This is a genomic window from Paenibacillus sp. B2(2019) (genome assembly GCF_008370385.1).
In the GTDB taxonomy this organism is placed as follows: domain Bacteria; phylum Bacillota; class Bacilli; order Paenibacillales; family Paenibacillaceae; genus Paenibacillus_AQ.
In genome coordinates this window covers 115,343-576,715 of sequence record NZ_VTZR01000024.1, presented here as the reverse complement: position 1 = coordinate 576,715, position 461,373 = coordinate 115,343, and the positions used below count along the sequence as shown (strand labels likewise).

Genomic DNA, 461,373 nt, shown 5'->3' with positions numbered 1-461,373 from the left:
CAGCATCCGTATTTAGAAATTTTAAAAACCGCTCAAAAGCTGGTTTCACGCTGGATAATTGAGTAATCAAATACGATATGATAGTAATTGGTTCAAATACCAATGATGAGTACGAAATGAAAGATACCAGACCGCCAATAGTGATTTCATCTGTTTGGATTAACCAAGCACCGTACAAGTAAAGACCACAAGTAAACAATGTCGTCATAAATGAACCCGATATACTATCAATAAATCCATAACGCATTAACTTGGATTTAGCATTTTTACTTCCATCCAGATTCACTTTCAGTTTCGCTAGTCGTTTTCCAGTAATCCCCCATACTTTTATCGCTTCAATGCCACTAATTGCATCCCCTAACCATTCTGAGAAATTTGATTGCAAGTGCATAATGATTTCATATACCTTTACTTGCTTTTTATATAAAAAACTGCTAATTAGCATTTTGACTGGAATTGTAGCGAGCATAACTAGAGTTAATTTCCAGTTAATATAAAACAATGCTGTTAAGCCGGCGAAAACTTTAAATAGATTAACGAAAGAAGTTAAAAATTGCGTGTCTGTCAAAGACGATATGTTGGCGATATCTTGAAAAAGCTCAGACATCACTACTGAGAAATTTCTGTCTTTAAAAAATTTCGTGCGTACGGATAACACATGTTTACAAGCTTTCTTATTCAAGTCATATGGTATTCTCACACTTATTTCCTTATAGTAATAGAATTGAAAAATACCAAGTAATTGTTGGATAAGGAATACTAAAAAAATTAGTCCTACGTATTGAATAACTCGATAAAAATCCAAACCTAGAATACCAATGTCAATAAGTTGCTTGGTAAACCATGGAGTCAAAAAGCTCCCTATAGAAGTCACCAACATAACAATACTGATTATCCAAATGTTTTTACGGTAAGGATGAAATAACTCTTTAATGCTGATCCATACTACATTGTATTTCATTTCACATAACTCCCCGCGACATATACTGAGACTAGCCTCATCCCATCTCAATACCAACAAAAAGAATAACAAAAACTACAATAGCTAGCAACGCACCTACAATAACGATCGTTTTTGGTGATCTATTACCCCTGTCCATTTCAATTCCTCCTTTATCTACGCGTGTATATCTCTTTTTCCAAACGAAATATAGGTGACAGACAAACTAATAGCTATGATAATCACAGGAATCAACACCACTTCCATAAAGCTCTTTGCTCCGGTTAGGACTATATGTTGTGAATTAACGACGTAGATTCCGGAAAACTTCATAACTTGGGTCGTTAAAGCATGGTCTGAAATCCCCCTTAACAATGAAGAGGGAGCATCACGGAAATAACCGGATATCATGAAGTCGCCGAATATAATTAGAAAAGTTACAACCACCGCTGAAGCCGTTCTTTTAATAAGAATACCTACCATAATGATTAGAGCAGCATAAGCTGATAAATAAAGGATATTTAATCCCAGTACACGGGAAACCTGAATCAAGTCAGCAGAAAAATTACGATTACCGATGTCAGTCCCGATTATCAAAGCAGCTATCATATAAGCGAGATAAAACACTACTGTAAATTGTAAAATCCACCATATAATAATTTTAAAAACAGAAAGGTATTTCCCCGTGATATAGATAAACCTACTTTGTCCGGAAGCCAGGATAACTTTGATAGATCCATATTCAAATCCTTCGGTTGCAAAAAAACATACGTAAACTGGAATAATAAAATAAAAAAATAAAGATAAAGGTGTCACAATAGTTAAGGGTTCCGCGAGATTACCGATTTCAAAACCACCTTTACCGCCAATCCAGATTGCTAGTACCAGACTTGCTATAAGGAACAGAAGAGAAATTCCCTTAAACATGATATCCCTTCTTATAAAGTAAGACTCAGCTTTCAGAAAATCCCTCATTCCTCATTCTCCTATCAGATCCATATAATAATGCTCAAGATTTGCTGTGGACAGGTTGATTCCTTCAAGTGGAATTCCATTTCTAATTAACGTTGACATTAACTGTTCAAGATCTGTCAAATCCTTGGGAACCAATATTTCTCCGGCTTCTGACAATGTGATCGAATGAATATTAAGATCGTTCTTAAGCACGTTTATTGCTGCAGCTATTTCAACGGTCTTAATACAAATTTGCGCTTCGGCAGATTGCAAGAGTTCTTCCACAGAGACTTCCTTAATGAACTGCCCTTTATGAATAAACCCGAATTTGGTAGCTAACAATTGGAGCTCACTCAAGATATGGCTGGAAATCAAGATGGTAACCCCTTTTTCATGTGCCAGCTTAGCCAATAATTTTCTCATCTCTACAATTCCTGTAGGATCAAGTCCATTAATCGGTTCATCCAACACTAAAAATTCCGGTTCATTGAGAAGGGAAATTGCCAGCCCTAAGCGTTGACGCATGCCCAGAGAATATTCCGTTGTATTTTTGTTTTCAACATCCGTTAGTCCCACTAAATTCAGCACAGCTTTAATTCTCTTGAAATCCGAAATACCATGAATCTTGCAATAAAAGCTTAAATTCTCTTCAGCATTCATATGGGGGTAGAGGGCAGGTAGTTCTATTAAAACCCCCATTTTTTTTCTGACTCGTGCGATGTCCTTCTCACTACTTTTACCCATCAATTGGATAGTCCCTTTTGTAGGGTAAACTAATCCACTAATTATTTTCATGAGTGTGGTTTTACCTGCTCCATTCTCACCTACAAAGCCATAGATATCACCCTGTTTAATCTGCATATTTATATTTTGAAGCGCATTTGCACTGCCGTACTGTTTAGTTAATCCCTCAGCTTCAAAGATTGTTGTATTCATTTTTCAACTCCTCCATACCGTCTGCTACTAATTGATATTAAATTAGCATGTTTACTAGAATTACTAATCGCAATGGTAAAAAACACGGGAATAAATGTAACTTTCGCCACTTCCAAGTGATCCCTAAAAGGATAAAGGTTGATTATACTCCCATATAATGTATTATTATTTATAACACAGGAGGGGAATTTCACATGATATATATTGCTATTTGTGATGATGATTTCAAGGCAACAGAATATATTGAGAGATTGATCCTTAACCATCCCATTCAGCAGACCGTAAAGATAGAGGTATCCATATTCTATTCTGGTGAAAGTTTCACGAAAGCCATTAAACATGGTTGTCCATATGATCTTATTTTTATGGATATAGAAATGAAGGGAATAAGCGGAATAACAGCGGGTCATATATTACGGAGAGATTGTGATAATGATAGGGTTCGGTTGATTTACGTATCGAGCCACGAAGAGTATCATGTTCAACTATTTGACGTTCAACCTTCTGGTTTTATAAAGAAGCCTATACATAACGAGTCTTTTGAAAAAAAACTAATCTCTATGATTCAGCAAATAAAGGTCAAGCGTCAGCAAAACCAACCAAAATTACTGCCTGTACACCAAAGTGGAACAAAACTACTTATTCCAATCCGTAATATTATGTACTTGGCAAGTGATCGCCGAAAAATCATTTTGCAAACAACGGAAGATCAAACGGAATATTACAGTACTTTATCTATAGAAGAAGGAAAGCTACCTTCGAAGCAGTTTGTGCGGATTCATCAATCGTATCTTGTGAATTTCGATTACATAAAACAAATTCAGGGCAAAAAAATTGTATTAACGAGTGGGGAAGAACTTCCGATTAGCGATAAGCAAAGCATCGTAGTGAAAAAGAGTTATTTGCAATTCAGGGGGAGTCTGCTTGAATAATATTCTACTGGATGAGCTGTTCTATGCCCTCACACTGGCAGCTCTCCCATTTATCATTCATTATTTCTATGATCATTGTTTCCCACGACTTTGGGAATCCAAAGTAATCCTTTATTCCGTATACACTGCTTATTATATTTTCGTACTCCTCCTTCATTACAGCCCACTCCCCGGCTTATGGATGCTAGGGCTTAATATAGTGGGGATCGTTCTCTTGTCCTTTTTGTATAAAGGAAAAATACAATGGCGTATTGGTGCTGCTTTATTTATAGTCGCACTGATTATTCTTTCAGATGCAGCTACTGCACCTGTGTATACGACAAGCGGATACATCTTTACCTTGTTTTTGTCTAAGATTCTGATGTTTATACTGGTACAGATCACGCTTCGTTTTACCAAAGCTTTTGGCGAGGGCAGTCTAAGCAGTTGGTATTGGATCGGGCTGTTCTGCTTTCCGTTTATCAGCATTCTCAGTATTGCAAAATTATCGGGCGAGCTGTCATTGCGGGAATATCCGGCGTTGTATCCGACTTTGTCCGGAGGAATGCTGTTGATCAACTTCCTGATCATTCTTTTGTGTGATCGTGTATTAACCATACAATCGGCACAGAATAAAAACTACTTGTTGGAACAGCAGAACACCTACTATATGAACCAGTATCTGCTCACGAAAGAAAGGCAGCAAGAAGTCTTTACGTTTCAACATGATTTCAGGAATATCTTGCTCGGCCTGAGGTCTCAATTACAAGCTGGGGAAAAAGAAGCCGGACTGAATGATGTGGATAAGCTTCTTGGAGTAATAGAACTCTCTTCAGGTGAAAGTAATACCGGCTCCATCCTAATCGACTCTATCATTAATTACAAGTCGCAATTTGCCAAAAAGCTGGGTATCTCCTTTCAAACGGATATTAAGATTCCACCTCAGCTTGACCTAGATGCTTATGCATTTAGCATTATTCTAGGGAACACCCTTGATAATGCCATAGAAGCATGCAAGCATCCAGGTGTGACTCAGCCTTATATTAAATTCCAACTTCATTATCATAAAGGTACTTTATTTATCAGAATACAGAATCCATATCAGCATTCAATACGTACGAATCATTTCGGAGAATTAGCCACAACAAAACGAGATAAGCATTTTCATGGTATCGGTCTAAAAAGCGTAAAGAATGCGGTAGAAGAAATCGGCGGAATATGGGATATCACCTATGAAAACCAAATTTTCCAAGTGGAAATTTGTCTTTTTAACATTGAGATCTTATCAGTTGCAGAAACTGAGCAAAAATGCACCTCATAGAAAGACATCGGACCCAGAGGGTTTTCCAATGTTTATTCTAAGGGGTGCATTTCAGTCACAAGTACATCTATTATTTTACTTACGGTTCGATTGTAAATTTAGACGAAAACGAAATACTGCATCTTCACCGTACCACATAGGGAAATTCGTACCCCAGATATTGTTGTGCAAATTAAAATGCCATCCTTTATCTAGAGAAACAAAAGAATTATCGAATTGCAGCAGTCTTTTTTGACCCGGTGCAGCCAAAGCAGCATCCATGGTTTCGATAAAGGCGCTCCCATCTGCCCCCTGATAACTAACGCCACGTCCAATTGCATGAAGATTACGATTCCCGTCCTTCACTACACGCAAAGGTGAGACTGGCAAGCCCATCTTATCCATCATCCAAAGATTAGGATTATCGACATTCAATGCACAACCGAACCAGCTTGCTTCTGGAAGGCGGTTCGCTTCTTTTCCGAACCATTGCAGTGATACGTCAACCGTACCTTCATGTTCAAAATCATACACTAATTCAAGTTCCTTCGGCGCACCATATAATTCATACGCTTGTACCGGCATGCGTAAACGTAGCAAGAAACGTTTGCCGTTTACTCGCTTCATATCAGTCACGATGGGCTCATATAGCTGATGACTAGGTAATGGTCGAACGAATTCAAAGCCAGGCTTATTAAAGTCGGCATCAGACCATGGATGGGTGAAGCTTAAATTTTGCATATAGGTACGGAAGTATCTGGCATAGTCCTCCGTTCCAAACGTCTCATAGGCGTAAACGCCGAAGGGATGGCTTTCGTCTACCCATACTTTCTCATTAGCGTCCGATAAATGAACAAGTGAGCCATTCACGCCAAAGGTCAGTTTATAGCCTTCAACCGCGTACACCTCTTGGACACTAACCTGCTCAGCATCAGCGGAACAATCTTTCCTCGTAGGCTCTAGCCTACCGAACGCTTCCTTTGCCTCCGCTTGTTTATCTTTATCCAGGCATGCGATTGCCTGATCCAGATAGCCCCGTTGCTCCGCCCAAGAACGTTCGATCATCGAATACTTCCGGACGCTCTGTTCTGAGGCAAATAAACCACTAGAATGTTTATCGAATTCATCCATAGCGAATGCACCAATATAATTGAATTTCGCAGGAATATCGTCTACATCAATCTCGTCCTTGATTCTAGCATCATTGAAATCTTTTTTCGCATAGTTTCGAAAGTCAGGAAGCCATTTCTTTACGTCTAAACCCCATGTATGCTCTGCTACCATCAACATAGCATCGCTCATCCCTTTATAGGCAGTACTATGCTCGTCTAAGCTTCCTTCGGACAGCCATTTGCTTCTCAAACGTTGAAGCTCGCGTAGCTTGGCAAGTTTTAATGGATCTGTCCCTGCACCATGAATCCAAGTATCACCGATTTCTTCACTAACCACAGGAAGCTGCTCGCGAACTTGCATAAGACTTCTTGCAAATGCATCTAGTGAAGACGCTATAATCTCAGCGTCAGGGTATCGTTCTTGGATTTCACGGAATTGCTCTGCGATTTCCTCAGCACTTGGCGGCCCACAATTGTCACCCGTATGCGCAAATAGCAATATATCGTCGATCCCTTCAATCTCAACCGGCTCTCCGTAGCTTCCGGCATAGTTCACAATTAATTCGCTGCCATCCCCTGCCTGCCAGCGAAACAGCTTTGGTACATCAGGACGCATAGAGGCTGGGTTAACTCCGAGATGCATATACTGAATGCCTGCTTTCTGCATATACGGAACCATGGACAGGGTATGACCTGGCACATCCGTCATTTTGGCGGCTATCGTTTGTTTCCCAAATTGTTGATCAAGCTCTTGGCTGATCGTTAGCCCGTATCGGAAAAGCTCCTTATCCATAAGCTCAGTATGTGTAGTGAACGGTAACCCATGCCACACTATATGTCCTTTACGAATTGCCTTCTCCATCGCTTCTCTTTCCGAAGCAGGTGCGTGATCCAAATAATAACGAATTAGCCAGGATCCAGTCGTCCATACAAATTGCGCGCGACCACCTTCAGCCTCTAATGTATCAGCTAAAGCCATCGCTTTCGGAATATACTCTTCCATGTATTGTCTTAATACATTCGCAGCCAAATTCGTGAACCCAATATCCAAATGCGTTTTAAATACAACATGGACCTTCTTAGTGTTATTCATTCTCCCGACCTGCTTCCGTTAGATTATGGCTTATTGAAAACTGGAATTTCCAACGATCTATTTCCAGACTAGTATATGTCACTGATCTATACAACCAAATAGTCTGAAATATTATCATTAAATAATATGATAAATACATTATCGCGCTTTTATGTCACTGATATAAAAAACTCTTCCCTCCACAAAAATGTGGGGAAAGAGTCTCAAAAGGTAATTTTCAAGCGGATCATTTAATAATGTTGGGTCTAACGGAGCTTCGCTCGACGATGGTGGTATCAATCTTAATCGTTAGCGCTCCTTCACGTGAATTATCCATCCGTTTAACAACTCGCTGGACAGCAGCTTGTCCGAGTTTCTCAGTAGCTTGTCTTGCTGTAGTTAATGGAACCGGCAGCAAGCTCGCCAATTGAATGTCGGTAAACCCTATGATAGACAATTGATCCGGAACCAATATTTGCATGGAGATTGCCGTATATAAGCATGATGTAGCGATATAGTCGTCTGCACATACGACTGCCGTTAATGCGGAATTATTACCTAAAAACGACGCCAACTGCACATTCGGAGCATTCAACTGATGCATATAATCTTCTGAGCAGCTCAAGTAAATATTACGACTGTTTACGGGCAGATCATGATCCAACATAGCTTGAAGATAACCTCTATACCGGTCTTCCCTGCTCGTCACACCATCAAATGCCATAGAAAGATATCCGATTTCCTGATGGCCTTTCTCAATCAAATACTGGGTGGTTTTATAAGCCCCATGGTAATGATCATGGTAGACACAGTCAATCTGCACCTCTCGAAAGATACGATCGATGATAACTAGAGGGTAGTTTAATAAACTAAGCTCCAATACTTTCTCACTGCACTGCGTACTCCCACGCGGATATAAAATAATACCCTCCACTTGATCATCGTACAGCTCTTGCAAGCATATGCTTTCGTCTTCTTTGTCCCCAGTCATTCGAATGAGTAAATGACAATTCGCTTCACGCGCTTCTTTTTCGACGGAAGTAATTATTCTACCGATATAATCATCCATATTAGGAATCACCAATGCAATCCTTCGTATCGGTTTCTTCTCCTCGATCGCCTTCTCCAGCATCTGTTCACCGGAAAGTGTATGGTGGTAATCAGCGGATATGAATGTCCCACGACGGGCATGGCGATAAACGATCCCTTTTTTCTCCAAGATCTGCAAAGCAAGCTTCGCCGTCATGCGACTGACACCGTACAACTTCGCAATCTCCCCTTCAGATGGGACAAGATCATGTGACTGAAGCTTTCTCTTCCTGATTTCTTCCATAACATGATTTGCTGTCTGTATATATAATAGCGGTTTCCGCTCTTTTTGATGATCCTGATTATCCATTCGAGTCTTCACCCTTTACTCTTCTATGCCGTTAGTCTAAATATTTCGAATGGGACATCTTGTTCTCAAAATAGAATGAACAGTGGATTTATATGCTGCGTTATCAATTAGGAGGTCAACCACTTGAAAAATAAAGAATCATTTGTATTCGTTACAATCCCACTATCCGAGATCAAGAAATTCATTCTTATTGACTTTGTAGCTGGAACGGTCATTTACTTTGCCATAAGGTTTCCCTTACATTCCTTTATAGCCGCCTCAGCCGGCAGCATGTTCGGCCCAATACTCATTCGCCAATCCATGAAATTGGTTCAGAATCGCGCTAAAGCTTAAACCATAAAAGGCAAGCTTTCAACCTTGCTGTATGTATTTTAGAAATTGTTCAATCTGTTTTTTATGATGCTTATCATGTGGAATAAAACTTCTCATATACTTGCGAACACTGAACTTCTTGCGATCTCCATCCTTATATTCCAAATCACATTCTTCATCCGTTAATCCAGAGACTGCATCTAAAATTCTGGATCTGTAGAGCACAATTTGTTCAATCAAGGTTTGCTTGGATAACAATTTGGCATACTCAATCGCGTTAGCATTAAATTCGTTAAAATCCAAATGTTTCGTTGTTAGTGGTTCTTTCAAAATAATCTTCTTAATAGCACCTTCATAGAAATATTTATCCCAGAGCATGAGGTGACAGAGAATATCCTTCACGGTCCATTTACCAGTAGCTATGGGCTTATCCCAATGTTTATCTGGCACCTCTTCTAATGATTTCACGAATGGAATAAGAGACTTAAATTCGAGTATCATTTGCTCCTTTGATTTTACCGCCATAGAAGCTAACCTCCGTGTGAATATAAAATAGAATAGCAAAAATATTATGCAGCATCATCCTTAGAAGCAGTTATTAGATCAGCCTCAGTAGATTCTGGATTCAGCCAAATCTCAATCATATCATGGGTACGCTTTACATCATTTTCATTGAGTATATAATACCATTGATCCGTATGTTTTCCTTCCCCTTGGAGCATATGACTCGTTATTTCAGGGGTTCCACCTTCAAGAATTACCTTCTTAGCCAAATCCAAAATAAAATCTGACTTCATATTGGTTTTAAAGTTACTGCCAGCAATTTCAATAATGTTCTGTATATTAAGAATATTATCTATTCTTTTCATCCGATCAAGCGCTGCTTTTAGGAAAATCCTTTGTCTCTCTGTTCTCTTAAAATCAGAATCTTCCCGATATCTTACATACATTAAAGCTTCCTTACCGGAATAGATCGGTTTGTTCGGCTCAATTCTTAGTTTTTCATGATCGGGGCTCTTATTCTCTATCACCTTGGTGATTGGAAGCACCACTCCTCCAAGAGCATCTGTAACACCCACAAGCCCATTAAAATTAATAGTAGCATAGTAATCAATAGGTGCGTTCAGTAGATTCTTAACGGTATCCACACTCATCTGAGGACCACCGTAGGAATGCGCTGCATTAATCTTGGTTTCTTTTCGTGCTCCTTTGATATTTTCTGCTCCAATAATTTCAGTATATGAATCACGGGGAATGGAGACGAGCAGTGCTTTATGGTCTACAGGTCGAATAACTGTATAAATAATGGAATCAGAAAGTCCGTTTTCTTTGCCACGCTGATCGGTGCCTAGTAGAAGGATAGAGAAAGGACGGTCTTTATTTTCCGTCGTTGCTTGTAATCCAGATTCTTCAGTGTCTTCCAACGGCACATAAGACTCTTCAAGGGTGTGTTCAATAGTTGGTGCTACAACATTATCAAACCCAAAAATCATTAGTTCTTTACGGAAAATAAAGGATCCCAGCCCAACAAGAAGTAAGGTAGCGATCGAAAAGTACCAAATCTTCATTTTCTTGCTGATTTTATTCTTTTTCACTTTCTTTTTCTCGATTCTACTTAAAGCAAATGAAGCAGGTGGATGAGTGCTCTGTTTATTTTTCATTTGAATGAATTACCCTTTCTGTTTATGCGACTTCTCACCATTAATGAACATCACTTTTTATTTCCGCCTACCCTCCATTACCTAAATATCCCATTATTATAGACGATCATTGGATCGATAAGTTTCTTTTTATAAGAAATTTATGAGGCAAAAAAAAAGACCACATCCTATCAAGGATGGGTCTGCAAAGTATATTGAGGTTACATTAGGTTTTGTTCAGGATCGTATCGATTTCACTTTTCAGTAAAAGATACCTGACAACACTTCTCATAATTGGGACTTTGGTTAACTTATGCTGGTCTACATAGCTTTTCATTTGATCTTTAGACAGACCAAGCAAGCTACCGGCTTCAGACACAGTCAATACTTCTTTGTTGCTTGTAGCGTTAAAGGTTTTCTTCACTTTTAAATTCCAGTCTTCAAACACCTGCACTTACATCCGCCACCTTTCTACTAAGCGAGAAATATAAGACATAAAGTATTGTGTGAAACTTATAATTTCTTATATTTAAAAAAATCCCCAAACTATAAGTTTGGGGATTCTTTTCACAACTTTAGAGTTTTACAACATTCTCAGCTTGTTGACCACGATTGCCTTGAACTACGTTAAATTCTACACGTTGTCCTTCATCCAAAGACTTGAATCCGTCACCAGTGATTGCGCTGAAATGTACGAATACGTCTTCTCCGCCTTCAACCTCGATAAAACCAAAGCCTTTGTCTGCGTTAAACCATTTCACTGTTCCTGTTTGCATAATATAATTACCACCTTTTTTTAATTTACATGTTATTCTTATCCCAAAAAAATCTCTTACAAAATCTCTAAAAAAATAAAAATTCACATATGGTACAAGGTTATTGTCATCTTAAGAATAACCCTCTACGCTATGTGAATTAGCAGGTAACTACTTTCGATATATTGATTATAGCACATCCGATGGCATGTAGATACCTTTTAGATTATGTAATAAATGGAAAAAACCCTAATCCTTTAGAAAAGGACAGGGTTTCCCACCTGTAATCACGATATCACATCAGTTTAAATTTTAAAATAAGACAATTTGTCCAGCAAATCTTGCACCATTGAGCTGAGGGATTCCGTCGAAGCTGAGATTTCTTCCATAGAAGCAAGCTGCTCCTCTGAGGCTGCTGCAACACTTTGTGAATCTGCGGACGCTTCTGATGCAAGTTCAGCTAATACTTTTACACTAGCTGAAATTTGCTCTGTACCAGCAGTCATCTGCTGTGCAGCTGCAGATACTTCCTGAATCTGATCTGTAACCTGTGTCATTTCAGCAAGAATCGATGTAAACAAAAGATCACTGTCAGATACACCCTGCACACCGATACGTACTTGCTCATTACCAACAGCCATAGCCTGTGAGGCTTGATTAGTATCTTGGACCACATGTTCGACTAATTCAGTAACTTGTTCGGCAGCTTGTTTCGTTTGATCTGCCAACATGCGTATTTCCGAAGCTACTACAGCAAATCCACGACCTTGTTCACCCACTCTGGATGCTTCAATTGCTGCGTTTAATGCTAATAGATTAGTCTGTTTACTGATATTCGAGATCAGACCAATAATCCCACTAATCTGTACAGATCTTTCACCTAGTCGTTCAATCGCCAGACTCGTCTCATCCACGGATTGCTTAAGCTCTGTCATCTGGTTCACCGCCATTTGAAGCTGTGCACTGCCTCTCTTCGTTTGATCGGTTACTTCGTCTGCAGATGCAGACACCGCTGATGAAGAGTCAGCGATACGTTGCACTCCAATGCTAAGATCGCTCATCGCCAGAGAAGATTCTCCTGCATAACCATTCTGCAGTTGCGCTCCCTCGGCGACTCGTCCAATAGCCACAGCAATCTGTTCAGCAGCTTTCCCTGTCTGTTCCGCGTTCGCTGTCAACTCTTCAGAAGTAGCACCCACTGACATCGATAAATCAGCCACAAGTCCAAACATTTCTCGAAGCTTATATGTCATCTGATTAAAATGTGAAGACATCTTACCGAATTCATCATCATTTCGAACCTGCAATGTTTGTGTTAAGTCCCCTTGAGCCATAAGCTGCAATTTCTCAGATAATACTCGAAGCGGTTTGATCACCATTAACCATAATTGTAAGACTATAACTATTCCTAGAATCAGCATCCCAACAAGCATGATAATAAATGATTCTGTTTTCGATTGTTCGTAATCAGCCATGATTGTAGCTTTAGGAATCGCAGTCTGCGTATACCATACCTGATCGCTTTCTGGCAGTGGAATCGGAACAAAAATACGAAGTACATTTTCTCCTTTGGAATTATTGGTGTACCCCTGAACCGACTTCCCATTCTTCACTTGTCTCCACAGTGCAGCTTTCTCTTCCGTATCACCGAAATCTTTAAGTACACTTTCTGGATCATTAGGATTAGCTGCATATTTACCATTACCCGTGACTAGAGAAACGTATCCACCCATAGGTTTATATTTATCAGCATCCTCCTGGAGCTTTGATAACGAAACATCAAATCCTACCGTCCCAAGAAAAGTGCCCGATTTGTCCAAAATGGGCAGCATAACCGAAATCATCTCTATAGCCCCACCAGTCGTCTCATAGGAATAGGGTTCAATGTAGATCGGTTTTTTCTCTTTTTTAGGTAAAAGGTAATAATCACCCGCACCTTCTACATCGTAATTCTTTAAGGGTTCAACCGTTATTGAACCTTGATTTCTAAGAACATAAGGAATAAAACGCCCCGTACCATCATCATATGGCGTCTTATTGATATTAGCCTGATCGTTTTGATCGAAGGCATTGGGTTCCCACAATGTACTAATTGCAAAAAGCTCGGGTCTGTTCTCAAGCATCGATTTCATTGTAGAAATAACTTCTTCACGACTCAAAGTTTGATGTTCTCTTGATTCAACCAGTACATCTGTGAATACCTTTGCTGCCGACTCTATGTCTACCATACTATTCTGAATAGTTTCCGCATAACTTCGCCCAGCAACTTCCGCCTCTAGTTCACCGTTCGATATGCTCACACTTCGAAGATTAAGCAGATTCGCGATTAGACTAAAGAAAAAGATAACAATGATAACTAAACTTACTACCAGAACAAATTTAACCGTTAAAGAAAGCCTACGATATAACGCCATCTGAACAACTCCACTCTAGGATAATATACCTTATCTTTAATCGACAAAATACGACTATCATTAAATAGGTCTTTTCACCTATAATTAAATAATAAAATTTAAAACACCTATCCCTTCAAAAAGTATGTTTAAATAAAAGTAGCCTAACTAAAAAAATCTCAATACAAAGGAGTTCATGCCGATGGAAATATCCTCTTTTTTGTTGCCTAAAGATCAAGTTGCCTATATCACTAACTCACTATCCATGCTGGAAGCCTTAGAACAATTAGAGCAGCACCATTATACGGCTATCCCTATTATTGATAATGAAGGAAAATATGTAGGAACACTTTCGGAAGGTGATCTATTGTGGAAGCTGAAAAACACAGCAGGTCTAACTTTTGACAATATAGGAGAAGTTCCAGTAAGCGATATCCAGAAGCATGTTCATAACGAGAGCGTTCTCATAAATGCCGAAATGGAGGATATGTTGACGCTCGCCGCAGATCAGAATTTTGTACCTGTGATTGATAAAGAAGGCGTGTTTGTCGGAATTATTCGTCGAAAAGATATCATTGAATATTATACTCGCAACATTACTGATTAACTGATTAATTGAACAACAAATAGACCTGATCAGCAACATCATGAGAAGATGAAGCTAATCAGGTCTATTTTCTACCCTAAATTATAGTTCAGTCAGAATAATGGTTCCTTGAGGGGTGATAGCTAATGTATGTTCATACTGTGCTGACAGACCGCCGTCAATGGTACGTGCAGTCCAACCATCCGCATCAATTTTTGTTCTGTAGCTACCTGTGTTCAGCATCGGTTCAATGGTAAATACCATCCCCTCTTTAAGACGAGGTCCTCTGCCAGCCGGACCATAGTGAGGTACCTCTGGTGCTTCATGCATTTCTGAACCAATCCCATGACCAATAAAATCACGCACAACTGAAAAACCATTAGACTCTGCGTAAACTTGAATAGCATGAGCGACATCCCCGATACGGTTGCCTGCAACTGCCTGCTCGATACCACGGAATAAAGATTCCTTTGTGGTGTCTAGCAATTTAGTCGCCTGCTCACTAATGTTGCCAATCCCATATGACCAAGCGGAATCTGCCAACCAGCCATCTAAGTTAACTACCATGTCTATGGTTACTATATCTCCATCTTTAAGTGGTTCCTTTTTCGGAAATCCGTGGCAGATTACATCATTTACAGAGGCACAGGTTGCGTACGGATATCCGTTATATCCCTTTTGCTCAGGAGTTGCTCCTTGAGACAGTATAAATTTTTCTGCAAATTCATCAATCTCCCAGGTAGTAATTCCCGGCTGTAGAATTTGCGCAATTTGACGATGACATTCAGCGAGAATTTTTCCCGCCGCACGCATTTTTTCGATCTCTTCCATCGTTTTCATGATAATCATAATATCGCCTCTTCTGTACAGAACACATCACTCTTATGCAATGGCTCTTCTTTTGTATTTAGTTTCCCCTTTATATTATGAAAGAAAAACACAAGAAATCCAAATCATTAAGCAAAAAAAATATAATTTCATTTTTAATTCTAAAAAAGACTCCCTTTTTCACGTGAAAGTTTGAGGTTAAAAGAGAAAAATATTACGATAACTTTTCATTCGGCTACCTTGGCACGATCAGCTCGACAGCGAGTAATGATTAGGGTAAGGCCAACTAACAAAGAGGTGTCCCAGTAGCCATAATGCAAGCTCTGGGACACCCATTTCAGTCTAAATTAGATTAGTCATGAAAATTAAGACCTGACGAAACCGCTTTGACATAACCTGCACGGATCACGAAATCTCCAAAATGCTCGCTATGCAGACGTTCTTTCGAATAACGATGAAGAATTGGCTCCAGCGTCTCCAGAATTTCTTTTTCATCTATGTTTTCTTTATACATTTTGTTCAAGCGATCTCCCGTAAACCCTGCTCCCAAGTACATATTATATCTGCCTGGACCTTTACCAATAAACGAGATTTCGCCTAGTGCCGGTCTTGCACACCCATTAGGACAGCCTGTCATCCGGATCACGATTTCCTCATCGCGTAGACCAGCTTCATCAAGGACAAGCTCTAGCTTATCAATCAACGAAGGCAAATAACGTTCTGCTTCAGCCATTGCAAGTCCGCAGGTTGGTAGCGCCACACAAGACATCGAACTGCGTCGTAGCGCAGACAGATGAGCTCCGTCCGTAAGTCCATGCTGTTTAGCCAGCTCAGCCACTTTTCGCTTTTTAGCAGTGGTTACGTTAGCAATCGTTAAATTCTGATTCGGCGTAAGCCGGAAATCCCCAGTATGAATCTTGGCAATTTCCCGCAGTCCAGTCATCAATGTGTACCCTTCTTGGTCATGAATCCGTCCGCTTTGGATATAAAGCGTCAAATTCCATTTTCCATTGGTACCCTTCACCCAGCCGTAGCGGTCTCCATTATGGTCGAAATGATACTCACGTGCTGCCTCAAGCTGCCATCCGAGTCTTTCATGCAGCTCATCGACAAACCATTCCAGACCGTGGCGGTCAATCGTATACTTGAACCGTGCATTTTTGCGGACAGAACGATTTCCATAGTCCCGCTGAATCGTTACTGTCTTCTCCGCTACATCGATCATTTGATCAGGACGGCAAAAACCAATGATACGGCCAAGCTGAGGATACGTGCTGGTATCGCCATGCGTCATTCCCATACCGCCGCCTACAGAAACGTTGAACCCTACCAGCTTATCATTCTCAAGAATAGCGATGAAGCCTAGATCCTGCGAGAACACATCTACGTCATTTGAAGGGGGCACCGCAAGACCAATCTTGAATTTACGCGGTAAATATACCGGACCATAGATCGGTTCAACTTCTGCCCGATCTCCTAAACTATCCACTACCTTTTCACCGTCTAGCCAAATTTCATGGTAAGCGGGAGTGCGTGGGGATAGATGATCACTAACTTTGCGCGCCCATTCATAGACTTCTGCATGCACCTCAGATTGATAAGGATTCGGATTGCTCATTACGTTACGGTTGACATCCCCACAAGCTGCAAGGGTTGTCATTAGCGTATCATTGATGCTTCGAATGGTCTTTTTTAAGTTCCATTTGAGAACGCCATGCATTTGAAATGCCTGTCTTGTAGTCAGACGTAAAGTTCCGTTACCATACTTCTGTGCCAGATCATCCATCACCAGCCATTGCTCCGGTGTAGCTACACCACCTGGGGCAACTACGCGGAGCATAAACTGGAATGCTGGCTCCAGCTTCTGACGTTCCCGTTCATTGCGCAAATCTCTGTCATCCTGCATATAGCTTCCGTGAAATTTAAGCAGCCGATTATCATCTTCAGGCAGACCACCCGTAATCGGATTGCTTAGTGTCTCAACTAATGCACCCCGCAGATAGTTACTCTCCGATTTAATATGCTCAACATCACTTGGAGGCCCGCCGATCGGCTTAACCTTCTCATTGTTTGCCATTGTTGTTATCTCCCCCCGAAGTCATTCGATAACTCCATCTATCCATTAATAGACATCACGCTGGTAACGCTGCGTCTGTTGCATATCTTCCAGATAAGCCGCTGCCGCTTCAGGGCTCAGTCCGCCCTCACTCTGAATCACCGTAAGCAGTGCAGAATGAACATCATGCGCCATGTACTTCTCGTCACCGCAAACGTAGATATGAGCACCTTCTTGCAGCCATTCATAAACCTCACGACTCTTTTGTAAAATGCGATGTTGTACATATACTTTCTCTTCGGTATCACGTGAGAAGGCGACATCCAGCTTACTTAGAACGCCATCCTTTAGCATTCTCTGCCAATCAGTCTGATACAGGAAATCAGTTACAAAATGCCGATCCCCATAGAACAGCCAAGATTTCCCTTCCGCTCCCAGCTCTCCACGTTCCTCTAGGAAAGAGCGGAATGGTGCAACACCTGTGCCTGGTCCGATCATGATGATCGGTGCTTCCGGATTAGTCGGCAGCTTAAAGTTAGGATTATGCTGAATGTAAATAGGCAATGTATCTCCCGGCTCTACTCTTTCTGCGCAATGCACTGAGCAGACTCCGTAACGTTCCCTACCATGAGCCTCATAACGTACAGCTCTGACGGTTAGATGAACCTCATCCGGATTAGCTTTATAACTGCTAGCGATAGAATATAGGCGTGCAGGAAGCTTCCGCAAAATCGTCACAAAACTGCTGGCTGGACCTTCCCACGGTGAGAAGTCCTGGATCAAATCGAGTAGATCGCGTCCTTGAATATACTCTTTAAGCTCCGAAGCACGATCTGGAGCTAATAACTCACTCAGCTTGTTTGAAGCAGACAGCTTTGCCGCTTGCTCCAGCAAAGGTTTGGTCAATACAGTGATTTCATAATGATGCAGAAGTGCCTCACGTAAGGCTCCTTCATCACCTTTCTTATTAAACGGAACCTTATCATTAGGATTCCAGCCCATAGTATGAATAATAGCGTCCACCAGTTCAGGATGATTCTCTGGGTATACTCCCAGTGCATCCCCAGGTTCAAACTGTATATTAGAGCCTTCAAGCGATAGTTCCAAATGGCGAGTCTCCCGGTCCGAGCCGCGTCCGTTCAAATTCAGATTCTCCAGTACCTCTGCCTTAAAAGGATTATTACGAGTATATAGAGGTTCTTGTGACTCTGCGTCCTCCGCGGCTTGAACCGCTTTTGCAGCAATGACTGGAGCATTTAAATTTGCATTTAATGCACCAATTACACCTTCGAACCATTCGGCAACGGAATCGTCATAATCGAGATCACAATCTACACGTGGACTTAGGCGCTTACCACCAAGTTCCTCTAACCTCTGATCGAACTCTTTACCCGTCTGACAGAAAAATTCATAAGAGGTGTCTCCCAGAGCCAGAACTGAAAACCGCAGGTTCTCTAATTGAGGAGCTCTTTTACTGTAAAGAAATTCATGGAAAATCCTTGCATTATCAGGTGGTTCACCTTCTCCATGAGTACTCACCAATAGAAGTAGATTCTCAACCTTTTTAAGTGCTGTAGGTTTGAAATTGTTCATCGCGGAGAGTGTGACCTGAAATCCTTGCTCTTCCAGCTTGCGGGACAAGCTACCCGCAAGTCGCTGGCAATTACCCGTTTGAGAACCAAATAATATGGTCACTTCCCGTGAGGCTGCTGGTTGGCTCTTTACGGCAGCCCCAACCTCTGTATTTCCAATCGTATTCGATGGCACTTGAAGTTCAGCACCTGCTGGCGCTGCCGCCGTAGTACGTCCAATCGCGGACAAATATCCACTGAGCCATATTTGCTGCGTCTCCGTTAAGGTTGGTAGAAGACGATTGAGAAGCTCGACTTGGTTCTCGTTAAAAGGACTGTTCGTTACCTGTAGTTGCAACAATATCCACCTCTCCTAAACATGAAATCTGGTTATGATCCGTGCCTCAATTGAATTTATCTGAGCCTTTTTTAGAACCTCATAAAATCAGGCTATCACAATATTTGTAAACGATCAATGAAGTCATTTTCACCTAAAAATTGTTAATTATTGAAAAAGTATCAATAAAGTACGTAAAAACCGATCAAAACAGTATGATTTGCCCTGTTTTGATCGGTTTCATTATAAAAAATGATACTATTTATAAAATATTGTGATAAATAAAAACTATAAATCCTTCTTACTTTCGGGAAATAATACCTCGCCTCCCCCTGTCTTTATCTTCACAATCTCTTCAAGCGTATTCGATAACTCACCTGGCGGATAAGGCTTCGTTAAATACTTCTGTATCACATCATTCAGTTGGTTCTTATCTGATTGATCCAGAGCAGAAGAGATAACAATCGGAATATTCTCTGTTCTCGAATCCTCTTTTAGCATTCGGATCAAATCCCAACCGTCCAGTTCTTCACCAAGCATCAAATCAACCACGATCGCAACAAATGGTGTTTTCAAGGCCTGATCAAAAGCTTGCTGTGGATGATAGTGATGGGTAACACGGAACCCCTTCCCTTTTAGCTCTTCTGATAAAAGCAACGAAAGACTATAATCATCTTCAACAATCATTACATTAGGTTTGAGCTCTTTATCGGCATTCCATTTATTCAGCTCATCTTGCTGCCGGCTTGCTTCTGCATTAAGGATTGGGAGGCTAAACCAAACGGTTGTCCCTTCACCCTCTACCGAATCAATACCGATGGTTCCCTTTTGTTTCTCAATAATTTCTTTACAGATGGCAAGACCGAGACCTGTTCCACCAATTCTTTTGGAGGCACTGTTGTCCACTCTTCTGAATTTTTGGAATAGCTGTCCGATTTGATCCTTTGGAATGCCCAGACCATTATCCTGGATACGCACAATAATATGATCCGGCTCATTATGCAGCAGTACCTTCACTTCATTGATAGAGGGTGAGAACTTGATCGCATTACTTAACAAATTCGTTAGAACTTGAACGATCTTATCCTTGTCCACATCTACCTCCGCATTCAGAGCCTCATCCACCAATAGCACATGATGTGTGCTACTAAGTTTATATTGATCTATAACCCCAAGGACAATTTCACTAAGATTTACATGCTCCGTGATATACTGCTGCTTCCCTGACTCCATTCTCTGCAGATCCAGAAAATCATTAATAAGCTCAGTCAACCGCTTCGCTTCCTTATGAATCGTCTCCAAATACTTCAGCTGCTTCTCAGGCTTCATGGTTTTAGACAATAGCAGTTCCGTGAATCCTAATACACTCGACAATGGTGTTCTCAGCTCATGACTTACCGTACTGACAAGATCAGATTTCATAAGATCCAGCTCGTACTCCCTAGTGATATCTCTATATACAAACAATGTACCAATTCTAAGCTCCCGGCGGAAAACAGGAATCGCATAAACATCAATATGCTTCTTGGATTCCGTTCCAATAGAGTATTGCATACTGCTGGACTCCAGAGCATCCTCAGAGATTGCTTGTTCAAAAAACGACCGAAGCTCATGGTTCTCATTCGAGCGTTCGATGAAATAATCCATCCATTCTTTTCTAGGAGTCAGTGTACCTTCAATCCAGTCATAGTTAACGATGTTGCACAGCGCCTTATTCATCTGAAGCATCATGCCTTCTGTACTCACGAACTGAATGCCTTCGTTTACGTTATTCACGATATCGCGGTTCAGCTTTCGCCCATGTTCAATCTCTTCGTACATGAATAAACGTTCAATCGCCAGAGCTACGCGGTTCATCATTCCTTGAACCTCATTAATCTCTTCTTTACTGAAAGAATGTCCAATCCGGGTTCCGCAAAATACAGCTAGAATCTCATCTTCTGCATTTACAACAGTGGTATAGAAATCATAACAGTAGACCTCATTCGCAGAAATTCCCTGTTCCGATTGCGTAGCTAGACGCTTAATCAGATAGGTTTTTTCCGTCTTCAAACGATATAACATTTCATTGTTCTCATTATCGAGATAACGCGCTACATTTTCCTGAGGAATCCCTTTAACAGCCGCGATCTTATCTTTTACAAGAAGGAAGAAACTCGAATCAAATGAATACAGGTGATGCATGAACTGAATAAACTTATCTGCAAATTCTTGTTTATCTAAGGTGTACGTAATGTCATGATTCAGCTGATTATTAAGTTCAAGCATTTTTTTGGTCTGTTCTGTATTCTTCAGCGTCTCCGCTAGCTCCAGCTGTACACTTTTCATAGAGGTGACATCATACGCGATAAAAATGTACTGATAAATCACACCCTCATTGTTCAGATACGGCACGACAGTCAGATGCATCCAGATTGGCAATCCGTCTTTAGTCAGAATCTGGAGTTCATTGCTCCATACCCCACCCGTATATAATTTGTTGAAGATCTTCTGCATCTGTTCTCTAGATATATTATAGAGTTCAAATAACTTATAGGTAAAACCGATAATTTCAGAATTTTTATAGCCGGTATATTTGCTTAAATTATCATTCGCGTAGGTAAATACGCCTTTATCTGTAAGGATCCCCACCGCTGAGGACTGATCGAGTGCCTTCATCATACTCTCTATTTCACTAAGCGAACGTTGCAGTCTGTACTGCTGATCCTGAAGTTCATCTTGCTGCGCGTGTAGCTCTTCATTCTGCATCATCAATTCTTCTTCTTTGTCCTGAATACTTCTGGCCATATTTAGAAATGCATTATAAAGCCGACCAATCTCATCTTGATGCTTAAGCTTGCCGAGAAGAATTTCCTCACCGGCAGCCAAGGAATGAGTGGCCCCTTCCAGCTTCAAAATAGGATTAATCAAATTCTTAAGAATCCGCCAGATCATAAAGGTAAAGAACAGTAGAATAATCGTGCTAAAAAAGAAGGCGATAAAAGTGAATTCGTTAGCTCGTTTGATATAATCCATAGCCATGGTATTTAATGCTGCATCGGATCGCTGTCTGTACTCTTTCGTATACGTTAGAAAATCATTCACTGATTTAGTAATACCATCTCCGGATAGTACTCTCAAAGCAGCATAATCATCAGCCTCGACAAGCCGAATTGCTTCCGGTAAGGTTTTGTTTTTATACTGGACATAAAATGATTTTAAACCATCTCTAAACAAGGCTTCTTCGGCGGATAAATTAAGATTAGAATACGTATCCAGTATTTGATCAAATTTTACTAAGGCTGCATTTAAGAGCTTTAATTCATTCTCGTCCTTAAGCAAAGTGAATCCCCTAGCTCGGAAAAACACCTCATTTAACGTGCTCGCCATCTCGCTGATCGTGTCTGCTTTATACTGCAAACTTTCACGTTCTCTACTTAATTCATCTTGCTCATAGTTTATGAAAATAAAAAATACAGTTCCCATAAGAATGATTAAAGAAAACACTAATACAATGATGCGGAAATATTTATTTTTGATACTGTGATTAGCGTTACTTTCCTTCACCACTCAGGATCCCCTCCACAATCTGCAAGAGTTCCATCGGACTAAATGGTTTCGGCATGAAGTAACGCGCACCTGCTTCAACTGCTCGAATTCGATCTACATCTTGAGCTTTGGCCGTTAACATTAATATAGCTGTAGTTTTCTTTTTCTCCTCATCCAGCTGCTGAAGCACTTCAATCCCTGTCATTTCCGGCATCATATAATCCAGAATCACCAAATCATAAGGATCCGTAGACAGCTTAGTTAGAGCTTCCAACCCATTCTCCGCTGTGTGAATTTCAACATTCTCCAAATCTTCCAATGTATCCTCGATTAACATCCGTAATACTTCTTCATCATCCACTACCATTATTTTTTGCATATTCGCACAATTCCCTTCGTGTTAGAACAAAAATCTATGAGCCAACCGTTCCATTCGGGACAACAGCTCAGGCATATGGACAGGTTTTACTACATAATCATCGGCACCCATCTGCAGGGCATGTACAATATCCGCCTGATTATTTCTCCCTGTCAGCATGATCACTAATATATTCACTTCCGGATACGTCTTGCGAATTCTTTCCAGGACTTCAACGCCATCAAGATCCGGCATCACACCATCCAGTAGAATAATATATTTCTCATCTATGGAATACCAATCCGATTGCAAGAAATCCAGCCCATTCGCATAACTGCTGATATTCACCTCAGCAATATCCTCCGGCTCCCAAGTATCAATCTGATGAGTCACTATTTTTCGAATCAACGCATCATCATCCACAACAATTACATTTAGAACCGAATGCTTTTTAGTCGACGATAAATGGTCCGTGTAGAGTGTAGTCTGATTCCTTCCAGCATCTTTGCTGGCATAGAGAGCTTGGTCTGCTTCTTCTACAATTTTATCGGCAATATTCTCAGCTTCTGTTACCTCTGATATCCCACTCGAGAAGGTCACATGAAAGACTTCATTCTTCGCAAAAAATTCAGTGGCAGCAAATTGCTCCTGAATACGGTTTATTACTGTCAATGCAGAACTCGCATCCGTATTTGGCAGGAACACAGCAAACTCTTCTCCACCGAAGCGGCAAAAGGTATCTTCCATACGAATCGAACCCTTTACAAGCTCAGACAAGGACTGTAATACCTCATCTCCGATTAGATGACCATATGTATCATTAATCTTTTTGAAATAGTCCAGATCAATCAGTGCTAAAGAAAACACCCGTTCCGTGCGCTTAAAATCGCAAATCAGCTGCTTCATCACTTGATTAAAGTGTTTTCGATTAAACGCACCCGTCAATTCATCCACAATGATGGATTCCTGCCACTCCCGCTTTAACTCAAAACGGTTTTTAATCAAAGCCAGAAATAAATCAATATCTACAGGCTTCGATAAAAAATCCATCACGCCCAGCCTATACGCATGCAGTTGAGTCGCTTTGGAGTACTCCCCACTTATAATGATGATTGGAATACGTTCTTTTTTGGCTTTGCCGATAATTTGATTCAAGACCTCAATTCCGCTGATATCAGGCAAAAGAATATCCAGAAGAATTAGATCCGGTTTGGTTTCATAAAAAATCTTGAGACCTCGTTCAGCGGACAAGGCTATGCTTACATAATAGTTCTGCTTCTCCAATGATTCTTTTAAATAAGCCACTAATTCTACATCATCATCAATAAGCAAAATATCATTATGTGGGAGCGCATCATCATTTCCTTTTTTGTCTAACGTCTTAACTGAACCTAGAGAAACCGATGAATCTTGATTAAACAGTGGAATAAGCGGATACAAATAATCGCCCCACTCTTCAATAGACCAGTTCTTAAGGCTACTTTCCATGAAATAGGGCAACGTTGCATCGGCAAACTGTTCAACTTCTTGTAACCCCACTGTTCCTGCCGTACCTTTCAAATTATGCAAAAAACGATAAATGTCCTTCTCGTTAACTTCCGACAGTTCCGACCATTCCTGGAGGGTTTGTTTGGTCCGCTCTTCAACCATATTTTTATATTTTTGTGTAGTCATATTTACTCCTTCAGAGTATCGTATCAATCTCTCACTTCATCATATTTTTCATATACTGTCAATCGAATTTTCTTTAAATTCATAGGACTTTATATAAAAATGATCAAACGGACAAAAAACCTTTGGTTGAAGCTTGCTTCAGCATTTGTAATAATGATTGGAATGGTTCATTCCGTTTACACGGCGTAATCACCATATACAAAGGGAGGCTGTATTTATGAAGGGGATTATTACTGTATTAGGAAAAGACAAAGTAGGGATTATTGCCAAGGTATGTACATATCTTGCCGAGCACAATTTGAACATTCTGGATATTTCTCAGACGATTGTACAAGATTATTTTAACATGATGATGATTGTAGACATTTCTGGCGCGACTAAAGCATTTGAGGATATTGTTGAGGATTTACATTTGATCGGAGAAGCGATCGGCGTGGAAATCAAGCTTCAGCATGAGGATATTTTTAATATTATGCACCGCATTTAGGAGGATGACCATGATATCACTGGTGGAAGTACAAGAAACGAATAAGATGATCCGTGAAATGAATCTGGATGTACGTACCATAACGATGGGGATCAGCCTCATGGATTGTGCACATACAGATATGAGAACTTTTAACCAAAACGTATACGACAAAATCACTAGATCCGCCGAGAAGCTCGTCAAAACAGGTGAAGATCTGGAAAGACAATTCGGTGTACCCATTGTTAATAAACGGATTTCTGTGACCCCTATTGCTATTGCTGCTGGTGCCGTGAAGACGGATACGTATGTGCCTGTAGCGGAAATTTTGGACAAGGCTGCCAAAGAAGTTGGCGTTAACTTTATTGGCGGCTTCTCTGCGCTTGTGCAAAAAGGGTGCACCAAAGGTGATCGTATTCTAATCGACAGTATCCCAGAAGCACTCGCAGTCACTGAAAGAGTCTGTTCTTCCGTCAACGTCGGCTCCTCCAGAAGTGGAATCAATATGGATGCTGTGAAATTAATGGGTGATATCATTATTCAAACTGCGGAACGCACCAAGGATCGGGATTCCATCGGCTGTGCTAAGCTGGTTGTCTTCTGTAATGCTGTCGAGGACAATCCTTTTATGGCTGGAGCCTTTCATGGGGTCGGTGAACGGGAATGTGTCATCAACGTTGGCGTCAGTGGCCCGGGTGTAATCAAGCGTGCATTAGAGGAAGTAAAAGGTCAGGACTTCGAAACCTTGTGTGAAACGATCAAACGGACTGCTTTTAAAGTTACGCGTGTGGGACAACTAGTTGCGCAGGAAGCATCGAAACGGATGAACGTGCCTTTTGGGATTATCGATTTATCTCTGGCTCCAACACCAGAAATTGGCGATTCCATTGCGGAGATCTTTCAAGTCATGGGTCTGGAAGAAGCTGGCGCACCAGGAACAACAGCCGCTCTGGCGATTCTAAATGACAATGTTAAAAAAGGTGGCGTGATGGCCTCCTCCTATGTTGGTGGACTCAGTGGAGCCTTTATTCCAGTTAGTGAAGATCACGGAATGATTCAAGCCGTACAGCGTGGTGCTCTTACGCTTGAGAAGCTAGAAGCCATGACCTGTGTATGTTCTGTAGGACTGGACATGATTGCTATTCCGGGAAGTACCACCAAAGAGACGATCTCTGGCATCATCGCCGATGAAGCTGCTATCGGAATGGTCAACAACAAAACAACCGCTGTTCGCGTCATTCCTGTCATTGGCAAGGATGTAGGCGAAATCGTAGAATTTGGCGGCCTACTTGGATATGCGCCTGTCATGGCTGTTAACGGCTTCAATTGTGCCAACTTCATCAACCGAGGCGGACGAATTCCTGCTCCAATTCACAGCTTTAAGAACTAATAGAAACCTCAAACAGCAAGTCCCTAATTGTACCTAGGCGACTTGCTGTTTTTTATTGTTCAGAGCTTGAAGATGTTAATGTTATCAGATTTAAGCCCGCTGGATCCCAATATTAGGTGTTCCCCCGGTCAAATCGATAAATAATACATAGTCATTTCCATCCGTGCCCTTCAGCACGAGTCCTGTCTGACTTGAAACTCCCACAGCGAAATATCTGACTTGTTGAAGGCTCGTAGGTGCTGAAACTGGTGACAAAGCCTGATTCACCGCGATCAAACGGGTCGCAGTTTTGATGGTACCTGCACCACTAATTTCACCGGTTACACCCAAATGACCAAGTATAGATTCACTACCGTTCACATTAAGGCTTCCCATTATCGTCTGACTACCATTCAAGTGCAGATTTGAATCGATAGTCTCATTCCCGTTAACATGCAGATCATTTTGAATGGTCTGACTTCCTGTAACAAGAATATTATCGAAGGTTGGCAAGACGATCATCCCTTTCAGGTTTTATAGTATATTTTATGTTAGACAAGACAATCCGGTCATAGATAGATATACATCTTTTACTAAATCCGCTTTTCCCTTCAAGATTCAGATTAATGGTCTTATACCTAAAGTCAAATGAACCCCCTACACATATAATGATTAGCAAGACTAGGTGCTAGAGCGAACGACTGGCTCCAATGAATACAGGAGGAATTATGAAGAAGACAGCTACTAGGCTCACTCCTCAAAGGCCCTCAACTCACGAAGTCTCCATCAGCCAAGTTCATCAATCGCAACACCATAATCTCATTCTCGAGAACTCTTACAGAGCGGAAACCATAACACGGGAACTAAAGTAATTAAGAGTATTGCTTCTGGTCCCCTCAGAGATAAGTGATAAAATGCCTAATGTACGACTTTTTAAAGATCAGCTAAGGCATCTGGTCAAAGAAGTGCTTGCCATTAAGTTACATCATAATCTAGAAGAATATTTAGCACAGTATCAGCCTGATCTGATACTAGCCTTGGGATCAGAATCCCTGTTCCCTGAGGAGAATATTCCTGCCCTCAAAGCTTATAACGCTCCTAAGGCCGTATGGATGGCAGATGCGACCTGCCTTACGCGAACAGAACGTAATCTAGCGCTGTTATTCGATTATATTTTCACACAGAACATAGCTAATCTAATCTATTATCAAGGTTTACGTGAGAAACATTCGTGCTACCTCCCTTATGCTCCAGATACAGAACTCTATTATCCAAGACGTGTGGAGAACCGTTACCACAGTGACGTACTCATTCTCGGCCATTTTCAAATGAATAGTGTTCTTGAAACCCTAGCTCATTCGGAACTACTTCATGGTCTCAAGATAATGACCTTTGGTAGCGGGTGGGAGCCCACCAAAAATTTCATAGACATCACCTACGATAAAACAGAAATATCTAACTATTATAATGGAGCAAGGATCATCATCAATTGCACAGGATCTGTGCAGCAAATTATGGAGGTCGCTGCTTGCGGCGTATTTCAGTTCGTGGAAGATCATCCCCATTTTCAAAGTTACCCCATCACAGAAGAAGACCTTATTCGTTTCCAGAACTTTAAAGAGCTCTCTGAGAGCTTCAAGTACTATATTGCTCATAGTGATGCAAGGAGAAGTTCGGCTTCTCGTGCTCTAAAGGAAGTGAAGTACAATCATTCTTATCTTCAGCAGGGAAAGCTGCTTCTCAAAAAAATATTCACAGAACCATAGGGGGTGACTTGACTTGAAATGCATCGCTTTTGTATTGCCTCAGTTTCATCAGATAGCAGAGAACGATTCCTGGTGGGGAGAGGGATTTACAGAATGGACAAATGTCAGGAAGGCTACAGCCCTTTATCCTGAACATGATCAACCGAAAAAACCGTTAAATAATAACTACTACGATTTAACGGACCCTAATGTGAAACAATGGCAGGCAGAAACTGCAAAAGCTCATGGCATTTACGGTTTTTGTTATTATCACTATTGGTTCAATGGCAGGCGACTTCTGGAACAACCGGTTCAGCAGATTCTTGCCAGCAAAGAGCCTGACTTCCCCTTTTGTCTGTCTTGGGCTAACGAACCTTGGACACGAAGCTGGGATGGCACTGAAGAAGATGTCTTGATGCCACAAGAATATGGAGAAGAACGGGATTGGCGAATGCATTTTTATGCTTTGTTAGAGGCCTTCAAAGATGAACGATATATTTGCGTAGACGGCAAACCAGTATTTATTATCTATAGATCCTCCAGCATCCCTCGGTGTGATGAAATGCTTCAATGTTGGCGTGATTTAGCTCAGCAAAACGGACTTAAGGGCCTTCATCTTGTCCGGACACTGGGCGGATTCCCCCTAAATACAGAGCACGGGTTCGACGCCAGTCTAGAATTCGAGCCTCACTACACATTCGCACATGGCGGTGTAAAGCACTTATGGAGTTCCAAGCAGGTGGAGGATCAAAAGCATATTGTCATTGATTACGATGAATTATGGGAATCTATGTTAGAACGGACACCTCATAGGGATGGGGAAATTATATATCCGGGAGCATTTGTTAACTGGGATAATACACCACGCAAAGGTGCTGCCGGACAAAGTACTTTAGGTGCAAATCCTCACAAATTCGGTCAATACCTGTCACGACAAATTGAGAGGACCAAGAAGATGTTCAAAAGTGATTTTATTTATATTAACGCTTGGAACGAATGGGCTGAGGGAGCCTATTTAGAACCGGATGATCATTATCGGTATCAATACTTGCAAGCCATTAAGAAAGCCCTTCAATATCATCACAAAGAAGATCCTTCCACGCCGTAGCGTCAGAAGGATCTTCTTCTTTTATTCCTTATGGTCTTTCCGAAGTCTGCACTCTGGCGCTTCTTGCACTAATCATTCTCCAACCCGTTAGCAGTGCAGCTACAAAGCATATGGATGCCGAAGTCATGAACACTACATGCATCCCACTGATAAATAACTCTGGTCGACCTGGAACTAGACCTGTTACCCGATAACCAGCTTCACTACTCATCACATGAAAGAGAATCGTCGTAGCTATCGTAATACCAACGACCATCCCCACATTACGAACAAGCGAGTTGACGCTGCCCGCAGAACCAAGCTGAGTTCTAGGCACCTTGGACATCACAAGCGAATTATTTGGCGACTGAAACAGACCACTCCCTATTCCTAACATAGCGATCCACACGCCTACCAGCACAACAGAGCTTCCTTCATGAAGCTCAGCTAATCCAAACTGAGCAATAACCATGACTACCAGCCCTGCAAAAGTTAGGAATTCAGACCCGATTTTATCCGATAAAGCGCCGCTTATTGGTGCTACGACTACCATACATATCGGTAATAACATCAACAGGAATCCCGCTTCAAAGGGCGATAGATTCAGCATATTCTGTGCATAAAACGGCGCGATGATATTAAAGCAGAAGTTCGCTGTAAACACGAGGAACCCACATAAAATACTTAATGAAAACAACGGATTCTTAAATAATGACAATTGCAGTAGCGGTTCTTTCCGGCGAAGCTCCGTCCATAAGAAAGCAATGAAGCTGACTATAGCTACGATTAAAGACGTCACAATTAAGCTATCGCCATAACCGAGCTGCTGTCCCAATAAAAGCCCTGCGAATAAACTTATGATAAAAATAGCGAAGAGTAAACTACCTGGAACGTCTATTGTAGATTTCGTCCTAGTTAAATCCTTAGGCAGTACCTTCCAGCCTAACAGGATAGCGATCACTCCAATAGGAATGTTCACCCAAAAAATATACTCCCAGCCTAATGTCGAAACCATAATCCCACCTAAGCTAGGACCAGCTATACTTCCCAGAGACACGAATGTACCTATGAAACCAAGCGCTTTCCCCCGCTCATTGGCAGGAAAGATATCCGTAACGATTCCCTGGCTGTTCGCCATTGTCATCGAAGCTCCGATAGCCTGAATGACACGCGAAGCAAGTAATGCAGGTAAACTTAAACTAAATCCACACAGCATAGAACCAATAACAAAAACTATCGTACCAATCTTAAAGATTCGAATCTTCCCGACAATATCTCCAAGCTTCCCGAAGAAAAGAATCGCAGCACAAATTGCCATCAAATATCCTGTGGTTACCCATTCGATTTGTGCCATAGGCAGCTTCAATTGTTTCGATAATTCTGGCAGAGCGATGTTGACAATACTACCATCAAGTGTGGACATGAAGGTGAAAATATTCAAAACAATTAAAATCATCCAGCGTTTCTTCTGAATTTCCTTGTCTTCCTGATAGGTTGCGCTAATAGAACTCATAAACTAACACCTCATTGAATATATAATCAACGTTTAGTTGCGTACGCAACAAAACTTACTTACCCAGTGTACATCAATTTAGTTGCGCACGCAACGACTTTATTGTACACTTTGTCTCAGAGTAGCAAATGCGCGAACTATAAACCCAAAGAGGTGTCTATATCTTGGAAAAAGAGCCTATAGGAAAGTTGATTTCCTATTTTCATCGTCAAAATCAAAAGCAATTGGTAAAAAAATTCATGCCCTATGGAATAGGTAGTGGCGGGCAACATAGTTTTCTAAAACTAATTACTTCCAGACCAGGGATTACACAAGATCAACTAACTTCTGAACTAAAATTCGATAAAGCCACCACCGCACGCTCCGTGAAGCAATTAGAGAATTCGGGTTATATTGAACGTAAACCAGATCCTAATGATCGACGCTCTCAACTATTATATCCAACGCCTAAAGCAATCGATTTCTCGCCAATTCTTCAGTCTATTTTAGATGATTACAACAAGAGCCTAGTTGGTAAATTAACCAGCGAGGAAGTAGAGCAGCTTCGCAACTTACTTCAAAAAATCAGCACTGACGAAGAATAGGACAAAAAAAGAAACTGTCTCAAAAGTAGTAAAGGCTACCTAAGGGACAGCTTCTTTTTTTGAGAATTATTAGGGAAAAGCTCCCTGAAAATAGCTGGTAAATGTTTCAAATGAATAGAAAGAGGGAAATCCTCCCTAAAAATCAGAGTAATATCGGTATTTGCCAACAAATCAGCGAAATTATAGGGAGAAATTCCCTAATTATTAGTCAGATGAGCAGAAATCTCAGAATTACAGGGAGGAATTCCCTAATTATCGATCAGTGCTCCCGTTTCCTTGGTGAGGACACTCCACTTTTCCACAATCAGTCCATTCACTCCGCTACTTTTAGCGAAAAAATCTATATCATCCCGTGTTCACTTCAATTTTACGGTCTCAGCAACTTCTTTCGTAATCTCATCCCCACCAAGGCTCTTCCATTTCGCTACAAAAACATCAAAGTCACTAAGCGGTGAATCGCCCACAATGATATTTAAAAATGTCTCGCTCTCCAGATTTTGCAGCTCCGTCCACTTACTCTTCATTAGTTGGGTGTTTCCGTAAAATACTCCCCGCACCCCCTCAATAGCAGTTGAGGTTAAGACGGCAACTCCATATTTATATGCATTCGCTGCTTTCCAGCCTTCCAGATCTTTCTTTGGTTGTTCAGTGTCCTCCACCCATTGATCATAAATGAGACGGGTATCTGGATTTAATGTATCCGGGTCTATTTTGCCATGCAAAGCTTGCTGGATATCTGCATAATGTTTCTCTATCGCATCCGAATAATCAATTAAAAGGTCAAACGGATAATAAGCACGCAGCTGAATTCCTGTTTGCGCAGAGAAATCATCCAGCTTCTTAACTTCCTCCGAATTAGGGTCTTGTCTTCTCTCAAGTCTTGTAAACACGTTCAACTGCTTCATAATCGCCTCTGGATGCTCAAAACCTTTACGCACAACAAGGTATCGGTCTGTTACCGGAGCCAAATGAGCAACAAACTTACCAGACTCATCAAGTGGAGCAGCATACGCTCTCCATTCTGCCTTCGTATCGAGAGCAACCGCCTCTGACAAAGGATAATATGGCATCCACCACGGGCCAAAGAACATGCCTGATTTCCCTGTAATAATAGGCTCTTGCGTTTCTTTATAAAGTGCAAAATTAGGGTCCAGCAACCCTCTTTTATACCAATCAGCCAGTTTGGCAAGCGCTTGTTTGGTCTCAGGTGTAATGGATCCATATACAATATTCCCAGCGTTATCCTTGATCCAATTGGTGGGAAAAGCATGCAATGCACTAAACACAGCATCCAGACCATTTACTAATGGCTTTGTCCCATAGATGATATTCTTGTAGCCGCTAAGTCCGACCGTATCTCTTTTGCCATTGCCATCGGGGTCTTTCTCAATAAAAGCCTTCGCTATGTTCTCAATATCTTCGAAGGTTTGCGGTGCCTGCAGCTCCAGTTTATCCAGCCAATCCTGACGCACCCAGAGCAGAACAGGCGAATCCGCATCAATGGCTACATTAGGCAATCCGTATAATTTGCCGTATCGAGAAGCATCGGATAATGCCTCACCCTGAGTAGAATTGTACATATCCTTAATTAAATCAGAGCCATATACATTGTAGGTCTCTGTAAGGTCCTCTACCATGTCATTATCAATGAGTTTCTTCAATTGATCTCGATCAACAACCATCGCATCCGGCAAATCATTGCTATCGATCGCAAGCTGTGCTTTTTGATTAAAAGCATCTTCACCCTTCGCTTCCCAAGAGTGAACTACCTTGATATTCGTAATGCTCTCCAAATAACGGGTGATTGGATTGTTGTCGTTGCTGTCACCTGTATTTAGTCTGGAATCGGGAACCTTAAATCCTACACGAATCACGATCGGATCTTCGTATTTGCTATACGCTATAGAAGCATCTTCGACCTCACCCTGAGGACTTCGAGTAGAATCTACTGTTTTGTTCTGGTCACGGCATGATGTAAGTCCGATCATCATTACAATTAAGAGGATGGATCTAAATAATCTCATCATTGGTCCTTCCCCTCCGAACGATATTCACTCGGGAGTTGACCAATACGTTCTTTGAACAGTCTACTGAAGTAACGGTCATCTTCAAAGCCAGACCTTGAAGCAATCTCACAGACGGGTAATGAAGTCTCCCGCAATAATGATTTAGCCAACTCAAGTCGCATTCCCCGTAAACATTCACCGAAGGTCTCCCCAGCAAAACGAGCGAAACATTGACTGAAATAACCACGGCTCATATTAATTTCCGCCGCTACGTCGCTCTGATTGATTTTGTCACCTGCATGGCTCTGCATGTAACGAACTGCGCGAATAAGGCAAGACATCACCTCTTTAGTCAATCCTAGCTCGAGCATTCTCCTTCCCACATGATCAGAAAATCGGCGCAGCCAGGTCTTCCAATGGCACCAGTTCAAATTAAACGAAATATCCCGTTCCAGTTGAACAGCATCCTCTGACTTCAAAAGTAAAGAACTCCAGCTTTGCAAAAGGGAATGGGCGAACGTTAGAAATCTATCCTGCCTTGGCTTCTGCAAGAGTATGTTCGTTACAAAATTCTCCCATTCGTTTCCATCAATCGTCCACTTGAGATTTTGAGCTTGCGCGAATAGATCAGCTTCAGCCGGTTTTAAATGGGGAACCGCTATTTCCTTCTTTAGTTCCTCATAATTCAGAAAGGTCAGTTCTTCAGCACTAGAATGATAAAATAGCATATGCCGAAGCTTCGTGGTGAGCTGCTCCTCCAATTCCTGTAGTGACTGATCTCTTAACCCACTGATGAGCGCGGTCTGCCATCTCCCAGAAAGCTGGTTCTTAAGCTCACGCTTCCCCTCCTCTTCCGAGAACCGGTGAAGCAAGGGCGACATCCACATCTCATGAAAGGTAATCAGCGGATTATTCTTCACGAAGGATAGGTGAAATAACTCTTCTTCATTACAGTGGCTGCTTAATGGTAAATAGAGCAGTGCCTTGCCTGCAGCTATCCTTTTACCTTCACCATGAACCAGTGCATCCCTTGTATTGTCCTCCCATTTGATGCGATCGACCAGGCGACGTATAGTCTCGTCCGCATTTTCCATCTCCAATAGAGTTTTGACAATATAATCAACGGCTCCTAAACGCATGGCCTCCTGCACATAGTCAAACTCATGATGGCAAGTAAGCACAACACAGCGAATACCTGCGAAACGCTGCCTTACTAGTTTAATTAGCTCGAACCCAGAAATGCCGGGCATAGTCAAATCTACAAATAACAGATCCACATCCTGTTGTTGAAGTAGTTCCAAGGCCGATTTACCATCTCCCGCCTCACCGACAATCACAACCCCTAAGGATGACCAATCAATTAGAGATATGAAGCCTTTCCGCACAAGTCTCTCGTCATCAACCACTACAGCCTTAATCATCGAAGTCCTCCTTACCTTTCCTCGGGATCACGATAGATACAACCGTACCTTCCCCTAGCTTGCTGTACATCTCTAGCTTCATTTGTTCTCCATAGTAGGTTCTGAGCATCCGGTTCACGTACGAGAATCCGATTCCGAGCCCCCGTTTCTTGGCGCCATCCTCTGACAGCAGTTGATCTAACGTATCCGCATCCATTCCAGCCCCATTGTCTCTTACACACAGCTGAACTTCTCCTTCACCATGCTCTGTAATCAAGACGTCCACCCTGCCATTATCGCTTAGTCCATGATAAATCGAGTTCTCAACAAGAGGTTGAAGTAAGAACCTGGGGACAGCCACAGACAATACATCCTCATCAGCCTCCACGTTAAATTCGAATTCATAGTCATAACGGATGTGCTGCAGTTCCATATAATTTCGGATCGCTTCAATTTCCTCTCCAAGGGTAACAATGATGCTTTGCTTGCCCAGATTATAATGCAGCACCTTTACAAGAAGAGTAACCAGCTTGTCGATCTCCTTCTGACCGTTAAGCCTTGCCATCCACTGTACCGTATTCAATGTATTATGCAAAAAGTGAGGGTTAATCTGACTAAGTAGCTTTTCAATCTCGAATTGGCTTTTCTGCTTCTCATTATGGGCTACCGCAACAATCAGCTCATTCACCTGTTTCTTCATCTGCTGGAAGTTACTAAGCACAAAATCAAACTCTTCCACATTCGTGAAGGAAACCGGAGAGGTAACATTTTCCGCCATTCGATTAATTTCAAGGTTAACCTTGCGCAAAGGACCATAAATCTTTTTCCAGATCATCAAAGCCAGAACTCCGGCAAAGAGTAGTGTCGAGAACGCGAGCAGGATCATTTTATAGAACCAAGAATAAATTTCACTGTTGAATTCGGACTTTTTAACTACTGCAATAAGCTTCCATCCCTGTGGACTAGCGTATCGAAACAGATGATATCCGGTAAGTGTTTCATGTGATAGATTAGAGTTGCTTCCAGCAGCTTTGATAATTCCTTGAGGTAATTTACCATCAATGACATAAGTGCTAGTGCCCTGTTGATTCACAAGCAGGTGGTTAACCTTCATCCCGTATGATTCCTGATTAAATATTTTGCGAAGCAGGCTATAATTCGTCTCTAAATAAATATATAGCTTATGTTCACCTGGTACGCGTACAATGCGCTGTTCTGAGAACACGAGATTATCGCCGACGGCATACATCGTAGAATGCGGCCCATAATAATCAGCTCCGTTATATCGCATAAAAGAAGGTAACGTACTGATATCGAAATTTCTGCGCGCACTCATATTCGTGAACAGAACCGGATCATCACTGCTTGGCATAATGTAGGCTGTAAGTCCAATGTAGGGATTCGTGAAATTAACGAGGTTGATCTTCTGGTTGATGGAGTTCATCATTTGCGATTTGCGATAAATTTGCTTTTCCTGAATAAATGAGGACATTTCTTCCACAATCTGACCATCCAGCGCAAACTGTTTAGAGGCAAAATCCATATTGTCGATGGCATTCTCCAAGCTAGAGGCTTCCTGTTTCAAGCTTGCACTTATACCATTGCCAATTTTCCCTGAAAGAATAGAGTAAATAGAGGTGTAGGTTACGAATCCTACTAAGAGAAGCGGAAGAAGTGTTCCGATAACTAGATAGATGAATAAGGTATTCCGTAAGGATTTGACAACTGGGGTATGATTACGCTTAAGTACTCTTACCATCCGAATGATCCTCTTCCTTCTTCCTGTAAGCGTTCTATATATATATCAATGTGAGAATACCACATTTATCCTTAATTGAATAGAATAGGGCAGAACAGCCTCCACGCCGCCCCGCCCTATTTGTATTTTTCTAATCACACCTTATTTCACGCTTTTACGAGCCTCGAACAGTTCCTCAGCCTTTTTAATCGAGAAATCCATAACTTCGGCATAGCCGAGGCCATTCACCTTATCATGCATTTCTTTATTCAATTTGTCATATTCAGCTTGATCTTTAGCAAAAACCATTTTCCAAGAAATTTGTTGAATGACCGTACCAATTTGTTTGTTCTTTTGCTCCAGTGTTTTGTCCATCATCAATGGTTCTTTTCCAGTGAAGCCTTGTGGTGCTACGGCCAATAGATTATTTTTCTCAAAATACTCTTTAGGCGTCAGAACGCCCATCTTCGCTCTCCAGTCACTATCAAGCTTAGACGGATTACGCTCTAGGGTTGTCGTCCATAGATTGTGATCGTATGGCTCTTTATTGTCTGGATTCACCATCGCCGGAACTACAAAAGAGAAGTTCATTTGATTAGAGCCGTAGTAGTAGTCACCACCACCATATTCTGCAGGCACTTGTGTATTCTGTTGATCGGCATAAGCCTTCCAACCAAAGTCAGTCACGACAGGTTTACCGCTTGCATCCATATCCCAGGTTAGACCTTTAGGTCCGTTAGGCACCGCTGTTCCGCTTCCTGCAGAGATCATTGCACCTTCCGGAGTATACATCCAGTTAATGAATTCCATAATTCTAGCAGGTTCTTTAGCTTTTGCACCGATTGCTATAATACCGTTACCACCGTATACATTGAAGCCAGTGGAATACATCAGCTCATCCTTGAACGGAACTAATGCAAACCCCTTTCCTTCTGCTGTTCTTTCCGGTGTATTGTAGTTTGCTGCCCCTAGCCACGGGAACCAAGAGAACAACAGACGACCATCCTTGTATTTCGCTACAACATCGTCGAATTTTTGTGTCATAGAATCTGGATCCACCAGACCCATTTGGTTAGCTTCAAAATACAGTTTGAGCGATTTCATATACCAGCTGTCTTCGGATAAGAAATCATAATATTTCTCTTCGTCTGCTTTAACATATACAGCAGTATCAGGAATTTCGTCATAGCCCATCATGTTGGCGAACTGTTTAGCCAGTGTCATTTTATAGTTACCGTCCCAGTCAGACCACATCGAGAAAGCATAGGTTTTCTTTCCTTGCTCATTTTTTGGTTCAAGCTCTTGCATTTTTTTCAGCACGGGCAAATAATCTTCAATCTTTGAAATTTCAGGTGCTCCGATTTGTTGATAAAGATCCCATCGCAGGTCTGGCCCCCAAGTCATATCTTTCCCTTCAGAAGGTCCAGATGGATTAGAAGCTACGCTGTTTCCGATGCCAAACACTGATGATCCACCACCAAAAGCAACCTTTGCTTTCTCAATAGCTTTTGGGAACGTACTCCCAATGTCTTTTCCGTATTTGTCCAGAAGTCCGTCTTGTGTCCAGTCTAAGAGAAGCTTTCCTTTGATCGCATTTGGATAATGGTTTTTGTCATCACCGAAAATAATGATATCCCCAAGATCTCCGGAAGCCATCATTGCAGAGATTTTGGTATCTCCACCTGTCAGGTTTGAAGCAACAATGTCCATCTCAATATTGAACTTATCTTTGATGATTTTGGCAAACCACCCGGTTTGTGGACCCGCATAGTTAGCTGTTGTAGAGAATACGGTCAGCTTCAGCGGCTTGGAATGATCAAGTGCTCCGTCATCCGGTGCTGCTGTTTCTTCCGCCGGCGCATTCGTTGCAGCGGAAGTAGGCTTCTCTGTGCTCGTGTTTTTACCCGAGTTAGCCGTATTATTCCCCCCGCCACATGCTGCCAGAACAAAGACCAGGATTACGGATAGCATGACAAGCGATGCTCTTCTTAGTCTCATTGCTTTATACCCTCCCTTTCGTATCTTCACATATAGTTCAGCTCTGCTCCTAGCAGAGGAAAACCCCATTTCGTTACCAATCCGGTAGCTCATTAGCCCTTAACCGCACCGATCATAATCCCTTTGACGAAAAAGCGCTGGAAGAATGGGTACACGATTAGAATCGGCAATACGACGATCATCGTTACGGTCATCCGTACAGAGGTTGGAGTCTGCATATTCGCTACACTAGCGGCCATATCTGGTGAATTACGAATTAATGCTGCGAGCGAGCTGGACTCGTTCAAATAACGCCATAACAAGAATTGGAGCGTAAAGTACTTCGTATCTGTCATCAGAAACGCCGTATCAATAAATGAGTTCCACTGATTCACTGCAGAAAAAATCGTAATCGTAGCCAAAATTGGCGTAGTAAGCGGTACAATAATGCTCCAGAACACCCGCATGTAACCAGCGCCATCCATAGACGCTGACTCCTCAAGGGATGGAGGAATGGCTTCAACGAAGGTTTTGACCAGAATGATGTTGAATGGCGTAATAATCGTAGGCAAAATATAAGCCAGATAATTATTGGTCAGATGCAAATTGTGCATTGTTATATACCAAGGGATCAGACCTGCGCTAAAATACATCGTAACCACGACACTCCGGTACCAAATACTCCGGCCCCACATTTCCTTTTTGGTGAACAAATATCCTAAAAAAGCTGAAGACCCCACAGTAAGCAACGTCCCGACAACCGTTCTATACACGGAGACTGTTGCCGCATGTCCTAAACCGCTGATTCTTAGCACCTTACTATAGTTATCAAAATGGATCTGTCTTGGATAAAATTTGATATCCCCCGCTGCGCTAAGATCATTCGAGCTGATCGTATTGATGAACAAATAATAGAATGGGTAGATGCATGACAGGGTGAACAATCCAAAGAGCGTATAGATCATAATCTGGAAGATAAGTTCTCCAGCCGTTAGTTTTTTCTTTCTCAAGTGGGATCACCCCTGACTTAAATGATAGATTCGTCACGCACCATCTTAGACAACGTGTTCGCTGCGAATAGTAGAATTACACTGACAACCGATTTCAACATGCTGACGGCGGTGGCAAAAGGAAAGTTGTTCGCGAAAGCGATGTTGTATACATAAAGATCCAGCACCTCAATAGAATCCTTATTCATCGCATTTTGAAAGGCAAAGTACTGCTCCATCCCGTTATTGACTAGATTACCTATGGAGAGCAGAAGCAGTACAAAAAAGGTTGGAATCAGACCTGGAATGGTGATATGCCAAATTTTGCGGAACCGACTTGCTCCATCCACCTCAACAGCTTCGTATAATTCCTGATCAATGCCTGCGATTGAAGCAAGGTAGAGAATGGCACCCCAGCCTAACGATTTCCACCAGTACCAAATGATCATCGTGACCCAAATATTTGAGCTGGAGGCTAAGAAGTTATATCCTTCATCAACCACTCCAAGCTGCACTAAAATGTGAGTGATGACACCGTTATCTACAGAGAACAACGAGAATGCCAATGCATATACCAGAATCCAGCTGATAAAGTTTGGAATCGTGGTTAGTGTCTGCACCAACTTGCGGTACCAGCCTGACTTAATCTCAGTCAACATAATGGCAAAGATCACTGGAAAGATGGATGTAATTAATCCGAGTGAACTCATGGCAAGCGTGTTCTTCAGCACCCGCAGAACCTCTGCGGTCTGCGTCGGATTAGATACAATCGTCTTGAACCATTTCAAACCAACGTAAGGCGTGTCAGACAACGGTATTCCGGGAATGAAATCATAAAAGGCATAAATCCATCCGCTGATCGGCAGATAATAGAAAATAAAAGTGACAACAAGAAATGGAAAAGCCATGAAGAACAACTTATGTTTGTTCTTCATCTTCCAGCGGGATCGATGAACCGGATCGACGCTGGGAATCAGTTCGCCAGCAGGTACCCCCATATCGGAATCTCCTATACCCAGATTTTGATTACGTTTTCAGAGTATCAGAATCTGAGCTTCTGGCGAGATAGAGAGTAGAACGCCTTATCAGGGAAACCGTCAGATACTTGTGAACCAAATTCGCAGTACAATCGACCATTTTCTACCTGTTTGTGGGACTAGTGATGGAGGGCATATATGACTTTAGACAAAAAACGACCACCACTTAGGAAGTACCCGAAGTGGTGGTCGTTTTTTTATATGTCTATTTTCATTGAAACATAATCAAACGAATATTATCTAGACTACATGCTAATGCCCAGACGCTTGAACATCCCCCTCCGCAGAGGCATCCATCTTCTGACGTCCCATATAGAACGAAGCCAATAACGCTAAAGCTGCAGGAATCACCGCCCAAGCAAAGGTGTTTACAATGGATGAGGATAACCCAGCTGTAATCTTACCCAGAATTTCAGGTGGAATGAGCGCCCTAGTCTCAGGTGAGAGCAAAGCATGCGGATCTTTAAAATCCATAGCTCCCGCCGGAGCCGCTCCTCCACCATTAGCCGAGAGTAGCTTGGTAAGACTGCCTGAGAAATAGTGACTTTGAATGATACCGAAGGTGGTAATGCCTATGGTCATGCCCAGTGAACGAATGAAATTCAGCGTTGCGCTGGCAGAGCCACGTTGCTGTGCCGTCAATCCATGAATAGATGCCGTACTTAGCACTGAGAATGAAGCACCAATCCCTAGCCCAATTAAAATCATATATAAAGTAACAAGCAGTCGTGAAGCATCCGGCGTGAGTGTCGCTACAAGTCCAGTACCGATCACCAAAAGTGCGAATGTAGGAATCAGCAGGCTGCGGTAACTGGTTTTTGACATCAGAAATCCGCCCATCGTAGCTGTAACCACTGAGCCAACCATCATTGGTAGCAATACAAGTCCTGAATTTGTAGCTGATCCGCCCAATACCCCTTGAATAAAGATCGGAATATACACAGAAGCCACAATAAAGGCTGCACCGCTAAATAGTGCACAGATAATGCTCACTGCGTATAATCTTTTTTTAAACAAAGCAAAGGAAATAATCGGTTCTTTCGCTCTAGTCTCTACAACAAGAAACACTGCTGCAAGGATGGCAAAGGCTGCAAATAAACCAAGAATCATGGAAGAATTCCAAGCATACTCTTTCCCGCCTAGCTCCAGCGCAAACATTAAGCAAATGACTGAACCAAGCAGCGTACCCGCGCCCAACCAGTCAATGGGCTGTTTAGAATGCTCATGCGATTCTTTATAAAAGAATACGACCATCGCAAAAGCCAACAGTCCAAGGGGTAAGTTAATGTAAAATATCCACTGCCAAGCAATATGATCGGTAATATACGCCCCCAGTAATGGACCAAATATACTCGACAATCCAAATACTGCTCCGAATGCCCCGCCGAGCTTGCCCCGTGTCTCCAGCGGAACAGCATCGAACATGATGGCAAAAGCGATTGGCACCAGCGCCCCGCCACCAATGCCCTGAATGGCCCGGTACGCAGCTAACTGAGTTATTGTATCAGCCGTTCCACAGAGAGCCGAACCCGCCATGAATACGATAATTCCAAAAATAAAAAACTTCTTACGACCATACATATCAGACAGCTTGCCGAAAATGGGCATACCCGCCATCTCGGCTACGAGATAGGCTGATGTCACCCAGACAAATTTGTCCATTCCACCAAGCTCCCCAACAATATTACCCATTGCAGTTGCAACGATGGTGCTGTCCATGGAGGCCATAAGAATTCCTAATAGGAGACCTGCGATTACAATACCCAGATTGGGCGATTTGGCAGCACTCATATGTTCCACTCCTCTTTTTCTCAAAAAATAACTATAAAATTATCTTTATATCTTCACTTGATGCTTCACTATTGCGTGCTTATGAACTTCTAGTGTATCACGGAATTCCACCGTTTCTATTTCACAATCCGGACCAATGATTACTCGTTCTCCCCTTACCATACTAGCCTTTGTATTGACCAGATCAATAGCATCGCCTTCGATTAGCCCCGCTTCAAACAGTATTTTCGAAGTTGGCTTCATCATATGCAGCAGTCTTCCAGTTTTACTCTTCTTAATGGTTAAGATACTGCCCCCAACCTCCTTCGCACTACTTGGACCAAACAATTTAATCTCCAAATGCTCAGCACTAAGTAATCCAGCTACGCTTAAGGCACCAGAAATTTGTAATTTTTCCCCTTCACAATCACCCTTCACATCCAAATTTCCGTAGAGATGAAGCTCATCGATTTTTACGGAGGCTGCTTTTATTTCACCCTGTCCACGTAAGGAATCCCCTTCAAGATTACCTTCGAGTGCAATTTCGCCAGTGATTTTCATTTGCTTCATATGCAGATTTCCAGCTATATTGGCATTTCCAGTCAGATTCATCTTTTCGCAATTCACATCTCCAGCGAATTTGCATTCTCCAGTGATCTTAACATCTTTGAAAGAACCACCGGCTGAAGATGTCGTTCCAATTATTTTCAGATTATCATTCACCGACCTTCTCCACCTTTCCAACCTTAGCCTCTGGATGCACTGTAATTTGTTCGCGATACTCTACCCGTCCGAGTGTACAGCCTGGGCCAATAATGACAATATTTCCTCTGATGATATCCGCAGTTGTATATTCTACATCTATAAAATCTCCCTCGATCGTTCGAGCACATAGCTCAGGCCGAAGTTTAGGGATGATTCCGCTAAACATCTTACTCCAAAACCCATTATTCACTTGCCGTATCACGAGGCTTTCCACACCAATTTCATTAGCCTTCCCTTGACTCTGCAGTTTGAAATCCACATGACCGGCACTTAGTAAACCACCAACACTAAAGCTACCTTCACCTACGAAATCCTCAAGTTCACAATCCCCTTTGATACTCACCATTCCGTTAAGGGTACAGCTTTCACCTCGAAAACTCTTACCTACATTAAGAACCCCATCCACCTTTAGGGTGCCAAAACGCATATTACCCATCACTTTGATGACCCCGTTGCATTCTGCTTCTTTTGCTGTGAGATCATCATTCAAATTCATATGCCCATTTCCTTTAAACATTCGCGCCACGATCGGTCCGACTACTTTACCTACACCATCCATGTTTACGTTGTTGTAAGTACCTCCAGCCCCACCACTAACCCCGTTTATTATCAAATCAGGCAGCTGATGTTTGTCCATTACTCTTCCTCCTATTCAACAAGCTTGTAGGCAAGCTTACCTTTCAATTGTTCGATCAAATCTGCATATGTCATTTTACTGACTAATCTAACCCCTTCATCAAACCATAACTCCGCGGGCGCTTGTGCCAGAATGAAGGATGAAACCCCCATTTTCCGGACAAAAAACAACTCCCAGCTTCCACTCTCGAGCCTTGAAACTTTCTCCTGCAAAGTGCGAAACAGAAGCTCCGCCTCCTCCATGCTCATTTCCCCAGCACTAAGCAGGCGGTCTACAGCGAATAAATGAACGAGCCCCTCAAAAGTATATTTACTTTCATCACCGAGACTTTCTCCAAATTTCCTCAGCGTTGTTGTCGAAACAATGTTACGTTCTATAATTTCCTTAGCAGTTACAATCACCTTCTCAAAGGATGCCTTATCCGATAGCTTATCAGCCATTTCATCCAAAGAAAGCCCATCTTTCATATTCACAATGTTGTGAATTCGCGACAAGATCATCTCTTTAGGAAAAAAAGTCTCTTGTCCAGTAAAGGTAGATTTGCGAATAAACCATTCCTCGGGGATTAACTGCTTCCTTTTCCAGCGATACAATTGCCCATATGAAATACCGGTTAAATCCAGCAGTTGCTTCTTCGAAATCAAATCATCTTCCATATGCGATCACTCCTCGAAAACATCGTAACATAACACTGTTACGTTGTAAATAAAACACTCCCCCTTAAATCTCCTACTGAAACAAATCATTGCATTAAAGTTTCCCTCCAAGATTTTACGACACAAGAAAAGAGTGAACCTCCGTCTAGAGGAGGATCTTCGCTCTTTTACCCGCACTGTATTCTTTGATTTAAGCTATACATATTAATTTATGAGAAAAAGAGAAGGAGTCTTTATCAACTCCTTCTCTTTTCCTCACTTAATGTCTTCAGAATCTTTTTTTTGGTTTGGCTTAATCGTTTTTCAGCACCATGTGGATTCAATGGTTCACCCCAGATAAATCCATCGCCTTCGTACCTCGGAATGAGATGCATATGGTAATGGGTAAGGTCGTTAAACTTCCCTCCATCTTGGCAAATTCTTATTCCGTCAGGTTTAAACAAGCTCTTCAAAGCAATTGAAAGTTTTTTCGAAGCATCCATGATAGCATAAGCAGTCTCTGACTCCATCTCTTCGATATCACAGTAATGCTTTTTGGGGAGGATTAGAGTATGTCCTTCATTAAAAGGAGCAATATCAAGCACACAAGTAATAAATTCATTTTCATAAACAATATTCAAGTCAGGTTCAATACCGTTAGCGATTCTACATCCTAAGCATTCCATGTACAGCAGCACTCCATCCTATTTATTTTCATTTACTACTTGTTGAGCAATGCTTAGAATTGTAACCTCATCCAAACTGTTGAACTTTAAAGTGATTGAACCTTTTGAAGCATTGAATGCTAAAAACGTATAATCACTTTTTTTTATTTTTTGCACCTGATTGCCGCTAATATCAATAATATCAGCATCGTTCAAATCAACTTGAGTATTGCTATAGGTTATTTCAATGAGTGTTTCTCCTTGATAAGGTCCGTAGATGATTTCTCTTTCATTGGACGCTTTTTGTTCCTTGGTTAACTTCTCCAGTTTCCCTTTGTTTTTCGTATATGTGACTAAAACTTCTTGATTATCTCCAATAAAGTTGCCTTGTTTGTCCTTTGGAGGGAATTTATGTTGTACATAACTAACTTCATATCCATCCAGTGTAGGGATACTAAATGATGATCCTAATGCACTAACCTGCACCTGCGCTTTAGCTAATTCATCGTTGGAACCAGCCTTTTGACATCCTGATATTAAAAATATAATTGCAGCAATAAAAAATATAAATCCAGATTTGTTCATGAAATCACCTCTAATTATTTGAATTAATACTAATGGAAAACCTTGTTAGTTCGTAGATATACTTCAGTAACATTCCTCTTAATCCCTTTAATATCCCTAAATATGGAAGCACTATATATACGTTGTAAAAGTAAATTTGTTGCACTAAACCCCTCGTCCATTTCGACGATACCTTGGAATGATTCCGTTGGAATTTACTTCATTTCCTTCAAATCCAATGGGTAATCAACTCCTTACCATAGTGTCATCTTAATAACAGAACAAACGTTCGTAAAACTTAAATATCAACAATATGATTTAACATAGCCTAAAACAAAGAAAAGAAAGCCCTCCCGAGCCAATACTATGGCATCTGGGACAGCCTTCTTTATTTTACTTGCTCTATCTACAAATCTTATCGTTTAAGTCTTTCATTAACCTTACTGCACATAGGTATAATGCGCTGAATCATATTGTGGACCGGATTTCTCATAAGTGAACCAGTACTCAATACTGCTGCCAGCACTTAACCCACTCACCGTCTGTTTCCATGTACCTGAGCTATTGATCATCCGGTAATTAAGCTGTGGCCCCCCATTAACCTTATAATGCACATCTACATATAGAGCACTGGTTACAGGTGTAATATAAATGCTCGCTTCTGTCGAAGAAAGTCTCGTTACCCCTGCTGTAAAGTCAGCCGTCACATGATCACCGCCTCCGCTGCCTCCAGTGGGATTAGTAGTAACTGTTGCGGTATTACTGGCGGATGATAAATTACCTGCTGCGTCCGTAGCTTTTACTGTAAACGAATAGGCTGTACTTGGAGTTAGTCCAGTAACAGTAGCTGTAGTATCTGCCACAGAGGCTACCTGCTGTGTTCCACGATAAACAAGATATCCCGTTACACCAACATTATCAGTTGAAGCAGACCAGCTCAGGTTAACTGTTGTATCCGTCTTGCTGGTTACTGTCAGATTAGCAGGTGCAGTAGGTGCTGTCGTGTCTCCAGTATTACCACCACCCGTCAAGTATTGCCCGGTGAATGGGTTAAATCGATGCAGGGATAGAATTAACCAACCCGTGCTGGACACGCAGTTTTGCTGCGCCATCACCCAATAGCTGTTGCTGGTCCCTTTCAGTGAGTACGGAATTCCCCCAAGCGAAGCACCGCTTGTGCCTTGTTTTTTAATAATTTCAGTGTTAATGGCATCTGCTTTGGATACATTGCCTTGCATATAGTAGGCGAGCGACATAAATGCGCTTCCTTCAAACCATACATCAGCACCCGTATTGCCAATTTGATTCCCATTATCGTCATACGCTGGCAAAACTTCGTCGGTCCAGTCAAAATCATATCCGGTCAGCGTATTCCCAGCATCATTGTAAGTAAGCGTCTGCTTGTAACGCGGATTTGCAAGGGTCCCCGGGGTGCCGGAGGCATTTTCCACATAAGTTAAGCTTGCTCCATAGTTATGCGTTCCGGATACTCCTAAAGCCAGTACTCCCCATGGATTCACGTCCAATGGAATTTTAGGGTCGATCAGATTCGTATCGTTTTTCCAGCCTCCCTTGAAGCGTTTGACACTGTCATCCCACACATAATTATCCAGGAAGGTTTTGACTCCAGTAGCTGCGCTATTGTATGTGGCAGCCTTTGAGGAATCCACCGAAGCATAATACTGCAGCACCCGGTAAATATCGATATTGTGCTCGGTAGAGCTCCAAGGCTCATCAGAGTTACTCCAAGCACTCCATCCTCCTGCGATACTGCCATTTGCTTTTTTATACTGTAAGCTCCAATCGAGTGCTTTGAGCGCCATCGGACGATATCGCCTGTCATTATATTGCTTTTCATAAGCCATAGCTGCCATTGCCATCCATACAACCGGCCCAACATGTTTACGAATTTCTTCTCCGTAGCCATTGTTATACCAATAAGAGTTCAGCCAGAAGCCCGAAGGGTCCTGAATGTCCCGCATTTTGTTCAACACCTGCTCTGCCCGTGTCCGCTCACCTTTTACAATAAAGGCAATGGCTGCAACAGCTTGATCATACGTGTATACAATCTGTTTGGGGTTGTTTGGACCCCAGAAATCCTCAAAGCTATCTACCAATCCCTCAAAAGCATACCCCGCTGTTGCATCCTGCTGGGCCTTCAACCAGATTAAAGCACGATTTGAAGCGTCACTTGCAGCATCTGCACTCACTTTTCCACCCATAGGTAGAGCTACTCCAATAACCAGCAGACTTGTCATTAAGATCGAAAACAGCTTCCTCATCTTCATAACTTTCCTCCTCATATTCATGATGAACTGGGCAATGAGAGTTCTTTGAAGCATAATACTAAAGCGTTTTCAAACAGCGACAACAGGAACTTTTGAATTCTTTACCATGGTAATTGTCCTCATTTTCAGCCTTTGGGGTCTATTCGTCAACGATTTTCTGTAAAATTTTAACTAAATGAGGCGAAACAACCATAAATCCCATTTAAGAAACTATACGAAAGACCGCACTTATTGTTTTAATTCGTGTTCACGAAGACAAAACAAAAAGAGCAGACAGCTCCTTGGGTAGGATTCTATCTGCTCTTTATGATTTAATCACTATTCTATTCAGCTTTATCTTCACCAGAAGCTTCGACTGCAGCTGGTTCAACAGCATCTTCATCGGTTGGCTCTTGAGCTGCTGGAGGTGCGATCCGGACAATCAAAGTGTCCTCAGGCGTCAATACTTCCCAGCCTTCATGCTTCGGAAGATCAGACACCAGCAATTGATCACCAATATCTAGTCCACTGATATCCACCTCAAAGGATGCCGTTAATTTATCTGGAAGTGTGCGAATATCCAGCTCATGCAATTCAATTTGCTGCACGCCGCCACTCTTCACACCTACTGGATCACCTGTAAAGTGGAATGCCACTTTTGTATCCAATTTAGCCTTCATATCAATTTGTTGAAAATCAATATGCAGCAGTTGTTTGGATACTGGCTGGCGCTGGATTTCTTGGATGACAACGTTCTTTTTACCCGAGTCTGGTAATTCCAAGGTTAATACTGCCCGAGGGTTATTAGCCAAAATCCCGGTAATTGTCTTAGCATCCGCTGTAAAGGACTGGCTATCTGAACCTGCACCGTACACGACTACCGGTACAAAGCCTTTTCTGCGCTGTGAAGAAGTCGAGCCGGATCTTTCTGTCAAACGTACTGTTGTATTCACGATGATTCCTCCTAAGTAGGGATTTTATACTAGACCGATTAGATATGTACGTCTAACCTAACCACTCTCTATTACCCCATTAACCTGGCTTCGAAACCCTTAAAAACATTTTGAGCACAGGCAAAAATAAGGTCAAATTGTATTATTATACAATTTGACTTTAATTATTCAAGACTTAGGAGCGAATCGTCATTATATCTTTGACAGCTATCAGACCAAATGACAAGCTACAAAGTGGTTATTGCCAGCATCCCGGAATTCCGGGATTTCAGACCTGCAAACCTCTTGAGCATAGGGACACCGGGTATGGAATTTACAGCCACAAGGAGGGTTCACCGGACTTGGAATATCCCCCTTAAGGACAATTCTTTCCCTTTTCAGCTTGGGAATAGGTATTGGAACAGCTGTTAGCAATGCCTTGGTATACGGATGGAGCGGATTCTTAAATAATTCATCTCTAGAAGCCGTCTCCATCATAGATCCCAGATACATAACACCGATTCTTGAACATAAATGCTCAACCACACTCAAATCATGGGAGATGAACAAATAGGTTAGCCCACGGCTCTGCTGCAGCTTACTGAATAAATTAATAATCTGTGCTTGGATGGACACATCCAAGGCCGAGACTGGCTCGTCTGCAATGATTAGCTCAGGATTCAGCACGAGCGCACGCGCGATTCCGATCCGTTGTCGCTGTCCTCCTGAGAATTCATGCGGAAAGCGATCAATATGATAAGAGGATAAACCACATGCCTCAAGCGCCTCAAGCACCCGATCACGAACCTCTGATTTTGAGCATAACCCATGATCCAGTAAAGCTTCTCCGATAGCATCACCTATGCGGACTCGAGGGTTAAGTGAGCTATACGGGTCTTGAAAGATTAGCTGCATTTGGGGTCTGATATTTCGCAATTCAGCGGGGGACAAAGAATGAATGTCTATCCCTTTGAATTTGATCTCGCCTGCCGTTTTATCCGTTAGCCGTAAAATCGTCCGTCCGACCGTACTCTTTCCGCTCCCGGATTCTCCTACAAGCCCAAACGTCTCCCCTGGCTGAAGCGTGATGCTAATATCATCAACAGCCTTTACATGCCCAACCGTTCGGTTAAGCAATCCCTTAGTGACAGGGAAATATTTCTTCAGATGATTGACCTCAAGCAATGCCTCAGGCATGAACAACCGCCTCCTCATACAACCAGCAAGCTACCTTTTGTCTGCTGACCACTTCTTTAAGCTGGGGCTGCTGGCTGACACAAACAGGCATGCAATGCTCACAGCGGTCATGAAAATAACAAGAGGGTACCAGCTCAAGCGGATTTGGCACTTGGCCTGGTATGGAATACAGCTCATCCTGCCGCTGATTAATAACTGGCTTCGATTTGAGCAGCCCTTTCGTATAAGGGTGTTTGGGATTGTTGAACAATTCAACAACCTCCCCCTCCTCCACAATCTTTCCGGAGTACATAACAATCACGTAATCCGCCATCTCCGCGACTACACCCAGGTCATGGGTGATTAATAGAATAGACATGCCGGAGCTATCTTTAATTTCACGAAGCATATCCAGAATTTGTGCTTGAATCGTTACATCCAGCGCCGTTGTCGGTTCATCTGCAATCAATAGTTTTGGACTGCAGGCGATAGCAATAGCGATCATAATCCGCTGCAGCATCCCTCCACTTAATTCATGTGGATAACTATCAGCAATTTGCTCAGGTCGAGATATGCCTACCTGTTTTATTAGTTCAATCGCCCGGATACGCGCCTGCTTCTTATTCATCTTCAAATGCACGATCAACGGCTCCATAATTTGTTCACCGATCTTGATTACAGGATTAAGAGAGGACATGGGCTCCTGGAAGATCATCGCGATCTCGTTGCCACGGATGGCTCGCAGTGTGTTTTTGTCCATTTGCAACAAATCTTCACCCTGAAAATCAATTTTGCCATGGGCAACCTTGCCCCCTGGCTCTTCAACAAGACCCATGATGGACATCGCAGTTACACTTTTGCCGCAGCCCGATTCTCCGACGATACAGACCGTCTCTCCTTCACGGACACGGAAGCTTACATCATCAACGGCTTTCACTTTTCCTTCTTCCGTGAAGAAGTATGTACTTAGACCGTCTATATTCATTAAATCACTCATGTGAGGGTCACCTACCTCTTCTGTTTAGGATCAAGTACGTCCCGGAGTCCGTCACCAAAAATATTGATCGCGATTACTGTCGCGAAGATGGATAGCCCAGGCGGAATCCACAGCCACGGCCGATCCTTGAAGTCGATCATATTATTCGCTGCGTCAATCATATTGCCCCAGGTTGGCGTTGGCGGCATAACACCTAGCCCAAAAAAGCTAAGAACCGATTCACTCAGAATAGCACCACCGATGTTGAGCGTTGCCATAACGATCAGCAGCGGGACAATGTTCGGCAGCAAATGGTTAAACAATTTACGCCGATCCCGAAGGCCTAATACTACAGCTGCTTGCATAAACTCACGTTCTCGCAGACTAAGCATTTGCCCCCGTACCATACGCGCCATACCTGGCCAGCTCACAATGCTGAGCATAAGCATAACGATATACATCCGGTAGTCCGTTGGAATCTTCCACTCTGATAATAATGCTCCAAAAATAAAGAGCAGCGGCAAACTCGGAACCGTCAATAAAAGATCCGCAATCCGCATTATGATTTGATCGGCGATTCCGCGGTAATACCCAGCTATGGCTCCCAAAAGAGCCCCAATAAACACCGAAAGAACCATTGATGCCAGTCCTACTGTTAGTGAAATACGTCCTGCCTGCATCACCCGGGTCAAAATATCTCTGCCCAGCGCGTCAGTGCCAAGCCAATGCTTGATATTAGGGGCCTTGTTCATCAATGCCATATTAATTTTGTTATCCGTATAGGGTGAGAACAAAGGACCAATAAAACAAAGCGCAAACATAAAGATCACTACCACAAACCCGGATACCGCCAGCTTGTTCTTCAGCAACCTCCGAAGGGATTGCCGGAATAAAGAGGATTTTCCTTTGGTGGTCTGGGGTTTCGAGATACCCGCTACATTACTTTGAACTGCCACGTCAGCTTCCTCCTCTCTATAGCCGAACTCTAGGATCGGCAATCCGGTACAAAACATCCGAAAGCAACGTTCCTATGACGGTAAGTATGGCAATAAACATCGTAAAGCCCATCAGCAAAGGATAATCTCTTAGTCCGAAGGACTGCATATACAGCTGGCCAATCCCAGGCCAATTGAATATTTTCTCAATAATAAGTGATCCGCCGAATAGTGCTGGAAGCTCGAAACCAACCAGTGTAATTGCGGGCAGCAAGGCATTACGTAAGGCGTGTGTAAATAGCACCTTGCGTTCTTTTAAGCCTTTGGCACGGGCGGTACGAATATAATCCTGCTTTAAGACATCGATCATATTGCTTCGAAAATAACGGGTAAGCGATCCTAATCCAAGGAGGGTCATAACAACAACCGGAAGGGTCATATGCGTTACAATCTCCTTAAAATACGCCAGACCCGTAGCATTACTGCCCGTAGTGATTATTCCACCCGGAGGCAGCCACTTCAGATCGACGGCCAGAATTTTGATCAGGAATAAGCCTATAAAAAATGACGGCAGCGACATTGCTGCGAATATAGCGATCATCACGAGTGTATCGAACCAGGAATATTGCTTATAAGCTGAAATCACACCAATAATAACTGCAATCATCCATGTCAGAAACGTGGAAACGGCAGCCAGTAGAAAGGAATTCCAAATATAATCATTAAAAAGCTGCAGCACAGGCTTTTGTTGGGCTAAGGAATACCCGAAATCGCCATGCAGCGCATTCTTCATCCAGATTCCATAGCGCTCAAGCATCGGTTTGTTTAAGCCGTAAATCTCGCGCAGCTCAGCTTTACGTTCTGCAGTCAATTTGATATTTCCGGTTATGAAGTCTCCGGGAGTTGAAGCATACAGGCAGAAGATCAATAATGATGCCGCAAATAAGATAATGACCATGTACAACAGTCTTTTCGATAAATAAGCGCTCATGACAGACTCCTTATGATTTGTCCCCTGCTCATCAGAGCAGGGGACACTGGATTATTTATTTCAGGCTCCAAGTTGGCAGACTGCCAGCAAGACCGATGAACGGGCTGACCGATAGATTCTCAATACGTCCGTTATAGGCGTATACAGTCTTTTTGTAACTTGTGAAAATAATAGGCAGTTCATCATTGAAGAGCTGGTACAGCTCTTTGTATACCGCTTTGCGTGCTTCAATATCAGTAGTAGCCAAGGCTTTATTGTACAGTTCCAGGAATTTCGGATTGTCATAATCCGTGATTTCTCCATCGAAGAATTGCATAAACCCGTCAGCCGGATCAGTCAACATACTAGTGGAGAAGGATACGAGATCGTAGTCCCCGCCTTCTACCTTAGATACCAAAGAGTTAAAGTCTGCAAAAACCTCAGGCTGGAAATCGATACCCAGTGCTTCAAAATTCTCTTTAGCTACAGCAATGAAAATATCTGTATTTTTGCTCTTAGAGCCGAGGTAGTGAATGGTAAGCGGTTTGCCATCTTTTTCACGGATACCATCCGCGCCTACTGTCCAGCCTGCTTCATCCAGCAATTGTTTTGCTTTTTCCGGATCATATTTGTAAGGATTAATGCCTTCCTCCGTGTAAGACCAAGAGATAGGGGATGCCGGGATGTTAGCAATTGAGCCTGCACCTTGCGCTGCATCTACATAAATACTCTGACGATCCAGACCGTACACAATGGCTTGACGTACAAGCTTATCCTTGAGCTGTTCATGCTTCAGATTGACTTGCAAATAACCATAGGTACTTGGAGTGTAAGGAATAATATTCACAAAACCGAGCGCTTTCAGCTTCTCGATATTCTCGTCTGTCGCACTAAAGGAAGCGTAGTCCACCTCACCCGTTTCTACGAACTGCCATACATCGCCTTCCGTAGTTTTATAAATGAAATGCTCCGTCTTTGGTTTACCTTTGAAATAATTCTCATTCGCTACAAAACGCACTTCTTGCCCCGGAATAAATTTCTCCAGCTTGTAAGGTCCATCGCCGAGTGGCTTCTCATGCAGCTTCTTAATATATTCTAGATCTCCAAATTTATAGTCCTTGCCATAGTAAGCTTTCGACAATACATTCGAGCCGAGCTGTACCAGCGCTGTTGCGTTTGGTTGCTCAAGCGTCACTGAGATCGTCTGTGGATCAATCACTTTAATCCCTTCTATCGCTGTAGAAGAACCATCTTTATAGGCTTTGCCACCTTTAACATTTAGGGATGGAAGCTGGGAGCTACCGTCATACGATTTGTCGTATTGGATCGTCCAAGTAAAAGCCACGTCATCTGCTGTCAATGGTGAACCGTCGCTGAATTTCAGATCTTTTCTCAAGTGGAACGTGTATGTAAGCTGATCATCCGAAACATCCCAGCTCTCTGCAAGCTCCGGTGTTGGAACGCCTTTATCGTCTACAGTTACGAGAGAAGCGTATAGCAGTGAAGATACATTGCCATCATAACCACTTTGCTGAAAATACGGAGTAAAAGCTCCGCTTGGGTCCGTTAACCCTACGATAATGGTGTCTGTACGTTTCTGTGCAACTGCTGGAAGTTTGGACAAATCGGTTGCGGTAAAAGGCTCGCTTAGCGCACCCGCAGGTACAGTCTCTGCCGGAGTTGTTGTTTCCACATTGGTTGAATTGGACCCTGCAGCCGCGTTGTTACCAGACGAGGATTCGTTATTACTGTTGTTAGCGCAAGCAGAAAGTAACAGTGAACCCGTAAGCAGTAATGAAGTGATTACAATCGCATTTTTTCTCATGTACCTATCTCCCTTTTCTCTCTAATAGAATAATAACTATAATTCCTACCTGTTAAGTATGAATAACTTCTGATGTTCATTATAGAAAGGTTTTAGAGTTCTGTAAAGAGAGAACTTTAAAAAAATTCTCTATAAACAGAATCAAATGAAAATTAAGACAAATAAAAAAAGCCAAAACCCTCTCTGCATAAGAGAATTCTGACTTTTAGATCGTTATATTTTTTTGTGAAATGATTATTTTAAATAATCAAATAGCTGCTCATTCATCCGATGAATGCCTTCCAGACGCAGACTATATCCGGTGACATTCTCCCCTTCAATATAGGCATGAAGCAAACCCGCACAACGAAGATTAAAAATATGATCGTGAACAATCCCCTTCGAGATCCCCGCATGCTTAACAATTTCGGTGAATGTTTTGCGACCACCGCTAAGAGCTTGGAGAATTTTCAGGCGGCTTTTTTCACCCAGACTACGAATGGCTCTATACATAAAAGGTGAAATTTCCTCGTTCTCCATCGAAATCCAGGCCGCATAATGACAAATTGTTAGTTCACCGTAGCAATAGATGATATTAGCAGGCTGAAAATGATACTGTGGAATTAGTACAAGCTTCTTAAGCCCATCCGTAGGCATGAAATAGAATCCGTTGGTCGTTTTGTTCACAAAATCAGCAGTTTCCAGTGCATTAAGCTCCATGTTCTTCAAATCCGTATGCTGTTGTAATTTGCTTAGAATCGCAGGATTGCATTGACTAAAGTACTGGCGGTTCCATTCGGAGAGTAAAAATACTACGCGATTACGGTAATCCTCCATATGGCTTGGAAATACCTTTACATATTTTGATAAGGTCTCATATAACTCTCCAACTGTTAACCCTTCAATCCAGTTCAATACACTGTCTACATCATCCTTGAATGGACAACAGTAAATGAGCAGATTCAACATTTTCCATTCATTGTTTAGTTCAGTTTCCTTCAGACGGGATAATAGTTCCTCACTTAGGGTGCTTTCAATTTCAGTAACCCACGCTACCCCTAGGTCAATCTTCTTATAGGATTTTTTGCAGAGATAAGTATGTAAGCTATTCAATAACTCATAAATCGATCCAAATTCAACCTCAACTTTGTATTCCACAATGATTCCTCCTGCTAGCGGTTCTTTTCAGTAGTGAGATATTCTCTTAATCTTATTGTATTATCCTGAGAATACGCAAGCTACTTTATAAACGGGAGTGTATAAAAATTCACTGACTGCTGCTTGACTACTGTTTGAATGAAGAATTTATTTGCATCTCACTTTGATTTTGAGATTGCGAGAGTCTAAAAGGGAATTGCTACTAATATGCAGCAGGACATTACAGTTCGGCTCCATCGGTGAACACATACCCTCACGATGTTGCTATCGGGCACAGTGGACCTTATAAGCAGTATTCCCCCCAATTTGGGGTTCTATCGGACTCCATAGGCGCTATTGGCATAGAAATCGCCTAATTTGTGCTTTTTCCTAAGGAATAGCTGCAATGGAGTCTGAAACTTTACTCAAACGGCTAAAAATTTGCAAATAACGTCATCTGAGTCCGAAAGCTCCAATGGATGATTATGATAACAGGAGTTTTTGGCACGCTGAGGTCTCAAGAATTCCCATGAGTCCGGCTGTCCTGGATATTCCTGCGTTAGAGTGCCAGGAATGTCTGGGCCGGCTTGCGTATCCAGCACACAGCTTGTCCAGAAATTCCAGTCCTCCCACCTTCTCGGCTCGCCAAAAGTCACTCGATAACGTCTGCCTCCTGTCCCCATTCCGCAAAGCCAGACTACTTGCAGAACAAACATTACAAAGCAACTGCCTTGAGTAACATGAGCGCATCATTCACACCAATAATCCTAACTTCCTCGATAAATCCATCTATGGAAAGCCATCAAACGTCCAAGGCGAGCAATCAATCTGCTTCGTTCCTCGCTTTTTGCAAATCGTGGTAGTAAAATATAGGCAATAACATTTTAGGAGTGAAGCCATAAGATGCAAATTCAAACTGGAACAGGACGTTTTTTTGTTGCGAATGACGGTAAGGACCTTGCCGAGATCACATACAGTTTGGATAAAGATGCTGGGGAATTGGTCATTGACCACACTCGTGTCTCTGAGGAACTGCGCGGTCAAGGTACCGGTGAAAAACTTGTACGGGCTGTTGTAGATAAGGCTCGAAATGAAAATTTGAAAATTGTTCCTGTGTGCTCCTATGCAGCTCATCAATTTGAGAAGCATCCGGAGTATAAGGACGTGCTGAGCGGGAACACAGACGAGCGAGACTGATCTCCGTTCCCGTTTCCGTGAAGCTTTATTAACCTATTCGAACTAATACACTTAGTTCAAATACACTTTAGGAGGAAACGGGTTTGACTACTACTGATACTTTGAGAAATATAGAAGAATTACAAGAACGCTGTGAGCAATATGATGGAATTTCACTGAAATTGAATTGGGATATGCTTCGCCAGCCATCAAGCGTAGGAGATACGGAATGGCTCGTGACATATGAAGATGATTTACTCGTCGGCTTCTTAGGACTTTATGGATTTGGAAGCGATATGGAGGTCTGTGGCATGGTTCGACCAGGCTACCGCCGACGGGGCATCTTCACCTCACTGTGGAACCGAGCGCAAACTATTATCAAACGAGGCAATGTTGATACCCTACTTCTAAACGCTCCTGCTGCCTCATCATCTGGTGTAGCATTCCTTCAAACGCTACCACTAGAGTTTAATCACGCGGAATACCAAATGAAATGGGGCGGAAATTCGGTTGCTTCTTCTGAAGCAAGCTCAGCCACAGGGACTGTGATCTTACGCCCTGCTCGTGAAGACGAAGCCCCAATTCTCGTTGAGCTGGATTGTGGAGGCTTTGACATAAAGACTGAAGATGCTGCCGAACTCTATGACCTGCAGAAACAGGAAGGCCTGCAAGAACATATTATGATCGAAATGGACGGACAACCTGTTGGTAAAATGCGGCTGTGGACCGAAGATAATGAAACCTGGATTTATGGATTTACTGTCAGCAAGAAGCTACGGGGGCTAGGCATTGGACGAAGTGCACTTCTTCAAACGATCGAACGAGAACGTAAAAACTATAATGGAATTAATCTCGAGGTCGCTCTAGATAATCCCAATGCGCTTAAGCTATATGAAAGCTGTGGCTTTATCATTCAGAATAAACAGGATTATTACCGTTATATCGGCTAATCCATAGAATTAAAGCCTCCTGTCTAATGGGCGTTCTCGCCTGTAGAGCAGGAGGCCTTATTTTATTATTAGGAGTAATCACATGAGCCCAAAGCCTCCAACATTAGCTTCGCCTCTATCATTTCTACGGTCACTACAGTTTAATGAGCCATCAGCGTGTACTTCCTGCTCCAGAAATACAGATAACAATCGAACATAATCCAAAGACTCCTTATACGGGACTGCATTTCCCTTGTAAGAGTATTTACGACCCTCTAGCAAGGAGTAGATTTCCACGGTCTCCGCAGGTTCACCGTAAGCCGCATAACAAAAGACGTTAGTCATATGCAAAAAGCCCGCAATAGTATCCTCATTGCCATTCACCATAAATTTCTGAATATTCAGGCTTCGACCATTCTGAGTAGAATTCCAAGCTAATTGAGTAATCATCGAAAGCTCCAAGCTCAGCTCCGGGACTGGCACATACCACTGCTCGTATAACATAACCGGAATTTCCAGTAAATGATTGGTCGAAACGATACGCATTAGTTCATCCGCTATACTCGTCTTGATATCCCAATATTGCAGTAATGAAGGAAAAGCATCCCCCCTAGGTGGCCAACGACGCTCTAACAGAAATTGTATCGGCGTCTCCCTTCGAACTTCAGGCAGCAAACTATAAAAGTCGTTAAGTGTATGCCCTACAGCATATTGAACCTGCTGGCGCCAGCGTGGGAGCCCGGTCGCTGGAGCTCCGCTTGATAAATTCTCGGCCCCTCCAAGCATAATGTGCTCCACTCGATAATCATGTAGTCGTTTATATGGAGGCGTATGTAAATTCACTTGTCTCTTCATCCAACTTCCCGCTGGCCCGCCCATCCTATGATGCCACCATACAAGCTTCGATAAATTGACGTCCGAATTGACGGCAAGCTTCTTTTTCAGCAGCGTTCGGGCCATATTCAATCTTAAGACTATCCTGTAATATTACAGCTCCACGTTCCTTTAACTTCTCCACGTATAAGTCCACGGCTCCACAATAAATCGCGTAACCTGTGTCTCCACTGCCAAAAACTGCTGATTTCATAGCGGTCAAATCAAGCTCATCCATCTCCTCATAGAAATCAAGAGCTTCATCAGGTAGCTCACCATCTCCCCAAGTGTATGCTCCTAACAGAACGCCTTCATATAAATTTATCTCAACCGCGTTACATTCAGTGACCGATTTCAAAACGGCTTCACCGCCTGCTTGGCGTATTCCCTCTACAATCAATTCAGCCATTTCCTCAGTGTTTCCAGTTAGACTGGCGTATGCCACTAGCACTTTAGTCATCTTTCTGTTCCTCCCATTACTAAACATAAAATTTAAATGATGTGTGCTTCACCCTCATTCTATTTGATAATGATTATCATTGTCAAATGAATAAAATAAAAAAAACGCAAACTCCGTTTATTCACACGGTTGATGTTTGCGTTCAATCCCTTTTTTGTTCAAAATTATTTAGTATGCTCCTTCGAGCAAGGTAATGTGATTCCCATCTGGATCGCGGAAATTCATTTCTTTCCCGCCATACGCCATCGTAACCGGTGGCTGACAATCCAGTCCCTTAGCCTTTAACTGCTCGTACGTCTCATCGAGATTATCGCAGCCGAATACTAAATTAACAAAGCCAGTCGTGAGCTTTTCCCATTTCGTCTCATCCCAAATGATGATTCCAGGCTGCTTCTTGTCGAATCCAATCTTTGCGCCATCAAAATTGCCGTAGCCCTCGAACGGAATTGGAATCCCTAGCACCTCCGAATAAAATGCAGCTAACGCTGCAGTATCCTTAGTGTAGATGTTAGTACCTTCAAAAGACGAAATCATAATTTGTCCCCTTTCATTCTCATCATCATAGTATCCATTTCTTACTTGAGTTTAACAAGACTAGCACCCTTTGTATTGCAAAATTGCGACATTTATCTGCCCGCATAGACTAAAGCCTCAAGTGGTGTTCTTCCTGCATATTTCTTGAAACTGTTTATAAAATGAGGCTGGTGGCTGAATCCATACGTAAAAATAAGATCCTGCATATTCTTCGTCTGCACAGGCAGTTGATACATTTCCCGCCATACATTCTGAAATCGCACAAGGTCAGCTGTTTTTTTAGGCGATACACCTATGTATTCTTGAAACAGTCTTTCTAGTTGACGTCTGCTTAGATTAGAGCTGGTTTCCAAATGCTCAGCTGTTACCACACCCTTTTGTTTAATTAGGGTATAAATTGCATTCATCATCCGATCATTAGTCCGTCCACCACGCTCAAGACGCTGAAAAAGATAAGCCTCAGCTGCCGCTATCCTTTCATTCATAGAATTTGCTTGTTCCAGCAGAAATCCTAGCTCTTTTTTAAAAGTACAAAAGTATTGGTCCACATCTACAAATGCATTCAGGACATCCCGGAGATGGTCATCTGCAAAAAAATGAACGGCCCAGAAATGAAATCGGATACCAAAGGTTGAGATCATACCTTCTCCCCTGTCTGAAGGTACTTCAAAAGGAGCATCATTGATGCCGGAAAAAACGGTAGTTGTTAAGCCTGTCGATTCATTCAGATTCCAAATAATGTCCATGCATGTATCTGGAATAATTGTTTCCATTCGAGGTTCGTAACCAGATGCCTTGTCCACTACGTAAACGGATGCCTCTGTAGGAATACGCGGTGTAACAGAGCCCCAGAAACAGCGAATATATGGCTGCAAAGCTTGACTGGGTAGAAATTCACTAGTTTGTGCTGGATTTGCAGTTATCGGGAAATATAGAGGCGCAAGATTGAACATAAGCTGCTATTCTCCGATCATAAATATTGTAAAGACTCTGATATCTGATCATACACAATCATTGCTTGATGTGCCAGAATATTAGCTGTGAGCATGGAAATATTATACACATAATCTTCATTGGATAAAATAAGTAGAGTGTTGGGCTTGTGCGTATTTTGTTTGTAGCTATATGGTGAAATGATGTACAATAAAGGCTAAATGAATTTTTGAAGGATGGATTAAAAAATGTATATAGCTAGCGACTGGAAAGACTATGAAGTAATTGACACTGGCGGTGGAGAGAAGCTTGAACGTTGGGGTGACATTATCCTGCGCCGTCCGGATCCACAAATTATTTGGCCACTCTCCAATGAGACAGCGAAATGGCGTGATGTACACGGTCATTATCACCGTTCCTCAGCGGGTGGTGGACAATGGGAAATGAAGAAAACAATTCCGGATGATTGGAAAATTAGTTACGGAAAATTAAAATTCCATTTGCGTCCTACAAATTTTAAGCATACAGGGTTATTTCCTGAACAAGCGGCCAACTGGAGCTGGATGATGGACAAGATTGCGGCTGCTAACCGTCCGATCTCAGTACTGAATCTATTTGCTTACACTGGTGGAGCTACTGTAGCCGCAGCAAGTGCCGGCGCTTCTGTTGTTCACGTGGATGCAGCCAAAGGAATGGTGCAATGGGCAAAAGAAAATGTCCAGCTGTCCGGTCTGGGCGAGCGTCCAGTTCGCTACATCACGGATGACGTATTCAAATTCGTACAACGTGAACAACGTCGTGGTAGTAAGTATGATGCGATTATAATGGACCCGCCTTCCTATGGAAGAGGACCTGGCGGAGAAATGTGGAAGCTGGAATCCAGCTTATATCCTTTCCTTGAGAGCTGTATGCAAATAATGAGCGACAAACCTTTGTTTATGCTAATCAATTCATACACCACTGGGATTTCTCCAACTGTCCTACGTAATATGTTGTCGATGACCATGGGTAAACGTTATGGCGGGAAGCTCACCTCCGGTGAAATCGGTCTTCCGATCACTTCTTCCGGCATGAACCTGCCATGCGGTATTCTGGGACGCTGGGAGGCGTAAGCCATGACACAGCATTTATCTGGCAGCAACGAGCCGCTGGACGGAATGTCGAAGCGCTTTGAAGTGTTATACGAAGATAATCATCTTCTAGGCATAGTGAAGCCCGTGAATATTCCTGTTCAGGAGGATGCTACTGGAGATCCTGATCTGCTCAACCTGCTCAAAGAAGATGTGAAGGAACGCTTTAACAAGCCTGGCAACGTTTATATGGGGCTAGTCCACCGCTTGGATCGTCCGGTTGGAGGTGCAATGATCTTTGCCAAGACATCAAAAGCAGCATCAAGACTATCCGAGTGTGTCAGAACTCACAGCTTTCATAAGGTGTACTTAACGGTCGTGCACGGTAAACCACCTGCATCTCATGGCCGTCTTACCGATACGCTGCTTAAAGACGCCAAGAGCAATACCGTCACTGTCGTACGGAAAGGAACACCCGGCGGTAAGGAAGCCATTCTGGATTACACAGTACTTGGCAGCGCTGAGGGTTACAGCCTGCTCAAGATCGATTTACTTACCGGTCGTTCTCATCAAATTCGAGTGCAGCTCAGCTCCATCGGCTGCCCCTTATACGGTGATCAGAAGTATGGGGCTTCGGTGAACAGACCTGGACAGCAAATTGCACTGTGGTCTGCACTTGTAGGCTTTCCCCACCCTGTTACTAAAGAAGAAGTAGAACTTATTTCCCTGCCTCCGCAAACCCATCCTTGGGATTTATGGTCCAAGGAATTACAAAAGAAGGCTATCCGTTAATGGATGGCCTTCTTTTTTTTGAAATAAAGTGTTGTTGTATATATTCATGGTGTAGAACCTTCCGGTGCAGTTGTAACAACCATTTTGCCCATTAAATAGAGTAGTAGCTGTTGGTTATGAGAGGATATCGGATCAAGCGCTTCTGCAAAAAAATCACTGCGGATCTTCAAACCACGTACAGTCTCCTGCGTTCCAATTTCCGTTATACTCACCCATACAATACGGCGATCCGCAGCATCTCTCTCCCGAATGATAAGCCCATTTTTCTCCATCCGATCAAGTAACATAGTAACCGCTGCAGGACTGGTCGCCAGATGTGGAGCCAGATCAGAAGGCTTCATGGCATCACGTTCCTGAAGCAGTTCAAGTACTGTGAGTTGGGCATCCGTTAGCGATGGGGCAAGATTACTGTCCATATGTAGTTTGTAATCTTTTAAAATTTTATGCCAAATTTTACTGAATTCAGAAGCGTGCACACTGATTCCTTCCTTTCCTTGCGGTTCTATCCGGTATAACTACATTTTCGCGAAACAAATTCCATTTCCTGCAAAAGAAGAAAAATAAATCTTCTAAACTGATAAGCGAGAAAATTAAAAAAGGCACTTAGTCAGTTCTCAAGAAGAATTGACTAAGCACCTTGATAAGTTATTTTAACAAATCTGTTTATTACTAGTTCGTTTTACTTAACTGCTGGGAAAAGATTAACAATCTCATCCTTTTTCTCCACAGGAACAATCTGTTTGCCTGTAGAACGACGCTCTCCAAGTGGTGCAGATTCAGAAGAGAACGTGTGATGTGCATTCTCCCGTGTAATTGCATTAAGTTCCAGCGGTTCTCTGCAATAGAAAGCCCCTGCCAATTTACTGCCATTTGGTCGTACTCGCTTGCCTTCCTTAAATTCAAAGGTTGGCATCCCTTTGCCACCGCGGCTTTGAGATGGATAATCCACTAGTAATGAACGTTTCGCATATCCAATATCGGAGATAGAAAGGATCTCACCTTCATCTTCACTGACCCAGAAGCAAGAAATCACCTCATCGCCCTCACGAAGCTGAATGCCTCTTACACCGGATGCAACACGGCCCATAGGATTAACTTCATTCTCATGGAATCTAATACTCATTCCTTCACGAGTCACTAGTACAATGTCCTTGTCATTCGTACTAGTAGCCACTGTAATGATCTCATCACCGTCTGCTACCTTACAGGCTGCTACGGCTCCAGAGCGGCTTGTAGAGTATTCCTTTAGCTCTGTACGCTTAACCTGACCTCTGCGGGTGATAAACACGAGGCTTTGCTGCGGATCATCGAGATTATTGACCGGAATCACGCTAATGATTCCATCCCCTTTAGACAATCCGATAACGTTAACAATCGCAGTACCAGGTTCTTTCCATTTAAACTCTGGAATCTGGTGAACCGGAAGTAAGAAGTACTGCCCCTTGCGCGTAAATACCAGCAGACTGTCACGGGTATTCACATCGAGCAGCTTAACGATATGATCGCCTTCTTTAACGCCTGATGTATGACGTTCCCCACCAGAGCGGGTAAAGGAAAGCATACTTGTACGCTTAATATAACCGTCTGCGGAAAGTGCTACTAACACATCCTCTGCGTTGACCAGCGCTTCAAGGCTAACCTTAAGCTCCTCAACTTCGCCTTGGATCAGCGAACGGCGATCGATCCCGTATTTGTCGCGGATCTCCAGCAATTCCTTACGGATTACAGCTACGAGCTTCTTGTCACTTTCCAAAATGCCACGCAGATGTGTAATCTTTGCCATCATTTCATCCAATTCTTTTTGGAGTGAAGTAATCTCCAAATTCGTCAGACGATACAATTGTAAGGTAAGAATAGAATCCGCTTGACGTTCACTGAACCCGAACATCCACACGAGATTGTTCTGAGCATCCTGACGGTTCTTCGATGCTTTGATGGCAGCGATGACCTCATCCAGAATATTCAGCGCCTTAACCAAGCCCTCTAAGACATGAGCACGGTCTTCTGCGCGTTCCAGATCAAATTGGGTGCGATGAGTCACTACTTCACGCTGATGCGCGATATAAGCCTCCAGGATGGCTTTAAGACCAAGCTGTTGCGGAGCCTTGTTGACAATCGCCACCATATTGAAGTTATAGGTGATTTGTAGATCGGTTTTTTTGAGCAGATACGCCAAAACGCCTTGGGCATCCGCTTCTTTCTTGAGTTCAACCACAATCCGAAGTCCTTCTCGTCCACTCTCATCACGAACTTCAGCAATGCCATCGATTTTCTTCTCTAATCGAATATTCTCCATGGAGGTAACTAGTCGTGATTTTACAATCTGGAATGGAACTTCCGTAATCACGATTTGTTGCTTGCCGCCACGCATATTTTCAATCTCAGTCTTGGAGCGTAAATAAATACGGCCTTTACCAGTGCGGTAAGCATCCATGATGCCGTCTCCGCCCATAATAGTGCCGCCTGTAGGGAAATCCGGACCTTTCATAAAGGTCATGATATCTTCAAGTTCAATATCCGGCTTCTGCATCACTGCGATACAAGCATCAATAACCTCACGTAGGTTATGTGGCGGAATCTCAGTGGCAAAGCCTGCGGAAATCCCACTCGTGCCGTTTACGAGTAGATTCGGATACCGGGAAGGAACAACCACAGGCTCTTTGGCTGTATTGTCAAAGTTGTCCTTAAACAGCACCGTCCGCTTCTCGATATCACGCATCATCTCCATTGCAATCGGAGATAAGCGTGCTTCTGTATAACGCATTGCCGCAGCTGGGTCATCGTCCATCGAGCCCCAGTTGCCATGACCGTCAACAAGAACATGCCCCATCTTCCATGGCTGTGCCATACGAACCATACCGTCGTAAATCGAGGAGTCACCATGTGGATGGTAATTACCCATTACATCCCCGACGGTTTTGGCTGACTTACGGTACGGCTTGTCAGGCGTGTTGCCAGAATCGTACATCGCATAAAGAATACGGCGTTGTACAGGCTTAAGTCCATCGCGGACATCGGGAATCGCCCGGTCCTGAATAATATATTTGGAATACCGACCAAAGCGGTCACCGACGACCTCTTCCAGAAAAGCCGGCAAAAATTGTTCTGATAAACTACTCACTTGGCTCACCTTCTGTTCCTCAATCTGTCCACTTTCTTAAAGATTGGTGATATTCTTTCACTTCGCTTTGCGGATCATTCTTCCGGTCGCTGTTGTTTCCAGATTTTTTGATTATACCGCTGTTAGCGGATAAAATCCGGAAACAAAGGCGAACGCTAACGCTCCTCCAGAACGATTCCGCCACTCCGTTTGCCTATCACCAAAAAATTAAAAACAGTGGAAGTATTCGTCACTTGCAGCACTACTAACTGCAACTACTCTACAATTTCAGTGAAATCGACATTCTCAACAATCCAGCGTTTACGTGGATCGACTTTATCACCCATCAGTGTAGAAACACGACGCTCAGCCTTAGCAGCATCCTCAATCTGCACCTGAAGCAGTGTACGCGATTCTGGATTCATCGTTGTTTCCCACAGCTGATCAGGGTTCATCTCACCCAATCCTTTATAACGCTGAAGCTCGAAGTTTTTGCCGAATTCCTTTAAGTAATTTTGCAGTTCTTCATCACTCCATGCATACCTTACGGTTTCCAGCTTGCCCGTTTTGCGGGTCAGCTTATAAAGCGGAGGCTGGGCAATAAAAACCTTTCCGGCATCTATTAACGGCTTCATATAACGATAGAAAAATGTCAGCAGCAGCACCTGAATATGCGCTCCATCTGTATCCGCATCGGTCATAATGATAATTTTGGAATAATTGCTGTCTTCGACGGTAAAATCCGGACCAATTCCTGCACCAATCGTGGAAATGATCGCTTTATATTCATCGTTCTTCAGGATATCCAGCAGCTTGGCTTTTTCCGGATTCATCGGTTTCCCTTTTAGCGGCAAGATCGCCTGAATCTTTGAATCACGGCCTTGCTTCGCTGAGCCACCAGCTGAATCACCTTCTACGATAAACAGCTCAGTTCGTGTAACGTCCTTAGACTGCGCAGGTGATAATTTTCCGCCAAGATTCGAGCTCTCGCTACGTTTCTTACCTGTACGGATCTCATCGCGGGCTTTGCGAGCCGCTTCCCGAGCCTTCGAGGCCTGAATTGATTTTTTCAGAAGGCTCTGTGCTACCTGCGGGTTTTCTTCCAGGAAACGAGCCATATTCTCAGATACGATATAGTCTACTGCACTACGAGCAGAAGCACTACCAAGCTGATCCTTCGTCTGTCCAACAAATTCAACCTCGGACATTTTGACACTAATGACAGCCATCATACCTTCGCGCAAATCATTTCCTTCTAAATTCTTATCCTTTTCTTTAAGCAACTGTGTACGACGGGCATAATCATTCAACACACGAGTATACGCGGTCTTAAAGCCTGTCTCATGAGTACCGCCGCTACGAGTAGGAATGGAGTTAACGAAGGAAGCCAAGGTTTCTGTATAGCCTCCATTGTACTGAAGGGCTACTTCCACTTCGATATCGTCCTTTTCAGCGCTGAAGTGAATAACATCATGTAGAACATCCTTGCCCTCATTCAGGAACTGTACGAATTGGCTTGCTCCACCCTCGTAAAAGAACTCGTCCTGACGATTGCTCCGCTCATCATGCAGCGTAATACGCAGACCGGAATTCAGAAAGGCAATCTCCTGTACTCGCTCTGCCAGCGTATCATAATTCAGGGCAATTCCATTTGGAAAGACGCGAATATCCGGTTTAAAAGTAATTTTCGAACCGGTTTTGTTGGTGTTGCCCAGAATTTCAAGGCCCGTTACTGGTTCGCCAACATGCTCTTTCCCCTTCTTGTCCACCCAATATTCAAAACGTTGACGATGGATTTTGCCTTCACGATAAATCTCTACTTCAAGCCATTCAGACAAAGCATTCGTTACTGAAGCCCCTACGCCATGCAAACCGCCTGATTTCTTGTAACCAGATCCACCGAATTTACCGCCTGCATGCAAAATTGTAAATACAACTTGCGGCGTTGGCACTCCTGTCTTATGCATTCCAGTTGGAATCCCACGACCGTTGTCCGTCACCGTTACTGAGCCATCTTTGCGAAGTAGTAAGTCAATCTTCGTACAATACTTGGCTAAATGCTCATCCACAGCATTATCTACAATTTCCCATACTAGATGATGTAGTCCCGAAGAACTTGTACTGCCGATATACATGCCAGGTCGTTTGCGTACTGCAACCAGACCTTCGAGCACTTGAATGTCGTCAGCATCGTATCCAGTACGGCTATTCTCGCCGTTATTAGAAACTTCAGCAAACATATCGATCTGTTCGAGCATTCATGCTCCTCCTTCTTTTCTCTATACTCAAGCATTAACGCCTTCGGCGTCCTTATAAAGACGGTAAGCCTTTAAGCGAGAAATATAAGACATACAGTATAAGTGCAAAACTTATACTTTCTTATATCTCTAGAAATGCAAACAAACGTTTTCGTCACTTTGTACATTCTAATTCAAAATATCCCTTTTCGTAAAGACGGCGAATGAAATGATCACCGAAGCAGCCCCCCATACAGCCAGTACAGCCATGGAAAATGACAAGGACATCCCCTCTATGGGTGCGGGAGTTCCTGACAAATAACCGGTCAGTCCAAGATTTACCATAAATAAATATTTCGCTGTTGTCCAGGCTGAGGCCATATTAGTCAAAATATTTCCAGCGATCAGCGCTGCCATCATGACCACTATACTAGCAGCAGTGCTCCTTACAAGTACAGAGATCATAAAAGCAAGCAGGGCAACTACGACACTTACGAACCAGACCAATCCACCTTGCATAAGCATATATTTCCACTGTGGTACTGCATGCACAGTAGACATATCCACCGAGTCTCCACTGATCTTAAAGCCTGTAAAGACAGGGATATTAAAGCCCTTATATCCAAAAGCAAGACCAGAGATAAGGTAGCTGATCACAAAGGTGGAAAGCACAATAAGCGAGACAAACATAAGCAGAGCCGCTAATTTGCTAAACAAAACTTTCCAACGCTTAACTGGCCTTGTCAGCAGCATTTTGATCGTCCCTGTAGTTCGCTCCGCAGAAACTAAATCCGAGGCTACCGCCATAATGAGCAGCGGAATAAATAAAGTAACGGAATTATCCATAAACTCACGGGTAAAGGTAACGCCACTTGGCTCGTTCGGATTCACATCATGGTGAAGGTAGTACTGAAGCTGCTGTACAAATATTCGCCGATAAGTCTTCCATTCCTCTGGAATTCGGTCGCTACCCAAAGAATTTTGATTATCAATGATCTGCTGCTGGATCTCCAGGCGCCAATCGGAGTTGAATTTATCTCGGCTACGCTCAGCTGAGCGCATTTGAGCGTAGGTGAACATAGGCACCAGTACAATCAGAATCAGCAGTATAACATAAAACCGTTTCTTTTTTATGATTTTTAAACATTCATTACGGATTAGCGGGAGCATATTATTCAACGTTCTCACCCTCCGTTAGTTTCAAGAATAGCTGTTCCAGTGTCGGATTGATTTTATGCACAGCCCTAACTTCGATTTCAGCAGTCACCATAACAGCCACAATCTCGGGGATCAAATCCTGCTCCATAATTGTGATTAAAGAATTCGGGCCCATACCAGCAATTATTGAATCATCCAAGGTAACGTCTTCCAGATTCTGAATCTGAATATCTGGGCGATCATCCAGTAATCCCTTAGCTACAGCAAAAGGCTCCAGCTCCCAAAGTACATACGGAGAATTTCGAGCGATCAGCTCATCAACCCCACCCACTGCAAGTACTCGCCCTTTACTAATAATCGCAACACGGTCGCAGAGAAGCTGGATTTCACTAAGTAAATGACTCGATACAAATACCGCTAAACCCTCATCTGCTAGTTTGCGTATAAATTCTCGCAGCTCCTTAATTCCCTTTGGATCTAAGCCATTTGTAGGCTCGTCCAGAATAAGCAGACGCGGACGTCCCAGAAGAGCCTGCGCTATACCAAGTCGTTGTCTCATCCCAAGCGAATATGTACTTACCTTATCATGGATTCGTTGATCCAACCGAACGATATCTACGACTTCACTAATACGTGCATTATCTATACCTGGCTGCATTCGGGCAAAATGCTGTAAATTCTCCCATCCCGTCAAATAGGTATATACCTCAGGATTCTCAACGATAGAGCCGACAAATTGCAACGCTTTTTCCGGATTTCGGTTCACATTGTAACCACATACCGTAATCTTGCCCTCGCTTGGACGAATCAAATCGACAAGCATTCGAATCGTAGTTGTCTTCCCAGCTCCATTGGGTCCGAGGAAGCCAAAAATCTCTCCTTCTCTCACATCAAACGTAACATCATCTATAATCCACTTTCGCCCTATTTTTTTCCGTACCCCGTCTACAGACAAGACGACCGGGCTGGATTCTCCACTGTTCGCTTTTGTCATATTCTCCTTAGCTCCTTGTTACTGTCATTTCCTCGGCTAGTACTTGCTCAAAGGATATTTTATCTAATACAAATCATCATTCTTAGAAAGCTGGCTCTCACTTCTGTTCTAGTGTATAGCCTGAATGAATCGCTCTCCAATTCGTTGATAGCCATCCCCATTCGGATGAAAATGATCCGTTGATAAGTATTTGTCCAAATGCTTGTTAAACAAGTCGAAGGTTGGAACCAATGTCATATTGCTGTGCTTATTAATAATATCCATTGCCGCATTATTCCACTTCGCAACCGCCTGATTACCTGGTACAAGTAGATCTGGTATATCACCAAAGGGATTGTATAACCCCATATAATAAATTTGAGCGTTTGGATTGATTTCCGTGATTTTCTCCAGAATCTTACCTAATCTTTCTACTGCTTCCGGAAGGGCTGCTAGCAAAGACTCTGGAGTCAGCTCTTGATCAGTCGTGGATTCACTTTGAAGTGCGCCACTATTCTGCAAAATATTGGAGTCCTTGAATAAATCATTCCCTCCGATCGAGAGCAGAATGACATTCGCCATATGCAGCGCGTAATCTATACCATCTTCATCCAGCTTGCTTTGCAGTCCAGCAGTTGTTAAACCATTAATTCCCATATTACCCAGTAAATCAACTTCGACACCTTTAGCGGATAAACCACTAACCGTACGCTTAACAAATCCTTCTCCGGTGTTATCACCAGTTCCCTTGGCTAGCGAATCTCCGAGAGCAACAACTTTGAGCTTCTTAACCGTCTCCGTCACTGGAGCGGCTGTTTGCTGAGGTAAGTTGGTCCCTGACGCTTCTCCAACCGGATAGATGATGTCTCTGACCGCATAAACTAAACCTACAATTAGAATTATTGTTGTTACTATGGAAATCAGGCTGACCGTGCGCCATGTCCACTTTGAATCATTCAAGGCCATCCCTCCGTGTGCCGTTCTATTATGTATTGTTCCACATTTTACAAAGATCTTAACTATGTACATAAACATAAATCTTCCATACCGGTTTTGCAAATGTCTACAATAGAAATAAATCCAGCTAATCCGCTTATTTAACCCGAATCTGAATACGAAAATTCTCAAAAAAATTTAGCGATTAAAGTTTGGGTACAAAAAAACGTTCCCCGATTATCATCGGAGAACGTTTGATTCCAGCAACGTTTTTTTCAATTATTTACCAATAAATTCTTGAACCCAGTAGTTATTGTCATACCCTACACCGATATAATTGAAATTAGCATTCAAAATATTAGCTTTGTGACCAGGACTATTCATCCATGCTTTCATTACTTCTTCTGGTGTTTTTTGACCCATAGCGATGTTCTCGCCTGCAGCGTTATAAGTGATACCAAAGGATTTCATCATATCAAATGGTGAACCATACGTAGGTGAAGTATGTGAAAAATAGTTATTAGTACGCATATCCGTAGCTTTTGTAGCTGCTACTTTATGAAGGCTGTCCAATCCAGAAACGGGCTTCAAACCAGCTGCTGCACGCTCTTTATTTACCAGCGTTACGATCTGTTGAACATAAGTTCCTTTATTGCTCGCAGCACCTGTAGTAGGTGTAGTTTCTGTAGGTTTAGTTACAGGTTTAGTTACAGTGGTCGTATCCGAAGGCTTAGTTACAGGCTTAGTTACAGGCTTAGTTACAGTAGTTGTATCCGAAGGCTTAGTAACCGAAGTTCCGGTAGATGTATCTTTATTTGGAACCGTTCCTGTTTGAGGCTTGGACACCACGATTGTGCTATTAAAAATAGGGAATCCCTGTAGGTTAGCTTGTTTTAAATATTGTAAAACCTGCTCATAGCTAGTACCTGATTTAATTACTGTTACTTCAGTTGAGGCCGCATTCGCTTCGAGTGGAAGAGAAATACTAAGTGCCATAACAGCTGCTACACTACCACCAATAATTGCTCTTAATCTCTTGTTCTTCATTCTGCCATCTCCTCTTTCTTGTGTGTAATATATGTTCCTGCTTAGAGTGACCAGCTACAAATGTTACAAAGTTGTAATTTGTTCCTCAGTCATTGTAGCATAAATCTATCAGCTGTGCTCTTCTAATTTTTAACATTTACTAGTCTTAATTGTAAGTTTTCTGAGTATGAATGCATTCGATATTGGCGTTAAAAAGCAAAAAAAGTCGCCATTCTCGAGAGAATAGCAACTTCTGTGTGCTAATAGATAATAAGTAACTAGTGAAACGATTGCCAAAATTCTCCCTCAGTAGAGATAAGTCCCATAATTTCTGCATAAGGAATACGGAAAGTAGGAAAACCCGCAGAATAAGGAGCAATCTCATACGGTGCGAAATAAAGATATAACGCTTCATTATCTACAAAGAAAGGCTGATCTGAGGTAATTCCTTTATACGTATCCGGAAAAACATAGGAGTACTCAGGATCGTTCTCAATCTGCTTACCTACGATTTTACTGAGCTTCTCCACGTATCTACTTCCTGGCTTAAACAAATCACCTAGCTTATAGAACCTTCCGTTACGTACATTAGTATGTGTATAGATTTTGGTAGGCATGCCGTGGGCTGCTCCAAAAGGATAACGGTAACCCGTTAACTCCAGCACTAGAAGGTTTTTGCGGAAAAAGGACACTGAAAAATCACCATTATAACTGAAATCCTGTGTTGCTCCATTACTACCTGGGTCTTCGACTAGCGAAAGCTTCCGTAATTTATCATTAACCTCTCTAGAAACTTCCGCGCTTGCAATTCCTTCAACAACCGGATAGTAAACCAGATAATCCCTGTTCGGTTTATACTTCTTCTCGACTACTGAATATGGAGGTCTCAGTGGGATGACTCCATTTTGCCTCCAAATCTGCTTCCCTTGACGATCATAATATGCTGTACGTTGATCTATATCTGCTCTAATTAGGCGTCCACTGAGGGTAAGTGTTCCCGTCCCTTGAATAACTGGAGGCTGAGCTGCTCTTTTTCCAGTTCGATCTATAAAAAAAGTCTCCTTAGCATCATATACAGATGCCAGTCCGTCCTGATAATTATTCACACCAAGCAGGGTATGATTGCTCAGAATTGCTCCTGTCTCTGCATCAGCGATAATGTAACGTGAGCCTCGATAAGGTTGACTAGGGAATATTGGTGTTCCTATAGCTGCTCTGCCTTCACCAAGCTGCAGGACTTCATAATATTTCGCGGGGATAATCATTTTTCCTTGTTTATCAATCAGCCCGTAGGCGTTGCCATAGTTCTCAGCGGTATTCACCACTGCACGCCCCTCAGAGAAAGGTAAGGCAGAGGTAAATTGTGGCTGAATAGCTACTGTTCCATCCGTGTTTAAATAGCCGTACTTACCGTTCTCAGTCGCTTGATAGGAGAGCAGCCCATCACCCGGACTCCCTACGAATGGATGATTGTACGTATAGAGAATCTTCCCTTCAGGATCAATGAGTGCGTACTCTCCCTCTTTAATCTTGACCAAAGCCACACCATTCATGAAATCATTGGCGTCCACATAAATTGCAGGCAAAACCTCTTTGCCTTGCGCATCTACATACCCATATAGTGATGGACCACCCGTTGTATTTTGTTTCGAAAATAATGCAAGTCCCTCATGCAATGAGTTTAGATAATCATAACGGGCTGGAGTCACCTCTTTACCTTTTTCATCGATAAATGTGTACCCTTTCGCATCTGATACTACTGCGCGTCCTTCCGAAAAAGGGGCAATGAACGAGTAAATGGGCTTCACCCGCTCCCTTCCAGAGCTGTCGATCAGTCCGCTACTTTTTTTTCGTTGTACAATTGCTAGCCCGTTCTTCTGAAAATCCTCAGCATATTCGTATCTAGGTTCAATCTGAGCACGACCTTCGTCGTTAATATATCCCCAGAGCATACCCTCTTTAAGATTAAAAGGCGCCGGATGTAGCCCAGTATTCCTTAATCCGTCATCAACCCACTCCGGTAATACATACGGCGTCTCATAAGGCTTATTAGAGTAGTCTACACGATATAATCCCGCCTCTGCCGGGATCGTAACGAACAGCTCCTCTTCTGTGCGTATGAAATCTTCTTCTTGCTGCGTAATATATTCGTTCCAGCCAATGCCGTCCCATCTCCATACATCCGCTTGCAATGGACCATTGTCATTCCCTTTCCCCAGCTCATTCAATCTAATCCTTAACATCGAGTCGCTCCCCTTTAACAAAGGCATTTGCCTATAGAATATGGGAGAATGTTGGTTTATGTGATTTTGATCTTTGAGGTGTGGGAGGAAGGTTAGGGTGTGTAATAGGTGGGGCGTGCGGGAGAACGTGACGGCGAGACTGAAAGCTGTGCAAGTGGTGAGGCGGGGCTTGCGTGAGCAGACTAACGGGCGGAGGGACTGGGATGGAGCACGCCTGGAGCGAGGAGTAACGTAGGATGTGCAGAGTTAGTATGTGGGTGGGTTTATTTTGTGCGAGATGTGCTGAGTGAGCATGGAAGTGCGATTGATGTGATGATGCGGTATGTGCTGAGCGGCCGCTCCACGAACGGAATGTTGCTCCCATCGCTGCTGTCTCCAAATCCCTTGATTTGCACCTCAGTTTCGGATGAAATTCGGAGACAAAGGCGAACGCTACCGCTTGTACGCAATCATTCCGTTCTCTCCGCTGCTATCAGCGTGTTTCGTCAACACTATCTCACTATGTAGCTCGTTTCTATCGATTCAAGGCAGTTACACCTCCTGTTCTTCCACAGTAGCTCGTTTCGGTATTTCTGGGGCATTTATACCCCTTATTCTTCCACTTCGGCTCTTTTCCGCTATTTCTGGGGTATTTATGCCCCTTATTCTTCCTCTATGGCTCTTTACCGCTATTTCTGGGGTATTTATGCCCCTTATTCTTCCTCTATGGCTCTTTTCCGCTATTTCTGGGGTATTTATGCCCCTTATTCTTCCTCTATGATTCTTTTCCGCTATTTCTGGGGTATTTATGCCCTTGTTTCTTCACGCTTCCGCTCATATAGCTCATTTCAGCCGATTCTACGGGATTTTTACCGTTCTTTTGCCACTTGTAGCTCATTTCAGCCGATTCTGGGATTAATACCGTTCTTTTACCACTTCTAGCTCAATTCAGCCGATTCTACGGGATTTTTACCGTTCTTTTGCCACTTGTAGCTCATTTCAGCCGATTCTGCGGGATTATTACCGTTCTTTTACCACTTGTAGCTCGTTTTCGCCAGTTCTAAGGGATTTATACCGTTCTTTTACCACCTGTAGCTCATTTCAGCTGATTCTACGATATTTTTACCGTTCTTTTACCACATTTCAAACAAAAACGAGTGAAGTGTCTTCATGTAATATAAGTTGGTCTTAGACGTGGCTAAGTCTCTATAGGATTACTGGCGGCAGTAGGCGAAGGTGTTCTCACGATGTTGTTGTAGCGGTTTTGGATATAGTGATGTTGGTTGTGACAGTGTTAGTTGTTTGTTTTACCTGCTACTTTTTCGAAGCGAAGCCATCGAAAAAGGCATGCCAAAAAGCGTTTGCGATAACTAGCAAACGCTTCTTCTGCCCTGCCCCAGCGAGGTGATATAGGTAACGGAGCTAACGCGGTATCAATCAAGGAACTGAGAACAACAGTGATCAGAAGCCCAATATTCCCCGGAGTTAGCCCTTAATCACTACGCCTAAATCTCTAATTCTCTATCACGTTACTCCCTAATCACTACGCTGCTACTTCTTCGAAGAGTACTTCCGCATATCAAATGCGACAGCGGCTATAATAATCAAACCTTTGATAATCAACTGATAGTACGGGCTAATACCGATAAAGGTCAGACCGTAGTTAATGAGAGTAAAGATGATAACCCCCACTAGAACACCCGGCACAGTACCGATACCCCCGGTTGTAGATACACCACCAACTACACAAGCTGCAATGGCATCAAGCTCATACATGTTACCGTAGTTATTAGTTGCTCCACCTGTTCTAGCAGCTTCCAGAACACCTGCCAGACCATAAAGCGCACCAGCAATGGCATAGATGTAAATCAGGTTCTTGGAAACATCGATACCGGATACTTTAGCTGCCTGCATATTTCCGCCAATCGCATACATGTTCTTACCCAGCTTGGTTTTATTGAATACCACCCACACAATGGCGGCGACCGCCAGGGCTATCAGCACGATATAGGGGATTGAATATTGACCGCTTCCGATAAAGCCGGAACCAATTTTGGTGAAGTCAGGACGCAGACCACCAATCGGCTGGGATTGGTTCGGGTCCATATCAAAGTACAGGGAGTTCAGCCCGTACACGATGAGCATTGTACCCAGGGTAGCGATAAATGGCGGAACGTGAAGCTTGGAAACGACAATACCATTTATAAGTCCACAGAGAAGACCAGCAATGATAGCAATTGCTATAGGAAGGATTACTTCCACTTGCGGAAGATCTGGAAAAAACCGACGGGAATAGTCTGGGATTTGCAGCATCGAAGCGGAGATAACCGCCGTAAAACCAACCACCCGTCCAGCGGACAAGTCAGTACCTGCCGTAATAAGGATAAAGGCAACCCCAAGTGCGATGATAACGCGTGTAGACGACTGAATCAGTACGTCACGTAGGGTGTTGATGGACATAAAGTTTGGATCGTATATGATGATCCCCATAATCAGCAGTACCAGCACAATGTAAATTGCGTTTTGAGTCACAAAGGATTGAGCTTTTTTAACGTTCATTAGTAGTGATCCCCCTTAAAATTACGCAAACATATTCTCCTATCCGTACTCCTTAATGCTGTGCAGCGAGACGCATAACTTCGGTTTCCGTAGCTTGCTCGCCTTCTAATATTCCTGTAAGCCGTCCTTCCGACATGACCATTACACGGTCAGACATTCCGAGCAGCTCCGGCATTTCAGAGGAGATCATAATGATACTCTTCCCTTGCTGGGCCAAGTCGGCAATTATGGAGTAAATCTCGAATTTAGCCCCTACGTCGATACCACGGGTCGGCTCGTCCAGAAGCAGGATTTCGGGCTCAGTAAGCAGCCATCTGGCGAGTAGCACCTTTTGCTGATTACCACCAGAAAGATTCATGATTAGCGTTTTGGTTGTTGGCGTTTTGGTACGTAATTTTTCAATCATTTTATCGACTTCCACTTTCTTCTTTTTCCCATCTAGTAAAAGGAGAAGTTTCTGGTAACGATGTAGATTAGCAATCGCACCATTCTCATGAACAGACAAGACTGGAAATATGCCTGTTACACGACGCTCTTCGGTAAGCAAAGCCATTCCGTGTTTCTTAGCATCTTTCGGAGAATTGATAGTAACAACCTTGCCTTTAATAGAGATCGTTCCGGATTTCAAGGCTCGCAAACCGAACAACGCCTCAATTACTTCAGTTCTCTGGGCACCTACCAGACCCCCAACACCAAGGACCTCTCCACGTCTTAATTCGAAAGACACATCTTTAAAAGATCTTTCCTCCGGGGAGGTTAAACCTTCCACTTTCATGTATACTTCACCAGGTACGTTGAAGCGTTCAGGGAAACGGCTGGTCAAATCGCGGCCCACCATTTTTGAAATGATAATATCTGTAGTTAATTCCGCCGCTGGCCAGGTTCCGATTTTTTTACCGTCACGCATAATAGTAACTTCGTCAGAGATTGCGAGAATCTCTTCCATTTTGTGAGATATATAGATAATAGCTACGCCTCTACTTCTGAGATCCCGTATGATCCGAAATAAATGTTCCACCTCCACACTGGTTAAGGAAGAAGTGGGTTCATCCATTACAATAACTCGGGAGTGAAAAGAGACAGCCTTCGCAATTTCAATGGATTGGATTTTGGATACGGAAAGCTTACCCACTAATGTTTCGGGATTCAGGTCGATATCCAGATCTTTAAACAAATTTTCCGTATCAGTGAACATTTTCTTATGGTCAATAAACTGAATCGGTCCGATTCCCTTCGTTGGAAAACGTCCTAGCCAGATATTCTCCATAACACTACGGAACGGCACGGGATGCAGCTCCTGGTGAATCATCGAAATACCACTTTTTAACGCATCATTTGAACTGCTGATAGAAGCCTTCTCGCCATCCAAAAAGATCTCACCGGCATCCGGTGAATAAATACCAAAAAGACATTTCATAAGTGTGGACTTACCTGCACCATTCTCACCCATAAGTGCATGCACCGAACCCGGTCTCACCTTTAAACTAACATCATCCAGCGCTTTGACGCCGGGGAATTCTTTAGTAATGTTGTTCATTTCCAGCAAAAACTCAGCTTTTTCCATGTTGTTACGCCCCCTACGCTTTTTTTCTTTTTTATGAGAGGCACAGCGGTTCCATCCTGTTCCCTGCCTAAAAGAAATACCGAGGAGCGGTTATTCGCTCCCCGTGCTGTCATATGATCATGAGTAACTCTGTAGCCGAGGTTAATTACTTAGCGTCAGCTATGTTGTCTTTCGTAATCTTTTTGTAGGAAATCCATACGTATTGATTATCAGTGATATCAAAACCTACATTATCTTTCGTAGGCGTTTCGCCTTTAGCAAGCAGAGCGGCAACTGTGATAGCAGCCTTACCTTGGTTATTCGCATCATTCAGCACCGTTCCAAGCATTGTTCCATCTTCCAGCGCTTGAATCGCAGGAGCAGTTGCATCCACACCTACTACCGGCATGAATTTGTCACCCGTAAAGTAGCCTGAAGCTTTCAGAGCTTCGATTGCACCGAGGGCCATATCATCGTTGTTAGCAAGAACAGCTTCAATTTTGTCGCCGTGGGAGCCAAGGAATGCCGCCATTTTTTCTTGTCCTTTTACGCGATCCCACATTGCTGTATCTTCAGCCAGTTTCTCTACCTTGATTCCTGCATCTTCGATAGCTTGAATAGAGTAAGTAGTACGAAGCTCAGCATCTTGGTGTCCTGGTTCACCTTTCAGCATTACATATTGGAGAACTCCGTCGCCGTTCTTGTCCGCTTCAGGATGTGCTTTCCAGTAGTCAACAATCAGTTGGCCGGACATTGTACCGGACTCTTCTGCTTTCGCACCTACATAATAAACTTTATCCCATTTCTTCATATCTTCAGGAAGCGGTTCGCGGTTAAGGAATACCACTGGAATGTTTGCTGTTTTTGCTTTTTCGATAATGACGCCAGCAGCTGTACGGTCAACTGGGTTAATCAACATCCCGTTATATTTTTTAGTGATGAATAAGTCAACCTTGTCATTTTGTGTTGGTTGTGAATTTTGGCTATCTACGATATCTACTGTAGCGATGCCTTTAGCAGCACTATCGATAGCGTTACGAACACCTGTCATAAAAGTATCGTCAAATTTGTAAATGGCGACCCCAACTTTAGGCGTTTCTGTTGTAGTGCCCGAGTTCTCAGTCTTTGGAGCGTTAGTTGCCTTGTCTGAAGCACTATCTGTAGTTTTGTTGTTGCCACCACAGCCTGTCAGAGCAGCACCCAGCAAAGCACTAGCTAATAGAACGGAAGTGATTTTTTTCATTATTCATTGACCTCCTATTTATACTTCTTTTTTTGTTTGCCCCTGATCGTCTCGGGTACATCCATATTATGCCTCACCTGAAAACGCTTGCGAATATAAAATCCTACTCATTACTATAAAAATTCTAATGAACCCAAGAAGAAATATAAGGATGATTTTCATTAAAAATTTATACTTTCTTATATTCTAAAATAAAAAACGAATACCGCCCCATTCAAGGATGGTATCCGTTACACGAAACGTATAAGCATAAACGCCTTCGGCGCCTATTTTAAAACAGCTCCTATCTAACAAACGGAAATAACAGCTTTTGATTCTCTGGCCACAGCATATTGTCCAAATCAATTAGCTTTGTTCCTGTATCGACGCGTTCTGGTACATCGATTCCTTCGATCACTTCAACGGCATGTTTTACAGCCAAATACCCGTTGCTAAAAGGATTTTGGATCACTGTTGCTTGAACAGTACCGTCCTGCAGCAATTCCATCATGGAAGGAGAGCTATCAAAGGCTACCATTTTTATATTTTGCAGGCCCCGACTTTGGATAGCCATTGCGGCCCCTTGTGAAGCAGTCTCATTCAGGCTCGCGATTCCCCGAAGATTCGGATGCTTCAGCAGCATCAGTTGCGTAAGATCTTCTGCATCCTTAATACTGGAGGTCGTGTATGAAATCTCAACCACTTGTATATTCGGATAACGTGCAGTGTAATTTAAAAATCCCTTTTCCCGCTCCTCTGCGTCTCTTGCACCATACTCAATGCCATTAGAAGACTCCAGCTTCTCACTCTGCGTTGAATTGGTGAAGTTAATAATGCCAACCTCGCCGTATCCTTTTAACAGCTTGATCAATCGTTCTGCAGATTTTTGACCCGCCTCATAGCCGTTCGAGCCAATATATGTCCTTACTCTTGCTGAACCTACTTCCGCATCTACGGATATGACAGGAATTTTGGAATACGCCGCCTGATCTACAACCTGAGCAAGCCCCATGTAACTACTTGCAGCTAAAATAATCACGTCTGCTTTTTCTTTTATGGAGTCCTGCACCATCTTCACCTGTTCTGTGATGTCACTCTCGGAGTCCGGAGCTTTGAAGGTTAGTTTGACGTTGAATTCCTGCGCTGCAGCTTCTGCTCCCAATTTAACCGTATTCCAGTAATCGCCCCTGTTCATTTTCACAATAAGATGAATATTACGGGTCTTATTTGTATTGATGTAATTGGGCGCTGAATTAAAACAAGAGGTAACTGTAGTCCATAACACCGCACACATTAACAAGGTTAGCCAAAAACGAAAGGTTTTCATGACGATGTCTCATCCTCCTTAAGCCCTTCATTGCCTTCGCCTTTTGCTAGTGCCGGGAAGATAAGGGTAACCGTAGTGCCTTCTTCAATTTCACTTTCAAAAGAAAGTCCATATTCACGGCCATAGTACAACTCAATACGCTCGTTCACATTTCTTACGCCTACCCCGGAACCACTCATACTCTTACTGCCGCCTGTCAAAATAACCTTCATAGTCTCCTTGGACATTCCTAATCCATTATCACTAATCCTTATAATGACAAGATTGTCCTTCAGTTCTGCTTGGATAGAGATAAAGCCTTCATCAGGCATCATTTCTATTCCGTGATACAAGGCATTCTCTACAATCGGCTGCAAAATCAGCTTAATCGTCTGACACTGCAGTACTTCATCTTGTGCAATGATCTCGTAGCGGAATTTATTTTTAAAACGAAAGCTCTGAATGACGAGATAATGACGAATATGATCAAGCTCTTCCTGCACGGTAATCATATTATTCCCTTTGCTTAGACTAATTCGGAAAAACTTAGATAAAGATTGAATCATTGTAACGACCTCCTCCGTCTTACCACGCTCAGCAAGCCGGATCACAGAGTTCAAAGTATTGTACAAAAAGTGTGGATTAATCTGGGATTGCAGAACTTCAAGCTCACCCTTACGTTTCGTCTCTTGTTCATAAATAATTTGATCCATCAATTGACGAATACGCTGTAGCATGAGGTTAAAGCGTTTAGACAACTGTTCTACCTCATAGGCACCACTCACATCGATTCGAGTATTAAGATCCCCTTCTCCTACCTGCTGAAGTGTCCGTTCCAGCTTACGGATCGGGCGGGCAATTCGCGCAGACAAAACGACAGATACGATAATTACACATAAAATAACTACCGCTAAGAACCAGGATAAAAAGTTGTTCAGATCACGCTTGGTGGTCACGATCTCGTCATAATAAGCAACACCTACTATTTTCCACCCGGTCTGTTCTAACGTACGTACTGTAATAAATCGTTTTTCACCTGTAGACTCATCCAAATAGCTACGATAAGCATATTCCAATACCGGCTCCACATTCTCATACTTTAAACCAGCATAAATAAGCTGCTGCTGCGGATGATACACGATGTTGCCTAACTGATCGAGGATGTAAGCGTATCCTCTTTTACCAAGCTTAACCTGCTTACTCAGCTCATCTATGGTGCGAAAGTTAAAATCCATCAGGAGGATACCCGTTTTTAGGACTCCATTTTCCTGATATTGAATGAGTTTACTGATCGACACAACCCAAATATATTGACCTTTAAACAAGTTCTGAATATGGGGCGCTGAATAGGAGATCTCAGATGTTCTTTTGGCCGTTGTAAACCAGCTCTGGGTTTCTAACTGTGTGTTGCTGCGCAACTTCTGTCCTGCTGTACCCACGACGTATTTCCCCTGTGGTGTAAAAACCGCAGCAGAAACCAGATCCTCTCTACTTCCCATTAACATGGCCATTCTTTCCATCAGTAAAGCGGAGTCCACGGAGGGACTATTCGTAATTTGATCTTCTGCAGTTTCAAAAATATTTCGCATTCCTTTTACATAAAGCTCCAAATTGTAGTTCACTTGCTCAATAATCTGCTGCATATTCATATTGGCATTCTCTTCTGCTGTCTTCGCAAACTTGTTATACAGCATAAGGCTGACAACGACGGCTACAAGAACGGCAACGGATGTAAAAGTGAGCGTAATCGTTACTTGAATACTACGCAGCTTAGAGGACAACCGGCGTTTTCCCCCTGTTGGATGCTGCGGCCGCAGTCGAAAAGAATAGGGCTTTTCTTGCCGCATAACTACCCTCCTCTGGAGCTATTTTTATACTCTTTGGGAGACTGACCATATTTTTTACGGAAGCAAAAGCTGAAATAGTTAGGATCAGCAAAGCCAATTTTCTCGGCGATTTCAAAAGCCTTCAGTTCCGTGGAGCGTAAAAGTTCCTTTGCTGCCTCTAATCGGATTTGCAAGAGATAACTAACGAAAGTCATCTTCATTTCCTTCTTAAAAATACTGCTAAAATAACCCGTACTGATATGTAAATGCTGACAGACCCTTCCGATAGAAATATCCGATTCTTCATAATGGCTACGGATGTAATCTTTAGCTTCATCAATGAGCAGCTTATAGCTAGATTGGCGTTCTAAGGCAATAGAGTCCATTAGCCGGCTGCAGATCGTAATAATCCATTGCTTGGCTTCACTCATACTATTGAATTTATTCATCTCAGTTAATGAGGAAATGCCAGATCCAACGAACTTAGCAGCATCACTACCGGACTCTTTGGCTACACGCAGAATGGATGTAATAATCTCCAGCAAAAAAATCTGATAATCCTGAGTAGATACCTGCTCAGCATTCAATCCGCCAAATAACTCCTCCACGACCTCCTTAAGCTCCTGTACGGTTCCCATCTTAATCGTTCGGATTAAGGACTGCTGGGTCAATTCATCATAGGCCAAGAGTGTATTCGAACGTGACTCCACATCCTCGATCCAAATGACTCTGTTGTTGCCAAGAATGAGACGATAATCTAACGCTTGCATGGCATCTCCAAAGGAGTTAAATAGCATAGCAGGCGAGTGACAAACCGTTCCAGAACCAGCGGTTACCGTTAGCTTAAGAAACCGCTGCACATTGTGGCGGATTTCTTCTAAAATTTCAAAAGTTTTCCCCGTAATTTCAGTTTCTTCTCCTGCATCACAAATGGAAAGAAGCACTACCTCATCACGATGGATAAACACCCTGCCAAAATTATGCTTATTACATAATTCTTCTGCAATATTCAGCACAGCGAAGAGCTGTAAATTTCTCTCTCCCGTATCTCGCAAAGAAATTTGCTTACCTGCGGTAAGGCTAACCGTTTCCCGCTCTGGACGAATATAATCCACACTAATTACCGAGGCTTGGAACCATTTCCCATGTAGATCTATTCCGTATTCCGAACTTTTCTCATCTATTTCATTCATTCGTAACTTGCGTGAAACTAGTGAAGATAAAAACTGCTCACGCAGCACAGGCAGACTTTTCCGATAATGCTCACTGAGTACAAAAACATTCTCCTTCTCTGCAATTTCAGCCTCTATAGTGGCTCTGACCTTTAGCAGAACATCAATCAACTCCTGTGAAGAAAACGGTTTCAAAATATACTCATCGATTTGCAGTTTAATCGCCTTCTGTGCATATTCAAATTCATCATACCCTGTCAGAATAATGATCTTGGTATTAGGATGCCGCTCGCGAATCCATTCCGCCAGCTGCAGCCCGTTCATAAAAGGCATTTGAATATCAGTCACAACTACATCCGGGAGCAAACGATCTATCGCATCCGCTGCCTCTCGTCCATTCTCCGCCTGTTCTACAATTTCGAAGCCATAGTGCTCCCAATCAATCTGACTGATGACCCCTTCCCTTACATCTTCTTCATCTTCAGCAAGTATTAACTTGTACATTTCTCATCCCTCTTTGGACACGATTTATTTAACTGTCATAAAATTCATTCTATATGATTCAAACTATTCCATCTATGGTTAAGTTATTTAAATAGATTTTGAGCAAAAAAAAACCATCCCGCCGTAGCTGGGATGGGGATGATCGGAACCTATAAGTATTATAGCAACGCTTTGTTAAAGCGATAGCCTGCTGTCTTTTCGAAACCTAGATGACGATAAAAAGCATGTGCCGGTGCGCGTTCTACGCGGTTACCACTTCTCAAGAAGAGCTGACAGCAACCTTGCTCACGTGCCCATTCTTCAGCTGCGGCCACAAGTCTTTTACCGAGTCCGTTTCCTCTGAGTTCTTCTGATACGATAAGTGCAGTAATCTCAGTGATACAATCTGTCTGTTTGTAATACGAGATTACCTGTCTAAGACCGACCATTCCCACAACTTCATTGTTTAGTTCTGCAACAAGCGTGCATTGGAGATGGTTATTCTCCATGCTTTCAAGTCTCTCTTTCATCACGCTAAGCGTTGTTGGATAGCCGAATTCACGCAGAAGCGCTGTCACTCTCTCCAGATCATTCAAGCCGCATTTGCGAATTTCCAGTACAGGTGCCATGGTACTACTGTTCATCCTCATTTACCTCCACTTTTAGCATAGACGCTGCCTGCTTGGCTACCGTCCGCGCGATTTCCACATTTTCCGCCGCACTTAACGCTACAGCCATCCGCCGCCCTGGACGGACTTCTGGTTTACCAAACACCCGAACCTGAGTCCTAGGTAGTTCCAAAGCTTCACCAATTCCGGTCACAACAAAAGCTCGTCCTTCTCCTTCAGCCTTCAGCGTAGCTGAGGCACCTGGTGTCAGTAATTGTACTGACTGGACTGGAAAACCAAGAATAGCTCTGACATGCACTGCAAATTGAGATAAATCCTGCGTTGCCATCGTTACCATCCCCGTATCATGAGGTCTAGGGGACACTTCACTAAACAATACGCCTCGATCCGTCAAGAAAAGCTCCACTCCAAAAATACCAAAACCTCCGAGCTGATCGGTAACTGCCTTGGCAATAGACTGAGCTTCATCCAGAAGTTCCGCCTTCATAAAGTGAGGCTGCCATGATTCGACATAATCCCCGTCCTTCTGAATATGCCCAATAGGTGGACAAAATATCGTGCCAGACACGGACCGCACCGTTAAAAGTGTAATCTCGCTTTCAAAGGTAACGAATGCCTCTACGATAACACGAGTCCCTTTAGCTCTCGCTCCATCCAAAGCAGTGTTCCAGCATTCTTCTGCATCCTCCGGCCTTTTGCAAACACTCTGACCTTTGCCGGAAGAACTCATAATCGGCTTGATGACACAAGGAGTGCCTAGTTCTGCAACAGCTTGATGCAGTTCTTCCAGACTATCTGCAAAACGATAATCCGCTGTTGGCAATCCAAGTTCTTCAGCAGCAAGTCGGCGAATGCCTTCTCTGTCCATGGTCAGACGAGCCGCTCGTGCGGTCGGAACAACGAAGAAACCTTCCTGTTCAAGCTCTTGAAGAGCATGAGTAGCGATTGCTTCAATCTCCGGAACAATAACATCCGGTTTTTCTGAGCGAATAAGCGTTTTAAGCGCCTCTGCATCCAGCATATCAATAACATGTGAACGATGAGCTACACCCATCGCTGGTGCATCGCTATAACGGTCTACAGCTACGGTCTCTACGCCAAGACGTTGAGCTTCGATTATGACTTCCTTACCCAGTTCCCCGCTGCCCAGTAGCAGCAGCTTGCGGCTTTGAGCTGAAAAAGGAGCTCCCCACATTGTCGATTTCAACCTCTTTCGGCAAATTGACTATCTCGTTTCCATAAATTTCTGAAAACAAAACAGTTTCATTGTATATTTTCAGGCTTCTTTATTTTCATCCATCATACGCCAGATTGCAAGTGTTCTTCGACAATTTCCTACAAATTTCAAAGATTTTTGTCTAATCTATCAACGAAAGATTGTTCCAAGAGAGATAATTGGTGACCTAATTGACCCCAATGATCTGCGGATTCACCCCCTTTAAGGAGATCTAACATCGCTTTCTCTTGCTCTGCTAACCCTTCTTGTAGGCGTTCTGCAGCAACCTTTAATTCTCTGGCTATGCAATCGACATAATGCGTAAGCAATTTTTTCTTCTGCTCTGCCGCCGCAACATTAACAGCTTCTTTCACAAGAGGCTCAGCCGCACCTTTGACTTGCTCCCGGCCAGCGCCTTCAAAGAAATAGCGAGGCGATTTGAAATGTCCCCATAAGGTTGGCCATTCCACGGACTGAAGCTGGCATTCAAGCTCACTAGGAGAAGGCCATTTTGCTTCTTCATTCTCCATCAGATGAAACTCTTGAGTAGAGAAAAACAGCTCAGTAGCAGCCGCTTCAGCCGCTTCATGAACAAGTCTACGCCCGGTACTTTCCAGTCGCAACGTTGTCGCCCATAGCTCTTGCTCCAATTCACGTTTAGTGGTACGCATCAGCTCTGCACCACACGCAGCGAAGATAGCTTTTAAATTTCCTGCGTCTTCACGTAATAATGAGGGGTGGAAAGATTCCTGAAAATTTCTGGTGAAGGAGAAGCTAATTCTTTGACAGACATGATAGATCAGTTCCTCACCTTCATGAACAAGATCTCTGCTAGGACGTTCTTCGGTCTCCAATAGGGAAAGTCTCTTCATAGCTAGCTGACGACGTTCTTGCATTTCTTTTAATCCTGCTTCACGCTCGTTTGCCGCCATGGAAGCGAGATTCTGCCACTCTTCCGCTCTGCGGCGAACAGATGCGATGCTCTCTGCAGCTGCGTTAAGTGAAAGTTGAGGAAGTTCATCCCCCGCAAAGCTTGATAAGGCTTGCTCAAAATGATGGAAACGGGAAGCCTCATAGCGTGCATAATCATGCTGGGTTTTGCCTTCCAGAGCAAGCAAGCTAGAGAGTGCATAAATTCTCGGCGAGCGTAAGCCGCCTGCACGTAAATTTTGAGCAACATGTTCTCGTACCTCTTCCAATTCATCTTCGCCTGAAGCAAGATCAGAAGCGTTGATAATAAAGAACATTTTATCAAGTGCAAAGCTATCTTTAATTCGGCCTAGCTGCGCAAGCAGACCTCGATCTGCTTTTGAAAAGGCGTGGTTGTAATAGGTAACAAAACAAATCGCGTCTGCGTTTTTCATGTAATTAAAGGTTACGCCTGTATGACGAGCATGCAATGAGTCGGCTCCTGGTGTATCCACGAGTACAATTCCGCTTTCGGTCAATGGACAGGCATAATACAAATCAATCCCCTGCACAAAACAGGCTCGGGTCTCCTCCGCTACAAGGCCTCGGTATTCTTCTAAATCAACCGTTCGCACCGTTCCCAGCAAGGGCTCAGCTTCTGCCCAGCCAGCCGCTGCTGCCCTTAGAAATCCCGCATGTGGCAACGCAGAGGGATGAACTCCCCTTGCAGGTAAGCTTGCTAGAACTGTTGTCCATGAGTTTTGCTGTGGTTCTCCTAGTTGCAGCACACTGAAGGAATGGCAGATGTCATCCCAGAAATCTGCCATGGTCTTCATTGTGACAACCGCGCTGGCATGGCGGAAGTCACCTTCCGGCGCCAATATGCGGTTGACCGCAGCCGTGGCGGGATGTGGAGACACGGGCAGCACCTCTTCGCCGAGCAAAGCGTTGGCGAAGGAGGACTTACCCGCGCTGAATGCACCGAACAGCGCGAGGGTAAAGCGGCCGCCGGCGAGATCCTCTGCCCGTGCGGCCAGACTCCGCGCCGCCGATGCCATCGCTGGCTCGCGGCGCAGCAGCTCTGCCGCAGCCGCCAACGCTTCAGCGGCTGCCGATAGCCGGCGGCGGCCGCCCGCCGGCGAAGCCGTTCCCGCCGCCCAATTTGCGGCGGCGGCACTTCCAGCCGCGACGTTTTGCGGCGGCTGGACCTCCCGCGGTGCGGCGCTCTGCGCAGCCGCTCGCGGGGTTACCCTCACCTCCGGCAGGATGCCGGGGGTGAGGGGCCGGCGCGGCGGCAGCAGCGCCGCGAGCTCGTGCGCGCGGGCAGCTGCCGCGCGGTCCAGCGCGGCTAGCGCGTCAACGGCGCGCGCCTGCCGCGCAAGAGCCTGTTCGCGGCGCTGGAGTACGGCACGCTGCTCATCCATGTGCGGAGGCAGCTTCGCTAACAGCTCATCGCTCACCGCTAACGCGGCACGGCGGAACTGGCTCTTAATATCAGCCGCAAGTGTGCGGCAGAAATTGAGCAGCGCCTCGCCGCTATACCCCGTTCCCGGCTTAACTGCAGCCGCCAGCCACTCCTGGCTCACCGCCGGGAATCCTTGCTTCAGAGTCATCTCCGCCTCCTCCTCCCACAGCCCGAGATTCTCCGCCCAATCACGTACCAGCTGAATCAAATGCCATTGCAGCTGAGCAGAAACCTCTCGGGTCAACAGTCCTTGCCAGACTGCCAATCGTTTACTTTGTTCCTTCTCCCGCCGTGCAGCCGTAGAGAATAACCCTAATCGAAACGTAGGGCTAGCACTTTCCATATAGCTTCCCGACGCCTCTCTTACATCTGCAGGCATTAGATTAGCATTATTAAGTAAGGTGTCTAGGCCAGTTCGCAAACTCGCTCGTGACTGCTGAGGCAACGCCTCAAGTCGTTCCTTCTCTTCTTCGAGTGACTTCAGTTCATTCGTCACTGTCTCTGCCTTCGTACCTTCTAGTTCTTCAAGGAGAGCTGCTCTTTCCTCCTGCTGATCTTCACGGAATGCAGTTAGAGAAGAATCCGCTGTATGATGAATAGAACGAGACAAGCTATATTGAAGCAGCTGTTCCTTTTGTTCCAACAGTTCGGTTATAAGGCTGAGTAGATGATCCCAATGATTAAGAGGATGCTCTTTCTTTTTGAGAGAGGTGAATAGAATTCCCGCACAATGAATCCCCCATTGTTCAAAAGCATTTTCAAGTTGACGTTTATATTCCTCAATGGAAATCTCTTGTTCCCTGTGCTTATCGATCTGATTAACAATCAGATACAAAGGTTTACCCCAGTCACTAAGATTTTTAGCAAAGGCCAAATTATTCTCTGACTGTACATGGTTATAATCCATTACATAAAATACGACATCAGCTAAATGCAGCGCAGAGCGGGTGGCCGCCTGATGACCATCATCCGTCGAATCTACACCAGGTGTATCCAATAGTACGCCATCCTTGCCTAGCAGTGGTATCTCATTCCACACTTCAATTGCGGAATATTCACCACCATTTCGACAGTATTCTTGTAATCTTTCTGGAGTTGTCTCTATAGGAGAAGGATCATTTTTACTTCCTTTAACTCTAGGATAAATAAGCACTCGTGGAACTCCACTGCGAATAGAGACAATATTCGCACTAGTCGGCACAGGTCCAGAAGGTAGCACTGAACTGCCGCAAAGAAGATTGATCATACTGGATTTTCCTGCCGAAAAATGTCCGCAAAAAGCAAGGGTCAGTTCATTCCCACCCTCTTTATGTTGTAAATCTTCATATATACGTTCAGATCCCTCATCACCCCAGCGATGCATTAATCCACGCAACTGGAAAAGCAGCGATGCCGTTTCACTTAATGTCTCTTTCTCGATTCTAACCTGTTCCGCTCTCACTGACTCTCCACCTCCACTGTTACCATCTAATCATGCTTTGAATATAACCCATTCAAGAATACGAAATCAGACTCATTATAAAAATATAGGAAAGTAAAAGTTTCACATGATACATTATCCTTATATTTCTCGCTTAAACGCTTACCGTCCTTATAAGGACGCCGAAGACGTTTATGCTTATTCAATGTTTATACAGGTGTAATTTCTGTGATGTCACGCAGAACCTTTTTTATAAATAATAATTACAGTTTATCACCAGTTTGACACAAATTAAATACACACTACTTACAAAATAACCTATCATCTCTTACGAAATGAGGTTATTCAAACATCTTTCTGCTTTTTCGCTAGAAAAGTAAGAAACAAAAAAGGAGCCAGCCCTAGGGCCGACTCCTTTTATCACTTCTAAATTTATGCAGTTTCCGAAACAGGCAACAGAATTTCGAATACTTTTCCGTGTTGCAGAATAGTCAAACCACGAGATTTATCTCTCATTACAACAACCTCGGGTTTCACTGACATACGCTCAAAATAGTGTTCAGGAACGTCACCGGAATGACTGATCGTGATACCTTCTACTTCTTGCTCTTCGTTCTCTTCAAGTGGGCTTTCCACTACGCGATCAAAAATATCCGAGAACACTTCAAAATTATCTGTGTATACAGAAATGCATTTCATCTCTATCCCATCCTCTTCTTCAACTCTAACTTTTTGGCGTATGATCTTTAGCTTTCCTGACAACAGCTGTTTTCATACGTTTTTTGCCCTCTCGACATACATCAAGGAGCGGACAAACTTGACATTTTGGGTTCTGTGCCTTGCAGTGATATCGTCCGAAAAAGATAAGCCGGTGATGAGTGATCGTCCATTCGTCACGTGGCACAGCCTTCATCAGCTTCTTTTCCACTTCCAGCACAGAATCTTTCCAGCCTGCTAATGCAAGTCGTTTAGCAACCCTCTCCACATGCGTGTCCACTGCAATGGCAGGAACTCCAAAAGCATTGGATACTACTACATTTGCAGTTTTACGACCTACACCGGGTAAAGTTACAAGCAAGTCATGAGCCTCAGGCACCTCGCCACCATACTGTTCTATGAGTATAGAGCATAGGCTTTGGATATGCTTAGCTTTGTTACGATATAGGCCGATGCGCCGGATATCCCCCTCCAATTCCTCCAGCGGTACAGAAATATAATCGATGGGGGCTTTGTACTTTTGGAACAGGTCCACGGTCACTTTGTTCACCGTTGCATCCGTACATTGGGCTGATAACAGTACCGCTATCGTTAATTCAAAAGCGTTACTGTGATTTAGCTCGCAATGAGCATCAGGGAACAAGTCTCCAATCGTATCCAAAATGTGGCGGACCTCTGCAACTTTCATAGTGTCCCCTCCACGGAGTGATTACGCTCATTAAAACTCACATGAGCGTGTCCTCTCTAATGTAAAGAAATATAAGCAAAGTCTGTATTATAACGTATGGTTTCATACATTTCAAGAAAATACAACTCTTATACTTTCTTATATTTCAAAAAAAACGTCTTGACGCAGGCAAAGCTCCTGTGTCAAGACGGTGATTCACCCAGAAATCCACCATTGCTACTATTGTTTCACAATTTCAACCACGATATCATTATTGAAATACATTATAATATTATCATTTTCTTTCAGAGATTGCACGGACAATGTCGTATCTCCTTGATGAATATATACATTTGAAGCAAGAGTGAACTGATACTTATCGTTCAGATTAGCTCTCTTAGTCACCAATGAGTTCGCCGTACTGTCATAGCGAGAGAATGAACGAGTTAACTGTGGTAACACACGAATGACTGTCGCTCCATCCGTGCCTTTACGAATCTCCACTCTGTCCGCTGTTGTTAAGTTACTTAGAGCAGTTGTTGTAGCGCCATCACGAATGATTCTAACCCCACCGCTTACAGCAAAGTTTTGTGCCGCTCCAGCATACTCTTTTACAACCAAACTATTCGCTGCAGCATCGACTGAATTAATCTGACCCGTTGTAAGCTTAACTGCCTGAATAGCGAGTGGAGTGCTTCCATCAAAAGTCACATTCAGAAAATCTCCCGATTTCACAGCTGTCAGCTTAATGCTCTCGCCAGCTTCATTTGTTATTGGAAGTACAGCAGTATTGATCTCACTTGTTCCACCGCTCCATTTAACACTCAAACGATTTGTTCCGGCATTAACAGTTGCTGCTTCAACTTGTAAAGCTGTCTTCACTTTCAGTACTGCAATAATGTCCTGGCCAGTTGTCAGTGAAGCTGTCACATTACTACCAACAGGAACATCACTTAAAGTTGGACTATTCTTACCAAAGAGATCAATTAATTGTGGATAAGGCATCGTTAAAGTTTGCCCATCATTAAGCTTCAATACAATAGTTCTCGAGGAAGTATTAACAGCCGTCAAGGTTCCTTCATACTTTGTGACAATTTCCAACGATAAAGCCCGTTGTCCTATAGCTTTTACATTTACTTTACGGTTCTCAATAAGTTTCGTACCGATATTAGTTAAGTTAGGAAGTGCACCTTCAATTAACAGTTTTGTTTTTTCATCCAACTGAACGACATGCGCCTTTTTATTGGTATCCATAACTGTCAACAGCTGAGTTTTAGTATTATAATCAATAACCGTCGCTCCACTATACTGCTCAATTTGACGACTTAACACTTCAATCTTTATGACTTGATCACTGCTGTTCAGCGTAAGCTGAATTTTGTCCCCACCTACTGTGTCAGCTATAAGATCATCGGCCACAGCGCTATTCATGTTTGGAATAACAATTGATGGTTTTGTTGCCAGCAGTTTGACTTCACGAGTTCCATCTTCTTTTTTATAAACAACAGTTGAACTGGTCAGTTCTGTAAGTACACCTTGAACTGTCCGTTCAACACCTTCTGTCACTTCTACAGACCGTATCACATTTTCTTTAACCGTATATTTAACAGCAGAACCTGTCTTCAATTCTGCAGGCTGCAACACGGATGCTTGATAAGTGAATAATGAAGTTCCATCTTCCCATTTAAAGGTTTCCACCGCACCAGCAGCATTTTTAAACGTAATGCTTTTCCCAGTAAGATCTATACTTTGAACGGTACCTGTTGTCGTTTTGTTAACTACCCCTGAAGTCACTTGAACCTTGACCACTTTATGTGAACCACTATAAGTTTCACGCTGTAACGTAACTATGCTGTCTGCTACCAGCGAAGCAGGTTCAATTGAAGTCCCACTTGCGTCTACAAAGGTAGTCGTTTCATCGTAGTAATATTCAGTGAACCCAGTAGCTGATTTCAGCCATAGCTTATTACCAGGTGCTACCATTGCGAAGCTTCCGGAAAGGCTCTCCACTTGTTGTGTAGGGTCAGTCACTTCAACATAGGCTGCGTTATATGTCGCTCCAATTACAGTAACCTTTGTGTAAGGTTGGATATCACTTAGATTTATTCTACTTTCAGAAGCGCTTGTGTAATAAGCGGTGCTCGCTCCCAGGGTATATGTAGAAGTCTTTCCGTTATTATAAACGGATAGTTTCCCATCTGCTAATTGACTGATTGTTCCTGTGTAAGTGTTATCATACTCAAGCGTATTATGGGCTTCTGCCCGACTGAAAAAGGTCGCCAGCTGAGCACGGGTCACAGCCCCTTGAGGATCAAAACGATTACCGTCAAGGCCATTGGCTAATTTTAGATCAACAGCAACGTTGATGTACCCTCTTTTGTTTGCAGACACTTTAGCATCGTCTGCAAAGCCTGTCGGTTTGCTAGCTGCTACAGTTGCATCTGCACTTTTTCCTAGTGCACGAATTAACAGTTCAGCAATCCATTCTCGGGATGCTTTACGTTCACCCCATGAAGTTTTCAAATTATCAGGAGACATTTCCGTAGTTTTGTCCAAAAGACCTTGCTGGAAAGCTAGAACAACGTAATCTTTGTAATAATTTGAAACCTTAAAATCAGTAGGCAAGGCCACAGCTGAAGAAGTATCCACTTTATCCTGCAACTTCATAAAACGTAATGCCATAAGCACGGCTTCCTGCTGAGTTACAGAATCTCCCGGGCGAAACAAACCATTATTTCCAACCACAATTCCTTGTGATGCTAATTTATAAATATGCTTTTCAGCCCAGAAGCCTGTCTTCACATCGCTAAAAATGCCTACAGATTGTGTAGTGGTTGTTGCTGCTGTCGTAGCAGCTGTATCTGCAAACACTGCGCTTGCGCCACTAAAAATCATGGTTCCAGCCATAACAGCCGATACTGCTTTCGTAGAATAAGCCTTCAATGGACGTTTTGACCTTTTTTGCGCGGACAATAGATTATTCCCCTCTCTATGACTCAAATAAATAGTAAAGTTTAAAGTTCGTCAGTTAGATGCTTTTATCCTTTGTTGTAATAACAATTAGCTATTATCTCTAGTCATAGGATGCATTAGGTCAACATGACCCATCAAGCTTTCAACCTTTTCACCATCCACCAAAACTTCGATGCTTTTTACTTCTTCAAATTGAAAATAGGTTTTGGCAAGTGATGAAATCGCTAAGGACTCCCCACCAGCACCCAGCTGTGCTTCATCCGGTTTATGAAGATCCATCACAATTTGACCATCAACAAACTTTAACGATTTCAGTTCAATCTTGCCCCATAACGATACAAGGTCAGTATTCTCGTTGCTTTGCAATGCTTTGAACGTCTCTGTATATTTCTCAACATCGTCAGAGAAGCTAATGCTAGTCTTAGCAGGAATCAGATCCATAACTTGTGAATCCGTATAATATGCATAGATACTCTGGCTCTGTTTTTGCTTCTCATCTGCTACTGGCTTTGCAGTTGCCTGAGTTTCTGTGTTGCTATTATCTGCTGTCGGTTGCGGAGTGCTAGTCACTTCGTTTCCTGGTTCATCGCTTGGAGCCGGTGTACTTTCCCCCGCACCACTTACAACATTTGAAGTATCTTGCTCCACACCATTTGCTGGAGCCGCAGTAGGCTTGTCTCCACAGCCAGCAATCACTAGCAGAAGCAGTGTAGCGATCCCAATTGTACTCCATTTTTGTTTCATCATTAATAAACGCCTCCTCTAGATGAATACGGGCAGACAGGTACCACAAAACCACTTCTTGCCTTTTAAAATAAAAGCAGAAAGCTGACTTTGCGGCGCTCGTCTGCCACTGGTCTGTTATTTTATACCCAAATATTCCTTAATCCCACTCACTATTGAAGCCGCAACTTTGTTTTGAAGTGCATCTGTAAAGAGCAATGCTTCATCTTTTTTGTTGCTAAGGTATCCCACTTCAAGTAATACTGCAGGCATTTTCGTTTCACGGATAACATGGAAATTCCCATAACGTACACCGCGATCGCTAAGCCCTGTAGCTTGAACAAGATATTTATGCATCACGTTCGCCAATGCTTTACTGGCTTCCCGTTGATAATACGTTTCTGTTCCACTAGCTGATGAGGAACCTGAGCTATTGGCGTGTACAGATATGAAGATATCAGCTTTTAAATTATTCGCCATAGCTGCTCTTTCTTTAAGCTCCAAGAAAGTATCATTACTTCGTGTTAACACGACGTCAATATTACTTTCTTTTTTCAGCAATTCAGCTGTCTTAAGTACGATGGCCAAATTAAAATTCTTCTCGTATTTACCTGTAACACCCACTGCTCCAGAATCTTTAGCCCCATGCCCTGCATCTAATACTACTAGCTTTCTGCCATTATTTCCTGGTTGTGTAGTAGTATCATCAGTGCTTTCCGCATTTAGATCGATTACAACAAGCTTAGAATCGTCTCCAGTTACGCTAACGTTGTAATTCTTAGCATAGTTCAAATCGATTACAAAACGTACTGTATAAGGATTCGTGCTATAAAGGGAGTAACGTACTCCTGATACATCGGGATAATCTTTCACTTCCAAGCTACCGTTTAGGTCAGGATCAAGGATCTGTCCTGTGCCAAATAGGTCTGAGAAGGTGGCATTAGGTAAATCAACAACTAACCGATCCGGCCCAGTCATCACTGTCACTTTCGGTACTGAATTACCCTCCATGGCAATGCTCAAACGATTTTCACTAAAGCTCACACCATTTACCATCGTTAAATTCTTAGAAGGATCTACCGGCGGTACAACCTCAGATCCACCATTTTCAGTATTTCCACCTGAACTGCCGTTATCATTTGAGGATCCTGGGGTAATAAGATACACACTCTTCTTCACGTTGTCCCACGAGACATTTAATCCAAACTGTTCACTAATGAACCGAATCGGTACAAGTGTCGTATTACTACGAAGGATAGGTGGTGTGGTAAGTGTTACTGTCTTGTCATCAACTGAGGCTATCTTTTGATTCACAACCAGTTTGATGACCTTTCCTTGCTGTTCAATCGTTACCGTCTTGCTCTTCTGATCCCAACCCACGTTATATCCAAGGCTTTCAGAGATCAACCTTAACGGCACCATGATTGTATCATTCACATTCTCAACCGGGACAGTTTGCCCTGCGGTCAGCTCCTTGCCGTCCAGAAAAATCTTGCTATTCCCGGCAGCAGCATGTCCGTTCTCAGGCAAAACAAATACTAAGAGCAACAAAAACAACATCAAACTGAATTTCTTCATTCTTCACCTCTAAATCTAGTATTCGCCTGTGAATGGCGATCGTGATGGCCTGTCTACGTCAACCTCAGACCTCTATTAGACGCTAATAATCTATAAAGGTTGCGAATATATTCCATAAAAATTGAGAAATCTCACCAACATTAAGCATTAAAGTCCTAGATATTCCTTAATACCGGCTACAATTTCCCTCGCTAATTTGTCTTGAAGCTGCTCACTATACATCCCTGATTCATTTCCTGAATTAGTAAGATACCCCACTTCTAGAAGTACTGCCGGCATACTGGTTTCTCTTGTAACATGCAGACTTTTCGTTCTTACTCCGTTGTCCTTGAATCCAGTACCTGCTATCAGATGTTTGTGCATGACCTGAGCAAGCGGTAGACTCCCACTACGCGAATAGTACGTTTCACTGCCGTTTATTTTGTCTCTATTCGGATAACCCAGCTCTAGTGAATTCCCATGCACTGAAATAAATAGATTAGCCTTTGCTGCTTCTGCGATATTTACTCGATCCTGAAGACCCAACGTAATGTCTTCAGTCCTAGTAAATACGACGTCAACCAAAGCTTCCTGCATAAGTAGTGTTTGTACTTTACGGATAACTGCCAGATTGAAGTCTTTTTCCAGCTTACCCGTGAGACTGACTGCTCCTGATTGTGTCCCTCCATGACCTGCGTCGAGAACTACAACTGGCTTTCCTGTCATTCCACTACCACCTGAGGTGTTCCCTTCACTGCCTGTAACATTCAAATCCAGTGTCACCAGTCCAGTACTTTCATCCATACTTAATTGATAAGGCTGGCTCCCGACCGTTTGAATCACGAACCTAACAGTAGAAGGACTCACACTGAACAACGCATACCGGATCTCAGAAACTAGAGGGTAACCAGTAACATCCAGCTTCCCTTGCGGACTTCCGTTTGTGGTAATACTCGGTAGACCTCCTACGAAATCAGGAGCAAAAGCTGCACCGGGAAAATCTACGACGATTCGATCTGGACTGCTCATTTTTGTGATGCTAGGTTTAGGAGCCCCAGAAACAGCGATGATTAATCGATTCTCAGTGAAGGCTGCCCCATTTACAAGCGGACCTGCTGCATTCACACCAGTGCTTCCTGGTACTGAGGATGATTGTGGTGTCGGTGAGGGCAAAACACTTCCAGCGCTTGTGCCATTATCCACGCCGGGTGTAGTCATCTGAGTTGGAGAAGGAGTACTTGTTGCTGTTGGACTAGTAACGGTTCCCTCAGGTGTAGCCACCGAAGCTTGTCCACCCGTCAAATAGACCGTTTTATCGCTATTATCCCAGCCAACCTTTAGACCGAACTGCTCACTTACGAAGCGAATCGGAACGAGAACTGTACCACCGCTTTGCTTGGGTGCTGCGTTTAAATCAAACGTTACTCCATCCGCATCAGCAGTTTTTTTTCCTACAGCCAGCTCAATGCTTTTTCCATCTTGGTGAACCGTTACTTTGCGGGCCTGCTGCTCCCACAATACCTCAAATCCAAGATTCTCCACTACCACTCTGACGGGAATCATAACGCTACCATTGACGTTCTCAAGTTTAATTCCTTTTGGTAAAGCAAGCTCTTGATTGTCCATAATAATTCTGCCTGAGCTGCTACCAGCTGCGGCAGCTTCACGTCCAGTGAATGATAGTAATAATAATGGCAGCAATAATAGTAGCAACGTTCGATACCCAACTCTTCTCATTTTCCCGCTCCTTCTGCAAGTAATAGATCTAGATAAGTACTAAGACGACAGAAATCACCAAATGTTTCCTTTATCACCAATCAATATTTCGATTATAGCAAAAAAACTTCTATTTCCGACACCCGGAAATAGAAGTTTTGCGTAATTTTTGTAAAAGTTAAGAACGAAACCAGTTATATCCTATTATTAAGAGAATAACTTAGCCGCATGACGCTCTTCATACGCAGCAATTTCATCTGCATGCTGAAGGGTTAATCCGATATCATCCAGACCTTGCAGCAAGAACTGACGACGGTGCTCATCCAGATCAAAGCTGATGCTCAGTCCAAATTCATCGTGAAGTGTATTGCTCTCAAGATCCACGGTCAATTGGTAGCCATCATGCTCGGCTGTCCGATTAAACAACTCATCCACTTGCTCTTCCGAAAGCTTGATCGGCAAAATGCCATTCTTAAAGCAGTTGTTGTAGAAGATATCTGCATAAGAAGGTGCAATGACAACTCTGAACCCATAATCCATAATCGCCCAAGGTGCATGTTCCCGTGAGGAACCACAGCCAAAGTTAGCACGTGAGATCAAGACAGAAGCACCTTTATAGCGTGGCTTATTCATTTCAAAGGCAGCGTTATCGTTACCAGCTTCATCAAAACGCCATTCGTAGAACAAAAATTGTCCAAATCCTGTCCGTTCAATCCGTTTCAGGAACTGCTTTGGGATAATAGCATCCGTATCTACATTCACCCGATCTACTGGTGCAACAATTCCTGTTAATTTTTTAAAAGCATCCATAGTTTTATCCTCCCGTGTTCTCTCTAGTTCTATGAGCTGACAGCTTCCGTCTTATAGTTCCAATCACGTACATCAGTGAAACGGCCTTTTATCGCAGCTGCAGCAGCCATAGCTGGGGATACCAGATGCGTGCGTCCACCGCGACCTTGACGTCCTTCAAAGTTACGGTTCGAGGTAGATGCACAGCGTTGCCCAGGTTGCAGTACATCAGGGTTCATCGCAAGGCACATGCTGCATCCCGCTTCGCGCCATTCAAAGCCCGCGTCAGTAAAGACTTTATCAAGCCCTTCCTTCTCAGCCTGCATTTTAACACGACCAGATCCAGGAACAACAATGGCAGTAACCTTGTCAGAGACTTTATGGCCTTTTGCTACCACAGCTGCCGCTCTCAAATCTTCGATCCGTCCGTTAGTACAAGAACCGATAAATACATAATCAATTGGAATTTCAGAAATAGGAGTTCCAGGAGTCAAATCCATATATTCAAGCGCTTTTTCAGCAGCTTTGCGTTCATTTTCAGTGGTAAAGTCAGCCGGATTTGGCACGCTAGAGTTGATATCTGTACCCATGCCCGGGCTAGTACCCCAAGTCACTTGTGGAATCAATGTCTCCACATCGAATTCAACTACCGTATCATATTGAGCACCTTCGTCACTAACAAGACTCTTCCATCCTTCAACAGCAGCGTCATATGCTTCGCCTTGCGGCACATATTGACGTCCACGCAGATAGTTAAAAGTAGTTTCGTCAGGAGCGATCAAGCCTGCTCTTGCTCCGCCTTCGATCGACATGTTGCAGACGGTCATACGTTCTTCCATCGACAGCTCACGAATAGCTTCACCTGTGTATTCAATTACATAACCTGTTGCAAAATCAGTACCATACTTAGCAATAACACCAAGGATCATATCCTTTGCTGTTACGCCAGGATTGCGTTTACCTGTGAAACGAACTTCCATAGTCTTAGCTTTGGATTGCTGCAAACATTGGGTAGCCATTACATGTTCAACTTCACTAGTACCGATACCAAAAGCCAGCGCACCAAATGCTCCATGTGTGGAGGTATGGCTGTCACCGCAAACGATAGTTTTACCAGGGTGCGTCAAGCCGATCTCAGGTCCCATTACGTGTACAACGCCTTGATCGATATCATTCAGGTCGAACAATCTAACACCAAAATCAGTACAGTTTTTAGAAAGTGTATCAATTTGCTGCTTGGAAATTGGATCTTTAATATTAAAACGATCCTTGGTAGGAACGTTGTGATCCATTGTAGCGAAAGTCAGCTCAGGACGGCGAACCTTGCGGTTACTGAGGCGAAGTCCTTCGAAAGCTTGTGGAGAAGTTACTTCATGAACCAAATGCAGATCGATATAAATAATGCTAGGTTTACCTTCCTCTTGATGAATAACATGATTATCCCAAATCTTTTCAAACATTGTCTTGTTGCTCATAATTTCACCTCATTAATAGAATCGTTCATTGGAAGAGAGCGTGGAGTCTCTCTTGAATGATCTAAATATAACATCACCATCTTTATAATTCCAAGATATGATATCTATAGAAGTGATAGGTTTAACCTATAAATTGAAGATGATTTTTTTGCTGAGACCCTAGTTAGCCCACTCCTTAGACGAATGCCCTTCATACTATATCGGGTCCTGGTTGTTGAAATGCAGTGCATTTGTTAGCGCAGAAGGAGTTGGAACAATTGAAGTCAGGAACGAGACTTACCGGGCGAGTTATTTTCAAAGGTGATCAAGGGTATGAAACGGCACGTATGAATTGGGATCCGCATACTGACAAATTCCCGAAAGTGTTTGTTTTCGCACAAAAAACACAAGATGTTGCAAACGCCATAAAATGGGCTAACGAGAATAAAGTCCCCATCCGTGCAAGAAGCGGTAGACATTCTCTGGAGGTTAATCTTTCACAGGTCACCGGAGGTATTGTCATCGATGTAAGTGAAATGAAGAAAATCAAACTAAATAAAAAATCAGGAACTGTTGTTGTGGGTACCGGAAATACAGTGGGGAGAATTGCACACACGCTAGCTGGGCAAGGATATATGGCTCCATTCGGCGATAGCCCTACGGTTGGAATCGGAGGCATCACCCTAGGCGGGGGTATCGGGCCGCTCCAGCGAACTGTGGGCCTTGTTAGTGATAATCTAATCGAACTCGAAATGGTTGATGCCAAAGGGAAAATTATTCGTGCCAATAAGAATAGTAACTCTGATCTCCTCTGGGCTTCCCGCGGAGGTGGCGGGGGGAATTTCGGAGTTTACACCAGTTACAAATTCAAAGTACGTCCTGCTCCAGCTTCGGCTACCGTTTTTCGAATCACCTGGCCTTGGGATCAGTTCGAGAAGGTATTCAAAGCTTGGCAACTCTGGGCTCCTTGCGTTAATACCAAACTGGGCAGTGAATTATCCATTGGTCCGAAAAAAGGCGGTAATGTCACTATGACGGGGCTGTTCCTCGGATCAAAGGCAGAGGCTTCCCGCCTCTTAAAGCCCGTTACGAGCGTTGGAACGCCTACGAATCAAATCATCCGCTCTTTGCCCTATACAAAAGTAGTGAGTTTTATGTTAGCGCCTGATCCAGTGCTAACTCAAAGAGTCAGCAACCAGTTCTCCAGCGGTTTCGTAAGAAAACCTTTCCCGGACAAGGCAATTAAGTCCATGCGTGAATTCTTAGAGAAAGTGGAGGGAGAATTCGCAGGTTTCTTTTTCCTCAACTGGGGTGGAGCTGTGAGCCGTAAGTCACCCAAATCTACAGCCTTTTACTGGCGTAAAGCGAAATTCTATGTTGAGTGGAATAGCTCATGGATCAAGAAATCGGAAGCTGCCAGAAATATATTCGTAGTACGAAATACACGCCGGAAGCTGCAGCCATTTATCGTGGGGAGCTACATCAACGTTCCAGACCAGGGAATTAAAAATTCCGGACCAGTATATTATGGAGCGAACTATCCTAGATTACGGAGAGTCAAAGCTAAATATGACCCGGGAAATATATTTAACAACCCTCAAAGCATCTCTCCAGCCCGCAAAGTATAGTAAGACGTAATAGCGTAGCATCGAAATTAGACCGGCAAACATAAAGGACTCCAGCGAATACTGGTAATCCACCCCTTCCTATTTGCCGGTCAGTGCGTTCGTACACGAACTTACATGTGAACCTATATAAAACTTCAGTTTCATAGTTTATACTTATAAGTAAAAACAATCTCCCAAAGGAGTTTATACATGGAACTGAGACAACTACAATATGTACTGCAAATCGCAGCCGAAAAAAACTTCTCCCGTGCAGCGGACAAGCTGCACATTGCCCAACCATCACTCAGTCAGCAGCTTTCCAAGCTGGAAAAAGAGCTCGGTGTAATGCTGTTCCAGCGAAATACCAGCTCTGTTGAACTGACCTATGCTGGATCTAAATTCGTAGAGCAAGCCCAAATCATCATTGATGGCGTAGAACTGCTGCGACAAGAAATGTCTGATATTTCTGAACTACGTACCGGGCGCGTCGTTGTAGGCAGTATGCCGATCACTGGTGCACATTTACTACCGCATGTACTTCCGGTTTTTAAACAAAATTACCCGGAAGTAGAAATCACTCTGCTCGAAGACTCCTCCATGAACCTAGAGAAGCTCACTGCGAGTGGTCAGACTGATTTAAGCCTGCTCTCATTGCCGCTCGAAATTCCGGCTCTTGCTTACGAAGAACTGGGTGAGGAAAGGATCGATCTTGCAGTCCCACCCGAACACCCGCTAGCTAAACGTAGCTTAGATGGAACTAAGACCTCTTTGGAAGAACTAAAGGACGAGCCATTTATCGTACTTAAAGAAGGCCAAGGCTTCCGTAAAATGACTATGGATCTGTGCCGAAACGCTGGCTTCGAACCAAAAATTGTTTTTGAGAGCAATAACATGGAAACAGTTCAGTCACTGGTCGCCACTGGAATGGGTGTAACTCTTGTGCCTCATTTTATTGCCCGTGCACCGCGGAGTGAATTCGTCCCTGTCTACTTACCGCTCACTGATCCTGCCCCTAGCCGAACACTTGTCGTAGCCTATCGACGCGGACGTTATTTATCTAAAGCCGCTAAGGCTTTTGTAGAAACATTTAAATCTACGGTATCTGAATTAACCGAAGAATAGACCCTTGGAGGGCTGCTCTGATCATCTGACACCGAGCCGCACTTTCATTAACTGGCCCATTATCGTTAGGTGTCCCTGTATGATTTTCCACAAATTCACGAGTTACACTATTCTGGAACTCTGCTTTTTCGTTTAGATCTTGATTCTGCGCCTGCTCAGGATTGTTGTCTTTAGTCAATTTAGTCCACCTCTTGGTAACAGATTATAAGTATTCCACCCCCGTACTTAGAGGTTAAACAGAATAATCAAAGCTTTCTAATGCGAGAAATAGTTCCTTCGTTTTTCCTTTGCAAAGCAACCATCTCCATGGTATTCTATTGAAAATAAGTGAAACGTGCAGACGGGACCAGTAAGAATGAGTCTAACCGCGCCTAGAGAGTAAATTCCGACAGGCTGAAAGAATTTACCGCGGTTTTCGTTCCGAATCCTACCCCCGAGCGGCCTGTGCTAAGCAGGACGGATCCTCCCGTTACGAGAATGAAGTCGGATGATCCCTCATCAATGAAGGTGGTACCGCGGAAGTTTACAAGCTTTCGTCCTTTGCTAAGTCTAAGGATGGGGGCTTTTTGTCGTTTTCAGCATCTATAAAAATACTGAGGAAGTGAACAGATATGACGACACGAATCGTAGTCAAAATAGGCAGCAGCTCACTGACTGGAACAGAAGGCGGATTGAATCGCGAAGCCGTGTCCTTCTTCTCTTCAGAGATTGCCGAATTGAAGAGAAACGGCTGCGAGGTGTTATTAGTAACCTCCGGTGCTGTAGCCGCAGGCTTTCGCAGTATCGGTTATCCTACACGTCCGAAGCTGCTACATGAGAAGCAAGCAGCTGCAGCTGTAGGCCAAGTACTGCTCATGCAGGCATATCAGGAAGCTTTTGCCGAGCATGGAATAACCACAGCACAGATCCTACTAACCCGTACCGACTTTTGCAGTCGCAGAGCTATGAACAACGCTATGATGACGGTAGAAGAGCTGCTTCGCCTAGGAGCGGTACCCGTATTTAACGAGAATGACACCGTCTCCGTTGATGAGTTAAAATTCGGTGATAACGATACTTTGTCCGCGCTGGTAGCTAACCTGCTGAAAGCCACCAGATTGCTCGTCTTAACTGACATGGATGGCTTATATAGTGGAGATCCTCGGAAACATCCCGACGCTATTCGCTATCAGTTCGTTGATGATATTACGCCGGAGATTTATGCTATTGCTGGTGGAGCTGGCTCTAGTGTGGGGACAGGTGGCATGCGTTCAAAAATCGATGCTGCCAAGATCGCTACACGAGGCGGTGTGCCCGTCTTTGTTGGGAGAGCTACCGAACCAGGGGATTTACAACTCGCAGCGACAGGCTCGGGCCGAGGTACTTATTTTGCAACCAAGTTATCTTCTTTACCTGTTAAAAAGCAATGGCTTGGCTTTATGTCCACCCCACTCGGCTCCCTGTACGTTGACGAAGGCGCCGTTGAAGCGCTGCTTCATGGCGGTCATAGTCTGCTGCCTGTCGGCGTCAAGCAGATCGAAGGTAACTTTCACGCTGGGGATGTTGTAGAAGTCCTTGGACCAGACTCCAAATTGCTGGGACGCGGGATTGTGAATTACGATGACACTCAGCTGCGCAGTATTCAAGGTTTACCCAGCCGTCAGATTGTACCGAAGCTGGGAGAAGTACACCGGCTGGAGGTCATTCACCGTGACGAATGGATTACATTGAGGTAAAAATTTTGCCCATACAAATTTAAGGAGGAATCGTCATGAGTGAAGTTGTCAATAAAGCAAAATTAGCCAAGGAAACCACCGGAGTATTAGCGAGTCTAACTACCGGCCAAAAAAATGAAGCACTCTTAGTTATGGCTGATGCGCTGCGCCGTGAAGCTCCAGCTATCATTGCTGCCAACCGGGAAGATCTGGAACGCGGACGCTTAAGTGGTACTCCTGAGTCCATGCTTGATCGACTAGCGTTAGATGTAGGCCGAATTAACAGTATCGCAGAAGGACTTCAACAAATCGCTGTATTACCCGATCCAATTGGTGACACGCTAGAAACTATTGAACGTACAAATGGTCTCAACATCCAGAAACTCCGTGTTCCACTCGGTGTCATCGGCATCATCTATGAAGCACGTCCAAACGTAACTGTTGATGCCGCTGGTCTGTGTCTAAAGACTGGTAACGCTGTTGTGTTGCGTGGTGGCTCCTCCGCCCTGTCCTCCAACCGACAAATTGTCGAGGTTCTTCACAACGCTCTAGCAAATACTTCAATGCCGAAAAATGCGCTACAGTTGATCGAAGATCCCAACCGTTCCTCGGTTGATGAAATGCTTAAGCTCAACGGACTACTTGACGTGATTATCCCTCGCGGAGGAAGTTCACTTATTCAAAATGTTGTGCTTAACGCAACCGTGCCCGTCATTGAAACGGGTGCAGGCATCTGCCATACTTATCTCGACGCAAGCGCTTTGCCAGAAATGGCTCAGAACATTAGTCTGAATGCCAAAGCACAGCGCCCTTCAGTTTGCAATTCCATGGAGACGCTACTCGTTCATAAGGATTACGCAAACGAGTATCTGCTTTCTTTGGCCAAAGCTTTCCGTGATGTTAACGTTGAATTACGTGGCTGCCAGGAAACATTATCCTTTGTCCCATGGGCATTACCTGCAACATTAGAGGACTATGCTACTGAATATAATGATTATATCTTGAATATCAAAATCGTCAGCGATTTAGACGAAGCTATGCAGCATATCGCCCAGTATGGCACGAAGCACTCGGAATGTATCGTAACTGAAGATCCGGATAACGCTTCACGCTTCTTACAGGAGGTTGATGCTGCAGCTGTTTACCACAATGCTTCAACCCGCTTCACAGACGGCTTTGAATTTGGATTTGGTGCAGAGATCGGCATTAGTACACAGAAACTCCATGCCCGTGGACCGATGGGTCTGCCTGCTCTTACTTCAACCAAATATAAGATTTACGGAACAGGTCAAATTCGGGGTTAGTGTCCATGCATCCGTTTTTAATTACACCAATTTTAGGAGGATTTTGAGCCATGTGTCAGCAACCTTCCATTCCACTTATGAATCATAATATTGTATTTTATGGCGCAGGCTCTATGGCAGAAGCCATCGTTCGCGGGATGATTAGCCGTAGTATCGTGAAATCCGATAATGTTATTATGCTTAACCGTAGCAGTAGTGAACGTCTGGCAGAACTAAGAAGTCGTTACGGTGTAATCGGTACAAATGATCCTGAACAAAAAACAGATTACCTACGGAACTCACCAGTAATCGTGTTGGCTATGAAACCAAAAGACGCTGCAGAAGCACTTCGGGGACTCAGCCCACTTCTCTCACCTGATCAGATCATAGTCTCTGTAATTGCTGGGCTGTCCATTCGAACGATGCAAGGTCTGCTTGGCAAAGAGCAACCCATCGTCCGTACTATGCCGAATACTTCTAGTTCCATAGGTCTTGGTGCCACTGGCATAGCCTTTTCCAAAGAAGTAGATGAGAAAGGACGACGCCTTGCACTCAACATCTTTGAAGCTGTCGGACTAACAACAGTCATTGATGAAGAACGCATGGAGACCTTAACGGGTATTTCCGGCAGTGGACCTGCCTACATTTATTACATGATGGAGGCAATGATCGCTGCCGGTATACGGGGCGGACTGCCGCTTGATCAAAGCACGGAGTTAACCGTTCAAACGGTTCTTGGCGCTGCTAGAATGGTACAACAGACGGGCGAGGATCCAGCTGCACTTCGTAAGAAGGTCACATCCCCGAATGGCTCTACACAAGCAGCGATAGAAGTACTCGAGCAAGGAGAATTTTTTGAAACTGTCATCGCGGCAGTAAATCGCTGTGCCGAACGTTCCCGTGAAATGGGCGCTGCGCTTGAGAAAGAGCTGCATTCGTAAAATAAAAAGATCGCTTCCCATACCACATTGGTCAGGAAGCGATCTTTTTTTCAATTTAAGGCCATGATTAGCCCGTTACAACATTTCCATAAGTATCTCGAACAATCACTTTAACATTAGCCGGAGCCCCAACAGTCACGTCCAGCGTGTTCCGAGAATTATCGAATAGCAGATCTCTAGGAGTTTCCCCTAAAATGATGTATAGCGTATTCCCAACATGCTTAGTTTGAAGCAGCTGTTGCTCTTGTGCTTCTTGTAGCTTTCCTTTATTTGAAGAATAACTCCCGAATACATTCAGCTCGTTTCCACCCGTTTGATCTACTTTAATCCCATAAGGCTCTGCAGCTTGGATAATGATGGTACTAACGCCCTCTGGAACGGCTCCCTTCCAATCTGGCAATGCGTAACTTTCTTGCACAGCTGAAACGGTACGGCGAAATTCCTGTGTTAATCCTAAAGAACTAAATCCCGCAAAAACCAAACAACATACAGCTATAAACCCTACGAACAGAACGCTTAGCACATCATAATACATTTTTCCTTTTCCACGAAACCATAAAGTGTATATCACAATTTCTAAGCCTAATAATATAAAAATGATCGGCCACCAAGCAAGCGTCGCCTCAAACACTTCGGCGCCCCTCCACTGCGAGACCATGATTAGTGCTCCCAGAAATAAAAGGCTCAATCCCATCGACAACGTTCCAACACGCCAGCGTCTTGATTTATCTTCAGCAACCGGACGCTCACTTGAAACAATAACTCCTTGCTGTAATTCTGTCGGATTATTCAAGAATGACCACCTGTCCCTTTTCTCCCTTTATAGTTCTTGCTTCCCGCCATCAGCTTCAAACCACCGCCAATCAACAGCACAGATACGATAAAGGTCCTGAAATATTCATTGACTATATACTCTAAACGCCATCCAGGAAATCTGATATCAAGCGCAGGAACTGCGACATTAACTACAATGTAATACAGTCCTAGACACATCAGAGCAGCTCCAAGCCATCCTTGATGATTTAAAAATCCTTCTATGACTGGCTTATCCTGTAAAGGTTCACGTCCATGTCGGCTGACAAGCTGTAAGCCATCGAACAAACTGTAAAACCAAATGACTGGAATGAGGAAGAATAGCAGCGTTAAACGCAGTAGGTCCATGACATAAATACTCCCTAGAAATAGCAGCATGAGCTGTAATCCTCTTTTTTGCAGCCCTAGATACATTTGTCCGGCACCCGGAAAAGCAGAAAGCAATGTAGCCAAAACTTTGCTACGGCGCCCCTCCTCACGACCAGCCTCCATCTCTTCGAATAAAGTACGATCTACCATTTCTTCTCCAGCTTGCTTACGATGGATTAACTGAACTGCATCAAACATACAATATAACCAAATCACTGGTAATACGCCAAACAGGAGAAGGAAAACATCACTTGACGTAATCCCTGCCAGGAATAACATCACGGTCATAAAACCGAAGAAAGAAATGAGGAAAGACAATCCTCGCTGCATCAACCCCATATGAAAATGACCCAATCCTGGAATGAACGATAATAAAATTACATGTACACGCTCATTATCGTCTGTCTTAACGGGCATTGAAGAAAAATCAAAATTCGATCCATCTGGAGTCATTATCGGAGCAGGCATCTGCAGCATTTTAACCACCAGATGCACCATCGAAACCGTCCCAATAAGTAGGAACCCTATCACACCCATTAATAGAATATCCTCGGCACCTTCAGCCACAGCTATTAAGAATGACATAAATAAGATGCCAAAGCTTAACAGAAGATAAACAATTCCCTGTGGGCGTTTTCCCATATAATAATGACCTGCTCCAGGAATCAAATTAAGAAAAAAAGCTTTTAATTTACTACGCTGCTGTTGCATATTTCATTTCTCCTCTCATCACTTTCTGCTGCCCATTAGCTGATCCAACCATCCGCTAGTTGCCTGTATGACTTGCTCGCTAAATGATAGGGAATTATCTTTTTTAGGGATCATTAGCTCCATTTGACCTGTGTGCAGCTTATCAAACATACCAGATGACATTATCAACAGCGTAAGTGACGCGGCAACCGCATAATGAAAGATTGTCTTTTCATACCAGCGATATCGCCGCCCCCCTTCTTCAACGGTCATTTGTTCCAATGCCTCAGAAGATTCCGTCAGGTTAGCCCAATCTCCCATAACTCTCTCTGTAAAAACAGACGAATTCTCCAATGAAGGCAGATCCTCCTGTAGCTCATCCAACATTTTCATGTATGAAGTAAAACTTTCCGTATCTTCCAGCAGCAACTGTTCCCAATCTTCTCTGGTCGCCTCGTCCATGTGACCTTCAATATAAGCTTTTGCTTGTTCCCGTTGGATTAGATCGTCTCCACGCTTCATCATAGCCATTCGTCCTCCTTCCAATGATTTCGGATCCATTGTCTCGCCCTATACAATCTGGACTCTACCGTCTTCAGGGAAATTCCCTGCTCCGCAGCAATCTGATCATATTTTTTATGTTCCAGATAATAAGCCACCATAATTTCACGATGAGTTTCAGGCAGGCTATTGATTTCACCGAGCAGCCGATCCATCCGATCACGGCGTATAACACCTGACAACACATCCTCTTCGTTGGAAGCGGTCTGGCTCAGTACAAGCTCATAGTCAACAGGAAGTTCCCTAAGTCGATCACGTTTACGTTTCGCATCAATTGCCTTATTTAAGGCGATCCGTGTAATCCATGACTTTAAGCCTTGATAACGGTAGTCAGGGAGAGATTTGTACATTTGTAAAAAAGCTTCCTGAGCAGCATCTTCAGCCATTTTGACATCGCGTAATACAGAATAAGTAATTTTGTAAATTTGCTGACTGTATGTATTTACAAATTGACGGAACGCATCCTCGTTACCTTGACAAATCCGCTGGATTAATATCTCTTCTTCAATGACTCTCCCCTCCTTCCCACAGCAATAGACGCGCCCGATTACAACTACCCCTGCACTTTTTAATAAAAATATTAAAAAGAACCGCACTGACTTTAGCGATGGGCTAAAGCAGTGCGGTTCTCTCCTAATCTATCTTCCGCCATTGCGGAATTTTTGTGTATAGTTCTTAACATCCTGAGCGTTCTTGACCCGGTTGCGGGCCCATTCCAGCAATATTCGATCTATATAACGGAAATGAACCTTTCCTGCAAATACAGATTCCTTCAGCGCTAACAGAATCAGCTCCTCGGGATACCGGTCTTGATCCACCCAACTGGATATCGTCTCACACTCCATTGGAGATAGCGGACGTCCGAATTCCTTTTCGAAAATACTGAACAGATTTCGGCTTTCCTCTTCAGCCCCAAGTTGAGAAGGAGATGAGGGGGGCTTTCCGCCGAATCCACCCCCTGAAGCAGCCCGCGGTGCCGACGTTGCATAGCCACCTACGTGCTTATCTTGCTCATGCTCTTGTACAACTGTCGCTAGATAAGCACCAAGCTTTCCGTATAACCCTGAGAAATTGTAGCGTTCATAATGGATGTCTCTTAGCTCATCGTTGTCTCCATCGATGCTAATAAAACCTTCCTTCATAAGCTTCTGCAACTCTCCTGCTAGTACAGATATGCTACGGCCAGTTACAACTTGAAGCTCCTCAAGAGAAGGGAAGTCAATCCCTTCCACCTGCCTGAAAGAAAGCAGATGTATCAGCAGCATAGCTTCACTTCCGCTTAAATTCAGCTTCCGGTAATACTTCAGTAATGCGTAAGGTATGACGGCCATTCCGTTCTCCAGACCGAAGGAGACGCCTTCGCCCCAGGTACTCCATCCTTTGCCGTCCATGAACGTCCCCCTTCAAATATAAGAACTTATGGGTAGAGACGGTACAGTGTACGTGGGAATGGAATAGTCTCACGTACATGGTCAAGGCCACAGATCCAAGCTACAGTACGCTCAAGTCCAAGTCCAAAACCAGAGTGAGGTACAGATCCGTAAGTACGCAGATCCATGTACCATTTGTAAGAGTCCATCGAAAGATTATGCTCTTTGTAACGCTCTTCAAGCAGCGCAGGATCATCGATCCGTTGTGAACCACCAATAATCTCTCCGTAGCCTTCTGGAGCGATCATATCCGCACACAGTACGACTTCCGGACGGTTTGGATCTGGCTTCATATAGAACGCTTTGAAAGAAGCAGGGTAGTGAGTAATAAATACAGGTTTATCGTATGCTTCTGCGATTGCTGTTTCATGAGGTGCACCGAAATCATCACCCCAAGCAATATCTTCAAAGCCTTTATCGTTCAAGAACTTGATCGCATCGTCATAAGTAATGCGTGGGAATGGAGCTTTGATATTCTCCAGCTTGGAAATATCGCGACCTACCGCTTCCAACTCCGCACGGCAATTCTTCAATACAGATTGCACTACGAAGCTAATAAATTCTTCCTGAACCTTCAAGCTTTCTTCGTGATCTGTAAAGGCCATTTCTGGCTCGATCATCCAGAACTCAATTAAGTGGCGACGAGTCTTAGATTTCTCTGCACGGAAAGTTGGTCCAAAGGAATATACACGGCCTAGTGCCATTGCCGCAGCTTCCATATACAACTGTCCGCTTTGTGTTAGATAGGCGTCCTCATCGAAGTACTTCGTGTGGAACAAGTTAGTAGTTCCTTCTGCTGACGTTGGCGTCAGAATCGGAGGATCCACCTTTGTAAATCCACTCTCGTTGAAGAACTGTTGGATTGCACGAATAATTTCCGCACGAATTACCAGAACAGCCCGCTGCTTCGAAGCACGCAGCCAGAGGTGACGGTGATCCATCAAGAAATCTACGCCATGCTCTTTCGGAGTAATTGGATAATTCTCTGTAAGATGCAGGACTTCAATTCCAGTTACAGTCATTTCAAAACCAGATTGACTGCGAGGTTCCTCACGGATAATTCCGGTCACATACAAAGAGCTTTCCTGTGTGAGGCTCTTAGCTGCATCCCATACCTCTTCAGGCACTTCTGATTTCACTACAACTCCCTGAATATAACCTGTACCATCGCGAAGCTGCAGGAACTGAATTTTACCACTGGAGCGCTTGTTGTTTACCCAACAACCGATAACAACACTCTCTCCAACATGTTCATTCACGTTCTTAATTACACTCTTGTTAGCCATGCCTTCAATCTCTCCTCTAATTTAGCCGTTAATTCCTTGCACAATACGGTGTGTATCACGTGCAATGACAAGTTCTTCGTTTGTCGGAACTACTAGCACTTGTACCTTGGAATCTTCCGTAGAGATACGACGTGGATCGCCGGAACGAACTTTGTTAGCTTCAGCATCCAACTCAATACCCAGGAATGTAAGGTTATTTAGCAGTTTCTCACGAAGCAATGAAGCATTTTCACCAACACCGGCAGTAAATACGATCGCATCTACACCGTTCATGGCAGCCGTATATGAACCGATATACTTGCGCAAGCGGTACTCATACATTTCAAAAGCTAGTGTGGAATTAGGCTCACCTTTTTCCATACCATCAATAATATCGCGCATGTCACTGCTTACGCCCGAAATTGCTAAGAGACCACTATGTTTATTCAACATGGAGTTAACTTCGCCTACGGACAATTCTTCCTTGTTCATCACATAAGGGACAATTGCTGGGTCAAGATCGCCACTGCGAGTACCCATCATCAAACCTTCCAGAGGGGTCATACCCATGGAAGTATCCACGGACACTCCACCTTGAACTGCAGTTACACTACCGCCGTTACCGATATGACAAGTAATGATCTTCAGATCTTCCAGCGGACGCTCCAAGTACTCCGCAGCAGCCTTGCTTACGAAGTCGTGTGATGTACCGTGTGCGCCATAACGACGAACTTTATATTTATTGTACAATACTCTAGGAATAGCGTACATATAAGCTTTTTCAGGCATGGTTTGGTGGAATGCAGTATCGAATACAACAACCTGCGGTACACCTGGCATATTTACTTCAGAAGCCGTAATCCCCATCATTGCTGCTGGGTTATGCAGTGGTGCAAGGTCAAACAATTGACGAATTTTCGTTTTTGCGTCAGCATCCACAAGTGCGGAGGATTTGAAGAACTCTCCACCATGCACTACGCGGTGACCTACAGCATCAATTTCTTTAATAGATTCAATTACACCATGCTCTTTGTCTGTAAGACAAGCAAGGACTTTGCGGATCGCAGTATTATGTTCCAGAATTTCGCTTACTTCTGTCACTTCCGCTTTGCCAGTAGGTTTATGATTCAGAATGGAGGAATCCATCCCGATACGTTCAACCAAACCCTTAGCCAAAACCGATTCATCGGTCATGTTATACAGCTGATATTTCAAAGAAGAACTACCTGAGTTAATAACTAAAATATTCATACACGGTCACCATCCTTGTCGTACTTGAAGAAGCCTTCTCCTGATTTCATACCCAGTTGTCCTGCACGTACCATCTTCTTAAGAATTGTAGAAGGACGGTATTTCAGTTCTCCGTATTCACGGAACATATTTTCGAGTGCCGCAAGTACCGAATCCAGGCCAAATCTGTCAGCCATTTCAAGCGGCCCATATTGGAATTGATAACCAATACGCATAGCATCGTCAATATCCTGTGCGGAGGCAACGCCTTCTTGCAGCACATGCATAGCTTCATTGATAAACAAGCAAATGAGGCGTGATGTTACAAATCCTGGGGATTCATAAATCATTACACCTTTTTTCTCAACAATCTCATCAACAAAGGATTTTGTATCTTCAAAAGTAGCATCTGAAGTTTTCAGACCACGTACGATTTCTACAAGATCCACTTTAGCTACAGGATATATGAAATGCATTCCGATCACGCGTTCCGGATACATCGTAGAACTTGCAAGTTCAGTCAAGCTAAGTGTTGATGTATTGCTGGCAAGAATAATGTGGTTCGGGCATACTTGATCCAATTGATTCAAAATCTTTTTCTTTTCTTCCAAATCCTCAACAATGGTTTCGATAACCATGTCACAAGAGCTGAGCTCCGCGAAATGTGTCACTTTTTGAATGCGGCTAAGAATCAGCTTCTTCTCAGCTTGAGTGATCGCCCATTTCTCCAGTTGCTTATCTAGACTTGTCTCGATCATTTCGTAAGAGTAGTCCAGTTTCTCCGCGGTTTTCTCCACTAGTAATACATCCAGGCCTTTGGCTGCTAACATTTCAGCAATACCTTGTCCCATTGTGCCACCGCCGATGACACCTATTTTTTTGAAATTCATAAAAAAGTCTCCATCCTTTCAGGTATCTATACTTTTGTATTGTACCTTGTCTGTCGCAAAAATTTATAAAGCCCGACATATAATGATATCTTAGCATGCCTGAAAAGTAAAAAAAAATAACCAGCATAAATATTTATGCTGGTAAAAGGACGCTGTCACGAAATTGACATCGAAATTGCTCTCCAGAGAGTACTTCTTCCTTCATTAAAATGTCAAGAGAGTAATCAAATACATTTCGTTGCTTTTCAAGGTGCTCACGAGTGCGCGTCATCAACTCATCCAATATCTTACTATTTTCCTTCATAAGCTCTTCAGTGGTAACCATTTCCAGCTTGGCGATACCTAGCGAAGTTAAACCTGACTTCATCATCGTTTCCACAATATTCAGCGCCTGATCGAAATCACCGCGTGAACCTGTGCTTCGTCCACCATAATACATTTCTTCAGCAGCGGCTCCACCAAGTGCAATCATAATCTGATCTTCGAGATAATCTTTGGTGTACAAATACTGCTCCTGCTGAGGATTATGTCGCACATAACCAAGGGCTTGCCCACGCGGAGTCAGCGTAACCTGACTAACGCTTCCGGGACGAAGGAGCTCTGCCATGATGGCATGTCCCAATTCATGAATAGCGACTCTCTTTTTCTCTTCGTGATTTGTTTCTCTATCCGTTTTTTCACCCATCATTACCTTGTCAATCGCCATCGACAGATGCCGCTGCTCAACTTTCGTCAAGTCCTCACGCATCATATAAATCGCTGCCTCATTCATGACACTTTCAAGCTGAGCACCGGAAAAGCCATAGGCTTCTTCAGCAATTTTGTCGAGACTCACCTCTGTATGAAGAGGCTTATTCTTCGCATGCAATTCGAGAATCGATTTGCGGCCCTTTTTGTCAGGCATGTCCACTTGAATATGACGGTCGAAGCGTCCAGGACGTAGCAACGCCGAATCAAGCATTTCTTTCCGGTTTGTTGCAGCTACCAGTAGAATACGCGGTGTTTCGTTATTATAAATACCATCCATCTCAGTCAACAGCTGATTCAAGGTCTGATCATATTCACGCTGCTGGCCGCCTTCACGTTTACCGCCAATTACGTCAATTTCATCAATAAAAATAATGGCACTCTGTTTATTTTCCTTAACAGCACGGTTACGAGCATCCTTGAACAAATCGCGGATCCGGCCGGCCCCGACACCTACATACATTTCTACAAATTCACTGCCTGATGCAGCCACGAATACAGAGTTTGTATAATGCGCAGCTGCTCTGGCCATAAGGGTCTTACCTGTTCCTGGAGGGCCAGTGAGTAGAATCCCTTTCAAAGGACGAATCCCAAATTTACTGATCTCCTCATGCCGGATCAAAAAATCAAGTGCCTCACGAAGCTCTTGCTTCGCATTGTCTTGCCCACCAATTTCTTCAAAAGTGAGCTTTGAAGGCCCTTCCTTCTGGCGTTTCTTCCCCGCACCAGCGTTCACCGTAAGCCCGCCACGCAAATGAGCAATTATAAGTAATGCAGTAAGCATTCCAGCTGCTATAACAATCGGGAATATATTAATACCTAAAAAAGCCATGAAAATAAACAGCACAGGAATAAATCCGAGTAAAATTTCTTTAAGGTACTTAGGCATTATTCCATACCCCCAAGGTCGCAGGTTTTCGCGGCAAAATAATAAACTTGCTTTCTTTTCCATTACTCAAGCTTACGTACACATTGTTGTCGTCGATATCAGTAGATGCTATCACATCTTTAAATTCCGTATTTTGCTGTTTCAATCTATCAAGTTCTGTAGGTATAATCGTATATTTACGGCTCTCCATGGCTTCAGCTACAGAGAACATCGCTTTATCCCAGTAATCATCCAATAGTTCACTTGAATTTTGCTCCACATCGAGTTTAAGTTTACGTCCTTCAATCACTGATTTTCCTTCTTTGGATACATACGATACTAGATCACGTAAATTCGTGCCCGGCTGCAAATCAAGTTTCAAAGTGACCTCATCGCGGTTAATACTAATATGTGAAGTATTTACTCCCTCAAATCCAGTTACAATCTTTTGGAGCGGTTCCTGTAAAGCAAACTGACGATATAAAAAGAATCCTCCGAATAATAGCATAGCCGACAGTAGAGACGTTATCAGTACAGGTACAAGACGTAATTTCAAGAAACGTCCTCCTCTCAAAGATGAAAAAATGTAAACAGAATGATCCAAAGTCATAGCTGCTAAGAGCTCATCAGAGCCTGACGTTCTACTAACACTGTTCTAATTACAAACAGTAGTATATCACAGGTGTATATACTATATTGAAAAAAAGTGTGAAGATATTTAAAATTTTATTTTTTAATTCTTTCCATTTTATTTAATTTATTGATTTAATTCGACAAAAAAAGGGCTGTTACTCTTAAATAACAGACCTTTTTTCGTATGAATCTTTAAATCCCAATATATAAAATCTACTCTTATAGTATATCACAGTTAGTGTACTTATAGTATATCAAATAATATGTCATTTTAAAAAACAAGCGAACCATAAATGGTCCGCTTGTTTCTCCTATAATGCTTTTGTTTAATTTAGCGGCTAGGTAAACTGTAACCTTCACCCATTCGAGCCCCATCTGAGAACCGATAAAATTGATAATAATATCGACCGCTTTGTTTATAAAAAAGCTGCCAAGCATACTCCCCGTTATATACTCCTGGCAACAACCGCTCAATGCTGATGTCCGGAAGATCGGCTTTTATAAGGCTACGCATTTTCGCTTCAGAGGTTCCTTTACTTAGTTCTTCAGCATATACTGCGTCGGTTCCTTCAGCAAACTTCCCGTCTACAGTAAAACGTACCCAAACCATCAACTCGGTCCCGGCTTCATTCTTCCCTGTTAAGACCCAGTACACCGCATTTTCATCCCACACGGATTTCTGCGCTTTGGTTACCTCTGTCAGACCAGCACTGGTTTTAGCGACATCCTTAGCGATATCTCGCTCGTTCCATTGATCTTTCATAATATAAGCATAGAACTGGATAAGTCCGAACAGAAGGAGCAGAATCAGAACTGACCCCAGGAGGATCCATTTTTTCCTTTTCTTCAAGGTACAGCTCCCTTTCTAGTAATATATCTTTTTTGATTATATAACACACCTGTGTGTTTATCCAAAGTTTCATATCCAATTCAATGATCTATTATCAGAAACACAAAAGGCTGTAACTTTGCAATCGCAGAAAGTCACAGCCTTTCAGTTATTCGTTATGATCTTAGACTATCGTTTAAGCAGTCCATCAAATGATTCTTGCGCCTTACGACGGATTGTTTCCTCATCTAGCGTTACACATTCTCCATGTTTTACAACCTGTTTACCATTCACCCATACATGCTCAACGTCCTTGGCGCTGGCAGAGTATACAGCATGAGACAACAGATCTGTGTGTGGTAGCAAATGCGGCTGGTCTATATCAATCGCGATAAAGTCCGCTTTCATGCCAACAGCGAGTCTACCCACATCATTTAAAAAGATAGACTTTGCGCCATACTCTGTAGCTATACGCAGCGCTTCCGGAGCTGGAACAGCCGTCGGATCACCACTTACACCTTTATGGATGAGAGCTGCAAGACGCATCTCTTCAAACATATCCAGGTTATTATTGCTTGCCGCACCATCTGTACCCAGTGACACCTTCACACCAGCCTTTAGAAGATCCGTCACCCGAGCCACTCCACTAGCCAGTTTCAGATTACTTCCTGGGTTATGAGACACGCCTACATCATGACGAGCCAGTATCTCGATCTCTTCATCATTCAAATGAACACCATGTGCAACAATAGACGGACGTGTGAACATTCCAAGCTTCTCTAAATGCGCTACAGGCCGAAGTCCGTAATCCACCACATTCTGCTCCACTTCGCGTTTGGTCTCGGACATATGGGTATGCATCGGTAAATCCAAATCATGTGCCGCTTGTACAAACTTAACAAAGAAGTCCGGTGGGCAAGTATATGGGGCGTGTGGCGAGATCATCGTCGTAATTCTGCCGTCAGCCTTACCATGCCAATTTCGTGCAAAAGAAATCGCTTCCGCAAGCTTGTGATTTTGCAATTCCTCTGGGCATAATCCGATTACGCCTCTCATCAGTACGGAACGGATGCCTGATAATTCGACTACCTCTGCTACTCGGTCCATATGATCATACATATCCAAGAAGGTTGTAGTACCACCTTTTAGCATTTCCAGTACCGACAAGGAGGTTCCCCAGTATACATCTTCTCCAGTGAATTTCGCTTCCATTGGCCACATCTTCTCTTGAAGCCACACCTGAAGTGCTAAATCATCTCCATAACCACGAAGCAATGACATTGCCGCATGGCCATGTGTGTTTACCAGACCTGGCATTAACAGCAGACGACTGCCATCAACAACTTGCACATCATCTTCCATTAAAGGCTCTTCTTTTCCTATGTAAGTGATCAAATCATCTTCAATAGTCATGTATCCGCTCAGAACCGGCTCATCCGTTCCCGGAATAAGAAAACGCCCGCCCTTAATAATCGTTTTACTGCTCTTCATTTCCGGTTTCTTCCTTTCCGTCTTTCAAATAATAAGCAAGGCTTTGCAAATCCGTTGTAAAATCGGCAGCATGAACCCGGATATTCGATGGTGTTTTTAGAATCACTGGTGCAAAATTCAAAATCGCCTCAATGCCAGACTCAATGAGAATATCTGCTACATTCTGCGCTTCTGAATCAGGCACAGTAATTATCCCAATTCGAATACCTTGCTCACGAACCGTCTGACCAAGCTCCTCCATCGGTTGAACGGTAAGAGAGTTGATTTTCCGCCCTACCTTAGGTGCATAGGAGTCAAATATAGCGGTAATCTTCATAGTATCTTTCAGATAAGCATTGTAATTAGATAATGCATGTCCAAGGTTACCGGCTCCTACTAAAGCCACATTCAATTGTTGATCCAGCTTCAGAATATGACGGATTTTTTCAATAAGATAAGTTACGTCATACCCGATACCTTTTCTACCAAAGTCTCCAAAATAAGCTAAATCTTTACGAATTTGAGCAGGATTTAAATCAAGTTTTTGTCCTAGTTCTTGTGAGGAAACGGTTAATATTTCACGTTTCTGGAGATCATTCAAGAAACGCAAGTACACAGGAAGTCTGCGAACAACGGCTTCTGATATTTTATCCGATTTCATAATTTACCTCCTAATTTAAGTGATATTCTGTTCAAATCCTATCGAAATATCTGCACCTCGTCTCAAGGAAGAGCGGTATTCTTATACCGCCCTTCCTTGTAGAGTGATTAATAAGATCGATGACGTTCTTTTCAAGAAACGCCTCCGTCTTCCAACCACTCCGCTATACGAGGAACCATTTGATCCGTAAGCATATGCTCCATTTTCGGGCCAGGCAACGAATAGAGGAAATACTTCCCATAGTGAGATTCGATCACCCTTGTGTCATACACAATAACAATACCCCGATCTTGCGCTGTCCGTACCAGCCTCCCAAATCCTTGCTTGAAGCGAATAACCGCCTGAGGAACAGACAACTTCATGAACGGATTCTTTTTCTGGGCTTGTAATAACTCAGACTTCGCTTCCGCTAGGGGGTGGTTTGGCGGTTGAAATGGGAGCCTCACGATGGCCAAGCATGTTAATGCTTCACCTGGAATATCTACACCCTCCCAAAAGCTGCTTGTTCCTAACAGTACAGAAGCTGCACTGTCCTGAAAACGGCGGATCAGCTTGCTACGGCTGCCCCCCTCCACGCCTTGACCTAGCACCGTGATCTCTTGTGAGGCTAGAGCCTCTTTCAGAGGATCGTAAACCTGGCGTAGCATCTTGTAAGAAGTAAACAGGACAAGCATCCGCCCACGTGTTGTAATAGCTGCTTCTGCTAGTGACTGTACGAGTGTATCGACAAATCGTGCATCGCCTACACTCCCCTTCACACTAGGGAAATCCCGCGGAATAACTAACAGCGCCTGCTCCCGATACTTAAAGGGAGAAGGCAGGAGTGATGTCATCAGACGTCCCTCTTCCGCAGCTTCATTAAGTCCGAGATTATCAATCATAAACTGGAAAGATTTATCGACAGAGAGTGTCGCCGAAGTTAGCACGATACTTTTCTTCTTGTCGAAAAACAGCTCCTTAAGCTGAGTACTAACATCAACAGGAACGGCATACAACTGTAGCGATTTACTGCGATAATTTCCATTCGCCTCCAGCCAATATACTACATTCTCATCATTTAATCCCATAAAAAACCGTACTTGCTCACGTATAGAAGCTAAATCCTTAAATAAGCCGCTAATATCGGTAACTAGACTATCTGAGGAAGATTGACCTTCTTGATCTCGCATCTCATTAAGCATTTTATCACCTTTACGGATAATTTCGCTTAATGTCAGATTCATAGTATTCTCTAAAGCAACCAATTCATCCCAATCTTTCGGTTTACGGGTAGGAAGTAGCCGCATGACTAACTGGCCGGCTTCTCCCGCCGCTGCATCGCTACGTTCCGGCAAGAGGCTGAATAGTTTATCACTAAGCAGATCCCAGGTTTCTTTTACGGTAAGCAGGTCCGGATAGATTCTATCGATCACTCCGCTCCATTCAGAAGCTTCCTCACTGCCTGATGACTGAAGCATTTGGCGAAGTGTAGGAAGTTGGCCATTTCGACTATCCTTATAAAGACGCGATAGTGTATGTGCCACCGTGAAATGTTTCATATGCATGCCTAAATGCTTGCCAGCCACGTCCTCCAGATGATGGGCTTCATCTATTACAAGATGTTCATAAGCCGGAAGTAGTTGATGCCCAGCCTTAACATCTGCGAAAAGCTTAGAGTGGTTCGTAATAACCACGTCTGCAATACCAGCTTCATGCTTAGCCCGATGATAATAACACTTACGGAACCAAGGACACGAGCGACCCAGACAAGAATCGGTATCGCTTGCCACCGTCTCCCAAAAATCTCCGCCACGTCCACTTAGATTGAGCTCTTCGTCATCTCCTGATTCACTTTGTGTCAGCCAAACGATCATCTGAGCCGCAGTAAGCGCATCTTCCCTCGGACTTATAAAGTCTTTTTTATTAATTTTATGTTCGAACTTACGAAGACACAAATAATGCCCTCTGCCCTTAAAAATTGCAGCTTTAAATGGAAAAGGAACTACCTGCGTTAACAAAGGAATATCACGCTCACGCAATTGATCCTGCAGATTAATAGTATGAGTGCTGACCATGACTTTTTCATTAGTGCGTACGCTTTGGTATATGGCAGGCAATAAATAACCAAGGGATTTACCGGTTCCTGTCCCTGCTTCGATCAATAGATGCTTGTCTTCGGCAAGTGCCGTCATCACCTCATTGATCATAATATCCTGAGCTTCTCGGCTTTCATACTGTGGCAAAGTTTCTTTAAGTCGTTTCGTTACTTCATCCATATAATCTGTAAAAGATAAATTGTGTAGTGGATTCTCAGCATGCTCGTCTCGAGGTGGAGCTAATTCATTCCAGTCTCCTACAGCAAGCGCTAATTGACGATAGAAAGTCAGATCACCTTCGGGCTGAAGCGTCTCCGCTTCCCGTTCACGCAGCAGACCATCAAAATACCAACCCAGATCACTATCCTCTTCCGTAAACAGCTCACAGAGTCTCTGAATCGTCAGCAGAGGCAAATCGTAGAGCTCCTCCAGACATTTCAGCAATACAAGAGCAGTTGCGAGTGCATCACTGTCTGCCTGATGCGGACGATCATGCGTCACTCCAAAATGTGCACTAACTGATCCTAGTTGATAGGATGTGAGGGAAGGAAAGCAGATTTTCAGAAAATCAATCGTATCTAAAATCCGCCCTTGAAATGGTAAATACCCACATCGGTCTAAAGCATTTTGCAAAAAATGGAAGTCAAATGCGACATTATGCCCTACAAGCACAACATCATCCAAGAGTGGGACAAGCTCCATCATCATCTCATCCAGCTCAGGTGCATCCTTTACATCATCGTCGGTAATCCCCGTTAGACCAGTTATAAAAGGAGGTATCGGCGTTCCGGGCTTGACGTAGGAACCATATACCCGGGAGATGGACCGGTCTTCTTCTATAATTGCAAGGCCAACCTGGATAATTTCACCCACGGATTGGGTTCCCGTTGTTTCAAAATCAAGCACGGCAAATTTCATTATAATTCTATTCCCTTTCAATTGAGACTCTTAATCAGCATAACAGAAGTTGCGAAAAAAGGCGATGCACACCACTGGTTCAGGGGATGCATCGCTTGAATGAAAATGCGGAATAATAAACCGTAAACGTAATAATTTACAATAATGAAACAAGCTGATTTCCGAAATGAAGCTTACCTCCTCGGCGGCGGCAAACCTCCAAATTAACGGTTGGTTCAGGAAGTGCCGGGTCAAGTTGCAAAGAAAGGCCAAACAGCTCCTGCGCTTCATTGAAACGTTCTTGAGAGGCCCTGATGCAACCTAAAGCGTTATAAACCATTGCCTTCAGCTTGGTTTCCCGTATCAAACCGAGCATATGGTTCAGATGATTCCAAGCAGCTTCCCCCTCCCCTTCCTGCAGGTAAGAGATGGCTAAATATAATCGAGCAGCCAAGCTATCCGGATATTGCACAATAACTTCCTTAAACTGTTCAATACATTTCCCATACATCAGCAGCTTATAATACCCCTGACCTCTAACAAAAGTATCCATGCACAGCTCGGGTGCTTCCTGTTCTGGCACTTCCTCTTCAACCACAGTCGTAAAATCTACACTTTCACGAAAGTGACTTAGCTTCTCTGCAAAGGCCAGCCATTCATCCATCACTTTATCACTAAGTCGATGCAGCATATTATAATTGCATAAAAGCTCATTCCGGCGGGCACCCTCCGCTGTAGGGTAATCTGTAACGATCTCCTGAAGCACCTTGTTCATTTCAGCAAACAAATGTTGAAACATGGGCTATCCCCCCTTACTGAAGATGAAATCAGTTCAGCTTGCCTGACTTCATTTTCTGCGAGAACGGGGTCTTTCATCCCTGCCATTCATTACATGGCGTAAGTCCATAATTTAAGCGATTGTAGCATGCAATTCATGATCAGCCAGCTTCACTGGTCTGTTGTTCTCATCCACGAATACCACCGTTGGCTTATGCGACTCCAGTTCTTCCGAAGACAACATCGCATACGAAATAATAATTACTGTATCTCCCGGTTGAACAAGACGTGCAGCTGCACCATTTAGGCAGATCACACCACTGCCGCGAGGCCCTGGAATAACATAGGTTTCTAACCGTGAACCATTATTGTTGTCCACGATCTGCACTTTTTCATTCTCAAGAATATCTGCCGCTTCCATTAAGTTCTCATCAATGGTAATACTTCCCACATAATTCAAATTCGCTTCTGTCACCGTCGCGCGGTGAATTTTGGATTTCATCATATGTCTAAACAAGAGCGGCAACCTCCTTTGGAATAAATACATTATTGTCAATTAATCGCGTTCTGCCAAACTTCACGGCAAGCGCTATAATAATTTCCCCATTTACATCCGTTAATAAAACTTCGTTCTCTAAGCCTTCCAGATTAGGGAAAGTCAGTAATTCCGCATAATCAATGACCGCCAAAGGAGAGCTGGAAATAACCGAGGTCAACAATTCCCGCACTTCAGCAACGGTTGTTACTTTTCCTTCTTCAATAGACTGACGTGCTTCACGCAAGGAACGAGATAACACCAGTGCTTGAGAACGTTCCTCTGGAGATAAGAATACGTTACGCGAGCTAAGTGCAAGTCCATCTCCTTCACGAACGATAGGGCAAGGTACAATTTCAACATTCATATTCAAATCAGATACCATTCTGCGGAGCACAGCTACTTGCTGAGCATCCTTTAGCCCGAAGAAAGCATAATCTGGCTGCACGATATTGAATAGTTTATTAACAACTGTTGTTACGCCATTAAAATGCCCTGGACGCGAAGCCCCACAAAGTCGAGTGGTAAGCTCTGATACCGAGACAGTAGTCCGGGTAGGCTGCGGATACATTTCTTCCACACTGGGGATAAATACAATATCGACACCTTCGCGTTCCGCAAGCTCCAAATCACGCTCTTCATCGCGCGGATAGGAATCATAATCCTCATTCGGTCCGAACTGCAGCGGGTTCACAAATATGCTCATAACGACCGTGTTGCTCATTTCTCCTGCCCGCCGAAGCAGACTGGCATGTCCTTCATGCAGGTATCCCATGGTTGGAACAAACCCAATCGGGGTATGCCCACCTTGTCTCATATATTCCAAAGCTTCGCGCAGTTGCTTAATGCTTCTGACGACTCTCATCTTATTCCCCATCCTTTCCGGCACCGCCGTATAAAGATTCCAGAACGGTTTCATCTGCTTTAAAAACATGACCTTCATCTGGGTACGAGCGATCCTTCACTTCTTGCACATATTGGCTGATACCCTCACGAATCAGGCTACCCACATCCGCGTAGGTTTTGACAAAACGTTTCTCACGGTAGGGTGAGGCATAACGCAACAAATCATGGAAAACCAATACCTGTCCATCACAATAACGACCTGCACCAATCCCAATGGTCGGAATGCTCAGTGCCTCAGAAATTGCTTGTGCTACTTCTTCTGTCACCAGCTCCAGTACCACTGCAAAAGCACCTGCTGCTTCAAGGGCCTTAGCTTCATCCATCAGACGTTTTGCATCTTTGGCGTCCTTGCCTTGAATGCGGTAGCCGCCAATCATATTTACCGATTGTGGTGTAAGTCCAATATGCCCCAGCACAGGAACTCCCGCAGCTACAACCGCAGTAACTGTCTCACAAATTTCGAGACCGCCTTCCATTTTGACGGCATGAGCCCGCCCTTCCTGCATCAGTCTGCGCACACCCCGCAAGGTTTCATCTATACTTCCGTGGTAGGTCATAAATGGCATATCTGCCACAATGAATGTTTTTTGTGCGCCCCGAGTTACCGAACGAGTGTGGTAGACCATATCGTCAATCGTAACAGGTAAAGTTGTATCATATCCAAGTACCACATTTCCCAGGGAGTCACCCACCAGAATAAGATCGATACCGGCTTCTTCAGCAAGTAGAGCCGATGGGTAATCATAAGCAGTCAGCATGCTTAACCGCTCACCATCTGCTTTCATTTTTTTCATTTTCACAATATTAAGTGCTTGTTTGTTTGCCATTTCTCTCTTCGTCCTCCTTTTTGAAATTACATCCCCGTAAAAATCGCAACAAAAAAACCTTTTAGCAACGATTTGCTAAAAAGGTCCGAAGGGCAAAAAAGAGTCACTCGCGATCGTCCCTTCTGTCTCGGTCCTTACGGCTCAGAGCAGAATCCAACGTAACCGTCTAACGCAGTTATGAAGGTGATTCCAATAATAAAACCATTATAAGTACATCAGATCAAGAGTACAGTTCGCAAAACGATACCGCCTCTGCCCCATAGTATAACAAAAAGGACTCGGAAATACACGAAAAAAATATGACAGGGGATGACACCCTGTCATATAAAAAAGATTTATAAAAGCTCGATTTCACCTGAGCATACGCTAGAAATCTCTCCTGCGCTGTTTTTAAGGATTAGTCCACCTAACTCATCCAAACCTACCACAACGCTTTCAGAGCGTCCCTGAGGGCTATTCAGAGCGATTTGGCGACCCAAAGTAACTGACATCGACTCCCACAGCTCTTTGATAGGTTTAAAACCTTGTTCCATGTAAAGATTGAAATGCAGCTCTAACTCATTCAATACAGCTCTTACCAGCTCCGAACGGTCAATAGGGACACCGCCCCGCTGAATCCGAAGAGAAGTCGCTACTTCCTTCAGATGATCAGGATAATCGTCTTCAGTCAAGTTCGCAGAAATTCCAATCCCGGCGATGCAATAATGAAGCTCTCCTTCTCTTAGCGAAGACTCGAGCAAAATTCCACATATCTTTCGACCGCCCGCAAGCAAATCATTTGGCCATTTAATCCCAGCGTCTACTCCGGTTACAAGGCGAATTGCCTTACAGACTGCAACCCCAGCAAGCAGTGTTAACTGAGGAGTCTGTAACAAAGGTAAATTCGGACGCAATACAATACTCATCCAAATGCCTTTGCCACGAGGAGAAAACCATTTCCTACCCATTCGCCCTCTAGCACCGGTCTGTTCTTCAGCGATTACGGTTGTTCCTTCTGGTGCACCGTTTTCCGCCAATCGTTTGGCTTCCTCCTGAGTAGATACGACAGACTCCAGGAGCTGAACTCTGTCTAGCCAATTCGAATCAGAAGCTTCCTGCTTCAACCCGGTTAGCGACAGCGCTTTTTCATAGCTCATGTCCATCCATCCTTTTTGCTTCAAGCAGCAATTCTTGTTTATTGTTAAGAAGATCTCCCGAAGCAGTCGCCTGCAGAAGTGCACTCAGCATATTGCCAAGCCAAGGTCCTGGACGTTTCTCAAGCACTTCCGCCAACTCATTGCCTGTAACAGCAAGCTCCGAGAGACTCTTCAATGGCATTTGTGCGATCCACTCTCTTGCAGGCACTGCTGGGGCGGTGATAGCGGGCGAGTCTTTTGAGACCGCTTGGGTGTTGACAGCGGGTGAGACTTCCGAGTCCGCTGGCGAGTTCGCAGCGGGAAGGGCAGCTGCTGGCAGGATCGCCAGCAGCGAGAGCCACCCTTCGGCGGCTTCCACGCCGAAGGTCAGCACGGCGGCGATCCAGCGCCGCCGCAGTAGATCCGTGCCGCCCGGTTCCCCCGGCGGCACAGCCTCCAGGGCAGCGGTCCAAGCTTCGCGGACCCGCAGCACCTGGACGACGCTGGTACGCGTCGTCCCAGAGAACGTCCATGCCCGCAGCAGCTCATCGGCCTCCTGGGCCGACTGCTTCAGGGCATGGAGGAGAAGCGCCCACCGCAGGTGGGCGCTCTCCAGTTCCCCTATCCCGGCCGTTAAGGCGGCAGCAGCCGCCAGATCGGTTCCGGTCCAGGGGAACGGGGCTTTGCCGCGCGCGAGCAGCTCACAGCGCGCTAGCATAGCAAGGCCGCGCCGAGGATGCGGCCCCTCTACGATGCGGTCCAGCTCCGCGCGGACACGCTCCACAGCAATATGCGCCAGCTTATCTCGCTGACGCAGGAGCCCCCTCCACGTATTCTTAGCGATGGAGAAATCTAACACCGATGCGAAACGAACGCAGCGAAGCATGCGAAGCGCATCCTCATCGAACCGTTCCTCTGCATCACCCACACAGCGGATCACACGGAGAGCTAGATCCTTCTCGCCTCCGAAGGGATCAATCAAATCTCCACCCAGCCCGCAGCATATCGCGTTAATCGTAAAATCACGACGACGAAGATCTTCCTTCACATCACTAACAAATTCAACATGGTCCGGACGACGATGATCGACATATCCGCTTTCAGTTCGGTATGTCGTCACCTCAAATCCATGCCCATCCTGAAGCACGGTGACCGTCCCATGTGCTAGCCCTGTCGGAATACTGCGTGCGAAGATGGCTATCACTTCCTCCGGCACTGCTGAAGTTGTAATATCCATATCATGCACTGGCCTACCCAATAGCTCATCGCGAATGCAGCCTCCAACCCAAAAAGCCTCATGGCCGTTTTGCGTTAGCTCAGAAATTACATTTTCCGCCGCAAGAGCCATAGCAGATGGCGCCATTTTCCATTTCATTACGAACTCCTTACCCCCTGACTGTATCCAGTCTAGGTACCTTGCGCCCGAGCACACGGTAATATATATCCTCATACTGACTTGTAATCGAATCCTTACAGAAATCTTTGCAGGCCGTTTCCAGACAAGCTTGTCTGAACTGCTCCACCATGCGATCATCCGATAGGAGTTTGATTGCATATTTCGCCATAGTTTCTGTATCACCAATTGGAGCAATGAATCCTGTCTTGCCATGTTCTATGAGCTCCGGAATGCCTCCGGTTTGCGAACCTATAGTCGGAACACCACAGGCCATCGCTTCCAGGGCGACCAGACCAAAGCTTTCCTTCTCAGAAGGTAACAGAAGAAGATCAGCCAACGAAATAACTTGAGCAATCTCATCCTGTCTTCCTAAGAAGCGGACTTTATCATCCAGACCCATTTCACTGATCTTAGCTTGAATCTTAGGAAGATCCGGCCCTTCGCCAACAAGCAGCAGACGTGAAGGGATTTCACGATTCACTTTAGCAAAGATATCGACAACATCGCTTACCCTTTTAACTGGGCGGAAGTTACTGATGTGCATCAAGATCTTCTCCTCAGGAGAAGCAAAATCTTCTCGCAGATTCGATACATCCCGTGGATAATAGACACGATGATCAACGAAGTTATAAGTGAGGTCGATCTCGCGCGTAATATCCAGCACTTCTCGTGTTTCTCTAATGAGATCCTTCGATACGGCTGTTACGGCATCACTTTCATTAATTCCAAGACGGATTAGATCTTTTAGCGATTCATCCTGTCCAAGTACCGTAATATCAGTGCCATGCAAAGTCGTTACAACTTTTATATCATTACCAAGCATCTGCTTAGCAAGGAAAGCACAAACAGCATGCGGAACGGCGTAATGAACATGCAACAGATCTAAATTCTGCATTTTGGCAACCTGAGCCATCTTCGTAGCAAGTGCTAAATCATAAGGAGGATATTTGAATACATAATAATCATTAACCTCTACCTCATGGTAAAATATATTTTTCTGGAATTTCCCTAGCCGAAACGGAATGCTGTGTGTAATAAAATGAACTTCATGTCCCTTCTCGGCCAAGAGTTTTCCTAATTCAGTCGCTACTACGCCTGAGCCGCCAAGAGACGGATAACAAGTGATGCCTATTTTCAAACGATCCATATTCCGTCCCCTTCTATACCTTATATAGTTTGATCCCCTGTAGTAAACAGATCTACTGCATATGGAACTTTTGTTGCAAACCCTTCCGCATAGGGAATAAGTCTCCGCTGTCCAAGCAACATGTCTCTGGAACGAACACGTTCAATATAACCTTCCGTTAGCGGTGTGGATACAGCATCGGCACCGAGCGGCTTGGTGAACTGGGAGCGATAGCAGGACAACGCCTGCTCCTTCAGCCCATATTGTTTAGTAACATCTACAATAAGATCCGTACGTCCTAGATCGTTTATAAAATAAAAAAACAGCTGTGGAGCCGGAACTGCCGGCTTGTCCGGCATATATTTACGTAGTTTAGCATTAAAAACAGCCTCTTCTACTAACTTACTGCACGCAATATGATCCGGATGACGATCTTCCCAATAAGGAGCAAAAACAATCGCAGGAGCAAACCGGCGAATTTCTGCTGTCACAGCGGCCACATGCTCTTCTGTTATAAACAGCCCTCTGTCAGATAAACCCAAATTCGTCCGCACAGACACGCCAAGCAGATCAGCAGCTTGCTGTGCCTCTTCCATGCGTAGCTCTACAGTACCGTTCGAGGACATTTCCGCAGCTGTTAAATCGCACAGACCTACTTTTAGTCCTGCAGCGGTATGCTTCGCAATCGTACCTGCCATTCCGATCTCCGCATCATCCGCATGAGCCCCAAATACAAGAATGTCCAGCTTCATTCATCAACACCTGGTTTGTATTTATGGACGAGTTCACGCCAAGCAAAGTCACCACGATCAATCGCCTTCACAAGCACCTCAGCTGTTGCGATATTCGTTGCTACAGGGATACCATATACGTCACATAGACGAAGTAAAGCTGTAATATCTGGTTCATGTGGCTGTGCCATTAATGGGTCGCGCAAGAAAATAATAAGATCCAATTCATCTTGGGCTACCATTGCCCCAATTTGCTGATCTCCACCCAATGGTCCTGACATATAGCGATGAATCTTCAAGCTAGTCACATCCATGATCCGTTGGCCAGTAGTCCCCGTAGAAAATAGTTCATGACCTACAAATACATGCTCATAGGCTAATACAAAATTTACGATTTCATCTTTTTTACGATCATGTGCAATAAATGCGATCTTTAACATGGTGTTCTCCCCTGTCTATTCTATAAAGTGCTCAAATCCATAGATCAAGCCAGTGTATCCCATTACCTTTTGAATACCCATCTTAACGCCTGGCATATAGCCTGCTCGCTCATAAGAATCATGCCGGATTTTTAAGGATTGTCCGAACCCACCAAAAATCACTTCTTCTTGGGCAAACACACCAGGAAGACGGACACTATGTATCCGGAATCCATTATAGTAACCCCCACGCGCACCCTCAATCGTTTCTTCTTCTTTAGGGTTTCCTTGACGAAGCTCTTCCCGTACTTCTGAAATCATCTCTGCTGTTTTGACTGCAGTTCCGGATGGAGCATCCAGTTTTTGGTCACCATGATACTCGATAATCTCCAGATGTGGAAAGTATTTTGAAGCTTGAGCCGCAAATCTCATCAACAGAATAGCCCCTATGGAGAAGTTCGGAGCAATAAGTCCACCTATCCCCTGGTCTTGACACTGCTTGTCCAGTTCCACAATTTGCTCCGGTGTGAATCCGGTTGTACCGATAACCGGACGCACCCCATATTTAATGGCTAGCACTGTATTCATATACGCTGATTGTGGTGTAGTGAAATCGACCACAACATCTCCGTTGCTTCCCGCGAGGGCAGCCTCAAGATCTGAAGTTACAATAACTCCTGAGTCTTCGAGACCTACTAGACGGCCTGCATCTATATCCATTGTTGAACGATCTACCGCAGCCGCTAGCTCCAACTCTTCGTCCTGCAGCACAAGTTTAACAACCTCTTTACCCATTCTCCCGCCTGCACCGGATACGATAACTCTGATCTTGTTGCTCATATTTTTTCATCCTCGCTTTCACTAGTTATATAGTTACTGCATATACGATTGTATGGATTTCTGAAGGTCTACCATCAATTCTCGCAAGCCAGAATCATCCGGATGTAAAGAAATCACTTCTTTCAAGGCGGCCATAGCCTGCATATGTTCATTCACCCGACTATGTGCGATGGCAAGCCATACATAAGCATCCCCATATAATGGATCAAGGGTGATGGCCTCTTTAAGTAGCGTAATCGGATGATACGGGTTATGAGTTTTGTTATCTTCATCTTCTATCAACCGCTTAGCTTCCTGTACATGCATCATAGCTTGAAGATGCTGTAGATGTAGACTATACTCAGGTTTGCTGCCATCTAACTTCATAGCCACCTGAGCATGAACTAAAGCTTTATCTAGCATACCACTGCGGGCATACGTTATGGAACAACGATATCTGACTTCAGCATCAGCCGGACTTGCTGCAATCGCGGCTTCAAAGCAAACAATAGCTTCTGCAAAGTCACTACGCAATATAGAGCGATAGGCTTCTCTTACATAATCCCTTTGATCCATATCCTCACCATCCTCACGGCTAAATCCCGTTCGTTTGGTACAGCATATGTTATAGAGGCCTAATCGGTGTCTTTTAGTGTCCAACGACCAGCGTCTCGGGTATTAAACTTATGCATGACCTTATTATGTGCTTCAGTCAGATCAATCCCAAGAGAATTTGCAAAACAAACAGTAATAAACAAAATATCTCCCAATTCAAGCTCTATAGAATTCTCTGCTTCATCAGATTTCTTCGGCTTCTCACCGAATTCATGATTGACTTCCCGCGCCAACTCTCCGACTTCCTCGGACATGCGGGCTAACATAGACAGCGGACTGAAGTATCCTTCTTTAAATTGCGATATATAAGCGTCTACTTCACGCTGAATGTCACCAAGACTTTTGTCCATAAAATGTATCTTTGCCCCCTCTGTATATCTTGCCTTCTGTTTGCCCCTATGTTATCGTAAAGACGTTTTGAAGACAAATCTTTTTTGAATATTTTAACACCCGCAAGAAAAGGTATACTTATTATAGGAAAAGAAAAACTGCCTAAACAAGGCCTAACGAGGGATTCCATGAATTCAAACAAGGTAATTTCAATCAGCAAAACAGTTGCCCCTATCATGCTCGGAACCGCAGTATATGCATTCGGACTACTGTATTTCATCATTCCCAGTCAACTAATGGAAGGCGGCGTAACGGGAATCACACTGCTGCTTAATTATGCCTTTGACATTCCAATCTTTTTAACAACACTCCTTATCAATCTCCCATTGTTTCTGCTCGGTTGGAAAGTTCTAGGCGGCCGCCAAATTGTATACACAGGGGTAGGAATCGGATCTTTGTCCCTTTTCTTGTGGATCTTCGAAAGATTGATCTCTGCTGGATGGATTGTTCCTTTCAGTACCGAACATGACTTTATTCTTGCTGCACTATACGCAGGGGTAACACTTGGAACCGGGCTTGGGATTGTGTTCCGTTTTGGTGGCACTACAGGTGGCGTAGACATTGTGGCAAGAATTCTGGGACGGAATTTCGGCTGGAGTATGGGGCAGATTATTCTGGCCATCGACATTTTCATTATCGGCTCTTCCATCTTCTATATTCCCAAAGAAAAAATTCTATACACACTCGTTGCAGTGTTCATCGCATCGCGTGTCATCGATTTTATCCAGGAAGGCGCTTATGCCGCCAAAGCATTTACAATCATTAGTGATGAGGCACCCCAAATTGCTGATCTAATAACTGCTGAACTAGAACGAGGTGTAACACTCATCCCTGCAATCGGTGCGTATTCTAAGCAAGCCAAACATATGGTGTACTGTGTAGTTTCAAGGCAGGAAATTCGCCGTCTTAGTTTACTGGTCAAATCGATTGATCCGCACGCGTTCGTAATTATTAGCGATGTGCACGACGTACAAGGCGAGGGATTCAGAGAAACATAAAATATCCCCACAAAGTGGGGCCTTGCTTCGATACGTACTCAGGTACTTTGCGGGGGCCCAAAATATATAAGTTTTGATTCGTTAAAAAAGGAGCGGAGGACTCTCCCCCGCTCCTTTTGCTTATTTATATAACCATTCCACTAAATTGGTTTGAAGTTCTGATTCTCTCCACGGTACTTACGATAACCCGCATAAGCTAATACAGCGATAATAAACCCTGCGGCTAGTCCTCCCCAAATCCCAAATTCTTGTGAGGCCAGGGGTACTGACAAAGCCGGCTCATCCTTCTCTTTTCCGAACATTACCCGCACAGTATCCTGACCATAAGACACAATTTCAAGCAAACGGGCCCGTTCGATTTTTTGTGAGGAAGAAGGAATGCCTGCGGCATATGAGAGCCAAGAATCAAATGCATTTACAACTTCAGGTTTCCGAGAGACGATCACCGCTGGCCGGATATTTTCATACCTACCCTGTAGCCTCTCTACAGCCGTTTTCCATCCCGTCAGATCATTTGTAGCACCACTTTGCTCCATCGCATTTAAATCCTCGCGAATTAGCTTATAATACTGAAGCCAAATGGGTTGTCCGGGTTGATTCAGACTGTTGGCAGCTAATCGTAACCTGGTAGCTGTAGCCTCCAATTGCTGCTGAGATACTTTTGCACTTGCCACAGCAGCCTTCAGGTCCATAATGACCCCTGACAACGCATTAATGCCCTCTACAGAGGTCATTCCTTCAAAAGAAGAGGACACTATGATCCTAGAGATCTCTTCGGTCTCTTGTCGGACCTTCATCACATCCCCTTCCAAGACATACCCATACAATGCCTCAGCGGCTAGTTCTAGCTGCTGTGCTCCAGTCTTTCCGCTCATCACTGTCAAACCGTTGCCCGAACTAACGTCGGCGCTTTGCTTCGAAACCTTGCCAGAACCTTCACCAGCATTCCCTTGCGCTGCTGAAGCTTTTTCAACATTCATGCTGGTCAGTAACCAGCAAAACACTAGAATAACCAACACATAATATCTCCCTCGGAGCATGAGACATCCCCCTCCTACCTAAGAAGAAACGACGTTGTCGTCTTTATTAGACGATATTCGTTTCTCGTAAAATTATAAGGATAAAGTATAGTATAAAACTTATACTTCTTATAATTCTAAATGTATGGCAGGCGGACAAGGGTTAGAACTGCTTACTAGAACCTGTTCTTAAACTGATAGATAGAGTCTACTGGTCTTTGTCTACTACTAAACAACCAAGCAACAATTACACTAAACACCGTAAGCGCCATCGTGAAATATTGCACCTGTGTGACATCATCATTCAGTACAGAAGGTAACCATGGGTATATTCCATAGGAATAGTCCAGCATATCGTTAGCAAGGGTCCAGAACAGCGCTAGCGGAATCATTTTGCGGAAAGAAAAGAATCGTGCATAGATCAAAGCTTCTACCGCCATCCCCAAATGAGAGATCACCAGCATCCAGTCTTTCCAAACCAGAATATCTCCTTGATAACCTCCAGCAAAAATCATACTTACTGCCCAAATCCCATACTTCACAGACGTCACAACTGCTAACGCCTCAATAAGCTCCCTTACATTGTTTCCCGTATAGCTTTTTGGAGGAAAGAGCATTAGCAACAGCGCCAAGGTAAAGAACAAGCTCGCGGTTGGACTATCTGGAACAAACGGGAGCAACCAAAGCGGAAAGTTAGCCGCCGTGAACTCCAATTGATTGCCATACCATATGTAGCCATAAATGGTACCGAGAAGATTCACAATAAATAACAACCAAATGATTCCTCGGTGCTTAAACAGTTTATCAAGAACGGACATACAGATCATTAACCTCCCAAGTAGTGGCAACTTTACATTTAGACATACAAAAACCTGACCGCAGTTTCGATCAGGTTTTGCGTTATTTTTATTTTACTGTTCGCTTTTTTGTTTGGCAAGCCAGTCTGCCAAGGCATCAATGTCTTGATCCGAAAGCCCCGCTCCCAGAGCAATATCATACATCTTCGGCATCTGTCCTTGACCCTCTTTTATAATAGTAAGGATTGCTTCTTTATCATGGGTGTCCCCAACGCCGCGAAGTGAAGGCCCGCCTGCCCCTTTCAAATCCGCCGCATGACAAGAGATGCAAGTAGCTTGCTTAAACAGCCCCATAGCCGGATCATCCTTATCTACAATCGCTACTTCCTTTGCCTTAACTGCACTCGAGGTTGGAAGCCCCTTCGCCCTATTCTCTGCCGCCTTCTCTTCCCGTTGAACATCTTCAGGAATTTGACCAGTTTCAGCCATTTCATGTTTGTATTCCGTCCAAGCGGTATTTGTTAAGTACACAATCGCCGCTAGCGATAAGAACATCAATGATGAAGCGATCGGTCTACGATAGAAGCGACGTTCTCTGCCCGTGTCAAGAAATGGTGCTAAAAGAAGTGAACCAAAAGCTACACCGGTTACACCTAATGTACCCAGAACAATATAATCACCTGAAGCATAAGGAAGCTTCAAATACTGATAGAGAAACAAGAAATACCAGTCAGGAATTGGGATAACCGTAGCACTCGCGTTCGCTGGAAACCCTAGCGGCGCTGGCTCTGAAATAGTAAGCACTAATATTCCTACAAGTACAACGACGCCAACCATCCATTCTTTCAGTAGAAAGTTAGGGATAAAGGCTTCCGATTTACCAGGATAGGCTGAATAGTCTGGAGGTGTGATAAATCCATTGCCTTTACGAACTCTGGTATCACCGACATATACAACCTTTTCCTTAGAATTGTTTCCATGTGCCATCCGTATTCCTCCTCTCTCAGATTAACTTACAACGGTCCAGAAATCCCTTGTCTGCGGATCATAATAAAGTGTCCTACGAGCAGACTAAGAAGCACCGCTGGGAGGAAGAATACATGTAGTGCGAAGAATCGAGTCAACGTTTCTGCACCAACAATCGTACCGCCTTGCATAAGTTCTTTCAATACGGGTCCCATCACTGGAACAGAATTAGCAATTTCGAGTGTTACCTTAGTCGCAAAGTAAGCTTTATTGTCCCAAGGCAATAAGTAACCCGTTAAACCGAGCCCCAACATTACGAAGAAGATGAGCATTCCAACTACCCAGTTCATCTCACGCGGAGCTTTATAAGAGCCTGTAAAGAAGACGCGCATCGTATGAAGGAACATCATAACAATGACAAGACTGGCACCCCAGTGATGCATTCCGCGAACAATTTGTCCAAAGGCAACACTAGATTGTAAATACTCAACACTTGCATAAGCATTGATAATATCTGGAACATAATACATCGTTAAGAACATACCCGATAAGATCTGAATCACTGTAATAAAAAAGGTCAGTCCGCCAAAACAATACACAAACGCAGAGAAGTGATGGGCCGGGTTAACATGCTCAGGAACCTCGTGGTCGGCCACGTCTCTCCAAATTGGCGTAACATCCAAACGTTCGTCAATCCAGTTATAGACATTTTTAAACATTAGAACCTACGCCTCCTCACTAGCTACTGTATTAGGCACAATATCACCCAAAAGAACCCACCCGTTATCAAATTTCGTTTTATACTGATCAAGCGGTTTTGGAGCTACTTCGAGATTTTTGCCGAGTTTGGTATAACGCGCACCGTGGCAAGGACAGTGATACTCGTCCGGATGTGCCTTATCATTGTTCCATCCAACCGTACATCCTAAATGTTTACAAATGGGTGAAAGCGCATAAATATCACCCTTTGCGTCTTTACGGATCCACGCAGTCAGCGTCGCTGTGCTGTCGTACCATCCGTCTTTCTGTTTCAATTCAAACGTAAACTCTTGGGGCTCTTCGGTGATTTTGCTAATTTCAGCAACCTTTATAAAATCACCTGCGCCCTTCTTATGTAATATTGGGTCCACGACAAAACGGACCATTGGGAGAATTGTACCTGCCCCCATAAAAGCAGTAGCGCCACCTAGCGTGTAGGTCAAAAATTGCCTGCGCGACATCTCTTTACGGCTGGGTGGTTGTTCAGGCCAAATATCCTGTTGATCATTATGGCTGCTCATACTGTTATATAACCCCCTTCTCAAGATATAAGAAAGTATCTAAGGTGTCCGATCAGAGATGCCTTACTATAAATAATCCGTTTTCAAATCTTTTCAATGAAATACATCACATACCATTTCGATTCAACCTAATAATAGCTTAGGCACTAAAACCCGTCAAGAATATTGTCTAATTTGTGACAGGCCAAAAAGTGATTTTCACTTACAATTGTTGATTTTCTGTCACATTTAAAAGAGACTCACCGTCCCCACATCTTTTGAATTTTCATACCAATATCACTATTAATCTTACCTTCCAGAGAGCCCTCAATGATAGGCAGAGAGAGTACTAAATCGCTTTCAAAAATTTCTTGTTCCAGAAGTGCTATATCTGCTGTTAACACCACGGCATACTGGAAACCACTGGATTTGACTTTTCGGCAAACCTCATTAATTAGATCGACATATCCTTCCCCTCCATACTGAATCGCCGGGTAAGTTACAATCCGTCCCTTAAACGGTATTTCCACCAAATCCATAAAATCACGTAATCTTTCTAATGCTTGAACCGTCTCAGGGGGACTCTCGGACCCACTTAATCCTGTAAAAGGTATGAGACAAGTATCATAGAACTTTCGATTTTCTTCCCACTGTTCAACTTCAAAATCACTGAATTTCATTAATGTCATCTCCCTATTTGCGATCCTTCTTCGCGTCCACTTTTCACAAATTTGCCCGATGTTATAAATCCCATTATATTGAAAGAGGAGGACAAACGTCTAGATTTAGATTTTCACTAGTCTCCCTTCACCTCTAATTGATACAGAAAGTGAGTTGAACAGGTACCTATTTAATAAAAAAAGAAATGCGCTAAGCGCATTTCTTTATGCCAAACTTTTAAGTTCTTCTGTAAGATTTCGAAAAGCCAATTTATCTCCTGTAGCCAGCGCCGTGTCAATCTCACGGTGCAAGATGTCGGAGCGACGCTTTCGCAGCGCTTCATCCCACACCATTTCTGCCGCAAGTCCTAGCATCACTTCGTACGTAGCCTTCATTTTGTCCATTCGATACACCTCCGCTGTTTAAGAGATCCTTATTGCTTTAATATTTTGATATCCATCAAGATGATTTTGTTTTCGGTTTCAAAAGTGACGGCACCTACTAAATCATATTCAACAATCCTGTCTACGTTCTACATATTTACCCATTCTGATCAATACTTCATCTATTGTTCCTATCAACAACCAAAGCGAAGTCCTCATCTACGTATGTAATCCCCATAAGCATTTGCTTGTATGCCTTCATACTACTATAGATGTTTAGGCACGGCTATCTCCATCCCCCACGGCGTCATCATCACAGTGAGACCAGCAGTAGTCTCCCCTAATTTAAGCATCCCAAGGTGCACCATCATCCGAATAATTCGTTGCTCCAGAATAGAGGCAGCATTGTCATAATAGAACGGTTTAATTAACCACCCAATACCATCCACTAATGAAGGTACGCTCACCCAATTCCCAGCACTAATGCTTACCCAATACACAAGTGAAGGCAGGTTTGGTACAGCCCCCTTATATAGTTTTAACCAAAAAGAGAATATCTGCATCAACGAGTCACATTTTCCATCGGCTAACACTGCCTCTCCTGTCGCCGTAAGCCTTAGCCGAAAACCTTCTTCAGTGATCCAGCGGCGATGACGAACATAATCATACAGGAGGGCTAATCTAGGTGGATAATGCTCACATGCCCTACCATAACCAAATCTCCAGCCGCCTTTGCTAAGAAGATCCTCCGGAATATGAAGTGCATTCATCACTCCTTGCTGATACCGCCTATACATTGCCCCTTCCTGATTAAGCTCTGGCTCATTTTCCTTGATATATCTCAGAAGCATAACCAGATCACTTAATAACAATTCTCCTTCATTTCGATACATGGCTGGTTCAGAGCTAACCGCAACCTTATCCTTGATATGTGCGCTCATCGTCTCACGAAAGCGCTCTTTCAAGTCTTTAGGCACTTGGAACAAGTATCTGGTTTGCTGGGAAGAACCGCTAAAGAGCCAGCCTCCGCTTTTGAAACGAGACACCATTTCTCGGAAGCCTCCGGTCTTTCCTTCTGGAGCATCAAAAGAAGCCTGTCTAGCTACAGCCAACAAATCTTCCAGACTAAAGTAGCTGCGTTCATCAAAAAGTAATGTATTCAGAAACCGTAGATCCTCCGGAGCACATTCCCGGATATGAGACTCCATAAAACTTCTGCTTCCAAGCATAATCAAAATACTCTGGATCAAGTCATGTTTGGAATTCTGCTTGCATTCACACCGGTAGCGTCCCGCTATGGCGGTCAGCTGTCCAATATCTGCATAAGTGAGCATATCCGCCAGATTCATGTTTTATCGCCTCACCGTTTTACTACCATTATGGGAAATACAGCCCTTTTTATTCCCCTTTGCGCAAAAAAAATAACCCGATGCACGGGTTAACGCTGATTTTGCAGGATATGGCGAGTACAATTATATAGAATAGGGTTCCATTCCCGTTCTTTCTTCTCCAAAATTGTCAGGGATAAATTCCCAATTCGCTCAGAATACTTATCTTTGTAAAATGCAGTATACAGTTGAGCGAGGAACCCTCCATGAGATATGACTAGTATGTTCCGATTGGGATGCTGCGCAGAAATATCCTCCATAAAGGCAAGTGCACGTGCTTGAAGCTGTTCGTCAGTTTCTTGACCAAGTGAAAGCTGACTCCAATCTTTCCCCCACTTCTCTTCACGCTCAGCGGCAGTAAGCCCTTCTACTTGCCCGTAGGCACGTTCCCGGATCCGATCATCAGGATCAAGCAACGGTACATTTAATTTATCAGCGATGATCTTGCCTGTCTCTGCTGCCCGGGAAAGGTTACTTGTAATGCAATAATCCCAGCGATACGGCTCTTGTAATAAGCGGTCAGCAAGCATAGCAGCTTGCATCCGTCCTTCATCATTAAGCGGAATATCACTTTGCCCCTGTATCTTTCCAATTGCGTTCCAGTCCGTCAATCCATGGCGTATCAAGCCGATTAGCATATTGCCTCCCCCTTTTCACCCAAGTATTTGTCTCTTAATGTAACATGGATGAAATAAAAAGTCTTCTTTTATGCGTATTAGAATACAAAAAAGCCCCTTATCTTTACATAAAGGGACTACTACACCGTTCTTAACACTATTATATACTGCAATAGCTAAGTCATACATCAATAGACCCTTTATGATCTGCGATATCGATTCAGCCGGGTTAACGAAAACACTGCAAAACCCACGCCAAGCATGGATAACATCATCCAATATTGAGGATGAGTAGGTCCCATATTTACTACAAGCGGTTCAATAATCCCACCTTCAGAGCCTAAAATGGGATAAGTAGAAGTCCATTCCATAGAGCCAGCAACGCCAGTCTCTACAATTCCACTTTGAGCCACAGTGATATCTGCAGGTGTTCTAAACATAGTAAAGTAAAGAACACTAGACAAAAATACCGCCAGAAAGCAAGCGATCCAGAGACTAAGCCTATGACGAACAATGGCAGATGTCCCTGCGGATTTCCCATCCCCTGGCATCAACCAAGGACTCTCTAGATAAATCCGTTCCATAACTTTAACATTTATAACTTCTGCACGCTCTTCACTAATCTCTTCTTTCAAATCATGCATAAGCTGGCTACTCTCTTGCCACAGAGACCATTCAGCCGCGCAGTAAGGACAAGTTTCAATATGTTGTTCGAGCAAAATCCGCCTAGGATGTGTGGGGGGAGCGTCCCACAAGAGCGGAATACATTCTTGCGCTTCCCTGCAATTCATTCGCCTTACACCCTCTCAACCTGCTCTTCAACTTCAGGCTCATTGAAATAGGATTCGAGTTGAAGCTTCACACTACTTCTGGCACGAAACAACAATGATTTCACGGAGCTTACACTCTGATCCAAAATTTCTGCAATTTCTTGATAATCCATCTGATCGTATTCACGCAGGATTAGCGCAGAGCGTTGTTTCTCCGGAAGATTATTAATTGCCTCACGAACCAAATTCATCCGTTCTTTACGCAATGCAGCCTGCTCAGGCGCTACTTCAAACGGTGCAACGGGAGTATATCCACTCTCTTCTAGGGATACATTTCCGGCACGATTCTTACGAAGCTCACTTAGCACGGTATTACGAGCAATAGTGTACAACCACGTTGAAAAGGAAGCATCTACCTCTCGAAAGGAATGCAAGCTACGGAATGCCTTGTAGAAAGTCTCCGAACAAAGGTCCTCTGCAATTAGCTCCATTTGTGAGTTTCTAAGCATATGATATACAAATGCCAATATTTTTCGTTGATAACGACGCATTAATTCTGAATATAATTCTGTGTTGCCTTGTTTAATTTCCTGGATCAACTGGGAATCCGTCATGGTGAGATTGGCCCTCCTCGCCCTTGCACGTCTTTTCCCGTCCGGTCCGTACTTATTATACCGGTTTGGGCTTTAAAAGTTGCGCTGGTTTACTACAACTTTTTAGTTTATTACAAGAAGAAACGATATTGTCGACCTTTTATGTAAGACAAACGTTCCTTGTGGGAATTTAAGGAAAAATATATGACGTGCAACTTATCCGTTCTTCAATTTTGAAATACACCTATGTATATTCAAACACCCAATAATTAAGGCATGATGATTGTGATGAATATAAAAAGAAAAATGGCATATTTCTATGAGCATATAAATTTTATAACGAATCTAGAAATATACCAGATCTATTGTATCACAGATTCTCATAGGATGACATTAATAGACTTCAGAGCAGTAATCTCGTCAGCATGACCTGACAACAGATTATAAACGAACATGAAGTTCAACCATAAGACTTTGATCACTGTAATGTGACTTTAATCTCTTTTTAATAAACTGTTGACAAAATGTAAACGTATACATATAATAAAAGTACAGTATGGTTTCTCTCCACTCCTATCCAAATACTACACGGTTCCAATTTATTGTGAACTGTAGCCGCTTACTTTGTAAGCGGTCTTTTTTTGTCCTGTAAGCGCTGTACCTTTTGTTAGATGATCTATAATAGGTTATTTTACTATAGCGAGCGAATTAGCTTCCACAAATCCCCACAGTCATCTATTACCCCGTTTGCGTCCACTTGAAGAGGTATGGAAAAGAGTCAAGATAAACAATATACTAGCTATAAAGATATTTGTTGAGGTGAATATGAAATGAATGAAATCGATGAATCAAAACAACTTGTACTACAAATCGGCGGTGCCTTGAAAAAGCACAGAAAAGAAAAAAACATGAACTTAGATGACTTAGCGGAATTAACAGGCGTAAGTAAACTTACTCTGGGGAATATCGAACGCGGCGAGACAAATCCAACTTTGGCGATTATATGGAAAATTTCAAAAGGCCTATCTTTACCCCTATTAGCTTTGTTCAAATCTGAAGACCCTGTTAGTTTGTATCGAGCAGGCGAAGGTCTTCGGTTTTCTAATGATCAAAAGAATTGGATCATTGAACCCGTCTTTAAAAACGTAAGCAACGATATTGAAATGTGTCGAGCTTACTTACAGCCAAATAGTTCGTATCACCCTGAAGGTCATCATGTGAATACAACTGAAATTGCGACAGTAATGACTGGTTCCATTGAAATTCAAGTCAATGGTGAGATGTACACATTGAATCAATATGATACGATCAGTTTTCGTGCAGATCGCCCTCACTCTTATACCAATCATACGAATAGCGAAACAGTGCTCCATATCTCCTTAAAATATGGTTTCTAAAAGCCGAAAATTTCACTTATTAAATGCAACTCAGTATTCCATTATATATGGGAACTCAGAGTTGTATTTTTTTTAACTAATATAAAGCACTTCAAGTGATAGGACAGTCTTTATAAAATTAACTATAAAATACTTATTGTTAAATTTAATATACTATAATATACTTTTATTGTCCGCGCGGATGTTATTCCATAGTTTTTCAATCAGCAGAAAACCAACAGTACACATAATTCTGGAAGGTGAAATGAAGAATGCCGAACAAGAAAATCTTACCATCATCTCTAGGGCTGCTAATACTCGGCATTATTATTATTGCCGCAAATTTACGTGCTCCCTTAACCTCGGTCGGTCCTTTAGTGGGTCTCATAAGGGATGACGTTCATATCTCCAATACTTTAGCAGGCCTGATAACAACGGTACCGTTACTTACCTTTGCTTTATTATCGCCTCTAGTACCAAAACTAGGACGCAGGTATGGAGTAGAACTTTTAACTTTGTTTGCCCTGATCTTTTTGACTGTTGGTATTGTAATACGTTCTTTAGCTGGCGCTGCAAATCTGTATATTGGAACTGCAATTCTTGGATTTGCAATTGCCGTTTGTAATGTATTAATGCCAAGTTTAATCAAACGTGATTTCCCTAATAAAATCGGTGCCATGACTGGTATCTTTGGAATTTCAATGAGTTTATCTGGAGCGATCGCATCGGGAATTAGTGTACCGCTAGCCGCAAACGTAGGTTTAAAATGGCAGGGAGCGTTGGGAATATGGGGGATCTTAAGCTTTGTATCGATCCTCTGCTGGTTGCCTCAATTAAGGAAGCATACGAAGCGAACAACCTCGACGAGTCAACAGATGGCCTGCAATGATGTAAATGTTTGGCGTTCCCCTCTCGCCTGGCAAGTAACCTTGTTTATGGGTATGCAGTCCATGATTTTCTATGTGCTGATCGCATGGTTGCCTGAAATTTTAAAGCAGCAAGGCATTGACTCAAGCCAATCAGGATGGTACCTCTCAATAATGCAGTTAGCGCTGCTTCCATTTACCTTTATTGTCCCCGTTATTGCTGGGCGAATGTCAAGTCAACGTTCGTTAGTGGTCATCACAACCATTTTTCTTTTGACGGGAACGCTCGGACTGCTTTACGGAAGCTCCAATATCATTCTGTTGTGGATCATCATACTCGGAATTGGTGGAGGCTGCTCCTTTAGCTTATCCATGATGTTTTTCGGTTTACGTACTAAAAATGCGCATCAAGCGGCGGAACTGTCTGGTATGGCGCAATCGATCGGATATCTGCTTGCCGCAATCGGTCCTGCCCTTATAGGATATCTGCATGATGCGACAAATAGTTGGCACCTGCCACTTTTCATTCTGCTTGGAGCTTCGGCCTTTCTCTTTTTAGTCGGTTTAGGAGCAGCAAGAAATCGTTTTGTAGATAGCCAAAATAGTTACGGCGAAATAAACTCAAGTTAATTTGGTTAATGTCAGTCAGGAATTTATAATGAATGGCATGACATATGTACCTGAGAATTTCTTGGAAGAAAATCTGATCGAAATGGAGAAAGCGAGTTCGGGAACAGTTGCAAAAAGCCAAATCTAAATTAGAGCGAAAAACACCCAATATAAGCCTCACCAAATGAAATAGCGTCAGTGGAGTCCGAAAGACTGCTTCAAAGGTGGTACTGACGGCGGCATGTGGAAGCTAGCAACCAACAAGCCAGAATAACAAAACAGCGATTCTCTAATAACATGAGAATCGCTGTTTTTACTATTTATTACGATTTGAAAATGACCCGGAGCGAACCTTAATACTACACATATACGGTATAATCATGCTGCTGCAGAAGCACCTTCGCACGTTCCATATCGTTCTCCTGTCGAAAAGATAGGCGCATAATACCAGGCACATCTTCACGACTCTCGATGATTTGTACGTTGCTAAGGTTAATGCCTTGGTCCCCCAGCTCAGTTGCAATACGACCAATAATCCCCGGATGATCCGGTACATCAATATGTAGGTCAAATAAAGGTGCGATCATGCCTTTACGCCGTTCAGGCAACTGACTGCGGAAGCCATTCGCTTCTTGGAAAGCCTCTTCAATTCCTACGCCATCTTCACTTTCCAGGAGACGAACAAAAGAAGAAACTTCCTCGTTCCAATCCTTCAATAAACGAAGCATTACGGAACGATTGTTCAGCAAAATGTCTCGCCAAATTATAGGATCGCTAGACGCAATCCGAGTGATATCCCGAAAGCCCCCTGCAGCTAGCGTGCTATATAAGGAGTCGGTGTCGTCATAGGCACGAATCTGATTTACCAAAGCAACAGCAATAATATGCGGTAAATGGCTAATGGCACCTACAATCTCATCATGGCGTTCTGGATCAAGGCGTACAATCTGCGCTCTTGTGTGGTGTAGTAAAGACTCCAGTGCATGATAAGCCTCATCTGGCACTCCTGGAGGGGGCGTCAACACATAATAAGCATTCTCAAATAGCAGTGATGAAGCTGCCTCAACACCTGAGCGCTCTGATCCTGCCATTGGGTGTCCGCCGATAAAATATACTCCAGGAATATCTAAGGAGACCGCACATGCGGCAATACTAGCTTTCGTGCTTCCTACATCTGTAATAATGCAGCCGGGTTTTAGAGGCAACTTACTTAATTGCTGCAGATAATCCTCTAACATCCCTACCGGTACACATAAAAAAATGAAATCAGCATCAAGTGCCGCTTCTTCAACAGAAAGCGTGGCTTGATCAACCACACCTCTGCTTATATATTTACTCGCGGATTCAGGACGGTGGGCATGTCCTACGACGGTCAGGCCCTCCTTGCCTTTAAAGCAAAGGGCCAGTGAGCCTCCGATCAGACCGACACCGAATATAGCTATTTTTGTCGTCGTCATGTTCTTTGAACTACCTGCCTTTTTTAGTCTAGTCTTGCTGTTTATTACTAAGCGCGCACACCAGACTCTATAAGCGTTTGTTCCAGCGCAGTTATAAACGCTGTGTTCTGTTCAGCTGAGCCCACAGTAACACGAATATAAGTAGGGTAAACTTGATGACCCGCTCTTACTATGATTCCTTTACGCATCAAAGCATCGAAAACCTCGGTTGCAGGTTTACGAACATCTACCATAATGAAGTTCCCGTGTGCAGGGAAGGATTCAAGGCCCAGATGTTTGAATTCACCTTGTAATTGGACAATACCCGCGCTATTAAGACGACGGCATTCCTCCACGTATTCTTGGTCATTCAAGGCAGCAAGAGCCGCGGCTTGCGCAAGACGAGTGGTATTGAAAGGCTCGCGTACCTTGTTGATCAATGAAATAATCTCAGGACTAGCAACGCCATAACCAATACGCAATGCGGCTAAGCCATAAATTTTGGAGAATGTGCGAAGCACAACCAAATTCGTATAACGATTTAATAATTGGATACCGTTGGAGTAAGAAAGATCTGTTACGTACTCACAGTATGCTTCATCAAGAACAACCATTACATTGGAAGGAACAGCATCAAGGAAAGAAACCAAGGCTTCCTCTGGTACAATCGTTCCTGTTGGGTTATTCGGATTACAAATCCAGATAACCTTCGTACGGTCCGTAATACGGGCCAGCATCCCATCCAGATCATGTGTACCATTTACAAGTGGTACCTCGATGGACACAGCGCCTTCGATATCTGCGTTACTCTTATACACAGAGAAGGTCTGGTCAGCCATGATTGTCTCATCACCTGGCAAGAAGAAGGCACGAGCAATAAGAGCAATAATCTCATCAGAACCACAGCCAAAAATAATATTATCGCTGTTCACACCAAGACGGTTGGCAAGTGCTGCCGTCAACTCAACGGCCGATCCGTCTGGATATAGATAAAGATTCTCAAGCTCTGCTAGAATAGCTTCTTTAGCACTCGGGGAAGCTCCATACGGGTTCTCATTGGATGCAAGCTTAATAACCTCACTTAAGCCGAGCTCCTTCTTAACTTCGTCTATAGGTTTCCCTGGTTTGTAGACAGGGAGATTAACTATATTCGGTTTTGGATTCATGAATAGTCCTCGCTCTCCATAGTTGATTACTCCACTATACACAGGTCAAAATGACACTGTTATGGTCTTTTTAATTGTGCCACAAATTCTCGAATTTGCAACAGCCCCTCATTCCGTGTAGCGGGATTATCGAGCAGTGGAATGACCTCTTCTATTTTACGAACAATCGCACTACCTACTACCACGCCATCGCAAATCTGAGCAAAGCGGGCAACCTGTTCGCCAGTTGAGATCCCAAATCCTACAGCCACCGGCAGATCCGTAGCTTGACGCACGGAATCAATAAACGCCTCTACATCAGCATGGAAAGTGGATCGTTCCCCTGTCACACCTAACGAGGATACACAATAGATAAACCCACTCGCACCTGAGACAATCTTCGCAATACGTTCACTTGAGGTCGGTGCAACCAGTGGAATGAGATTAACGCCAACTTCACTACTGCGGCGACGCATCTCCTCTGATTCCTCGACAGGAAGATCTGGAATAATAAGACCACTAATCTCATGAGCATTCAGTTCTGCGAAAAATGTATCCAACCCCATTTGCAGGATAGGATTGTAATAGGAAAACAAAATAAAGGGCAGGCTGCTTCCGGCTTGACGAGCTTTTAACGCGGTCTCCATACAGGTACGCAGGTGAACCTCCCCCCGCAGAGCTCGTGCAGACGCTCGCTGAATGACAGGGCCATCTGCTAGCGGATCAGAGTAAGGTACTCCTAGCTCCAAAATGTCTGCACCTGCCGCCTCCAGTTCTGCGATGATGGCAAGCGTAGTCTCCAGATCAGGGTCTCCAACCGTCAGAAAAGGAATTAATGCCGTCCGTTCTTCAGCTTTAAGCTTCCGGAATACCAAATCCATCCGGTTTGTAGTTTCGGTTGTCATTCATTTCCCTTCCCTTCTGTGTACGCCATGATCGATTCCACATCTTTGTCTCCCCGGCCTGACAGGCAGATAACAACAATATCATCCTTGGTAAGGGTTGGACCCATCTTCACTACATGGGCTATCGCATGCGCTGACTCCAAAGCTGGAATAATACCTTCCGTTACACATAGCAGCTTCAGTGCATCAAGCGCCTCTGCATCCGTAATCGGAACATATTTTGCGCGTTCGATATCTTTTAAATAGGAGTGTTCAGGACCTACGCCTGGATAATCCAGACCTGCGGAGATGGAATGAGCCTCTGTTACTTGACCATGTTCATCCTGCAGAAGGTAACTCATCGAACCCTGGAATACGCCATGAGTCCCCTTGCTCATCGTCGCCGCATGAAATGGTGTGTCAATTCCCTTGCCTGCTGCCTCAACACCAATCATACCGACACCTTTATCCTCTACGAATGGATAGAACATGCCGATAGCATTACTACCGCCACCTACTGCAGCAACAAGCACATCCGGCAGTCTTCCTTCAGCCTCAAGAATCTGGCGCCGCGTTTCATCACCAATAACCCGCTGAAAGTTACGAACCATCATCGGATAAGGATGTGGGCCTACGGCAGAACCGAGAATGTAAAAAGTATCTTCCACATTGCTAACCCAGTAGCGAAGCGCTTCGTTGCCGGCATCTTTTAAGGTACGCGATCCGGAAGTAACGGGAATCACCTCAGCACCAAGCAGCTTCATACGGAATACATTGAGTGCCTGGCGACGAGTATCCTCTTCCCCCATAAACACCTTACATTCCATACCAAGTAGGGCTGCAACCGTAGCAGTAGCTACACCATGCTGACCAGCTCCAGTCTCAGCGATCACCTTGGTTTTACCCATCATTTTAGCCAGAATTCCCTGACCAATCGCATTGTTAATCTTATGAGCACCCGTATGATTCAAATCTTCACGCTTCAAATATATTTTTGCTTCTCCCAGATGTTTACTTAGACGTTCCGCATAATACAGTGGGGTCTCCCGTCCGGAATATTGCTTTAATAGATAATCTATTTCTTCTTGAAAAGCAGGGTCTGCCGAATACTTCTCATAGGCTTCCTCCAGCTCAATCAATGCAGTCATCAAAGTTTCGGGCACGAAGCGCCCTCCGAATGAACCGAAACGTCCATGCTGGTCCGGTACTTGTGTCATGATTGCTTCACCCTTTCCACAAAAGCTGTCATTTTAATAATATCTTTAAGGCCTTCACTCTCTACTCCACTAGATACGTCTACTCCGTACGGAGCATAAGTATCTAGCAACTCTCCTACGTTATTAGGATGAAGTCCGCCAGCCACAAATAATGGCAAACCATTTCGTAGCGCGATTTCCTGATAATCAGGCAACCTCTCCCAAGCGAACGTGCGCCCAGAGCCGCCGCTCTGCTTAGGATCATAAGTATCTAACAATACAGCATCAACGAAGCCTGCATATTGTTCCAATGTATATTTGTTATCCGCGTCATCACGCTCTTTATCAGCAACAGACAATGCCTTCCACACCTGAACGTGTGGGAAAGCTTGCCGAACCTTTTGACAAAAGGCTGGACTTTCCTGCCCATGTAGCTGAATGACATCTAATGACACAACGGAGAGCAGTTCGCTCAGCTCATCCAGCTCTGGATTAACAAAAACCCCAGCAGCTTTAGGTTTTTCACTAGTCTTCCATTGCGAAAGTTCAGCAATCAGTTCGGAAGCACGCTCCAGAGTAACCCTGCGACGACTAGGAGCGAATACAAATCCAATATAATCTAGTGGTAAGTGTAATATAGATTTTAGCACTTCAACGTCCTGAAGTCCACAGATTTTTACCAATGTCTCAGCCATGCCGGACACGGTCCTTTCCATTTGGAAGCATTCCTAGCAATCCATTTACCGCTTCTTCTACATTTGCTTGACGCATTAGATATTCCCCTACGAGGACCCCGTGAGCGCCAGTCGTTCTTAAGTAGTCAATATCACTTGGCCCTGCAATTCCGCTTTCACTGATCACAGGAACCCCTTGAGGTACTAGTGCTGCCAGCTCTGCCGTTGTCTCTAAGGACGTCTCAAAGGTACGCAGATTACGATTATTAATACCCAGCAGAATATTAGGATGTGTTATCTTGTCTGTACTTAATACCACCGCAAGCTCATTCTGATCATGAACTTCGATTAATACATCCATTCCAAGCTCAGTAGCTATTTCTATAAAATGAGACAGTTTATCCGGTGTCAAAATAGCAACGATTAACAACACCGCATCTGCTCCAAGAATACGCGCTTCATAAATCTGTTTCTCATCGATAATAAAATCTTTGCGTAGCAGCGGCAGATTTACAGCTTCTTTCACTTGCTGCAAGTAAGCAGCGCTGCCCTGAAAATAATCTGTATCCGTCAAAACAGATAAACAATCAGCGCCGCCCGCTTCATAACCTTTTGCAATGGAAACAGGATCGAAATCCTCACGAATCAGCCCTTTTGAAGGAGATGCCTTCTTTACCTCCGCAATCAAACCCATATCCCTGTTCTTCCCCTGAGTCAGAGCCTTACGAAAGCCTCTAGTCTGAGGGAGTGCTGCTATATCACGTTCAGCTTGAGCTAGAGAAAAGCTATTACTGAGCGCCTCCACCTCTTTGATCTTTGTAGCGACAATTTTATCAAGATACATAATTAAGTTCCTCCGTCATCACAACAAGCTGTTTCAGCTTGGATAATGCCTTACCCGAATCCACTACTTCTTTAGCTTTCTCGACGCCTCCGGCCATGGTATCCGCCAGACCCGCAACATATATACATGCTCCTGCATTAGCTAACACGATATCTCGGTAGGGATTGATCTCACCTTGGAGCACAGAGGTAATAATTGCTGCGTTCTCTGCTGCGTCTCCACCCAAAACAGCTTCAAGTGGATGTCTGTTAAGACCTAATCCCTCCGGAGTAATTTCATAAGTGGTCACTACACCCTCTTTTAATTCAGACACTAATGTAGAGGCAGAGATGCTAATCTCGTCCAGACCATCCGAACTGCTTACAACCATTGCGCGCTTGGAACCTAGCTCCTTCAGTACATTAGCCACCGTCTCCGTCTTATTTCGGTCATAAATCCCTAGGAGCTGACGGTCAGCTCCAGCGGGATTCGTAAGAGGACCCAGCATATTGAAGATCGTACGTACACCAAGCTCTTTACGAGGAGCTGCTGCATGCCGCATCGAAGGATGATAAATTTGTGCGAATAAAAAGCAAATGCCGATACGATCCAGACATTCTCGGGCTTGGTCTGCATTCAGATGAATGTTTACGCCAAGGGCTTCAAGTACATCCGCACTTCCCGCTCTGCCTGAAGCAGAGCGATTTCCATGCTTGGCAACTCTTACAGAAGCCGCTGATGAAATAATCGCTGAGGCGGTTGAAATATTAAATTTATGGATGCCGGAACCGCCCGTACCACAAGTATCTAACAAGCGTGCGCGATCAGTCAGTACGGATGTGCCGAACCCTCTCATAGCTTCTGCAAAACCCGTAATCTCCTCTACGGTTTCTCCTTTAATTCGTAAGGCGGTCAGCAGTGAGCCGATTTGCGCTTGTGAAGCATCTCCTAGCATTATAGCACCCATTATATCTCGTGCTTCTGTACGTGTCAGATTCTTGCCTTCGATTAGTCCGGCGATTCCTGATTGAATTAATTTCGTTGCATCCATAATGTTCTTCCTCCCAGCCTTAATGAGTTACTATATAAATCAAACCACTTGTTCAGGGGTATATTCGTACATATAATCTTGGTTGATAACTTGTTTCTCTTTCACTTCGGATGGAAACATAGCTTCTGCCATACGAATAGCTTTCAGCATGCCCTTCGCCTTATTCACCGTTTCTTCATACTCTTTCTCGGGAACCGAATCCCAAACGATACCTGCTCCGGCCTGTACGTACGCACGACCTTTCCGGAAGATGATGGTACGAATGGTGATACAAGAATCCATGTTTCCTGAGAACCCTAAATATCCAATTGCTCCGGCATAAGCACCTCGAGCTTCTTTTTCCAGCTCTGCTATAATCTCCATAGCTCGCAGCTTCGGTGCCCCAGAAACCGTTCCTGCAGGCAGACAGGAGAGAAAGGCATCAAAGAAATCTTTATCCTCACTGAGCGTGCCTGACACATTCGATACCATGTGCATGACATGGGAGTATCTTTCAATCTCCATAAAGGAATCACATTTTACTGAACCAAATTTGGATACTCTCCCTAGATCATTACGACCCAGATCAACAAGCATCAGATGTTCCGCACGTTCTTTTTCATCCTCCAAGAGCTCCGCAGCAAACGCCCGGTCTGATGCTTCACTGTCACCCCTTGGTCTAGTTCCAGCAATCGGCCGTGTCTCCACACGATTTCCATCTACCTTTACGAGTGCTTCAGGTGAAGTACCAACAATAATCTCCTCGTCCATTTTCAAATAGTACATATAAGGAGAGGGGTTAAGAGTTCTGAGCATCCGGTATACATGCAATGGAGAAACTTCCGTTTCAATATGCAACCGCTGTGACAATACCACTTGAAAAATATCGCCTGAGCGAATATATTCCTTCGCCTGTTCTACATTGTTGATGTACTGCTCTTTAGTGAGATTAGAATGAATCTCTCCAAGATCGATATCCTGCGGAATGCTGCGACGATTCACATTTTCCTTAGGGCCTTCTTTTTGCAGATCTTCGGCCATAGCCTCCAGCTTACGACTCAGGCTTTCATAATTGGATCTGATATCCGAATCTGTATCTCCATCTTTTACATGCAGGTTACCAACAAGCAGAATCTGTTGCTTCACATGGTCAAAAACAATGATCCGATCGCAAAACATAAATCTTATATCATCCATTTGGAGATCATCCACAGGATGCTGAGGTAATTTCTCATAATATTGCAGCAGATCATATCCGAAAAATCCGATAGCCCCTCCAGTAAATGGAGGCATTTCGTCAAGCTTAGGACTACGGTATGAACGGAGTAACGCTTTAAGCTCCTCAATCGGCTTTCCGTATAGTTGCTTCTTCTCTCCGCCGACTTCTACGCTAATTGCACCCTTTTTACCGGATATCATCAAAAAGGGATCGCTACCGATGAACGAATACCGTGCCCATTGTTTTCCACCCTCTACACTTTCAAGCAAGAACGCGCGATCACGTTCAGCGAAACGTTGGAATAACCGGATAGGTGTTTCCATATCCGCGAGCAGTCGCTTTACAACAGGAATCAGATTATAATCCCGCGACAGCTTTACCACCTCTTGAACACTTGGATTCGTCATTGTTAGATGCCCCCTTAGATATATGAATGGTTCCGAAATACAAAAAAACCCTCTACCGAAGTAGAGGGTTTGTGTAAGTAAGTATATGTTTTTGAGCATGGATTAGCATAATTATGTAGTGTTTACAGACTTATCCCTAAATAAGATATATCACTGATAAATGACTTCAGTGCATATCAAAATAAAGACTCTGCTTACACGATACATGCTAATCTAAAAAACTTCTCGCACTCTGCTCAACTATACTCATCTCAACTAAACTAAACTCTTCTATACTCGGCTAACTACACTATACATGATGACGAGGGTCATTGACAACCCACAACTATAATTTAAGACTTGCTCTCTGATAAATCCGGACGTAGCTTCTGAGCCTCATTCAGATAAACGTGGCGAATCTCACGCTGCGATTTATCCGTATTAATCTGTACCATCAACCGGATACACATCGGCAAGCTTCCTTTAACCGGGATTTCCGTTGAACACATAAGTGGAACCATTTCCCAGCCTTCAATCTCACGAATAGCTCTTGCAGGAAAAGTAGCATCCAGATCATTGGTCATCGTAATCCATACATTGCTTATATTCTCAGCTATAACATCATTACGTTCTACGATCTCCCGCAGTAATATAACGGTCTCACGTAAAATCTCTGCCTCTTCGTTCTTAGTCACGGTTGTTGCTCCGCGAATTCCTCGGTTTACCACGGTCTTCCCTCCTTCTTAAGCTCTGCGAGAACCTCTCGCACAAGCGACTCCTGCACATCGTTCACAATGCTTACAGAGCCTATGGAATCAGGCACGATAAAGGTCATCTTGCCTTCCTTGAATTTCTTATCATGCATCATAGCGTCCATCAGTTCATCTTCATCATACTCGGAAGGAAGCCGTACAGGCAGTGACAGCGCGGTCAGCATAGATACAGTATCCTCATAAATGGAAGTATCCCGCCCAAGCTTCGCAGCCAATAGCGCTGAACCCGCCATCCCAATCGCAATCGCTTCTCCGTGCAGAAACACACCATACCCACCAACTGCTTCAATGGCATGTCCAATCGTATGTCCAAGGTTCAATATCGCTCGAAGTCCATGCTCACGCTCATCATTCGCCACTACATCTGCCTTAATTGCACAGCCACGCTCTAAAGCATAACCTAAGGCTTCGACATTCAGCTCTAGCAGCTCTTCGGCATGATCACGACACCAATATGCGAACTCTTTGTCCACGAGGAGACCGTGCTTTACCACTTCAGCCAGACCTGATGACACTTGCCGTGCTGGAAGAGTACTTAGTGTATCCAAATCGTAGAGTACCATTGACGGTTGATAGAAAGCCCCTATCATATTTTTGGCTGATGGATGATTGACCGCCACTTTACCACCCACACTACTATCATGAGCTAGGATCGTCGTCGGAATTTGCAGAAAACCGATTCCACGCATATAGGTTGCTGCTACAAATCCTGCTAAATCGCCAACCACGCCGCCGCCTAAAGCTAAAACTGCTGAATTGCGATCTAATCCTGCTTGAATCGCGGTTGTCATGACTTCTTCATACACGTCTAATGATTTAGAGGCTTCACCTGCCGTCATTATGTGACTAACCACAGTATAGCCGTGAGAACGTAAACCTTCTTCAAGAGCCGGCAAGTACCTTGGCGCTACTTCAGTATCACTTACTACTAACAGTGGACTACGCTCCGAAAATCCGGCCTCAGCACAATAATGGGCGATGTCCTTTAGTAAACCACTACCGATAAGAATAGGATACGAGCGGTCGCCCAAATCTACATTAATAGTACGCATAATTAGTAGCTCTCCAGCTGTGATAGGTAATTTTCATAGTTCGCTTTAATTTCTTCCAGTGAGTCGCCACCGAATTTATCAAGGAATGCTTTTGCGATTTCCCAAGCCACTACGTTTTCCAGAACAACACACGCCGCTGGAACTGCACAAGCGTCGGAGCGTTCAACTTGCGCTGTAAATGGTTCTTTCGTGTCAATATCCACACTTTGAAGCGGTTTATAAAGGGTAGGGATCGGCTTCATGACACCGCGAACTACAACAGGCATACCGTTAGTCATACCACCTTCAAAACCACCTAAGCGATTACTTGCACGGTAGTATCCTTTAGAAGCTTCATACATAATTTCATCATGGACTTGCGATCCACGCAATTTGCCAGCTTCAAACCCAATGCCAATTTCAACGCCTTTGAATGCATTAATCGACATTACCGCCCCAGCGATTGCTCCGTCAAGCTTCCGATCAGACTGTACATAACTGCCAAGTCCGATAGGAAGTCCTTCGACGATACATTCAACGATTCCACCGATGGAGTCGCCCTCTTCCTTAATCTGATCTATGTAAGCCTCCATCTTCTGTTCCGTTTCTTTGTCGACAACTCTGACAGAGGACTGTTCTGTCCGCTTAATCAGCTCATCGATAGGCAGATCGTTAGCAGGCGCTTCAATTTCACCGATACGAATAACTTGCCCTGCTACCTTCACGCCAAAAGCTGCAAGCAGCTGTCTGGCTACAGCGCCACATGCGACTCTGGCTGCTGTTTCGCGAGCACTGGAGCGCTCCAGTACGTTACGAAGATCTGTATGGTTGTACTTCAATCCGCCATTCAGGTCTGCATGGCCAGGACGCGGCCGATTTACGCGGCGTTTTTCTTCGTCACTGCCAGGAATAGGCTCGATATTCATGATGTTCTTCCAGTGGGTCCAGTCTTTATTCTCTACTACCAAGGCTACTGGAGCACCTGTAGTATAGCCATGACGCACTCCACCTACAATTTGTGCCGTATCTTTCTCAATCTGCATGCGACGTCCACGTCCATAACCCTTTTGTCGACGCTGCAATTGAAAATTAAGCTCTTCAAAATCCAATGTCAAATTACTTGGCAATCCCTCAATAATGGCCGTAAGCTGGGGGCCGTGCGTTTCCCCCGCTGTTAAATAGCGCAAACTCATGCTGCGTTCCCCCTTTTATACTTTTAAACTGTAAACCGCTAAAATCCTAATGATCTTTGCTCATTATATTATAGGCAATCCTCTTTGACAAGAAAGGGATCTCCCTAAAACGACTCCATTCGCGACAAAATGAATTGGTTTTTGTGTAAAGAAAAAGCGCCATTCATACTCTAAAGAGTATAAATGGCGCTCCTCGGCTCGGTCCGGCACTTGTTAGCTTCCGATCCGCTGACTTGTTGAAGGAAATGTAGACTTACGCTCTTCCAGTTGCAGAAGGCGCTTCAATTGCATTTCTTCTACACCGAGAATTTGCCCGCACTCACGAACGGTAATAAAGCCTCGTTTGTACGCGGCAATGACCTTGCTTTTGTCCATCGGTTTAACGATCCTTTCGCTTAGCTTACAGATTCTACTACCCAGTATCACTGAACGATAGCGAAAGTATACCTAAAAAAGTACACAGACGAAGGAGCAAGAAGTATTTATTTTTTACGATAGAAAAAGGTTTCCGTCGATTCAAAGCCATATTGCGCTGGCGTAAAGATCTGCTCTGTACTACCTACAAACAAATACCCGCCTGGACGTAAACTAGCCGAGAACTTATGGTAGAGCTTATTCTTCGCCTCTTCAGTAAAATAGATCATTACATTGCGACAAATGATAAGATCAAAACCCTCATCGAACTTGTCCAGCAGTAGGTTCTGTTTACGGAAATCTATGTTTTTCTTAAGCGTGTCGCTAACTTTGAATAAATGACCCTCGGGTTTAAAATAACGCGCAGCAACATCCTTAGGCACATCCTTTAAAGAACGTTCCAGATACAAACCTTGCTTTGCTTTGGAAAGCGCACCGTCGTCAATATCCGTAGCCAGAATGCCAGTCTGTCCCAATAAATTCTTATCCGATAAAATCATAGCCAGCGTATAGGGCTCTTCTCCAGTGGAACATGCAGCGCTCCACAGTTTCAATCTGCGACCAGATTGTTGTATGTCAGGAAGAATGATATCTCGCAGTACTTCCCACCGATTCGGATTCCGCCAAAACTCGGAGACATTAATCGTCATTCGGTCCAAAAATTCATAAAATAATTCCTTGTCCTTCATCATTGCGGCAAAAAAATCACTAAAGGTTTGATATCCATTCTTCACACGAAGAGTCGTTAAACGCCGCTTCATCTGCGCTTCTTTATACTGAGCCAGATCAATTCCGGTGCTTTGCTTAACATGATGAATAAACCCGATGTAATCTGAATCTGCTGTTAATGCTGCAACATTACGATCAGACATGTTAATCCCCCGCCTCCCGCTTGGCTCCTACATCCAGACTGCGATCTCTTTGTTATAAAGATTCAATTCATCTGGAGTAAAGAAATTAGCAATTTCTCGTTCTGCACTTTCAGGCGAGTCTGATCCATGAATTAAATTAAGCGGTGTATGGCTGGCAAAGTCGCCTCGAATCGTACCCGGCAAGGCTTCTCCTACCTTTGTCTTACCAATGAGCGTACGGGATAATGCTACAACATCATCACCTTCCCATACCATTGCAAACACTGGACCTGAAGTTATAAAAGAAACCAACTCTGCAAAAAAGTCCTTGCCAGCATGCTCCGCATAATGTCTTTTTGCTTGGTCTTCACTAACTGTAATCAGCTTTGCAGCGACCAGCTTAAAACCCTTATCTTCAAAGCGTGAGACAATACGCCCAATTAATCCACGTTGTACTCCATCCGGTTTGACCATCAGATACGTCTTTTCCATAGAGGCACTCTCCAATTTCCCATTAGTTGGGTTGTTTTGACGCTATCTTAACAGAAACCGAGCTTTCTGGAAACGTTTAATTTCATGATCACCAAAATACTAATAAGCTCTACCTGTTACAAAAAAGGCAATATCGCGCAGATTACGCTTAGTCTTGTTGTTAGGCAACTGATCTAGTGCAGCAAGTGCCTTCGCGATATATCGCGAAGCCAGCTCCTCGGAACGGGCAATTCCGTCTCCAGAAAGAATAAGATCAATAGCACACCCTACTGTGCTGTGCCCTTCACGAATAGACTTCAACTCCTCAAGAAGCGGAGCTCGCAATCTTTCATCCTCCAGGCTATAAATGACAGGAAGGGTGATGTTCCCTTGCCGCATATCACTTCCTGGTGGTTTACCGATTTGTTTTTCGGTGCCTGAGAGGTCAAGTAAATCATCACGAATCTGGAAAGCCATCCCTACATTGTATCCATAATTATAAAGTAGACGAGCCACCTCTGGTTCAGCATCAGCAGCAAGTGCACCTAATTGGCAACTGACTGCAATCAACAGCGCTGTTTTACGGCGAATCCGCCGCAGGTAATGACGCACACTTTGCTCACTGTTGAAGAAGTCACGAATCTGCTCCATCTCACCGATCGACATTTCAATCATAGCCTTGGACAAAATCTGATGAATTCGCGGATTCTTCAGCTCCGTCGTCATCACCAGTGCTTTCGCATATATGTAGTCACCGGTGTACATGGCAATTTTATCGCCCCATTTGGCCTTAACAGTAAGTTCACCTCGGCGCAGTTCTGCATCGTCAATGACATCATCGTGAACTAGTGAAGCGCTATGAATTAGTTCTAGCGGTATCGCCACACGCTTCAGCTTCTCAAGATCATACTTTCCAAATTTCCCACCCATCAAAACAAATACGGGACGCAATCTTTTACCGCCAGCTTTTAGTAAATGCAGAGAAGTCTCGGTTAGTAGGTCGTCATCACCCTGTACGCTACGGTACAAATCTTTTTCAATCTGATCCATGTCTCTGTTCAGTAATCCGAATATTTGCAGTCGTTTCATTCCTTCACCCGTGTCAACAGTTTATGACTCCAAATCTCCATCTTCACTGCCTGCGGCAGCAGACCCATCTCATAGGCATAGCGGAAATAGAGGTTCAGACCTTTCTGCTGCCTTTCTCCAAAATCATAGCTTAAATTGCGAAAGTACCCTTCCCAATAAGACTTAGTTCCTCCAATTGTCGTACAGGCTGCAAGTACTATAGGATCTAAATCACTTAATCCCCGCAGTTTACTCTCAGCAAAAGCTTCTGCAATCTCCGCAATGGCTTCCGGTTTGTCATTCGCAGCTTTTCGATTCACTGCCCAGACCGCAAAGGTCATCCCTAAGCCCGTCCATTCTTTCCAAAGCTCCGCCAGATCCGTAACGATATACCCTTGATCCTGCCAAGAGGCTTTAATCGCATGATCACCAATGAGTAAGCAGGCATCTGCTTGATGCATCATAGCATCCAAATCAGGATTAGCGCTAATATATTCTGGTTTATTGCCAAAAGCCTTTTCCATTAAAATTTTCAGCAAATTTACCGATGTTGCAGAAGTGTTCGTAACAGCAATCGTACCTGCACCTATCTGTGCAAGAGGCACTCGAGAAAAAAGAAAAATAGACCTCACAGGACCGTCCGCACTTACCGATAAATCAGGTAACAGCAATAACTTATCACTGGCTTCAGCATACGCAAAAGAGGATAATGCACCCACATGAATCGTTCCACGACTCATCCCCTGATTAAGAATGGCAGGTACCTCACTCACCATCTCTGCCGGATATTTCAGTGCAGAGGGATGAAAATTGTGAAATACCGGCCATGAGTTAGTATAGCTGATTTTACCTATGATGGTGTGGCTGTTATTCTCCATCCTTTCAATCCCCCCATCTGCGAAATAATTGATGTTCAATATTAAAGCTGTCAAGCACTTTACCCACCATGAAATTAATCAGATCATCCATACTTTGTGGCCCAAAGTAAAACGCCGGCATTGCCGGAATGATCCGAACCCCCAGACGGGACAGCTTCAACATATTCTCAAGATGAATAGCATGCAGAGGTGTCTCACGAGGAACAAGGACCAGTGGACGTCCTTCCTTAAGCATAACATCAGCAGCACGAGTCATCAGATTGTCGGAGGTTCCATTAGCAACCGCAGACAATGTTCCCATGGAACAAGGCATAATAATCATCCCTTCCACACGAAACGAACCACTTGCAATAGATGCACCGATATCAGCGACAGGATGATAAAGTAGAGAACCGGGATAGCCTTTGAACTTTTCGTTCAAAAAGCCTTCCCGGTCTGATGCGATATAACCTAGTTCTTCTTTAAAAACGCGCCAGCCCGCATTACTTACTACCAAATGAACGGAGTAGCCTAGCGATAGCAACGTTTCGATCAGACGAATACCATAAATAGCACCGCTTGCCCCTGTAATTCCAACCACGAAGTTTTTCGGTTTAGTAAGCGTCATTTTTTGAAATGCACCACCAAGTCAATCAAAGTGAAAGAGAACACCACGATGCTTAGCACGCCGTTCATAGTGAAAAAAGCGGTCTGTAAACGACTGAGATCACTCGGAGACACAATATAATGCTCATAAAAGAGAATAATATATGCGAGGATCATACCAGCCACATACCACCAGCTTAAATCCGTCAAAAACAGCAGCGATACGAATCCAATCGCCGTAAGAATGTGAAACACACGGGCAATAACGAGTGCACCTTGGACCCCAAATCGCACTGGAATGGATTTCAGGCCTTCTTTAAGATCAAATTCAACATCCTGACAAGAGTATATAACATCAAAACCAGCCGTCCAAAACACAATTGTGAAGTAAAATACCATTGAAGTCCAATTCACACTACCGGTCACAGCAACCCAGCCGCCCAGTGGTGCAAGCGCAATGGTGAGGCCGAGGATAAGATGGCATGCCCATGTAAAGCGCTTAGTGAATGAATAAATAACAAGAAGGAATACAGCGATAGGTAACAGCTTAGCTGACAAAGGATTCAATTTAAAGGCTGCCCAAAAGAGCAAGAAAAACGAAATGCCTATAAAAATGACAACTTCACCGATCTTAAGTAACCCTGCAGGAATCGCTCTTCCCGCTGTGCGTGGATTCTTGGCATCACTGATTCGGTCTATCAATCGATTCAATCCCATAGCTGCACTGCGTGCTCCAAACATAGCGATTACAATCCAGCCAATTTGACTCCAGGATGGGAGGCTATCATTCATGACAACGGATCCCAGTAAAGCACCCATAAAGGCAAAGGGTAAAGCAAATACCGTATGTTCAAACTTAATCATTTGTAAAAAGATACCGATTTTCTTAAACATTCCCGTTCTCCTTGAGCCCAATATGTAATGCCGCGATGCCTCCGGTCAAGGGGAAGGATTCCACTTTTTGAAGTCCGGTTTCACGGAAAATAGTGGCCAGTTGCTCCCGATCTGGGAACATTGCCAATGATTCTGGCAGCCATTTGTATTGCTCGTACCTTTTCGCGAATAACTTACCCAGCAATGGAAGTACACGCTGGAAATAAAAGAAATATACACCTTTAAACGGCTGTTTCATCGGCTTGGATAGCTCCAAACATACAACCATTCCACCAGGTTTTACTACCCGCTTCATTTCGTTAAGCACTTGAACAGGATCTGGCACATTGCGTAGTCCGAATCCAATCGTTGCATAATCAAACGCATTGTCTTCAAAAGGCAGCTCCATAGCATTGCCCTGCACCAGCGAAATACGGTCCTGAAGCTTGCGCTCTTCCACTTTGCGGCGACCTACCTCAAGCATACCTGCGCTGAAATCCAGTCCAATTACATTGCCAGTCTGCGAAGCTTCCGCCAAAGCGATGCTCCAATCACAGGTTCCGCAACATAGGTCAACGGCCGAATCCCCGCGCTTCATCCCCATCTTCTTCATCGTGAATTTACGCCATGCCTTGTGGCGGCGAAAGCTTAGGATGTCATTCATCAAATCGTATTTTCCAGCAATACTCTCAAATACGGAATGTACAAACTGCTCTTTTGGTTTGCTGCTATCACCCACAGCAGTTGTCGTTTTTTCCATAGTCATCCCTTAACCCTCCACGGCTGCTTGTCCTGTGACCTTCATCTGCAGGAGAAAACGATCCAGCGCGATCTCTAGCTCTCTAAGTAAACTCTCGTCTTTAACGCTTTGCAATAGCCCCTGAATAGACTGAAGCGATTGATGAAGCTTGTCCGTCAGTTGCGAATCACATTTATATTTCATTTTTAGCATCTTCCATTCCTTCTGATCAAGGTTCAGGTCTTGAAGTTGCTTACGTTCTTCCTCCGTTGCAGTCTCCATCATCTTCCAGTAGCAATAGCCATTCCCTGCATTCGCAGGATCATCACTACGAAGAAGCTCAATAGCAACGGTCTCGCACTGACTGAATTCTGCCAGCAGTTTTTCCCACAGCTCCACTAAGGAGTTCTCAATCATAGGCGTAAAAGAAAGGAACAGCCGCATATTCAGCTGTACCATGTGCCGCAAGTATTGTTCAGCCGAAAGGCGTATGCCTCTCATCTTCACGTAGAGATTCGCTTTCAAGACATTGAAATCTGCAATCGCCTTACTCAAGATTCCAATCATCTCGATCTGATCACTCTTTGCAAGCAAATGGTAAAACCAGCTGCTGAAGTAATCGCCAGCTAGAACCTTCAATTGACGGGAACGCATAGGGTCTCCCCCCCGTCTATCATTCGAACGGTCAATGACCTCATGCGTGTCCAGACCTAGTTGAACAAGCGCTGTCACAAGCGTGTACAACTCTCCGGCACTTCCTTTTGCAGAAGAAGCATGATTTAGAAAAATATATAACAAATGACCCCGGCCATCAGAAAACGGCGGCAAATCCGTATGCTTCTGAATCATGTCGTAGTCGGTGTAGGGTTTAGCCAGTTGCGGTATGCAGTACGGTTTCATTTCAGCCTCCGAAGCCATTGACATAATAATAATTCGTTTGTTCACAATCTTGTCTATTATATCACATGTTTTTTTGTCACGCACTGTGGTACGCCTGAGTTTCTTTTAATCCATTCAAGGATAAATGAACTGTTTCTTCCAGAGCTCGGTTTCACTAATGCGGAAGCCCGTTTTGAGACGATCCGATATAGGAAGATTACCCGCAGACTGAAGTTCATCTTGCAGCGTATAAGACCATTCAGAACGTCTGATATCACCAGCCAACAGCAGTCGGCGGCTACCTAGCCATTTATCTTCTACCACAATGCGAAGTAGAAGTTGATCCACATTCGAGGTTTCCTGAATAGCAAAGGAAATGGCCTGAGCCATATTTTGATAGAGTTCCTCAGGTTCATGATCGTTCCCGCTCACTTTCAGATCCAGTGACAGAACATGATCTTCCCAGCCAACGCTATCTATGGATAAGGTCAACGGAAGAGCGCCCAGAACATCAACAAGATTGTCATTGTCCAGCACTGTGTTATGGCTGCCAGTAAAAGTCTCCACTGTCCCATTTCTCTGCTGTACGGATGAGTCTAAGTCTGCCAGTTTCGGCAAAATAACAGCAGAGGTCGCAGTCAAGAGTAATACGGCACCGATCAACCAGGCTTTGTTCATGGACACGCCCCCTTATCCATAGTACCCACTTTTTTTGTGGATATGATCATTCACCCTTACTATATTTTGAAAAAAAGCAGGCTATGCCTGCTTTTCAGCTTTCACTTTCCAATTGTCCGTGTTTCGTTAAAATTTCAGCTTTTCCGCGGATTTTCATTGCTGAGGTATGATCGGTAAATTGGGCAATCAACACCTCACCCTTGTCTAGCTTCTCTGTATGATGAAAGCGTGTATCCGTACCTCTGGTTAGCCCAATGACTTGAACGCCATTTTCTTTGGCCTTAACCACAATATAGTCGCTACCTGTCGGAAGCGGATTTTCGCTCGTATTTTTATCCGTCATCGCTGATCCTCCTCTAAACCTAATGTACAGCCCATGCTATTCCAAAAAACAAATGCCGCCTTGGAGGGCGGCATAGTTGTTACTTAAAAAGACTATGGGATTGATATGTAGAAATCTTTATTTGATTCCGTCTTTCAGCGCCTTACCAGGTTTGAATGCCGGTACCTTGCTTGCAGGAATTTCGATTTCTTCACCAGTTTGTGGGTTACGGCCTTTACGTGCGGAACGTTCGCGCACTTCAAAGTTTCCGAATCCAACCAGTTGTACTTTATCACCGCTTTGCAGCGCTTCTGTAATTGCTTCGAAAACCGCATCTACAGCTTTAGTAGCATCCTTCTTGGGAAGTTCAGTTGCTTCTGTAACTACATTGATCAAATCAGATTTATTCATGTTTTCTCACCTCCCTGAGTAAATTTCCGGTATCATACACTGTTTCCGTTTAAACGTAAAATATACGTGATAATCCCGTTTATTACTGAACACTGGCGCCCATAGACCTTGAAGCGCAACAAACTTATAGTAATACAGCCCATCCATAAATTCAAGCAGTTAGACAAAAAAGGAGTAGAAATTATCATCTATGCTTGCATAAACATCCAATTGCCATCTAATTTTATAGACCTATAAGACCAGGTTAATTCTTCTTTTCAGAAAAAAAATTGAGTCAGATTCACCGTTATTATAGGAACTAGGAATCAAGTTTCGTTATTTTTACGCATAAAAAGAGTGGGATCTCTCCCACTCTTCCAATCTGCTTAAATTTAAGTTAGAGAATAATTGCAATAAGCCCGCCTGAGCCTTCATTGATGATCCGACCAAGCGTTTCTTGCAATTTGTAGCGCGCATTATCCGGCATCATCGCAATCTTGCCTTGAATACCTTCCCTCACAATGGAATGCAAGGAGCGCCCAAAAATATCGGATTCCCAAATCTTAATCGGGTCGTTCTCGAAATCCTGCATCAAATAACGGACCAACTCTTCACTTTGTTTCTCTGTACCAATGATTGGTGAGAACTCAGATTCAACATCAACACGAATCATATGAATAGATGGTGCGGTGGCCTTTAAACGAACCCCGAAGCGAGAGCCTTGACGAATCAACTCTGGTTCATCGAGAGCCATTTCAGCTAACGAAGGAGCAGCAATACCATAACCGGTAGTCTTGACCATTTCTAAAGCTTCCGAGAAACGGTCGTACTCTCTTTTCGCGTGTGAGAATTCCTGCATCAGCTGGAGCAAGTGATCTTTACCGCGGATTTCAACCCCTACTACCTCCATCAGAACCTGATCATACAGCTCTTCTGGGGCATACAGATCGATCTCTGCTACACCTTGACCCATGTTCATACCACTTAGGCCTGCTTTATCGATAAAATCATACTCTGTGAACTGAGATACGAGCCGGTCAACATCCCGCAAGCGGCGAATGTCTTTTACCGTATCGCGAACGGAGTTCTCATAGCTACTACGCAGCCAGTGATTCTCTCCAAGCACCATGACCCAGCTTGGCAAGTTCACATTTACTTCATGAACAGGGAATTCGTACAATACTTCACGCAGTACACCTGTTACATCCTCTTCGGTCATGTTTGCTGCGCTGAGTGTCATGACAGGGATATCGTATTTGATGGCTAGCTCGCTACGGAGCTGCTGTGCTTCCTCACTGCGTGGGCGAGTGGAGTTAATGACAAGCACAAATGGCTTACCCACTTCCTTCAGCTCTGCAATGACGCGCTCTTCAGAGTCCACGTACGAGTTCCGCGGAATTTCTGCAATCGTACCATCTGTTGTTACTACAACACCAAGCGTTGAATGCTCCTGGATGACCTTACGGGTCCCGATTTCTGCCGCTTCCTGAAAAGGAATTGGCTCCTCAAACCAAGGTGTAGAGATCATTCGTGGTCCATTCTCATCCTCGTAGCCTTTAGCGCCTTCTACAGCGTAACCCACACAGTCTACCAGTCGAACGTTAACCTCAAGCCCTTCCGCAACCTTGATTTGGACTGCGTTGTTAGGCACGAACTTAGGTTCAGTGGTCATAATTGTTTTGCCTGCTGCGCTTTGCGGAAGCTCATCCACAGCTCTTACCCGATCTGCCTCATTCGTGATGTTAGGCAGGACAATTGTTTCCATGAAGCGCTTGATAAATGTCGATTTCCCCGTGCGAACCGCGCCGACGACGCCAAGATAAATGTCTCCGCCGGTACGCTCGGCAATGTCCTTGAAAATATCCACTTTTTCCAAAAGAGATCCCCTCCTCATATTACTCCGAAGAAAAAATGCCTGAAGAGCATCGACTTCGCGTTCCGCCGGTAATCTGACCCTTGCAGGACATCAACCGGACTTATCGTATGCCCGCCCGAAGCCTAGCTGCTTTCGACCGGGACGTACTGGCCCCGCGCTAAACTCCGAATGCTCGGACATGCATTTGGACTAGTATCATCATATGTATCCGGAACGAATTTATGACCCATAATCGCGCATTTTGCAATGTAATTTCTAAAAATTAGTTGTGCGCGCCGCAAGGCGTCTGACGCCCGGAAGCTTTCTCATCCATCATATGAGGTAGGGTTCATTGATAGAACTAACAAAATAGCCAGCTATAATAGCTGGCCCAATCCATATATGCGTATCTACTCTCTATTTCAGTAGCGTAATACCAAATGAAGCTCCGGCATTCCCGGCAAATACAATATTGCCCTTAATAGGTAGTACAACCTCATTGTTACTACTAATGACCGTGTTATTCACTAGGGCTCCCGTTTCATCGTATACCATAAAAGCACCTTTTGCTGGCATCTTAACTACCATTTTCTTTCCAGCCGCTGTTTCGGGAACACTGAACCATCTAGCATAACCATCAGCTTGTATCGTAGCTATCGACGATTTGCCTTTATAGAGCGGCTTCACTCCGTCCTCACTCATATACAAGGTTCCAGCCGCATTAAAGTACTCTATGCCCTCTTTGGCATAGAAAAGAATATCAAATGTATCTCGTCCCGCGATGCCAGGAATTTGGTGCTGGCTCCCTGCCGTATTTGGACCTGTTATCTTCATACCTTTGAAATAACCCTCACTTGTCTGTATTGTTGGCCTAATCATGTTCATATAGGTGATGGAACTGAATTTCTCGCTGACTGGATAGTATAACTTACCTTCTCTTTTTGCCCACGCATCTGCGGTTTGTTTATTCAGTGCTGCAACTTCCAATTTCTCCGCCTTATATTCAGAATACGCAAGCTGGCCTAATTCAGGAACCGAAATATACTGGCTCATCCACAAATAAGTCCGTCCGTTGCTTTCCTTTACAAAATTAACCTTTGTGCTGCCTTCCTCATCAACAAAAGTTCCATCCGTGGTGTAAATAAATTTTTGTTCCGGAGCAGTCATTCCTGATAACAAGAGTTCCCCGTTTTTGATAGCTGCCTTCCACTGATCGCCTAGAGTACTGTAATAACCTGCGTATTTCACAAGATCTTTTGGCATGTCAGCCTTAACTGGCTTGCCAAATGATTTATCTGGCTTGATTTCTTTAATTGCGCCCTTCTCTTTCATCGCCTGAAGGAGCAGTTCACTTGCCAGCAGTTGATTAATTGAGGAGCTCCCGCCCGAGGTAATGACTGCTGCAGCCATATTCTGTACAGGAAGCACGACGAGGGAGGATTGATACATCTGTGTATCTCCTCCTTTAACAAGAGCTTTTATACCATAATCGTTAAAAGGGAATAATCGCACACTATCCCAACCAAGTCCGTAGTCAGCAGAATTATCCCCGTCTTTGGGCCAAAATCCCTTTCTATACTCTTCTTGCTCCATGGCCTGTACTGATTTGGTTGAGAGTACATCTGCTCGCTTCCCAGTAAAGATTTGCGAGAATCGGACCAAATCCTCCGCCGTAGAGTAGATTCCGCCTGTACCAATAGCATTGGTCGTCTCCGTTGGGAGCTGGCCCTCATATGCAGGAGAGTAAAGACCGGCAAATTTGCTTGAATCTACCTTATCTTGTGGCGTCATGGTATGGTTCATACCCAAAGGTACTGCAAAATTGTGATGAATGAATTCCGTGAAAGTCATTTTACTGACTCTTTCTACAAGAATCTCAGCCAGCGTGAATCCATCGTTGCAATAAACAGAGAAAGCTCCGGGCTCTGCCTTTAATTTCTGTGTAGACAAGTGCTCTAGCAGCGTATCGTGTACGTACGTATCTGGATCATTGAATAAAAATGCACTGTTTAAACTCGAACCCTGCAAACCGGATGAGTGATTCAACAACATGCGTGGGGTAATCTTTTTATAACGTTCATCTTCCATCTTAAAATCCGTTATATATTGTACGACAGGAGTATCGAGATTGATCTTGCCTTCATCTACTAATTTCATGACCGCTGACGCCGTAAACATTTTGCTCGTAGAGCCAATACCATAGATTGTTTCCTTCGTTAAAGGGATTTTTCCTGATTTGTCGTTAATTCCTGTTTGTCCCGATACTTTGATCACTCCATTGTCGATCAAGGCATACTGTACGCTGGTTATCCCATATTGTTCAGTTAGAAGCGTTGCTTTCTCAGCAGCGAGCTTCTCTAGCGTCTTAGAAGAAACCGTAGCTACGCTGCTGGAAGCCATCGCGCTTGTAGGAATAAGTGGGGTTAGGGCTAAGGCCGCTGCAAGCGTCCATATGATATTTTTTTTCATGTCATCAACATCCTTTTGCCTCTAATTTTGAACGATTATGAATTATTCACGATTCATCTCTAGCCTGAACTGAATCTCCTTTCTTACCTTCATTCTAACAATCCAGTCTTACGCGCCATTAAACAGAACCTTAATTCCATCTACGATTTATGTAAGACAATTAAGCTTCTGTTAAGGCAATATCTGAACAACACAAAAACGCCTAATCCTTCGGATATAACCGAAGCTTAGACGCTCTTAAGCTTTAACTTTCACTTCAACTAGGAGACTGCGGGACAGGCTGATTGTTAATCCATAGATACGGCAAAGACTTCACGGGCACGTAATAGGAAGCTTCCTCCAGATCTAGTCGCAAATCTTTTTTCTCGTCATGTTCCCCACCATTCTTTTCGATGGCAGCTATAATATCAAAGACATAATCTACATAGACCGTTCCAGCCTTATCCATGATGAAATCAAGAACCTGCCCGGAATAGACGCTAGTTAATGATATGGAGCTTGTTCCTGCCTTCTTATGATCAATGGTGTAAAGTCCAGGATATAGCTCATCCAGTACGGGCAAAGAGCCGTCATGAGCTGATTTATAACGATTAATCTGACGCTGCACATCATTCACCTTTTGAACGGTAACAAGGTCCATCACCTTAACAACTGGATCGCTTTCCTCATTCAAAATAAGAAAATAAGCGCTTCCGCCCTGCTCAAAAGCCGTAGCCGGAATATCATCCAAATATCCCTTATTGTTCAGCTTGCCTAGGTCTATCCGGAACTTCTCATATCTTGGAGTAGCTTCATCCGCATTAAGGATCGGAAGCACACCTTCCTCTTGTTGAAAATCATCAACGGCTGCTTGTATCCGTTTAACACTTTCTCGATAATTAACGCTGGCACGCTTTTCTTCTCCAGGATACAGACATCCGGAAAGAGTAAGAGCGATTGACATCACTACCAGAAAAAGTCTTGCTCCTGCCTTTAGCTTCTTCTTTCTTCGTATAAACTCCAACCGAGTCCCTCCCACGGTGACAATCTAACACTACCACAGCTCATCTTCTTCCCCACGCCGCGCAGCTTCAAGCTTACGGCGTACAGCAGCCTTAAGTGGATCTTCTGGCACCTGAACGGTCACATCGCTCCATACGGCAGCCTGACAAGCCAGACGCACTCCTTCTTCTAACGTAGTTCCAAGCTTACGTCGTTCAATATCCCCTGGCGGTCTCAGCGCTGTGGCCTCTTCAGTCGCAATTTTAACCTTGCACATCAGACAGCCTGCTTTGCCTCCACAGCGAGTGGTAATGCTCACTCCGGCTTTACGAGCTGCCTCCAGTAACGAGATACCACGATTCACCACAGCTTTACGACCTTCAGGTTGAAACATAACGGTGACGCCATTTTGCGATTTCATGATGTTACTTCCTTCCTCAACATTATGTAACTGCTTACATAATCGAAACAACTCCGCCCAATAGGCCAACTAACATGATGACAAACGCAAGGATAGATAGCAATGCTTTAAGCAGTCCCTTTGTTTTGCTCCGAGCAAAAGTTATTAGAAATACAGACAGTCCCATAATCAGCATTGCAATCAGGGACAACCACATTTTTGTCATCGGATCCAAGGTCAAAGCCCCCATTCGCCTGTAATATATTAGGGATTATTATATCATGACCTTATCCTATTCTGTAAAAAAACATCATTTTTTATATATTATTATTAAGATATTTTAGCTGTGAGAGTTTACCAATAAATAAAAAAAGAGCAAAAGATAACAGAATCTCATGGATTCTGAATCTTTTGCTCACCCAACCTAAAGCTATTTTTTAAGCATCATTTTCATTAAAGACTCCATTGTGCCGGAACCTGCGCCGCCTTTTTTGACGGCATTAACAATTTCCTGCACAGTAGCTTCACTGACCGGCACTTTCGCCATCGATGACACCTGCTTAATTAACTGGCGGAGCTGGGCTTCATTCTGCGTAGTTCCTGGTTTGACCGTACTGGCTAGCTTTTTGACGGCACTTTCCGTAATGTTCTTGCCCGCCTTCTTGTTAATGGCGTTCAATGCATCCTTGGAAAAATCTCTGCTCACTTTTCATCCCTCCTCCGTCAATCCCCAATACAACATATGAGAATTTGCGGAAAAAGGTGAACAGGATCAGGAATGCCACTGCTCCCAAGTTTCCTGAGATATTGCCTCAAGCTCAGGTTTACGATCACGGCCCATCAGAGCTTCAACAGCACTACGCGGACTTCTACCTTTAAAAAGGACATGATAAATTTGATCTGTAATGGGCATTTGGACCCCTAGCTTGATGGAAATGGCATAAGCTGCCTCCGTGGTACGAATACCTTCGACAACCATTCCCATCGACTCCAGCACCTCATCCAGGGGTTTCCCTTGCCCGAGCATAAAGCCAGCACGCCAGTTACGGCTGTGCTGGCTCGTAGCAGTCACTACAAGATCGCCAACACCTGCAAGCCCTGCAAAGGTCAAAGGATTCGCTCCAAGCTCGACGCCCACCCGAGAAATCTCGGCCAGTCCACGTGTCAGAAGCGCCGCCTTAGCATTATCCCCAAATCCTAGACCATCGGATAGACCTGCACCGAGTGCAATAATATTCTTTAGTGCGCCGGCAAGTTCTACTCCTACCTGATCACGGTTCGTATATACACGAAAATCATTGTTTATGAACAATTCCTGTGCTTCAGCAGTACGCTTATCATCAGGTGAAGCCACAACAACTGTAGTAGGACACAGGCGCACTACTTCCTCTGCATGACTCGGTCCGGAGAGAACGACAATCTGCCCTTCGTCACAGCCTAGTTCTTCAGCAATAACGATCGACATCCGTTTCTTGCTTTCAGTCTCAAAGCCCTTCGTAGCATGAACGCATAGCATTTCATCCTTCCAGAACGGCTTCAGACTGCGAGCAACCTGTCGCATACCTGAAGATGGGGCTACAATAACAACCGCTTTAGAACCGGAAACTGCGGTCTCCAGATCAGTGGTTGCTATGATGTTTGCGGGCAGAGAAATCCCCGGTAAATACTTATTATTGATATGAGAACCATTGATCTCGGCAGCTTGATCAGAGTTACGTGTCCACAGATAAACTTCCGAGTGATTCGCAGCCAGCACACTTGCCAGCGCAGTTCCCCAGCTCCCCGCTACTAGTACGGTTACTTTATCAGACAACACGATTCCCTCCTTTTACTTTTGAGCCTATCTTGTTCTCACGGCCCTCTACAATCTTAACAATGTTCGTCCGGTGCCGCCAGAAGGCAAAAACCGCAATGATAATACTGGTCCAGAGCACAGGCTGTGTAAATCCTGTCAACAATAGAAAGACCGGTGTCAGCGCGACAAAAATCAACGAGCCAAGTGACACGTAACGAGTGATAAAGATAGATCCTATGGCGATAACACCAGCGAGCAGTGCAGGCCATAAACACAGTGTGGCCATAACACCGATCGTAGTAGCGATGCCCTTTCCCCCACGGAAACGAAAGTAAAGCGGCCAGTTATGTCCGACAATGGCAGCGATTCCGCAAAGAGCAGCAACCCAGGTTCCCCAGCCGCCTACCCAAGTTCCTAACCAAACTGCGGCAACACCCTTCAGTACATCCAGCACTAGCACAGATATCGCAGGACCTTTTCCCAGTACACGCAGTGTATTGGTAGCCCCCGCATTGCCGCTCCCATATTGACGGATATCAATTCCCTTTAGTAGCTTGGCGAACAGCACACTAAAGCTGACAGAACCAAGCAAATAGCTTACAACGATAACCAGAAGTTCAAGCGCCACACTTCTTCTCCCCTAACCTTCGTTTTCGGATTTGCGCCGTGTAAAGAGACGGATTGGCGTTCCCTCGAAATTAAACGCCGCGCGGATTTTATTCTCCAAGTAACGTTCATAGGAGAAGTGCATCAGCGATGGATCATTTACGAACACCACGATCGTCGGTGGCTTCACCGCAACCTGCGTTACGTAGTTAATACGTAAGCGACGGCCTTTGTCAGTTGGAGGAGGGTTAATCGCAATGGCATCCGATACAACATCGTTCACCAGATGCGTAGTAATGCGTAGAGCATGCTGTTGAGACACATGCTGCACCACTGGCAGCAGTTTTTGCAGGCGCTGTTTAGTTAAAGCCGACAAGAAGACAACCGGTGCGTAACTCATAAACAAGAAGTGGTCACGAATCTTTGACTCGAAGTTCTGCATAGTCTTGTCATCTTTCTCAATGGCATCCCATTTGTTTACAACAAAAATAGATGCTTTACCAGCTTCATGTGCATAACCAGCGATATGCTTGTCCTGGTCGATGATGCCCTCTTCACCGTTAATTACAACGAGAACCACATCAGCCCGTTCAATCGCACGCATCGCACGCATAACACTGTATTTCTCAATGTTCTCATATACCTTACCTTTTTTGCGCATACCTGCAGTATCGATAAGCACATAACGTTGTCCATCACGTTCAAAAGGCGTATCAATAGCATCGCGAGTAGTACCTGCAATATCACTAACGATAACGCGTTCTTCACCCAGAATTGCGTTAACCAAAGAGGATTTACCTACATTCGGACGGCCAATCAAAGCTACACGAATGACATCGTCATCATATTCATCATCTATTTTCTCTGGCAGACGTTCTACGACAGCGTCCAACAAGTCACCAAGTCCTGTACCATGACTACCGGAAATTCCGATTGGATCTCCAAAACCTAGGCTATAGAACTCATAAATATCATCTGCACGCTTCATATTATCCACTTTATTGATGGCAAGAACGATCGGTTTACCTGAACGGAACAGAATCTGAGCTACCTCTTCATCTGAATTCGTCACACCACTCTTCGCCTCACACATAAATACAATAACATCCGCTTCTTCAATCGCCAGCTCCGCTTGAACGCGGATAGATTTCAGAATCGTGTCATCTCCATCAATTTCAATACCTCCGGTATCAATCACACTGAACGACTTACCGTTCCAATCTGAAATACCATAAATCCGGTCACGTGTAATCCCCGGTTTATCTTCTACAATGGCCAATCTATCGCCAATCAGCCGATTAAAAATCGTCGATTTCCCGACGTTAGGCCTCCCAACGATTGCCACAACGGGTCTTGCCATATTCATTCCTCCTGTCATCCTTACGATACTCATCATAGCAAAAAACATTAAAATTGGCTAACACTCATGTTAGTTCCAATAAATCTTTCTGTCACTGGAAAAAGAGAATCGGCGAACCCCCGTATCGAGGGCTCGCCGATTACTTTACCCGTATATTCAAAAAGCAGGATTAGTTATTACCTTTGAATTTGTCCAACTTGTCTCCAAAACGTTCAGCAAGCGTAAAGCTAAGGCCTTCGTTGCTTAGAGAAACGTTAGGGTTATTCAATACTTCTTTAGGAGCTCTGTCTCTGCTGTTGCTGCGTTCAGGTCTAGCAGTAGGTGCTGGAGCTTCTTCAGTTTCTTTGATGCTCAGGCTAACACGTTTCTCGGATGGATTGAAGTCCAGTACTTTCACTTGTACTTCTTGTCCTTCTTTCAATACTTCGTGTGGAGTAGCAATGTGTTTGTGGGAGATTTGTGAAATGTGCACAAGACCTTCCACACCTGGAAGCAATTCAACGAATGCTCCGAAGTTCACAAGACGTTTTACAACGCCTGTTACAACATCACCGATGTTGATTTCGCCAGCAGCAGAGTCCCAAGGACCTGGAGCAGCAGCTTTAATACTCAGGCTGATTTTTCCTTTTTCAGGATCAACCTTAAGTACTTTAACACGTACTTTATCACCTTCAGAAACTACATCAGAAGGCTTCTCTACGTGATTCCAAGCGATTTCGGATACGTGTACAAGACCGTCAACTCCGCCAACATCAACAAATGCGCCGAATTGGGTCAGACGTTGTACAGTACCTTCAATGATTTGACCTTCAGACAGTTCAGCCATAATTTTAAGCTTATTAGCTTCGAACTCTTCTTCAAGAACTTCTTTAGCGGACAGGATTACTTTGCTGTTCTCACGGTCAAGTTCTTTCACTTTAACGCGAAGGGTACGGCCTTTGTAATCGCTGAAATCTTCAACGAAGTGACGCTCAACCATGGAAGCTGGGATAAATCCACGTGCTCCAACATCAGCTACTAGACCGCCTTTAACAACGTCAGCCACAGTAACTTCGAAAGCTTCTTGGGAAGCAAAGTACTTCTCAAGATCTTCCCATGATTTTTCGCTATCAACAGCACGTTTGGAAAGAACAAGGCTTTCCTTGTTGTCGTTGATGCTAACAACTTTACATTCTACTTCCTGTCCAACTTCTACTGCTGCAGCAGCGTTGTCCAGTTGTACTGCGGACAATTCGCGAATCGGAATCACACCGTCGTATTTATATCCAATGCTTACATAAGCTTGGTTATCTTCAATTTTGACGATTGTTCCTTTCACGGTATCGCCTTTTTTCAGAGAAATGATTTCCAAGTCAGCTTGGTTAGTCACTTCTTCTTCGTTAACGGCAGCAACTTCTTCTACAGCTCCGTTATTTTCTGTCACAGCGGATTCCACCGCTTCTACGGTTTCATTGCTCTCCGTAGTTTCCTGATTTTTAATTTCTTCAGACATGTGATTAGCCTCCTCGATTCAAAACCCCATTTATTTAAACCTGCGTATAGCAGAGTTCAAAACAAGCATTGCTTGGTATTACAAATTACACTTGAAGATAGTATGTTCCAAAAAATAGCGACTATGCCGTTATTTAATCATAGCACAGGACGAAATTTGTGATTCCGCTTATCCCTTAACCAACAGTTGGTATACCCGACTTCTTCATCTCATTGATGCGTTCCATAATGACATCGGTAACAGCCTCGAGAGATTCACTTCCTGCACCGGCAAATTGACTGAGATCTATAGGAGCCCCATAGACTACAACCATCCGTCGAAAGGGTTTGTACTCACCGACAATAGCGGCTGGAACAACTGCAGCACCGCTTCGAAGTGCGAAGCTTGCAGCACCTTTCTTGGCAACTCCGGCATCAGAGTTACGCGTACCCTCCGGGAAGATACCCATGACATTACCACCGCGAAGTGTGTTAAGGGCCGTTTTAATGGATTCTTTGCTTACACCACCACGTTTGACCGGAAAAGCACCCAATTTGTTAATGAGCCAGCCAAGCACAGGAACCTCAAAAAGTTCTGCCTTAGCCATATACTTTACTTGACGGTCTAACTTAATCCCGATAGTCATCGGATCCAGCAAACTAATATGGTTGGCACAGAGCAGCACCCCGCCCTCCTTTGGCACATTCTCTTCCCCCACAATCTTAAGCGGGAAAACAATTGCGTAAATCAAGCGAAGCAATCCTCGGCAAAATACATAAATCATAAATGATTTCTCTCCCCGTCAACATGAGATCTACAATGGGATACAATGGCCTCCACGACTTGATCGATATCCATAAAGGTCGTGTCGAGAAGAATCGCATCTTCCGCACGTCGCAGCGGTGAAATCTCCCGTCCTTCATCCAGACGATCCCGCTGTGCAATATCATGTTCAAGCTGCTGAAGCGTCACCGATTCCGCGTCTCTCAATTCCTTATAACGACGGAGAGCTCTTTCTTCCACACTTGCCGTCATAAAAATCTTCACTTCGGCATCGGGCAGCACGGTCGTACCGATATCGCGGCCATCCATTACAACGCCTTTGCGAAGCGCCATCTGACGCTGCAAATGACTCAGTCTGGACCTTACACCTTCGATCTTCGAATACTGCGACACAAGGCCGCTAACCTGAAGACTCCGAATATGCGGCGTTACGTCTTCCCTATTAATCAGCACCTTCTGGATGTCTTTTTCCGGAATAAGCTCAATAACCATATCGTGAACTTTTTGGTTCACTTGATTCTGATCTTCCGGTTCTATGCCTTCTCGGATCATATACCAGGTGATTGCCCGGTACATTGCGCCTGTATCGACATAAATATAAGACAACTTCTGGGCTACCAATCGGGCTACAGTACTCTTGCCTGCCCCGGCAGGTCCGTCGATGGCGACGTTAATTCTGTCGTAAGTATGTGTACCCTGCCTATCCAACGGGGCATTCCTCCTCAAACACTCTTTCATAAGAAAAGCATCTAGCGATGTCAAGTTCGTTCCTGCAATATCAAGGAGCACATACAAATGGATATGCTTGATGATATTATCAAGAAAAAAGCAGGCATTGCCTGCGACTTATAAAATTATACCACAGTTTATACTTCAGTGCAAAATCAGAACACTTAATAGAGCTAAGAAAAATGCCTATCGGTTGCGGAAATCAAACTGTCGTTCAAAGCAGTAACGTATTATTTTCTGACGCTCATTATCCGTAATAGCCACAAATTTCAGCATGGCCAATTGGCGCCCGTTTTCAAGCTTTTTAATCCGAACCACTTCACCTTCAAAGTCCACATGCTCAATGCTACCATTTCGATAAGGCACTAGAACCCAGCAGGATAATTTCGCTCCCACCTCGAGCTTCACTTTGTGATCCACCAAGAAAGACGTTCCTCCGCCACCGATATCATCTGTACGTACAAGGAATCTTTTGCCAAAGCTATCCTTCACAGCTAATTCAAGATCTGCATTCACCCGAAAAAAGCTTCGTCTCTGAATTTTGAAAATCGAATCCGCCTCTGGTTTTTGTATCCGGACCATACGAATTACATCTTCTTTAAACCCGAGAACATGAGTATTAAAGTAATTTTTAATGCCACCCTCAGTAATAAAATAAACCGAAAGCTCGTCCCCCATAAAAAGTCGTTTCAGACGACCGTCACTCTCCTGCATAGGAATTTCAATCAGGAATGCGTCGTCCTCTGTCTCTGCAATTCTCGATCTATATTCAACTTCTGCTTCAGCAGCGTCACTGGAAGCAACCTGTATGTATAGATATTCATTAATTTTAGGATACAAAGATGTCACCGCCAAATCAGTATAGTTAACAATGATTATAGCATGGGAATATCACCCAATGAGATAAATATTATTTGAATTTCAAAAATAAAGAAGGGCCCATCCAAAAAATGGATGCGCCCTGTTTTTTCACTTTTGTTCTACTCCTGAAGAAGGCCTGATTTCTTCCACGGACTCTTCAATGCCGTCGTCCGCATTAAGATAAATACGATACTGAGTACCATTTACCTCTCCGCCAAATTCGTAAGTCAAGACTTCTACGGAGTCATCATTTTTAATCCACGCCATGCGATGGTAATTCTCATTGAAATCCGAATTCAGAAATTTCTTCGCTTCCGCCAGAGTCAGCTTTGGCTTTGGAATTTTACGTTTGTCCTTATGCTCATTGACATATTCGCTAGCCTCAAATCCAACCGCTGTCCCAGTATCAAGTCCAATACGGATCGTCATTTTCTCAGGATAAATCAAGACATCATTTTGGCTCGTTACAAAGGTTAAATTCCCGATATTATCATAACGGTCAGCATTAACCGCAGTCATATGAGGATATCCTTTTTTCTTAAGAAACTGCTCCGCCTTGGTAACTGCTTCTTCTAGGGTCACCTTAGCAGGTCCTATCTCACGGTTATCGTAATAAGAGATCAGTAAACCACCATTTTTGGTGAAATCCATACTGATAATCTGCTTATTATTCGAACCACTGACTGTAGCCGTATAAGAAGGCCACTTCGTATTTTTTCCGTTTTCTTTAACGTCTACCTTAGCATTCGAGCCTGCATTAGCAAACTTAATGGCTTTACGTTTGATATCTTCAACTGAAACAGGGGTACCTCCGAGCATTTTTACAGAGCGTTTATCGTAAATGCTTGCAACTGAAGGACCCCAATCCAAGTCAGGGTAACCTTCGACACGTTTGTCCACCGACTTAAAGCCGTCAATAATCGAATTATCTTCTGCCTTATTCTCTGTAGCCAATGCGGTTTCAACATCCATCCAGCGCAAACGGCTACCAATCACTTTATTCTGAACATCTTGCAAATCTTTTGAGATTTCTCCAGAGCTCTTATACAATGCTTTTAAATTGCTCAATTCACCATCTGTCAAAGGCTTCTTAGCGAAATCACGAATCCCAGCTTTATAAGAAAAGTTTGAGATTTTGGACAGAAACTCCTCCGTTTTGCTAAATGGCAGTAATGTGAGTGGCAACTGATTAATTTCATTTTGCGCCTCACTGGTCATCCGCCACACATTAACAAGTCCTTTGCGGTGCATCCCGTTAGAAGCGGAGTTAACAGCTAGTGTGTTTCCCAGCTCTCCATGAAGACGCTCCACGTGGTAAGACAAATCATGAAAGGCACGCTGATATTGGTTCTCCGCCTTAATTAGGATCGCATTCTTCTCCTGATTCTCCTGATAACCCCACACGAGCGCTCCAATTAACAGCAGCGCAGTCAGCGGGAACATTACAGCACTTAATCTTTTGTACATAGGGCTACAAGACTCCTTTCGATAGCTTATTGGCGTTAGTTTGACAATAAACTAGGAGTCTTATGCACCCTTCTGTAACACAATATGACTAAAGTGTTTGAATAGAGGGATTTCACTCCAAATTTGCATAGCATAGCGCTTATGCTCTCTCTTCGATTTCAAAGCCACTGCTATTACTGCAAAGGCATTGCTTAAAGCCGGTTTGAATCACACCCTGCTCTTTTATCCCTCTTAATATGTAGGTCTCACCGCATTGTTTGCAAAGTATACGGACTTTTATACGCAAAAAAAGACACCTCTCTCCTCTCTGGAATCTCCCGCTAAGGAACAAACCTTTGAATATAAGTGTGTCCATCTCGATTATAGGTTAACCTCTTCTTCTCGTTTCAGAAAGCGGAAAGGGGACCGGCTATTCGCCCTATCCACTTTCCCCATCCCTCCGTACCATAGAATAGCCATCAGAGGAACAATAAACCATATCCAGTAGTTAGCTGTCGTACTCAAAATAAAGTCATAAATCCCATGCCACAACCATGGCAGCAAGATAGAGATTAACAGAATCCCTTTTGTTTTAGCTCCTTTTGAGAACTTGGCTCTCCCTAAATGATAGCCCATGATTACACCAAACATAGCGTGTCCAGAAACCGGAAGCAGTGCTCTCAGGAACATGGAACCGATTGATGCATTGCTATACCAAGCGTACATTATATTTTCTATTGTTGCGAAGCCGAGCGAAATCGCTACGGCGTATAGTATCCCATCATATGGCTCGTCAAATTCGGTGTGATTGTAAATCATATGGTAAAGCACAAACCATTTTAGACATTCTTCCACGCCAGCGGATATGAGAAACGACTCCACATAAGGACCGCCATTCAGTCCCAGCATTAGTCCTCTCTGAATGATCATAACAGGGAATACAATCAGAAGGCCTAGCAGGAACACTTTAATAACGATATGAAGCGGTTCTTGATCATACTTATCTTTCAAATAAAAAAAGGTCAGCAGAGCAAGTCCCGGCGCTACTGCCGACGAAATAACCGATAACACGAGCACCGAATAACCTCCCTATATCCCTAGCGCCTTATTCTGCTGATTACAGCAAGGCAGATACCAGCTTTAATTCAAGAATGACCGCCATACCATCAAGAACAAGAATAGGGCTAATCAGCTAAAATGATGCTTATCAGCCCTATCATGCTATTTAATCCTGACGCTTAAAATGAGTGCACAATAACTGGACTGCATTCTCCGGCATTACTGTCTTCCCGTATTCATCGAGGACAGCTTCAGTAACCGGTGAGGAATCTCCAAACTCAGCTAGTACGCCAACAAGACCTGACAACGCTGTTTCTTCAAATTCCTTAGGATCGAAGTACAGATACCATTTATTGTTATAAGAATACAGTTTCCCCTGGGAAGTAATATTACCAATGAGCACATGGGCCGCTTCAACAAGAACCTCGAAATCGCGGAATGCATATACAATGGAGTCGCTTTGTTCAAGAGTAACTTCCATTTCGTAAATCTCTTCTGGCAATTCTTCTTCCCCGGACGCACCGTACTGATGGTGATCATATTTTCCTCGGGTCACTATAACGACCATGCCTTGGGCGGGCAATGCGAAAACTTCTACGGCAAGCGGACCGGTAGCATCAAAACCTAGTTCACTATATGCTTGGTCCATCATTTCCGTAAACAGGTCATGAACCTTGGGAACTTCCTGCCACATGTCTTCCTTCTGGATGCCCCGCTCGCTCAGGTCGTCAAAAGTGAGGAAAATCCGTATCTTATCTTGACTTAATCGCTCTATTCTCATGACAGGATCCTCCTTTTGCAAGCTCATTTATTATAATGTATGATGAGTCCCGAGTAATGAGCCAAAAATGGTTACTATGTATGTATGTTATCATTTTGCAGAGATAAATGCACGAAAATAAATATATAAAATCCTCTTAAAGCATTGCCACTACTGAAGAGCTTATTCTAATTCATAAACCATTTTCAAGCCCTTGAATATAAAAAAGAATCATTCTGCGGAATATTTCATCCTCAAAATGATTCTGAAGGAGTCCTTTACGGTTACAATCCCGGTATGGCAGTATGCGTTTCTTTAAGAATTTGCTCCACTTCGCTCTTCACTTCAGGATTGTTGCGAATGAAATCCTTCAGTAATTTGAGATTGGATTCTTTTGATTTTGCCGGTGATTCCGTTTTATGCTCAGAGGTTCCGCTGTTCGAACCATTACTTTGAGCATTGCTGCTTGTATTACTGCTTGCATTGCTGCTTGAAGCAGCAGTGTTTCCAAAACCTGTCGTAGCCATACCAATTATTTTTTCTTTTGCTTTATCTGCTGCTCCACTCATGGAACCGCCCGATTGACCCAGCGAAGACATTAGAGAATTCCGCTTTTTGGACATAATCATACTGGCTGCGACGCCCATCAGCACCCCACATAAAAATGACGAAGTATTCATATTTCCAGCCTCCTTGTATGGTAAAATCATGTTTAGTGTTCGCGGAAAGATTGCCGCTCATGCAACCTAATAAGAAGAAAGCGAGTTGAAAAAAGTGGGTAAAATGACATCAGTGCTCCTACTGGCTACCTTACTGCTGACAGCCTGTGGCAACAGCGGTGCGAATGGAAAGACAGCCGAGGATACAAACACCACAAACAATACGCCTACGGCGGCAGCTACACAGAGCGCAGAAACTACAGCGCCTTCCCCTGAAGTTACAGCCAGCCCTACCCCTGAAGCGTCAGCAGATGGAGGAACTACAGGTAGTAATAATACAGCCAGTAAGGATGAAGCCTCCGCTGAAATTCCACTGCTGTACCATATGAACAAAAATTACGACATCGTCCCAAATGAGGAAACTACAAATAAAAAAGTCGTGTTACTCACTTTTGATGACGGTCCCAAAGATGCGGAAATGATTAATCCGTTAATGGATGTTCTGGACAAACATCAGGCCAAAGCGATCTTCTTCGTGAATGGATACCGCGTTAAAGCGCATCCCGAGCTTCTAGAGTTAATTCATAACCGCGGAGGAATTATCGGCAACCATAGCTGGGATCATATTGTGTTGAAGGACAAGTCTTACACTGAGGTCAAAAAGCAAATCGAAGACGTTCAAAATGCGGTCAAGGAGATTATTGGTGAAGCCCCTCAGTTTTTCCGTCCCCCACATGGTGCTGGCGGAGATGTAGGGAAGAAGATTTCCGCTGAGAATGGGATGTTGTATATGACCTGGTCCAATGGATCACTGGACTGGGAAATGAAAGAGAAAGAAACCGGAAAAACAGATAAGTTAATCAAAAATGTGACGGATCAATTGCATTCTGGCAGTAATATTCTGATGCATGAGCTACCTTGGACCGTTGAAGCGTTGGATAAACTGCTTACTACTCTTGAAGGCAAGGGTTATAGCTTTGTAGATCCTCGCAGTATTGAGCTTAAGATGCGCTAATTCCTAGTTAGGATAAATAAAAACAGGTAATCCCCTTGATGGAAAGGAGATTACCTGTTTTTTTGTCCACCCGTTCAATCGGTACAAAGACAGTTTTCTAATGTTTCTCTTTACGGAGCGTTAGCACGTGCATCTCAGCAGGACTTCCCCAGCGGATCGGCAAGTGAGAGGTTCCAAACCCTCTGCTAATCAGCAGCTTCGCATCCCTTCCTGTCCCATCTCTTCTGGGCCATTGAAACATTCCTGCATCATATTTATGATAGAAATTTTCCACATGCCTTTGACCCAAAAAAGGAAGAATGACCTGCCCTCCATGCGTGTGGCCTGCTAATATCAGATCCGCTGGCACACTTTGACGTTTGGACAACCAGAGCGGATCGTGAACAAGAATGATACGACAAGTGTTATTTATTGAAGAAGCACGTGACGTTAATCCAGGTAATGGACGATAAGAAGTGTTACCACCCTTTTTCGGAAAATCCACTCCCGTTAACCAAAGCGAAGCTCCCTCACGTTCAATACGCACATTCTCATCCATTAACAGCTTTGCACCACTGCCCCGGATAATCTGATCAATTAGTGAAATATCAGCTCGATAATCATGATTTCCATGTACTACATAGGTAGGAGCAATAGAAGTCACTAAAGTCATATTATCAGTCAGTCGATCCAGAGGACTGTTTTTTTCCGTTAGATCACCGCCTAATAAAACAGCACCCACCTTTCCCTTTAACGGAGTCAGCAGTGCTGTTGGAAGGCGGCGGCGATGGATATCAGTTATAAATAAGAGACGAAATCCATCAAACTCATCTGGGAGCGACTTCAAAATTATTTCCTCGGTAATAATTCTGTTTCTAAAGGCGTTACTCACCATAATCACTGCAATGATTAGCGCAATCAAAAGCACAACCACAACCAATCCCCAAATCCAAAAAATCACCATAAAGTACTCAAAGGCGGCGCCCCTTCGATTCCCCACCAGAGGAGCGCTACCAGCAATATTACAAAAATGAAAATCAGAGAGTTAACAAACATTTTACTAAGCCGAACACGTTCTGATGAATACGTATTCGAACGTGATGGAACAGATTCTTCCTGCTCTTTGTTTCCAGCGTTAGATCCCTTCGCAGAAGCTGCCGGACGGCGCGCTTTCCTTGATAAAGTTGCCGTTGTTGTCCGGGAATGATTGCTCTTTCTAGGAGCCCCCTCCGATCGCGGATTCGTTTTTTTACTTTTGCCAGAATTTTTGCCTTCGCCACTGCGCTTTTTCTGACGAGACTTCAACCGGCTCAATTCCTCACTCATGATTCCCTCCTGTAGCGGATCACCAGACCAGAGAAAAGGTCGATGAAGAAATGACATAGTATAGGTGCCCATAGGCTTCCTGATTGAATGTATATATATCCAAGACCATAGCTGCTTAAGAACACCCATCCGGTAGGTACAAAGTGGCGCAAATAGCGAACATGAATAAGAGCAAACAAAATACTCGTCCAATAAGGACCAATGGAATACTGAATGGCTCCTCTGAACAGAAGCTCTTCACAGATCGATACCATAGCTGCAATTACAACAATGTGCCATACGGGCCGATTTCGAAATAAAAGGTCGTTTATTCCCCCGTCATCCATACTTTCTTCAGGTACAATATGAGTCAATAAATAATCAACTACCAGCATTACAGCAGCAAGTCCAAGACCCCATGCCACAAAATGTACGTTTTCTGGAAAAATTAATAGCTGAAAAGGATTTCTTTTCTGAAATAATATCCATATCAAACCGATAATTAATGTAAGCCCCTGAGTAATGTAGAGATTGAGGAGCAGAAGACGGTCTGTTAACTGACCTGGCTCCACTTTTTTTATCTTAATCTCGCCAAATTTGAATTTTTTCATCGTGACCTGCCTGTTCTTTAATTTTTTGGGGCAGCTCCGAAAGAGAAACCGTCCATAATGTTGCTATCAATACATAATACATAGGATAATTCCCCCAGAAAAAGGAGCACTTATTATGAGCCAACGTAACTCCCGTACACAAATGTTGTACACTCTATTTTTTTTGTTTTTCCTTATTTGCGCCTTCGCCGCATTTTTCACAGGCGTCAAGGTTGGCGCAGACAAAACGGAAGCTAAATATGAGCAACAAAAGAGCAGTAATGGATATGGATTAGAAGAATTCACGGGCTCTTACCAACAGAAGGATCTTGTTACTTTCTATCATAACGTATTTTTGCCTTATCGGGAATTCAAGCAGAATTGGAACACACAAGTGGACAAGTTGGCACGCAGTACAGATGCCCGTGTAAATGCAGCAGCTATGAAGAATCTTAGCCTTCTAGCAGATAAACAATATGAAAGAGTTAACCAGGACTCTATCTTTTCCGACTCTCCCTTATTACATCAATCACAGCTAAACATACTCAAAAGCTTAACTTTATTCTCAAAAGCTTCTGGTGAAATAAGTGCAAGTGTATCTGGTGCAGAGACGGCAAAATTGCTGAAAAATGATCCTTATACTGCCGGTGCGGTTAAATTCGGACTGCTCGCACAAAAGAACTTTTATGATTCTATGCTAAAGTGGGGCTCTAAGACAAACCAGAAAATCCCTTCTGTTGCTGGTGAGCTAAAGACCATGTCCTTTATCCAGTGGAAAAAAATGCCTCTTCTTCAAAAGAACGCATCCATCGCTGATATGATGTTAAATCGCGGAATTTTTGCAGCCTACGATCCTCAGGACATTACTGCAAAAATAGACGATTTGATACATTCTGGTACAGCCAGTTCATTGAATCTTACGGATGTTCAGTCCTCAGTAACCCTGCTTATTTCCACAGGTGCTATACAGGTAGAGGATTTTATGAAATGGCGAGAGCAGTACTATAGCAAGGAGACGATTCCACAGCTCCCTTTTTTTTATGAATAGAACCAGTCATTGAATCATAACTAAAAATGAAGTTCACTTCAAGAAAGCCTACTTTCAAAGCCTATTGACACATCTACATTACCGTGTTACATTATGAAAAAATTAATCAATCAAAAACGATGATGGAACAAAGATTCTGGAAGTCTTCAGAGAGCCGGTGGTTGGTGCAAACCGGTGGCAAACAGATGTCTTTAGCGCTCCTGAGATATTGTATCGAACCTTAAAGTAGGTGCAATCGGATCAACTCCGTTACCAGTGTGGCCTTTGCAGGCCAATGAGGCTGCTTCTTCCAAGTTGCAGTGAATTAGGGTGGTACCACGAAGATAACTCTCGTCCCTTACTACGGCAGTAGTATGGGGGTCGGGAGTTTTTTTAATTTCTAAATACCTAATCTGTACTATCCTTTTGCCCAAAGTTACCGATTCCGCGGCATTTCTGCACGCAGCTTCTTTTATGCGACACCGCGTTGATCTACTATTATCACATGTTTTTTCTCTACTAGTTCGTGAATCTTCAGGTATTGTGGATTGCCCAAAAAGGCGTCCTCGACATATAAAGCTTTTCAACTTTAAGGGGGATAAGAAACCATGTTTAAAGTATTAGTATCGGATCCAATCAGTGATTTGGGCATTCAGCAATTGATGGACGCAGAAGATGTAGTTGTTGACAAAAAAACAGGACTCAGCGAAGACGAACTCATTGCAATTATCGGTGAATACGATGGTCTCCTTGTCCGCAGTCAAACTACTGTAACAGACAAAATCATCGAAGCAGGAAAAAATCTAAAAGTAATTGGTCGTGCAGGTGTTGGTGTAGATAATATCAAACTGGATGCTGCAACAAAGCGTGGTATTGTTGTAATCAATGCTCCTGATGGAAATACAATTACGACTTGTGAGCATGCTTTCGCAATGATGATGGCTCTGGCCCGTCATATTCCACAAGCTTATGCAAAAACAATCGGTGGAACCTGGGATAGAAAAACATTCGTAGGTGTAGAGCTTCGTGGCAAAACTTTGGGTGTACTCGGAATGGGCAGAATCGGTAGCGAAGTGGCTAAACGTGCTAAAGCTTTCGGTATGGAAATTCTTGCTTTCGATCCTTTCCTAACAGCTGAACGTGCTGAAAAGATGGAAGTTAAATTGGCTTCCGTAGACGATGTTGTTCGCGGAGCAGACTTCATTACTGTGCACACTCCACTTACTCCGGAAACACGCCATATGATTTCTCGCCCACAATTCGAAGTGATGAAAAAGGGAATGCGCATCATCAACTGTGCACGTGGTGGTGTAATTGATGAAATGGCATTAGTAGAAGCTATAGATAGCGGTATTGTTGCTGGCGCTGCGTTCGACGTATTCGAGAAAGAGCCGCCGCAAGCAGATCATCCTTTCCTGTCTCATCCAAAAATCATCGTGACTCCTCACCTTGGCGCTTCTACGATTGAAGCTCAAGAAAATGTGGCGATCGATGTTTCGGAGCAAGTGTTGCATATTCTGCGTAATGAACCGTTCATTAACGCGGTCAACATTCCTCCAGTGGCTCCAAGTGTAATGAATAAGCTTCAACCTTACTTCACGCTTGGGGAAAAACTGGGCAGCTTTGTTACCCAAATTGCAGCTGCTGCTATCCGTGAGATCCATGTTGAATACGCTGGTGATCTTTCGGATGTAGATACCCAACCACTAACCCGCTACATTGTAAAAGGTGTGCTTTCCCGCCACTTTGCAGAGGACGTTAATATCGTAAACTCCATGCATTTAGCGAAAACACGCGACGTGAACGTAGTAATAACTAAAGCTTCTAAAACTAAAGGCTTTACCAATCTGATTACTGTTACTCTAAAAGCTGATCGTGACCAAGAGTATCTTGTGGCCGGCACCCTGCTGCAAGGTTATGGAGAACGGATTGTTCAAGTGAATAAGTTCCCAGTTGATATTGCTCCTGAAGGTCATCAAATCTTTGTATCCCATAACGACAAAGTAGGGATTATCGGACTCGTGGGTACATTGCTTGGTGAGAACGATGTAAACATCGCTTCCATGCAAGTGGGACGTAAAATTGTTGGGGGCGCTGCAATCATGCTGCTGACCGTTGACAAAGCCGTTCCTAAGCAAGTCCTTGTAAAACTCGCTGGTTTACCAGAAATTAACACCGCTGAAGAAATCATCCTTCTTTAATCTATAATATAGAAAGGCCATTCCAGAATGTATTGGAGTGGCCTTTCTTATATTTTACGAATCTCTTTCTTCCTATATTATGAACGAATGGATTATCCTTCCATCAATATCAGTAAAACCATACTTTTCAGCAAGCTTTCCAACCAGCTGCGGCTCACCGGACATAGACATAACCTCTGGATCAGCGGCTAGTGCAGTCACTGCTCGACCAATATATGTCGTCGATTCACTCATTTTCAGTTCCTCAACTTCTTGCCAATGTTCCTCATCTGTATTCATGGCTTCTAGAACCGCTTCTGTTCTCATCCATCCAGGTGAAAGTGGAATAACCGCAATGCCGTCATCCTTTAACTCCTTCGACAATCCGAAAGCCATACGTAAAAGTGCATTTTTAGAAAGATCATAATAAAAGTTGCCTAAATATTTATAATGATCCCAGAAGGTTGTATGGATAATTAGACCACCAGTTTTAGCCTTGCGCATGAAGGGAATTGCGTAATAATTTGTGATCATCTGTGCTCTCACACCGGCATTAAACATATTGTCCCAATGAGCTGTAGGTAGCTCCCAAAAAGACTTCTGCTCGATAGCTAAATCATTGCCTCCCCATACGTTGTTAACTAAGATATCGAGCCGCCCCTGCTCTTCAGCGATCTGACGGATCACTGCTTCTGTTTCTTGATCCTTCGTATGGTCACATCGTATTACCGCACCAGAACCTCCACTTTCTTTTATTTCTCTAAGTACGCTATCTATGCTCCCCTTAATATGTTCTGTGACGGATACATCTGTGGTCCTCCCTGTAATATAGACAAAAGCACCTCTTCTTGCTAATTCTAAAGCGATCCCTCTCCCAGCACCTCTGCTGCTCCCGGTAACCAATGCGACTTTCCCTTTCAATGTCATAGCCCTCAACCCTTTCCACATGAATTCGGATTTCAATATTCTGTGAACATTCCTTACGTTTTATAAGTATAGCCCGTATATATGACATCAACTGACATATATAATATAATCATAATTTAGAAATGATTAATGGTGATCGTCTAATCAATAATTCGAGGAGGTACAATAGCCTAATGAGAGCCGACCGTTTGTTATCAATATTACTTCTGTTGCAAAATCGTGGAAAAATGACTTCTAGAGAATTGGCCCAAACACTCGAGGTATCAGAACGAACTGTGTTTCGTGATATGGAAGCATTAAGTGCTTCAGGAATACCCATTTTAGCTGAACGTGGTCGTGAAGGAGGCTGGATGCTTACTGAAGGGTACCGAACCTCCCTAACGGGAATGAAGCCACAAGAGATTGGTTCACTGCTTCTGTCCGCTGACGCATCTATAATGAAGGATCTGGGGATACAAGACGACTACTCTTCCGCTCTTCTCAAACTAGAGGCTGCATCCTCACATCGACTTAGTAACCCAGCAAATTACCTAAGCGAGCGTATTCATATTGATGGCGCCAGTTGGCATCCTTCGGATGAGACTTATCCGTTCCTTTCTGTACTGCAGAGAGCACTTTGGGAGGACCGCAAAGTAAAAATCACTTATCTCCGGAGCAACGAGACAACGGTCCGTTTCATTGAACCTCTTGGGTTAGTTGCAAAACGCGGAGTATGGTATGTCGTAGCCAAAAGCAAAGATGAACTACGGACCTTTCGTGTGTCCAGATTAGTTAACGTTGAGGAGACACATGAGTGGTTTAAAAGACCTGATGCCTTTGATTTAAAACAGTACTGGGAAGAGTCCACCACGGCCTTTAAAGCAGCACTGCCAAAGTATCAAGTAAAGCTAAGGGTTAGAGCATCTGTCTTAAAAGAATTACAGCGAGAAAGATTCGTCTCTGTCCAATTGATAGAGCCAACTAGCAATGCAGAGTGGGTGAACGTAGATGCCGAATTTAATACGATCGAGTCGGCCTGCCGGATAATCCTTTCTTTTAGTCCCTCGTTTATTGTACTTTCACCGCAAGAACTTTTAGAGATGGTAAAGTCTGCTATCGCAAAAATTTCCGCTATTTATGAGGATTTTTGACACGAAATCTAAAGAACTACTCCGAAAAGAAGATTTATGTCAGTTCTTACTATAGACCAATCACCTTTAAATCCCATATAATAACACCAATACATAATATTAATAAGGAGGACATTATACCAATGAACTGGATGCATAAACTTCCGTTAAAACAAAGAATTGTTGCCGGATGTTACCTCGTTGCCGCACTATTTGCCATTCCTGTTTTAGTTACTTTTATGATCTTAGGCAACATTATTTTGGGTATTGTTCTGATCGTAGTTCTTGCTGCTCTAACTTTCCCAGTGGCCCGCTTTATCGAGAGAACGCTTACATCTTCTTTTGATGACATCGCGAATGTATCTCATAGTATTTCAAAAGGGGATTTTACTAGTAGAGCCGACGAGAACGGGTCAATGGGGGACGTAAGTCGTTCCTTTAATACCATGATTGACAAGCTCAAGAAGATTTTGACAGAAGCATCACAAATCACTCGTCAAGTTATGGATGCAAGCCGTGGAATCGAAGATAAGAATCAGAATTTGAAAATTGTCATGGCACAGGTAGCCTCTTCGTCTAACGAGCTAGCTCTTGGTGCAAATGAAATATCTACGGATATCGCTGAAATGACAGAATCCATTAAAGATATTGAGAATAAAGTATCAAATTATACGAACTCAACGAAAGAAATGAACAGACGTTCAATACATACATTAGAACTAGTTGAACAAGGGCGGCAGTCCGTTGATACTCAAGCTGAAGGCATGCGCAAAAACATCCAGGCTACTCAAAAAGTAGCTGATACTATCGAAGCCCTTTCTCATAATGCTCGCGGAATTACGATGATTACAAAAACCATCACAGAGATCGCTGAGCAGACCAACCTCTTATCGCTGAATGCCTCCATCGAAGCAGCACGCGCCGGAGAGCATGGTCGAGGTTTTGCTGTAGTCGCACAGGAGGTTCGTAAACTTGCCGAGGAATCAACAGCTTCAACGAAGGAAGTCTTTGGCTTAGTTCGGAGCATCGAAACTGATATCAAACAAGCGATTGACAATATCGCTATCAACGAAGAAGTCGTACAGGTACAGAATGAGATGATCACTCAATCTGCTCATATCTTTGCTCAAATTGTGCAAAGTGTGCAGTATATTACCGAGCAAATCTCTTCCTTCTCTGCTGAAAGTGATCTGATGTTGGAAAGTGCCTTGAAAATCTCAAGTGCAATAGAGAATATCTCTGCAATCACACAGCAAACCGCTGCCGGCACCGAGGAAGTATCCGCCGCTATGAATGAACAAATTAATGCCCTGCAGTCTGTTGCTGAAGAAACTGAGAAAATGACACAGGCTGTGTTTAATCTACAGAAGACTATCCATATTTTCAAGTTTTAAGTCACTTGCAAATCATATAAACAAGTCCAAAAACTCCTCCTAAGTTTTGACTTAGGGGGAGTTTTTTTATATCTATTATTTCATAGGTTGGACAAGACTTTCGTCAAAATTCGAGTTAATTTGCGAAAATATATTGACAAAGGTTCTCTAGGAATATATTGTAAAGGAAAATTCTTCTTATAAATTTTAAAATTAATATTGGCAAAATCTTCGAAAGAGGATGACGCAAAACCATGGATCTACAGCCTCATTTTTAATCAGAGGCCATGACTGCCAGGTTGCAGAAAACCAAGACGACTGAACAATTGTTCAGTCTCTATGGCGATTTATGCCACCAACCTGTGCCCTAATTCAGAGCACAGGTTTTCTAATGTTTGATTTTAAAATAACAATCAACTTGTGAGGTGTATTTTTTGAAGACAGTCGCAGATTACATGTCGGAAGCACTACGGAACCTAGGTGTTACCCATTCCTTTGGTATTATCGGGAAATCCATTTGTCCTATTGTTCTTAAAATGGTAGATTACGGTATTGAATTTATTCCCGGGAGACATGAGTCCAGTTCCGGCTTCGAAGCAGCCGGGTATGCGCTTAAAACTGGAAAACTAGGTGTAGCTTTTGGTACTTCAGGTCCTGGTGGAACAAACCTATTAACTGCAGCAGCACATGCTAAGGCTAACAACCTACCTGTCCTATTTATTACTGGCCATCAATCTATTAAAGAGCTTGGAATTCCCCAATGTCAGGACTCTACCTCTTTTCTAGCTGATTTAGCTGATATGTTTAGACCTGCCACCTTATATAGCAAGCTTATTGAACGTGGAGATCACTTTAACACAATTTTTAATCATGCCATATCCATTGCTTTGAGCGGTAATCGTGGTCCAGTTCACCTTTGTATTCCCTTTGATGTACAAACGGAATTGCTAGAGGAATGTAATATTGTAATCCCTGAACGCGAATCACTGGTTAGCCATGCTAATATCGACCGTGTACTTGATGCTATAAATAACTCTAAGAATCCAATAATTATCGCGGGTAAAGGCGTTAACCGCTCAGGAGCACATAGTGAGCTAATTCAATTAGCGGAAACATTTAATATTCCTGTAGTTACATCTCCAGGTGGTAAAGGGGCTATAGCTTGGGATCATCCACTCTATCACGGTCCAATTGGAGTAGGCGGTTGTACCCATGGGGATGACTTGCTGAATCAAAGTGATCTATTTATCGTTCTCGGCTCACGTTTAAGTGATATGACAATTTGTAATCTTAAAAGGGAAAATCATCCTGCAACATTAATTCAGTTTGATAGCGATCCGACTTTTGTCGGAAAAATATTGTTCTCTAAAACGATTCCAGTGACTGGAGATCTACGCGACAATCTAGTTTACTATCTCAATAATATTGACACGAACAACATCACAAAACGCGAAGCACCGACAAATTCCGATTATACCGAAGAGCCTCCGATTTTACCAAACCTTTCACTTGCATCGGTCTTGAGTACGATGAGTGATTTGATTCCTTATAACAGCACAGTCTTTGTTGATGATGGAAGTCACGGTTTCCATGCTGCGAAATGGTACAAGGTTAAGAAACCGGGCAGTTTTGTTTTCGATGCTTACTTTGCTTGCATGGGTAATTCCATCGGGATGGCGATTGGTGCAAAGGTTGCTGCTCCAGAAGAAACGATTTTCTGCATTACAGGAGACGGCTGCTTTATGATGCTAGGCGCAGAGATTAACGCTGCTGTCTGCAAGGATATTCCTGTCATATTCATTGTTGTGAATAATAAACAGCTAGATATGGCTCTAAAAGGTATGGAAAAAACTACAGGACGTATTGACGGAACTATCTACGAAGTCCCTATGGATGCTGTGAAATTCGCAGAATCACTAGGCGCTAAGGGTTACAAATGTGAGACAGCGGAGGAGTTCGAAACAGCCATCAAGGACGCTGTTGCCATAAACCGTGTTGCCGTCATTGAACTGCTAACAGACCGTGATGAGGTCCCTCCGACTGCTCACCGTACTTTGAACCTAAATTAGGAGGTCACTTATGAAAGACAATGTAAACAGTGGTCTGAACCACTTCACGAATCTCTCAGGAGACTACGGAGCTAAAGCACTGGCTCCGATTAAAGAACATTTCCCCGATTTGGCTGAATTTATTATGGGGAATGCCTACGGCGATATTTTTCAACGCAACACAATCGAAGCTGACTGGAAGGAAATCGCAGTTATCTCTGCCCTGATTTCGATGGGTCAGTTTGATCAACTGGGTGTCCATTATGTCATGGCTCTTCGTGTGGGAGTTACTGTAGAACAACTCAAAGGTATTCTTTTACACTTAGTACCCGCTATAGGGGCACCTAGAATCATCACCGCTTTTAATATTCTTCTCGAAACGATTGAAGAAATAAAGTAACTATTTTCAGTAAAATTAAAATATCGGGAGATGTTAACGTGGGACAGTTTATTTTAAAGACAGACACTACTAAAAAAGTGATCAATATTGAGCTGGAAGGAACATTTTCTGAAGAAGATGGTCTGAAATCTATCCAAGCTTATCAACAAACTATTAATCCTATCACTCCAGCTGACTATGAATTACAAATCGACTGCAGAAAGCTAAACGTAACTGCACCTGATGTTGTGCCTCTTTTGGAAGGTTGCTTCGTAATGTTTAAGAATGATGGATTTGTAAAAGTAAATCTAACCCTTGAGAATAACCCAATTCTTAAAATGCAGCTTGCTCGTCTGGGTCGTAAAGCAGGACTAGATAACATCGAGATCATTTCCACCGTTACAGCTTAATTCTTCTTATAACTAAAAAAACTATAGAGTTTTTCAGGAGGATTCATTCATATGACCGGAATTCGTATTCAAGACATTGATATCTATCATCCTAGTAATAAAGTTGGTAACGACTTTTTTATTAAGCATTTTGACGAAAAGGGTATTGATATCCGAGGTCTACTGACCACTTTAGGTCGTGATACGCGCTATAGCATTAAGAATGAGGAAGAAAATTCTCTTACGATGGCTTTTGAGGCTGCCAGTAATGTGTTGGATAAAAATGGTCTCACTGGCGCTGATATCGATCTTATTGCCTATGCAAGTCAAACTCCTGAATATATCTTTCCTACTAACTCTTTAATGATTCACCGTTTAATTAACGGCGCATCCCATACAATTTGTATAGATAGCAACGCTAACTGTGCTGGTATGACTGCTTCCGTAGAACAGGTGAGCCGTCAAATGCAAGCCAATCCTAGAATTAAACGTGCTTTGGTCATCGGATCCGATTATGTAGCACCTCATGCAGATAAGAATGATCCTGTCTATTATGCTAACTTCGGTGATGCAGCTGCGGCAGTCCTTCTTGTGCGCGATGATAATGCGGTAGGCTTCATTGATTCTGTCTATCAAACAGACACATGCGTTTACGGCAACTCCATGTTCCCGGCTGAAGGCTTGGCTAATCTGGGTAGAAAAGGCGTCGCGGCTGGAGAATTCAATGTGAAATTCATTCCATTTGATGATTCCATTTGCGTAGATGCTGCTTCTGAATCGATTCGCACGCTTCTATCTGATAACAACATAGCGCCTGAATCTATTAAAGCGGCCTGTTTCTCACAGCTTTCACTGCCTAATATCGTTGGTGTTTGTGAAAAAGTGGGTATTGATCGTGAGGTTGCGGTTTACATAGGTGATGAATTCGGGTACACCTCAACCAGTAGCCCGTTTATCGCTCTACACAAAGCTATTACTACAGGAAAGATCGAACGCGGAGATAAAGTTCTGTTCTGGACAGTGGGCGCTGGATGGCAAAACGTTGCATTTGTTATTGAATATTAAGCGTTACAACCTAAAAAGCGGCAGGCCAAGGATTATCCTTAGCTTGCCGCTTTTTAGGTTGATCTGTTCTTTAGGACTCGCTGGCAAAGGATAACCCCTTTTCAGTGAGCGCACGCCGTAGTACATCAATCCCTTTTGGTCCCATCCCATGGAGCTGCAGAAGCTCTGACACAGTGAGCTTACTGATTTGGTGAATCTGTGTATACCCAGCACCATGAAGTGCTCGAAGTGCAGGCTTAGATAGTCCACTCGGTAGATCAGATTCTGTTCCATTAAACATAGACATATGCATCTCCCTGATCACTGATATCTTTCATGTTTTTCCCAGCCCATGGTACGCGCTACAGCGTCTTTCCAGGCATTGTAACGTCGTTCACGCTCATCTATACCCATTACAGGTGAAAAGACCCTCTCAGCTTTGTTAAAGCTTTCTAGCTGCTCTCTAGTCCAAACCCCTGAGGTTAATCCAGCCAGAAGTGCTGCTCCCAGCGCAGTCGTCTCCGCATATGTAGTTCGAGTAACTTCACTACCGAGGATATCAGACTGGAACTGCATCAGCAAATCATTACGAACCGCTCCACCATCTACACGAAGTCCGGTCAATGGCATGCCTGCATCTTTTTCCATCGCCCCAATTACATCTCTAGACTGAAATGCTAATGACTCTAACGTTGCTCTTACCAAATGCCCCGAGGTGGTTCCTCTAGTTAGACCGAAGACTGCTCCACGTGCATACATATCCCAATAAGGGGCACCTAGTCCAGTAAAAGCAGGTACGACGACAACCCCTTCACTGTCCTCTACTTCCCGTGCTTTGTCTTCAGATCCTGCCGGCTCCGTTATGAGTCCTAACCCCTCCTGAAGCCATTGTACAGCCGCTCCGGCTACAAACACACTGCCCTCAAGTGCATAATAGAGTTCATCCCCCATTCCCCAAGCTACAGTAGTCAACAACCCATGACTGGAGACTACAGCTTCTGTACCTGTATTCATCAGAATAAAGCATCCAGTTCCATATGTGTTTTTGGCACTGCCGGGTTCAAGACAAGTATGTCCAAACAAAGCAGCTTGTTGATCCCCCAATACAGAGTGAATAGGTATTTCTGTCCCGAACCACTGCGCGTCTGCTGCTCCAAATTCACTACCGGACATCCTCACTTCTGGCAGGATGGAGCGTGGTACACGAAGCTCCTCCATTAGCTCTTCGTCCCAGCAGCGCTCATGTAGATTATATAGCATCGTACGCGATGCATTAGTTACATCAGTAGCATGTACAGCCCCGCCAGTAAGCTTCCAGATTAGCCAGCTGTCTACTGTCCCAGCTAGTAGCTCGCCATGATTCGCCCGCTCTCGTGCGCCTTCTACATGATCAAGAATCCAGGAGAATTTTGTTGCAGAAAAATAAGCATCCACAACGAGTCCCGTCTTGCTAGCAATGAGTCCCTCTAACCCCTTACTCTTGATCTCTTCACACAGCTCTGCAGTACGTCTGTCCTGCCACACAATCGCAGGATAAATCGGCTTGCCTGTTGCTCTATCCCAGATCAGGGCCGTTTCCCTCTGATTTGTAATTCCAATGGAATATATTTCCTGAGGTGTTATCCCGCCCTGAGTAATCGCATCTCTTGCAGCTGCAAGCTGTGACGCCCAAATTTGCTCTGGGTCATGCTCCACCCAGCCAGGGTGTGGGAAAGATTGTTTAACCTCATATTGCCCTTGTGAGACGATTCTAGCGTCCTCATCGAACACTATGGCTCGTGAACTGGTAGTCCCTTGGTCTAAAGATAAAATCATTTGATGGCCTCCCAAGCATAAACAATGAGATATGTTCCACGATGAACAAGATTAATGTGTTTGTTTCAACAAAAAGCACCTCTGCTGTCAGAGGCGCTATCACACATTGTGTTTGGAATTACTGTTTTTCGACAGGAAGTCTTAGGGTAAAGGTTGTACTTTCGCCCAACTTACTGGAAGCTGAAATGGTTCCGTGATGCGACTCAACAATATTTTTAACAATCGCAAGCCCGAGTCCCGTTCCACCTGATTCTCCCCGTACACGTGCCTTATCGGCTTTGTAGAAACGATCAAATATATAAGGCAGATCTTCCTGCGGAATGCCGACGCCTTCATCCTGAATTTTAATTTCAAAATAGCGACGCCCTTCTAAGACACAAGTTCCTGTATGAACTGTAATCTTCTTGCCACCCTGCGTATGACGAAAAGCATTATCGAGCAAATTGGTTAAGACCTGCTCAAGCTTATCTTCATCCGCCGCCTTAAGAACAAGGACATCGCTCTCTTTATTTAGCTGCAGATGAATATCACGCTCTTTCGCGCGTACGGAAAATTTGCGATACACTCGTTCCAGCAGTTCGTTCACATCTACTTCTGCCTTCAACATATCCGTATGTCCAGCTTCCATTCGCGCAAGGTCGAGCAGATCCTTTACAAGACGTCCCATACGGAGCGATTCATCATGAATGACTTGAATCAGTTCACTGCTTTCCTCTGGTGAAGAAGCCATGCCGTCAAGTAAAGCCTCACTATAACCTTGCATCATCGATAATGGCGTCCGAATCTCATGAGAGACGTTTGCCACGAAGTCACGGCGCATTTTTTCGAGTCGTACTTCTTCAGTCACATCACGCAGAACAGCAACCACTCCACGAATACTACCCTCAGAATATAAAGGTGCCATATGGACGGACCACACGCCCTGCCGGACATGTACATTAGAACGCTCATCGCCGCCTTGTTTCAACGTGCTCAAAAATAAAGGACGCAGGGGAGGTGGAACATTACTCTCAGCCGTTTCCGTATGAGGTTCAATGTCACTCTCTTGTTCCCACTCTAAATCGCTCCAGCTCTCAAGTAGCGATTGACCATGCGGATTGGTCAGAATAATCTGGCCTTCGATGTCAAAGGTGATTACAGCATCACTCATGCTGCGTAATACACTGGATAGATGACCCTTCTCATGGTGCAGACTGCGAATATTCTCTTCCAACTCCTCAGCCATATGGTTGAAGGAAGTCGCCAATTGGCCAATCTCGTCACTTGTGACCAGCGTCAGCCTTGTTCCGTATTCACCACGTCGAATGTTGTTTGCAGCCTCGATGACACGTTGCATCGGTTGAGTGATCTTGGTAAACAAGAACAACGCGAAGAATGTCGTCAAAGAAAATCCGATCATGCACGTATACATAAATAAACGTTTGATATCGCCGGAATTAGCAAAGTTACTGTCGATATAGGGAAGTAGAAACAACCCGAGTGTAATAAGCACGACAGCGACCAGGCAGATGATCGTGACCCACAGCTTGCCGACAAGACTTCTCCAGAAGTTCACTTATTTAGGTACCTCAAGTTTGTAGCCTACACCCCATACAGTTGTAATCATCGCCGCGGATTCCGGTGATACCTTATTCAGTTTTTCACGAAGACGCTTAACATGGGTATCGACTGTACGCAAATCTCCGAAAAACTCATAATTCCAAACATCTTTAAGCAGTTCTTCACGAGAGAACACTTTATCCGGTGAAATCGCCAAATAATGCAGCAGTTCGTATTCTTTCGGTGTCAGACTCACTTCTTCACCGCCAGCAGTTACTCGGTGTGCGTCATGCTCAATAATAAGATGAGTGAATACAATGTTATTACTGGAGTTGCTCTCTTTGGACAAAAATGCTGTTGCTGAAGAACGGCGCATAATGGCCTTCACGCGATAAATCACTTCGCGAGGACTAAATGGCTTCACGACATAATCATCCGCGCCCATTTCAAAGCCCTGTACACGATTAATCTCTTCGCCTTTAGCTGTAAGCATTAAGACAGGTGTCGATTTGACCCCTCTGAGTCGGGTCAGCACTTCCATTCCATCAATGCCAGGCAGCATAACATCCAGCAAAATTAGACCGTAGTCATTTGCTGTTGCTTTGCGAAGAGCGATTTCGCCATCTTCAGCCTCGTCGATTTCATAACCTTCTTTTTCAAGATACATCTTTAGCAGGCGGCGAATGCGTTCCTCATCATCCACTACCAGAATTCTGTTTAAATGATCTGCCATTTCACAACAACCCCTTCATCAAATACAGTAGAACGTAACCTTAAATCCATTGTGCTGTGTTAGCAGGTAAACTATGCTCAGTCCGTCCCCGCATAAGAATGAAGTCCGGCGATGACTAGATTAACGCCAACTAAGGTAAACATTACGACCAAAAAGCCTAGAACGGCAAGCCAGGCAGATTTTCGCCCTTGCCATCCACGAGCCAATCGTAAATGAAGATAAGCACTATAGAAGAGCCAAGTAACGAGTGCCCAGACTTCTTTGGGGTCCCATCCCCAGAATCTTCCCCAGGCTATTTGCGCCCATATCATTGCAAAAATCAAAGCGCCTAATGTGAAAATAGGAAAGCCAATGGCTATCGCCCTATACGTTATCTCATCTAGATCGCCTTCATCAATCCCCTCCATAACCGGGTGAATCGCTGCGCCTAGTGGCTTGCGTACGATCAAGCGAAGAATTCCGTAAAGGAGTAATCCGGAAAGAATCGACCAGATTACAGTATTAAACTTCCGGCCAGCATTCACACCATTCATCCATGAAGGAGCTTCAAAGAGAGGTTCTTTCATGCCAAGAAACGACTGGAAGCTTTCAATTTCGCTATTGTGAGGAGCCACAATCGGCGGCATTCGATAACTCACTTTCTCTATTGTACTATTTTCCTGCCCTGCGCTGTCAATCGTAACGTTGGGACGGACAAAAACAGTCTCATAACCTGCTCCGCGGAAAGCAAAAACTGAACCCAGAAACCCAATTATAACAATGATTGAAAAGAGAGTAAATTCAATCAGTCTCTGTTGCTTACGATCCGCCTTCTCTTTACTGGAAAAATTAACAGTCCGTAGCAGATACATCAGCCCTGCCGCAAAACCTACCGCGAAAAAGGATTCACCTAGTGCTGCCAGTGTTACGTGAATCTTGAGATAGTTCGATTGCAGGGATGGAATTAACGGCTGAACCTCCTGTGGAAATACAGCTGCGTACGCCATCACAATAATGCTAATTGGAACTGCAAACAGACCGAGAATAACTTTGCGATAGATCGCGTACATCACTGTAAAGGCTACCATAACCATCATGGATAAGAAAGTCATGAACTCATACATATTGCTGACTGGAATATGTCCTGCACCAAACCAACGTGTAAAGAAATAAATAAGATGAAAGATAAGACCTATAGAAGAAACAATAAAAGCTATTTTACCCCATCGAGCAGTATGTTCCTCTGGCTTGCGGCCCGACCACTTGCGACCCATGATAGCGATAGTGAATAACATAAACGACCCGCTGTATAATAAGAATGCGGCAATAAAGACGGCACTGCTGATATCGAGCAAGCTCATGTAAGGCCTCCTCCATTATCTATTGATTTTTCATCGACTACCATATCTACTTTTTCTAAAATAGAAACGATCTCACGACGGAAACCGAACCAATTCTTGTTCGTATGTCCTCCGAGTATTAGCTCTCCGTTTACAACGGTAAGCCAGATGCGTCTATGCTGCCAGTAAAATCCAAGGATTAAACCCAGCATCACGATTGCTGCACCTAACCATACAAAAGGCATTGCACGATCAATACGTATATTCAAGTATGTAGTCGATTCCGAAAAATCAACATCGCTCATGTTGTCCACTTCAAGCTCAAGAAATCTATTGCTGCCACCAAGCTTATCGTTAATAGCCACCTGCTGAAACTGAGACTTATCTACCTGCTTAGGAAAATAGAAGTACTGCTGCCCTTCCGCTGGCAAATTCGGTCCTTGAATCAAGAATAAGAATGCTGGTGCATTCGGATAAGGCGACTTAGATATCGGCTGACCATCCTCATTCAGTCCAAAATCCATATACTTTTCTTTTAAAGTCATCGTATAGGGTCCCGCTGTAATTGTACGCTGCGGATTCTTCATATTCAGTTTGAATTTACCGTACGACTCCCCAGTGGTGGAATTCTTAAGCACCGGCTGTACAGAACGCAGCACAGGTGTTAGATCATAATCAAACTGATACGCTTTCAATCCTTTATAATCCAAAGGTGAGTTTACTTGGATATTATGCGTTGTCACCTCGGTAAGCTGTGGTTCCTTAGTAGGATCTGAGCAATCCGCGGTACATTTATATAGCACTGCTTTAGTTTGGAATAATTTTGGAAGGATCTTTTTGCCTCGAAACTCCTCAGGCATCTCTTCATCTGTGTAGAACTCTACGGTGAATTTCTCGTTTTTTAAATAATAGGTAGTATCCGGAATCTGTGTAATCTCCCCTTGCGGGAAAGCAAGATGCTGATCCATGTTGAGACCCGGCAATCCTCTTGCCAGTACAGCAAGTAAAAAAATAATCAAACCAATATGTATTACGTAAGGCCCCCAGCGGCTGAAGCGGTGTTTCTCTGCCAGCAGAGCTCCTCCATCCGTCTTGACTCGGTAGCCCTTTTTACGCATAGGCTGAACCACCCGAGCAACCCAAGCTTCTGGTTCTTCTTGCACTTCAGTAACTAGCACAGCCTTTTGCCGAGTTAAGAACTGACGATGTTTCCGAATCTTCTGCCTAGTTAATGCCTTATATAGCGGAAGTACTCTGTCCAAACTACAAATGACTAGTGAAGCACCAATCATTACGAGTAGAGTCACAAACCACCAGGATTCGTATGTATGTGAAAGTCCAAGCTTATAGTAGATGTCCCCAGCTGTTCCGTACTCCTGCTTATAATAACTCGATGCATCAATATTAAGGAAAGTACTCTCCTGAGGGAAAATGGTTCCCAGCATAGAGCCTAACAGTGTCAAAACGATTAGATATATCGCTATTTTGACAGATGAAAAAAAGTTCCAAACTCGATCTATAATGCTTGGATTAACACGCTGCGAACGACGGGCTACACCATCATAACGCATTTCCAGATTCTCGCCCCAGTCCGATTCTTTGCCAAGCGGCTTTCCGCATGCTTCACATAGAACAGTGCCTACAGGGTTCTGATGGCCACATTCACATTTGGTATTGGTTATAAAAGCCTCGCGTTCACTCATCAATCCACCAGCTTCCCAATTTGATCATCTAGTGAATCTAAATCAAGCTGGCCAATATGAATGCTGTCAATTTTACCCTTTGCATTAATAAAAAAAGTAGTGGGGAGTGGAGAAATACCATAACTTCGTACAGCGTCTCGTCCCGTGTCCATCAAAATCGGAAAATCAATATTGACTTGCTTCACAAAATTCTCGACAGTCATCTGATCTTCACCTACGTTGATTCCAATAACGACTACATCTTCGTCCTTCCATTTTTCCCATTGTGCTTGGAGAGCCGGCATTTCTTTTACACATGGCGTGCACCATGAGCCCCAGAAATTCAACACAATAGCCTTCCCCTTATACTCGTCTAACGTATGCCCAAGTCCATCAAGACCCAGCAAATCAATGGCAGGCGCTTTACTACCTTCCTCTGGTTTTCCGCTTCCACCAAATACAGAGGAACCAATTGCATAACCACCCACTAGAACGATTAGAAACAGAATTACGATTTGAATTGGTTTTCTCGCTTTACCCACATGTAAAGCCCCCTTCTGTGACGCAACTCATACTTATGTTGTAAGGTGTGAACATCCTATGAACATTATAGCGAATTTCGTCACAGTATTAGGGGGTTTAATTGTGAATATTGTGTGTCTTTATGACTCTTTACGTGGAGTTCTTTCTTTGAGTAATCCTGCTTTGGCAATTTGCTGCAGATGGTTAATTTCATCTTTAGTCAAATGACGGTAGGATCCACGTTTAAGATTTTGCAGCATAATATCCCCGAATGAAATCCGCTTCAGACGGAGAACGGGGTGTGAAATCGCATCAAACATGCGTCGTACCTGACGGTTACGTCCCTCGTGAATCGTAATGCTGATTACTGCTTCTTTATTCGCTTCATCAATATCTTTGTACTCTACTTCGGCAGGCGCTGTCATACCATCTTCCAGCTTGATCCCAGCCTTTAGCTTGTCCAGTGCAGTACCGTGCGGAATACCCTTGACCGTAGCGTGATACGTCTTAGGTACATGATGCTTAGGATGGGTAAGCAAGTTAGCGAAATCTCCATCATTCGTTAACAGCAGCAGTCCTTCCGTATCATAATCCAGACGGCCTACAGGGTAAACCCGTTCTGTAATTCCTTTAAGGTAGTCTGTTACAACCTTGCGACCCTTTGGATCGGAAGCACTTGTAATGACTCCTTTAGGTTTGTTGAACATAATATAGATTTTGTTCTCGCCCCGGATCAGTCTACCGGAGACTTTAATAATATCTGTTGCGGGGTCCACCTTCGTGCCAAGCGTAGTTACGAGTTCCCCGTTGACTTCCACTTTACCGGCCAAAATCATTTCTTCACACTTACGTCTGGACGCCACACCTGCCTGCGCCAAAATTTTCTGTAATCTTTCCATTTTCGACTAGTCACCTCAGATTAATGATAACCATCAGAGGGATAAATCACAAGTTCATTCCATGGAAAAAATGCGCCTGGGCAGTAATTATTGTGGGGTTCGATGATTAAAGGGGAGATTTGGTAGCGCTCTACCAGTTCTAAAATGAGTTTACCTGTGGCAAATAGCTGTTCCTTCCTTCCAGATAATGGAGGAATGCCATCTTCCCTGCTGAAATCACCTTCCAAGCAAATGTGAATATACTCCGGATCGGTCAGCAGCGGTGCTGCATAAATCGCTCCCTCCACACCAACCCAGAAATCAAAGCCTTTGCCATTAATGGAAGTACAGCGAGACTGATGCAGAATAAAACCTTTGTAGTTCATAGCGGATTGCCTCCCTCCACATTGCTGCAATAGCATATGTCGAGGAAGGAAAGGGGGTGACGCCTCCTACCCAAAAAGCAGGAGGCAGACCGCGATCGCGGCGACGAAGCCAACAACATCGGAGAATAGACCTACCTTAAGTGCATAACGTCCGTTACGAACACCAACGGCTCCAAAATAAACCGTTAATACATAGAGCGTTGTGTCCGTGCTGCCTTGTATGGTGGAGGCAATCATGCCGATTAGAGAATCCGGACCATGAACGCGAATCAGATCCGTGGTATAAGCAAGCGAGCCTGTCCCCGTGAGGGGCCGCAGAAGGCCGAGCGGCAGTACTTCTGGAGGTACGCCAAGTCCCCGCAGAGCAGGAGATATGAATCCCATTAGGAAGTCGAGTGCGCCCGATGCGCGAAAGACGCTGATCGCCACAAGCATTCCCACAAGATGAGGAATAATCGCGATTGCCGTTCCAAATCCATCCTTCGCCCCTTCAACAAATGACTCATACACCGGGACTTTACGCATAAAAGCATAGAGCGGGATGAACGTAATCATGACCGGAATCGCCCATGCCGATAGGAGACTGATTAACTGGTACAAGTCATGCTCATCCTTTCAATGAAGAATTAGGCAGCGACGTCTTGGCCAATGGAGCAGAACCAGACTTTGCTGACGGCGGCTTTGGAGGTTTGCGCAGCAACGTCATCCTTCGGAAAAACCGGTCAGCCACTATAGCCGCAAGAGTCGCCACAGCCGTTGCGGCGAGGGTTGTGCCTACTATTCCCGCAGGATCTGCCGAATTGTAATTCAATCGGATCGCAATTAGCGTCGCGGGAATTAGCGTAATGCTTGCTGTGTTAAGCGCCAGTAAGGTACACATGGCTGGTGTAGCCGTTTCTTTATCCGGGTTGAGCTTCTGCAGCTCCTGCATCGCCTTGATCCCCATAGGTGTAGCCGCATTGCCAAGTCCAAGCAAATTAGCGCTCATGTTGGAGAGAATATATCCGATTGCAGGATGGCCCTTCGGCACATCTGGAAAGAGGAAGGCTACGATTGGTCCAAGAATCTTGGCTATTTTTTTAAGCAAACCAGCATCCTCTGCGATCCGCATGATTCCTAGCCAGAATACAAGCACACTTATTAAGCCGAAACTTACTGTAACTCCACTCTTGGCTCCGTCGAATACGGCGGCTGTAAATTCATCCATTCTGCCGTTAACGGCGGCGAACAGAAAACCGATGATGATCATTCCTAGCCAGATCCCGTTAATCATGGATACGCCTCCCTCCTCATTATTCAGCTATCTGCTTACTTGGAACTTTCGCCCAATTTAAATAACGCCTTCAGTGCACTCCCTATAGCCTGAAACCAATTATCAGCAGGATAAGTGTGTGCTTGCGTTGTACTATATTTTTTAGTATAAGCGGATTCCTCAGGAGGTAAGGACTCTCGTGTATACACTGGAACCCGGCCTATCTCCTTGCCACCTAGATCTAGAACGAGAACCCCTTGCAATCCAAAGTTTGATCTTGCAGCTTTGACTGACGCCGCAGGGATCTGATTCAAGACAAGTTTAGTGGTCACTCTATCCTGCTCGCCTTGTCCGAGTGGATAGGCAAATTTTTTGGCTGTCACGAAGTCATAACCACTAACGGGATCCCCGCGTTCGATCATTGTTTTTAGTGGATAATGATTAAACCCGAAGTTTAGCAGTGAGGCATGATCATTCCAGTCATCCCCATCATTTATGGTCACTGCGACAAGCTGCTGGCCGTTTCTGGTCGCTGAGCTGACAAGGCAGCGTAGCGCTTTTTTGGTATATCCTGTCTTCACACCATCTGCGCCCTCATATAAGTACAGCATTTTATTCTTGTTTCTCCACTTGTAATCCCATTTCTCATTTGGATTGTCCGCAGTTTTCTCCTGTGTCTTCACAATTTGTTTAAATACAGGATTATGAAGAGCATACGCCGTCAGCACAGCTAAGTCGTTAGCACTCGAATAATGGCCTTCAGCATCTAGACCATGCGGATTAGCAAAATGAGTATTTTTTAATCCGAGCTCTTCAGCCTTATTGTTCATCAGGTATACAAACCCTTCTTCAGAACCGCCGATATGTTCAGCGATCGCTGTTGCCGCATCATTCCCAGAGCGCAGCATTAGACCATACAGCATATTTTCCAGCGTCATCTCTTCGCCTTGCTGTAAATAAATAGAGGAGCCTTCTTTGGCGAAAGCATTTTTACCAACTTTGACTTTGGATGCTAAATCACCATTCTCAATTGCGACGAGGGCGGTCATTATTTTAGTCAGGCTGGCAATAAGCATCGGCTCATCTCCTCGACTGCTATACAAAATACGCCCGGATTCCACATCAATCAGCGCCGCTGCCCTTGCATGCGTAGATATGGAGCTGTTCTCCGCATGAATCAAAGTTAGCGGTGTCAGAAACAGCAGCAAAATGCTCAGTAATAAGGCGATTGGAAATTTACGGGTTATTGTCTTCATATTTATCCTCCGGATTCTTATCGGTTCTTAAGTAAAGTCATTCATTTCATGCTTATGTTGTACAAGTGTATGCGGACCAGCCTTAGGGTATGTCCTCTCCACACAAAAAGGGACACCGCCTGATGTAAGGCGATATCCCCGAGGCTATTTGTTGAATTATGTGTACCTAATGTGTTGAAGATTGGGATGTACTTGGATCGGGTTTAGCAGGTGCTTGTGCTTGTGGTGCTTGTGTAGCAGTTGACCCAGCTTGACCTGAAGAACTGCTGCTTTGGAACATGGTCTGGATTTTGTCGATGAGCCCAGGCGTGGCATCGATAATTTTTTCGAACAAATGCGTTTGATTGTCGAGTGGCACAATGTTTACCCCATCCTTACCAACCACTAGAAAAGCGATCGGTCTGATGGAGACACCGCCCCCACTACCGCCACCAAAAGGAAGCATTTTGACACCGCCTTGGGAGCTTGATCCACTTATAGAATCCTCTACTCGATAATCACTACCCCCTGCAGCAAACCCAAAGGCCACCTTACTAATCGGCAGAATAATACTACCGTCAGGTGTTTGTACTGGATCTCCAACAATCGTATTAACATCTACCATACCCTTGATATTTTCCATCGCTGTTTGCATTAGACCCTGAATAGGATGGTCGCTCATATTGTTTCCTCCTTTAATTGAGTACGATTTCTCTTGCTTCTACAGCGCTTATCATCCCCACATCCACGCATTTGTATGTAACTTTCATTCTAAACTTTGCCCATGAGACTCCCTACGCATCCGTTTTAGTATTTTTCTCCACTTACTGATTCCCCCCGCCTCCCTCAAGACACGAAGAATAAGCTGCAATGATGCGTATACGGCATAGGAAACGGACAATTTACCCTCACATACGAACTCCATTGAAAAAGAATGCTCATCTTGAAAAACAGGCTTCACAAACACTCGTGGATTGTATTTCAATTTGACCCTTTGCGAAATAAATCCAACGATGCTCCATTTCAATCCCCAGACGGCTCCTGATACTATGGCAGTGTCTGCCGCATCACCTAGTGAGAAGTCTGTGGACCAGTCGAGCTTTGATATTTTGACATGTGATACAGTTTCCTTGAACCACTTCTTCAATCCACGTGTGGATTTCACTGCTAGCTGTACATTGTCCCGCCAGCGCTCAATTCTTTCTTTATCGAATTGTTCTTCCTTTACAGTGTCAACACCTGTAGTCGCGGTACCCGTCTCTTTAAACTTTCCAAGCACGCCTTGCTCCAATCCCTTAAAGACCAATCGAGGCAGTTCATAGTGCAGTTTGATCAGACCAAAAAGTGTCTTAACATCTAACTCGATCAGATCATTTTTGTCATGTTTATAGCACCGGATGCGGAAATCGATAGATGAAGACAGAACCAGGATCATTGCCAGTACCAGCAATCCGAGGGGTATTCCAAGCCATAACGTCACGTATTTACCTCCAAGAAACCTTAATAATGGGAACCTTTGGTTTAGTATGGCAATTTAATCTGGAAAAAATTCGGGGTTTGGCTAAAAAATGTGGCTCTACAAAAAAATAGGGACTGCCCATAAACCATTATGAATGGTTTATGGGCAGTCCCAGCAATACAAATCATTGCGGAATAACAAAAAAAACTAAGGTTGCTCTATATCCTCGAACGTCATTTGAGTATCCAGCTTATTGAACAATAGCTGTGTCTCCTCTTCCAAATTATCAGTGGATTCGAAGTTAGATGGTTCTGGCAGCTCATTCAGACTTGCTAGGCCAAAGCTCTCCAAGAATGATTTAGTCGTCCCATATAAGATTGGACGCCCTACGGCCTCCGCACGACCTACCTCATGGATCAAATCCTTGTTATTCAGCGTATGAATAGCACGTTCGGATTTCACGCCTCGAATCTCTTCGATCTCCACCCGTGTAATGGGCTGACGATAGGCCACGATCGCCAATGTCTCTAATGCGGCCTGAGACAAGGTTGATCTGGATGGGGAATAAGCCAAGCGTTCAAAATAATGGGCATGCTCAGGTAATGTAGCCAACCGATAATTCCCGGCAATTTGGACTACCTGCAATCCCCGCTCCTGTGTTACATAATCCTCTTTTAGTTCTTCTAATGCTCCAGCCGCAAGCTCTGGCCGCTGTTCCGTAATTTCGGCGACTTGCCGTACGGAGATCCCTTCATCACCTGATAGAAACAACAGGCCCTCAATAATCGATTTCAGCGTTTTGTAATCCATTGAAGTGTTCTCCTCCTCTCCACTCCATTACGATGTCATCAAACAATTTCTCTTGATAGCAAAAAATCGCCTTCATTTTCATCAGTTCCAGAATCGCAAGAAAAGTAACTACGATTTCGTGTCGCGCCATTTCATCGTGAAGCAGTGCTGAGAAATGGAGCCTTCCGCCTTTTCCTCTGCGCTGCAGCGCATCCGATACATCACGTATACGATCTTTTACCGATATTTCGTCCCGGGTGATCCGCTGGTAAGATGACCTTCTTGCCGCCTTACTAAGTGCCTTACGGAAAGCAGCTATAAGGTCGGAAGTATGTAGTCCTTTTAGCGTATGGTCAATCTCTTCAGGCACGTATGGACCCAGATCCTCCGGCTCCTTCGTAAAAATCAAGCTCCGCTCGCTCTCCATATCCATTAAATGAACAGCAATACTCTTGAATTTACGATACTCAATCAGTCGCTGAACGAGTTCAGCTCGTGGATCAAATTCATCTTCTTCGTAATATTCAAAATCATCGATCTCAATGACCGGTGGTTTGGGCAGCAATAGCTTGCTCTTTATAGATAATAGGGTTGCGGCCATCACGAGAAATTCACTCGTAATATCCAGTTCAAGCTCCTGCATACTTCGCAGGTATTCCATATACTGTTCGGTGATCTCGGCGACCGGAATGTCCTGGATGTCGATTTCCGCCTTATCAATTAAATGCAAAAGCAGATCCAGCGGACCTTCAAACGTTTCCAGCTTGTACAATACAGTCACGAAGCATCCTCCCGCCAAAAAAAGTAAAGTGCAGCGCCCTAAAGGACGCTACACAAGTAGAAAGGGCTCTATAATCCATGCTTTCTTCTTATACTATAAATAAGCACGAATTCGACTGATTCGTCAATAGCTGTCTTACTTAAACAGTTTGTTAAGATTCGCCATTTCAATCGCAGCAGTCGCAGCATCCCAGCCTTTATTCCCTGCTTTGGTTCCTGAACGCTCAATGGCCTGTTCAATATTCTCAGTAGTTACTACGCCAAAAATCGTCGGCACGCCGGTTTTAAGATTGATCGCAGCTACCCCTTTTGCAACTTCATTACATACATAATCATAGTGCGTTGTAGAGCCACGGATAACAGTTCCTAAAGTGATTACAGCGTCGTATTTACCGCTTTCCGCCATTTTTTGAGCGATTAACGGAATTTCAAACACGCCTGGAACCCAAGCAACATCTACTTCATCATCGTTAGCACCATGGCGTTTAAATGCATCAAGTGCACCTGACAAAAGCTTGCTAGTAATAAATTCATTAAAACGTCCTACTACGACTCCGTATTTTAACCCCTCGGAAACTAAATGTCCTTCTAAATATTTCGGCATATCATTCATCTACCCTTCGTTTTTTTATTGTGTGTGATTATACTTTCGAATCCTCATTTTGTTCAATGTCGTCAAAAGACAGCAAATGCCCAAGTTTCGCCTGCTTCGTATGGAGATAATTAGTATTATCCTTATTCTCCGGCATTTGAATTGGCACTCGCTCAACAACTTCCAATCCATAACCTTCCAACCCTTTGATCTTTCGAGGATTGTTCGTTAAGAGACGAATTTGACTGATACCTAGATCCTTCAGAATTTGTGCTCCAATCCCGTAATCACGCAAATCTGCTGGAAAACCAAGCTTTAGATTGGCATCTACAGTATCGAGTCCTTCTTCTTGAAGCTTGTAGGCTTTAAGCTTATTAATAAGACCAATGCCCCTGCCTTCTTGACGCATATAGAGCAACACGCCTCTACCAGCAGCTTCGATCTGCCGAAGCGCTGCTTCAAACTGGGGACCACAATCGCAGCGATGGGAGTGGAATACGTCACCCGTCAAGCATTCGGAATGTACTCGTACTAACACTGGCTCATCACCGGAAATATCGCCCTTCACCAATGCTACATGTTCTTTATCATCCACTTCATTTGTATAGGCAATGGTCTGAAACTCACCGAAATCGGTAGGCAGACGTACAGACACCTCGCGATTGACGAGCTGTTCCTTCTCGTTCCGATAGTGAATGAGGTCTTTGATGCTGATCAACTTAAGATCATGCTTCTTAGCAATCTCAACCAGATCAGGTAACCGGGCCATCGAGCCATCTTCTTTGATGATTTCACAAATCACACTGGCTGGATATGCACCACACATACGGGCTAAATCAACAGCAGCCTCTGTATGTCCGGAACGGCGCAGTACGCCGCCTTTTTTCGCAATCAGCGGGAACATATGGCCAGGTCTACGGAAATCAGACGGCTTCGCTTTAGGGTCAATCATGGCCTTTACAGTCAAGGATCTTTCCCCTGCTGATATACCAGTAGTTGTATCTATATGGTCAACCGATACAGTAAAGGCTGTGCCGTGATTATCTGTATTGTGACTGACCATAGCCTGTAGTTCAAGCTCTTCCGCACGCTCAGCGGTAATTGGCATGCAGACCAAACCACGTCCCTCAGTGATCATAAAATTGATGACTTCTGGTGTCGACCGTTCAGCAAGAGCTATAAAATCCCCTTCATTCTCACGATCTTCATCATCCACCACGATGATGACTTTGCCGCGCATTAAATCATATATCGCTTCTTCAATCGGATCCAAGACACTATCCTTCTTCGATTGTTCGCTCATGATCCTATCCTCCTAATAGCTTTACGAAGGATTATTCCCTTCTTCGTAAGCTTACTCATTATTTAAACAAATCCGTTTGCCGCCAAGAAATCGCGGCTAATCCCTGAACTGCTATCACTTTCTTCATCCTGTGCAGCTGAGCCATAATGAAGAAGATGATCTACATATTTGCCCAGGACATCACACTCAATATTCACACTATCTCCTGCCCGCTTATAAGTTAGCACAGTTTCCCCTAGCGTATGCGGAATAATGGATACAGTAAGCGATGAAGCCGTCGTCTTTACTACTGTTAAGCTAATGCCATCAATCGTGATCGACCCTTTAGGGATGATATATTTAAACAGCGATTTGCGGTCCGGCGCAATCTCATAGACTACTGCATTCTGATCACGCTTTACGCTTTTGATGACAGCAGTGCCATCTACATGTCCCTGAACAATATGACCTCCAAATCGACCACCGGCTGCCATTGCTCGCTCCAGGTTCATCCGACTGCCAGGACGTAGCTCCTTCAGATTACTGTTTCGATAGGTCTGAGGCATGACATCCACTGTAAAATAGTTCTCGCCTAAAGTTGTCGCTGTAAGACAGACGCCATTAACCGATACGCTATCACCAATCTTCAAATCATCCATGATGACGGAAGCGGCAATGTTCAGCACCATCATTTCTCCACCGGTGGAGACACTTCTCAGAGTGCCAACTTCTTCGACTAATCCAGTGAACATGCTTTCCCTCCTAGGAGTTTTGTGTGAGTAACACTTCTCCGCTATCTCTCCGAACAAAACTTGCTCCGGAAGCACACGATTAAGTTTTGTAACCATTCACTTTAGCGTACCGGAGTACCGCTGATACATACATTATCTCCGAGCACTTTTACTTCCAATCCCTCCAGAGAAATCGCATCCTTCATTAGCTCTATACCAGGAAATACGAACGTCCCTTTCGCTTCAGCACCACCGCCAACAATCTTTGGAGCGAAAAAGAGAATCACTCGATCAACGAGCCCACTCTCCAGCATCGCACCATTTAGCGTGCCTCCGCCTTCAAGTAAAATCGATCCGATTTCCATTTCACCGAGTGTTACCATAGCAGCCTTCAAATCCACCCGTGGTCCTGCTCCGCTAACAATGATTTGCACCCCCGCTTGAAGAAGTGCTGCTTTCTTTTCATCATCTGCGGCTTCAGTTGTCACGATGATAGTAGGCGCTAGACCGTCACTTACAACTGTTGAATCCAAAGGAATACGTAGTCCAGAATCAATCACAATCCGTATCGGATGAATACCCGGCACTTCCGTTCTTGTAGTTAGTGAAGGATTATCTGCAATCACTGTGTTCACACCGACCATTATTCCCTGATGCCGATGCCGCAGCGTATGTACGATCTCCCGCGCTTCACCATTTGAAATCCATTTACTGTCACCAGATTTGGTAGCTAGGTTACCATCCAGCGTGCTGGCACTCTTGAGCGTAACAAAAGGCTGTTTTGTCAAAATATACTTGATAAAACGCTCATTCAACCGCAGCGCACGTTCACGCAGCAATCCTACTTCTACTTCAATGCCATGCTCACGCAGCATTTGAACGCCGCGACCCGCAACCTGAGGGTTAGGGTCTTCACAAGCGACTACCACTCTGGCTACTCCCTCGTCGATCAGCCTTTGGCTGCAGGGCGGAGTCTTGCCATAGTGACTGCATGGTTCCAGTGTTACGTAGGCAGTGCTGCCCTGTGCTTGGCCAGCCGCCATATTCAAGGCATGAACCTCAGCATGACCTGTTCCGCGCTGCAAATGAGTCCCAAGTCCAATCATCGCTCCATTCTTTACAACAACACAGCCAACAACAGGGTTAATTCCTGTCTGTCCTTGGGCCCGTTCTGCCATATCCAGCGCTAACGACATATAAAACTCGTCATTCATATTATCCATCTCGTTCCTCCTATCCACTTACTGTCTATCTGATGCGTAAAAACAGAAAAACCCATCTCATTCTCCAGGAGGAGTAAAGATGGGTTATGCGAGAGTTTATCGGCAGTCCAAATAAAAGTGTGCGTAAATAACCGTCAATCGACGGCAATTGTGAAATATCGCACATAATAAATGAAAACACTGCAGTCCACCTGTCTATTACAGACAAGCGGTTAACCTCTCCTTCTTCCATCCAGACTATACTGTCGGTCCCGGAATTTCACCGGGTCCACCGTTCGCGTCAACAACGCGAGCCGGGTAGCGGACTAAGTGTGGTAGATAAACTTAATAAATAAGCACTCTACAACAACATCACCGCCGGTAGGGAATTGCACCCTGCCCTGAAGGATTGATCCTTTATTTAATTGAGGTTCAAGTTTTCCTTACTAACAAAATTATCACTTACACCTTCGAAATGCAAGTGCGTTTTATATATTTACTTAAAATTTGTAACTTAATTCTGAGAGGTATGGTGATTACTAGAAGAAACGACATGGTTATTTATAGCCTGCAAATGTACAGTTAAAACCCATTCCATACATTTACATAAAAAAAGAAAAAGCGCCTGGACTGTATCTCCAGGCGCTTTTTCTTTTTCCAATTACAATCCGCGTTCTTGTTGTTTCAACAAATCACGAATTTCCGTTAGCAACACGATATCTTCTGCGGGTGCTGGCGTCTCCACCACTTCAACTTTAACGGCTTCTTTGCGCTGGAATTTATTAGCCAGTTTAATCACCATAAAGATTGAGAAGGAAATAATAAAGAAATCAACTACCGCCTGCAAAAATTGCCCATAAGGGATAAGCAGTTCATTATGCATAACCATAACACTTAGAGCCCGATCCTTCAGATCTATACCACCTGTTATCAAGCCAACAATTGGCATAATGATGTCAGATACTAATGAAGTCACAATCTTACCAAAAGCTGCTCCGATAACGACAGCAATGGCTAAATCTAGTACATTTCCTTTCAGGGCAAAAGCTTTAAACTCTTTCCACATCTTCCAATTCTCCTCCAACCTATTGAATTTGAAATTATTATAGCATAGCCGCTTCCCAAATCTTAAGGCTTGTTAAGAAACTATTAAGTTTACCTTTACTTTTACATGCCGCCATTGGGAAGTTCGCCTGTCTCATCTTTGGTATGTGGACGGCTTTATGATAGCCTTAAGTTTTTCAAAGAGCTAAACAAACTTTTTCCCATCGATCCTCGCCAGCCTTCAAATAAGGATTTCAATCGAGAATATATTGTATACTTCTTGTAGTACGGACGGTATAGAAGCCTGTATAAAAATTCGAGAAACACAAAAATTCCCTATTATTATGTTATCTGCCAAGGGTCAGGAACTAGATAAAATCACTGGACTCAGTAATACACTCATCGTACACATTCGAAAAATCAGAGAAAAAATTGAAGCTAATCCGAGAAAACCACAGTATTTAAAGACGGTATAGGGCGTTGGCTACAAACTGGAAAAAGGAGGTTCTTCTAGTTGAACTTTAAAAGATTCGATACCTTATCTTGGAAAATAGTTGGCATTAGCCTAACGAGTCTAGCTCTTACAGCAGCAATTTTATTGGTCGGCTATTATGGGACATCCCTTTTGCTATGGCTCAATCCTTCTCATTCCTTCTGGGGCGTTAAACTCATCCGCTGGGTGACCAATAACATTGGTTCTACTCCTATAGTGATTCTTATTGGGGTTCCTTTATTTATTTTTTTCATCCTGAAGCTATCCAGAAATACAACAAGCCATCTTCATAACATTTCAAGCGGGGTTCAAGCGATTGCTGACGGCAATTTATCTTTCAAGATACCAGTAACAGGAACGGATGAACTCGGTAAACTCGCGGAAAATATGAACCTCATGGCGGGCAAGCTAAAATCCGCTATAGATGAAGAACGAGCAGCAGCGAAAGCAAAAAACGACCTAATCACTGGTGTATCCCATGATCTTCGAACCCCTCTAACTTCTGTACTGGGATTCCTGGAATATGTGGAGAAGGATCGTTATAAGAACGAGGTTGAGCTGCGTTATTATGTGAATATCGCCTATGAGAAGTCCCTGACTCTTAAAAAGCTAATCGACGATTTATTTGAATATACACGTGTTAGCAGCAACGGGCTTCCCCTTAATATGGAGCCTGTAGATCTCGGCAAGCTGCTCGAAAAGCTTGTCGAGGAATTCGCTCCCGTATTGGAGCAAGCGGATATGACCTGCCGTATTCATACGGATATGAGCCCTTTGATTATCCATGGTGATGCGGACGAGTTAGTACGATTATATGAGAACCTATTTACCAATGCGGTTAGATACGGTAAAGAAGGTAAGATTCTAGATATTTCCGTTTATAGAAAAGACGGCAGAGTGATTGCTACATGCACGAATTACGGCAGCCCGATCCCTGCCACGGATCTCCCCCACTTATTCAAGCGATTTTATCGTGTAGATAAGTCACGTTCCAGAGAGACTGGCGGAAGCGGCTTAGGACTCGCGATTGCCAAAAGCATCACAGAGCTCCACGGTGGAACAATTTCAGCCAAAAGCTCACGTAAACAAACCGAATTTGAGACTTCCTTCCCTGCGAGTGAATAGGTTCTGAATACAAACAAAAGCACCCGACTATAATCACGCCGGCTGCTTCTTTCAGTTCAATTTCAAATCATACTTATTCACTTACTTTAAGTTTCCTCCACGTCTAAATACACGGTTTAGAATATAGCCTATGGCTATTAATCCAATACCTGTCATGTAGAGCGGCACAGGGCTACTTTCTCCCGTCTTTGGAAGCTGAGGGGCACTTGAAGTGCTGTTGTTGACTGTACCTTTCGGAACTTCCTCATCAACAATGTCGACTTCACCCAAAGGGACATTTCCATCTGTAATAACTAAATCAGGAGTTCCTACTTCTTCTGATGTCGCGGATTCCAGATCGGTCGTATTCCCAGGGCCAGCAGGTACTGCCGGATCATTGATGATTACTCCTGGCACCAGCGAACTCGTAGGTGAAGGTGTTAACGGACCTCCTGGGGCTCCTGAGGTTGGTGTAGACGCAGGTCCTGATGTCGGCTCTGTTGACGGAGTAGCCGTCGGTTCCGATGAAGCTGCTGGTGTTGCGGTTGGGACTATAGTTGGTTCTGGCGTTGTAGTAGGCGTAGGCTCAACTGCTTTTTGATTCGTAATTACGAGTTGATTCCTTGATGAAGAATGAATGGACACTGGATGCTCTTTAGGATCAAGTACATAGCCACTAGGAGCTGTCGTCTCAATCAATACGTAGTTACCCAACCATAATTTATTGAATGTTGCTGTACCAGCGGAATCTGTGGTTAAGCTATTAATAAATACCCGGTCTGAGCCGTTAAGGCGATAGAGTGCAAAAGTTGCATCTGCCAGCGTCTTCAAGTTGTCCTCTGCATCCAGCTTCTTAATCATCAAGGAACCTCTAACCCCGCTGCCTGATCCTGATCCACTCGACACACCGACGATAATTTCTTTAGAAGAATCTTTGCTTATTTCGATAACATTAAAACCACTGAAACGAACAGTATTAATTACTTTGTCTCCTGTATTCGCCATAATCAGGGATTGATAGTCTAGAATATAAGGTTTACTAATCTCCTTGGCGAAGCTTAAATCAAACGACTGCTTGCCGTCTACATCCGTTTTTATTTCTAAGCTGTAATCGATACCCTGAATCAATTCAGGTCCGCTTTTTGTTACATCCCCATTTTCAGCTACGATTGTAGGATACAGATGGAATGAATCCTGCAGCAGAATCTGATTAGCGCTAGGAGTATCGTTGATTAACGCATTCTTCACAGTAGACTGACTACGATTAATTTGAATGCTCCAATCGATTTTTTCGCCATTCTGAACACCCTTTTTCAAGAGATATTCGTCTCCATAAGGAATCTTTACGGTAGCGTTCAAATCCTTGGATACCTTTTTTGCCCCATCATAGAGATTGGCTTTATTATCAATAGAAGTGCCAATGACTTTGCCTTCAAGACTTGTATGAAATTCTATATAATAAGCGGATTGAATAGCATCTGTAAAAGAGAGCTTCAGCTCATTATTACCATTAACACTGTAAGTGTATTTGCTACTGTTTACCTCGACACCTTTCGTTGGGTCTCCATTCTTAGCAACATTCATGGTGTATACTTTCAGCGATCCAGGAACCAGGGTTTGACCCGATTTCAAAATATCCACGACTTCTGGCTCTGCAATCGTTTTGCTATTATAATTGACCCCTAATGTCCAAGCTAATTCTTTAGTTGAAGCATTATAAGAACCAAACTTCAAACCATTGCTTTTCGCTTCGGTTCTTGGAATAAATAGCCCTTCTGCTTCTGTTGTGCGAGGAATTTCGGACGTGTCTAACCAGTCCATCCTAACCTTGTTATTGAAATTTTCAGTATTAGACCAAATCCAATCCTTATTAAATTCCGTTGTATAGCTAATCGTATAAAGACCAGTAATCTGCGAATTAAAGACAACCTTGAATCCTTTATTAGCCTGAACAGGAGCATTGTAAACCAAACTATATTTGGAAGGATTCAATACATTCCCATTAGAATTTCTAATTACGAGTGATTCCGGAATAAACTTCAGTCCGCCAAACGGGAATGACTCCGTAACTTCAACCTGACCCATTGGATAATTATCACTGTTTAATGTGACTTTCCATCCAACCGTTTTATTCTGATAATCTACGCCTGATAAGTTCTTATACAAAATGGCTGACCGTATTAAGCGTGTAGCCTCTCCAGTATAGGTACTGTCCGTAACTGTATTAGTGATTATAGTATCTTCAAACACACGCTTTACAGCTTTGGTCTTATACTCGATTCGATAAGCAGATGTTACATCTTGTTTAAATTGCAAGGTGAACCCTGACTTCTTCACGTCTGAAGCTGCAACTACAGTGTAATCAATATCCTTGGTCAAAAGATTACTCAACGTTGCTGTACCCGCTGAATCCAGTTGCACCGTGTATACCTTTATAGAATTGGCTACTAACGCTTGAGAATCATCAAACAAATCCTTTAGTACAGCATTTCCTTGCGGAATCGTTCTTTTATTATAGTTATATTCGATTGCCCAGGAAATGATTTGATTGCTCCAGTCATATCCGCTAGAGTATTTGTTCAAACTTCCTCCTCGTTCTACTTGAACAGTAGCAGAAGAACTTGCAGGAACTTGCCCATCTCCTGTAAAAGTCGCTGTATTCGTGAAACTTAGCCGATCCTCATCAGTAATAGCTGTGGAGTATTCAATACGGTAAGCACTCGAAATCGCAGGATCAGTGAAACGAACATTTAACGATCCTCCAGTGAACTCTGTAGAATATTTACTGGTATCGAGTAGTGCACCTTGTGTTACCGAACCGTCCAACTGGATACTCAGTTGATACACACTCACAGTAACCGGAGTGCTAAGTGACAACCCTGTTGGTATAGCGTCCGTTACGACTGCATTCCCAACAGTTTTTAATGATTTATTTACGTCAACAGACCATAGAATATGGTCTGCATTAAAACCCTGAGGAATCCCCCTCTTCTCAATGGCCGATCCTACATTCGGTCTAAAATTCACAGTAACCGTCTGAACACCACCGCTCACCGGAAATAAAATCTGCTGAACAGTACTTCCTGAGATTTTTTGTTTATCAAACTTAGTATTGATCCGAAGCGTTCCTTGCACATCATCATGCGTTTCTATGTAGTCGTTAAAGGTCATTGTTACTTGGTGTGATAACTGCTCAACTGTAAAAGTTCCTACATCTCCATCCTCTGAGACCAACAAGCCGCTAATATCATTAAAAAGCTGAAACTGCTCTGGAAGCTGAAAGTTAAAGGTGTCACCTTGCTTGTAGGGATGAGCTTTAGGAAGAGACCACGTATAATCTAATGTTACATTAGCTTCTTGCTCATAGACACTATCCGTAACCGTCTGCCCGTCTTCACCATATACAGCCATTGAGACACTGGTGATGATATTCCGCTCTTGATCGATTGCCGCTCCTTGTACTTGTGGAGTGAACCCGATGCCATAGGCATATTGCGCTACAAGCATCAGAATAACGATCATCACACTTATTCTTTTCTTTAACATTATCCTAAAGCCTCCAATTCCTTTTCCAATTTGATTTTTCTATGTTTGTATCCCCTCTTGAAGCGTAATCTCTGCCATTCCTCATGCTCGAATGCTTCTTATGTAATTCCGCGCCCGTTGCCCCATCTTATGTTAAAATAATGAAAAGTCATCCTTCTGTGGGTTAGCTGACAGAATGCATACATATATAACCATTTTATGGATGTTTCGAAACAGAAAATATCAAAAATTTACAAAGATGTTTTTTGAAGTGCTTTTTAGGTACGAAGGAGGTTGGTTCATGCATCTTTTATCTTATTTTGATCGACAGCGTACGGAGGATTTCATTATGTTCTCCCCTTCACATTGGATTGCTCTGTCTATCATTACATTGGTCTGTATACTGTTTTACAGTTTAAGATTCGAGATTCGGACTGATGTGAAACTTCGGCAAAGTGTGCGCTTGCTGCTGATTATTATTCTTTTGTTCTCAGAAACAGGTCTTCAAATATGGTACCTCTCTCAAGGCGTATGGCAATCCAGCAGCTCACTCCCGCTCGAACTATGCGGAATTACTTTACTACTATCCGTTATCATGCTGATCACTCGCAGCCGAGCACTATATTCCTTTCTGTATTTTGCTGGGATTGGTGGAGCATTCATTGCTTTACTCACACCGAATCTGGTCTATCCATTCCCTCATTTCCGATTTCTACTGTTCTTTATAGCACATGGTGGTATTGTTCTCGCTTCTCTTTATATGACCTGGATTGAGGGCTATAAGCCCACTTGGAAATCTCTCCTGTTCACCATGCTCGGACTAAACCTTGTGGCCGCTTGTGTGTGGATCGCCAATTACATCCTAGGATCTAACTACATGTTCCTATATCATAAGCCCAGCACTTATTCTGTATTGGATTATTTCGGGCCTTATCCTTATTACCTGCTTGTTGAAGAGTTGTTTGCCTTCATTGTGTTTCTGCTCATGTATTTGGTATTCTTCTGGGTGCCAGAGCAGCGTAAATCGAGACGTAAACGAATAAGCCGGATTCCTTATTAAATAAGAAAAGGCCAGCCTCCGATAATCCGGAGACTAGCCTTTTTAAATTAAGAATTCTTAAGCTTCGATGATTTCTACCGAAGTCATTTTGTCGCGTCCTTTGAAAGTATCAACAAGATCCATACCTTCAACTACTTTACCGAATACAGTGTGAACTCCATCCAAGTGTGGTTGCGGTGCATAGCAGATGTAGAACTGGCTTCCGCCTGTGTTCTTACCCGCATGTGCCATAGCAAGTGTTCCGCGCTCGTGCTTGTTTGGGTTGATTTCGCAGTTGATTGTGTATCCTGGACCACCAGATCCAGTTCCGTTAGGACATCCGCCTTGAGCTACGAAACCAGGGATAACACGGTGGAATGTCAATCCATTGTAGAAACCATCTTTTGCTAGCTTTTCAAAGTTAGCTACAGTGTTTGGTGCATCTTGATCGAACAAGTCAATCAGCACTACGCCGCCATTTTCAAGAGTAATTTTCGCTTGCTTTGCCATATGTAAATGACCCCTTTCAAAATTAACAAATTTAGAATACCTCAATTATATTACTATGAAACTACGCACAAAGCAAAGCAAGCAGAAGTAATTCCTGCTTGCTCTTTATGCCTTACCAGTTTTCCCTACCTAACATTAACGGCTGTTACTTAGCAACAGCAGCTTGTTTAGCGATACGCTCAGGAACAATATCGTTGGCAATAAGATCATTATAGCTTTCGCGACGCACTACAAGATCGCTGTGTCCGTTCTGAACGAACACTAAAGCCGGACGACGAAGCCGGTTGTAGTTGCTCGCCATGGAGTAATTGTAAGCGCCTGTGCAGGCTACAGCCAACAGATCGCCGCTTTCAGCCTCAGGCAGCTCTACATCCCAGATCAGCATATCTCCGCTCTCGCAGCATTTACCAGCGATGGATACAGTTTCTGTAGCCTCTTCATTCGCACGATTAGCAAGTAATGCCTCATATTTAGATTGGTACAATGCAGGACGTGGATTATCAGTCATCCCACCGTCAACGGCAACGTACTTACGCACGCCTGGGATATCCTTGTTCGTACCTACTGTATAAAGTGTAGTACCTGCATCTCCAACAATACTACGGCCCGGCTCCACCCAAATTTCAGGCAAAGCATTATAGATTCCAGCAAAATGAGTCTTCACGGCATCCGTAATTGCAGTTACATATTCAGAAACATGTAATGGGGTATCCCCCTCAACATAACGAATACCGAAACCTCCACCTAGGTTTACTACACGGAAGTCCACTTCCAAACCTTCTTTAACACTACGAGCAAAACTCGCTACACGTTCAACAGCAAGCTGGAATCCATCCGTTTCAAAAATTTGAGAACCAATATGGGAATGTACGCCAAGCAGCACTAAATTCTTTTTGCTGACTGCCGCTTTAACTGCTTCATAAGCCGATCCATTACCGATATCAAATCCAAATTTGGAATCGGTCTGGCCTGTTGTAATATACTCATGCGTATGAGCTTCGACACCTGGTGTCACACGTAACAAGATGTTAACCTTAACTTCTTTACGTGATGCAATCGACTGCAAAAGATTAAGCTCTACCAGATTATCGACTACAAAGCAGCCGATCCCGGCATCAATCGCCATTTCGATCTCTTCAGAAGTCTTATTGTTGCCATGAAAATGAATGCGTTCTGCAGGAAAGCCAGCTTGCAAAGCAGTATAAAGTTCGCCATCAGATACAACATCAAGCGACAAGCCTTCTTCATCAGCCAAACGAACCATAGCCATTACTGAGAACGCCTTACTTGCGTAAGCTACTTGGAACCCAAGTCCAGAGGATTTAAAAGCATCCATATATTCCCGGCAACGTTGTCTCACCAATTGCTCGTCCAATATATATAGCGGGGTTCCATATTCCGCCTTCAATTCAGTTACATCACATCCGCCGATCTCCAAATGCCCAGCATCGTTAATTCGGCTAGTACCGTGTAGAAACATTCTTTAGTCCTCCAATTTCTGTGGAATATCAAGGTTCCACCCTGTCTTTAGTGTATTCAGTATAACAGACAGTGGGAACTCCATTGAATGGACTAATTTGCAGTAGTTTTGTATTTTCCTACGATTGTTAATCATTCTTTTGAGTAGGCGGCACCCTTGTATTGTCTCTAGTTTTGTTGAAAGACGGCCTTGTCTTCGAGCTTAAGACTGGCTTACGCACTAGAATTTCACTCATTGCCTTTGCATTAAAAGGTATAAACGGCCACATATAAGACGAGTTATAGGAGCGGTGAGTAGTTAGGAAAATAGTCAGTAGTGTCGTGCCAATCATAAATCCTGGCACCTGAAATGCCGCTACGGCAATTAGCAACACAAGCCTGACTATTCGATTCGCAAGACCCAGCTCATAACTCGGGGTTGCAAACATACCGATGGAGGCTACAGCCATATACAGAACTACCTCGTTTACAAACAAACCACTCTGAACCGCTATATCGCCAATCAATATAGCTGCAATCAGACCCATCGCTGAACCTAAAGGCGTTGGTGTGTGTACTGCAGCCATCCGCAGTAAATCAACCCCAAGCTCCACAATTAGAAACTGGGCGAGTATTGGAATTCTGGCGGTCTTTTGAGGTCCAATGAAATCCAGCATAGCCGGCTTTAGTTCAGGATGAATGACAAGCAACATCCATAGCGGCAGCAGGAACATGGACGCAAATATACCGATAAAACGGACCCACCGCAAGTACGTTCCCATAAAAGGAGTCTGACGATTCTCCTCTGCATGCTGACAAAGATCAAAAAAAGTAGTCGGAAGAACAATAACAATTGGTGAGGTATCTACAAACAGTATTACCCGTCCCTCCAATAAATTGGAAGCTACGACGTCGGGGCGTTCAGAATAACGCACCATAGGATATGGATTCCATCCACCGCCGATAATCGCCTCCTCTAATTGTTTATCTGCCAGAGGAATACCATCAATATCAATGCTTTTGATTTTGTCGATAACAGACATAACCTGTGTTTTATCAACGATATCATCAATGTAAGCCACGCATACATCTGTCTGTGTCCGTCGTCCAACCCGAAATAGCTCATATTTCAGCCCTGGATCTCGAACCCGTCTTCTGACAAGCGAGATATTGCTCAGTAAAGTCTCTGTAAAACCGTCGCGCGCACCGCGCACCACCCGATCAATCGAAGGCTCGGCTGGACTGCGACTAGGGTAAGAACGAGTATCCATGATGATAACTTTGTTCTCACCTTCGACGAATAGCACGCTCAAGCCTTCAAGTACCTTCTCGATACTTTCGCTTAAAGAATTCCCCTCTTCCACCTGGATGTGAGGGACATATTCATTCATAAAGCTAGACAGCACACCCGTAGACAGATTCTCAGAGGTGAGATAGGTCAGACGTTTTAGAATATCATCGGTCACATCAGTGTTGGTAAATCCACTTAAACAGAGTAGAGCTGTCTTATGTCCGCCAAAGGACATCTGTCTGAACGTTACATCAAAGCTTGTACCCAGTCCCATTACCTCAGTAAGTGTTTGTTTCGTATCTTGCAAGGACATTGGGATTTCATCATTACCTTGCCAGTAAATGACGGATTCTTTTAACGAGTTGGAGTGCTCGCGATCTCGTTTCTTCTGTAGCTTGCTGCTTCCCTTTTGATTGCTGTCTTGTGACTCTTGTTGCGCTTGCTTCTTAGATAGTTTGGACTTTGGCGTCACTTTGGCTTGAGATTCTTCCCCTGACTCTGTTGCGGACTCTGATCCGCCTGCTTGATGGGTATTCTGATCTTGCGCCTCATCTTCGGATTCCGAGTCTGAATCTAAGCCGAATAACCTGGCAAAAAATCCTTTACTAGGCTCATTCTGCTCCTGATTCCCAAGCTCATCTGATGCCTCTGCATCCTGCTGTCCGGAATCCGGCTGTGCAGCTTCAGCGCTTTGCTCTTCTGCCCCTAGCTCCGCAGATGCTTCTGCATCCTGCTGCCCGGAATCCGGCTGTGCTGACGCTTCGGCGCTTTGCTCTTCTGCCCCTAGCTCCGCAGATGCTTCTGCATCCTGCTGCCCGGAATCTGGCTGTGCTGACGCTTCGGTGCTCTGCTCTTCTGCCCCTAGCTCCGTAGATGCTTCTGCATCCTGTTGCCCGGAATCCGGCTGAGCTGATGCTTCAGCGCTTTGCTCTTCTGCCCCTAACTCCGCAGATGCTTCTGCATCCTGCTGTTCTTGACTCGGATCAGCTGTTGTAGTATTTTCCGCCGGATCTGCGTCTTCACTGGTCATAGAAGCTCCGTTAACCTCGGTATGATCATCAACTAGATCCTCTGCGGTATTCTTCATTGCTGCGGCAGCCGCAGCGTTTTCTTCCTGATGATCCTCTTCTGGCACAGAATCACCGCTGTGAATAAATTTGCTCATTCCATAACCCCCGTTTACTGTCGGTATACAAACCAGTCGAACAAAGAACCCGCGACCTTCCCGCTTACCATCGCCATTAACAGCCCGAACAGATAATGTGTCATGTTCAAGCGTTTAGCGAGTATCGGCAGCACATTTAATACCTCGGTCAATGCTGCAGCGAGCATCCCGACAAAAATCCCGTCAAAAAGTCCTATACCAAGTTCAACTAAAGGACCTGAGGATATTTTCCAATTCCAAAAATCACTTACGGTTCCTAGCAATGATCCAACTACCATCGCACCCTCATACCAATGTACTTTATCGTAAGAAGAAGTTAATTGAGCCAGACGGGGCACCATGTCGAGAACCACAAATAAAGCAATCACACCACCACCTACAGCGATCCCCCCTGCAATACCCAGCAGCAAATTCAACCCTAGTGTTATAGGTGCCGTCATCTTCCGTCCTCCACGTTCTCTGGTTGATTTTCTCCACGGCGCCTCATTTTGCTATACTCCTCATTGATGACGTATTGGTCGATATTTTTCTGATACAGGTACATTTCCACTTCTAGCGGTGTAGGCTCTTCATTCCACTTTTTCTTAAATAAATGGTTGAAAAAAATGACCATCCCAAAGCCGATTCCTACAGAATACGCAATCTGAAATACAACCGGATGTTCATCCCGATGGCCGGTTATCATCTCCACGATTCGGATTTGAACCTCCTGCATGTTTACATCCGCATGAAAATTCATGATTGTCAGCGCAGATCCGAAGAACAGCAGCAGCCACACTAAGACAAACATCGCTACTGAAGGCTTCCGCCTCTCCACCGAACTTTCAATCTGCACAATCGTTCTCCCTTCACCGATCGGCTCAATATCCGCTTCCGGCAAAAGCTCATTAATGCGGGGAATAACCATCAGAAGATCAATCAAAATTAGATTGCCGTCACTTTGCTCTGGCTTCATTAGCAGAATAGATTCCAGCGACTCTTTCAGCTCTGGCTCCGCGATCAAAAATGCAATATCACCCAATGTGACACCTTTACCTTTGGGCACCGTCACCCGGTTCTTAAGCTGTATATAGATGGCGGGAGCAGAATGTTGTTTCATCCGCATTCCTCCTAAAGGTTGTGGTCAAGTAGCTCCGGTGCAAGATAACGGTAGTATGGGAGTAAAGCCTTATTTTTACTCTTGTAGCCCTGAATCAATTTCCAAAGATGCTGAAATGTTGAATTTTTATTGGTATCGGGAATGCTTACCCCACCTTACAATCTTGTTATAAAAGAGAAAGGGAGGAGTTTAATGTAAACGGATACAAACATCGCTATGCTAATGGCGCCTGTTGTTAAAATCCTAATCCGGAGGTTATGATCATGAACAAACAGAACTCAAAAACTACGTTCAAATTGTTCGTTTGCCTGTCTCTCGTGTTTAGTATGTGTTTCAACTTTGGGAATAACAAACCAGCGGAAGCTGCTACAGGTAGGGAACGAGACGAATAATGGAATGCTTTGGGAGGATGGAAAGGCTTCTGTAAGTATGAGTAATTTTGCCGCGTTCATCAATTCAGGATATAGTGCAGTAAAAGCGGTCAGTAGTAGTTCAAAAGTCATCGTCCACCTCTCTAACGGCTACGACAATTCCTTATTCCGCTGGATGTTTGACGGTCTGAAGTCTAACGGTGCCAACTATGATGTGATCGGCATGTCACTATATCCCACTACAAGCAACTGGTCTACACTGAACGCTCAGACATTAACGAATATGAATGATATGGTTGCCCGGTATGGTAAAGAGGTGATCATTTCAGAGGTCGGCATGGACGTTAGTGCTCCAACAACGGCGAAAGCTTTTCTTACCGACATCATTAGCAAAACAAAATCGGTAAGTGGCGGCAAAGGGCTTGGCGTGTTCTATTGGGAACCGGAGAGTTATGGTACATGGTACGCTTACACAAAAGGTGCCTTTGATTCTTCTGGTAAGCCTACGGTGGCTTTAGATGCCTTTTTGAATTAAAAAAGAAGACAGCCACGGTGCTTAACCATTGGCTGTCTTCTTTTCTATCCTAATAATCTTTAGAAATGGAGCGAATCCAGTTTCTTACCTTCAAAATCAAACAGAGCTAAATTGGACCACCCATTCTCATGCCCAACAGACCATTCCTTTTGCGAAGGAATCCAAGCAGGCTCCCAGTAATAAAAGCCGATTCCTTTTCCGTTAGGTGTATTCTCAATTACGTTTATGAAATCCTTCATATACTTAGCTTGACCCTCTTCTGTGGCTGGATAACCATCATGGAGCTGGGCTTCCTCATTCACAATTACTGGAAATCCTTCAGGTGCATTCAGTGTCCATGGATAGGCTGTTTCCACCACAATGATATCCTTGTTATAACGCAGCGCTAATTCGTTCAGGTTAAGCTGCAAGTCGTCCAAAGTACCATGCCACCAAGAGTAGAATGATAATCCGATAACATCATAATTTACACCATGTTCTAAGAAACGATCAAAAAAGTTACGGCTCGCCGGATGATCAGCACCCCGGTCAATGTGGATCATGATGGACAAGTCAGAATCGACGGATTTCGCGCCCGCTATACCTGCTTTAACTAGCGTAGTGAACTGCTCCCACTGCTCCGGAGTATCACAATCTCCATCAACCTTGCCTTCTCCCCATAACATGCCTGGCGTAATTTCATTACCGATCTGCACCATATCGGGCAGTGTGCCTTGGGACTGTAAAGCTTCAAGTGTCTCGCGTGTATAATCATACACGGCGGATGTCAAACCACTGAAGTCAAGTGCCTCCCAAGCTTTTGGCTTCCATTGGTTAGCTGGATCCGCCCATTTATCTGAATAATGAAAATCCAGTAGAAAATCCAGCCCTGCTTCTTTGATCCGCTTTGCCATAACCAGCGTCCGTTCCAAATTGCAAAAGACGCCTGGAGGGTCATTCCAAATCCGCAGCCGTATGGCATTTACTCCATTGTCCTTAAGGATGTGGATTAAATCCTCACCTTCCTCAGCAGTCCGAACAGAGCGACTATGGAATTTGCCTCCGCCCTGCTCTATTTCATCCAAAAATGAGATGTCCATTCCATTGATAAATGTCGTTATCATCATCCCTACTCCTTTACAGAACCAAGTGTCATTCCTTTAACAAAATACTTCTGCAAGAATGGATATACGATTAGAATAGGAGCAGCCCCGATAAAGATTTGCGCGGCTCTAACCGTTGTCTGCGAGATTAATTCCATCTCCTTCGGATTAATGCTCATGGAGCTCATATCCCGTTGAATGATAACGGTCTGCAGAAAGGTCGCCAGCGGAAACTGCTTAGAATTGTTCAAATACAATAGTCCATCGAACCAAGAGTTCCAATGGAACACCATACTAAACAGTGCAATCGTCGCAATCGATGGTAATGAAATCGGTAAGTAAATGCTGAACAAGGTACGGAAATGTCCTGCGCCGTCAATTAGCGAAGCTTCCTCCAAATCTTTAGGAATACCGCGGAAAAAGTTCAGCATCAGAATTACCAAGAATGTATTCACCGCACCTGGCAGAACGAGTACCCAGAAGGAATCCATTAAGCCAATCTTTTGAATAACAATATAGAATGGAATCAGACCACCATTAAACACCATGCTGAACACGAACAACCAGGAATAAACATTCCGGCCTTTGAAGGCTGAGTTTTCCTTAGATAGCGGATAAGCTGCCAGAAAAGTAATCAGAAGCGTAAGTCCGGTTCCGAGTACAGTTCTTTGTACGGATACCCATATAGAGTGTAGGAATATCGGATTATTCATTGTCTTTTTATAAGCTTCCAGAGAGAACTGCTTTGGCCACAAGCCCACCAGATTGGCATCAGCCGCAGACTTGGCACTGAAAGATACAGCTAATACGTGAATCAGAGGAACAATACACATGAGTGCGAGTATGATCAGAAAACAAGTATTGAATATGTTGAAAATACGATAACCTCTAGTTTTGTAATACATAGGTCTCCCTCTTCCATTGGTAGTTTAGAAAATGCGATATCCTGCCCATTTTTTAGCCAGACTGTACGATACAAGGATTAGGACCATACTAATGGCTGACTTGAACAGTCCGATTGCTGTACCAAAGCCCATCTCACCATTCAGAATAGCTGTCCGGTATACGAAGGTGTCGATAATATCGCCTTTCTGATAGACCAGCGGATTGTAGAGGTTAAAGATCTGGTCAAACCCTGCATTCAATACATTTCCGAGAGCCAGAGTACCTACCACAACAACCATTGGCAGTAGAGAAGGCATTGTGATAAAACGTGTCTGTTTCCAGCGGGTTGCACCATCTATTTCAGCAGCTTCATATAATGAAGGGTTAATTCCTGCTAGAGCAGCCAGGAAGACGATCGTGTTATAACCAAATTCCTTCCATACATCCGTGAGAATGACCGTGAATCTGAACCAGTTATTATCTCCTAAGAAAAAGATGGGTTTAATCCCCATACTGCCGAGGATCTGATTGACGAAGCCATCTGTAGCAAGCAAATCTAGCAAGATCCCGCCAAGGATGACCCAAGACAAGAAGTGAGGTAAATAAACCAATGTCTGAATTGTACGCTGTATATAAACCTTGCGAATCTCATTCAATAGAATGGCGAACACAAACGGCACAGCCAGATTGAAGATCATCTTCAGAACGGCAATAATCAATGTGTTCCAAATGACCTGCATGCTGTCATTACGTTCAAATAGATAGCGGAAATTATCTAATCCAACCCACGCTGATCCCGAAATTTTTAGCCATGGCTTATAATCCTGAAACGCCATCACAATTCCGCCCATCGGTATAAAGCTGAAGATGATCAGGAATATCATCGCCGGCAGCAACATTAAGTGAAATGGCCATGTTTTTTTAAGTGTTCTCATTCTTGGTCCCCCATATCGTGTCAAGTTCTTCTGTAACCATACTCAAATTATAGCAACGACAGGATTCCCCAAATAGCGAGCAAAACCAATATATATGGTACAAAACCAATCTCTTTACCATATAGAAACAGAAGCAAATTTATAAAAATTCGGATAACCGCTAACGCAAAAAGAGACCGTTCCCACAGCTAAATAAACAGCTGAGGAAACAGTCCCGAATTGTGCTACTCATACCCTTAACAGAGCATTATTTTACGCTGTCATACCATTCATTTACTTCTTTAGTGATTTGGTCGCCACCGCCTGATTTCCAGGTCGCTACGAAGGTATCGAAAGCTTCTAGTGGCTTGTTGCCATAGATGATCTCATTAAACGTTTGGTTCTCGATTTTGTTCAGATAATCCATCTTCGATTTCATAGTTTCAGTAGTAGGACCAGTGAACATATTTTTGAAGGATTTATCCTCTTGTGCCAGCAGAACCTTTGCAGCCGCAGGGGTATCCTTACCATAGTTCACAGCTACATCCTTCTCCAAACGAGTGGTTGGTTCAGCACCATCTGCAAGGTTAAGAAGAGCTTTCATTTGGGCATCCGGAATCCGGGCACCGTCACGAACCAGCATATAACGAACGCTGTTCACATAACCACCAGCAATTTTATCATTTTCAATCATCTTACCGTTTGCATCTAGTTCATAGTCATATCCTGCGAAGAGGCCATTATCCAGCTCGCTACCAGGCTTAGGATCAGCGAAGTTATCGAACAGATAGTTTTGATAGGTGAAGAATGCTTCTGGATTTTTCATTTTAGTGCTAATCAGAGTTACACCGTTGGTGAACTGTGTACCATGACGCATAACTTTACCATCTGGTCCCGCTGGAATTTCAATTGGAGCCCATACAGCATTCGGAGCATTCTTCACAGTATCCTGAAGCGGCCAACCGCTCATCCAGTAAGGTCCTGGGAGAATACCTGCTGTACCCGCCACTGCTGGCTCAGCTGTTTTGTTCTCATCCCAAAGTGCTGCTTCTTGAGGAATATAACCCTTTGCGAGCCATTCCTTCATTTTTTCCAGCCCTTGCTTCATACCTGCATTTACAGAACCGTATTCCAATTTACCATCAGCATCAAGATTCCACTGCTGTGGAAGAGTTCCGTAAGCACCGAAGATCCAGGAAGGATCGCCCATCCAAGTGTTCATCGATGTCTTAAAGCCGATACTAAGCGGAGTTACCTTGTCTGGTGCCAAGCCATCAGGGTTCTGATTCTTGAACGCATCCATAACTTTTTCTAGCTCATCTATCGTTTTAGGTGATTGCATATTTAGCTTGTCCAGCCAATCTTGGCGGATCCAAAGAATGTAATCATGGTTGTACGCGTAATCGAGAACAGGCAGACCCATTCTTTTGCCATCACGGCTGTATTGGTTCCATACGTTCGGATCCTGTGCCATGGCTTCTTTCCAAGTAGCTGAAGCGTATTTATCAAAAAGTGTTCCCACTTCAGCATACATACCGGAATCGATCAAATCCTGAGCAATCGTGCTATCACCCGTACCGATCGTTACAACATCGGGCATTTCCTGACCAGATGACATCGACAGGCGTAGCTTGGTTCCAAAAGCACCATTCGTATCTGTGATGGACCAAAGTGATTTAATATTGATGCCGAACTTTTCTTTTGTCCACTTCGTAGCAACGTTATTCTCAATGCTTTCCCCATTCTTGAATTTAAGCTCAGGGTCAACACCCCATACCGTTGTAATGGTTACCTCAGGATCATATTTATCCTTGTAGGCGTTTTCAGAATTAGATGTTGTATTGGTAGTCGTATCACCGGCTGTATTCTTTCCATCAGCGGCATTATTGCTCGAACAACCTGCGAGACTACCTACCAAAAGCATACTCATACACAGGAGCGGCAGCCATTTTTTTCTCTTCATCGCGCTCATTTTGTTCCCCCTTAGATTCCTTAAGTGTTGGTTATGACTTAATTATAGGGAACGAAGATGATGTTGAATACGTCATTTAAACAAGGTTTCTGCACCTTTCTCAACCTCTCTATCCGTCACGAAATTCATTTGGTGTCATATTGTAATGCTTTTTGAACATTTTGCTGAAATATTGCGGATTCTGATATCCGAGTTCGGTAGTGATTTCATAGATTTTTTTATTCGTATTCTTAAGTAAATAAAGTGCACGTTCCATCCGCATGCGGATAATATAGTCTCCGAGCCCTTCTCCTGTCTCTGCCTTATATATTTTAGATAAGTATACGGGGTGCAGATACACATGATCCGCTATCGTCTTGACCGACAGATCATGGCCAGAATGGTTCCCTACCAGCTCATGTACCTGCTTAATAATATAACTTTTCGTGTTCTGATCGCTTTCTGAGAGTTCCTTCTGAAGCTTGTTTAGCATATCAAACGCCCAGTCCTTCAGTTTGTCAAAAGAAACAATGATGCTCTGAGTCAACATCGGATCGAACGCATATTGGTCGATTTGTGAGATGAACTGCCCCCCTTTGTGGGCAATGTACATGAATGCATTAGTAATGGACAGAAAGACTTCATACAGATGCTCACTTGAAAAGCGTGCATTCTCCATATCTCGGAACACATCAGCTATCTTCTGGCGGGCTGTATCCCATTGCTTAGATTCCAGCAAATGAATGAGCGTTGGCGGACGATAAAGGCTTTCGAGTGATTTGATGCTCATCATCTCCTGAAGATGACGATCCCCCAGATAAAGTACCGAGCCTGTTTCATTATGTGTTGTCAAATACATTGAACTTAAGCCACTTCGATAGGCAGCCGTCATCCCTTCGGGAAAAGCAAACCACTCCGTTACGATAAGCGATATCTCACCCTTCAGGTAGTTACTCACACTAATTCTGAAGTTAGCGATCGCTGACTTAAGGATTTGTTGTCTCGCAGCATCGTAATTATTCGACTTCTCTAATTCACGCTGGATGACTGGCTTCAGTTCCACAAGCAAGATTAAACAATCATGGGGTGCTTTGCAAAACCAGACATGGAACTGCTCCTTAAAGAGCTCCTCGGCAATATTGCCGATGGCATATTCCATTAGGGAAACCGAATGATGATCCATTGCGGCATAATGTTTACCCAGCTGAATCAATAACATCGCCGCTTCAACATCTGATTCGAAAGAGATTTCATATTCCTTAAGCTTTAATGCAAGTGTCCGCTCAGACAGCACTCTACCAAGTAGTAACTCATGCATCAAGTTGGCCCGCAAAACACTGTAATCGGCTTTGCGATTATAGAGTAGCAAATGATATTTATCATGTGCCTCCCATTCGTCTTTTAGAGACTCAATCGCTCCGGAGATACTATTGATAAATTCCTCATCACTTACTGGCTTCAAAATATAATCAAAAGCCTGTAGCTGAATCGCCTTCTTAGCGTACTGAAAATCAGAATAACCTGTCAGCAGAATCGACCGGATATCCGGCCATCTCTCGCTCACCGTTTCAATTAATTGCAAACCGGACATTCCAGGCATCGAAATATCAGTAACCATGATATCTATGTCCTGCTGTTCCAATATTTCCAGAGCCTCGGCACCCGATGCCGCCTGATGCACTTGCTTTACGCCAATCTCGTCCCACGGAATCGTGCGGGCCAGACTTTCTGTTACATAAGGCTCATCATCGACTAACAATATCTCTATCATCATATTCCCTCCTAGATGTCATCCATATTATTGTCAGTTAGCGGTAACAACCACTGAAGTTTAACCTGCAATCCTCCGAGTGATGATGGTGCAATCGTCAATCCTGCATCCTCACCAAAACGCAGCCGCATTCTCTGATGCACATTCCAAAGCCCGCAGCCCATTTCTTCATCCATCGCTTTGCCTAGCTTATTTTCTAATACGATAATTTCCTCCGGGGTCATGCCTTTTCCGTCATCCTCAACCGTTAATGTCATAACTCTTCCGTTGCATGTGCCCGTAATTCGCACCAGCCCCTCTTTAGAGACAGGCTCAATCCCATGGATAACCGCATTCTCTACCAAAGGCTGAAGAACCAACGGAGGAAGATCTCTTTTCCGCATTTGCGGCGGGATAAGAACTTCATATTGAAGTCTGCTCATCCTCATTTTTTGGATCTCCAGATAGTGAGTCACAAATTCCGTTTCTTCAGATAAAGCGACAAGATCGCGTTCTTGGCGGGTCGTATATCTGTAATACCGGGATAGATTATGCGACATACCGACGACAGCACCCATATTATCGAGCTTCGCCATACTCGTAATAAATGAGAAGCAATTATAGAAGAAATGCGGATTGATCTGGGATTGAAGCTGCTTTAATCTAGCTTCTCGAACATGGATTTTTTCCATTAACACATTCTCAATCAGCTTCTGAATCTGTTCCACCATGCTATTAAACCTTCCGGACAGGAAGCTGAACTCATTCTTACCTTTGATCTCCACCCGTGCAGAGTAGTCTCCTTGCTTCAACCTCTGGAAGCCTCCAACCAATAATCTAACAGGCACCTGCACCTGAACATATAGTAGATAGGCTACGAGACAGCTCATTAATAACAATGCACCAATAGCAAAATAAAATAAGCGATTGGAGGTTTGGATCGGATGCAGTATTTCTGACAGCGGCATATAGTCGATCAAATACCAGCCCATTTTATCCGAATAGACTATGTTTACACTGTAGGACTCACCATTAATGTTCACTGTACGATTTTCACTTTGCTTCAGCTGCTCTTGCTCCAGCCTTTTTACCAATTCATTAGCTAGCTGCTTGTCAGCACTACGGTTAAAGATAAGTCCAGTACCCTGTTTATAATAAAAAGGATCTCTCCTGCCATCACTTTTGAATTTATCCAGCATATCTTCAATGTTTCGGCTGTCAAACTCCACTTTCATAATCGTATTGACCTTTTCAGGAGTGAACTCTGACATGAAGGGGGTAAAAGAAAACCAAGAGAACACAAAATGGTCGCCATCTTGCTCAACGATCTTTTCTACATGCCAGCCTGACTTAACTTCCCGCTTCAAATCCTCATCCGAATACGGTATAGCATCATTCTCTGACACCATTCGGTGGATGGACGGTGAATAGAGGTACAACTTACTCTTCCAGTTGGAGGAGCTTTCCTGAATACTGATTTTGGTCTGAATCCGCTTAATCAGGTTAATCGCATCCAGGTTCAAATGTGTTCCCTTCAAATAAGTATCCTTCAAGCTCAAAATATCAGGATCATGAATGAGCAGGATCGGCCAGGAGGACAACAGCTCCATATTGCTCTCTACTTGATTCTGAAAAAAACTGAGCTGATTGCTGTTCGAAGTATTTAACTCCGTACGTAGCACATCCGTGGTCGTCTTATTGGAATAGAAATAGAGGATCGTAATAGGAATCAGCATGATGACCATGATACTTACGATTTTGGTAAATAAATTATATCTATACACTTTCCTTCACACTCCGACTCAAATGTCATAGCCTCTATTGTACAAATAATCTTCATTAACGCATAGATAATTTCTGCCTGCAAAATGAGGTAGACAGGTGATAGCTTGTTCAAGCACTGTTATCGTCTTCTCTATTGTAAAGGCTTAAATTATTGCGCTATATGCTACGTACGAAACATTTCTGCAGTTTTTGCAGTCTAATGTATTGTAGAGACATACAAAAAGGGATGATCCGAAAGCCGCTAGGCATTCCAGTCATCCCTTTATACTTTATTTAGTTCAATCTATACAATCAGAGTCTGTTCAGAGCGTTTGTGCTTTAGATTGTTGACTCGATATGAAAAATAAAGCGGTCCAGATCAACGCGAACCCGATAATTTGCGGTAGCGTGACGAGCTGCTGGAATACGATCCAGTTAATGATTACTCCCGTCATAGGAAAGCTTAGTTCAGCCAATGTAGCGAAAGAAGCTTTGGTAGTGCTGAGTCCTTTGTAATACATCAGCATACTGAGTAGTCCTGGCAGCAGAGCCTGCAGCAACAAATTAATGGCTATGGCAGCAGATGCACCAAATCCACCATTAATCTGCCAAGGAGCACCTTCTAATGTGGTGATAACGAAAAGCAACGGCAGCGCCAATATAAATCTTAGGGAAGTCACGGTCTCATATTTCATAGACCCAAGCAGATAACGTCCCATTACTGTTGAGCCACCCCACAATGCGGCCGCTCCTAAGGCCATCAGACTGCTAACACCGATAAAGTTGTTCACATGTCCGAATGGAATACTCCAACCAAAGGTCAGCAGATAGGTTCCTACCAATGCCACAATAATGAGGATTCCGAAATTTTTAGGCAGACGTTCTTTAAGAATTAAGGCTGCAAGACCGATAGCGAATATTGGCTGAAGCTTTTGCAGCAACAGCACAGCATTTAAATCCCCACTGGAGAGTGCCATCGTAAATAGAATTGTCGCCCCGGCAGAACCTCCCCAGGAAACAATTAGCAAAGCTCCAATCTGGCGAAATCCAATACCTTTTAGCTCCGCCCGGTGACGCCAAAGAACAGGGGAAGCAGCCAAGAAAAGCACCACATGCTCCAAAAGAACAATTTGCGATGAGGTCAAAGATTTTAAGAGGATAATACGAAAGAGCGGATCAACGCCCCATAGTGCTGCACCGAACACAACGAGCCAAAACCCACTGCGTAACGGCGACGTGCTGCTTACCTTATTAGCTGATGATGAAGCTGTTACATTACTCATAATTCCATTCTCCTTGTCGATACAAACCCTCGATAAGAGACCAAAAACCCCCGAATCACCATAAAAGGTCGACTCGGGGGCATTATCAATAAAGACGTACAGGATAGACTCCTAGCGCCTTTATCTTATGATCCTCTCCCATCCGGACTTTACCGTCGGCTCTGGATTCACACCAGATCAGTCACTTCTCTGCAAGCAGAACAAGTGAGTCGCGGGCTCAGTTCGCTTTGAACATTACCGCCGGTTGGGAATTTCACCCTACCCCGAGAATCTTGTATTCCGTTGTTTTTTTCACAATCTCAGAATAAACCTCTTCTTGCCATTCGTCCAGTACTTTATGAAAATATACATAAAATTTTCATGTATCACAGCTTTTCTTACATATTTTTTTCGTTATTGTTCTACTGTCTCATCCAAAAAAATCTGTATAATGAAATTATGTTTATTTTTCCATAGTTTAGGAATTTTTCTAAGGAGGATGTTATGAAAGAATCATTTTGGATGAAGGAGTCATTCTGGACGAAGTTATTGTTCTCCTTTTTTGCTGTCGGAGTCATAGCTTTTTTAGGATTCGTAGGTTCGATAATTACCGCGCTTTTCGGGGGACTAATGTTTTATACTCCACTTGTGGCGAGTTTATCTGTTGTGATAGCTATTTATGTTGTACTCCTTATATTTAATGTATTGTCCCGAAAAACAAGCAATATTATATTGCTATCCATCCTCGGACTTAGTGTGCTCGTAACCGCAGGATATGAGATCAAACAAGCATATATCAACAGCATTGCCACGGTCGATGATCGGGAAGTTAATTTGGTACAATACGAACCTTTTGCTGAGAATACCAAAGCAGTGAATTTGGATAAACCTTCTTCATATCATATCGATAATAACTTACCAAAATTGGATGGCGCAACCGCACTATACCCACTGTATTCAGCTTTCGTGCAATCTGCTTATCCTGCGGCTAGTTATAATCCATATGATTTTCAAACAAGTCAAGTGATTTGCAGTAGCACACCGGAAGCTTACAAAAGACTAATCGAAGGTGAAACTGATATTATCTTTGTCGCTGCTCCTTCTCTTGCCCAACAGAAACATGCGAAGCGAAAAGGTGTCGAGCTGAAGCTCACACCCATCGGCCGCGAGGCTTTCGTATTTTTTGTGAATAAACGAAACGAAGTAACTGGAATTTCCACCGCCCAGCTTAAAGATATCTACGCAGGCAAGATCACCAATTGGAAAGATGTAGGCGGAGCTAATAACCGTATTCGCGCTTTTCAACGCCCAGAGGATAGTGGGAGCCAGACGATGCTGCAAAAGTTTATGGGAGACACTACACTCATGACACCTCCTAAGGAAGACGTGGCGGATATTATGAGCGGAATTATTAAGCAAACCTCCAGTTATCGCAATTATAAAAATGCACTCGGGTACAGCTTCTTATTTTACGCCTCAGAAATGAATCAAAGTGGGGAAATTGCACTACTCGCCATCGATGGTGTTAAGCCCGACAAAGAGAGTATTCGCAGTGGACAGTACCCTTTGGCTACAGAATTTTATGCTGTGACTGCTGGAAGTGACAACCCCAATATTCAGCCCTTTCTAGATTGGATGCAATCTGCTCAAGGTCAGGAATTGGTAGAAAAAACGGGTTATACTTCTTTGCAATAAAATATTGTTACGAAAAGAGGGCTAACCCAAATGTTTGGGTTAGCTCTCTTTTCGCTTTTTCTACCGAAATTTTTCCTTTTTCACTCTATAAGAGCGCAACTTTTGGAAACTATTGTCGTTTAAGATTTATATAAGCCGAAACTGCATCATAGGAAGAAAAAGTAAGAATTGCTAGAAACCAAGAAACGGGGATGGTAGGGATTGCAGATGAAGAAGTTTGGTTTTTTGGCGTTACTGCTGCTTTTGTTGGTGCTGGTTCATCCAGGAACTGGTTATGCCGGCTCTGCAGAGACACACATCAATCTAGACGGCAATGATCTTAAGATTTCAAAAGAAGCACAAGTCCAAATTGTAAATGGAAGCGTGATGGTTCCACTTCGCCTCGTTACGGAGCAGCTTGGTTATACCGTGAAATGGGATAATGTGACCAAGACTGCAACCATTGAGCAAAAGGGAACGACATTAAAGCTTATCGTGAATAATGCGATGGCAGAGGCTTCGGGGAAACAGGTAAAACTGGACAACCCTCCTTTTCTCAGTGGCAACACGACCCTCGTTCCTTTAAGATTTGTTGGTGAACAGACAGGAACTACTGTCGGTTGGGATAATGTGACCAAAACGGTATACTTAACTTCTCCAGTTCCAGAGATTGGCGGAAGCGAACCAGAAATTACAGTTCCAGACACATCTGTAACCGCACCCTCTGATAATGGATCGAATGGTAACACAACAACTGATGGAAACACCTCGACGGCAGCAGTCACAAATCTTAGCTTCATCGATAACAAGCTCATCATCGCGATGAACGGCAGTGTAACACCAAATGTATTCACAATGACAGATAAAGACCGAATTGTCGTAGATTTACCGAATACCAGCTTTGGCGACAGCTTTCATCAGAACCTTTCTGTCGGAAAAAACCAAAGTGGGCAGTTGACGATTACCGAATATCCTAACGTCTCAACCATTCGTTATTCATTATTCAGTAGTTCTCCCTCTACGATCCGGATCGTGATTGATCTGAACAGTGCGAATAACTACAGTGTAACGAATGCTAACGATGGACTTATTATAGTGGATCTAAATGGGACAAGCACCACGCCTCCTGCAACCACTGTACCTGAAGTACCGGTCACAACGCCTCCACCTTCTACTGGCAACACAGACAAGAAGATAATCGTTATTGATGCAGGACATGGTGGGAAAGATCCTGGCACTGGAAGTAACCGCAAAGAGAAGGATTTCACCTTGCCAACAGCACTAAAAATTGCAGAATTACTAAAGAAAGAGCCAAATATCGAGGTTGTGCTCACTCGAAGTGATGATACATACCCGACCCTGCAGGACAGATCCAACCTCGCCAATAAGGTAAAAGCAGATTTGTTCATCTCTGTTCATGCCAATAGTATCCCAGTGGGCAGTAAGAGCAATCCTAGTGGTACAGAGACCTATTACACACGTAAAGATAGTTTATTATTCGCGCAAACCGTTCATAAATATCTTACTGTTGCTACAGGTCTTCAGGATCGAGGGGTTCGTCAAGCAAATTATCATGTAACAAGAGAAACTAAAATGCCAGCCATTTTATTAGAATGTGGTTACTTAAGTAATACCAAGGACGAAGCATTACTCTTCACAGTAGATGTTCAGAATAGGATAGCCGAAGCAGTAGTTCTAGGGATTAAGGAATATTTAGGTCGATAGAAAAAAGGGGAGCTTCTTAGCCAATTGGCTAAGAAGCTCCCCTTTCTATTTTATTCTTGTTTGTTATTCCAAACACTCATTCGTTCTCTTAGATTAGAAGTGTGTAGCTCTAACTGAATCCCATCTGGATCGAGAAAGTTGACGGTCCAGCCTACTCCCCTTTTAACAGGTCCTCTAATGATTCGTACTTCGTGGGTACGGAGTACCTGTAAAGCCTCCTCGAAATGTTCTTCCGCTATACTAAAGGCAATGTGGTCTATCCCAATTACACTGCCCATTAATTCAGTGTATTCTGGCTTTTCAATGATGCAAATCCATGCGCTTCCCCATTCCAGATAAGCATCTGTATTCCCTTTGTGTATTAGCTGAAGACCCAAAATACCAGTATAAAAATTCAATGAGCGTGATAAATCACTTACATTAACCGTTACATGATTAAATCCTTGGACCTTCATCTCCGCTCATCCCCTCAGACTTCTCAAACCAGAATAGAGACAATTCTCTTGCGTTTCTCTGAATCCGGATCTTGAGTTACTCGCATCTCTTCATCAAAGATCAGTGTAGGACGTCCTTCCAGATTATACTCAGGCCATGATAGCTCAGATGTCGCTGGGTCTCCTCGATGAGCAAAGGCAATCCATGCCGCATGCATACTTTCAGCCAATTTTTGCATTGCGGGTGTAATTTCCGCACCCAAGCGAGTTACATGAGACAGATTGTTAAAAGCATAGACAATTTCCGCACCATGTACAGCTTTGTTTAACAATGGATGGCCAGGGACCGTCCCATCAAAACGATACATCCACACAGGCGCATAGGCCAATTGATTCTCAGCTAAGGATATAGAGGTTCCCCAGAAATATAGATCCGTTAGAATCTCCGCCTGTCCCTCCCATGTAGAAGAATAGTGGCTGGCAACCTCCGCCAGACTTCCAGTTCCCATCATCTGCTCCAGCGCCTTGAGCGATTCATCAAAGTCTGCACCTGGTGTTTCTCCCCTGAAAAATAAATTCCCCTCATCTCGATTGGTTCCAATCATCAAAGGAATACCCTGGGCCGATCCTTCTGCCACAGCCTGTGAAGGATCTACAGGAAGTGTATCCCCATCAATGACAGGCTGAAATAACATGCCTATTGAACCACCCGTTAATTTAATGGTCATTCTTGTGGCTGCATCTATAATTTGTTCCGCTGAGAACGTATTAAGTAGGCTAGTATCTCCATCAGGAGAAATGCCTAGTTCAGTAAGTAATGCTACAGCAATATCTTTTCCTTGCTGATTTGGCAAGGTTTGAGCAGCCCCACTTTGCATGATCGCTCCAGCAAATAATCCCTTTGCAGCAGGCATAGCCAGAAGGGCAGCGATACTCATGCTGCCAGCTGATTCTCCAAATACCGTAACTCGCTGAGGGTCGCCTCCAAAGGCGGCAATATTAAGCTTTACCCATTCCAGCGCGGCAATTTGATCCAGCAAGCCTTGATTAGACGCAAATCCATCACCAAGCGAAGACAGATGCATAAAACCAAATGGTCCCAGTCGATAATTAATCGTCACCAAGACTACATTACCGTTCTTCGCGAAGCTAGTGCCATCAAACTGTGGCTGACTTCCAGCACCAGTCACAAATGTACCCCCGTGGATCCAGAACATTACAGGAAGTGCCTCGCCTGGGGATGCAGGTGACCATACATTTAAATATAAACAATCTTCAGAATGACGAGGTGTTAAGCCACCGAAACGCGTACCTCTCGTATCCGCTGGCTGATGGCTAACTGGACCAAATTCAGAAGCATCTCTAATTCCGCTCCAAGCTTCTGGTGGCTGCGGCGCACGAAATCGAAGCTCTCCAACTGGTGGAGCGGCAAAAGGAATTCCACGCCAAACGTTCACGCCATCCTCCTCTCGTCCTTGAAGCTTACCGTAAGAGGTTACTGCTATCGGTCCTACCATTACATTTCACCCTTCCACATTATTCCTTATTCTCTTCAATCTGCTTATACAATCCGGACTGGAACCGGAACCATTGAAAAATATGTGTAAATACAACCTTGAGCACCGCGTAACCAGGAACTGCAAGGATAATGCCAAGAACGCCAAACATTTTGCCGGCAAAAATAATCACAAAAATGATCGTGATCGGATGAATCTTCAGTGTCTTGCCCATAATCTGCGGTGAGATAAACTTTCCTTCAATCAGCTGTACAGCCGTCCAAACGATGATCATCTTCAGCAGCATAAATGGTGAAGTGACCATGGCTACAATTAAGGCTGGTGTAATAGCAATTGCCGGACCCAAATAGGGAACAACTGCTGTACATGCAGCAGCAATAGCAAGAACAAGTGAATACTCCAGACCAATAATCAAGTAGCCAATATAGAGCAGCGCACCAATGCAGCAGCTTACTATAATTTGCCCTCGAATATAGGATGATACCTGGGCGTTCATTTCCGACATTACCATCCGAGTCTGCGGCTGCAGCGCGGTAGGTACAAATTTCAAAATGTAATCTGGCAATCTTTTTCCATCACGAAGCAAGTAGAATAGAATAAACGGTGTCGTCACCACCGCCAGCACAATCTCCGTAACGGCTCCGACGAAGCTCCCTACACCTGTTAGCGCATTATTCAGAAAAGAAGTGCCCCAAGCCGTAATTTTACTGGTGATTTCACTTAGGTTGGTTCCTATACTATCTTGAACTTGACCAAAGAATTCGCTTCCCGTCAGATTCATAAATCGTTCCTGGATCAAGTCACTATACCTTGGAAAATCGTCAATCAAACCAGATAATTGCGTTCGAAGAATCGGAATCACCATCACCAGAATCAACGTAATAATACCCGCAATTAACAGATAAAGAATGATGATTGCATACACACGTTTCATCCTGAATCTTTTTCCCATTAGGTCTACTAACGGATTCAGCAAGTAATAAGCGATACCGGATAGTAACAATGGTGCAGCCACCGTGTGCAGCAATACAGATATAGGCGTAAAAATAAACGGTATCTTTGAGAACACCAGGATAGTTACCCCAGTTAACAATAAAATAAGTAAGGTTACCACAAATTTATTGTTTAGAAAAAACTTCTTAAACTTCCCCGGCCACACCTGCAGCCTCTCCATCGAACCCTCTCCCCCATGCGCCACCTTATATGAAGTGTTATTTTATTCACTTTTTAATAGCATAGTCAACGTTAGGGGCGCAAGTCAAATTTGATATCCGCAATTCTGCCCGCCTTCACAAAACCAATCGATTGATATACTTTGTTAGAATCCGGGTTTTTGGCATCTGCTACGCCATAAATTCTGCAATCGTAGTACTGTATTCTTCAGTCGCAAGCATCATATATGTATGAAAAGTTTCTTCATGTAATTCACAAAAAGATTCCGCAAACAACTGCGCCGTTTCTGCATGATCATCCACTGTAAACCTCTTAAACATGTCTATTCCCCCTAGCTCTTCCTTTCATTCAATCATAATCCTCTACTAAACAAAAAGAAACGAAGTTGCTTTCCTGAAAAGACAAAAAAATACCGCCAGCGCATTGACGGTACTTCAATCATTTCTAATTTGATTTCACTTAGCTGCGAAGCTTCGATCAGCGGACAGCTATTTTTTCTTCTTCCCTTTAGCTCCCTTGTCATTTACAGCCATCAGCTGACCATCATATGTATACAGCAGATGATCTTCAAGTCTCTCGCCCTGTAAATGCTTCCGTACTAGCGATTTCGCTGATTTAGGTGTGATCTCTTTATACCACACACCTTCAGGGTATGCGATCACGACGCAGGAATCTGAACATCTACCATTACAACGGGTTACCGTCGTATGTATAAGACTCTGTGCACCTTGCTTTTCAATCTCATCTTCTATCGCTTCAGCTACCTCTTCACCTTTATGTTTCTTGCAGCTGCTACCATTACATATCAACAAGTGACTTACGGTTCCTTGTAAATTCCAAGTTGTCATGAAATCCCCATTCCTTTCATACCTAAAAATATTCGTTAGCGGATTATTCTAAACACTATCATAAGAGCCATTATAGTCAATAGAAAGAAAGACTGGTATACTATAATTGAGAATGATTATCATTGAAAAAAGGGAGCGATTTCTACCATGCCCATCCAATCCGGCGGGATGCCACATCATTCCCATCCTTTTTATATGCCTGTTAAGATTAGTAGCCTAACAAGTCTTTCCCACTACGCAACCGATAACATCCCAGCTACGAATTCCTGTATTATGTTAGTCTGGGAAGGTAAAGGTCAGCTTGAGATAGATGGCGAACTTCATAGCCTCGAATCCGGAAGCATCATGACCTTTGCTGCAACTTCAAAATTGAAGCTAAAGACTGAGCAACAGTTACAGGGGATGTGGATAGAGTACACCAGTATGCCCAACTATAGGCAAGAGCATTATTTTCTAAATGGCAGCCCAGCCTTACACCACGCCTCCACACAATTGATCGCACTGTCTGGTGAGCTTTACAGTGCTTGGATAGAACCCGATGATCGGAAACCGTTTAAGGTCCAGCAATTATTCACTCAATTCATCGTGGATCTTCATCATGAACTGGCTGCAAAAAAGGAGACGTCAGGAAGCTGGATTGAAAATGTGTTTGAATACATAGAAGCTCATTACAACGAAGATATTACTCGGGAGCAGATGGCTACGTTAGCTGGGGTAAGCCCTGAACACTTCTCACGTACCTTTCGTAAAATTATGGGTCAAACTTTCAGCGCTTATATTACACTGTTAAGAATCCGCAGAGCACAGCAGCGAATCCTCACCAGTTCCCCAAATCTAACAACGCTGGCGCATGAGGTTGGTTATGAAGAAGGAACTTATCTGAGCCGTAAATTCAAGCAGCTTGTGGGTCTTTCACCTACAGCCTATCAGAATAAGAACAAAAAAATTGTTGCTTTAAACTACAATCACACAGCTATCCTACGGGTACTGGAAATTATGCCTCAACTCGGTGTTTATTCGGATTGGCATCGGAGCTTAGAGCAAGTGCCAGCCTCCAAACAACTTACGATGAACGAAGGTAACTCTTCCCTTCTATTTGATTCGATAGCTTTAGCAGAACCAGATATCATTATCAGCTACAATATTCTTGAGAATAAGATGCTGACTCCAGTTGCTCCGGTCATTGAATTACCCTTTATGCAAATGAGCTGGCGAGAGCAATTTGGTTTGATCGCTGATGTAGTCAACCGGCGACAGCGAGCAGAAGAATGGTTAGGTCATTACGATGGGCTCTGCCATACTGCCAATAAGAAACTGAATCATTCGATAGGATCGGAAAGAGGGACCGCTATCGTTTGGGAGCTTAGTTCCCGAGCAGCTTATTGTTTCAGTAGCAGTTACGGTAGGGGGTGTCAGATTTTGTACGGAGATCTTGGATTCAAGCCACCATCCATCATTATGGAGAACGGAATAATGGATTCAGGGTATCTAGTGTCATCTATTGAGGAAATCGGAACCTATCCTGCAGACTATATTATTATCACTAGTATCCCATCATCTTCTGAGGGAAGAAAACGCCTCTCTCGCCTTCTGCGTTCTCGTGATTGGAAGCAGTTAGATGCAGTCCGTAACAATCGGGTATACATCCTGAACAAGGGTGACATGTTCTATGGATTTGATCCGCTGTCTTCTCAAGCACAGCTTAAAGAATTGCTGCGTGTGATGACATCATAAATATGCACAAACGAAGATCATATTCGTCCATAGTAAATAACTAGAGAAGATTGTAAAGTTCTTATTGAGAATGATAATCAATTACCATAGGAGGAACAACAAATTGCATAATCTACAAAAGAATACTTCGAAACAGAATCATTGGCTTCTATTTCCCTTCATGCTGACGTTAATTCTAGTCCTATCAGCTTGTGGAAATTCCAATACTACGGTGGAGAATACAGGTGGTACCAGTAACACCAGTAATACAACAGCAGCAACACAAGCACCAACCGAAACTAATCAAGAAGCAGAAAGTGCTGAAACCCCTACTGTCAAGACAGTAAGTACCGTAAAAGGTGATGTTGAAATCCCTGTTCATCCTAAACGAATTGTCGCTGAGGAATACTTGGGAAGTCTAATAGCTCTTGATACCATTCCTATCGGAGCTCCAGGCTTGACCTTAGAGAATATGTATTATAAGGAGGCTCTTACCGGTGTTACAGACACAGGAGCGTACGGTAAAATGTCACCTGAAAAAATCATCGCACTAAATCCTGACTTGATTATTTCGGGACAAGCAGAAAGCTATGAAACGCTTAGCAAAATTGCTCCTACCATCATTGTGCCTTACGGGGATTTAAAAGATGCTCATGCAGAATTAACCTATTTCGGAGAACTCCTTGGAAAGGAACAAGAAGCAAAGAATTGGCTTGCAGATTATGACAAACGGATAGCCGAAGCTAAAGCAAAAGTGGACAAGGTCCTCCCGGCAGATGCAACCTTCTCCATCATGGAAGACGGTGGAAAATCCATCTGGGTCTATGGCGATAACTTTGGCCGAGGCGGACAGCCCATCTATCAAGCGCTTGGTCGCAAGCCGCCTACAGAAGTAGCGGCGGAGATTATGGAGAAGCAATGGGCGGAAATATCTAAAGAAGCGTTAACTAAGTATGCCGGAGATTATATTATCTTAACCTCAAATAACCTTACAGAAGCTGATTACAAGGCTGATTCATTTTGGGGCAACCTTCCTGCTGTCAAAAATGGACACCTCTATGTTTGGAAAGAAGAACGTTCCTGGTATTATGACCCCATCGCGGTATTAACCCAGACCGAAGAGCTGGCCGATTGGCTAATAAATAATAAATAATGCATGAGGAAAAGGGATGTCCGAAGCCATAGCGGCTAAGCGGACATCCCTTTATTGTTGTACAAAATTCCTACTAAGATAACTTATATGCATCTAAAGGCGTTTTATCTGTGAGTGATTTTATCTCACGCTTCAAATTTAACTTATTGTAGGGACTTCAACAACGTGACTATCTCATCCAGCTGCTTGTCCAGCGCATAAGCATCAGAGAGATAATAAGTTTTGAGATCGTAGGTGAACACATGACCCGCCTTAACAGCAGGTAGACTTTGCCAGAAGACACTGTCCAGAATGTCCAGCTTGTCCTGCTCCACACCACGGCTGAAGCCTTGGAATATATAATCAGCTTCTCCTAGATACTCGGGCAGCGTTTCGAGAGAAAGGGAAGCCCAGCCTTCCTTAAAGGCTACCTCTTCGACAAGATCAGGTGCATGCAGCCCCAATCCGTTGTATATAATCTCTCCACCACGCCCATATGACGAACCGTATAGATACAGCTCTTTACCGGCAATTTCAAAGATTGCCACCTTTTTGTCAGCTGCGATCAGATCGGCCAATTCCGCTTTCTTCGCTTCCAGCTTCTGATTGAAATCCGCCACCCATTTTACAGCCTGCTGCTCCTTGTTCAAGATTTTCCCGATCTCGATCAACCGTTCCTTATAGTCGTATTTGCCCCAAGGAATAAAGACAGTCGGAGCAATCTTGGAGATTTGCTCATAGGTATCTTCCTGATAAGTGATAATCAAATCCGGCTCCAGGCTCGTTATTTTCTCCAGGGACACCGTCATGTCATCGCCCACTACTTCTACACCTGTAAGCGCCTCTTTGAAATATGGATGGTTCAAGATGTCATTCCCAGCTACGGCAATGGGCGTCACCCCCAGCGTCAGAAGATCACCGATAAAGTCTTGTACCGGAATTACAATTCTTTGTGGATTGCGTGGGATCTGCACCGGACCTTTGTCGCTTTCGTATGTCCAGTACTCTGCATCAGCAGCCGGCTCCGTGCTGTCAACTACAGAATCATTAGTGCTTTTAGCCACTTCAGCAGACGTGCTAGCTGGAGTATTTCCCTGATTAGCAGCTTGTCCGCATGCGCTCAACATTAGCACCAGCGTAAGCACAACGGCTATCATCCTTGTTTTTCCTAACGATATTACTCTGTACAATGTAAATCCCCCTTGAGACTTTATATTATTATGATATTGATAATCAATATCATTTAGATCCTTGTTTAATATAACGTCTCCGTGGGAAAACATATATACACGCTAATACATCAATTTGGCTATGGACGATTGTCAGCATAACTTATGGCCGGTTAACAAATCTGTCTGTATCTCCAACTGACGTTCGAGTGCAAGCCCTTCGCTGCCCCAAAATTCCTCAAGCTTGAGGTAATATATACGTTCATTCCTGAATGCTGGAAGATTGCGCCAAACCACACTCTTGCTAATTCGTTTACGTGTTCTCGACATCCAGTCCTCTCGTCCTGATACAACCACAAACATATGGTCAGCCGCGTATATTGGCAATTCCGACAGTGAGATGCATAGATGATCATTCCGCTCCAGAACATCTGACCTTACCTTGTCCGGCGGAGCTAACCCTAGCATTGGATACAGATTGTACACACCTCGGGCTGTATGATTCCAGATATAAATGCCGTTATCTTGCCTAATCTCATACACCGCTACCGTTTCACCAGATTCAATTAGTGAGGATAAGCGCTGCTTGGCCAAATCTATTTTCAAATGATAGTGCCTTATCCATGCCTCTGCCCTCTCCTCTTCTCCCAGCAGTCTGCCGAATAAACGAATCTGTTCTAAGCGGTCCATTTCATCACATTCCACCGTAACTAGTGGACCCAACTTTTCCATGCATTTAAGCTGACGGGGGCCCAGATAGGTCGGTGCAATGACTATATCAGCTTCCAGTCCAGACAAGTCCGCTTCCGCCGGACATCCCTGCAACTCAAACGATCGTACATCCGCCAGTTCCGGCTGTAAAAGCAATGAGTAGTTCATCACATCTTTTTCAACCGCGACAGGCTTCACACCCAGCGCAAGTAAATCCCCGAAAAATTGCAACGCTACAATCCGCTTCGGTTTGGGACGCAAACGGAAATCTGTTGGAGTCATCCCGGTGACTTGCTTGAATTTCCGGCTCAGATATAGTCCATCTGAATAGCCTACTTTTTGAGAAATTTGCTGGATTGTTGCTTGGCTGGACATCAAATATTTTTTCGCTTTATTCACTCTTAAATGAGCTACATATTCGGTGAAGCTCCACCCCGTCTGCTTGCGGAACCATACTGAGAAATAGCGAGGATTAAATCCCATCATTCTAGACATCATCTCTCGCGTAATCTCCTTTTGGATGTTCTGGTGAATATAAGAGAGCATTCTGAAATATAAACTATCCGTAATGTCTGCTTCAGTATCAACCTCTACAACCAGTTGATGCAGCTGATGCAGCAAGGATTGAATTCTATCTGCCTGTGCTTCTAAATTATTGGCAGCAACGTCTTCCAATTCGCTGAATAAGCGGGTTATTTTATTCGTCGTACGTACTGGTAAAATACCATTGACCGGAAAAAATTCACGGCAAAGTCCATAGACCAATTCTTGCTCAGTGCTATTGCTTAGCCCATATACCTCATAGGAGATTGCTAGAACAGAGATAACGGTCTCTAATGGAGCATTAATATGATAAGTCGTACCTGCACTTAAAAAAAGAATTTCACCTATTTTAAGAGCTACTGTCTCTCCTTCAATGATTATTAGAACGGTAGCTTCTATTGGTGTCAGGAAGAGTGGGGACTGGGCAATCTGGAGATTACTGATGTGACCACCGCCGCATTGGCGTTTCCCAGCCTCTTTTAACATATAAATTCTGTGAACCGGGTTATTATTAGATAGCTTCATTCCTGCTCCCTTCCAGATCATCAGGCTATTAAACCTTGAAATATAAAGAAGGCGCATAAGGCTTCTCTCCGCTCGAAATGGATAAGAAGCCCTATACGCTCAACATTAAAATCAAACCTATTCCTTAAGAATTTACCGCTATTAATGGTCGTCAACGACACCAAGCGCCTTATTCTTCTCTTTGAACCGCTCATTGTGAGAAGAAACATATGCAGCCTTAGGTGCAGAGGGGTCCATATACAGTTTGGCGCTGTTCAGCGCAAGCACTGCATCGGTAAAGGTTCCGGCGATTAACCGGACCTTGCTGCTATAATCCACAAAGTCACCTGCTGCAAAAATACCCGGAAGATTCGTCTCCAGCTTTCCGCTCACATTCGCACACCACTCGCCCATATCAATGCCCCATTCCCGTAACGGACCAAAATCGCTTTTCAGGCCATGATTAACAATAACAGCATCTACCTCATACTGCTCACTCTCACCTGTTTCGATATGGCTAATCGTAACCTGATCAATGGTCTCACCATTACTGCTGTGTAATTGGCTTACTGCGTAGGGCACGCGAACATTAACTGAGGATTCCTTCATTCGCACAATATTTTTCTCATGACCACCAAACTGTTCACGACGGTGTACAATCGTTACACTTGCTGCGATGGACTCCAGTTCATTCGCCCAGTCTACTGCGGAGTCTCCTCCGCCGGAGATCAGTACTCTTTTACCACGGAATGGCTCTAGCTCCTGAACGGTATAATGAAGATTCGTCACCTCATAACGGTCCGCACCTTCAATTTCGAGCTTAGCCATTTGTAAAATTCCGTAACCAATAGCCAGGATGACCGTACGAGTCCAATGCTGCTCACCTGTAGCCGAGGTCAGAATATAAGTTCCATCTTCCAGACGCTCATGATGCGTGATCTGCTGTCCAAAAATAATCGTAGGGTCAAAGGTCTGTGCCTGTTGAGCAAGCTGATCTATCAATTGACGACATAGTACAGGTGTTACCCCACCTACATCCCAAATCATTTTCTCAGGATATACGAGCATTCTCCCCCCGAGCTCCTCCTTCGCTTCAATCAACTTCGTCTTGAGGTCTCTCATTCCACTATAAAAAGCTGTATACATCCCAGCAGGTCCGCCGCCAATAATCGTTACATCGTATAATTCCAGTTGATTGTTCATTATGTCCCTCCAAAAGTATATTCTATTGATGTCCTGAGCTACTTACGCCCCAAACTGAGCCTCATGTAGTCGGCTGTAAATTCCGGTAGTCTGTAACAGTTCTTCATGTCTGCCTTGTTCAGCGATACCACCTTCCGCAACGACAACAATACGGTCGGCATTCTTGATCGTTGCCAATCGATGAGCTATAACAAGCGTCGTACGACCTTGTGACAACTCCGCAAGTGCTTCCTGAATTGCGGACTCCGTCTCGGTATCCAACGCCGATGTGGCTTCGTCTAGAATGAGAATCGTTGGATTCTTCAGGAACATCCGGGCAATGGACAGCCGCTGCTTCTGACCTCCAGAGAGCTTAACGCCCCGCTCCCCGATCATAGTATCCAGCCCAGCAGGCTGGGATTTGATCAGCTCTTCCAGTTGGGCGCGCCGTGCTGCCTCCCAGATTTCTTCATCGGAGGCACCCAACCGCCCGTAAGCGATATTCTCACGGATGGTTCCGTCAAATAGAAATACATCTTGCTGTACAATCCCGATGTGTGAACGAAGAGATTCAAGCTTCATGGAACGAATATCAATTCCATCAATGCTAATGTTACCCTCACTTACATCATAGAAGCGAGGTAGTAAACTACAAAGCGTTGTCTTACCCGCACCAGATGGACCGACCAGAGCAACCGTCTCTCCTGCTTGAATCGATAGATTCACATTTTGGAGTACGTTCTCTTTATCGCTGTATGCGAAAGCCACATCATGGAAGGTTATATTCCCCTTAAGATCATGAACTGTCTTAGCGTCAATCGCATCATCAACATCCGGCTCCGTCTCCAGCAGTTCGAGATAACGTTTAAAACCTGCAATGCCTTTGGGATAGGTCTCAATGACCGAGTTAATCTGTTGTAATGGTCCTAAAAATACATTGGACAACATCACAAAAGCAATAAATTCACCGTAGGTCATTTGCTTCTGGATTACAAAATATGTTCCGCATACGAGAACAAATAACGAGACCAGTTTCATGAGAACAAAGCTAAAGGATGAATTCCAAGCCATAATTCGATAGGTCATCAGCTTTGTTATACGGAAGCGTTCGTTATTGACCGCAAAACGGGAAATTTCATGATTCTCATTAGCAAAAGCTTGCACAACGCGGATCCCGCTTACATTGTTCTCCACGCGTGCGTTATAGTCAGCAATGTCCGCGAACATGATGTGGAAGGCTTTAGACATTTTCCGGCTGAAGTACATGGATAAATAAATCATAAGCGGAACGATCACAAACGTCAGAATAGCTAATTGCCAATTGATACTGAGCATAATGCCGAACACACCGAGCAGCGTCATTACTGCTATAAAGAGATCCTCTGGCCCGTGGTGGGCAATCTCACCGATGTCCATCAAATCATTTGTCATCCGGGATACTAGATGGCCGGTCTTGTTGTTGTCAAAGAAATTGAAAGATAACTTCTGAACTCGGTCAAAAAGCTTTTTTCTCATATCCGATTCGATATTAATCCCCAGCTTATGCCCCCAGTAAGTGACGACAAAATGCATAAAGGCACTGACAATATATATCCCCAGCAAGCCGAGGCATGAATAGAGTATCCATCTCCAATTGCCGCTTGGCAGCAGATCATCTACTACCCGGTTAACGGCTAACGGAAAGACCAGTTCAAGTAGTGCAGCAGCAATAGCACAAGAAAAATCAAGAATAAACAATCCCTTATAGGGCCTATAGTAAGCAAAAAAACGACGCAACATGTTAATAATTCGCTCCTTCTGGTGAGAGATCAGCCTACTTTCATCAAGATTTCGTACGGGCTAACAAATACAAAAAGTATGGTGCTCCAATTACAGCTACAACGATACCCGTAGGAATCTCAGACGGTTGAAGGATCCAGCGTCCAATGGTATCCGCTGTAATAACGAGTAGTGACCCAAGCAGTGCCGAAGTTGGAAGCATGAGTTGATGCTTCGGCCCAACTAACCGTCTCGCCAAATGGGGTCCGACCAATCCCACAAAACCAATTCCACCGCTGACAGCGACACTCGCCGCTGCTAATCCTACCGCAGCCGCAAGAAGCCGAAATTGTTCCTTCGTTACTGCAGCACCAAGTCCCACAGCGGTCTGCTCCCCTAGATTCAGTACGTTCATCACCCTTGCCTTATAGATGACATAAGGCACCAGAATAAGAATCCACGGTAGGAGTGAAAGTACAAACTTCCAGCTTGTTCCCCAAATGCTGCCTGCTAGCCAAGTAGCGACGAATTGGTATTTTTCTGGATCAAGCCTTAGCGTAAGCACGATCATAGCTGCACTCATCCCAGCTGCGACAGCTACACCAGTCAACAGTAGACGCATAGGCGATATTCCTTGGTGCCGTTTATAAGCTAGAGCATAGATTAAGGCAGCTGTAAGCCCCGCGCCGACGAACGCTACCATTGGCAGCAGATACACTGGAGCCGCGGTTGCCGTAGGGTAAAAAGAGATTAACAGCATAACCATAATTCCTGCACCAGCATTAATCCCTAAGATACCAGGGTCCGCTAACGCATTACGAAAGACGCCCTGCATCACAGCACCGGATACAGCCAGACCTGCCCCAATTAGAACGGAAATCACAATACGTGGCAGCCGAAACTGAAACAAGATTAACTCCTGCTTGTCGGTTCCTTTACCGAACAATGTATTAATCAACTCCATAGGAGTCAAACGTATGTAACCTGTATTCATACTAATAATAAAAGCAATCACAATTAGTACAGCCAACGAAATCATGATAATTAAGCCCCGTTTGTTTTTGGCGGCTTCGAAGGAACCGAATGTCGTCTTTTCCATCATTACAGCTCCCTCCTTTCTTTACGTGCAAGATAAAGGAAGAATGGTACACCAATCAGTGCAATAATAGCGCCAAGTGGCGTTTCATTAGGTGGATTAATCATCCGCGCAGTTAAATCTGCAAATACAGCAAGTAGACTGCCGAGGATCGCTGAACAAGGAATAATCCATCTGTAATCGACACCCACAAAAAATCGTGTCAAATGCGGAATAATCAGTCCAATGAAACCAACTGCACCAACTACGGCAACCGATGATCCAGCCAAAATCAATACGATTAATGCACCTGCCAACTTCACAAGCCCTGTACGCTGACCTAGACCTTTCGCAACATCGTCACCTAAACTGAGCATCGTGATCGATCGAGAGATTACCATTGCACCAATTAAAGCGGCCCCAATCCAAGGGAACATGATTTTGAGTTGGATCCATTTCGTTCCAGCCACGCCTCCCGCGTACCAGAAGGCTAAATCTTGACCGATGTGAAAATATAAAGCTACCCCTTCACTCAGCGCCGACAAAAGAGCACTAAAAGCAGCACCGGCCAGCACCAAACGAGCAGGAGTTAATCCTCCCTTAGCAAGTGATCCTATTCCGTATACGACGCCCGCACCTACGCCTGCACCCACGAAAGAATATAGAATCAAATACATAAACGATAAATTTGGAAAAAAAGCAAAACATAATGCGAGGGCAAATCCTGCGCCTGAGTTGATACCCATCAGACCTGAATCAGCCAATGGATTTCGCGTCATCCCTTGCATAATGGCACCTGCAACTGCAAAGCTAGCCCCTATCATTGCTCCGCCAAGTACACGAGGTAATCTTAATTCTCTAATAATCTGATGATCCATGATCTCCGGATCAAAGTGAAACACAGCTGACCATACCACAGACAGCTTAATATCTGCTGCACCGAAGGAGACGGAAACAGCGATTCCTAATAATAATAGCGCCAGACCGCCGACCAAGATTAATGTTGCCGCCCAAGGACGCGAACGAAATTCTCGTTTAACTACTCCTTTATCGGCTCCTATCCTGGTAGTTATCTGTTGATTCATGAATGCCACCCTATTTCTATGAAATTGATTCTCATTATCATTAGACTATTGTAAATTACATTTCCTAGGTTTGGCAATAGATAGATTTAATTGGTACCATTTAATTTATTGCATTGACAGAAATTCTAAGCTTTGATACAGTTCAAATTGATAATAATGATGATAATGATTCTCATTATTATCATTTGGTACATATACTTAGGGAGGTTTACCATGCTAAAAAGAAAGACCCTTTTCCCCATCCTGACACTCGTAATGTTATTGTCTGTATTTGTGACGGCTTGCGGGGGAAACAACAATGCTTCATCTAATACACCAACAGCGACAACTGAAGCAACAACAGCCCCGAGTGCAGAGGCAACAGCTGTTCCTGATGCTTCCGCTGCCGAAATGCGCAGCTATGAAACTACTAAAGGTACTGTTCAAATCCCAGTTAAACCTCAGCGGATCGTCACAGATTATTATGGTGGGGAATTACTCTCCGTTGGAGCTAACGTCATAGGCGTTGAACCTAGTACTTTTGATAACCCCTTCTTGAAAGACCTGCTCAAAAACACACAAGATGTTGGTGCTCCAGTCAACGCTGAGAAAGCACTAGAACTTGCACCTGATCTAATTGTAGTTATGTACGATGACAACTATGATGCTTTATCCAAAATCGCTCCAACCATTCATATTCCATACGGAACTGCTACGAACATCTATGAAACCGTAAAACTGTTTGGAGATATTGTAGGAGCACCTGATAAAGCTGAGCAATTCATTGCTGACTTTGAGAAAAAGGCTGCTGAAGGCCGCGAAAAGCTTAAAGGTGTCGTGAATGAAAATGATACATTCGGAATTTATGAGCTGACTGACAAAGGTGAGCTATGGACCTTCGGAAACAATGCGGGCCGTGGTGGACAAGCCCTCTATAATGCACTTAAGCTGAAAATGCCTACTAAGAACAGCAATGACAACCAAACACTGCAGCTATCCATGGAGCTGTTGCCAGAATATGCAGCGGACTACATGTTCCTAACTACTTATGATCCTGATAAAAAAGGTGATAAGCTGAAAGAGCTGAAGGAATCACCCGTTTGGAACGGACTTGCTGCTGCGAAGAACGACCATCTGTTCTACAACGATTTTGATACTTTCTATCGCTATGATCCTATTGCCATTACCGCACAAATTGATCTGTTCGTTGATATGATTCTTGAGCGCAACGGTAAGAAATAAGAATAGACACATAAAGAAACACCCCACTTATTAGGCATCGCCTAAGTGGGGTGTTTTGGTTATACATAAGAAGTTTCTATTAAATTTATATCATCTAGTATATTCATTATACTCATCAGTGTTATTTAATTTTTTGTACATATACTCATCATTTTTAAGCTTATAGAGCTGCCCCATCCCCGCAAATACGAAAAACAGCACCAAAATTAATCCATACGCATAGGTGAATTCACCAATATAAAAGCAAGTGACTATCGCAACAAGGGTCAAGATCATTAATGCGACTGCAATTCTGGAAAAAATCTTTTTCAAATGGAATCCCCCCTACGTTTTTATTTGTTAATATTATCATAATTGGAATTAAATTCACATCTTGTATTATTCGTTGTAGGAACATCAAGCAGTTCGATATGAGCCAGCATATTGCGAGTGTATATTTTGGTGTATATACGATAAAAGAGGACTTGTAATAAAAGATACGCTCCGCCTACCAACAAACAAAACCACATCGGCTCCAGAGCTGTAGACATTTCAACCCTGGAAGAACTAACAACATAAAAAGAAGACAATGCAATGCCTAATGCATACGGGAGAAAAAACAGCACTTTTAAGGGGCCGCCTATAATGCGAGCCACGTCCTTAGAAGTAATTCCAATCTTGTTCAGCTTCCTGAATTTGATCCTTTCACGCTCTAAATCGGTCTGAATACTGAAATGAAGCACTATCCCGGAGGCGCCGAAAAATATTAAACCAACAAATGAAATTACGAAGATTCCAAATCGGCCAGACTCCTGTAACTGTAGATAGTCACTTATTCTAGACTTCGTAGAGAATACGAGGGCCTCTTGCCGCTCATTGCCATACCAGGACTCTGTATTGTCTTTGTTATATTTGGCTAAAGCGGCATTTAACTTAGCATCTATATCCGCAGTTTTTTTCCAATCCTTAAAATTCAGGAGCTGAAGGTTACCGATCGCTTTTTTATTTTCCGCTTTCAGCGCCATATAATCCTCTTCGTTAACAATGACATGAAGACCATTCATAAGATTCGGCACAGGGTTAAATAGCATTTTAAATATAAGTCCTTGTGAGTACAACGTATGATTCCCGGAAGAAAGCTTCATTTCGAAGGTGGGCATCTCTGGTCTTTGATTCTTCCATTCTTCTCCTCGAGCAACTAAGGCAAGATTAAGAAAGTGATCTTTCTCCACATGATAATCAGTGCCGATTAATGCATTTATATTCTGGTCCAGAAATATTTTGAAATTAAACAAGTCGATATACTCCAGCTTTTGGTGTGAAAGCAGCGGCGTGGCGCCATGATCCGTGATCTCGCTTAGTATTTTTGGTGAGATACTATTTTTTCCGAATACTTCTGAATAGGCAATATCATATGGATTGTTTGCAACAGGAATATCCTCAGCATTCCAGGTCAAATAAAAAATAATACCGCTTAGAGAAATTGTTATGAAGACGAGGAAGGTGATAAGAGAAAGCACTATTTTGGAGCGACCAAGGGTATAGATCAAATTGGAACTAAACAGCAGGTGCTTGTGATAGGTTCTGCTTGATCGCGATATAAAAAGTTTCATCCAGTCCCCAAGTCCTGACAGCAGCAAATAGACACCCACCATACTTACTCCCAGATTGATTAACATCATACGGGCATCATCAGGACTGTAATGAGTAATCATATCATAAACGGAGATCGCCAGTAGTACGACTCCGATGATCCCTGTGATTTTACCATGAAGAAGGCTACGTTCTGCGGTTCTGGATTCTTTTAGAAGGCGTACAATGTTGTATCTCAGCGTTAATATTAATTGGGTTCCAATCACAGCTATGTAAATAATCCCGAAGAATTTAATGGTATACAGATAACTTTCCAGCGTAAGTGAAAAAGAACTGCCCCCTATATTAACAAACAACGAGATGATGATGAAGAAAAGACCGGAGAAGACCGACCCTGCACCTAAACCCGTGAGAATCGAAGCTAATGCGATCATGCTATTTTCTAACAAAATAATTTTACGGATATTGTGGCTCGTCATTCCAAGCACCATTAACAGCCCAAAGTCGCTTTTTCTAAATTTCAAAAAGGCCATTTGCGCATATACAATAAATAGAACAGCAAACACTCTCATAACCAAGAAAGGAGCATATAAATTACCAGACACCATTCCATTTACTTGATAGGGGTCATTAAAATCAGGGTTCGTGTACAGGGAGTAAAAGGCGAAAAAGACCATAATCGTAAAGCTGCTGCATAGGAAAAATAACAAATACCTTCTAAGGTTCGCCTTAAAAATCTGAATAGCCATTCTCCTAAAGGTCATCTTCTCCCCCTCCAATGAAGGCCAGATTCTCCAGAATCCTATCAAAAAATGCTCTCCGTTCATTATTATCCCTAGTAATCTCTAATAGAGCCTTCCCATCCTTGATAAAAAGTACGCGATTACAATAGCTGGCCGCAAAAGGATCATGTGTGACCATCACAATTGTTGCTCCTTTCAGAGCATTCAGTTTGGCGAAGGTCTTCATCACTATACTTGAGGATTTGGAATCCAAATTCCCCGTCGGCTCATCCGCAAAGATCACCTCCGGATCATTAATAATCGCTCTGCTAATCGCCGCTCGTTGTTGCTGTCCTCCTGAAACCATATACGGATATTTATCCTTCACCTCGCCCAGATCAAAGAGCAATAACGTCTCATCTGTCTTGGTATTGATGTCGTCTACCTCTTGGTCATCCAGAACCATGGGCACCATTATATTTTCCCGTAGGGTCAGGCTATCCAGCAGATTGTAATCTTGAAAAACGAACCCCATTCGCTGCCGGCGAAACAGTGCAAGCTCATTCTTAGACATCTCGCTTATACTAGTCTCTGCAATCCGGACTACCCCACTATATTCCGTGTCGATCCCGCTAAGGATGTTTAGCAGCGTCGTTTTACCACTCCCCGAAGGCCCCATAATCGCAACAAGTTCTCCGCTATCCACACTCAGGCTTATGCCGTTTAGCGCCCGAAACACATTCATTTTGCCCTTGCCTTTATATTCTTTTGAGAGATTCTCTACCTCTAGAATAGGCATGCTCGCACCGTCCCCTTCATTGATTGGCGGATTAACATTAAATGGAATTATGTTATTCCTGTAAATACTATAAAACTAAGTGAAGAGAACGGTTGTTAGATTGCTCACAGAACAAGAAAACTTAATTCCTCCTCTATCATTTCCGCTCTCGCAAGAAACAAAGACAAACAAAACCAGTAAAAGCAAGTCCTCCGATAGCTGCCAGTGAGAAGGAAAACGCCCTTACATAATTCGATAAATCTGCTTCCAAAAGAGAATGTTTCAACGAAGTGGAGAACAAAATACCGATTACAGCTACCCCTAACGAGTTTGCTAAATACATAAATGTAGTGATCAGACCTGATCCTGTACCCGTAATCCTTGCTGGTACTGAACTGAGCGTGACGTTGACTAATGGTGTAGTAGCCATGCCGAGACCGAAGCCATATATCAATAATATTAAAATATTTCGTGCGCCCAGCAGATGCGTCGCATCCACATTTAGCTCCCATATAAGCAATAAACTAGAGCATCCCATCATCAGTGCACCTATTTTAAGTACACTCATCCTCCATCTTCTGACCATTCGAGACGAGATCAGGGAAGTCAGAAAAAAACCTATACCTATAGCCAAAAAAACCAAACTTGTATCTTGAACATTATAGTGCAAGCCAAATTGCATATAGTAGCTTAAAACAAAAAAGAAGGAGAACATGCCTAGATAAAGGACAAGCACGGTCGCCAGACCTACACTAAATGTTCTATGTCTGAAAATAGACAGATCGACTAATGGACAATTCCCCTGCTTTCCTTTCCGATTTTCAACCCAGATAAAAGTAAACAACATTAATAAAGCTATAATTAGACAGCCTGAGATCCACAAGGGCCACCCTTGTTTTTGTCCCTCAGATAACGGATAGATCAGCAGAAACAAACCGATCAGCAGTAAGAAGCTTCCCGTCCAATCAATACTGTGCGTCTGCTCGGCTCGTGTTTCAGGAACAATCGGCATTAACAGCAAGACGAGAAGTCCGAAAGGCACATTGAAAAAAAATACCGTCCGCCAACCGAGATCGAACGGATTCCAATTCACAATAGTGCCTCCGAGAATGAATCCGAAAGCGAATCCAATGCCAATCATTGCACCATAAATACCGAAAACAAGCCCTTTTTCCTTTGGCAGAAAGCTGACCTGAAGTGTAGACAAAACCTGAGGCTGGATAAGCGCAGCTGCCATACCTTGTACGATGCGAATAACAATCAGAAATGTCGGATCTGAGGTCAAACCACCCAACACTGCCATAATCGTAAATCCACTCACTCCGATAATCAGCATTCGTTTTCTGCCGTATATATCCCCAAGCTTACCACTAATGATCAACGCCACAGCTAATCCTAGCGAAAATCCGGTGACGATAAGCTGTGCTTCAGAGAAGCTCGCATTCAAGCGATGTTGCATTAATGGAAGGGCGACTTGAATCATATAAGTATTCAATGAAATGAGTAATGTTGGAAGTAGAATAACCCATAGCGCATACCAACGTCGCGAATCAACTTCTTGCATTGTATGACCACCTCTTCATGAAATCTATGATAATGATTATCAATTATAATAGTCTTTTTCTCTACCTGTTAAGGGAGGTTTACTCCTTGATAAGGGAGCAAACACAAAAAAACCTCAAACAGGCAGAATATAGTGTTCGATTCCGAACCCTATGTTCTACTGCATGAAGCCATCTGTAAGTACAAATCCTTCTAGATCCTATTTCGCTCCAAAGTCTGTTGTTCGATACGTTTTAAGTACTCGCTTGGATTGCAGCCGTAGTGCTTACGGAAGGTTGTCGTGAAATTGCTGACATTACTATATCCGACCGAAACGGCTGTTTTTCCTATATTCAAACCTTCTACCTCCATGTACCAAAGTGCCTTCTCCATCCGCTTTATACGAACAAGCTCGAAGATCGTCATGCCAAATAACTCACGGAAACCCTTTTTTAACTTGAATTCATTGATGCCTACCCGCTTGGCTAACTCACGTATGGACAGCGGTTGTTCGAAATGGATTTGCACCAACTCATGTACCCGCTTTAGATTTATAATATCATCAGGCCGGAACGTCATACTCCCGCTCATAGAGCCGTAACCATCGGACTCCCCAAATAAAGCGATAAATTCAAGCGCTTTGCTCTCCATATATAATCGTCTCAATGTTCCATGATAAGTACAATGGATCATTTCAAAGACACATTTTCGAATCGCCGCAGTGTCAGGATAACGGTCAATATTTCCACGATGATGTTTAAGCCAGGTCTCCATCTGTTGTTTCTCCGCTAGATCTCCGGCATAATACAGCAGTTCGCTAGGAGCTAGCCGTATTTCTAACAATTGATTGGAGACACCAGCTTTTTTCTCTTCATACACCTGAACATCCTCTAAAAAAAGAACATTGCCTGTTTGTTTCTCCGTGTGACTTTCCTTGCCGTTCCATTCGCAATAGATTTCTCCACTCACGTTATAGCTTAGTTCGAATAACGGACAAGCTTCCTGAATGTAGAGCTTCATATCTTGTTCGTAAGTTATATCCGTATACATGATCTCCATACCTGGACGAATCCGCGTACGTGTAATGCTTCCCTGACCGATATGCGAGGGTATGGTAAGACGTTGTTCCCACTGGTTGTGCTCAACATGCCCTTCTATCCGCTCTGTAAATTGTTCAAAAAGATCATGAATCTCCAAATTCAATATTTTTAAAGCCATCGAAAGCCTCTCCTTCTTCGCCAATACAATTAAAGCCATTCACAACTCAAATGATAATCGTTATCATTTGGAGGTGTCAACATGGAATAAATCTATAGGAATTTTATCCCCACTTGGGATGAAACCCTAGGTTTACATAAAAAAGCGTTGGTGGATTTTCCTCCTACCAACGCCTATGGTAATGATTATTCATCAAATTTGTTCGTCCAACATCCCCGTAACCTCCATAATCTTCGAGGCTAACAAAAATGAAGGAACTTCATAATCCACGCACTTGAGCTCAACCGCCGCTTCAGGCATTTCATTTACAATCGAAGTCTCTTGCGACTCTACAAGGGTAGATTGGGCGCCAGCTTGTTTGGCAATCAGCATGCCTCTCGCGCCATCGTTTCCCCTTCCGGTCATTAGAATCAAATGCTGCTTCAGACTTTTCAGTCCAGAAATCGATTCGAACAATACATCAACGGATGGACGGTATCCGTTCACTGGAGCTTTCTTGTGAAGTTTGATTCTACATACTTGCCCTTGCTGAACTACGGTCATATGACAATTACCAGGTGCGATATATGCCGTTCCGCCATGTACCAATTGATCATCTTTCGCCTCAACCACCCGTACACTTGAGAATCGATTCAATCGTTCTGCTAATACTTTCGTATACTTGGGTGGCATATGCTGAACGATTAATAAAGGATATGGGAAGTTTGCCGGGAGCGAGCTAATTACGATTTCAAGCGCCTTCGGACCACCAACTCCACATCCTATGGCTACGATTTGATCGAATTCTTCCGTACATCCGTTCTTAGAATTGTCTTCTGCCTGTAGTCCTATCATCACTTTCGAAACAGTAATATTGTTAAGGATAAGGGTTCTCAAAGGAATTTGAGCAGCTTGTTTAATTTTGAATATTAGCTCGTCTTTTATTTGGGATAAATCAGGTCCATGGAATTGAGTGGGCTTGGATATAAAATCTACAGCTCCGTTCTGTAGACCTGTGATAGTTGCTGTTATTCCATCCTTTGATCCCGAGCTTAGGATAAGGATAGGGGTTGGACGTTGCGACATAATACTAGAGAGCGCTACTAAACTATTCAATTCTGGCACTTCTATATCAATCGTCACGACATCAGGCTTGAATTCTTGAACCATACTAACCGCTTCGGATGCATTTCGAGCTGCTCCAATGACCTCGATAATTGAATCCTCCGCAATAAGGTTCGAGATCTGTTTACGCATCATTACTGAAGTAGCTACAACGAGCACCTTTAACTTTTGCACTACTTCTCCTCTCCTATCAATGATGATCCCCATGACACGGTTTATTTAACTTTAAAAATAGATACGAGTGCATTTAGTTCCTCCGCAAGCTGTGCTAATGCATTAGCCGTTGTTGCCGTTTCACTACTGCTTGCCGCCATTTCTTCCGTTGCTGCCGATATGCTCTCGATCGAGTACAACACCTCTGATGACTGCGCGGCCTGTTCCTCACTGGCAGCAGCGATTTCTGTTACTTTATGAGCGGTATCGTTCACCATAGAGAGAATATGATCAAAGGCTTCCCCATTTTTTTGTGAAAAAGCTACGCCATCGACTACAGCCTTCACGCTATGCTGCGTATTCTTCTGCATTTCTTTAATAATGTCCGTGACTTGCTTAGTAGCCTCACTGCTCCGCTCTGCTAGCTTTCTTACTTCATTTGCTACAACAGCAAAGCCTCGGCCCTGTTCACCTGCACGAGCCGCTTCTATAGCTGCGTTAAGAGCCAGCAGATTGGTCTGTTTTGCAATATCATCAATGACCGCAATGATCTCGCCAATTTTATCTGAGCCTTCTTCTAGTCTAGACATTTGGTTGTTAAGTAACGTCATCCCTTGAATGGAGTCAGTAACCACCGCACCTCCATCCTGAGCAATACGCATCGTATGATCTGACAGTTCTGAGGCTTGCTCTGCACTCTGAGCTACTGAATTAATCGCTTCAGACAATTCTCGGAACAACTCATTCATCGTTTGCGCTGCAGTGGCTTGACTCATACTGCCGCTAGCTACTTCCTCAGTACTTGCTGATATTTGCTGTGCTGCCGCCGAGACACTTTCCGCAGAGGACAAAATCCCCCCCACAGTATGCCTTAAGTTCAGAACCATTTCATTCACAGAATTCGCAAGTTTTCCGATCTCATCCTTAGAATTTAGATTCGAAGTTTCGCTTAAGTCTCCATTGGCTACTTTACCTAGCAGGCGCATCACTTGATTAAGAGGCCGTGCTATAATTTGCGAGATTAGATAGCCAAAACCCACGCTGATTAAAAGTGCAATGATAGTAACACTAAAGGTAATCAACCGAGAGGATTGATATAATTCATTGGCGTTATCACTGGATTCCTGTGCCTGCTTCATATTGATGTCAATTAAACCTTGCAAGAAATCCGTCATCTCCGTAGTGGCCAGCTGTAAATCTCCTGTTAGCAAATAATTGGTATATTCTTCATTACTAATGATTTTCTTATCCAATTCAATTGCATGATCCACGCTGGTGGTATAGCGTTGCCAGATCTCAGGATAATCCTTCATTTTCTCTAATTCTTCTTCTCTCAATCTTGTCTTACTATATTTACTCATGATGTCTTCAATGCTTTGGACATTCTTATGTAATTTATCCCGATATTCTTTTTTCTTCACCTCGGTTTGGGCCATCGTATTTATATCCCGGATGTTTATTCTATTCGTTAAAAAAAGTTCATTCGCTTCACCGAGATAGGCAATCGGTGTTAAGCGATTTTTATACATATCCTCGATGGACTCATCCATCTTACTCAAATTACTTATTCCATAGAATCCTACAAAGCATAAAATGACTGATACCAACACAAATGCTGAGATTAGCTTCACTGCTGTTCTCAAATTATAAAACCATTTCATCCTTCTGCACCTCATTACGTTAGTCAATTTTTAGTAATTCTTAGGAACTATTTCATCATAAACGGTAAGAAGAATATGGTAACCGAAAATAAATAGCGTGATCACGCAAAATTATTGCGTACCTCCGCAATGACGCGCAAAACAAAAAATCCCGCCTCACTATCTAGTGATCGGGATTTCAATCTATAGGGTTGTTACGTATTTTCACAATGAATTAGTAAAATCTGATTCCTTCAATATTCCGAGCCGTTTAGCTTTTATAGCCGCTTCAATTCTAGATTTCACATTTAGCTTTTGGAACAAATTCGTTAAACTATATTCTAGTGACCGCTGACTCATAAGCACAATCTCCGCTATTTCCTTATTACTTTTTCCTTTTGCGATTTCCGTCAGCATTTCATGTTCCCTTTTGCTAATCATGGAGGTTGCTTGTTCATCATTGATTTCTAATCCTTTAGGCGGTACTTTTCTTAACTGCTTGACTAAGGTCCGCGGTAGAATGACTTCCCCTCTTAATGCACATCGTACCGCTGTAATCAACTGCTCTCTATTGGTTGTTTTTGAGATAAACCCAAAGATCCCCGATTCTATCATCAGGTTAAATTTGTTAGTAAATTCATATCCGGTGTAGATTAAGATAATCGCATCCGCGTTCATTGTTAATACTTGCTTCGCCAAATCAATCCCATTCACATCCGCGATATGAAGATCAAATAACATTACGTCAAAGGAATGACTACTCACCATTTCAAGCACTTCATCCGCTGAATTAGCTAGAGTAACCTTCATGTCTCCCTCTTGCTCTAATATCATTTTAGTCCCTTCCATAACAGATGGATGATCATCCACTAACAATATTTGAATCATGCCTATGACTACCCCTCTATCCAATTGTTATGCCGCATGATTAATCTGCAGGTATAGATATATTGACCGCTAATCCCTTTTTATCTGGCGATCGGAATACTATTGACCCATCCATACTTCGAACCCTTTCCTTCATCCCATAAATCCCCATACTTGTAAGTGAATCCTTACCAAATAAATTCATTCCGATTCCGTTATCTTTATAATCCAAATGAATATGATTGTCTTCACTAGCTAAGGTGATGTGGACTTCTGTCGCAAAAGAGTGCTTTGCTGCATTAGCTAAAAGCTCTTGCACAATACGGTACAGACCTATAAGCACTTCATCATCTAACTTATGCGTGAATCCTTCAGACTCGAAATAAATCTGATAGTTGGTACGTAGCTGCGTAAATTCAAACAACGTCTCCAGCGAGGAGATAAGACCTTCATTGATTAATGCAGGAGGTCGGAGCTCGTTACAAATAATCCGCAGTTGATAAATAACATCAAGTAAACCTTCTGAGATCTGTTCTAGTTGTTCTCTAAGTTCCCCATTAATGGATCTTTCACCCAAAAGAAAATCCAGCTTACGATACCAGATAATCTGTTCTTGGAGCGCTGAGTCATGTAAATCCTGAGCAAGCCGTTTTCGCTCATTCTCTGATAAATTAAACATAAAGCGAAGAAGCCATGTAGGCGCCACTTGCTTAGAAGCCGCTAGCTCAAGATCCTTCGTTAAATCTTCGATAAGCAAAAAATGATCAAAGAGAACACTGACATAACGGGTAATCGTCTCCAGCCACACACGAATAGAACTGATTTCTAGTAAAAGCGTCTTCTCGTTAATCGATAGCAAGTAGCTCTTTCCTCGGGACTCCCCGATCTTGAGTGAATACCCTTGCTCCGTCTCGATAATTTCACATAATTTATCATGGTTAGATTCAACTGCGATAAATTTCATATTTGTTATCTGCAGAGTTTCTCTGACTTCTCTAAGTAACCGCTGTTCCATATGACTAATCTTCATCACACCAAAAAGATCTTGGGAGAACTGATCGAGACTCGTTTGCAGGCGAAAATACCGTTCCTCACTCTCTCGAATAATCTGCTCTGTATGTTGTCTATCCTCATCTGCTTTTTTTCGATCACTAATATCCCTAAATATAGAGATACATGCGACTTTTCCTTTGTACAAAATGGAGCTAGCTGTTACCTCTACATCGATAATCGTCCCATCTGAACGTACGACCTTTTGTTCAATAGGAACTAAGATCTTATAGGGTTCTTTATAGATCTCACGCATGCGTTCTTTCGCCAGCGGCAGATACTCCGGATGTGCCCAATTGAAAATATTTTTACCGATCAATTGACTCTCATCGCTAACTCCAAATAATCCAAGACAAGAGAAATTTACATAAACAAACTTATAATCGCTATGCAGAACGACCGCTTCAGGCGACATCTTGATCAGCTGCTGATTGAATTCCTCGCTTTCCCTTAATTCTTGTTCCATTTGGACTCTCTTGGTAATGTCTCTTGCTACAATTACGATACTCATTACTTCTCCATCCTCACCTAGAACGGGAGTAGCAAGACATTCTAAATTTAAGATATAACCTTTTGTGTGAATAAAACGATTGTAAAACATCTTACTTGCTTTTGTCCGAAAAATATTTGTTATTTGTTCACGCAAGCTTTCTTGCTCATCTGGATCGATATACTCTAAGATGGTAGTGTCCTTGATTAAACCTACAGGAATACCGATTAGGGTCTCACAGGAGGGGGAGGCTACAATGAAATTTCCTTTCTGATCCAGAACCCCCATCATATCCTTCATGTTATTAATAATTAGTCTGTACTCTGCTTCTCGCTGTGCCAGCTTTTGTTCTACTTCTACTGTTGATGTTATATCTTTAGCGACAACAAAAGCACCCACAATACGACTATTCACATAAATTGGGATGTTTTTCATAGTCCAGTGGCTCACTGATCCATCCTTACGCGAAGAGGCCACAACATAATGCTGAGCAGATCCCCGTACTGTTCTTCCGAAATAATCCGACATCCTCGTTATATTTTCTACTCCAAATAGATTCATGATGGACAAGTTCTCTCCTACCATACTTAAAGCTTCTCCAGTAATTTGCTGTGCCGCAGAATTGATTGCCAAAATATTACCTTGCAGATTCACCTCACATACGACGTCTGAGTTATAGTCAAATAAGGATTTATAGCGCTGTTCACTTTTGAGTAAAGCCTCCTTCATTAACTTTCTTTCAGTGATATCTGCCAAGATCCCGTCTAGCCGAACTACCGCTTGGGATTCATCTAGACTGGGTATGATTCTGACCTGTAGCCATCGAGGCTCACCACTTGCGTGGATAATTCGATATTCACTAAGTTGTGGAATCCCTTGACCAACTGATGATATAATCTCTTGAATCAAGGGATTTTCTTCCTTATAAGCAATACGAAGCCAAAAATCATCCTCTTTCGCCTGCTCAACGGAATAACCGGTGATATTGAGTATGGCATCCGATATAAATAACACTTTCTTAGATACGTAATCGTAAGACCAAACCGCCACATCTAGATTAGAGAACATCTGTTGATACAAAGAAAATGTGCTCTCTAATTGAATCTGTGCCGTTTTTTGTTCAGTAATGTCCAGCATAATTCCATCTATTCGGCAGACCTTGTTCTCCTTATTTAGGATAGGCGTGCCGATATTTTGAACCCACTTCAGTCCTGCAGTAGGTAATTGCATCCGATACTCAAGATTACTGATATGACCAGCATTTAATCTTTCCATGTAGGCATCATATCGATCACGATCCACTACATTCACAAGTTCCCGTAAAAAACTAGGGCTGTGCGGTTTATTCTTACTTGTGCAACCAGCCCATTCCTCTAAAATTCTCGACATCGTCAACAGATTTTCTTCCATATCCATAGACCATGTGATCACATTCTCGTCACCGAGTGAATGCATATTGAGATCACCTCCACATAAAAAGCCCCCCCTTTTCGGGGCGGCTTTTTGTTCTAATTCGCTATTTTACAAGCGTCATTACATGAATAACTTTATCCTACTGAGCAATCTGCTCACGGATATTCTGCAATATTTTCTTCTCCAGCCGGGATACCTGCACTTGAGAGATCCCTAGACGACTGGCGACCTCCGACTGCGTTTGATCACGATAGTAGCGAAGATAGACAATCAGACGTTCACGTTCACTGAGGCCTCCGATAGCTTCATTTAATGCCAGCTTATCGAACCAACGCTCCTGTGATTCGTCAGCGATTTGATCAATCAGCGTGATCGGATCTCCATCATTCTCAAACACCGTCTCATGGATAGAGGTCGGTGGTTTATTGGCTTCTTGAGCGAATACCACTTCTTCGGGTGTAACCCCTAGCGCTTCCGCAACTTCACCAATCGTAGGCAGACGATCAAGCGTTTTAGACATTTCGTCCTTCATCTTACGAACTTTATTAGCCATTTCCTTAAGGGAACGACTGACCTTCAAGGTGCCATCGTCACGAAGGAAACGCTGAATCTCACCGATAATCATCGGCACCGCATAAGTGGAGAACTTGACCTCATAGCTGAGGTCAAATTTATCAACGGACTTCAGGAGTCCAATGCAACCGATCTGGAACAAATCGTCAGGCTCATACCCGCGGTTCATAAACCGCTGTACTACCGACCAGACCAGTCGGATATTACAGCTTACAAGCGTGTCACGGGCAAGACTATCTCCGGCCTGACTGAGCGCGATAAGACGTTTGACCTCCGCATCGTCCAAATAGGTCGGCGGAGCTTTTTTTGACTCTGCATCCATGGCTCCAACCCCTAATTGTATAAAGCTTTTTTCGAGACGATGGTTTTCTTCATTGAGATAGAAGTACCGTGTCCCGGTTCACTAGTGACTTCAAATTCATCCATGAAATTCTCCATAATAGTAAAGCCCATGCCCGACCGCTCCAGCTCCGGCTTAGAGGTATACAGCGGCTGTTGCGCCAGCTCCAAATCCTCAATGCCCCGTCCTTGATCCTCAATGGTTAGATGTACCGTTTCGTTGTCCAGCGATGCCGAAATGGTCACAATACCTTCCGGATCACTATCATACCCATGAATAATACAGTTGGTGACCGCTTCCGACACGACTGTCTTCAGATCATTCAGCTCGTCCATCGTAGGATCAAGCCGGGAAACGAACGCCGCTACGACTACACGTGCGAACGATTCGTTCTCCGAGCGTGCAGCGAACTGCACGTTCATGAAGTTACCAGCCTTACTATTTGTCATAACGCAACCTCCAAATCCGAGAGTGCAGTACTCTCGTCGTCATATAGGGGCATGATTTTGAACAGGCCTGACATTTCCAGCAGCCGCTTCACAGGTGCCGTTGCGTCACACACAACCATTTTTCCACCTTTACTGTGGATCAGTTTATACCTTCCCAGAATCACGCCTAGGCCTGAACTGTCCATAAACTGCAGATGCTTAAGACTAAGAACCAAATGCGATACCTGACCACGCATAATCGCTTCATCCATATCCATTCTTACAAAATCGGCTGCGTGATGATCCAACTCCCCTGATAAACGGACAATCAACACACCCCTGTGATGCTCCATCTCCACATGAGAATTCATGCTTGCCACTCTCCTCTTCGTTGCTTTGAAAACTGACCTTGAAAGACAGTACCTATTCCCTTCAAGGACAAGGTTTTCTACGCGGCAAATCAGGAATCCTGCCTCACGACAAAACTAGAAGAAAACCCCTATGAATCTACAGAGTACATGGGGGTAATCTACAAAAAAACTGTTTTTAATCTACGCCGAACATCGAGCCTGTTGTGCGCTTAAAGAGCTTCCACCAGCCTGCTTTCGGCACAGCTTCCCCTGCTTTTAATTCATATTCCTTAATCACTTGGGTTCCTTGGTAGACCACTAGCTTGCCCACAGATTGACCTTCAGCTACTGGAGCCTTCACGCTTTCCGGCAATACTAGTTCGTGGCGAATGCCTTCTTGAGTCACACCTTTTTTCAAAAGAACACTGTACGTCTCTTTGGCTGTTATCGGCAGCTCGGATTTTACGCCCTTTTCAATCTTTAGGGTGCCGATGGCATCCCCTTCTTTGTGGATCGTGTGTACTTTATATTGCGAGAACAGGTAATCGAACATGCCTGACACTTCACTATTGCGTGTCTTTGTGTTCGGCTCGCCTAGCACAACAGCGACAGCACGTAGGCCATCTCTTGCTGCTGTAGCGGACAGACAGAATTTTGCCTCAGCAGTATAACCAGTCTTCAAACCATCAGCACCAGTGTAGAAACGCACTAGCTTGTTCGTGTTCACCAACCAGAACGGTTTGGTTGAATCCTTACGTAAGTAATCCTGATAGGAACCGGTATATTTGATAATTTGATCATGCTTCAAAAGCTCACGACTGATGACCGCAATATCGTAAGCTGAGGAATAGTGATTGGCGGCTGGAAGACCGTTGCAGTTGGCAAAATGGGTATCTTTTAGATCCAGTTCCTCTGCACGTTTATTCATCAGATCGACAAAAGCACTCTCTGAACCAGCTATTTTCTCCGCCATCGCCACAGAAGCATCATTACCAGAAGCCATAGCGATACCTTTGAGCATATCGTCTACCGACATTTCTTCACCAGGCTCCAGAAAAATCTGCGATCCGCCCATAGAAGCCGCATATTCACTTGTTCGCACCTTATCAGTCAGCTGCAGCCTTCCTTCATCCAGCGCTTCCACCGTTAGTAACATCGTCATAATCTTCGTAATACTTGCGGGAGGCAGCTTATCATGGCTGTTCTTCTCATAAATAACAGTTCCGGTACCAGCGTCCATCAAAATAGCAGAACGTGCTCCCGGTGCGAGGTCTACAGCGGCAGCATTACTGCCAGAGTCCTTGGTTTTTTCTTCTGCATAAGCGCCTGACATAGGTCCTAGAACCGATACAGCGATACAGAGCACAAGCACAGCAAAACGCATTTTTCTCACAATGGTTCCCCTCCTGAACGTTAACCTTCATATCACAGGTACTGTGTTCCAGTTTCGTCAGAAAGGGTGAAAATTATTCCATTTTTAAGGAAATAACAACAATTATTTATCTCAAGAATTAAGGATGTCATCAATTAAAAAAAGCCCAGCAGCAGTTGCAGAGCATTTTTATTATAGGGGAGATTAAATAATATTTCAAATTTAAAGTATTTCCATTTTTTTAGCTCTCATTTTAGGACTTTTAAAGGTAAATCGTAGACTTTCACGAATGTTAACTAAGAACCTATACTGTCTTACAGAGGAGTGAATATACGAATGAACCCACTTGAAACTTATATTGAGACAGAAGCAAAACAGAACGATTTCTCAGGCGTAGTACTAGCAAAACAATATGATAAAAAAATCGCCAGCAGCTGTCACGGTTATGCCAATAAGTCGGATAAGCGCGAAAACAATATTCATACTCGGTTCGGGATCGCTTCCGGGTGTAAAATATTCACAGCAATTGCCGTCTGTCAACTGGTCGAAAGGGGATTGATTTCTTTCGAAAGCAGATTATCAGACTATCTGAAGAAGGTAGAGTTCCCTCTCTTTAGTTCTGAAATCACCATACATCAGTTACTTACGCATAGCTCTGGTATTCCAGATTATTTTGATGAAACAATCATGGATGACTTCGAAGAACTGTGGAAGACACAACCTATGTACACTTTACGGCAGCTGGAAGATTTTGTACCGATGTTTAGAAACCTCCCCATGATGTGGACCCCTGGGGAACGTTTCCACTACAACAATGCCGGATATATCGTGCTAGGTCTTCTGGTGGAGGAATTGAGTGGGATGTCCTTTTCCGATTATGTGGAGCTTCACATCTTTAAGCCTTGCGGAATGGAGCAATCCGGTTACTTTACGTTAGATGCCTTACCAGCCAACTGTGCACTAGGATACATAGAGGAAGAGAACGGTAGCTGGAGAAGCAACATCTATTCAATCCCGGTAAAAGGAGGCGCTGACGGTGGAGCTTTCGTAACCGCTCCCGACATGCAGTTATTCTGGAACGGGCTAATGAACCATACCCTTTTGAATCCAGTACTCACTTCATTGTTGCTTACTCCCCACATACATGTGAATGGTGAAGGCTATTATGGTTATGGTGTATGGATCACCCTCCGAGAAGAAAAAGTGTTCAAATACCACATTATGGGCTACGATCCCGGTGTTTCCTTCCGATCGGCTATCTATCCGGCTAGTGGAGAGACTGTAGTCGTATTATGTAATGCAAGCAGCGGGGCTTCTCAGATTTTCAATCTTATCGATAAGCATTTGTAGCTGCTTCGTCAAAAACGTAAAACAGCGAGCCTCCTATTAACGGAGGCTCGCTGTTTTACTGTCTATTTAAGTCTTTGTCATGACAATAATTACATTTCCTTGGCTAGTACCGTGTTACTCCATCCTTCGTAACAAGCGCGAACACCAATGGCAATGGTGGAACCGATTCAGAAGTAATACGGTAAGCTTCTAACACCTTACCCTCAGCTTCCTCTACTTTCTTATCACTGGCATCATTGATATGCAATACTGCAAGTGTATCCCCAATCTCTACAGCATCTCCAACTTTTTTAGAGAGTTGAATACCTACAGCCAAATCTATTACAGATTCCTTGGTTTCACGTCCTGCACCAAGCAGCATAGCAGCAATGCCGATTTCTTCTGCTTGAATCCCCTCAATGTAACCCTTAGTCTTCGCTTTCACTTCAATGAATCGTTTAGCAGCAGGGAGTTTCTCCGGATCATCGATTTGCGAAACATCTCCGCCTTGCGCACTCACGATCTGTTTGAATTTCTCCAGCGCTGTGCCATCTTCAATATGTGTCATCAGAATCGAACGAGCCTCCGCTTCATCCTTGGCTTTACCGCCAAGAACAAGCATCTGGCTGCCCAGAATAAGGCAGACTTCCTGCAAATCTTTAGGACCGTGACCCTTCAAGGTCTCGATTCCTTCCTTAATTTCCAGCGCATTTCCGATCCCGTAACCCAGTGGCTGATCCATATCACTGATGATCGCAACGGTATTACGACCCAAATGGGTGCCGATATCCACCATAGCCTGGGCAAGCGCAATAGAATCATCGAGCGTCTTCATAAAAGCACCGCTGCCGGTTTTGACATCCAGTACAATGGCGTCTGCACCCGCTGCAATCTTCTTGCTCATCACTGAACTTGCAATAAGAGGGATGGATTCAACAGTTGCTGTTACATCCCGAAGGGCATACAGCTTTTTGTCAGCGGGTGTAATGTTGCCCGACTGGCCGATCACGGCAGCTCCGATCTCCCCTACTTGATCAAAGAAACGCTCGCGATCCATCTCTATAGAAAAGCCAGTGATCGACTCCAGCTTATCAAGTGTACCTCCTGTATGCCCAAGTCCGCGGCCGGACATCTTCGCTACCGGTACTCCAGCAGAGGCTACCAACGGTGCAAGCACCACGGTGGTTTTATCTCCCACTCCACCTGTGGAGTGCTTATCAACCTTAATGCCTGCGATTGGGCTCAGATCCACTTGATCACCAGACATCGCCATTTCCATCGTTAGATCGCCGGTCTCCCGTGCGTTCATGCCTTGAAAATAAACCGCCATAGCCCAAGCGGAAAGTTGATAATCAGGAACTTCACCTTTACTATAGCCTTGAATTAGAAAGGATATTTCCTCACGGCTCAGCTCTCCACCGTCTCTTTTTTTCTGAATAATGTCGACAGCTCTCATTTTACACCTGCATTTCACGGACATTTGCGCGAGCAAATCCGATATATTTTGGTTTAGTTACATTAACTACCTGTTCATGCGTCAATGGCTTAAATTTAATCACTTGTGTCATAAATATGACCTCCCAGTAATTCAAAATGCAGTGCCCGAAATTACATTTTCGGAATAAAGCCTAAGACCAGTTTCAAGAAACGTTCACGCACACGTTCTGCAGTTTCCATCACCTCTTCATGATTGAGAGGTTGATCCAGGATTCCCGCGGCCATGTTAGTAATACAGGAGATGCCCAATACCTCGATACCTGCATGACGAGCAACAATGGTCTCCGATACAGTAGACATGCCCACAGCATCGGCACCTAGCGTACGAAGCATTACGATTTCAGCAGGCGTTTCGTAGCAAGGTCCCAATAGACCTGCATATACGCCTTCTTTGAACTCGAAATTCTGCTGAGCTGCCGTTTCCTTCGCTACTTGGATCAGGCGGCGACTGTAGGCGGTCGACATATCCGGGAAGCGCACACCAAGTGCAGGATCATTAGGTCCTATTAAAGGATTCCGTCCAGTCATATTAAGATGATCCGTAAGAAGCATAAGATCACCCGGCGTGAAATCAGTGTTCACTCCACCAGCTGCATTCGTTACTAGTAAACTGGCTATACCAAGCTCTTTCATAACCCGTACAGGAAATGCCGTTACCTCCGGTCCATAACCCTCATACATATGAAAGCGGCCCTTCATCATCACGACTCGGCGGCCTTCGATCATACCAATTAATAGCTCGCCCTCATGTCCTTCTACAGTAGAAACAGGAAAGTGAGGAATCTCATCATATGGAATACTTACTCCATCCGTAATAAGGTCTGCAAGCACACCGAGGCCTGAACCAAGGATCAATCCAATTTCCGGAGCCACCGGACATTTGTCTTTTATATAAATGGCTGCTTCTTGAATTTCTTTTTGAGTTAATGCGCTCATGGATGATCCTCCTTCATTGATGTTGTGGAGCAACCCACAACCCTTTTATTGCAGTTTCGCTAAAAAGCTTGTCCCATACTGCGGCGCCTTCGCACCAAAGTTATCAGCAATGGTTGCAGCTACATCAGAGAAGGTTTCACGAATGCCCAAACTTTCTGGATGTTTAAACCGCGGGCTATAAATTAAGAGCGGTACATATTCACGGGTATGGTCAGTTCCACTATGGATCGGATCGTTACCATGGTCTGCAGAAATAATCAATAGATCATCTTCACCGAGCGTAGATAGAATTTCAGGCAGGGCCTGATCGAACACTTCCAGTGCACGACCGTATCCTTCTGGGTCACGACGATGTCCATACAAAGAATCAAAATCCACCAGATTCGTAAACAGGAAACCGTCAAACGGTTGACGAAGCTGCTCAATAGTAACTTCGATTCCATGCTCATTGCTCTTCGTTGGATAAGAAGCCGTAACTCCTTCTCCTGTAAAGATATCGTTGATCTTACCAACCGCGATAACATCCTTACCGATATCAGTCAGCGCGTTCATTACCGTTGGTTCTGGCGGCTTCACAGCATAGTCATGCCGGTTTGGCGTCCGAACGAATTTCCCTGGTTCGCCAACATATGGACGAGCAATCACGCGACCAACCGAGAATTCTGGAGCCATCGTCAGCTCACGGGCTATTTTACAAGCGCTGTACAGCTCTTCGAGTGGAATGATATCTTCATGTGCAGCAAGCTGGAATACGCTGTCCGCAGAGGTATAGACAATCCAAGCACCGGTTTTCATTTGTTCTTCGCCGTATTCAACAAGAATCTCCGTACCGGAAGCCGGTTTATTCCCGATTACCTTACGACCAGTTGCCGCTTCGAACTTCTCAATCAATTCTGCTGGAAAACCGTCAGGATACGTATTGAAAGGAACCTCAATCTTCAGCCCCATTAGCTCCCAGTGTCCGGTCATCGTATCCTTGCCTACAGATACTTCCTGCATTTTGCCGTAGTACCCTGTTGGTGAAGCTACAGGCTCTAGCGGTGGCAGCGGAGCAATATTAGCTAACCCGAGCTTCTGGAGATTAGGAAGCTTCAAACCAGGAACACGATCCAATATATGACCAAGCGTGTGCGACCCAGCATCACCGAAATTCGCAGCATCTGGCGCTTCACCGATACCAACACTATCTAGAACAATAAAACCAATTCGTTTAAATGAGGACATAGTTGTCTTCACTCCTTTTTTAATATAGATATTCTTTCGTACCAACAAGAAGAAACGGCTGTACCGTCTTCCAGAAGACATACGCTTCCGAAGTCAGCGATACAATGTACCGCTTATCAGGTATCCGTTTCTGCTAAAAGATAACCTGCGGATCATTCCCCAGTCTATCCTTTCAGTATGATTCCATCATAACCATCTTACTCACAAAAAGCATCTTTAAAGCAGAATTATCGAGCTCTAGGATGGTGGCTCTCATATACTTCCTTCATATTCTTACGGGCTATACCGTTATAAATCTGAGTCGTCGAAATATCGGCATGACCCAGCATTTGTTGTACGGAACGCAAATCTGCTCCGCCTTCCAGTAAATGGGCTGCGAAGGAATGCCTAAGTGTATGCGGGGTAATATCCTGCTCAATGTTTGCTTCCCGTGCATATTTTTTTATGATTTTCCAAAAGCCTTGCCGGGTTAATCTTCCGCCTAGACTATTCAGGAACATGGCTGGTTCCTCCTGGTGATCACGAAGCAGCTTGTCCCGCATAAGTGAAGTGTAAGCCGCTACACTCTCAGCTGCAAGGGTTCCAATGGGAACTACCCGCTCCTTGCCAGAAGTTCCTGTACAACGCGCAAATTTCATATCCGTGTGCACATCATCCACATTAAGTGAGATTAATTCAGAGACCTTAATACCTGTTGCATAGAGTAATTCCAGCATAGCCTTATCACGCATCCCTTGTGGCGTACTTACATCCGGCGCAGCCAATAACTGCTCTATTTCCGAAATGGAAAGCACCATAGGAGGTTTCTTATCAGGCTTCATGGTCTCCATGTCCAGTGTTGGATCCTGCTCAATCAAACGTTCCTTCAGCAAATAATGAAAAAAAGCACGGAGGGACACTGCGCTCCTGTTCAACGTTGCTGTTGCTCGACCAGCTCCGCGTAATGAGCCAAGATATAATATCACATGCGATCTTCGGATCTCATCAGGCTGACTAGCCCCCCGCTCTTCAGCGAACTCCAGAAACTGCGATACATCCCTACCGTAAGATTCCAGTGTATTCGGGGACAAGCCTTTATCTCCGGACAAATAATGTAAAAACGGCTGCAAGTGTGACTTCATTATTTCACGCTCCTGTCCTGGCGCAGCTACTCATAGTGACTTCCTACAGCACATTCAGCATGAGGGTTCTGCAGATGTGTACATTTAGTATACGCTGCATGAATCCACCTTGTTTTCTTCGACATTCTTCTCGCTTGTTCCTGCTTCCTGCGAAGCTTTCATTCTCCATACCAGTAATAGAAGCGCAAACGCTGTCTTGTATCCAGACCATCATCACCACGATCGGCATGATCAAAAGCCCGAACAGCGGAGCCTTCAGGAATTCCATAATTCTCTATCGGACTGATCCATTCACCAAGCCAGCTCATAGCACTGTAGAGCAAATAGCTTAGAGCCACAAACATGATCATAAAATACAGCTTTCGAACTGTTTTGGGCACAGAAACGATCATATGGACGCCTCCCTCTAACATACAGTTAAGATCTGCTCGTCCTTCACCTTATGCACCAAAACGGACTGATATGTATACCTCCAATAGACCAATCATTTAAAAAGCTCTCTCCGGTAAAAAAACCGGGGAGAGCTTATGAAGTGAATTTCATTATAAGATGACTTAGGACGGATTTCCGTTTGAATTATTCTTATCGCTACACCGATAGCATATCCCATGAAAATCAAGTCTATGATCAAGCACTGTGAAATTAAATTCTTTCTCCAGTCGCTCTTCTAGCGGACCTAACCAATCCTCGCGAATCTCATCCATACTACCGCATTGCACACAAATCAAATGATGATGATGGTGCTTCGCAGTATCTGTTCGCAGATCATAACGGGCGACACCGTCACCGAAGTTAATCTTTTCTACGACGTGAAGCTCGCTAAGAAGTTCCAGGGTACGATATACAGTCGCAAGACCGATCTCGGGAGCTTTCTCTTTCACGAGCATAAAAACATCTTCTGCGCTAAGATGATCTTCCTCATTCTCCAGCAGCACTCTTAAGGTCGCTTCCCGTTGGGGTGTAAGCTTGTATCCTTGGGATTGTAACTGTTGCTTAATTTTGTCTATCCGAGCTTCCATTGTCTCCCTCCCCCTTGGAAAATAACCTCACCGGTCTTCAAACCACTTCTTCCATTATAGGGGGTGTCGCTTTGAGAAGTCAAACGCTTTTACTGCAAGCCCAAGGTAGTCACTGCTTGTACAAGTGAAGGCGTAACCCAGCGCATCATGATCGGCGTAACATAGGTCTCAAAACTAGAAATGCCCAGAATCAACAGTGCCATTACAAGTGACAATATGGTGTACATAGTAAAAGGTCGAGTCACTGGCGTCCGACGTTGTCCTAGCACTCGGCTACGAATCATCTGTAAGGAAAAGGCGATCGCCGCTGCACTACTTACTAACAACACAGGAATCAGTACCAGATTGTGCGGAGCCACGGAGACTAATGCGAACAGCATTCCATGCCATGAATATTGACTTACTAGACAACCGACCGTAAAGCCGATCAATACCCCTTTAAGAAAATCAAGAATCAAGATTCCCGGCAGCCCAATGACTGATAATCCAAGGATCCAGATCAGCCCAATCCATTTCAGATTTAAGGCCGCTATACTCCAGTACGAATCAGGTGCTGCGGGTAGACCCTGCTGATCAACCGTTACAAAGAAATTTCCTAGATAATCCCCCAGCTCCTGTTGCTGATCCATCGTAAGCGCACTAACGATAAGAGCTCCAAATACAACACCTACCAGAAATAATACGCCGACAAAAATATACAGAGGCGTCTGTTCCTTCATCATCAGCCTTAAATTACGCATCGAGACGTTCCCCTTTCCGGTTACATGTTACACCATATGAGAAAACGTCCCGCGATATGACTTGTCCTTAGGACAATAACTCTACTTTCCAGGTTGTACGACTTTACCGTATGTTCCCCCACCGCCTGCTGATAATTCCAATATGCCTGAGCGGGCCCGAACGATCATAGCCGCCAAATCCACTCCTACTACGCTAGCAATTTCCGCTTCACCACAACCATGTAAAATGTTCATCTCCGTGCCAAAAGCTTGCAGTAACGCGTTCATCTTAGCCTTCCCGAGGCCTGGTATAAATTCAAGTGGAACCTGATAGTGATAAGGTGGACGGTTTGCGGGTACTAGAGGCGTCTTGCGGTCTGCGATATCTAAGATCCGGTCGAATACACCTCTCACCAATTTAAGACTGCCACAATACTGGCAGCGTTCCGATGTGACATAAGCTTCGTCAATAATACTGCCACAACCTCCGCAGTAGGTTCGGTGGTATTTACCAAGCCGGGGGTTAAGTCCGAAATTGGCAGTTACCTTCCGCCCTTCCTTACGTTCTAGTGCGAGTCGTAGTTCAGCAAAAGAAGGTCGTGCCAACGCCATTACATTATACTCGCGACCTAGTTTGCCCAGTGAATGCGCATCAGAGTTCGTTAGGAATGTGAAGTCATCCAGCTCAGAAAGATAACCCGCCATTTCCGAATCTGCACTCAGCCCTAGCTCAACTGCTGCTATGCGATCCAGATCAAAGATGTCTGCCATACGCTCCGCTGCACAGCCGTACAAGCCCTTGTGAGGCGTGAAAATATGTGCAGGGATAAGAATGCCTCCCCGCCCATAAATCTCATCCTGAAGCTCCCTAGCCGGAGCATACAGGCGCTGGGAACTTAGATTCACATTCCGCATATAGCGGCTCATCCACGCACTAAAATCGGTCATGCGCTCCACGTCCGGCATGTAGGCGAGCACATGGCACTCTTTTCGCCCAGGCTCGCGGATTTCAATCTCTGTTCCCAGAATGATCGTAGTCCCTCGGTAAGCAATCCCTCCACCTTCAGCTAACGTCATCTCTCCAGATTCCAAGGAACGCTGAATATCACGTAGAACGCCTGGTGAATGACTATCAATAATACCGATCATTTCTAGTCCCTTGCGCTCTGCAGCCTCTTTGGCAATGCCCGCAAAGGTAAGCTCGCGGCTGCCGCTGATTTTGACCGCTTGTCCTTCCGACGTTCGTCCAATATGAACATGCAGATCGCAATAGAAACTTTTCAATTCAGTTGTTAATTCCATTGGCCTGTCAGCGTGTATAGATGCCAAGCATATACTGCCATCATCGTCTTCGCGTCCGCGATGCGCCCGTCAGCCATATATTGATACGCTTCCTCCAGGGTAAGCTCCGAAACTTCTAGAAATTCGTCCTCGTCCAGGGACATATCCCCTGGCTTTGCATTAGTAGTCACATACAAATGAATAATCTCATCGGCGAAGCCGGGAGAAGTATAGAAGGATTTAAGCAATTTCAGATCTCCACTGTGAAATCCAGTCTCTTCTTGAAGTTCACGACCAGCCGCAACTAATGGATCTTCACCTTTATCCAGCTTCCCAGCCGGAATTTCTACTTCAGTGCGTTGCATGGGCTGACGGTATTGCTCTACAACAAGCATTTTGTTGTTGTTTAAAGCAAGCACCGCTACGGCGCCGGGATGCTTCACAACTTCACGTGTCGCAGTATTTCCATCAGGCAGTCTCACTGTGTCCACCTGTAAAGATATAATCTTCCCATCAAAAACAGGCTGTGTAGACAATGTCACTTCATCAAGCTCGGGTTTGCTGTGCAAATGTTGTTCTCCCATAAAGTTTCTGGTCTCCTTTTTCTCTATTGTGCATACGGTGTATTATAGCAAACTTAAAGGGAAAGAAGGAATTTCAGATGAACGAAATCTTCAGCCGTACAAGCTCATCCGCAGTTACAATGGTAGGTAAACCGGAGGAAATCAAGGCCATTTTAACTAGGTGGATAGAGCGGTATGGGCCCGATATGCCTCTCTCATACATTCTCTCCCTAAAGGATCAATCCAAGATCATTCCAACCAAAGCAGGTTAAATTCATTCTTTCCATTAGGATTTAATCATACATGTGCATCCGAATATAGGGGTGTCCCAAAAGGCGATAAATTTGCTTATAGCGTCATCTGGGTCCTTTAGCCTCAAATAACTTTTTTGGATCCCCCTAAATCTGGCTGCATTAAACTCCCCATAAAAAAATACAGAGCAGCAATCCACCGTTACGGTAGGATCGCTGCTCTGTTATTTTATAAGAAGGTTAGCCCTTCACATTCTCTTTAACAATATTTACTACAAGCTCAGCCACTTTAACGATATCTTCGGCTTTAATCCGTTCCTTAGTGGTATGGATATGCTCGTATCCTACAGCGAGATTAATGGTCGGAACATCTAGGCCATTGAATACGTTAGCGTCACTTCCTCCACCAGAGTGGAACAGACGGGGCGTAAGACCCATAGAAGTGATAGCCCGCTGTGCAAGCTGTACCACTGGATCATTTTCATTAAAGCTGAACGCCGGATAAATAATTTCACTGCGGAATTCGCATTCTGCACCGTATTCGCGGACAGTGGTCTCCAGTGCTTCACGCATCGAGGCGATTTGATCGCCAACTTTTTCCTGCACGATACTACGTGCTTCTGCGTCCAATTGAACGTGATCGCACACCACATTCGTAGGTCCGCCGCCAGCGAATTTACCGATATTCGCAGTCGTTTCGTTGTCGATCCGACCAAGCTTCATGGCAGCAATTGCTTTGCTGGCTACTTGAATCGCACTGATGCCGTCTTCTGGATTAACACCTGCATGAGCTGATTTTCCGAAGATTTGCATCGTAATCTTAGCTTGTGTAGGTGCCGCAACTGCAATCGCACCGACTTCACCATTGGAATCGAGTGCGAAACCGAAGTCTGCATCCAAATTGCTCGGATCCATCGAACGTGCACCTAGCAATCCAGATTCTTCACCCGCAGTAATTACGAACTGAATCTGACCATGTGGCAATTTTTGCTCTTGAATCACTCTGATCGCTTCGAACAGTGCAGCTAGCCCAGCTTTGTCATCTGCTCCAAGGATCGTAGTGCCGTCACTTGTAATCCATCCATCCGCGCCGAGCGTAGGCTTGATATTTTGTCCAGGAACAACTGTATCCATGTGGCAAGTGAACAGTAACTTTGGCGCAGATCCACTGTTCTCAGCCGGCCAGGTAATGAACAGATTACCCGCTCCATGTCCAGTTCTTTCCTGGGAATCATCTTCGGTAACCTCTAAGCCAAGAGCGTTAAATTTGCTCTTGAGCACATCGGCAATCTGCCGCTCATTTCTTGTTTCACTATCAACTTGGACAAGCTCCATAAATTCTTGAATCAATCTGTCTTGTGAAATCACTGGACTTCCCTCTCTTTCGTGAATACGTTACAATGGTTGTACAGAAAGACCATCCATCTTCATGCTATTAACTTAAACTAAATCTAAAGGAGTTACTCATGCAACGTAATAAGTGGTTCAAAATCTTCATCTACGTCATGTTGTTCGCCATGATTGCCTCTACGCTCTTTATGGTTATCGAGCCTTTCCTTGCAGGTTAATATCTACACAAGGAACATTGATAATAGCGGCTAGGGACCCCCTTGCCGCTATTTGGCTTACCTGTTAGTTCGTTAATCAACCTTAAGCCATAGTCCCAAAGAACTCATCCTGCTCTTCATAAGGAAAGTGTCTTAGAAAATACGGAACCAATTCTTTGGCCACATCTTGAAGTTCAAAATGACGACCTGCACACTCCTCTAGGGAAGTTACTCCAAATTCAGTGATACCGCATGGAATAATTCCTTGAAAGCCGTATCCAGATATTCCTTCAGAAATGTTAAAAGCAAAACCATGGCTAGTAACAAACCCTCTTCGGAATTTGCTTTTGTTAAACTTGACACCAATGGCACAGATCTTCTCGTCGCCAACCCATACCCCTGTATACTCCGGCTTCCGTTCCCCTAAAATTCCGTAGGATGCCAAATAATCAATAATCACTGCTTCCAGACTGCGCAAGTACCCGCGTAAATCTACCTTACCTTCTTCACCGAGCATAAGGATCGGATAACCTACAAGCTGACCCGGTCCGTGATATGTAATATCTCCTCCCCGGTCGATTTCAAACAGCGCAATTCCTTTTTCTTTGAGCTGCTCTTCATCTAGAAGAAGATGTTCGGGATGATTCTGTGAACCAATAGTATAGGTAGGCGGATGCTGCAAAAGAATCAATCGTTCCGGTTGCTCACCAGCATCAATGGCGTGCACACTTTCCTTTTGCAGATCCCAAGCCTCCCCATACTCCATAATAGGGTCATATGAAATCTGCAGCTTACGAATATCCGAATTATTCATACCGTCAGGTCCCCTTTTTCAGTCTCATGCCTGCACAGTTTGGCTCGTTATTATTTTTTAGTAAAGTTTCGTATCTGGGGTATATCCTTCAATGTTATCCTTGACGCGTTGCAAGAAACGACCGCAAATCACTCCGTCCAGAATCCGATGATCCAGCGACAGACAAATGTTAGCCATTGACCGTACACCTATCATATCGTTAATGACCACAGGTCTTTTTACAATCGATTCAAACGTTAAAATCGCTGCCTGTGGATAGTTAATGATTGGATAAGAAAGAATGGAGCCAAATGAGCCGGTATTATTTACAGTGAAAGTCCCTCCCTGCAAATCTTCCAGACTCAGTTTGCCTTCGCGGGTTTTTTGTGCCAATTCATCAATCTCACGTGCCAGCCCGGCAACGTTTTTCTGATCAGCCTTCTTAATTACAGGAGTGATAACCGAATCTTCAGTACCTACCGCTAACGAGATATTGATATCACGTTTGACAATAATTTTGTCTACAGCCCAGACAGAGTTCATAATCGGATAATCCTTAATCGCACTCACAACAGCCTTCATCATGAAAGCCAGATAGGTTAGATTGATACCTTCTTTACGCTTGAACTCATCCTTATGTTTATTGCGCAGTGCGACCAGATTAGTCACATCTACCTCAATCATTGTCCAAGCATGCGGAATCTCCGAGACACTTTGGCGCATTCTTGTAGCGATTGTATTCCGGATTGGTGTTACATCAATCAGGTATTCCGAACTGCTGCCTCGGCCACCCTCGACTTCAATTGTTGGAATACGAGGAGATTCGCTCAAATGTAGACCCGAATGGCGAAGAGGCTCTTCCGCCTTCTTCTCTTGGGCTTGAACGAACTGTGGAGCAGGCGGTTGTGACACCACTGGGGCAGGTTGACTAGCAGAAATCGAAGCTGGAGATGTAGCTCCGCCACTTTCGATGAAGGCCAGCACATCCTTACGGGTAATTCGGCCACCCATACCAGTACCCATAACTAAAGTCAGGTCGATGTTATGCTCAGCCGCCAAAGTCTGTACCGCAGGAGAGTAGCGTGCACGCATCGTATCGTTAGCAGTTGAAGTCGCATTTTGTTCTGCAACATTATTAGCTACAACTGTATTAGTGTTAGTCACGTTTACAGCAGCAGGTGCAGTCACAGGCACGGCAATACGACAAATGACTTCGCCGACATTGACAACCTGACCTTCTTCCGCCAATAGTTCACCCATAACTCCATCTATCGTTGAAGGCAATTCAGCATTTACCTTATCTGTAATAAGCTCACATAATGGTTCGTATTGCTCTACCGGATCGCCCGGTTTCTTCAGCCATTTGCCGATCGTCGCCGATACTAGCGATTCCGCCAGCTGCGGCATGATCACGTCAGTCAACTTTTGGTTGTCAGACATCTTTTCACTCCTCAAATGTTTTACGAAGTAAAACTCACTTCGTAAGCATAATCTTTAAGTTTTACGAAGCTTCGCGTCCACTCAACTATTTTAATATTGCGCCAGTCGAAGCATTTCCGCCTTCACTTTTTCTTTGCTAAGCATGAAGAACTTCTCCATTGGCGGGCTGATTGGCATCGCTGGAACATCGGGACCACAAAGACGGAAGATCGGCGCGTCTAGTTCAAATAGACAATGCTCAGCGATAATCGCCGCCACTTCGCCACCAATACCGCCCGTTTTATTGTCCTCGTGCACAATAAGAACCTTCCCTGTCTCACGAGCAGCAGCTATGATCGCCTCACGATCAAGAGGCTGCAAGGTCCGCAGATCCAGAATATGCGCTGTAATGCCTTCTTCGCGCTCCAATTCTTCTGCTGCTTGCATCGCAAAATGCAACGGCAAACTATAACCAATAACCGTAATATCTGTTCCCTTACGCAGCAGATTAGCTTCGCCAATTGGAACGGTGTAATCACCTTCTGGCACTTCTTCCTTGATCAGCTTATAGCACTTTTTGTTCTCGAAGAATAAAACCGGATCAGGATCACGTACGGCTGCCTTCAATAGTCCCTTTGCATCATAAGCAGAGTAAGGTGCGACAATCTTCAATCCTGGTGTACCGAAGAAAATCGATTCCGGACACTGAGAATGGTACAGACCGCCGAATACACCGCCGCCGATAGGCGCACGAATGACAACCGGGCAATTCCAATCGTTATTTGAACGATAGCGGATTTTGGCCGCTTCGCTAATGATTTGATTCGTTGCTGGAAGCATGAAGTCAGAGTACTGCATTTCAGCAATCGGCTTCATACCATACATAGCTGCACCAATCGCCACACCAGCTATAGCTGATTCCGCTAACGGTGTATCTAGTACACGCTCTTCTCCGAACTGTTCTTGCAGGCCTTTTGTTGTGGTAAATACGCCACCTTTGAGCCCCACGTCCTCACCAAGCACGAACACGGATTCATCGCGTTCCATTTCTTCCTTCATCGCGAGCCGAATGGCATCGATATATTCCATTATAGCCATGATTTATGCTCCTCCTTTCAGGTCGGAATCACTGTAAACATGCAGCAGTGTATCTTCCGGTTTCGGGAACGGAGCGTTGTCAGCATATTCGATTGCTGCTTTAAGCTCAAGATTGCATTCGGCAATAAGATCTTGTTCTTGCTCGTCACTCCAAAGTCCCAGACCGATCAGGTAATTACGGAATCCTGCTACGCCGTCCTTCTTCCAATTCTCATCAACCTCTTCTTTGGTCCGATAAGCCAAATCATTGTCCGAGGTGGAGTGTGGAGATAAACGGTACATCATGGCTTCGATTAACGTAGGACCTTCACCCGCAAGTGCTCTTTCCCGAGCTTCCTTAACGACACGATATACTTCCAGTGGATCATTGCCGTCTACACGCACACCTGGAAACCCATAACCCAGAGCACGATCGCTGACCTTACCGCCAAGCTGTTTGTGAGCAGGAATAGAGATCGCGTACTGATTATTCTGACACATGATAATAACCGGCAGCTTATTCACTCCGGCAAAGTTACAAGCTTCATGAAAATCGCCTTGGTTGCTAGAGCCTTCCCCGAAGGTTACAAATGAGACGAATTTTTTCTTTTGCATTTTGGCTGCCAAAGCAAAACCAACCGCATGAGGGACCTGCGTGGTTACAGGACTTGAGCCTGTCACAATACGCAGACGCTTACTACCAAAGTGACCTGGCATTTGCCGCCCACCACTGTTTGGATCTTCTGCCTTTGCGAACACAGACAGCATCAATTCACGAGTAGTCATACCCACGGAGAGTACGAAAGCATAATCACGGTAATAAGGTAAAAAATAATCATTCTGCCGGTCCAGCGCAAATGCTGCTGCTACCTGACCCGCCTCCTGGCCAATGCCGGAGACATGAAAGTTAATCTTGCCAGCGCGCTGAAGCAGCAGACTGCGCTCGTCGTATTTACGTGCGAGCAGCATATATCTGTACATATCGATGACCTGGCCGTCACTTAGTCCAAGCTGCTTATGTCTGTTAATCGTTTCTACAGTATCTTGGGATTCCATAAAGAGATACCTCCTTATTCATAAAGCCTGAGTCTTACAGGATTTAAGACCAATTGTATCCTGATCTTAAAACCTGGTACTAAGACTTGGCTTGAGTTTATTATAATCCCTTTTTACCCAAAAAGAAAAGCTAAATCCCGATAGATCTTCCATCTACAGCTAACATTGCCTCTCCAACGATCTCCGAAAGTGTAGGGTGAGCATGAATAGCCTCGCCAACCTCCCAAGGTGTTGCATCCAGCAGTTGAGCCAATGCAGCTTCCCCGATTAGATCGGTAACATGCGGACCTATCATCTGCACACCGAGAATATCTCCACTGCTTCGGTCCGCCACAACTTTAACAAACCCGTCCTTCTGACCGTACACAATCGCCTTGCCAATGGCCGAGAAGGGGAATTTACCAGTTACTACATCATGTCCCAATGCTTTAGCTTCCTTCTCAGTGTGACCCACACTCGCAACTTCAGGACGTGTGTAGACACAACGCGGTACAAGATGTGTATGATAAGGGTGAAGTTTCTCGCCAGCGAGATGGTTAACCGCCATAATGCCTTCATGGCTGGCTGCATGAGCTAGTTGTAGTCCACCAATACAGTCACCAATCGCATAAATATGTGGCTCAGCCGTCTGCATACTAGCATTTACAGCAATAATTCCTTTATCAAAGCGAATATCAGTATTTTCCAGACCAATATTCTCTACATTCGCTACTCTACCTACGGATACAAGTAGCTTTTCTGCGGATAGACTTTGAGTTTGCTCTCCCTTACGGGCATCAATCGAAATTCCATCGTCCGTTACCTTGCAGGTTGCAGCATCCACTGTAGCTTCAGTCAGTATTTTAACCCCACGTTTTTTAAGTAAACGTTGCAGCTCTTTAGCTACCTCTTCATCCTCTTGTGGCAGTAACTGACCAGCAGCTTCAACTACCGTTACCTGCACTCCGAAATCAACCAGCATAGAGGCCCATTCCACCCCAATTACTCCGCCTCCAACAATAATGATGGAAGAGGGTAACTCGTCGAGGGTGAGCGCTTCATCACTGCTAAGAATAACTTTCCCGTCTGGTTCCAGACCAGGTAATACACGCGGACGAGATCCTGTAGCAATAATAAGATGGTTAGAGACCACTGTTTCCATTTCACCGTCTTCTAGTTCCACAGCAACAGCACCACTACGCGGGGAAAAAATAGAGGGACCCGTTACGCGCCCCTTGCCTTTAATAACTTGTATTTTATTTTTGCGCATCAAATATTGTACGCCCTGATGAAGTTGTTCAACTACCGCTTCCTTGCGCTTTTGTACTTTTGGGAATACAAGCTGTACACCGCTTGTCTCAATGCCATAGCTCTCGCTCTCATTGATTTCAGCATATACCTCTGCGCTTCTGAGCAGCGATTTGCTAGGAATGCAGCCACGGTGCAGGCAGGTTCCTCCCAGTTTGTCCATTTCGATGACGACGACGGACTTTCCAAGCTGTGCAGCGCGAATGGCTGCCACATATCCCCCGGTTCCTCCGCCAAGTATGGCCACGTCACATGAAATTGTCATGATATGTATCCTCCAGTCATTACACGTAAGTTCATTTTACATTGTATATTGTACTCTCTTTTTAGAGTATTACAAAACTTATAAACGTCATATCCAAATGGACTTTTTCTTACTAAAGCGTTATCATATGGTTGAATCTAATGGGCTAAGAGGGGTAGGAGACACTTATGAAACTATTAATTTCACGCTTCATTGCCATCCTTATTCTTGTGTTTCCTGGTTTAATCGCAATGAAGGGCTTCTTAATGATGAAGGACGATATTTTTGATTATATCTCTATGCATGGCGATGACTCCGTTGTTCCAGATTTCGCTTGGCTGCATTTCGGCGGAGGGTTCCTTCTCTTTGCAGCAGGTATGACTTTCCTTGGCGGCTGGATTCTAACAAGAGACCGCAAACGTAATTATGTTGGCCCTCGGTTCAAGGAGAAACAAAAAGCGAAACAAGCTGCCGCGCAAGAAACGATCTCATAAGCAGCTTAATCATCCCCTCATTGTACAACCGAAATCTATTGCACATTCTGCAATTAAACCATCCAACAGCTCACTTCAAATGTATAATGAATATCCACACATTACATAAAGGCGAGAGTATTCATGGACGCGACCTACGCTTCCTTGAAAACTCCCGCCTTTTTATGCACAGCTTAAAGCCTAGCCTTATCAAGTACTTCCCTACGACCGCCTTGCACCAACTCGCTGTACAAGCCACCTTGCTTCAACAACTCCTCATGGGAGCCCTGCTGCAGCAATCTGCCCCCTTGAAGAACAAGAATTCGATCAGCTGCACGGATAGTGCCCAGTCTATGGGCAATAACGAAGCTGGTCCGTCCCTTCATTAGCGCCTGAAGTCCTTCCTGAATCTTGATTTCGGTCACCGTATCGATACTGCTAGTGGCTTCATCAAGAACAAGCATCGAAGGATTGGCAAGAATGGCTCTTGCAATGGATAGCAATTGCTTCTGTCCTTGGCTTATGCCGCTACCATCTGCAGAGAGCATTCGATCATAACCTTCCGGCATTCGGATAATAAAAGAATGAGCGTTAGCCAGCTTAGCCGCCGCCTCAACCTCTTCATCGGAAGCATCCAGTCTACCGTAACGAATATTATCGCGGATGCTGCCCTTGAATAAAAAGGAGTCCTGCAATACAAACGCCATATGGCTCCTCAGGCTTTCACGCCGAATCGAAGTGACATCTAAGCCATCCAGCGTAATCTTACCCTGATTAGAATCATAGAAACGAGATAACAGCCCGATAAGTGTTGTTTTGCCGGCACCGGTAGGCCCTACTAAGGCAATCATCTCGCCAGGCTTCGCTTCAAAGCTAATATCATGCAGTGTGTTAGAACTTCCGTCATATGAAAAAGATACCTTTTCGAACTTCACTGCACCTTCAACTTTAACCAGCGAAGTGGCTGCACCTTCATCTTTAGCTTCCGTCTCTTCGTCCAGCACTTCAAACACTCTTTCCGCTCCTGCAACCGCTGACAGTAGTGTATTCCACTGATTCGCTAAGTCATTAAGAGGGCGAGTAAATTGACGCGTATATTCTACAAACACAATAATCACACCGACCGTAATCGCTCCACGAATCGCTAACAAACCACCGACTCCAGCCACAATAGCGAAGCTCAAATTATTAAGTCCATTCATCAGCTTAGGAATGAAGCCAGAAATCGACTGTGCCCAGTATCCAGAGAGCATAATTCGCTCATTGCGTTCATGAAAACCAGCGATGACCCGTTCCTCTTGTGAAAAAGCCTTGATAATCCGTTGACCGGATAACGTCTCTTCTATATAACCGTTTAACTCACCCACATTGCGCTGACGTTCTTTAAAAAGCGGACCCGTACGCCGAGTAATCCAGCGCATGCCTAATAACATCAACGGCACAACCAGGAACGTGAGCAGCGTCAGTAGAGGACTGAGCCAGAGCATTACCCCCACCGTTCCGAGCAATGTCAAAACACTGGAAAAGATCTGAATAGCTGAGCTATTCAGCGTAGAGCTGACGTTCTCAATATCGTTGGTGAGACGACTCATAATTTCGCCCTGCTGTCTCCGATTAAAAAATGAGATGGGCAACCGATGAAGATGGGAAAACAACTCCGTGCGCATCCGAAATACGGTCTCCTGGGCAATTTCAATCATCCATATATTTTGCAGCCAAGAAGTTAATGAATAGAAGATATAAACACTAGCTAGACTGATCAGAAAAATCGTCCACGATCGTCCGCCAGTGCCTTCCAGATAATCATCCACAGCTTTACCAATCATATAAGGCCCGAGCAGTGCTAAAGCCGAGCTGAAGACTACCATTAACAGAACGAGAAAAAGCTTAGCTTTACGCTCGGCAAGGTAGCTCCAAATCCGCATGAGCGTGCCGCCCCAATCCTTCGCCTTTGCTGTTCGCTTCCCTCCAGCAGCTGAACCAAGGCTTCTTCCTGCTCCAAGCTCAATGACGGGTTTTGGGTGACGAAAGGGTTCAAGAATTGCTTTGAACATGCTGCTTCGCCTCCTCTACCTGTGATTCATAAATCTTGCGGTACAGCGCCGAACTTGTCATAAGCTCGTCATGTGTTCCCTTACCGATTAAGCGTCCTTCGTCCAACAGCAGAATCAAATCTGCAGATGCAGTAGAACTGATCTTCTGAGTAATCAGGAAGGTTGTACATGAAATCTCTTTCAGTGCCTCCAGCAAAAGTCCTTCTGTCACAGCATCAAGCGCACTCGTACTGTCATCTAGGATCAAAATAGCAGGTTTCCTCACAAGCGCCCGAGCAATAGTCAAGCGTTGCTTTTGCCCACCAGACAGATTTACCCCTCGCTGACCAAGCATTGTGTCATAACCTTTGGGCAGACCCATCACTGTTGCGTGAATTTGTGCGGCAGCCGCTGCGTGTTCGATTTGTTCCTGTGTGGCATGTTCATTGCCCCAAGCAATATTATCGCGAATCGATCCGCTGAAGAGCTGCAGTTCTTGAGGAACGTAGCCGATCGATCGCCGTAATCTTGAAATATCGATATCGGTGCTCTTTTGCCCATCAATGCGAATGATACCTTCTGTCTCTTCATATAAACGTGGGATCAGACCGACAAGAGAAGACTTTCCTGATCCGGTGGCTCCCATAATCGCTACCCGCTCACCAGTAGCAACTTCAAAAGTAATATCCTCTAGCACCGAAATATCACTCTCAGGATACTTGAAGCTGATGCCTTCAAATTGGACGTGACCCTGTATCGGTTCGCCCTTTGCGGCTCCGCCTTCCTTAACTCCAGCGCCTGCTGACATCACTTCTGTAATACGCTGTGAGGAGGCACGTGCTCGGGAAATTGTAACGACAAGTCCAGATATAGCTGACAACGCTCCTATGGTTCGTAAAGAGTAGTTAATAACTGCAACAGTTTCTCCTAAAGTAGCATCCCCATTTGCAATCTCAATCCGTCCAAACCATAAGATCGACATAATCGCTGCATTCACAATAAGCATAACAAATGGCATCGTTGTCTCCGTCAAACGTAGCGCAGATACCGTGGATTTCATCAAATTCCCGCTAAAGACCGTGAAACGTCCAATTTCATGTCCCATGCGCACGAACACACGGATTAAGCGAATTCCCGTTAAATTCTCCTGGATTACACCATTCACACCGTCTAGCCGATTTTGTACGTTGCGAAATAACAAAGAAGCTTTTCTCATGATGAAGTAAAGGAAGAGAAGCAACAAAGGTAGAGCTACAGTGAGAAATAACCCCAGCTTCACATGAACAACCAATGCCATAATCACACTGCCCACCACAACCAGTGGCACCCGTGTCATAAAGCGGAGGCTCATAAATATAGTGTCCTGCAGCTGCGATACATCGCCGGTCAGACGCGTGATCAGCGACGAGGTAGCAAACCGATTGAATACTTCATATGTAAAGGATTGTACCTTTTCATATAACTTGTCCCTAAGATCAAACGCAAAGCTCTGACTCGCATGGGCAGCAAAAAAAGAACTTAATACCCCAGCTATAAACGCGACTACCGCGCTGCCGATCAATACACCGCCCCAGAGCCATACTACAGAGGAATTCTGTTCTTTAATGCCCTGGTCAATAATTTTGGAAATGAGTAAAGGCTGTGACAATTCCACCGCTAGTTCAATAAGCATCATCACTAGGGCAGCTATTGCAGCGACTTTATATTTTTTGAGAAAAGAGAAAATCAAACCCATTCGCATACCCTCTTTTTCTATTCGTACAGTGCATCCCTTAAACGAGTCGACATTGTGGAAGCCTGCCCAGTTTTCATTATTGCCCGCCGCAGCGCTTTATTGCTTCGATTCAATTCCACCAAATCTGCCATCATCTCTTCCAGCAAAGCCTCAGCCTCGATAGAAAGATTTCCATTCTGCTGAATCAGAGCTAACCGTTCCTTGTATTCGTCTATTTTTTCAGTCACACATATTACTTCCTTTCCAATCACATGATTCCTTTTATCATACCACATTCAATTCTATCGTAATGTTTTCACTGGATACAGCTGACACGAATATGATACTCTAATAAGGTCGCATTTTTAAGATTAGATAATTGGCTTATACGAAAGGATAGATGGAAGTGGCACAATTGTTTTTCAAATACGGAGCAATGAACAGCGGTAAATCTATTGAGATACTCAAGGTTGCGCATAATTATGAAGAGCAAGGGAAATCGGTGCTCATTTTCACTCCATCCATAGACGATCGGGACGAAGTTGGTTTTATCTCCTCCCGTATTGGGCTGCGGAAACAGGCCATACCCGTCGACGAGAATACCGATATTTATAATATCGTCAGCAGTAACCAGCCCAAACCCCACTGTGTACTAATTGATGAATGTCAATTTCTAAGCAAGGACTGCATTCTTCAGCTAGTACGGATTGTGGATGAACTAGGCATTCCCGTTATGGCATTTGGACTTAAAAATGATTTCCAGAACCAGCTATTTGAAGGCAGCAAATACATGCTGATTTACGCTGATAAAATCGAGGAAATGAAGACCATTTGCTGGTTCTGCGAGCGCAAAGCAACGATGGCTCTAAGAGTAGAAAATGGTAAGCCTGTATACAGCGGCAAGCAAATCCAAATTGGCGGCAATGAAGCCTACTATCCAGTATGCCGTAAATGTCACAAGAATCCTCCACTATAAAATATAACCACAAAGTGAGGCTTTGCTTCGATGCTTACTCAGGTACTTTGCGGGGGCCCCAAATATATACCTTTAGCTAAAAAAGCATTCCGAAGCCGCAATGGCCTCAGGAATGCTTTTTTTAAAATAAAACTCGATTAAACCAGATATCTTTCTTTAAGAATATTCAAATGATGATGATCATGCCCAATCATTACGCACGCCACTGCTCTCGCGGAGATGGTTGCATTGTTAACCGTTCCCTTACGAGTCCATGCATCTTCCGGCAAAGTATCCAAAAGAGCTTGCGTTGACTCTCGGACAAGCTTGTAATGAGCCAGTAGTTTTTCTAGAGTGTGTGCTTCAAAATTTGCGGTAGGCACATAGTCCTTTTCATCAAAGCCCGCCAGCGGAGTCGTATCTCCTCTTGCAACGCGCAACAAACGATAAGACATAATTCTTCCAGTATCCGCTAGATGGCCAACCATTTGCTTAATACTCCATTTATCAGGAGCGTAACGATGCTCTCCTTGTTCTTCCGTAAGGTTCGAAATAAAGCTACAAATCTCATCCGTCTGCGCTCTAAAAATAGTACAAATATCCCCTTCAACTGGCACTAAATCGACATACTTTGATAATTCACTCAAATACTCATTACTTTCCAGCCGTCGCCCCATGTCTAAATCCCTCTCTTTTTGAATTTTTTTGAAATATTAGGAGGAAAATTGTGTTCTAGTTGTTGTATTTTAGTCCATTTTATACGATACTTGCAATAATAGGGTTAGTTAAACTAGAAGTCATCGGGAGTGTCGGCATGATAGATTTTATGCTTTTTATGATATTTTCAATACTAGAGACCTATGCAATGTTCTTTCTGGCTTTCAAAATTTTCAAAATTGACTTATATCATAAAGAGATGTTGTTTGCTAGTTTTATTATGGGCTTTTTTTCTTATACCCTTAGAATCAACTATGGGATAGCTTCATTAGATACTTTCTCACAATATGCACTAATGTTTTGTTTTATGTGGATGTTATTCCGGATTCATCCCTTCTACGCTTCCATATTAACCGGAATGGCTTATCAAGCTTACTCGGTGATTCAAACCATAATTATGTATCTATTAGACTCTGTAATCAACATGCCTCTAAATACTTCGGAACCGATTACAAAAAACATAATGACAATGCAGATATTATCAGCATTAGCCGCGGTTCTCATTGGTATGTATGTGGGTCATAAACGTATTGGATTTGACTTTGTACCTGACAAACCCGATGTAAGAATTAAACCAACGACTAGCGAAAAATTATTATTTGCTCTTAATCTTCCTACAGTAATTGTCGTTACTTTACTCACCTACTTTTTTGAATCTTTTTTCTCTTTCTTCATCCCAATTTTTTATGGAGTACTATTATGGGGATATCTATATTTCTCACACAAAAAGGATAGAAATAACTATGAGTCATTTAACTTTTAAAATTGTTGAGCTCATTAAGAAAAGTAATCCAGAGCAAACGCATTCCATTGAAATCATGCATTATGCCCTTAGCATTATTTTAAATACTTTATTCATCATTATAACTTCGTTATGCATCGGCGGGCTCACTGGACAGCTAAAGGAAACATTCTTAGCCTTATCCAGCTGCATGTTCCTAAGAATGTCTTCTGGTGGAGTGCATTTAAAATCCGCAAGGTCCTGCAATATTGTATCTATCTTTATCTGTTCACTGATCCCTCATATCACTTATCTAATACATAACCATATCATTTGGATTAATCTTTTTTCTTTGCTTGTAATGATCTTATGTGCTCCAAATCCTGATGCTAATGCGCAAATCCCCAAGGAATGGTATTTGGGTTTAAAGATCATTTCCATAATTCTGGTTTCTTTGAATTTTTGGATCCATTCGTCTGTCATTGGATTGGCATTTTTAGTTCAATCCTTTACAGTTATAATTCCATTACAAAGGAGGCCAATCAAATGAAGAAAAATTTAGCTCGTTATGCTTCTAACCTATTAGGTATTTCTGCTGTTGTTTTTGCAACAATTCTGAAACCACTTGCTAACAGCCCTGAGATTCCAAAAGAACTGCGCAAGTAATCAAACAAGGATGGGGAAAAGATGCGTGTCTTACAGAAAGACGGTTCCTCTAGTGATATTCTAGAGGAAGATATATTGTATTTCTCCAATTATAAGAATACAATATTCGTCCATACGAAAGAAGGCGAATTTATTCTCCCCACCACGCTTTCCGATCTTTCCGTAGCGTATGAGGGTAAGGGATTCGAACGCCTTGACCGCAGCAACGTCGTTAATATCAACAACATAGAAGGCTATGATCCCGGACGCAAGATTGTATGCTTTAATCAAGGTAAGCAGTTCACTACCGTTTCGGAATCCAATGAACCTCGCCTAAAGAAGTACTTATCTACTCATAAGAAAGATTCTGATTAAAACACTCCCGACATGTACTATACATGTCGGGAGTGTTTTTGTTTATTAAAATTCAAAGTAAACCAATCTATTATCACACAAAATAGCTATTATGCCATAATTCCCCTAAGATGTAAAGAAAAATTCATAGGATGAATGACAGGAGACGGATTGTATTCCAAATGATACCATATATATAAATGTGTAATAAAAACAAATATATGATGGAGGAACCAAATGAATTACTATTTTCATCCCTCACCACGCCCCTCATCTCTTGAATCAATATCTGATGAAGAATTACTTAACATCTATAAATTAGCGCTTGAGGCACAAGCTTTACCAGATTTCATAGAGATTGTTAGAGAGATCTTAGACAGTAGAGATCTCATACAAACTGAAAAATCATAACATCCCCATACACAAATTAATTCGCAAATTATGACATAATTACATAACTTCCTATGGCTTCACTGCGAGTGTTCTCTAGATTGTCTTCATGTTAACATCATCATAAAGAAGGTAGAGCCTCCTGAAGGCCCTACCTTCTTTATATTCAGTAAGGACTACTCCCTGAAATAGAGTAATCTTCTACTCCGTAATTTCCGTTTTAAATACATTTTCCAATTTTCCGCCAAGTCTTTTCTTCAAAGGAACTTTAATATCTCTACCCAGCTCTTTGAAAAATGTTTCTACATCGCATTTCACATTTTGTGCAGTCGCAATTACAGCGCCATCACCAACAATATTTTGATTCTCTTCAAGAGGAACATCAACTTCGATATCATACTTTTTGGATAATGTCTTGATGTATCGTGCGAAGATCTCCAGCAATTCCTCGTTATTAAAATTCTCTATAGCGACTTTTCCCTTGCTGGTAAACTTCATGTTAATTTTCATTATTAATATCCCCTTTTCTGTCAAACCATTTTTAGTTGTTAGTTTATGGATCAAGATGAATAGATGGCTGCAAGAAAGGGCAACATTATTCATTTTTGAGATCATTTATAAAACACACATTATTTATAAGCACCCTTTATCTGTTGTACTTTAAACTGCGTAAATTCTTTGAGCGCTTGTATGACCTGATCCTGTTCTTCTTCCTTCAGCTCATAAACGCACTCCCGTAACCACTCGCCAAATAGAAAGGCTTGACGCCCTTTCCGAGGGCTCTTTCTTAAGGAGTCGAGGCAACCCTCAAACTTATCGTTCAGGACGTCGGTAAGATTGTATTTCTCAATCTTCTCTATTACCATTCCTGCCCCATATTCCGTTTCATAAACTATGACTTCATTAGAATCAAAGGAAACGTAAGATGTTTCTTTACCTTCCTTTGCCCTGAATTCCTTAAGCTTGTTAAATGCCGTCTCATAAATGTAGTCCTGAGACTGTTTAAGCTGTGGCAGCTCATAACCATGCTTTAAGGTCTTGATATATTCAATATCTGGCATATAGTCTGCCAAATGATACATCCGATTCTTCAGATCTGTTCCAAGTGCTTCGATGATCTTGTCCAGATTGTCTTTTAGCGGAATGCTCTCTCCACGCTCGATCTTGCTAAGCTGTGAGTAACTTATGCCGCTCTTTTCTTCAAGTCCTCTTAAGGTTAACCCTCTCGTCTTTCTGATGTGCCGAATGAAATTACCCAGCTCATCGGGATAGTTCTCAAAATCATTCATGGGAGTCACCTCCCTACTATCATAACACAACATAACAATTTGTGTTGGCTTATAACAATTAATACTAGTAATTACTTGCCTCTAAAGGGTAATTCTCAGCACCACAAACCCAATATAATACTATATTTCCAAAAGATAGGAGAAGATTTGATGCTCATCTGCCAGGCTCTGGATTGTAATCGTTGGTTGGGAATTACAGCGTATCGGACCGAGGAGATCTTATTAAGCTGATTTGTGCCATGTCACTCAGCTATCGGACTCAGATGCAACTGTTCATTAAAATATACTACGGTTCGGTGCAATATTATGACAATAAGAGCTGTGATGTCCGAAAACTTGGAAAAAGAGTCCAAAAAGTTGAAATAGCTGCAATACAGTCCTTAACGATCCCAAACCATCTACTGTCTGCGAACCATTGTGTGCTTCCAGCTAATCCAATTTGTAAAAAAAACAGCCAGTCCCAACAACTTGGAACTGGCCATAATCGTTACTCCAAAACACTCAACAGATTGAGGATCATCTGTGCACTTTCGGCACGTGTGCCGTTTTGCTTCGGAGCAAATTTCTCTACAGCACGTCCCTTCATCAATCCAAGTCTATACACCTCGCTGATAGCCTCTTGAGCCCATTGTGGTGCAGTGCCAATATCATTAAATGCTGAAACGTTAAGACTAGCTACAGATACGATGTTCTTGGCGTATGCATATGCACGAGCCAGCATCGCTGCCATCTCTTGACGAGAGATCTTGGCATCCGGTTCAAACAGTAAAGCGGTCTGACCGTTAACAATTCCAGCTTGTTTTGCTAACCCTACTGCTTCTGCATACCATTTATCAGCAGGTACATCAGTGAAACCAGCTTCTGCTTGGCCTTTTAAGCCAAGCGCACGGACTAACATCGCTGTAAACTCCGCACGTGTAACCGCACGGTTTGGATCAAAACGATCCACAGCTACCCCCTGTACAAGCTGTTTTGCCGCAAGCTGCTTCACAGCAAGGTAAGCCCAGTGATCCGACTTCAGATCGTTGAATGTTTTGTCATATTCTAATACAACGTATTTACTAAAATGACTGACAGCAGCAGATAAATAACCATTCATCCATGTACTGCTCATATACTCCAACTTACCGGCATCATCCATAAAATAAATACCCAGTAAGCTTTGCTCTACAGTCGCACCGACCTTATATGAAATCGTGATCGGCTCTGCAAACTGTCTTAATGAGAAGGACTGGCCATTTTCTGTGAGGATGCTGAGCGACCATTCTCGCAGATCACTTTTCGCTCTCAATTGCGCTCCAGCTAGTGTACCTGCACGATCCAACAGATCCACGGCTGTATTACTAGCTAACGTGTTCAACCGTAGTGAAATCGTACTCTTGGCAAGAGCCTCAGCTGAGATTAGCTTACTAAGTTCTGCCAGTACTGTAGCAGGAATCGTAACGGATAAATCCTGCATAACCACTCTAAGCGGTGCGCGTCCAAGCAGCTCTGCTGCATTGCCTGGTAAAAGGAACTCCGTAACCGATCCGTCAACGGAAACCACAACTTCACCTTGAGCATTCTTGTTCTCTGACAGTTGAGAGGTTGTTATGGTTACTACACCCGCTTGCGCAGATGCCGACGGAGTTGGTATCGGTGTAGCAGTCGGCGTTGGTGTCACCGCAGGTCCCGGCACCCAGCCTCCCGGTGTTGGTGTTGGCTCTGGACTTGGTGTTGGTACCGGTGTTGGCTCTGGGCTTGGTGTCGGAGTCGTACCTGGCGTGCTCTCAGTCACTGTCAAAATATATTCAGTGCTGAACCCCTTATAAACAGCGCTGACTTTTGTTATACCAGCACTCAATGCATGAAGCTCCCCATTCTCACTAATCATTGCAATGGAATGATCAGATGTATCATACCTTACGCCCTCGACCAATTCTTGCTTGCTTCCGTCACTATATACCGCCTGAACAACAACGGAGCCTTTATTTCCTTGTTCCAGCGAATCCGGCCCTTTTATCGTTATTTCTGTAAGAATAGGAGCCTCATCATTTGTTACGACGAGACTATACTCCGAGGCGAACTCCCTGTAGGTTACTGAGATCACAGTAGAGCCTTCCTGATGAGCCTGGACCAAGCCCTGTTCATTGATCGTAGCAATATGCTCATTCGAGCTGGAATAATGAAGTCCATCCAATATTGGGATTCGTTTACCGGATGCATAGACAGCTTCGGTGACTGTCTGGTCGACCTCTGCTGGTTTAAGTTGTCGTTTGCCCTCAAGCTTAATCGCTTGCAGCGCATCTACAGTTATCTTACTTTCCGCAAAAATATTCGGGTAACCTGCCACTGTGACTCTCACCTTAGCTGTCCCTGGTTTTAGCGCTGTAACCAAGCCATTTCCATCTACGGTAACTACTGATTCTGACCTTTCAGGAACGATGGACCAAAGTTTTGTCAGATGATTAGCCTCATCCGGCACTACCTTAGCTTGCAATTGCAGACTAGCACCAGGCTCAAGCTCAACAGCTGTTTGATCCAGCTTAATGGATTTTGGAACAAAATTCCCGATCACTAAACGGTCAATTTCTACACCGTCTACCGTTCTTGCCGTAACCGTAATCTCGTTCTTCCCAATCTCAACAGCCGTATAGATTTGCTCATCTTCGTCATATATTTTTTCCTGCCAAAAACGTGGCGTCAGCGCATAGAACTTAGGACCGGAGGAACCGCCGATAACATATCGTGTGCCTTCGCCTTCTGCTACCTGCTTACCATCCTTCATTGGAAAAGTTCGCAAGTAAATATGATCATGACCGTTCATCACTAGATCCACATTATGCTTATCAAACACCGGCACCCACTTTGCTTGCACCTGTTCATTCGAATAGATGCTGCCATAGGGCCCTTGATGGAAAAAAATCACCTTCCACTTTTTATCTGTAGCAGATAGATCCTGATCCAGCCACTCTGCCTGTTCAGTGAACGGAGCACCTGAATGCTCTGTATTCATAACCACAAAATGTGTATCCTGAATGTCAAAAGAATAATTCGTACCTTTTACGCTCGCCGCACCGTTTTGCGGGTTATTGAATTGCGCCAGGTAATCCCCATCGCCATTGGTTCCCATCACTTCATGGTTCCCAATAATCGGAACAAGCGTGGTATTCATCAGCTGCTTTTGGGCTGCATCAAACCACCAGTTCCACTGCTCTTGTTCAAAGCCTTTATCCACCATATCTCCAGCGTGAACCAGCATTTCAGCATCCGGCATATAGGCAAAAGCAGCCTCTATCGTATTGCCCCAAAGACCAAATCCCGCTTTAGAATCTGCTTGAGAATCTCCGATAAACAGGAATTTTGTAGAAGCGCTCTCCCCTCCGCTTGTAACGAAGGTTCCTTGCTCACTTACATTTGACTCCCCATCCCCCACACGATATACATATTCGGTTCCAGGGATAAGCCCTACTGCCTCCGCTTTATGAACTCGCATCGTTCCATCATTGTTGGTGTTGTAAATTGAACTGTTGCCGGTAATTTTCATTACGTTCGCGGCTTGAAAGCTTGTGAATTCTGCCTTTTTCACCAATTCTACTACAGTATTCACGGTTAGCGGTTCTGTCTGCCAAGTAAACTGGCGAGAAGTCGCTGCATCCTGGCCCATCGTAACATTAACATTACGCGGGGCAGCAGTACCGTCATATGGAGCAACCTTGAACGTCATTACAGGACTATAGGTATTCCCTTTTACCGCCTGCAATTTAAAAGTTCCTTCTGCTGAAGTGACAAGGCCAGTAGTAAGTGCCCCACTTCCCCCTGAAGTTGCGCCTTGTACCTCCAATCCATCGAACAGCAGTTTCGCACCTTCAACAACACTTCCATTCAGATCTTTTACCGCAAAAGACGCATCAAAGCCCTTCGCAAGATCATAATGGTTCCAAGTGAGCATCAACTGTGTCTTTACAACAGATTCAACAGCCGCTCCAATAAAAGAAATAGGAACCCCGGTACCTTCTGTCGAAGTTACAGATCCGGATGTATTTTCAATTACAAAAGGTTTGCTTGTATCCCCAGCGAGCTGCTCCTGAGTAAAGGGACCCACATAATCATTTCGAACCGTATATTGAATTTGTCCGATGAGATCCGTATCTCGTAGATTGGAGGAATTGATATTCGTTAGGTTAAGACGCACAGTGCCCAAAGCTGGATCAATGATTGACTCCATTTGCATTTCTGATACCTTATCCCCTCGAATTACCTGCAAACCTTTAACTGCAGCCGGATTAAAAGCAAACGTAAGATTTCCTTCCTTCAGCTTGCCCGCCTTCTCTGCCGTTACATCCAAAGTGTAAGTGTTCCCGGCATAAACGACTTCTGGTGTTTTGTACACATAGAATGGAGAGCCCAAATTCACTGTGAAATACCATTCTTTTATCGTCTGGTTACCGCTCAAATCGCGAATGGCAACTTTTACTTTATGACGGCCTTCTGTAAGCGGAACCTTTGGTTTATAGGTGATTTGACCTTTTGGAGGATAAAAGCCATGCTCCACTAATTGATCGTCAACATACACACGTGTTTTGTCCGGATCGATTAAGGTCGTTCCCGGATGCACCACAGGATCATAACCATCATCCTCACCATTGACGGAAAGGGTCGGCGTAGCTGTTTTGACAATTTCGTTCACGCCAGGATAGGCATCTTTAAGCACAGGAGGTGTTCTATCCTCCTCTATCGGACCATAAATGGCACGAATATCATCAACGTAAATAGCTCCCGCACTCTTGTTAAGATTGCTTGTCTCCATATAGCGGACAGGCATATCCATCGTTAACGGGGTGGTTTTTCCCTTAGGAACGGATACTTCGACGTATTTCCACCCCGTCCAGTTCACTCCATTCACCTGATCTGTAAAATCCACAGGCACTGCCGCATTATTGCCATCACGAATCTGTCCCCGCAGCCAGTGCTTTTTGCCATCTCCGTAGATCCACATACTGATCTTCTCAGGATACCTCGGAATCTGAATCCGATTGGCGGTTGAGCTTGCGGCTAAATAAGCACCGGATGTGCCTGTTTTATTAACAAAATCATATTCCAGCTTCAAGGCTTTATCCCCGTTGCGGACAAAATCCTGATCCGTCACTTCCTGAATCGCTACACTGTTAGCTGCTGCACTGGAGGCTATATATTTATCAATGCCATTCTCAAAATCCTCCAGCATTACAGGCGGCAACCCCACATTTACTTCAAATGAGGTCTCAACGTCCCCGTACTTAGCATAAATCTTCCCGTTCTTCCCGTTTTCACTCGTCGCTTGAAACAAACCCTTCTCGTCCACACTTCCGATCTCGCCCTCAACCCGCCATTCAAAACTATGGTTGTCAGCTTGAATTACCTGTCCATTACGTAGCGCCTTCACAGTTAATTGCGCAGCAGCACCTGAAGAATAAGTTTTGATCTCATCAGGAAACCTAAGGTCTGTGAGCTTATCCACGACTTCGATTTCCCCACTGCCTTTGACTGTCCCAGCCTCTACAATTACCGTTCCTGTGCCGGCAGTGGTTCCTGCGGTGAAGACTCCGTTCGCATCGACAGTACCAAGGTCAGCGTCCACCTGCCAATTCAGCGTACCCGAATAAGGTGCCGGATGGCCGTTCTCGTCCACTCCTGCTGCTTTGAACATAAAGCTGGAGCCTTGCAAAATACGTTCCGCATTCGGCTGCACAACCAGCTTAGAAGCTGTAGATTGCTCTGGGGCTGTGTTGACGACCAGCAAACCGTTGCCGGTTTTACGTTCATAGCCATCAGAGCCCTGATTCATCATTTTGACACCAGATGCACCCGACATTCTGGCCACAAAAGTAGAAGAGCCGCCACCATCCAGATTCATGGCGTTCACTACGCCCATATCCTTCAGAATGTTGCCAAGCTCATCGGTATCTACGCCCTCACTAAAACCTGGCGATCTTCCATCCACTTCGAATAAAACAAGACTTCCGTCCGCTTTTGTCCCAATGGCTGTACGCGGATGAATTCCTAAAGGTCCAACACCTTGTTGAACTACTCCGTCTTTTACCAGCGGCCCTTCGCCGCCAATGGCTACCTTCACATCATTCCATTCTCCGCTAAGCGCAAAGGTCGCAGTAACGTTATCGCCAACCGATAACCCCTGCAGAACAGCACGAGACGTTCCGTTAGCAGACAAAACTACTTTTCCTTTGGTAAGCGGCGTATTGCCTTGATTGTTGCGAATCTCAGATACCTTCAGCTTCAAGGTCTGACCGCTCTTCACTTCTCCCTCGACAATATCTAGAACAACCTCGTCACCCTCATTGGTCGACTTTGTAGTTGTATTATAATCTTCCGTATAAAGAACCAGCTCATTCGTATTTCGATAACGGTTGATGCTGGTTAGATTAGTTGTTTTTCCATTAATCGTTACGTTCTTGGTCAGCTTCGGCACCCCATAAATCGAGCTGCCATCTTCTTTTAAACCGAAAGTAAAAGCTGAAATCGAACTGTTCAGGATTACACCATCATCCATAAATAATCCATTTGGAACACCCGTGGCAAAACCGGAGATTTCATAAAAATCACCGTTAATCCCTGCGATCACCCGGTTTCCAGGCGAATCCGCATAAGCGGCCATTTCTGTAACACCCTTCATACCGTATACCTTTCCATCCTTCGTACCTGCCCGCAGTTCTAAATGGCCTTGTTGCGGGTTGAACTCCACTGCATGAATCTTTTGTAAACCACGTTCATTCTGAAGATCCATCCAGGTGTACATCGCCCCAGGTGCGAGCTCTGTTTGCCGTACATCAATAACGGTTCCGTAGTTTGTTGCTGGTAAATCAGAAATGGAAGCGTGAACAAATACTCCCGGCTGCAACAACGAAATCAACAAAACAAAAATAACTGCCACATTAATTTGCCTTAGATACCTTCTCACTGTGTTGACATCCTCCCCACTTGGCTGTCCTAATAACGATCTGAGCTTGGACAACATCATAGGGTTTATATTAACTAGGAAGCGTAAAGGTTAGATAAAATTTACCAAGGCATACTGTTAACTTCTTCTAATCCCCTCCTCAAATTCATGTTTCAACCTGTTGATGAATCTTCTGACCGTTTTCGATCCTTGTTTAGAAGCTGAAACAATGGACCCCGGAGTATTATGATCTGGTGATCGTAGCTCGATCGTCTTCATGATCTTCTGAGAACCCTCAAATGTTTTTAGAAAAGAATAATCCATCCCAATCGTGATCGCGAGTCCTGACGCAACTGCATTATCAATGGCACGGGTGTTATTGCTTGTAAAAAGAATATTCATCGGCCCAACTTTCAGTAAATAACGCTCCACAAAGTCCTGTATGTAATGATCATCGTATAAAACCAACGTCTGGCCTACTAACTGTTCGGGCGTAATTATTGTATTTAAAGCTAGTGGTGATTGAGGATGTACACCTACAACAATCTTACCTTCCATTAATTCCTCGAATACGACCCCTTTATGTTTCTCTGATAAGCCCTCTGGCGAGACCATCAGTCCGATATCCATTTCATCCTGAAGCACATTATCCAGAATTTCTTTAGGTCCCTTTTCAAAAATCTCTATTTTCACATTTGGAAAATCCGCTTTAAAACCGGATATGACCTTCACGATTAGATGCATGGGTCCCGGAATCGTAGCAATCTTCAAATGACCACTAAGCGCATCGCTGTAGATCTGTGCTTCAGCTTTTAATTCATTTACTTTCATCAAGACTTCATTTGCTTTGCTGATAATGGCTTGTCCCTCTGCTGTGGGAACTGCTCGTTGGCCTCGCGAACGAATGAACAAAGTAACTCCAAGCTCCGCTTCCAGAAGTGTTATGGACTGGCTTATGGCAGACAGGGTGATATGACGATTCTGAGCAGCTTTGGTTAGTGAACCAATCTTTGCGACTTCTACGATATTCTCGCATTGCTCTAAATTCACTTGAATCACTCCCTAAGTTAATATTTACTTAACACCTATTAAATTTACTTAAATTTTAATTAATTTAGACAAGTGCTACAATGTAAATAAGTTAGTAAATAACCTTTTCACCTAATGAACCTATATTTCTAGTATAACTATATTTCTCGAGGAGGAGTCCCAAATGACAGACAAAAGAGTAGCCGTAATTACAGGTGGAGCCAGTGGAATCGGGAAACAAACCGCAATTAAATTTGCAAGTAAAGGTGATCAAGTGGTCGTTGCCGATTTCAATCAACAATTAGGTGAAGAAACGGTCGCACAGATTATCAAGGATGGTGGCGAAGCTATTTTCGTCAAAACGGATGTTTCAAAATACGAAGAGGTAGAAGCACTGGTTGAGAAAACCGTTGCCACATATGGAAGAATTGACGTTATGTTCAACAATGCCGGGATCGGCCGCGTCACTCCTGTACTAGACCAAGACCTTAAGGATTATCATAGTGTTATTAATGTCAATCAGCATGGTGTTGCCCACGGTATTATCGCAGCAGGTAAAAAAATGCGTGAGCTCGGCATCAAAGGGGTCATCATCAATACAGCTTCTGTATTTGGATTCCTAGCTTCCCCAGGTACATTCGCATATCACGCTTCCAAAGGTGCGGTCATTATGATGACTAAATCCGCAGCACTTGAAATGTCCGTTCATGGCATCCGCGTGCTTGCCGTTGCTCCAGGCGCTGTAGATACGCCAATTATCCAAGGATATAAAGATCAAGGAATGGTCGACCAGATGAAGAGCAAAGTAATGGGTAACAAATTAACATTGCCTGAACAAGTTGCAGACACTGTATACTTGCTCTCCTTACCAGAAGCTAGTGCAATTAACGGTAGTGTTGTAATGGCTGATGAAGGTTATGCTTCATTTAAATAAAAAATTATAAATCAAAAAATCCAAGGCTTCCCGAGCGGGTAGTCCTTGGATTTTTTTGTATTACTCCCATGATCTCTGTTCATTGATTTCCAGCTTACGTTTAAATGCCTGCTCTAGATCAATATCCAGTTTATTGGCCAGATCAAAAATATTCCACACCACGTCGTACATCTCAAATCCCAAGTTTTCTTTCTTCTCTGCACCGGGGTCGAAGGATACGGATAGCACCTCTTTGGACAATTCCCCTACTTCAGTCATTAAGTACAGCATTCTCTGCTCAATGGAGCTCGTGTCAAAACCTTTGGTTTCACTGAACTTCTTCACATACTGTTGAAACTCAGATGTATTCATTTCGTTACGCCTCGCTTTTAGGTATAAAGTTATGTAGTTTATAAAAACGATGTCATGCGATTAGCCTAGCTCATTCCTTTATTATCATCCATTTATTCGAAGAAAACAAACTCTCCCGTTTACAAAAAAAACGATTCTTCAGATCATTGAAGAATCGCTAAGAAAATTTATTTACTTGTTACTGTTTCAGCCACTATCTACGCCTATGTCGGACATTTCACTGGGCGTTAATCCGCAAGTGCACGGCCAATTTCATCGTCGAACGTGCCGCACCAGTAATGGCGAGACTCTTCATCATTATTCATTTATTATTCGCCGAGTTGCTCCTTGAGCTGCGCAATTTCTGTTTCCATGAAGGCAACACGTTTATTCAACTCCGCGATATAGTTTCTTAGAGCCTCTTGGTCTGCTGCGCTTATTAGGTCGGCCGCAGTAGTTTCCGCCAGTTGGATGGCTTCTTTGAGAACTTGAACGCTTGATTCTGCCCCTGCTAATCTTTCCCGGAGTTTAGCCGCTGCAATACTTGCTTTTAGCGCAGCCTTCTCAGTCTCCTTACTCTCCAATATTATCGTCTTTCCTTCAACCGTCAACCCTGCTCCCGTCGCTTCGGACATCGTGCGCACAGGTACGTAGGCCGAGTTATTTACTACAATCGCATCTGCAATCTTCTTTCCGTCTTGTTTTATAGTATACATTCCGGAAACTTTAGCGCCAATTAAAGACGAGCTCGCTGCGAATCCTATTGAACCACCAAGTAACAACGCCGCTGCTACAATCCCTACTATTTTCTTCTTCATATCTACGAACCTCCTGAGCTTATTATTCTTCCAATTATAACCAATATATTCGTAACATGAAAGATATACTAAGAGACTCTGCCACAGCCAACTCAACTACTGGCCATATGTAATCTAGCTATAAGAAGCCATCTGAGTAAGCTTGATCCTATTGTTCTAAGTTGTGTTTTTCGATTTCACAAACAACTTTATTTCGAAATGATTGAAGTTGTATGTAAACAGTGTTACTCTATCAACGGTAAACTCAAAATCTATGATCTTCAATCCTTCTATTCATATTCACTAATTTAGTTATAAAGAAAGGTAATACTATGATAAAAGTTGATAACTTATCCTTCGCATTTCCGCAAAAAGAACTATATAAAAACATTTCATTTACGTTAGAAGAAGCACAACATTGCGCTTTTATAGGAACAAGTGGCAGTGGTAAAAGTACACTGATCGATATACTGATGGATCCAGAAAAATATTTGTTCGAAGGCAAGCTAGAGATGGACCCAACCTGCAAAATTGGGTATGTAAGTCAGTTTTCGCAACTAGACAAATCTAAAGAAACAACCGTTTTTGAATATATAGGAGAAGAATTTATTAAGATACAAAATGAAATAACAGCTATTCTCACTGAAATGGAAACATCATCAGATATTGATTCATTACTTGAAAAGTATCAATTAGCTCTAGATGCCTTTGATTTAATGGATGGAAATGATTTTGAAAGCAATATTAATAAACAACTAAATTTAGCCAACCTTTTGAAGCTAAAAGATGCTAGGGTATCCGACCTAAGTGGTGGGGAATTCAAGCTTATTCAAGTGATGAAGGAAATGCTGACTAGTCCAGACTTAATGATTATGGATGAGCCCGATGTATTTTTAGATTTTGAAAACCTAAATGCACTTAAAAATCTTATTAATACTCACAAAGGAATATTGCTAGTTGTTACGCATAACCGTTATCTATTGAATCATTGTTTTAACAAAATTATACACCTTGAAAACATGGAGATCCAAGAGTTCGATGGGCGATATATTGAGTATAACTTCTCATTACTTCAGACGAAAATTGAGTTACAAGAAATCGCAGTCGCTGAACAAGAAGAAATTGAGAGATACGATAACATTATTGATAATCTTAGAGCGATCGCAACCTATAATTCAGAAGCATCTAGAGGGAGAGCGTTAAAAGCTAGGGTTAAGTTTCAAGAACGATTGGAAGCGCGAAAAATTAAAGCGCCATTCGTTGATATTAAGCAACCGAAAATCAGTTTTGGTGTGGACAATGAAATTGAAGAAGACATCACTGTTTTAAATGTGACTAATTATAGTGTTTCCTTTGATGAGTTGATTTTAGAAAATGTTAACTTTGAGATGAAACCTACAGATAAAGTAGCTCTTATCGGTCCAAACGGTACCGGGAAAACGACTTTACTCCGAGATATCTTTAAAAATAATCATGATTCAATTGAAATAAATGCTGATATTAAAGTGGCTTATCTTTCTCAGCTTCAAGACGAAGTGCTAAAGGATTCTAATACCATACTAGAAGACTTCATCGATGCTGGGTTTGCAACTTATGACGAGATTAGAGCACATCTTTCAAACTATGGCTTTGAAGGAGAAATTCTTAATCAAAAGATAGAATCTTTATCCGGTGGCGAAAAAAATATACTGCAATTGGCAAAAGTTTCTGCTAGCAAAGCAAACTTATTGCTTCTTGATGAACCGACAAGCCATTTAGACACCTATACACAAATCGCACTGGAGAAAGCCATTGAAGACTATAAAGGTGCGATTCTCATGATTTCTCATGATTTCTATTCTGTAGTAAATGGTATGGATTATGTATTAATCATTGACGATAAGACGATTAGAAAAATGAGTATGCGAAAATTCAGAAAGATGATTTATGCCAGTCATTTTGATAAAGATTATTTAGAAAATGAACAAAATAAAAAAGCAGTTGAAATGAAGATAGAATTAGCTTTAAAAGACAATAATTTTGAACTTGCAAAAGGTATGGTTGACGAGCTAGAAGAGCTGATTAAGCTGCTTTAAACTACAACCCTCTGGTGGGAAAATGTCTACAAAAAAGACACTGATGAATAAGATCTCAGTGTCTTTTTACTGCATTGATTTGTTGACAACTCATGCCGCGGACAGTGGTTCACTTATCATTAAAAATCTTTCCCAACACATTTTTTGCCATAGAAATTTGTTGGGGATCTCTATTTATAATACAACGCAAATAATAAACGCCATTCCATATCAACGGGATTTTCAGAATCGCATTCATTTAATCAGTAATTTTTTTAAGCTCAAAAATAGTTGCCTCTGCTAACAAGATAAGCCTATCGCTATTAACAACAAAAAAACTTAAAGGTATTCCAAGGTTTGTAGAAGGGTCACTTATATTTATTACTTTTACTACATCATTTATATTTAAGTCTGGGATATCTATTTTATATAATCTATAAAAAGAGTCAGAGTTATAACATGTCGCTGTAATCTCATATAATGGTTTTTTTAGTTCATATTGATAAACACTATAATTTTTAAGTCCTTTTGATGAAAAAAAATCGATTTTTATGATAATTTCATCGCCAATTAATTTTTGCCCTGTTGGATATTCAGAAGCATCATTATATGAATTTGCAAATCCTAAAAGCTTCTCAACTTTCCAAGTTTCATAGAAATATTTTTCAGTTTCACTATCCAAATTTATACTTTCTTGAGCACAATAAACGGATGTGTTTTTTGGAATAATAGACTCATCCGTTTCAGGTTTAGGCTCACTAGAAGTATTTCGATTTGATGTCATTTCAACATTTCCACAAGCCGATGCTAGCATCAACATTATCATAATACAAACCAATAATATTTTTTTCATATTTCACACTCCCACTATTTTTTCAAGTTCATATGTCTCCTTTTAGATAAAATATTTGTTTTATCAGATGCTAAATTGTTCCATTAGATAATCTCTATAATCAACTCTATTGAAGAAAGTTAACTGTTCATCTGCTTCTAATTCATTTTGCACAAGATGTTTTATAAGATATTCCCTGTATCAAGTAATGTTTAATACTTGCAGTTTCTTTTTCATGCGTACCACCCTTTGTATAATATTACCTATTATTATACAACAGATAACAGAATTCGACCCAATATTTACTATATATAAAACTTGAATTTTATCTATTCAGGCGAGTCAACCATATCCCATATTCTTCGCTGAATCTACAGATTCCTTGGAGAACGCAAAATTGCACTCTGCCGTTGAATCGCTAACGTAAGAGTGCAAATTTTTTTTGAATTTTCAACATTTTCATTTTTCAAAATAAGACAGGTTAACGTGAATATATAACACTATAGCGCGGTTGAACACTACATGCCCTAAATATCTCCCTTAACTACTTCCACCTCCTCCAACTGCATGAGCATTGAAATATCCTCAATCTCCAACGCTGCCGCTATTCGCTCAATAATACCAATGTTGAGTTCCTTGAACTTATTATTACATAAATTAGATATCTTAGCTTGAGTCACATTAGATATCTTGGACAACTGAACCTGAGTCATTTTCCTTTCAGCAAGGATATCCTGAAGCTTAATCCTTAATTTCATATGTTTTCCCCCTCGATTATTCATGAAAATATGCAGTTGACATTATACCGATATCGGTACAATGTAGCAGCCAGCCCTAGTATACATTCTTATTTATCTACACGCAAAGTTTATTAATATAGCCGATACATATGGGGCAACACTTGAAATGGGGGATTGAAAATGATTAAACACGAAGATAAGAAGGACATGACGATCACATTTTCTAACGCAAAAACAGCTTATGCCTATGAAGGTCCTGTAAAGCTTATATTCCACAATGGAGCGTGGATAAAGTCTAAGAAGCTAACTATCACATTTGACAAACAGGAAGCTCAACAACATGAAAACAATAGAATAGCACGTAGTAATGAATTATTGTGGTGGGCAGGTGCAAGTGGTTGTGAAATGCCTGCGACAATAGAGTGCGGAGATGGACTCTTTCAATGGATTGAGCCTGGATATGATATCATGGAGAGCGGATTGTTTAAGATATAACGCAAACGATTAATAGCCCTCCTACATATATTAGGTGTAGAAGGGCTATCTTTCACTTTACTAAATCTAGAATACTATTTCATCACCTGTCTTACTCTTCTTGAAAGGGGTGCTAAATTGTGTGAACCTAAATTGCACTCCTGAAATATCGTCAGGTAATGGTGGAGAGACTACGTATTTATAAGATGCATGACAAGATCTACTCCCACCACTAATCATTCTGGAGTCGTATTGTTCGTTCGTTAATAAATTGTTCGAAGTGGCTATGTTGATGAGCATTGATTTTTATACTCCTCTTTCAGTTCATCTAACGGTAATGACAGAAATCACTACTCTTGTAATTAGAGGAAGAAAAATATCGATATTTTTAAGACTTACTCCGAAATGAACGGATAACTCCTTGTCAGAAGCAGCCAACCAGTTTTCCCTGGCTAACCTTTTGATGAATGGAACTTCCTTAATACTACTGAAAAAGAAATACTTAGTGAAAGTTTGAAAAGGGTAAGTATTTAACAACCAATAAATACATCAAATTCATATAACATATTTTTTATTTTTTCCATAAATATTATTAAACTAGTAATTATTTTCTTTTTTAGGTTTATTATGGTATAAATAACCAATGTGTGATATCATACCAATTGTAAGGGCGCCCTTATAATAATATTCTAAGGATCTGATAATGTGCATAAGGTAAAGGTTGTTTTAAGTTTGAGCCTTTTGTTAACAACGGCATTTACTAGTGCTTCTGTGAGCGCTTCTTCTAATGAACAAATTAGTGATTTTTCGCCAACTCAAGTTGAAGCCCCCCTTGTCATCCCATCTAATACAGTCACAGTAAATTCATTTTTATCTGATGCAGAAAAAGCGAGATTAAGTGACTTCGGTTTTTCTCAGGAAGAAATCGAAAATTTCACACTTGATCAATACAACAATTTTAATCAAAAAGTTGGTAAAGATACTACTGGCGAACTTATTGGTACTGAGACTACCTACTATAAAATCACAAATCACCAAGTTACAGAAGTAACTGAACAAGAGTTAAATGAAGGTGCAGCAAAAACCAATGCGTTAAATAAATTAAAAGAAAGCCTTCTTATTACAGCAGCTACTGATAATACTATAGAAACTAATTGGATGGTAATGACTTTAAGTACTACAAAACTCTCAACAGGAACATATAACCTTAAAAATTCTTTCAGATGGAAGACATTCCCTACCTACAAATTAACTGACGTCGTCGGTATAACTATCAATCCTAATTTAACTTACTTAAACAACACAGAGTATGGTAATTATCAGACTTCTTCAGCAGGTGTTGCCCCAATTGTTTATGATAATTATGCTTTGGTTGCTACCAAAAAGGATGTACCTGGCTTAGGATTCCCAGTCGATCTTAAATCCTATAGTTCAAACGGAAGATCAACAGATGGACATAGTGGCTATGTTGCATTTCAAGTACAAAAAAATAATAGTAGTGCATTATCTACAAATGCCTATGGTCACTATGCACATCTTTATAACACTATAAATTACAGCATTAGTTTATCCAGTGCCTCAATGTCTATTAGTGGTGCTACTCAAACAGATTATATGAGTGACACTTCTCTAAGTTGGAACTTTTAATTAGGTAATTCTTTTAATACATCGAAAACCCCTTAAATAAATCTATTTAAGGGGTTTTTTATCTTCCATGTTATTTTCAAGTTATATTCTTAAATAATACATCATGTTATAGAAAATCAGTAAAATAAGAACATGAAGATAGTACTAAAAACCTATAAATCTTCTTTAATAATCTGCTTCGAATATTTTTTCATTTTTATCATTTGAGAAAGTTATTTTCAATTGAGCTGTCGGATTCCAAATTCTACTATCTTTTATAATTAGATATTTTTCACCTGTATATTCATATTCACGAGTTTTACTGTCAATCACCACTGAAAATGTTCTAGCATCTTTTAAAACTTGCGTATTATTAATTACAAGTCCAATTGAACCTTTCTCTAAACCACCAATGACTATCTCATCTCGTACCAATCCCTTTGATTTAGCATAGTCAGAAGAACTACGATAAATATAAATATAGGGCAAGCTAAAAATGTAATACTCCTTTTCGTTTAATTTTTGTATAGATACATAATCCAAATTTTCACTTTCAATAAATTTATCTAATTCTTTTTCAGTGATTGTATTCCAGCTACATCCTGACAAAAGGAATAATACACACAAAGATAGTATTACATATCTCAAATGTAGTTTCATATTTCCTCCACAATTCAAATATTATGCTTAGATTATTTACATCTGTTGCTAGACGATTCTTCCCCTTACTAAATTTAAGCACTTACTTTATTAAGAAAACTCCTCTGTGTTCTCTCTATTTCTCCTCTTAAAAGTACATATTAAAAATACGCGATGCACATATCAAAAAACGAGGGATATTTCCTTCCTAGCTCCACTATAACAGTAAATGGTTTTTTCTACCAACTAAAATCATCATTATTAATAACGCTAAGTCCCTCCCTCCTATTTATAAATGAAGCTGGATCACGCATGAGGTTATCCCTTCTATACGTCAAAAAGGTGGTTATTCTGTTGCAAGTGATGATTCTGCAGCATGCTCGCCAATACGACGAATTAATAGTTTCACAAAACTTTCTACCCATAACGTATCATCATCCGTTAAAGGTAGAAAATTATTTCTGACTCCTTTTCTAGCAGATAACTTATCTCCTCTTGCCGACGTTAGTTCTCCTAATTTATCTAAATCCTCTCTACTTATTGCATATTCATTGGAAGCAGCGTTTCTTCCCCCTGCGAGTCCCTTAATGTAACTCAAACAAAAGTATGCCATACTAAATAACGGTTCCCTTCCTTGGATTTACATTTTATATCTTCCAAAGTAATTCAACATCAGGAGTTGCTTTAAAATCAGCAGGAATTGTAGGATATGCTCCTCTTACTAATGTCATCTTAGCAAACAATTCACCTTTTGCACTTAAAGTAATACAGCTCATATTATTTTTATCTCTATAAACAACATCAGCAGACAAAAACAAAAAATCCAGTTCGCCCAAACCATGTTTCAATGCTACATCGATTTCCCAAGTTTTTAAAAATACTTCAATAGGATTTCTAGCATCTTGAACTTTGGAGTAATGTTTTTTCATTTCAAAATTTAATAATCCATCTTTCATCGACATATAAAATTCTTCTGTATGAAGTTCTATAAATGCTTCCTTTGAATATTCAATACCACTCTCTGTAATCAATTTATAGGTGAGACTATTTACATGAGATTCATTCAAGAAAGTACCCTCCACGAAAATAATTTTTTTAGAATCCAGCAAAAAGTGCTTATTTATACTAAGAATAATTGTAAATTGAATAGAACCAACTAAATTTTTACTCAGCGGGGGCTATAACTGCCTTCATTATTTTAGCAATCACAACCCCGATTGTATCTTATACTAAATCAATGTCTTTCATCAAATCTCTAAAAACGATATGGGAATGGGTTTTAAGCATCTTTACTTTCAGTATCCCCTTTTGGATCATTTTAGTGACTGTCATTATTATTTTTATTGTAAAACGAATAATTCGATACATTCCAGAAAGCAAACCTGATTTTTTAAATTACACCAGTGACGTAATTGAAGGAATTAAATGCGAGTGGAGTTTTAACACATATGGGGGACAACTAAGTTTTTATGGCAACACTCCAGTTCCAGTATGCAATAACTGTGATGGCTTTTTAGTGCTTGATAGTAGCGATTATTATATTTTACAACTGAAATGTGAACATTGTTCCTATAAAAAACAAATATCGGATTTTTCAGAATTCCAGGATAAAATCAAACGTGAGATTATAAGAAGAATTAGAACTAATACTTGGGAAAACAATAGCATTAGAAGGTGATGATGTATCATAAAATTTAGATTTCATCTAAGGCACAGCCTAGCAGAGTTAGTCTCCCTCTTATAGAAAATTGGAGGACATCCTATGGTATTTCCATTTTTATTTGTTTCCGTATTAATATTTTGCTTTCTCAAAGGTCTTCGTGTAATAACATCAAACTTACTATGAGAGTACTTTTAAAATTAATAAATAATCAAATACCCAACCACTAGTTTTTAACTCTATCCGAAAGATGAGGAAGGATAAGAGTAAAGATATTAATAATAATATCTCAAATAACAAATTACCCCATAATCAAACATACTGTTTAGTATGCTTGATCAGTGGGGTTATTCGTTTCTCCAATTAAGTTGCTTACTGAAAAACTGATTTAATAATATTGCGGATCGTCTCTACAGTATTTCCATCGCCAATAGTAAGATAAATTTTTTCAGCTTCTAATAATGCATCTTTCATTTCGTTCCATCTTTCTCTCTCAGCTTCAAAAATTCCTAAGTTAAATAAGGAGTTAGCCAGAATTTGCGGAAATTCCGCTTTCCTGCATTCATAAATTAATTCTACATACTCAAGTTCAGTCACTTTATCATCTCCTAGTAGTGATAATAAATGTGCTTTAGAAGACTTTGCACTTAGAAAAATATAAGTTAGCTGCGAATTTTCAGCTTCAACCTCAATGAACTCTAAAAGCTCTAGGGATTTATCATAGAAGCTCATATCGTCGTTTATTTCTCCCAAGTATTTAAAGGCATTCGCCACAGCACCTATACCAGCTGCTGTAAAATCAAATCCCCCCCCTAGTGCTTCGTTGACATTCATGCAAGTACTAATGAGTCTTTGACAGAGTTTGAGAAATGTGCCAATATCAACATTTTCATTCCTGTTTAATTTATATATTTCTAATTCTAAAAGATGAGTTAAAGTCCTAATAATCTCTGTAAGATTAGCTTTTTCCTCAAAATAAAATAAAACCTCTCTAAATAGGGATTCTGCAATATCTAATTTCATCTCAGAATTGAAAAGTGCATAAGCTTTATTCCCTTTAGCAAACATTATTAACTCTTCATCTGCTAAAAGTAATATAGCTTCATCTGCATTATCTATTGCTTTTGTATATTGAGCAGTCATTGTATACAACCCAGCTAAAAGCATGCTTATTTTTGCTTTTAAATCGTTAATTTCTATTATGCTCTTATGAGACACTAGATTCTTAGCATCATTTAAACTTATAATTGCACTTTGGATATTTTGAAAATAATTTGTAGACTTTGCCCTCTTATAGTGCACATATCCTTGTTCAATTAAAATTTTCGAATAGTCCTTAGTTAAGTCTTCATTGTCCTGTTCAAGCATATTAAACATTAAGGTCTCTAAATGGTCAACTTTATTTTTCATTAAAGTTCTTAATTGAGATACTGCTTCATTCACATCCTCAAATAAAGAAGGATATAGTAGTGGATTCTCCAATAATCGAGTATGAACCCAATTCAAGCCAAAATATTCAATAACAACGTCATATTCATCCAATGCCCATTTCTCTATCTTCTTAGTGAATTTAGATAATTCTCCTTCAAACTTAGAATGTGAAGGATCAAAATTTATATTGCAAATAATAATATATCTGCTTAGTTTTTTACCAAAATCCTCAATACATTTATCATATGCGAGAGTAATATTCTTACGAAGTGTTTCTATTTGCTTGTCGTCTAATCTCTCTTTAAATTTTTTGAATTGAAATCCTTCAACGAATTTATTGTCAGTGATTCTGTAAGCATCCAAACCATTTCCCTTGCCATTAGAATCATCTACTCTATTAGTTGAATAATACAAACTGCATAAGTTGTTACATAAATTTTCCCATTCTATGAAGTCAAGCTTTTGATTTAATTCTACTTCTGTTGGAATTCTCCCCATACTCTAAGCTCCCTCTCTTTTTTAAAAATCAGATAATATATTATGTAATAGTCATGAATATTTTAGAGGCGCCACTTCAGTTGCAATATTCATTTATTACTTTTATTCAATTTCACTTAGAAAAACCCCTTCATTTTCCCAGAAATATAATGATTATCCATCAAAATAACTAATTAAATCCTTATATTATTGAGCAGAAATGTGACTTTTTACAATTGATAAATTAATAAGTAAAACACTAAATCATTTCTTACGTGCATATACGATCGCATTTCAAAGAACAATAAAGCCATAACCTTTTAGGGGTTATGGCTTGGAATTATTAAATAGGATAATAGGACTTACTACCAATTTAGACAGATAACATACCTGATTGATCTGAATTTTTAGAATAATCCGTTTGCATCAATACACTCCATACATTACCTTCTTCATCCAAAACTTTATAGCGTTCACCCTTCATCATCTCTTTATTTCATTAGCGGTTTTATAAGAAAAATATACAAATCGCTAATGCTTATTCTTAGTATTGATTACGTGAATGCTTTTATGTTTAAATCGATGCTTTCTGGTAGAAGCGATAGACATTCTCCGATTCTCATCTCAGTGTCAAGCAAAAGCCGCATTATAACGTTATTTCTATAACCATGAAAAGTTGAAAGATCAAATTGGGAAGGGACTTTTTTTAATTGCTAGGGTGCTAAAGTCTTTTTTATTTTCCTTTCGATTTTTGGACTTTCCACGTTGGTTAATGGGTTCTTCGGTATTTCCTTTTCAACATCATGAAGGTAATTAAAGAACACTTTGATATTCCGCACATAGTTAGCTATGGTTGCCGTTGAGATGTCTTTTTTGAAATCTGAACGACTTTCAGGATGATTAACTTCTTTTGATTCTTCAGTGCTTACGACAGTATACTTACCACGTTCCCTTAAGTACTTGATGTATTGACGTATATGACCAGTCTGAACCTTTGTAACTTCCTCAATCTTGAATTGTTGCTTTAAATATTGACCAAAGAGCTTTAACGCTTGTTCATAGCTTGCCATTGTTTTACGCGAAAGATTCTTGGAGGAACAAAATAACATGAAATTGTCCACTTGAAAATCGAAATCCGTCACAACAAAAAACCGCCCTTCATTGGATTTTTTGGGAACCCAATAAACAGCGGTTATAAATAGCTTTTCTCAAAAATATTTATCGGTTTAAAACTCACCATTTCGGATATTTATCGGTATCTTTACGTTACCTGTAAACACCTAACAGAAACCCACAATCCCTTACCACACACTGCCCCTAACCCTTTCAACTAACCTTATGCTCAATCCGTAGCTTGTCGGCTACCATGGCAATAAATTCCGAGTTAGTAGGCTTAGATTTGGAGATATTAATGGTGTAGCCGAATAAATGGCTGATGGAGTCGATGTTGCCACGGGTCCAAGCCACTTCAATCGCATGGCGAATGACACGTTCAACGCGTGAAGGCGTGGTCTTGAATTTCTCTGCTATGGCTGGATAGAGTGTTTTTGTAATCGCACCAAGGATCTCGATATTGTTATATACCATGGTGATCGCTTCGCGCAGGTACTGATAGCCCTTAATATGTGCTGGAACACCGATCTCGTGGATGATCGAGGTAATGTTAGCATCAAGATTCTTGCCCTTCGTAAGCGGCACTACATTCGATCTGGACGTCGACGAATAGTTGTACATGTTAGAGGATGAGCTCATGCTGCCTTGGACCCCTACAAGCTGACGTACACGATTTGCCAGGACCTCCATATCGAACGGTTTCAAAATATAATAGGATGCACCAAGCTGTACAGCTCTTTGAGTGATGTTCTCCTGACCAAAAGCGGTCAGCATGATGATCTTCGGTTGAGGATTCAGATCCATATCACGCAGACGTTCCAAAACACCCAGACCGTCTAAATGTGGCATGATGATATCAAGAATAAGGACATCGGGAACTTTGCGTGCTTCGCTTAGCATTTGAAGCACTTCTTCACCATTGTAGGCGATACCCGTTACCGTCATATCTTCTTGTTCAGAAATGTATTCGGAAAGCAAATTCGTAAACTCCCTGTTATCATCGGCCAACAACACTTCAATATTCTGCACTGGCTGCTTCCTCCTTAATTATATCTGCTATTCGAAAATAACATTTTTTTCTTGTCTCTTAACATTTTCGACATGGAGATTGAATTCCCTTCTGTCGAAAATTATTTTTCTTTATTTTTTTTCTGGCATGGATTATAATTAAATATTTTATTTCAAAGTTCGATGATCTTCGTAATCCTTCGACAAAAAAATCTTAAGGCTAAACCGCCTTAAGATTTAATGGATACCTATTCTCCTGTAGGGTTACACCAGAATCCTTAAGCATCCATTCGATGAAGCAACCGTAGCCGGACTTAGGATCATTTACAAACACATGAGTTACAGCGCCTATGAGCCGTCCATTTTGAACGATTGGACTTCCGCTCATCCCTTGAACGATACCACCTGTCTTATCGATCAGTCGCGGATCTGTGATACGAATGACCATACCCTTTGTCGCCGGCGTCTGCTGATGTGCCACATGAATGATTTCAACCTTAAATCGTTCTACCTGCTGCCCATCTACTACGGTAAGAATTTCAGCTGGACCTTCCTTGACTTGATTGCTCATTGCCACAGGAATAGGTTCTTTATAAAGACTATGCTCGGGATTACGACTCATTTTACCGAAGATGCCAAAATCTGTGTTACTCTCCACATTACCAAGCACTTGGCTTTCTTTTAAGAAATGGGCTCGTTTCTCACCCGGATCGCCATCCTGGCTTTTAGAAATCGAAGTTACACTGGACTGAACAATATGACCGCTGCCAACAACAATTGGTGTTCCTGTATTCATGTCCGTAATCACATGTCCTAAAGCTCCATAAACCCCCTGTTTCGGGGCATAAAAAGTTAACGTGCCGACACCCGCTGCAGAATCTCGAATGTACAGGCCTAACCTCCAGACTTTGTCATTAATATCATACGCGGGTTTCAGCTTGGCTGTATGCTCTTTCCCAGCGCGTTTAAAGACAATCGTCAGAGAATTATTCGCTTTTCCAGCACGATCCACAAGCTTGGCCACCTTAGATAACTCGTCCAACTTCTCTCCATCAATGGAGATCATCAAATCACCTGGCACCAAACCGCTGACCTCACCTGGGGAAAGCTTGGATTTCTCGGATACTTCAATCAGATGATGTCCAACAACCAGAACACCTGCTGATTTCACCTTTACTCCGATCGTTTGACCTCCCGGGATCACCTTCAGTTCCGGTTTCATTCCATGCGCAGTCACCTTGGCAGGTTCACTGTTCAGTGGTGCGGCAAAACTTTGGTGGGTTCCCGTTATGCCCGATAAACTAAGAAAGAAGGCAAATAAAAGGCCTGGCATTAACTTCCTGAGGTTAGGCTTCAATGGCTGTCACGCTCCCTTTTGCTTCTTTCGCTTGACGAAAAAGGTGGTCGCCAATTGCGTACCTATAAGATAACCTTGCCCCCAGGCTTTTATTACTGTCAATCATTGTTCCGCTTAGCTTGTTGCAGCCTTACTTGCCTCGGCCAAATTAAGCATTTCCTGCGAATGGTGCAATGTTTTTTCGGTAATTTCCACCCCACCCAGCATTCGGGCCAGCTCCATTACACGTCCATCATTCGAGAGTGATTCCACTTCCGTCATGGTTCTTCCGTCCTCAACCTTTTTGCGGATTAAGTACTGATGATCAGCCATACAAGCCACCTGCGGTAAGTGCGTAATGGAGAACACCTGACAAGTGGAGGACAGCTTATACAGTTTATCTGCAATGGATTGAGCAGCCCGACCACTCACACCGGTATCTACCTCATCAAAAATCAGAACTGGAATCGCATCATGACGCGCAAAAATACTCTTCATTGCCAACATAATTCGCGACAACTCACCACCCGAGGCAATTTTGCCAAGAGGTCTTAACGGCTCGCCAGGGTTAGGGGAAATCATAAATTCCGCACTGTCGATCCCTTGTCTTGTAAGACGAATACGCCGACCCTTATAATCAACTCCACGTGGGTCCTCCAACGTGTCTAATTTAACCTGTAGCGAAGTTCTTTCCATCTGAAGATCTTTAAGCTCACTCTCCACTTGCGTGGCTAAATCAGACGCACACAGCTTCCGTGCTTCACTTAATTCAGTAGCTGCTTCCATCAATACAGACAGCAATGCATCGCGTTTGGTCGTCAGTTTCTCCAGATATTCATCTTTATTCTCAAGCAGATCGGTTTCCCGATGGATTTGTTCATAATAAGCCAAGATCTGTTCTACACTATCTCCGTATTTACGGCGGAGGCCGGTAATTAAATCGAGACGATTCTCGATTTCTTCGAGTCGCTGTGGATTGAATTCGATCTCTTCTCGGTAATCACGAAGCTGAAATGCAGCATCCTCTAGTTGATAATAAGAAGATTGCAGCTGCTCAAGCACGGATTTAAGACCCTTTTCATCATAACGAACCGCATCCTCGAGTCTGGAAATGACATTACCTATGGATTCTAAGCCTTGTCTATCGTAGAGAAGCTCATATGCACCGGATACGGAATCCATCATTTTCTCACTGTGGGATAGTTTGACCCGTTCTTCGGCAAGTAATTCATCTTCTCCCGGTTTTAATGCTGCAGATGAAATTTCTTCTAACTGAAAACGGTACAAATCAAGCATTTGATAAGCCTTTTGGCTGGATTCCTGCAGCTCTCGGAGCTCTTTCTCCACTTTTGCAAAGGCTGAATACTTTTCCTGATATACCGCTTTTAGCGGCCCGATAATGGGTTCTCCGTATGTATCTAACAGTCCCAAATGTCGTTCTGCCTTCAATAAGTTTTGGTGTTCATGCTGTCCATGAATATTAACCAGCTGCTCGCCAATTTCACGTAGCATAGTAAGATTGACCATCTGTCCGTTTACACGTGATGTACTTTTACCCTGAGAGGTGAGCTCACGGCGTATTATAAGATGCTCCTCACGCTGAGCCTCAATGCCAAGACGCTCTAAAGTATCCCAGACGGGATGACCGCTTGGGAGGCTGAAGAGCGCTTCCATCTCTGCTTTTTCACAACCGTAACGAATAGAATCCGCGGAGCCGCGCCCTCCGACAATCAGTCCAAGCGCATCAATAATAATGGATTTACCTGCCCCAGTCTCCCCTGTGAGCACATGGAAGCCAGGATAAAAATGCACATCTACCGCCTCAACGACGGCTAGATTGCGGATAGACAAGGTTTCTAACACTAATAGAGCACCTCCGAGAAGATGATAAGAATTTAATAGAATGAAATTAATACTTTCTTATAATTTAAGAAATGTAACCCATGATTTGTGAAATTACAGTCTTACTGTCCTCAGGCTGGCGGCAAATAATTAGAATGGTATCATCACCAGAGATGGTCCCCATAATTTGTGGCCAGTCAATATTATCAATCAAAGCAGCGACTGAGTTAGCCGTCCCCGGTAAGCATTTCATCACCACAAGATTAGCCGATGAATCGATCTGCACAAAATTATCCACCAAAACGCGCTTCAGCTTCTGTATTGGATTGTACCGTTGGTCAGTTGGAAGCGAATATTTGTATCTTCCATCATCCATAGGAACCTTGATGAGCAATAGCTCTTTAATGTCTCGAGATACTGTAGCTTGGGTAACCTGGAAACCAGATTCACGCAAGGCTTCTACCAGCTCGTCCTGTGTCTCGATATCCTTTTGCGTAATAATCTCACGTATCTTAATATGTCGTTGACCCTTCATTGTTGCCTCCTAAAAGTTTTGTAAGCGACACTTCCAGATTAGCAGCGACAAAACTACATCGGAAGCATGGACTTAGTTTTGTAAGCGATGCTCCCCGAATTGCTTCGACAAAACTACTTCGGAAGCATACACCTAGTTAAATATGGACTCAGTTTGATTCTCCGTCATCTCTGCCAAGCTTAATCACTTGAATAGATCCCGCTGCAGTATTAACATACAAAACTCCGCTACATTCCGGATAAATCAGCAAGTACGGAAGCAAGGTATCTCGTAAGCCACTGCCTGTGAAATCCAAAGGTTTGCGTGGTCTAGAAAGAATAACCAAATATATTGATCCTTCCTCTTTAGTCGCCACATAATCTATAAATAACCGGCTATACATCTGCGCCCCGTTTACGTTGAAGGACAACGGGATTTTGAGCTTCCCTCCAACGACCTCGTACCCTTCATCCTCTAGTATGTCTATAGATGGGTGAGGAATAATCACTTTATTAAACGGGATCTGATCCTTCATGAAAGAACGCGGAGAACTTTGCAGCCATATATATATCCGATAAATTATAAAAATCGATAATGCTACTCCAATAAACGCCATGACGACCTTGTCAGAGCTACCCGCCACTATCAATCACCTCGGTGATTTATTCGCGTGAAGCCATGCCAATTCCTTCTTCTGAGCTGCCATTTTAGAAGCTTTCCGAATAATTGTTTTTTTCCATATGGAAAAAGAAACTCACCGGCGCGATGAGTTTCCATGAGTCGAATTTACATTAAAAGTACCCGTAGCCTGCTTAATCACTTCATCCGCTAGGGATGGAAAATCCTCCACTGGAATGACTGATGATACAGCATCTGAAGGCTGTAATGTACCTTCTTCAGCTTCCGCCAATTCAGGCGTTAGTCTCCAGTGAGCAAGAAACTCAATATTGCCTTCCCCGCCTGTAATCGGTGAAAAGGTTAATCCCTGCAGCTGGTAACCCAGCTCTGCCGCCATGGTCAGTACATTAATTAATACCTCTTTATGAACAGCAGAATCACGAATTACACCTGATTTACCAACCTTCTCCCGTCCTGCCTCAAACTGTGGCTTGATCAGCGCAGCAATATCCGCCGGGCGCTTAAGCAAAGCTTTGAGCGGTGGAAGAATTATTTTTAAGGAGATAAATGAAACATCAATACTCGCAAAATCTGGAATCGGACCCACCAAATCTGGAGGCGTCATATATCGGAAATTCGTTCGTTCCATCACACTAACGCGTTCATCATTACGCAGCGACCAATCCAGCTGATTATAGCCAACATCAATCGCGTAGACATGGCTTACCCCATTCTGAAGTGCACAATCCGTAAAGCCTCCAGTAGAAGCACCGATGTCCAGCATGGTCCGTCCCGTAAGATCAATATTAAATTGGCGTAGAGCCTTCTCCAGCTTTAGGCCCCCACGACTGACATAAGGATGCACAGAGCCTTTAACCTTAAGGGTAGCCTCCCGTGACACCTTCATACCAGCCTTTTCAATGCGTTCTTCATCCGCGAGCACCAGTCCTGCCATAATGGCTGCTTTAGCCTTCTCACGGCTTTCATAAAAACCTTGCTCAACAAGTAGTACATCTATCCGTTCTTTACGGTGTTCCATGGTCATCTCCCGATCGTTCAAAGGGTTGCTAATTTCCGGCTTCCATTTAGGAAGACGAAGTTGTTTTGTAGTTATATGCACTCAAAGCCATCATGGACTTGATACGTGCACATAGCGCTTCTACAGTAAGACCTGTTTCCTGGCGCTGTTCTTTAATAGAGCCGTGCTCCACAAAGATGTCAGGTACACCCATCAGATGCACACGAGCGTCATAAATTTCATTCTCTGCGTAGAATTCTAATACCGAGCTGCCGAGGCTTCCCGCTTGGCAAGCCTCTTCAATAACAACCATGTTGGTTCCAGCGTGAGCCAAATCAAGCAGCATGGAGTTGTCGAGTGGCTTCAGGAACCGCGCATTCACGACGCCTACCTGAATCCCTTCCCGCTTCAGTAAATCAGCGGCTTCTTCAGCCACTTGAACCATAGGTCCACAGGCTACAACAGCATAACCTTCGCCTGTACGCAGTCGTTCCCATGATCCGATTGGAATAGTACGCAGCTCAGGATCCATTGCTACACCTGTACCGTTAATACGCGGATAGCGATAAGCAATCGGACCGTCATTATATTCAAGCGCCGTCTTCATCATATGACGCAGCTCATTTTCGTCTTTTGGCATCATCATCACCATATTCGGAATATGGCGCATAAAAGCAACATCGTACACACCCTGATGAGTCTCACCATCCGCACCTACAAACCCCGCGCGGTCAATGGCGAACATAACATTCGCGTTATGTCGGCAAATATCATGAACGATCTGATCATAGGCACGCTGCATGAAGGTAGAATAAACCGCATATACCGGCTTCATCCCTTCCATAGCCAAAGCTGCACAAAGCGTAGCCGCATGTTGCTCGGCAATCCCGACATCAATCATACGATCCGGAAATTCCTTAGCAAAAGGAAATAAACCCGAGCCTCCTGGCATCGCAGGTGTAACAGCAATCAGACGGGAATCTTCCCGACCCAGTTCGATCAGCGTCTCGCCAAATACTTCCGTGTACATTGGAGGACCCACAGCTTTAAGCGCCTGACCCGACTCAATTTTGTATGGTGAAATGGCATGTGATTTATAGAAATCGGTCTCAGCCGGTTTGTAGCCCTTACCTTTAGTTGTTAATACATGTACCAACACAGGTCCAGCCACGTTATCTGCTTGGTGGAAGGTGTCAATCATCTTCTCCAGATCATGTCCGTCTACAGGACCGAGATACGTAAAGCCGAGCTCTTCAAACAATACTCCAGGTACCATCATATATTTGAGACTATTTTTTAACTGTTCAGCAGTCTTTGCTAATCGTCCTCCGATGGCCGGAATCTTCTTAAGCAGCCCCTCTACTTCATCTTTGGCACGCAAATAGTGGCGATCTGAACGTATTTTACTTAGATAATTATGCATCGCCCCTACATTAGGAGCAATTGACATTTCATTATCGTTCAAAATAACCATCAGCTTACGCTTCTCATGGCCAATATGGTTAAGTGCTTCAAACGCCATTCCACCAGTAAGAGCACCGTCACCAATCACGGCAATAACCTTATTGTCTTCACCCTTGAGATCGCGAGCCATCGCCATCCCCATTGCTGCCGATAATGAGGTACTGCTATGTCCAGCTTCCCATACATCATGCTCACTTTCGGAGCGCTTAACGAAGCCGCACAAGCCCTGATATTTACGCAGGGTATCGAAGCGGTCTTGACGACCAGTCAGGATCTTGTGAACATAAGCCTGGTGCCCAACGTCGTAAATCATTTTGTCACGAGGGCTGTTATAACAATAATGCAAAGCCAAAGTGAGCTCCACGACTCCTAGATTGGATCCGAGGTGCCCCCCAGTTGCTGTAAGCTTCTCAATCAGAAATCGACGAATTTCCTCCGCTAAGGTAGTTAATTCATCGACTGACAATGATTTTAGTTGCTTAGGATCATTTATTTGTGGAAGCAGCACGTATAGTTCCCCGCTTTCCTAGATGTTGTAAATTATATAAAACCCATTATAACACAAACGAAACGGCTGTCGAAATACAGCCGTTTCGAAAGTTCATAATTAGTGATCACGTGCCATTAAGTAATCTGCAATTTCCAGCAGGCGCTGGCTGTCATGAAAGCCACCGTTCAGAACAGCATTACGGGCCGTTTCTGTAAGCTGCTTCACTTCTTCTCGCGATGCTTCGAGGCCAATAAAATAAGGATAGGTTACTTTATGCTGCTTAACATCACTGCCTGTTTTTTTGCCAAGTTTACCTTCGTCTCCAACCAAATCCAGAATGTCATCCTGGATTTGAAAAGCGAGTCCAATGGCTGTTCCAAATTTATGCAAAGCCTCAAGCTGCTGCTCGTTAGCACCTGCAATACGACCGCCAGCTAGTAGCGAAAAGATAATCAAATCTCCTGTCTTATGCAGATGAATGTACTTTAGCTGTGCAAGATCGGTTAGACCCTGCTCGCCTTCCATATCTGCAATCTGACCGCCAACCATACCACGAGGGCCTGCCATTTCCGCCAAATCCTCCACGATGGATAGTACACTTTCCGCAGGGACGCCAAATTTACGCGAGGCTTGTACCACACTGTAGAAAGCATGGGTCAGAAGGGCATCACCCGCAAGAATAGCGGTCGCTTCCCCGAAGACTTTATGATTCGTCAGCTTCCCGCGCCGATAATCATCATTATCCATGGCAGGCAAATCATCATGAACTAACGAGTAGGTATGTACCATCTCTATAGCAGCAGCGACAGGCAGGGCAGCCTCTCGATTTCCTCCTAGTGCTTCACATGCGATAATCACCAGCAGTGGCCGGAGGCGTTTGCCCCCAGCCATAAGTGAATATTTCATGGCTTGCTGCAAATTCTCTGGAACCATCCATTGTGTGGGGAGAATAACCTCTAGTTCATGTGAGACTAGATCGCTTAAGGACGCGATGTAATCCTCCAGTGGCTGACGCACTGTTTCTCCTTCAGAGTTTCTCTCAAGCTCATGCTCAAAGCGAGTCATCGGCGTCCCCTTCCAGACGTGCACCAAACGGCTTCTTACGCAGTTCTCCGTCCTCTAGGGTAATCATTTCGATCTTACGCTCTACCTGCTCAAGCTTGCTGCCGCAAAGCTGAGATAACTTCATACCTTGCTGAAATAAATCGATGGCCTTCTCCAGGGGAACGTCGCCGTGTTCAAGCTCACGTACGATTTCCTCCAGCCGGTCCATGGCGCCTTCAAAATCAAGTTCCGCTTCCTTCGTCATCGTCTTTGCCATCCTCCTTCATTCCCCATACCTGGCAGTTCAGCTGTCCGTCATTCATCTTTATCACTACAAGATCGCCAAGCTGTACTTCGGTCAGCGATTTGATTAAATGTTCTTCTGCTTCGTCATAGACTAAGCTGTAGCCTCTCGACATAACTTTAAGAGGGCTCAGTGCATCCAGATGACGAATCTCCGCTACATAGCGAGCTCGCTTCTCCTGCAGGCGGGCCTGCATAGCACCCATCAGCTCACGGCGCATGCTTTCGGTGCGCTGACGCGCAGCGGCAACACTGCCGTGCGGATGGAACCGCTGCAGACTATGATGCAGCACTGCTTTGCGCTCGCGGGAACGGCTGAGCCGTGCATCCGCTGAGCGCTGGAGCCGCTCACGCAGCTGATCCAGCCGCTGCGTGTGCTGCATCAGCGAGCGGCGCGGGCCTGCCAGCGCCAACGAGCGTTCCAGCCCCGCGTGACGCTCGCGTCCGCGCTGGGCGCGTCTTTGCAGCGCTTGGCGGAGCCGCTGCTGTTGCTGGCGAAGCTGCGCAGCTAGCTCGCCGGCGTGTGGCACGGCCAGCTCCGCGGCCGCTGTGGGCGTAGCCGCGCGGAGGTCGGCGGCGAAATCGGCAATCGTAAAATCGGTCTCGTGGCCAACGGCCGAGATGACCGGAATCCTTGATGCCGATATCGCTCGCGCGACTTCCTCCTCGTTAAACGCCCACAGCTCCTCGAGCGAACCGCCGCCGCGGCCGACGATAAGCACGTCGGCCTCACCCATGCGGTTCAGCGCTCCAATCGCTTTCACGATCGAAGGCGCGGCGCCTTTGCCTTGCACCAGTACGGGATAGATTACAATAGCCACCTGCGGAAACCGCCGCTGGAGTGTAATCACGATATCCCGCACAGCTGCCCCCGTTGGCGAAGTAATGACGCCAATGCACTTTGGAAAGCGAGGCAAAGGGCGTTTACGTGCTTCTGCAAACAGCCCCTCTTGCTCAAGCTTGCTCTTCAGCTGCTCATAGGCTAAATATAGACTACCAATTCCATCCGGCTGCATGTGTGTGGCATAGAACTGGTACTGCCCGTCCCGTTCATATACGGTCACATTACCTCTAGCAATTACCCGAGCACCTTCCTTCGGAATAAAGGGTAGGCGCTGGTTATGAGAAGCAAACATAATCGCCTTGATCCGACTGCTCTCATCCTTTAGCGTGAAATACATATGACCGCTACCATGATGCGTAAAGTTGGAAATTTCTCCGCGAATCCATACATCCGAAAGTAAATTATCCGAGTCTAGCTTCATGCGGATGTAACGGTTGAGTTCTTTTATCGAATAGACCTGCCGCTCTGCCGCCATGAATTCCTACCCCTATTCCAAGCCGTGACGGCGTTTAGCCGCAATCAGCGTATTGCTCATCAGCATTGTAATCGTCATCGGTCCAACCCCACCCGGAACAGGTGTGATGTATCCGGCAACTTCTTTTGCACTATCATAATCAACGTCACCCGCAAGCTTACCGTTATCCAAACGGTTCATACCCACATCAATGACAACAGCACCCGGTTTCACGTACGAAGCGTCAATGAAATTCGCGCGTCCGATCGCAACAACCAGAATATCTGCTTGACGGCTAATTTCTTGCATATTAGCTGTACGGGAATGGCACATCGTCACAGTAGCATTCTCGCGTTGCAATAACAAAGACACTGGCTTACCTACAATATTACTGCGGCCAATGACCACAGCATGTTTACCAGCCATTCCTGTTCCTGTACGTTTGATTAGTTCAATTACACCTGCAGGTGTACAAGGAAGCAGACTGTCAGCACCAATCACTAGGTTACCTACATTTACAGGGTGGAAGCCGTCAACGTCTTTCTCCACGGAGATCGCATCAATAACAGCTTTTTCCTCAATATGCTTAGGCAATGGAAGTTGAACTAGAATCCCATCAATATCATCGCGTCCATTAAGCTGCGCTACGAGAGCCAGCAATTCTTCTTGAGTAGTAGACTCATCCAGTTTATGCACTTCCGAATGGAAACCAAGGCTGATACAAGATTTTTCCTTGTTGCGAACATAAACTTGTGATCCTGGATCTTCACCTACTAGAATTACTGCCAGACCGGGCTTCACGCCACGTTTCGCCAGTTCAGCAACCTCCTGGGCAATACCAATACGAATTTCCTCAGATACTTGTTTACCACTGATGATTGCTGCTGTCATGATAGTCTCTCCCCTTTTATATACTTTACTATTGTACAAGCATAAACGCCTTCGGCGTCCTTATGTGGACGGTAAGCGTTTATGCGAGAAATATAAAACATAAAGAATAGGTGAATAACTTATACTTGCTTATATTTTTTAAAAATTAAGAATGGTCAGCTTTAATTGTATCTATCTCCTGGATCATCTTACCAAGCACACCGTTTACAAACTTACCGGAATCATCCGTTCCAAAATGCTTGGCCAAATCTATAGCCTCATTCACAGCAACCTTAGCCGGAACATCATTCGCGAACACCATTTCATACGCCGCAAGACGTAAAATTTGACGATCCACACGTGACAGACGGCTCATTTGCCAGCCTTTCAAGTAATGCTCAAGCATATCGTCAATTGCAACCTTGTGCTCCCACACACCGTTTACATGCTCCACCACATAGTGCTTAAGCTGAATTTCGTCCGTAATTACACGCTCTGTTTCATTCTCCTCTGAAGCTTCCTCCAGCAGCATTTCCACAGCTTCCGCGCTCTCTACATCGTTCATTTCCATCTGATACAGGCTTTGGACAATAATCTCTCTCGCTATACGTCTTTTCATGTGTTCCTCCTAAAATCTTATATCGCATTAACATCTTTACTCAAACTTCTATAACGTCGGGCAACCATAAATATAACTTCACACCTCAAGTGTGATAATAATTCAGACTTTAATGACATCGCCTATAATTATTTTAAGCCCAAATCCTTCGAATTCTATCCCTAATCCTTAGAGGATTATTGTCCGATGTCCGTTAAAGATATCTTTCACAATTAAAAAAACCGCAAAGTCTTTCTTCCAGGGGCATTGGACAACACAAACTTACGGCTTCCTGCTCCGGGAAAAAGACTATCGCGGTTCACTTGAAGGGACGCCAGCGTCCGGATAGACGCGTAATCAGCTCCTGCCACTGAAACAGGGGAGCCTCTGCGTTATCCTTTCTTTTGCCGAACGTATATCCGATGAACACTACCAGTGCAAAGAACAACATATCCCAAAAACCGCAAATTAAATATATCAAACCTAGACCAATGCCGAAAGTCACTCCGGCGATTCTACCCCCGTGACTTTCCCATACTTCTTTCCAAGACATAAGGGAAATTCACCTCTATTCCACTCGACTTTTGAAGCTTGGAGACTGCGTGAGGTTAGCAATGTATACAGACACATCCGCAACCGGAATACCGGTTGTCTCCTGCACAAAATCATGCACCTGACGTTGCACTTCTGTGGTTAGTAGCGGCAATGAATGTTCACCATCCACTACTGCGCGAATTGTAATTTCAAGGCCCGCCTGAGAAACGCGAATACGCGATTTGAGATCTCTGATTCCCTTCACTTTACCGGCAGCCTTCAGACTCAGATTCTCAATGGTCTCCACTGAAATCTGGATATCCCCATACTCTGTACGCTGATCAACAGAAGGTAAAGAAGCGCGATCACGACGCAAAGAGATGTAGAAAAATCGGATGCTCAGAAGGAACAAGACAACTGCTACTACAATTGCAGTAATATAAGCTGCTGGTCCATTCTCAATCTCCAAAGTTTTAGGAATAGCACCGCTCAAGAGGAGGATGGCAATAACAGATAATATTCCGATACTTAAGCTGTAGACAAACAGCAAAAGTCTGTCCAAAATTTTTGCCACGAGTCTCATAACCTCCTTAAATTAGAGTAAACCCTCGACTTTACTGTCGGGGGTTTATGGAAGAACGACGACTGTTATTTCACGCGAAGAACCGTTTCAGCTTCCTCGTTCTTGTCTACAGTGTTGTTGTTCTTGAATTGTACATCATGAATATGCACATTCACTTCCACAACAGTCAGACCAGTCATAGTCTCGATGGAACGCTTAACATTACGCTGAATTTCAGCAGCCACTTCAGGAAGACGGTTACCATATTCAATGATTACAGAAACATCCACTGCAGCTTCGCGTTGTCCAACCTCTACTTTAACTCCTTTAGACAAGTTCTTACGTCCGAGAAGCTCAACAATACCACCGGCGAAACCACCGCTCATGCCAGCTACACCTTTAACCTCAACGGTCGCTAAACCTGCGATCACCTCGATCACTTCAGGAGCAATCTGGATCTCACCGATTTCTGTCCGTTCGTATTCTGTCGGCAATGTACTCATTTTAGACTTCACACCTTTCAACAAAGATTCTCATAAATTCAAGCGTAAAGCACGTCTCTTATTAAACATACTATATCATTTGACGAACTTTATGACAAACAAAGCGAAGTCGTCCTAAATTTCATACTCTTCCAGAAACTTGATGTCAAAATTACCATCCAGAAATACAGGATGCTCCAACAGTTTCTGATGGAAAGGGATCGTAGTATGGATTCCCTCCACGGCAAATTCAGCCAAGGCGCGCTTCATCTTTGCAATCGCTTCCTGACGTGTGGGTGCCCATACAATCAGCTTTGCAATCATAGAATCATAGAAAGGGGAAATCGTATAACCAGGGTACGCCGCGCTGTCTACACGAACACCGAGACCTCCAGGCGGCAAATAAAAGCCGATTTTACCTGGTGAAGGCATAAAATTACGTTCTGGATCTTCCGCATTGATACGGCATTCAATCGACCAGCCATTAATCACGATATCTTCCTGTGTAAATGACAAAGGATTTCCTTCTGCAACCGAAATCATTTCCTTGATCAAATCCACACCCGTAACCATTTCCGTTACCGGATGCTCTACCTGAATACGAGTATTCATCTCCATGAAGTAGAACTGTCCATCCGGTCCAAGCAAGAATTCAAGCGTTCCCGCTCCCGAATAATTCACAGCGAGTGCTGCACGAACTGCTGCATTCCCCATCGCTTCACGGATATCCGGTGTAAGTACAGAACAAGGTGCCTCTTCAATCAGCTTTTGGCGACGACGCTGTACGGAACAGTCGCGTTCACCTAAATGCACTACATTACCATGCTTATCTGCAATAATTTGAATTTCTACGTGCTTCATACCTGTAAGGTACTTTTCCAAATATACACCAGCGTTGCCGAACGCCTTCTGCGCTTCCTGTTGTGCAGCAGTAATCTGCTTCACCAATGATTCCTCGTCCTCAGCAATCCGAATGCCCTTACCCCCGCCACCTGCGGTAGCCTTAATGATAATCGGGTATCCGATATCACGACCCAGCATGACGGCTTCCTCAACATCACCTACAAGGCCATCTGAGCCCGGGATGATCGGAACTCCAGCCAGCTTCATGGTTTCCTTCGCCACAGCTTTATCACCCATACGGTTGATTGCATCTGGAGATGGCCCAATGAAGATAATATTGCAAGATTCACAAATTTCTGCAAAATCTGCATTCTCAGCTAAAAATCCATAACCAGGATGGATGGCATCACATTCTGTTAAGGTGGCTACACTCATAATATTTGTAAAGTTCAGATAGCTGTCCTTGGACGGCATCGGACCGATGCAGTAAGCTTCATCAGCCAACCGGACATGCAGTGAATCCCGGTCGGGTTCCGAATAGACCGCGACGGTGGAAATGCCCAGTTCTCGGCAGGCCCTAATAATGCGGACCGCGATTTCGCCGCGGTTGGCAATCAACACTTTTTGAATGTTCATGCGTTTCCTCCCAAAGTTTTGCGAAGCTTCCGCTCCATAAGTAATCTGCGGTATTTATTCCGGTTTAACCAAGAATAGTGGTTGACCGTATTCTACAAGCTGACCATTCTCGGCCAGTACGGACACGATTTCACCTTTAATCTCCGCTTCCAGCTCATTCATCAGCTTCATCGCTTCGATAATGCATACCGTTGTTTTCTCACCAACACGGTCTCCAACATTAACGAACGATGGCATTTCCGGAGAAGCGGCACTATAAAATGTTCCCACCATTGGAGATACAATTTTATGTAGTTTGCCTTCTGCGACGGCTTGTGGCTGCTGCGCTGGAGGAACCTCACTGATTACTGGATAGGACACTTGCTGCACGCTCTGCGGCTGCGGGGCAGGCGTAAAGGGATAGGCATTATAAGGAGTCGCCAGTACTGCTGTTCCATCAGCTTCAGGGCGATCCGGTTTGCGAATTGCAAGCTTCATTCCTTCGCTTTCGATCTCCAACTCATGTACAGAGGAGGTCTGGTCCAGCAATTTAATTAATTCCTTAATTTCGCTCAACTTGAACATACATTAGTTCACTCCTTCAGCTTTCTCTCGAAGCCACTTCTTAAGCGGACAAGATAACTTTATGTATTATATCATAAACGCTAGAAATGGAAAGAGCCCGGGAGAACCCGAGCTCTTTCGTCATTTTTCCTATAATTTCACGTCTTATTATTTCTCGGAAACGTATTGAACACTAACTTTATCCTGAGACACACTCAGTTCCTTCATTACGAGATCAACGATGCTAACCGCTTGTTTTACATCCAGCTTGTCACTCAGTACGACTACTTTATAGCTGTCCCCAGCTTCTTCCTTCACGATGGCTTCCCCATATTTTTGTTGAAGCTGTTCTTCGATGCCCGTAATTTTAGATTCTTTTTCTTCAAGGTTAAGGAGCTGTTCTTGAGCAACTGCGTTATCAGCAGGCGTCTTCTCCATATCGTTAATCAAAGCCAGTAAGTCTTGTTGGCTCTTTAGATTCTTTTGCTCACGTTCATACAGGTAGTTAGTGAACATGCTGCTCGCCGATACACTTTGTGAAGCTACTTCATCCAGGATTTCTTTATCATTCTTAGCAGGGGTTTTGGATGTTGTAGTAGCCGCTGTATCCTTAGCTGCCGTATCCTTAGTTGCTGTGTCCTTAGCTGCTGTGTCCTTAGCTGCTGTGTCCTTAGCTGCCGTGTCAGAAGTTTTACTGGAGTCTTTTGCAGCAGTGTCCGTCGAAGCTTTCTCAGAGTTACCGCTGTCTGCTGCAGCTTTACTGCTATCATCCTTAACCGCTGTAGTTGCACTGTCATCAGTAGTTGCAGTAGCTGCACTATCGTCAGTGGCTGTAGCGTTATCTACAACGCCTCCATCAGCAACAACATCTCCTTGATTGACCACTTCGTTCACAACGATACCTTTGTCGCCAACCGTTGGTAATGCTGCGTTTGCTGTATCTTTTTTCAAGGAGTCTACCTGCATAGTTCCTGCTGTGTCTTTTGGAACCGATGCACCTGAATCTTCAGTAAATAAATAGTATGCCGAGAGTACAACCATCAAACTGAGCATAGAAACCAACCATATTGTTTGTCTTTTGCCGTTCATTCTTAATTCCTCCTAAAATTTAATCTAGTGGCTGCTTCGGAAGCACTCACTTCTTGACTTTCTCCTGCTACTCTTGTTTGCGTGGTACTACTGAAATGCGCTGAATTGGGACATTCAAGCCTTTTTCGATAGCCTGCTCGATAAGTCCACGAACGACTTTGTTCTCTGCACCTTTGGCAACTACCAGTACGCCGCGTACCTGAGGCTTAATCCGCTTCGTCACAATAGGTGTTTCATCACCCGATTGCGAGTAGGTTACGATTTCGCCATCCCTCGTATATTGTGTCGTGTGACGTTTTCCACCACTGGCATCCGTCTCCTCACTAAGCTGCTGGGAGTCGTTCATATTTCGCACCACGACAATTTCTTCCGTGGATTCCACAGTGACCATGATATCAACGGTACCGACACCAACGATTTTTTCCAAAATCTCCTTCGTCCGGTTCTCCAGTGTCTGTTCAATACTCTCGAACGAGTTAGTCGCTCCAGGATCACTCTGCACCAGCGCCGTTTGGGAGGACTGATTCAACGGTGGCTCACGCCCCGTATTCTCGTTATCAATCTTCTTCACATTGACGAAGGAATTAAACAGCATAATCGCTGCACCCAGCAGACCCAGAATGATTAGCCAGCGGAAAGTATGACTTCTCTTCGGACTGCCAGCCCCACCCCCAGCCCATTGCTCCAGCTTTTTCAGCCAATTGCCCACTCCTATCCCTCCTAACATTGATAGTTTAGAAGCTACAGACTCATAACTTGACGTTATTCACAACGCCGCCATCTACTTGGATTACTTTGGGATCCAAATCCCATTTTTGTTCCAACAGCTTTACGATGGACTCCGTTTCACTTGAAGGCGTGTTATTTTCTGTTACATTTCCGTTCACTGCTTTGGGCTCATCTGCAGAAGCTGATCCATTCTCTGGATTCGTACCGATCTTTACTTCTACAGGCTCTACAGGAGCGATTGCAATCGGCGGAGCAGCAGCTGCGCTGGAATTACCGGAAGCCCCTATGGAATTAGCTGTTGCTTGGGACATTGAGACCTTCACTGCAGAGATGACAGGAATATCTTCATTACCGGAGCCGCCGGATTTCCCCATGCCGAGCGTTACAGTGACATTAACCCCGCGTTTGCCGGTCTCGCTTATGATCTGCTCCCTCATTTGCTCAGCAACCTCTTCTGCGGCCAGCTTTAAGCTTTGATCCTGTCGCCCTTGCGCAAGCTTTTGACCATCTGCCAGAATCTTTTCCAAAGAGGGATCTCCACTTCCCCCTCCTGTGAATAAGCCTCCCTCTTTCTCCTGACGCCCCATGGCTATACTCAGCTCGGCTATTGCGTCACCTTTAAGGAGAGAAACGATCGGGCTAAGCATGGTAAGCAAGATCAGGAGGCTCAGCACCAGCCTTGCATAACGCTCCATGGATTTGCTTGGGAGCAGTAATTCAACGAATGATGCTAGCAGCACGACAAGTATGATCTCTCGTAGCCAATCGCCCAACCAGCTCATCGTTTCCCTCCTAAAAGTTTTGTTAGCATAGCCTTCAGAGAATTTCTTCGTACAAAACTAGCTTCGTAAGCACCCGCTAAGTTTTGTTAGCATAGCCTTCAAGCTCACCTCATCATGACGGTTAAATTGCCAGCGGTTAGCATGATCGTGACGGCCATAAAAAACATTAACGATACAGCTGCCAAAGCAGCGAATACGTACACCATACTTTTTCCGATCGTCTGGAGGCAGACCACAATCGGCGTCTCTCCTAATGGCTGCATTACAGCAGCAGCTACATTGTAGATCAGAGCAAGCACCAGAATTTTGATCGCCGGAAAAGCGCAAAGGAACAAAATGATGATCACTCCGGATAGCCCAATAGCGTTCTTCACCAGGAGTGAAGCTGAGATCACTGTGTCTGTTGCATCTGCGAACATTTTTCCGATGACCGGAACAAAGTTGCCTGTAATATATTTAGCGGCCCGGATCGTAACACCATCTGTCACTGAACTCGTAATTCCCCTGACTGAAATCACACCGAGGAACACAGTGAGCAGTACTCCTAGTAATCCAGCTCCGATATTTCTTAGCAGATTCGCCAACTGGGTCAGCTTGTATTTCTCCGACAATGCACTTACGAGATGCAGCACCGCCGAGAAGAATAATAGTGGAAAGACAATGGTGTGGATCAGTGTGCCAACGGTATGAATCATAAAAACAATTAGTGGATGTGTGACCGAGACGGTAACAATGTTCCCCATGGAAGCTAGTAACGCGAACAGTAGCGGAATCATGGCCATCATAAAATCAATCATCCGGTCGATAGCATCCTTCGCATAACCTATAGCGATATTGAAGCTGTTCACGGCAATAACGAGCACTACCATATAACAGAGCGTATAAGCCACCTTGCTGACCGTTTTTCGCTCAAAAGCGGTTTGTAGCGTCTCCAGTATCATGCTGAGCACACTGACCATGACAATCGTGACCAGCAGCCTTCCGTTGTACAGCACCTCATGCCACATAAATCCAAGAAGCCCAGATAATACACCTTGTAAGCTGAGTCCCTTATCCCCTGGAAGCAGCATGTCCATAAGTGATGGTGTTGCCCCGTCTGGAAAAAAACCTCCGTAATCCTTCATCAGTTGATCCCAGTACGACTCCACCTTATCTGTTGGCAGATTGTTCACCTGACCCTTGACCCACTGGTCTACTGGGGAGGAGTTCCCCGATCCAGGTGCTGGAGTTGCTGGAGAAGCTTTGGCCACCTGAGCTGTACCTGCAAACCATAGAATGAAGAAGCATGGAAGCAGCAACAGTATTATTTTTAATTTTGGAGGACGAAAAACACTGCACTTTTGCATAACTTCTCCTCCCTAATCGTTGCTTAACTTCCTTCAATTGCTTTAAGCAGGTAGCAGCTTCATGACCGTTTCAATAATGATGCTGATAATGGGTACAGCTAGTACCATAATGAGGACTTTTCCGGCGAGCTCTATTTTGGAAGCAATCGATTCCTGCCCTGCATCACGCACAATCTGTGCTCCAAATTCAGCGATATATGAAATTCCGATGATTTTGAACACGGTCTTCAAATAGATCATTTCCATCCCCGATGACTCTGCCACCCGCTCCAGTGTGGAAAGTATCATTCCAATCTTGCCGATTAGAAACAGGAAGATCAGAATCCCTGTGGCAGTAGCGAGGAGAAAGGCAAACATCGGTTTTTGTTCCTTCAGCACGAGAATCAATATGGTCGATATCAGCCCTATTCCAACAACTTGAATGATCTCCATAGCACGCCTATTGAAAAAGAAAGATCGTTTTTATTTCCTGCAACAGTCCGTCCAGCATTCGAATAACCATAAATAGCACAACGACGAACCCGATTACGGTAACCCAATGTGCGAAATCTTCTTTTCCCATCTGTTTAAGCACCGTGTGTATCATGGCGATAATTATGCCAATGCCGGCAATTTGAAAAATCGCATTGACTTCAATATTCATTCCTGGCACCTCGCTAAAAGATCAAAATGACGATCAATGCTCCAAGCAGCAGACCCAGGCTTTTACTCAATTTTTCATATTTGCCTTGATCCTCTCTGGCCACCGACTCCTCCTGCTTCAATTGCTGCAATGCTAACGCGATATGAGTGCTCTGATTGGACCTATCGCTTGTACCGAGAGTACAACTGAGCTGGCGGAGAATCTCTTTTTCTGTCCCCTTCAATGCGGTAGACTTCCAATGCGAGTCCATAGCCCTCTGAATGGCATCCTGGGCACTTCGATCATGGGGTGGGCTCATCTCCTCAGCTGTTTTAATAAACAACGTTTTGAGCGGTTCCTTAGACTGAATCCCAATGCGCCGCATAGCTTCAGGCAATGGGGTAAAGCCGTACATAATTTCTGTTTCCAGCCGCTGTAGCGCTGCTATCAAGCCTCTGATATGTCTTGGCCTGTCTGCATATTGTTTTGCAAATTGGAGCCCTGCTAGCGTACCAGCCAGCACAATCAGAACGGCACCGAATAGCTTAAGCATGTAAATCACCACCTAATCGATCCCCGGGTGAGATAAGAAGTAATCCGCGTTTCTGTCCATCCAGAACACGAAAGGAGAGTCCTGCTTCTGAGCGATGCAGAATGACGTATCTTTCGAACATCTTTTGTTCCAATAGCCCGCCAAGCCCGGGTCTACGAGCCAGTTCTATTACTTCTTTACCGTGAGCCGAAGCAACGACTGATATTCCAGCATGCAGCGCTTCAGTGACTGCTTCAGCGTCTTCAGGACGACCAATCTCATCAGCGATCAATACATCCGGTGACAAGGAACGAATCATCATCATCATGCCTTCAGCTTTGGGACAGCCGTCGAGGATATCTGTGCGCGGACCAACATCAAAGGCGGGAATCCCGCGTCTGCTTCCGGCAATCTCAGAACGTTCATCGACAATCCCCACCTTCAAACCGGGTCTTCCGCCTTCACGTTTCCCCAAATCTCCTAAGGAGATTTGTCTTGCGATATCGCGAAGAAGAGTTGTCTTCCCGTGCTGTGGAGGCGAGAGGATCAAGGTGTGCATCATTCGCTGCCTCCCCTTGTCCAGCAGATAAGGTAGCACTTTATCCGCGACTCCGGGAACCTCACGGGCTATGCGGACATTGAAGCTTGTAATGTCGCGTAGATGCTCCACACCACCACCACTCAGCACCGTCCGACCAGCAAGTCCTATTCGATGGCCGCCAGGAATCGTAATAAATCCCTTTCTCAGCTCTTCTTCCATCGTATATAGTGAATGGTTGCTGATCAGATCTAGCAGTCTATGAGTGTCCTCCCGATCCGGCCTATAGGCTTCTTCCGGCCTTTGCGTTACGCTGCCATTTGCTCTAAGAAAGTGATATTTACCTGAATAGTTAATCTCCAGCGGACGACCTTCACGGACCCGAATCTCTTCCACCATTCCAAGTAGCGGAAGGGGAAGGCACTTTAATAGTGCTCTTACTTTTTCAGGAAACAATTGCAACCAATCATCTGCCATACAAAGTACCCCCAAGTTGTCCTCTATCTAATTGCTTTATTCCATATTTATGCTTGTACGCGCTCAATATGCCTATCATCTATCATTTTTTTAGAATCCCGATTAAGAGAAAGGCTACACCGCAACCGACCCAGCCCAGTTTGCTCCAGGACAACTGCTGAGCCATCCCTGTAAGTCCGATCGCTGTCGTCAATATCAAGATCGTCGGGCCTACCAAAGCTAGTCCAGAATTGACTGCAAGCGCCTTGTCTACCTGATTCAACCGCAGCATAATCAGTGCAGCTATAATCTCCGCACTACCCGAGAACAGCCGAAGAGTCGCCATCCAGCTTACATACTTGTCCAATCCACTCCACTCCTAACTTTTACTATTTCACACAGAATGATATTCAGGGCTTGTTTGTCCTTCTCTTATCCATGGATATGCGATAATTACTCACTTTAGACAAGGAGAAATGACAGAATTGCAAGTCCAACTGTGAAAGAGTTCATAGTACACACCTATATAAATAAATATAATCAGTACGATAAAATTATTTTTTACGAACACTTCCATCTGTGGTATCCTTGTTAATTGGAAATATAGTGGGTTTATATTTTCAAAAAGAGCAGACTATAAAGACATAAGAAAAAGAGGGGATTTGTGTCATGCAAGTTCGAAGTTACGGGTTACCGCAAAACATGCGGACCGTAGTCAGACCACTCAAGGAAGTAGCTATCATTATTTTTTCAGCCTTTTTAATTGCAAGCGGGATGCGATTGTTTCTAATTCCTCATCAGCTTCTGAGCGGTGGGGTAGCAGGGGTGGCTTCGGTCGTCGGTTATTTAACGGATCCGAAGTACATTTCTAAGCTTTATTTTGTAATAAACCTTCCTTTAATTGTCTGGGGATTTATTGCAGTGGGGAAAAAGTACATCTTACTAAGCTTGCTTTCCGTCGTGGCCACCACCTGGTTCATTACCATTATTCCTGAGGTGCAAATGACCAAGGACCCCATTCTTGCAAGTATTTTCGGCGGAGTAATTATTGCTGGGGGCGTTGGGTTTTCTCTCCGTACTGGGGGCTCTTCTGGGGGATTTGATATATTAGGCTCGATTATTTCACGTAAACGGGATATTCCCATGGGGAATATCATGTTCTTAATGGATGGATTAGTTATTCTGAGTTTAGGCTTCTTTAAAAGCTGGGATTCCGCCTTATACGCTATGCTCTGTATTTTTGTAAAGAGTAGAGTAGTCGATATGATCCATATTCGCCATGTGAAGCTGACCTGCTTTATCGTTACCAAAGAACGGGAGATGATGCTGACCCGTCTCAGAGAGTTACCTCATGGCATCACTGTCGTCAATGCAGAGGGTGGATACAGTCATGAGGGAAATACCATGCTAATGACAGTAACGACTCGGTATGAACTTGCAAATCTGCGGAGAACTATTCTTGAGGCAGACCCAAGCTCCTTCGTCAATGTTGTGGAGACTGTAGAGATTCAGGGCCGGTTCAAACGATTAGGATAAATTCATGTATCTACCTCCCTTGCTGTTATATAAATGAAAAGGAACGCTGCATTCAAATCTGCAGCGTTCCTTTTCATTTATAAGTGATGCTATTTGCTTATTTTTTACTAGCGGAAATATACCAGTCATTCACTTCCTTAGTAATTTCATCACCGCCAGATTTCTTCCAGTTGGCCACCATCGTATCGAACTCTTCGATAGGGGATTGACCGTAAATGATCTTGGAGTACGTTTGAAGTACCAATTTCTTTAATAGCTCATTTTTGGATTTCATGGTTTCAGTCAGAGGTCCTTGGAAGTAATTCTTCATACGAATATCCTTTTGCTCCAAGACGATCTTCATGGCTTCAATATTCTCCGGTTTACGAACCGCAGCTGTAGCGATCTCATACGGTGTTTCAGGCGTACCACCGTTTGCCAGTTTGTTCATCGTCTCTGCGTACAATCCCGGCTCACGGGCACCGTCAAAGGTAAGAGAGTAGTAGATCGGTTCAACTAAATGTGTCCGGTCGCCATAGCCAGGGAATAGATCCGGATATTTCGCCGGATCTTTAACTACAGTACCATCTGCTTGCTTGGCATAGTCATAACCTTCAGCAAAGCCATTTTCGAAAATGCCACCTTTTTGTGGATTCGCCCAGTTATCGAATAAGAAGTTATAATAACGCAGCAGTGCCTCTTGATGCTTCGAATCCTTATTGATCAGCATCCATCCGTTAACAGACGGGTTACCACTTTATGTACCAATTTTGCCATCAGGACCGGCAGGAATTGCATAAGCTTTGTATTTTGCACCAGGTACGTTGTTCAGCAGATCACCAAACGGCCAGTCTGGAAGCCAGTTGCGGCCTACAATTGCACCCGCTTGACCTTTAGTGAATTGTTCGTAACCACCATTTTCATCGACAAGACCTGCATCTTTAGTGATATAACCTTTTTCCATCCATGTCTTCAGTGTAGACAGTGCTTGCTTCGCACCTGGATCGATCGAGCCATAGCTCAGCGTACCATCTGCACCTTTGTTCCATTGTTCTGGCATGGTGCCGAAATCACCGAACAACCAGCTGATATCTTTTAAAACCGGTTGCGAGACCAAGGGTATCTTTCTTACCGTTGCCATCAGGATCTTTGTTTACAAAAGCGTCCATGATGTTGTCAAAATCAGCAAGTGTCTTAGGAGCCTGCAGACCCAGCTTATCCATCCAATCTTGACGCAGCCAGAGAACCATGTCGTCATTATAAGCGTAATCCAGAACCGGAAGCGCCATAACTTTGCCATCGCGTGTTACTGGTAACAATGTATCCGGGTTAAGCTCCATACCCTTCTTGTATACATCGCCAGCATACTTGTCGATCAAACCACCAACATCTGTAAACTGTCCGGAGTCAATCAGCATATTGACCGTTTCCATATCGCCGCGGTAAGTGATCACGTCCGGCATTTTATCACCTGAAGACAACATAAGTCTAATCTTCGTCTGATAGGCTTGGTTGGTGTCGGTGACAACCCAATCATATTTCACATCAATGCCCAGATTATCTTTCATTTAAGTGTTAAGAACGTTGTTCTCCATACTCTCGCCGGTTTTATAGTAATAGTTATTACCAATGGCCTTAACCGTTGTAAATGTGATTGGCTCAACATATATGCTGCCATTCCAATCGGTTTCGTCAACAGGCGCTGAAGCTGAGATCCAGCGATTATCTCCTTAAACCAGTTGAAGACGAAGAATTAATGAGCGCCGTTCGCAAAGCACTAGACGAGCTTGAACAAGAGTGGCAAGAAATCATTTCGATTCAAAAAATTAATTATACGCTTAGAGAACAGCTGCCTAAGCTACGGGAATATCTACTGAGGGATCTGATTACCGGCAAGCAGGACCCGGCCATTGGTCCACTTTCCAAAAAACTTCAAATGTATGAAGTTCCCATTGCCAGAGGCACTTCCTACAGCATGATGCTGCTGAGGATAGACACAACAGAAGGTGAGTACGATCAAAGTGATGAGACACTCATTGAATATGCACTGACTAACATTGCTGCTGAGCTGTTCGGCCCCCGTATGGCGTTATGGCATTGTACAGATATGCACGGATTTATCGTCTGCTTGCTGTCAGACAAGTCCCTTCCAAATACGATTGAATCAACAAAGATAAGCGAAGAAGAGGAACTCGATGTCTGGATTGAAACACAGGCCTTTCAGCTCCAACGTGCGGCTAAATCCTACTTAAAGGTAGGCGTATCCGTTCTAACGAGTAAAAGAGGCCAATTTCCGCAAGATATCCGGACCATGTATCAGTCCTCACTGGCGAGTTTCAGGCATTTCATCGGAAGGGATACCGAATTGTTCATTTCACTAGCCAAGGAACCAAACCGCGGTGAAATGCAGCAGCTAAATGAGCTCTACCTAACGCCGACTCTCGGATTGCTGCTGGAAATGGGCCAATGGGAAGCAGCCAACGATAAGCTGGCAGCAATCCTGAAAGAGCTGGAAGAAGAATGGCGAGACTCACAGGAGCATATCCTTGAAGCTTATTTCGCCATTGCCTCCTCCATTTCTTCTCTTATTCATCGCACCAAAAAATGGCTGGCTGACACGATCGGTGAAGATTTCTACACCGTTACTAGCGGGCAGCCTATGCAAACAGTCGATGAGCTACGCAACTGGAGTGAACGGGTCATCGCCAGCTACCGACGCTCGGTTAGCAGTGTGGAGAAGGATTCCCGAAACTCCATTATCCGCAAGGTACAGGATTACATCGCGCAGAACCCTGGTACAGCTTCACTACAGACTATATCTTCAAGCGTATATCTGAATCCTTCATATCTCTCGAAGATTTACAAGCTTGAAACTGGTGAAGGAATCAGTGAATATACGCTTCGTGTTCGTATGGAGAAGGCAATCCTCTTACTAGAGCAGTCGCCTGAAAAAATCTATGAAATTTCTACCTTGCTTGGCTATCAAAAACCTAGCTATTTCATTCATCTATTCAAGAAGCATTATGGCATAACGCCGCAGGAATACCGCAACAAACTCGGTTTATAAGTCTAAACAAGAAAAACGCCTGACGTCGTCCTTGGAGGTAGAGTTACAAGCTGAGTACATCCGTAATTCCATACTCGTATCCATATACACCTTCGTAGTGAGGTTCCGCTTACGGACCGAATGGCTTTATTTCGATGAAATGAGCACATCTATTAGGGACGGACCGTATTGCACTTATTCCCTAATAACAAGCCCCTTCCCGGTGATCTGGGGCGAATAACAGCGCTGGCTCGTTTACGCTACCGGCGGCACATTGTTTTCGATTTTTCGCATACATTTGGCTCGTTTACGTTACAAGTGGCACATTTGTATTCGTTTTTTCGCATACATTTGGCTCGTTTACGCTACCGTCGGCACATTGTATTCGATTTTTCGCATACATTTGGCTCGTTTACGCTACCGGTGGCACATTTGTATTCGTTTTTTCGCATACAATTGGCACATTTACGCTACCGGCGGCACATTGTTTTCGATTTTTCGCATACATTTGGCTCGTTTACGCTACCGGCGGCACATTGTATTCGATTTTTCGCATACAATTGGCACATTTACGTTACCGGCGGCATATTGTATTCGATTTTTCGCATACATTTGTCCGTAGGCTCGACTAAAACATGCATTTCGGAGGATATAAGGTCCGCTCGGTTTTTAGAATCTGACGGATGACTCCTCGTTTATTTCATGTCTCCTGCTTCTTCACGTTCACCCCTCCTTCCTCTTTCTTCGGAGTTATCCACATTTTTTGTATTGTATAATTTCCTAAACAATAAAAAAAGGGATGCTTACAGCCATTTAGCTGTAAGCATCCCTTTTTATTTCCCCACAGGCCTTATCGGCGATCTTTAGGACCTCCGACGAAAGCCTGCTCTGTTGTATCGAGATTGTAGGCGGTATGCAGCGCCTGTATGATTGATGGCAAATTGCCTGATTCAATGACGCAAGATACTTTGATCTCAGAAGTGCTGACCATCTTGATGCTTACACCCTCTTGGGAGAGTACATCAAACATTTGAGCCGCTACCCCTGGATGGCTGACCATACCAGCACCAACGATGGATACCTTCACCAGGTTATCCTCGGAGGTAACTTCACGATAAGGCAAAGTTTTATGAATTTCTTTAATAACTTCCTTCGCCCGATCCAGCTCATCAAGAGAAACTGTAAATGAGAAGTCAGCCTGCTCATTCTGTACACCACTTTGTACGATGATATCTACGTTAACGCCCTCTTCAGCAAGCTTGCCGAAGACCTGAGCGAGTACACCTGGTACATCAGGAACTCCAAGAATACTGACACGTGCTACATTCTTATCAAATGCAATACCACTAACTACGATTCCCTGCTCCATGCTTGTTTCCTCCTTCACAACGGTACCTTCATTATGATTAAAGCTCGATCTAACGACCAGCTTAACTTGATGACGCTTAGCGTACTCCACTGCACGTGGATGTAATACAGCTGCTCCCAGATTGGCAAGCTCCAGCATTTCATCGTAAGAGATTTCCTTCAGCTTACGTGCCGTCTTCACGATACGTGGGTCTGTCGAGTAGATACCATCTACATCGGTATAGATCTCGCATACATCTGCTTGAATAGCAGCAGCCAATGCTACGGCTGTTGTGTCCGAACCACCGCGGCCTAATGTGGTGATCTCACCGTCCACAGTCATTCCCTGAAAGCCTGCAACGATCACGATCTGTTCACGCTCCAAAGACGCTAATACACGACGCGGGTCAATTTCATTGATACGAGCCCTGCCGTGAGTTTCGTCTGTTCGGAATCCAGCCTGCCATCCTGTATAAGAAACTGCATTCCGCCCGATCCCATGCAGGGCAATGGACAATAGAGCGACGGAGATTTGTTCACCTGTCGTCATCAACATATCCATTTCACGTGCGGGCGGCTGCCCGTTTAGTTGCTTCGCCGTATCGATCAAATCATCTGTTGTATCCCCCATTGCAGATACAACCACAACGCAGCGATGTCCCTCATCTTGCTTGTCTGCGATGCGCTTGGCGACGCGTTTCATTCGTTCAGTGTCGCCGACGGAGCTGCCTCCGAATTTCATAACATAAAGTGACAAAGTCCCATTCACTCCCCATATCGGTCTATGTAGTTGCTTCTAATCGGTTTCCCGCTTTAAATCAGTATAATACGAAAACAGTGCCTTGCGTTAATGGTTTCATAAAAAATTTATTAAATTTCCCCGCTGTGAAAAAAAAGATAAGGTCAGCATCAACCCTTCAGCTGTGCTTATTTTACTCAACTTCCAGTATTTTAATGTAGGTTTCCATAGCATCTTTATCCGTTACTGTTCATAAAAAAACCTCCACCGTATAAACGGGGAGGCTCTTCTGGTAATATCTAGGTTATTGTTCTGTTTCCTACGCGCGGGAGATATATTTACCTTCACGAGTATCAACCAGCAAGATGTCTTCTTCGTTGATGAACAATGGAACCTGAACACTATGTCCGGTTTCAAGCTTGGCCGATTTCGTAGCACCTTGAGCCGTGTTTCCTTTAACGCCAGGCTCAGTTTCAACAACCTTCAACTCTACGCTGGTAGGAAGGTTGATCCCAAGAATCTCACCTTTGTAACTAACGATGTTTACAGTCATGTTCTCTTTAAGGAAATTCAATTCCCATTCCAATTGCTTTTCGGACAATTCGAATTGGTCATAAGTTTCGTTATCCATGAAAACGTGGTCCGATCCACTGGCATAGAGATATTGTACACCACGGTTTTCGATAATAGCACGGCCAATCGTTTCACCTGCACGGAATGTACGCTCTACTGTATTACCGTTACGCAAGTTCTTAAGCTTGGAACGAACAAATGCTGCGCCTTTACCTGGCTTAACGTGTTGGAAATCAATAACGGTAAAAATATCTCCCTCTACCTCTACGGTCAAACCTGTTTTAAAATCATTTACTGAAATCACTAAAAATCCCTCCAAAATTTATAATCAATCTAATACATCACACTTACTTACAGTACTGTATATTCTTTAGACGAATGGGTCAGCAGTGATATTCCGCTCTCCGTGATCACAATGTCGTCTTCAATACGTACTCCGCCAATTCCCGGCAAATAAATACCAGGCTCCACAGTTACTACCATCCCCGGCTGCATAATATCGTCGCTAAGTTTGGACAAACGCGGCCACTCATGAACTTCCATTCCAAGTCCATGGCCTGTGCTGTGTCCAAATTGTTCACCATATCCGTAGCTAGCAATGATATCACGTGCCAAGGCATCACATTCCCGTCCAGTCATACCCGGCTTGATATGTGCTAAAGTATGTAGCTGAGCTTCCAGCACAATATCATAGATCTCTTTCAGCTTCGGATCCGGTGCTCCGAGTGCGATAGTTCTTGTCACATCTGAGCAATAGCCATCAAGTAATGCACCGAAATCAAGGGTAATGAATTCATTGCCTTGAATTACACGGCTGCTTGCTACGCCGTGTGGCATGGACGAGCGTTCACCTGAAGCAACAATCGTATCAAACGATGAAGAAGTTGCACCATGGGTACGCATATAAAATTCCATTTCCAAATCAACATCGCGCTCAGTCATGCCCGGCTTGATCACATTCAGAATATGACTGAATGTAGCATCGGCCAGATCTGCTGCACGTTGCATAACGGCAAGCTCTTCCTCATCCTTGAACATACGAAGGTCTTCCACAGCTTTGGAAATTGGAACTAACACTGCCGGCTTAAGTGCTTCTGCATATGAGGTGTACGCGCTGAATGAAACATCATCCTGTTCGAAACCGATACGCACCTCTTTACCAGAAGGCAGAAGCTCGCGAACTGTATCAATGAACTTAGTTGTATGTTCTACAACTTTAACCCCCATTGCTTGGTCCGCGGCCTGTGTCATATACCTGAAGTCAGTCAGCAGATAACAATCATCACTTGTCACCAGTACATAACCGGACGATCCGGTAAATCCACTTAAATAGCGGCGGTTATAACCGCTAGTTATCAACATTGCATCCAATCCTTGATCCTGCAAAACCTTACGCAGCTTGGAGACACGCTTGTTACCCATTTTCATTCTCCTCTCGAAATAGCCACATTGTATTTTAACATAGGGATATCCCCTTGAGAAGTTTTTTCGCGCCGTTAGGCAAGCGCTGTACTTTGCTCACGCTTCCGTTCGTCCGTATACTCGATCGCTGCTGTATATCCAATGAACATTCCCCATAGCAGAAAAATGCAGAACTCACTAATGACCGTGTTCCAAGGCAGCTTGAATGGGGGCTGCATAAGAAACATCTGCGAACCGGGAATAAATATAATCGCCCACCATAAAACGCCGTAGACCAGGCCTGGCCAAGGTCCCTTCAGCTTGCGGAGAAGCAGTACATACAGCATGGAGGCGATGACCGAAAATACAATAAACATCATATATCCCACGAAATGTCCAAATGCTGTTGTCAAAAACGCATGCCTGAAAAAAGGCTCTGCTATAAAGCCAGGGCTTACTTTGGTAAAACTGAACCAATAGACTAGCCAATGAAGCCCACCCCAAATTAATCCTGCAAAAAAACCTAATTCGAGTGCAAAAAGCCAAATATTTGTATGCCCCGATTGTTGTTGATGAGATTTGCTCATGAAATTGCCTCGCTTTCTTTATTTTCAATGCCAATTTATCTCTCGTTCACTCTAGAAGATAGTATGTACAGCAAAAGGCGATCCAACTAGTAATGTCTTCAAAAATTAGTTACAATGTATTATATAAATCATATTAAAGACGAGAAGGTGAATTGGTTGTCCCAGGAAACTCCCAGTTACGGCGGCCAAGCCGTCATTGAAGGCGTCATGTTCGGCGGTAAGCATATCAATGTAACAGCCGTGCGACGCAAGAATCAGGAAATCACATTTTTAGAAGTACCCAAAAGCGATAAGAGCTGGGTCACGAAACTGCGCAAGATTCCGCTGCTTCGCGGCCTTGTCAGTATAATAGATGCCAGCGCTAAAGGCTCTAAGCACTTGAACTATTCAGCCGAATCCTACGCTGAAGATGAATTGGAACCGGAAGATATCGAGAAGGAAAAAGCGAAGCCGAAGAAAAAGGATGAGGGCTGGAGCCTTGGAATGATTTTTGGGGTTGCTGTAATGGGTATTCTCTCCTTCTTGTTCGGAAAGCTCATTTTTACGCTTGTTCCGGTATTTGTAGAGGATTTTTTATTTAAAAATGTATTTGATAACTACGTACTGCACAACCTCATAGAAGGCGGCATCAAAATGATTCTCTTGCTGGTCTATTTATGGGCGATTTCTCAAACACCTGTGATTAAGCGACTGTTCCAGTATCACGGCGCCGAACATAAAGTCATCAGCGCTTTTGAAGCAGGCGAAGAACTGACTGTTCAGAACGTTCAGAAATACAGCCGTCTGCATTACCGCTGTGGAAGTAGCTTTATGATGCTGACGATTATCCTCGGTGTGATCATTTACTCCGTAGTCCCATGGGATAATCTTTGGGAACGAGTGATCCAACGGATTATCTTGTTGCCAGTCGTAATTGGTGTATCGTTCGAAGTTCTAAAGGGAACCAATGCGGTAAGAGAAGTACCAGGCCTTAAATATCTGGGTTACCCTGGATTGTGGCTGCAACTCCTTACAACCAAAGAGCCAAAAGACGATCAGGTAGAAGTATCTATTGCCTCTTTTAACCGTATGCGTGAGCTTGATGCTGCGATTGAAGCAAGAGGATATTCGGAGGCAAGTGTGTCAGGCGGCATATTGGATCCTGCGAAAGGATGAGTGATCTATGATCAGGCATGCTTTAATTTTTTGGATTACGGTTACGCTTGCGATTTTCGGTTTTGTGATTGGAGTCTTGACTGAACCCTTCTTTACGCTGTCGAAGCTGATTCTCCCCCTAGTACTGTTAGCAATCATTTATTATGCTTACAAAAAAATGGGACCAGGCAAATACGCTCGTAGCAGCAGTGGATCTAAGGTTAAAGTGAAGCCTTCCCAGAAAACCATGTCAAAGGTAGCAGGAATTCGCAAGACTCAAGCTGCACCAGGCAAACGCAAAAGCTATCCTTTCCAAGTGATCGAAGGAAGTAAAGGGAAAAATGATGATCAGCTTCCGAAGTATCACTAACTTCATAAGAACTCCAAAAAGCATCTCCACGTTTTTAGTAACGTGCGGGATGCTTTTTTCTCATATGGATACCTCGCTCGTTATCTTGGTCGCCACTCCTTAAAGAAATCTTCTCCTGCTTTGAGTCCAGCAGCATACATTTCATCGCTTTGCGCTTTTGTAATTTCAAATTGAGTCGTTCCAATCCCAAGCGTAGGAATTTTTACCGTACGAACAAATTTATCCCCTTCAATAAACTTCTCATCATGAGCAGAGAGCATGGTGGTTACCATAGCTTGGAGCATACTGAATGGCCCTCTAATTTTATGCGGCTGTGGATCGGTCTTACCTACCGATTGATAACCTACCGTAGGAATTCTGCTCCCAGGTTGTTTGCTCCCATTATTCTTGCCGTCAAATAGCCACAAAGGGAAATTACTCAAGAGCCCACCATCTACAACATACACAAACTGCTCGGCAAAGGATTTCCCTCTTGCTGCCTGCCCGTTTAGTCTTAACATCACAGGATCAAAAAAATAAGGAATGCTGCAGCTCATTCGCACTGCCTTGGCCACTTCAAAATGCTCCGGAGAAATCCCATACTGCTCCAAGCCATCTGGCAAGACCAATATCCTTCCATTTGTGATATCAGATGCGATGATAGATAATTTACCGGCAGGCAGATCACGGAAGGTGATGATCCCCTTTTTCAGTAATAATGCTCTTATCCAGGACTCCAAGGCTTCCCCAGAATATAATCCTTTCTTCAATAACACTCGCAGTGCAGGACCAACGATAGCCGTATTATAAATGGGTCCTCGCTTCAGAAACGATGAAAAGGATGTTCCTTGGATTATCCGACACATTTCCTCCCCTTCATAGCCCGCTGCTAGTAAAGTGGCTACAATCGAACCTGAGGAGGTTCCTGCTACCCTTTTAAAAGTCCAGCCTGCCCTTTCTGTAGCTTCAACTGCTCCCGCAAGAGAAATCCCCTTTACGCCTCCTCCTTCAAATACTGCGTTAATCTCCATACACAAAAATCCCCCGTTTCCCATAGATTCTATTGCTTATCTATGAGCACGGGGGAACATTCATGACTCCTTATAAATAACAGCTAAACTATTAGGATTTAAAATAAAAGGTCAGTAAGCTCGACAATCCGAACGGATTGCGGACTACGACGTCATTCGCTCTAAACATAATACTACCTGCAACCTCTTCGTACTTCTCATTATATTTGAGCTGATTAATAATTTGATCTCCACTTTGCCATTCAGCCTTTTGATCACTGGCTCCGACCTTATAACCAGCTAACCCGATGTAGAGTTTAACATTCGTATTCTCGACTTCTTTTACCCACCAATCTACTAACTTGTCATAACGAGCTGTGCTAAAGGACAAACTCCAATAAATTTGCGGAGCGACATAATCAATCCAGCCCTGCTTAATCCATGTCCGAACATCCGCATACATGCTGTCATAAGCAGATACCCCTGCAGTCGTGTCCGAACCTGTACTATCATTTTTAATATTTCGCCATACTCCAAAAGGACTGATGCCATAAGAAGCCTTTGGCTTCACCTTATGAATCTGTTCTCCCAACTGACGGACAAATTCATTAATATTATCTCGGCGCCAATCAGCTTTAGAAAGCTTTTTCGTATTATAGGTAGAATAAGCAGCATCATCGGCAAAAGTAACATTTGAAGGATAAAAGTAATCATCCAAATGGACACCATCGATATCGTAACCTTTAACCACTTCCATCACCGTGTCGATGATATGTTGGCGAGCCTCCGGAATACCTGGATTAATGTATTTCTTACCATCGGCATTCACAATCCATTCTGGATGTGCTTTTGCCACATGGTTACTTGCTAACGCTGAGGTGGAAGCATCCGTCGTTGCACGGAATGGGTTGAACCAAGCATGAAACTGCATGCCGCGGGAATGCGCAGCACTGACCATATAGCTTAGAGGATCATATCCCGGATTCTTCCCTTGTGTACCCGTCAATACCTTAGACCAAGGAACTAAAGTCGATGGATACAGACTATCTGCTGAAGGTCTAACCTGAACAAATACAGCATTAAAGCCAACAGCCTTTAGCTTGTCTAACAAATTATCAAATTCCTGCTTTTGTTTCGCTTCATTTCCTGCCGAAGACGTTGAAGGCCAGTCCAGGTTGAATACGGTAGAGATCCAAGCCCCCTTCATCTCCTTACTAGTCGATCCACCAGGGATAGTCGGTATCGTCGGCACTGTTGGTGTCGTCGGTGTCGTTGGTGTCGTTGGTGTCGTTGGTGTTTCTGGATCGACAGATTGTGGTGGTTCAGTGTTGGAGATCAAGGAAATATGCTTATTAACCTGATCCCATAACACCTGCAGTCCCAATTGCTCACTTACAAAACGAATGGGTACCATTACCCGCCCCTGCTTAATCTGCACGGATGTATCCAGCGCTACCGAAGTATCGTTTACCCATGCGTTTTTCAGGCCACTGGTCAGCTTAAGAACCGTATCTCCTTGAGTGATCGTTACAGTCTTACTATTTTGATTCCATACTACGCCGGCATTTAATCCTTTACTGATCACACTTATTGGCACCATCGTTACATTAGACGTTGTGATATACGGAGGCACATCACTAATCAGCGCCTCTCCATCCAGTTCAATCGTAATTTGCACCGCTGCCGCGCGTGCACCAGGAGACCATAAAGGCAGAAACAACATAAGTACTAACAAGCTCAACATCCATTTACGATAATTCATAATTCCTCCCCAAATCTAAAAAATATGTATCCAAAAAATAAGAAAAAACGGATAAATCCTTCAAGCAGATGAGAGAATGCCTCCTTCTAAAAAGGGGGTATCTGTCTCTGCAAAAAATATAAGAAGTACCGAATAAAACTCATACTCTCTTATATTTTTAAAAGGACTGTATCCGTTTTGACGCTAAAAACTGGGAAAGGTTGCACTAAACAAAATAGAAACGGCTATACTATCCACTGATTATGCTCACGAAAGCCTTGCTGCGCATAACTTTTAGGACAGTATCCGTTTCGGGAAAAACATTTCAAGAATCGCTTGTCAGTTCGTTGTGAATCGCATATAAAGTCTGTACACGTTCTTCGTCGCGGCGGAAATATTCTACCAATGTTTCAATACGCGTAATCGAATCCCAACTTAAGTGATGCTCGATTCCTTCAACATCATTATAAATGTATTCCTGCTGTACTCCGATCAATCCGAGGAATTCTTCCAATAGTTGATGACGATCAACCAGACGTTTTCCTACTTTTTTCCCTTTGTTGGTTAGGACAAGCCCACGATATTTCTCATAGATGAGATATTCGTCCTTATCCAGTTTTTGGATCATCTTGGTCACAGAGGAGGGGTGTACTTCCAGTCCCTCGGCAATATCCGAGACCCGCGCATAACCTTTCTCATCTATGAGCTTGTATATGCGCTCCAAATAATCCTCCATGCTGGGTGTTGGCATTAAACTTTACCTCTTTTCTATAATGAGCATGGCGCCGGGCCAAACCTTGCTCTAACAATGATACATGTTTCTAACGCACCTTGGCAAGTCCTTCAAAGGAACTTACAGATGAGTTGCACATGTTTTCCATGCTTCTATTGGGGCTGAGTTAGACATAATAAACATACTCGTCATTCAAAAGGAGCGTGAATTTATGACTATAGTGACGCCAGAGCCCTCTACTGTAAAAAGACCCAGAAAACCTACTGCACTTTTTCTTCCAGAGCTTGTTTTCTTCGAACCGAATGCTTTAAATTACCCTAAAGGTGAAAAAATAATGGAATGGGTAAAAGCTAACAATATCCCATATCGTATGACCACATCACATAATCGTATTATGAATTTCCCTGGTGAAACTGAGGTCGAGCAATATAAAATTGCCAAAAGAACGCTTGTTGTCGGCCTACGCAAAACTTTGAAATTTGACCAATCCAAGCCATCGGCTGATTATGCTATTCCCATTGCCACCGGCTGTATGGGGCACTGCCATTATTGCTATTTGCAGACTACCTTAGGAGCAAAGCCCTACATTCGCGTATATGTAAACACAGGTGACATTATAGATGCTGCCAAAAAATATATTGAGGAGCGCAATCCAGAAATCACCACTTTTGAAGCTGCCTGCACATCAGATCCTTTAGGACTTGAGCATATTACCGGCTCTCTGGCAGAACTAATTACATTTATGGCAAAAGAACCCTTTGGCCGCCTGCGCTTTGTGACCAAATACCAACATGTTGAACCACTGCTTGCTTTGGAGCATAACGGACATACCCGAGTTCGCTTCAGCGTCAACGCAGATTATGTAATCAAAAATTTCGAGCCTGCCACCTCCCGCTTTGAGGAGCGTATTGAAGCCGCTGGAAAGGTAGCACGGGCGGGTTATCCACTTGGCTTTATCATTGCTCCAATTATTTGGTATGACGGCTGGCAAGAAGGTTATGCTGAGCTACTGGCCAAGTTAGCCCAGACCCTTCCCCCTGAAATCGGAAAAGGACTAACCTTCGAAATGATTCAGCATCGATTCACCAAAACCGCAAAGACGGTTATAGAGAAGCGCTACCCCAAATCCAAGCTAGAAATGGACATGGAGAAGCGTAAGAAGAAATGGGGACGCTGGGGACAAAATAAATATGTCTATCCAGATGAACAGCAAACCGCCCTGCGAGAGTTTATCACAGAGCGGATATTCGAACATTTTCCGGAAGCAGGAATTGATTATTTCACTTAAAAAATGAGCCAATCTGGTGTGATTCCCTGTAGCCAAACTGTGATCCGAAACATTTGATCTGTAAAGAGCAGAACGCCCATAAATACCATGAGAACGCCACCAATCTTCATCAGCACATTTGAATATTTAAGGATACGTCTGGCTCCCCCAAGAAAGAAGGCTAAGACAAAGAATGGCAATGCGAACCCTATGCTATAAGCCGTAATTAACGTAAACCACGTGCCAGGCTCACTTGCAGAAAGTGCGATAATCGCAGTCAGAATCGGTCCAATACATGGAGACCAGCCCGCTGAAAAACCGATCCCAAAAATAAAGGATCCCACATAACCCGCCGGCTTCCATTTTAAATCAAGCTTACGTTCGCGAAGTAGAAATTGCGGCTGAAAGATCCCAAGCAAAAATAATCCCATCACAATAATCAAAATCGCCGATAATTGCCGGATCAGATCACGCTGTCCATTAAAAAATTGTCCAAATAGTCCTGCACCAAATCCTAAGGTGTAAAAAACCGCTGAAAAACCTAAAATAAATGCCAATGTATGGGTTATTGTGCGTATACGGACCTCTTTGGTATTGCTGCCTGACTTCAATTGCTGAACGGATAATCCGGTAATATACGATAAATAAGAGGGATAAAGCGGTAAGCAGCAGGGTGATATAAATGATGCTACCCCTGCTGCTAAGGCTATTCCTGCATTGATATTAGACAAGGTAGCGGCTCTCCTTCCAGCATTCGAATCACTTCAGGGCATACCCTATATTTTATTCGCTGTTTATGCTGGCAAACCCTTTTTACCGATCAAAGTCAACACTAATAGTGATATGAGTAAAAGCACAATGGTTGCACCAGGGGCCAGATTCCAAACTCCTGCAACCACTAGTCCGCCTACAACAGCAATTTCCGAAATGATGACGGATAGAATGACTGAGGATTTAAAGCTTCGAGATAACAATAAGCTGATGGCCACAGGAATGGTCAGTAGAGCTGATACTAGCAAAGATCCAACAATTTTAATCGCAGTACTGATTACAAGCGCCGTCAGAATGGTAATCAACATGTTAAGCAGCTTCACTGGGAGTCCGCTGACACTCGCAGCATCCTCTTCAAAGCTAAGTAAGAAGAACTCCTTAAAGAACAGCGATACTACTACTACAACTGCTATCGTTACGATCCCTACTACGATTAAATCGGTATTGTCTAGCGTATAAATGCTACCGAACAAATAACTCATAACATCTGCATTATAACCTTTTCCTAAAGTGAAAAAGAGTGAGGCTAAAGCCACTCCGCCCGACATAATTATGGCTATCGAGAGCTCTGCATAACTCTTATAAGCCTTGCGCAGCTTCTCTATCGCGAAGGAAGCCACCACTGCAAAAATAAGACCTGCTCCCAGCGGGTAAAATCCTGTCAAAAAACCAAGTGCCACACCGGCTATCGTAACATGAGCCAGCGTATCCCCAATCATAGATAAACGTCTGAGCACAAGAAAAACGCCTATAAGCGGCGCTGTAATGCCTATCAGAAGACCGCCCGCAAGCGCTCGCTGAAAAAAATCGCTAAATAGAATTTCCAACTTTAACTCTCCTCCGTAGAACAATTGAAACATTTTTTAAAGCTTTTATTAAAATCTTTTTTTCGATCCCTCCCAAACCCTCCCTTCCAAGGGAGGGCCCAAAGGGCTCTGCCCTCTGGACACCCGTCAAGTGCAACTGGCGTAGGAGGTGGGGTTACTGAACATATCCGATGCTCTATGTACGCCCCCAATAATCGAAGGTTCCCTTTTACTACCAGAGTTTAACTATGACCTAAGAGAGCGTGTGCTGCAGGTTCTCCTCTGTACAATTCTGCAAATCATGAGAATGACGGGAGAAAAAGTTAATCTTACCGTTCGTTTGCACAGGTTCATTCCCTAAGTAATTCTTAATCATGTCAATATCATGTGACACCATTAGGAATGTCATATGATGATGGGCATGCATATGTGTAATTAATTCAAAGAATCCTGCTTGTGATTCAGCATCAATACCGACTGTAGGCTCATCCAAAATCAGCAGATCCGGATGGTTGATCAACGCACGTGCTAGAAATACACGTTGCTGCTGACCGCCTGACAGCTGGCCTACTCTTTTCTCCGCAATATCCTGTATCCGCATCACTTCAAGTGCATCTTCGCACTGACGATGCTGAGCCTTAGATACTCTTCGAATAAGATTCTTGTTGTTGTACAAACCAGATAGCACTACTTCACGCACCGTTGCTGGAAACAGCGGGTTGAAGGCGTTCTTTTGTGGAACATAACCTATCCGTTCCCAGTCTTTAAACTTGCGGACAGGCGTTCCAAATAATTTGATTTCACCACTGCTTGCCGGAAGCAAACCGACGATCATCTTCATCAGTGTTGTTTTACCAGCGCCATTAGAACCAATGATACCAAGGAAGTCTCGTTCTCTTACACTATAGTTAAGATTCGAGATCACCTTCTGTTCACCATATGAAAAAGAAAGATCCTGTATATCGATGATATGCTGATGGCAGTCCAAGGATACCGATTGCATGCTTTAGCACCGCCTTTTCCTTATACTTTCCTTTTTATTGTAAAGCCATAATCAGATTTTGCAAATTTTTCTCCATCAAGGTGAAGTAGTTATCCCCGTTCTTTTCTTGCTCCGCAGTAAGACCCTCTACCGGATTAAGAACCATAGTAGACACACCAGCTTCAGCCGCTAACGTCTTAGCCAGTTTATCGGAGACAAGCTCTTCAAAAAAGATGTATTGAATTTTCTCCTCTTTAACCATCTTCGCCAGGTTTACTAAATCCTGTCCACGCGGCTCAGCGTCTGGGGATAATCCCATAATCGCATGCTGCTCAAGCTTATAGTCACGGGCAAGATAGGCAAAAGCTTGGTGCGAAACTACAATTTTGTGGTTAGGCAGCTTGGTAAGCTCCTGTTCAAATTTACTATCCAAAGCCTGTAAACGTTCAGCAAGCTTATTGTAACGCTCTTCATAACCATCTTTATGCTCAGGGTCCACAGATTGAAGGCTTTCTTTTATATTGCGCGCCATGATGATCGCTGATTTCGGACTTACCCAGGTATGTGGGTCCGTATGAAGGCTGTCCTCAGAAGAATGGCTATTATGATCAGCATCATCTTCGTGATGATCCTCTTCGCCGCTTCCCCCATGATCATGTCCGTCATCTTCATCGGTCATTATTAAATCAACACCTTTACTTACTTCAACAGCTTCCACTTTACTGCTGCTATCAAGTCCTTTTAGAAAATTAGGAACCCATCCCTCAAGCCCTGCTCCATTGTACAAGAACAATTGCGCTTTGGAGGTATTGACAATATCCTGACTGCGTGGTGTCCAATCATGCGGCTCTACACCAACCGGAAGAAGATTAATGGCATTTATATCATCTCCACCAATTTCCCGAGTAAACTCATAAATAGGATAAAAAGTAGTTACAACATTTACTTTCCCTTCAACTATACTTCCACTGCTCTTAGGTCCACATGCAGTGAGTGTAAATACAAGCACCAATGCAAGTATAAGCAGACTTATTCGTGACTTCATAGCAACCATTAAATTGATCTCCCTCTCAAATCGTAATCTTTACTATTAGAAGTATAATAGTAATCATTACGATAAGTCAACAATAAATCCTAATAAGATGATTCTGAATTTTATCCCTGCTTATACGTTGAAAAAAGGAATGTTCCCACAGCCTAGCTGGCTGAAGGAGCATTCCCTTTCTTATATAACAATTACATATATAGATTCTACATAACGAATCTTACTTCACAATAGCTCCATTTGGCATGCTGTCTGGAACTGTGGCGATGGTTAACTGATCACCTTTAGAAGCCGCTAAAATCATCCCTTGGGACAATTCTCCGCGCAGTTTCACTGGCTTCAGGTTCACAATACAAATCACTTTTTGGCCTACCAGCTCTTCCGGTGTGTAAAACTTCGCGATACCAGAAACGACTTGACGCTGCTCATAACCTAGATCCAGCTGCAGCTTCAGCAGCTTGTCGGCTTTCTTCACAGGCTCAGCTGCAATGACCTGAGCTACCCGAAGCTCAGCCTTGGCGAAATCGTCGATGCCGATCTCTTCTTTATGCTCTTCCTCAGGCTCGGATACCGCAGGAGCAGCAGGCGCTGCTTCGGTCGCTTCAGCAGCCGGTTTACCAGCGCCCATGGCTTCGGCGATATAAGCTACCTCTTGCTCCACATCCAGGCGTGGGAAGATTGGGTTGCCTTTCACCAGCTTTGTTCCTGCCGGAATCAGACCAAAGGTCTTGCCGCTGTCCCATGTCGTTAATTCACCAACTTCGATGCCAAGCTGTTCCCAAATCTTCGCTGGGGTTTGCGTCAAGAACGGCTGCAGTAGAATGGAAGCGGTGCGAAGACCTTCCACAAGATGTCTCATTACGGAAGCCAACTCAGCTGTTCTGCTCTCATCCTTAGCAAGCACCCAAGGCTGTGTCTCATCAATATATTTATTGGTGCGGCTGATAAAGATCCCGATCGCTGTTAGCGCTACGGAGAACTCCATTTTTTCCATCGCTTCTTCTACTTTGGCATAAGTATTCTCTGCCGCAGCTTGAAGCTCACCATCAAATGCTGTTACATTTCCTTCATACGCTGGAAGCTCTCCACCGAAATACTTCTCTACCATCGCACCTGTCCGGTTCAACAGGTTACCAAGGTCATTAGCAAGATCATAGTTAACCCGATCTACAAAGCTTTCCGGTGTGAATGTACCATCCGAACCAAACGGTACTTCCCGTAGCAGGTAATAACGAAGTGCATCCAGGCCGTAACGATCAATTAATGTAACTGGATCTACTACGTTCCCTTTGGATTTTGACATTTTGCCATCCTTCATGAGCAGCCAACCATGAGCAAATACCTTTTTCGGAAGAGGCTCACCCAGCGCCATTAGAATGATTGGCCAGTAAATCGTATGGAAACGGACGATTTCTTTGCCGACAATATGCACATCAGCAGGCCAGAAATTATCGTACAGACTTCGATCCTCGGAACCGTAACCCAAAGCAGTAATGTAATTTGTCAATGCATCGATCCATACGTACACTACATGCTTTTCATCGCCTTTAACCTTAACACCCCAATCGAAAGTCGTACGGGAAACCGCAAGATCCTCCAGACCAGGCTTGATAAAGTTGTTGATCATTTCGTTTTTACGGGATTCCGGCAAAATAAACTCCGGATTCTCCTCATAAAATTGCAGCAATCGATCTGCATATTTACTCATCCGGAAGAAATAACTCGCTTCCTTCACCAGTTCAACCGGATGACCGCTATCAGGGCTTTTTGCACCAATGATTACGCCATTGTCATCTCGAACGATATCAACCAATTGTGTTTCTGTATAGAAGGTTTCATCCGGAATACTGTACCAGCCTTCATATTCGCCTTTATAGATGTCACCTTGTTTGAGCAGTCGATCAAAAATATCCTGAACAACCTTTTTATGACGCTCTTCCGTTGTACGGATGAAGTCATCATTGGAGATGTCTAGCTTGCGCCATAATTCCTTAATGCCAACAACGATGTCATCTACGAACTGCTGAGGGGTTTTACCTGCTTCCTCTGCCTTCCGTTCAATCTTTTGACCATGCTCGTCTGTACCTGTAAGATACCTTACATCATAGCCGCGTAGACGTTTGTAGCGGGCCATTGCATCTCCAGCTACGGTAGAATAAGCATGTCCGATATGCAGCTTATCACTCGGATAGTAGATAGGTGTAGTTAAGTAAAAAGTTTTCTTTTCGCTCATTGATTAATCATCCTTTCTTTCATAAAAAGACAAAAAACTCCCGCCCCTATAATGGGGCGAGAGTATAACTCACGCGATACCACCCAAATTTCCTGTCTCTTCACAGAGATCAGGCTTCGCCAGTTCCCTCTCGGGAACTGTCCATTAACGCTGGAACACGCCGTTATCTTACGTGAACCTCAATTGCAGTTCCCGCTCGAACACAGTTCCTCCCGGACCATATTCAATCTAACGCTCCATACCGGCTTTCAGCTCGTTCCGGCTCTCTGTAATGGACGTACCAATTTACTTATCCGTTCCTCGGAATTCATACTATTACCTGTGAATATACCCAATGGTAAGGGCTTATGTCAAGTCGCACGAGCAGAATCCTTCTTCGTGGGGTGTTCCTCAAGAGGCGGAACCGGATCAAGTCCCCCTGGATTGAAGGGATGGCATCTAGCAATCCGCTTGGCAGCAAGCCATGAACCTTTAAGTGGACCATGGACTTCAATAGCTTCTAGTGCATAGGCAGAGCAGGTTGGATAGAAGCGACAAGTGGCAGGCTTAATCGGGGAAATGTACTTGCGGTACACCCGAATGGGAGCCTGAATCGTTCTACGAAGGGTAGCCATCCTTAGACCCCTTTTTTGCGATTAGCTGCTGCGACTAGTTCTTCTTCCCGGTTCTCTTCACATTCCTTGCAATAACCGAACACCTCAAATTTATGCTTGACTACCCGGAATTGATCAGGTGTATCCGTTAAATTCATCGGGCAGAAATTAATCGGGTAGGTTTTCTCGCATTGAAGGCAGATCATATGATGATGGTGATCCTGATGATTACAGCTTCCCTTGAATTTCACGCCATCTTCAAAGACGATTTGTTCAAGTACACCAAGCTCTTCCATTACACGCAGATTGCGGTACACGGTATCAAAGCTAAGTCCGCTATACTTGCGGCCCATATGCTCATAGACATCCTTCGCTGACAAATAACCCTTATTCTCGCCGAATAACTTGGCAAGCGTTTTGCGTTGGTCGGTGATTCGCAGACCTTGCCCCGACATGACCTCTAATATTTGTTCTGTCGACAGCATACGCTCATCTCCCATAACATTTCAGTTCATTTATATTTCACTCTCTTAATAATGCCCCAAAATAAATGCCCCGTCAATGAAACAACCACGCGTACGAGCGCTCATCAGAGTAAAATCATACATTTAAATACAAAAAGTCCAGCTGAGTATTCCTTTGCGGAATATTCAGCCGGACTTTTATTTCAGGTGAATCCCAAATAACTTAAAGGATGGACCTATTTTGTTATTTCTTCGCTGGCAGCGGTGTAACCAGGAAATTCACCGGCAAGTTACTACCAGAAGCTGCTGTGAACAAAATCTCCACGGAGCCGCCATAATCACCAGTACGATAAATCACACTGTTCATGTCAGCACTAGAGAGACTTCCTGAATTCGGCATTTGTACGATTTGACCATTAACCATGACTGGTCCCATGTAATTACCGCCACGTGGATTAAACGTAATCAATGAATTAGGTGCAACACGGTCGAATTTGATTTTGTATAACACACCAAAATTACCTGCATTGGATGCTTCAGTACCATTCATTGGGTCTACACCGGTCAAATTCAAATCACTCGAATTGTCACCGAGAAGAAGTCTCGCAGGAGTTGTTCCTACTTCGTCGGTAACCGTGATGATGCGTGTAGAATCAGCATAAGTTCCTCGGTTATGCACCCCATCACGATCCAATATTGGAAGTGTAGGAAGTGTAGTTAGAGGATCTTTATTCGCTTCGATCATCATGACATTATATTCAATAGGATAATCGCTAAATAAATCCGCTTGGAGGGATACAATCTCGCCTGGTTTCATTGCAATTTTGTTTAGGTCCGTAAGAATCGATACGCTTTCTCCTGGTTGAAGGACCGTTGTCTTATAATGTTCCCTAGTAATCATAGACTTCCAGTAACGTTCCACAGACATTTTACCAGTGCCTTCTGGAAATGAACTTGGACCGCCAAAGCCTACATACTCTGTTGTAATTGTCGTAGGGTACAGATTGTTATTCTTAGCAATCACATACACCTTCGTTTTAATATTCATATTATTCTTGTGGTGGACCAAGAAGCGAGTTCCGCCGAATGATGTTTCTTTATACGTGATCCCTTCCGTATTCACTGTTTCTGGACTATTACTGCGGATAAGGGTATAAGGCTCAGAAGAAAGATTATAAGCTACCTTCTGCCAAGTTGGAACCATCGATCCGTCGATGTTAAATACGCTACCCGGAGCACCGAATAATCTATAGAAATCTTCTTTACTGTACAAGATTTCATCTGAAATATTAATGGTCTTCTCAAAAGTGCTGATTGCGCCATGTGAATCTTTTACTTGAATAGCGACTGTTGCTGGACCTGGTGTAAAGAAAGCTTCTGCTTTGTTCGTCCAAGTCACTTCAATTGGATCACCGTCTGGGTCGCTGCTTAGATCCGAATAAGTGATCATTTCACCCATCTTGTAAGAATCTTTGTCTGTCGTGAAATTAGCGACTGGCGGTGTATTTGGTTTTAGTACGTTGATGGTCACAGAGTAAGGATCACTCCACTGTCCATTCGCATCCATAACGGAATAGGATACTACATAAAATCCTGGTGTATCATAGATATCTTGCTTATTTCCTTCCCAGCGTTCATCGACAATGGCCGTACCATTCGGTGAAGAGCTGGAAGTTACAAAATTCACAGGATCACCAGCATAAATTTCAGTTGGCACTGTAAAAGAAGCTTTTGGCTTCGTGTTCAGCGTAAGAATTACTCGTTTTTGCACATTATCAACGGTATAAGGTATGCCTAATGCCCCGGTGATGGACGTCAAAGGAACCATGAATGTACCATTAGTTTGGTAAGCTGGACCTTTCATCGTCACATTTTTACCATTAACGGAATAGATCTTACTGTCCGTTTTAAAGCGCATTACGTCGCTTCCTTTGGTAACAATGGTCTCTTTCGTTTTATAATCGTAAATGTATTTCACACCTACGCGTTCTACCATAGCTCGGATCGAAACGTATGAGACGCCATTCTTCACAGCCATTGGCTGATTAGCCAAATACTCAACGCCGTTTTGGTACATTTTGTTGCTGTTCATCATAAGTACAAGCTGATTACTAGCTGCAGCACGAACACCATCCGTTGGTGTAGGTTGTGTAGTGGTTTCAGGTGTTGCACTTGGGAGTGGTGTAGCAGTTGGTGCAGTTGTTGCTGTAGGTTCGGATGTTGTTGTCGGTTCAGTTGTTGTCGTCGGTTCAGCTGTTGCCCCAGGGATTGGAGTTGGAGTTGGTGTAGGTGATACGACTCCCCCTGGTACCTCAGTTGGCATTGGCGGCAATGGGTCAGTAGCTTCTGGCATTACATCCGTCGCAGATGTGGCAGCTGCTCCTACTGCATTGGTATTACCTGAGGTACTATTGACAGATTCAGCAAAAGCCGGCACTGCCGAGGCGGCCTGAGATATGGCCAAAACAGCAACTAACGTTAATTTCTTCAAATCCATGATATGACTCCTCTGCTCCTATTTGTAAATATAAGTAGGCCTCTGTCTTTTTCATACTCCTCTTATATTCCCCGCAAAAACGCAACCGCCCTCATCAGAGCGGAAGAATTGCTTTTTGCCACGTTCGTTATAACAAAACATAGTATTAGACGCATTCTGCCGCAAAAAGTTTCATTTTAAAGTAAAGAAAGATTAACTCAGTATTAAAACAAGCAAAACAACCTTTCAGCCACTACCCGAAAAATATGAGATTCCACAGCTTTACTATCACAAGTATCCCCGGCCAATATTGCAACTATAAATACCCATTCAATTGGATCTACTCCAAAGAACGAAAGCAGTGTTTCTTGTAATAGTCCAAGCTGTCTCCATTGAGAATAGATACTTAAGGCTCGCTATCCCAACCCAGGCACTGCCTAGAATCCCTTTCTGGTAATTGATATGGCGTATAGGGAACATATTATATTTCTATAAAAAAAGAATGATTATCCTTAATAACTAAGGATAATCATCTCTACTGTTTAAAATCATTTAATTAATTACAGCCGTAGGTTGAATTACTATGTACTTATATCACAGTCGCAGGCTGGTCGATAATCCATGCATTCCCCAAGGAGTCCCCACAACCGCAGGAGTGGGACGACCCCATATCCACAACGAAGTGTGGTGAAGGAGAAGGAGCGGAGAGGAAGTTTGGAACTGTAGGAGCGGAGCGTTCGCCTAAAAGCTTTCCTTGGAAAGCTACCTCGGAAGCATATGCTATCATTGGATTTCAACCGCGAGCAGCGGTTTCCAATCAAGAAATCCAATGATAACAGCGACCGGAAGTCCAAACATTCCTTGCAGTGACGCTAAACATCACCATACGCCGCCGACCTCATAACACTTCGGCCCGGCACCGGTCACGATACTCCTTAGGAGACATCCCCGTCTGCTTCTGAAATACCTTCGTGAAATAACGTCGTTCCTGATAACCGACTCCGGAACCAATCACCGTAATGCTCTTATCGCTGTTAGTAAGCATAAACTTGGCAGCTTCAATTCGCTGTTGTGTTACGTATTCCACGAAAGTCATTGCAAAACGGTTCTTAAACAAGAGGCAGAAGTAACTGCCACTGATACCGATCTTATTCGCCACTTCCTCAATCCCGATATCTGAATGAAGATGTTCAGTGATGTATTGAGCAGCCAAGTTCATTAGCTGATCCGGCGTTTTTTTGCCATTGTCAACTTCAGGAATCTCTTGAAACAAAGGGATGCTATTATACAGTTTATTCTTAAACTGTTTACTACGGATATTAGCTCCGATCTCACGTACCTTATTGCCAAGCTCCTCATAATGTATCGGCTTACAAATGTATTCTTTTACCCCAAGCCGGATCGCTTCCCGTGCATAGTCAAATTCCTGATACCCGGTAAGAAGCAGTACCTCACTATCCAATCCCAATTCCCGCAGCTTTCCTACAAAAGTTAACCCGTCCATCACTGGCATACGAATGTCACTCAACACAAGATCGGGTTGCTCCTCTTCAGCAATGCGCAAGGCGTCCATACCGCTTCGCGCCATACCGACGACCTCCATTCCCATCTCCTGCCATGGCAACACTCTCTTCAGATTATTCAGAATTGGGGCTTCGTCATCTACCAATAATACTTTTAGCATAATGATCTTCCCCCTGCTCGTATTTAGGTATGACACATTGAATAATAGTACCATATCCTGGACTGGAACAAATAAATATTCCATATCTGTCACCGTATTCAATGCGGATGCGATCCGCTACACTGCGAATGCCAAGGCCTCTACGTTCAAGATTCATCCGATTTTCCCGTTCAACTTCAACCTCTTGCTCCACAGGATCATTCACAATATATTGGAAAATAGACAACTGAGATGGTGTAATTCCAATACCGTTATCTTCAATTCGTAAAATTAAGTCCCCTTGCTTCTCCCAAACTTTCACAGAAACTTGACCTTTGTAATCAATACCCTCAAATCCATGTTGAATGCTATTCTCTACAAGCGGTTGCAAAGTAAGCTTTAAAATGCCGCAACTCATCAATTCTTGTGGGATATCAATATCGTATTCAAATAAATCCTCAAATCTAAATTTTTGAATATCCAAATAATTGCGCAGATGTTTAATCTCTTCATCCAGTGTAATTTCTTCTCGATCCTGAATGCTAATACGTAAAATACTTGCCAGTCGGTAGACCATCTCACTGACTTTTTTACCTTCATTCTGTATAGCCAGAACATTAATCGACTCTAACGTATTGAATAAAAAATGCGGTTTAATCTGAGCCTGTAGAACACGCATCTCGGCTTGATTCTTGCGACGCTGTTCCAAATGGATTCTGTTAAACAATCGGTTAATTTTATCCATAAGATCATTAAAGCCCTTACCAAGAAGCGTTAACTCATCATTCCCCTTCACTTCTACACGCGAAGTTAGATCTCCATCCTCAACACGTCGCATAAAACGAACAATTACGGCTATTGCACCAGTAATGCGATTCATAAAGAATAGATTGAAGATCACCGCTGCCAAAAAGCAAAGGAAGATAACCCCAACAAACCAGCGTGCAAATACTGTAACTTCTCGAGATAAAGAGTCCCATGAGGTTACAGACACTAGACTCCAAGGATAATCTTTTAAATGATACATGGAGAGAATACTTTTCTCCCCGTTATACTCTGTTTTAAAACTCTGAAACCCTTTTTTGAAGGTAATCTCTTTATTCGCGAATGACTGAATATCCTGCCCATCCAGCTTTTGATCTGGGTCAAATAGAATCATTCCGTCATCATTTACTAGCATAAACGAAACATCCTGATTACTATCCCCAATTTTTAAATTGCGAAATATCGATTCGAGCTCCCAATTTTTGATCTGTACAACAAGGATACCTATGTTCTGAAAGAAGCTCAGTTCCTTCACGAGTCGAATTTGTGTAAACACAGGTTCAGTTCCTGTAAGTTCGGGATACTCATGAGGAGCCAGCCATTTTGGCACGCCATTCAAATCCATTACTTCCTGGTACAAATCACTTTTCTTGAAAGTATCATAGGGTAGCGTTCGGAAATTTTCCTTATTAAAAAGCGACACGATTTCAGAGTTACCTCTACCGTTAAAATTGTATAAAAAAGCATAGCTAATCGATGGATGGTTAAACAACAGACTACGGAAATTGCGCTGGCTTGCATTCAAATTGAGTTGCTCAGCATCAGTCAAATCTTGATTAGAAGGATCTTCTGCGCTAAGTGCCATATGAAAAACCGAGGTAGCAATTCCGTTGTCTGTAACGTTATCCATATCTTTTAACACATTTGAAATACTGTAACTAATTGCTTTGAGTGAGTATTCCGACTGTTGACTGTACTTCTTCTCAATAGAGTTATAAGTCACGAAAAACATAAGCATGCCTAGAATAAATAAGGGAATGATTATCAGGCCCAAAAATGCCGTAAATAATTTATAGCGCAAATTCATCGGCTAGTGCTCCTGACTGAGAAAAAAAGTTATCCTTTTACGCCACCCGCAGTTACGCCTTCAATAATTTTTTCCTGTAAAATCGCATAAATCACAATTACTGGCAGAACGCTGAAGACGATACCCGCTGACATTTGTGCATAGTTCATCTGATATTGATCACGGAATTGAACCATACCCACTGGGAGCGTACGTAGTTCATCATTTGATAGGAAGTAGTTTGCCAGCAAGAATTCGTTCCAATTGCCCAGGAAATTAACAATGAATACAGTAACCATGGCAGGTACGGTTAGAGGTACAATAATTTTAGCAAAGATACCTGGTGCCTTCAACCCATCCATGACCGCTGCCTCTTCAATTTCTCTAGGCAACGAGCGCATAAATGCAGCCAATATAATTATCGTAAACGGAATTGCATTCGCGATATAAGGGATAATCAATGCCCAGTGCGTATTCAGAATTCCCATCTTACGTACAATCGTATAAATAGGAAGCATCAATGCGTTGTTTGGAATGAGCATTCCCACCATAACTAAGGTGAACAAAATCGTATTCCATTTGCCTTGGCGCATCCGAGTAACTGCAAAAGCAAACATAGACGCTAGAATGATAGATACTACAGAAGCCAATATGGAAATGTACAAACTGTTAAAAAAGTAGGTGCTGATCTTGGCATTTACCCAAGCTTCAACGTAGTTATTGAAGACGAACTCCTTTGGAATCCCAAAAGGGTTAAGTGCTATTGCATTGTTATCCTTTTTCACAGAGGAGAATAACACGAACAGGAAAGGAAATAGAATAACTAGTAGATAGGACAATAGTGCGACGTGTGGCAGACTTTTTTTCAGGGCGCGTGGCATCAGTATTCAATCCTTTCTGTGCGTCGGGCTATCAGCAGCTGATAAATAGCTGTAACCACCAATGTAAATACAAAGATCAGGACTGCAATGGCATTACCGTACCCGTACTTAAAGTTAGTGATAGCATATTTAATCATGTAAGTTGCCATTACATCGGTTGAACCAGCAGGTCCACCCTTAGTCATTACAATGACGATATCCGCCGCTTTCATTGCTCCAGCAATGGACAACATGATTACAACAGAAATGATCGGAACAATTAAAGGAAGCGTGATACGTGTAGCACGTTGGAATCCAGTTGCGCCATCAATGGCAGCTGCTTCATCCAATTCACCTGGTATCGACAGAATAGCTGCAAGTACCATTACAATGTAGAATCCGGTCCATTGCCAAGCATTCGTGATCAGGATCGATAACATTGCGAATCTTTCATCCGACAGCCAGTAAAGTGGATCAATACCAACTAAGCCTAGAACCTTATTTAAAAGTCCAATGTTGGGCTCATAAATGAAGCCCCATAGAATACCGATAACTGCTGTAGACATAATAGAAGGCATGAAGACCGCTGTCTTATACAAGCCTTTTAGCTTCTTTACATTCGATATCAATAACGAGAAGAATATGATTAACGGCACCTGTACAAAACAGGAGAAAAGAATAAAGAAACCGTTATTTTTGACAGATATCCAGAATCGTTCGTCTCCTAATGCCTTCTCAAAATTACTGATTCCGGCAGACTTGACTGTGTCAGATACCCCATTCCAGCTAGTAAAGCTGTAATAGATTGAACTAAAGATGGGATAGATGAAGAACATCGTGAACAAGATCAGTGCTGGAAGAATAAAAAGAAAAAATACCAATGGATTTCTTAGTGCTTTATTCATGACTACCTCCGGTTGCTTTGACATCTGGCGAACAATGAATGTTTTAGATCTTTGCAAACACATAATTTCTTTGAGTTTAAAAATGTACCCTGGTTCTGGCACCAGGGTACATTCAATTTGCAGCTACTTATTCAACTGCTGCGTTTGCTTCTTCTTGTACCTTCTGTAAAGCTTCGCCCATTTTCTCTGGAGTTGTCTGACCACCAATTAGCTTTTGAATTTGAATGTTACTGATTTCTGTAGTTACATCAGCTTGAACAAGTGAGTCAAATGCTGGGAACGAAGATTGTGAGTTATTAAGTACACCTACGATTTCGCTCATCAGATCATCCGTAATATTTTCATTCAGCACGTTTTGATCAATTTTCATTGCTGGCAGTACGCCATCTTCAACAAGACCACGTAATTGCATTTCTTCGTTAAACAAGTTTTTGATGAAAGATTTCACAGCAGCCAATTGACGTGGATCTTTCTCAGCAGAAGCAGAGAAACCGTAGCCATTGTTTACATCGCGCATCAATGCAGTTTGGTCGCCTACGCCACCATCAACTGGAGGAATATTGAAGAATCCAACTTTACCGATCAAACCTTCGCCAGATTGTCCTTCTTTAAATACGGAAGATTTCCAAGTACCATCATACAAGAGGATTGCTTCACTACTAGTGAATTGTGTTGTATATTCAGCATACTCGAAACCAAGTTCGCCTTTTTTGAAGTATCCTTTGTCAACCCATTCTTTGTACTTCGCAAAACCTTTTACAACGTTTGGATCAGTCCATTTAGCTTCGCCTGTTGCAAACTTAGCAGTTACATCTGGACCTGCATAACGTGACCACAAGTGGTTAGCTAGCATAAGTGGTACCCAACCAGCCTTAGATGCACCAGCCAAAGGTACTTTGCCGTCAGCCTTGATGTCAGCCAATTGTTGTTCCAATTCAGCAAATGTTGTTGGAGCTTTCCAACCCTTGCTATTGTAGTATTCTTTGTTGTAGAAGAAGCCTTCACCAGATCCACCGATAGGCAATCCGTAAATTTTTCCTTCATAAGTGAAAGGATCAAGATTTGAGAATTTATCCTTAATTCCAAGTTCCTCTAGGATTGGAGTCAGATCGAGTAATTTACCTTCTTTAGCATAGATCTTAGAGTCAGGGCTTCCGAAAAGATCGAAGATCTCTGGTGGATTACCTGCAGCCATTTCACCACGTAATTTTTCTTTACGGTTTACATCTGAATCTACTCCATCAAGCTTAAAGGTCAGACCCGGTACATCGCCTTCTACCTTTTTCACTACTTCTTGCAGAATAGCTAAACGTTTCTGTTTGTCGGCACCGATTTGAGTGTGACGAATCGTCATTTCGAACGGCTCGCTACTAACCGGTTCTTCTGTTGCTGGAGCATTTGTAGCATCCGCTGAATTCGTCGCGGTAGCGTTTCCATCTCCTTTGTTAGAAGATGCATTGTTGTTGCTTCCGCAACCTGCCAGTAAAGCTGATGATACAAAAATCAGGGACAATAGCAAAGTCATACCTTTTTTCATTTCTTGTGACCCCCCATATAATGTTGTGCTTTACACTTCTTATTATAGAAAACAGATTCCATTCTCGTAAGGTTAAGATTCATCCACTATAGGGATAAAAATCTCTAATGAAAGCGGAATCAACTACACAATATGTAATATAATATAACTTTATTTCAGTAATAATTACGATTAAAAGCTTTATTGCGTGATTTAACCATACATATGCTTTGAAAATAATCATAAAAACTCAATGCAATGATACAATATATATCATAACGTATTTCCAACTCGTTAATTAACAGCTGTAAATATATCATTTTTTTAAAGCGAAAATACATAATTATCCCTTTAAATGACATCAGACGTCCCTCATAACAAAAAAAGCCGTTCCTTCAGCAGTAAATCACTGAAGGAACGGCTCCACTTAATGTAGGTATAAATTATACCAACGCTGTCTGCTTACGACCTTCTTCGACTAAGCGGTACGCCCGCTGAACTTCTTCATCCGTAGGGGATGGCACTCCATCCAATTCATAAGCCTTGCCGAGCATTTCCCATTTATAGATACCCATTTGATGATAAGGTAAGATTTCAAATTTCTCAACGCCATTTAAGGTTCCAATATAACGACCTAGATTGATAAGGTCCTCTTCACGGTCATGAATGCCTGGAACATATACATGTCTAATCCACATCTTACGGTTATGATCTGACAGCCAACGTGCAAGCTTCAAGGTCCGATCATTAGATTTACCAGTTAACTTAATGTGTGCTTCTTCATCAATATGCTTCAAATCGAGCATCACCAAGTCTGTAACATCCAATAAATCATTAATCTTGTCACCTTCGTTATAACCATTACTATCTAATGTGGTGTGCAGATTCCAACGCTTCTTAACTTCCGTAAATAACTGTTTTACAAATTGCGCCTGCAAAGTTGGTTCTCCGCCGGATACAGTTAACCCACCACCGGATGAACGATAGTAGTTTAAATATGGCTCGATCTCCGAAAGCACTTCTTCTAGAGTCATTTCCTTACCTTCATCTAAAGCCCAAGTATCAGGGTTATGGCAATACTGGCATTTCAGCAAGCACCCTTGCATAAATAAGACAAATCGAATACCAGGTCCGTCAACGGTTCCAAAGGTTTCCAAGGAGTGTATGCGACCTTTAATCATAGGATGTCATCCTTTCTCCAGGACTGACTAACAGTCCATCTTTCACGAAGAAGAATCCCTGCCCTTAAGACTGTGTTCTCCTTAATCGCGACCGTAAAATTTAAAATTTTAATGATTCTTGAACAAGATATTACCGCCCTTGAAACAAGAGCGGTAATTCCTTGCAAATATTTTAGTGCATATCTCAATGAAAGATCTTTATAAATATAAACAAATTACATTGAACCGTGGAAAGTACGGTTAATTACGTCCATTTGTTGTTCGCGAGTCAACTTGATGAAGTTAACTGCATAACCGGATACGCGGATAGTCAATTGTGGATAGTTCTCTGGGTGATCCATAGCGTCCATCAGCTGTTCACGGTTAAATACGTTAACGTTCAAATGCTGAGCGTTATTATGGAAGTATCCGTCCATCATGTGTACCAGGTTAGACTTACAGGATTCATCGTCTTTACCTAGTGCCTTAGGTACGATAGAGAACGTATTGGAGATACCATCTTGTGCATCGGAGTAAGGCAGTTTGGCTACAGAGTTCAGTGAAGCCAGAGCACCTTTCTTGTCGCGTCCGTGCATTGGGTTAGCACCTGGTGCGAATGGTTCGCCTTTTTTACGTCCGTCAGGTGTTGTACCTGTCTTCTTACCGTACACTACATTCGAAGTAATGGTCAATACCGATTGAGTCGGTACAGCATCACGATATGTTTTGTTTTTACGGATCATTGTCATGAAGGTTTCAACCAATTCTACTGCGATGCTGTCTACAGCATCGTCATTGTTACCGTAGCAAGGGAATTCGCCTTCGGTTTCGAAGTCAATAGCAATACCTTGTTCGTTACGAATTGGTTTAACTTTCGCGTATTTAATAGCACTCAGGGAGTCAGCTGCAACGGACAGACCAGCGATACCGCAAGCCATTGTACGCAGAATGTCGCGATCATGCAGTGCCATTTCGATACGTTCGTAAGAATATTTGTCATGCATATAGTGAATGATGTTCAAAGTGTTAACATAAGTCTTAGCCAACCACTCCATCATCGGTTTGAAGCGTTTCATTACTTCGTCATAATCTAGATATTCAGAAGTGATAGCTGGGAATTCCGGTCCAACTTGTGCTCCGGATTTTTCGTCTTTACCACCATTAATAGCATACAGCAAAGCTTTTGCCAGGTTGGCACGAGCGCCGAAGAACTGCATTTGTTTACCGATACGCATTGGAGATACGCAGCATGCAATCGCATAATCTTCACCCCAGTATGGACGCATTAGATCGTCATTTTCATACTGAATTGCACTAGTTTCGATAGAAACCTTAGCACAATATTTTTTGAAGCCTTCAGGCAATCTTTCGGACCAAAGTACAGTTAAGTTTGGTTCCGGAGCTGGACCCAAGTTGTACAGGGTGTTCAGGAAACGGAAGCTGTTCTTGGTAACACGAGTGGTTCCATCTTCAGCCATACCACCGATGGATTCAGTTACCCACGTAGGGTCGCCAGAGAACAAGTCATTATAGTCAGGTGTACGCAAGAATTTCACGATACGCAGTTTCATTACGAAATGATCGACAATTTCTTGGACTTGTTCTTCAGTCAAAGTGCCTTCTTCAATATCGCGTTCTGCATAGATGTCTAGGAAGGAAGAAACACGTCCCAGGGACATCGCTGCACCATTTTGTTCTTTAACTGCTGCCAGATATCCAAAGTATACCCATTGAGTAGCTTCTTTGAAGTTCATCGCTGGTTTGGAAATATCCATGCCGTGAGCAGCTGCCATTTCTTTCAATTCGCCCAGTGCACGAATTTGCTCGGACAGCTCTTCACGTAAACGAATTACTTCTTCTGTCATGGAGTCAACTTCAAGCTCAGCTAGTTGTTGCTTTTTGTCTTTAATCAAGAAATCAATACCGTACAGAGCAATGCGGCGGTAGTCGCCGATAATACGTCCACGGCCGTAAGCATCAGGAAGACCTGTGATAACGCCGGATTTACGTACTGCTCTCATGTCTGGTGTATATGCATCAAATACGCCTTGGTTATGCGTTTTGCGAATGTTCGTGAACATGTCAACGATGTTTTGTGGAAGCTCGAAGCCATAAGCCTTCGTAGCATCAACCATCATCTTGATCCCGCCGAACGGCTGGATGGAACGTCTGAAAGGAGCGTCAGTCTGCACGCCTACAATTTGTTCCTTGTCCTTGTCAATGTAGCCTGGAGCATGTGAAGTGATTGTGGAGACAGTATCTAGGGAAACATCCCATACGCCGCCTCTTTCTCTTTCTTCCTTGCTCAGTTGGGAAATAATCTTCCATAGTTCAGTTGTGTTACTAGTAGGACCTACGAGGAACTCTTCGTTACCTTCATAAGGCTTAATGTTACTAGCGATAAAGTTGTTAACGTCAACTTTCTTGGACCATTTACCTTTTGTAAAACTTCTCCAACCGGATTTCACTTCATTTACTTCTTTTTCAATCACCGACATGCTAAATCCCTCCATCTATATTTATTATATTTGTAGAGATCGCGGGCTTGAAGGTTGATCCCGTGTCTCGTGATCCCCAAAAAGATGTGGTTGTTCCAAATTTCACAATCAACATTTCATATGTGGGACCGTTGTTTATATAAACATTCTAGTTTATTTTCTATAAAAACACTGTGACAAATATCACCTTTCGAGTGATATTTGTCACCTTTATCTAAGTCCACAACTATCCTATTCTCTATTTAACCACTTATTAATTATCAAATCTTCCGTAGAACGCATTACGGTATACATCAGCAAGCTCAGATACCAGTGGCAGCTTAGGATTGGCAGTTGTACATTGATCTTCAAACGCACGGTCAGCCAAGTAATCTACACGGGATTCGAAGTCCTTAGGATCAAAGCCCAGTTGTTGGAACGATTCTTCGATGCCCAATTTTTTATTCATATCGCGAATAGCATTGATCAGGCTAGTTACACCTTCTTCAGTTGTGCGAGCTGGCAATCCCAGAATACGGGCAATTTCAGCATAACGCTCATCAGCTACGAAGTGCGAATATTTAGGGAACGAAGCGAACTTCGTAGGTTTTTTAGCATTGTAACGGATAACGTGTGGCATAAGGATCGCGTTAGTACGACCGTGAGCAGTGTGGTACTGTCCGCCCCATTTATGCGCCAAACTGTGGTTAATACCCAAGAATGCATTGGCAAAGGCCATACCAGCAAGTGTTGATGCGTTATGCATTTTCTCACGTGCTACTCTGTCGCCTTCCAGCGCCGATTTTTCAAGGTATTGGAATACCAGTTGGATCGCTTTAATAGCTAGACCATCAGTGTAGTCACTCGCCATAACTGATACATAAGCTTCGATAGCATGTGTCAATACGTCCATACCTGTATCAGCAACAGCAGTTTTTGGCAAGCTGTATACGAACTCTGGATCAATGATAGCCACATCTGGAGTTAACTCGTAGTCAGCCAAAGGATATTTAGTGTGCTGTTCAGTTGTTTTATCGGTAATAACTGCGAAAGATGTTACTTCCGAACCTGTACCCGAAGTAGTTGGAATCGCTACAAACTTAGCTTTGTTACCAAGTTTAGGGAATTTGTATACCCGTTTACGGATATCCATGAATTTTTGTTTCAGACCATTAAAGTCTGCGTCTGGATGTTCATAGAATAACCACATTCCTTTTGCAGCATCCATTGGGGAGCCGCCGCCAAGTGCGATAATGCAGTCCGGTTGGAATCTGTTCATCATTGCAGTACCTTTTTCAACTGTAGTTGTCGATGGATCTGGTTCAACTTCAGAGAACACTTCGATAGCTACAGGAGTTTGACGTTGACGCAGGTAATGTTCAACTCTTTCAACATATCCAAGCTTAACCATCATTGGGTCAGTGATAATTGCGACACGTGTGATATCAGGCATTTTGGTCAGGTACTGAGTAGCGCCTTTTTCGAAATAGATCTTGTCAGGTACTTTAAACCATTGCATATTCACGGTACGACGATTCACCCTTTTCACGTTGATCAAATTGATTGCTGTAACGTTTTGCGACACGGAGTTACGTCCATAAGAACCGCAGCCCAGAGTCAACGAAGGGATATTAGTGTTATAGATATCGCCGATCGCACCATGTGTGGAAGGCGAGTTAACGAGAATACGTCCTGTTTGCAGACGGTTAGAGAACTTCATGATTACTTCTTCATTGTTGGAGTGGATAGCCGAGCTATGTCCCATACCACCAAATTCAACAATTTGAGCTGCGCGTTCGATACCTTGATCTGCATTCTTAACTTTGTAGCAAGCAAGAACCGGGCTTAATTTTTCAGCGGAAAGTGGATATTTAGTGCCTACACCTTCAAGTTCTGCTACCAGAATCTTTGTGCCGGCAGGGACTTGAATGCCACACATTTCAGCAATCTTCACTGCGGATTGACCTACGATTGCTGGGTTAACCGCACATTTATCTACATTCATTGCTCCACTAGTCAGTTTGGCAGCTTCTTCTTTATTCACAAAGTAGCAGCCATTAGCAATCATCTTTTTCTTCACTTGATCGAAGATTGGTTCTTCGATAATAACAGCTTGCTCGGAAGCACAGATCATACCATTATCAAATGTTTTAGAAAGAATGATGTCCGTTACGGCTTGATCAATATCCGCGCTCTTTTCAATGAAAGCAGGTACGTTACCAGGGCCTACGCCAAGTGCTGGTTTACCACAGCTGTAAGCTGCTTTTACCATTGCAGAACCACCAGTTGCCAAGATAAGAGCAACGTCTGGGTTGTTCATCAATGCGTTTGTCTTGTCCATTGTTGGCATTTCAATCCATTGGATACAGTTCTCAGGAGCGCCAGCTTTCACGGCAGCATCATGAAGAATTTTTGCAGCAGCTGCACTACACTCTTGCGCAGATGGGTGGAAACCGAATATAATAGGGTTCCGTGTCTTAATCGAAATCAACGCTTTAAACATCGTGGTGGATGTAGGGTTGGTTACCGGTGTGATACCCATAACAATTCCGACGGGTTCAGCAATTTTTTGGAAGCTATCATAAGCGTTGTCTTCAATAACGCCTACTGTTTTATCGTATTTAATTCCGTGCCAGATATATTCAGTTGAGAAGATGTTCTTCGTAATTTTGTCTTCGTATACGCCGCGTCCAGTTTCTTCTACGGCCAATTTTGCGAGGTACATATGTTTGTCGAGTCCAGCCAACGCCATTGCATGAACGATTGTGTCAACTTGCTCTTGGTCTAGCGCCATGAACGCCTCATGCGCTTTTTTTGCTTTATCCACTAAATTCTGAATATACTCTTCAGCGGTAACTTGTTTAACTTGGGCGGCGACTTCGTTCTTAACTGCCATCTCCCTCGTCCTCCTGTCAATTTTTAGTTGTTTTTCTCTACACATTTATCTTATCACATGATTTCCACCTTGTATAGTGAAATCTTTCACAAAGTATAAAGTTTTTTTGATTTGTTTTCAAAGCGCTTTCATTCGATCATATTATAGTCTTTTTACCATTTTATGTGCTATAAAACCCTTTAAATCTTAGAATTATACTTTAATAAGCAAAATTTCAGCTCCTTTTTATTCCATATATCTAAAATCAGTACACAAAAATATATTCTCTTCATCACAGTCAATTACGATTTTCCTACACTGTAATAATTTCCAATTGATTATCACTATTTCTGAAGATTTATAAATTTATAAATCTTCACAACAAAAAACCGACCCCAAAGGGGCCGGTTTTTGCATTAGACTATTCCGCTTTAATCGTATCAAAGAATTTCTCTTGCACTGTTTTAGCTGCTGCTTCTAACTGGCTCTTGGAATCCGTTCCTTTTTTGGAGAACAGCTCTTGAATAACATTGGACATGGTTGCGTAATAGTCCTGTGTGTTGTATTGAGCTTCAGGTTTACCATCCAAAAGTCCCATAATGTCAGGGCTATATTGGTATACATTTGTGTACTTGTCATAAACCGCTTTGGTCTTCTTACCAAACTCAGAATCAGCTGAGTAGTAGTCTAAGAGTGGCGGGATAAAGTATTTGCCATCGGTTGTACGTTGTTGAAGAATTGCATCCAGTGCTTCCAAACCTTTGTCAGAGAAATAATCAAAAGTAATGTAGCGGAATGCCATTTCTTGTTCATCTGGCGTAGCATTTGGATTAATTACTAGATAGTCACCACCAAGTACCCCTGTGTGCTTTCCGCCTTTTTCCATAGCTGGCATAGGATACGTAAGCACATCCTCAGGTTTCAGTCCACCTTGGTTCAACGCTTGCTCGATAACGCCATCAGACCCGGCCATTACCATTGCTGTACGACTTTGTTGGAACGCACCTACAGCATCGCCCCAACCAAGTGCCCAGTCCTGAGGAATCGCGTTAGCTTCCCATCTAAGTTTCTTGTAGAAATCCAGTGCTTTAACGCCAGCATCGGAATTAAATGTAGCTATAACCTTACCGCCTTCAATCTTTTGAATCTCTCCGCCAGCTTCAAATAGGAAATTGGTCCAGTTCCAACCTGCTTCGTTCCCCTTACCCATTGGAGCAATACCGGAAATCCCTTTTTTGGCATCAGCTACACCTTTAGCCGTATTCAGCATATCATCCCAAGTCCAATCCATAGGCGGAATGGCTACGCCTTTTTCATCCAGCATTTTTTTGTTGATCATAGTGGTTGTTACATAACCTTTTTGTGTTACTCCGAAAACTTTGCCGTCGATGATAAATTGATTTTGAAGCACGGTGTTAATTTGATCTTTAAATTCATATTTGTTCCATAAATCTGTGATGTCAGCAACCCAGCCCTTTTCAACCAGGAATTTAGCTTCTGTAGCAAAAGTATTAAAGAAGGTTGGTGCTTCATTCGCAGCCATTTTAATTCCGATTTCACTTACATTGTACTGCCAGTCGTCTTTAACAATTTCTACGTTCGGATATACCTCTTGGAAACGTTTGATTTTGTCGTCTTCCTGTGCTCTTATTTCAGTCAGGTCAGGTGTTGGATAGTGAATCTTGATCGTCACTTTTCTTTGAGTAATGTCATCCACTGGCGCATCCATAGCGGCTGCTGTGTTATCCGTTACCGCATTTGTTGGCGCAGCAGATGCTTCCCCGCCTTTGTTCCCCGCTGTGTTTCCGTTATTGTTGCCGCTGCAAGCAGATAGCATCGATCCGGCTACAAGTACGCTTAGTAGAACGCTAGAGTACTTACGCATTGAAACTCCCCTTTTCAATTCATAATTATCTTACATATCGATCATAAATTAGAAACCGTTTACAAACGAGGTGTATTTATATTCCTTTCATGTGCATGTTTACGATCCGTGGATAAATTCGTCGATAATTGCTTATCCTTTCACTGCCGACAAAGCAACCCCGCGCATAATGAATTTCTGGAAAATCAAGAAGACAATGATTGGAGGCAAGGATACTATAAACAGGATTGCAAATTTAATATTAGTATTGAGTGCTTTCACATTAATAACGTATTTATAAATGGCTGTCGCAAGCGTATATTTCTCTTCACTGTGCATAACCAGAGATGGCCAGAACCAGTCATTCCATGCAGTAGAAAAGATAAAGATCGCTAATGTAGCAAAAATCGGAATGGATAATGGCACGGCAATGGAGAAAAAGCTTCTCGGCTCAGAGGCCCCATCAATTCGTGCTGCTTCAAAGATTTCTGGATGAATCCCGTCAAAAAAGTTCTTTAACAATAGAAAGTAGAACGTGTTCGCTCCCGCTGGCAACCAGAAAGCCGCATACTGATTCAGCAATCCGAGCTCCTTCAAATTGACAAAGTTCGGGATCATGTAACTGGTCGCCGGAATAAACAATGTCATCAGGAAGAAGAAGTAAATAGCTCTTTTGTAAGGAACATTCATACGAGAAATACTAAAAGCTGACATTCCCAATACGACAAGCGTCACGACCATATTCCCTAAAAAGATATAAATGGTGTTTCTAAGGAACATGGGTAGATCAATGTAGTTCATCGCGTCTTTAAGGTTGCTGAAGTGCCATTCCTGAGGAAAAAAATGCGGCGGGAATGAATTCACCTCTTGATTCGACTTCAACCCGTTGAATAACGTCATACAAATCGGGTACAGCATGCTAAAAACCATAACCAAAATGACTACGCACATCAACCCATAAACAATCTTATTACTTGTTTTTTTCAAATCGTGTTCTGAAAGAATTCCTCTATCTGCGCTTTTCATCTTAGTAGTCCTCCTTGTTAAGCTTGAACTGTAAAATGCCCAAACCACCTAGGACAATGAACATTAACATGCCAAGCGCAGTAGCTGTTCCATAATCGAGTCTTGTAAATGCATATTTCACGATCAACAGCGCATAGGTAAGCGTAGTATTATTTGGCCCGCCATCAAGCAGCGCCATCTGTGACTGATATCCTTGTGAAGTACCAATAATTTGCAGGATCAGCATCAAAAAGATTAAATTACGCAGTGAAGGCAATGTGATGTACTTTATACGTGCCCATATACCTGCTCCATCAATCTCAGCGGCTTCATACCAATCTCTTGGAATGCTGAGTACAGCAGCTAAGTATATTAGCATCCCTGATCCGAACTGCTGCCATGTTTCCATAAACACAAGGGAAATCATCGACCATCCTGTATCTGTTAAGAAGGCAACCTGATCCACACCCATTGTGCCTAGTAACGCATTAATCGGGCCCACCGGATCATAAAGCCATCTCCACAGTCCATAGAGAACCACACCAGGCATTACGAAAGGAAGGTAAGCCGCTACACGTACAAAGCCCCCAAACTTTCTCAGCTCCGAGATCATGATAGCAAAAGCAATCGGAACCCAAAAACCGATAATAAGACATAGAAACATGTAATACCCAGTGTTCTTTAATGCGGTCAAAACATCTGGATCACTAAGTGCTCTACTGTAGTTCTCAAAGCCTACAAAGCTATTACCTTTCACAAAATCAACATGGTAGAAGCTGTACAGTAAGCCTTTAAAAATTGGAACCCACAAGAACATAATAAAAATAATTACGGCAGGTACGAGGAACATATATCCCCAAAAGTTTTTCTTCCAGCGGTTTTGCTTGTACGGTGTCCCCTTCAGCGTCGCCGGGTTTTCGGTTACTACTGCGGTTTGATTCATCAGGCTCCCTCATTCCATTGTTCTATCAGCATTTTTCGCAAAATGCTTCCTACCTTAAATTGTAGGAAATGAGGGTTGTACTGAACATGTCTATATCTACCGAAGTCATGAGTGTTTTTACTTCTTCAATTCACTGGGGCTAATTCCATAATATTTTTTGAAAATTTTACTAAAATGCTCGGGCGATTCATAACCCACACGTTCCGCAATTTCGTATCTGCGAAGATCGGTATTCAAAATCATCTCCCGACTTTCCTCCATCCGGAGCTTAATTACATATTCCCACAGGTTATAACCTGTATTTTTCTTAAATAGGTAGCTCAAATAATTGGGGCTAACATGATTCTTTTTAGCCACATCGTGAATAGTAAGTCCTTTTTGAGCATAGTTCTCGTCAATATATTCTTTTGCTTTTTGTACGATCAGATTGCTATGCGTATGAAGTTCTTCTACAGAAGGATCACTCGTGTAACTGTTCCAGTTGAAATCCCCATAATAAAATACGTAATGGTCACTATGCTCATTATTCCAAAGAATTGCATTAGAGGCCTGACGGTTCAACACGGCCATAAACGAAAGCCCCTTTAAAATCTGGCTAATGCCGATGACTACGTTCAGATGTAAATATTTATGGATATTAAAATGTAGACTACGACCAAGTATATCTAGCCTGTTGATTTGGCCGGCAGAAGAATCCTCATAGCTTTTTTCATCCCATTGAATAATGATCGTAATTTCTCCATCCGGCGCATAAAAGGCTATCGAGTTCCATTCCTGATCCATTAATTCTTTGGCAATGTTCAGCGCAGCATAACAAAGAAGCCGCCTGTCCCGCATAGTATACTGCTTTTCCTGGTTCGCTCCAGACAGTGGTACCTTAAGTTTTAAGACGGAAAAATACGGCCCTTGTAGCTTCAGGTTATCCAGCTTCAGCAGGTTATCTCCATCAGCTAGTACAACTCCAGGGTCAATGAGCAATTCGTTCAAGAGCTTGCTATATTCCGGCAGCGGCTCTTCCAGTCGAAAACTTTCGTTAATTCCAGACATGAAGACATCTAGTTCTGGTGAAGGCTTCCCCATCTTAAGGAGTACATTTCGGACCGAATCCAAAAACTGCTCACTATTCAAAGGCTTGATTAAATAGTCCTTTGCCCCGAGCCTAACAGCCATTTGAGCATATTGAAACGTCTCATGAGCAGAAATTACGATGGTCTGTACCCATGGTTTGGCTAGTTTCGCATGCTGCATCAGATCAATTCCACTCATCGCACCCATCTGTATGTCCGTAACGAGCAGATCAATTTCCTCCATACGTATACAGTCTAGTGCTTCAAATCCGCTATTAGCTGTATAGATATTAGAAATATCCAGCCCAGATGAAGCTAATAAATTGCTCAATCCTTTACAAATCAATGGTTCGTCATCCACAACCAATATATTGAACATATCTGTATGCTCCCCTTCCTTAGTCCTGATTCTCCGATTTCGGAAGCTTAACTGTTACTAGCGTTCCTCCTTCTGTACGAGGGGTGTAGCTGATGCCATAATCAGAGCCAAAATGTAAATGAATACGCTGGTTAATATTGCGGATACCATAACCGCTAGTGGGATTGGGGCTTTCATCATTCAATACAGCTTCTATGGCTTCATAGTCAACAGACTTATAGCCGTTATCTTCAATAGAGATCCTAACGGTTTCATCCTCACATATTGCTGTGATGGTGATCTCACCATCCTCACCCATATTTTTAACCCCATGAATAATAGCATTTTCTATTAATGGCTGCAGCGTGATTTTTGGAATTAGGTTGCTTTTCGTATCCGGGTGAATATTCATCACAACTTGAAATACATAATCATAACGGTGCTGCTGTAGCTTGATATAGGCCGTTGCATGCTCCAGCTCTTCTTCAAGGCTGATCAGCTCCCTTCCCCGACTAAGACTGATCTTCATTAGTTTGGACAATTCCTTGATCATCTCGGCGGATTCGACATTTCCTTCTAAAGAGCTTTTCCAATAAATGCTCTCTAGGGTGTTGTAAAGCAAATGAGGGTTGATTTGTTGATATAGAAGTTGAAGCTGGGATTCCTTCTGTTTAAGCTCCATCTGATATTTGTATGTGATTAATCCGTTCAGCCTTCGGGCCATATCATAGGTAGAAGCAATTAGCACACTGACCTCATCGTTACTCCCCCTCCGTGGTGTCTCTGGAACTCGATTACCCGGCTCGTATTTTCGCACGAAAAAAGCCAGCTTTTGCAAAGGAGTCATTAATGAACGCCAGAAGTACGTAATCATAATTAGTCCAAATACTGCATAAGCCACGGTGATATATTGAATAACACTTTTCATTTCGTTCTGTTGCTGCAGTAGCGCCTTCACCGGAACTTTGTAAACCAGTTTTTGTCCAAGCGCATGGTTATTGTTAACCACATAGATAAAATCGGAGGTAATCACATCCACTGTACCTTCCAGATCCTCGGCAACAACCGTCTCCGGCAGCTCAATCACTTCTCCAGTATTATTTGTAGTGGAGGCGAGAATACGATTGTTTAAATCTGTTAAGTAAATTTCGCCGTCAGGCAAAGAGATGGATTTGAGGGATTCTCCAATTTTTGAGTCCATTTTGGTGATAACCAACACTCCAATGGTCTCCGCTTTTCTGGAAATGTTGTTTACAGCTCTCATGTAAGTAAGTGTCTTTAAATTCTCCGCTTGTGCGCTTAGCCTCTCTGTGAACTTCAGCGAGCCGCGTCCTTTCTTCTGAACAACCTCCTCAAACCAGTAAGGCTCTTCGACTTTAGAAAAGAAATAAACTCCCGCCTTCTTAACCTGTGGAAAATTGGGAGCGAAAAAGTAATAATCATTCGGATCGTATATATAAAGGGAGTAATAGATGCCATCACCACGTTCAGCCCCCTGAGAGTAACTGACCAACAGCTTCTCTATTGTCTCATATCGTTTGACCCGCTCCAGTATGGTATCCGAGCCAGTCATATTCATTTGCTGAATCAGAGGATTTTGAATCACGGTGGTAGTGATTTTATTAACTGTATCGATATCCCGATTAATGATCGTAAAGTTCTGCTTGTTCAATTCCACATATGCATTCGTAACATGGCGCTTCAGTATTTGCTCCGCCTTCAAATTCCCAAATATGTTCAAAAAGAAAATAGGAGATATCATAATCAGGAATAGTAGGATGAGCTGCTGCTTGACGTTCAGCTTTCGAATCAATCTAATCAGCCTAGACAACACTATAGTCACACCTCCGGGTTAAATAACTATATCAAAGGGAGAAACGCTTACATATGTTCATTTTAAAGTTTTTTATGGTCATTTGTATGTAGTTTTTTTCTGTTGTACGGATTTGAATGAGAGGGAATCATGGTGTCATTACGAGGGACTTTGGACTTACGGCCGCTGTTGTCTCCAGATTTTCTGATTTATACCGCCACTGGCGGATAAAATCCGGAGACAAAGGCGGACGCTTTCGCTCCTCCAGTTCCAAAATTCCTCTCCATGACCTTCTTCCCTCTCAAAAAAACCGAAAACAGAAAAAAGGGAGGGCGGGCAGGGACCACTGCGTGGGGCTTTGGGGGACACTTATAACTGGTCATTTCTAGGAAGGATTATGAGGGTACGGTGATATAGACGTCACTGCGTGGAGCGTTTGGGCTTACGATCGCTGTTATACTCAGATTTCCTGATTTTATACCGCTTGGCGGTAGAAATCCGAGGATAAAGGCGACCACTTCGTTTCTTCAGCTCCAAACCTCCACTTCGCAACTCCATCAACGGAACTCTAAAAAACCACAAACAGAAAAAAGGGTGGGAGAGTGAAGGCCACTGCGTGGGGCTATGAGAGGTATTATTCGCCTCTGTTTTACACTGTTGTGGGCTTCACATTTGTTGAGCCTTTGGATGAGCGATTGGATTACCCAATGAGCGACATTACTACTTGGTGTGCGCAGTTGTACTTGATAGCTGAATACACAGCGTGAGCACAGGAATTTAAAGCAAAAAAAGACCGACCCCACAGTAGCATCAGCTACTTTGGAGTCGGTCACCTTTTTATTTAACTCAACAACTCATACAATCCTTTTACAACCATATCGGCTTCCTTCAGCACTTCCGGCTTACCTATACCTACTACCTTCATACCTGCAGCCTTACCTGCTTGAACGCCCGCTTCCGCATCCTCAAACACGACACATTCGTCCGGCTGTAAGCCTAGCTCCTGACCAGCAATCAAGAATACCTCCGGGTCCGGCTTGGCAAGTGACACTTTGTTACCGTCAACTACGGCATCGAACAGATCCGTAATGTTCAGCTTATTCAAAATAAACTCTGCATTCTTACTAGCTGAACCTAACGCAATTCCAATCCCGCGCGTTCTCAGTCCAGTTAAGTATTCTTTGACCCCAGGAAGCAGTTCCGACTCCTCAAGCTTCGAGATGTACTCTACATATATGCGATTCTTCTTCTCCGCCATCGCAAGCTTCTCCGCTTCTTCAAATTGTAGGCCACCAACTTCCAGAAGAATATCGAGCGATCTCATCCGGCTCACGCCCTTAAGGCGTTCGTTATCCTCCTCTGTAAATGTAAAGCCTAGCTCGTCAGCAAGACTCGCCCAAGCCAAATAATGATATTTGGCCGTATCTACGATAACGCCGTCCAGATCGAAAATGGCACCTTTCATATTTTGCAACATGGATTTACTTCCTCTCCGTTGTTAGTTAATGTCTATACTGTTGTTTCGACCAAGGTTAGCCGCAAGCTCTCACCTGCACCACAGGGCTTTCCTTCTCGCCCTTGTACCGAGAACACCAGAGTCCCGCCGTAGTCGGCTGCTGTGATAACTGTAACTTCATCCTTGCTGATCCGCAGCTTAAAGGTATTCCCCCGAAGCGTAACCGGAAGCTCAGCAGACTGCCAATGTTTAGGCAGTGAAGGTTTGATATGGACAGTTCCCCCATCATAATCCAACCCTGCAAAACCAAGCACCGCAGCCATCCAAGCACCACCGTTAGCGGCTGGGTGGGTACCACCGATATAAAGATCGCCTACGTACTGCTTAGATTCTCCCGTGAGATCAACAGTAGCCGTACGCATAAAATATGGATATCCCCAATCCGGCGAACCAATATCGGCAGCTACCAAAGCGTAGATACAAGGACTAAGACTTGACCCATGCTCGGTGCGCGGTTCGTAGAATTCCCAGTTCGCTTGTTTCACTTCCTTGGTGAAGGAATCTTTGAATAGATTTAACATCAGTACGACATCCGCTTGCTTCAGTATTGTTGTGGTTGTGGCTAATCCATTACCGCCACCCAAATACTCATTTTTGTTAAGTACACGGGATTTCAAATCTGGCAGCCTAACATCTTCTAAGGTGAAGTAACGGTCGAATTGTTCGATGACAAGACTGGCAGGGTCTGGCTGCGGAACATAGAAGCTATCCAGCATAGCTTTGAACTCTGTCAGAAACGGACCTTCGCTAAACTCTGTAGAGAGTTGATTGTACACTTCCGGATACTTATCTTGCAGCAATTCTGCTGTGCGCAAGGCAATCTCCAGTGTCTCCTTAACCAGAGCATTCGTAAAAGCATTATTGTTCACACGCTCATGATATTCGTCTGGACCTGTTACATCTAGAATCTCGAAGCGTTCTTTTACTGAATTATAGTAAGCATAAGAGTAGAAGAACCGGGCACATTCCCAGATCACTTCCGCCCCTCCGCTAGTCAGCAGACTCTCGTCACCTGTAAATTGAACGTATTTCCAGATCCCATGTACAACATCCCCACTGATATGAACCTGCTTATCGCGGAAATAAGTCCGCATTGGTCGACCGGTAAATACATCATTCACATTAAACAGAGTACAAGCATCGTCTCCTGTATCCTGACTTTCCCAAGCATAGAATGCTCCCAAAAAACCATATTCCGCGGCCTTCCGGCGAGCTCCGTCCAAGGTATGAATCCGGTACATCATCAGGTTGCGAGCAACCGTTGGATCAGTATGCAGGAAGAAAGGCAGCATAAACATCTCCGTATCCCAGAATACGGCCCCTTTATAGACCTGACCCGATAAACCTCGAGCCGGGATAGAAACCTTTTCCGAAACTGTAGGTGCAATAATTAACAGCTGATAAATACTGTATCTTAGAGCAAACTGGGCATCCTCATCACCTTCGATAATGACATCGCTAAGTGACCATCTTTCTTCCCACTGCTGGCGATGAGCCTGTAATAACTCGTCATAACCGAGCGATTCAGCAGCTAGGACAGACTTTACTGCTTCTGACTCCGGTACACTAACATCAAGTCCAGTATATACCGCAACGTACTTAAACCATTCATAGGTCTCACCCGCACGCGCTTCAAAAGAAATCCGGCGAATACTAGCGCCCTCATCCAGTTGCTGATCTCCGAAATTAAATACGGCTCTCTCCGCCACAACTACCGGAATGTTCAATTCTCCACTAGTGGAGGAAGAGACTAGTACCTCACCCTGTGACTGTACTTTTTGACCATAGAGGTGGGGACCATTGATATCCCATACATCTACGTCAATCCCGGTCTCAATCACAATTTGGCAGTCCTGTGTACTATGGATAGAGTATTTACTAACGAGCAGGTGAAGATTGTCCTGGCTTACGAAACGATCTGCTGTAAATGTCAACATCCCACCATCAGATAGACTATAGCCAGTGCTCCGATGATGAATGGCACTACGAATATTCAGCTCCTGAACATGAGAGCTCGGTTCACGCTCTAGCACACTTAAAGGTTGACCGTTGCAGACAATCTTGGTCCATAATCCATTTGGAGCATTGACAGGTTCTCTCCACTTATCTCCCGCTTTGTCATATAGACCAGCTAAAGTTACGGCAACTAACTCAGTTTTACCGAATTCCTCTAGAGTCCCGCGATACCCCATATAGCCATTGCCTAACATATATTTGTTCCCGTTCGTCGTCACCAGTTGCTTGTCAAAACAGCTATCCCTAACCGCCCAGCTCATCGAGCCAACATCCCTTCACCTAGCGGAAGCGTCGTCCCGGAAGCGTCCACCGTAATTGACTGCCCATACACTGTAATATCAGTGCTACCCCCATTAATTGCGGTGAGCGTTACTGAAGTCTTGTTGACCAAAATACGTAGTAATACCCCTTCATACATCACTTGGAAGCTATACTCGTTCCAGCGCTCCGGCAATGAAGGCTGGAAGGACAAACGATCCCCATCTGAACGCATACCTCCAAAGCCATACACAATATTCATCCAAGCGGCTGCAATCGAAGTCGTGTGCAATCCTTCGCGTGTGTTACGGTTGTAATTGTCTAAATCCAGTCTTGTCGCAAATTCAAAGAACGAATAGGCTTCTTCTGGCTTGCCGATTTCGCTTGCCAGTATCGAATGGATCGAAGGTGAAAGTGAAGACTCATGAATACATCTAGACTCGTAATATTCATAGTTAGCCAGCTTCGCTTCTTTAGAGAATTGTCCATTATATAAGAACATAAACATGAGAACATCCGGTTGCTTAATCATGTCATAACGGTACAATCGATCATACGACCAGTTCGAGTAGAGCGGAAACTCTGTTACAGGAATGGAATGAATATCAATATGTGGCATATCGAAGAATCCATCATGCTCCTCAAATACTCCTGTCACTTCGTCAACCGGAATCTTCATATTGTCTGCTTTATTTTTCCAATCGGTAAGCTCTTCGTCACGAAGCCCCGTCTTTTCCGCAACCAATGCAAAAGCCTCTGGTGCCTGTTTTTTCATTTCACTCAGGGTGTCTAGGGTGTATTCAAATGATTTTTGGGCCATCAAATTAATATAGCAGTTATTATTCACCATCAATTGGAACTCATCAGGACCCATTACGCCAAAATATCCATATTTCCCACTCTGTTGACCCCATTGACCGCGTGTAGCATAGAATCTACTGATCTGGATCAGCATTTCAGCACCTTTACTGTGCAGGAATTCTTTATCCCCAGTATTTTTAACATAATGCCAGATACCATAGGAAATAGCAGTCCCTACATGAAGCTGAAGATTCGAATGCTGCCAGAGATCACAGCTTTCAGTTCCGTCTATTGTAGCAATAGGGTAGCAAGCGCCGTCGCAATCAACATCTTTAGCACGTTGCATAGCCTGAGGTAATGTCTTATATCTAAAGTCCAGTAAACTCCGTGCAGCCTTAGGATTATTAAACATATAGAATGGTAAGCAATACGACTCTGTATCCCAAAACGCCAAACCACGATACACTTCTCCCGTCAATCCTTTAGCGCCGATGTTGAACCCAGGATGATCACCATGATAAGTCTGATAAAGCTGGAAAATGCAAAAACGAATGCCCTGCTGATTCTCAGGATCGCCCTCGATCCGAATATCACTTGTCTCCCAGATTCCATTCCAATATGCCGTCTGATCCGCGAATATTTGAGTATCGATCAGTTGGCTTGCACTTTCAGCAAGAGCTATCCCTTTGCTCCACAGCTCTTCAGCTGTATGGGCAGATTCACTATCCGAACAGTTGATAACCAGCTTTGTAAAATGGGTCGCTTTTCCCTGAGCAAGATCCATAGTAAAGCTTTGTCCAATAAATTTATCATGTTCAACTCGCGTAAGCTGAAGCGGCTGTGAAGATTGTAACGAAAAGCTAGAGAATAGCTTGTTAGCTGTATTCACTGTTCTCGCCATAATAGCTGTGGTAGATCCTTGTTCTCCACTGCGGAGACTACTCCACATACATTCGCCGCGTTCCTCATGAATAATGCTGAAATCAAGACCTGCACAAATGTCCACGCTGCCCGAGAAATTAAGGGGCTCAAATTCCACCCGCTGTAGTCCCAGATGAGACATCGTCATACTTACCAAGCGTGTAAAGACAACTTTTAAGCTTTTCCCATCATCTAGGTGCCAGATTAGCTCCCGCCGATAGGTCCCACTACGAAGATCCAGTTTGCGCACATAATCTGATATCTTACTTTTTGCCAGATCAAGCTGTTCACCATTCACAGTGATCCGCGTATACAGCCAGTCCACCGCATTTACCATATATCTCAGCGAGCGAATAATCCCTTTATAATGATTGCCAATGTCCAATTGTTCATTTAGCCCGTTGAAATAACTGCCTTGCAGGGAATCCCCAGAGTAACCTTCCTCAGCATACCCCCGCACACCCATATACTCATTTCCCAGTGAAAAAATAGATTCCGAGGTCCGATTTCGTTCTGGATCAAAGCCCTCTTCAATAATTGCCCAAGGATCTACCTTAAGATATTTATCTGCCACTTTAGCCATGTATGATTTCCCCTTCTCCTGGTTTTTGCTCCATTCTCAGGATATCGTTCCATACCCGTTGCGCCAATGTCTGACCTTAATGAAGATGTGTGCATTTATACGGAGTTGAAATCGAACGGATTTCTATATCATGAATTTTTGCAGTATAATATGTAGAATCTAATAAGAACAAAAAAAAACAGCAACAGACCCATTATTTGAGAATAATGGATTGCCACTGCTGATATATAAAGAACATATACTTCTTACTCCTTTTTAGTTAAAAATCATATTACATCTAGCACTTTTGAAGTGAAAATAATCACAATGTTGAAAATTCGACACTTTTAAATGGTTTTTCTTAACCAAATCGAAGATTTTAGAGGTATAATTAATTTAAAATTTACTGAAAAACTGAGGGAATAAAGGGGATGTCGATTATGCTAAAAGAACATTACAATGTCATCGAAGCCCACGGAAATACAAACTGTTTCTCCGAACAGAATTTCAACAGACTTCTTGTTACTATGAAAGAACGCGTTGTTCCAGAGGGTTCACATCTTTTCTGGGAAGGCGACTACTCGGATAAATTGTTTTATATCAAACGTGGACGTGTGAAATTAACTAAATCAACGGATGAAGGTAAAGAACTTATTCTTTATATGTACCAAGCCGGCGATATGGTAGGTCAAGCGGACCCATTCTTCAGCACCAAGCACAGCTTTACTGCAGAAGTGATTGAAGAAAGTGAAGTTGGCGTTATCGAGCAAAAGGATTTAGAAATTCTCATTTGCCAACATTGTGATTTTGCTATTGACTTTATGAAATGGATGGGCATTCATCACCGTCTAACTCAAACGAAATTCCGTGATCTGATGATGTATGGCAAACCAGGCGCACTTTGCTCCACTCTCATTCGACTTGGTAATACTTATGGTGAGAAGAGCAGCGATGGTGAGAACATCCTCATCAACAAAAAAATTACGCATACAGATCTGTCCAACATGATCGGTGCCACTCGTGAGAGTGTAAACCGGATGCTGAGTGACTTGCGTAAAAAAGACGCGGTTGAGTACGAGAACGGTATGATTGTCATCAAGGATCTTGGCATGCTGCAGGAAATTTGCCACTGCGAAATGTGTCCAAACGAGATCTGCCGAATTTAATTCCATTATAATGTACCCTCTATTCTCCTCAATGAAACATACATGACCCAATTATTCTGCACATTATAAAATAGAGTGGTCAAAGGCGCCTAACATAGGCGTCTTTTTTTATACCACAAGAAGAAAAAGAGCTGAACCCGAAATTGGGTCAGCCCTATAACCATAAATATACTCTTAACGCTTGATCTGAGTACCACGCACGGGAGAGATCATCCAGTAGGCCATGCCGACGAATACGCCACCGCCAATTATATTCCCTAACGTAACGGGTATCATATTGTGTACCCATCCGGCAATTGTAACGGTGTCCGGGTGATTCGGGAGCAACACAGCAACACTCAGCAGCGTCATATTAGCCACACTGTGCTCATATCCACTCGCAATAAAGGCAAACAAACACCACCAGATTAGAACCAGCTTCGCAGTTTCACTTTTAGCGCGTGAGGCCATCCATAGCGCTAGACAGACCAGCCAGTTACATAGAATTCCACGGAAAAATAGCTCCGAAAACGGAAGGCTCATTTTCTTGGCTGCAGCCGCAAAGATCAGATGCTCTGGGGGAGCCGCACTGAATAGTCCAGTTCCTCGAATCAAAAGTGCTAAAATCACTGCCCCTACCACATTCCCTACAAACACAAGCACCCAGTTCTTGACAGTATCCCAGATACTTGTTCTACCAGCTAGTGTACTAACCGTAAAGAACATATTATTTCCGGTAAACAGCTCTGAGCCTGCAAACACAACAAGAGTCAAGGCAATACCGAAGGATGCACCCATAATGAGGGGTTGGAAAGGCGATTTGGCAGCCGCTAGAGGCGCTCCCAGCGAAAAAATAAGGATAATCCCAATGCCTACATATGCTCCTGCCAAAAGGGCTGCTAGAAAATATCTTGGTAAACTTTCATTCATTTGGTCTCGCTTGCTGACTGCCGCCTCGACAATGTTTTCCACACTTTGAGTAAACATAGTACTCCACCCCACCGTTTTCTATTTCATCCTTTACTACAAGCTCACTGTCACAATGTCTCCGACAAGGGAGACTGGATAAGTCAAAACGATACCTTGATCCGGTGCCTGAACTTCACCCGTGCGAAGATCTATTTTCCAATCATACAGTGGATCATAAAGAAAGTGACCCGAAACGATCCCTTCCGCAAGCGGCCCCCCTTTTGGATGAGGGCTCCGATTCTCAAGTGCATAGATCGCTCCGTCAGAGGTACGAAATACAGCCAGCTCCACATTTCCAGCAATCACCACACGGCCAATCTGCAGCAGGAAATCCTGTACTGATCCTATTGGATACGTTTGTGTTGTCTTATTCATTGGTCTCTCCCCTTCTGTGTGCGTTATATCCGCTAGACTCTTGTTTCTTCAAAAAGCGCAGCACGAGTGCTGCTGTCATTGAGCATTTTTTTCCAAGGATCCGTAACCTGAGTCAGAGCAAAGTCAATCCGTGCGGCCAGCTCTTTGCGGTTATCTTCATTATTCAAAATGACTATTTGAATCTGCTCAAGTCCCATACGCTCAACCCACTCGGAGGTTCTCTCCAAATAATTGCCGGTCTCACGGTAATATTGCATCACAGCGGAGCACACTTCGATCAACTCTTCATCGGTCTTAATTTTGCAGAAGGAGTCAGCGATTCTTGGCTTGATCCCACCGTTACCACCGATAAACACTTCCCAACCACCATCATTACCGACGATGCCAATGTCCTTCGTGCAGGATTCCGCACAGTTACGTGGACAGCCGTTGACAGCTATTTTAAACTTGGCAGGAAAATCAAGACGTTCATACTTACGTTCTATGAGCGCGCCCATTCCCAGCGAATCCTGTGTGCCGAAACGGCAGAACTGTGAACCCACACAAGTCTTAACCGTACGCAGGGATTTGGCATAACCGTAGCCTGAAGGCATATCCAGCTCTTCCCATACCTTAGGCAAATCTTCCTTCTTCACACCGATTAAATCCAGGCGTTGCCCTCCAGTTACCTTCACAACTTTCACGTCATATTTAAGGGAGACATCGGCGATTTTCTTCAAATCCTCCGGTGTTGTTACCCCACCATACATGCGTGGTATCACGGTGTATGTTCCATCTTTTTGAATATTGGCACCCATTCTTTCATTTACAAATCGGGATTCTTTCTCATCTTGATGGGTATCAGGGTTCATCATCCCTAGATAATAGTTAATCGCCGGACGACACTTAGAGCAGCCTTCCTCTTGTTTCCAACCGAGTACATTCATGACCTCTTTTGTTGTTTTAAGACCTTTAGCTGTAATTTCAGCAACAATTTCATCACGGCTAAGCGTTGTGCACCCACAAATACCTTGCTTTGCAGCTTGCTGGAAACTGTCACCTAAGACAAATTGCAGGATTTGTTCTACTACGGGTTTACAACCACCACAAGAGCGAGTAGCGCCAGTGCATGCTTTGATCTCATCCACAGTAGTAAAACCATGTTCAGTGACAGCATCTACGATCGCTTTTTTAGTTACACCATTACAGCCGCAGACAATTTCTTCGTCCGCCATTGCTTCTACGGATGTGCTCTTCTTAGCTCCGCCACCGCAGCAGCCTGTTCCCATAACCTCCATATAAATCTCATCGGTCATTACCGCGCCTTGTTTTACTAGCTTTTGCAGATTCGCGGACTCCGTTACATCACCGAACAAGACCGCACCGACAATCACATTATTTTTGAGCAAAATTTTCTTATAAGTTTTCTTCCATTCATCTTTGCTTGAGATCACAGTGTGTTCAGTAGAATCCAAAAACTCACCTGCAGAAAATACATCCACCCCAGATATTTTAAGCTTCGTGGAAACAATCGAACCTTCATAAGGCTTGGTATCGCTACCACATAAATGTTTAGCTAGAACCATGCCTTGTTCAAATAGTGGAGCCACCAGTCCGTAACACATACCGCGATGCTCAGCACATTCGCCGATGGAATATACATTCTGCATGGAAGTTTGCAAATAATCATCCACCACGATCCCACGATTTACGGAGATTCCGCTATCTTTTGCCAATGTCACGTTCGGTTTGATTCCAACAGCCATTACCACAAAATCTGCAGCAAGCGTACTGTCATCACTAAAACGCAATCCACTTACTCTCTGTTCCCCGCTCAATTCTACCGTTTGTTTGCCCATAGCAAATTTCACGCCTTGACGCTCCAGCTCAGCTTGCAGCATCGAGGAGGCATTCCGATCAAGCTGACGCTCCATCAGATCTTCCATCAAATGAACTACGGTAACATCCATACCAAGGTTCACAAGACCTTTTGCCGCTTCCAACCCAAGTAAACCTCCGCCGATGACAGCCGCTTTGCTGTATTGTTTGGCCGCTGCCAGCATCGCATCACAGTCTGAAATATCCCGGAATCCTACAACGCCCTCTTTATCACTGCCAGGTACAGGTAAAATAAACGAATTCGAGCCTGTCGCAATAATTACTTTGTCGTAGGGGACTATCATCCCATTATCCGTAACAACTTGCTTCGAGCCTTCATCAATTCGTGTCACCGTTGTTCCCGTGTGTAGAGTTATATTATTGTCTTCATACCAATTCCAGTCGTTTAGGATGATATCATTAAGTGTCTTACTTCCTTCAAGAACATAAGACAACATGATCCGATTGTAATTGGGATGAGGTTCACTTCCAAAAACCGTGATGTCATAAGCTCCACCCAGCTTCAATATCTGCTCAATCGTACCTATGCCTGCCATACCGTTGCCGACTAATACTAGTTTTTCTCTTATCGTTGTCATGGTTAGGTGCCTCCTCAAGCTTATGAATACCTGATCAATTTCTCTTCTACATATTGGAATTATACGGTTCAAATTCAAGTCGTCATTGTGATTGCAGTCACTTCAATTGTGAATATTTTCACACTTTAGTGTACTGATAATTGTTAGATATCTTTTCCACATGAAAAGCCAGATTAACGATTCTGAACGACCGTTTCTCTGGCTTAATGTACGATTTTTTAGCGTAAAGTCAATAAAATCTCCAATTCATCTTGAGCCCTGAGCTTCATATCCATTCCATCATCGAGTAGTTGTTTTCCGTTCACCTTCAGCTTCCATTCTTCATTACTAAGAGGAGTATAATCGTCGACGGAAAGCACCTTTTTATTGTCATCGGCCAACTGTACGCTACTACAGCTTTTGAGCAAATCTCTTACAGTTAAATCCTCTTCAAATAACATAATATACGTATGATGCAAGTCTACTTCAACACTTCCACCGTTCAAGGTCAGCCTTACAGTTTGAAGTGGTGCTTGATGGTCCTTCGACTTCGCGGTGAAGACTAGCTGTGAATCATACCCTACAGTATTATTCCAATCCGCATTCCCAATGATTTGACCGCCCATCTGAAGCTCCCAAACCATTCCCGCCTCTAGCGAAAAATCCTTTACCGAAACAATGCTTGAGTTATCCTCAGCAAATGTGGCAACATTACTACCTTTCAGTAGCTCCATGATCGATATTCCATTTCTATAACTCCCACTAAGTAACCTATCTGATGGTTTAGTAAGCAGTTCATTATCTCCAACCCTTATTGATATTGTCGGTCCCTCTGATCCTGCCACACCATTATTAGCATTACTATTGCCGTCATTGTTAGTAGAGCATCCACCTATTATGAATACAATGACTACTCCTAGCATCAATTTCCACAAAGATCGCATGGGCATCCTGGCACCGCCTTGTCCCGCCTAATGACCATATAGCGTCTCAGGCTTGTAAAGTTATGTATACTGTCTTTTTAAGGATAACTTAAACAAGCCATGTTCTCAAATAAGTAATAACAAGCTTACTTCTCAGTATCTTTAATTATCTCCCCAATGATATTAAAAATTGGCAAAAACTTTTTAAAAAGCTAACCTCTATTCCCCTCTTTTTGCTCATTCGGCGCTATCTCGTAGTCCGCTTTTAAGCAATCCTTCCGCCTGCCATCCATCCATCAATCGATCTTACCCATATTTTTCACGATCATTTCTTCTACCTTTTTCAACGGAGTTATCCGCATTTCTGTACATTCTATAATTCCCTATAAAAAAAGCCCCCTAAGGGACTCTTTAGAACACTATTCATCTTCACTGAAACCTAGGGAACAATATATTATTCTCCAAATGTACGTGTTCAAAAGTCATACTCTCCAGCTCTTCCAGCCGGGCATATGTCAATCGATAGGTCGTGCAAGCATGCGCCGGTGGAGTGAAATCATCTGTAATACTACGTATTTTTCTCAAAATATCGCCCGCACCATCATGCTCACTCTCCAGCTCAGACAATGACTCACGAAGCGATGTCAAGCCTTCTTCACTAGGATTAGCAGCGTATGTCAACAGCTTAGGAAACTCATCTTCTTCTTCTTTAGCCGTATGCTCAAGTAAATCTTCCTTAAGTGTGTTGAACAAGTTATATAACTCCACCAAATGGGGAGAATCTCCGCCATGCACTCGATACACCTTAGTTACATTTTGGCTAATGAGGGGTAGCTCTTCACGAAGATAACGGTGGTGTTTGTTAATAATATGGTCAATTAACTCTTCTGAAGGTGCAGTATTCCAAGCGATTTCCTCTTGGGGTACTGGATACTCTTCGAACAGCTTGTTTAGATCGCCGAGGATTATCTCGTGATCCAGACCACGCTCAGCAGCTGCTTCAGCAAGAGGTTTAGCTCCACCGCAACAGAAATCAATCCGTTTTGCTTTGAAATAATCTGCCGCTTTAGGGAACTTTAATACAATATCCCTCACTAGTGCATCTGGGGTAAACCCAGCCTGTACCGATTGTGCTTGCTTCGAATCCGAAATACTATCATTAAGTTGTTTAGTTTCCATTATAGCTCCTCCTTGGGTTATGGGATTAGGTTCTGAATAAATCTTATCCACTTCTTCACCTTAACCCTGAAAGGAACTTTGACTTGTGATTGTACGCACGGAAATTGTATCTTATTTTTGAACGAAATTGGAGATTGATGTACATGCAACGTAAACGCAAAAAAGCACCTTTGCCTACAAAGGTGCTTTTTCAACTCACTTTATTGCACATAAGCCTGCATATACGTCCGCTGTCCCTTTGAATCCTTCAAATAAGGTCCCAATCCGGCAAAACGGGAGTGATCCATATAAACACCGGTCATCCATCTGCCTTCCGTCAAGCCACCATTCCATTTAAGGACAAGATCAGGTGCGGAAATCCATTCCTGATAGACTCGTATATTCTGATCTTTGTATTCTTTACATGGCTTAGACCGCTCAATAAGGTGGAACTCATTAAGATAAGTTGGAACGAAATAAGAGGATATCGTATGCAAATCATCATCGTCAAAAAAAGGCTCGTCGCCTAAAAAGGGTTTGAATAATACGGTATTCTCGTACATGGACCAAATTAAGGCTTGAAGCACCATACTCTGGCGAATGCCGTTATGAAACTTATATTGTCGCCCATGATTCGCCGCATTTACATCCTGTGGAGGTTCCGTGGACTCCAGACAGTGCCGTTCACAACCAATACACTTCCAGCCGGTCGGACTTTGAATCCATTTTTGAAAAATAGTCCCACTATCATTGTTTCCTTTGTAGAGTGAAGAGATAATGCTGTAAGGCACGCCAATCCACGCATCCCATAAGGAATCAGGAAGATGGCTATGCAGCATGAACAACGTCTTGTCATAGATGAGCTGTACTTTGATAGAAGCATTCTCTAGCTCAGCAACATCCTTTTTTCCATACGTTATTTCCCGGGAAAACAGGGTCGTCTTCGTCTTCATCTCCCTCGCCTCCTAATAGTTTTGCTATGCCTGTACTCCAGCTGAGTAGATTTGAGCAAAAACCAATACGCGAGCGTTTCCATTCAAGGATCATACAATGTTTTTCTATTATATTACAATTATTTTTAAACTGTGCAAGTTTTTTTCAAGCATAAAGGATTGGAACAAAACTGTCACTGTCTAATATTTAGAAATTGAAAAGCCCCTTTTCCACCATTCCGGAAAAAGGGCCACAACATTACTGTGAATTTTAGTCTACCCAGCTCTCAGCCCAAGACTGAATCTGCTGCATAACAGGCTGCAACGCACGGCCTTTGTCTGTTAATTCGTACTCAATACGTACGGGTGTTTCTGGGTATACATGCCTAACCAGGATACCCTCACCTTCCAAATCCTTCATCCGCTCGGACAGCATCTTATCGCTCATTGAAGGAATGAGGCCGGAGATATCTTTAAAACGCTTCGGTCCACTCATCAATGTCTGAATAATAAGTCCATTCCAACGTTTGCCTAAGAAAGAGAAGGCTGTTTCAAATCTGGGACACATCGCAAATTGATGTTCTTCCATTGTTCTCACCTCTCACTAGCGAAACTTACTATTAGTTAGTATATATAATATTAACACATTTTAACCATGATGAACATCGTTTACCGAAAAAAGTTCATCTGACTCTATTATTATATCCCCAATGTCAATCCCCCATTGGTCCTTTAGATCCCCTTAGAGCAATCGCTTCAGTTACGATTTGTGCCAAGTCATCATTTCCAAAAAGCGAAAGTACACCCAAAACGGTGTCATCAGAAATGTCCCCCGCTTCCTCTGCGGAAACCGTGAGGGCAAGTGCCTGACGCAAAGCTTCATTCCCTTCCTGCTGCGGATAAGCCTGCAAGTATAGAGCATGTGGATCGAGTCCATTATTTACACACCACTGAGCGAATACAAGAATCATCATCTCTTCTTCGCGCTTATAGCTTTCGATGATCTGTTCCTCCACTAATTTACGGTTATCCTCCATATATTCTTCTCCTTTCTCAGAGACCTCATTCAGCAAGCTGTGCCGCCAGCATATGACTAGGCAGTACCGCTGAAGCAGCAATGCTGCATAGCTCCGGTGTATTTATGTTGCTAAGAAAATTATTCACCACTCCACTAAAACCTCTTCTATCGAGTACAGTATCCCAGCTTCCAAAGCCTTGAATATGCGGTAAGGTATCTTTTTCAAAAAGAATGGCTTTTTCTAGATCCACTACTTCCACCGATCTGCCATTTCCGTGCAGCTCAAGCTTCTCCAAATCCACACCAGCTTCACGAACCATACTGTACATCCCAACTGCACTATCTTTCCAGCCTAGCATTCCAGATGCCTGCAGCAGACGACCTTCTCCACTAGAGTGAAGATGACTACGAAGCAGTTCATACTGATCTCCACACAACCACAACAGCAAATCAAGCATATGGATAAGATCATCATGCACGGTTTCGCGGCTGGTGCTTGTCTGTAGCTTCGTTCGATGTTTAATCGCACTGCAATGGCTAATTCCGCCAACTTCTTCAAGCCATTGCTTGGCGGTGACATACATTGGGGCAAAACGGCGATTAAAGCCCACTCCTAGCAAAAGCCCCTTATCTTGTGCTAGCTCTGCCATCCTTCTGGACTCTTCTAGATCATAGGAAAGTGGTTTATCTACATATACCGAAATCCCACGTTCGAGACATTTTGTTACTATATCATAATGAGTAGTTGTTGGGCTATGTACAAATACTGCATCCAGATCCCAAGATAACAGTTCTTCCAGCTTCGTCGTCCCTTTAGGAAAACGGTAGGTATGAACGGCCTGCTCCACCGTTGTCGGTGAATGACTGAGAACACCAACTACCTCGGCATAATCATGCTGAGAGAGCAGTGGTAAATATACTTTGCGGGCTATATTGCCGATTCCTATTATGGCGACTCTTTTACGTTCAGGTACAATCACTGATCCATCCCCCTCTTAACACTTCAATATATCGTTCTTTTCTCTTTGTTCTCTACAAATGCTATTATACCTGCTTCTCATTCTCTGACAATTGATCTTTACTTCAATATTTACTTCATATCCCGTATGATGAGATGAATGAGTGGAAGAAGGGGCATATTATCTATGAAGAAATGGTTCTCAATTGTTCTTTATGTTTCGGGTACAATCCTTGCGTTTATCTACAGATATGACATCCTAAGCTGGATGAAAGAGGATCATAATCTTTTCAGTTCTATAGGGGTTGCAACTTTACTGGCCCTGTTTCCAGTTGTCCCTTATAAAGCTGTCATCGGATTCTTCGGTTATGCATACGGAAGTTTAGCGGGAGCCTTGATTTGCTGGTTAGCTACTAATTTGGCTGCCGCAATCCTTTTTGGTGTTGTGAAGTACTTGTTTCAAAGCCAAGCGAGAGCTTATTTAGCCTCCATTCCCGCACTCGAAAAGTTCACAGTAGCCATTGAACGGCGACCTTTCGCTTCGATTGTCCTAGCACGACTCATGCCAATCATTCCCCAAACAGCGGTTAACATCTACGCTGGAGCTGCCGGTCTGCCTTTTTGGAGTTATATTGCAGCTTCCGGCATAGGAAAAATACCGGGGATTGCACTATACGCTTTCCTTGGGGATCATCTGTTTCAGGACCCTGTAAGTGCGGTTATTGCCATCATCGCCTATGCCGCTGTGCTAATTATCGCTGGACTGAGCTTGCGTCCGCGCTCTCAAGAAGCGAAGAATAGCCGATAGCGAAAGAACTTATCGGTTACTAACTGGCAGGCAGTTAGTATTTGCTTTATAATTAAATTGTGATCTATTTAATTGCATTATGTGAATGGAGGGATATTAATGAGTGAACATCAGACTAACCATATAAATACCAAGACGGAAAAAGCAACCTTTGCAGGTGGATGCTTCTGGTGCATGGTCTCGCCGTTCGAAGAATTGCCAGGTATCATAAGTGTCGTCTCTGGCTATACCGGCGGTCATACAGTGAACCCAACCTATGAAGAGGTTTGTTCTGAAACGACAGGACATGTTGAAGCTGTACAAATTACGTTCAACCCAGATATTTTCCCTTATAGCAAGTTACTTGAGCTGTTCTGGCAGCAAATTGACCCTACCGACGCAGGTGGACAATTCCATGATCGCGGGACTTCTTACGGAACAGCAATCTTTACCCATTCGGAGGAACAAAAAGAACAAGCAGAAGCTTCCAAGGCAGCTCTGCAAGCAAGCGGTCGATTCTCTAGTCCGATTGTAACCCCGATTCTCCCGGCAACCACCTTCTATCCTGCCGAAGAATATCATCAAGGCTACCATCATAAGAATCCAGGCCACTACAAACGTTATCGTAAAGGTTCTGGCCGAGAGGATTTTATCGAAACCCACTGGACACATAAAGAGGACAAACAAAGTTTGAAAGAACGTTTAACCCCTCTTCAATATGAAGTCACTCAGAACAGTGCAACAGAATCTCCTTTCCGGAATGATTTTTGGGATCACCATGGAGATGGTATTTATGTAGACATCGTATCTGGCGAACCGTTATTCAGCTCGCAGGATAAATACGATTCCGGTTGCGGCTGGCCAAGCTTTACTCGTCCCATCCGGGACTACGCTGTGAAAGAAAAGACGGATCTCAGTCATTTGATGGTCCGCACTGAAGTGCGCAGCAAAGTAGCGGATTCGCATCTAGGCCATGTCTTTGACGATGGTCCCGGAGAAAACGGTTTACGCTACTGCATAAATTCGGCGGCGCTACGATTTGTACCGAAAGAGGATTTGGAGAAGGAAGGATACGGGGAGTATCGCATACTCTTCCAGCCTGCCTAAACATCAATCCTCAGCACATAAAGAAACGGTTGTCGTCCTTTTAGGATGACAACCGTTTTTTTCTCTTAAAATATAAGAAAGTATAAGTTTCACGTTATACATTATTCTTATATTTCTCGCTTAAACGCTTACCGTCTTTTTAAAAGACGCCGAGGGCGTTTATGCTTGTAGGGCTATTCTTTCTTTGAGTCCTCTGAGTCCTTATTAGCCTTCGAATTATCCTGTGAAACTGCCTCCTTAGGCTCTGTTGCCACAGGGATGGCTTGCTCTCTGTTCAGCTCCTTATTTCGCTGACGAATTCTCTCGGTCTGCTGCTCCCGACGCTCGCGGATATTTTTACGGGAAACTAATACAATAGCTAAAATAATGGCAGCCCCGATAAGTATCGGTAACGCTCCTGCAAGGATAACGACAATCCACTGAAACATCACAGATAGTGCATTTAAGCTTCCATTTAGAGCATCTGAAGCACGTTCCAGTAACGGCCCTTGCTCCTTCTTCTCTTTGACAGCAATGCTTTCATCCGTCTGATACACTCTCAATTCTACCGTAGAGAAGGATACATTCTGATTGATATAACGCATTCTACCTTTAATCTGCTCAATGCTTTCTTGAATCGAACCAAGCTCGTTCGCGAAGGCGACCAGATCAGTGGATTTCGTTGCTTTTTTCATAAACTCTGTATATTGTGCTTCCATTAGCTGCTTTGCCTTCAAACGTGACTCCAGATCAACATACTCTTCAGAGACATCCTGACCTTGAATGCTGCGCTGTAGAGATTCGTGTTTTACTTGTTCTAATTTATTCAGAAAAGGTGAGAATCCGGAGGCAGGCACCTTAAGGATAAACGTTCCACCTTGCTCGTACTGCGACATATTTTCATTAAACTCAATAATATATCCATTGGCCATGGTTACTAAATTACGTATTTCAGTCTGTGCTTTTCCATAGTCTTCTACTTCCATATTAAGATTCGCTTTATAGATCAGCTTCTTGTTCAAGCCCGCTACTACATCACTACCAGTAAATCCTGCACTTGCTTGAACTGTATTTTCTGATGTGGAGCCCTTTACAGCCAAGTTCTCGCTGCCAGTTGCTTCTGACTCAGGAGCTGCCGAAGTGCTTTGATTCGCTGTTAAGGCCATCGAGCTCTGCGATTGTACCTCTACTGCTGCGTCGTTACTCGTACTACCATTTTCTTTTGCCGAACTATCTGCCGCTGAATTCCTATCCGCTGAGCCACAACCCGCCAAGACTACCGCAAGAATTAATAAACATAAGTAATGCAGACCCCATTTACGCATTCTCATTCCTCCAAAAATGTAATAGATACCGCTTGCACGGATCATAATATCGTTACGGAATGTCTTGTTCTAAGCAGATCTCTTCCGTCACTCTTTACTAAGACGTTCCAAAACTTGGAAGGTTGCACTGAAAAATGGAATTGTGTACAGTTTCTTTTGAATTATGCTCTCTAAATAAAAAAAAGAGTAGCATTTCTGCAACTCTTTTAGTTTAAGCTATTATTTTTCAAGCAAAAATCAACCTGGGTTAGAAGCGCTTTGTTTAATGGCATAAAACCGCTTAATAAGTTTGCCACTGTTTGTTTTGCGGATACCCTAGAGCTTGTATTCACAATATAGCCTTGAGATACTGAATAGCTAATGTTTAACAACGAATTTACAGAAGCACTGTTGTATACAGGCTGAGAGATTCTTCTAGTCAAACCACTTCTAGTGACATATGGGACAACATAACCATTCGAATAACCCATTTGCTTACACGCACTTTATTTGGTACAATTACCACGTCTAACCACGTAAAAAAATACCAAAAACCCTCTATTCATAATGAATGAGGGCAGAACACGGTTCTGTTCGGACAAGCTCCACCTTGTTGAACAGAGAAGTTTTTTAATAATACTGTCTATTACTAAAAGGGGAGGTGAACCCTCATGGCAAAAGACGTAATTTGCGAAGTTAACTCCTGCACCCACTGGGCAGAAGAGAACAAATGCAGTGCCGATTCTATCTTTGTAGCTTTCCACAGCTCCCAAGAACCTACACGTGCAGAAGAAACAGATTGCAAGACTTTCGAAAGCAAATAAGGTGATGATTTGAAGGGACCCTCCACGGTTCCTTCTTTTCTTTTCTCATTCTATCAAGAATGAGAATTATTATCAAGTGGCTGAAATAAAAAGCCAGGGAGAAATTCCCCGGCTATGATTTATTGTATACCTCTTATGTTATTTGGAAGCACTAACTCCTGCATTTTCTCTTGCAATAGCGGCAGCCTTTACCATGTTACGAAGTGCATCTTCCGTCTCCTGCCAGCCACGTGTCTTAAGACCGCAATCCGGATTAATCCAGAACTGTTTAGGATCAAGCACCCGCAGCGCACGATCAATATTAGCTGTCATCTCTTCTACTGCAGGAACCCGTGGACTATGGATATCATATACACCAAGACCAATTCCTTTATCATACTCCTGCTCCTCAAAGCTAACGATCAGTTCCCCGTGGCTACGTGAAGTCTCAATAGAGATAACATCCGCATCCATCGCTGAAATGGAGTCTATCATGTCATTAAATTCGCTATAGCACATGTGGGTATGAATTTGTGTCGTAGCCTTCACATGATTCGTCGCGATACGGAACGACTTCACCGCCCAATTCAAGTATGTCTCATGATCTTCCGCCTTCAAAGGGAGTCCTTCACGGATAGCCGGTTCATCTACTTGAATCATCTCTATGCCTGCATCCTCCAAAGCTTTAACTTCATGACGGAGCGCTAAGGCAATTTGATTCGCTACTGCTTCCCGACTAAGATCATCACGTACGAAAGACCAATTGAGAATCGTAACAGGACCAGTCAACATACCTTTAACAGGAAGGGAAGTTAACGACTGAGCATAGACGCTTTCTTTTACAGTCATAGGCTGGATAAAAGCTATATCCGCATAAATAACTGGGGGCTTAACGCAGCGTGATCCGTAGGATTGAACCCAGCCATTACTAGTAAATAAGTAACCATCCAACTTCTCCCCGAAAAACTCCACCATATCGGTTCTTTCGAACTCACCGTGCACGAGTACATCCAGACCCAGCTTTTCTTGGAAAGTGATTGCATCTGCAATCTGCTCACGAACGAACCCGTCGTAACGCTCTTGATTCCATACGCCTTTACGCCATTTCAACCTTGCCTGGCGCACTTCTACGGTCTGTGGAAAGCTTCCGATTGTTGTCGTTGGCAGAAGTGGCAGCTGCCACTTCTCCTGCTGCACCTTCAGGCGCTCAGCAAAAGGTAGGCTACGTTGGTCTGGTAAATCTGTAAGTCCGAAAACTTGCTCAGCCACATCCTTACGACCGCGTTCAGGAAGTGCACGGAAGGCCGTAAGGGCTTCGCGACTGGCTGTCAACGCAGCAGCAGCTTCTGCTGTACCCTCTAAGGCTGCAGCAAGCAGGCCAAGCTCTCTAAGCTTCTCATCAGCAAAAGCTAAAGCAGCCTTGACGGTGGCCTTCAGCTTCACCTCACCCTGAACAGTAACCGGAACATGCAGCAAACTGCAAGAAGGCTGTAGAATAAGACGATCAAGCGGTACATGTACACTCAGCTTCTCGATCAGCTGCAGCTTAGCATCCAGATCCGAGCGCCAGATGTTGCGTCCGTCAATAATACCCGCTCCCAGCCACTTATCCTCAGGCCAGCCAAGACGTTCAATCGATGCCAGGTTCGTCCCGCCATCATGGACAAAATCGAGACCTAAACCTTGTACCGGAAGCTTGAACAGTGCCTCCAGCGGTTCAGCAGCTTCAAAGTAAGTCTGCAGAATAATATTTAATCCAGGCACGGATTCAGCAATTTCTGTGTAAATCGAGTTAAGTAAGGATAATTCTGATTCATTAATTCCTGTAACAATCGCTGGTTCATCAATTTGTACCCAGCTTACTCCTTCTTGCTTCAGTTCCTGCAACAGCTGAACGTAAACCGGAAGAAACCGAGCAGCAATCTTCGCAATATCCGCAGATGCAAAACCTTTTGACAACTTAAGGAATGTATAAAGGCCTAAAACCACAGGTTTACCCTCAATTCCCGCTTGGGACTTGGCAAAACGATAAGCAGCCAGTGGTTTATTCTCGGTCAGACGCGGCGTTTGTGCACCGATCTCTGGAACGATGTAATGATAGTTCGTATTGAACCATTTAGTCATCTCGCAAGCGGTAGCCTCAGCATTTCCTCTAGCCATCGCAAAATAAAGATCAAGCCCAATATCGCCACCATCATACGCATAACGTGGAGGTACGATCCCGAACATTACAGCTGTATCTAGCACATGATCGTAGAACGTAAAATCATTTACCGGAATTAAATCAATTCCTGCCTCCTGCTGAGTCTTCAAATGCTGAAGCTGAATTCCTGTCATTTCAGTACGGAACGCTTCCTCATTTATTTTTCCCGCCCAGAAGGCTTCCAACGTTTTCTTCCACTCGCGGTTTTTTCCGATTCTTGGATAGCCAAGATTGCTTACTTTTACTTTGTTCGTCACTTTGCAGCTCCCCTTCTCCATCTTCTTATTTTGGACTCGATATCACTTGCATTCCTATAAAAAAGAGCGCCCTTCCCTAAAAAAGTCAAAGGGAAAGACGCCCATAATATACCTATGGTTAACGTCTAACACCTTCCTATCCTCCGTAGGTGAAGCAGTGCTGTTGAAACAGGCAGGTCTCCTGGCTAGCGGTGTCAACATCCTTAGCAGTCTTCCCAGCAGTAGTAAATTGCCAGTGACATATGTTGCTATGGACTCTTCCGTTACAGTGGCGGGACCGCATCGGCTTCAAACCGAATTTCCCTATTAAGCCTACCGAATTACTAATTTCCGGCAAGCACCTGTCTCCGATATTGTCAAGCTATAACGCCTTCAGCGTCCTTTTAAGGACGGTAAGCGTTTATGCGAGAATTATAAGGATAAAGTGAGTGTCTTAAATCTGATGTCATCATACGTGAAAGCCCCCGTCATCTGCAATAGATTACGGGGGCTTTTGTTATATCGATTCCTTATAACGGATTTAGAAAAACACGAAATATACTACTGCAGCAAGTACTATGCGATATATAGCAAATGGTAAAAGCTTAATCCGGTTGATCAATTTCAAGAAGAAACGCATCGATAATAGTGCAAATACAAAGGCACTGATAAAGCCTGCAATGAAGAACGGCAGGGCATCGATGGTGAAATATTGCCAGTTCTTCATCAGTGAAAGTAAACTGGCGCCTGCCATGATTGGAACAGCCATAATAAACGTGAAATCAGCAGCAGCGCGATGACTCATACCCAGAAGAACACCACCAGAAATCGTCGACCCGGAACGAGAAAATCCAGGCCACAAGGAGAAGCACTGAACTAGACCAACACCTAGCGCCTGCTTATATGTAATCTGATCGACACTCTCCGTTTGAATCTTCTTTGGTCCGAATAGATCCGCAATAATCATTAATACAGCACCGACTACTAGACCGATTAACACGGTGGATGTAGAGAATAAATGCTCGTCAATATAATCATTAAACAGAACCCCCAGCACGCCTGCTGGCACTAAACCTACAAGCACCTGTGTAAGCTTAAGGTGGCCGCCTTTTTCAAGCTGTGGTTGTTGCTCGGTTACAGGATCCAACTGCTTGCGGCTGAAGCGCTTTAAGCCCAGCAATTCAATGAACCTATTTCTAAAAATAACTACAACTGCTAATATTGACCCCAGCTGTATAACCACTTTGAACGTATTGGCCGTATATTGCCCAAATAACTCTGTCGATTTTAACCACATATCATCAACAATAATCATATGACCTGTGGAGGATACCGGAGCAAATTCAGTCAATCCTTCAACAATTCCCAAAATAATAGCTTTAATAATCGTTAATAGCTCCATTTGTTCTCCTCCTTTTAATCATAACTTTTATCTATAAGTCCTTCTCGGCTCAACCTTCGGTGTTCATTTTCCGGCTGCGCTTGCGGAAGAACAAATACCCAAGGATCACTACTCCACCTACAAGAAGCACGTACACCACGTTGGAGTACATATCCATATACATGGCGATGTCTTCCCACGACTCACCCAATGCCGCACCAATAAGCACCAGCAATAGATTCCATCCCAGCGTACCAATCGTTGTGAAGATCATAAACACTCCAAATTTCATGCCCGACATCCCTGCAGGGATCGAAATCAAACTACGCACTAGTGGAACCATCCGACAAAATAATACGGTCCAATATCCATATTTGTCAAACCAAGCGTCAGCCTTGTGGATGTCCTTTTTGCTAATCCGGAGTAGGCCGCCCCAGCGTTCAATGATCTTTTCCAAGCGATTTACATCCAACAAACGACCGATATAATAGAGAATTACTGCACCCAGCAGTGAGCCAAGCGTAGCAGCAATAATTACACCAGGAATGGTCAAATTCGTTGTGGTTGTCATGAATCCGCCAAAAGGAAGGATCACTTCGGAAGGAATCGGTGGAAATATATTTTCAAAAGCGAGCATCAGGAAAATACCAAAGTAACCAAACTGCTCCATAAAATCTGTAATCCATGCTTGCATTTCGTAACCCCCATTATTCAGATCAAGTTCTTCTTCAAGTTGCGTAAATAACGGCTGCGAATAAAAAAGAAGTAAAGTCCCTGGACAGCCAAATATCCCAATAACACCGCCCCGGTCTCCACAGCAATAGATAAGTAAAACAACCGCTGAAGCGCAATAAAGGCAAACACACTATGCAAAATGGCTACCCCAACCGGAACAAAAAACAACAACGACAATTGTATCGTTACAATTCGGTTTAGCTCTTGATCTGTAAGTCCCATTTTGGACAATGTAGAATATTGATGGCGATCATGATCTAGATCTGTATACAGCCGGAAGTATAGGAAGCTGCCTGCTGCAATGAAAAAGACAGTACCCACCAGTAAAGAAGCGAATAGCATTGTGTTGTACAATGTTCTCTGTATTTCAAACAGCGTGCCACTAACAACAATCGCGTATGGCGAGTTACTTTCATAGGACCGTTTCCCTTTATGAGCAAGATCCGCCGCTATACCTACTGTTCGCGGGAAGTCATCCATGTAAAATCCTGTATACAAATCGGTCTGTACGGGATGAATAGCCTTGTAAAGCTCATCGCTAATCACAACACCACTGAAATCTCCCCCATCCCTTCCATCCAGCTCCGGCAATAGATATTCGGCAATCGGAACTTGCTGGGTATAACCCATTTCTCGAATGGAAAGACCTTGCTTCAAGGTGTATATCGGCTTTACTCTACCCGCTTGCAGACTCCGGTCTCGTTGCGAACCGATCATCACCAATCCTTCATCTCCACTTAGAGGCTGCTCATCCGTCGTAAACCCTGCACGAAGCAGAGCAAGCTTATAATCACTGTAAGCAATCAAGGGAAGCTTTAACGTACGATCTGGCCCGGTCTGAGATTCCACCTCTGCATATTTAATCGGAATACTAAGTGTCTCATAGGGTAAACCGAGCGTTGTAAGCTCTTCCTTAATTTCGTCCAAATGCTGATCAAAAGGATCCTGCAATTGATTGCCTTTGGCTACATAACCAACTGCTGCGGGATAGTCCAATTTCAACTCTCTGGAAAGCGTATGGATCGATGCGAATACTCCCACTGAAGTAAAAGATACTGCAGATACAATCGTCACCATAAAAAACATTCGGGCATTCTCTTTCCAGCGGTAAGACAAGCCCGATAAAGTAATGATATTCGTGTGGTTCCAATACAGGCGCCGGATCGTCTTAAGTAGTTTAACAGTGTAAATACTGAGCTGAGTATAAAAAAGATAGGTACCCGCAACCGTAATTATAACGACGGGGAACATCACCTTTTCAACCGAAGCCGCTTGTGCTGTAGCTGCCATAAAATAGCCCGTTAACAGCAATAAAGCAGACAGTAAAGATAACACCAAGGAAACTTTAGGTTCCTCTTCTGCTTTTCGTTCTCCCTGAAACAGCCGCATCAGTGATTCATTCCCAATAAAGAAGAACGTGCTTAGCGAGATTAGAATAAATAACAGCGCAAAGCTACATATCGTTAGTACAAGCGCCTGCCATGGAAGATGAAACGTTAAAAGAGGTATCCCTAGAAAAGTAGATCCGATCATCAAAAACAACTTACCCAGAATTAACCCTAGTAAAGTACCTGTCAGGATGGCAGAGGTGCCGATCATCATATTTTCCAAAAATACCATCATGTTCAGCTGTCGCTTCGTCATTCCATGCATCAATAAAATCCCAAACTCCATCTTACGTGACTGCAGGAATGATCCGACCGATACAAGAACGAACAAGGAGCAAAACACATAAATAATGGCTTCTGCCGCCATCATTGTATGAGCAGCTGTACTATAAACCAAGCTCTTAGAAATATCCGGATGGTAAATAAACAATGCGCACACAAAAAAGATCATCACTGAAAAAGCACTGACGACAAAATAAGCCGCATATTTACGCTTGTTACGTGTAACATTCCTATAAGCGAATTGCCGAAAGGTCATGGCTAGTTCCCCCAAGCAGAGACAACATATCAATGATACTTTGGAAGAAGGCGCCTCTACTGCTCCCCCTGTACATTTCACTATAGAAACGTCCGTCTTTAATAAAGATGACTCGGTTACAAAAGCTCGCAGCCACTGCGTCATGTGTGACCATCAGCACGGTTGCCCCTTCTTCCTGATTCACCTCTGTCAGCATATTCATGACTTCACCTGAAGCTTTGGAATCCAGATTCCCTGTAGGCTCATCTGCTAAAATCAATGAAGGACGATGAATCATCGCCCGGGCGATGGCGGTCCGCTGCATCTGTCCACCTGAAATCTCGTATGTCCTTTTTTGCAGCAAATGCTCAATGTCCAGCATACTTGCTACTTCTTTCAATCTGCTCTCCATTTCCGTAACACGGACACCAGCAAGCGTGAGAGGCAGCACAATGTTCTCCTCTACAGTGAGCGTATCCAGCAGATTAAAATGCTGAAAGACGAAACCAAGCTCATGGCGGCGAAAGAGTGCCTTTTCTTTTCTGCTAAGCAGATTGGGATCTCGGCCGTTGATCAGAATCTGACCGGAGGTCGGCTGGTCGATGGTGGCGATCGTGTTGAGCAGTGTTGTTTTCCCACTCCCCGAAGGTCCCATAATGCCAACAAACTCCCCTTTTTCAACAGAAAAACGGATATGATTCAATGCCTGAGTGGACACTTTACCCTCATATATTTTTGATAAATTATGAACATCTAGAATGGGCAAGTGTTACCTCTCCTTCTTTCGACTGGATTGCCTTCATTATACAAAGTGTATACACAGGCTGCCATTTCTCTAACTTACAATGACCTTACATTTTTGTAAGGTAGGACTCTCTAAACACTATCCGCACGGTCGTGCCCTTACCTTCTTCTGAGCAAATGCTCACCTCGTGACCAAGTTTTCCGCAGATCTGTTTCACAAGATATAGACCCATCCCCGTGGATTCTTGAAAGGTTCGTCCATTCACACCTGTAAAATAAGGATCAAACACACGCGGCAGATCACCTGCTGGAATGCCAACCCCTTCATCTCGTATCTCCAGTACTGCTCTCTTTTCTTCTTGTATGTACCCATGGAAATATACATGTTTGCCGACTTCCGTCGTATAACGTATTGCATTCGTAATAATTTGCGTAAGCACAAAACTTAGCCATTTCTCATCTGTGGTTACAGAGATTCGTTCATCTATTTTAATAGTAGGAAATATACGGTTACGTATGAACAGACGCTTCTGCTCTGAGGTCACGCTACGTACGAGGGTTTCCAAATCCAAACGTTCCACGTAAAAATCATGCTCAAAAGTATCTAGCCGAGCCGTATAAAGTACAGTGTCCAGTCCTTTTTTCAGACGGTCCAGTTCATCACCTATCGCCGTAAAAGGCGGTCCGTCTTTATCTTGAATCATCAAATGGATGACAGACAATGGCGTCTTCATTCCATGCACCCACTGATTAATAAAGTGAATATGTTCCTCCAGCTTGTGGCGGTAGCTGTGTAAATCATTTTTGTAGAGGCGGAATTGTGACCCTAGTAGTCCTCGTAAACTCACGGCAAGCGGAGAATCCTGTGATGGACCGCCAGCTTCATCTAGAGAGGTGGGTACAGTCTCCAGTCGTTCATAGAACGTACGATTGCTGATATACCGATAAGCGAGGTAGCCAAGCAGCAGACAAGTGCTGAGAAGAGCAGCGTACAGACTAACACTCACACCACTGCCCCCATCCAGCCGATATACTAGTGTGATCAAGATGAGCTGTGCTAGATAGACAACAATTAAAGGGATCTGCTCCCTTAAAAATAGCTTCAATCCTCATCCCCCCAATTCGGAATCAAGCGGTAGCCTTGACCTCGAACGGTTTGTAGACCGTCCGTAATCTCAAGAGCGGCAAGCTTTTTACGTACACGGGTGACATAGACATTAAGCGTATTCTCATCCACAAAGGCTTGATCATCCCAGATTTTTTCGAGCAATCTGTCGCGGGTAACGATAGTTCCCGACTTTTGCATCAGCTCATCTAGTATCTTGGCTTCCGTGTGACTTAAATCCACCTTGGCTTCTCCTCGAGTAAGGACTAGTCGCTCCACATCCAGTGCCATTCCGGCAACGGTTAGGGTACGCTCATTGTTGCTTCCCGCATAGGTACCGTAGGCGCGTCGTAGCTGGCTTTTGATTTTGGCCATCGCAATTTCGTAATCAAAGGGCTTCGTAATATAATCGTCGGCTCCGTTCTCCAGCGCCATCACTTGATCCATTTTGCCATCGCGGGCAGATATAAAAAGGATAGGGCAGGTGGAAATCCCACGAATCTGGCGGCACCAGTAATACCCATCGTATTTTGGCAAATTAACATCTAAAAGAACCAGGTGCGGAGCGAACGTCTCAAACTGAGCACGAACCCGCTCAAAATCATTCACAGCCTGTGTTTCATATCCAAACTTATGTAAATAATCCTGCAGCAGAGCCACCAGTCCACGGTCATCTTCTATAATAAATATTTTGAACATATCATGCCTCCGGTCACAGCCTTAACAATATAGTACGTGTTCAAAAAGTACGGTTTTCAGCACCGAGAAGATTGGATGAAGGTAGAAACTGAGGAGCGGAGCGTAGTGGAAGCTACGTGAGCACCGGAAGTTTCGCCTGAATTCAATCTTCGATGTCGAATAATCTTCTTGGAATACTTCGTGATCAAAAGCGGACTTTTTGAACAACCTCTTATAAGGGCTTTGCCAAATAATATATACATCGCGGACAGGGTTAGTCAAATTGTTAGGAGGATTGTGAGGCAGATCGTCATGCGTAAAACGAGGGAGATTGTCGAGCGTAAAGCTAGGCGGGTCGTCATACCTAACACAAGGCATATATTTAATGGTTATGAATTAAACTATCCCAGCCCAACCTCTAAAAAAAGACCCGTGAATGAGCATAATCATTCACGGGTCTCACTATATAGTTAGTTGCAGATACAGTAGCGGTGGACATCACAGAGTCGATAATACAAACGTCGAATGTTGATATCACATCGAACATAAGTAACCAATATCTTGCTGAAGCAATTAGAACTGGATCCGGCCATATCTACGGGATTTATACCGTTCATTTGGCTGGATTCGCTCAATCCGGCCCATTCTACGGGATTTATACCGTTCTTTTGGCTGAATCTGCTCGATCCGTCCCATTCTACGGGATTTATACCGTTCTTTTGGCTGGACCCGCTCGATCCGGTCATTTCTACGGGATTTATACCGTTCTTTTGGCTGGATTCGCTCGATCCAGCCCATTCTACGGGATTTATACCGTTCTTTTGGCTGAATTCGCTCAATCCGTGCAAATCTAGGGCATTCTTGCCCCCCTTCGCTCCACTTGGGCCATTTCCCACAAATCTAGGGCATTTTTACCCCTCTTTCGCTCCATTTGGGCTATTTCCCAGAAATCTAGGGCATTTTTACCCCTCTTTCGCGCTATTCGGGCCATTTCCCAGAAATCCAGGGCATTTTTACCCCTCTTTCGCTCCATTTGGGCCATTTCCCAGAAATCTAGGGCATTTTTGCCCCTCTTTCGCTCTATTTGGGCCAATTCCCACAAATCTAGGGTATTTTTACCCCTCTTTCGCGCTATTCGGGCCAACACGCACAAGAAGGGTATTTCTGTCCTTGTCTCCCCCTAATAAGCCACTCGCTAAAACCGCTTATTCTGTGCCTCGAATGTTCTACCCATCAACCTCGCCCAAACCTATCTCCCATCAAGCAGATTGCCGAGTCCCCCAAGTACGCTGCCTTCTTCTTTGCGTCCGCTGTTACCGGCTGCGGACAGAATGCGGTCAGCCATACGGCTGAATGGCAGTGACTGCACCCACACCTTGCCGGGTCCGCGCAGTGTGGCGAAGAACAGGCCCTCTCCACCGAATAGCGCGGTTTTGACACCTTTTACAAACTCAATATTATAATCCACGGAAGACGTCATAGCGACAAGACAACCTGTGTCCAGCTTGAGCGTCTCTCCCGGCTGTAGTGTGCGTTCCATAACGTAGCCGCCAGAGTGTACGAATGCAAGACCGTCGCCCTCCAGCTTTTGCATAATAAAGCCTTCTCCACCAAAAAAACCGGTGCCCAGCTTGCGCTGAAATTCAATACCGATCGAGACTCCCTTCGCCGCACAGAGGAATGAGTCCTTTTGACAGATCACTTTTCCAGCATATTGCTGAAGATCGAGCGGGATGATTTTTCCTGGATATGGAGCAGCAAAGGTGACACTTTTTCGTCCATAAGAACCGCTATGTGTGAATACGGTCATGAACAAGCTTTCCCCTGTCAACAGACGCTTGCCCGCACCCATCAGCTTACCCATCAGTCCGCTTCCGCGCGTCCCCCCACTACCATCACCAAAGATCGTCTCCATCGTAATTTCCTGATCCATCATCATGAAGCTTCCAGCTTCGGCAATTACACTCTCTCCGGGGTCAAGCTGCACCTCCACACACTGAATTTCCTCGCCCATAATGACATAATCAATCTCGTGAGCACTCATCCCGCAGTTCCTCCTTATTATTAAAGTCACCATGTGACTCTTCGAATGAAAATTAATACGCAAGTTGTGATTCACGGTTTCGCCAATCATAACTATCCATGTTATTCGCCTATATCCAGCAAAAAAGTCAACCAAAATTCTGGCTGACCTTAATCGTAGTATCCCCGAAAAATGCAGGTTATCCCAGCCGACAAAACGACTACATCCAACAGGATGAACACAGTACCTACTTTGACTCCTACATCCACTGATCAACAGCGACAAAATATCGTCTCCTCCACTCGCGCCGCCACTTCGCAGACTAATCCCCCATAGGTATGTTGGTTCAGACATATTCATTGCGCTGTTTTTCTTACTAATATCCAAGTTTTAACCATTACCGATTCAAGAGTATCTTTTTCAAGTCTTGATAATATGTTACAATACTTTTTATACTTAAACGTTTATTTAGTAGTCTAATTCTAATGATAAAGGTGAAAAGAATGAAACCACAATCGGAATATGCAATTCTGCTATACTATAAATTTGTAAAAGTGCCGGATGCAGAACAATTCGCTCAGGAGCATTTGGCTTACTGTAAAGAGCTTGACGTAAAGGGACGAATTCTCATCTCAGATGAGGGCATTAACGGGACACTGTCCGGTACGATTGCCCAAACCGAGCAATACATGAAGGATTTGCGCGCAAATCCGCTGTTTAGCGATATCGTCTTCAAGATCGATGAGGCTGATGGTCATGCCTTCAAAAAGATCTTCGTTCGTTATAAAAAGGAACTCGTGACTTTCCGGGTCGAGGATGAACTGGACCCTAACGTGATCACCGGAGAGCATCTGGCGCCTAAAGATTTCTATGAAATGATGCAGCGCGATGATGTGGTAATTCTAGATGGTCGTACCGGCTACGAATTCGATCTTGGTCATTTCCGCGGTTCCATCCGCCCTGAAGTAGACAGCTTCAAAGAATTCCCGGACTGGATTCGCGAGAATATGAGCGAGCTAAAAGATAAACCAATCCTAACCTACTGTACAGGCGGAATCCGCTGCGAGAAATTAAGCGGGTTTATGATGAAGGAAGGCTTCCAGCAGGTGTACCAGCTGGATGGCGGCATTGTGACTTATGGTAAAGACCCTGAGGTACAGGGCCAACTGTTTGACGGAAAATGTTATGTCTTCGATGAGCGGATCTCCGTACAGATTAATCATACCGACGAGGATATCATTGTTGGTCGTTGCCATCACTGCGGTCAGCCAGCTGACCAATTCATCAACTGCGCCAACGATGCTTGCCACCTTCAGCATATTTGCTGTGAGGACTGTGAAGCACAGCACAGTGGTCATTGCTCGGACGAATGCGAAGCTATCACGAATGCCGTGGGCTAAATAAAAGGGCAAGCTGGTCGCAAATGTCTCTACACGACTCAAAGACGAGCACAAGAGAGTCTTAAATTAACTAAAAGGTGGCGTACAGGATTTTCACTGTACGCCATCTTTTGTTATGAGCGAAACGTCCAAGCAACGCCCCTGAGATCTTCAACCCTTTAAATCACGTCACTTATACAACAAAAAAAAGTCAACCAGAAATTCTGGCTGACCTTAAATATAGTATATCCCCGAAATAAGCTGTTTATACAGTCTTATTCATATTACCGTACCATCATGTGGCTTACGCAGCGTAGACTGAATCTTTGGCGCCTTCACTAACTTTGGTTTACCTAAAGAGGTTGTAAAGGTGATCACATAACCAGCTACAACTACCGCCATCACCGTATACATCGTTTCTCTAACAGGCATATAAAAGAGTGATAATGCCAGAACGACTACGTCCAACATGATGAATACTGTACCTACTTTAATTCCCTTCCATTCACTGATCAGCAGCGACAAAATATCGTCTCCACCACTTGCGCCGCCGCTTCGCAGAATAATTCCCGCGCCTAAACCTGTCAGTACGCCAGACAAAAGAGCTGCTAATGCCAAGTTGCTCTGCAAGTTGATGACCAAACCGGAATAACGTTCCATGAGTCCGTAAAAGATTGTAAAAGCTCCTACAGAAACAAAGGTGTTGCACACGAACGCTTTCCCTTTGAACATCCATGCAATCAAGAGTACTGGAACGTCTAGAAGCAGAGTTGAAATTGAAGGTGAAATTCCTAATACATATTTGCCGAGTAGCGATAATCCTACGAATCCGCCCTCAGACAAATGGTTCTGAAAATTGATGTGATAATAAGCAAATGCAAGCAAAAATGTTCCAAACAAAATGACTGTCAACCGGAGCAGTACATTCACTCCGTAATTGTGGTTCCTCATACAGGTCTCCCCTTATCGTATATGGCGGCTAAACGTCCCACCAACCTCTACGACGGGTAAAACCGGAGGTATTGCTCCTTCGCATATATATACTCCTTCCCCTCGCAGAGGCGGTTCGTCGAGTAACAACGGTTCACGCACCTTCTACAGGGAAGCTAAGTATAAGACAGATCATAACGTTTCCAAATCGTCCTTTGGGGAATCGTCCTTCGGGGACACATGGTATCCTGATCCTTTCTGTAATTTAATAAGTTCTGAATACATTATACCACGGAGATCCCCCACTCTAAACACTTCGCTATAAAAATAGGCAGGAATCACTCCACGGTACGCAACAAACGATTGACTGTTTCGCGTCTCACACCGATCAATTGTCCAATTTCTTCCTGTGTCAAAAGCTCTGTTAGCGCTGCGCCATGAGAGTAGTCATTGAACCAACGGGTTAAGAGCTCCATACGTTCTGCGGGTGTTCCAACAGTAAGGTGATCTAGCCGAGTCTGCATAAACCTTACCTTCTCCTGAAGAAGGATAGCGATCTCCATCGCTCGACCTGGCTCATCCCGTACCTGTTGATACCATTCCGCTGAAGGAACTGCCTCTACCTCGCTCTTCATCATCGCAACCGCTGTTCCATGCGCCTCCTTTGGCGAAATGAGTGAATGATGGGGAACCATCTCACCAGGATACAAGATGTTGAATAACACCATGTTCCCATTTTCATGAAGCCTTGTTACCTTGAACAGCCCATTGTTCACCTTATATAAGAATTCGCAGCTGTCCCCTTGACGGAACAAGACTTCCCCCTTGTGCAGTATCATCTCGCTCGCTCCTTTGCCCTCTTGTTATATATATTTTCAATTATACAAAAATAAACCTCAATGAAGGAGATTATTCTCGCAAGGGTAGAGGGGCATACGTGGTCAAAGTTTAAGTAAGAAGAAACGCCTTTGGCTTCCTCTTAGGGACGATGATCGTTTCTGCGAAAAATAGAAGGATAGTTTTTAACGTAAACTTAAAAATTCTTATATTTCAAAAAACTGCCGAGCACCAGAAGAAGCGTCTGGCACCCAGCAGTTCAAATTATTTATTTTATTACTTTGCCTCAAGAGGTTTCTTCCATAATCCGAGCATTAATCCGGAAATAACAGATCCGATCAGAACGGCCAATAGGAACAACAACGCATGACTCGAAAGCGCGGCTACAAAGATCCCACCATGCGGTGCTGGAACGTTGATATTCCAAAACTGAGTGAGACCACCTGCTACGGCTGAACCTAGGATACAAGAAGTCAGGACACGCAGTGGATCGGCAGCGGCGAATGGAATCGCCCCTTCTGTAATAAACGATAAGCCCAATACATAGTTTGTTAACCCTGACTTACGTTCTGATTCTGTAAATTTGTTCTTAAAGAAAGTAGTAGCAAGCGCTATTGCAAGTGGAGGAACCATACCGCCCGCCATTACAGCCGCCATCATGAATCCGTTAGTATTTCCACTGGTAGTGAATACCCCGATGGCAAAAGTGTAGGCCGCTTTATTGAAAGGACCTCCCATATCAATAGCCATCATTCCACCGAGAACGAGACCCAGAATTACTGCATTAACGGTTCCAAGATCGTTAAGCCAATTAATGAGTCCTACGTTCATCCAGCTAAAGATCGGATCGAACAGGTAATACATCAATCCACCGGTTATCAATAGACCAAATACCGGATATAACAGAATCGGCTTTAATCCGTCGAGCGTTTTTGGCAGACCTGCAAACAGTTTGCGCAGACCGATAACAACATAACCAGCCAAGAAACCTGCAGCCAGACCGCCGAGGAATCCAGCGTTGGAATTCAAGGCCATGTAACCGCCAACCATACCTGGCATCAGGGCTGGACGGTCACCAATACTAATCGCAATAAATCCAGCAAGAACCGGAATTAGGAAATGGAAGGCACCATCACCGCCACCAATCGTCTGCAGCAGCTGGAATAGAGGGTGATTCTCTCCACCGACTTGTTCAATCAGGAAGGAGATCGCCAGCAGAATACCACCGCCGACTACAAACGGCAGCATGTGAGAGATACCGTTCATCAAGTCCTTGTATATTTTACTGCCGATACTGCCGGATTTCTCTTTCGACTCTCCCTCATTACCACTACGACCTTCATTATGGTAAATCGGTGCATCGCCGTTCATTGCTTTGCGAATGAGCTCTTCCGATTTGCGAATACCGTCACTAACCGGTCTTTGCAGTACTGGCTTACCATCAAAACGAGCCATTTCCACTTGTTTATCTGCTGCCACAATTACACCACTTGCACGCCGAATCTCATCGGGTGTTAAGACATTTTTGGCACCTTCTGAACCATTTGTCTCTACACGGATATTAACTCCCATTTCCAGAGCCTTCTTCTTGAGCGCATCTTCAGCCATAAAGGTATGCGCAATTCCTGTAGGACAAGCAGTAACAGCTACGACGAATGCTTGGGAATCTGGGTTGCCGACGATTAGCTTTTCAGGTTCTGACTTCTTGACAGCTTCAGCAGCTTCGCTCTCTTTCTCCTTGGCTTCTCCTTCCGCCTGCTTCGCATCGAACAAGGCGGATACCTCATCTGGAGTTCGGGTATTCATCAGCTGTTCAATGAATTCACTATCGATCAACAGTCTGGACAGCGAGGCCAATGTACGAAGATGCATGTTGCCCGCTCCTTCTGGGGCGGCAATCATAAAGAAGATCCGAGCCGGCTCATCATCAAGCGATTCGAATTCGACGCCCGTCGCACTCTTAGCAAACACAACTGTCGCTTCATTCACCGCTTTAGTCTTGGCGTGTGGCATTGCGATACCGCCACCAATCCCAGTACTGGACTGCTCTTCACGCTTCAGGATCATCTCTTTAAATAGAACAGGATCATTGATACGACCACTTGCGGCAAGACTGGCAATCAATTCATCAATTGCACCTTCTTTAGTGGTTGCTTTTAAATTCATAATCATTGTATCTTTTATCATCAAATCCGTAATTCTCATATCTTCCAACTCCCTTGAGTACTTTGAATGCTGTTAGCTTACACTTCTGAGATGTTGATCAGCGGTCTCAGCTGCTCAATGAATTCTCTATCTGCCAGGTCATCAGAGAAAGCTGTTGCGCTACCTGAGGCAACACCCGCACGGAAAGCTTCCATTAAATCTCCAGTCAAAGAAAATGTGCCGACGAATCCAGCGATCATAGAATCGCCTGCGCCTACAGAATTCTTTACTGCTCCTTTTGGAGCATTGGCGTGGTATACCCCCTGTTCCGTAATGAACAAGGCACCTTCACCAGCCATTGAAACTAACACATGCTTCGCGCCAGCTTCGAGCAGCTTGCGACCATAAGTAATAATTTCTTCCTTAGTCTGTATCGTAACGCCGAATAGCTCTGCAAGCTCATGATGATTAGGCTTAACGAGCAACGGCTGATGAGGGAGTGCCTTTTTCAGCGCTGAACCTGTAGTATCAATGACAAATTCGGCCCCTCTTTGCTTGCATACAGATATCAACTTGTCATAGAAATCAGCACCCAGTGAAGGAGGAACACTTCCGGACAATATCACAACATCGCCTGTATTCAGAACAGCCATCTTCTGTAATAATGCCTCTGCCTCCGTATCTCGGATGATGGGCCCTGCACCATTAATCTCCGTTTCCTCTCCATGCTTAAGCTTGATATTAATTCGGGTATCATCAGAAACAAATACGAAATCACTTGAAATCGACTCTTTCCGCAACCATTCCTCAATATATCGTCCAGTGAATCCACCAAGGAAGCCTATAGCTTTATTCTGAACCTCAAGCTGATTTAACACGCGTGATACGTTGATCCCTTTACCTCCAGGAAGCTTCAAATCACGTTTCATCCGGTTCAAGCCACCTAGTCTCAAATCTTCAACTTCCACGATGTAATCGATGGAAGGATTAAGCGTTACTGTATAGATCATAATTATCCCTCAATTATTTTGGTTTTCTAAGCCATAGATTACCGGCTAAACATGCGGCAAATGTAATTTCTCCAAACGATCTTACAATGATTCCATACCACTCAAATTAAGACATTTTCTAACCGTAGAACATCCTCCACCTAAGGTCATACCAGCGAGAAATCTACGCCCATTTGCGTAATCTCACGGATGAACTTTTCAGACGCACCAGAATCAATAATGCAGTGATCCATTTCCGTCACGTCGGCAACCTTACAGAAGGATACTTGACCGAGCTTGCTATGATCAGCCAGAAGAATTACTTGCTTCGCAACCGAGATCATCTTACGTTTGGTCGCTGCTTCAAGCATATTAGGTGTAGTGATTCCTTCTCGTAAGTCTAATCCGTTGGTTGCAAGAAAGGTTTTATCAACTCTTACCATCTCTAAAGAGCGCTCTGTCATCGGTCCTACAAAAGCCAATGTATCCGGCCTTAACATTCCGCCTGTAATCGAGACTTCTATATTGCGACAATCCCGCAGTTCATTAAGCGCCATAATCGAATTCGTAATGACTTTGATATTAGAAAAAGCCCTCAGCTCTTTGGCAATCTGTAGCGTTGTGGTTCCAGCATCCAGCAGAATAGCATCGCCTTCCTGAATCATCTCTACGGCCTTGCGTGCTATCCTCTGCTTCTCATCCAATAATCGATCTTCCTTATCTGGATAAGTCGCCTCAAAGTTAACACTCTGCAGGGATACTGCCCCGCCGTGCGTTCGTTTCAGCAACTTGGCTTCTTCAAGCTCTTTCAGGTCACGGCGCACAGTAGACTCAGACACGCCCAGTTCCTGACTTAGCTCCTGTACCGAAGCTCTTGAATTCTTTTCCACAAAAAGCACGATTCTTTGTTTTCTCTCTTCCTCAAACAACATCGTGGTTCGCTCCTTTAAGTTACAGTGCTATCCCATTTATTAAATGCGCTTATCTTTGGAAATCCATGACCATTATTTGATTATATATGACTGTTATTGATCATTTGTGCTCGTTTATGATTTTAACAGCGTTTTCATCATCTGTAAAGCGCTTTAACATTAAAAATGATACTCCGGCAAAATGTAATAAATGGAATGATTTCATGCTTTGCTCAAGGTGAAACAAGCCCATAAGAAAATTACATACCAATTGCCTATCTCCTCACTGATGTTTAAAACATATTAATACTACATATAGGAAAAAGCGGGTGATCAGAAATGGCCAACGGAAGAAATAACAAAAAAATGGGTAGTAACAGCAATGCTAAGAGTAACGGAAATAGTAATGGAAATAACAACGGGAACGGTAATAGTGAGGAAGCAGCAGAATTAAGTGCTGAAGATTATGAAATCATTGCTGCCGCACTGGCCACTTTAGGGGAATTTTTTGCTTTTTTATCTCTCGTCAAGGCAAGACAAGTTACGAAGGAAACCGGAGGCGAGGTTAAAGTACCAGAAATATTCACCCTTTCCACGAAGAAACCTTCTAGACGGAAGTTAAGATGATCCACAAAGCCCCCGAGCGATGAGCGATTTATATGATGATGTTAAAGTTATGTGTTGTGAACAACTTACTTGGCGTAGCCTCAGTCATAGGGTCATCCTCCACGGATATGCCAAGAACTACCTATAGGAGAGTAATCCATTCTTTTGAATCAAGTCATGTGAATTAGGGTTATTAAACTACATAGATTATATTTTGAACTTGGGGGATGTTCCTATTGCAACAACAGAAGTATTTTCGGACAAGTCTTGCTATTATCGCTTTTTTACTTATTTTGTACTTGGGCTCCAAAGTAATGTTTCTATTCGCACCACTGGCTGCCATTATCAGATTATTACTCGTTCCCATGGTACTATCAGGTTTCATGTACTACTTATTACGACCGTTAGTAAGAGTTCTTGAGAAAAGAAAATTAAACCGGGCATTCTCCATCCTGCTCATTTATTTCTTGTTTGCCGGATTGTTTATTCTCTTCTGGGTTCTAGTCTGGCCGACACTGCAAGAACAAATTCAGAACTTTATTGATAACACGCCTTACCTTGTTCAGGGATTACAGGATCAGTTCAATGCTTTGAGGGATAATCCGACACTCTCACGCTTTTTCCAAGGGGACTCCGACGTTGCTGCCCGTATATCAGAATATCTTAGCGAGGCTATTACTTGGGTGACCAATTCGATGTCCAATTTGATCGGCGTAGTTTCCAGCATTGTTATTCTAATCGCTACCTTGCCCATCATTTTGTATTACATGCTAAAAGATGACTATAAGCTGTCACCAAAACTACAGGGCTTAATCCCTAGAAAGTACCGTAAAGAAGGCAAAGAAATGTTCGGGGATATCGACAGCGCACTGAGCAGTTTCATCGTCACACGTGTGGTGCTAAACGTCGTACTCGGTATTATGTTGTATATCGGTTTCCTTATCATCGGATTGCCTTATTCACTGCTGCTCGCAGTAATTTCAGTACCGCTCAATTTCATTCCTTATGTGGGTTCTTTCCTTGCGGGAGTACCAGTAGTTATTGTTGGATTCATTGAATCACCCACGATGGCAATATGGTCGCTGGTCGTCATATTCATTGCACAGCAAATCCAAGATAATGTACTCTCACCGATCATTTACGGCAAATCATTAGATGTGCATCCACTGACCACGGTCCTTCTTGTTCTTATAGGTGGGGATTTCTACGGTATTATTGGTGTGCTTATTGCGCTGCCCGTCTATATGATTGCCAAAATTATTTTTTTACGAGTATATGAGATTATTGTTGCAGATCGAGAGGAAGAGGCTGAGCCTCTCAAGCATGAGAATCTATAGCACTTACGAACTGAATGAGGTTCCATAAATAAAAAAAGGTACGTCTCCAATTGGAGATGTACTTTTTCATGCTTCTTTATAGGATTACTAAAATTAACCTCGCAAAGAACGAACTACAAATATGTGATTGCCTTTCATAAGGTTCTGTCCATCCTGAAGTGTAACTGAACCTTTGGTATGCGAAATGATGGTCGTATTCAGAGCAATCAGCCGATCTTCTTTCCAAACACTTACAGCCGATTTAAAATATACTGCATTATCAAATTGCTGCCTTTCCCTCATCACATAACCCACAGAATGCAAGACTGGAGGCAGTGCTCTTTCTCTAGGAGCCAAAGCTTTGATGACCACAATATCCCGAAATGGCACGGCAATTTCCTGATGACCGATGACCGCTACAGAAGCGGAAAGATCCCATTTGCGAAGAATGCCTTTCATGATCGTGTAAGGTTCGTCCCCGCAGTACATGATAACCGGTTTACCAACCCAATGCTTCATTGCTCCCTCCCCCTTTCCAACATCCCATTAGTTATATGTCCGAAATGAACCAATCGATTCCTTTCATTCCCTTCGACTCCAAAAACTGATTGACCTTCGAAAAAGGACGGCTACCAAAGAATCCACGATACGACGAGAGCGGACTCGGATGTGGAGACTGAATAACCTCATGACGACTTTGGTCTATGAAGGCACCTTTTTTCTGTGAATGACTTCCCCATAAAATAAACACCATCGGCGTAGTTCTTTCATTTAACTTCTTCATTATGGTGTCTGTGAATGTCTCCCAGCCTAGACCTTTATGAGAATTCGGCTCTCCCTCACGTACCGTTAGTACCGAGTTGAGCATAAGCACTCCCTGTTCTGCCCATCGCAGTAAGGATCCGTGGTTTGGAATTGGTACACCAATATCCTCCGATAGCTCCGTATAAATATTACGCAGTGAAGGCGGTATACGCACCCCCGGATTTACCGAGAAGCTTAAACCATGTGCTTGTCCCGCTCCATGGTATGGGTCCTGTCCCAAAATAACAACCCTTGTCTCACTATAAGGTGTATGATTTAACGCCGTGAACAGTAATTCTTTTGGCGGATAGACTGTATGTTCCTTATATTCACTTTCCAGATTAGCCATCAGCTCCAGAAAATAGGGCTTTTGCATTTCATCTTGTAATATCTCATCCCAATCGTTGCTGAACATCCCCAATTCTCCTCCTCTAGCCGAAACCCAGAACCTTACTGTAACTATTTCCGACCATAATCTGCTTTAATTTCGCCCCACTCTTTAGTCTGCCACTTAAGCACTTTATTGTCATATGTATTGGTTTGCAACCAACGTTCTGCCCGATCAATAAGTACCCATATTTCCTCTGTTGAAGCATCGCGTGGCAAGGTTGTCGCTACTTTCTTCTGCTTTACCCACTTCATTGCATTCACAGAGTCGCTGTAGACTGTCTTATTACTTCCCTCTTTCTTCAGGAGCGCCAAGGCATGCACAATCGCTAAAAACTCACCTAGATTATTAGTGCCCTTCTTGATCGGCCCACAAGAGAAGATAATATCTCCGGTTTGCGTATCCACACCCTTATATTCGACTGGACCCGGATTGCCACGAGTTCCAACATCCACAGAAATGCTGTTGTAATCGATCTCCGCTGAGGTCTCCACTGTAGCGCTTCGTTTAAAAGAACTTGTCCCCTTGGACTTAGCCGCACCGGATGCTGATGACCCTGTTCCCCAATTACCTTTCCAGCCCGCTGTGTATGCCGCATCTGCCGCAGCTTTAGATTCATACGATTTATATTTGGCACCGGTATAGTGATCAGTCTGCGCCTGGCATTCCGCCCAAGTGCTATAGACTCCCGGCTGCTTGCCTTCCCATACTACATAATATTTCTGTTTAGCCATTGGTACAGCTCCTTTTTTCACCTTAACTTATTGTAATCCAAAATGCTTCTTCATCAAAAGAAGAATGTTATTTTTCGTGAATTTCTTCGAATAATTCATATTTTCCAGGTCATACTATACGCCAGAGATGTCCAGGCCTATATTACCATTTGTAGAATGATCGGTAAATATTATTGTGTCCACAAGCAGAAACGCCTTCAGCGTACCTCAAGGACGGTAAGCGTTTGTGTGAGAAATATAAGTATAATGTATAGCGTGAAACTTATACTTTCTTATATTTTATGAAATACACCACATTAATACTAACTAATCAGTCTATATTAAGCTCGAAGGATATCAGTACAATTACTTAGGGAGGTTATACAGATGAGAAAGATAGCAAGCGTAGCCGCAGTATTTGCAATTGTGCTGTTGGTCGGATGCGGAAACTCAACCAATAACAATGCCAATGTTACCCCTACCGCCACTACTACACCTGGTAACACCAATAACGCTGGCAACACTAATAACACCACTGATGCTGTAACCTCAGCGTCGGTAGTGGATAATGAAGAGGCCTTTAAAAAGGCAATCAGTGCGGACGGTACTTGGATTGCTGCTACGCTGAAAGACTTAACCTTCACCGAGGATCTCGTGCTGGACGGACAATTCACGAATAAAGATGAACCTGCTCGAAAAATCGCTCTCTACACACAAGATGCAGAGCACAATATCACTAACTCCTATAAACTAACTGCACCAAAACTTACGATCAAAAGTAAAAACGCCCGTATTCAAGGCGGCACATTTATTGGTGATGTATACGTCGAAGCAGATGGCTTCAGTTTAGTAAATGCAACGGTTGAAGGGAATGTTTACTTCGCAGATGCTAAGTATCAATCCACCTTCGATACCTCGGATCAAGGAAAAGTAACGGGTGTTACAGAAGTGAAAAAATAAGTAAAAAGGTGCTCTCAAGTCGATAAGACCTGAGAACACCTTTTTTCATGACTTCATTATTCTTGATAAAACCCATTTTTGAAAAAGTTATACCATCCATCGATTTGTTCTAATGGCATAACTTTTAACTTCTTCAAGACTTCTCTTGTAAATTCCAAAGAAGCCGTACCATTAGCAGTAATGATATCGTCACTCGAAACGGTCTGTTTTTCTAAAAAATTTGCGTGTCCTTTATAATTAGGAGCGAACTCTTTTAAGTAATCTAATGAATTTCCAGTGTGAGGAATCTCATCTAAATAGCCATGTTCTGCCAAAAAGGTTGATGCGTCACATATAGCCGCTATAGGAGTTCTATTCTGTATACAACTTTCAATCACTGGAGTAATCGCTGAATTATCTTTCCAGCCTGTACCCCCAATTAAAATTAACATTTCAAACTGGGCGGGTAAACTATCTATAGTATAGTCTGGAATAACAGTAAATCCGCCCATAGATTGTACATTGTCGCTATTTAAAGAAACTGTCTTAACTTTGTATTCACTTTCTGGCTTGTTTAGTTCAGCACTTATATAGCCAGCTTCCCAATCTGCATATCCATTAGAAATAAAAATCAATACTTCTTTTTTCATTTACTGATCCCCCTCAAGTTTCAACAATGTATCTGCAACTTCCCGCCCGTTAACCAACAGTACAATCCGATGTTCCCCGGGATAATGACGACGAGTGGTTAAATCCGCCCAGCGATGTGTCCGTTTGCCTGTCAGAATTGTACCCCCAGGTACTGTTTTATCCGATAGTAAGAAAGATTTACGAGAGGTTCGACCTGTAGCCTTCACGAAATAAATGCCATATTCTATTCGAACACGGGCAGGAGTTCCTTCACAAACTTGAAGTTTGTATTGTAATTCAGAGTTTTCTCCAATTCGCAATAGGGTAGGATCAATCGTTATAGAAGCACTCGTTATGAGTGGTGTTGCTTCGTCTGCTTGCTCCGCATATCCGAATAAAGCCATAATCTCTGGATTAGCTTTTCGGATTAAAGAACGACAACCATGCCGCACAATCCAGTCTGTGAGGGGATCTATACCTATCCAGCGGCGAGCTGTCTCAAGTACCACCTCCGGGTGATCCTTCGCAATATCGTTCAAATGGTTAGCCACGCTCTTGCGCACATATAGGGAAGAATCCGCCTTAAGCTGCTCAAGTACAGGTAGCACAGGGGCTGGATCTAGCTTAAACATGGGGAGAGCCTGTCCCCATGGAAGACGAGGACGACACCCCTCACTTGCTAACCGGCGCACATGCTCATCGGGGTGCTTCGACCATACTAACATTTGCTCCATCATCCGCTCCGGTTCACGCAAGAGAAACGGTCTAACCGCAAATTCTGCTGACGACTTCGGTGTGAACCTTTCCAGCGCCTGCATAGACAGCTCCCAATGCTCAGCCCCTTGACCAAATACCTCTACAAAATCTGGAAAGATCAAGTATGGAAATCCCACACAATCCTCAGTAATAGCGAACAGAATCGCCAGCGCTTCCTCATAAGGAAGCTGTAAATGACTTCCCAGTGTCTCCGTAATCCGCCGCATCCTTGCCTTCAGTTCGAGCGTATCCCAAGGTTCCGCCATAGCCGAAATTACAAATGCATCAGTGTCGAAAACACTATGTACACTGCGAATCTTTTCGCCAAAACCATGCAGAAATTGTTCATTGTACATCGCTTTTAAAGGTTCAGCCATTGTGTATCCCTCATTTTCTTCTATAAATCATCAGAAGTTAATCTGTTATGAAATCGTAGCACACCCAATTTGACAACAGTGTGTCAACTTCGGCTATTCCCTAATCTAGAACATTAACCCGCCTAGTATCGAGATTAATCATTCGACTTCTCGTATCATTACGCGAAATATAAATAGGGTGTCCGGTAGAGTCGATCCAATATGAGATGGGAATCGAAATTCCACAATTTCGGTAAGATCCGTCAGCATGGCTTGTCCCAATAATCATCGTGTTATATTTCACAGCAATCCTAGTGGCTTCCTCGATCCATAATTCAAATTGTTCTTCGCTGAACATGCCTACCCCAATCGGATGTGCGATGAAATCTAACGACTTAGCCTGTCCTTCCAAACCAACGCATCCTTGCAGAAGCTCAACACACAGCAAATAACCAATACTGAGGCCATCCGCTTCCGCAACTGACGGGCGATACAGCTGTTCATCCATCGGCGATTTGGCTCGTTCCAAAATGATGTCCCCAGAAGGATGAATCATTAGCGCTCTATCCTTGTTATTGCTGTTCCTATATCCTGTAATGATCAGCTTTTTATATGTTTTGGCAACTTCACATAAGGTCTTTACACTGGCTTCATCTGCTACATAACCTTCTGGATACAACACCGCGTCAAAAGAATCCTGTCTGCTCATTTCTTTGAGCAAATGCTGCAAATGTGGTTCGTGATTAGGTTGCGCTACGAGTAATCTCATATTTCCCCTCCAACGGTTAATTAATTAGCACCTTCACCTGTTCTAAGCTTTGCTCTGCACGACTGTTCAAAGCTCTCTTATCTTTAAGGCCAAGCTCCTTAAGCTCATGTCCAGGGTCAATGACCATCGGCTGTGAAATTACATTTTCGAGAATTTGCACGGCAACTTTACAGGCCCCGAATAACAGCTCTTTTGAGATCACTTGTTTATGAGAACCAATAATCCCTACCAGTTTCTCTGCGTAGATCAATCTAACCAGACTATCCGCACTCATCATATTCCGCGAGGCAAAAGAAGATACCTTCTCCACAATCCAGCTGTCTTGATAGTTTCTCGATAAGGCATCTAGTGCAGTAATTGCATCCCAATCTCGGATTGACAACTGCTCGGCGTACGCCAAGGCCATTTCATTGAGCCATTCTATCTCTTGTTCTCTAGGAATTTCAAAACTCTTATACTCCTTAAGCAAACCTGCCTTATGCATATCTAAAAAATGACCCAGGAATCGTGTGTATAACTCCTTGGCTCTTTGTAGCTGTTCTGTCATTTGGCGATCATCCTTTCACTACACAAATCATATCCGTCCGCAGGTTTCTTTTCAAACCAGAAAGTAAAAAAAGACAGACAGCAAAACAACTTCGCTACCTGCCCACGGATGATCTTCGGATTTTAATACAATTACAACCAAATTTCGCATATTTTTGACCCAAATCAAGTAATTCCTCCTCAAATTCATCCGCAAATCGTGGTAAAATAGTTCCTTAGGATTATTTATATTCATACATGTTGAAGATATCACCGGAGGGAATACCATGCCACATACACTTAATAAAAACATTGATTTTTTTATAGCTGCTTTATCCCAAACTTATATCACCGCCCTACAGCTTGACCCTGATGGAATGTATTCTGAGGTTGCCTCAGGAATCGTTGAACAGTTCTCCGATGTACAGGTACGCCTTAGAAGATATGACGGCTCCGTATCACACTATGCTAGGGACAATACAAAATTCCAGCGCAATAAAGGTTAGATGAGAATGCATGCCAAAAAGACATGACTGGAGAAATCATCTACAATGATTTTTCCTCCAGTCACGCCTTTGCATCCTCTATATCCTGCTAGTTAAGGACAATCCATTCCCCTTCGGCATTTGCTGACTGTACTTCCGCCTCTATGATTTCCAAAGATTCTGCTGCACTCTCAGGCGTACAAATGATAATAGGCTTATCTTGAATAATCGCATCCAAGAAATAGACCAGCTCTCTGTAGTAGCCCGCATCCGGGGAAAGCTCTACCGTAAAGCCTGCTCCATCATTGGGATTCACCTTGACTCCACTACCATCAAATACAACATTTCCTCGCTCGAAGTTAACCCTGTACCCCATGTAGAATCCAAAGTCCCCCTCCAGCGTCCAGTCCACCTGAGCATTGATCACCTTTGCATCCTTATAAAAATAGTGTGTAGAAGCAATATCATATCCGCTTCCCGGTAGAACATTCCGTCCCAAAGTCGATACTTTATCCGGTCTGCCGAACAGATAGTTAATCATATCCGTATCGTGAATATGCATATCCACAATGCATCCACCGCTTAGCTTCTCATCCAGAAACCAATCTTTAGGAGCCCCTGAACCACGGTAGAAATATCCTTCTGTCACTTTACCAAATTGCTCAGTTTCCACAACTTCTTTCAAATATTCATACCCTGGCCAAAAACGAAGGCACTGTCCGATCATCAATTTCTTTCCACTGCGCTCCGCTGCTTCTACCATTTTCTGCGCTTCTACTGAAGTTCTAGCCATCGGCTTCTCACAAAAGACATGATATCCTCGTTCCAGCAGCGAACAAGCCATTTCAGCATGCAGGTAAGTAGGAACTGCAATATCGATCATATCCAGTTCCTCATTCGCTATCATTTTCTCCAGATCATCATAGAGACTGTAAGCTGTTAAATCATACACTTCTTGAGCGGTACTCATATTGCCGTCCGCTTTACCGTCTTTCAATTCCTCAATTCGCAAGTCACAGATGGCTTTAAGGGCGATGGGATGCCCCTCTTCCGTTAAGCGAACATAATTATCAAAATGCATCCGGCCCATAAATCCAAAGCCAATCAAACCTATTTTCAACATAGTGAAGCCTCCCCAGCTAAATGATTAATAATTAAACAAGCTCTATCCAAGCACCTTCCAGCCCAGCGGATTGTATCTCAGCCTCAATGATTGCTATAGGCTGAGCATCGCCTTCCCCCTTACTTTAAGCTTTGAAAGTGGTACGTCCGAGAATGGCATCCATAGCTGCAGAAGTATTAAAAATAATTTGCTCCGTATAATGTGTGTATGACGGTATCATTTCACCGGTAACATAATTGTTGTATCCAATGTCTTCAAGCGCTTTCATGACTGCTGGATAATCCACATCCCCAGCGAGCAGATCAACAAATCCGTGAAGCCCACCAGCCGTCCGACGGTAATCCTTGAAATGCACCTTTTTAATTCTATGGCCTAGAATCCGTATCCACTGCTCTGGATAACCGGAATGCACGATATTCCCAACATCAAGATAGGAACCTACATAACTGGAACCGACCGTATCAATAAAAGTACGTAATTCAAGCGGAGACAGTAAGAATTTATTCCACACATTTTCAAGACCAATAGAAACGCCTGCTTGCTCAGCATCCTTGGCTAAATGACTAATCGCTTCCAGCGCTCTATCATAAGCTTTTTCATAATCAACAACCTCACAGCCCTCGATGAAATCCACACCAACAGCGCCAGGGATGACAAGAATTGTATCTACACCAAGCGCAGCCGCCAGCTCCAGTTGCTTTTTGCATACGTCGATTGCCTTGGTTCGATTCGCTTCAGATTCACTAGTCATCGCATAAGACCAATATAGACCTGTTGCCAGCCCCGCGATCTCCAGACCCGTTTCATTAATAGAATCACGAAGGATACGCGCTTCTTTCTCAGTGGTTTGCAGGCCAAGTTCACCTGACTCATTTAATGACAGCTCGATCCCCTCAAATCCAGCCGCTTTGGCTAGACGTACGCATTCTTTAATTTCAGTTCCTTCGCGAAACGACCAGATGTTTATTCCCTTTTTCATTTGAATCCTCCTCCTATTTGTTCTTTTCCGTTTTCCACTTTCTAGGCTTAGATGCACTTTGTATCCTTTAATTATTTATATTATACTAGATTTAAAATTCGAATTATTTAGGCGAAGAAGAGACTTTTTGCATTATTCCGGTCTATTCTATTAAACATTCAGGAGGCAGTGACATGTCTGACAAAGATCCCTCTTACCCACTGAGAAAGCAGGTACCCTCTCGTGATTGGGCACCCGGAATTCACTATGCCCAATTGCAGACACTTCCACCTTGCACCTTCCAAAGAAGAAGGCTATATGACTTCGAGCTACTATATGTTCGCCAGGGCAAATTATTAACAAAGATGGATACGGAAGAATATATACTGAATGCTGGGCAGCTAATTTTCCTCTCATCTGGGGTATATCATCAGAATGTTATCCTGTCAGATTCAGATACTAAGCTTATTGGAATCCATTTTGATTTCTTTGGGGAATCAATTATTACACATGATGAAGATATGGTAGTTAATGAGGATGAAGTCATACACGATAAATTCGCCTTTGAAGCCGTAACTGTCCCCTTCATGCCATTGTCACAAGGACCGATCTACTCCCCGCCACCCGAATGTGTTCATGCCATGGAACAGCTCGTTCATGAATTCACTATGCGGCCTGCCGGCTATGAGTGGGTCTGTCGAGGGCTACTACTTGGTATTCTGACTTCGTTACTTCGAACGCAAAGCTCCCGAGATGCAGCTAAGTCTTCAGTTCATACTGAGCGGATCAGGGCATTAATAGACGAGATAGAAGAGCGGTTAGCAGAACGCTGGACCAATAAATCCATGGCCACATCCATGAATATGCATGAGGACCACTTTGCCAAGCTCTTTCGTGAGGTTGCAGGTATGCCCCCCGGAGAATACCTCCGCTCGATCCGGCATAGGGAAGCGCGTAAGCTGCTGCGAGAAACGGATTGGCCGATTGAGAGGGTGGGCGATCAGGTCGGCTATCCCGATATCCATTATTTCAGCAGGGTGTTCACGGCGAATGAGGGGATTTCTCCGCGGGCGTATCGCAAGTTGTCTCGGATTCTCTAGATTCTATATAGTTAGTTTATAGAATCTATAAAATCTATAGAATCAATAGATTCTGCTTTTGAGCAAAATCTGACTCTGTCTCCACAAGCGCAACTAGTAGGATGTCGCTCCAAGAGGCTGACGATTGGATATTGACTAACCAGTAACTTTAAACCGGAGCACCAGCGAATAATCCTGCAAAAGTACATCATTCTATGTTTAGATCGTGGTTAAAGTATGGATTCCTGCAAATCTGCAGTATTTATAGCTCCAGAAGAAGTTTTCGAGCCATTAGTGAGGATATTCCTGCACATTTGCAGGTTTTGGACTTCATGCTGAGGATTTCTGTATAAAATATTGTATTTTTGCAGCTTTTCTCTAGTTCAGCTACAGACTATCTCTAGTCCAGCTAATAATATGGATGAAACTCCACAAGCGCAACTAGTAGGATGTCGCTCCAAGAGGCTGACGATTGGATATTGACTAACCAGTAACTTTAAACCGGAGCACCAGCGAATAATCCTGCAAAAGTACATCATTCTATGTTTCAATGGTGGTTAAAGTATGGATTCCTGCAAATCTGCAGTATTTATAGCTCCAGAAGAAGTTTTCGAGCCATTAGTGAGGATATTCCTGCACATTTGCAGGTTTTGGAGTTCATGCTGAGGATTTCTGTACAAAATGCTGTATTTTTACAGCTTTCCCTTACTCCAGCTACTGACTTTCTCGAGTTCAGCTACAGGTTTCCTTTAGTCTACCCACTGACTTTCCCCAATCCAAATAATAGTATAGATAAATTAGTAGGCATACCTTTACCGTTGTGGGATGTGAAGCGAAGACTCATGAAAACTCTTGCATTCACCACTAAATCGATCGTTCCCCTGACGTTGACCTGTACAACGTAGCTAAACAGAAAAAGGCGGATTCTCACTCCTTTCAGGTAAGAATCCGCCAAACTATTACATATTCATATCCAGCCACACACTTTCCATTCCGTTCAATTCCAGCTCTATTCTCAAATCGTTCTCCATCAGGATTGTCGTCTTTTGGGTCTCCGCTGTGTTATTTACAGCACAATAGCGGCCAGTCTCAGGGTAAGCATGACACTCTACATTCGGATTCAATGAGAACCAAGAATACAATTGTTCCTCTTGATGTGCAGCCCAAAAGATCGCCCGGCTCAGTAATCTAGTATTCTGGATACTATACGGCAGCCCTGCAATATAAACGCCTCGACCCTGCCCAAATGAATTCACGGCAAGATTGCAGCTATTGTCGTGCACATCCAAGACTTGTGCTCCAATCTCCGCTTGATAAACCATGGTCATCCCTTCACCATAATCAATGTCGCCTTCCAGATCTTCCGTAATGAAATGCTCCTTTACTGGCGTTACCTTAGGCTTATTAACGCTTGCTGTAAAACCCATTTCCTTTTGAACACCTAAAATATCCGCTAGTTGAAAGAGAACCCCTTGATGCTCATATGCCGTTGGATCACCAATTCCAATAAAGCCGCCGCCTTGATGCACCCATTCACGAATGCTAGACACCACTTTTGGATCGCTCCAATGATCTCCGCCACTCCAAGAAGTATGGACATCACCCGCGTTAATGATCACACCGATACTAGGATCAATCCCGTGTTGTCTAATATCATCAAAGCTTATAAATTCAATGTCGAAAGGCAAGCCTGCGAGTGACTCCAGTGCCCCTATGTAGGAATAACATCTTTGATTCCATAAAGAGTGAGCCACTTGGTGCGTCTGCCAGCTGCGAATGTAGCCCCAAGTATTAAGAATCGCCACTTTAAACGATGCCTTATACGGCTGAGTCCCTTCAGCATTTGCATGAATTCCTTTAAACTGAGTCGCAATCTCCGTCACATGATCAATAAAATTAGGGAATTGGTACGCCAGACTTAGATATCCGCCATACCCCATTCTTCCAACCGATTTACGCATAAGTGCCCGGCGACATTTTATCCAGATCGGCATGGACTCTCCAACAGGATCTCCACCTTCAAAGAATACATCTGGGAAGAAGTAAGGGTAGAACCGGGCTTCGGTATCCTTAATCGGAATATCCGCGATCATACGGGTCGTAACCCCATCTCCGGCAGCCCCGACCACTGCATCTAGCCCAATCTCGGAAAAATATTTACCATAAGGCTCTGTCCCTGCCCAGTGATCCCCAAAGAACATAATGGCTTTCTTACCGAAATCATGCACCATATCAACACATTGTTTGGCATAACCTGCAATGAATTTCTGATTAAATTCCATCCAGTCCAAATGCCTTGCAGTCGGATTCATAAACGGTGTGTTATATCGTCCTTGATCCACAAAATCTTCCGCAGTCAGACGATATCCATAAGCTTGTTCAAATTGATCTAATGCTAATGGACTTACGCAGCTTAGATAGCCAAACCAATTAACTTGCTTCTCCTTACCTTCCTTATTAAAAATCAGGTCGAAATTATAAAAGAAGGTAGTAAAACGAACGATATCAGTCTTCGGATGCTTTGCTAGCCAATCTTTCAGCACCTTCAATACATGCTCTTGAGCCTCGGGATAACGAACATCCAGTGGTAAGCGATGCTCTTCCGTCCAGTTATTCGTGATGTGATTGTACATAGAGACCGGTTCCCAAATCTGATAGGCCAAGAAACTGACGGTATATTTGTGAAACTGTTCCGCCTGCTCAAGCGTGACGATCCCCTCTGCATAACTCCAATGTGCCGAAGGTACTATTTCTCCTGTGGTCCGGTTTACAACCTGCCAATACTTTTTAATATCCACATCTGTATTAGGAACAAATTGATCTGCAAAAAAAACTGCCATAATATCGATGCTCTTCACCTTCGATGTCACAATCATTGGTGCAGACATCAGATAAATCTGCTGTCTATACTGTGGATGCTGCTTTGCCCACTCGTTGTCCTCACGTACCAGACAAAGCGTTGAATAGATTTGCAGACCCATATCAAGAATGTCCTGCGATAGACTCGTGCCATCACTGTCACGTACAGCGTCTACGCCCCATCTCTCTACAAGATCAGCTATGACCTCTTCCATTCCTGTTTCACCAGGTAGTGTAAATCTTCCTTTGTCCACACAATTTCCCTCCATGACTTTGTAGTTCAGCCCTTAATTCCACCAGCGCTTATTCCTTGGAGCAATTGTTTTTGTCCTACCACATATAGGAGAATCGTTGGAATGAGTACCAAGATCAATGCGGCAAATAGTGCGCTCCAATCTGTAGCATACCTTTGAACCTCAAACAGATTGGCTAAACCCACCGGTAATGTTTTTTTGCTATCCGTTTGAATTAGAACTAATGCCAGTGGATACTCATTCCAAAAGCCCATCGCTGCCAGCATACAGACCGTTACAATCCCCGGCTTAGCTAGTGGCGCAATGATTCTGACGAGTACCCCTGTATTCCCGCAACCGTCAATCTTGGCGGCCTCTTCATAATCTCTAGGGACAGATCGCAGAAATCCGCTTAACACAAAGATCGCAAAAGGAAATTGAAGGACAGCATAGATCAAACCGAGCATCCCGCGATTATCCAGCATCCCGAAAGAATTCACCTGAATAAATAAAGGAACCATGATATAAGAAGCTTGGAGAAAGATACAGGCCATATAAATATTAAGAATCATTTTGGAACCCCAAAACTTAAATCTCGTTAATACATAAGCTATAGGGACCACAAAAATAACTAGGATCGCTGTGGAAAGTACCACTAGAAAGATAGAATTCAGGAAATAACTTCCCATCTTGGATTTCTGAAAAGCACGTACATAGTTATCCAAGTGTAAGGCTTGTGGAAAGGAGAAAGGATCGGTTAGAAATTCCGTGTTGCTCTTAAATGAGGCTAAAAGATTCCATACAAACGGATATAACAAAACAATAGTCGCTACAATCAGAAACAGCCGAGTGATCCAATTGATAATGTTCATTTTTATAAGACTCTGTTGATTACTATTCACCCTTCTCCCCTACCCTTCTGCTCGATTTGTAAGTAGTCTAGACAGAAAAGAAAGGATAAAGGCAAACGCAAGCGTAAAAATCGCGATAGCCATGGCATAACCAAAGTTCGCATTTTGGAACCCTTGAGTGTACATGTAATGGAGTAATACAGTAGTACCACCGGCCGGCCCACCACCGGTCATGATTGTTACGACGATAAAGCTTAAATTGATCGTACCCGCCAGGGACAACACGAAGGTTATTCCAATGATTTCTTTTAACAGTGGGATCGTAATGCTGACAAGCTTCCGGAAATATCCTGCACCATCAATGGTCGCCGACTCGAACACATCCGCAGAAATCCCATCTATTGCAGCGATATACATCACCATATAGTAACCAACCGCCTGCCAGATCAGAGTGACCGCAACGCACCATAATGCAGTTCGGCTATCCCCAAGCCAAGTCATAGTCAGTTGATCCAGCCCAATACTTGAGAGAATATTGTTCAAGATCCCCATGTTCGGATGAAACACAAAGGACCATATGATCCCGACTACCGTCAAAGAGATAATGCTGGGGAAAAAGAATACCGTCCGGTAAAAGCCTCTCTCTTTCAGCTTCGTCTGCGTCAATAGAAAAGCAAGCACTAAGCCAAAGGCTAAGGTAACCACCGGCACGACCAGCATCAGCTTGAACGTATTACTAAGCGCTTTGAGGAACATCTCATCTTGGAACATATATTTATAGTTATCCAGAAAGATAAACTTGTTCTCATCACTCATCCCGGTTGCATCCGTAAAAGACATAACGAATGCCCGAAAGGTTGGAATGATCATAAATACGAGAGTCAACAGGAGCGCAGGAATGGTACATACGGCTATGAATAGCTTCGGATTTTTAGTTTTCGTTGACTTAGTCTTTAATTTTCTGTTTCTAGGAGCTACTTCCGTTAGTTGCATCTCAGACATCTTTCTCACTCCTCTTCATGCAAAATGCATCCTGTTCATAGATGTCTGTATCCATTCTTAACAGGATGCATTGGCATGAGATGCTATAAATTATTTACTAGCTGCTTTCTCTTTACGAATCTGTGCAAAAGCTTTTTCAACATTATCCATCCATTGGTCAGTGGTCATTTGACCTGTCATGACTGGCGTCATCGTATTTTTGAACATTTCAGTGACTACACTAACTTTGGAGCCATTTGGTAAGGATTGCCAGCCTTGCAGAATTGAAATGGAACCATTGTAAGCCTCAAACATGTCATATACACCTTTGGTCAAGTATGGCTTCGACAGCTCCTTCGCACCATTAAGTGCGTACGCACCATTAGCTTTTTCCGCGAATAATTTAACGGACTCATCCGTATACAGGAACTTTAAGAATTCTTTAGCCAGCTCTGGATTTTTAGCTTTTGCTGGAATGGAGAATTGCTCATAGCTGGAAAGCACGTACTTCTGATCTCCTTTATTAAATACAGGGACGGTTGTCATCCCAAATTCAAAGCCATTTTCTCTTGGTGAATCCTTCATTTCATTTTCCATCCAGTTGCCGTTTACAATAAACAACGCTTTCCCCATCATCATATCGGTCTGCGATTGGGTATGGTTCAAGGCGACCGTGCCATCCATCAGATATCCGTCTTTAGATATTTTGTAGAATATATCCAATACTTTTTTGATCGTGTCGTTCTTAAATGAACCTTCCTCATAAGCAAAGACTTTATCCAACGTTTCTTTACCGCCCGCACTAGCAATCGCAGGATACAGAATTTCTTCCAAATAGTCCGGATAAATACCTTGGTAAGTGAACAACGCTCTTTTCGTTTTCGTTCCATCTGCATTGACCAAGAAGTTCTCTTCTTTTTTCAGCTCATCGCCTAATGCAAAGAACTCGTCCCAAGTCTCAGGAACACTCCAGCCTTTTTCCGCGAACAAAGTTTTGTTGTAAATCAAGCCCATCGGTCCAGCGTTAAAAGGTGCCAGATAGATCTTCCCGTCTTGATACGGCTGAAATCTTGTGCTGTCCAGCATTCCTGGAAGAATCATATCCTTTAGCGTCTCATCTTTATCTAAGGCCTTGCTTTCGAATACATCACTGATATCTAGAAGTCCTTTTTCTTTAATGAGGGAAAGCATAATCCCACTTTGCTCTGTATCCGTAACAGATAGGAAGTCAGGAGGATTACCGGCAACAATCTGTGGTCTGATCACTTCACCAACCTTAGGGTTGATCGTCATATTCACTTTTACCCCTGGATAAGTACTCTCGAATTTACTGACAATTTCATTCCAATAATCGGCGCCATATCCACCTTGGAATACAGCAATACTCAGTTCCTTGTTATCAAAATCCTTCTTAGCATCCTCTTTAGAAGTACTCTCGGCGTTCGTTGTACTTGTCGCTTCCGCTGTACTCGTAGCTTTTGTAGAATTCGAATCCTTTGAGGCAGCTGGTGTATTCGTGCTATTCCCACAGCCAATCAATCCCACACCCAGCAGCGAAACTGCTAATAACGTACTCATTGTCTTTCTCATAAACGCCCTCCTTAAGATGTTCTTACTAATGACCCAACCACAGATTAAATATTGAAAACGCTTTATCTGATAATTTAAGTATAGAAGTGTTTACGTTTTATTTACATTTACAATACAAACGTACCTATGTATTATTTTATCCATCTCTCATTCAGGTTTCAGATATGCTTATTCATCAGAATCACATGACTTGTAAACTTAGCGGTCAAAGGAATGGATAATACTAACGATTCCATAGATTATTCTTGCTTTTCGCCCATGCATATATATTCCATTCTTCTTTTTATGTTAACTTGTAAGTAAAGGATATCGAATGGGAGGTCATCCACCTGAGTCATAACAAAGGGAAGCGGTATTTTCCTAGTCCCCCACAAATCATAAGAAAAATTAAAATTCAAAATCGCTTAACCGTTATCTTCTTAATCGTTTCCGTGATTCCAATCATCTTTATAGGTTTCTATTCCTATACTATCTACTCCAAATCCATTAACAATAAATTAAGCAAATCTACCTTTCAGGCTTTGACACTGCTCAATCGAACGATGTTAAGCGAGCTTAATAACTATCAATATCTTGCCGGATCTGTTTCTACCAATCCTATTATTCAGGAGCGTTTAACGGCAGCACCTAATGAATCCGCTCCTAGCAATGCTACCATTAACCACGCTATGGATAATGTGTACAGAACCATTTATCCGGGATATGTTCAGAACGTTCGGATCATAGATTCCAAGAACGAACCTATTTATGAATTAGGCTATGATGGCATTCCCAATCCAAAGTATGGGGAAATCATGAAACAGGTAGATCTGAATGCCCCTTATGACAGTCTTAATTATGTAAAAAGCTATCGTGCTTCCCATACGATTGTCCTGGGGCGTAAAATTTTTGATCAAGAAGACATTGGCGTTCCATTAGGTTATGTGTTTGTTTTTATCGGCGGGGAGTTATTCTCAAAAGTCATTCTTTCCAGTGTGGACTTAGGAACAGGTTCTAATCTGCTTATCATGAATAGAGAAGGAATAGTGATGTCCTCCAACCTAAAGGGTACAACACTTGGAGAAGCGTATGATAAAGGTCAACTGTTTAAGCAAATCAAGGAACAAGAGGCTCAGAAGAACCATTCCTTTCAAGGCTTAGTCAATGGCAAAATGCATCAGATCTCCTATATCAATAATAATCAATTAGGCTGGTACATGATTTCTACGGTTCCTTTCTCTTATATTAATTCTGAGACAAGTAAAATCACCACTGGACTCCTTATCGTCGTCAGCATCATTGTAATCCTTTGTATCCTAATTATCATCGTCTTGTATAAAAGTATCCTAAAGCCTATCAAACAAATTATTGTCTTCTGTAATCAAATTTTTTATGGCAATTTATCCAATCGTATAGAAGATCACAGCAACGATGAGATGGGTGTTCTGGCTAATAGGATTAATAGCATGGTCAGCCGGATTGAGCAACTGATAGAGGATCAACAGAAAGATCAAAAGAGGCAGCGTTCGCTTGAATTACAAATGCTACAATCACAGATTAACCCTCATTTTTTATTCAACACTCTAAATTCCTTGCGATGGCTCGCAATGATTAACCAGGTTCCGGTGCTAAGTGATGGTATCTCCTCTCTCGCAGAATTACTGCGCAGTACCATCATCGATCAAGATGAGGAAATAACCATCAAACAAGAGCTTAATAATCTGGACAATTACTTTGCTATTCAAAAAATACGTTATGCTGATCGATTTGACGTTGAATATGATCTAGATGAATCGGTATTACATAGTCTGATCCCTAAACTTATTCTGCAGCCGATCGCTGAGAACGCTATCATCCATGGGGTTACGGATATTGGAGGAAAAGTTCTTATCCGCATTAAGGCTTACGCAAAAAATGAATATACACTTGTTATAGAAATCATTGATAACGGAAAAGGCTTTGACACGAAAAAATCGGAAAAGGCTGATACGCTGTCCGGTATCGGAATTTCTAATGTAGCCGATCGCATTAAGCTTCAATATGGTGAGAGCTACGGACTATTCATCACAAGCTTGGTGGGTCAAGGAACCTGTTGCCGCCTGATTATCCCCAAACAAACCTACGAAGAAGATAAGGGGTGATACTAGTGTATCCAATGTATAATGTAATGCTGGTGGATGATGAACCCATTGTAAAAGTCGCGCTCAGAACCATGATTCCATGGGAAGAGCTTGGATATATGATCTGTGCTACAGCCTCTGACGGAGTTGAAGCTTTAACCCTTGTTGAGAAGTTTAATCCCCATATCATCATTACAGATCTCAAAATGCCTAATATGGATGGTTTGCAGCTGATAAAAGAACTCAATAACAGAGGGTTTGCCGGGAAAATCCTGGTGGCAAGTAACCACGGGGAGTATGAGTTGGTTCGTGAAGCATTAGTTCTTGGTGCTGTAGATTATATGCTTAAGATTAGTATGAAGACTGCGGACCTCATCCAGTTGCTGGAGAAATCCACGCAGCTAATCCAAGAACAGCTTCAGTCCAAGCAGCAGCTAGAGACACAATCTCAGCTATTGCAACACAATTTAAAGAGTGTGAAGAATGCGATTTTAAAAGATTATTTTACCGACCCATATTATGATATGAATCAGCTTGAGCAGCAAAATTCTATAACACTCGCTTTTAGTGAAAATAGCTGCTACTTGTTCTACATCACCTTTGAGCAAAATAGCGCCAGCCCTAGCGCACGGAAAAACCAGCTATCGGTATCCTTCATTGAAAACATCATCTTAGATATCCTGGAAACCGTCGATCAATTCGAAATTATTCAGCTTGAATCGAATGCATTGTTGCTGCTAATCTCCACTGATACCTTAGACAATCAGCAAATTATCCGTACCGACTTTATCCATAGAGTCATTCAGTTGATCAAAATGTATATTTCCATTACCCCTACCATTGTTTATTCCCAGCCCATTAGAGGATACGCTGAGGCGAAAGTAATGCTAGAGCGATGTAAAGAATCCTTGGAAATCCAATTTTACAACGAAATAACGATTATTGATCCCGAGATTGTCCATTTAAATGATACGCTCGATTTCGAAAACGTTCATGAGTTCTCTACGAATTTAATACAGGCCTGGAAACGTTCGGGCGTTGAAGCCGTTAATCAAGCCACTCAAAATTTCCTTGAGACCTGCAGATCGAAACAAATAAAGCCGGCTGAAGCCAAAACATTCATCGTCAATTGTCTGCACTATCTTCCATTATGCGATGCTCACATTATCGTTGAAGATCCAAAGCTTTTGAAAACAACTATTGAGAATATTGCAAACAGTAAACGAAGTGCTGAGATTCTAACGCAGATGGAGCTTTTATTTCAATTATTCTCACATCAAAAACAACAGATTGTGACTACCCATAATAGGGATGTTAAACAAACAATTGATTATATCAATGCAAATTATCAGAAAAAGCTGACCTTATCTCTGATTGCCAAGCAGGTCAACTTAAGTGAGAACTATCTATCCAGAATCTTTAAAGAAGAAGTCGGCCAAAGTATCATTCATTACATTAACACCGTAAAAATGGAGAAAGCCGCAGAGTTAATTCTAAAGGGCAACCCTTATGTCAAAGAGATTTCTACGCAAATCGGTATACATGATCAATTTTATTTCACCAGACTTTTCAAGAAGCATTTTGGAGTTAATCCGAGTGAATATAAAGATTATGTTCAAGCGACGCTTGGCTCAGGAAATTAAGATCCTTTCTTTTACGACGAAAGGCCGTTGCTGTAGATCAGCAACGGCCTCTTTTTTGGTATTACAACACTTTCCGAAACAATTCATTGTTTAATCGCTCCAGCTGCAGAAGATGATGACGATAGTGCATCTCAATAAGCAGGAACCATTCCTCCGCGCATAGTCCACCGAATCGCGGGTGAGATACGGTATTAAGTTTGGACGCTTTTTCAAGAGACGGTTCGATCTCTCTCATTCTTTGGATGACTGAATGTAACCCTTGAATTAATTGTTCCTTGCTCTCCGGCTGCTCCGGCGTATATTGGGCGGAAGGCGGAACCTGAATACGAATGGGTGGAAAGCTTCCTTGTGCAAATATAGCCGCACCTTCCTCGGTTTTCCCCACATGAGATACCAAGGGATCTTGGTTGGGCACCAGACATTGATCAACATTACGAAGCTGCATATACAGTGAGGAGTTAATGAGATGTTGAACCATCTGTCCGATGGACCACTCATTTTCACTTGGCTTTTGCTTCAGCTGCTCCAGATTGAATCGCTCTACTTCTTGAATATAGTATGTCGCAGTTTCTTCAAAACGTTGTAAGGCTTCTTTTGTTGTAATCATTATATATCAGCTCCTGTAGTCATTGATTACCCAAGTATACAAAAACGCTACTGACAGCGTTATGTCAGTAGCGTTTTAACATTATTTCTAGTTCGTTTCTAACTTGATGGCGAAAAGATTCCGGCTCTAGCACAACCATGCCACCTCCCCAGCCCAGCACCCATTGCAGCAATTCCGCTGGCTCTCGAACTCGAAAAGTAACCCGTAAGCCTTCCGCATGATCCTCTATAGTTTCCATATAGAAATTGTTCGATTCCCTTACCTTATCAGCTATGTCAGAATGGACTATGATAACCACATGAACTTTGCGATCATCAGGAGGTTGGTATACCTCCAATTGAAAATCCGCTGGCCGTATAAATTTATCTTCCAGAGCAATAAGCTCCCTCATTCGGGATAACCGGAAATGACGGATGTCTTGACGCAATTCACACCAGGCGACGAGTACCCATGATCCTTGATGAAGCACAAGTCCGTAAGGAGCAACCGTACGAATACTTTGACGGTTCCCATCGGCTTCGGCGATTCTTTTGGAATAACGAAATCTTATTTTCCTTTCCTCCAAAACCGCTCGACGAATGGCTTCCAGACATGCCTTTTCTTGTATTGGTGCTATATCTGCTGCGGATGCAAATAAACGAAAACTTTTGCGGATCTGTGATGCTTCAGTGCGGATGGCTTCAGGCAGGATAGCTTCTATTTTTGCTTTAGAACTTCTAGCCTTATTGCCATAGTGGGCATCAAACCACTGCTCGATAAAGTCAGTCCCGATAAGCAATGTCACTGCTTCGTCCAGCGTGAAACTAACGGGTGGCAGGAAATAGCCCTCAATCAAGGAGTAGCCCTGTCCTGGCGCTCCTATTATGGATACGCCCGCTTCACTAAGTGCCTGAATATCCCGATAAATAGTTCTCACGCTCGTTTCAAACGTAGCCGCCAAATCCTCCGCTCGCAACACTTTATTACGCTGCAATTCAAGCACTATAGCTAACAAACGGTCCATTTTGTTCATACGACTCTCCCTCCCCGAGAAATTGTTTTTCTATCTCTAACGGCAATGTTAAAAATCTCTAAAAGCTTCTATATCTATAAATCATTTTTATATTAGATATTATAAACATTAATTTTACTTATATCGCTCTAAAAGGGTATAGTAATATAGGGTTTATAACCATTACTTATATATAGAGTATACCCTTATAAGAGGAGAGATCATATTGGAAAGAGTAGTTGGAACAGTGGTACGTGGACTCCGCGGGCCTATCATTAACAATGGGGATAACATTGAAGAAATCGTAGTGCAAACGGTATTGAATGCAGCAACAGTCGAAGGTTTCTCGATCGAGGATCGTGATATTGTAACCGTAACGGAATCCATTGTGGCTCGGGCACAAGGAAACTATGCGACAATTGATAATATTGCTGCTGATATAAAGGCAAAATTCGGTGAAGAAACTGTGGGTGTTATTTTCCCTATCCTTAGCCGTAACCGATTTGCTAACTGCTTGCGTGGAATTGCCAAAGGAGCAAAAAAAGTAGTCTTAATGCTAAGCTATCCATCTGATGAAGTGGGCAACCATCTTGTAGACATCGACGAATTAGATGCTAAGGGCGTTAATCCATGGACGGATGTGTTAACAGAGGCTCAATTCCGTGAGTTTTTCGGCTATATTAAGCACCCATTCACAGGTGTTGACTATATCGAATATTATAAAGGTTTGATTGAAGCTGAAGGTGTGGCTTGCGAAGTCATCTTCTCCAACAACCCAAAAACCATTTTAAACTATACAAAAAATGTATTAACTTGCGATATTCACACTCGCTTCAGAACCAAACGCATTCTCACAAACAACGGTGCTGAAAAAGTATTTGGCTTGGATGATATTCTTACACAATCCATTGATGGCAGTGGCTTTAACGAAGCTTATGGTCTGCTTGGATCCAATAAAGCAACAGAAGAAAGCGTAAAACTATTTCCAAACAACTGCCAACCTATCGTAGATGGTATCCAAGCAAAAATCAAAGAAATTACAGGTAAAACTGTAGAAGTTATGGTTTATGGCGATGGAGCATTCAAAGATCCAGTCGGTAAAATATGGGAACTGGCAGATCCAGTTGTATCCCCTGCTTACACTGCCGGACTTGATGGAACACCAAATGAAGTGAAATTGAAATATTTGGCCGATAACAACTTCTCTCATCTTCGTGGTGAAGAGCTGAAACAAGCCATTTCTAAATACATCCAGAATAAAAATGATGACCTGGTTGGTGCGATGGAAGCACAAGGGACTACTCCTCGTAGATTAACGGACCTGATTGGTTCATTATCTGATTTGACTTCTGGTAGTGGCGATAAAGGAACACCGATGATTTATATTCAAGGTTATTTCGATAACTATACAAAATAGGATGAATACAAAAAGGGAGTCTCGTAAATGAGGCTCTCTTCTTGCTATCTGGGGTATAATAAAGCAAACAGCGGTAAGCGGAGGATCCTATGAACATAAGAAGGATTAAATATTTTATTGATCTCGTTGAATGCAGAAATTTTACCGAAACAGCTAAAAAGAACTATGTATCGCAGACCACCATTAGTCAACAAATCGCCGCGCTTGAAGAGGAATTCAACATTCAATTGATTGACAGAAAGCAGATCCCTATCGAACCAACCAAAGCCGGATGGCTTTTCTATGGCGAAGCTCTCATTCTATGGAAACAATATAACCATATGAAGATGAGCATGGAAAACTTTCAAAAATATAATACACAATCCCTGAGTATCGAATATGCGGCGATGACGGATATCCAAAGTTTGTTGAAATTGATTCCCTCATTTCAGGATCATCATCCGAATATTAAGCTGGAACTGAATAAAGTATTGCTAAAAGATATTGCAGAATACTTGCAAAAGGGGATCTACGACATAGCTATTGCCTTTGACTCCGAGTTTCAGGGAAAAGAGGACATTGTAACCTATCCCTTATATAAGGGACGTTATTGTGCGGCTGTGAGTCATCACCATCCTCTTTTTCATCATGAATCGATCGCCAAAGAGGAGTTATATGAACATCCACTAGTCATGCTGAATCCAACAGCTATTGGAAACTCTTATCATCTAATGATCCAGCATGCAATTGAAGACGGTTATCAGCCTAACATCCTTCGAACCGCAGACGATGTGGAGACTGAATTGTTTTATATCATCACGGAGAATTTGATTGGTTTTTTTCCGGATAACTATCAGCTCGCCTATCTTCAAGATAAAGTCCGGTTAATCCCATTAGATGATTCACACCATACCTTTGCAATCGAAGCAGGATATCTTAAAAACAATACCAACCCTGCCCTGCCCTCCTTCCTTCAGCAAATCCACATTGGTTTTAGCAATCGACCATAAGTTTTATGTGTTAGACTATGTTCTTTTTTTCACATACTATAAGGATATAAATTATATCCACAAGGAGTGACGATGATCATGGGTAAATTATTGTTGACGGGTGTCGATGGAAATCTAGGGAAACAAGCTGGAGAATATTTGTTGAAACTGGTAGATAAAGACCAAATCATTTTTTGCGCCTACGATCCAGCATGTTTGAAAGAATATGCGGAACAAGGGATTGAAACACATGTGACCAACTTTAATAACAAGGAAGGCCTTGTCGAAGCTTTTGCTCATGCTGATAAACTTGCTCTGATCTCCATGCCTTTTGTTGGGGAGAAACGTCAAAATGCACACAGAAATGTGGTCGATGCTGCCAAAGAAGCCGGAGTCAAACAGATCATTTATACTTCTCTAGTAAATGCGGCTGATGAAACCAATCCAAGCGTTGAGAAAATTGATCATATTTATACTGAACGTTATGTTCAAAGCGTGGGTTTAGATTATATTTTCCTTCGTAATTCCCAATACGCGGAAGCGATGATTACCAATTACTTCACTTATGTGAAGGGTGACGGGGTATTAACAAACAATCAGGGTGACGGTAAAATGGCTTATATCTCGCGGAAGGATTGTGCAAAAGCCGTTGCTCATGCCCTAGCCTCCAAAAATTATCATGAAGCGATCCTTGATATCAATGGACAAGAATTAATGACGATTACTGACTTCATTAAGATCGGGAATGTAGTAACCGGTAATCATATCACCTACAAAGAAAATACGGATGAAGAGAATTATGCCGTATTCGAAGCCATGGGTGTGCCTAGAACTACCGACGGTGCATTTAAAGAAGGTTCCGAAGCACCCTTTTCTTCCGAAGGCATGGTTACTTTTGGACAGGCTATCCGTGAAGGGAAAATGGATATTTTCACAGACGACTTTAAAAATTTGACGGGGCAAGAGCCACTGACCGTGAAATACATGTTTGAACATGCCGATGAATTTCAGGTTGGCGAAAGACATTCTAAAGACAATTAATAAGTGGCACCTCATACCTCTTAGACTAAATCACCCCTGTTTAATAAACGGGGGTGATTTCTTTTATGCTGAGGATGGCATAAAAACAACCCGTTTTCCAAGGTCAGAAGGAGCATTCCAAGCTTCCTCTACTTACTGAACACACACAATTTTCTGCCATTGCAACCACAATCGTGGGCAACTCAACAAGTGCCCCTAGTTAATAATTCCAAATTAATTCTCTGTCTCTCTGCTCCGTAAAGCTCAATCATATGCTCGCCCTGGAGATAATTAGGGAATTCCTCCCTTATTATCAGAGGATTCTGGTCATCAGACTAATAATTAGGGAATTCCTACCTGAAATTCGACTGATTTGACGGTAAATCTTGATTTCACTCTGTTTTTTAGGGAGGAATTCCCTGATTCCATTCATTTAAAGCAATTATCGGCTTTTATTAGGGAGCTTTTCCCTAATTACTCACAATCCACTGGTATAGTGACAGCACGCCAAGTAAATCCATGTACACTCTTTAAATCAAAATACACCTTTAACCGTACGGATGAACATCCGAATGGTTAAAGGTGTATTGTCTCTGTCTACTTTTTAATTAGAGTTAATTCCAGATCTCTTCAGCAATCTCTTTAATATAAGCAAGCTTGCGCCATTGCTGCTCTTCTGTAAGGTGGTTACCTTCTTCCGTGGAAGCAAAGCCGCATTGCGGGCTCAGGCAAATCCGGTTTAGATCGACATATTGCTTCGCTTCCTCAATACGTTTTAGAATATCTTCCTTACTCTCCAGCTCACCAAATTTGGAAGAGAATAGGCCAAGCACGACCTGCTGATTGTCTTTTAGGAAGCGTAATGGTTTGAAGTCACCTGCACGTTCAGTATCAAACTCCAGATAGTAACCTGAGTAGTTATTGATGTTCAGAAGTGTTTGCGCGATAGGTTCATAACCTCCGCCTACTCCAGCATAAGTAGAAACATAATTGCCTCGGCATACATGTGTCGTTACAACGAGATCTTCCGGCAGACCGGACACCACTTCTTCATTCAACTTCGCAAGCTCGTTCGCATATTCAGCTACATTCACACCAACCTGATTCATAAATGCTATAAACTGTTCGTCACACAGTGCTCCCCACGTGCAATCGTCGATTTGAATGCTGCGGCAGCCCGCTGCATAAAAGGCAAGAATTGACGCTTTGTATGCTTTGGCAATATCCGAAATTAGCTCTTCACGATTCGGGTATAATTCATTCGTGCTTTCCTTATTTTCTACCCGATCCAGCTCAAACAGGAATTGCGCTGCTGCAGGAATCGATTGACGCGCAACAACATCCTCACCAGCAGCGCCTTTTAAGAATTCATAATGCGCTACAAAAGGGTGGCTGCTGTAGCTTATTTTTCCGGTCAGTCGTGCGGTTTCTGGTCTGGATTCTGCTCCATTAAATTGGTAGCCTTGATCAATAATGGTCCGCTCTACACCATCAAAGCCCCAGAAGAAGTCGAGATGCCACCAAGAGCGGCGGAATTCGCCGTCGGTTACAGCTTGAAGACCAACCTCTTTTTGTTTTTGCACGAGCTTCACAATCTCGTCGTTCTCTATTTCCTTCAACTGCTCGGCAGTAATTTCGCTGTTTTTGAATTTCAATCTAGCCTCTTTCAACGCCTGAGGGCGCAGGAAGCTGCCAACAATATCATATCGAAATGGAGTAACGGTTCGCTTTTTAGGTTCGGTTTGAGTGCTCATATATTAATCTCCTCGTGAACAAATTATTAAAATTAATATAGCATATCCGATTGCCTATACCGTTACACCAATGAGTTATGGCAGGTTATAAGTATTAGCTATACCTAATAAATAAACGATTGTGTGTGCTAGTATTGCCCCAGAAGCCCCTTCTTCATGGCTATTTTCTCACAGCGATCAAACACAACGAGCCCTAGAATCAAATAAACTAGCGAATTTAATATTAATACGCCATAGTCAGATAAAGATAGATCCGTTAACGTTAGATTCTCCAGCATCACCGTTCTTACCATATTCACGCCTTTAACGAATGGGGCAAAAGCTAAAAACGGAGCTACAGTGATCGGAACAAATACAAGTCCCATCAAGACAAATTGGAAAATCTGTAGAAATGCTTGAATTTGTTTCACAATAATAGCCAAACCAGCAATCATAAAACTAACGCCTACCATGCTTATCATAGTAACTATAATGATTGGGATCGTTGTCATGGGATTAAGACTCAACCATTGTCCCGAGGTTAGCATCGCACCAAACAGCAAGAGAATCATAATGACGGACTGTAAGCCCAATTGACTGACGATCCGCGTGAGCATAATTTTCCACACACCCATGGGAGACATATATAACTGCTCTAACGTTCCACGCGTCGCTTCTGTGATTACCGAATAACCAATAAAGTTCATCGTCATCATCGTTAAGCTCCAAAAGACTACACTTACAATTGAATATTGGACATTCGTATCAAAACTAGCTGGATCTCCTATGAACATAATTCCAAAAAATGCAGCCAGAAATATAATATAAAAAGTGACTACTAATGCAATCGTGTTCGGTAAATATCGTTTCAACTCAATATATTCCTTACGAAAATTAGCATTAAATAAATGGAGCCATTTCATGAGTCTTACCTCCCTTCACAATCTGAATAAACACTTGTTCAAAATCAATGGTTATTCGATCAATACTTTCCACCATCGTTCCTTCCTCTTTCAGAAGATCGAACAACTCGTAGATATCCTGACCATGCTCTAAATTCACTTCCACGATCGTTTCATGAGAGCTTGCTTTATAAGTACTTAAAGGGAATATACTCAACAGTTTATTCTCCTGTTCAGGGCTTAATTGCTCACCTAATTTAATGGAATATGCCCTTGTTTCAAATAACTTAAGTAAATTCTCCACCCTGTCGTCAATCACAACCTCACCTTTGTTAATGATAATGGCACGGTCACACAGCTCCTGAACGACAGGCATATCATGTGAGCTAATAATGATCGTACGTTTCTCTTCCCTCACTATCGTTTTTAGAATATTTCGTAATTCATAACTAACCTCAACATCCAAACCGAGCGTTGGCTCATCCAGCAAGATGACATCCGTATTAGCTAATAACGCCACAGCGATTGCCAGCTTTTGTTGCATCCCCCGAGATAATCCATTAACCAGCTCATTCTCCTTTTCTTTAAGGTTGAATTGCTCTAATAATTTATCTGTCTGATCGGCAATTTGCTTCCGAGAGTACCCCCGGTTACCTGCAAAATATTCTAAATTTTCCCGAACCGTAAGACGCCAATATAAATTCCGGTTCCCTTCTAATACAGCACTAATATGCTCTAGCGCTTTGAGTCTCTTCTTACAAATATCTAAGCCATTAATGGATATAGAACCCCCATCCGATTCTAACAAACCACAGAGCATCTTTATTGTTGATGTTTTCCCAGCACCGTTGGGGCCTAGTAAACCGAGAACCTCTCCACGATTTACATGAAAAGAAACATCACGAACGGCATGTATTTTCTCTTTCGTCTTTCTTTTCTCGTAGACCTTGCTAATCCCCCGTACTTCTATAATTTTCTCCACCTTATAACCATCCTCTCCCGTACGATTTAAAAGAGTGATTCCATTGTTAAATTTATTTTATTTTAGTATCTAAATTTAGATAACTGGCTCCAGATGGATACTTTCTCCGTCTGAGGAATGAGATTTGGGGATGGCGCATGTTTATACAAGTACGACAAAGAGACACAGCTCTTGAGATGTGTCTGGAATCTTATTTTCTTCACGAAAAAAACTAATACTAAGGCTTGCTGAACATTCAAATTTCTCAGTACTAAAAAAGCTGTGTGTTAATAATAAGGGGTGAGATTTTAATAAAAATCGCCCTCTTTCATCTTGCTGATTAGACAAGATAAGGAGAGCGATCTTTTATATTACCATGCACGTTATTATCCGAAAATGCGCTTAATTCCTCTAGCAATTTCGTTCATACAATCCTCTGCTTGTGGGTAAACGCCGATTTTATCCATGAACGCGTGGTCCATTCCATTATATCGGATATACTGTGTATTAACGCCTGCACGTTGTAGTTTTCTAGCGTAGGCTTCACACTCAAGTGTCAAATAATCATACTGTGCAGTAATAATTAACGTGTCAGGCATACCGCTTAAATCTTCTACTAATAAGGGAGAAGTATAGGCGCTTGTTGCAGGAATCTTACCTTGTAAATAAATATTGTCCAGCATAGCCGTCATATCACCCATACCCATTAATAGTCCCTTGATCAGCTCATGATGATTGTTAATCGTGTACTCTTCGATATTCCATTCGAAATCATCCGTTGCTGCCCCAGCCATGTTCACCGTCGGATAAAGCAAAGCCTGGAATTTAATCATACCTGTTCCTAGATCTCTATCCTTCATCGCGCATACTGTTGATAAGTTCCCACCTGCGCTATCGCCACATACTGCGATTTGATTCGGATTTACATTCAGTTCTGCTGCATGCTCATATACCCAGGTAACAGCATCAAAGCAATCGTTTAATCCTGCAGGGAACGGATGCTCAGGTGCAAGGCGGTAATCCACCGAAACAACAACTGCATTTGCTTTCTCAGCAATTGCTTTACAAGGATTCTCCACTACATCCAAAGTACCTCCCAGGAAACCACCACCGTGGAAGAAGACTACCGCCGGGACATTCGAGCCTTCAGCTGGAGAATAGATCCGAACTGGGATAGAGCCCTCTGAACCTTCTATATCTCTCGATTCTGTACGAATATCCGTTGTTGTTACATCTGTATTCGGCGAGCCCATCATTGCACGCATCCCCTGAACCATTGCCATTAAATCGAACTCTCCCTCAGGTGGCTTGCCCATCGCAGCCATCTTTTCAGCACTTTCGATTGTTGTCTGCAAAACACGAGCGTCCATTTCTCCCTCAGCATCTGAATCTGGAAGCTTTTTAATTATCATATCTAGACCTTTGACGTTCTTAACCTCTGTCCGTCTCTCTAGTTCCGCCAACAGATTTTCATATAGATATTTTTCCATGATGTCCTTCATCTCCCTAGTTAAATTCTTAGGTTTAATTAAATAATTCTTATTTAGGCTCCAATTCCCGGGCCTCTACGAGCTTTCAAGTCACTAATCATTTGGGGCTCATCTTTATCTAGCTTATAGAACAGGAATAATAGAATAACAACGACATTCGCAATTAAGGGTAACCATACAAAATTGAATTCAATTGCTAGCAAAGCCGATGGCGCTTGCGCTTGATTCGGTACATATTTCCCTAGCGCTAGAACCCAAGCTGCAATCGCACCCCCGAGCCCCATTCCGAACTTAGCACCAAAACTACTTGCGGCAGATAGTAAGCCCGGTGCCCTTACTCCTGATTTCCATTCTCCATAATCAATCGTGTCAGCAATCATCGCGAACAGTAGACCAAATGCAAAGCCCCCACCAAAATTACTGATTATGACACCCGTTAATGCAAGTGGAACAGACATCATCTGTGCACCTAGATAGATAATGACTTGCCCCACAATACCAATGATCATCCCCGTAAAGACTACATTGCGTTTACCTAATTTCTTACTAAAATAAGGAACTAGTATAATCGCAAGCAACATTAGAACGTTAAGGCCATTAACAAGCGGAATTAAGTCTTCTCTACCTAGGTTATATTTAAAGTAATAAATTGTAGCAGGACCCTTTGCTGTAACTCCGATAAATACGAACAGGCCAGTAGCCAAAAGGATCCACCAAGGTGTGTTCCCTTTAATTGCCTTTATTCCTTCTTTAAAAGGGACGGGACGATTGCCTTCAACTTGAACACGTTCCCTTACATTTTTAAATGTAATCAAGAAAAATACGACTGCTACACCAGCATAGATCATCATCGTTAACATAAAACCCTGTTTTTGATCGCCTTTTCCTAACGCATCAACAAGAGGCAGTGTCGCAATACTGACAAATATAGCTCCTACTTGCGCCAGAATCATACGAACCGATGACACTACCGTTCTTTCCTGTGAATCACTTGACATGCTTGGCAAAATCGAAGTGAGTGGCAAGTTAATACCTGCGTATAAAACATTCAGTAGAATATAGGTAATATACGCGTAAGCCAATTTTCCTGTATCCCCGAAATCCGGCGACAGGAACGCAAGAATTGCAATTGCCGCGAACGGAATCGATAACCAAAGAAACCAGGGTCTGGATTTCCCATATTTCGAAGTCGTGCGGTCAATTAAGACTCCAAATATCGGTCCGTCGAACGCATCAATAATTCTCGCTAAAAGGAATAAGGTTCCTACAGCTGCGACATTCAACCCATATACATCCGTGTAGTAAAACATTAAATATAAGGTAACCGTCTGGAAAATAAGATTAGAAGCCGTATCTCCTAGACCATAACTAATTCTTTCTTTCCATGAAACTTGTTTATTCATACATGTACCCCCTGTAAATATCATGGTAAGGAAGCTTCGACTAACCGTATTGTAATCCCTTACATTTGTGATTATAGACAATTTTCATCCATTCAACTTTCCGTTTCTTAATCAAAAATAGACCAAATTTCGTGATTTTTATAATTAGTAAATTAAGCGCTTTCAATAAAATCATAAAAAAAGGTTGACCCAAATCCATGAAATGGATGCTAGGGTCAGCCTATTAGATTTCATTTAAAAGCACTATGCATCATACACAGGCCATAGTTCATATAATCGAACTTCATGAGGGTTTAATTTACATTTAATATCGAGCGAACTTTGGATATCAATCGTCTTCCTCACTTGATTGGGTACAGCCTTACGATTCAAATAGGCCACTTCATCTGCATCAAGTGAACTTGGAGCACCCATCTCAAGCCATGTATCATAGGCGCTGCCGTGATCCCGATTTATCGTAGTTTGACGAAGCTTGTATACACCACTTGGTATTCCTTGGATCACAAAACTCATCTCTAAATTATTCGTGTCTCTGAAGACGTGATATCGATTCAAAGCGTCAATTCCTAGTGAATCAGACGTACCATACAATCGATCAAAATGACAGTAATGGTAAACCATCAATTGATAGCCTTGCGACGATTTTGTGAGACAATATCCAGCGCCAAGCTCCATTAGGCGATCACCAAGCTTGCCTAACAACTCATAAGCATAATAACCTGGCTTTAGAATTCCATTGCTCGTAACTAAGCCCAATCCACCATGAAAGGGTTCCTCTGCTGGCGGCAGCTCCTCCAGTAAGTCCGTCAAGGACCAGTAAGCTAAGCTCTGCAGTTCATCTAAATTCTCTAGTACATTCTTCACAATATAGGCTGCTTTATAACAGGTATCGTTCGTCAAATCGCGGTGAAATGGTGTTGAATTCCATTCCGTTACTTGAACATCAGGCAGTTGCGAGAGCTTTGCTTTCAGTTTATCTTTTAACAAATGAATCGTTTCATTCAAATAATTATCGTTACTTAAATGTATCCAAGATATTGGTTTATCTACTACTCGCTGCTCTCGTACTGGATAACTGTGGAACGAAATAACATCGGGAATACAATGATTTGTGATACAGAAATCTAAATAATGATCTAACCAAGACTCTTGATATACCGTTTCTGAAAAAAGATCTGGACCCCCCATTTGAAATTTAGGGCAGCTAGCTTTAACAGCTTGATAAGTCTGAATATACATTTCGCCATAATCTTCGAACGCATCTGGCCAAAAAACTTGCAAATCAGGTTCATTCCAGCAAGCAAAATACCAATGCTTCATCTCTTCTTCGCCATAACGGTTTTTGCAGAACAAAAGTAATTGCTCCACGAGCTTTCTCCACTTCCCTATGTCCTTGGGTTTACTCAGATTACTCTTCTTATAGAAGAAAGAAGACTCACTACTCGCTAAATCTTTAGGCATGAAGCCAAACTCAATATAAGGACGAAGTCCAATGCTTCGTATGAAATCTATTAATTGTCCGACATAGAAGAAATTAAAAATCGGATTGCCTTGTGCATCCTCACGATAAACCATCATCTCATCATCAAATATCCCATGAAACCTAATATGACTAAACTGGACCTTTTCCTGAATCAACTTTAAATGCGTTTGCACTTCACTCATTAAAATTTCCTTCGCCTTGCTTATCGTACATATTTTTCGCCAATAAGGTTTAATCAACGTACTCTTACCGGAGAGCTGCACCCTAATTTCTTTTGTGACTACACCTTTATCAAGCGTCTTATCGGCTGTTTGCTGATCAGGTGAAGGCAAATACTTGAACAAAGCCTCATACGCATTCTCACGATCAAAATCCAAGTAAGTTGCATAATCATTTGAAGGCAGGTTCTCATGCTCCTCATATCTTTGCAAATCCTTACGGTATTGAATCGGTGTTATTTTATAAACTTCCTTAAACACCTTGTGAAATGATTTTAAACTCGGAAATCCATGGTCCATAGCAATTTGAGTAATGGAATGATCCGTGTAAGTGATATCTCTGACAGCATGCTTCAATCGAAGCTGATTGACATACTGACTAAAGGACTTCCCCATACTTTTCTGAAAAAAACTAGACAAATATGGAACCGATAAGTGTTCCTGCTCCGCAATATCGAACAAGCTAAGTGATTTCATATAGTTGCCTTGGATGTAGTTCACGATACTTAACATACGCTCTGTGTACTTCGAACCAATTCGACTACTATTATCTTCGCGACTCTCTCTGAATTTCCAAAGCAGTACGTAAATTAGCTCGAATAGTAACGACTTTATTTTGAGCTCATAGCTATAATTTTCTTTGTTATATACCCACATCATTTCGGCTAATAAAGAGCGAATTTCATTAAATTTTTCTTGCTCTTCCTCTCCATATAGAAAGGATTTGCATAGGAACCTAACTTGATCGATATCTGCAAATTCAGTTTTAATAAATGAAATGGGAATCTGCAAGGCAAGCACCAAATTATTCTCATGGGATTGAATGGAATGAATTTCATTGCTGTTGATGATCAAGACATCCTCTTCTTGTAGGGTAAATCTTTTCTTTTCAATATAGACATCGACTTTCCCTTTGAGAACGAACAGTAACTCAATGCTGTCATGCCAGTGGTCCTCCACAAATTGCGCATTATGAAGAAATATATTAATTGGCAAATCATTGTTCATTTGAATGCTTTCATAAATGTAATCCAAAGCCACCGTTCACCTCTCTTCATCCTAGCATTATACTCCGCAAATACATTTTTATATAATAGCTTTTATTAATTTGGATACATAAGTACATCTCCCATTCAAACGAAACACGAAAAAATAAGCCTTAATTTTGCTTAAAAAATGGATATTTTGAATTTAAGGCCCTCGATATAATTACAATGTTAACGCTTTCAAAATAGATAGTAAAGGGGATATGTATATGAACAAGAGTTTATCTAAGTTATTTACTGTCATGATGGCTTTCTTTGTTTTAAGTTCATTTAGTGTAGGCAATGTCGGTGCAAATGCAGATAATACCGCTAAAAAGGAAGATCAAGATCAAGGGATTACTTTCTATCTGGTACGGCATGGAGAAACGATATTTAATGTACAAGAACGTATGCAAGGGTTCTCCGACTCTCCTCTAACAGAGAAAGGAATTGAAGTAGCCGAGAATCTAGGCAGAGGCTTGAAGAACATTCCGTTCGTTGCCGCGTACAGCAGTACGAGCGAACGGGCAAGCGACACGGCCGATATCGTTCTTGAAGGCCGCAATCTCAAGCTGATCAAAGACAAGCGGTTGAGAGAAATCAATTTCGGTGACTTGGAAGGCGCTTATCAAGCAGATGTTATGAAGCATACAAATGTTGCTTCGTTCCAGAAACTCG

421 protein-coding genes, 2 pseudogenes, 4 riboswitches and 1 other annotated feature (2 of these 428 only partly in view) are annotated in these 461,373 nt (G+C 43.4%); of the genes and pseudogenes, 77 read left to right on the top strand and 346 right to left on the bottom strand.

The features are described from left to right. From PAENI_RS23880 to PAENI_RS23870, 3 genes are all read right to left on the bottom strand, one after another. Positions 1-961, bottom strand: the 5' portion of a protein-coding gene (locus PAENI_RS23880) for an ABC transporter ATP-binding protein (protein ID WP_149646892.1). It extends 827 nt beyond the left edge of the window; 961 of the gene's 1,788 nt are visible here — the first part of the coding sequence; it begins with the start codon at positions 959-961; its stop codon lies beyond the left edge, outside the window. 156 nt (positions 962-1,117) lie between these two features. Continuing rightward, the gene (locus PAENI_RS23875) at positions 1,118-1,915 is read right to left on the bottom strand and encodes an ABC transporter permease (protein ID WP_149646891.1); all 798 of its coding nucleotides are present in this window, start codon (positions 1,913-1,915) and stop codon (positions 1,118-1,120) included. A 3-nt stretch (positions 1,916-1,918) separates the two neighbouring features. Then, positions 1,919-2,830, bottom strand: coding sequence for an ABC transporter ATP-binding protein (locus PAENI_RS23870; RefSeq protein ID WP_149646890.1), 912 nt, complete (start codon positions 2,828-2,830; stop codon positions 1,919-1,921). Positions 2,831-3,024: 194 nt separating this feature from the next. Here PAENI_RS23870 and PAENI_RS23865 point away from each other — a divergent pair, with 194 nt between their 5' ends. Both PAENI_RS23865 and PAENI_RS23860 read left to right on the top strand, forming a co-directional pair. Further along, positions 3,025-3,762, top strand: a complete 738-nt coding sequence (locus tag PAENI_RS23865; RefSeq protein WP_149646889.1) for a LytR/AlgR family response regulator transcription factor — start codon at positions 3,025-3,027, stop codon at positions 3,760-3,762. Further along, entirely contained in the window at positions 3,755-5,062 is a 1,308-nt protein-coding gene (locus PAENI_RS23860) for an ATP-binding protein (RefSeq protein WP_149646888.1), read from the top strand. Before PAENI_RS23865 ends, PAENI_RS23860 begins: the two co-directional genes overlap by 8 nt. A 75-nt stretch (positions 5,063-5,137) precedes the next feature. On the opposite strand, the gene PAENI_RS23855 is transcribed toward PAENI_RS23860, so the two are convergent. Both PAENI_RS23855 and PAENI_RS23850 read right to left on the bottom strand, forming a co-directional pair. After that, on the bottom strand, positions 5,138-7,246 hold the full coding sequence (locus tag PAENI_RS23855; RefSeq protein ID WP_149646887.1) for a DUF5054 domain-containing protein: 2,109 nt from the start codon (positions 7,244-7,246) through the stop codon (positions 5,138-5,140). Positions 7,247-7,472: 226 nt separating this feature from the next. Further along, entirely contained in the window at positions 7,473-8,624 is a 1,152-nt protein-coding gene (locus tag PAENI_RS23850) for a substrate-binding domain-containing protein (RefSeq protein ID WP_149646886.1), read from the bottom strand. 123 nt (positions 8,625-8,747) lie between these two features. Here PAENI_RS23850 and PAENI_RS23845 point away from each other — a divergent pair, with 123 nt between their 5' ends. Beyond that, positions 8,748-8,957, top strand: coding sequence for a hypothetical protein (locus tag PAENI_RS23845; protein ID WP_042189964.1), 210 nt, complete (start codon positions 8,748-8,750; stop codon positions 8,955-8,957). Positions 8,958-8,975: 18 nt separating this feature from the next. On the opposite strand, the gene PAENI_RS23840 is transcribed toward PAENI_RS23845, so the two are convergent. From PAENI_RS23840 to PAENI_RS23820, 5 genes are all read right to left on the bottom strand, one after another. Beyond that, a complete protein-coding gene (locus PAENI_RS23840) occupies positions 8,976-9,461 on the bottom strand; it encodes a DinB family protein (protein WP_149646885.1) in 486 nt (161 codons plus the stop codon). A gap of 44 nt (positions 9,462-9,505) precedes the next feature. Next, positions 9,506-10,504 carry an LCP family protein gene (locus PAENI_RS23835; RefSeq protein WP_262495700.1) on the bottom strand — a complete coding sequence of 333 codons (999 nt, stop codon included), beginning with the start codon at positions 10,502-10,504 and terminating at the stop codon, positions 9,506-9,508. A gap of 298 nt (positions 10,505-10,802) precedes the next feature. Beyond that, the gene (locus tag PAENI_RS23830) at positions 10,803-11,030 is read right to left on the bottom strand and encodes a MerR family transcriptional regulator (RefSeq protein WP_042189969.1); all 228 of its coding nucleotides are present in this window, start codon (positions 11,028-11,030) and stop codon (positions 10,803-10,805) included. 121 nt (positions 11,031-11,151) lie between these two features. After that, positions 11,152-11,352: a cold-shock protein gene (locus tag PAENI_RS23825; RefSeq protein WP_036685790.1), complete on the bottom strand. Its 201-nt coding sequence runs from the start codon at positions 11,350-11,352 to the stop codon at positions 11,152-11,154. 284 nt (positions 11,353-11,636) lie between these two features. Beyond that, entirely contained in the window at positions 11,637-13,745 is a 2,109-nt protein-coding gene (locus tag PAENI_RS23820) for a methyl-accepting chemotaxis protein (RefSeq protein WP_076300542.1), read from the bottom strand. 181 nt (positions 13,746-13,926) lie between these two features. Between PAENI_RS23820 and PAENI_RS23815 the strand changes: the two genes are divergently transcribed. Next, complete coding sequence (locus PAENI_RS23815; RefSeq protein WP_042189973.1) at positions 13,927-14,331, top strand: CBS domain-containing protein; 405 nt, start codon at positions 13,927-13,929, stop codon at positions 14,329-14,331. 81 nt (positions 14,332-14,412) lie between these two features. Here the strand turns inward: PAENI_RS23815 and map are convergent, their stop codons facing one another. From map to PAENI_RS23785, 6 genes are all read right to left on the bottom strand, one after another. Then, positions 14,413-15,159 (bottom strand): type I methionyl aminopeptidase, encoded by a 747-nt coding sequence (gene map, locus PAENI_RS23810; RefSeq protein ID WP_042129378.1) that lies wholly within the window; start codon positions 15,157-15,159, stop codon positions 14,413-14,415. A gap of 331 nt (positions 15,160-15,490) precedes the next feature. Then, positions 15,491-17,215, bottom strand: coding sequence for an assimilatory sulfite reductase (NADPH) hemoprotein subunit (cysI, locus tag PAENI_RS23805; RefSeq protein ID WP_149646883.1), 1,725 nt, complete (start codon positions 17,213-17,215; stop codon positions 15,491-15,493). Between the two features lie 45 nt (positions 17,216-17,260). Next, a complete protein-coding gene (locus PAENI_RS23800; protein ID WP_149647072.1) occupies positions 17,261-19,123 on the bottom strand; it encodes an assimilatory sulfite reductase (NADPH) flavoprotein subunit in 1,863 nt (620 codons plus the stop codon). Between the two features lie 267 nt (positions 19,124-19,390). Further along, positions 19,391-22,648, bottom strand: coding sequence for an ATP-binding protein (locus PAENI_RS23795; RefSeq protein WP_149646882.1), 3,258 nt, complete (start codon positions 22,646-22,648; stop codon positions 19,391-19,393). Next, positions 22,635-23,009 (bottom strand): response regulator transcription factor, encoded by a 375-nt coding sequence (locus PAENI_RS23790; protein ID WP_149646881.1) that lies wholly within the window; start codon positions 23,007-23,009, stop codon positions 22,635-22,637. Before PAENI_RS23790 ends, PAENI_RS23795 begins: the two co-directional genes overlap by 14 nt. A gap of 21 nt (positions 23,010-23,030) precedes the next feature. Beyond that, the gene (locus PAENI_RS23785) at positions 23,031-24,662 is read right to left on the bottom strand and encodes a diguanylate cyclase (protein WP_149646880.1); all 1,632 of its coding nucleotides are present in this window, start codon (positions 24,660-24,662) and stop codon (positions 23,031-23,033) included. Positions 24,663-24,879: 217 nt separating this feature from the next. Between PAENI_RS23785 and PAENI_RS23780 the strand changes: the two genes are divergently transcribed. Both PAENI_RS23780 and PAENI_RS23775 read left to right on the top strand, forming a co-directional pair. Then, a complete protein-coding gene (locus PAENI_RS23780; RefSeq protein WP_042189980.1) occupies positions 24,880-25,149 on the top strand; it encodes an ACT domain-containing protein in 270 nt (89 codons plus the stop codon). Positions 25,150-25,162: 13 nt separating this feature from the next. Beyond that, positions 25,163-26,518 carry a PFL family protein gene (locus PAENI_RS23775; protein WP_256716384.1) on the top strand — a complete coding sequence of 452 codons (1,356 nt, stop codon included), beginning with the start codon at positions 25,163-25,165 and terminating at the stop codon, positions 26,516-26,518. Between the two features lie 90 nt (positions 26,519-26,608). On the opposite strand, the gene PAENI_RS23770 is transcribed toward PAENI_RS23775, so the two are convergent. Continuing rightward, on the bottom strand, positions 26,609-27,019 hold the full coding sequence (locus PAENI_RS23770; RefSeq protein ID WP_256716382.1) for a hypothetical protein: 411 nt from the start codon (positions 27,017-27,019) through the stop codon (positions 26,609-26,611). Between the two features lie 392 nt (positions 27,020-27,411). On the opposite strand from PAENI_RS23770, the gene PAENI_RS23765 reads away from it, so the two are divergent. Then, positions 27,412-28,263, top strand: coding sequence for a glycosyltransferase family protein (locus PAENI_RS23765; protein ID WP_149646879.1), 852 nt, complete (start codon positions 27,412-27,414; stop codon positions 28,261-28,263). 13 nt (positions 28,264-28,276) lie between these two features. Then, positions 28,277-29,350: a glycosyltransferase WbsX family protein gene (locus PAENI_RS23760; protein ID WP_149646878.1), complete on the top strand. Its 1,074-nt coding sequence runs from the start codon at positions 28,277-28,279 to the stop codon at positions 29,348-29,350. 28 nt (positions 29,351-29,378) lie between these two features. Here the strand turns inward: PAENI_RS23760 and PAENI_RS23755 are convergent, their stop codons facing one another. Next, a complete protein-coding gene (locus PAENI_RS23755; RefSeq protein ID WP_149646877.1) occupies positions 29,379-30,842 on the bottom strand; it encodes an MFS transporter in 1,464 nt (487 codons plus the stop codon). 164 nt (positions 30,843-31,006) lie between these two features. Here PAENI_RS23755 and PAENI_RS23750 point away from each other — a divergent pair, with 164 nt between their 5' ends. Continuing rightward, positions 31,007-31,426: a MarR family winged helix-turn-helix transcriptional regulator gene (locus PAENI_RS23750; RefSeq protein ID WP_149646876.1), complete on the top strand. Its 420-nt coding sequence runs from the start codon at positions 31,007-31,009 to the stop codon at positions 31,424-31,426. Positions 31,427-31,782: 356 nt separating this feature from the next. Here the strand turns inward: PAENI_RS23750 and PAENI_RS23745 are convergent, their stop codons facing one another. The 21 genes from PAENI_RS23745 to PAENI_RS23645 form a co-directional block, all read right to left on the bottom strand. Continuing rightward, positions 31,783-33,453: an extracellular solute-binding protein gene (locus tag PAENI_RS23745; protein ID WP_149646875.1), complete on the bottom strand. Its 1,671-nt coding sequence runs from the start codon at positions 33,451-33,453 to the stop codon at positions 31,783-31,785. Then, positions 33,450-34,853 carry a response regulator transcription factor gene (locus PAENI_RS31975; protein ID WP_188114660.1) on the bottom strand — a complete coding sequence of 468 codons (1,404 nt, stop codon included), beginning with the start codon at positions 34,851-34,853 and terminating at the stop codon, positions 33,450-33,452. The genes PAENI_RS23745 and PAENI_RS31975 overlap by 4 nt, the downstream gene beginning before the upstream one ends. Continuing rightward, a complete protein-coding gene (locus PAENI_RS23735) occupies positions 34,846-36,591 on the bottom strand; it encodes a sensor histidine kinase (protein WP_149646874.1) in 1,746 nt (581 codons plus the stop codon). The genes PAENI_RS31975 and PAENI_RS23735 overlap by 8 nt, the downstream gene beginning before the upstream one ends. A 141-nt stretch (positions 36,592-36,732) precedes the next feature. Beyond that, positions 36,733-38,568, bottom strand: coding sequence for a type 2 periplasmic-binding domain-containing protein (locus PAENI_RS23730; protein WP_076300551.1), 1,836 nt, complete (start codon positions 38,566-38,568; stop codon positions 36,733-36,735). A 92-nt stretch (positions 38,569-38,660) separates the two neighbouring features. Continuing rightward, positions 38,661-39,557, bottom strand: coding sequence for a carbohydrate ABC transporter permease (locus PAENI_RS23725; protein ID WP_042190000.1), 897 nt, complete (start codon positions 39,555-39,557; stop codon positions 38,661-38,663). 17 nt (positions 39,558-39,574) lie between these two features. Continuing rightward, on the bottom strand, positions 39,575-40,534 hold the full coding sequence (locus tag PAENI_RS23720) for an ABC transporter permease (protein WP_149646873.1): 960 nt from the start codon (positions 40,532-40,534) through the stop codon (positions 39,575-39,577). A 291-nt stretch (positions 40,535-40,825) separates the two neighbouring features. After that, on the bottom strand, positions 40,826-42,364 hold the full coding sequence (locus PAENI_RS23715; RefSeq protein WP_076284618.1) for an MDR family MFS transporter: 1,539 nt from the start codon (positions 42,362-42,364) through the stop codon (positions 40,826-40,828). 45 nt (positions 42,365-42,409) lie between these two features. Further along, on the bottom strand, positions 42,410-43,066 hold the full coding sequence (locus PAENI_RS23710) for a hypothetical protein (RefSeq protein WP_149646872.1): 657 nt from the start codon (positions 43,064-43,066) through the stop codon (positions 42,410-42,412). Next, positions 43,059-43,745: a hypothetical protein gene (locus PAENI_RS23705; RefSeq protein ID WP_149646871.1), complete on the bottom strand. Its 687-nt coding sequence runs from the start codon at positions 43,743-43,745 to the stop codon at positions 43,059-43,061. Before PAENI_RS23705 ends, PAENI_RS23710 begins: the two co-directional genes overlap by 8 nt. 11 nt (positions 43,746-43,756) lie before the next feature. Next, a complete protein-coding gene (locus tag PAENI_RS23700; protein WP_149646870.1) occupies positions 43,757-44,401 on the bottom strand; it encodes a YhbD family protein in 645 nt (214 codons plus the stop codon). A 236-nt stretch (positions 44,402-44,637) separates the two neighbouring features. Continuing rightward, a complete protein-coding gene (locus PAENI_RS23695) occupies positions 44,638-45,066 on the bottom strand; it encodes an HIT family protein (RefSeq protein WP_149646869.1) in 429 nt (142 codons plus the stop codon). An 18-nt stretch (positions 45,067-45,084) separates the two neighbouring features. After that, positions 45,085-45,630 carry a hypothetical protein gene (locus PAENI_RS23690; protein ID WP_149646868.1) on the bottom strand — a complete coding sequence of 182 codons (546 nt, stop codon included), beginning with the start codon at positions 45,628-45,630 and terminating at the stop codon, positions 45,085-45,087. Between the two features lie 419 nt (positions 45,631-46,049). Next, complete coding sequence (locus tag PAENI_RS23685; protein WP_262495699.1) at positions 46,050-47,897, bottom strand: fibronectin type III domain-containing protein; 1,848 nt, start codon at positions 47,895-47,897, stop codon at positions 46,050-46,052. Between the two features lie 323 nt (positions 47,898-48,220). Continuing rightward, complete coding sequence (locus PAENI_RS23680; protein ID WP_188114659.1) at positions 48,221-48,829, bottom strand: 50S ribosomal protein L25; 609 nt, start codon at positions 48,827-48,829, stop codon at positions 48,221-48,223. 210 nt (positions 48,830-49,039) lie between these two features. Next, positions 49,040-50,005: an ABC transporter ATP-binding protein gene (locus PAENI_RS23675; protein WP_149646866.1), complete on the bottom strand. Its 966-nt coding sequence runs from the start codon at positions 50,003-50,005 to the stop codon at positions 49,040-49,042. After that, the gene (locus tag PAENI_RS23670; RefSeq protein WP_149646865.1) at positions 49,998-50,981 is read right to left on the bottom strand and encodes an ABC transporter ATP-binding protein; all 984 of its coding nucleotides are present in this window, start codon (positions 50,979-50,981) and stop codon (positions 49,998-50,000) included. The genes PAENI_RS23675 and PAENI_RS23670 overlap by 8 nt, the downstream gene beginning before the upstream one ends. 11 nt (positions 50,982-50,992) lie before the next feature. Next, positions 50,993-51,916, bottom strand: coding sequence for an oligopeptide ABC transporter permease (gene opp4C, locus PAENI_RS23665; protein ID WP_149646864.1), 924 nt, complete (start codon positions 51,914-51,916; stop codon positions 50,993-50,995). Between the two features lie 16 nt (positions 51,917-51,932). After that, positions 51,933-52,886, bottom strand: coding sequence for an ABC transporter permease (locus tag PAENI_RS23660; protein WP_149646863.1), 954 nt, complete (start codon positions 52,884-52,886; stop codon positions 51,933-51,935). A gap of 55 nt (positions 52,887-52,941) precedes the next feature. Next, entirely contained in the window at positions 52,942-54,690 is a 1,749-nt protein-coding gene (locus PAENI_RS23655; RefSeq protein ID WP_149646862.1) for an ABC transporter substrate-binding protein, read from the bottom strand. Between the two features lie 234 nt (positions 54,691-54,924). Then, complete coding sequence (locus PAENI_RS23650; RefSeq protein ID WP_149646861.1) at positions 54,925-55,827, bottom strand: ArsR/SmtB family transcription factor; 903 nt, start codon at positions 55,825-55,827, stop codon at positions 54,925-54,927. Between the two features lie 404 nt (positions 55,828-56,231). After that, positions 56,232-56,522, bottom strand: a complete 291-nt coding sequence (locus PAENI_RS23645; RefSeq protein ID WP_149646860.1) for a hypothetical protein — start codon at positions 56,520-56,522, stop codon at positions 56,232-56,234. Positions 56,523-56,709: 187 nt separating this feature from the next. Between PAENI_RS23645 and PAENI_RS23640 the strand changes: the two genes are divergently transcribed. Beyond that, positions 56,710-57,003, top strand: coding sequence for a GNAT family N-acetyltransferase (locus PAENI_RS23640; protein ID WP_149646859.1), 294 nt, complete (start codon positions 56,710-56,712; stop codon positions 57,001-57,003). A gap of 83 nt (positions 57,004-57,086) precedes the next feature. Next, complete coding sequence (locus tag PAENI_RS23635; protein ID WP_076284608.1) at positions 57,087-57,932, top strand: GNAT family N-acetyltransferase; 846 nt, start codon at positions 57,087-57,089, stop codon at positions 57,930-57,932. Positions 57,933-58,010: 78 nt separating this feature from the next. On the opposite strand, the gene PAENI_RS23630 is transcribed toward PAENI_RS23635, so the two are convergent. The 4 genes from PAENI_RS23630 to PAENI_RS23615 all read right to left on the bottom strand — a co-directional run bounded on the left by PAENI_RS23630 (position 58,011) and on the right by PAENI_RS23615 (position 60,731). After that, a complete protein-coding gene (locus PAENI_RS23630; RefSeq protein ID WP_149646858.1) occupies positions 58,011-58,766 on the bottom strand; it encodes a hypothetical protein in 756 nt (251 codons plus the stop codon). A gap of 25 nt (positions 58,767-58,791) precedes the next feature. Further along, positions 58,792-59,244, bottom strand: a complete 453-nt coding sequence (locus tag PAENI_RS23625; RefSeq protein ID WP_149646857.1) for a flavodoxin — start codon at positions 59,242-59,244, stop codon at positions 58,792-58,794. Positions 59,245-59,412: 168 nt separating this feature from the next. After that, positions 59,413-59,778 carry a VOC family protein gene (locus PAENI_RS23620; RefSeq protein ID WP_076299603.1) on the bottom strand — a complete coding sequence of 122 codons (366 nt, stop codon included), beginning with the start codon at positions 59,776-59,778 and terminating at the stop codon, positions 59,413-59,415. Positions 59,779-59,870: 92 nt separating this feature from the next. After that, positions 59,871-60,731 carry a helix-turn-helix domain-containing protein gene (locus tag PAENI_RS23615; protein WP_149646856.1) on the bottom strand — a complete coding sequence of 287 codons (861 nt, stop codon included), beginning with the start codon at positions 60,729-60,731 and terminating at the stop codon, positions 59,871-59,873. A 228-nt stretch (positions 60,732-60,959) separates the two neighbouring features. Between PAENI_RS23615 and PAENI_RS23610 the strand changes: the two genes are divergently transcribed. Both PAENI_RS23610 and PAENI_RS23605 read left to right on the top strand, forming a co-directional pair. Then, positions 60,960-61,823, top strand: coding sequence for a class I SAM-dependent methyltransferase (locus PAENI_RS23610; protein ID WP_042190039.1), 864 nt, complete (start codon positions 60,960-60,962; stop codon positions 61,821-61,823). Positions 61,824-61,826: 3 nt separating this feature from the next. Continuing rightward, entirely contained in the window at positions 61,827-62,573 is a 747-nt protein-coding gene (locus tag PAENI_RS23605) for an RluA family pseudouridine synthase (RefSeq protein WP_231573316.1), read from the top strand. Between the two features lie 44 nt (positions 62,574-62,617). Here the strand turns inward: PAENI_RS23605 and PAENI_RS23600 are convergent, their stop codons facing one another. The 8 genes from PAENI_RS23600 to PAENI_RS23565 form a co-directional block, all read right to left on the bottom strand. Beyond that, positions 62,618-63,049, bottom strand: a complete 432-nt coding sequence (locus tag PAENI_RS23600) for a MarR family winged helix-turn-helix transcriptional regulator (protein WP_076284605.1) — start codon at positions 63,047-63,049, stop codon at positions 62,618-62,620. A 203-nt stretch (positions 63,050-63,252) separates the two neighbouring features. After that, positions 63,253-65,694, bottom strand: coding sequence for a DNA gyrase subunit A (gyrA, locus tag PAENI_RS23595; RefSeq protein ID WP_042190043.1), 2,442 nt, complete (start codon positions 65,692-65,694; stop codon positions 63,253-63,255). A gap of 254 nt (positions 65,695-65,948) precedes the next feature. Further along, positions 65,949-67,931, bottom strand: a complete 1,983-nt coding sequence (parE, locus tag PAENI_RS23590) for a DNA topoisomerase IV subunit B (RefSeq protein ID WP_042190046.1) — start codon at positions 67,929-67,931, stop codon at positions 65,949-65,951. Between the two features lie 168 nt (positions 67,932-68,099). After that, positions 68,100-69,089, bottom strand: coding sequence for an ABC transporter permease (locus PAENI_RS23585; RefSeq protein ID WP_042190048.1), 990 nt, complete (start codon positions 69,087-69,089; stop codon positions 68,100-68,102). Continuing rightward, the gene (locus PAENI_RS23580; RefSeq protein ID WP_149646855.1) at positions 69,082-70,062 is read right to left on the bottom strand and encodes an ABC transporter ATP-binding protein; all 981 of its coding nucleotides are present in this window, start codon (positions 70,060-70,062) and stop codon (positions 69,082-69,084) included. Before PAENI_RS23580 ends, PAENI_RS23585 begins: the two co-directional genes overlap by 8 nt. Before the next feature lie 108 nt (positions 70,063-70,170). Beyond that, positions 70,171-71,007, bottom strand: a complete 837-nt coding sequence (locus PAENI_RS23575) for a GDSL-type esterase/lipase family protein (protein ID WP_042190053.1) — start codon at positions 71,005-71,007, stop codon at positions 70,171-70,173. A 249-nt stretch (positions 71,008-71,256) separates the two neighbouring features. Beyond that, on the bottom strand, positions 71,257-72,024 hold the full coding sequence (locus tag PAENI_RS23570; RefSeq protein WP_149646854.1) for a CAP domain-containing protein: 768 nt from the start codon (positions 72,022-72,024) through the stop codon (positions 71,257-71,259). Between the two features lie 257 nt (positions 72,025-72,281). Then, positions 72,282-74,246, bottom strand: coding sequence for a WG repeat-containing protein (locus PAENI_RS23565; protein WP_149646853.1), 1,965 nt, complete (start codon positions 74,244-74,246; stop codon positions 72,282-72,284). 97 nt (positions 74,247-74,343) lie between these two features. Here PAENI_RS23565 and PAENI_RS31970 point away from each other — a divergent pair, with 97 nt between their 5' ends. Next, positions 74,344-74,481 (top strand): hypothetical protein, encoded by a 138-nt coding sequence (locus tag PAENI_RS31970; RefSeq protein ID WP_188114658.1) that lies wholly within the window; start codon positions 74,344-74,346, stop codon positions 74,479-74,481. A gap of 35 nt (positions 74,482-74,516) precedes the next feature. Then, positions 74,517-74,753, top strand: a complete 237-nt coding sequence (locus PAENI_RS23560) for a hypothetical protein (protein ID WP_149646852.1) — start codon at positions 74,517-74,519, stop codon at positions 74,751-74,753. A gap of 247 nt (positions 74,754-75,000) precedes the next feature. Here PAENI_RS23560 and PAENI_RS32705 read toward each other — a convergent pair whose 3' ends face one another. The 18 genes from PAENI_RS32705 to leuC form a co-directional block, all read right to left on the bottom strand. Next, positions 75,001-75,123, bottom strand: a complete 123-nt coding sequence (locus PAENI_RS32705) for a hypothetical protein (RefSeq protein WP_262495698.1) — start codon at positions 75,121-75,123, stop codon at positions 75,001-75,003. Between the two features lie 653 nt (positions 75,124-75,776). Further along, entirely contained in the window at positions 75,777-76,784 is a 1,008-nt protein-coding gene (gene mglC / locus PAENI_RS23555; protein ID WP_076284599.1) for a galactose/methyl galactoside ABC transporter permease MglC, read from the bottom strand. A gap of 52 nt (positions 76,785-76,836) precedes the next feature. Further along, positions 76,837-78,348, bottom strand: a complete 1,512-nt coding sequence (locus PAENI_RS23550; protein WP_149646851.1) for a sugar ABC transporter ATP-binding protein — start codon at positions 78,346-78,348, stop codon at positions 76,837-76,839. 145 nt (positions 78,349-78,493) lie between these two features. Then, the gene (locus tag PAENI_RS23545) at positions 78,494-79,570 is read right to left on the bottom strand and encodes a galactose ABC transporter substrate-binding protein (protein WP_149646850.1); all 1,077 of its coding nucleotides are present in this window, start codon (positions 79,568-79,570) and stop codon (positions 78,494-78,496) included. 283 nt (positions 79,571-79,853) lie between these two features. Further along, on the bottom strand, positions 79,854-80,876 hold the full coding sequence (locus tag PAENI_RS23540; protein WP_076284597.1) for a substrate-binding domain-containing protein: 1,023 nt from the start codon (positions 80,874-80,876) through the stop codon (positions 79,854-79,856). Then, entirely contained in the window at positions 80,873-82,702 is a 1,830-nt protein-coding gene (locus PAENI_RS23535) for a sensor histidine kinase (RefSeq protein WP_149646849.1), read from the bottom strand. Before PAENI_RS23535 ends, PAENI_RS23540 begins: the two co-directional genes overlap by 4 nt. A gap of 2 nt (positions 82,703-82,704) precedes the next feature. Next, positions 82,705-84,357: a response regulator gene (locus PAENI_RS23530; protein WP_149646848.1), complete on the bottom strand. Its 1,653-nt coding sequence runs from the start codon at positions 84,355-84,357 to the stop codon at positions 82,705-82,707. 158 nt (positions 84,358-84,515) lie between these two features. Further along, positions 84,516-84,980, bottom strand: coding sequence for a GNAT family N-acetyltransferase (locus PAENI_RS23525; protein ID WP_231573317.1), 465 nt, complete (start codon positions 84,978-84,980; stop codon positions 84,516-84,518). Continuing rightward, positions 84,970-86,160 carry a formate-dependent phosphoribosylglycinamide formyltransferase gene (gene purT, locus PAENI_RS23520; protein WP_149647070.1) on the bottom strand — a complete coding sequence of 397 codons (1,191 nt, stop codon included), beginning with the start codon at positions 86,158-86,160 and terminating at the stop codon, positions 84,970-84,972. Before purT ends, PAENI_RS23525 begins: the two co-directional genes overlap by 11 nt. 149 nt (positions 86,161-86,309) lie before the next feature. Next, on the bottom strand, positions 86,310-89,996 hold the full coding sequence (locus PAENI_RS23515; RefSeq protein ID WP_149646847.1) for a dynamin family protein: 3,687 nt from the start codon (positions 89,994-89,996) through the stop codon (positions 86,310-86,312). Between the two features lie 411 nt (positions 89,997-90,407). Next, on the bottom strand, positions 90,408-90,674 hold the full coding sequence (locus tag PAENI_RS23510) for a hypothetical protein (RefSeq protein WP_042129455.1): 267 nt from the start codon (positions 90,672-90,674) through the stop codon (positions 90,408-90,410). A 25-nt stretch (positions 90,675-90,699) separates the two neighbouring features. Then, complete coding sequence (gene nth / locus PAENI_RS23505) at positions 90,700-91,380, bottom strand: endonuclease III (protein WP_042190074.1); 681 nt, start codon at positions 91,378-91,380, stop codon at positions 90,700-90,702. 219 nt (positions 91,381-91,599) lie between these two features. Continuing rightward, complete coding sequence (locus tag PAENI_RS23500) at positions 91,600-94,332, bottom strand: S-layer homology domain-containing protein (RefSeq protein WP_149646846.1); 2,733 nt, start codon at positions 94,330-94,332, stop codon at positions 91,600-91,602. A gap of 87 nt (positions 94,333-94,419) precedes the next feature. After that, entirely contained in the window at positions 94,420-95,079 is a 660-nt protein-coding gene (locus tag PAENI_RS23495) for a GerMN domain-containing protein (protein WP_149646845.1), read from the bottom strand. 114 nt (positions 95,080-95,193) lie between these two features. Next, positions 95,194-96,633, bottom strand: a complete 1,440-nt coding sequence (locus tag PAENI_RS23490) for an N-acetylmuramoyl-L-alanine amidase family protein (protein ID WP_149646844.1) — start codon at positions 96,631-96,633, stop codon at positions 95,194-95,196. Between the two features lie 147 nt (positions 96,634-96,780). Continuing rightward, positions 96,781-98,349: an N-acetylmuramoyl-L-alanine amidase family protein gene (locus PAENI_RS23485; protein WP_149646843.1), complete on the bottom strand. Its 1,569-nt coding sequence runs from the start codon at positions 98,347-98,349 to the stop codon at positions 96,781-96,783. Positions 98,350-98,535: 186 nt separating this feature from the next. Next, positions 98,536-99,138, bottom strand: a complete 603-nt coding sequence (gene leuD, locus PAENI_RS23480) for a 3-isopropylmalate dehydratase small subunit (RefSeq protein WP_042190082.1) — start codon at positions 99,136-99,138, stop codon at positions 98,536-98,538. Between the two features lie 29 nt (positions 99,139-99,167). Further along, a complete protein-coding gene (gene leuC / locus PAENI_RS23475) occupies positions 99,168-100,592 on the bottom strand; it encodes a 3-isopropylmalate dehydratase large subunit (protein WP_149646842.1) in 1,425 nt (474 codons plus the stop codon). A 257-nt stretch (positions 100,593-100,849) separates the two neighbouring features. Here leuC and PAENI_RS23470 point away from each other — a divergent pair, with 257 nt between their 5' ends. Next, positions 100,850-102,199 (top strand): FAD-binding oxidoreductase, encoded by a 1,350-nt coding sequence (locus PAENI_RS23470; protein ID WP_149646841.1) that lies wholly within the window; start codon positions 100,850-100,852, stop codon positions 102,197-102,199. A 189-nt stretch (positions 102,200-102,388) separates the two neighbouring features. Continuing rightward, positions 102,389-103,300 (top strand): LysR family transcriptional regulator, encoded by a 912-nt coding sequence (locus PAENI_RS23465; protein WP_076284590.1) that lies wholly within the window; start codon positions 102,389-102,391, stop codon positions 103,298-103,300. On the opposite strand, the gene PAENI_RS23460 is transcribed toward PAENI_RS23465, so the two are convergent. Next, positions 103,272-103,478, bottom strand: coding sequence for a hypothetical protein (locus PAENI_RS23460; protein ID WP_149646840.1), 207 nt, complete (start codon positions 103,476-103,478; stop codon positions 103,272-103,274). The genes PAENI_RS23465 and PAENI_RS23460 overlap by 29 nt on opposite strands. A 433-nt stretch (positions 103,479-103,911) precedes the next feature. Here PAENI_RS23460 and proB point away from each other — a divergent pair, with 433 nt between their 5' ends. The 3 genes from proB to proC are packed head-to-tail and all read left to right on the top strand — an operon-like array spanning position 103,912 to position 107,218. After that, positions 103,912-105,015, top strand: a complete 1,104-nt coding sequence (gene proB / locus PAENI_RS23455; RefSeq protein ID WP_149646839.1) for a glutamate 5-kinase — start codon at positions 103,912-103,914, stop codon at positions 105,013-105,015. A 35-nt stretch (positions 105,016-105,050) separates the two neighbouring features. Further along, positions 105,051-106,298, top strand: a complete 1,248-nt coding sequence (locus tag PAENI_RS23450; RefSeq protein WP_149646838.1) for a glutamate-5-semialdehyde dehydrogenase — start codon at positions 105,051-105,053, stop codon at positions 106,296-106,298. A 50-nt stretch (positions 106,299-106,348) separates the two neighbouring features. Continuing rightward, on the top strand, positions 106,349-107,218 hold the full coding sequence (gene proC, locus PAENI_RS23445) for a pyrroline-5-carboxylate reductase (RefSeq protein WP_042190097.1): 870 nt from the start codon (positions 106,349-106,351) through the stop codon (positions 107,216-107,218). Between the two features lie 67 nt (positions 107,219-107,285). On the opposite strand, the gene PAENI_RS23440 is transcribed toward proC, so the two are convergent. The 26 genes from PAENI_RS23440 to PAENI_RS23315 form a co-directional block, all read right to left on the bottom strand. Beyond that, on the bottom strand, positions 107,286-108,011 hold the full coding sequence (locus PAENI_RS23440) for a hypothetical protein (protein ID WP_149646837.1): 726 nt from the start codon (positions 108,009-108,011) through the stop codon (positions 107,286-107,288). Then, the gene (locus PAENI_RS23435; protein ID WP_149646836.1) at positions 108,008-109,111 is read right to left on the bottom strand and encodes a hypothetical protein; all 1,104 of its coding nucleotides are present in this window, start codon (positions 109,109-109,111) and stop codon (positions 108,008-108,010) included. Before PAENI_RS23435 ends, PAENI_RS23440 begins: the two co-directional genes overlap by 4 nt. An 18-nt stretch (positions 109,112-109,129) precedes the next feature. After that, on the bottom strand, positions 109,130-109,615 hold the full coding sequence (locus PAENI_RS23430) for a hypothetical protein (RefSeq protein ID WP_149646835.1): 486 nt from the start codon (positions 109,613-109,615) through the stop codon (positions 109,130-109,132). After that, positions 109,612-110,247, bottom strand: a complete 636-nt coding sequence (locus tag PAENI_RS23425; RefSeq protein ID WP_262495697.1) for an RNA polymerase sigma factor — start codon at positions 110,245-110,247, stop codon at positions 109,612-109,614. Before PAENI_RS23425 ends, PAENI_RS23430 begins: the two co-directional genes overlap by 4 nt. Positions 110,248-110,289: 42 nt before the next feature. Next, complete coding sequence (locus PAENI_RS23420) at positions 110,290-111,042, bottom strand: DnaD domain-containing protein (RefSeq protein ID WP_060622747.1); 753 nt, start codon at positions 111,040-111,042, stop codon at positions 110,290-110,292. Positions 111,043-111,068: 26 nt separating this feature from the next. After that, the gene (asnS, locus tag PAENI_RS23415; RefSeq protein ID WP_036676308.1) at positions 111,069-112,367 is read right to left on the bottom strand and encodes an asparagine--tRNA ligase; all 1,299 of its coding nucleotides are present in this window, start codon (positions 112,365-112,367) and stop codon (positions 111,069-111,071) included. Positions 112,368-112,388: 21 nt separating this feature from the next. Then, the gene (locus PAENI_RS23410; RefSeq protein WP_042190106.1) at positions 112,389-113,597 is read right to left on the bottom strand and encodes an acetate/propionate family kinase; all 1,209 of its coding nucleotides are present in this window, start codon (positions 113,595-113,597) and stop codon (positions 112,389-112,391) included. Beyond that, positions 113,594-114,466, bottom strand: a complete 873-nt coding sequence (locus PAENI_RS23405; RefSeq protein ID WP_042129488.1) for a 3-hydroxyacyl-CoA dehydrogenase family protein — start codon at positions 114,464-114,466, stop codon at positions 113,594-113,596. The genes PAENI_RS23410 and PAENI_RS23405 overlap by 4 nt, the downstream gene beginning before the upstream one ends. Before the next feature lie 133 nt (positions 114,467-114,599). Next, complete coding sequence (locus PAENI_RS23400; protein ID WP_076284584.1) at positions 114,600-116,102, bottom strand: AAA family ATPase; 1,503 nt, start codon at positions 116,100-116,102, stop codon at positions 114,600-114,602. Further along, positions 116,095-116,637 carry a hypothetical protein gene (locus PAENI_RS23395; RefSeq protein WP_042190109.1) on the bottom strand — a complete coding sequence of 181 codons (543 nt, stop codon included), beginning with the start codon at positions 116,635-116,637 and terminating at the stop codon, positions 116,095-116,097. The genes PAENI_RS23400 and PAENI_RS23395 overlap by 8 nt, the downstream gene beginning before the upstream one ends. Before the next feature lie 408 nt (positions 116,638-117,045). Next, positions 117,046-117,564: a cell wall elongation regulator TseB-like domain-containing protein gene (locus PAENI_RS23390; protein ID WP_149646834.1), complete on the bottom strand. Its 519-nt coding sequence runs from the start codon at positions 117,562-117,564 to the stop codon at positions 117,046-117,048. A 168-nt stretch (positions 117,565-117,732) separates the two neighbouring features. Then, positions 117,733-119,034: an amidohydrolase gene (locus PAENI_RS23385; protein WP_149646833.1), complete on the bottom strand. Its 1,302-nt coding sequence runs from the start codon at positions 119,032-119,034 to the stop codon at positions 117,733-117,735. After that, complete coding sequence (locus PAENI_RS23380) at positions 119,021-119,674, bottom strand: redox-sensing transcriptional repressor Rex (protein ID WP_076299589.1); 654 nt, start codon at positions 119,672-119,674, stop codon at positions 119,021-119,023. Before PAENI_RS23380 ends, PAENI_RS23385 begins: the two co-directional genes overlap by 14 nt. A gap of 131 nt (positions 119,675-119,805) precedes the next feature. Further along, positions 119,806-122,667: an ATP-dependent DNA helicase DinG gene (gene dinG, locus PAENI_RS23375; RefSeq protein WP_042190117.1), complete on the bottom strand. Its 2,862-nt coding sequence runs from the start codon at positions 122,665-122,667 to the stop codon at positions 119,806-119,808. Between the two features lie 136 nt (positions 122,668-122,803). Further along, positions 122,804-123,445 (bottom strand): tetratricopeptide repeat protein, encoded by a 642-nt coding sequence (locus PAENI_RS23370; RefSeq protein WP_149646832.1) that lies wholly within the window; start codon positions 123,443-123,445, stop codon positions 122,804-122,806. A gap of 111 nt (positions 123,446-123,556) precedes the next feature. Then, positions 123,557-123,940 (bottom strand): aspartate 1-decarboxylase, encoded by a 384-nt coding sequence (panD, locus tag PAENI_RS23365; protein WP_042129504.1) that lies wholly within the window; start codon positions 123,938-123,940, stop codon positions 123,557-123,559. Beyond that, positions 123,933-124,823, bottom strand: a complete 891-nt coding sequence (gene panC / locus PAENI_RS23360; RefSeq protein WP_149646831.1) for a pantoate--beta-alanine ligase — start codon at positions 124,821-124,823, stop codon at positions 123,933-123,935. Before panC ends, panD begins: the two co-directional genes overlap by 8 nt. A 1-nt stretch (position 124,824) precedes the next feature. Further along, the gene (panB, locus tag PAENI_RS23355; protein ID WP_042190123.1) at positions 124,825-125,691 is read right to left on the bottom strand and encodes a 3-methyl-2-oxobutanoate hydroxymethyltransferase; all 867 of its coding nucleotides are present in this window, start codon (positions 125,689-125,691) and stop codon (positions 124,825-124,827) included. A 335-nt stretch (positions 125,692-126,026) separates the two neighbouring features. Continuing rightward, positions 126,027-126,827, bottom strand: coding sequence for a biotin--[acetyl-CoA-carboxylase] ligase (locus PAENI_RS23350; protein WP_149646830.1), 801 nt, complete (start codon positions 126,825-126,827; stop codon positions 126,027-126,029). Continuing rightward, complete coding sequence (locus tag PAENI_RS23345) at positions 126,817-128,154, bottom strand: CCA tRNA nucleotidyltransferase (protein WP_316502927.1); 1,338 nt, start codon at positions 128,152-128,154, stop codon at positions 126,817-126,819. Before PAENI_RS23345 ends, PAENI_RS23350 begins: the two co-directional genes overlap by 11 nt. Positions 128,155-128,191: 37 nt before the next feature. Next, positions 128,192-129,349, bottom strand: a complete 1,158-nt coding sequence (gene bshA / locus PAENI_RS23340; RefSeq protein WP_042190128.1) for an N-acetyl-alpha-D-glucosaminyl L-malate synthase BshA — start codon at positions 129,347-129,349, stop codon at positions 128,192-128,194. 20 nt (positions 129,350-129,369) lie between these two features. Continuing rightward, on the bottom strand, positions 129,370-130,080 hold the full coding sequence (bshB1, locus tag PAENI_RS23335; RefSeq protein WP_149646829.1) for a bacillithiol biosynthesis deacetylase BshB1: 711 nt from the start codon (positions 130,078-130,080) through the stop codon (positions 129,370-129,372). After that, positions 130,077-130,499 carry a methylglyoxal synthase gene (locus PAENI_RS23330; RefSeq protein WP_042129517.1) on the bottom strand — a complete coding sequence of 141 codons (423 nt, stop codon included), beginning with the start codon at positions 130,497-130,499 and terminating at the stop codon, positions 130,077-130,079. Before PAENI_RS23330 ends, bshB1 begins: the two co-directional genes overlap by 4 nt. Positions 130,500-130,514: 15 nt before the next feature. After that, the gene (dapB, locus tag PAENI_RS23325) at positions 130,515-131,318 is read right to left on the bottom strand and encodes a 4-hydroxy-tetrahydrodipicolinate reductase (protein ID WP_042190132.1); all 804 of its coding nucleotides are present in this window, start codon (positions 131,316-131,318) and stop codon (positions 130,515-130,517) included. A 33-nt stretch (positions 131,319-131,351) separates the two neighbouring features. Then, the gene (locus PAENI_RS23320) at positions 131,352-131,873 is read right to left on the bottom strand and encodes a tetratricopeptide repeat protein (RefSeq protein WP_149646828.1); all 522 of its coding nucleotides are present in this window, start codon (positions 131,871-131,873) and stop codon (positions 131,352-131,354) included. A gap of 59 nt (positions 131,874-131,932) precedes the next feature. After that, positions 131,933-132,262: a nucleotide pyrophosphohydrolase gene (locus PAENI_RS23315; RefSeq protein ID WP_076278338.1), complete on the bottom strand. Its 330-nt coding sequence runs from the start codon at positions 132,260-132,262 to the stop codon at positions 131,933-131,935. A 168-nt stretch (positions 132,263-132,430) separates the two neighbouring features. On the opposite strand from PAENI_RS23315, the gene PAENI_RS23310 reads away from it, so the two are divergent. Beyond that, positions 132,431-133,300, top strand: coding sequence for a YitT family protein (locus tag PAENI_RS23310; protein WP_042190138.1), 870 nt, complete (start codon positions 132,431-132,433; stop codon positions 133,298-133,300). Positions 133,301-133,440: 140 nt separating this feature from the next. On the opposite strand, the gene PAENI_RS23305 is transcribed toward PAENI_RS23310, so the two are convergent. The 11 genes from PAENI_RS23305 to PAENI_RS23255 form a co-directional block, all read right to left on the bottom strand. Then, the gene (locus PAENI_RS23305; protein WP_149646827.1) at positions 133,441-134,340 is read right to left on the bottom strand and encodes a sporulation protein YpjB; all 900 of its coding nucleotides are present in this window, start codon (positions 134,338-134,340) and stop codon (positions 133,441-133,443) included. A gap of 155 nt (positions 134,341-134,495) precedes the next feature. After that, positions 134,496-135,137: a DUF1405 domain-containing protein gene (locus PAENI_RS23300; protein ID WP_256716306.1), complete on the bottom strand. Its 642-nt coding sequence runs from the start codon at positions 135,135-135,137 to the stop codon at positions 134,496-134,498. Between the two features lie 93 nt (positions 135,138-135,230). Continuing rightward, positions 135,231-136,103 (bottom strand): menaquinol-cytochrome c reductase cytochrome b/c subunit, encoded by an 873-nt coding sequence (locus tag PAENI_RS23295; protein WP_042190142.1) that lies wholly within the window; start codon positions 136,101-136,103, stop codon positions 135,231-135,233. A gap of 26 nt (positions 136,104-136,129) precedes the next feature. After that, positions 136,130-136,801 (bottom strand): menaquinol-cytochrome c reductase cytochrome b subunit, encoded by a 672-nt coding sequence (qcrB, locus tag PAENI_RS23290; protein ID WP_042129529.1) that lies wholly within the window; start codon positions 136,799-136,801, stop codon positions 136,130-136,132. 6 nt (positions 136,802-136,807) lie between these two features. Next, positions 136,808-137,362 (bottom strand): QcrA and Rieske domain-containing protein, encoded by a 555-nt coding sequence (locus tag PAENI_RS23285; RefSeq protein WP_042190144.1) that lies wholly within the window; start codon positions 137,360-137,362, stop codon positions 136,808-136,810. Between the two features lie 239 nt (positions 137,363-137,601). Continuing rightward, positions 137,602-138,021, bottom strand: a complete 420-nt coding sequence (locus PAENI_RS23280; protein ID WP_149646826.1) for a DUF2487 family protein — start codon at positions 138,019-138,021, stop codon at positions 137,602-137,604. A 204-nt stretch (positions 138,022-138,225) separates the two neighbouring features. After that, a complete protein-coding gene (locus tag PAENI_RS23275; RefSeq protein ID WP_042129535.1) occupies positions 138,226-138,405 on the bottom strand; it encodes an IDEAL domain-containing protein in 180 nt (59 codons plus the stop codon). Between the two features lie 245 nt (positions 138,406-138,650). Continuing rightward, positions 138,651-139,733, bottom strand: coding sequence for a hypothetical protein (locus PAENI_RS23270; protein WP_042190148.1), 1,083 nt, complete (start codon positions 139,731-139,733; stop codon positions 138,651-138,653). An 89-nt stretch (positions 139,734-139,822) separates the two neighbouring features. Beyond that, a complete protein-coding gene (locus PAENI_RS23265; protein ID WP_042190151.1) occupies positions 139,823-140,410 on the bottom strand; it encodes a histidine phosphatase family protein in 588 nt (195 codons plus the stop codon). 179 nt (positions 140,411-140,589) lie between these two features. After that, positions 140,590-141,180, bottom strand: coding sequence for an anti-sigma factor family protein (locus PAENI_RS23260; protein ID WP_042190154.1), 591 nt, complete (start codon positions 141,178-141,180; stop codon positions 140,590-140,592). A gap of 5 nt (positions 141,181-141,185) precedes the next feature. Next, positions 141,186-141,773: an RNA polymerase sigma factor gene (locus PAENI_RS23255; RefSeq protein ID WP_042190156.1), complete on the bottom strand. Its 588-nt coding sequence runs from the start codon at positions 141,771-141,773 to the stop codon at positions 141,186-141,188. An 809-nt stretch (positions 141,774-142,582) separates the two neighbouring features. Between PAENI_RS23255 and PAENI_RS23250 the strand changes: the two genes are divergently transcribed. Both PAENI_RS23250 and PAENI_RS23245 read left to right on the top strand, forming a co-directional pair. Further along, on the top strand, positions 142,583-143,149 hold the full coding sequence (locus PAENI_RS23250) for a helix-turn-helix domain-containing protein (protein ID WP_149646825.1): 567 nt from the start codon (positions 142,583-142,585) through the stop codon (positions 143,147-143,149). A 251-nt stretch (positions 143,150-143,400) separates the two neighbouring features. Next, on the top strand, positions 143,401-144,624 hold the full coding sequence (locus tag PAENI_RS23245; protein WP_149646824.1) for a CynX/NimT family MFS transporter: 1,224 nt from the start codon (positions 143,401-143,403) through the stop codon (positions 144,622-144,624). A 338-nt stretch (positions 144,625-144,962) separates the two neighbouring features. Here the strand turns inward: PAENI_RS23245 and PAENI_RS23240 are convergent, their stop codons facing one another. From PAENI_RS23240 to PAENI_RS23050, 40 genes are all read right to left on the bottom strand, one after another. Then, entirely contained in the window at positions 144,963-146,060 is a 1,098-nt protein-coding gene (locus PAENI_RS23240; RefSeq protein ID WP_149646823.1) for a prephenate dehydrogenase, read from the bottom strand. A gap of 47 nt (positions 146,061-146,107) precedes the next feature. Then, positions 146,108-147,205 carry a histidinol-phosphate transaminase gene (gene hisC, locus PAENI_RS23235; RefSeq protein WP_149646822.1) on the bottom strand — a complete coding sequence of 366 codons (1,098 nt, stop codon included), beginning with the start codon at positions 147,203-147,205 and terminating at the stop codon, positions 146,108-146,110. Between the two features lie 59 nt (positions 147,206-147,264). Further along, the gene (trpA, locus tag PAENI_RS23230; protein ID WP_042190168.1) at positions 147,265-148,089 is read right to left on the bottom strand and encodes a tryptophan synthase subunit alpha; all 825 of its coding nucleotides are present in this window, start codon (positions 148,087-148,089) and stop codon (positions 147,265-147,267) included. Continuing rightward, positions 148,086-149,285: a tryptophan synthase subunit beta gene (gene trpB, locus PAENI_RS23225; RefSeq protein ID WP_042190170.1), complete on the bottom strand. Its 1,200-nt coding sequence runs from the start codon at positions 149,283-149,285 to the stop codon at positions 148,086-148,088. Before trpB ends, trpA begins: the two co-directional genes overlap by 4 nt. Continuing rightward, positions 149,282-149,959, bottom strand: coding sequence for a phosphoribosylanthranilate isomerase (locus PAENI_RS23220; protein WP_149647067.1), 678 nt, complete (start codon positions 149,957-149,959; stop codon positions 149,282-149,284). Before PAENI_RS23220 ends, trpB begins: the two co-directional genes overlap by 4 nt. Further along, the gene (trpC, locus tag PAENI_RS23215) at positions 149,952-150,782 is read right to left on the bottom strand and encodes an indole-3-glycerol phosphate synthase TrpC (protein ID WP_149646821.1); all 831 of its coding nucleotides are present in this window, start codon (positions 150,780-150,782) and stop codon (positions 149,952-149,954) included. The genes PAENI_RS23220 and trpC overlap by 8 nt, the downstream gene beginning before the upstream one ends. Then, the gene (trpD, locus tag PAENI_RS23210; RefSeq protein WP_042190176.1) at positions 150,772-151,812 is read right to left on the bottom strand and encodes an anthranilate phosphoribosyltransferase; all 1,041 of its coding nucleotides are present in this window, start codon (positions 151,810-151,812) and stop codon (positions 150,772-150,774) included. The genes trpC and trpD overlap by 11 nt, the downstream gene beginning before the upstream one ends. Positions 151,813-151,851: 39 nt before the next feature. Beyond that, on the bottom strand, positions 151,852-153,417 hold the full coding sequence (trpE, locus tag PAENI_RS23205; RefSeq protein ID WP_149646820.1) for an anthranilate synthase component I: 1,566 nt from the start codon (positions 153,415-153,417) through the stop codon (positions 151,852-151,854). A 332-nt stretch (positions 153,418-153,749) separates the two neighbouring features. Further along, positions 153,750-154,124: a chorismate mutase gene (gene aroH / locus PAENI_RS23200; RefSeq protein ID WP_042190180.1), complete on the bottom strand. Its 375-nt coding sequence runs from the start codon at positions 154,122-154,124 to the stop codon at positions 153,750-153,752. After that, on the bottom strand, positions 154,118-155,221 hold the full coding sequence (aroB, locus tag PAENI_RS23195) for a 3-dehydroquinate synthase (protein ID WP_149646819.1): 1,104 nt from the start codon (positions 155,219-155,221) through the stop codon (positions 154,118-154,120). The genes aroH and aroB overlap by 7 nt, the downstream gene beginning before the upstream one ends. 2 nt (positions 155,222-155,223) lie before the next feature. Then, the gene (aroC, locus tag PAENI_RS23190) at positions 155,224-156,393 is read right to left on the bottom strand and encodes a chorismate synthase (RefSeq protein WP_149646818.1); all 1,170 of its coding nucleotides are present in this window, start codon (positions 156,391-156,393) and stop codon (positions 155,224-155,226) included. Between the two features lie 213 nt (positions 156,394-156,606). Then, positions 156,607-156,768, bottom strand: coding sequence for a hypothetical protein (locus PAENI_RS31965; RefSeq protein ID WP_170880309.1), 162 nt, complete (start codon positions 156,766-156,768; stop codon positions 156,607-156,609). 107 nt (positions 156,769-156,875) lie between these two features. Next, complete coding sequence (locus tag PAENI_RS23185; protein ID WP_076284563.1) at positions 156,876-157,679, bottom strand: CheR family methyltransferase; 804 nt, start codon at positions 157,677-157,679, stop codon at positions 156,876-156,878. 27 nt (positions 157,680-157,706) lie between these two features. Next, entirely contained in the window at positions 157,707-158,150 is a 444-nt protein-coding gene (ndk, locus tag PAENI_RS23180; protein ID WP_094870061.1) for a nucleoside-diphosphate kinase, read from the bottom strand. Between the two features lie 99 nt (positions 158,151-158,249). After that, complete coding sequence (locus tag PAENI_RS23175) at positions 158,250-159,218, bottom strand: polyprenyl synthetase family protein (RefSeq protein WP_149646817.1); 969 nt, start codon at positions 159,216-159,218, stop codon at positions 158,250-158,252. Next, entirely contained in the window at positions 159,215-160,075 is an 861-nt protein-coding gene (locus tag PAENI_RS23170; protein WP_149646816.1) for a menaquinone biosynthetic enzyme MqnA/MqnD family protein, read from the bottom strand. The genes PAENI_RS23175 and PAENI_RS23170 overlap by 4 nt, the downstream gene beginning before the upstream one ends. A 4-nt stretch (positions 160,076-160,079) precedes the next feature. Next, a complete protein-coding gene (locus PAENI_RS23165; RefSeq protein ID WP_042190195.1) occupies positions 160,080-160,682 on the bottom strand; it encodes a UbiX family flavin prenyltransferase in 603 nt (200 codons plus the stop codon). Beyond that, positions 160,679-161,554 (bottom strand): UbiA-like polyprenyltransferase, encoded by an 876-nt coding sequence (locus PAENI_RS23160; protein WP_042190197.1) that lies wholly within the window; start codon positions 161,552-161,554, stop codon positions 160,679-160,681. Before PAENI_RS23160 ends, PAENI_RS23165 begins: the two co-directional genes overlap by 4 nt. Then, positions 161,547-162,299, bottom strand: a complete 753-nt coding sequence (locus PAENI_RS23155) for a demethylmenaquinone methyltransferase (RefSeq protein ID WP_149646815.1) — start codon at positions 162,297-162,299, stop codon at positions 161,547-161,549. The genes PAENI_RS23160 and PAENI_RS23155 overlap by 8 nt, the downstream gene beginning before the upstream one ends. Before the next feature lie 3 nt (positions 162,300-162,302). Continuing rightward, on the bottom strand, positions 162,303-163,196 hold the full coding sequence (locus tag PAENI_RS23150; RefSeq protein ID WP_262495696.1) for a heptaprenyl diphosphate synthase component 1: 894 nt from the start codon (positions 163,194-163,196) through the stop codon (positions 162,303-162,305). Positions 163,197-163,286: 90 nt separating this feature from the next. Beyond that, the gene (locus tag PAENI_RS23145; RefSeq protein ID WP_149646814.1) at positions 163,287-163,829 is read right to left on the bottom strand and encodes a hypothetical protein; all 543 of its coding nucleotides are present in this window, start codon (positions 163,827-163,829) and stop codon (positions 163,287-163,289) included. A gap of 94 nt (positions 163,830-163,923) precedes the next feature. Further along, positions 163,924-164,172, bottom strand: coding sequence for a trp RNA-binding attenuation protein MtrB (mtrB, locus tag PAENI_RS23140; RefSeq protein ID WP_042190204.1), 249 nt, complete (start codon positions 164,170-164,172; stop codon positions 163,924-163,926). 117 nt (positions 164,173-164,289) lie between these two features. Next, a complete protein-coding gene (locus PAENI_RS23135) occupies positions 164,290-164,562 on the bottom strand; it encodes an HU family DNA-binding protein (protein ID WP_036676223.1) in 273 nt (90 codons plus the stop codon). 376 nt (positions 164,563-164,938) lie between these two features. Next, positions 164,939-166,417 carry a stage IV sporulation protein A gene (gene spoIVA, locus PAENI_RS23130; RefSeq protein ID WP_042129583.1) on the bottom strand — a complete coding sequence of 493 codons (1,479 nt, stop codon included), beginning with the start codon at positions 166,415-166,417 and terminating at the stop codon, positions 164,939-164,941. 396 nt (positions 166,418-166,813) lie between these two features. Further along, positions 166,814-168,865: a serine hydrolase domain-containing protein gene (locus tag PAENI_RS23125; protein ID WP_149646813.1), complete on the bottom strand. Its 2,052-nt coding sequence runs from the start codon at positions 168,863-168,865 to the stop codon at positions 166,814-166,816. A gap of 256 nt (positions 168,866-169,121) precedes the next feature. Then, entirely contained in the window at positions 169,122-169,868 is a 747-nt protein-coding gene (locus PAENI_RS23120; protein WP_256716305.1) for a DUF3939 domain-containing protein, read from the bottom strand. A gap of 30 nt (positions 169,869-169,898) precedes the next feature. Continuing rightward, positions 169,899-170,267 (bottom strand): 2Fe-2S iron-sulfur cluster-binding protein, encoded by a 369-nt coding sequence (locus tag PAENI_RS23115; protein ID WP_149646812.1) that lies wholly within the window; start codon positions 170,265-170,267, stop codon positions 169,899-169,901. Positions 170,268-170,301: 34 nt separating this feature from the next. Beyond that, positions 170,302-170,481, bottom strand: a complete 180-nt coding sequence (locus tag PAENI_RS23110) for a DUF2768 family protein (RefSeq protein WP_042129589.1) — start codon at positions 170,479-170,481, stop codon at positions 170,302-170,304. Positions 170,482-170,676: 195 nt separating this feature from the next. Further along, positions 170,677-170,952 carry a stage VI sporulation protein F gene (locus PAENI_RS23105; protein WP_076284557.1) on the bottom strand — a complete coding sequence of 92 codons (276 nt, stop codon included), beginning with the start codon at positions 170,950-170,952 and terminating at the stop codon, positions 170,677-170,679. Between the two features lie 66 nt (positions 170,953-171,018). After that, on the bottom strand, positions 171,019-172,059 hold the full coding sequence (locus PAENI_RS23100) for an NAD(P)H-dependent glycerol-3-phosphate dehydrogenase (RefSeq protein ID WP_042190215.1): 1,041 nt from the start codon (positions 172,057-172,059) through the stop codon (positions 171,019-171,021). Next, on the bottom strand, positions 172,052-172,669 hold the full coding sequence (gene plsY / locus PAENI_RS23095; RefSeq protein WP_042129592.1) for a glycerol-3-phosphate 1-O-acyltransferase PlsY: 618 nt from the start codon (positions 172,667-172,669) through the stop codon (positions 172,052-172,054). The genes PAENI_RS23100 and plsY overlap by 8 nt, the downstream gene beginning before the upstream one ends. 12 nt (positions 172,670-172,681) lie before the next feature. Next, positions 172,682-174,007: a ribosome biogenesis GTPase Der gene (gene der / locus PAENI_RS23090; RefSeq protein ID WP_042190218.1), complete on the bottom strand. Its 1,326-nt coding sequence runs from the start codon at positions 174,005-174,007 to the stop codon at positions 172,682-172,684. Between the two features lie 169 nt (positions 174,008-174,176). Continuing rightward, on the bottom strand, positions 174,177-175,499 hold the full coding sequence (gene rpsA / locus PAENI_RS23085; protein WP_256716304.1) for a 30S ribosomal protein S1: 1,323 nt from the start codon (positions 175,497-175,499) through the stop codon (positions 174,177-174,179). Between the two features lie 175 nt (positions 175,500-175,674). Beyond that, positions 175,675-176,262, bottom strand: a complete 588-nt coding sequence (locus tag PAENI_RS23080; RefSeq protein ID WP_042190219.1) for a lysophospholipid acyltransferase family protein — start codon at positions 176,260-176,262, stop codon at positions 175,675-175,677. Beyond that, a complete protein-coding gene (gene cmk, locus PAENI_RS23075; protein ID WP_410477488.1) occupies positions 176,259-176,969 on the bottom strand; it encodes a (d)CMP kinase in 711 nt (236 codons plus the stop codon). Before cmk ends, PAENI_RS23080 begins: the two co-directional genes overlap by 4 nt. Before the next feature lie 207 nt (positions 176,970-177,176). Next, positions 177,177-177,830 (bottom strand): flagellar brake protein, encoded by a 654-nt coding sequence (locus PAENI_RS23070; RefSeq protein ID WP_149646811.1) that lies wholly within the window; start codon positions 177,828-177,830, stop codon positions 177,177-177,179. Positions 177,831-177,959: 129 nt separating this feature from the next. Next, positions 177,960-179,318: a germination protein YpeB gene (ypeB, locus tag PAENI_RS23065; protein WP_149646810.1), complete on the bottom strand. Its 1,359-nt coding sequence runs from the start codon at positions 179,316-179,318 to the stop codon at positions 177,960-177,962. Between the two features lie 360 nt (positions 179,319-179,678). Then, the gene (gene prsW / locus PAENI_RS23060; RefSeq protein WP_042129603.1) at positions 179,679-180,374 is read right to left on the bottom strand and encodes a glutamic-type intramembrane protease PrsW; all 696 of its coding nucleotides are present in this window, start codon (positions 180,372-180,374) and stop codon (positions 179,679-179,681) included. A 148-nt stretch (positions 180,375-180,522) separates the two neighbouring features. Beyond that, positions 180,523-181,137 carry a genetic competence negative regulator gene (locus PAENI_RS23055; RefSeq protein WP_042190227.1) on the bottom strand — a complete coding sequence of 205 codons (615 nt, stop codon included), beginning with the start codon at positions 181,135-181,137 and terminating at the stop codon, positions 180,523-180,525. A 263-nt stretch (positions 181,138-181,400) separates the two neighbouring features. Then, positions 181,401-181,796, bottom strand: coding sequence for a hypothetical protein (locus tag PAENI_RS23050; protein WP_042190229.1), 396 nt, complete (start codon positions 181,794-181,796; stop codon positions 181,401-181,403). 103 nt (positions 181,797-181,899) lie between these two features. On the opposite strand from PAENI_RS23050, the gene PAENI_RS23045 reads away from it, so the two are divergent. Further along, positions 181,900-182,790: a polysaccharide deacetylase family protein gene (locus tag PAENI_RS23045; RefSeq protein ID WP_188114675.1), complete on the top strand. Its 891-nt coding sequence runs from the start codon at positions 181,900-181,902 to the stop codon at positions 182,788-182,790. A gap of 97 nt (positions 182,791-182,887) precedes the next feature. Here the strand turns inward: PAENI_RS23045 and PAENI_RS23040 are convergent, their stop codons facing one another. The 3 genes from PAENI_RS23040 to PAENI_RS23030 are packed head-to-tail and all read right to left on the bottom strand — an operon-like array spanning position 182,888 to position 184,685. Further along, positions 182,888-183,733, bottom strand: coding sequence for a metallophosphoesterase (locus PAENI_RS23040; RefSeq protein WP_149646809.1), 846 nt, complete (start codon positions 183,731-183,733; stop codon positions 182,888-182,890). Further along, on the bottom strand, positions 183,727-184,095 hold the full coding sequence (locus PAENI_RS23035) for a hypothetical protein (RefSeq protein WP_149646808.1): 369 nt from the start codon (positions 184,093-184,095) through the stop codon (positions 183,727-183,729). Before PAENI_RS23035 ends, PAENI_RS23040 begins: the two co-directional genes overlap by 7 nt. Continuing rightward, positions 184,092-184,685 carry a CPBP family intramembrane glutamic endopeptidase gene (locus PAENI_RS23030; RefSeq protein WP_042190233.1) on the bottom strand — a complete coding sequence of 198 codons (594 nt, stop codon included), beginning with the start codon at positions 184,683-184,685 and terminating at the stop codon, positions 184,092-184,094. The genes PAENI_RS23035 and PAENI_RS23030 overlap by 4 nt, the downstream gene beginning before the upstream one ends. A gap of 115 nt (positions 184,686-184,800) precedes the next feature. On the opposite strand from PAENI_RS23030, the gene PAENI_RS23025 reads away from it, so the two are divergent. Together PAENI_RS23025 and serA are read left to right on the top strand one after the other, a co-directional pair. Next, entirely contained in the window at positions 184,801-185,712 is a 912-nt protein-coding gene (locus tag PAENI_RS23025) for a hypothetical protein (protein ID WP_149646807.1), read from the top strand. Between the two features lie 110 nt (positions 185,713-185,822). Further along, positions 185,823-186,053: a binding site (T-box leader), on the top strand. Between the two features lie 246 nt (positions 186,054-186,299). Further along, the gene (gene serA / locus PAENI_RS23020) at positions 186,300-187,892 is read left to right on the top strand and encodes a phosphoglycerate dehydrogenase (RefSeq protein WP_076284555.1); all 1,593 of its coding nucleotides are present in this window, start codon (positions 186,300-186,302) and stop codon (positions 187,890-187,892) included. 72 nt (positions 187,893-187,964) lie between these two features. Here serA and PAENI_RS23015 read toward each other — a convergent pair whose 3' ends face one another. Next, positions 187,965-188,798, bottom strand: a complete 834-nt coding sequence (locus PAENI_RS23015) for an SDR family NAD(P)-dependent oxidoreductase (RefSeq protein WP_149646806.1) — start codon at positions 188,796-188,798, stop codon at positions 187,965-187,967. A gap of 173 nt (positions 188,799-188,971) precedes the next feature. On the opposite strand from PAENI_RS23015, the gene PAENI_RS23010 reads away from it, so the two are divergent. The 6 genes from PAENI_RS23010 (at position 188,972) to PAENI_RS22985 (ending at position 195,161) form a co-directional block, all read left to right on the top strand. Further along, positions 188,972-189,928 (top strand): helix-turn-helix transcriptional regulator, encoded by a 957-nt coding sequence (locus PAENI_RS23010; RefSeq protein WP_149646805.1) that lies wholly within the window; start codon positions 188,972-188,974, stop codon positions 189,926-189,928. A gap of 122 nt (positions 189,929-190,050) precedes the next feature. After that, positions 190,051-191,301 (top strand): methyl-accepting chemotaxis protein, encoded by a 1,251-nt coding sequence (locus PAENI_RS23005; RefSeq protein WP_042190241.1) that lies wholly within the window; start codon positions 190,051-190,053, stop codon positions 191,299-191,301. A gap of 190 nt (positions 191,302-191,491) precedes the next feature. Then, positions 191,492-191,587, top strand: a riboswitch (cyclic di-GMP riboswitch). 118 nt (positions 191,588-191,705) lie between these two features. Continuing rightward, on the top strand, positions 191,706-193,349 hold the full coding sequence (locus PAENI_RS23000) for a thiamine pyrophosphate-binding protein (RefSeq protein WP_052404378.1): 1,644 nt from the start codon (positions 191,706-191,708) through the stop codon (positions 193,347-193,349). A 10-nt stretch (positions 193,350-193,359) separates the two neighbouring features. Beyond that, positions 193,360-193,728, top strand: a complete 369-nt coding sequence (locus PAENI_RS22995; protein ID WP_042129622.1) for a carboxymuconolactone decarboxylase family protein — start codon at positions 193,360-193,362, stop codon at positions 193,726-193,728. A 38-nt stretch (positions 193,729-193,766) separates the two neighbouring features. Beyond that, a complete protein-coding gene (locus PAENI_RS22990; protein WP_042190245.1) occupies positions 193,767-194,117 on the top strand; it encodes a hypothetical protein in 351 nt (116 codons plus the stop codon). 51 nt (positions 194,118-194,168) lie between these two features. Then, entirely contained in the window at positions 194,169-195,161 is a 993-nt protein-coding gene (locus tag PAENI_RS22985) for a 3-oxoacyl-[acyl-carrier-protein] synthase III C-terminal domain-containing protein (RefSeq protein WP_042190247.1), read from the top strand. Positions 195,162-195,231: 70 nt separating this feature from the next. Here the strand turns inward: PAENI_RS22985 and PAENI_RS22980 are convergent, their stop codons facing one another. The 21 genes from PAENI_RS22980 to mscL form a co-directional block, all read right to left on the bottom strand. Then, complete coding sequence (locus PAENI_RS22980) at positions 195,232-195,447, bottom strand: helix-hairpin-helix domain-containing protein (RefSeq protein WP_188114657.1); 216 nt, start codon at positions 195,445-195,447, stop codon at positions 195,232-195,234. A 14-nt stretch (positions 195,448-195,461) separates the two neighbouring features. Then, positions 195,462-196,955 (bottom strand): glycerol kinase GlpK, encoded by a 1,494-nt coding sequence (gene glpK, locus PAENI_RS22975; protein ID WP_223178990.1) that lies wholly within the window; start codon positions 196,953-196,955, stop codon positions 195,462-195,464. 118 nt (positions 196,956-197,073) lie between these two features. After that, positions 197,074-198,510: an ATP-binding protein gene (locus tag PAENI_RS22970; RefSeq protein WP_076284549.1), complete on the bottom strand. Its 1,437-nt coding sequence runs from the start codon at positions 198,508-198,510 to the stop codon at positions 197,074-197,076. Beyond that, positions 198,511-199,227 (bottom strand): response regulator transcription factor, encoded by a 717-nt coding sequence (locus PAENI_RS22965; RefSeq protein ID WP_036676174.1) that lies wholly within the window; start codon positions 199,225-199,227, stop codon positions 198,511-198,513. It lies immediately after the preceding gene. Positions 199,228-199,304: 77 nt separating this feature from the next. Next, complete coding sequence (gene ccsA, locus PAENI_RS22960) at positions 199,305-200,567, bottom strand: cytochrome c biogenesis protein CcsA (RefSeq protein WP_042190256.1); 1,263 nt, start codon at positions 200,565-200,567, stop codon at positions 199,305-199,307. After that, on the bottom strand, positions 200,564-202,249 hold the full coding sequence (gene resB, locus PAENI_RS22955) for a cytochrome c biogenesis protein ResB (RefSeq protein WP_149646802.1): 1,686 nt from the start codon (positions 202,247-202,249) through the stop codon (positions 200,564-200,566). Before resB ends, ccsA begins: the two co-directional genes overlap by 4 nt. Further along, a complete protein-coding gene (locus PAENI_RS22950) occupies positions 202,249-202,770 on the bottom strand; it encodes a redoxin domain-containing protein (RefSeq protein WP_149646801.1) in 522 nt (173 codons plus the stop codon). Before PAENI_RS22950 ends, resB begins: the two co-directional genes overlap by 1 nt. Before the next feature lie 120 nt (positions 202,771-202,890). Beyond that, the gene (locus PAENI_RS22945; protein WP_036676166.1) at positions 202,891-203,649 is read right to left on the bottom strand and encodes a pseudouridine synthase; all 759 of its coding nucleotides are present in this window, start codon (positions 203,647-203,649) and stop codon (positions 202,891-202,893) included. Positions 203,650-203,669: 20 nt separating this feature from the next. Beyond that, complete coding sequence (locus PAENI_RS22940; protein ID WP_149646800.1) at positions 203,670-204,014, bottom strand: peptidoglycan recognition protein family protein; 345 nt, start codon at positions 204,012-204,014, stop codon at positions 203,670-203,672. Between the two features lie 66 nt (positions 204,015-204,080). Further along, complete coding sequence (locus PAENI_RS22935; RefSeq protein ID WP_188114674.1) at positions 204,081-204,569, bottom strand: spore maturation protein; 489 nt, start codon at positions 204,567-204,569, stop codon at positions 204,081-204,083. A 52-nt stretch (positions 204,570-204,621) separates the two neighbouring features. Continuing rightward, on the bottom strand, positions 204,622-205,287 hold the full coding sequence (locus PAENI_RS22930) for a nucleoside recognition domain-containing protein (protein ID WP_076284546.1): 666 nt from the start codon (positions 205,285-205,287) through the stop codon (positions 204,622-204,624). Positions 205,288-205,322: 35 nt separating this feature from the next. Continuing rightward, the gene (locus PAENI_RS22925; RefSeq protein WP_149646798.1) at positions 205,323-206,522 is read right to left on the bottom strand and encodes a D-alanyl-D-alanine carboxypeptidase family protein; all 1,200 of its coding nucleotides are present in this window, start codon (positions 206,520-206,522) and stop codon (positions 205,323-205,325) included. Between the two features lie 166 nt (positions 206,523-206,688). After that, positions 206,689-207,183 (bottom strand): GerW family sporulation protein, encoded by a 495-nt coding sequence (gene ytfJ, locus PAENI_RS22920; RefSeq protein ID WP_149646797.1) that lies wholly within the window; start codon positions 207,181-207,183, stop codon positions 206,689-206,691. 84 nt (positions 207,184-207,267) lie between these two features. Next, positions 207,268-207,981: a DUF2953 domain-containing protein gene (locus PAENI_RS22915; protein ID WP_149646796.1), complete on the bottom strand. Its 714-nt coding sequence runs from the start codon at positions 207,979-207,981 to the stop codon at positions 207,268-207,270. Between the two features lie 186 nt (positions 207,982-208,167). Beyond that, on the bottom strand, positions 208,168-208,770 hold the full coding sequence (gene scpB, locus PAENI_RS22910; protein WP_042190273.1) for an SMC-Scp complex subunit ScpB: 603 nt from the start codon (positions 208,768-208,770) through the stop codon (positions 208,168-208,170). Further along, complete coding sequence (locus tag PAENI_RS22905) at positions 208,739-209,530, bottom strand: segregation and condensation protein A (RefSeq protein ID WP_149646795.1); 792 nt, start codon at positions 209,528-209,530, stop codon at positions 208,739-208,741. Before PAENI_RS22905 ends, scpB begins: the two co-directional genes overlap by 32 nt. Before the next feature lie 135 nt (positions 209,531-209,665). After that, positions 209,666-210,133 carry a 6,7-dimethyl-8-ribityllumazine synthase gene (gene ribH, locus PAENI_RS22900; RefSeq protein ID WP_042194286.1) on the bottom strand — a complete coding sequence of 156 codons (468 nt, stop codon included), beginning with the start codon at positions 210,131-210,133 and terminating at the stop codon, positions 209,666-209,668. A 37-nt stretch (positions 210,134-210,170) separates the two neighbouring features. Beyond that, positions 210,171-211,424, bottom strand: a complete 1,254-nt coding sequence (locus PAENI_RS22895; RefSeq protein ID WP_149646794.1) for a bifunctional 3,4-dihydroxy-2-butanone-4-phosphate synthase/GTP cyclohydrolase II — start codon at positions 211,422-211,424, stop codon at positions 210,171-210,173. Positions 211,425-211,486: 62 nt separating this feature from the next. Further along, positions 211,487-212,155 carry a riboflavin synthase gene (ribE, locus tag PAENI_RS22890; protein ID WP_149646793.1) on the bottom strand — a complete coding sequence of 223 codons (669 nt, stop codon included), beginning with the start codon at positions 212,153-212,155 and terminating at the stop codon, positions 211,487-211,489. 101 nt (positions 212,156-212,256) lie between these two features. Then, positions 212,257-213,357, bottom strand: a complete 1,101-nt coding sequence (ribD, locus tag PAENI_RS22885) for a bifunctional diaminohydroxyphosphoribosylaminopyrimidine deaminase/5-amino-6-(5-phosphoribosylamino)uracil reductase RibD (RefSeq protein ID WP_149646792.1) — start codon at positions 213,355-213,357, stop codon at positions 212,257-212,259. Positions 213,358-213,573: 216 nt separating this feature from the next. After that, positions 213,574-213,749, bottom strand: a riboswitch (FMN riboswitch). 248 nt (positions 213,750-213,997) lie between these two features. Continuing rightward, a complete protein-coding gene (gene mscL, locus PAENI_RS22880; protein WP_076299560.1) occupies positions 213,998-214,402 on the bottom strand; it encodes a large-conductance mechanosensitive channel protein MscL in 405 nt (134 codons plus the stop codon). A gap of 268 nt (positions 214,403-214,670) precedes the next feature. Between mscL and PAENI_RS32700 the strand changes: the two are divergent. Together PAENI_RS32700 and PAENI_RS22870 are read left to right on the top strand one after the other, a co-directional pair. Further along, a pseudogene (locus PAENI_RS32700) lies at positions 214,671-214,856 on the top strand (winged helix-turn-helix domain-containing protein); the annotation flags it as partial. Positions 214,857-214,894: 38 nt separating this feature from the next. Further along, positions 214,895-215,998, top strand: a complete 1,104-nt coding sequence (locus tag PAENI_RS22870) for a sensor histidine kinase (protein WP_149646791.1) — start codon at positions 214,895-214,897, stop codon at positions 215,996-215,998. An 81-nt stretch (positions 215,999-216,079) separates the two neighbouring features. On the opposite strand, the gene PAENI_RS22865 is transcribed toward PAENI_RS22870, so the two are convergent. Beyond that, on the bottom strand, positions 216,080-219,523 hold the full coding sequence (locus PAENI_RS22865; RefSeq protein WP_149646790.1) for a collagen binding domain-containing protein: 3,444 nt from the start codon (positions 219,521-219,523) through the stop codon (positions 216,080-216,082). A 280-nt stretch (positions 219,524-219,803) separates the two neighbouring features. On the opposite strand from PAENI_RS22865, the gene PAENI_RS22860 reads away from it, so the two are divergent. Further along, entirely contained in the window at positions 219,804-220,562 is a 759-nt protein-coding gene (locus tag PAENI_RS22860) for a YwaF family protein (protein ID WP_149646789.1), read from the top strand. A 57-nt stretch (positions 220,563-220,619) separates the two neighbouring features. Here the strand turns inward: PAENI_RS22860 and PAENI_RS22855 are convergent, their stop codons facing one another. The 5 genes from PAENI_RS22855 to PAENI_RS22835 all read right to left on the bottom strand — a co-directional run bounded on the left by PAENI_RS22855 (position 220,620) and on the right by PAENI_RS22835 (position 226,064). Further along, positions 220,620-221,051 carry a peptidylprolyl isomerase gene (locus tag PAENI_RS22855; protein ID WP_042190291.1) on the bottom strand — a complete coding sequence of 144 codons (432 nt, stop codon included), beginning with the start codon at positions 221,049-221,051 and terminating at the stop codon, positions 220,620-220,622. A gap of 145 nt (positions 221,052-221,196) precedes the next feature. After that, complete coding sequence (lysA, locus tag PAENI_RS22850; RefSeq protein ID WP_076284538.1) at positions 221,197-222,531, bottom strand: diaminopimelate decarboxylase; 1,335 nt, start codon at positions 222,529-222,531, stop codon at positions 221,197-221,199. 127 nt (positions 222,532-222,658) lie between these two features. Continuing rightward, a complete protein-coding gene (locus PAENI_RS22845) occupies positions 222,659-224,272 on the bottom strand; it encodes a spore germination protein (RefSeq protein ID WP_262495724.1) in 1,614 nt (537 codons plus the stop codon). Positions 224,273-224,979: 707 nt separating this feature from the next. After that, the gene (locus tag PAENI_RS22840; protein ID WP_076284537.1) at positions 224,980-225,405 is read right to left on the bottom strand and encodes a stage V sporulation protein AB; all 426 of its coding nucleotides are present in this window, start codon (positions 225,403-225,405) and stop codon (positions 224,980-224,982) included. Then, the gene (locus PAENI_RS22835) at positions 225,402-226,064 is read right to left on the bottom strand and encodes a stage V sporulation protein AA (RefSeq protein WP_149646788.1); all 663 of its coding nucleotides are present in this window, start codon (positions 226,062-226,064) and stop codon (positions 225,402-225,404) included. The genes PAENI_RS22840 and PAENI_RS22835 overlap by 4 nt, the downstream gene beginning before the upstream one ends. A 263-nt stretch (positions 226,065-226,327) precedes the next feature. On the opposite strand from PAENI_RS22835, the gene PAENI_RS32695 reads away from it, so the two are divergent. Both PAENI_RS32695 and PAENI_RS22830 read left to right on the top strand, forming a co-directional pair. After that, positions 226,328-226,456 carry a hypothetical protein gene (locus PAENI_RS32695; RefSeq protein WP_262495695.1) on the top strand — a complete coding sequence of 43 codons (129 nt, stop codon included), beginning with the start codon at positions 226,328-226,330 and terminating at the stop codon, positions 226,454-226,456. Positions 226,457-226,460: 4 nt separating this feature from the next. Beyond that, positions 226,461-226,970 (top strand): arabinogalactan endo-1,4-beta-galactosidase, encoded by a 510-nt coding sequence (locus PAENI_RS22830; RefSeq protein ID WP_262495694.1) that lies wholly within the window; start codon positions 226,461-226,463, stop codon positions 226,968-226,970. A 59-nt stretch (positions 226,971-227,029) separates the two neighbouring features. On the opposite strand, the gene PAENI_RS22825 is transcribed toward PAENI_RS22830, so the two are convergent. The 7 genes from PAENI_RS22825 to PAENI_RS22795 all read right to left on the bottom strand — a co-directional run bounded on the left by PAENI_RS22825 (position 227,030) and on the right by PAENI_RS22795 (position 236,599). Continuing rightward, complete coding sequence (locus PAENI_RS22825) at positions 227,030-228,073, bottom strand: glycoside hydrolase family 53 protein (RefSeq protein ID WP_149647062.1); 1,044 nt, start codon at positions 228,071-228,073, stop codon at positions 227,030-227,032. A gap of 5 nt (positions 228,074-228,078) precedes the next feature. Continuing rightward, entirely contained in the window at positions 228,079-228,957 is an 879-nt protein-coding gene (locus tag PAENI_RS22820; protein WP_042190304.1) for a carbohydrate ABC transporter permease, read from the bottom strand. Positions 228,958-228,981: 24 nt separating this feature from the next. Beyond that, a complete protein-coding gene (locus tag PAENI_RS22815; RefSeq protein ID WP_042129685.1) occupies positions 228,982-229,872 on the bottom strand; it encodes an ABC transporter permease in 891 nt (296 codons plus the stop codon). A gap of 247 nt (positions 229,873-230,119) precedes the next feature. Then, a complete protein-coding gene (locus tag PAENI_RS22810) occupies positions 230,120-231,823 on the bottom strand; it encodes a type 2 periplasmic-binding domain-containing protein (RefSeq protein ID WP_149646787.1) in 1,704 nt (567 codons plus the stop codon). A gap of 109 nt (positions 231,824-231,932) precedes the next feature. Further along, on the bottom strand, positions 231,933-233,573 hold the full coding sequence (locus PAENI_RS22805) for a response regulator transcription factor (RefSeq protein ID WP_149647061.1): 1,641 nt from the start codon (positions 233,571-233,573) through the stop codon (positions 231,933-231,935). Positions 233,574-233,584: 11 nt separating this feature from the next. Further along, positions 233,585-235,336: a sensor histidine kinase gene (locus tag PAENI_RS22800; RefSeq protein ID WP_149646786.1), complete on the bottom strand. Its 1,752-nt coding sequence runs from the start codon at positions 235,334-235,336 to the stop codon at positions 233,585-233,587. 303 nt (positions 235,337-235,639) lie between these two features. Continuing rightward, the gene (locus PAENI_RS22795) at positions 235,640-236,599 is read right to left on the bottom strand and encodes a DMT family transporter (protein WP_076299551.1); all 960 of its coding nucleotides are present in this window, start codon (positions 236,597-236,599) and stop codon (positions 235,640-235,642) included. A gap of 126 nt (positions 236,600-236,725) precedes the next feature. Continuing rightward, positions 236,726-236,874, bottom strand: a riboswitch (FMN riboswitch). Between the two features lie 208 nt (positions 236,875-237,082). Here PAENI_RS22795 and PAENI_RS22790 point away from each other — a divergent pair. Continuing rightward, positions 237,083-238,273, top strand: a complete 1,191-nt coding sequence (locus tag PAENI_RS22790) for a PstS family phosphate ABC transporter substrate-binding protein (protein WP_262495693.1) — start codon at positions 237,083-237,085, stop codon at positions 238,271-238,273. Positions 238,274-238,480: 207 nt separating this feature from the next. Then, the gene (locus tag PAENI_RS22785) at positions 238,481-239,977 is read left to right on the top strand and encodes an N-acetylmuramoyl-L-alanine amidase family protein (protein WP_076284653.1); all 1,497 of its coding nucleotides are present in this window, start codon (positions 238,481-238,483) and stop codon (positions 239,975-239,977) included. Positions 239,978-240,027: 50 nt separating this feature from the next. Here the strand turns inward: PAENI_RS22785 and PAENI_RS22780 are convergent, their stop codons facing one another. The 5 genes from PAENI_RS22780 to PAENI_RS22765 form a co-directional block, all read right to left on the bottom strand. Further along, entirely contained in the window at positions 240,028-240,432 is a 405-nt protein-coding gene (locus tag PAENI_RS22780) for a VOC family protein (RefSeq protein ID WP_076284530.1), read from the bottom strand. 23 nt (positions 240,433-240,455) lie between these two features. Beyond that, positions 240,456-241,928, bottom strand: coding sequence for a carboxylesterase/lipase family protein (locus PAENI_RS22775; RefSeq protein WP_149646785.1), 1,473 nt, complete (start codon positions 241,926-241,928; stop codon positions 240,456-240,458). A gap of 19 nt (positions 241,929-241,947) precedes the next feature. Beyond that, positions 241,948-243,102 carry an AI-2E family transporter gene (locus PAENI_RS22770; protein WP_042190319.1) on the bottom strand — a complete coding sequence of 385 codons (1,155 nt, stop codon included), beginning with the start codon at positions 243,100-243,102 and terminating at the stop codon, positions 241,948-241,950. Between the two features lie 169 nt (positions 243,103-243,271). Continuing rightward, on the bottom strand, positions 243,272-243,421 hold the full coding sequence (locus tag PAENI_RS31960; protein ID WP_188114656.1) for a hypothetical protein: 150 nt from the start codon (positions 243,419-243,421) through the stop codon (positions 243,272-243,274). Positions 243,422-243,589: 168 nt separating this feature from the next. Further along, positions 243,590-243,949: a (2Fe-2S) ferredoxin domain-containing protein gene (locus PAENI_RS22765; RefSeq protein ID WP_149646784.1), complete on the bottom strand. Its 360-nt coding sequence runs from the start codon at positions 243,947-243,949 to the stop codon at positions 243,590-243,592. Positions 243,950-244,096: 147 nt separating this feature from the next. Here PAENI_RS22765 and PAENI_RS22760 point away from each other — a divergent pair, with 147 nt between their 5' ends. Next, positions 244,097-245,683: an AraC family transcriptional regulator gene (locus PAENI_RS22760; RefSeq protein WP_149646783.1), complete on the top strand. Its 1,587-nt coding sequence runs from the start codon at positions 244,097-244,099 to the stop codon at positions 245,681-245,683. Between the two features lie 103 nt (positions 245,684-245,786). Continuing rightward, positions 245,787-246,815, top strand: a complete 1,029-nt coding sequence (locus tag PAENI_RS22755; RefSeq protein ID WP_262495692.1) for an ABC transporter substrate-binding protein — start codon at positions 245,787-245,789, stop codon at positions 246,813-246,815. A gap of 143 nt (positions 246,816-246,958) precedes the next feature. Here the strand turns inward: PAENI_RS22755 and PAENI_RS22750 are convergent, their stop codons facing one another. From PAENI_RS22750 to PAENI_RS22725, 6 genes are all read right to left on the bottom strand, one after another. Then, the gene (locus PAENI_RS22750) at positions 246,959-247,984 is read right to left on the bottom strand and encodes an iron-hydroxamate ABC transporter substrate-binding protein (protein WP_188114655.1); all 1,026 of its coding nucleotides are present in this window, start codon (positions 247,982-247,984) and stop codon (positions 246,959-246,961) included. 132 nt (positions 247,985-248,116) lie between these two features. Beyond that, complete coding sequence (locus PAENI_RS22745; RefSeq protein WP_188114654.1) at positions 248,117-249,742, bottom strand: helix-turn-helix domain-containing protein; 1,626 nt, start codon at positions 249,740-249,742, stop codon at positions 248,117-248,119. 141 nt (positions 249,743-249,883) lie between these two features. Further along, the gene (locus PAENI_RS22740) at positions 249,884-250,924 is read right to left on the bottom strand and encodes an NAD(P)/FAD-dependent oxidoreductase (RefSeq protein WP_149646780.1); all 1,041 of its coding nucleotides are present in this window, start codon (positions 250,922-250,924) and stop codon (positions 249,884-249,886) included. A gap of 42 nt (positions 250,925-250,966) precedes the next feature. Then, entirely contained in the window at positions 250,967-252,682 is a 1,716-nt protein-coding gene (locus tag PAENI_RS22735; protein ID WP_042190332.1) for an ABC transporter ATP-binding protein, read from the bottom strand. Positions 252,683-252,725: 43 nt separating this feature from the next. Continuing rightward, positions 252,726-253,760, bottom strand: coding sequence for a FecCD family ABC transporter permease (locus PAENI_RS22730; protein ID WP_042194295.1), 1,035 nt, complete (start codon positions 253,758-253,760; stop codon positions 252,726-252,728). Between the two features lie 2 nt (positions 253,761-253,762). Next, positions 253,763-254,821 (bottom strand): FecCD family ABC transporter permease, encoded by a 1,059-nt coding sequence (locus tag PAENI_RS22725; RefSeq protein ID WP_042190334.1) that lies wholly within the window; start codon positions 254,819-254,821, stop codon positions 253,763-253,765. Positions 254,822-255,034: 213 nt separating this feature from the next. Here PAENI_RS22725 and PAENI_RS22720 point away from each other — a divergent pair, with 213 nt between their 5' ends. Further along, the gene (locus tag PAENI_RS22720) at positions 255,035-256,042 is read left to right on the top strand and encodes an ABC transporter substrate-binding protein (RefSeq protein WP_149646779.1); all 1,008 of its coding nucleotides are present in this window, start codon (positions 255,035-255,037) and stop codon (positions 256,040-256,042) included. Between the two features lie 90 nt (positions 256,043-256,132). Here the strand turns inward: PAENI_RS22720 and PAENI_RS22715 are convergent, their stop codons facing one another. From PAENI_RS22715 to PAENI_RS22655, 13 genes are all read right to left on the bottom strand, one after another. Further along, positions 256,133-256,354, bottom strand: a complete 222-nt coding sequence (locus tag PAENI_RS22715; protein ID WP_042190339.1) for a hypothetical protein — start codon at positions 256,352-256,354, stop codon at positions 256,133-256,135. 20 nt (positions 256,355-256,374) lie between these two features. After that, the gene (locus PAENI_RS22710; RefSeq protein ID WP_223178989.1) at positions 256,375-258,363 is read right to left on the bottom strand and encodes an FtsX-like permease family protein; all 1,989 of its coding nucleotides are present in this window, start codon (positions 258,361-258,363) and stop codon (positions 256,375-256,377) included. A 4-nt stretch (positions 258,364-258,367) separates the two neighbouring features. Then, on the bottom strand, positions 258,368-259,135 hold the full coding sequence (locus PAENI_RS22705; RefSeq protein ID WP_149646777.1) for an ABC transporter ATP-binding protein: 768 nt from the start codon (positions 259,133-259,135) through the stop codon (positions 258,368-258,370). Positions 259,136-259,271: 136 nt separating this feature from the next. After that, positions 259,272-260,678, bottom strand: coding sequence for an MFS transporter (locus PAENI_RS22700; RefSeq protein WP_149646776.1), 1,407 nt, complete (start codon positions 260,676-260,678; stop codon positions 259,272-259,274). Between the two features lie 191 nt (positions 260,679-260,869). Continuing rightward, the gene (locus tag PAENI_RS22695) at positions 260,870-261,874 is read right to left on the bottom strand and encodes a helix-turn-helix transcriptional regulator (RefSeq protein WP_042190346.1); all 1,005 of its coding nucleotides are present in this window, start codon (positions 261,872-261,874) and stop codon (positions 260,870-260,872) included. A 192-nt stretch (positions 261,875-262,066) separates the two neighbouring features. Further along, entirely contained in the window at positions 262,067-263,152 is a 1,086-nt protein-coding gene (cheB, locus tag PAENI_RS22690; protein ID WP_188114652.1) for a chemotaxis-specific protein-glutamate methyltransferase CheB, read from the bottom strand. 41 nt (positions 263,153-263,193) lie between these two features. Next, entirely contained in the window at positions 263,194-264,792 is a 1,599-nt protein-coding gene (locus PAENI_RS22685; protein ID WP_149646774.1) for a HAMP domain-containing methyl-accepting chemotaxis protein, read from the bottom strand. A 204-nt stretch (positions 264,793-264,996) separates the two neighbouring features. Beyond that, positions 264,997-265,659, bottom strand: a complete 663-nt coding sequence (locus tag PAENI_RS22680; protein WP_076284516.1) for a response regulator transcription factor — start codon at positions 265,657-265,659, stop codon at positions 264,997-264,999. A 40-nt stretch (positions 265,660-265,699) separates the two neighbouring features. Then, positions 265,700-268,633: a sensor histidine kinase gene (locus PAENI_RS22675; protein ID WP_149646773.1), complete on the bottom strand. Its 2,934-nt coding sequence runs from the start codon at positions 268,631-268,633 to the stop codon at positions 265,700-265,702. Positions 268,634-268,730: 97 nt separating this feature from the next. Further along, on the bottom strand, positions 268,731-269,486 hold the full coding sequence (gene sigF, locus PAENI_RS22670) for an RNA polymerase sporulation sigma factor SigF (RefSeq protein ID WP_042129724.1): 756 nt from the start codon (positions 269,484-269,486) through the stop codon (positions 268,731-268,733). Positions 269,487-269,497: 11 nt separating this feature from the next. Then, positions 269,498-269,953: an anti-sigma F factor gene (gene spoIIAB / locus PAENI_RS22665; protein WP_042129726.1), complete on the bottom strand. Its 456-nt coding sequence runs from the start codon at positions 269,951-269,953 to the stop codon at positions 269,498-269,500. After that, a complete protein-coding gene (gene spoIIAA / locus PAENI_RS22660; RefSeq protein WP_042129729.1) occupies positions 269,950-270,303 on the bottom strand; it encodes an anti-sigma F factor antagonist in 354 nt (117 codons plus the stop codon). The genes spoIIAB and spoIIAA overlap by 4 nt, the downstream gene beginning before the upstream one ends. A 175-nt stretch (positions 270,304-270,478) precedes the next feature. Further along, entirely contained in the window at positions 270,479-271,615 is a 1,137-nt protein-coding gene (locus tag PAENI_RS22655) for a D-alanyl-D-alanine carboxypeptidase family protein (protein ID WP_262495723.1), read from the bottom strand. Positions 271,616-271,990: 375 nt separating this feature from the next. Here PAENI_RS22655 and PAENI_RS22650 point away from each other — a divergent pair, with 375 nt between their 5' ends. Next, entirely contained in the window at positions 271,991-273,004 is a 1,014-nt protein-coding gene (locus PAENI_RS22650; protein ID WP_149646772.1) for a serine hydrolase domain-containing protein, read from the top strand. Positions 273,005-273,107: 103 nt separating this feature from the next. On the opposite strand, the gene PAENI_RS22645 is transcribed toward PAENI_RS22650, so the two are convergent. The 9 genes from PAENI_RS22645 to PAENI_RS22605 all read right to left on the bottom strand — a co-directional run bounded on the left by PAENI_RS22645 (position 273,108) and on the right by PAENI_RS22605 (position 281,364). Further along, positions 273,108-274,439 carry a pyrimidine-nucleoside phosphorylase gene (locus PAENI_RS22645; protein WP_042190358.1) on the bottom strand — a complete coding sequence of 444 codons (1,332 nt, stop codon included), beginning with the start codon at positions 274,437-274,439 and terminating at the stop codon, positions 273,108-273,110. Positions 274,440-274,591: 152 nt separating this feature from the next. Then, entirely contained in the window at positions 274,592-275,416 is an 825-nt protein-coding gene (locus PAENI_RS22640) for a purine-nucleoside phosphorylase (protein ID WP_076284512.1), read from the bottom strand. Between the two features lie 45 nt (positions 275,417-275,461). Beyond that, complete coding sequence (gene deoB, locus PAENI_RS22635; RefSeq protein ID WP_042190363.1) at positions 275,462-276,640, bottom strand: phosphopentomutase; 1,179 nt, start codon at positions 276,638-276,640, stop codon at positions 275,462-275,464. Between the two features lie 227 nt (positions 276,641-276,867). Further along, a complete protein-coding gene (xerD, locus tag PAENI_RS22630) occupies positions 276,868-277,761 on the bottom strand; it encodes a site-specific tyrosine recombinase XerD (RefSeq protein WP_149646771.1) in 894 nt (297 codons plus the stop codon). A gap of 158 nt (positions 277,762-277,919) precedes the next feature. Further along, on the bottom strand, positions 277,920-278,153 hold the full coding sequence (locus PAENI_RS22625) for a DUF4227 family protein (protein ID WP_188114651.1): 234 nt from the start codon (positions 278,151-278,153) through the stop codon (positions 277,920-277,922). 162 nt (positions 278,154-278,315) lie between these two features. Beyond that, positions 278,316-278,780, bottom strand: a complete 465-nt coding sequence (fur, locus tag PAENI_RS22620; protein ID WP_042129744.1) for a ferric iron uptake transcriptional regulator — start codon at positions 278,778-278,780, stop codon at positions 278,316-278,318. A gap of 89 nt (positions 278,781-278,869) precedes the next feature. Then, complete coding sequence (spoIIM, locus tag PAENI_RS22615) at positions 278,870-279,520, bottom strand: stage II sporulation protein M (RefSeq protein WP_076284509.1); 651 nt, start codon at positions 279,518-279,520, stop codon at positions 278,870-278,872. Between the two features lie 81 nt (positions 279,521-279,601). Beyond that, on the bottom strand, positions 279,602-280,801 hold the full coding sequence (locus tag PAENI_RS22610; protein WP_076284508.1) for an endonuclease Q family protein: 1,200 nt from the start codon (positions 280,799-280,801) through the stop codon (positions 279,602-279,604). Further along, positions 280,792-281,364 carry an NUDIX hydrolase gene (locus tag PAENI_RS22605; protein WP_076299537.1) on the bottom strand — a complete coding sequence of 191 codons (573 nt, stop codon included), beginning with the start codon at positions 281,362-281,364 and terminating at the stop codon, positions 280,792-280,794. The genes PAENI_RS22610 and PAENI_RS22605 overlap by 10 nt, the downstream gene beginning before the upstream one ends. A gap of 77 nt (positions 281,365-281,441) precedes the next feature. Here PAENI_RS22605 and PAENI_RS31955 point away from each other — a divergent pair, with 77 nt between their 5' ends. Further along, positions 281,442-281,615 carry a hypothetical protein gene (locus PAENI_RS31955; RefSeq protein ID WP_188114650.1) on the top strand — a complete coding sequence of 58 codons (174 nt, stop codon included), beginning with the start codon at positions 281,442-281,444 and terminating at the stop codon, positions 281,613-281,615. A 219-nt stretch (positions 281,616-281,834) separates the two neighbouring features. Here PAENI_RS31955 and PAENI_RS22600 read toward each other — a convergent pair whose 3' ends face one another. After that, positions 281,835-282,962, bottom strand: coding sequence for a tripeptidase T (locus tag PAENI_RS22600; protein WP_149646769.1), 1,128 nt, complete (start codon positions 282,960-282,962; stop codon positions 281,835-281,837). 98 nt (positions 282,963-283,060) lie between these two features. Here PAENI_RS22600 and prli42 point away from each other — a divergent pair, with 98 nt between their 5' ends. After that, positions 283,061-283,162, top strand: a complete 102-nt coding sequence (prli42, locus tag PAENI_RS22595) for a stressosome-associated protein Prli42 (RefSeq protein ID WP_094872112.1) — start codon at positions 283,061-283,063, stop codon at positions 283,160-283,162. A gap of 82 nt (positions 283,163-283,244) precedes the next feature. Here prli42 and lipB read toward each other — a convergent pair whose 3' ends face one another. From lipB to lpdA, 5 genes are all read right to left on the bottom strand, one after another. Further along, entirely contained in the window at positions 283,245-283,955 is a 711-nt protein-coding gene (gene lipB, locus PAENI_RS22590; protein ID WP_149646768.1) for a lipoyl(octanoyl) transferase LipB, read from the bottom strand. A gap of 57 nt (positions 283,956-284,012) precedes the next feature. Continuing rightward, the gene (locus PAENI_RS22585; protein ID WP_149646767.1) at positions 284,013-285,374 is read right to left on the bottom strand and encodes a dihydrolipoamide acetyltransferase family protein; all 1,362 of its coding nucleotides are present in this window, start codon (positions 285,372-285,374) and stop codon (positions 284,013-284,015) included. A 90-nt stretch (positions 285,375-285,464) separates the two neighbouring features. Next, positions 285,465-286,451 (bottom strand): alpha-ketoacid dehydrogenase subunit beta, encoded by a 987-nt coding sequence (locus tag PAENI_RS22580; protein ID WP_042190385.1) that lies wholly within the window; start codon positions 286,449-286,451, stop codon positions 285,465-285,467. Positions 286,452-286,454: 3 nt separating this feature from the next. Further along, entirely contained in the window at positions 286,455-287,486 is a 1,032-nt protein-coding gene (locus PAENI_RS22575) for a thiamine pyrophosphate-dependent dehydrogenase E1 component subunit alpha (RefSeq protein ID WP_042190387.1), read from the bottom strand. A gap of 130 nt (positions 287,487-287,616) precedes the next feature. Beyond that, a complete protein-coding gene (gene lpdA / locus PAENI_RS22570; protein ID WP_076284503.1) occupies positions 287,617-289,038 on the bottom strand; it encodes a dihydrolipoyl dehydrogenase in 1,422 nt (473 codons plus the stop codon). A gap of 167 nt (positions 289,039-289,205) precedes the next feature. Here lpdA and PAENI_RS22565 point away from each other — a divergent pair, with 167 nt between their 5' ends. Further along, entirely contained in the window at positions 289,206-289,511 is a 306-nt protein-coding gene (locus tag PAENI_RS22565; RefSeq protein ID WP_060622617.1) for a DUF2627 domain-containing protein, read from the top strand. Between the two features lie 173 nt (positions 289,512-289,684). Here PAENI_RS22565 and PAENI_RS22560 read toward each other — a convergent pair whose 3' ends face one another. The 3 genes from PAENI_RS22560 to PAENI_RS22550 are packed head-to-tail and all read right to left on the bottom strand — an operon-like array spanning position 289,685 to position 293,485. Continuing rightward, a complete protein-coding gene (locus tag PAENI_RS22560) occupies positions 289,685-291,544 on the bottom strand; it encodes an ABC transporter ATP-binding protein (protein WP_149646766.1) in 1,860 nt (619 codons plus the stop codon). Further along, complete coding sequence (locus PAENI_RS22555) at positions 291,525-293,258, bottom strand: ABC transporter ATP-binding protein (RefSeq protein WP_149646765.1); 1,734 nt, start codon at positions 293,256-293,258, stop codon at positions 291,525-291,527. Before PAENI_RS22555 ends, PAENI_RS22560 begins: the two co-directional genes overlap by 20 nt. A gap of 17 nt (positions 293,259-293,275) precedes the next feature. Further along, the gene (locus PAENI_RS22550) at positions 293,276-293,485 is read right to left on the bottom strand and encodes a hypothetical protein (RefSeq protein WP_042129770.1); all 210 of its coding nucleotides are present in this window, start codon (positions 293,483-293,485) and stop codon (positions 293,276-293,278) included. Between the two features lie 158 nt (positions 293,486-293,643). On the opposite strand from PAENI_RS22550, the gene PAENI_RS22545 reads away from it, so the two are divergent. Further along, a complete protein-coding gene (locus PAENI_RS22545) occupies positions 293,644-294,213 on the top strand; it encodes a thymidine kinase (RefSeq protein WP_042129772.1) in 570 nt (189 codons plus the stop codon). 137 nt (positions 294,214-294,350) lie between these two features. Here PAENI_RS22545 and PAENI_RS22540 read toward each other — a convergent pair whose 3' ends face one another. Next, positions 294,351-294,869, bottom strand: a complete 519-nt coding sequence (locus PAENI_RS22540) for a DinB family protein (RefSeq protein ID WP_149646764.1) — start codon at positions 294,867-294,869, stop codon at positions 294,351-294,353. 137 nt (positions 294,870-295,006) lie between these two features. Here PAENI_RS22540 and PAENI_RS22535 point away from each other — a divergent pair, with 137 nt between their 5' ends. From PAENI_RS22535 to sda, 4 genes are all read left to right on the top strand, one after another. Further along, a complete protein-coding gene (locus PAENI_RS22535; RefSeq protein WP_143764067.1) occupies positions 295,007-295,672 on the top strand; it encodes a hypothetical protein in 666 nt (221 codons plus the stop codon). After that, a complete protein-coding gene (locus tag PAENI_RS33090) occupies positions 295,596-296,180 on the top strand; it encodes an accessory gene regulator ArgB-like protein (protein WP_149646763.1) in 585 nt (194 codons plus the stop codon). The genes PAENI_RS22535 and PAENI_RS33090 overlap by 77 nt, the downstream gene beginning before the upstream one ends. A gap of 137 nt (positions 296,181-296,317) precedes the next feature. Next, positions 296,318-296,650: a LytTR family DNA-binding domain-containing protein gene (locus PAENI_RS22520; RefSeq protein WP_042190411.1), complete on the top strand. Its 333-nt coding sequence runs from the start codon at positions 296,318-296,320 to the stop codon at positions 296,648-296,650. 216 nt (positions 296,651-296,866) lie between these two features. Beyond that, the gene (sda, locus tag PAENI_RS22515) at positions 296,867-297,040 is read left to right on the top strand and encodes a sporulation histidine kinase inhibitor Sda (protein WP_081382883.1); all 174 of its coding nucleotides are present in this window, start codon (positions 296,867-296,869) and stop codon (positions 297,038-297,040) included. A gap of 180 nt (positions 297,041-297,220) precedes the next feature. Here sda and PAENI_RS22510 read toward each other — a convergent pair whose 3' ends face one another. The 4 genes from PAENI_RS22510 to PAENI_RS22495 all read right to left on the bottom strand — a co-directional run bounded on the left by PAENI_RS22510 (position 297,221) and on the right by PAENI_RS22495 (position 306,274). Further along, positions 297,221-297,529 (bottom strand): hypothetical protein, encoded by a 309-nt coding sequence (locus PAENI_RS22510; RefSeq protein ID WP_042190413.1) that lies wholly within the window; start codon positions 297,527-297,529, stop codon positions 297,221-297,223. Positions 297,530-297,648: 119 nt separating this feature from the next. After that, positions 297,649-298,308, bottom strand: coding sequence for a helix-turn-helix domain-containing protein (locus tag PAENI_RS22505; RefSeq protein WP_042190416.1), 660 nt, complete (start codon positions 298,306-298,308; stop codon positions 297,649-297,651). A 487-nt stretch (positions 298,309-298,795) separates the two neighbouring features. Beyond that, positions 298,796-305,245: a phosphodiester glycosidase family protein gene (locus tag PAENI_RS22500; RefSeq protein WP_149646762.1), complete on the bottom strand. Its 6,450-nt coding sequence runs from the start codon at positions 305,243-305,245 to the stop codon at positions 298,796-298,798. A gap of 117 nt (positions 305,246-305,362) precedes the next feature. Beyond that, the gene (locus PAENI_RS22495; protein ID WP_149646761.1) at positions 305,363-306,274 is read right to left on the bottom strand and encodes a LysR family transcriptional regulator; all 912 of its coding nucleotides are present in this window, start codon (positions 306,272-306,274) and stop codon (positions 305,363-305,365) included. 163 nt (positions 306,275-306,437) lie between these two features. On the opposite strand from PAENI_RS22495, the gene PAENI_RS22490 reads away from it, so the two are divergent. Next, positions 306,438-307,187: an SDR family NAD(P)-dependent oxidoreductase gene (locus PAENI_RS22490; protein WP_042190424.1), complete on the top strand. Its 750-nt coding sequence runs from the start codon at positions 306,438-306,440 to the stop codon at positions 307,185-307,187. Positions 307,188-307,247: 60 nt separating this feature from the next. Here PAENI_RS22490 and PAENI_RS22485 read toward each other — a convergent pair whose 3' ends face one another. Then, positions 307,248-307,538, bottom strand: a complete 291-nt coding sequence (locus PAENI_RS22485) for a MazG nucleotide pyrophosphohydrolase domain-containing protein (RefSeq protein ID WP_042190426.1) — start codon at positions 307,536-307,538, stop codon at positions 307,248-307,250. 308 nt (positions 307,539-307,846) lie between these two features. Next, the gene (locus tag PAENI_RS22480) at positions 307,847-308,335 is read right to left on the bottom strand and encodes a hypothetical protein (RefSeq protein ID WP_149646760.1); all 489 of its coding nucleotides are present in this window, start codon (positions 308,333-308,335) and stop codon (positions 307,847-307,849) included. Positions 308,336-308,646: 311 nt separating this feature from the next. Here PAENI_RS22480 and PAENI_RS22475 point away from each other — a divergent pair, with 311 nt between their 5' ends. Further along, on the top strand, positions 308,647-310,389 hold the full coding sequence (locus PAENI_RS22475; protein ID WP_149646759.1) for an ABC-F family ATP-binding cassette domain-containing protein: 1,743 nt from the start codon (positions 308,647-308,649) through the stop codon (positions 310,387-310,389). Positions 310,390-310,627: 238 nt separating this feature from the next. Here PAENI_RS22475 and PAENI_RS22470 read toward each other — a convergent pair whose 3' ends face one another. Both PAENI_RS22470 and PAENI_RS22465 read right to left on the bottom strand, forming a co-directional pair. Next, positions 310,628-311,221, bottom strand: a complete 594-nt coding sequence (locus PAENI_RS22470) for a hypothetical protein (RefSeq protein ID WP_149646758.1) — start codon at positions 311,219-311,221, stop codon at positions 310,628-310,630. A gap of 506 nt (positions 311,222-311,727) precedes the next feature. After that, positions 311,728-311,958 carry a helix-turn-helix domain-containing protein gene (locus PAENI_RS22465; protein ID WP_149646757.1) on the bottom strand — a complete coding sequence of 77 codons (231 nt, stop codon included), beginning with the start codon at positions 311,956-311,958 and terminating at the stop codon, positions 311,728-311,730. A gap of 162 nt (positions 311,959-312,120) precedes the next feature. Here PAENI_RS22465 and PAENI_RS22460 point away from each other — a divergent pair, with 162 nt between their 5' ends. After that, positions 312,121-312,435, top strand: coding sequence for a hypothetical protein (locus PAENI_RS22460; RefSeq protein WP_149646756.1), 315 nt, complete (start codon positions 312,121-312,123; stop codon positions 312,433-312,435). Between the two features lie 684 nt (positions 312,436-313,119). Beyond that, positions 313,120-314,061, top strand: a complete 942-nt coding sequence (locus tag PAENI_RS22455) for a hypothetical protein (protein WP_149646755.1) — start codon at positions 313,120-313,122, stop codon at positions 314,059-314,061. A gap of 165 nt (positions 314,062-314,226) precedes the next feature. Here the strand turns inward: PAENI_RS22455 and PAENI_RS22450 are convergent, their stop codons facing one another. The 31 genes from PAENI_RS22450 to PAENI_RS22300 all read right to left on the bottom strand — a co-directional run bounded on the left by PAENI_RS22450 (position 314,227) and on the right by PAENI_RS22300 (position 341,824). Next, complete coding sequence (locus PAENI_RS22450; RefSeq protein ID WP_149646754.1) at positions 314,227-314,700, bottom strand: hypothetical protein; 474 nt, start codon at positions 314,698-314,700, stop codon at positions 314,227-314,229. 325 nt (positions 314,701-315,025) lie between these two features. Beyond that, positions 315,026-315,277 (bottom strand): hypothetical protein, encoded by a 252-nt coding sequence (locus tag PAENI_RS22445; protein ID WP_149646753.1) that lies wholly within the window; start codon positions 315,275-315,277, stop codon positions 315,026-315,028. Positions 315,278-315,326: 49 nt separating this feature from the next. Continuing rightward, positions 315,327-315,746 carry a hypothetical protein gene (locus PAENI_RS22440; protein ID WP_149646752.1) on the bottom strand — a complete coding sequence of 140 codons (420 nt, stop codon included), beginning with the start codon at positions 315,744-315,746 and terminating at the stop codon, positions 315,327-315,329. A 965-nt stretch (positions 315,747-316,711) separates the two neighbouring features. Beyond that, entirely contained in the window at positions 316,712-318,268 is a 1,557-nt protein-coding gene (locus PAENI_RS22435) for a hypothetical protein (protein ID WP_149646751.1), read from the bottom strand. Between the two features lie 692 nt (positions 318,269-318,960). Next, positions 318,961-319,389 (bottom strand): site-specific integrase, encoded by a 429-nt coding sequence (locus tag PAENI_RS22430; RefSeq protein WP_149646750.1) that lies wholly within the window; start codon positions 319,387-319,389, stop codon positions 318,961-318,963. 184 nt (positions 319,390-319,573) lie between these two features. Then, positions 319,574-320,389: a sporulation transcription factor Spo0A gene (spo0A, locus tag PAENI_RS22425; protein WP_149646749.1), complete on the bottom strand. Its 816-nt coding sequence runs from the start codon at positions 320,387-320,389 to the stop codon at positions 319,574-319,576. A gap of 199 nt (positions 320,390-320,588) precedes the next feature. Next, positions 320,589-321,701, bottom strand: a complete 1,113-nt coding sequence (gene spoIVB / locus PAENI_RS22420; RefSeq protein ID WP_081382880.1) for a SpoIVB peptidase — start codon at positions 321,699-321,701, stop codon at positions 320,589-320,591. Between the two features lie 138 nt (positions 321,702-321,839). Next, positions 321,840-323,567, bottom strand: coding sequence for a DNA repair protein RecN (gene recN / locus PAENI_RS22415; protein ID WP_149646748.1), 1,728 nt, complete (start codon positions 323,565-323,567; stop codon positions 321,840-321,842). A gap of 64 nt (positions 323,568-323,631) precedes the next feature. Beyond that, a complete protein-coding gene (gene ahrC, locus PAENI_RS22410; RefSeq protein WP_042190440.1) occupies positions 323,632-324,081 on the bottom strand; it encodes a transcriptional regulator AhrC/ArgR in 450 nt (149 codons plus the stop codon). 148 nt (positions 324,082-324,229) lie between these two features. Next, entirely contained in the window at positions 324,230-324,595 is a 366-nt protein-coding gene (locus tag PAENI_RS22405; RefSeq protein WP_262495691.1) for a hypothetical protein, read from the bottom strand. A 219-nt stretch (positions 324,596-324,814) separates the two neighbouring features. Further along, positions 324,815-325,717, bottom strand: coding sequence for a TlyA family RNA methyltransferase (locus PAENI_RS22400; RefSeq protein ID WP_042190442.1), 903 nt, complete (start codon positions 325,715-325,717; stop codon positions 324,815-324,817). Positions 325,718-325,763: 46 nt separating this feature from the next. Continuing rightward, the gene (dxs, locus tag PAENI_RS22395) at positions 325,764-327,668 is read right to left on the bottom strand and encodes a 1-deoxy-D-xylulose-5-phosphate synthase (RefSeq protein WP_076284485.1); all 1,905 of its coding nucleotides are present in this window, start codon (positions 327,666-327,668) and stop codon (positions 325,764-325,766) included. A gap of 99 nt (positions 327,669-327,767) precedes the next feature. Further along, entirely contained in the window at positions 327,768-328,715 is a 948-nt protein-coding gene (locus tag PAENI_RS22390; RefSeq protein WP_076284484.1) for a polyprenyl synthetase family protein, read from the bottom strand. Next, a complete protein-coding gene (xseB, locus tag PAENI_RS22385) occupies positions 328,702-328,959 on the bottom strand; it encodes an exodeoxyribonuclease VII small subunit (RefSeq protein ID WP_042129807.1) in 258 nt (85 codons plus the stop codon). Before xseB ends, PAENI_RS22390 begins: the two co-directional genes overlap by 14 nt. After that, positions 328,937-330,316 carry an exodeoxyribonuclease VII large subunit gene (gene xseA / locus PAENI_RS22380; protein ID WP_042190449.1) on the bottom strand — a complete coding sequence of 460 codons (1,380 nt, stop codon included), beginning with the start codon at positions 330,314-330,316 and terminating at the stop codon, positions 328,937-328,939. Before xseA ends, xseB begins: the two co-directional genes overlap by 23 nt. A gap of 12 nt (positions 330,317-330,328) precedes the next feature. Then, on the bottom strand, positions 330,329-331,186 hold the full coding sequence (gene folD / locus PAENI_RS22375) for a bifunctional methylenetetrahydrofolate dehydrogenase/methenyltetrahydrofolate cyclohydrolase FolD (RefSeq protein WP_042129810.1): 858 nt from the start codon (positions 331,184-331,186) through the stop codon (positions 330,329-330,331). Between the two features lie 145 nt (positions 331,187-331,331). Further along, on the bottom strand, positions 331,332-331,784 hold the full coding sequence (nusB, locus tag PAENI_RS22370; RefSeq protein WP_042190451.1) for a transcription antitermination factor NusB: 453 nt from the start codon (positions 331,782-331,784) through the stop codon (positions 331,332-331,334). Positions 331,785-332,082: 298 nt separating this feature from the next. Next, the gene (locus PAENI_RS22365) at positions 332,083-332,316 is read right to left on the bottom strand and encodes a DUF2273 domain-containing protein (protein WP_042190453.1); all 234 of its coding nucleotides are present in this window, start codon (positions 332,314-332,316) and stop codon (positions 332,083-332,085) included. Positions 332,317-332,331: 15 nt separating this feature from the next. After that, positions 332,332-332,871, bottom strand: a complete 540-nt coding sequence (gene amaP / locus PAENI_RS22360; RefSeq protein ID WP_042129814.1) for an alkaline shock response membrane anchor protein AmaP — start codon at positions 332,869-332,871, stop codon at positions 332,332-332,334. A 74-nt stretch (positions 332,872-332,945) separates the two neighbouring features. Further along, entirely contained in the window at positions 332,946-333,362 is a 417-nt protein-coding gene (locus tag PAENI_RS22355) for an Asp23/Gls24 family envelope stress response protein (protein ID WP_042132343.1), read from the bottom strand. A gap of 114 nt (positions 333,363-333,476) precedes the next feature. Then, positions 333,477-334,820, bottom strand: coding sequence for an acetyl-CoA carboxylase biotin carboxylase subunit (accC, locus tag PAENI_RS22350; RefSeq protein ID WP_042190455.1), 1,344 nt, complete (start codon positions 334,818-334,820; stop codon positions 333,477-333,479). Positions 334,821-334,874: 54 nt separating this feature from the next. Continuing rightward, positions 334,875-335,384 (bottom strand): acetyl-CoA carboxylase biotin carboxyl carrier protein, encoded by a 510-nt coding sequence (gene accB / locus PAENI_RS22345; RefSeq protein WP_149646747.1) that lies wholly within the window; start codon positions 335,382-335,384, stop codon positions 334,875-334,877. 147 nt (positions 335,385-335,531) lie between these two features. Then, positions 335,532-336,452 (bottom strand): SpoIIIAH-like family protein, encoded by a 921-nt coding sequence (locus tag PAENI_RS22340; RefSeq protein WP_149646746.1) that lies wholly within the window; start codon positions 336,450-336,452, stop codon positions 335,532-335,534. Between the two features lie 67 nt (positions 336,453-336,519). Continuing rightward, entirely contained in the window at positions 336,520-337,161 is a 642-nt protein-coding gene (gene spoIIIAG, locus PAENI_RS22335; protein WP_042190462.1) for a stage III sporulation protein AG, read from the bottom strand. A gap of 40 nt (positions 337,162-337,201) precedes the next feature. Next, on the bottom strand, positions 337,202-337,963 hold the full coding sequence (gene spoIIIAF, locus PAENI_RS22330; RefSeq protein ID WP_149646745.1) for a stage III sporulation protein AF: 762 nt from the start codon (positions 337,961-337,963) through the stop codon (positions 337,202-337,204). A gap of 104 nt (positions 337,964-338,067) precedes the next feature. Next, complete coding sequence (gene spoIIIAE, locus PAENI_RS22325) at positions 338,068-339,309, bottom strand: stage III sporulation protein AE (protein ID WP_149646744.1); 1,242 nt, start codon at positions 339,307-339,309, stop codon at positions 338,068-338,070. Positions 339,310-339,351: 42 nt separating this feature from the next. Then, complete coding sequence (gene spoIIIAD, locus PAENI_RS22320) at positions 339,352-339,741, bottom strand: stage III sporulation protein AD (protein ID WP_042129828.1); 390 nt, start codon at positions 339,739-339,741, stop codon at positions 339,352-339,354. Positions 339,742-339,748: 7 nt separating this feature from the next. Continuing rightward, positions 339,749-339,952, bottom strand: coding sequence for a stage III sporulation protein AC (gene spoIIIAC, locus PAENI_RS22315; RefSeq protein ID WP_036682849.1), 204 nt, complete (start codon positions 339,950-339,952; stop codon positions 339,749-339,751). A gap of 13 nt (positions 339,953-339,965) precedes the next feature. Then, complete coding sequence (spoIIIAB, locus tag PAENI_RS22310; RefSeq protein ID WP_042190466.1) at positions 339,966-340,484, bottom strand: stage III sporulation protein SpoIIIAB; 519 nt, start codon at positions 340,482-340,484, stop codon at positions 339,966-339,968. Continuing rightward, positions 340,477-341,478, bottom strand: coding sequence for a stage III sporulation protein AA (gene spoIIIAA, locus PAENI_RS22305; RefSeq protein WP_076284476.1), 1,002 nt, complete (start codon positions 341,476-341,478; stop codon positions 340,477-340,479). The genes spoIIIAB and spoIIIAA overlap by 8 nt, the downstream gene beginning before the upstream one ends. Before the next feature lie 82 nt (positions 341,479-341,560). Continuing rightward, positions 341,561-341,824, bottom strand: a complete 264-nt coding sequence (locus tag PAENI_RS22300) for a YqhV family protein (protein WP_371915730.1) — start codon at positions 341,822-341,824, stop codon at positions 341,561-341,563. A gap of 302 nt (positions 341,825-342,126) precedes the next feature. On the opposite strand from PAENI_RS22300, the gene PAENI_RS22295 reads away from it, so the two are divergent. After that, a complete protein-coding gene (locus PAENI_RS22295) occupies positions 342,127-342,993 on the top strand; it encodes a YitT family protein (RefSeq protein ID WP_081382878.1) in 867 nt (288 codons plus the stop codon). A gap of 97 nt (positions 342,994-343,090) precedes the next feature. On the opposite strand, the gene PAENI_RS22290 is transcribed toward PAENI_RS22295, so the two are convergent. The 3 genes from PAENI_RS22290 to PAENI_RS22280 are packed head-to-tail and all read right to left on the bottom strand — an operon-like array spanning position 343,091 to position 344,540. After that, complete coding sequence (locus tag PAENI_RS22290) at positions 343,091-343,702, bottom strand: type 2 periplasmic-binding domain-containing protein (RefSeq protein ID WP_149646743.1); 612 nt, start codon at positions 343,700-343,702, stop codon at positions 343,091-343,093. Positions 343,703-343,729: 27 nt separating this feature from the next. After that, positions 343,730-344,032 (bottom strand): type 2 periplasmic-binding domain-containing protein, encoded by a 303-nt coding sequence (locus PAENI_RS22285; protein WP_149646742.1) that lies wholly within the window; start codon positions 344,030-344,032, stop codon positions 343,730-343,732. A 10-nt stretch (positions 344,033-344,042) separates the two neighbouring features. After that, positions 344,043-344,540 carry an extracellular solute-binding protein gene (locus PAENI_RS22280; RefSeq protein ID WP_149646741.1) on the bottom strand — a complete coding sequence of 166 codons (498 nt, stop codon included), beginning with the start codon at positions 344,538-344,540 and terminating at the stop codon, positions 344,043-344,045. Between the two features lie 188 nt (positions 344,541-344,728). On the opposite strand from PAENI_RS22280, the gene PAENI_RS22275 reads away from it, so the two are divergent. Continuing rightward, positions 344,729-346,039, top strand: a complete 1,311-nt coding sequence (locus PAENI_RS22275) for a helix-turn-helix transcriptional regulator (RefSeq protein ID WP_223178988.1) — start codon at positions 344,729-344,731, stop codon at positions 346,037-346,039. An 829-nt stretch (positions 346,040-346,868) separates the two neighbouring features. Here the strand turns inward: PAENI_RS22275 and PAENI_RS22270 are convergent. From PAENI_RS22270 to PAENI_RS22255, 4 genes are all read right to left on the bottom strand, one after another. Next, a complete protein-coding gene (locus PAENI_RS22270; RefSeq protein ID WP_042190470.1) occupies positions 346,869-348,122 on the bottom strand; it encodes an aspartate kinase in 1,254 nt (417 codons plus the stop codon). Between the two features lie 301 nt (positions 348,123-348,423). Continuing rightward, positions 348,424-348,981 (bottom strand): elongation factor P, encoded by a 558-nt coding sequence (gene efp / locus PAENI_RS22265; RefSeq protein ID WP_042190473.1) that lies wholly within the window; start codon positions 348,979-348,981, stop codon positions 348,424-348,426. Between the two features lie 47 nt (positions 348,982-349,028). Further along, a complete protein-coding gene (locus PAENI_RS22260; RefSeq protein ID WP_076300855.1) occupies positions 349,029-350,099 on the bottom strand; it encodes a M24 family metallopeptidase in 1,071 nt (356 codons plus the stop codon). 74 nt (positions 350,100-350,173) lie between these two features. Continuing rightward, positions 350,174-350,665 (bottom strand): YqhR family membrane protein, encoded by a 492-nt coding sequence (locus PAENI_RS22255; RefSeq protein WP_076284474.1) that lies wholly within the window; start codon positions 350,663-350,665, stop codon positions 350,174-350,176. 207 nt (positions 350,666-350,872) lie between these two features. On the opposite strand from PAENI_RS22255, the gene PAENI_RS22250 reads away from it, so the two are divergent. Both PAENI_RS22250 and PAENI_RS22245 read left to right on the top strand, forming a co-directional pair. Beyond that, a complete protein-coding gene (locus PAENI_RS22250; RefSeq protein WP_371916578.1) occupies positions 350,873-351,820 on the top strand; it encodes a DUF1385 domain-containing protein in 948 nt (315 codons plus the stop codon). Between the two features lie 7 nt (positions 351,821-351,827). Beyond that, positions 351,828-352,169 carry a hypothetical protein gene (locus PAENI_RS22245; RefSeq protein WP_042190481.1) on the top strand — a complete coding sequence of 114 codons (342 nt, stop codon included), beginning with the start codon at positions 351,828-351,830 and terminating at the stop codon, positions 352,167-352,169. A gap of 80 nt (positions 352,170-352,249) precedes the next feature. Here the strand turns inward: PAENI_RS22245 and PAENI_RS22240 are convergent, their stop codons facing one another. The 3 genes from PAENI_RS22240 to mntR all read right to left on the bottom strand — a co-directional run bounded on the left by PAENI_RS22240 (position 352,250) and on the right by mntR (position 355,650). Further along, positions 352,250-353,179 carry a patatin-like phospholipase family protein gene (locus tag PAENI_RS22240; protein ID WP_149646738.1) on the bottom strand — a complete coding sequence of 310 codons (930 nt, stop codon included), beginning with the start codon at positions 353,177-353,179 and terminating at the stop codon, positions 352,250-352,252. A 91-nt stretch (positions 353,180-353,270) separates the two neighbouring features. Continuing rightward, positions 353,271-354,920: a family 10 glycosylhydrolase gene (locus tag PAENI_RS22235; RefSeq protein ID WP_149646737.1), complete on the bottom strand. Its 1,650-nt coding sequence runs from the start codon at positions 354,918-354,920 to the stop codon at positions 353,271-353,273. Positions 354,921-355,224: 304 nt separating this feature from the next. Then, complete coding sequence (gene mntR / locus PAENI_RS22230; RefSeq protein WP_042190488.1) at positions 355,225-355,650, bottom strand: transcriptional regulator MntR; 426 nt, start codon at positions 355,648-355,650, stop codon at positions 355,225-355,227. Between the two features lie 193 nt (positions 355,651-355,843). Here mntR and splB point away from each other — a divergent pair, with 193 nt between their 5' ends. Beyond that, positions 355,844-356,920: a spore photoproduct lyase gene (gene splB, locus PAENI_RS22225; RefSeq protein WP_149646736.1), complete on the top strand. Its 1,077-nt coding sequence runs from the start codon at positions 355,844-355,846 to the stop codon at positions 356,918-356,920. Here splB and PAENI_RS22220 read toward each other — a convergent pair. The 24 genes from PAENI_RS22220 to PAENI_RS22105 all read right to left on the bottom strand — a co-directional run bounded on the left by PAENI_RS22220 (position 356,917) and on the right by PAENI_RS22105 (position 392,701). Continuing rightward, positions 356,917-357,630 carry a cytochrome c biogenesis CcdA family protein gene (locus PAENI_RS22220; protein ID WP_042129852.1) on the bottom strand — a complete coding sequence of 238 codons (714 nt, stop codon included), beginning with the start codon at positions 357,628-357,630 and terminating at the stop codon, positions 356,917-356,919. The genes splB and PAENI_RS22220 overlap by 4 nt on opposite strands. Positions 357,631-357,693: 63 nt before the next feature. After that, positions 357,694-358,497 (bottom strand): metal ABC transporter permease, encoded by an 804-nt coding sequence (locus PAENI_RS22215; protein WP_042194307.1) that lies wholly within the window; start codon positions 358,495-358,497, stop codon positions 357,694-357,696. Positions 358,498-358,729: 232 nt separating this feature from the next. Beyond that, positions 358,730-359,479, bottom strand: coding sequence for a metal ABC transporter ATP-binding protein (locus PAENI_RS22210; protein WP_042190495.1), 750 nt, complete (start codon positions 359,477-359,479; stop codon positions 358,730-358,732). A 34-nt stretch (positions 359,480-359,513) separates the two neighbouring features. Continuing rightward, positions 359,514-360,503 carry a metal ABC transporter solute-binding protein, Zn/Mn family gene (locus tag PAENI_RS22205; protein ID WP_262495690.1) on the bottom strand — a complete coding sequence of 330 codons (990 nt, stop codon included), beginning with the start codon at positions 360,501-360,503 and terminating at the stop codon, positions 359,514-359,516. 220 nt (positions 360,504-360,723) lie between these two features. Next, positions 360,724-362,736: a methionine--tRNA ligase gene (gene metG / locus PAENI_RS22200; protein ID WP_149646734.1), complete on the bottom strand. Its 2,013-nt coding sequence runs from the start codon at positions 362,734-362,736 to the stop codon at positions 360,724-360,726. A 350-nt stretch (positions 362,737-363,086) separates the two neighbouring features. Continuing rightward, positions 363,087-363,350 (bottom strand): membrane protein insertion efficiency factor YidD, encoded by a 264-nt coding sequence (yidD, locus tag PAENI_RS22195; protein ID WP_042190501.1) that lies wholly within the window; start codon positions 363,348-363,350, stop codon positions 363,087-363,089. 2 nt (positions 363,351-363,352) lie between these two features. Further along, positions 363,353-363,814, bottom strand: coding sequence for a Fur family transcriptional regulator (locus PAENI_RS22190; RefSeq protein WP_042190503.1), 462 nt, complete (start codon positions 363,812-363,814; stop codon positions 363,353-363,355). Between the two features lie 223 nt (positions 363,815-364,037). Then, positions 364,038-366,290 carry a copper amine oxidase N-terminal domain-containing protein gene (locus tag PAENI_RS22185; protein ID WP_149646733.1) on the bottom strand — a complete coding sequence of 751 codons (2,253 nt, stop codon included), beginning with the start codon at positions 366,288-366,290 and terminating at the stop codon, positions 364,038-364,040. An 877-nt stretch (positions 366,291-367,167) separates the two neighbouring features. Beyond that, positions 367,168-367,953 (bottom strand): response regulator transcription factor, encoded by a 786-nt coding sequence (locus PAENI_RS22180; protein ID WP_076284462.1) that lies wholly within the window; start codon positions 367,951-367,953, stop codon positions 367,168-367,170. After that, positions 367,928-369,784, bottom strand: coding sequence for a cache domain-containing sensor histidine kinase (locus PAENI_RS22175; RefSeq protein WP_076284461.1), 1,857 nt, complete (start codon positions 369,782-369,784; stop codon positions 367,928-367,930). Before PAENI_RS22175 ends, PAENI_RS22180 begins: the two co-directional genes overlap by 26 nt. 29 nt (positions 369,785-369,813) lie before the next feature. Beyond that, positions 369,814-370,644, bottom strand: a complete 831-nt coding sequence (locus PAENI_RS22170) for a carbohydrate ABC transporter permease (RefSeq protein WP_042129876.1) — start codon at positions 370,642-370,644, stop codon at positions 369,814-369,816. Next, complete coding sequence (locus tag PAENI_RS22165; RefSeq protein WP_042190519.1) at positions 370,644-371,528, bottom strand: carbohydrate ABC transporter permease; 885 nt, start codon at positions 371,526-371,528, stop codon at positions 370,644-370,646. Before PAENI_RS22165 ends, PAENI_RS22170 begins: the two co-directional genes overlap by 1 nt. A gap of 127 nt (positions 371,529-371,655) precedes the next feature. Continuing rightward, entirely contained in the window at positions 371,656-373,065 is a 1,410-nt protein-coding gene (locus tag PAENI_RS22160; RefSeq protein WP_094873719.1) for an extracellular solute-binding protein, read from the bottom strand. 422 nt (positions 373,066-373,487) lie between these two features. Beyond that, on the bottom strand, positions 373,488-374,225 hold the full coding sequence (gene pflA / locus PAENI_RS22155; protein ID WP_042190523.1) for a pyruvate formate-lyase-activating protein: 738 nt from the start codon (positions 374,223-374,225) through the stop codon (positions 373,488-373,490). A 215-nt stretch (positions 374,226-374,440) separates the two neighbouring features. Further along, the gene (pflB, locus tag PAENI_RS22150) at positions 374,441-376,702 is read right to left on the bottom strand and encodes a formate C-acetyltransferase (RefSeq protein ID WP_149646732.1); all 2,262 of its coding nucleotides are present in this window, start codon (positions 376,700-376,702) and stop codon (positions 374,441-374,443) included. Between the two features lie 253 nt (positions 376,703-376,955). Next, a complete protein-coding gene (gene adhE, locus PAENI_RS22145; RefSeq protein ID WP_042129885.1) occupies positions 376,956-379,577 on the bottom strand; it encodes a bifunctional acetaldehyde-CoA/alcohol dehydrogenase in 2,622 nt (873 codons plus the stop codon). Between the two features lie 400 nt (positions 379,578-379,977). Further along, complete coding sequence (locus PAENI_RS22140) at positions 379,978-381,441, bottom strand: ABC transporter substrate-binding protein (RefSeq protein WP_149646731.1); 1,464 nt, start codon at positions 381,439-381,441, stop codon at positions 379,978-379,980. Positions 381,442-381,573: 132 nt separating this feature from the next. Beyond that, complete coding sequence (locus tag PAENI_RS22135) at positions 381,574-382,446, bottom strand: carbohydrate ABC transporter permease (protein WP_042190530.1); 873 nt, start codon at positions 382,444-382,446, stop codon at positions 381,574-381,576. Between the two features lies 1 nt (position 382,447). Beyond that, positions 382,448-383,368 carry a carbohydrate ABC transporter permease gene (locus PAENI_RS22130; protein ID WP_149646730.1) on the bottom strand — a complete coding sequence of 307 codons (921 nt, stop codon included), beginning with the start codon at positions 383,366-383,368 and terminating at the stop codon, positions 382,448-382,450. Positions 383,369-383,485: 117 nt separating this feature from the next. Continuing rightward, positions 383,486-384,814 (bottom strand): response regulator, encoded by a 1,329-nt coding sequence (locus PAENI_RS22125; protein WP_149646729.1) that lies wholly within the window; start codon positions 384,812-384,814, stop codon positions 383,486-383,488. A 19-nt stretch (positions 384,815-384,833) separates the two neighbouring features. Then, the gene (locus PAENI_RS22120; protein ID WP_410477487.1) at positions 384,834-386,627 is read right to left on the bottom strand and encodes a cache domain-containing sensor histidine kinase; all 1,794 of its coding nucleotides are present in this window, start codon (positions 386,625-386,627) and stop codon (positions 384,834-384,836) included. 820 nt (positions 386,628-387,447) lie between these two features. After that, positions 387,448-388,083, bottom strand: a complete 636-nt coding sequence (gene pgmB / locus PAENI_RS22115) for a beta-phosphoglucomutase (RefSeq protein ID WP_076284454.1) — start codon at positions 388,081-388,083, stop codon at positions 387,448-387,450. 32 nt (positions 388,084-388,115) lie between these two features. After that, entirely contained in the window at positions 388,116-390,398 is a 2,283-nt protein-coding gene (locus tag PAENI_RS22110) for a glycosyl hydrolase family 65 domain-containing protein (RefSeq protein ID WP_149646728.1), read from the bottom strand. Then, positions 390,395-392,701 carry a glycoside hydrolase family 65 protein gene (locus tag PAENI_RS22105; protein WP_149646727.1) on the bottom strand — a complete coding sequence of 769 codons (2,307 nt, stop codon included), beginning with the start codon at positions 392,699-392,701 and terminating at the stop codon, positions 390,395-390,397. Before PAENI_RS22105 ends, PAENI_RS22110 begins: the two co-directional genes overlap by 4 nt. Positions 392,702-393,120: 419 nt before the next feature. Here PAENI_RS22105 and PAENI_RS22100 point away from each other — a divergent pair, with 419 nt between their 5' ends. Next, a complete protein-coding gene (locus tag PAENI_RS22100; RefSeq protein ID WP_042129903.1) occupies positions 393,121-393,846 on the top strand; it encodes a Crp/Fnr family transcriptional regulator in 726 nt (241 codons plus the stop codon). Positions 393,847-394,020: 174 nt separating this feature from the next. Here the strand turns inward: PAENI_RS22100 and PAENI_RS22095 are convergent, their stop codons facing one another. The 9 genes from PAENI_RS22095 to PAENI_RS22055 all read right to left on the bottom strand — a co-directional run bounded on the left by PAENI_RS22095 (position 394,021) and on the right by PAENI_RS22055 (position 402,615). Further along, positions 394,021-394,812 (bottom strand): formate/nitrite transporter family protein, encoded by a 792-nt coding sequence (locus PAENI_RS22095; protein WP_076284451.1) that lies wholly within the window; start codon positions 394,810-394,812, stop codon positions 394,021-394,023. Positions 394,813-394,848: 36 nt separating this feature from the next. Then, positions 394,849-395,169, bottom strand: a complete 321-nt coding sequence (locus PAENI_RS22090) for a nitrite reductase (NAD(P)H) small subunit (protein ID WP_149646726.1) — start codon at positions 395,167-395,169, stop codon at positions 394,849-394,851. A gap of 32 nt (positions 395,170-395,201) precedes the next feature. Continuing rightward, entirely contained in the window at positions 395,202-397,625 is a 2,424-nt protein-coding gene (gene nirB / locus PAENI_RS22085; protein ID WP_149646725.1) for a nitrite reductase large subunit NirB, read from the bottom strand. Positions 397,626-397,843: 218 nt separating this feature from the next. After that, positions 397,844-398,554: a hypothetical protein gene (locus PAENI_RS22080; protein ID WP_149646724.1), complete on the bottom strand. Its 711-nt coding sequence runs from the start codon at positions 398,552-398,554 to the stop codon at positions 397,844-397,846. A gap of 402 nt (positions 398,555-398,956) precedes the next feature. Then, a complete protein-coding gene (gene ric / locus PAENI_RS22075; RefSeq protein ID WP_149646723.1) occupies positions 398,957-399,706 on the bottom strand; it encodes an iron-sulfur cluster repair di-iron protein in 750 nt (249 codons plus the stop codon). 200 nt (positions 399,707-399,906) lie between these two features. Then, on the bottom strand, positions 399,907-400,638 hold the full coding sequence (locus tag PAENI_RS22070) for a hypothetical protein (protein WP_149646722.1): 732 nt from the start codon (positions 400,636-400,638) through the stop codon (positions 399,907-399,909). A gap of 250 nt (positions 400,639-400,888) precedes the next feature. Further along, positions 400,889-401,206: a winged helix-turn-helix transcriptional regulator gene (locus PAENI_RS22065; protein ID WP_042129916.1), complete on the bottom strand. Its 318-nt coding sequence runs from the start codon at positions 401,204-401,206 to the stop codon at positions 400,889-400,891. Positions 401,207-401,330: 124 nt separating this feature from the next. Continuing rightward, positions 401,331-401,654 carry a hypothetical protein gene (locus PAENI_RS22060; RefSeq protein WP_042190561.1) on the bottom strand — a complete coding sequence of 108 codons (324 nt, stop codon included), beginning with the start codon at positions 401,652-401,654 and terminating at the stop codon, positions 401,331-401,333. 25 nt (positions 401,655-401,679) lie between these two features. Further along, positions 401,680-402,615 carry a Gfo/Idh/MocA family protein gene (locus PAENI_RS22055; RefSeq protein WP_149646721.1) on the bottom strand — a complete coding sequence of 312 codons (936 nt, stop codon included), beginning with the start codon at positions 402,613-402,615 and terminating at the stop codon, positions 401,680-401,682. Positions 402,616-402,780: 165 nt separating this feature from the next. On the opposite strand from PAENI_RS22055, the gene PAENI_RS22050 reads away from it, so the two are divergent. After that, on the top strand, positions 402,781-403,401 hold the full coding sequence (locus tag PAENI_RS22050; protein ID WP_188114648.1) for a TVP38/TMEM64 family protein: 621 nt from the start codon (positions 402,781-402,783) through the stop codon (positions 403,399-403,401). Positions 403,402-403,500: 99 nt separating this feature from the next. After that, positions 403,501-404,487, top strand: coding sequence for a peptide-methionine (S)-S-oxide reductase MsrA (gene msrA / locus PAENI_RS22045; protein ID WP_149646719.1), 987 nt, complete (start codon positions 403,501-403,503; stop codon positions 404,485-404,487). Positions 404,488-404,660: 173 nt separating this feature from the next. Here the strand turns inward: msrA and PAENI_RS22040 are convergent, their stop codons facing one another. Then, positions 404,661-405,791, bottom strand: a complete 1,131-nt coding sequence (locus tag PAENI_RS22040; RefSeq protein ID WP_188114647.1) for a DUF4349 domain-containing protein — start codon at positions 405,789-405,791, stop codon at positions 404,661-404,663. 650 nt (positions 405,792-406,441) lie between these two features. Between PAENI_RS22040 and PAENI_RS22035 the strand changes: the two genes are divergently transcribed. Further along, complete coding sequence (locus PAENI_RS22035; RefSeq protein ID WP_076120659.1) at positions 406,442-406,594, top strand: DUF1540 domain-containing protein; 153 nt, start codon at positions 406,442-406,444, stop codon at positions 406,592-406,594. 138 nt (positions 406,595-406,732) lie between these two features. Here the strand turns inward: PAENI_RS22035 and metE are convergent, their stop codons facing one another. From metE to PAENI_RS22000, 7 genes are all read right to left on the bottom strand, one after another. Then, complete coding sequence (metE, locus tag PAENI_RS22030) at positions 406,733-409,054, bottom strand: 5-methyltetrahydropteroyltriglutamate--homocysteine S-methyltransferase (protein WP_149646717.1); 2,322 nt, start codon at positions 409,052-409,054, stop codon at positions 406,733-406,735. A 133-nt stretch (positions 409,055-409,187) separates the two neighbouring features. Beyond that, positions 409,188-409,393, bottom strand: a riboswitch (cobalamin riboswitch). Between the two features lie 160 nt (positions 409,394-409,553). Continuing rightward, positions 409,554-410,414 (bottom strand): undecaprenyl-diphosphate phosphatase, encoded by an 861-nt coding sequence (locus tag PAENI_RS22025; protein ID WP_042190575.1) that lies wholly within the window; start codon positions 410,412-410,414, stop codon positions 409,554-409,556. A gap of 49 nt (positions 410,415-410,463) precedes the next feature. Beyond that, positions 410,464-411,087 carry a DedA family protein gene (locus PAENI_RS22020; RefSeq protein ID WP_149646716.1) on the bottom strand — a complete coding sequence of 208 codons (624 nt, stop codon included), beginning with the start codon at positions 411,085-411,087 and terminating at the stop codon, positions 410,464-410,466. Positions 411,088-411,104: 17 nt separating this feature from the next. Next, the gene (locus tag PAENI_RS22015) at positions 411,105-413,054 is read right to left on the bottom strand and encodes an ABC transporter permease (RefSeq protein ID WP_149646715.1); all 1,950 of its coding nucleotides are present in this window, start codon (positions 413,052-413,054) and stop codon (positions 411,105-411,107) included. Next, positions 413,029-413,799: an ABC transporter ATP-binding protein gene (locus PAENI_RS22010; protein WP_076300832.1), complete on the bottom strand. Its 771-nt coding sequence runs from the start codon at positions 413,797-413,799 to the stop codon at positions 413,029-413,031. The genes PAENI_RS22015 and PAENI_RS22010 overlap by 26 nt, the downstream gene beginning before the upstream one ends. Positions 413,800-413,884: 85 nt before the next feature. Beyond that, entirely contained in the window at positions 413,885-414,883 is a 999-nt protein-coding gene (locus tag PAENI_RS22005; RefSeq protein WP_149646714.1) for a sensor histidine kinase, read from the bottom strand. Continuing rightward, entirely contained in the window at positions 414,880-415,581 is a 702-nt protein-coding gene (locus PAENI_RS22000) for a response regulator transcription factor (protein ID WP_149646713.1), read from the bottom strand. Before PAENI_RS22000 ends, PAENI_RS22005 begins: the two co-directional genes overlap by 4 nt. Positions 415,582-416,051: 470 nt before the next feature. Here PAENI_RS22000 and PAENI_RS21995 point away from each other — a divergent pair, with 470 nt between their 5' ends. Continuing rightward, on the top strand, positions 416,052-416,414 hold the full coding sequence (locus tag PAENI_RS21995; RefSeq protein WP_149646712.1) for a hypothetical protein: 363 nt from the start codon (positions 416,052-416,054) through the stop codon (positions 416,412-416,414). Positions 416,415-416,809: 395 nt separating this feature from the next. Here PAENI_RS21995 and PAENI_RS21990 read toward each other — a convergent pair whose 3' ends face one another. Continuing rightward, positions 416,810-417,604, bottom strand: coding sequence for a TIGR00266 family protein (locus PAENI_RS21990; protein WP_042190589.1), 795 nt, complete (start codon positions 417,602-417,604; stop codon positions 416,810-416,812). A gap of 482 nt (positions 417,605-418,086) precedes the next feature. On the opposite strand from PAENI_RS21990, the gene trhO reads away from it, so the two are divergent. Then, positions 418,087-418,983, top strand: a complete 897-nt coding sequence (gene trhO, locus PAENI_RS21985; protein WP_076300830.1) for an oxygen-dependent tRNA uridine(34) hydroxylase TrhO — start codon at positions 418,087-418,089, stop codon at positions 418,981-418,983. A 258-nt stretch (positions 418,984-419,241) separates the two neighbouring features. On the opposite strand, the gene PAENI_RS21980 is transcribed toward trhO, so the two are convergent. From PAENI_RS21980 to PAENI_RS32970, 6 genes and pseudogenes are all read right to left on the bottom strand, one after another. Further along, the gene (locus PAENI_RS21980; protein WP_076284668.1) at positions 419,242-419,913 is read right to left on the bottom strand and encodes a YitT family protein; all 672 of its coding nucleotides are present in this window, start codon (positions 419,911-419,913) and stop codon (positions 419,242-419,244) included. A 317-nt stretch (positions 419,914-420,230) separates the two neighbouring features. Beyond that, positions 420,231-420,731, bottom strand: a complete 501-nt coding sequence (locus PAENI_RS21975) for a Crp/Fnr family transcriptional regulator (RefSeq protein ID WP_149646711.1) — start codon at positions 420,729-420,731, stop codon at positions 420,231-420,233. Between the two features lie 274 nt (positions 420,732-421,005). After that, positions 421,006-422,934 (bottom strand): PTS fructose transporter subunit IIABC, encoded by a 1,929-nt coding sequence (locus PAENI_RS21970; RefSeq protein ID WP_076284670.1) that lies wholly within the window; start codon positions 422,932-422,934, stop codon positions 421,006-421,008. Between the two features lie 38 nt (positions 422,935-422,972). After that, positions 422,973-423,884 (bottom strand): 1-phosphofructokinase, encoded by a 912-nt coding sequence (gene pfkB / locus PAENI_RS21965; RefSeq protein ID WP_149646710.1) that lies wholly within the window; start codon positions 423,882-423,884, stop codon positions 422,973-422,975. Positions 423,885-424,030: 146 nt separating this feature from the next. Beyond that, a complete protein-coding gene (locus PAENI_RS21960; protein ID WP_410477490.1) occupies positions 424,031-424,618 on the bottom strand; it encodes a DeoR/GlpR family DNA-binding transcription regulator in 588 nt (195 codons plus the stop codon). Positions 424,619-424,621: 3 nt separating this feature from the next. Next, positions 424,622-424,804 (bottom strand): annotated as a pseudogene (locus tag PAENI_RS32970) (DeoR family transcriptional regulator); the annotation flags it as partial. A 309-nt stretch (positions 424,805-425,113) separates the two neighbouring features. Between PAENI_RS32970 and PAENI_RS21955 the strand changes: the two are divergent. Together PAENI_RS21955 and PAENI_RS21950 are read left to right on the top strand one after the other, a co-directional pair. Continuing rightward, positions 425,114-425,401 (top strand): hypothetical protein, encoded by a 288-nt coding sequence (locus tag PAENI_RS21955; RefSeq protein WP_149646708.1) that lies wholly within the window; start codon positions 425,114-425,116, stop codon positions 425,399-425,401. Between the two features lie 206 nt (positions 425,402-425,607). Beyond that, entirely contained in the window at positions 425,608-426,717 is a 1,110-nt protein-coding gene (locus PAENI_RS21950) for an AI-2E family transporter (RefSeq protein WP_076300786.1), read from the top strand. A gap of 93 nt (positions 426,718-426,810) precedes the next feature. Here PAENI_RS21950 and PAENI_RS21945 read toward each other — a convergent pair whose 3' ends face one another. Genes PAENI_RS21945 through rnhA form a run of 3 tightly spaced genes read right to left on the bottom strand, consistent with a single transcriptional unit; the run spans position 426,811 to position 428,622 of the window. Beyond that, entirely contained in the window at positions 426,811-427,215 is a 405-nt protein-coding gene (locus PAENI_RS21945) for a hypothetical protein (protein WP_042190609.1), read from the bottom strand. A 31-nt stretch (positions 427,216-427,246) separates the two neighbouring features. Further along, positions 427,247-427,915, bottom strand: coding sequence for a uracil-DNA glycosylase (ung, locus tag PAENI_RS21940; RefSeq protein WP_149646707.1), 669 nt, complete (start codon positions 427,913-427,915; stop codon positions 427,247-427,249). 44 nt (positions 427,916-427,959) lie between these two features. Then, the gene (rnhA, locus tag PAENI_RS21935; protein WP_076284676.1) at positions 427,960-428,622 is read right to left on the bottom strand and encodes a ribonuclease H; all 663 of its coding nucleotides are present in this window, start codon (positions 428,620-428,622) and stop codon (positions 427,960-427,962) included. A gap of 366 nt (positions 428,623-428,988) precedes the next feature. Here rnhA and PAENI_RS21930 point away from each other — a divergent pair, with 366 nt between their 5' ends. Continuing rightward, a complete protein-coding gene (locus PAENI_RS21930) occupies positions 428,989-429,561 on the top strand; it encodes a hypothetical protein (protein ID WP_042190616.1) in 573 nt (190 codons plus the stop codon). 56 nt (positions 429,562-429,617) lie between these two features. Here PAENI_RS21930 and PAENI_RS21925 read toward each other — a convergent pair whose 3' ends face one another. The 4 genes from PAENI_RS21925 to PAENI_RS21910 all read right to left on the bottom strand — a co-directional run bounded on the left by PAENI_RS21925 (position 429,618) and on the right by PAENI_RS21910 (position 432,598). Further along, positions 429,618-430,190: a type 1 glutamine amidotransferase family protein gene (locus tag PAENI_RS21925; RefSeq protein WP_149646706.1), complete on the bottom strand. Its 573-nt coding sequence runs from the start codon at positions 430,188-430,190 to the stop codon at positions 429,618-429,620. Next, positions 430,191-431,303 (bottom strand): DNA alkylation repair protein, encoded by a 1,113-nt coding sequence (locus PAENI_RS21920; protein ID WP_149646705.1) that lies wholly within the window; start codon positions 431,301-431,303, stop codon positions 430,191-430,193. It lies immediately after the preceding gene. A gap of 100 nt (positions 431,304-431,403) precedes the next feature. Beyond that, positions 431,404-432,051 (bottom strand): hypothetical protein, encoded by a 648-nt coding sequence (locus PAENI_RS21915; RefSeq protein WP_149646704.1) that lies wholly within the window; start codon positions 432,049-432,051, stop codon positions 431,404-431,406. 16 nt (positions 432,052-432,067) lie between these two features. Then, positions 432,068-432,598: a hypothetical protein gene (locus PAENI_RS21910; protein WP_149646703.1), complete on the bottom strand. Its 531-nt coding sequence runs from the start codon at positions 432,596-432,598 to the stop codon at positions 432,068-432,070. A gap of 265 nt (positions 432,599-432,863) precedes the next feature. On the opposite strand from PAENI_RS21910, the gene PAENI_RS21905 reads away from it, so the two are divergent. After that, positions 432,864-433,082, top strand: a complete 219-nt coding sequence (locus PAENI_RS21905) for a hypothetical protein (RefSeq protein ID WP_076284681.1) — start codon at positions 432,864-432,866, stop codon at positions 433,080-433,082. An 88-nt stretch (positions 433,083-433,170) separates the two neighbouring features. On the opposite strand, the gene PAENI_RS21900 is transcribed toward PAENI_RS21905, so the two are convergent. Together PAENI_RS21900 and PAENI_RS21895 are read right to left on the bottom strand one after the other, a co-directional pair. After that, positions 433,171-434,184 carry a Gfo/Idh/MocA family protein gene (locus PAENI_RS21900; protein WP_149646702.1) on the bottom strand — a complete coding sequence of 338 codons (1,014 nt, stop codon included), beginning with the start codon at positions 434,182-434,184 and terminating at the stop codon, positions 433,171-433,173. Between the two features lie 124 nt (positions 434,185-434,308). Beyond that, positions 434,309-435,163, bottom strand: coding sequence for a sugar phosphate isomerase/epimerase family protein (locus tag PAENI_RS21895; RefSeq protein ID WP_042190633.1), 855 nt, complete (start codon positions 435,161-435,163; stop codon positions 434,309-434,311). Between the two features lie 173 nt (positions 435,164-435,336). On the opposite strand from PAENI_RS21895, the gene PAENI_RS21890 reads away from it, so the two are divergent. Continuing rightward, a complete protein-coding gene (locus tag PAENI_RS21890) occupies positions 435,337-436,242 on the top strand; it encodes an AraC family transcriptional regulator (RefSeq protein ID WP_149646701.1) in 906 nt (301 codons plus the stop codon). A 938-nt stretch (positions 436,243-437,180) separates the two neighbouring features. Here PAENI_RS21890 and gnpA read toward each other — a convergent pair. The 4 genes from gnpA to PAENI_RS21870 form a co-directional block, all read right to left on the bottom strand. After that, positions 437,181-439,334 (bottom strand): 1,3-beta-galactosyl-N-acetylhexosamine phosphorylase, encoded by a 2,154-nt coding sequence (gnpA, locus tag PAENI_RS21885; protein ID WP_223178987.1) that lies wholly within the window; start codon positions 439,332-439,334, stop codon positions 437,181-437,183. 26 nt (positions 439,335-439,360) lie between these two features. Continuing rightward, on the bottom strand, positions 439,361-440,185 hold the full coding sequence (locus PAENI_RS21880) for a carbohydrate ABC transporter permease (RefSeq protein WP_149647056.1): 825 nt from the start codon (positions 440,183-440,185) through the stop codon (positions 439,361-439,363). A gap of 39 nt (positions 440,186-440,224) precedes the next feature. Then, positions 440,225-441,166 carry a carbohydrate ABC transporter permease gene (locus PAENI_RS21875; protein WP_262495688.1) on the bottom strand — a complete coding sequence of 314 codons (942 nt, stop codon included), beginning with the start codon at positions 441,164-441,166 and terminating at the stop codon, positions 440,225-440,227. Between the two features lie 90 nt (positions 441,167-441,256). Further along, positions 441,257-442,735 carry a carbohydrate ABC transporter substrate-binding protein gene (locus tag PAENI_RS21870; RefSeq protein ID WP_149646699.1) on the bottom strand — a complete coding sequence of 493 codons (1,479 nt, stop codon included), beginning with the start codon at positions 442,733-442,735 and terminating at the stop codon, positions 441,257-441,259. Positions 442,736-443,166: 431 nt separating this feature from the next. On the opposite strand from PAENI_RS21870, the gene PAENI_RS21865 reads away from it, so the two are divergent. Together PAENI_RS21865 and PAENI_RS21860 are read left to right on the top strand one after the other, a co-directional pair. Further along, positions 443,167-444,855: a sensor histidine kinase gene (locus tag PAENI_RS21865; protein ID WP_149646698.1), complete on the top strand. Its 1,689-nt coding sequence runs from the start codon at positions 443,167-443,169 to the stop codon at positions 444,853-444,855. 14 nt (positions 444,856-444,869) lie between these two features. Then, positions 444,870-446,477 carry a response regulator transcription factor gene (locus PAENI_RS21860; protein WP_256716408.1) on the top strand — a complete coding sequence of 536 codons (1,608 nt, stop codon included), beginning with the start codon at positions 444,870-444,872 and terminating at the stop codon, positions 446,475-446,477. Positions 446,478-446,538: 61 nt separating this feature from the next. Here the strand turns inward: PAENI_RS21860 and PAENI_RS21855 are convergent, their stop codons facing one another. Beyond that, positions 446,539-447,084 carry a DinB family protein gene (locus PAENI_RS21855; protein ID WP_410477486.1) on the bottom strand — a complete coding sequence of 182 codons (546 nt, stop codon included), beginning with the start codon at positions 447,082-447,084 and terminating at the stop codon, positions 446,539-446,541. Positions 447,085-447,148: 64 nt separating this feature from the next. Beyond that, on the bottom strand, positions 447,149-448,096 hold the full coding sequence (locus PAENI_RS21850; protein WP_149646697.1) for a helix-turn-helix transcriptional regulator: 948 nt from the start codon (positions 448,094-448,096) through the stop codon (positions 447,149-447,151). Between the two features lie 205 nt (positions 448,097-448,301). Between PAENI_RS21850 and PAENI_RS21845 the strand changes: the two genes are divergently transcribed. The 3 genes from PAENI_RS21845 to PAENI_RS21835 all read left to right on the top strand — a co-directional run bounded on the left by PAENI_RS21845 (position 448,302) and on the right by PAENI_RS21835 (position 451,501). Beyond that, positions 448,302-449,492 carry a coenzyme F420-0:L-glutamate ligase gene (locus PAENI_RS21845; protein ID WP_076300779.1) on the top strand — a complete coding sequence of 397 codons (1,191 nt, stop codon included), beginning with the start codon at positions 448,302-448,304 and terminating at the stop codon, positions 449,490-449,492. Between the two features lie 89 nt (positions 449,493-449,581). Further along, positions 449,582-450,481, top strand: coding sequence for a LysR family transcriptional regulator (locus tag PAENI_RS21840; RefSeq protein ID WP_149646696.1), 900 nt, complete (start codon positions 449,582-449,584; stop codon positions 450,479-450,481). A gap of 78 nt (positions 450,482-450,559) precedes the next feature. Then, positions 450,560-451,501, top strand: a complete 942-nt coding sequence (locus PAENI_RS21835; RefSeq protein ID WP_149646695.1) for an NAD(P)H-binding protein — start codon at positions 450,560-450,562, stop codon at positions 451,499-451,501. Between the two features lie 593 nt (positions 451,502-452,094). Here PAENI_RS21835 and PAENI_RS21830 read toward each other — a convergent pair. From PAENI_RS21830 to PAENI_RS21805, 6 genes are all read right to left on the bottom strand, one after another. Continuing rightward, entirely contained in the window at positions 452,095-453,234 is a 1,140-nt protein-coding gene (locus tag PAENI_RS21830; protein WP_149646694.1) for a 5-methyltetrahydropteroyltriglutamate--homocysteine S-methyltransferase, read from the bottom strand. A 128-nt stretch (positions 453,235-453,362) separates the two neighbouring features. After that, positions 453,363-454,136, bottom strand: coding sequence for an ABC transporter permease (locus tag PAENI_RS21825; RefSeq protein ID WP_076284690.1), 774 nt, complete (start codon positions 454,134-454,136; stop codon positions 453,363-453,365). After that, entirely contained in the window at positions 454,114-455,097 is a 984-nt protein-coding gene (locus PAENI_RS21820) for an ABC transporter ATP-binding protein (RefSeq protein ID WP_042190654.1), read from the bottom strand. The genes PAENI_RS21825 and PAENI_RS21820 overlap by 23 nt, the downstream gene beginning before the upstream one ends. A 365-nt stretch (positions 455,098-455,462) precedes the next feature. Next, the gene (locus PAENI_RS21815; RefSeq protein ID WP_149646693.1) at positions 455,463-456,566 is read right to left on the bottom strand and encodes an alpha/beta hydrolase; all 1,104 of its coding nucleotides are present in this window, start codon (positions 456,564-456,566) and stop codon (positions 455,463-455,465) included. A 53-nt stretch (positions 456,567-456,619) separates the two neighbouring features. After that, complete coding sequence (locus tag PAENI_RS21810) at positions 456,620-457,969, bottom strand: glycoside-pentoside-hexuronide (GPH):cation symporter (protein WP_149646692.1); 1,350 nt, start codon at positions 457,967-457,969, stop codon at positions 456,620-456,622. Positions 457,970-458,212: 243 nt separating this feature from the next. Next, positions 458,213-460,711 carry a GH39 family glycosyl hydrolase gene (locus PAENI_RS21805; protein WP_149646691.1) on the bottom strand — a complete coding sequence of 833 codons (2,499 nt, stop codon included), beginning with the start codon at positions 460,709-460,711 and terminating at the stop codon, positions 458,213-458,215. Positions 460,712-460,925: 214 nt separating this feature from the next. Here PAENI_RS21805 and PAENI_RS21800 point away from each other — a divergent pair, with 214 nt between their 5' ends. Then, positions 460,926-461,373, top strand: the beginning of a protein-coding gene (locus PAENI_RS21800) for a histidine phosphatase family protein (RefSeq protein ID WP_149646690.1). 899 nt of this gene lie beyond the right edge of the window; the window shows 448 of its 1,347 coding nt (coding positions 1-448); the start codon lies at positions 460,926-460,928; the stop codon falls past the right edge of the window.

Coding starts and splice junctions, on each gene's coding strand:
- PAENI_RS23875 (WP_149646891.1), bottom strand. CDS start 1,915: ATGAGGGATTTTCTGAAAGCTGAGTCTTACTTTATAAGAAGGGATATC.
- PAENI_RS23870 (WP_149646890.1), bottom strand. CDS start 2,830: ATGAATACAACAATCTTTGAAGCTGAGGGATTAACTAAACAGTACGGC.
- PAENI_RS23865 (WP_149646889.1), top strand. CDS start 3,025: ATGATATATATTGCTATTTGTGATGATGATTTCAAGGCAACAGAATAT.
- PAENI_RS23855 (WP_149646887.1), bottom strand. CDS start 7,246: ATGAATAACACTAAGAAGGTCCATGTTGTATTTAAAACGCATTTGGAT.
- PAENI_RS23850 (WP_149646886.1), bottom strand. CDS start 8,624: ATGGATAATCAGGATCATCAAAAAGAGCGGAAACCGCTATTATATATA.
- PAENI_RS23840 (WP_149646885.1), bottom strand. CDS start 9,461: ATGGCGGTAAAATCAAAGGAGCAAATGATACTCGAATTTAAGTCTCTT.
- PAENI_RS23835 (WP_262495700.1), bottom strand. CDS start 10,504: ATGAAGATTTGGTACTTTTCGATCGCTACCTTACTTCTTGTTGGGCTG.
- PAENI_RS23825 (WP_036685790.1), bottom strand. CDS start 11,352: ATGCAAACAGGAACAGTGAAATGGTTTAACGCAGACAAAGGCTTTGGT.
- PAENI_RS23820 (WP_076300542.1), bottom strand. CDS start 13,745: ATGGCGTTATATCGTAGGCTTTCTTTAACGGTTAAATTTGTTCTGGTA.
- PAENI_RS23815 (WP_042189973.1), top strand. CDS start 13,927: ATGGAAATATCCTCTTTTTTGTTGCCTAAAGATCAAGTTGCCTATATC.
- map (WP_042129378.1), bottom strand. CDS start 15,159: ATGATTATCATGAAAACGATGGAAGAGATCGAAAAAATGCGTGCGGCG.
- cysI (WP_149646883.1), bottom strand. CDS start 17,215: ATGGCAAACAATGAGAAGGTTAAGCCGATCGGCGGGCCTCCAAGTGAT.
- PAENI_RS23790 (WP_149646881.1), bottom strand. CDS start 23,009: ATGCAAAAAATAATGGTAGTGGATGATGAAGAAGTATTACGGATGTTA.
- PAENI_RS23785 (WP_149646880.1), bottom strand. CDS start 24,662: ATGACTACACAAAAATATAAAAATATGGTTGAAGAGCGGACCAAACAA.
- PAENI_RS23780 (WP_042189980.1), top strand. CDS start 24,880: ATGAAGGGGATTATTACTGTATTAGGAAAAGACAAAGTAGGGATTATT.
- PAENI_RS23770 (WP_256716382.1), bottom strand. CDS start 27,019: ATGATCGTCTTGCCAACCTTCGATAATATTCTTGTTACAGGAAGTCAG.
- PAENI_RS23765 (WP_149646879.1), top strand. CDS start 27,412: ATGCCTAATGTACGACTTTTTAAAGATCAGCTAAGGCATCTGGTCAAA.
- PAENI_RS23755 (WP_149646877.1), bottom strand. CDS start 30,842: ATGAGTTCTATTAGCGCAACCTATCAGGAAGACAAGGAAATTCAGAAG.
- PAENI_RS23745 (WP_149646875.1), bottom strand. CDS start 33,453: ATGATGAGATTATTTAGATCCATCCTCTTAATTGTAATGATGATCGGA.
- PAENI_RS31975 (WP_188114660.1), bottom strand. CDS start 34,853: ATGATTAAGGCTGTAGTGGTTGATGACGAGAGACTTGTGCGGAAAGGC.
- PAENI_RS23735 (WP_149646874.1), bottom strand. CDS start 36,591: ATGGTAAGAGTACTTAAGCGTAATCATACCCCAGTTGTCAAATCCTTA.
- PAENI_RS23730 (WP_076300551.1), bottom strand. CDS start 38,568: ATGAGACTAAGAAGAGCATCGCTTGTCATGCTATCCGTAATCCTGGTC.
- PAENI_RS23720 (WP_149646873.1), bottom strand. CDS start 40,534: ATGGGGGTACCTGCTGGCGAACTGATTCCCAGCGTCGATCCGGTTCAT.
- PAENI_RS23715 (WP_076284618.1), bottom strand. CDS start 42,364: ATGAGTGCTGCCAAATCGCCCAATCTGGGTATTGTAATCGCAGGTCTC.
- PAENI_RS23705 (WP_149646871.1), bottom strand. CDS start 43,745: ATGGACAAACATCAGCTGCCTGATTTGATAATAAACGGGGTTAGTGGT.
- PAENI_RS23700 (WP_149646870.1), bottom strand. CDS start 44,401: ATGGAAGATGATTTGATTTCGAAGAAGCAACTGCTGGATTTAACCGGT.
- PAENI_RS23695 (WP_149646869.1), bottom strand. CDS start 45,066: ATGGAATGCTTAGGATGTAGAATCGCTAACGGTATTGAACCTGACTTG.
- PAENI_RS23690 (WP_149646868.1), bottom strand. CDS start 45,630: ATGAACAAATCTGGATTTATATTTTTTATTGCTGCAATTATATTTTTA.
- PAENI_RS23685 (WP_262495699.1), bottom strand. CDS start 47,897: ATGAAGATGAGGAAGCTGTTTTCGATCTTAATGACAAGTCTGCTGGTT.
- PAENI_RS23675 (WP_149646866.1), bottom strand. CDS start 50,005: ATGCCTGAGGCATTGCTTGAGGTCAATCATCTGAAGAAATATTTCCCT.
- PAENI_RS23670 (WP_149646865.1), bottom strand. CDS start 50,981: ATGAGTGATTTAATGAATATAGACGGTCTAAGTACATACTTCTTCACG.
- PAENI_RS23660 (WP_149646863.1), bottom strand. CDS start 52,886: ATGAGCGCTTATTTATCGAAAAGACTGTTGTACATGGTCATTATCTTA.
- PAENI_RS23655 (WP_149646862.1), bottom strand. CDS start 54,690: ATGAGAAAAAATGCGATTGTAATCACTTCATTACTGCTTACGGGTTCA.
- PAENI_RS23645 (WP_149646860.1), bottom strand. CDS start 56,522: ATGTTTGTTCTGCAAGTAGTCTGGCTTTGCGGAATGGGGACAGGAGGC.
- PAENI_RS23640 (WP_149646859.1), top strand. CDS start 56,710: ATGCAAATTCAAACTGGAACAGGACGTTTTTTTGTTGCGAATGACGGT.
- PAENI_RS23630 (WP_149646858.1), bottom strand. CDS start 58,766: ATGAAGAGACAAGTGAATTTACATACGCCTCCATATAAACGACTACAT.
- PAENI_RS23625 (WP_149646857.1), bottom strand. CDS start 59,244: ATGACTAAAGTGCTAGTGGCATACGCCAGTCTAACTGGAAACACTGAG.
- PAENI_RS23620 (WP_076299603.1), bottom strand. CDS start 59,778: ATGATTTCGTCTTTTGAAGGTACTAACATCTACACTAAGGATACTGCA.
- PAENI_RS23615 (WP_149646856.1), bottom strand. CDS start 60,731: ATGTTCAATCTTGCGCCTCTATATTTCCCGATAACTGCAAATCCAGCA.
- PAENI_RS23610 (WP_042190039.1), top strand. CDS start 60,960: ATGTATATAGCTAGCGACTGGAAAGACTATGAAGTAATTGACACTGGC.
- PAENI_RS23605 (WP_231573316.1), top strand. CDS start 61,827: ATGACACAGCATTTATCTGGCAGCAACGAGCCGCTGGACGGAATGTCG.
- parE (WP_042190046.1), bottom strand. CDS start 67,931: ATGCTCGAACAGATCGATATGTTTGCTGAAGTTTCTAATAACGGCGAG.
- PAENI_RS23580 (WP_149646855.1), bottom strand. CDS start 70,062: ATGACAAAAGCGAACAGTGGAGAATCCAGCCCGGTCGTCTTGTCTGTA.
- PAENI_RS23575 (WP_042190053.1), bottom strand. CDS start 71,007: ATGGCCTTGAATGATTCAAAGTGGACATGGCGCACGGTCAGCCTGATT.
- PAENI_RS23570 (WP_149646854.1), bottom strand. CDS start 72,024: ATGAAGAACAAGAGATTAAGAGCAATTATTGGTGGTAGTGTAGCAGCT.
- PAENI_RS23565 (WP_149646853.1), bottom strand. CDS start 74,246: ATGTTAAGGATTAGATTGAATGAGCTGGGGAAAGGGAATGACAATGGT.
- PAENI_RS32705 (WP_262495698.1), bottom strand. CDS start 75,123: ATGAGCTACAAGTGGCAAAAGAACGGTAAAAATCCCGTAGAATCGGCT.
- mglC (WP_076284599.1), bottom strand. CDS start 76,784: ATGAACGTTAAAAAAGCTCAATCCTTTGTGACTCAAAACGCAATTTAC.
- PAENI_RS23550 (WP_149646851.1), bottom strand. CDS start 78,348: ATGGAAAAAGCTGAGTTTTTGCTGGAAATGAACAACATTACTAAAGAA.
- PAENI_RS23545 (WP_149646850.1), bottom strand. CDS start 79,570: ATGAAAAAAATCACTTCCGTTCTATTAGCTAGTGCTTTGCTGGGTGCT.
- PAENI_RS23540 (WP_076284597.1), bottom strand. CDS start 80,876: ATGAAAACCTTTCGTTTTTGGCTAACCTTGTTAATGTGTGCGGTGTTA.
- PAENI_RS23535 (WP_149646849.1), bottom strand. CDS start 82,702: ATGCGGCAAGAAAAGCCCTATTCTTTTCGACTGCGGCCGCAGCATCCA.
- PAENI_RS23530 (WP_149646848.1), bottom strand. CDS start 84,357: ATGTACAAGTTAATACTTGCTGAAGATGAAGAAGATGTAAGGGAAGGG.
- PAENI_RS23525 (WP_231573317.1), bottom strand. CDS start 84,980: ATGAACAGTAGTACCATGGCACCTGTACTGGAAATTCGCAAATGCGGC.
- purT (WP_149647070.1), bottom strand. CDS start 86,160: ATGTGGGGAGCTCCTTTTTCAGCTCAAAGCCGCAAGCTGCTGCTACTG.
- PAENI_RS23510 (WP_042129455.1), bottom strand. CDS start 90,674: ATGAAATGCATTTCTGTATACACAGATAATTTTGAAGTGTTCTCGGAT.
- nth (WP_042190074.1), bottom strand. CDS start 91,380: ATGAAAGTTGCAGAGGTCCGCCACATTTTGGATACGATTGGAGACTTG.
- PAENI_RS23495 (WP_149646845.1), bottom strand. CDS start 95,079: ATGATGAAACAAAAATGGAGTACAATTGGGATCGCTACACTGCTTCTG.
- PAENI_RS23490 (WP_149646844.1), bottom strand. CDS start 96,633: ATGAAGAAATTCAGTTTGATGTTGTTTTTGTTGCTCTTAGTATTTGTT.
- PAENI_RS23485 (WP_149646843.1), bottom strand. CDS start 98,349: ATGAGAAGAGTTGGGTATCGAACGTTGCTACTATTATTGCTGCCATTA.
- leuD (WP_042190082.1), bottom strand. CDS start 99,138: ATGGATGCTTTTAAAAAATTAACAGGAATTGTTGCACCAGTAGATCGG.
- leuC (WP_149646842.1), bottom strand. CDS start 100,592: ATGAGCAACAAGACAATGTTTGAAAAGATTTGGGATAATCATGTTATT.
- PAENI_RS23465 (WP_076284590.1), top strand. CDS start 102,389: ATGGAACTGAGACAACTACAATATGTACTGCAAATCGCAGCCGAAAAA.
- proB (WP_149646839.1), top strand. CDS start 103,912: ATGACGACACGAATCGTAGTCAAAATAGGCAGCAGCTCACTGACTGGA.
- PAENI_RS23450 (WP_149646838.1), top strand. CDS start 105,051: ATGAGTGAAGTTGTCAATAAAGCAAAATTAGCCAAGGAAACCACCGGA.
- proC (WP_042190097.1), top strand. CDS start 106,349: ATGTGTCAGCAACCTTCCATTCCACTTATGAATCATAATATTGTATTT.
- PAENI_RS23435 (WP_149646836.1), bottom strand. CDS start 109,111: ATGCAACAGCAGCGTAGTAAATTAAAAGCTTTTTTTCTTAATTTGATT.
- PAENI_RS23430 (WP_149646835.1), bottom strand. CDS start 109,615: ATGATGAAGCGTGGAGACGATCTAATCCAACGGGAACAAGCAAAAGCT.
- PAENI_RS23420 (WP_060622747.1), bottom strand. CDS start 111,042: ATGGACGGCAAAGGATGGAGTACCTGGGGCGAAGGCGTCTCCTTCGGT.
- asnS (WP_036676308.1), bottom strand. CDS start 112,367: ATGGCTAACAAGAGTGTAATTAAGAACGTGAATGAACATGTTGGAGAG.
- PAENI_RS23410 (WP_042190106.1), bottom strand. CDS start 113,597: ATGAATATTTTAGTTATTAACTCAGGTAGTTCTTCTTTGAAATATCAG.
- PAENI_RS23405 (WP_042129488.1), bottom strand. CDS start 114,466: ATGAATTTCAAAAAAATAGGTGTCATCGGCGGTGGCACAATGGGACAA.
- PAENI_RS23400 (WP_076284584.1), bottom strand. CDS start 116,102: ATGCCTAAGTACCTTAAAGAAATTTTACTCGGATTTATTCCTGTGCTG.
- PAENI_RS23385 (WP_149646833.1), bottom strand. CDS start 119,034: ATGAAGAGCAGTAAAACGATTATTAAGGGCGGGCGTTTTCTTATTCCG.
- PAENI_RS23380 (WP_076299589.1), bottom strand. CDS start 119,674: ATGAAATCGGATAAAATATCAGAAGCCGTTGTTCGCAGACTTCCTGTG.
- dinG (WP_042190117.1), bottom strand. CDS start 122,667: ATGAAATTTGCCGTGCTTGATTTTGAAACAACGGGAACCCAATCCGTG.
- PAENI_RS23370 (WP_149646832.1), bottom strand. CDS start 123,445: ATGTTTCAACATTTGTTTGCTGAAATGAACAAGGTGCTTCAGGAGATC.
- panC (WP_149646831.1), bottom strand. CDS start 124,823: ATGAGAGTCGTCAGAAGCATTAAGCAACTGCGCGAAGCTTTGGAATAT.
- panB (WP_042190123.1), bottom strand. CDS start 125,691: ATGGCAAACAAACAAGCACTTAATATTGTGAAAATGAAAAAAATGAAA.
- PAENI_RS23350 (WP_149646830.1), bottom strand. CDS start 126,827: ATGAGCTATGAAAAAGCGCTGTCGCTAACCGGGTTGAAGCAGGAAGCT.
- PAENI_RS23345 (WP_316502927.1), bottom strand. CDS start 128,154: ATGGCTCTTGCGGCGGAAAATGTAATTTCTGAGCTAACGCAAAACGGC.
- bshA (WP_042190128.1), bottom strand. CDS start 129,349: ATGGATCGTTTGAAAATAGGCATCACTTGTTATCCGTCTCTTGGCGGC.
- bshB1 (WP_149646829.1), bottom strand. CDS start 130,080: ATGAAGCTGGACATTCTTGTATTTGGGGCTCATGCGGATGATGCGGAG.
- PAENI_RS23330 (WP_042129517.1), bottom strand. CDS start 130,499: ATGTTAAAGATCGCATTTATTGCACATGATCGTAAAAAAGATGAAATC.
- dapB (WP_042190132.1), bottom strand. CDS start 131,318: ATGAGCAACAAGATCAGAGTTATCGTATCCGGTGCAGGCGGGAGAATG.
- PAENI_RS23320 (WP_149646828.1), bottom strand. CDS start 131,873: ATGGATCAAAGGGATTATGTAAGAGAAGCCTATCGCTCTATATTGCGT.
- PAENI_RS23315 (WP_076278338.1), bottom strand. CDS start 132,262: ATGGACAAAAGTCTTGGTGACATTCAGCGTGAAGTAGACGCTTATATA.
- PAENI_RS23310 (WP_042190138.1), top strand. CDS start 132,431: ATGAATTCAAACAAGGTAATTTCAATCAGCAAAACAGTTGCCCCTATC.
- PAENI_RS23305 (WP_149646827.1), bottom strand. CDS start 134,340: ATGCTCCGAGGGAGATATTATGTGTTGGTTATTCTAGTGTTTTGCTGG.
- PAENI_RS23300 (WP_256716306.1), bottom strand. CDS start 135,137: ATGTCCGTTCTTGATAAACTGTTTAAGCACCGAGGAATCATTTGGTTG.
- PAENI_RS23295 (WP_042190142.1), bottom strand. CDS start 136,103: ATGGCACATGGAAACAATTCTAAGGAAAAGGTTGTATATGTCGGTGAT.
- qcrB (WP_042129529.1), bottom strand. CDS start 136,801: ATGTTTAAAAATGTCTATAACTGGATTGACGAACGTTTGGATGTTACG.
- PAENI_RS23285 (WP_042190144.1), bottom strand. CDS start 137,362: ATGAGCAGCCATAATGATCAACAGGATATTTGGCCTGAACAACCACCC.
- PAENI_RS23280 (WP_149646826.1), bottom strand. CDS start 138,021: ATGAAATTCAGTGATTTTGAAGTTGAACAGTGGGAAGAAAATCGAAAG.
- PAENI_RS23275 (WP_042129535.1), bottom strand. CDS start 138,405: ATGGACAAAATGAAGGCTACGTACGAAGTGATGCTAGGACTTGCGGCA.
- PAENI_RS23270 (WP_042190148.1), bottom strand. CDS start 139,733: ATGAATCTGGCGGATATGCTCACTTATGCAGATATTGGACAGCTGACC.
- PAENI_RS23265 (WP_042190151.1), bottom strand. CDS start 140,410: ATGCTAATCGGCTTGATACGCCATGGATTGACGGACTGGAACGCAATT.
- PAENI_RS23260 (WP_042190154.1), bottom strand. CDS start 141,180: ATGAATTGCAGGGAAGCGCAAGAATGTATTCCGCTCTTGTGGGACGCT.
- PAENI_RS23255 (WP_042190156.1), bottom strand. CDS start 141,773: ATGACGGATTCCCAGTTGATCCAGGAAATTAAACAAGGCAACACAGAA.
- PAENI_RS23250 (WP_149646825.1), top strand. CDS start 142,583: ATGAATGAAATCGATGAATCAAAACAACTTGTACTACAAATCGGCGGT.
- PAENI_RS23245 (WP_149646824.1), top strand. CDS start 143,401: ATGCCGAACAAGAAAATCTTACCATCATCTCTAGGGCTGCTAATACTC.
- PAENI_RS23240 (WP_149646823.1), bottom strand. CDS start 146,060: ATGACGACGACAAAAATAGCTATATTCGGTGTCGGTCTGATCGGAGGC.
- hisC (WP_149646822.1), bottom strand. CDS start 147,205: ATGAATCCAAAACCGAATATAGTTAATCTCCCTGTCTACAAACCAGGG.
- trpA (WP_042190168.1), bottom strand. CDS start 148,089: ATGACAACCGAAACTACAAACCGGATGGATTTGGTATTCCGGAAGCTT.
- trpB (WP_042190170.1), bottom strand. CDS start 149,285: ATGACACAAGTACCGGACCAGCATGGACGTTTCGGTTCATTCGGAGGG.
- PAENI_RS23220 (WP_149647067.1), bottom strand. CDS start 149,959: ATGGCTGAGACATTGGTAAAAATCTGTGGACTTCAGGACGTTGAAGTG.
- trpC (WP_149646821.1), bottom strand. CDS start 150,782: ATGTATCTTGATAAAATTGTCGCTACAAAGATCAAAGAGGTGGAGGCG.
- trpD (WP_042190176.1), bottom strand. CDS start 151,812: ATGGATGCAACGAAATTAATTCAATCAGGAATCGCCGGACTAATCGAA.
- trpE (WP_149646820.1), bottom strand. CDS start 153,417: ATGACGAATCCAAGTGTTCAAGAGGTGGTAAAGCTGTCGCGGGATTAT.
- aroB (WP_149646819.1), bottom strand. CDS start 155,221: ATGCGTACTATTAATGTAGATTTGGGCGACCGCTCGTATCCTATTCTT.
- aroC (WP_149646818.1), bottom strand. CDS start 156,393: ATGAGTTTGCGCTATTTAACAGCGGGGGAAACGCACGGCCCCCAGCTT.
- PAENI_RS31965 (WP_170880309.1), bottom strand. CDS start 156,768: ATGGACAAAAGCAAGGTCATTGCCGCGTACAAACGAGGCTTTATTACC.
- PAENI_RS23185 (WP_076284563.1), bottom strand. CDS start 157,679: ATGTCTGATCGTAATGTTGCAGCATTAACAGCAGATTCAGATTACATC.
- ndk (WP_094870061.1), bottom strand. CDS start 158,150: ATGGAAAAGACGTATCTGATGGTCAAACCGGATGGAGTACAACGTGGA.
- PAENI_RS23175 (WP_149646817.1), bottom strand. CDS start 159,218: ATGAAACGACTGCAAATATTCGGATTACTGAACAGAGACATGGATCAG.
- PAENI_RS23170 (WP_149646816.1), bottom strand. CDS start 160,075: ATGGAGAATAACAGCCACACCATCATAGGTAAAATCAGCTATACTAAC.
- PAENI_RS23165 (WP_042190195.1), bottom strand. CDS start 160,682: ATGACGCTTACTAAACCGAAAAACTTCGTGGTTGGAATTACAGGGGCA.
- PAENI_RS23160 (WP_042190197.1), bottom strand. CDS start 161,554: ATGTTTAAGAAAATCGGTATCTTTTTACAAATGATTAAGTTTGAACAT.
- PAENI_RS23155 (WP_149646815.1), bottom strand. CDS start 162,299: ATGACTATGGAAAAAACGACAACTGCTGTGGGTGATAGCAGCAAACCA.
- PAENI_RS23150 (WP_262495696.1), bottom strand. CDS start 163,196: ATGTCAATGGCTTCGGAGGCTGAAATGAAACCGTACTGCATACCGCAA.
- PAENI_RS23145 (WP_149646814.1), bottom strand. CDS start 163,829: ATGAACAAAGCCTGGTTGATCGGTGCCGTATTACTCTTGACTGCGACC.
- mtrB (WP_042190204.1), bottom strand. CDS start 164,172: ATGACGGATAAAAATACGAGCGAAAATCCGCTTCCGACAGGTAGCGAC.
- PAENI_RS23135 (WP_036676223.1), bottom strand. CDS start 164,562: ATGAATAAATCTGATTTGATCAATGTAGTTACAGAAGCAACTGAACTT.
- PAENI_RS23125 (WP_149646813.1), bottom strand. CDS start 168,865: ATGAAAAAAAATATCATATGGACGCTTGCAGCGGCCTTAGCCCTAACC.
- PAENI_RS23115 (WP_149646812.1), bottom strand. CDS start 170,267: ATGAAATCGCAAAATGGCGTCACCGTTATGTTTCAACCTGAAGGTCGT.
- der (WP_042190218.1), bottom strand. CDS start 174,007: ATGGCAAGACCCGTTGTGGCAATCGTTGGGAGGCCTAACGTCGGGAAA.
- rpsA (WP_256716304.1), bottom strand. CDS start 175,499: ATGTCTGAAGAAATTAAAAATCAGGAAACTACGGAGAGCAATGAAACC.
- PAENI_RS23080 (WP_042190219.1), bottom strand. CDS start 176,262: ATGATTTATGTATTTTGCCGAGGATTGCTTCGCTTGATTTACGCAATT.
- ypeB (WP_149646810.1), bottom strand. CDS start 179,318: ATGTACAAAAGATTAAGTGCTGTAATGTTCCCGCTGACTGCGCTGCTG.
- PAENI_RS23055 (WP_042190227.1), bottom strand. CDS start 181,137: ATGAGAATAGAGCGATTAAGTCAAGATAAGATACGGATTTTCCTCACT.
- PAENI_RS23050 (WP_042190229.1), bottom strand. CDS start 181,796: ATGAATACTTCGTCATTTTTATGTGGGGTGCTGATGGGCGTCGCAGCC.
- PAENI_RS23045 (WP_188114675.1), top strand. CDS start 181,900: ATGACATCAGTGCTCCTACTGGCTACCTTACTGCTGACAGCCTGTGGC.
- PAENI_RS23040 (WP_149646809.1), bottom strand. CDS start 183,733: ATGGTGATTTTTTGGATTTGGGGATTGGTTGTGGTTGTGCTTTTGATT.
- PAENI_RS23035 (WP_149646808.1), bottom strand. CDS start 184,095: ATGAGTGAGGAATTGAGCCGGTTGAAGTCTCGTCAGAAAAAGCGCAGT.
- PAENI_RS23030 (WP_042190233.1), bottom strand. CDS start 184,685: ATGAAAAAATTCAAATTTGGCGAGATTAAGATAAAAAAAGTGGAGCCA.
- PAENI_RS23025 (WP_149646807.1), top strand. CDS start 184,801: ATGAGCCAACGTAACTCCCGTACACAAATGTTGTACACTCTATTTTTT.
- serA (WP_076284555.1), top strand. CDS start 186,300: ATGTTTAAAGTATTAGTATCGGATCCAATCAGTGATTTGGGCATTCAG.
- PAENI_RS23015 (WP_149646806.1), bottom strand. CDS start 188,798: ATGACATTGAAAGGGAAAGTCGCATTGGTTACCGGGAGCAGCAGAGGT.
- PAENI_RS23010 (WP_149646805.1), top strand. CDS start 188,972: ATGAGAGCCGACCGTTTGTTATCAATATTACTTCTGTTGCAAAATCGT.
- PAENI_RS23005 (WP_042190241.1), top strand. CDS start 190,051: ATGAACTGGATGCATAAACTTCCGTTAAAACAAAGAATTGTTGCCGGA.
- PAENI_RS22995 (WP_042129622.1), top strand. CDS start 193,360: ATGAAAGACAATGTAAACAGTGGTCTGAACCACTTCACGAATCTCTCA.
- PAENI_RS22985 (WP_042190247.1), top strand. CDS start 194,169: ATGACCGGAATTCGTATTCAAGACATTGATATCTATCATCCTAGTAAT.
- PAENI_RS22980 (WP_188114657.1), bottom strand. CDS start 195,447: ATGTCTATGTTTAATGGAACAGAATCTGATCTACCGAGTGGACTATCT.
- glpK (WP_223178990.1), bottom strand. CDS start 196,955: ATGATTTTATCTTTAGACCAAGGGACTACCAGTTCACGAGCCATAGTG.
- PAENI_RS22965 (WP_036676174.1), bottom strand. CDS start 199,227: ATGGCAGATCATTTAAACAGAATTCTGGTAGTGGATGATGAGGAACGC.
- ccsA (WP_042190256.1), bottom strand. CDS start 200,567: ATGAGCTTGCTCGATATCAGCAGTGCCGTCTTTATTGCCGCATTCTTA.
- resB (WP_149646802.1), bottom strand. CDS start 202,249: ATGAGTGAACGCGAGGCTTTTATAACCAATACCAAATGTGAATGTGGC.
- PAENI_RS22945 (WP_036676166.1), bottom strand. CDS start 203,649: ATGGAAAGATTACAGAAAATTTTGGCGCAGGCAGGTGTGGCGTCCAGA.
- PAENI_RS22940 (WP_149646800.1), bottom strand. CDS start 204,014: ATGAACTACAAAGGTTTTATTCTGCATCAGTCTCGCTGTACTTCCATT.
- PAENI_RS22935 (WP_188114674.1), bottom strand. CDS start 204,569: ATGATTACGTTCATCCCGCTCTATGCTTTTATGCGTAAAGTCCCGGTG.
- PAENI_RS22930 (WP_076284546.1), bottom strand. CDS start 205,287: ATGATTAACGGGATCTGGCTAGGAATGATCATCATCGGTTTTCTGTTC.
- PAENI_RS22925 (WP_149646798.1), bottom strand. CDS start 206,522: ATGAAGACAATAACCCGTAAATTTCCAATCGCCTTATTACTGAGCATT.
- ytfJ (WP_149646797.1), bottom strand. CDS start 207,183: ATGAGCGACCATCCTATTCAGGGTCTAATGCAAACAGCGATGGAAAAT.
- scpB (WP_042190273.1), bottom strand. CDS start 208,770: ATGGATTACAAAACGCTGAAATCGATTATTGAGGGCCTGTTGTTTCTA.
- ribH (WP_042194286.1), bottom strand. CDS start 210,133: ATGCCGAAATATTTAGAAGGACATTTAGTTTCCGAGGGGTTAAAATAC.
- PAENI_RS22895 (WP_149646794.1), bottom strand. CDS start 211,424: ATGAGCGAACAATCGAAGAAGGATAGTGTCTTGGATCCGATTGAAGAA.
- ribE (WP_149646793.1), bottom strand. CDS start 212,155: ATGTTCACTGGATTAGTCGAAGAAGTTGGCACTCTGAGAAGTGTCTCC.
- ribD (WP_149646792.1), bottom strand. CDS start 213,357: ATGGATAATATGAATGACGAGTTTTATATGTCGTTAGCGCTGGATATG.
- mscL (WP_076299560.1), bottom strand. CDS start 214,402: ATGTGGAAAGAGTTTAAAGCTTTTGCCCTGAAAGGAAATGTACTAGAT.
- PAENI_RS22865 (WP_149646790.1), bottom strand. CDS start 219,523: ATGTTAAAGAAAAGAATAAGTGTGATGATCGTTATTCTGATGCTTGTA.
- PAENI_RS22860 (WP_149646789.1), top strand. CDS start 219,804: ATGCATCTTTTATCTTATTTTGATCGACAGCGTACGGAGGATTTCATT.
- PAENI_RS22855 (WP_042190291.1), bottom strand. CDS start 221,051: ATGGCAAAGCAAGCGAAAATTACTCTTGAAAATGGCGGCGTAGTGCTG.
- lysA (WP_076284538.1), bottom strand. CDS start 222,531: ATGTTTCTACACGGTACTAGCCGAATTAACGATGCTGGGCATTTGGAG.
- PAENI_RS22840 (WP_076284537.1), bottom strand. CDS start 225,405: ATGACGGCACCTATAACACTAGGGTTGAATTTGCTGCTGGGTATTGCA.
- PAENI_RS22835 (WP_149646788.1), bottom strand. CDS start 226,064: ATGAAACAACATTCTGCTCCCGCCATCTATATACAGCTTAAGAACCGG.
- PAENI_RS32695 (WP_262495695.1), top strand. CDS start 226,328: ATGAACAAACAGAACTCAAAAACTACGTTCAAATTGTTCGTTTGCCTG.
- PAENI_RS22830 (WP_262495694.1), top strand. CDS start 226,461: ATGCTTTGGGAGGATGGAAAGGCTTCTGTAAGTATGAGTAATTTTGCC.
- PAENI_RS22825 (WP_149647062.1), bottom strand. CDS start 228,073: ATGATAACGACATTTATCAATGGAATGGACATCTCATTTTTGGATGAA.
- PAENI_RS22820 (WP_042190304.1), bottom strand. CDS start 228,957: ATGTATTACAAAACTAGAGGTTATCGTATTTTCAACATATTCAATACT.
- PAENI_RS22815 (WP_042129685.1), bottom strand. CDS start 229,872: ATGAGAACACTTAAAAAAACATGGCCATTTCACTTAATGTTGCTGCCG.
- PAENI_RS22810 (WP_149646787.1), bottom strand. CDS start 231,823: ATGAGCGCGATGAAGAGAAAAAAATGGCTGCCGCTCCTGTGTATGAGT.
- PAENI_RS22805 (WP_149647061.1), bottom strand. CDS start 233,573: ATGATAGAGATATTGTTAGTCGATGATGAGCCTTATGTAACAGAAAGT.
- PAENI_RS22795 (WP_076299551.1), bottom strand. CDS start 236,599: ATGAGTAATGTAACAGCTTCATCATCAGCTAATAAGGTAAGCAGCACG.
- PAENI_RS22790 (WP_262495693.1), top strand. CDS start 237,083: ATGAAAGAATCATTTTGGATGAAGGAGTCATTCTGGACGAAGTTATTG.
- PAENI_RS22785 (WP_076284653.1), top strand. CDS start 238,481: ATGAAGAAGTTTGGTTTTTTGGCGTTACTGCTGCTTTTGTTGGTGCTG.
- PAENI_RS22780 (WP_076284530.1), bottom strand. CDS start 240,432: ATGAAGGTCCAAGGATTTAATCATGTAACGGTTAATGTAAGTGATTTA.
- PAENI_RS22775 (WP_149646785.1), bottom strand. CDS start 241,928: ATGGTAGGACCGATAGCAGTAACCTCTTACGGTAAGCTTCAAGGACGA.
- PAENI_RS22770 (WP_042190319.1), bottom strand. CDS start 243,102: ATGGAGAGGCTGCAGGTGTGGCCGGGGAAGTTTAAGAAGTTTTTTCTA.
- PAENI_RS31960 (WP_188114656.1), bottom strand. CDS start 243,421: ATGTTTAAGAGGTTTACAGTGGATGATCATGCAGAAACGGCGCAGTTG.
- PAENI_RS22765 (WP_149646784.1), bottom strand. CDS start 243,949: ATGACAACTTGGAATTTACAAGGAACCGTAAGTCACTTGTTGATATGT.
- PAENI_RS22760 (WP_149646783.1), top strand. CDS start 244,097: ATGCCCATCCAATCCGGCGGGATGCCACATCATTCCCATCCTTTTTAT.
- PAENI_RS22745 (WP_188114654.1), bottom strand. CDS start 249,742: ATGAAGCTATCTAATAATAACCCGGTTCACAGAATTTATATGTTAAAA.
- PAENI_RS22740 (WP_149646780.1), bottom strand. CDS start 250,924: ATGAACAATCAACTGGAATTATACGATGTAACGATTATTGGCGGCGGA.
- PAENI_RS22735 (WP_042190332.1), bottom strand. CDS start 252,682: ATGTTGCGTCGTTTTTTTGCTTACTATAGGCCCTATAAGGGATTGTTT.
- PAENI_RS22730 (WP_042194295.1), bottom strand. CDS start 253,760: ATGGAAAAGACGACATTCGGTTCCTTCGAAGCCGCCAAAAACAAACGG.
- PAENI_RS22725 (WP_042190334.1), bottom strand. CDS start 254,821: ATGAATCAACAGATAACTACCAGGATAGGAGCCGATAAAGGAGTAGTT.
- PAENI_RS22720 (WP_149646779.1), top strand. CDS start 255,035: ATGCTAAAAAGAAAGACCCTTTTCCCCATCCTGACACTCGTAATGTTA.
- PAENI_RS22710 (WP_223178989.1), bottom strand. CDS start 258,363: ATGGCTATTCAGATTTTTAAGGCGAACCTTAGAAGGTATTTGTTATTT.
- PAENI_RS22705 (WP_149646777.1), bottom strand. CDS start 259,135: ATGCCTATTCTAGAGGTAGAGAATCTCTCAAAAGAATATAAAGGCAAG.
- PAENI_RS22700 (WP_149646776.1), bottom strand. CDS start 260,678: ATGCAAGAAGTTGATTCGCGACGTTGGTATGCGCTATGGGTTATTCTA.
- PAENI_RS22695 (WP_042190346.1), bottom strand. CDS start 261,874: ATGGCTTTAAAAATATTGAATTTGGAGATTCATGATCTTTTTGAACAA.
- PAENI_RS22685 (WP_149646774.1), bottom strand. CDS start 264,792: ATGAAATGGTTTTATAATTTGAGAACAGCAGTGAAGCTAATCTCAGCA.
- PAENI_RS22680 (WP_076284516.1), bottom strand. CDS start 265,659: ATGATTCAAATATTGTTAGTGGATGATCATCCATCTGTTATGGAAGGG.
- PAENI_RS22675 (WP_149646773.1), bottom strand. CDS start 268,633: ATGCATTCACTCGGTGACGAGAATGTGATCACATGGTCTATGGATATG.
- sigF (WP_042129724.1), bottom strand. CDS start 269,486: ATGGATGCAGAGTCAAAAAAAGCTCCGCCGACCTATTTGGACGATGCG.
- spoIIAB (WP_042129726.1), bottom strand. CDS start 269,953: ATGACAAATAGTAAGGCTGGTAACTTCATGAACGTGCAGTTCGCTGCA.
- spoIIAA (WP_042129729.1), bottom strand. CDS start 270,303: ATGAATTCTCATGTGGAGATGGAGCATCACAGGGGTGTGTTGATTGTC.
- PAENI_RS22655 (WP_262495723.1), bottom strand. CDS start 271,615: ATGTCAGGCGCTTATGCAGAAGAAAAAACCAAGGACTCTGGCAGTAAT.
- PAENI_RS22650 (WP_149646772.1), top strand. CDS start 271,991: ATGAACCCACTTGAAACTTATATTGAGACAGAAGCAAAACAGAACGAT.
- PAENI_RS22645 (WP_042190358.1), bottom strand. CDS start 274,439: ATGAGAGCTGTCGACATTATTCAGAAAAAAAGAGACGGTGGAGAGCTG.
- PAENI_RS22640 (WP_076284512.1), bottom strand. CDS start 275,416: ATGAGCGCATTAACTCAAAAAGAAATTCAAGAAGCAGCCATTTATATA.
- deoB (WP_042190363.1), bottom strand. CDS start 276,640: ATGTCCTCATTTAAACGAATTGGTTTTATTGTTCTAGATAGTGTTGGT.
- xerD (WP_149646771.1), bottom strand. CDS start 277,761: ATGAAGTCACACTTGCAGCCGTTTTTACATTATTTGTCCGGAGATAAA.
- PAENI_RS22625 (WP_188114651.1), bottom strand. CDS start 278,153: ATGATCGTTTCTGTGCCCAAAACAGTTCGAAAGCTGTATTTTATGATC.
- fur (WP_042129744.1), bottom strand. CDS start 278,780: ATGGAAGCTCGGATAGACAAAATTAAGCAACAGTTACAATCCCAAGGA.
- spoIIM (WP_076284509.1), bottom strand. CDS start 279,520: ATGCGTAATTTAAGGCTGATGATGAAGGAACAGACGCCTCTGTATATT.
- PAENI_RS22610 (WP_076284508.1), bottom strand. CDS start 280,801: ATGGAATTAACAACTGAATTGAAAAGTTTCTATTGCGATCTGCATGTT.
- PAENI_RS22605 (WP_076299537.1), bottom strand. CDS start 281,364: ATGGGAGAACAACATTTGCACAGCAAACCCGAGCTTGATGAAGTGACA.
- PAENI_RS31955 (WP_188114650.1), top strand. CDS start 281,442: ATGAACGAAATCTTCAGCCGTACAAGCTCATCCGCAGTTACAATGGTA.
- prli42 (WP_094872112.1), top strand. CDS start 283,061: ATGCAACGTAATAAGTGGTTCAAAATCTTCATCTACGTCATGTTGTTC.
- lipB (WP_149646768.1), bottom strand. CDS start 283,955: ATGAATAATTCGGATATTCGTAAGCTGCAGATTTCATATGACCCTATT.
- PAENI_RS22585 (WP_149646767.1), bottom strand. CDS start 285,374: ATGTCTGACAACCAAAAGTTGACTGACGTGATCATGCCGCAGCTGGCG.
- PAENI_RS22580 (WP_042190385.1), bottom strand. CDS start 286,451: ATGGCTATAATGGAATATATCGATGCCATTCGGCTCGCGATGAAGGAA.
- PAENI_RS22575 (WP_042190387.1), bottom strand. CDS start 287,486: ATGGAATCCCAAGATACTGTAGAAACGATTAACAGACATAAGCAGCTT.
- lpdA (WP_076284503.1), bottom strand. CDS start 289,038: ATGACAATTTCATGTGACGTGGCCATACTTGGCGGAGGAACCGGGGGA.
- PAENI_RS22565 (WP_060622617.1), top strand. CDS start 289,206: ATGAAACTATTAATTTCACGCTTCATTGCCATCCTTATTCTTGTGTTT.
- PAENI_RS22560 (WP_149646766.1), bottom strand. CDS start 291,544: ATGTTCAAAGCAATTCTTGAACCCTTTCGTCACCCAAAACCCGTCATT.
- PAENI_RS22555 (WP_149646765.1), bottom strand. CDS start 293,258: ATGGGTTTGATTTTCTCTTTTCTCAAAAAATATAAAGTCGCTGCAATA.
- PAENI_RS22540 (WP_149646764.1), bottom strand. CDS start 294,869: ATGGGGCGACGGCTGGAAAGTAATGAGTATTTGAGTGAATTATCAAAG.
- PAENI_RS22535 (WP_143764067.1), top strand. CDS start 295,007: ATGATAGATTTTATGCTTTTTATGATATTTTCAATACTAGAGACCTAT.
- PAENI_RS33090 (WP_149646763.1), top strand. CDS start 295,596: ATGGAGTACTATTATGGGGATATCTATATTTCTCACACAAAAAGGATA.
- PAENI_RS22520 (WP_042190411.1), top strand. CDS start 296,318: ATGCGTGTCTTACAGAAAGACGGTTCCTCTAGTGATATTCTAGAGGAA.
- sda (WP_081382883.1), top strand. CDS start 296,867: ATGAATTACTATTTTCATCCCTCACCACGCCCCTCATCTCTTGAATCA.
- PAENI_RS22510 (WP_042190413.1), bottom strand. CDS start 297,529: ATGAAAATTAACATGAAGTTTACCAGCAAGGGAAAAGTCGCTATAGAG.
- PAENI_RS22505 (WP_042190416.1), bottom strand. CDS start 298,308: ATGAATGATTTTGAGAACTATCCCGATGAGCTGGGTAATTTCATTCGG.
- PAENI_RS22490 (WP_042190424.1), top strand. CDS start 306,438: ATGACAGACAAAAGAGTAGCCGTAATTACAGGTGGAGCCAGTGGAATC.
- PAENI_RS22485 (WP_042190426.1), bottom strand. CDS start 307,538: ATGAATACATCTGAGTTTCAACAGTATGTGAAGAAGTTCAGTGAAACC.
- PAENI_RS22480 (WP_149646760.1), bottom strand. CDS start 308,335: ATGAAGAAGAAAATAGTAGGGATTGTAGCAGCGGCGTTGTTACTTGGT.
- PAENI_RS22475 (WP_149646759.1), top strand. CDS start 308,647: ATGATAAAAGTTGATAACTTATCCTTCGCATTTCCGCAAAAAGAACTA.
- PAENI_RS22470 (WP_149646758.1), bottom strand. CDS start 311,221: ATGAAAAAAATATTATTGGTTTGTATTATGATAATGTTGATGCTAGCA.
- PAENI_RS22465 (WP_149646757.1), bottom strand. CDS start 311,958: ATGAAATTAAGGATTAAGCTTCAGGATATCCTTGCTGAAAGGAAAATG.
- PAENI_RS22460 (WP_149646756.1), top strand. CDS start 312,121: ATGATTAAACACGAAGATAAGAAGGACATGACGATCACATTTTCTAAC.
- PAENI_RS22450 (WP_149646754.1), bottom strand. CDS start 314,700: ATGAAACTACATTTGAGATATGTAATACTATCTTTGTGTGTATTATTC.
- PAENI_RS22435 (WP_149646751.1), bottom strand. CDS start 318,268: ATGGGGAGAATTCCAACAGAAGTAGAATTAAATCAAAAGCTTGACTTC.
- spoIVB (WP_081382880.1), bottom strand. CDS start 321,701: ATGCCAGGCCTTTTATTTGCCTTCTTTCTTAGTTTATCGGGCATAACG.
- ahrC (WP_042190440.1), bottom strand. CDS start 324,081: ATGAAGGGTCAACGACATATTAAGATACGTGAGATTATTACGCAAAAG.
- PAENI_RS22405 (WP_262495691.1), bottom strand. CDS start 324,595: ATGAAGGATCAGATCCCGTTTAATAAAGTGATTATTCCTCACCCATCT.
- PAENI_RS22400 (WP_042190442.1), bottom strand. CDS start 325,717: ATGGAACACCGTAAAGAACGGATAGATGTACTACTTGTTGAGCAAGGT.
- PAENI_RS22390 (WP_076284484.1), bottom strand. CDS start 328,715: ATGACTCGCTTTGAGCATGAGCTTGAGAGAAACTCTGAAGGAGAAACA.
- xseB (WP_042129807.1), bottom strand. CDS start 328,959: ATGACGAAGGAAGCGGAACTTGATTTTGAAGGCGCCATGGACCGGCTG.
- xseA (WP_042190449.1), bottom strand. CDS start 330,316: ATGGCGGCAGAGCGGCAGGTCTATTCGATAAAAGAACTCAACCGTTAC.
- folD (WP_042129810.1), bottom strand. CDS start 331,186: ATGACAGCAGCAATCATCAGTGGTAAACAAGTATCTGAGGAAATTCGT.
- nusB (WP_042190451.1), bottom strand. CDS start 331,784: ATGAAAAGACGTATAGCGAGAGAGATTATTGTCCAAAGCCTGTATCAG.
- PAENI_RS22365 (WP_042190453.1), bottom strand. CDS start 332,316: ATGTCTTGGAAAGAAGTATGGGAAAGTCACGGGGGTAGAATCGCCGGA.
- PAENI_RS22355 (WP_042132343.1), bottom strand. CDS start 333,362: ATGAGTACATTGCCGACAGAATACGAACGGACAGAAATCGGTGAGATC.
- accC (WP_042190455.1), bottom strand. CDS start 334,820: ATGAACATTCAAAAAGTGTTGATTGCCAACCGCGGCGAAATCGCGGTC.
- accB (WP_149646747.1), bottom strand. CDS start 335,384: ATGTTCAAGTTGAGCGAAATTAAGGAATTAATTAAATTGCTGGACCAG.
- PAENI_RS22340 (WP_149646746.1), bottom strand. CDS start 336,452: ATGAACGGCAAAAGACAAACAATATGGTTGGTTTCTATGCTCAGTTTG.
- spoIIIAF (WP_149646745.1), bottom strand. CDS start 337,963: ATGAGCTGGTTGGGCGATTGGCTACGAGAGATCATACTTGTCGTGCTG.
- spoIIIAE (WP_149646744.1), bottom strand. CDS start 339,309: ATGCAAAAGTGCAGTGTTTTTCGTCCTCCAAAATTAAAAATAATACTG.
- spoIIIAD (WP_042129828.1), bottom strand. CDS start 339,741: ATGGAGATCATTCAAGTTGTTGGAATAGGGCTGATATCGACCATATTG.
- spoIIIAC (WP_036682849.1), bottom strand. CDS start 339,952: ATGAATATTGAAGTCAATGCGATTTTTCAAATTGCCGGCATTGGCATA.
- spoIIIAB (WP_042190466.1), bottom strand. CDS start 340,484: ATGCTTAAGCTATTCGGTGCCGTTCTGATTGTGCTGGCTGGTACGCTA.
- spoIIIAA (WP_076284476.1), bottom strand. CDS start 341,478: ATGGCAGATGATTGGTTGCAATTGTTTCCTGAAAAAGTAAGAGCACTA.
- PAENI_RS22295 (WP_081382878.1), top strand. CDS start 342,127: ATGCAAGTTCGAAGTTACGGGTTACCGCAAAACATGCGGACCGTAGTC.
- PAENI_RS22290 (WP_149646743.1), bottom strand. CDS start 343,702: ATGCTGATCAATAAGGATTCGAAGCATCAAGAGGCACTGCTGCGTTAT.
- PAENI_RS22285 (WP_149646742.1), bottom strand. CDS start 344,032: ATGCCAGAACAATGGAACAAAGGTGCAGATGGTACGCTGAGCTATGGC.
- PAENI_RS22280 (WP_149646741.1), bottom strand. CDS start 344,540: ATGAAAGATAATCTGGGCATTGATGTGAAATATGATTGGGTTGTCACC.
- PAENI_RS22275 (WP_223178988.1), top strand. CDS start 344,729: ATGAGCGCCGTTCGCAAAGCACTAGACGAGCTTGAACAAGAGTGGCAA.
- PAENI_RS22260 (WP_076300855.1), bottom strand. CDS start 350,099: ATGGGTAACAAGCGTGTCTCCAAGCTGCGTAAGGTTTTGCAGGATCAA.
- PAENI_RS22255 (WP_076284474.1), bottom strand. CDS start 350,665: ATGAGCAAATCTCATCAACAACAATCGGGGCATACAAATATTTGGCTT.
- PAENI_RS22250 (WP_371916578.1), top strand. CDS start 350,873: ATGTTCGGCGGTAAGCATATCAATGTAACAGCCGTGCGACGCAAGAAT.
- PAENI_RS22245 (WP_042190481.1), top strand. CDS start 351,828: ATGATCAGGCATGCTTTAATTTTTTGGATTACGGTTACGCTTGCGATT.
- PAENI_RS22240 (WP_149646738.1), bottom strand. CDS start 353,179: ATGGAGATTAACGCAGTATTTGAAGGAGGAGGCGTAAAGGGGATTTCT.
- PAENI_RS22235 (WP_149646737.1), bottom strand. CDS start 354,920: ATGAATTATCGTAAATGGATGTTGAGCTTGTTAGTACTTATGTTGTTT.
- mntR (WP_042190488.1), bottom strand. CDS start 355,650: ATGCCAACACCCAGCATGGAGGATTATTTGGAGCGCATATACAAGCTC.
- splB (WP_149646736.1), top strand. CDS start 355,844: ATGACTATAGTGACGCCAGAGCCCTCTACTGTAAAAAGACCCAGAAAA.
- PAENI_RS22210 (WP_042190495.1), bottom strand. CDS start 359,479: ATGCAATCGGTATCCTTGGACTGCCATCAGCATATCATCGATATACAG.
- PAENI_RS22205 (WP_262495690.1), bottom strand. CDS start 360,503: ATGAAGTCACGAATAAGTCTGCTTATACTTGCATTGGTGCTTGTATTT.
- metG (WP_149646734.1), bottom strand. CDS start 362,736: ATGAGCGAAAAGAAAACTTTTTACTTAACTACACCTATCTACTATCCG.
- yidD (WP_042190501.1), bottom strand. CDS start 363,350: ATGGCTACCCTTCGTAGAACGATTCAGGCTCCCATTCGGGTGTACCGC.
- PAENI_RS22190 (WP_042190503.1), bottom strand. CDS start 363,814: ATGCTGTCGACAGAACAAATATTAGAGGTCATGTCGGGGCAAGGTCTG.
- PAENI_RS22185 (WP_149646733.1), bottom strand. CDS start 366,290: ATGGATTTGAAGAAATTAACGTTAGTTGCTGTTTTGGCCATATCTCAG.
- PAENI_RS22180 (WP_076284462.1), bottom strand. CDS start 367,953: ATGCTAAAAGTATTATTGGTAGATGACGAAGCCCCAATTCTGAATAAT.
- PAENI_RS22175 (WP_076284461.1), bottom strand. CDS start 369,784: ATGAATTTGCGCTATAAATTATTTACGGCATTTTTGGGCCTGATAATC.
- PAENI_RS22170 (WP_042129876.1), bottom strand. CDS start 370,644: ATGCCACGCGCCCTGAAAAAAAGTCTGCCACACGTCGCACTATTGTCC.
- PAENI_RS22165 (WP_042190519.1), bottom strand. CDS start 371,528: ATGAATAAAGCACTAAGAAATCCATTGGTATTTTTTCTTTTTATTCTT.
- PAENI_RS22160 (WP_094873719.1), bottom strand. CDS start 373,065: ATGAAAAAAGGTATGACTTTGCTATTGTCCCTGATTTTTGTATCATCA.
- pflA (WP_042190523.1), bottom strand. CDS start 374,225: ATGATTAAAGGTCGCATACACTCCTTGGAAACCTTTGGAACCGTTGAC.
- pflB (WP_149646732.1), bottom strand. CDS start 376,702: ATGTCGGTGATTGAAAAAGAAGTAAATGAAGTGAAATCCGGTTGGAGA.
- adhE (WP_042129885.1), bottom strand. CDS start 379,577: ATGGCAGTTAAGAACGAAGTCGCCGCCCAAGTTAAACAAGTTACCGCT.
- PAENI_RS22140 (WP_149646731.1), bottom strand. CDS start 381,441: ATGCGTAAGTACTCTAGCGTTCTACTAAGCGTACTTGTAGCCGGATCG.
- PAENI_RS22135 (WP_042190530.1), bottom strand. CDS start 382,446: ATGAAAAGCGCAGATAGAGGAATTCTTTCAGAACACGATTTGAAAAAA.
- PAENI_RS22130 (WP_149646730.1), bottom strand. CDS start 383,368: ATGAATCAAACCGCAGTAGTAACCGAAAACCCGGCGACGCTGAAGGGG.
- PAENI_RS22125 (WP_149646729.1), bottom strand. CDS start 384,814: ATGTTCAATATATTGGTTGTGGATGACGAACCATTGATTTGTAAAGGA.
- pgmB (WP_076284454.1), bottom strand. CDS start 388,083: ATGTTGCAAAATATGAAAGGTGCCATTTTCGATCTGGACGGCGTTATC.
- PAENI_RS22110 (WP_149646728.1), bottom strand. CDS start 390,398: ATGAGCTGGGCGGTTAGGGATAGCTGTTTTGACAAGCAACTGGTGACG.
- PAENI_RS22105 (WP_149646727.1), bottom strand. CDS start 392,701: ATGGCTAAAGTGGCAGATAAATATCTTAAGGTAGATCCTTGGGCAATT.
- PAENI_RS22100 (WP_042129903.1), top strand. CDS start 393,121: ATGCTAAAAGAACATTACAATGTCATCGAAGCCCACGGAAATACAAAC.
- PAENI_RS22095 (WP_076284451.1), bottom strand. CDS start 394,812: ATGTTTACTCAAAGTGTGGAAAACATTGTCGAGGCGGCAGTCAGCAAG.
- PAENI_RS22090 (WP_149646726.1), bottom strand. CDS start 395,169: ATGAATAAGACAACACAAACGTATCCAATAGGATCAGTACAGGATTTC.
- nirB (WP_149646725.1), bottom strand. CDS start 397,625: ATGACAACGATAAGAGAAAAACTAGTATTAGTCGGCAACGGTATGGCA.
- PAENI_RS22080 (WP_149646724.1), bottom strand. CDS start 398,554: ATGCCCATGCGATCTTTGTGGAAATTGATGCTAGGAGTAGTCATTGTA.
- ric (WP_149646723.1), bottom strand. CDS start 399,706: ATGGAAACTAAACAACTTAATGATAGTATTTCGGATTCGAAGCAAGCA.
- PAENI_RS22070 (WP_149646722.1), bottom strand. CDS start 400,638: ATGAAGACGAAGACGACCCTGTTTTCCCGGGAAATAACGTATGGAAAA.
- PAENI_RS22065 (WP_042129916.1), bottom strand. CDS start 401,206: ATGGAAGAACATCAATTTGCGATGTGTCCCAGATTTGAAACAGCCTTC.
- PAENI_RS22060 (WP_042190561.1), bottom strand. CDS start 401,654: ATGGAGGATAACCGTAAATTAGTGGAGGAACAGATCATCGAAAGCTAT.
- PAENI_RS22050 (WP_188114648.1), top strand. CDS start 402,781: ATGAAGAAATGGTTCTCAATTGTTCTTTATGTTTCGGGTACAATCCTT.
- msrA (WP_149646719.1), top strand. CDS start 403,501: ATGAGTGAACATCAGACTAACCATATAAATACCAAGACGGAAAAAGCA.
- PAENI_RS22040 (WP_188114647.1), bottom strand. CDS start 405,791: ATGCGTAAATGGGGTCTGCATTACTTATGTTTATTAATTCTTGCGGTA.
- PAENI_RS22035 (WP_076120659.1), top strand. CDS start 406,442: ATGGCAAAAGACGTAATTTGCGAAGTTAACTCCTGCACCCACTGGGCA.
- metE (WP_149646717.1), bottom strand. CDS start 409,054: ATGGAGAAGGGGAGCTGCAAAGTGACGAACAAAGTAAAAGTAAGCAAT.
- PAENI_RS22025 (WP_042190575.1), bottom strand. CDS start 410,414: ATGGAGCTATTAACGATTATTAAAGCTATTATTTTGGGAATTGTTGAA.
- PAENI_RS22020 (WP_149646716.1), bottom strand. CDS start 411,087: ATGCAAGCATGGATTACAGATTTTATGGAGCAGTTTGGTTACTTTGGT.
- PAENI_RS22015 (WP_149646715.1), bottom strand. CDS start 413,054: ATGACCTTTCGGCAATTCGCTTATAGGAATGTTACACGTAACAAGCGT.
- PAENI_RS22000 (WP_149646713.1), bottom strand. CDS start 415,581: ATGTTCAAAATATTTATTATAGAAGATGACCGTGGACTGGTGGCTCTG.
- PAENI_RS21990 (WP_042190589.1), bottom strand. CDS start 417,604: ATGAGTGCTCACGAGATTGATTATGTCATTATGGGCGAGGAAATTCAG.
- trhO (WP_076300830.1), top strand. CDS start 418,087: ATGAAACCACAATCGGAATATGCAATTCTGCTATACTATAAATTTGTA.
- PAENI_RS21980 (WP_076284668.1), bottom strand. CDS start 419,913: ATGAGGAACCACAATTACGGAGTGAATGTACTGCTCCGGTTGACAGTC.
- PAENI_RS21975 (WP_149646711.1), bottom strand. CDS start 420,731: ATGATACTGCACAAGGGGGAAGTCTTGTTCCGTCAAGGGGACAGCTGC.
- PAENI_RS21970 (WP_076284670.1), bottom strand. CDS start 422,934: ATGAGAATTACGGATTTGATGATAAAAGATACAATGATTATGAATTTA.
- pfkB (WP_149646710.1), bottom strand. CDS start 423,884: ATGATCTATACAGTAACGCTTAATCCTTCCATCGATTACATCGTGGAA.
- PAENI_RS21955 (WP_149646708.1), top strand. CDS start 425,114: ATGGCCAACGGAAGAAATAACAAAAAAATGGGTAGTAACAGCAATGCT.
- PAENI_RS21950 (WP_076300786.1), top strand. CDS start 425,608: ATGTTCCTATTGCAACAACAGAAGTATTTTCGGACAAGTCTTGCTATT.
- PAENI_RS21945 (WP_042190609.1), bottom strand. CDS start 427,215: ATGAAGCATTGGGTTGGTAAACCGGTTATCATGTACTGCGGGGACGAA.
- ung (WP_149646707.1), bottom strand. CDS start 427,915: ATGTTCAGCAACGATTGGGATGAGATATTACAAGATGAAATGCAAAAG.
- rnhA (WP_076284676.1), bottom strand. CDS start 428,622: ATGGCTAAACAGAAATATTATGTAGTATGGGAAGGCAAGCAGCCGGGA.
- PAENI_RS21930 (WP_042190616.1), top strand. CDS start 428,989: ATGAGAAAGATAGCAAGCGTAGCCGCAGTATTTGCAATTGTGCTGTTG.
- PAENI_RS21925 (WP_149646706.1), bottom strand. CDS start 430,190: ATGAAAAAAGAAGTATTGATTTTTATTTCTAATGGATATGCAGATTGG.
- PAENI_RS21920 (WP_149646705.1), bottom strand. CDS start 431,303: ATGGCTGAACCTTTAAAAGCGATGTACAATGAACAATTTCTGCATGGT.
- PAENI_RS21915 (WP_149646704.1), bottom strand. CDS start 432,051: ATGAGATTACTCGTAGCGCAACCTAATCACGAACCACATTTGCAGCAT.
- PAENI_RS21910 (WP_149646703.1), bottom strand. CDS start 432,598: ATGACAGAACAGCTACAAAGAGCCAAGGAGTTATACACACGATTCCTG.
- PAENI_RS21905 (WP_076284681.1), top strand. CDS start 432,864: ATGCCACATACACTTAATAAAAACATTGATTTTTTTATAGCTGCTTTA.
- PAENI_RS21900 (WP_149646702.1), bottom strand. CDS start 434,184: ATGTTGAAAATAGGTTTGATTGGCTTTGGATTTATGGGCCGGATGCAT.
- PAENI_RS21895 (WP_042190633.1), bottom strand. CDS start 435,163: ATGAAAAAGGGAATAAACATCTGGTCGTTTCGCGAAGGAACTGAAATT.
- PAENI_RS21890 (WP_149646701.1), top strand. CDS start 435,337: ATGTCTGACAAAGATCCCTCTTACCCACTGAGAAAGCAGGTACCCTCT.
- PAENI_RS21880 (WP_149647056.1), bottom strand. CDS start 440,185: ATGAACATTATCAATTGGATCACTCGGCTGTTTCTGATTGTAGCGACT.
- PAENI_RS21875 (WP_262495688.1), bottom strand. CDS start 441,166: ATGTCTGAGATGCAACTAACGGAAGTAGCTCCTAGAAACAGAAAATTA.
- PAENI_RS21870 (WP_149646699.1), bottom strand. CDS start 442,735: ATGAGAAAGACAATGAGTACGTTATTAGCAGTTTCGCTGCTGGGTGTG.
- PAENI_RS21860 (WP_256716408.1), top strand. CDS start 444,870: ATGTATAATGTAATGCTGGTGGATGATGAACCCATTGTAAAAGTCGCG.
- PAENI_RS21855 (WP_410477486.1), bottom strand. CDS start 447,084: ATGATTACAACAAAAGAAGCCTTACAACGTTTTGAAGAAACTGCGACA.
- PAENI_RS21850 (WP_149646697.1), bottom strand. CDS start 448,096: ATGAACAAAATGGACCGTTTGTTAGCTATAGTGCTTGAATTGCAGCGT.
- PAENI_RS21840 (WP_149646696.1), top strand. CDS start 449,582: ATGAACATAAGAAGGATTAAATATTTTATTGATCTCGTTGAATGCAGA.
- PAENI_RS21835 (WP_149646695.1), top strand. CDS start 450,560: ATGGGTAAATTATTGTTGACGGGTGTCGATGGAAATCTAGGGAAACAA.
- PAENI_RS21830 (WP_149646694.1), bottom strand. CDS start 453,234: ATGAGCACTCAAACCGAACCTAAAAAGCGAACCGTTACTCCATTTCGA.
- PAENI_RS21825 (WP_076284690.1), bottom strand. CDS start 454,136: ATGAAATGGCTCCATTTATTTAATGCTAATTTTCGTAAGGAATATATT.
- PAENI_RS21815 (WP_149646693.1), bottom strand. CDS start 456,566: ATGGAAAAATATCTATATGAAAATCTGTTGGCGGAACTAGAGAGACGG.
- PAENI_RS21810 (WP_149646692.1), bottom strand. CDS start 457,969: ATGAATAAACAAGTTTCATGGAAAGAAAGAATTAGTTATGGTCTAGGA.